The following is a 326,292-nucleotide window of genomic DNA, read 5'->3' as shown; positions in this document are numbered from 1 at the left end:
TTTAATTCTTTAATTCTTTAATTCTTTAATTCTTTAATTCTTTAATTCTTTAATTCTTTAATTCTTTAATTCTTTAATTCTTTAACTTGGAATATTAATTCAAATAAATTAAAATTAATAAATCATTGATGATAATTTAGTATTTATTGAAGCAGTTTAATATATAATAAAACTCTGATTGTTAAATGTCTACTTTTTTATAGCTGCACCATTTAAATAAAAAAACTTAAAATACAATGAGTTGAGAAGATTTTACAAAGTGGACTTTAAATCATCCTTCATAAAAAGCCATTTTATATTAAAAGCAAGTAATTAAGACCTTCGACCACAAACACTCTCATTTGGCCAGTAAAAAAATATTTACGTTTAAGCGCTAGTTTAGTTATGCCCCCAGATAAATATGCATCCGCAAGCATAAACTCGTAGCGGAAAACCGATAGGGATAAGTCTGCTAGCCTGCAGGCATGACGTTGCGACAAACCGGTTGCAGAGCACATCAACACCACGGCTTCCCGCTTCTGGCCTGTCGTCAGTACTTTCGCCCCAGAGCAACCTGAAGTGCCTCCTTATCCAGCATGGCTTCGGCAAGCAGCTTCATGAGTCTGGCGTTCTCTTCCTCAAGCGACTTCAGGAGCTTAACCTCATGCATCTTCATGCCGCCATACTTCTTACGCCAGGTGTAAAACGTGGCGTCGGAAATGGCGTGCTTACGGCAGAGCTCACGAGCAGAAACTCCGGCTTCAGACTCGCGGATAATACTGATGATCTGTTCGTCGGAAAAACGCTTCTTCATGGGGATGTCCTCATGTGGCTTATGAATACATTACAAACATCGCGGTGTATTGATCAACGGGGAACAAGTCAAATCTTACATGCCTCTTTGGACAATATGACGTTGTTACGTCTAATCGTCCGTGGCTTGATGTTTTGAAGGAAGCGTTCGCAAAGACTTATTACTGTCACATATTGAGGAAATGATAAGATAAAAGCCCTTTAATGGGCCTTAAAATAAATTAATATTGTGAACTAATCTTCTATTTCAACAAGTTTAAAAACCGTACCATCACTACGAGTCATTTTCCGATTATCGATATCTATACCAAATGCTATAGTTTCGATTTGTTTTGTAACTATAAAGCCAGCGCCGCCCTCTGAATGCTTTTTAGGTAAAATTTTGGTTATGTCCATTGAAACTTTGCCATCCACTATCGGATACACAAGCTCCCATCTTCTATCCTTAAAGCGCCCTTCTGCAATATACCCGTAGGTAATACCTTCAAGCTCGACTGCAAATCTTTTCATTTTTTTCTCCAGAGATATTCAAGATAAATAATCACGACTTTTTGTACTCGTATAACCACTGTCCCGCCTTTGCTGATTCAGCGAACATCCTTACTGTCAGAGGCTTCTTATTTTGTTTTACTGGCTCTTTTTTAAACCATTTACGGAAGAACCAAGAGGTTTTCCACGGATAATAATTGTCAATATTCAACTTTGAAACATCGATATTAAATTGTTCAGAATACTTATCAATAGCTTCAACTAAATCATCAAATTCTGCGTATTCCTGTAAAGCGTCATCGATTTCAAGTGGAACGATTTTGAAGCTGAACGTTCTGACTTGCGGTAATTTTTGTCGAAAGAAATCCAAGACTTGCTCGTAAGTTACCATAACTTATCATTACCTCGTGCTATGCGGTTGTAGTTAGTCGTGGCATTGAAAGCAATTTTTGATAAGTCTGAGGCAACCATAACCCAGCCCAATATCGGCACAGTCCGTCCTACAAAAGCGCCAAGATTGGTAACAAATGAAAACCTTAATCTTTTTATGCTGGAATTGGTGAGTGTTGGAAGTCTGAAAGGAAGTTCTACATTGAGATAGCGTCTTGCTGCCTCTGAGATTAGGGAAGTACCTTTAGTCGTCATTGTACCGCCAATTTTGCCACGTGTTGGGCGATTTGGTTGTCCAACTATGATGAAAGCAGCAGCAGCGATATCTGATACCCCAAGTTGCTCATCTACAGCATCAAGGAATACCCAGAAAAACAACTCGCCTGCTGAAAGGTTAGATACGCCTTTATAGAAGTACGTTCCGTTTAACTCTTCAGTTGTATCCATGCATCAGCCCCACAGATAAGATTGTTTTATCATATGAGTCAGTTTAGAAAGAGTCTATATAAAAAAACATAGGAACCAATAAGCCTCGTTGGTTGTACTACCAACAAGCGGAGCGTAGCGACTTCATCAATTGTCCAGACTGACCACACCTTATCAGGGTAAGCGTTTACTCTTGCGGGAGCGTGGCTGAGACGCTGGCAGAGCCGGATCTGTAGCTACCGGAGAATTACCACCATAAACCTGTTTAGGAGCCATATAAGGCTACACATCGGGCTTAAATGCGTCTGACAGAATGTTTTGGGATGATTTAGAGACGTGGCTAGGCGTCATAGGTTTCAAGTTGAAAACTGAACGTGTTTGAAGCTTGGAACTACATGCCGCTATTAGATAGTATTTCCTAGATCTGGCCACTACTAACTACAGCGGCAATTTCTGGTTAACGGTATATGTCATTTCTTACATGCAAAAAAGGTATAATTTCAATCCTAACTTTTTGATAAGTAATGATTTTTATGACTTGGTGCCGAAGGCCGGACTCGAACCGGCACATCTTTCGATGGTTGATTTTGAATCAACTGCGTCTACCGATTTCGCCACTTCGGCACTGAAGAGGATGCGGAAAACGTTGGGGATTATACCGTTACGTGCCCAGCAAGCAACCCAATTCCGCTGTGATGTGCGCTAAGCGGCGAAAAAACACACGGAACCCGGTAAACCCGCGCTGTCTCGCTGCCAGAATCCTCCCAAACCGCCTTCCACTTATGTTTCCGTCGGAACTTTCTCATCCGCACCGCCTCTTAACAGCACGAAGCATAAAACCCAACCGAGGTCGAAATGAAAAAGCGCCATATCGCCTGCGCCCTGGCAGCCCTGCTGCTGGCGGGCAATGCGTCAGCTGCAAGCTGGCAGGATCAACTCAGCAGTGCCGCCAACCAGCTGAGCCAGCAAAATAACGGCGCAGCAGGTCAGCAGAACGGCGGGCTGTCGATGTCCTCCATTACCAGCCTGCTGAACAGCAACGACAAAGCCATGAGCGCCAACAGCATGACCAACGCCGCCGGCGTGATGCAGTACTGCGTGGAGCACAACGTGGTGAAAAACAACGTGCAGTCGGTAAAAGATCAGGTGCTGAGCAAGCTGGGCCTGAATACCACGGCGGCACAGGAGCAGAAACCAGATTATACCCAGGGCGTGGCCGGGCTGCTAAACACCGGCAATGGCCAGCAGCTAAACCTGCAAAGCCTCAGCAACTCACCGATGGGCGAGAAGCTGAAAACCAAAGCCTGTGACGTGGTGCTGAAACAGGGTAAAAACTTTATCTCCTGACAGCCGCCTGCCAGCCCAGCGCTGGCAGGTTTATCGCCCCTTCTTATCCGCTTTTTTACCGCCAGTCAGTCCCCCGCCCGCTGTCTGCATCACCTTGTATCGCAACACGTTAAGTCATAAGTTTTCCTTCCTAATGCGTTGGGCGCTATAGTGATGTTTTGGATTTGAACAGGACAGCACGCATGAAAGGTATCAACATCGCAATTTACTTCGATCCAGACCTGATCACAGCCTGCGTAAATGCGTCAGAAGGGAGCTATGTAAACAAAAAGTTCGAGTACGACGATGGGGTGATCGAAGAGATCTACCAGTGGCTCGAAGAGTACGATCCCAACCGCACGCATATCTGTCTGATTGAAAACGAAAGCGCCGAGCTGCTGGCCGACGAGCTGGTGGATAACGGTTATCACGTCCATCAGGTCACCATCCACCAGCTGCTGACCTGGTTCGCCGCCGAACCGCCCAAGTCCCCCGATGGCACGCCGATGCGCCTGATGCTGCGCTATATGGCAGAAGAGCATCCGCGCGAATATGAATCCCGCACGCCGCAGACCGAAGCGTTGATGGAGATGTTCGACGAGCTGGACGCGCTGGAGATGGTGGAAGATAACGAAGACGAAGATAACCTGCCCGCCGACCTGCTGCGCAGCATGAAGAAGCACAAAATCAGCGCCAGCGATGCGGCACAGCGCCTGATCCCGGACGTAAACGAACGTATCCGCGAGCACCTGATGCAGTACCCGGAGCTGATGACGCCGGAGATCCTGCAAGACTTCTTTCCGGAGCTGCTGGAAGCGCTGGAACGTCCTAAACACTAAGCGGGATAAGGCATGCTGGAGTTAATCAAAGCAATTGGGTTAGGGCTGGTGGTGATACTGCCGCTCGCCAACCCACTTACCACCGTGGCGCTGTTTTTGGGCCTGGCCGGTGAGATGAATTTTCAGGAGCGCAACCGTCAGGCGCTGCAGGCGAGCATCTATGTGTTCGCCATCATGATGGTGGCCTGGTACGCGGGCAGCGCGGTGCTGCACACGTTCGGCATCTCCATTCCGGGGCTGCGCATCGCGGGCGGGCTGATCGTGGCGTTTATTGGTTTTCGGATGCTGTTTCCGGCGAAGCCGGTGGGCCATTCGGTTGAAGCTAAGCACAAGCACGATGAGCTGGAAACCGCGCAGGAACCGGTGAACATCGCCTTTGTGCCGCTGGCGATGCCGAGCACGGCGGGACCAGGGACGATCGCGATGATCATCTCTTCGGCCTCTACCGTGCGCAGCGGGGTGGATTTCCCTGCCTGGGTACTGAACGTCGCGCCGGTGCTGACATTCCTGGTGGTGAGCGTGATTTTATGGATTTCCCTGCGCAGTTCAGGGGCGATCATGCGCCTGGTGGGTAAAGGCGGCATCGAGGCGATCTCACGCCTGATGGGCTTTTTGCTGGTCTGCATGGGCGTCCAGTTCATCATCAACGGCGTGCTGGAAGTCATTCATAACTTCCACTGACGGCCTGAGCTGCCCGCCTCTGGGCGGCTTATCACCTAAGGCAAATCGGCTAAGACGAAACTGGCATAGCTCAGAACAAACCGGCATTTTGACCTGCTCTGGCGCGGGTTACAGTAGGGTTATCAATCATTAAGGATAACCGCTATGCGCAAACCGCTGCTCCTGCTTACCGCCCTTGCTCTCTCCTCTGCCGCCCACGCGGCAACGCCGAAAGATACGTTTGTGGTCGCCGTGCCGCTGGACGGCATTATCAGTTTTGACCCAGCGGAAAGCTTTGAAACCGTCAGCAACAGCAGCCTGCGTAATATCTATCAGACGTTACTGGAGCCGGACCATAATGATCCGCAGAAGCTGGCCTCGCTGGCGGCCCTGCGCTGGCAGGCGGGCAAAACCCCGCACAGCCTGGTGTTTGACCTGAACCCGCAGGCGCGTTTTGCCAGCGGCAATCCGTTAACGGCGCAGGACGTGGTGTTCTCCTTAACCCGCGCGGTAAAGCTGAACAAAGCGCCCTCGTTTATCCTCGGGGAATTTGGCTGGACGCCGGAGAACATCGATCAGCAGTTTACCGTGATCAACGATCATCAGCTTGAGCTGCGCTGGCCGGCAGAGATCGGGCAGGATCTGGCCCTGCGCCTGTTGACCGCGCCGGTCTCCTCCATCGTTGACAGCAAGCTGGCGCAGTCGCATGCCGCCAATAACGACTTCGGCAATGGCTGGCTGAAAACCCACTCGGCGGGCAGCGCGTCCTATGCGATCAAGCAGTTCGTGCCCCTGCAGGCGCTGGTGCTGGAGGCCAATCCCAACAGCACCCAGAAAGCGCACCTGAAACGGGTGCTGCTGAAAGGCGTGGCCGATCCGGGTACCCGTCGGCTGTTGATCCAGCAGGGCGATGTGGATGCGGCTTACCAGCTGGGGCCGGATCAGCTTGCCTCGTTGAAAAGCGATCCCAACGTGCACATCGCCGCCTTTCCCTCCAGCCTGATCTACTATCTTGGCTTTAACACCAAAAGTACGCAGCAGCCTGCGCTGGGCAATCCGGCCTTATGGCAGGCGGCGCGCTGGCTGGTGGACTACGACAGCCTGGCGAATCAGCTGCTGAAGGGGCAATATCGCGTACACCAGAGCTTCCTGCCCCAAGGCTTTGACGGCGCGCTGGAAACCAAACCGTTCCACTACGATGTCGAGAAGGCCAAAGCGATTTTAGCCAAAGGCGGCATTAAGCCCGGCGCGCATATCGCGCTGTCGGTGGTGAATCAGCCGCCTTATATCGATATTGCCCAGGCGCTGCAGTCGAGCTTTGCGAAGGCGGATGTAAATCTGGATATTCAGCCGGTGGCGGAATCCGAGCTGTGGAGCAAGATGCGCAGCCGCAACTTTGAATCCATCTTTACCTACTGGGGCGCGGACTACATCGATCCCAATACCAACGCCAGCACCTTCGCCTATAACGTGCCGAACGGCAGCAAAACCCTGGCCTGGCGCGTAGGCTGGGATATTCCGGAACTGAGCGCCCTGACGCGCAAAGCCGCCGGAGAAAGCGATGCCGCGAAGCGCCGGGCCGATTACGTCTCGCTGCAACAGCAGCTTCAGCAGAACTCGCCTTACGTGGTGATGCTGCAGGGCGAGGTTCAGGTGGCGCTGCGCAAGAACGTGACGCACGCGCAACAGGGGATTGGCGTCACGCTACTGAATTTTGAAGAGGTGGAGAAGTAAATTTCAGGGCGGCAGCACGTAATCTTTACTCACGTCTGCCGCCCCTCTGGCTATGCTTAACGCATGACTGACTGTTTATGAGTGCCGCGCTATGACCGCTCCCCTGCTTATCGCCCAAACCCCTGACGTTCAACTGCACCTGCTGCCACAGATGGCAAACCGCCACGGCCTGATCACCGGTGCCACCGGCACAGGAAAAACCGTGACGCTGCAAAAGCTGGCGGAATCCTTCTCTGCCATCGGCGTGCCGGTGTTTATGGCGGATGTGAAAGGCGATTTAACCGGCGTGGCGATGGCAGGCCAGAGCAGCGAAAAGCTGCAGGCGCGGCTGGCCAACATCGGTGTGACCGACTGGCAGCCGACCAGCAGCCCGGTGGTGCTGTGGGATATTTTCGGCGAGAAAGGCCATCCGGTGCGCGCGACGGTGTCGGATCTGGGGCCGCTGATGCTGGCGCGGCTGCTGAACCTGAACGAGGTGCAGAGCGGCGTGCTGCAGATCATCTTCCGTATCGCTGACGACCAGGGCCTGCTGCTGCTGGATTTTAAAGATCTGCGCGCCATGACACAGTACATCGGCGATAACGCGAAAAGCTTTCAGACGCAGTACGGCAACATTAACAGCGCCTCAGTAGGCGCGATCCAGCGCGGGCTGCTGGCGCTGGAGGAGCAAGGCGCAGAGCACTTCTTTGGCGAGCCTATGCTGGAGATTAGCGACTGGATGCGCGTTGACAGCAACGGCAAAGGCGTTATTAACATCCTGTCGGCCGAGAAGCTGTATCAGATGCCCAAACTTTACGCGACCAGCCTGCTGTGGATGCTGTCAGAGCTGTATGAACACCTGCCGGAAGCGGGCGATCTGGATAAACCGAAGCTGGTGTTCTTCTTTGATGAGGCGCACCTGCTGTTTAACGAGGCGCCGCCGGTGCTGCTGGAGAAGATTGAGCAGGTGATCCGCCTGATCCGCTCCAAAGGCGTGGGGATCTGGTTTGTGACGCAGAATCCGGCGGACATTCCCGACAGCGTGCTGGGCCAGCTGGGCAACCGGGTGCAACATGCGCTACGCGCCTTTACCCCGCGCGATCAGAAAGCCGTGAAAACCGCCGCCGAAACCCTGCGCGCCAATCCGGCGTTTACGACCGTGGAGGCGATACAGGCGCTGGGCACCGGCGAAGCGCTGATCTCCTTTCTGGATGCCAAAGGCAGCCCGTCGGTGGTGGAGCGGGCGATGGTGATCGCACCCGGCTCGCGCATGGGGCCGGTGAACACGGACGAGCGCAACGGGCTGATCAACCATTCTCCGCTGTCGGGCAAGTACGACACGGAAGTCGATCGGGAATCGGCTTACGAACGTCTGCAACAGGGCGTGCAGGCCGCCAGTGACAAGGCCAATGCGCCCGAAGCCAAAGGCAATGCGGTGGCAGTGGATGACGGTATTCTGGGGGGATTAAAAGACATTCTGTTTGGCAGCACCGGTCCGCGCGGCGGCAAGCGGGACGGCGTGGTGCAAACCATGGCAAAAAGCGCGGGGCGTCAGATTACTAACCAGATCGTTCGCGGCGTGCTGGGCAGCCTGTTTGGCGGACGCCGTCGGTAAAATACGGTGGCAGCCGGGCTGCCACCTCAACGCTACTTGTGTTTCCAGCTGGTGGACACCGGATTGGTGACGGTGTTCTTTTCTTGGGTATAAGTGCCGTTCTGCTGGGCGATCGCCTCGCCGGTATCAACAATCGCGTTCTGAATAAACACGTTCTGCTTGTCGCCGCGCACAAAGGTCAGCTGATGGAAGGCGGTTTTGTTGCCCCAGTCGGTGGAAGGCAGCGAGATAAAGCGCACCGTGAAGGTCTCATCATCAAACTTACCCTGCATCACGTAAACGCCGTAGTGGTTTTCGCCCTGCGAGATGATTTTATAGGTGCCGTTGTCGTAGTAATAAATTTCGGCATCGGGGAAGGGTTTTTTGTCGTACATTTTACGGTAATGCAGCACCTGCTTAATGGTGGGCTGCCCGAAGCTGACGGTCAGGTTTTTACCATCCTGCGAGGTGGTCAGCCCTTCCGCCTGCGCGGATACGCCACTCATTAACATCAACAGACTTGCGGTTGCCGTTGCGATTGCTTTCACGTGAATTCTCCTGGTCTGGTTCCATGGATAGGGTGCGTCAACGTACGGAGACTGCACCGGAAATGTACACTGACGTAACTGTTTATAAGAGTGGTAATTTTTGAGGTTATTAGTTTTTAGGAACAGTCTGATGCGGCAATCGCCCACCGCGTTAAGACAGGCCGGTTTAATGCCAGGCTTAACTGGATTTGAGGGCCGGGACTGGGCGATGTTGACGTATTCATCAGGCAAGCTGCTAAGATCAGGACATGGATAAACAACGTGAACTAAAACGGACCAAACGTCTGGCGCTGTCGCTGCTGCTGCTGGCTGCCGCTACCTTTGTGGTTACCCTGTTTCTGCCGCCCAACTTTTACGTCAGCGGCATCAAAGCCATCGCCGAAGCCGCGATGGTCGGCGCGCTGGCTGACTGGTTTGCGGTGGTGGCGCTGTTTCGCCGCGTACCGGTGCCGTTTATTGCCCGTCATACGGCGATCATCCCGCGCAATAAAGATCGCATCGGGGAAAATCTGGGCCGCTTTGTGCAGGAAAAGTTTCTGGATACCGATTCGCTGCTGAATCTGATCCGCCGTCACGATCCCTCGCAGATGCTGGCCACCTGGCTGAGCGCGCCCGGCAATGCCGATCGGATCGGTCGCCACCTGTTGCAGGTCATGCGCGGCTTTCTCGATCTGACCGATGACGCGCGCATCCAGCACTTCATGCGCCGCGCGGTGCATAAGGCGATCGACAAGGTGGATCTCAGCCAGAGCGGCGCGCTGATGCTGGAAAGCCTGACCAAAAATAACCGGCATCAGGAACTGCTGGATGCGGCGGTCGAGCAGTTGCTGCGGCTGCTGCATAAGCCCAGCACCCGGGAATTTATCGCCAGCCAGCTGGTGCGCTGGCTGAAGCGCGAGCACCCCATCAAGGCCAAAATGTTGCCGACCGAATGGCTGGGGGAGCACAGCGCAGAGCTGGTGGCCAACGCGGTGGATTCCCTGCTGGATGACGTGGCGCTGGATCAGGGCCACGAGCTGCGGCTGGGCTTTAATCGCGCGGTAGATCGCCTGATCGAAAAACTGAAAAACGATCCCGAGATGGCCGAGCGCGCCGAGGTGATCAAAGGCTGGCTGAAAGACGATCCCACGCTGAACCGCTATATTGGCGAGCTGTGGGGCGATCTGCGCGACTGGTTGAAAACGGATCTCAACAGCGAGGCGTCAAAAGTGCAGGACAAGGTCCGTCAGGCGGCCCTGTGGCTGGGCGAAACCCTGGCCGCCGATGAAGGGCTGCGCAGCTCGATGAATCAGCATCTGGAAGACGCTGCCCGCAGCGTCGCGCCAGAATTCGCGGCGTTCCTGACGCGCCATATCAGCGACACGGTGAAAAGCTGGGATGCGCGCGATATGTCGCAGCAGATCGAGCTGAATATCGGTAAGGACCTGCAGTTTATCCGCATCAACGGCACGCTGGTGGGCGGCACCATCGGCCTGATTCTCTACCTGCTGTCGCAGATTCCGGCGGTGCTGCCGGTGGTGAAAGGCTGGCTGGCCTGACGTAACCGTTCTGCTTTTTCGAACCCTGTGATTAAAGGGAGGTGAATATCACCTCCTTTAGGTGCGGCCTGAACGTGATTTACCTGAAGGACTTCACGATAATTTCAAGCTCTTGCAGTAGTGCAACCATGAGCTTAAGAAATACGCGAGCGATTTCTATCCATCTCATACGCTGGCTCCTGTGGTCAGGAGCACTTACAGCCTGCGACCCTTTCCGCTGCCTGTAACAGGCTGATTAGGTTGATAATGCATGATGTGCACCGCACGTAACCGTGCTGACGTAAACAAAAAACCTCGCCTCACCCGCGGGGTTTTTTGTTGCCTGTGGCTGACGTTAAACGGCGGCTAGGCCTTATCCAGCGCCGCCTGCGCCACGGCCATAAAGTGTTTAACCCTTTCCCGATCCACATCGTTCCACCAGACGCCGTCCACCTTGAGCGCGCTGGCGACAATTACGCCCTGGGTGCGGCCCAGGATCTGGCAGACATTGGCAGGCGTGACGCCCGACCCCACCAGCAGCGGCAAGGCGGTGGCGGCGCGGATCTCGTCGATTTCGTCCAGGGTGGCGCTGTCGCCTGTGCGCTGTCCGGTGGCGATCACGGCGTCCGCGTCAAAGAAGTCAACGTCGCGCGTCAGTTCCTGAATGGAGCGGTCGGCCACTATCGCATGGCTGCCGTGTTTAACATGGCTGTCGGCAAACACCCGAATATGTTCGGCACGCAGCTGGCTGCGGTAGCGCAACGCTTTGGCGGCGGCCCCTTCAATAAAGCCTTCGTTGGCGATGTAAGCATTCGCCCACTGGTTGACGCGGATAAAATCCGCCCCGCCCGCCAGCGCGGTGGCAAAGGCCGGCAGCGCCGCGTTCGCCAGCACGTTAATGCCCAGCGGCACGCCAAACCGTTCGCGCACTTTTTCCGTGATAACCGCCATCAGGGCTGAGGTTTCCGGGCCAATATCCTCGGGTTTTGAAAACGGAATATCGCCGTGGTTTTCAATAATCAGGCCATGAACGCCGCCGCAAATATAATTTTCCGCATCGCGCAGGGCACGCTCTGTTATCGCCTTGACTGATTTCCCCCGGTATTTAGGCGAGCCGGGAAACGGGTCACAGTGAATCACGCCAATGACCGCTTTGGGGCGGGAAAATATCGCTTGTATTGCATCATTTTTTTCTGCTGATATAGCAACCATCTTGTCTTTATCCTGTTCAGGGAAACACTATGCGTGTTTATGTGGCCGGAAATATCACTGTCGATGAAATCTGGAGCATTGCCGATATTCCGCTAAAAGGCGCATCGGTTCATGGAAATAAAGTTTCGCAGGATATCGGCGGTAAAGGCGCGAATCAGGCGATTCTGTTATCCCGCTGCGGCATAGAAACCCATTTAATTGCCGCAACGGGCAAAGACAGCAATGGAATAACTCTTCGCCAGCAGCTCACTCAGGAGCCGCTTTATTTTATGCCCGCTGAACCGGTTCATCCCTATAGCGATACCTCGCTTATTCTCAACAGCGCCGACGGCGACAACGCCATTATTACGAGCACCGGGGCAGCCGATGCGTTGAGCATTGATATCATCAGTGCACATCTGGCCGCGGCACGCGCTGGCGATGTCCTGGTGCAGCAGGGCAACTTCTCGCCGGAGAAAACCCATGCGCTGTTCCAGTTGGCGAAGTCGCGTGGCCTGATCACCGTCTTTAACCCTTCGCCGGTCCATGCCGGGTTCAGTGCCTGCTGGCCGCTGGTGGATATTGCCGTGGTGAATCAGCACGAAGCCCGGCAGTTGCATCCTGAAGCGGTTAAAACGTTAGTGGTTACTCACGGTAGCGCGGGCGCCTGGCTGATTCAGGGCGACCGCCGCGAGTTTTGCCCTGCCACGCCCGTCGAGGCGCTGGATACCACCGGCGCGGGCGATACCTTTCTTGCCGTCATGCTGGCGTCGGCACTCAGACGCCAGGTTCAGATTGATAAGTTAGCACTTACTCACGCCAGTCAGGCCGCCGCCATCACGGTGAGCCGTCGCGGCACGCTGAGTGCCTTCCCCTCCGTCAACGAACTCGCCGCACTGCTGAGTGCAGGCGGCGAGTCAGGCGTTACTTAAACATCGCGCGGTAGCTGTCCACGTTGGCTTTGGTGACAACCGTCGCCGGTACCAGAATGGTTTTCGACACGGTTTTGCCGGACGTCACCGCGTTCAGAGCTTTGACCGCCTCTTCACCCATTTTTTTCGGGTCCTGCTGCAGAACGGCAGTGACATAACCGTTATCGATACCGGTGATCGCCTTTGACGTCAGATCCCAGCCGAACACCTTGATGTCTTTCTGCCGCCCCTGGTTCTCTACGGCCGCAATCGCGCCCAGTAACGCCGGTTCACCAGTGGCATAGATGGCCGTCAGGTCCGGGTTGCCGGTGATCAGGTTCTCTGCTGCCGTCATCGCGGTGTCCTGCACGTTCTGGCCATCCACCACGTCCGCGACGGTAATGCCAGGATTGCTCTTAATGGTGTCTTCAAAGCCTTTCTGACGCTGGTTTTGCACGGCTGAGTTCAGCGCGCCCACAATGCCCAGCCGCGCTTTGCCGCCCATATTTTTCGCCACGTAATCGACAAAATATTTGCCGATAATCTTACCGCCTTCCAGGTTATCCACGCCCACCTGCGCCGCCTGTGGGCCCGCCGGTAATACCGCATCAATCGCAATCACCGGTATTTTGGCGGCGGCCGCTTCTTTAATCGCAGGCATAATGCCGTTGACGTCAATCGCGTCCACCATAATGCCCTTCACGCCCTGCTGAATATAATTTTCGATCGCGTCGTTTTGCGATACGGGATTATCGTTGGCGTTGAAGATCACTAAATTTTTACCGCTGGCTTTCGCTGCCTCCTGCGCACCCTGATTCATCTGATTAAAGAACAGGGCCTGCTGGTTGATCTGTACCAGCGCATAAGTTGGTGCTGCATGAGCCAAAGTAAAAAACGAACCCGCTGCCAGTAAGCCCGTTGCCAGCGCAACAGAACGCAGTTTTCTGGTGTTAAATGCCATCATCTTAAAATTCCTCGTCGGGAATGTGCGATAACCAGTCGATCTCCGCATCGAAATGCAGAGGGATTATTGTTGGCGGGCAAATATCGTGTGAATGGCTTATTCAGCCTGAACCTGAATAACCGCGTTTCTGCTCACTGTCCATTATGGTGAACACCTGAAACGGGCTAAGCCGGTGTGGGAGTGACTCCCGGGTAATGCGGTAAACTGTCTCTACCATTCTCTTCCGCTCAGATTTTGTCAAGCGATTATTTTATCGCCAGGGGCAGCGCAAAAATACTGTATCCGGCGCGCGTAACTGTGTTACAGATAGCCGATTCTGGGCAAGATGGCTGTGGATATGATTAAAAAACGGGTGCTGTTATCCGACGTAGCGACGCTGGCCGGGCTGTCAAAAGCGACCGTATCCCGCTATATGAATCAAAGCATTATGCTGCCGCAGGACACCATCGACCGCATTGAAGCCGCCATTCGCCAGCTGGATTATCGCGGCAACAGCCTGGCGCGCCGCCTGAGCAAAGGCGGCAGTGAAACCTTAGGACTGGTCCTGCCCGATATTACTAACCCTTTCTTCGCCGAACTGGCGGACGCGGCGGAAGAAGCCGCTTCGGCCTGTGGCTACAGCCTTGTGCTCTGCATCACCCGCAACCATCCCGGCAAAGAAAGCCAGTTTATCCGCTGGCTGGATACCTGCCAGGTGGATGGTTTGCTGTTTACCACCAACCACCCGGATAACGGGCTGCTGCGTAAGGAAATTAACCGTCACCAGCGTATTGTGCTGCTGGATGAAGATATTCCCGGCAGCAGAGTGCCAAAGGTGTTCGCCGATAACGTGCAGGGCGGGCGCATTGCTACCGAAAAGCTGATCGCCGCCGGTCATCGTCATATCGCGTTTGTTGGCGGGCCGGATGAGCTGATGAGCGTGCGCGAACGCTATCAGGGCTTCTGCACCGCCATGGCGCAGGCGGGCCTGACCGTGCCGCCTGAATGGGTAATGTACGGCGAATACCAGCGTGAGTTTGGCGAACAGGCGCTTCAACACCTGTTCAGCCGGCCGCAACGCCCAACCGCCGTGTTTGCCGCCAGTGACTATCTGGTGCTGGGCTTGCTGGATGGTCTGCGCGCACGCGGGTTGCAGGCTCCCGAGGCGCTGTCTCTGGTGGGATTTGACGACGCCACCTATGCCGATTTTACCCAACCCCGCATTTCCACCATCCGCCAGCCCGCCCGGGAACTGGGCCGCACGGCGGTTCACATTATGCTGCGCATCCTGAATGACGAGCCCGATATTCCTCCCGAAACCCGCCTTGCGGTGGAATGGGTGGCGCGCGATTCGATACGGATGTGTTAACAGCGTCCCAAAATGGCGCAAAAGTGCACAACTTTAGCGCAAATAACGCGCTTTTTAATTTCTGCGCGTTATAGTTAGTAAACCGGTTTACCAAAAGTTAGCATTTAAACGTTTTTAAAAACAACGTGTTAAACCGGATGTGTAATGCCTGTGTTGCAGGCTGGCACGGATGCTGCAATGACGTATCTGGCAAGCAAATATCGTTACAGCGGTTGTTCAGAGATTATGTATGAAGGCTTTATCTGGCAAGTAAACCGGTTTACAAGGGCGTAAACCGTGCACGATAACGTTTTTTTATCTCTGTTCAGCTTTTCCCGTTAGTGGTGATGGGAGTTATCGAATGCAGCAATCACAAACTGCCCCGGCACGGGTAGAGATGGTGAATATAACCAAAACCTACGGCGCGATACGTTCCCTGCGCGGCGTGAACTTACAGCTGGCGCCCGGCGAAGTGCTGGGCCTGGTGGGCGATAACGGCGCGGGCAAGTCCACGCTGACCAAAGTGCTGTCTGGCGCGGTGGTGCCCACCAGCGGCACGATCCGCATTGACGGTGAAGAGCAGCAGTTCAGCAATCCGGCGGATTCTCGCCGCTGCCATATCGAAATGGTTTACCAGGACCTGTCGCTGTGCGACACCGTGGATGTGGCGGGCAATCTGTTTATGGGACGCGAGCCGATGAAATCTATCCTCGGCATTCCGTTTCTTGATGAAGAGAAAATGCACGCTGATGCGCGCGAAATGCTGAAAGGCCTGGGCATTTCCATTCCTGATACGCGTTTGCTGGTGCGCAATCTGTCCGGCGGACAGCGTCAGGCGATTGCCATTGCGCGCGCGGCCGCCTTCGATCCCAAAGTGCTGATCATGGATGAGCCCACCGCCGCGCTGGCCGTGGCCGAGGTGGAAGCGGTGCTGGAACTGATTCGTCGGGTATCGGCGCGCGGCGTCAGCGTGATCCTGATTACCCATCGCCTGCAGGATCTGTTCCTGGTCTGCGATCGCATCATGGTGATGTACGAAGGCACCAACGTGGCAGACCGCCGGGTGGCGGACACCGATCTGGGCGAAATTGTGAATTTGATCGTGGGCGAAAAATTTGTCGCCCGCTCTGCGGCGACGCACTGAGCGAGGTAACAGGATGACTATTATGAATCTGAGCGGTTCCCGTATGGCCCAACACTCGTTGCCGCGTCGCCTGCTGCACAATCACTCTGGCGTGGTCAGCATCGCGCTGTTCTTTGTGTTCTGTTGCGTGGTGTTTTCGTTGATCACCGGCAACTTTCTCAGCAGTGCTAACTGGCTCAATATCATTCGCCAGAGCGCGCCTCTGCTGATCGTCGCCACGGCGATGACCCTGGTGATCACCACGGGCGGGATCGATCTTTCGGTGGGATCGACGCTGGCGCTGGTCGGTGCGCTGTCGGCTATTGCGCTGAACAACTGGGGACTGCCCTGGCCGGTGGTGTTGCTGGGCGGCCTGCTGCTGGGCGCGCTGGTGGGCGCTATCAACGGCTTCTTTATCGCCTATGAGGGCATTCCGGCCTTTATCGTCACGCTTGCCACCTTAGCCGTGGTGCGCGGGGTCGCGCTGCTGATTACCCAGGGCTATTCCATTCCCATTCCTGCCGACAGCCTGTTTGCCTTTATGGGGCGCGCGAAAGTGCTGGGCGTGCCGATGCCGGCGCTGATCGGCATTGTGGTGCTGATTGTCGGCCATATCGTGCTTAATCATATGCGTTTTGGTCGCTATGTCACCGCGATTGGCGCGAATGCCGAAGGCGCGCGCCGCAGCGGGATTAACACCAAAGCCGTGACCATGAAGGTCTATATCATCAGCGGCATGGCTGCCGCGCTGGCGGGCATGATTATCACCGCCCGTCTGGGCAGCGGCTCCTCTAACCAGGGCGAAGGCTTTGAGTTACAGGTGATTGCGGCGGTGGTGCTGGGCAGTACCAGCCTGTTTGGCGGCTTTGGCACCATCATCGGTACATTGCTGGGCGCGCTGTCGATTGCCATTATTCAGAATGGCCTGATTTTGTCGCACATCTCTCCTTTTTACACGCAGATCGCGACAGGTACGATTATTTTGCTGGCGATCTGGCTGAATACCCGCATTCTCAACCCGACCCGCGCGGCGGCAAAAGGATAGCCAATGAAACACTCTATTTTTCGGCATCCGGATCCCCTACCGCTCGGCATCAACAGCGGCTATGTCATGACGGTGCTGGGGCCGCTGCCGGTCAGTGAGATGGGCGTGACGCTGATGCATGAACACATTCTGCTGGATGCGTCCGGCAAGTGGGTGCCGCCCTGCTGCTGTGGCGATCGCCATTTAGCGGAAATGCCGGTGAGTATGGAAAACCTGGGCGAACTGTCGCTTAACCCGTTAATCAGCCGCGATAATTGCCAGCTGTTCGATGTGGATCTGGCGATTGAGGAGCTGATGAAGTTCCGTGCTCTCGGCGGTGACACGGTTGTCGATCCTACCAATATCGGCATCGGTCGGGATCCCAAGGCATTGCAGCGCATCGCCCGCCTGACCGGGCTGAACATCATCATGAGCACCGGCCTGTACCTGGAGCCTTCGCATCCGGAATGGGTGAAAACGATTAGCGTCGAGGCGTTAGCTGACAAGCTGATTTACGACCTGGGCGGCCGGGAAGAAAAACCCGAGGTACTCGCCGGGTTGATCGGTGAGATCGGCGTGTCCAGCCGCTTTACCGCCAGCGAGGAAAAATCCCTGCGGGCGGCGGGCCGGGCCAGTGCAGCAACCCGGGTGCCGATTGAGGTGCATCTGCCCGGCTGGGAGCGGCTGGGGCACAAGGTGCTGGATATTCTTGAACACGAAGGGGCCGATCTGCGCCACGTGGTGCTGTGCCACATGAACCCCAGCTTTGCCGACAAGCGCTATCAGCGTGAACTGGCCCAGCGCGGTGCATTTCTGGAATACGACATGATCGGCATGAGCTATTACTACGCCGACGAGTCCGCGCAGTCACCGTCCGACGAAGAGAACGCCCGCGCCATCCGCGAACTGATCGATGACGGCTTTATTGAGCAGATTTTGCTGTCCCAGGACGTGTTCCTGAAAACCATGCTGACCCGCTACGGCGGCCACGGCTATGGCTACATCCTTAAACATTTTGTTCCGCGCCTGAAACGCCACGGCGTCAGCGGCGAACAACTTGAAACCTTACTGATTGCTAACCCACAGCGCGTTTTTGGTGGGTAAGGGAGAACCGTAATGCAGAAGAAAATTTTACTGGTCGGGGAATCCTGGACCAGCACGTCCGTTCACGTTAAAGGCTTCGATCAGTTTGCCACCGCCACCTGGCACAATGGGGCAACCGACTTTATGGCGGCGCTGGCTGACAGCGACTATGCCATCACCTATATGCCCGCGCACGCGGCGGCGACCGAATTTCCGCTGACGCTGGCCGGGCTGCAAGCGTGGGACGCGATCATTCTGTCGGATATCGGCGCGAACACGTTACTGCTGCATCCGGATACCTGGCTGAAGAGCCAGCGCACAGCGAACCGTCTGATGCTGATCCACGACTATGTGGCGGCGGGCGGTGCCTTGATGATGATCGGCGGCTACTTCAGTTTTCAGGGCATCAACGGCGGCGCGCGCTATCGCAACACGGCGGTCGAGAAAGTGCTGCCGGTACGCTGCCTGGCCTGGGACGACCGCATCGAAACGCCCGAGGGTTCTTATCCGAGCGTCACCGAATCCCACGCGCTGTTTACCGACATGCCCGACGAATGGCCGTGGTTACTGGGCTATAACGAAGTGGAAATGCACCCTGAAGGCAAACTGCTGGCAACCATTGCCGGCACCGCGCATCCGTTGCTGGCGGTGCGCGAATATCAGCAGGGCCGCTCGCTGGTGTGGACCAGCGATATGTCTGCCCACTGGTTGCCGCAGGAATTTGCCCAGTGGCAGGGTTATCGCCAGCTGTGGATCAACTGTCTTGACTGGTTAACGGTTCGTCACTGATGGCCCTTACCCGCACGGCGGATCTGGCGTTACAGCTGATCCGCTTTGATACCCTCAATCCACCGGGTAACGAAGCCGCCTGCATGATATTTTTTGCCGGCTGGCTGGAGGAAAACGGCTTCGAGGTCACGCTGTCATCCTTCGGCGAAGGACGCCATAACCTGATAGCCCGCCTTAGCGGCGAGCAGGCCGGACCTGCGCTGGCCTTTACCGGCCATCTGGATACGGTGCCGCTCGGTAACGCCGACTGGCAGCACAGTCCCTTTGGCGAGATCGTCGACGATCGGCTCTATGGCCGGGGATCGAGCGATATGAAAGCGGCCGTTGCCGCCTTTGCCGTGGCCTGCGTTACGCACCAGCAGGCCATTCGCCAGGGGCCGGGCGTGGTGCTGCTGATTACCGGCGGTGAGGAAACCGGCTGCGACGGCGCGCGGGCGCTGATCGATACCGCTGACCTGCCCGAGGTGGGCGCGCTGATCGTTGGCGAACCTACCGCGAACTATCCGGTTATCGGCCACAAAGGCGCACTGTGGCTGCGCTGTGAAACCCGCGGTAAAACCGCGCACGGCGCGATGCCGGAGCTGGGCATCAATGCGATCTACCTGGCGGCCGATGCGCTGGGTAAAATTCAGCATTTCTCCCCCGGCGCGCCGCACCCGCTGATGAAACAGCCCACGATCAACGTCGGGCGCATCACAGGCGGCCTGAACATTAACTCCGTGCCTGACCGCACGCAGTTTGACGTGGATATTCGTAGCGCGCCCAATCTTCAGCACGCCACCATCCGCCAGCAGCTCAGCACCTTACTGGGCGAAAGTGTGACGATATCTACGCTGGTGGACCTGCCCGCGGTACTCAGTGAAGGCGATCACGCATGGATTCAGGCGGTTTATCAACGATGCCAGCCATTGCATGATGCGCCGCTGGTGCCGCGCATTGTGCCCTACTTCACCGATGCGTCGCTGCTGTTGCCTGCGCTGGGCAATCCGCCCTGCATAATTCTGGGCCCCGGCGAGCCCTCAATGGCGCACCAGACCGATGAATATTGCCTGCTGAGCAGGTTAGCCGAGGCGGAGACGCTTTATGGTGCGTTGATTTGTGACGGAGTGCGATGACCTGTGAAGCGGTATTCTCCTGAAGCACGGCCGGGTGAAGGCGATCTGCCCTACAAGGTCGGCAACAATGCGGGGATGGTGTCGGTGATGTAGGCGCGCTGCTGGCACGCCGCCCGGTAAACCCGATTTAGCTGTCTGTTAAAGCTGTTCGTAAGATGGCAGGAGAAAAAATCATGAGAGCACAGGCCGTGGTCACCGATGAATACAGGTCGGCATTCCCCGATCCGATTACGATTAAGGCCGACGAGATAGCCGTGGTGAGCCACTGCGATCTTGAATGGCGAGGATGGATATGGATTACGCTGCCCGATGGCAAAGCGGGCTGGGCGCCAGAGCAATACTTTTTGCCACTGAGCCCAAATGAGGTTGTCTGTCTGGAAGACTATAGGGCACAGGAGTTAACCGTCCATCCCGGTGAGGCCCTGATAGTGACGCAGGCGCTTAACGGCTGGTACTGGGCTGAGAAGCCTTCTGGGGAAAATGGATGGGTTCCTCAGGAATGCCTTACCTTACTAGATCGATAATCCAGTCTGTAAAACATCAGGGCAACCGGATGCACCTTTACTGGCACGTGACGATCGCCACCGCATCAGGCGGTGAAATTCAGGCGTTCGATTCGTCACCGACACCAGCCATAAAAAAAGGCCGCATCGCGCGGCCTTTCTGACTGTCAGCGTTTATCGCCGTTTTATCAGCATAAACAGACTGATGGCAAAGAAGGCAAAGCTGGGCAGTATCGCGCCGAAAATCGGCGGCAGACCATAAACCAGGCTGAGCGGGCCAAAAATCTGATCCAGTACGTAGAACAGGAAGCCGAAGCTGATCCCGGTGACCACGCGCACGCCCATGGATACGCTACGCAGCGGACCAAAGATAAACGACAGCGCCATCAGCATCATGACCGCTACGGACAGCGGCTGGAAGATTTTGCTCCACATGTTCAGCCGGTAACGGCCAGACTCCTGACCACTCTGCTTCAGGTATTTGCTGTAATCGTAGAGGCCGGTAATCGACAACGCATCCGGATCCAGCGCCACAACGCCCAGTTTGTCTGGGGTCAGGCTGGTTTTCCACTCGCCAGTCAGGCTTTGTGAGCCGGTGATTTGTTTCGGATCGGTCAGATTCGATTCGTCCACCTGAGACAGCACCCACAACTTCTTGTCTTTATCCCATTTCGCCGTTGCAGCATAGCGGACGCTCTGTAAACGGCGATCGTCTGTGAAGCTGTAAATGCTGACGCCGTCAATTTCATCGTCGCCTTTAACACGTTCAATGTAGATAAAGTTGTTGCCGTCTTTGGCCCACAAACCGCTCTGCGTCGACACCAGCGCGCCACCATAGAGCTGCTGCGCACGGAAGTTTCGCGCCATCTGCTCGCCCTGAGGGGCGACAAACTCGCCGATAGCCATGGTCAGCAGCACCAGCGGAATAGCCGTTTTCATCACCGACAGGGCCACCTGCATGCGGGTAAAGCCCGCCGCCTGCATGACCACCAGTTCACTACGCTGCGCCAGCGTTCCCAGCCCCAGCAATGCACCTAACAGGGCCGCCATTGGGAAGAAGATTTCGATGTCTTTTGGCACACTCAGCAAGGTGTAATAACCTGCATCCAGCGCGCTGTAGGCACCCTGTCCGGTTTTACGCAGCTGATCGACGAACTTGATAATGCCGGACAGCGAGACCAGCATAAACAGCGTCATCAGGATGGTATTAAATATCGTTTTACCGATATAACGATCGAGAACGCGAAACATCAGACCGATCCTCCGCGTGTAAAGCGCGCACGAATTCGACGCATCGGCACGGTATCCCACAGGTTAAGCACGATCGCTAACGCCAGATAACTGATATTCACCACCCACATCCAGATAGCCGGATCGAGGCGGCCTTTCGCCCCGCTTGAGCGCAGCGAACTCTGCAGCAGGAAGAAAATCAGGTACAGCAGCATCGCGGGCAGCATCGAGAGCACGCGTCCCTGACGCGGGTTGACCACACTGAGTGGCACCACCATTAACGCCATAATCAGCACGGAAAAGACCAGCGTAATACGCCAGTGAAGTTCGGCCTTAAACTCAGGTGTTTTGTTCGATAACAGCGTAGCAAACGTGGCCTGGTCTACATCGTTAGGATCCAGCGTGGCCTGCTTATAACCTACGTAAGCCTGGTAGTTAGTGAAGTCGGTGATGCGGAAATCACGCAGCAACGCCGTTCCCTCGAAGCGAGTGCCTTTATCCAGGGTCACAATCTGTGAGCCGTCATTCTTTTGTTCCATATGGCCGCTGTCGGCCAGCACCACGGAAGGCCGCGCATTCCCTTTTGGCCGCAGCTGTGCCAGGAAGACATGGCCAAAATTGCTGCCCTTAACGTCTTCAACAAACAGTACGGTGTTGCCATCGCTGGATGTCTGGAACTTCCCGGCAGCCATTGCCGCTGCGCCGGGGTTCGCTTTAGCGTTTTGAGTGACCTGTTCCTGATAGCGCGACGACCAGGGGCCAAGCCAGATGACGTTAACCGCAGCCACTAACGAGGTGAACAGCATCAGCACCATCGCCGCTTTGACCAGCACCGCCTTACTCAGGCCGCAGGCATGCATAACGGTAATTTCACTTTCCGTATACAGCCGCCCGAGCGTCATTAAAATCGCCAGAAACAGGCTTAGGGGCAAAATAAGTTGCGCCATTTCAGGCACGCCGAGTCCTAACAGCGTCAGAACAAGGTTTGTCGGCACTTCGCCATCCACCGCAGCCCCTAAAATCCTTACCAACTTCTGACAGAAGAAGATCAACAGCAGGATAAACAGGATAGCCAGCTGGCTTTTGAGCGTTTCCCGAACCAGATATCTAATAATGATCACGCTTAATACGCCTGTGAAAACTTGTCTTTTTGCAGGAAAATCGCTAATTTCAACGCTTATTAGCCATTTTTCTTCATAAATGGCCGTCGTCGACGCTAAAAATGTATGGTAATCGCGTTTGGGTGGTGAAAAAACAACATCTTGTCACCCTGATTCATTATGACCTCCAGCAGCATGCTGTCATGTTGCTCTAATTAATAAATGGGTCACGAACGCGCTACATTCTAGCGGCAGCAGCGGCCGTTGTCTTTAAGATTCAGGAGAGTGCATGGAGTTCAGTGTAAAAAGCGGTAGTCCGGAAAAACAGCGCAGTGCATGCATTGTAGTTGGTGTTTTCGAACCGCGTCGTCTGTCACCGATTGCCGAGCAACTGGATAAGATCAGCGACGGCTATATCAGCGCCCTGCTGCGCCGCGGTGAACTGGAAGGCAAAGTGGGCCAGACGCTGCTGCTGCATCATGTGCCGAATATCCTGTCAGAGCGTATTCTGCTGATTGGCTGCGGTAAAGAGCGTGAGCTGGACGAGCGCCAGTACAAGCAGGTGATCCAGAAAACCATCAACACGCTGAATGACACTGGCTCGATGGAGGCCGTGTGCTTCCTGACCGAGCTGCACGTCAAAGGGCGTAATACCTACTGGAAAGTGCGTCAGGCCGTCGAAACCTCGAAAGAGGCGCTGTATAACTTCGACCAGTTGAAGAGCAACAAAGCGGAGCCTCGTCGTCCCCTGCGTAAGCTGGTGTTTAACGTGCCGACGCGCCGTGAACTCACCAGCGGTGAGCGCGCCATTCAGCACGGGCTGGCGGTGGCCGCCGGTGTGAAAGCGGCAAAAGATTTGGGCAACATGCCACCTAACATTTGTAATCCTGCGTACCTGGCATCTCAGGCGCGCCAGCTGGCGGATGCCTACAGCAAGAACATCACGACCCGCGTGATTGGCGAGCAGCAGATGAAAGAGCTGGGCATGAACGCCTACCTCGCGGTGGGCGCGGGATCGCATAATGAATCCCTGATGTCGGTCATTGAGTACAAAGGCAACCCGGATACCGACGCGCGCCCGATTGTGCTGGTTGGTAAAGGGCTGACGTTTGACTCCGGCGGTATCTCCATCAAGCCTGCGGACAGCATGGATGAGATGAAGTACGACATGTGCGGCGCGGCCTCGGTTTATGGCGTGATGCGCATGGTCGCCGAACTGAATCTGCCGCTGAACGTGGTGGGCGTGCTGGTCGGCTGCGAGAACATGCCGGACGGCAAATCCATGCGTCCGGGTGACGTGCTGACCACCATGTCCGGTCAGACGGTTGAAGTGTTAAATACCGATGCTGAAGGCCGCCTGGTGCTGTGTGATGCGCTGACCTACGTGGAACGGTTCGATCCGGAAGTGGTGATTGACGTTGCCACACTGACCGGCGCCTGCGTCATTGCCCTGGGTCATCACGTCAGCGGACTCTTGTCGAACCACAATCCGCTGGCGCATGAACTGATTGGTGCCTCGGAGCAGTCTGGCGACCGCGCCTGGCGTTTACCGATGGCCGATGAGTATCAGGAACAGCTGGAATCCAATTTCGCCGATATGGCGAACATTGGCGGCCGTCCGGGTGGGGCGATTACCGCCGCTTGCTTCCTGGCCCGTTTTGCGCGCAAATATAACTGGGCGCATCTGGACATCGCCGGTACCGCCTGGCGTTCAGGCAAGGCCAAAGGCGCCACCGGTCGTCCGGTGCCGATGCTGTCGCAGTTCCTGTTGAATCGTGCTGGCCTGAACGGCGACGATTGATCGTACGGACCACCGAACCCATCGGGGCGGAGCTTACTCCGCCCTTCTTTTCTTTAAACAGGCAATTCGATGAAAAACGCAACCTTCTACGTGTTGGAAACCGATGCATCCAGCGATGGCTTAAGCGCCGTTGAAGCGCTGGTGTGCGATCTGGCGGAAACACGCTGGCGGGCCGGTAAGCGGGTGCTCATCGCCTGTGAAGATGAGCAGCAAGCCATTCGGCTTGATGAGGCGCTGTGGCAGCGCCCCGCCAACGCCTTTGTGCCGCACAATCTCGCCGGGGAAGGTCCGCGCTACGGCGCACCGGTTGAGCTGGCATGGCCGCAGCGTCGGGGCAATTCGCCACGCGACCTGCTGATCAGCCTGCTGCCGCAGTTCGCAGATTTTGCTACTGCTTTCCATGAAGTGATAGACTTCGTTCCTTACGAAGACGCTCTCAAACAGCTGGCGCGCGATCGCTACAAAGCGTATCGCAGCGTTGGCTTCCAATTGAATACGGCAACGCCGCCACAGCCGCAAACGACATAGCAGAAATGGATAAGACATATAACCCGCAAGATATCGAGCAGCCGCTTTACGAGCATTGGGAAAAGCAGGGCTACTTCAAACCGAATGGCGACACCAGCCAGGAAAGCTTTTGCATCATGATCCCGCCGCCGAACGTCACCGGTAGCTTGCACATGGGTCACGCCTTCCAGCAAACCATCATGGACACCATGATCCGCTACCAGCGCATGCAGGGCAAAAATACCCTGTGGCAGGCCGGTACCGATCACGCAGGCATCGCCACCCAGATGGTGGTTGAGCGCAAGATCGCCGCAGAAGAAGGCAAAACCCGTCAGGATTACGGTCGCGATGCGTTCATCGACAAAATCTGGCAGTGGAAAGCTGAATCGGGCGGCACCATTACCCGCCAGATGCGCCGCCTGGGCAACTCGGTTGACTGGGAGCGCGAGCGTTTCACCATGGACGATGGCCTGTCTAATGCGGTGAAAGAAGTGTTTGTGCGCCTGTACAAAGAAAACCTGATCTACCGTGGCAAGCGCCTGGTGAACTGGGATCCGAAGCTGCGTACGGCAATCTCTGACCTGGAAGTGGAAAACCGCGAGAGCAAAGGCTCGATGTGGCACATCCGTTATCCGCTGGCCGATGGCGCGAAAACTGCCGACGGTAAAGATTATCTGGTCGTCGCGACCACCCGTCCGGAAACCCTGTTGGGTGATACCGGCGTGGCGGTAAACCCGGAAGATCCGCGTTACAAAGATCTGATCGGTAAATTTATCATGCTGCCGCTGGTTAACCGCCTGATTCCTGTGGTGGGCGATGAGCACGCCGACATGGAAAAAGGCACCGGCTGCGTGAAAATCACCCCGGCGCATGACTTTAACGACTACGAAGTGGGCCGTCGTCATAAGCTGCCGATGATCAACATCCTGACCTTCGACGGCGATATCCGTGAAAGCGCCCAGGTTTATGACACCAACGGCGAAGCCAGCACCGCTTACAGCGACGCGATTCCTGCTGCGTTCCAGAAGATGGAGCGTTTTGCCGCCCGTAAGGCCATCGTGGCTGCGGTAGACGAGCTGGGCCTGCTGGAAGAGATCAAACCGCATGATCTCACCGTGCCTTACGGCGACCGTGGCGGCGTGGTCATCGAGCCGATGCTGACCGATCAGTGGTACGTGCGTACGGCACCGCTGGCAAAAGTCGCGGTTGAAGCGGTTGAGAATGGCGATATTCAGTTTGTACCGAAGCAGTATGAGAACATGTACTTCTCCTGGATGCGTGATATTCAGGACTGGTGTATTTCCCGTCAGCTGTGGTGGGGCCACCGTATTCCGGCCTGGTATGACAACGACGGCAACGTTTATGTGGGTTGTACCGAAGACGAGGTTCGCGCCGAGAACAACCTGGCCGCCGATGTGGCGCTGCGCCAGGACGATGACGTGCTGGACACCTGGTTCTCATCCGGCCTGTGGACCTTCTCGACGCTGGGCTGGCCGGAAAATACCGAAGCACTGCGCACCTTCCACCCCACCAGCGTGCTGGTGAGTGGCTTCGACATCATCTTCTTCTGGATTGCCCGCATGATCATGCTGACCATGCACTTCATCAAAGATGAAAACGGCAAGCCGCAGGTGCCGTTTAAAACCGTCTACATGACCGGTTTGATCCGCGACGAAGAAGGCCAGAAGATGTCGAAATCCAAGGGTAACGTGATTGACCCACTGGATATGGTTGACGGCATTTCGCTGGAAGATCTGCTGGAAAAACGCACCGGCAACATGATGCAGCCGCAGCTGGCGGAAAAAATCCGCAAGCGTACCGAGAAGCAGTTCCCGAACGGCATTGAGCCATCAGGTACCGATGCCCTGCGCTTTACGCTGGCGGCGCTGGCCTCAACCGGCCGTGATATCAACTGGGACATGAAGCGACTGGAAGGTTATCGCAACTTCTGTAACAAGCTGTGGAACGCCAGCCGCTTTGTGCTGATGAACACCGAAGACCAGGACTGCGGTCAGAACGGCGGCGAGATGACGCTGTCGCTGGCGGATCGCTGGATTCTGACCGAGTTCAACCACACGGTAAAAGCCTACCGTGAGGCGCTGGACAGCTATCGCTTCGATATCGCTGCCAACATCCTGTATGACTTCACCTGGAACCAGTTCTGCGACTGGTACCTGGAGCTGACTAAGCCGGTCATGAACAGCGGCAGTGAATCCGAGCTGCGCGGCACGCGCCATACGCTGGTTCATGTACTGGAAGCGCTGCTGCGCCTGGCGCACCCGATCATTCCGTTTATCACGGAAACCATCTGGCAGCGCGTGAAAGGCCTGAAAAACATCAGCGATGACACCATCATGCTGCAGCCGTTCCCGCAGTTTGATACGGCGAAAGAAGATGCCGAAGCCAAAGCCGACATCGAGTGGATGAAGCAGGCGATCATCGCGGTCCGTAATATCCGTGCGGAGATGAACATCGCGCCCAGCAAGCTGCTGGATGTGCTGCTACGCGACTGCTCTCCGGCGGCCCAGCGCCGCGTTGAGGCCAACCGTAACTTCCTGTCACGCCTGGCGCGACTGGAAAGCCTGACCATTCTGCCTGCGGGCGAGAAAGGCCCGGTGTCGGTGACCAAAATCGTGGAAGGCGCCGAGCTGCTGATCCCGATGGCGGATCTGGTGGATAAAACCGCCGAGCTGGAGCGCCTGGCCAAAGAGCTGCTGAAGCTGGATGTGGAAATCGAGAAGATCCAGACCAAGCTGGCTAACGAAGGCTTTGTGTCCCGTGCCCCGGAAGCGGTCGTCGCCAAAGAGCGCGAGCGCGTCGCCGAGATGGAACAGTCAAAAACCAAACTGATCGAACAGCAGGCCGTCATCGCCGCGCTGTAATCGTACAGCTTCGTGTTTGCTACAGCCCACGCTTTGGCGTGGGCTTTTTTATGGCTTCACATTGACCTCATCGGGCAGGAGCGTTTTCAGTACCGCCGCCGTCGTCACCTTATCGCCCTTAATCAAGAGACAGTTCTGGCTCATGCCAACCAGGTCCGTTTTGGCTTTCTCATCAGCCTGCCACAGTAAGGCATTCCTTTTCAGCGCCCTTTGCCTGAGCGCCTTTAAGCGTGCCGGGCAGATCAGGTGGGTTTCGCCGTTGGTAAATGCCTCGATGCCTGTAATCAAACGTGCATCGCCCATCGCTTTACTGGGCCCCCAGACCGACGCGGGAAAGTAATAGGCCGGGAAGTCTTTCGAGGGCACGGAAAACACCTTTTCGTGCCAGGACGCCATGCCGACGATTTCAATCGCACGCTGATTAATCTGCACCAGCTGAACAGAAAACAGCGTAAACACGCCGATGACCAGACCAGGTGAAAACGCCAAAATGGGTTTGAAGCCATGATGCGCTTTTATTTTATTGGTCAAGAGTGAGAACAGTGCCGGCATAAAGAGCAGCAGATATAAACCGGTAATAATAAAATACTGCGGCAGGGTATTTTTCGCTGAGAAATAAATATCGCCCTGCAGTAAAAACAACAGCGGTAGAAAAGAGACCAGGGATACAAACACGGCGTAAATAACGTAACGAAGATTGATGACAACCACGTTCAAGCTTATTTCCGCCAGACAAAATTTTCTTTTAAGGCGGGTGCTTAAGTCGTTATTCGCCGACCGCATGCGCTTCAGCCTGGCAAGCAACTGGCGGTGATGTTGCTGCCGAAGCCGATTAACTCGGTGATTAACCAAACTGTGTACGCCTGTGGCCACGGCACCTGCCGCGGATAATATCAGCCAGGCATCTGAACTTTCTCCAAAATAGATCGCTGTAAAGGCTGTAAGAAAGGCGCTAAAGGCGGTTATTGCGCAGCAGCCTTCGTTATAGCGCCGCGTCGGGCGAGCTTTTTTGCCCTTTTGCAAGGCGGATAATGAACAGAGCCCGGAGGGAATAAGTAACGTGACCGAAAATACGCTGAAAAACAGTATCGAGGTGATAAGGACAGCAATAACGCCAGCCACATTATTTATTATCAGCGGAAAAACATCCGGCCTGCCAATCCATTGAAAATATGCCCAGACGTTGATAAAGCCGACAATAATAAAGAAAGGGAAAAGGTCTTTAATGGTTTTAAAACTGAAACGGGAAAACACGTTATACGCCTCCATGCACGGTGAACATTATTGCTTTTGCCCGACGATAATGCTATTTCTGACGCATGTCTAACCTGATTCCGTCACGCTACCCCGTTATGATCCCTGATACTCAGCCGCAACCCTTGCTGCGTCCTATCGTCGCCGACGACAATCCTTATATCGCCCGGGTGATCCGCGACGTTTCTGCGGAATTTGGCCTGACGGCGGACAAAGGCTATACCGTGGCCGATCCCAACCTGGACCAGCTTTATGAACTTTACAGCGCCGGGCACAGCGCCTACTGGATTGTGGAACATCAGGGAAAAGTGATGGGCGGCGGCGGCATTGCCCCTCTCGCCTGCAGTGCGCCGGATATCTGTGAGCTGCAAAAGATGTATTTCCTGCCGGGCATCCGTGGCCTCGGCGTGGCGCGTGAACTGGCGCTTTTAGCCATGGCGCACGCGCGTCAGCGGGGCTTTCGCCGCTGCTATCTGGAAACCACCGGCAGCTTAACCCGCGCCATTAAGCTCTATGAATCGCTGGGTTTTGCCCGCATCGACCATGCGCTGGGCTGTACCGGACATGGTGACTGCGAGTTCAGGATGCTGAAAACGCTGTAATGCGCTTAAAACGCCGGAACACCGCTGTGAAAGCGCAGCTCCGTGTCCGGTTCACTGATTAGCCTGGCCTCCGCTTCCCCAATCGCCCGCACGCGCGCCGAAATGTCTTTCGGTGAGATCTGCGCGGCCAGCGCCAGGTAATCCTGGTAATGCCGGGCTTCTGAACGCAGTAGCGAGATATAAAACTTCTCTAATTCGCTATCCAGATAAGGCGCCAGGCTGGCAAAGCGTTCGCAGGAACGCGCCTCAATATAGGCACCGCAAATCAGCTTATCCACCAGCGTATCGGGTTCGTGTGTGGTCACTTCACGCAGCAGGCCTTTGGCGTAACGGCTTGAGGTGATTTTCTGATAGATCAGCCCGCGCGCCTGCATAATTTCCCACACCTGATAAAAGTGATGCAGCTCTTCTTTAATCAGCAGCACCATTTTCTCAACCAGATCGTCCGCCCAGGGAAGCTCGTTACGCACAATAATGGCTTTGGTCAGATTTTTATGGGCGTTGATAAAATCGCTGTCGCCGTCCTCGCGGAAGATAAAATTCTCGTAAGGCTTCAGCCACGCCAGAATCCGGTCACCGCTGGGTTTGTCGGCAACGTATTTGCGGATCAGCCACACGGCGGTCTGGGCCGCTTTCAGTTCGCATACCAGATGGTCAGTGAGCAGCAGGGTCAGGTTTTCCGGTTTACGCGCCTCAAGGATCCAGGACTGAGGCGTGCGGCAGAGCAAAAACTGATGTATCGGTTCAAGTAAAGGTGCGTAATTCATGGATGTCAGACAGGGCCGGAGAACAGGAAAGGCGGAGCAGGCTCCGCCGGTGTTGATTAGTGGCGAATGCCGTTGTCGTCTTCGTCGATCGCCTCGCCGTCGTCTTCGTCATCATCCTGGGCGTTCGGGTCTTCGAAGTAGGTACCCCAGCCGTCATAGTCGACGTTGTATTTGGCTACCAGGTTCACCAACTGCTCCACCTGGGCATCAATCAGCTCCGCTTTCAGCGCGCCTTCGCTGAGGATGTCCACACACATCACGGTAGTGCCGTCTTCCAGCTCCAGCTCTTCTGGCTCGGTGACTTCATAGCCCAGTTTAAAGGCGTCCACCGCCGCTTTTTCCAGCGAGTCGAAGTTATTACAGGAGAGATGGTGCTCAATGGTATAGAGCGCATCGGGATCGCTGCCATCCTCTAACAGTTCTTCGATGATCAGCCGCGTCTCTTCACGCTGCTCTTCCAACAATGCTTCAAATGCCATGGCGATATCCTCTCTGAGTTCGGCAATAAGTGATTATTTTCCCATACTGCCTGTCGCGCCACTACACAAAACAGAAAAGATTATTCTCGTCAGGGTTGAAAATGCATATTCATACGGTTAAATTGAATTTTAATTCATTATAAACCCCGTACCGGAGTGCTGTATGAGTCAGTTGTATCAACGTCATTTCCTCAGGCTGCTGGATTTTACCCCGGCTGAGATTGACTACTTGCTTACCCTGTCCGCCGAATTAAAACGCGCAAAAAAAACCGCCAGTGAAACCCAGTACCTGAAAGGCAAAAACATCGCGCTCATCTTCGAAAAAGACTCGACCCGTACCCGATGCTCTTTCGAAGTTGCCGCTTACGATCAGGGGGCAAACGTCACTTACCTCGGCCCAAGCGGCAGCCAGATCGGCCATAAAGAGTCGATGAAAGACACCGCGCGCGTGTTAGGCCGCATGTATGACGGTATTCAGTATCGGGGTTACGGTCAGGCACTGGTCGAAACCCTGGCGGAACATGCTGGCGTGCCGGTGTGGAACGGCCTGACCACCGAATTCCACCCAACGCAGCTGCTGGCCGATCTGCTGACCATGCAGGAGCATCTGCCAGGCAAGCCGCTCAGTGAGATGACCCTGGTGTACGTGGGCGATGCTCGCAACAATATGGGTAACAGCATGCTGGAAGCGGCGGCACAGGTTGGCTTAGATCTGCGTATGGTCGCGCCGCAAAGCTGCTGGCCGGAAGCCGACCTGGTGGCCCAGTGCCGTCAGGTTGCCGAACAGACAGGCGGCAAAATCACCCTGACGGCAGATATTGCCGAGGGCGTGAAAGGCGCCGATTTCATCTATACCGACGTCTGGGTTTCCATGGGTGAAGCCAAAGCAGTGTGGGAAGAACGTATTGCCCTGCTGCGCGACTATCAGGTCAACCACGCGATGCTCGCGCTGACCGGCAATCCGCAGGTGAAATTCCTGCACTGCTTACCGGCCTTCCATGACGATCAGACCACGCTGGGCCGTCAGATGGCGGAACAGTATGACCTGCAGGATGGCATGGAGGTCAGCAATGACGTCTTTGAGTCGGCGCACAGCATCGTATTCGACCAGGCGGAAAACCGGATGCACACCATTAAAGCGGTGATGGTGGCCACGCTGGGACAGCGCTAATCGAGTTGCCGCAAACGTTTACCTGTGGCGCGATTTTTCCTTGATGCGCATGCCTGATGGCGTATAATGCGCCACAATTTGCCGGAGGAAACATGCAACAGCATCGTGCACAATGTGACGCGCTACCTCGCCTCAACGCAGGCGGCACCGCTGTTTCTTTCCGTCATCGAACCGATCTTAAAAAAGCCCCTTTCTAAGGGGCTTTTTTTTGTCCGCAATCCGGCCGCGCCGCAGAGGAGAGAGCTATGGCTAACCCGCTATATCGCAAGCATATCATTTCAATTAACGATCTCAGCCGCGACGAGCTGGAGCTGGTCCTGCACACCGCTGCGCAGCTTAAAGCACATCCCCAGCCGGAACTGCTGAAACATAACGTGATCGCCAGCTGCTTCTTTGAGGCCTCGACCCGCACCCGGCTGTCGTTTGAAACCGCCATCCATCGCCTGGGCGCCTCTGCGGTGGGCTTCGCCGATGGCAGCAATACGTCACTGGGTAAAAAAGGGGAAACCTTGGCCGATACCATTTCGGTTATCAGCACCTACGTGGATGCCATCGTGATGCGTCATCCGCAGGAGGGCGCCGCGCGGCTGGCCACTGAGTTTTCCAACGGCATCCCGATTCTGAATGCCGGAGACGGCGCAAATCAGCACCCAACGCAAACGCTGCTGGACCTGTTCACCATTCGTGAAACCCAGGGGCGCCTCAGCAACCTGAACGTGGCGATGGTGGGTGACCTGAAATATGGGCGCACCGTGCACTCTCTGACCCAGGCGCTGGCGAAGTTTGACGGCAACCGCTTCTTCTTTATCGCCCCGGATGCGCTGGCGATGCCGGCGTATATTACCGATATGCTGGACGAGCAGAATATCACCTGGTCACGTCACGACAGCTTTGAAGAGGTGATGCCGGATCTGGATATTCTCTACATGACCCGGGTGCAAAAAGAGCGGCTTGACCCTTCAGAATATGCCAACGTCAAAGCGCAGTTTATTTTACGCGCCGCAGACCTGAACGGTGCGCGCGACAACATGAAGGTGCTGCACCCGCTGCCGCGCATCGATGAAATCACCACCGACGTGGACAGCACGCCGTACGCCTGGTACTTCCAGCAGGCCGGTAACGGCATCTACGCACGCCAGGCTTTACTGGCACTGGTTTTAAACAGCGACACCGCCCTGTAAGGAGTGACAGTATGAGCCAGGATAACAAACTGCAGGTCGAAGCCATCAAAAACGGCACGGTTATCGATCACATCCCTGCGCAGGTAGGCTTTAAGCTCCTGTCGCTGTTTCGCCTGACCGAAACCGACCAGCGCATCACCATCGGCCTGAATCTGCCGTCGGGGGAGATGGGCCGCAAAGATTTGATTAAGATCGAGAACACCTATCTCACGGAAGATCAGATCAATCAGCTGGCGTTTTATGCGCCGCACGCCACCGTCAACCGCATTGATGACTATGAAGTGGTGGCCAAGATCGCCCCTGCGCTACCGGATCGCATCGATCGGGTGCTGACCTGCCCGAACAGCAACTGCATCAGCCGCAGCGAACCGGTGTTCTCCAGCTTCGCCGTGAAGCACCGCGCCGATGAGGTACACCTCAAGTGTAAATACTGTGAGAAAGAGTTCGCCCGTCATGTGGTATTGGGTCACTTTTAATCGGCCCTGCCGCGCTTATAATGAACCGCGTTTTATGGCGGGCAGCGCCTTTGCTGCCCCGGCCTTACTCTAAGGAGAAATGATGTCTCGTGAAATCAGTACGGAAAAAGCCCCAGCGGCTATCGGCCCCTACGTGCAGGGCGTTGATCTCGGCAGCATGATCATCACCTCGGGTCAGATTCCGGTGAACCCGGCCACGGGCGACGTTGCTGAAGACGTATCGGCACAGGCGCGCCAGTCGCTGGAAAACGTGAAGGCGATCGTCGAAGCGGCGGGCCTGAAGGTTGCCGATATCGTGAAAACCACGGTATTCGTGAAAGATTTGAATGACTTTGCGACCGTAAACGCCACCTACGAAGCCTTCTTTACCGAGCACAATGCGCCCTTCCCGGCGCGCTCCTGCGTGGAAGTGGCCCGTCTGCCCAAAGATGTGAAGATTGAGATTGAAGCGATCGCGCTGCGTCGCTGAATCTGACCGCGCACGGCACTGACCGTGCGCGTTTTTGCACACTGCCCTTACCTTTCCTGGTATAGCACTCCCCGCGCCCGTTGATTTGAGCGGTAAAGCGTATCACGCACCGGCAACATACCATTGTCCACGCACGTCAGCCACTGCTGGGTTGAAAGCACCGCCGCAAAATTTGACTGCAATACCACACAAAATACCCGATGGATCTCTTCTGCGCTCGCCTGTCCTGCCTGATTCTTATATGGCAGCGATCCGCTGGCATCATGAAGATATTCTACGGCGGTTCCCCTGTGCCAGGCGTGGTTAATGGTGGAGGCATTACAGTTGTGGGTCATGTAACCCGTAACGGTAAGCGTATTAATATCGCGCTCTGCCAGCCACTCCGCCAGTTGCGTGCCGGCGTAGGCGCTGGCACGGGATTTTTTTAGCAGAAGATCGTGCGGACGTGAAGCCACGGTGGGATGCAGTTGCCAGCCGTCGCTGTCTACCGCAAACAAGGGGGCATCAGCAGGCGAGGTCTGCTGCACCACAATCACCGGGATCCCCGCCTCACGCGCCTTATCCATGACAAGACCAATATTGGTCAGCGTTTCATCAGGGCTGGGATATTCTAGTGGAAGATTGCCGCTAAAATACTCATTCTGAACATCAATTACGATCAAGGCGCGCTTTGCGGTGAAGGTTGTGACCATTAGCAGAACTCCTCTGAAAATGCCGGGCTGACGGTGCGCCAGTCCTCTCACCCCATCTTCCCCCGTAGCCGGAATGCGGTATAGTGGCCCGAAAGACAATAAACGAAATAATCGGGCCAATATGGAAACCAGGATGCCACCCAGCACTATCGCCGTTTTGGCGTTTAACGGTATAAGTCCTTTTCACCTTTCAGTGCCTTGCCTGGTGTTTGAAAACCGTGCCGGTGAAGGTTTACCTGCCTTCGATCTGCGCGTCTGTGCCGTGGATGCTGACGAAAATGCTAAGCTGCGCACCGTCGCGGGTTTTACGTTACATAGCGATCTGACGCTTGAGGATGCCATGCAGGCCGAGGTGTTAATCGTCCCTTCCTGGCGCAGCGCAACGGAACGTCCACCCGAGTCCATGCTGAATGCGGTGCGAACGGCCTGGCAGCGCGGGGCAACGGTGGTCGGCCTGTGCCTGGGCGCCTATGTGCTGGCGGAAGCCGGGCTGCTTGATGGACAGCAAGCCACCACGCACTGGAGCGCAGTGGCAGATTTTTCGCAGCGCTATCCGCAGATCACATTACTGCCTGACGTGTTGTATCTGGATGCGCATGACGGGCGACTGGTGACGTCGGCCGGCACCGCAGCAGGGCTCGATTGCTGTCTGCATTTAGTACGCCGCTGGTATGGCGCAGAGGTGGCGAACCAGATTGCACGGCGGCTGGTCGTTGCGCCCCACCGTCAGGGCGGCCAGGGGCAGTATATTGAACAGCCCCTGCACCATCAGCCGGGCGGAGACCGTTTATCGGATTTATTGAACTGGATGGTGGCGAACCTCGCTGAGCAGCATACGCTTGATGCACTGGCGCAGCGAGTGTCCATGAGCCGGCGAAACTTCACCCGACGCTTTCGTGAACTGACGGGAATGACGGTCAACCAGTGGCTGCTGGGCCAGCGTCTTGCGTATGCTCAACGTTTGCTGGAAAGCACGCGCCAGCCGATCGAAAACGTGGCGCAACAGTCAGGCTTTGGCAGTGCGGTATCCTTGCGCCAGCACTTTAACAGGACTTTCAAGACCTCGCCGGGAGCCTGGCGTAACTTGTTTAGCCGCGACTGACTGCGAGAATGTTACATTTTAGGACGCCACAGCCACAGCCACAGCCACAGCACGGCAATCGCCAGTGCAAACAGTGCGCCGAAGCCCATGCCGGTCGCCACCGCGGGCGCGCCAGCCCGAATGGCTAAGGTATACAGCCCAAGCATCACCAGCATGGCGGTGTTTTCAACGAGGTTCTGTACCGCGATGGCATTACCGGATCCCACGCTCTGTTTGCCCCGCTCCTGCAGCAGCGCGTTAAGCGGAACCACGAAGAAACCGCCGAGTACGCCAATCACTAACAGCAGCAGGTAAGCATTCAGCAGCGTATGTTGCAGCGAGAAAATCACCACCACGATCCCAATCAGCACACCGGCAGGCATACAGCGGCGCACGGTCTCCAGCGTAACCAGCCTTGCCGCCAGCGCCGCGCCCACGACGATACCGACCGCCACCATGGCATTCAGCGTGGTCGGGGTTTTGTTATCCTGGATCCCCAACGCCACCGGCACCCATAATACCAGCAGAAAACGCAGCGTGACGCCTGCGCCCCAGAACATGCTGGTCCCGAGCAGGGAGAAACGCGTTTCAGCGTTGTTCCACAGTACGCGCGTTGCGGCAATAAAGCTGCGCAGCATGGCCGCGAAGTTCCAGCTCTGGCCGGGACGCGCGGCGTGCAGTTTAGGGATAAACAGGTTCGCCGTTACCGCCACGGCATAGGTCAAGGCACAGACCGCCAGCGCGGCAACCAGGTTCCAGTCAGCCAGGATGCCGCCCGCCACCGAGCCCAGTAAGATCGCCGCAATGGTGGAAGCTTCCATCAGCCCGTTGGCTTTGACCAGCTTCTCGTCATGGGCGATTTCCACAAGAATGCCGTATTTGGCGGGCGAATACGCCGCCGCGCCGATCCCCACCAGGGTGTAACCCAGGAAGGGATTGAAGCCAAAGCAGATGATCATCGCACCCAGTAGCTTCAGGCTGTTGGCGAACATCATGACCCGCCCTTTGGCAAAGCTGTCCGCCATCTGCCCCACAAACGGGGCCAGCAGGATATAGGTTGCCACAAACAGCATCTGCAGGATCGGCTGGCTCCAGTCGGGATAGAACTGGTTTTTTAATAATGCCAGGGTGGCAAACAGCAGGGCATTATCGCCGAACGCGGAGAAAAACTGCGCCACCATTACCGCTATCATGCCGCGCGACAATAACGGCGCATCACGTTCTACGATCATGCCTGTTCCTCTTCCGCCATGTTTTTCAGCGTGACATAGTCAGGTTTACCACTGCCCAGGAGGGGCAACGTTTTTACCACGCGAATGTCGCGAGGTACGGCCAGCTCGGCAGCCCCCAGCTCACGCGCGGCTTTTTGCAGGCTCTCGCGTGCCAGTTCGCTGTCGGTAGTAAACAGCACCAATGCTTCACCCCGATTACCGTCAGGGCGCAGCGAGGCCGCATGCTGTTTATCCGAAGAGGCCTTCAGGGCAATCTGCTCGACCACCTCCAGTGACACCATCTCACCGGCTATTTTGGCAAAGCGTTTGGCTCGCCCCTGAATCTGGCAGAAGCCGCCCTCATCAAAGCTGACGATATCGCCGGTATCGTACCAGCCCGCTTCACTCTGGCCTTCACCGTTATCAGCGGCCGGGGTTTCCAGCACGCCGGGGTTCTCGACCCGCAGATAGCCCTTCATGATGTTGGGGCCACGCAGCTGTAGCTGCCCGCCGTTTTCGATGCCCGGCACCGACATCAGGCGAGAATCCATTCCCGGCAGGATACGGCCCACGGTATGCGCTTTCGCGGCCATCGGCACGTTGATCGCCACCACCGGCGCGCATTCGGTGACGCCATAGCCTTCCAGAATACGAATGCCGTACTTGTCCATATACAGCTGGCGCGTGGTTTCCTGCAACTTCTCTGCCCCGGCCACCACGTAGCGCAGTCGCGCAAAGTCATAGGGCTGGGCAAAGCGGGCATAGTTACCCAGGAAGGTGGAGGTTCCAAACAGGACGGTGCAGTTACGGTCGTAAACCAGCTCCGGCACGATTCGGTAGTGCAGCGGGCTGGGATAGAGAAAGACCTGCGCCCCGGTCATCAGCGGTGTAAACAGCCCCACGGTCAGGCCAAAAGCATGAAACAGCGGCAGGGCCGACATAAAACGGTCGCGCGGCGTAAAGTCTGCCACGGTACGGATCTGTTCAACGTTGGCCAGCAGGCTTTTGTGCGAGTGCACCACGCCTTTGGGATGGCCTTCCGATCCCGACGTAAACAGCACCATCGCGGCCTCTTCAGGCTGTTGCGCCACCTGGGCCTGGCGCGGCGCGATCAGATGCGCCAGTATCCAGAGCTTGTCTTTGAGCGTGACGGTATCCTTCAGATCTTCCAGGTAGATCCACTGTACCTCTGTCAGGCCCTGCGGCAGGTGCCACAGGTTGCCCTTGTCCAGAAACTGGCGGGACGTGAACACGGTTTTCACTTTTGATGCGGTCAGCGCCGCGCGCATGCCGCTTACGCCAGCGGTATAGTTCAGCATCGCAGGCACGCGCCCACGCAGGGAAGCGCCCAGGATAGCCGCCGCGGTGACCGTGGCGTTAGGCAGCAGCAGCCCTACGTACTCGTTGGGCTGACTGTAACGCTCCAGAATCCGTCCGACGCCCAACGCTTTTTTCAGTAAACCGGTATAGCTGTCCGGTTTGAAATTCGCATCTTCAATGCAGCGTTTAAACGCGCCGTAGCGCTGGCGGGCATTGAGAAAGGCCTCAAACAGAGTTTCCCGTGGGCGCACGGCCATGCGTGCTTCCATCATAATGTGATGCAGGTGTTCACCGGCCAGCACGCGACGATCACGGGCGCGTTTCGCTTCAGGCATCGGAATATGGGTGCCGGGTAAAATGCTGAGTGTGATGCGCGGAAACAAACGACGCTTAAAGACGCCCGCCAGGCGACCAAACGGCGTAAACTCCGCGCCTTCAATGCGCATCGGCACCACGGTGGCACCAGATTTTGCCGCGACAAATCCGGCCCCGCTGTAAATTTTCATCAGCGATCCGGTGACGGTAATACGGCCTTCCGGGAAAATGACCACCGGACGCCCGCTGTCGATCAGCCGCACCAGCTGCTTCAGCCCCAAGGGTTTAGTGGGATCGAGCGGAACAAAATCCACGTACGGCTTGATGAGACGTAAAAACCAGTGCTCGCTGATCGACGAGTAAATCGCAAAAACCGGTTTGATGGGCAGAAACAGCGCCAGCAGCGCCCCATCCAGAAACGAGGTGTGATTCGGGGTAATCAGCACCTTCTGCTTATGCAGTTCAGCGAGATCGCCCCGGAGTTCAACCCGCCACAGCAGGCGGAATACCAGGCGGAAAAAGGTGAATAACATGCCGGCTCCTTAGCATCTTAAAAATAGCCACTCACGATGCAGGATTTAGCCGTAATCGACAACTGATTATTGGCAGATTTCAGCGCTATGCCGCCTTCATGGTGCGGTATGCCAGCCGCCGCCCAGCGCCGCGATCAGCGCCACGCTACTGACCCACTGGGTGCTTTTCAGCGTCAGTAAACTTTGTTGCGCGCTCAGGCTGCTGTTTTCGGTTGTCGCCACATCCAGATAGTCAATCATCCCGGCCTCATACTGATTGCGTGTTACCTGCGCCGAAGTCTGCGCGGCGGCGGTGGCGCGCTGCTGTGCGGCGATTTCGCCCTGCAGCGTGTTCAGTTCCACCAAGCGGTCTTCGACATCCTGCATCGCCGTCAGCACCGTCTGTCGATAGTTCGCCACGCTGGCATCGTAGGCAGCGCGGGCCTGATCCACACTGGCCGAGGTGGCGCCAAAGTCCAGCAGCGAGCCGCTCAGCTCGGGTCCCAGCGACCAGACACGGTTAGGTAACGCGAACAGGTTATGCAGCGCAGAGGCGCTCACGCCGCCGCTGGCGCTGAGGGTGAGATCGGGATAGTACCCGGCGGTGGCAACTCCGATCGCCGCGTTGGCTGCCGCCATTTTACGCTCGGCCATGGCGATATCGGGACGGCGCTGCAGCAGTTCGGCCGGTAAGCCGCCGGGAATCGCCGGTAAGGTTGCCGTCAGGGTTGCGGCAGGCAGGCTGAAATCCGCAGGCGCTTTGCCCACCAGCAGGGCGATCGCATGTTCCATCTGGGCGCGTTGCCACTGATAATCCTGGGCCGAGGCGCTGGCGCTCTCCAGCTGTTGCTGCGCCTGAGCCACCGTGGCACGGGATTCCGTTCCCGCCTGATACTGGTTCTGTATCACGCTCAGATAGCGCTGATAGGCGGCGATGCTCTGCTGATACAAACCAATTTTTTCGTCCATGATGCGCAACTGGAAGTAGTCTTCCGCCAGCTCGGTCTGGGCGCTCAGGGTGATATTGGCGAGTTCCGCTGCGCTGGCCTGCGCGCTGGCCCGATCCTCTTCCCGTGTCCGACGCAGTTTGCCCCATAAATCCAGCTCCCAACTGGCATTCAGCGCCGCCTGATGGCTGCTGCTGGTGGTGCGCGTGCTGTCAGTGTGGCTGCCGCTCCGCGTCGTACTGGCGTCATAATCCAGGGTGGGAAACAGCGCCGCCCGGGACTGCGCCACCAGCGCCTGCGCCTGGCGATACTGCGCCGCGTATTCAGCCACATTCTGGTTAGAGAGGCTGACCTGACTGAGCAGGCTGTTTAGCGTGGCATCCTGGTACACCGACCACCATTCGCCCTTGTGCCGATCGTCCTGGGGCGTCGCCTGCTGCCAGCCTCTGGCCTCTTTGTAGTGAACCGGCATCGCCATCAAAGGGCGTTGGTAATCGGGGCCAACAGTACAGCCGCTCAACAGCAGCACCAGCACGGCCGGAAGACGTGATTTCATGATTCAGGTTCCCGCATGGCGCAGACGACGCCATTGACGTTGGGTGGCACGGCTCAGGCGATCGAGCCACAGATAAATAACCGGTGTGGTAAACAGCGTCAGCAGCTGGCTCAGCGCTAAGCCCCCGGCGATGGCAATGCCGAGCGGGCTGCGTAAGTCGGCATCACCGCCGCTGCCCAACGCCAGCGGCAGCGCCCCGAAGAACGCGGCCAGCGTGGTCATCATAATGGGGCGAAAACGCATCAGGCAGGCCTGGGTAATCGCCTGCTGCGGTGAAAGGCCAAGCCGCCGCTCGGCATCAATGGCAAAGTCGATCATCATAATCGCGTTCTTTTTTACGATACCGATCAACAGGATAATGCCGATCAGCGCGATCACCGTGAGCTGAGTATTGGTCAGTAACAGCAGCAGCAGCGCGCCCACGCCCGCCGAGGGCAATGTCGACAGAATCGTCAGTGGATGAATATAGCTCTCATACAGCACGCCCAGAACGATATAGACCGCCACCAGCGCCGCCACAATCAGCCACGGCATCGTGGCGGTCAGTTGATTAAATTCGGCCGCTGTTCCGGCATAGCCCGCCTGAATGGTTGAGGGCAAGCCAATCTGGGCCATCGCCTGTTTGATCAGCGCCTCCGCCTGCTCCAGCGAGACGCCGTCATTCAGGTTAAAGGCCACGGTGCTGGTAGCTGACTGCCCCTGATGCGTCACCGTCAGCGGGGCATTGCCGCCCGTGAAGCTGACAAAGGCCGACAGCGGAATGCGGTCGCCGCTGTCGTTAATGACGAACAGCTGCTGCAATATCGACGGATCGCGGGTATCGCTGTCCTGCAGCGACATCACCACGTGATACTGATTGAGCGTATGGTACAGCGTGGCAATCTGCCGCTGGCTGAACGCGTTATTCAGCATCGTGTCCAGCATCTTCACATTCACCCCCAGCCGGGTGGCCTGGTCGCGGTCGATCGTCAGCATCACTTCCTGACCGCCGGTTTGCGCATCGGAATCAACGCTGTTGAGCTGCGGAATCGCCGCCAGTGCCGCCTGGACTTTAGGCGTCCACTCGCGCAGCAGGGCCAGATCGTCCGCCTGCAGGCTGTACTGATAGGTGGCATTGGCACTGCGCCCGCCGATGTGCAGATCCTGCGCCGCCATCAGAAACAGCTGCGCGCCGGGGATCTTACTGGTTTTCTGGCTTAAGCGGTTAGCCACCTGGCTGGCCGTGGCATCACGCTTGTCAAAAGCTTTAAGCCGGACAAAAAAGTCGGCGTTATTGCGCGAGCCAAACATCCCGCTGCCCATGGATGACATCACGCTTTCAACGGCAGGATCGGACCGAATGATGTTGGTGAACTGCAGCATCTTCGGCTTCATCGCCTGAAACGAAATATTCTGATCCGCCCGTAAGGCCCCCATCAGCAGGCCCGTATCCTGTTCGGGGAAAAAGCCTTTCTGCACCACCGTATAGAGAAACAGGTTAAGCAGCACGGTGAGCAGCAGGCTAAGCAGGGTCAGTTTCTGATGGCGCATGACCCAGTTGAGACCGCGCGAGTAGGCCGCAAGCGCGTGGTTTAACTGATTTTCAATCCACTGATAGAGCGGATGCGGGCGCTTGCTCACGTTGGGTTTCGGTTTCAGCAGCCGCGCGCAGAGCATCGGCGTCAGGCTCAGCGAGACAAACATCGAAATCACCAGGGAAACGGTTAGCGTGATCGCAAACTCGCGAAACAGTCGCCCCAACAGGCTGCCCATCAGCAGGATGGGAATAAACACGGCAATCAGCGAGATCGTCATCGACAGCACGGTAAAGCTGACTTCACGCGCACCGCGGATGGCCGCACGCAGCGGGCGCTGGCCGGCTTCAATATGGCGGGTGATATTTTCCAGCACCACGATGGCGTCATCGACCACGAATCCCGTGGCGATGATCAGCGCCATCAGCGACAGGTTATCCAGGCTGTAACCCAGCAGGTACATCACCGCACAGGTTCCGATCAGCGAGACCGGTAGCGCCAGGGCCGGAATGATCACCGCCTGCAGGTTGCGTAAAAAGACAAACACCACCGCAATCACCAGCAGCACCGCAATCAGCAGCGTTTCTTCGGTATCGTATAGCGAGGCGCGCACGCCGGGCGAACGGTCCACCACCACCTTAAGCTGAGTATCGGCAGGCAGATCTTTTTCCAGGGCAGGCAGGCGGGCTTTGATGGCATCGATGGTGTCCAGCATGTTGGCGCCCGCCTGGCGCTTGATGCCCACCATGACCGCCGGTTGGGCATTGAGGAAGCCGGCCTGATAGCGGTCCTCTACCGAATCGTACACGCTGGCGACGTCGCCCAGCCGCACGACATTGCCCTCTTTGTTGCTGATAATCAGGTTGCGATAGCTGGCGGCTTTGTCCAGTTGGCCATTGCCGTCCACCATCCACGACTGGCTGCTGCCCTGCAGCGAGCCTTTAGGCAGCGTGGTGGTGCTGTTGGCCACCGCGCTGCGCACCGTATCCAGCGAAATACCCGCGTGGATGAGCTTAAGCGGCTGCAGATCGATGCGGACCGCAGGCAGCGCGCTTCCCATTAATGACACGTCGCCCACGCCCTTGATCTGCCCCATCGCCTGCTCGATTTTACTTTCGGCCAGATCGTAGAGTTCACCCGGCGAGCGGGTGGCGGAGGTCAGCGCCAGCATGACAATCGGCGCATCCGAGGGGTTGGCTTTGTGGTAGGTCGGCAGCGATGCCATCGCGCTTGGCAGCAGGCTGCGTGCCGCGTTGATCGCCGCCTGCACGTCGCGTGCCGCGCCGTTGATATCCCGGTTAAGTTCGAATTGTAAAATGATGGTGCTGGAGCCCTGCGAGCTGTTTGAGGTCATCTCGGTGATACCGGCAATCTGCCCCAGCGAGCGTTCCAGCGGCGTGGCAACCGTTGCCGCCATGGTTTCCGGGCTGGCACCGGCCAGGCTGGCATTAACCATAATAGTCGGGAAATCCACCTGCGGCAGCGGGGCCACCGGCAACAGGCGGTAGCCCAGCACGCCAAGCAGCAGAATCGCCATCGTCAGCAGCAGCGTGGCGACCGGGCGTAAGATAAACAGCCGGGTCAGGTTCATTGCCCGCTCCGCGCCTGTTGCTGACGGCGTTTCACCCAGGCATTGCCGCGCTGGGCAATCCCATCAAACCACAGATAGATCACCGGCGTGGAGAACAGCGTCAGTACCTGGCTGACGATCAATCCGCCGACAATCACCAGCCCCAGCGGCTGCCGCAACTCGGCACCCGATCCGGACGCGAGCATCAGCGGCAGTGCGCCCAGCAGCGCCGCCATGGTGGTCATCAGTATCGGGCGGAAACGCAGCAGACAGGCCTGATGAATGGCTTCCCGGGGGGAGAGATGCTGCTTGTTTTCGGCCTCCAGCGCAAAATCGATCATCATGATGGCGTTCTTCTTCACGATGCCGATGAGCAGAATCACCCCGATCAGCGCAATCAGGCTGAACGCCGTATTCGCCAGCAACAGGGTTAACAGCGCCCCGACCGCCGCTGAGGGCAGCGTCGAGAGGATCGTCACCGGATGGATGAAGCTTTCATACAGAATGCCCAATACCACATACATCGTCAGCAGGGCCGCCAGTATCAGCCACAGCGTGTTACCTGTGGCGCTCTGAAACGCCGAGGTTTCTCCCTGATAGCGCAGCGTAATCGCCGAGGGCAGCTGCAGCTGTGCAGTCACTTTGGTAATGGCGTTCTGCGCATCTTCCAGCGAATAGCCGTCATTGAGATTGAAGGAGATCATCACCGCCGGAAACTGATTCAGCCGCATGTGCATCAGCGACCCGGTCCGTTGATGGATCGTGGCGATGGCGGTCAGCCTGACCATGCCGCTGCTGGTGGTTGTGGCCGTGCTGGTGGCGGTTGAGGCTGATGAGGTATCCGGGCTGCTGTTGGCAGACGTGCTGTCTGATGCGGTGCTGGACGTGCTGGCAGAGGGTTTCAGATACACATCGTCGAAAGCGGCCGGGCTTTGCTGGTATTGCGGAGCGACTTCCAGCACCACGCGATACTGATTCGACTGGGTAAAGATCGTCGAGACCAGCCGCTGTCCAAACGCGCTGTAGAGCGCGGTATCAACGTCCGCTGCGGTCACGCCCAACCGCGCGGCTTTGTCCCGGTTCAGCTCGACATAAGCCACCTGGCCCTGATCCTGTAGGTTACTTACCACGCCGTTGAACTCTGGCCGTTTCTGCAAGGCCGCCACCAGTTTCGGCGACCAGGTCACCAGGTCTTCGCTGTTGGCATCGTCAAGGGTGAACTGATACTGGCTCGGCGTGACCTGATCGTTAACCGTCAGATCCTGTGCTGGTTGCAGATAAAGCTGAATGCCGACCACGCGCGTTGCCGCCTGCTGCAGCTGTTTGATGATTGCACCGGCTTTGTCGTCGCGTTGACCAAAGGGCTTCAGGTTGATCTGCAACCGACCGCTGTTCAGGCTGGTGTTGTTGCCGTCAATACCGATGGTCGAAGAGACGCTCTCAACCGCCGGATTTTGCATGATCACCGCAGACAGCGCCTGCTGGCGCTTCGCCATCTCGGTAAAAGAGACGTCCTGCGTGGCCACGGTCACGCCCTGAATCAACCCGGTATCCTGAGTTGGGAAGAAGCCTTTGGGGACAAGGATATACAGCAGCGCGGTGAGAGCAAAGGTCGCCAGCGCCGCCAGCAGCGTCAGTTTCTGATGATCCAGCACCCGGGTCAGCAGGCGGTCGTACCCGCGAATCAGCCAATCAAAAACCTCGCCGCCTTTGCGCGCGAAACGGGACTGCTTCTCGGGCGGAACAAAGTGCAGCAGGTAAGCACACAGCATCGGCGTTAAGGTCAGCGAGACCAGCATTGAAACCAGAATGGATACCGCCAGCGTGATGGCAAACTCGCGAAACAGGCGCCCCACCACATCGCCCATAAACAACAGCGGAATCAGCACCGCAATCAGGGAAAAGGTCAGAGAGATGATGGTAAAGCCAATCTGCTGCGATCCCTTTAACGCCGCCTCCAGCGGTGGCTCCCCTGCTTCCAGCCGCCGGGAAATATTCTCGACCACCACGATCGCGTCGTCGATCACAAAACCGGTGGCAATCGTCAGCGCCATCAACGACAGGTTATTGAGGCTGAAGCCGGCGAGATACATCACGCCAAAGGTTCCCACCAGCGAAAGCGGTACCGCCACGCTGGGGATCAGCGTGGCCGCCACGTTACGCAGGAACAGAAAGGTCACCATCACCACTAGCGCAATGGAAAGCATCAGCTCAAACTGGACATCGCGGATGGAGGCGCGAATGGTTTGGGTACGATCGGACAGGATGGTCATTTTCACGCCGTCGGGCAGCGCGGCCTGCAGCGTGGGCAACTGCGCCTTGATGCTGTCCACCACCTGGATGACATTCGCCCCCGGCTGGCGCTGCACGCCGATCACGATGGCCGGGTGGTTGTTGGCCCAGGCAGACTGAAAGCTGTTCTCCGGTCCCTGCTCAATATGGGCGATGTCCTTCAGCCTCAGGGCGGCGCCGTTCTGGTAGGTCAGAATCAGGTTGCCGTATTCGGCGGCGGTGCGCAGCTGGTCGTTGGCGTCAATGGTGACGGAGTGATAGCGGCCGTCAAATCCGCCCTTGGAGCCTTTGACGTTGCTGTTGCCGATAAGCGTATTCACGTCTTCCAGCGTCAGGCCATGGGCCGCCAGCGCCTGAGGGTTCATCTGCACGCGAATTGCCGGTTGGTGACCGCCCGCGAGCGTTACCATGCCCACGCCGGAAATTTGCGAGAGCTTGAGCGCAACGCGGGTATTCACCAGGTCCTGAACCTGCGTCAGCGGCAGAGTATCCGAGCTGGCAGCTAAGGTGATGACCGCACTGTCGGCCGGATTGACCTTTTTATAGGTGGGCGGCGTGGGCAGATCGGTCGGCAGCAAATTATTGGCGGCGTTGATGGCGGCCTGCACCTCCTGCTCGGCCACATCCAGCGACAGATCCAGGCTGAACGTCAGGGTGATGATCGACGATCCGCCTGAGCTGGTCGAGCTCATCTGGCTCAGGCCTGACATCTGTCCCAGTTGGCGCTCCAGCGGTGAAGTTATCGTCGATGCCATTACGTCCGGGCTGGCACCGGGATAGAGCGTTGTCACCTGAATAGTTGGGTAATCGACCTGCGGCAGCGCCGACGTTGAAAGAAACCGGTAAGCAAACAGGCCAGCGATCAGCACGCCCGCCATCAGCAGGATGGTGGCGACCGGACGCAGAATAAAGAGGCGTGACGGGTTCATTGTGCCTCAGCCGGTGGGGTCGGTTGGGTGCTGTCCGCGACCGAAACTTTACTGCCGTTGGTCAGGCGATCGATCCCTTCCGTGACCAGACGGTCGCCAGGCTTCACGCCCTGCAGAATAGCCTGCCACGTCTCACCGTAAGCCGGACCTGCCGTAACCGGCTGGCGCGTCACGGTGTTGTCTTTATTGATGATAAAAACAAAGCTGCCGTCGCTGCTCAACTGTAACGCCTGCGCCGGAATAATGGTGGCGCCTTTCAGCACGCTGGTTTGCAGGCGTAGGTTCACAAACTGGTTGGCGTACAGCGCCTCGTCGTCGTTAGCGAACATGGCTTTCAGCGTAATGGTGCCGGTCGCCGTGTCGATCTCGTTGCTGATAAATTTCACCTGCCCCTGACTCAGGGCATGCTGGTTATCCTGATCGAAGGCGGTGGCGGGCAGTGTCCGATCGTGATGAAGGGCTTTTACCAGCGTCGGGATATGACTTTGGGGCACGCTAAAAGTAACGGCGGCAGGCTGCATCTGGGTAATGGTCACCAGCCCGGTCGTGGAGGCACTCTGAATCATATTGCCCGGATCGACCTGACGCAGCCCTACCCGACCACTGACGGGTGCGGTGATGCGCGCATAGCCAATATTCAGCCTGGCGCTGGCAATCTGGGCCTGATCGGCAGCCACTGCGCCGCGATACTGTCCCACGGTCGCGATTTGCGTATCTAAATCCTGGCGGGACAGCGAGTCCTGGGCCGCCAGTTTACGGTAGCGTGCCAGCGTCAGTTCGGCACTTTTCAGCAACGCCATATTTTCGCTGAGCTCCCCCTGATACTGATTCAGCGTGGCCTCGTAGCTGCGGGGATCGATCTGCGCCAGCAGCTGGCCCGCTTCAACCTTCTGCCCTTCGGTGAAGTAGACCTTCTCCAGTTGACCGTCTACCCGGCTGGTGACCGTTACGCTGGCATTGGGGATCACCGTACCCAGCGCGTAGAGATAGACCGGCACATCGGCGGTGCTGGCGGTGCCGCTGTGAACCAGCGTCGTGCCGCCTTTCAGCATACCAGGGCCGCCATGGCGTCCGGCATGACCGCGCGCGGGCAGGGTGCCACCTGCGCCTTTATGGCCCATCAGTCGCCATGCCACGGCGGCAACGATTAACAGCGCAATGAGCAGAAGCAGCCATTTCAGCCAGCGGGAACCATGGGTACGGGGAGCGTGAGTAGTCATCGAACTCTTCAGGTAAACAGGGATAAAAGAAATCCTCCGGATGGGAGGTATCGTCGAAACGGCATCTGCAAAGATTATCGGCTACTTGTGTTACGACTTTCCATCGCCAAACCGTAAGGGTTGCGTTAAGAAACCTTACCAGTCCCCTGCCCACGGGGTGGACCTGCACGAATAACAGGGGCTGGCGGCCGGAATAGTGGGCAAAAAAAACCCACGCATCTGCGTGGGTTGGTGTAATAACGATTGGCCTTGCCGGAGCAGTGCCCGTTTTCACACCCATCAATACCTCTGGGATGTCCATACTCTCACCCTGCAGGAGTCAGTGACAGGTGAAAAAGGAAAATGAATTCGGCGAAATGAAACGAGGTGTAAAAACATCCACACCTCACTTACAGTTTGATTTGGTTAGGATTTATCTGAACCGCTATCCACAGGCTTGCTGTAGATGGCATCCGGGGCAATATTCATGTGCTTGAGCACCGGCCCCATGATGTTACCGAACACCGGCGCGGCTACGGAGCCACCGAAGTGATCGCCCGCGGTAGGATGGTTAATCATTACCACCAGCGCCACCTCAGGATGGCTGGCCGGGGCAATACCTGCGGTGTAGTTCACATAACCGCCATCATACTTCCCGCTGCTGCCCATCTTTTCAGCCGTACCGGTTTTGGTGGCCAGTCGATAGCCCGGTACCGCCGCTTTCAGTCCGGTACCGCCCGGCAGGACGTCACTTTCCAGCATGTGCACCACTTCCTTGACCGTTTCCGGATTAGCGACCTGCTTGCCCAGCACCGGCGGCGTCACTTTGGTGATCGACAGCGGACGATAAACGCCATAGGAACCCAGCGTGGCGTATTCACGGGCAATTTGCAGCGGCGTGACGCGCAAACCGTAGCCGAAGGAAAAGGTCGCGCGTTCGATATCGGCCCAGCGCGTGCGGTGCAGCGGGAAATACCCTACGCTTTCGCCGGTCAGCCCCAGCCCGGTGGGTTTACCCAGGCCAAATGCGTAGTAGGTGTTCACCAGGGCTTCCGCCGGCATCGCCAGGGCGATATGAGAAACGCCGATGTCGCTCGATTTTTGCAAAATGCCGGTCATGGTCAGGCGCGGCCAGTGACCGACGTCGCGGATCAGGTGGCCGTTAACCCGGTAAGGCGTGGTATCCAGCACGGAATCCGGCCGGACGAGGTGACGTTCCAGCCCTTCCATCACCACAAGGGGTTTTACCGTTGAACCCGGCTCGTAGCTGTCATTAATGGCGGTATTGCGCATCTGCGCTGGGGTTGCCCCCTGATAGTTGTTGGGGTTGAACGAGGGATAAGAGGCCATCGCCAGAATCTCGCCCGTATCAATTTTAACCAGCACCGCCGCGCCCGAATCCGCCTTGTTTAGCAGCACGCCATCGCGCAGCTTACTGTAGAGCGTGTACTGGCTGAATTTATCAATGCTGAGCTGCACCGTCGGCGGCTGAGTGGGCGGCTGGTAGCTAATCATCGCGATAATATTCCCCGCCGCATCCTGCCGGTAGACTTCTTTGCCCGGCTGGCCCTGCAGGACTTTATCAAAGCCCTTTTCCAGTCCGTTGAGGCCGGTGTTATCGGCCCCCACAATACCAATCAGCGGCGCGGAGGCTTCGCTCATCGGATAAAAGCGACTGTCGTCGTAGACTTCACTGATGCCTTTAAGCTTCAGATCTTTAATATCTTTGGCGATCCCCAGTTCGACTTTGCGCCCGAGATAGAGAAAACGACGTTTGGGGTTAGCGGTGATCTGCGCCGCGACCTCTTCTGGTCGCATACTTAATGCCGCCGCCAGATAGGCCCACTTGGCGCTGGTAAAATCAGGGTTGCTCTCCAGCACGCGCTGCGGATCGGCGATGACATCCCGCGACGGTACGCTGAGCGCCAGCGCTTCGCCGTTGCGATCCAGTAAGGTGCCACGGCTGGTCGGAAGCGTAACGGTACGCAGCGAGCGCTGATCGGCCTCGTGTTCCAGCATGGGCTGATTAAGAAACTGCAAATCGGCGACGCGCACCAGCAGAACAGCCATGCAGGTAAATACGCCCAGGCAGATCAGGCGAAAACGGAAAGGGTTAAACGGGGCTTTTATCTGGTCTTTACCCAGTAATTTTTTAATCCGGGGCATGGCAATCCGCTGCGCTTAAAAAAAAGAGGTCAATCCCGCAGTTATAATCAAAGCACGGGTAAAAACACAGGAAAACTGTGTATCAGTTCGTTATCGTTCAGTTTATTTCGGGCAAAAAAAACCTGCGTATCTACGCAGGTCGGTGTAATCAAGAAAAAATCAGTTGATGTTCACCCATCAATACCTCTGGGATCCTGAATGTAGCAAGCGAAACGGCTTTTTCGCCACGACTGAAACGCAACAGATGCCTGCAAAATGTAACCAGCCGTGTGAACCTTAGGCTTTTGTGCAAACGACATGTTTTTTAATGTCAACCAGGCAACTCATGGCGTTGGGTCCCTGCGTCAGGGATGACGTGCCGATATCCAGGGTTAACACATTGGGGTTGCCCGCCCGGTCAAACGGCTGCCACGCTTTGCCAAAACCGGGATCAAACCAGGCGCCGGTGGAAATGATCACCACGCCCTGCTTCAGCCCCTCGGTCAGACGCACGCCGGCCAGTATTCTGCCGCGCGCATTGCTGACCTCTATTTCGTCACCGTCTCCGATATCCCGCACCGCCGCATCCTGCGGATGCATATACAGGGTTTCATGCCCGGCGGTTTTGTTACCCTGAACGGTAGCCGTCGCATCTAACTGGCTGTGTAACCGGTCCGATGGCTGAATGGAGATCATGTGTAGCGGATAATCACGGCTGGCTGCCGCGCCAAGCCATTCCTGAGGCTCACGCCATTCCGGATGCCCGGCCATATCCTCCAGGTGGTAGTCAGCGATGGTCTGGCAGAACAGCTCAATCTTACCGCTGGCAGTCTGTATCGGGTTGGCCTCGGGATCGGCGCGGAAGTCTTCCATAAAGATATAAGGCTTACCGCCTTCGGGGATCTCCACAAAGCCACGCTGCCAGAACTCACCGAACTCAGGGAAAGGAATGCCACGACGGCCGTGCGCCACCGCACATTGCTGGTAGAGATGTTCTATCCACTGCATCTCGTTGCGCCCTTCGGTGAAGGTATCGCGATAGCCTAAGCGCTCGGCGAGATCGGCAAAAATATCAAAGTCGTTCCGTGCCTGATGTTGCGGCTTAATCGCCTGGTGCATTGCCAGTACAAAACGGTCACGTGATGAACCGCCGATGTCATTACGCTCCAGCGTGGTGGTGGCGGGCAGCACGATATCGGCCATCTGCGCCGCAGGTGTCCAGACGATATCCTGGACCACTACGGTATCCGGCTTCTGCCAGCCTTCCACCAGCCGGTTAAGCTGCTGATGATGGTGAAACGGATTGCCGCCCGCCCAGTGCACCATATGAATGTCCGGATAGTGCAGAGTTTCGCCCTGGAAACCATAAGGCTGGCCGGGATTGAGCAGCATGTCACTGATGCGGGCAACCGGAATGGACAGGCCTGAAGGGTTCGGTCCGGTGCTCATCATCGGCGCGGGGCCTTCCTGACGCGGATTGCCCACGCTGTTCATCGAGCCGTGTCCAAACGAGAAGCCCGCACCCGGCAAGCCCGGCTGCCCGAGCATGGAAGAGAGCGCGATCATCATCCAGTAAGGCTGTTCGCCACGGTGGGCGCGCTGAACCGAATAGGAGCAGGTGATAAAACTGCGTTTGCCGATCAGCTGTCGGGCCAGATGTACAATGCGATCCGCCGGGATATCGGTGATCTTGCTGGCCCAGCCGGGCGTTTTGGCGATGCCGTCGCTTTCACCCAGCAGATAGGCACGTAGCTGTGGCCAACCGGTGCAGTGACGGGCCAGAAACGCCTCGTCGGTCGCACCACGCTGACAAATTTCGTAACCGAGTGCCAGCATCAGCGCCACGTCGGTATTCGGCCGGATCGGTATCCACTCCGCGTTAACAAACTCTGGGCAGTCATCGCGCATCGGGCTGATGTTAATCACCGGCGTGCCTTTTGCCGCCAGCTGCTCCAGCGCCGGTTTCAGGCTGTGCTGGCCTGCGCCGCCGGATGCCACCTGAGCATTTTTTAACGCCAGCCCACCGAAGGCGACAAACACCTCCGCATGTTCCACCACCTGCGGCCAGTCGGTGACGCGCCCGGTCAGCGGCATGTAGGTGCCCATCACGTAAGGTAGGAAAAACTGCGCGGCGCCCCAGCTGTAGTTGCCTTGCTGATCGACGCCACCGCCACCCTGGAAATAGAAGCGGCGCACCAGCGTACGCGCATGGTTGACGCGCCCCGCCGATGACCAGCCGTAAGAGCCATTAAAAATGCCGGATGCACCGTAGCGTTCGCGAATACGGCGATTTTCCTCTGCCACCAGATCCAGCGCCGTCTCCCAGTCAACGGCAACAAAATCTTCGCGTCCGCGCAGCGTGCGGTCACTGTTTTCGCGCGATTTCAGCCATGAGCGGCGCACCATGGGCTGGCGAATACGTTTGTCTGAGTAAACCAGTTCCGGGATGGTGTTGAGCATCGGCGAGGGATCGGCGTCGGCAAAAAAAGGTTCGCAGCCGATAAGACGATCGTTTTCGCTTACCGCGGTAAAGGCGCCCCAGTGCGCCAGATGTGGCACTTTAGTTTTCATGGTCATCGCTATGGCAGGTGTTGGGATCAGCAGCATAGCATGGGCCGCAACCTGAACAGAAGGCATCACCAACCGTCTGATTTTACCCTGTTTGCGACAGCGCTGGCATTCTGTTGTCTTGATGTGCGCCCGCTTTTCCGTAACACTGGTGCGATGTGTAAACGTTTCCCCAAAATCAGGTAATCGCATGGCCACCATTAAGGATGTTGCCCGGTTGGCGGGAGTTTCCGTCGCCACGGTTTCCCGCGTCATCAACAATTCGCCTAAAGCCAGTGACAGTTCACGCCAGGCGGTCAGCCAGGCGATGGAGTCGCTGCAGTATCATCCAAACGCCAATGCACGGGCGCTGGCGCAGCAGTCCACTGAAACGCTGGGGCTGGTGGTCGGGGATGTTTCCGATCCGTTTTTTGGCGCGATGGTGAAGGCCGTTGATGAGGTGGCGGGCCAGACAGGCAACTTTCTGCTGATTGGTAACGGTTACCATAATGAGCAAAAAGAGCGGCAGGCTATTGAGCAGCTGATGCGCCATCGCTGCGCGGCACTGGTGGTGCACGCCAAGAAAATCCCCGACAGCGAGCTGGAAGTGTTGATGAAGCAGATGCCGGGCATGGTCTTACTGAACCGTCTGCTGAAGGGCTTTGAAAAGCGCTGCATCGCGCTGGACGACCGCTACGGCGCCTGGCTGGCGACGCGCCATCTGATTCAACTGGGCCATCAGAATATTGCGTTTATCTGCTCCACTCACACGATTTCCGATGCGGAGGATCGCCTGCAGGGTTATTACGACGCGCTGCAGGAGCACGGCCTGCCCTGCAACGATCGGCTGGTCGCCTGGGGCGAGCCGGACGAAGTCGGCGGCGAGCAGGCGATGACGGAGTTGCTGGGACGCGGTAAAAACTTCAGCGCCGTGGCCTGCTACAACGACTCCATGGCCGCTGGTGCCCTGGCGGTGCTGAGCGACAACGGCGTGCAGGTGCCGGAAGAGATGTCACTCATCGGCTTCGATGACGTGCTGGTTTCCCGCTACGTTCGCCCTCGTTTAACCACGGTGCGTTACCCGATTGTCACCATGGCGCAGCAGGCCGCTGAACTGGCTCTGGCGCTGGCACATCAACAGCCGCTGCCGGAAGTGACCAATATGTTCAGTCCCACGCTGGTCCGCCGTCATTCAGTCGGCGGCCCGGCAACCTCATCCTGAGTGGATCGTTGCCTTGCCGCGACGCTCAGCGCGGCATAACCTCCCCCTGGAAACCCATCCGCCAAATCATCCCCAAACCATTGTTCAAAATGTCTTTTCCATTCCTAACCTTCAAGGGAATAAGCCGGTGGCATTCGTGTTGCGGGAAGGCGGCAAGGTGAGTCATCCCCGGGAGCTTACTGCAGTAAGTGACCAATATGTTCAGTCCCACGCTGGTCCGCCGTCATTCAGTCGGCGGACCAGCGACCTCATCCTGAGTTCATCTTTACCTTGCCGCGACGCTCAGCGCGGCATAACCTCCCCCTGGAAACCCATCCGCCAAATCATCCCCAAACCATTGTTCAAAATGTCTTTTCCATTCCTAACCTTCAAGGGAATAAGCCGGTGGCATTCGTGTTGCGGGAAGGCGGCAAGGTGAGTCATCCCCGGGAGCTTACTGCAGTAAGTGACCAATATGTTCAGTCCCACGCTGGTCCGCCGTCATTCAGTCGGCGGACCAGCGACCTCATCCTGAGTTCATCTTTACCTTGCCGCGACGCTCAGCGCGGCATAACCGCCCCCTGGAAACCCATCCGCCAAATCATCCCCAAACCATTGTTCAAAATGTCTTTTCCATCCCTCATCTTCTGCGGAATAAGCCGGTGGCATTCGTGTTGCAGGAAGGCGGCAAGGTGAGTCATCCCCGGGAGCTTACTGCAGTAAGTGACCGGGGTGATGAGCCGCGGCCAACGCACCTGCGGCGCGAAGGACGCCAGCTTATTGGCTGGGGTGATGAGCAGCGGCAAAGGTCACCTGCGGCGCGAAGGACGCCAGCTTATTGGCTGGGGTGATGAGTCGCGGCCAAGGACACCTGCGGCGCGAAGGACACCCGCTTATTCATTTGAAGGCGCGGAGGAGGGCCTCAAGAGGCCTGACAAGGGCGATGACGGTTTCGTCCTGCACCTGCGCCGCCGCATCCAGCTTCGCATGCATTTGCGCCATTTCGCTGGCCCCAAACGCCTGGTTACGGACATAGGCATTCACCATGTTGATGCCCATGACGCTCAGCTCATCCACCTGTTTCGCGCTGCTTTCCAGCGCCTTAAGTGGCGCGCTGCCGTTGAGTAATGGCGCAACCTGAGCAGCGTTATCGTGCCAGCGTTGGAGTTGAGAGCGAATAGCTGCGGCAGCCGCCACGTTGCTTCTGTCTTCAACCAGCGCGACCACCTGCTTATCCAGTGTTCTGACGGCGTCGCTTTCTGCCGGTAAAACATCGGCCAGCCGGTTCAGCGGCTCAAAGTAGTTGTAATGCCCGGCCTGAAACTTGAGATGCTGTCGAGTGTAATACTGGGCCGGTTCCAGCGCCTGAGCCAGCACGCGCAGCGGCTGAATATCCGTGCTGTTTGCAAGCCGCGTCATCTGTCGGTCTGCCTGATAATGCTGCTGCAGCCCCACCGATACGGTCGTCCAGCGGTCCATTGCCGCCAGCCGCTGGTACATGCTGTCGGGATCGGTGACATCCTGGGCTGACCATAACCGCTCCGCAACCACAAACGCACGCGGCCAGAGTTTGGTATCAATAATCGCGCTGTTGACGTTTTCGGCCCACAGCGCGGCCTCACCGCCCAGCAGGTTTTGCTGCATCTGGCGCGCATCCGGCAGCACAGGCTGAATCCCCCTGGGCACCGCGTCGAGCCGCTGCCCTTCGGCCGCGTAACGGACGTTACCCACCAGCATGTATCCGCTCAGTTGATTGTTCGCCAGGGTGACGACCGGTTTGAACGGTCCCATCCAGGTATCCACCGTGAACGTCAGCCGGTTCGCCGAAAGCCAGTCGATGGCGTTCACCAGACGACGCGATTTTCCGGCAAAGTCGATAAAACCGCGCCAGCCGTCGCGGCCTTTAATCAGGGTGAAACTCCCCGTTACCGGGCTGCCTTTTAACCGTGGCATGGTAAAGGACCAGCTCTGAGCCTGTTCGCCCGACTGCACCACATCCTGGCCGTTAAGGCCCTGAGGATAGATTTCGTTGCGATAGTGATAGCTGGCCGGCTGAGGCTGATCGAGATAAAAACCCGTGGACAGAATGCCGCGATAGCCGTTTTTCGCTACCGTGCCCAGTGCATCCTGTCCCTGCCAGGACTGAATCAGAATGCTGTGCGGCAGATCGGGATGGGCAATTTCATCCCAGCCCACCATGCGCCGCTGGTGTTTTTCGAGGATTTTCTCAACGCGCTGATTGAACCAGGCCTGCAGCGCATGGGGATCGGCTAATCCACGATCGCGCATAAACTGCTGAACAGCGGCGGATGCCTGCCACTGGCTGGGATCCACCTCATCGCCACCGATATGCAGGTAGGGATCGGGGAAGATCGCTGCCATCTCCCCCACCAGCGCGTCAATAACCTGATAAACCTGTTCGTTGCTGGGATCCAGCAAGGGTTTGAAAACGCCCCACCCGCGCTCCATCTGATACGGCCCCGGCGCGCTGATCAGTTCCGGCATCGCCACCGCCAGCGCGGAGGCATGGCCGGGTATATCCAGCTCCGGCACCACGCGCACGCCACGCTCAGCCGCATACTGCACCACCTCACGCATCTCCGCCTGAGTATAGAAAAGCCCGTCGCTGGCTTTCTGCTGCAGTTGCGGATAGCGGAGGGAGGCAAAGCGCCAGCCCTGATCGTCGGTGAGATGCCAGTGCAGCACGTTCATTCGCGCCGCCGCGATCCCATCGATCTGGCGTTTCAGCGTTCTGACCGGCATAAAATGGCGGGCGCTGTCGATAAGGATGCCGCGCCAGGCAAAGCGCGGTTTATCGTGAATCGTTATCCAGGGAATACGGGTGCCTTCGGCACTGTTTTCTATCAGCTGCAGTAACGTTTCCATGCCGCGCATCGCGCCAAAGCGGCTGTTGGCTTTCAGCAGCACGCCGTCGCGGTTGACGTCCAGTTGGTAACTTTCATCGCTGTCAGGCTGAGGGACAGGGTTGACCGCCTGCGCGATGGCAATACGAATTGTGGGATGCTCAACCGGCTGATCGGCGGGTAACAGCGGCCAGCCGGTTTGGCGAGCGATGCGCGACAGCCAGCGTGTTTCGGCGCCGGGCAGCGTGTCCCCGACAATCTGTAGCGTCAGCTGTGGGGTGAGCGTCAGCCAGCCTGCGTGGGCAGGTTGCTCAACCTGCTGTGGCCACGGCATGAGCGGCAGCGTATCGGCGGCGGCGGAAAAGGTCAGCGCACAACAACAGATCAGCACATTTCGACGTAACGGCATTGGCACGGCTCCCTGCGGGTCAATGGCTAAAAAGAACGATAAACAGAGTTAAGTCATTTTGCTCCGCTAAGCAAATTCGCCCGCCGGAAAAGGCGATCTCGGGTCTGTTTTTTTTCAGTGTCGATTTTATCTTCTTGTTCAAGGCTTCTTTGCTTCAGGTCAAAAACAAGCCGATTAATTCACTGCAATTACTACATGTTGAGTCTAAAATCCAAAAACACACCCATATGTAGTTAACGGAGAAAAAATGGCAACGGTGGTGGTGAAGCGCGACGGATGCCGCGTAGGCTTTGATTCACAGCGTATCGCCGCAGCAGTGAAGGCTGCGGCACGGGCGGCAAACGTGGAAGATGCACGGTGGTGCGACACGGTGGCCGATCGGGTCAGCACTCAACTGGCCCATCGTCAGGAAGTGGATATCGGTGACATCCAGTATGCGGTGGAAGAAACGCTCATGGCCGGGCCTTACCCGCAGCTGGCACGCACCTATATTGAGTATCGTCACGATCGCGACGTGGAGCGCGAGCGCCGCAGCCATCTGCATCACGCCATTCGTGGTCTGGTGGATCAGACCAACGCCGCCCTGCTGCATGAAAATGCCAATAAAGACAGCAAAGTGATCCCCACCCAGCGCGATCTGCTGGCCGGGATCGTCGCGAAGCACTATGCGCAGCAGCAGATCCTCCCCCGGGACGTCGTTCAGGCGCATGAACGCGGCGAGATCCACTATCACGATCTCGATTATTCCCCCTTCTTCCCCATGTTCAACTGCATGCTGATCGACCTGAAAGGGATGCTGACCAACGGCTTCAAGATGGGTAATGCCGAGATCGAGCCGCCAAAATCCATCGCCACCGCAACGGCCGTCACGGCGCAGATCATTGCGCAGGTCGCCAGCCATATTTACGGTGGAACCACGCTGAACCGCATTGATGAAGTGCTGGCACCCTATGTGGAAAAGAGCTTCGCAAAACACCTTGCCGTGGCGCAGGACTGGCACATTCCTCAGGCGGACGCCTATGCTCGCGAACGTACCGAAAAAGAGTGCTATGACGCCTTCCAGTCGCTGGAATACGAGGTAAATACGTTACACACGGCAAACGGGCAAACCCCGTTCGTGACCTTTGGTTTTGGCCTGGGCACGAGTTGGGCGGCACGGCTGGTTCAGACCTCCATTTTGCGTAACCGCCTGGCGGGGCTGGGTAAAAATCACAAAACCGCCGTGTTCCCAAAGCTGGTCTTTACGATTCGGGAAGGCGTGAACCGCCGTGCGGGAGAGGTTAACTACGACATTAAGCAACTGGCGCTGACCTGTGCCAGTAAGCGGATGTATCCCGACATTCTGAATTATGATCAGGTGGTCCAGGTCACTGGCTCCTTTAAAACTCCCATGGGCTGCCGCAGTTTTCTGGGCGTTTACGAGGAAAACGGTGAGCAGATTCATGAAGGCCGGAATAATATCGGCGTCATCAGCCTTAATTTACCGCGCATTGCGCTGGAAGCAGACGGAGACGAAACCCGTTTCTGGACCTTGCTGGATGCGCGGCTGGCGCTGGCGAAGCGGGCGCTCATGACGCGCGTTGCCCGACTCGAAAAAACCAAAGCCCGCGTTGCGCCTATCCTGTACATGGAAGGCGCCTGCGGCGTGCGGCTTAATGCCGATGATGAGATTGGCCCCATTTTCCGCAATGGCCGCGCCTCGCTGTCACTGGGCTATATCGGTCTGCATGAAACCCTGAATGCCCTGAGTGGCGCGCAACACCATCCTTTCGATGATGCGGCGCTGCGCGCTAAAGGCGTTGCCATCGTGGCCCATATGCGTGCGGCTACCGATGCCTGGAAAGACGAAACCGGCTACGGCTTTAGTCTCTACAGCACGCCCAGTGAGAACCTGTGCGACCGCTTCTGTCGTCTGGATGCCGCGCAGTTTGGCGTGGTAAAGGGGGTAACCGATAAAGGCTACTACACCAACAGCTTCCATCTGGACGTTGAGAAGAAGGTGAATCCCTACGATAAGATCGATTTTGAAGCGCCCTATCCGTCGTTGGCTAACGGCGGGTTTATCTGTTACGGCGAATATCCCAACGTGCAGCACAACCTCAAGGCGCTGGAAGACGTGTGGGATTACAGCTATGACCGCGTGCCCTACTACGGCACCAACACGCCGATTGACGAGTGCTACGAATGCGGGTTCAACGGGGAATTCACCTGCACCAGTCGCGGCTTTACCTGCCCCAACTGCGGCAATCACGATCCTGCCCGGGTTTCGGTTACGCGCCGCGTATGTGGCTATCTCGGCAGCCCGGATGCGCGTCCGTTTAACGCCGGTAAACAGCAGGAAGTGCAGCGTCGGGTGAAGCACCTGGATAGCGGACAGCTGGGATGATGCGCATCCATCGTTACTACGATGTGGATATCGTGAACGGGCCCGGCACGCGCTGTACGCTGTTTGTCTCAGGCTGCGAGCATCAGTGTCGCGGCTGTTACAACCAGAGCACCTGGCGGCTGGATTCCGGCGTGCCGTTTACGCTGGAAATGGAGGAGCAGCTGTTAGCGGATTTACAGGATACGCGTATCCCGCGTCAGGGTTTATCGCTGAGCGGCGGCGATCCGCTGCATCCTCATAACGTGCCGCATGTTCGTCGGTTAGTGAAACGGGTAAAACAGACGTGCGCAGGCAAAGATATCTGGTTGTGGACCGGCTATGACATGCAGGCACTCAGCCCGGCACAGCGCGCGATCCTGCCCTGGATAGACGTGGTGATTGACGGGCGGTTTGAAGAGGCAGAACGCGATGCCACGCTCCTGTGGCGCGGCAGCCGAAATCAGAAAATCTGGTATCTACGCTGAAACACGGGGGATCGCGCCGGACTCGATCAGCGTGAACCCCGTATTTTCTTCGGCAAACGCCTGGTGATGCAGGCAGCGAGCCACGTCCTGAGCCGACACGGCACGCCAGTTGCCTGGCAACCAGGCGAACAGCGGAGCCATCAGGCTTTCTCCCCGACGTTTATCTTTTCGTTCACCCAGCAACAGCGAAGGCCGGACCACCGTCAGGCTCGGCCACGCCTGATGGCGCAGCGCATTTTCCATCTCACCTTTCACGCGATTGTATAAAAAGGGGGAGTGACGGTTAGCACCGTGCGCACTGACCACCAGCATCTTTCTGGCCCCCAGACGTAACGCGTTCAGGGCGGTATCCACCACCAGCGTGTAATCCACGTGAATAAAGACCTCTTTACTGCCCGCCTGCTTACGCGTGGTGCCCAGACAGCAAAATACCGTCGTCAGCGGTGCCTCCAGCGGGCGCAGGACATCCGTGAGATCGGCTTCAACAGGGTTGACGACCTTGTTCATTGCGGGAAGCGCACGACGGCTGGGCGCAATAATTTCATCCACGCGCGGATCGTCGATCAGTAAACGCAGCAGACAGGATCCCACTAAGCCGGTTGCGCCCGTCAGTAATACACGATTCATCTCAGAATATTCCCTGTTTCGCTGCCAGCCGTGCAAAATCTGGCCAATGTGAGCCGCCTGGCTTGCGTTCTCAGAATCGACAACCAGGCTTAACAGGTCATCAGGATAGCGCAGTATGCGCCTGACATGCCTAAAGGAGAGTATAGATGAGCACCAGAATTGCGGTTCTGATCACCGATGAATTTGAAGACTCTGAGTTTACCTCGCCAGCCGAAGTCTACAAACGTGCAGGCTATGAGGTGGTTACCATTGAGGAACAGGCGGGTAAAACCGTGAAGGGCAAACAGGGCGATGCTGAAGTCACCATCGATCGCAGCATCGACGACGTTAGCCCGGCGGAATTTGACGCACTGCTGCTACCGGGTGGACACTCGCCGGATGCACTGCGCGGTGACGACCGCTTTGTTGCCTTTACCAAAGACTTTGTGGCCAGCGGCAAACCCATCTTTGCTATCTGCCACGGGCCACAACTGCTGATCAGCGCCAACGGCGTTCGCGGTCGTAAAATGACCAGCGTGAAGGCCATTGCGATCGACCTGATCAATGCGGGTGCCGACTTCCGTGATGAGGAAGTGGTGGTTGACGGTGACAAGCTGGTCACCAGCCGTACGCCGGCGGATCTGCCTGCCTTTAACCGCGAGTCCCTGCGTATTCTGCAGGCACTGTAACGGCCCACGCCCTTTTCCGCCAGGAAGGGGGCGCTTTATTTACGCCTCGCGTTGCCAGACAATTTTTTTGCCGAAACCCAGCACATTGTCGGTCATTTTCAGCTCATCAAGCGTAATTTCCCACAGGGGCGCAGAAACCTTGCGCGAAACCGGGAAGCGACGCTGGTACGCGGTGCGCGCCTCAGACGCGTCTTCTTCGCTGAGCGGCCGGATATGACCCCGATACTGCACGCCTTTTATCAGCAGTACCGTCTTCGGCTGTCCATTGATTGTCCCCGCCACGCGGTTATTTTTCATTGCTAACAGGCCATGACGCGTATCCGACTCCGTCATGAGCCAGAAAGCCATGCGTAATTCATCAAACACGTAGTAGCAGTTTGCACACCACAGATCATCGTCAGCACAGCAGCACAGGGACAGCACATGCTGCTTTTTCAGGTAGCGAACAAGATGGGCAAGGTCAGACACAATCAACTCCGGGTAAGGGCGACGGATAGCACGGCGCAAAGAAGCGCGCTACACTGCCGGACGGGCATTTCTGGAACACATTATGAGTCAGCACTGGCAACTTTACCTGATACAAACGGCCGCAGGCATGCTGTATACCGGCATCACAACCGACGTTGCGCGCCGCCTTGGACAACATGCCTGTGGGCGCGGGGCGCGTGCCCTGCGCGGTAAGGGCCCGTTGGCGCTGGTCTATGCCTGCGCGGCGGGCGACCGGTCGCAGGCTTCCGCGCTGGAGTACCAGGTTAAGCAACTGACCCGTCAACGAAAACTACAGTTGGTTGCCGAGCAACCCGTAAGCCTTGCCGCCTGGCTCACGGCAGTGGATTAAAAGGCGCGGAATACTCAATGCGCCCTTCGGCCCCGTCAAACGCGTTGTCTGCCAGAGGGTACACCAGGAAAGAGGCTTCGCTATCCGGCCAGCGGCAGTGCAACCCATGCCGTGCTGCGGGCTCGAAACCCAGGTGGTGATACAATGCGGGATCGCCCCTTACCACAACGGCGCTGTAGCCAAACTCATTCAGCGTATCCAGACCTTCGTAGACCAACTGTTTCGCTATGCCCTGCCCACGTAGGCTTTCATCCACGGCCAGCGGAGCCAGTCCGACCCAGTTGCGATCTTCCCCCTGCAGGGTAACCGGGCTGAAGGCGGCATAGCCCAGCACCTGCCCTTCATCGTCTGTGGCGACGACGCCCAGCGTTAGCAGCCCGTCTTCACGCAGGGCCTGAGTCAACTCGGCTTCGGCTGAGGTGGGAAAACAGCGTCGCAGTAATGCATCGATACCGGCGGCATCCACGCCAATTTCTGTGCGTATTAACATGAGACACCCGCGCGTGCCTGTGCGGCTTTCGCGTCCTGTTGCATTGTTGTCTCCACGATTGCGGCCATCTGTTGAATGGCGGTACGTAACCCCTTGGGCATGGTGTTGAGTTCAATTGCATCCATTACGTTCTTAACCTCCAGTCCCAGTTCCGTATCCCCTTCGATCAGCAGTCGGCGCTGAAAGAAAAGCATATCAGGATCCGCTTTGCGTGCTGCTACCAGCAACAAATCATTGGCGTTGCCCCGGAACCAGACATCTGCTTCGGCATGCTGCAACACCCTCAGTTGGCCGCCTTCCAGCGTGGTGATCCACGTGAGATTAATATCGCTAATCTCAATCCCCAAAAAGCGTCCCTGAAGAAAGTCTAACTCACCTTCGGCTAAAACATGACGAAATTGCCAGTTTAAGAGTTGTTGCAAGAGCTGCTTCTTCAATATGAAGGGAGCAAGTGTTGCAGGTAAGCTAAGGATTTTAGGGCCGTTTTTGACTAAACTGGCAGATAACCGCTGGAACACGTTTTGCACTCCTGTCACAAAAATTTTAGCTATATTGCCATAGAGTGCCATTCCCGCCTCCTTTGAGATCAATAAAACCTATCGTAAGCGGGTTAAAAAAAAGCCAGGCTATCTCATCAATGACCGTTTCACTGCCCTAAATCAACATTTGCCCAAAGCGCCATGACTAGACTCGTGCCCCATCTGCATCACGAGAGGATTGAGTATGGAGCTGCTGTGTCCGGCCGGAAACCTGCCTGCGATACGAAGTGCGGTCGAAAATGGTGCCGATGCGGTTTATGTCGGACTGAAAGATGACACCAACGCGCGTCACTTTGCAGGATTGAATTTTACAGATAAGAAACTGCACGAAGCGGCGTACTACCTTCATCAGCATCGCCGTAAGCTGCACGTGGCGATCAATACCTTTGCACATCCTGACGGCATGCAGCGCTGGCAGCGGGCTATCGATGTGGCGGCAGACAGCGGTGCTGATGCGCTGATCCTGGCGGATATTGCAACGCTGGAATATGCCACCGCGCGCTATCCTCACATCGAACGTCATCTGTCAGTGCAGGCTTCCGCCACCAACCTTGAGGCCATTCGTTTTTATCATCGCCATTTCAATTTGCACCGAGTGGTACTGCCGCGCGTACTGTCGATTCATCAGGTAAAACAGCTGGCGCGCAGTACACCTGTTCCGCTGGAGGTCTTTGCCTTTGGCAGCCTGTGCATCATGGCCGAGGGCCGCTGCTACCTCTCTTCCTGGCTAACCGGTGAATCGCCAAACAGTAAAGGCGCCTGCTCCCCCGCGAAGTTTGTTCGCTGGCAACAAACACCGGCCGGCATGGAGGTGCGCCTTAATGACGTGCTGATCGATCGCTATCGCGCAGAGGAAAGCGCCGGCTATCCCACGCTGTGCAAAGGCCGTTATCAGGTTGACGACCAGCGCTATCACGTGCTGGAAGAGCCCACCAGCCTGAATACGCTTGAACTGTTGCCAGAGCTGATGCGGGCAGGCATTGCCTCCGTAAAAATCGAAGGCCGTCAGCGCAGCCCTGCCTACGTATCCGATGTCGCCCGCGTCTGGCGTCAGGCTATCGATCGCTGTCAAGCTCAGCCGGATAACTTTGAAGTGGCACAACAGTGGACGAAAACGCTGGGGGCCCTGTCAGAAGGCACGCAGACCACCTTAGGCGCCTATCATCGTGACTGGCAGTGAGGAAAAACCATGAAATACTCTCTCGGCCCCGTGCTCTGGTACTGGCCCACCGCCACGCTGGAACATTTTTATCACCTCACTGCTGACAGCAGCGCTGACATTGTTTGTCTTGGGGAAGCCGTCTGCAGCAAGCGACGCGCCACGCCTTTTGCCGCCTGGATGGATTTAGCACGAATGCTGTCAGCCCGTGGGAAGCAGGTGGTCATTAGCACGCTGGCTTTGCTGCAATCCCCTTCTGAGCTCAAAGAGCTACAGCGCTATGTAGAGAACGGCGAGTTTATTATTGAGGCCAACGACCTGGGCACCGTGAATATGGCGGCAGAGCGCAAGCTGCCCTTCGTTGCGGGGCCCACGCTCAATGTTTATAACGCCGATACGCTGCAGCTTTTAGTCAAAGAGGGCATGACGCGCTGGTGCTTGCCCGTTGAAATGCCGCGCGACTGGCTAGTGGAGCTGCTCCAGCAGTGTGAGACAAGGGGCATCCGCCAGCAGTTCGAGGTGGAGGTGCTGGGTTATGGTCATTTGCCGCTGGCCCTGTCAGCCCGCTGCTTTACAGCACGTTCGGAGAATCGCGCCAAAGATGCCTGCGAAACCTGCTGTATTCATTATCCCCATGGACGCCGGGTCCTCTCACAGGAATCGCAACAGGTTTTCGTCCTGAACGGTATCCAGACTCTGAGCGGTTACTGCTATAACCTGGGGAACGATCTGGTTGGTATGCACAACTATGTAGATATCGTGCGGTTGTCACCTCAGGATGAGGAAACCTTAAGCCTTATTGACCGTTTCCGCGCAAATGAAGAGGGGCAGGCCCCCCTGGATCTGGCGAAAAATCGGGACTGTAATGGCTACTGGCGCAAGCTGCCGGGCATGGTTTTGCAGGCTGGCGACTGAAAGGCACATACAGGCAACATACGGCGAGTGTAAAAAGTTTTAATATGGCGGATGTTACGCAATACTTGATGGCGCAGGGTATGACACCTGCGCTATACACTCTGGAGTACTCATGTCTGAGAAAAAAAGCGTTCGCCTCTCCGTACTCGATCTTGCCCCTGTTCCTCAGGGTGCCACGCCTCGTGATGCGTTTCACCATTCACTCGCGCTGGCGCGTCAGGCTGAAGCCCTGGGATTCGAACGTTACTGGCTGGCTGAACACCATAATATGACCGGCATTGCCAGTGCCGCCACGTCTGTGCTGATTGGCTATCTGGCCGCGAACACCACAACGCTGCGTCTGGGTTCGGGCGGCATTATGTTGCCGAATCACGCGCCGCTGGTGATTGCAGAACAGTTCGGCACTCTGGCCTCGCTTTATCCCGACCGTATCGATCTGGGATTAGGCCGCGCCCCCGGCTCGGATCAGCGCACCATGCTGGCCCTGCGCCGCAACCTGTCGGGCATTCAGGCCGATACCTTCCCGGACGATGTCGCTGAGTTGATCGACTGGTTTGATGCGGAAGCCGGCGCGCAGCCACCTGTTCAGCCGGTGCCCGGTTTAGGCCTGAAAATTCCGGTGTGGCTGCTGGGTTCCAGCCTTTACAGCGCACAGCTGTCGGCCAAAATGGGACTGCCGTTTGCCTTCGCCTCGCACTTTGCCCCGGACCAGCTGTTCCAGGCTCTGCATGTCTATCGCGAGAACTTTACGCCTTCAGCCCGTCTCGCCGAGCCGTACGCTACGGTGTGCATTAACGTGGTTGCCGCTGACAGCGAAAGCGACGCGCGTTTCCTGTTCACTTCAATGCAGCAGCAGTTTATTAATCTGCGCCGTGGCAAGCCGGGCCCGCTGCCTGCCCCGGTCGAGAACATGGACAGCCTGTGGTCGCCGTCAGAACAGTATGGCGTTCAGCAGGCGCTGAGCATGTCGCTGGTAGGGGATGTCGAGAAAGTGCGTCACGGACTGGCTTCACTGCTGCGTGAAACCCAGGCGGATGAGATTATGGTTAACGGTCAGATTTACGATACGCAAGCCCGTCTGCACTCGTTTAAGCTGGCGATGGACGCTGCACGCAGCCTGTAAAGCAGCAGCCGCCCTTCTGGGATAAGCCAGAAGCAGGACAAAAAAAGGGAAGCCCGCAGGCTTCCCTTTTTATTACGACGACTTAGCTCGCTTACGCGTCACGACGACGTGGTGCAGCCGCACCGTCTTCACGACGTGGACCACGACCGCCTTCGCGGTTGAAGCTGCGTCCGCCTTCACGACCACCTTCACGGCGCTCAGAAGAGAAACGACGCGGGCCCTGACCTTCAGGACGTGCACCGCCGCCACGACGTTCGCCAGCACCAGCGCCAGGACGACGCTCGCCACGGCCACCTTCGTGCGGCTGAGCATCACCCAGCAGCTGCATATTCATTGGCTTGTTCAGAATACGCGTACGGGTAAAGTGCTGCAGCACATCACCTGGCATGCCTTTCGGCAGCTCGATGGTGGAGTGCGTACCAAACAGTTTGATGTTACCGATGTAACGGCTGCTGATATCGCCTTCGTTGGCAATTGCGCCCACGATGTGACGCACTTCAACACCGTCGTCACGGCCCACTTCAATGCGGTACAGTTGCATATCGCCAACGTCACGACGTTCGCGACGTGGGCGGTCGCCATCACGGCTTTCGCGTGGACCACGTGCATCACGGCTCTCACGACGATCGTCACGCTCACGGAATTCACGACGCGCTGGACGTGGTGCATCAGCAGGAACGATCAGCGGACGCTCACCCTGTGCCATTTTCAGCAGCGCAGCAGCCAGCGTTTCGATATCCAGCTCTTCTTCAGGCTGCATCTTCGCCAGCAGCGCACGGTACTGTTCCAGATCGCTGCTTTCCAGCTGCTGCTGAACTTTTGCCGCGAACTTAGCCAGACGACGCTGACCCAGCAGTTCTGCATTTGGCAGCTCAACTTCTGGAATGGTCAGCTTCATGGTGCGTTCGATGTTACGCAGCAGACGACGTTCGCGGTTCTCTACGAACAGCAGTGCGCGACCTGCACGACCAGCACGACCGGTACGGCCGATACGGTGAACGTAAGATTCTGCGTCCATCGGAATATCGTAGTTAACAACCAGGCTGATACGCTCAACGTCCAGGCCACGGGCCGCAACGTCGGTAGCAATCAGGATATCCAGACGACCATCTTTCAGGCGCTCCAGCGTCTGCTCACGCAGTGCCTGGTTCATATCGCCGTTCAGTGCCGCACTGTTGTAACCGCTGCGCTCCAGCGCTTCAGCCACTTCCAGCGTTGCGTTTTTAGTGCGCACGAAAATGATCGCAGCATCGAAGTCTTCTGCTTCAAGGAAGCGAACCAGCGCGTCAGTTTTACGGCCGTAAGCCGTCCAGTAGCTCTGGCTGATGTCTGGGCGCGTAGTCATGCTTGACTGAATGCGCACTTCCTGCGGATCTTTCATGAAACGCTTGGTAATACGACGAATCGCTTCTGGCATGGTGGCAGAGAACAGTGCGGTCTGATGACCTTCTGGGATCTGCGCCATGATGGTTTCAACGTCTTCGATGAAGCCCATGCGTAACATTTCATCGGCTTCGTCCAGCACCAGACCACGCAGGTTAGACAGATCTAACGTGCCACGTTTCAGGTGATCCAGCAGACGGCCTGGAGTACCTACGACAACCTGTGGTCCCTGGCGCAGGGCGCGCAGCTGCACGTCATAACGCTGGCCGCCGTAAAGGGCAACCACGTTCAGACCGCGCATATGTTTAGAGAATTCGGTAACAGCTTCAGCTACCTGCACCGCCAGTTCGCGGGTCGGTGCCAGCACCAAAATTTGCGGTGCTTTAACAGTTGGATCGATGTTGTGTAACAGCGGCAGCGAGAACGCTGCAGTTTTACCACTCCCGGTCTGCGCCATACCTAATACGTCACGGCCCGCCAGCAGGTGAGGAATACACTCAGCCTGGATTGGGGATGGCTTGACATAGCCCATGCCGTTCAGTGATTCAAGGAGTTCGGCGTTCAGGCCAAGTTCTGCAAAAGTGGTTTGAATATCAGTCATGTAGTACACGTGCCTCGTTGATTGCGGCGGCCAGTCTACATAACTCGTCGTGAAAACTTTCAGTCATTTTCATCAAAAAGTGTGAACCGGCTCAAATTAGAAGTTTTGACGAACAGAAAAGCCCTCATCCCTGAAGATGATGACTTGACAGGTTTTACAGGCAAAAAAGTTCGTCAGCTATTGCTGGTCAGATTCTGATAAATCGTCTTGTGCCTGGCCGAGTTGCGCCAGTTCCAACAATGCGTATCGGTGTTCAACAAAGTTATTCACGTTGTTGGCAACCGCCAGTTTGAACAACGCTTCTGCGTTGTCCTTCTCCCCCAGACTTAGGTAATACTTACCTAAATAGAAGTTGGTTTCACTGAGATGTTCAGCGAGCGAGGTGTTATCCGTTGCGTCCGCCTTGAGACGTTCCATCAGTGTTGCTTCGCTGATGTCGCCCAGGTAGAACTCGACAATATTCCATCCCCATTGGTCCTTGACCGCTTTGTCGTAACGCTGCTTAAGCGCCACTTTTGCTTTGTCGGCATCCATCCTGCTTTCAACCAGGTAGAGCCACAAGCTGCGGAAAGGATCGTTAGGATCGTCTTGATAAAACGCCAGCAGATCATCTTGCGCTAACTTGTATCGACCGCCGTAATAGAGGGCGATACCACGATTTAAATGCGCATAGTTGTAAGTTGGATCAAGCTCAAGTACAGAATCAAACGCTTCATAGGCGGCATCAAAGTTGCCCGCCTGCGTTAAGTATATACCAAGATAGTTAAACACTTCTGGCATATCTGGTCTTATAGACAGCGCTTGCGAAAAATCGTTCCGCGCTAATGCCCTCAGACCCAAACTATCATACAACACTCCGCGCTCATATAACAGCTGTGCGCGTTCATCATCGGTAAGGGCTCGACTGGCAAGAATTTGTTCCATGCGAGCCAGAATCACTTCCTGTTGCAGTGTGGGCTGTAAAGGTACTGCAAGAACTTCGTTCTTACGCCAATTGGAGTTGCTGCATCCTGCCAGCGTCAAAGCTGTCGCAACAAAACACCAGCGCAAAAAAGGCTTCATTTCCCACTCCCGAATACAAACATTGGGACAACCATCCTGTTATCCGCCTGCTGTGCACAAGGATTCCCGCCCTCGCGATGACACAAAAGCCTCTCCCTGCCAGGCAAGGAGAGGCAAATCAGGAAAGACTTATTCAGCGTCAGGTGCGCTCTCAGCTGCAACAGCTTCAGGCTTGGTTTCTGTCGCTTCTTTGATGCTCAGACGTACGCGGCCCTGGCGATCGACTTCCATCACCTTCACCGGGACTTCCTGACCCATCTGCAGATAGTCAGTCACTTTCTCAACGCGCTTATCGGCGATTTGAGAAATATGCACCAGACCTTCTTTACCACCGCCGATAGCGACGAAGGCACCAAAGTCTACGATACGTGTGACTTTACCGCTGTAGATACGGCCCACTTCGATTTCTGCGGTGATCTCTTCGATACGACGAATCGCTTCTTTCGCTTTCAGACCATCGGTTGCTGCGATTTTCACGGTACCGTCATCTTCGATTTCGATGGTTGTACCGGTTTCTTCGGTCAGCGCACGGATCACAGAACCGCCTTTACCAATCACATCTTTGATCTTGTCTGAATTGATCTTGATGGTGTAAATGCGCGGTGCGAACTCAGAGATTTCCTGACGCGGCGTGCTGATAGCCTGTTCCATTACGCCCAGAATGTGCAGACGCGCACCTTTGGCCTGGTTCAGCGCAACCTGCATGATCTCGCGGGTGATGCCTTCAATTTTAATGTCCATCTGCAGCGCAGTGATACCTTCACGGCTACCGGCGACTTTAAAGTCCATATCGCCCAGATGATCTTCATCACCCAGGATGTCGGACAGGACAACAAACTTGTCGTCTTCTTTCACCAGGCCCATTGCGATACCCGCAACAGAGGCCTTGATTGGCACACCGGCATCCATCAGTGCCAGAGAGGCACCACAGACCGAGGCCATAGAAGAGGAACCGTTAGATTCGGTGATTTCAGAAACCACACGCACGGTATACGGGAAATCTTCAGCTTTAGGCATCACGGCCAGCACGCCGCGCTTCGCCAGACGACCGTGACCGATTTCACGACGCTTAGGCGAGCCCACCATACCAGTCTCACCAACGGAGTACGGAGGGAAGTTATAGTGGAACAGGAAGCTGTCGGTGCGTTCGCCCATCAGCTCATCCAGGTTCTGCGCATCGCGGGTGGTGCCCAGCGTCGCGGTCACCAGCGCCTGTGTTTCACCACGGGTGAACAGTGCGGAACCGTGTGTACGTGGCAGAACGCCCGTGCGCACGTCCAGACCACGGATCATGTCTTTTTCACGGCCATCAATACGTGGCTCGCCGTTCAGGATGCGGGTACGAACCACATTCTTTTCCAGGCTGTGAACGATATCGCCGATTTCGGCCGCATCGAGTGATTCATCTTCTGCCAGAAGCGCAGCAATGGTTTCGTCTTTAATGACGCCAACCTGGGTGTAACGCTCTTGCTTATCGGTAATGCGGTATGCATCGCTGATACGGGTTTCGGCCAGCGCCGCAACGCGTGAAATCAGTGCAGTATTTGCCTGCTCTGGCTGCCAGTCCCAACGCGGTTTGCCCGCTTCGGCAACCAGTGAGTTGATGTTTTCAATCACGATCTGCTGCTGATCGTGGCCAAACACCACCGCACCCAGCATCTGCTCTTCAGACAGGATTTCCGCTTCAGATTCCACCATCAGAACGGCGTTCTGTGTACCGGCAACAACCAGGTCCAGACGGGATGTTTTCAGCTCATCAGCCGTTGGGTTCAGTACATACTGGTCATTGATATAACCTACGCGTGCCGCACCGATAGGGCCGTTGAAAGGCAGACCTGACAGCGCCAGGGCTGCAGAAGCACCGATCATGGCAACGATGTCCGGGTGAACCTGTGGGTTAACTGAAACAACGGTCGCAATAACCTGCACTTCGTTGACGAAACCTTCCGGGAACAGCGGACGCACCGGACGGTCAATCAGACGTGAAATCAGGGTTTCACCTTCGCTTGGGCGACCTTCACGACGGAAGAAGCTACCTGGGATACGACCAGCAGCGTAAGTACGCTCCTGATAGTTAACGGTCAGTGGGAAAAAGTCCTGACCTGGCTTGGTTTTTTTCTGACCAACAACGGTGACAAATACTGCGGTATCGTCCATGCTCACCATCACGGCGGCGGTCGCCTGGCGAGCCATCATGCCGGTTTCCAGCGTGACGGTATGTTGACCATATTGGAATTTGCGTACGATCGGATTAAGCAAAATCAAAGTCCTTAACATCGGGGCAGTGCTATATTGAGCCTGCCATTGATTACCGATCCTCGTTGCATCCTCGCGACTAATGACAACCCTTAACCGCCCCTGCGGTAAAAGCCTCTCATTAGCCGCGCGAACCTCTGCAAACAAAGATCACACCCAACAACAATACATGAGTTTGCTCAGGATTGCTGCGCATTGCTCGAAAAAAGGGGCCATAAAGGCCCCCTTTTCATGAAACTCGCACAAATCAGATCGCCAGTCGGGTTTTAGCGCACTTAAGTGGCATCCCTGACGACCCAATTTTAAGACTTAGCGACGCAGACCGAGACTTTCGATCAGGCTGCTGTAGCGTGCAACGTCTTTACGCTTCAGGTAGTCCAGCAGCTTACGACGCTGAGATACCATGCGCAGCAGACCGCGGCGGCTGTGGTGGTCTTTCTTGTGCTCAGAGAAGTGGCCCTGCAGATGGCTGATCTGCGCGGTCAACAGTGCAACCTGAACTTCGGTTGAACCGCTGTCGTTAGCACCACGACCATATTTAGCAACGATCTCTGCTTTAGCTTCTACGCTTAGAGACATAATAAACTCCAGTTAAATGAATGTATGGGCGCCGATCTCTAATTCAGCATCCCGCTTTAAAGCCGCGCCATTCTACTCTTCGCCAGAGGGCAACGCAAATGCCCAACGCGGAAAGCGCACAACTTAATTCTGATACTCCACCACTAAACGGCGGGGGGCAATTCGGCCATCCTCGGCAATTTCGGCCATGCCGATAAATTTGCCCTCTTCACCTTCGGTGACGCGGACTAAGCCCTGGGCTGGCGCCTGACTGGCGTGAACCGGCTGGCCCTGCTTAAAGTACGCGGCGACATCGGATGAAACGTTAACCGCCGGATAATCGGACGCCGGGCTATCCATTGGCAGAAGCAGCGGATCAAGGTGCTGCGCCAGATCTTCACCTGTCTCACTGGCGCGATGCTGCAGTGCCTGGAGCTGCTCCAGTGTGACCATCTTCTCAAACGGATAACGGGCAACCTGTACCCGGCGCAGCATGATAACGTGCGCACCGCAGCCAAGCTTCTCGCCCAGATCGTCAATAATGGTGCGAATGTAGGTACCTTTGGAACAGTGGACGTCCAGCTCCAGCTCATTGCCCTGCCAGCGAATAAACTGCAGCGCATAAACGGTAATCGGGCGGGGTTCACGTTCGATGGTGATGCCTTCACGTGCGTACTCATACAGTTTTCTGCCCTGATGTTTCAGTGCAGAAAACATGGAAGGCACCTGCATGATATCGCCACGAAAACTGTCCAGCGCCGTGTCGAGTTCTGCCTGAGTGAAGGTCACAGGACGGGTCTGCACCAGATTGCCGTCCGCATCGGAGGTATCGGTGCGTTCACCCAGGCGGGCAATCACACGATAGCGCTTATCGGAGTCCAGCAGATACTGAGAAAACTTGGTGGCTTCCCCCAGGCAAATCGGCAACATGCCGGTGGCCAGAGGATCGAGCGCGCCGGTATGTCCTGCACGGTTAGCGTTGAAAATACGCTTGACCTTTTGCAGGACATCGTTGGATGACATCCCTTGTGGTTTATCCAGCAATAAGACGCCATGGACGTCGCGACCGCGACGACGAGGACGACTCATTACGCCTCCTCGTCATCGTCCGTGGCCTCAGGACCACGACGCTCAACGTCTTTTTTCACCACGTTGGTGACGAGGTTAGACATGCGCATCCCTTCGATCAACGAGTTGTCGTAGAAGAAGGTCAGTTCCGGCACGATACGCAGGCGCATGGCTTTACCCAGCAGCGTGCGGATATAACCCGAGGCTTCTTTTAACGCTTTCAGGCCATTTTGTACGGCTTCTTCATCTTTATCATTGAGGAAGGTAACAAACACTTTGGCGTAAGCGAGGTCACGGGATACCTCAACGCCAGAAACGGTCACCATCATGCCCAGGCGCGGATCTTTAATTTCACGCTGCAGGATCATGGCTATCTCTTTTTGCAGCTCCTGCGAAACACGCTGCGGACGGCCAAATTCTTTCGCCATTTTTATTTCTCCCAAATAATTCGGGAGGCCAGCGGCCTCCCAAATTGCATCATTAACGCTAAGACTTAAGCGATAGTGCGTTTAACTTCAATCACTTCGAAGACTTCGATCATATCGCCGACACGAACGTCATTATAGTTCTTCACGCCGATACCGCACTCCATGCCGTTACGCACTTCGTTCACGTCATCTTTAAAGCGACGCAGTGATTCCAGTTCGCCTTCGTAGATCACCACGTTATCGCGCAGTACGCGGATTGGGTTGTGACGTTTGATATTGCCTTCCGTCACCATACAACCTGCCACTGCACCAAATTTCGGTGATTTGAACACGTCACGCACTTCAGCCAGACCGATAATCTGCTGTTTGTACTCTGGAGCCAGCATACCGCTCATCGCGGCTTTCACTTCGTCAATCAGGTTATAGATGACGGAGTAGTAACGCAGATCCAGGCTTTCAGCATCGATCACGCGGCGCGCGGACGCGTCAGCACGAACGTTGAAGCCCAGCAGGATAGCGTTGGATGCCGCTGCCAGCGTGGCGTCGGTTTCGGTGATCCCACCTACGCCTGAACCGACAATCTTCACCTTCACTTCGTCGGTGGAGAGTTTCAGCAAGGAGTCGGAGATCGCTTCCACAGAACCCTGTACGTCGGCTTTGAGCACGATGTTCAGTTCGGACACTTCGCCTTCGGTCATGTTCGCAAACATGTTTTCCAGCTTAGATTTCTGCTGACGCGCCAGTTTCACTTCGCGGAATTTGCCCTGACGATACAGTGCCACTTCACGCGCTTTCTTCTCGTCACGTACCACGGTCGCTTCATCACCCGCTGCCGGTACACCGGACAGGCCGAGGATCTCAACCGGGATTGAAGGACCCGCTTCCATCACTTCGCGGCCCAGTTCGTCACGCATCGCACGGACACGGCCGTATTCGAAGCCGCACAGAACGATGTCGCCCTTGTTCAGCGTACCTTCGCGTACCAGCACGGTGGCAACCGGACCACGACCTTTGTCGAGGAACGATTCAATCACCACGCCGCTCGCCATACCTTCACGGATAGCGGTCAGCTCAAGGACTTCAGCCTGCAGCAGGATAGCATTTAACAGGTCATCGATACCGGTACCCGCTTTCGCAGAGACGTTAACGAACATGTTTTCGCCGCCCCACTCTTCGGGGATGATCCCGTACTGCGTCAGCTCGTTTTTAACACGATCCGGATCGGCTTCTGGCTTATCGCACTTGTTCACCGCAACCACTACCGGCACTTTCGCCGCTTTGGCGTGCTGGATAGCTTCAACGGTCTGTGGCATCACGCCATCATCCGCCGCGACGACCAGGATAACGATATCCGTTGCCTGCGCACCACGTGCACGCATCGCGGTAAACGCGGCGTGGCCCGGGGTATCCAGGAAGGTTACCATGCCGTTTTCAGTTTCGACGTGATACGCACCGATGTGCTGCGTAATACCGCCCGCTTCGCCAGAGGCGATTTTGGTCGAGCGGATATAGTCCAGCAGGGAGGTTTTACCGTGGTCAACGTGGCCCATGATGGTCACGACCGGCGCACGGGATTCCTGTGCGGCATCGGTATCACGATCGTCCATTACCGCTTCTTCCAGCTCGTTCTCACGACGAAGGGTCACTTTGTGGCCCATTTCTTCGGCAACCAGCTGTGCGGTTTCCTGGTCGATGACCTGATTGATGGTCGCCATGGCGCCCATTTTCATCATCGCTTTAATGACCAGTGAACCTTTGACGGCCATTTTGTTAGCCAGTTCGGCAACGGTAATGGTTTCGCCAATGATGACATCACGGTTAACCGCCTGCGCTGGCTTGTTGAAGCCCTGCTGCAGTGCGCTTGGTTTGCGATGCTTACCGCCTTTACCGCCACGAACCTGCGCACGCGCTTCTTCGCGGTCAGTTTTGGCTTCTGAATGCTTGTTGCCTTTTTTCACCGGACGGGCAGCTTTCGCACTGCGGGTACGGGCACGGCCTGCTTCAACCTGACGATCGTTCTCGTCTTCGGCCTGGCGGGCATGCGTAGAGGTGGTGACGTGATAGTCGCCCTTATCCTCTTCTTCAGGCTTTTCCCATTCAGCCGCTTTTTCTACGGCTAAACGGCGGGCTTCTTCCGCAGCGAGGCGGGCAGCCTCTTCCAGCTTACGGCGCGCTTCTTCTTCCGCTTTACGCTTCAGTTCGGCGGCTTCCGCTTCACGACGTGCTTTATCGGACTGCGCGGCCTTGGTCACTTCGTCGGTAGGTTGATTAGTCACTTTCTCATTTTCCGCTGCTGCACGCTTGGCCTTTTCAGCGGCTTCGCGCCTGGCTTTCTCTTCGGCTTCACGTTGCGCTTTCTGTTCCGCTTCACGACGCGCTTGTTCAGCGGCCTCGCGTTGCGCCTGCTCTTCCGCTTCACGCTGTGCCTCAGCTTCCGCTTCTGCCTGAGCTTGCTCAGACTCTGCATCACCTTTCACGTACGTACGCTTTTTGCGGACTTCGATTTGCACCGACTTACTTTTACCCCCGGTGCCAGGAATATTCAAGGTGCTACGCGTTTTGCGCTGCAATGTCAGTTTGCCTGAACCGGCCTGACCATGCTTCAGGTGAGACAGTAAGGTTTCTTTCTCGTGCTGGGTCACCGCATCATTTTCAGACTTTGGGATCCCCGCATCAGCAAACTGCTGTACCAGGCGATCGACCGAAGTCTGAATTTCTGCTGCCAGCGATTTTACGGTTACATCTGTCATGCTGTTCCTTCCTGTTATTACGCGTCATCGCCGAACCAGCAGATATTGCGTGCGGCCATAATTAGCGCGCCAGCTTGCTCATCAGTCAGCCCTTCAATATCCGTCAGGTCGTCAACACCTTGCTCGGCGAGATCTTCCAGCGTGCAAACGCCTTTCGATGCCAGACGGAAAGCCAGTGCACGATCCAGACCTTCGAGATTCAGGAGGTCTTCTGCAGGTTCCTGATTACCCAGGCTCTCTTCTTTTGCCAGTGCCAGGGTGGTTAACGCATTTTTTGCTCGTTCACGCAGGGCTTCAATGGTCTCTTCGTCGAGGCCGTCAATTTCCAACAGCTCGTTGATTGGCACATAGGCCATTTCTTCCAACGTTGAGAAGCCCTCTTCCACCAGAATGGTGGCGAACTCTTCGTCGATGTCGAGATGTTTAGTGAACATATCGATCGCCGCATGTGCTTCAGCCTGATGCTTGGCCTGCAGATCATCGACGGTCATCACGTTCAGCTCCCAGCCACTCAGCTGTGAAGCCAGACGCACGTTTTGGCCATTACGGCCGATCGCCTGGGCCAGATTGCCAGCCTCAACAGCGATATCCATCGTGTGGTTATCTTCATCAACCACGATTGACGCCACATCGGCCGGAGCCATGGCGTTAATCACAAACTGTGCCGGGTTGTCGTCCCACAGCACGATATCGATTCGCTCGCCGCCCAGCTCACTAGACACTGCCTGAACACGCGCACCGCGCATACCCACACAGGCACCAACGGGATCGATACGTTTGTCATTGGTTTTTACTGCAATTTTGGCACGCGAACCCGGATCGCGGGCAGCGGCTTTAATTTCAAGGACTTCTTCGCCAATTTCTGGCACCTCAATGCGGAACAGTTCGATCAGCATTTCAGGTTTAGAACGCGTCACAAACAGCTGCGCGCCGCGTGCTTCAGGACGCACGGCATACAAAACGCCGCGGATACGGTCGCCCGGACGGAAGTTTTCACGTGGCAGCATGTCTTCACGCAGGATCACGGCTTCAGCATTGTTGCCCAGGTCCAGCGAGATGTTGTCGCGGTTAACTTTTTTCACCACACCGGTGATGATTTCGCCTTCCTGCTCGCGGAACTGATCCACCACCATCGCACGTTCGGCTTCGCGCACTTTTTGTACGATAACCTGTTTCGCCGTCTGCGTCGTGATACGGTCAAACGTAACAGATTCAATCTGGTCTTCTACGTATTCGCCCAGATTGAGAGACTCGTCTTCGTAGCGCGCCGCATCCAGCGTAATTTCGCGCGTGGGCTGCGTAACCTGCTCTACGATTTCCCAACGACGGAACGTGTCGAAATCGCCGCTCTTACGGTCGATGCTGACGCGTACGTCAATTTCCTGCTCGTACTTTTTCTTGGTCGCAGTCGCCAGCGCGCTCTCCAGCGCTTCGAAGATTTTCTCACGCGGCAGGGCTTTTTCGTTAGAAACGGCTTCTACAACAGCTAAGATCTCTTTGTTCATCCTGGTTAGCCTCAATCCGGACTTTTAAAAGTGGGGGACCAGGTTCGCTTTCTGAATATTACTCAGCGCGAACACCTCGTCGTTACCCTCAACGTTTACCGTTATCATCTCGCCCTCAACAGACTTGATGATTCCCTGCCATTTACGGCGGTTTTGAACGGCCATACGCAGCACCAGGCTCACCTCATCGCCGGTAAAGCGTGCATAATGTTCTGCAGTGAACAGAGGACGATCGAGCCCCGGTGAGGACACTTCAAGGTGGTAAGGCACCGTGATGGGATCTTCCACATCCATCACCGCACTCACCTGGTGGCTGACGTCCGCGCAATCGTCAACATTGATGCCATCTTCACTATCAATATAGATGCGCAGGGTTGATGTGCGACCACGAACGAATTCAATTCCGACCAGTTCGTAGCCGAGCGCTTCTACCGGAGCAGATACCAACTCTGTCAATTTTTGCTCTAATGTGGACAAGCCCACCCCCAAGACATAAAAAAAGGGCCTATAGCCCAGTATTACGATTCGCTAATAACAAAAAACCCCGAATATTCGGGGCTTTTTATCACTGGACCCTGTATGCCGCACTGCGGCCCGGACGCCCATCCAAAAGAATTTTTTTCAAAATTCGCTGCTTATGCGCCCGTCGATGCACACAGTATATTTGAAAAAGAACTCTAAGGGAAAGTGGTTGCGGGGGCCGGATTTGAACCGACGACCTTCGGGTTATGAGCCCGACGAGCTACCAGGCTGCTCCACCCCGCGTCCGAAAACGTGGCGAATATTACGCCGAACATGCATAAAATGCAAGTAATACTAAGATTTGGTACCGAGGACGGGACTTGAACCCGTAAGCCCTTTCGAGCACTACCACCTCAAGGTAGCGTGTCTACCAATTTCACCACCTCGGTACTGCACTGACTGCGACGCTGTTCTGCCGCTTTTTCCTGACGCTATATTGCTGCTATTAGTGCGGGATATCATTGCCCGGCGTAGCCGGTTTAGCTGGCTGAGTCTGCTGTTGAGACTGAGCTGGCGCAGTGAGGTTTTCCCACTCGCTTCCTTTGGACGTCTTGTTACTGTTCAGGTTACCCAGAATCAGGCTGATCACGAAAAACAGCGTAGCCAACACTGCGGTCATGCGAGTCATAAAGTTACCCGACCCGTTAGAACCAAACAGCGTGCCAGACGCGCCTGCACCAAATGATGCTCCCATATCAGCGCCTTTGCCTTGCTGCAGCATAATAAGACCCACAAGGCCAATCGCTACAATAAGGAAAACAACTAACAGAGCTTCGTACATAATCAACCTGTTTCCTTGCGCGTAATCCGCACAGTTAAAGCTTCAACCAATATGACGGGGAGTATGTTCATCACCCATCAGAAGCGGGTGTGAATACTAACCAATGGCGCATACCTCTGCAAGTGCAATTTAGCTGTGGCAGGCTGATTGCAGAAAAAAGCGCCAGTGCGATGATTTTACAGGCAGGAACAGCACGCTGTCCCGGCCTGTCACCTGCGTCAGACCGCTTTCACCGCATCCGCAATCAGGTTAGCTAGCGCAGTGACCTGGGCTGCATCCTCGCCTTCTACCATCACGCGGATTAACGGCTCCGTACCGGATTTACGCAGCAGCACGCGCCCACGGCCGGCCAGGGTTTTCTCCACGTCCTGCGCCACGGTTTTCACCGTTTCGCTTTCCAGAGGATCGTGTTCACCCGTAAAGCGCACGTTGACCAGCACCTGAGGCAGCATCTTCATCCCAGTGCACAGGTCATGCAGGCTCATGTGATTGCGCACCATCGCAGTAAGCACTTGCAAACTTGCTACGATCCCATCACCGGTAGCGATTTTATCCAGCAGAATCACGTGGCCTGAGTTTTCAGCGCCGAGCCGCCAGCCTTTTTCCTGTAATTTTTCGAGCACATAGCGGTCACCCACTTTGGCCCGCACAAAAGGAATGCCTAACTGCTTCAGCGCCAGCTCCAGCCCCATATTACTCATCAGCGTGCCGACAACACCGCCGCGCAGTTGCCCCTGACGCAGGCCTTCACGGGCGATGATATACAGAATCTGATCGCCATCGACCTTCTCGCCCAAGTGGTCCACCATCATGATGCGATCGCCATCGCCATCATAGGCCAGGCCGATGTCCGCCTTCTCGGCCAGAACGCGCTGCTGCAGCATTTTCAGATCGGTCGCACCGCACTCTTTGTTGATGTTCATGCCATCAGGCTGTACACCAACGGCAATCACCGTTGCGCCCAACTCACGCAGGACATTCGGCGCGATGTGGTAGGTGGCACCGTTAGCACAGTCCACCACAATTTTCAGGCCACTCAGGCTCAGCTCACTGGGGAAGGTGCCCTTACAGAACTCAATGTAACGTCCGGCGGCATCCACAATTCGGCTGGCGCGACCCAACAGGGATGATTCCACACAGGTCAGCGGCTTTTCCATTTCCAGTTCAATCGCTTCTTCTACATCATCAGGTAGCTTGGTGCCTTCGGCTGAGAAGAACTTAATGCCGTTGTCGTCAAACGGGTTATGGGAGGCGGAGATAACAATACCGGCCTCAGCGCGAAACGTGCGGGTCAGATAGGCAATGGCAGGCGTCGGCATTGGGCCGGTAAACGCCGCTGACAGCCCTGCGGCGGCCAGTCCTGCCTCCAGTGCAGATTCCAGCATATAGCCCGAAATACGAGTGTCTTTGCCGATAATGATTTTTTTTGAACCGTGGCGCGCCAGCACTTTACCCGCAGCCCAGCCGAGTTTTAAAACAAAATCCGGGGTAATCGGAGACTCTCCCACTTTGCCGCGAATACCATCTGTACCAAAATATTTACGATTACTCATGCTCTATCATCCTTTAGCTCTTTGTGTCGCCTCGACCACCCGCATCGCCTCGACCGTTTCTTTTACATCATGAACGCGAATAATGTGTGCTCCCTGCATGGCGGCGATCACCGCGCAGGCCAGGCTGCCGGTCAGACGCTGGCCAGGCCCGACATTCAGCAACTGACCAATCATTGATTTTCGTGACATGCCAACCAGCAGGGGCAGACCAAAATGGTGAAATTCGCTGAGTCGAGCCAACAGTTCATAATTGTGGCTGAGATTCTTACCGAAACCGAAGCCCGGGTCGAGCAGCAGATTCTCTTTTTTTATTCCGGCCGCCTCGCAGCGGGCCAGTTGCTCAACGAAGTAAGCATCCACTTCGCTGACGATATCTTGATAGGCCGGTGCCTGCTGCATGGTGCGTGGATCGCCCTTCATATGCATCAGGCATACCGGCAGGCCAGTCGCGGCGGCGGCGGCCAGCGCTCCTGGTTCAGACAGAGAGCGCACGTCATTGATGATGTGTGCCCCCACGCTCGCCGCTTCCCTGATGACCTCAGCCTTAGAAGTATCCACGGAGATCCAGACTTCAAAGCGCTGAGCGATTGCTGCCACCACGGGGATGACCCGCTCAAGTTCTTCCTCAACGCTGACCTCATCCGCGCCGGGACGCGTAGACTCGCCGCCCACGTCGATAATGGTTGCGCCGGCATTCACCATTTCATTGGTATGCGTGAGTGCATCCACCAACGCATTGTGTTTACCACCATCCGAAAAAGAGTCCGGCGTGACGTTAAGAATGCCCATCACATGTGGAAACGACAAATCAAGATGGGAATCACGGGCGAACAATTTCATGGTGATGTACTCCTTGTAGCGCAATGTATAGATGTAAAAAACCCCGGACCAGCCGGGGTTTTATTAAAAGACGTGAAGTCTTATTTGTCGAACTGTTCTGACATGGTGTTGCCTGGATTTGGCGTACGCGGCTCATCGACCGGACGCGGTGCCTTTGGCGTGCCATTATTATCAGAATTGCTGCTGGTGCCGGGATCTTCCCAGCCCGCAGGCGGACGCACTTCACGGCGAGCCATCAGGTCGTCAATCTGTGGTGCATCAATGGTTTCATACTTCATCAGCGCATCTTTCATGGCATGAAGGATGTCCATGTTTTCACCCAGAATCTGACGCGCACGCTGGTAGTTCGTATCAATCAGGTGTTTAACTTCCTGATCGATAATACGCGCGGTTTCATCTGACATATGCTTGGCTTTCGCCACAGAACGGCCGAGGAACACTTCACCGTCTTCTTCTGCATACAGTAACGGACCGAGTTTTTCAGAGAAGCCCCACTGGGTCACCATGTTACGTGCCAGGTTGGTCGCCACTTTGATGTCGTTTGATGCGCCGGTTGAGACATGCTCAACACCGTAGATGATTTCTTCTGCCAGACGACCACCGTACAGGGTCGAAATCTGGCTTTCCAGTTTCTGACGGCTGGCGCTAATCGCATCGCCTTCAGGCAGGAAGAAGGTCACACCTAATGCACGACCACGCGGGATAATGGTGACTTTATGCACCGGATCGTGTTCCGGCACCAGGCGACCAATAATGGCGTGACCGGCTTCGTGATAAGCGGTGGACTCTTTCTGCGCTTCCGTCATCACCATGGAGCGGCGCTCTGCACCCATCATGATCTTGTCTTTGGCTTTTTCGAATTCCACCATCGATACAACGCGCTTGTTGCTGCGGGCAGCAAACAGCGCGGCTTCGTTTACCAGGTTAGCCAGATCGGCACCTGAGAAGCCCGGCGTACCGCGCGCGATGATCGCCGCGTCGATATCCGTCGCTAATGGCACGCGGCGCATGTGCACTTTCAGGATCTGCTCACGGCCACGCACGTCTGGCAAGCCAACAACAACCTGACGGTCAAAGCGGCCCGGACGCAGCAACGCGGGGTCAAGCACGTCTGGACGGTTGGTTGCGGCAATCACGATGATGCCTTCGTTGCCTTCAAAACCGTCCATCTCAACCAGCATCTGGTTCAGGGTTTGTTCACGTTCATCGTGACCGCCACCTAAACCGGCACCACGCTGACGACCGACCGCATCGATTTCATCGATAAAGATAATGCACGGTGCCGCCTTCTTGGCCTGTTCAAACATATCGCGCACACGAGATGCACCGACACCGACGAACATTTCAACAAAGTCAGAGCCCGAAATGGTAAAGAAAGGCACTTTCGCTTCGCCGGCAATCGCTTTTGCCAGCAAGGTTTTACCGGTACCCGGCGGGCCAACCATCAGCACGCCTTTCGGAATTTTACCCCCGAGCTTCTGGAAGCGGCTCGGCTCACGCAGGTATTCAACCAGCTCACCGACTTCCTCTTTCGCTTCGTCGCAGCCTGCAACGTCAGCAAAAGTGGTTTTAATCTGATCTTCCGTCAACATACGGGCTTTGCTTTTACCAAAGGACATCGCGCCTTTGCCACCGCCGCCCTGCATTTGACGCATGAAGAAAATCCACACACCAATCAGCAGTAACATTGGGAACCATGAAATGAAGATAGATGCCAGCAGGCTCGGCTCTTCAGGTGGTTCACCAACCACTTTGACGTTCTTGGTCAACAGGTTATCGAGTAACTTGGGGTCATTGACAGGAATGTAAGTGGTGTATTTATTGCTGTCTTTTTTGATAACGTTAATTTCACGCCCGTTAATACGTGCCTCGCGGACCTGATCCTGGTTCACTTCCGACAGGAAGGTTGAATAATCAACCCTACGGCCATTCGACTCGCTGGGCCCAAAGCTCTGGAAGACCGACATCAGCACGACCGCGATGACTAGCCAGAGAATCAGGTTTTTCGCCATGTCACTCAAGGGATTAACCTCATATTACAACGGTGTTAACAGATAGCGTAGGGTACTATAGATCCTTCGTACATGGAATCGCAGCAGGAATGCCGGGTTATCCATCACGTCGGTTACAGTTTGCGCCCAGTCGCCACAATATAAACTTCACGTGAACGTGAACGTGAAGCGTCAGGCTTACGTATTTTCACTTTCGTAAACAGGGAGCGAATTTCCCGCAGGTATTCATCAAAGCCATCTCCCTGGAACACTTTCACAACAAAACTGCCGCCTGGAGCCAAAATATCACGGCACATATCCAACGCCAGCTCAACCAAATACATCGACCGGGGAATATCTACGGCAGGTGTACCACTCATATTCGGTGCCATATCCGACATGACGACCTGGACCTTCTGCTCGCCCACACGTTCAAGTAATGCTTTGATCACCGATTCTTCACGAAAATCACCTTGAAGGAAATCGACACCAACAATAGGATCCATCGGCAGAATATCACAAGCGATAACGCGACCTTTGGACCCAATTTGCTGTACCACATATTGCGACCAGCCGCCGGGTGCAGCACCCAGATCTACCACGGTCATCCCGGGTTTGAAAAGCTTGTCACCCTGTTGGATTTCATCAAGTTTAAACCAGGCGCGCGAACGCAACCCTTTTTTCTGTGCCTGGAGCACGTATTTATCGCTAAAGTGTTCCTGTAGCCAGCGGCTGGAGCTGGCTGAACGCTTTTTACCGGTCATAAAATTTCCAACTAAATCGTCATCGTAGCGATAAATCTGCACGCGATAGGCTGCGTCGATTTGGCGATATACCCGAGATGGCGGTAGAATGAACCGTTTTCAATCCCCGAGTAAGTAAATAATACGATGAATCTAAGTACCAAACAAAAACAGCACCTCAAAGGCCTCGCCCATCCGCTCAAGCCAGTCGTCATGCTCGGAGGCAATGGCCTGACCGAAGGTGTACTGGCTGAGATTGAACACGCGCTGGAACATCACGAATTGATCAAGGTGAAAATTGCCTCTGAAGAACGTGAAACCAGGCAGCTGATCGTTGAAGCTATCGTACGTGAAACCCGTGCCAGCAACGTTCAGGTCATTGGCAAAACGCTGGTGCTGTATCGCCCCGCTAAAGAGAGCAAAATTTCTCTGCCACGCTAGGTGGGCAAAGAAAGTGCCATGCTCTTACATGGGATAAAAGGCCGCAGCGCGGCCTTTTTCCTTTCTTTACACTGTACGGCAATGCTTTTCAGACAATTGCACCCTGTCAGATGTACTCCACCTTCAGGATTTCGTACTCGACATCGCCGCCTGGCGTTTTGATAATCGCCACGTCATCGGCTTCTTTCCCTACCAGGCCACGGGCCATCGGCGAGTTAACAGAAATCAAATTCTGCTTAAAGTCTGCCTCATCATCACCCACGATGCGATAGGTAAACTCTTCATCCGTGTCCACGTTCAACACGGTTACCGTTGCGCCAAAAATCACGCGGCCGGTTTTCGGCATCTGTGTGACGTCAATGACCTGCGCATTAGAGAGTTTGGCTTCAATCTCCTGAATGCGTCCCTCACAGAACCCCTGTTCTTCACGCGCGGCGTGATATTCGGCGTTCTCTTTCAAATCGCCGTGCTCGCGGGCCTCCGCGATGGAGGCAATAATGCGCGGGCGCTTCACCGTTTTCAGCTCATGCAGCTCTTCGCGCAGCCTTTCAGCGCCTCTTAACGTCATCGGAATCTGGTTCATTTTAGCTCCTCGTCATCATTCCTGTTTCACGGTGCATCCTGACCGGTGACTGCAGAAAAAAGCGTTCTGCGGCGCAAGACCTCGTTTTGCAAATAAAAGAAGACTGACCCGGAAAGTGTTCCAGGCCAGAAAAGGTTTTGCAATTTGATACGTATTTTAACCCAGAGTTCCCTGCGGGTCATCGTTTACTTTCCACCGTCCAGGGACGTAGTATTGTCGCCTTCACCTGTCAGTTGCCGCGAGATTATGCGATTTTCACGACTTGTTACCGGATTAACCTGTGCTTTTATGCTGCAGGCACAAGCAGCGCCAGTTGATGAATACATGCAATATCTGCCAGATGGTGCCAATCTGGCTTTGCTGGTGCAAAAAGTGGGCGCATCCACGCCAATTATCGATTACCACGGGAAACAGATGGCACTTCCCGCCAGTACCATGAAAGTGATCACCGCCCTGGCGGCATTGCTGGAACTGGGCGGTGATTACCGTTTTCAAACCACCTTTGAAACCAAAGGCGCGCTGGTCGATGGCACGCTTAATGGTGATTTAGTAGCCCGGTTTGCTGGCGATCCTACCTTGGGTCGTCAGGATCTGCGGAATATGGTCGCGGCGTTAAAAAAACAAGGCATCACACACATCAAAGGTAATCTGGTCATCGATACCTCGGTGTTTGCCAGCCATGATGCGGCGCCTGGCTGGCCGTGGAATGACATGACCCAGTGCTTTAGCGCACCGCCGGCGGCGGCTATTGTGGATAAAAACTGCTTCTCGGTTTCACTCTACAGTGCCGAAAAACCGGGCGAAAATGCCTTTATCCGCATTGCGTCCTACTACCCGGCTCACATGTTAAGCCAGGTGCGGACGATTGGGCGCAACAGCGGTGACGGACAATACTGCGAGCTGGACGTGGTGCCAGGCGAGCTGAACCGCTACACCTTAACCGGCTGTATGCGTCAGCGTAGCGATCCGCTTCCTTTAGCCTTTGCGGTTCAGGATGGCGCGGCCTGGGCAGGCGAAATCCTGAAAGCAGAACTGCGTTCCGCCGGTATTGATTACAGCGGCCATCTGCTACGTCAGACGCAGGTGACCGAGCCGGGCACCGTGCTGGCATCAACGCAGTCAGCGCCGCTGCATACGCTGCTGCATATGATGCTGAAGAAGTCCGACAATATGATTGCCGACACGGTGTTCCGCACCATTGGCCATCATTACTTCAACGTACCGGGCACCTTCCGCGCAGGATCAGATGCGGTTCGTCGCATCCTGCGTGAAAAAGCCAATATTGATTTGGGTAACAGCATCCAGGTGGATGGTTCGGGCCTGTCACGTCACGATCTGATCTCGCCCGCCACCATGATGCAGGTGCTGCAATATATTGCGCAGAACGACAGCAAACTGGATTATATTTCGATGCTACCGCTGGCCGGACACGATGGCACGCTGCAGTACCGTGGCGGACTGCACGAAGCCGGTCTGGATGGCAAGGTCTCGGCTAAAACCGGCTCACTGCAGGGCGTATATAACCTTGCAGGCTTTATCACCACCTCCAGCGGGGCACGCGTGGCGTTTGTGCAGTTCCTTTCTGGCTATGCGGTTCCGCCGCAGGATCAGCGCACACGCCGTATTCCGCTGGTGCGCTTTGAAAGCCGGCTCTATCGCGATATCAATAAGAATTACTGATTTATGTTAGGAAACGCAGCGGGCGACCACCTGCTGCGTTTTTTTTATCATCGCCAAAAAGTCAGGGATAACGCCTCGGCTTCAGGCGCGCAACAGTCTGTTCAGGATACCTTCGCCTGCTCTCCAGGCCGCATCACTCCCAGCCGCATGGCTTTTTTTATGCCAGGATCTTACAGAATCGGTACCTGTTTAGCGGGTTATCTGCGCCCCGCCTCACGCTGGCACCCTGGGTAATCGCATAAATTTTCTTAACCTAATCCACCCGGATTCAGGGACGATAACGGGGATCGCAGGCAGAGGCTGCAACGCCCTGTCGCCCGGCCCAGTAAACGCCCTTCTGTTACCCTTGAGATGCAATGCTGATGTAAAACTGGACAGCCGCAGGCGGTTATCACTACGCTAATTCTTTCGCCTCTGCGTTACGTCATGTGACATCGCAGCGTGGAAGACGATGGCGCAACCCTGGGAGCCTGACAATGGCAACGATCTGGAAACGCGTAGTTTGTCTGGATGCGCTCAATGCGCAGAGCACTCATACGCTGGTGGCGCATGTGGGCATCATTTTCACCGCAGTGGGTGATGACTATCTTGAAGCCACCATGCCAGTAGACAGCCGCACGCAGCAGCCCTTTGGCCTGCTGCACGGCGGCGCCTCAGTGGTGTTAGCCGAAACGCTGGGTTCTGTGGCGGGCTATCTGGCATCGGAGGATGGCAGCCGCGTGGTGGGCATCGAAGTGAATGCCAGCCATCATCGGGCCGTTTCAGGTGGTCTGGTGCGCGGTATCTGTCGTCCGCTGCATGTGGGGAAGCGGAATCAGACGTGGCAGATTGAGATTCGCCACGAGCAGGATAAATTATGCTGTAGCGCACGGCTTACCGTTGCGGTGCTGGCGCAGCCCTGAAAGAAATCTGCCCCCGTTCCGGTGGAAAGGGGGCAGTCATAAGTGGTCTAGCGCTGGTAGATGATTTCGACGCCTTCGTCGTCATCCTCATCCCAGTCGTCATCCCACTCTTCATCTTCTTCAACCGCCGCGGTTTCAATGGCTTCTTTGTGGTAATCGTCCCACATGAACTCCACTTTCTCCGGCTGTTTTTCTTCAACGTCAGCTTCTTTCGGATTGGCGTTGATAAAGCTCATCACGTCCCAGCACAGGTCCGTAACGCCCTGACGGCTGGCGGCAGAGATAAGATAGTATTTATCTTCCCAACCCAGCGCCTCGGCAATGGCTTTTGCACGCGCCTGAGCTTCTTCTTCATCAATCAGATCGACTTTGTTGAATACCAGCCAGCGCGGCTTGTTAAACAGCTTATCGCTGTATTTCTCCAGCTCGCCCAAAATAATACGGGCGTTCTCAACCGGATCGCTCTCGTCAATGGGCGCAATGTCGATCAGGTGCAGCAGCACGCGGCAGCGTTCCAGGTGCTTCAGGAAGCGAATACCTAAACCTGCGCCCTCGGCTGCGCCTTCAATCAGGCCGGGGATATCGGCCACCACAAAGCTCTGCTCGCTATCCATACGCACCACGCCCAGGCTTGGCACCAGCGTAGTAAAGGGATAGTCCGCCACTTTTGGTTTAGCAGCAGAAACCGCACGGATAAAGGTCGATTTCCCGGCGTTAGGTAAACCCAGCATGCCTACGTCAGCCAACAGCATCAGCTCCAGCTGCAGGTCGCGTTTCTCACCGGGCGTACCCATGGTTTTTTGACGCGGACTGCGGTTTACCGACGATTTAAAGCGGGTATTTCCCAGACCGTGCCAGCCGCCTTTTGCCACCATCAGGGTCTGCTGGTGGCGCGTCATATCGCCCAGCGTTTCGCCCGTTCCCTGGTCGATAACACGGGTTCCCACCGGCACTTTAACGGTGATATCTTTACCACGCTTACCGGTACAGTCGCGACTCTGACCATTCTGTCCCCGCTCGGCGCGGAACGACTTTTCGAAACGATAATCGATCAGGGTGTTAAGGTTTTCGTCAGCCACTAAGAATACGTCGCCGCCGTCACCGCCATCACCGCCGTCCGGGCCGCCTTTCGGGATATATTTTTCACGGCGGAAACTGACACAACCATTACCGCCATCACCTGCGACGACCAAAATTGTCGCTTCATCTACAAACTTCATTTTCTTTCTCCGTCACACAATCGTCTGCAATACGCTGCAGACGGGTCCGCCAGGGTCTTCTGCGCGACCAGCGGCGGATAAATCAAAACTGGCTGACGCCAGCGTGTACATAAAGTGTACAGCAAACATTCAGGCGATGTCGCCTGTCGGGCAAGGGGTCGCAGAATGTAAAAAGCCCCGCAACAGTTGCGGGGCCTTCAATTCGTGCGTTCAGACGTTAACCGTCTGCGTCACGACAACCTTACTCAGCAACGATGCTGATGTATTTACGGTTGTTCGGACCTTTAACTTCGAATTTTACTTTGCCGTCTGCAGTAGCAAACAGGGTGTGGTCACGACCACAACCAACGTTGCTACCTGCGTGGAATTTGGTGCCACGCTGACGAACGATGATGCTACCTGCCAGAACAGATTCGCCACCGAAACGTTTTACGCCCAGACGTTTTGCATTGGAGTCACGACCATTTCGAGTCGAACCACCAGCCTTTTTATGTGCCATTTGTCAGATCTCCTCTTACGCCGTGATACCAGTGATTTTCACATCAGTGAACCACTGGCGATGGCCAGCTTGCTTACGGTAGTGCTTACGACGACGAAACTTAACGATCTTAATTTTCTCGCCACGACCATGAGCAACAACTTCTGCCTTGATCACACCGCCTGAAACCAGTGGCGCGCCGATTTTCACGTCTTCGCCATTTGCAATCATCAGAACCTGGTCAAACTCGATGGTTTCACCGGTTGCGATGTCCAGCTTTTCCAGGCGAACGGTCTGACCTTCGCTTACTCGGTGTTGTTTACCACCACTTTGGAAAACCGCGTACATATAAAACTCCGCTTCTGCGCTTGCCTTTCAGTTCATCAGGCGGCGCGCTAAATATTCACAATAGGGCGCGAATTCTACGCAAAACTCAAACAGAAGACAAGAGCACTTTGCACACTCTTGCAGAAAAAAAACACAGGCTCAATGCAAACGTTTCTCAACCTGAAAATTCAAGTACAATCAGTAACAGATTACTGAACGCTGGCTGGGTAAAACCGCTTACCATGGCAAAGAAACGAGTCATAGCTGAAAAGACGAATGAACTTAGAACAGATTAACGAATTAACCGCACAGGACATGGCTGCCGTTAACCAGACCATACTCGACCAGCTGAATTCAGATGTCTCGCTCATCAACCAGCTGGGTTATTACATCATCAGTGGCGGCGGTAAACGCATTCGCCCCATGATTGCCGTGCTGTCGGCGCGCGCCATGGGTTATCAGGGCGATCTCCACGTCACCAACGCGGCGCTGATCGAATTTATCCACACCGCCACGCTATTGCATGACGATGTCGTGGATGAATCCGATATGCGCCGTGGCAAGGCCACCGCGAACGCTGCATTTGGTAATGCAGCCAGCGTGCTGGTCGGTGATTTTATTTATACTCGCGCCTTCCAGATGATGACCAGCATGGGATCGCTACGTATCCTGGCGCTGATGTCAGAAGCGGTGAACGTTATCGCGGAAGGGGAAGTGCTTCAGCTGATGAACGTCAACGATCCTGACATCACAGAAGAGAGCTATATGCGGGTGATCTACAGCAAAACAGCTCGCTTATTCGAAGCCGCCTCTCAGGCCTCGGCGATTTTAGCGGAGGCAACGCCAGCGCAGGAAAAAGCCCTACAGGATTATGGGCGCTATCTGGGGACCGCTTTCCAGTTAATTGACGATTTACTTGACTACAGTGCCGATGGCGAAACCCTGGGTAAAAACACCGGTGACGACCTCAGCGAAGGTAAACCCACCCTGCCACTGCTTCACGCCATGAACCATGGTTCGCCTGAGCAGGCGAAGATGATCCGCGATGCCATCGAACAGGGCAACGGTCGCCATTTACTGGCGCCCGTTCTGGAAGCGATGAACCAGTGTGGCTCACTGGAATGGACGCGTCAGCGTGCGGAGCAAGAGGCCGATAAAGCCATTGCAGCCTTGCAGATTCTGCCAGAAACCCCGTGGCGCTCAGCCCTAGAAGCGCTGGCGCATATGTCAGTCCAACGCGATTTCTGATTTCTGTTCCTGACGGAGCCACCACGGCTCCGTGACCTTCTCCCACTCCCCTTCTTCTTTCACGCGTTACACTCCTTTTGCGTCAGGCCGCTCAGTTCTGTCTGCTTGCCTAAATATTACTGGAATCTTATGGAAATTTTCTGATATAAAATTCGACAACTTTCCAGATAGGATGTAGACAAGTCAGCATCACTCGCGCGTTACGCACTGACAAGGACAAGGAGAAAAGGTTATGCAGAGCAGGACAGAGGACTGGCATCCCGCCGATATCATTGCCGCACTACGTAAACGTGGCACCACGCTGGCGGCGCTTTCACGTCAGTCGGGATTAAGTTCATCAACCCTGGCCAACGCGCTCTCGCGCCCCTGGCCCAAAGGCGAATGGCTGATTGCCGATGCGATCAATGTTCATCCGTCAGAGATATGGCCAAGTCGTTATTACGATCCCGAAACCCATTGTCTCCTGGATCGCAAAAAGCGTGTGCGACCGACTCACAACGAGACCAAAAGCTAGCGTAACGCGATCGGTAGCCGAAAAAAAACCAGCCTTGTGATAAGGCTGGTTTCATTAGCATGACGCCGCGAGATTATTCGCCGCTGATGCGCTCAATATTCGCCCCCATCGCTTTGAGCTTATCTTCGATATGCTCGTAGCCACGGTCAATATGGTAAATACGATCGACCAGCGTTGTTCCTTCCGCAATACAGCCTGCCAAGACCAGACTGGCCGAGGCACGAAGATCCGTTGCCATCACCTGCGCACCTGACAAGGTTTCTACACCGTGACAGATTGCAGTATTGCTCTCAATTTCTGCATGCGCGCCCATACGAATCAGCTCAGGGATATGCATAAAGCGGTTTTCGAAGATGGTTTCGGTAATCAAACCCGTTCCTTCTGCCACCAGATTCAGCAAGGTAAACTGTGCCTGCATATCGGTCGGGAATCCCGGATGGGGAGCCGTACGCACGTTAACCGCTTTAGGTCGCTTGCCGTGCATATCCAGGCTGATCCAGTCTTCACCGGTTTCGATGTCTGCCCCTGCATCGCGCAGCTTCGCCAGCACCGCATCCAGCGTATCGGGCTGTGCATTTCGGCAGATGACTTTACCGCCGGAGATGGCTGCCGCAACCAGGAAGGTGCCGGTTTCAATGCGATCGGGCAGTACACGGTAAACGCCGCCGCCCAGACGCTCGACGCCTTCGATAGTAATTTTATCGGTACCGGCACCGCTGATTTTGGCGCCCAGCGTGTTGAGGAAGTTGGCGGTATCAACGATTTCAGGTTCACGCGCCGCATTCTCAATCACGGTAGTGCCGGTTGCCAGCGTCGCTGCGCTCATGATGGTGACGGTCGCGCCCACGCTGACTTTGTCCATCACGATCAGCGCGCCCTTCAGGCGTCCGTTAACGGATGCTTTGACATAACCTTCTTCCAGCTTGATCTCTGCACCTAACTGCTCAAGGCCCGTAATATGCAGGTCAACCGGACGCGCACCGATGGCGCAGCCGCCCGGCAGTGACACTTCGCCCTGGCCAAAACGCGCCACCAGCGGACCCAGCGCCCAAATTGAGGCACGCATGGTTTTCACCAGTTCGTAAGGCGCACAAAAAACGTCTACACCGCTGGCATCAACGTGTACAGAACCGTTGCGCTCAACCTTTGCACCCAATTGCGTCAACAGCTTCATGGTGGTGTCGATGTCACGCAGCTTTGGCACATTCGTGATCTCTACCGGCTCTTCAGCCAGCAAAGCAGCAAACAGAATGGGTAGCGCGGCGTTTTTTGCGCCGGAAATAGTGACTTCACCACTTAAGCGGGTGGGGCCTTGCACACGAAATTTATCCATTAACACGGTTCTCAATTAACTGGCTATAAAACGGTCACGCTCAGGCGAGCAGCCCCGGAGGGAATCAAAAACCGTTGAGTTTACGGTCACGCGCCCACTCTGCAGGCGTGTAAGTTTTGATGGAGACGGCATGAATACGGTTGTCCGCAATAAATTCCATCAGCGGCGCATAGACAGCCTGCTGCTTCTTCACGCGGCTTAACTCACCAAACAGCTCACCCACGGCGATAACCTGGAAATGGCTGCCATCATTGCTCATGACATGAACTTCATCTAAGGGCAGCGCTGCCATCAGCACGGCCTGAATCTCACTGTTTTCCATTGCTCTTAACTTCACTTAATAATAATAAGGCTGACATAGTAGAGGAAAGTGCCTGATTCTTAAATACGCAAAAGCCCCTGTACGGGACCGGGGCTTTGACGAGAAAGGCCAGTTCAGGCGCTTTAATCCGCAGAAACAATAATTTGTTGCAGGTTGTAAAGGGTGATCAACGACTGCAATTTGTCGCCGATTCCCACAAAGCGCAGCGAGCCTCCCTGCTGCGAGGTAATCTCCCGCAGGTGAACCAGCAGCGCAAGTCCCGATGAATCCACCCTTTGCAGGGCGGAAACATCGATCAGTTCGACCGCGTTAACCAGCGCTTCACGCTGCTCCCACAGACTCAGCAGCGTGTCACGATCCAGCTCGCCTTCCAGCCGCAGCGTGTTTGCTTCGCGTGACCAGTGCAGTGATGCCTGCATTATTTGTTTTGATCCAGGGTGATAGGCTGTTTCGCTGAGGCTTCCAGCTGAGCGGTCAGCGCATCGATCCCCTTGGTACGCAGCAGATCGCCCCACTCATTCTGTTTGGTGGTGATCATGCTCACGCCTTCCGCGATCATATCGAAAGCCTGCCAGTTGCCGGTCTGGCTGTTCTTACGCCACTGGAAGTCGAGGCGTACAGGCGGACGGCCCTGAGGATCGATAATGGTCACGCGGATAGCCACAATATTGGTGTTGCCAATCGGCTTCTCAGGTTCAATCTGATAAGTCTGACCGTGATACAGGGCCAGCGCCTGGCCATAAGCCTGAGCCAGATAGTCGCCAAACGCTTTGAAGTAAGCTTCACGCTGTGCCGGTGTGGCATCGCGGTAGAAACGGCCCAGCACTAATGCACCGGCATATTTGATTTGCACGTAAGGCAGGAGCTCCTGACGAACGATCTCACGCAGATAGTTTGGATCCTGCTTAATTTTCGGCTGTTCGTTCTTGAGACGGGTGAACGTTTTGTTAGCCGCTTCGTTCATCAGTTTATAAGGATTGCTTTGATCGGCCGCGGTGGCTGCCAGTGGCGTGACCACCAGCATGGCGATCATCAGAAAACGTTTAAACATCATGTTATCCCTCTATTTAAGGTTGAGCCGCTGCTGCCGGTGCGGCCATCTCGCCGCCCTGCGCGTCCTTACTGTCACTGGTTTGCTTGTTGCCTTTATTGTCGCCGCTTTTATACAGGAACTGGCCAATCAAATCTTCCAGCACCATCGCCGACTTGGTATCGCGAATCGTCCCGCCGTCATTCAGCATTGACGATCCTAGCTCAGGATCGTCAAAGCCGATATTTAACGACAGAAACTGCTCGCCCAGTAACCCCTGAGTGCGGATCGCCAGCGAACTGGTATCCGGAATCTGATTGGCATATTTATCACTGATATCCATTGTGACGCGCGGCAGTAACGTTTTAGGTTCAAGAGAAATGTCCGTTACGCGCCCAATCACCACGCCGCCAATTTTCACTGGCGAACTGGCTTTCAGGCCGCCGATGTTATCGAAGGTGGCATACAGTTTCCAGGTGGGCTCCGTACCTAAAGATTTGAGATCTGCCACGCGCAGGCAGAGAAACAACACGGCAATCATTGCCATGATCATAAACACGCCAACCCAAATTTCGCTTTTTTTGCTTTGCATCGCATCAATTCCCAAACATCAGTGCTGTCAGCACAAAATCTAAACCGAGCACCGCCAGTGATGCATGCACCACGGTGCGCGTCGTGGCGCGGCTAATCCCTTCAGAGGTCGGGATGGCATCGTAACCGTTGAACAATGCAATCCAGGTGACAGTGACGGCAAACACAGCGCTTTTAATAATGCAGTTGACCACATCGCTACGAAAATCGACGGCGTTTTGCATCGCCGACCAGAAGAAGCCAGGGTCAATCCCTTTCCAGCTCACGCCTACCAGCGCTCCGCCCGTAATCCCTACAGCAGTAAAGATTAACGCCAGCAGCGGCATGCTGATAAAACCCGCCCAAAAGCGCGGCGAAACGACACGGCGCAGGGGATCGACCGCCATCATCTCCATACTGGAGAGTTGCTCCGTGGCTTTCATCAGCCCGATTTCTGCCGTTAAGGCCGATCCTGCGCGCCCTGCAAACAGCAGCGCCGTCACAACCGGACCCAGTTCACGCAGCAGCGACAGCGCCACCAGCATGCCCAGACTGGTTTCAGCGCCATAGGTGGTTAACACCAGATAGCCCTGGAGGCCCAGCACCATGCCAATAAACAGACCGGAGACGACAATGATGACCAGAGACAGTACGCCGATGCTGTAAAGCTGTTTGATCAGCAGCGGAAAGTGTTTACGGAACGCGGGCTTACCGACCAGCGCATGAAAAAGCATTAAACCGGCACGCCCAAAGCTGGCGCAGGTTCCTATTCCCCGGCGTCCTAACGACGCCAGTGCTTTCAACAACATCAGCTTAGATTCTCCCTGAGCCGGTTAAGTCGGCCAAATAGTCGCCCGCCGGAAAACGAAACGGCACTGGCCCATCCGCAATGCCGTCAATAAACTGGCGCACACGGGGATCGTTGTTAGCACGCAGGTCTGGCGTCGTGCCGTGCGCAATAATTTTTTGTCCTGCCACAATGTAGGCGTAATCAGCAATACTCAACACTTCGGGCACGTCGTGGGAAACCACGATGCAGGTCAGGCCCAGCGCATGATTCAGTTCATCAATAAGCTTAACCAGCACGCCCATGGTAATGGGATCCTGCCCTACAAAGGGTTCATCGAACATAATGAGTTCAGGCTCAAGCGCAATCGCGCGCGCCAGCGCAACCCTGCGGGCCATCCCACCTGACAGCTCCGCAGGCTTCAGCTGCGCAGCACCGCGTAAACCCACGGCTTCCAGCTTCATCAATACGGTACTGTGTAAAATCGGCGCGGGCAGCCGGGTATGTTCACGCAGCGGCCAGGCCACATTTTCGTATACCGTTAAGTCGGTAAACAGCGCGCCTGACTGAAACAACATGCTCATCTTTTTACGCGCTTCATACAACTTTGTGCGCGACAATGTCGGAATGTTCTCATCCCGAAACCAGATCTCACCGCTGTCAGGTTGCAGTTGCCCGCCAATTAAGCGTAGCAGCGTTGTTTTCCCGATCCCCGACGGCCCCATAATCGCCGTCACTTTACCTTTTGGCACCGTCAGCGAAATATCGTCGAAAATTTTGCGATCGCCACGTGAAAAACTCACGCCACGAACCTCAACCAGGTTCGTTTTTTGTTGGATCATTATCACCTCTATTACGGATCGGGCGTCAACATAGGGTACGATGGTAGCCTGTTAAGGCTAAACGCACGATAGCTTTACAGAAACTTAATACAAAGATTTGGCGAAAACGGTCATAAAATTTACTTTTGCCGCTCAGAAGGTCAAAATCAGCGCCTGTTTTGTCACAAAGAACCTGAAGGCGAGCCGACAGGGGTTTTAAGCAAGGATTTTTCATGTTCGTCGCTACCGCACTGCTGATTATCGGACTGCTTTTACTGGCTTATGGTGCCGATCGTCTGGTGTTTAGTGCTGCAATACTTTGTCGATCCTTTGGCATCCCGCCCCTGATAATCGGCATGACCGTCGTCAGTATCGGCACCTCGCTCCCGGAGATCATTCTCTCTTTCTCGGCAGCGCAGTACGGACAGATGGATCTGGCGGTGGGCACCGCGCTTGGCTCAAACATCACCAACATTCTTTTGATTCTCGGTGGCGCGGCCTTGCTGCATCCCCTGAGCATCCATTCCAATTTAATACGCCGTGAACTGCCGCTGATGGTGCTGGTCTCACTTCTTAGCGGCATCATGTTATTTGATAACTATCTTAGTCGCCTGGATGGCCTTGCACTGATTGCTATCGCCGCGATTTATCTGATAGTGACCATCCGCATCGCGCGCAAAGCAGAGAAGGACAATAACGATACGTTAACGCGCGAACAATTAGCCGAACTGCCGCGTGAAGAGAGCGGAAATACCGTCGCCTTTCTCTGGCTGGCCGTCGCACTGATTATCCTGCCCATGTCGACGCACATGGTGATCGATAACGCGACCGTATTTGCGGATTACTTTGGCGTCAGCGAGTTGGTCATGGGGCTGACGCTCATCGCGGTCGGCACCAGTCTGCCAGAGCTGGCAACCGTCATCGCGGGCGCGCTGAAAGGTGAAGATGATATCGCTATCGGCAACCTGATTGGTGCCAATATTTATAATCTGGCTATCGTTCTGGGTCTGCCGGCCCTGATTCATCCCGGCAGCGTAGACTATCACGCATTTGCGCGCGATTACTGGATAATGCTGGGTGTCAGCGTGCTGTTCGCCATGCTTTGTCTGCTGCGTCGTCGCCGGGTTGGCCGTACGGCGGGCTCGCTTTTACTCTGTGGTTTCTTCGTCTGGGTAACGCTGCTGTGGCTACAGCCGGCGTTTATGGACGGCTAACAAGGACAGATTCGCCATGTCATATCAGCAACCAACGGTAAATTTTGATTTTCAGAAAGCCGGTAAAACAGTATTACGCATCGAGCGCGAAGGCCTGGAGCAGCTTGATCAATATATTAATGAGGCTTTCGCCGACGCCTGCGCACTGATTTATGCCTGTCAGGGAAAAGTGGTGGTCATGGGGATGGGCAAGTCGGGCCATATCGGGAAAAAAATGGCGGCCACCTTTGCCAGCACCGGCACGCCGGCGTTCTTTGTGCATCCCGCTGAAGCCAGCCATGGCGATCTTGGCATGGTAGGTAAAGACGATGTCGTCATCGCGATATCTAACAGTGGCGAATCCAGTGAGATTTTGGCGCTGATACCGGTAATGAAACGCCAAAAGATTCCGTTGATCTGTATGACAAGCCGTCCTGAAAGCGCCATGGCCCGCGCCGCAGATATCCACCTGTGCGTGAAAGTCCCACAGGAGGCCTGTCCGCTCGGCCTAGCCCCCACCACCAGCACAACCGCAACGCTGGTCATGGGCGATGCGCTGGCCGTTTCCCTGCTGGAAGCCCGCGGCTTTACGCCAGAAGACTTTGCCTTGTCCCATCCGGGCGGTGCGCTGGGCCGGAAGCTGCTGCTACACGTCAGCGACATTATGCACAGCGGGGATGAACTCCCGCACGTCACTCGCGATGCTTCCCTGCGTGATGCCCTGCTGGAAATTACCCGTAAAAATCTCGGCCTGACGGTTATCGTGGACGATCTGATGAAGATCGAGGGCATCTTTACCGATGGTGACCTGCGCCGCATCTTTGATATGGGCATTGATTTTCAACACGCCACTATCGCTGAAGTCATGACCCGGGGTGGCATTCGCGTGCGGCCTAACGTGCTGGCGGTGGATGCGCTGAATTTGATGCAAACCAAAAACATTACTTCCCTGCTGGTGGCCGATGACGACCGTCTGTTGGGTGTGGTACATATGCATGACATGCTGCGCGCTGGCGTAGTGTAAACAGGAAGACATAATGCAGTCGGAAAATGCCACTTTAGAAACGTGCTACGGCCCGGTCAGTTCAGATGTCATGACGCGCGCCAGTAAAATTCGCCTGCTGATCTGCGACGTTGACGGTGTGATGTCGGATGGCCTGATTTATATGGGGAACAGTGGCGAAGAGCTGAAAACCTTTAACGTGCGCGATGGCTATGGCGTTCGCTGCCTGCTGACCTCTGACGTCGAAGTGGCTATTATTACCGGCCGCACGGCCAAATTACTGGAAGACCGCTGTAAAACGCTCGGGATTCGCCACCTTTATCAGGGGCAATCAGATAAGCTTTTGGCCTATGGTGAACTTCTGGATACACTGTCGCTCTCTGACGATCAGGTCGCCTATATTGGCGACGATCTGATTGACTGGCCAGTGATGGCGAAAGTCGGGCTAAGCGTGGCTGTCGCCGATGCCCATCCATTGCTATTGACGCGCGCGAACTACGTTACCCGTATTGCCGGTGGGCGCGGTGCGGTGCGGGAGCTGTGCGATCTCATCTTAATGGCGCAAAATAAATTCGAGGATGCCAAAGGGCAATCAGTATGAGTAAAAGCAGGCGTTGGATAACGTTGGGTCTGGCCTTGATTGCGCTGGTGCTTATTGGCTGGAATTTCACTAACCGGGATGGCGACAACAGCGCGCCGGTAGCGAATAATGATCAAACGCCAACCTACACCAGTGCTAACTCCCATACCGTAGTCTACAACCCGCAAGGCGGGCTGGCTTATAAGCTGATATCGGACAAAGTCACCTATTACGAAGACAGCGGAATAAGCTGGTTTGATAATCCGGTGATGACTACCTATGACGAAAATAAAATGCCGACCTGGACGGTACGTTCAGATAAAGCAAAGCTTACCAAAGATCGTATGCTGTATCTGTACGGCCATGTTGAGCTGAATGCTCTGGCTCCAGATTCTGAGCTTGAGAGAATTAAAACGGATAACGCTCAGGTCAATCTTGTCACGCAGGACGTCGCCTCTGACGACCAGGTGACGTTATATGGCCGCAGTTTTAACTCTACCGGTATGAAAATGCGCGGTAATTTACGGACAAAGAACGCCGAGTTAATCGAAAAGGTCAAAACTTCTTATGAAATTCAAAATGAACAAAAACCGCATTAAGTTTTTACTGGCCAGTATGCTGCTTGCAACCAGCCTGCCTGCTCTGGCGCTGACCGGTGACTCGGACAAACCCGTGAATATTGACTCTGAGAATCAGTCTCTGGATCTGCAAGGCAATGTCGCGACCTTCACCGGTAATGTTATTGTCACCCAGGGATCGATCAAAATCACCGCGGATAAAGTGGTGGTCACGCGTCCGGGCGGTGACAGTAAAAAAACCATCGTTGATGCTTACGGTAACCCTGCCACCTTTTACCAGATGCAGGACAACGGCAAACCGGTTCAGGGTCATGCGTCCAAACTGCATTATGAGCTTGCCAATGACTTTGTTGAGCTGACCGGCAACGCCTACATTGAGCAACTGGACAGCAACATCAAAGGCGACCGCATCACCTATCTGGTAAAAGAGCAAAAAATGCAGGCTTACAGCCAGGGCCAGAGCAAGCGCGTAACGACCGTGCTGGTGCCGTCGCAGTTGCAGGATAAGCCCGCGTCAACCAACAGCGAAAAAAAGAGTAACTGATCACTATGGCCACATTAATCGCAGAAAACCTGGCAAAGGCTTATAAAGGCCGCCGCGTGGTTGAAGACGTCAGCCTGCAGGTAAAGTCCGGTGAAATCGTCGGGCTGCTGGGTCCAAACGGTGCGGGTAAAACGACCACCTTTTACATGGTGGTGGGCATTGTTCCGCGCGATGCGGGACGCATCATTATTGATGACGAAGATATCAGCATCCTGCCGCTTCATGCGCGTGCGCGCCGCGGCATTGGCTATCTGCCGCAGGAAGCCTCAATCTTTCGTCGCCTGAGCGTTTACGACAACCTGATGGCGGTCCTGCAAATTCGTGATGACTTAACCGAAGAGCAGCGACAGGATCGGGCTAACGAGCTAATGGAAGAGTTTCACATTGCTCATCTGCGCGACAATATGGGGCAATCGCTGTCGGGTGGTGAGCGCCGTCGCGTAGAAATTGCGCGTGCGCTGGCAGCGAATCCGAAATTTATCCTGCTGGATGAACCCTTTGCCGGGGTCGACCCGATTTCCGTTATCGACATCAAAAAAATCATTGAACACCTGCGTGACAGTGGCCTTGGTGTTCTCATCACCGACCACAACGTGCGTGAAACGCTGGCAGTCTGTGAACGCGCCTATATCGTCAGTCAGGGAAACCTGATTGCGCACGGTACGCCGAATGAAGTCCTTGCAGATGAGCAAGTTAAACGGGTTTATTTGGGTGAAGAGTTCAGACTCTGATAAGGTGTCGTTAATACTGATGTTTACCCGGGAATATCCATCCTGTCTATGAAGCAAGGTTTGCAACTCAGGCTCAGCCAACAACTGGCGATGACCCCACAACTGCAGCAGGCGATACGTCTGCTGCAGCTCTCTACGCTCGAACTCCAGCAAGAGTTACAGCTGGCGCTGGAAAGCAATCCCCTGCTTGAGCAAACCGATCTGCACGATGAAATAGACGCGAAAGAGTATCAGGAAGGCGAAGCGGGACTGGATACCCGAGAAGCGCTGGAACAAAAGGATATGCCTGAAGAGCTGCCGCTTGACGCCACGTGGGACGAGATTTACACCGCAGGCACGCCTTCAGGAACCGGTACCGATTATCAGGATGACGAGCTGCCGATTTATCAGGGCGAAACCACACAGTCACTGCAGGACTATCTTATGTGGCAGGTCGAGTTAACGCCCTTCAGCGATAACGACCGTGCCATTGCGACCTCTATCGTCGATGCCATTGATGACACCGGTTATCTTACCGTTTCACTTGAAGAGATTCTCGACAGTATCGGTAACGACGAGCTGGAAATCGACGAAGTCGAAGCCGTGTTAAAGCGCGTTCAGCGTTTCGATCCTGTCGGCGTCGGCGCACGTGATTTGCGCGACTGCCTGCTGGTGCAGCTGTCGCAGTATGCGCCTGAAACGCCGATGCTGGCGGAAGCAAAATTGATCGTCAGCAGCCATCTCGATTTGCTGGCGAACCACGATTTCCGCAGCCTGATGCGCGTGACGCGTCTGAAAGAAGACGTACTGAAAGAGGCGATGCTGCTGATTCAGTCGCTCGATCCGCGCCCGGGTCAGTCGATTAACACCGGTGAACCCGAATACGTGATTCCCGATGTGCTGGTACGTAAAGTGACGACGCGCTGGACGGTCGAGCTGAATACCGACAGCCTGCCCAGGTTGAAGATCAACCAGCAATATGCCGCCATGGGCGGAGCCGGACGCAACGACAGCGACAGTCAGTTTATCCGCAGTAATTTGCAGGAAGCCCGCTGGCTGATTAAAAGTCTTGAAAGCCGTAACGAGACATTGTTAAAAGTCTCCCGCTGTATTGTGGAACAGCAGCAGGCCTTTTTTGACCAGGGTGAAGAGTTTATGCGTCCTATGGTGCTGGCCGATATTGCCCAGGCGGTGGACATGCATGAATCGACGATTTCCCGCGTGACTACGCAAAAATACCTTCACAGCCCACGAGGCATTTTTGAACTGAAGTATTTTTTCTCCAGTCATGTTAATACTGAAGGTGGCGGAGAAGCGTCATCTACCGCTATTCGTGCGCTGGTGAAAAAATTAATCTCGGCGGAAAACCCCGCCAAGCCCTTGAGTGACAGTAAACTGACCTCCATGTTATCTGATCAAGGGATAATAGTGGCACGTCGAACCGTCGCTAAGTACCGCGAGTCTTTGTCCATACCGCCTTCAAATCAGCGTAAACAGCTGGTTTGACAGAAATGAGAAGGAAGACCTATGCAGCTGAACCTTACCGGGCAAAATGTTGAAATCACCGAACCCCTGCGTGAGTTCGTGACAACGAAATTTGCCAAACTGGAACATTACTTTGATCATATCAATCAGGTGTATGTTGTCCTGAAAGTTGAGAAGGTGACGCAGATTGCTGATGCAACCCTGCACGTCAACGGTGGCGAGCTGCACGCCACATCTGAAGCGGAAGATATGTATGCGGCAATTGACGGATTGATTGACAAGTTGACCCGTCAACTGACCAAATATAAAGACAAGCTAAAAAAACACTAACCTTCACGCTGGCAGGCGCGCCCGGCGCGCAAAGCTGAAAGGATGGGGCGGATTAACCGCCCCGTTTTGTCATCTGTGCCAGCGCCATTATTCCGCGACGTGATGTTTACGTACCGGGTTGATGGCTATGTGAACTCGCAAGTGAAACGACAATGAACAATGATTTAACACTGGAACTGAGCACGGTGCTTTCGCCAGACTGCACCCGCAGTAGCGTACACTGCCAAAGCAAAAAACGGGCGCTGGAGATTATCAGCGAACTGGCCGCTAAGCAGCTCAACCTGCCGCATCAAACGCTGTTTGAAGCGATCCTAACCCGTGAGCGCATGGGGAGCACCGGTATCGGTAACGGTATCGCGATCCCTCACGGCAAGCTGGAGGAAGATACTTTACGGGCCGTAGGCGTCTTTATCAGCCTGGAGCAACCCATCGCTTTTGATGCCGTGGATAACCAGCCTGTCGATCTGCTTTTTGCGCTACTGGTGCCGGCTGACCAGTGCAAAACCCATTTACATACGCTGTCGTTAGTGGCAAAACGACTGGCGGATAAAACGGTTTGCCGCCGCCTGCGTGCCGCGCAGAGCGATGAAGAACTGTATGCGATTATTACCGAAGCACAAACAGAGCAATAAAGCGCGTGATTTACCGGCGTAAGCCGGCTTTAAAACGGGAGAGAAGGTCATGGTGCTGATGATCGTCAGCGGTCGGTCAGGCTCGGGAAAGTCAGTGGCGCTTCGCGCGCTGGAAGACATGGGTTTTTACTGCGTTGATAACCTGCCAGTGGTGCTGTTGCCTCAACTGGCTGAATCACTGGTCGAGCGCAATATCTCTGCGGCCGTGAGTATTGACGTACGCAATATGCCCGAATCTCCTGAGATTTTTGAGACGGCGCTCAGCAGTTTGCCTTCAGCATTCTCACCGCAGTTGCTGTTTCTTGATGCCGATCGCAACACGTTGATCCGCCGTTACAGTGATACGCGCCGTCTGCATCCGTTATCCAGCAAGAATCTGTCGCTGGAAAGCGCGATTGACGAAGAGAGCGACCTGCTTGAGCCGCTGCGTTCCCGTGCCGATCTGATTATTGATACTTCAGAGATGTCGGTACACGAACTGGCGGAGATGTTGCGTACCCGCTTGCTGGGTAAACGTGAGCGTGAGCTGACAATGGTGTTCGAATCGTTTGGCTTCAAGCACGGCATTCCCATTGATGCAGATTACGTTTTCGACGTGCGCTTTTTGCCTAACCCGCACTGGGATCCCAAATTACGTCCCATGACCGGTCTGGACAGGCCCGTGGCCGCGTTCCTCGATCGCCATACTGAAGTCCATAACTTCATATATCAGACGCGTAGCTATCTGGAACTCTGGTTGCCGATGCTGGAAACCAACAACCGTAGCTATCTTACCGTGGCGATTGGCTGTACTGGCGGCAAACATCGCTCCGTGTATATTGCCGAACAGCTGGCTGACTATTTCCGCTCCCGGGGTAAAAATGTACAGTCTCGTCATCGCACGCTGGAAAAACGTAAATCATGACCGTTAAGCAAACCGTGGAAATCAGAAATAAGCTCGGCATGCATGCACGTCCTGCTATGAAGCTGTTTGAACTGGTGCAGAGTTTCGATGCCGAAGTGCTGTTACGTAACGAGAGCGGAACAGAGGCCGAAGCCAGCAGCGTTATCGCGTTGCTGATGCTGGATTCGGCCAAAGGCGGTCATATTGAGATCGAAGCCAGCGGTCCACAGGAAACGGAAGCCCTGGCCGCCGTCATTGAGCTGTTTGAAGCCGGATTCGACGAAGACTAACGTCAGTTCAGGTGATTGCGCTGCAGGAAGCCTTCGCCACCCAGTTGACGCATCTGGCGAAGGATCCACTGCTGGCGTTGACGGACATAGCCTGAAGGTGCATCTGCGCGAAAGCGCAGCGGATTAGGCAAGACAGCAGCCAGCAGCGCCGCTTCGGACAGGGTTAATCGGCTGGCAGGTTTATGAAAGAAGCGGCGTGAAGCCGCCTCTACTCCGAACGTGCCTTTGCCAAACTCCGCGATATTCAGATAAACCGTCAGGATCCTCCGTTTGGTCCATACGGTTTCCAGCCCGACGGTTAATCCCGCCTCCAGTCCTTTACGCACCCAACTCCGGCCATCCCATAAAAACAGATTTTTTGCCGTTTGCTGTGACAGCGTGGATGCTCCGCGCATCCGGCTGTCACTGTCGTCCAGTACGGACCGGATTGCCGCTACGTCAAACCCCCAATGGTCGGGGAAGTGTTGATCTTCAGAAGCGATGACGGCCAGTTTCATCCAGGGTGAAATTTCATCTGCTCCTACCCAGTCCGAATGAGAGACGTAGCCAAAATCGCCCCTGAACCAGGCACCTACCTGACGTTCTGCCATCACGGCTGAAAAGGGGACAGGAATGAACGAAAAGAGCAGAATGCCCGCCAGCCACAGCCCCAGCCAAATAAACACAATGCGCATCACTACAGGCTTCACGCGCCGCCACAGGTTCCCTTTATGCTTACTCATGCGCTCGTCTCAAGATTTTTATGCGTTAATTAATTTCAGGCGTGACCACTGCCCGGCGTACACTTTTTTACTGACAAATGCGCTGCTACGTTGTGCAACGTTTATAACAAAACAATGAAAATGCATTCTGAATGCAACAATAGTTTGAATGAGTTCAATTACTTCCACGCGTAAGGAATCGGTTCCATCTTTTTTGTAATGCGCTCACCGTTCTAAAAAGATGATACCATTTTGTGACAATCCCATACCTCAATGTTTCACAAAACTTATATATAATTCTGCGGACTGTAAAAAGCCCTCACGGCACCTGCTGATAAAATGTTCACTCAGTGACCTTGCTAAGGGATTTATTTGTCACACAGCGTTATTTTAACTCTATGTTTTTGCCGAATTATAAAAGGCTTTCTATCGGCAAAACCTTTTGATGATGAGATAAGATCCGGTGACCCGAAACGTTTTGGGTCCGATCGACCTGTTTTCTTCATTATTCTTTATTATCATAAGTTTATATCTATTTTACTCGCAAGCTACGGCAAAAAATTTTGGTTACCGCGCGCAACACAGGTTTTGTTAACAAATTTGGCTTAAGCCCGTACAAAAAACAGTAGGTTTGATTAAAAAACAACCAATACGACGGTAAAATTGATTCATTGCTTGACTATGTTGTCGAATTAATGTTTCCTGTATTTAAACGCGGTTCAACATCACAAATTTTAATGAATCTTGTCACAAAGTAATTTGAATTTGCTAAGGTGTTGCAAGTGTTAACCAATACCCCGCTGTTGCATGAATAACATTAAGCATAGCAGCAGCGTCTTTTTCCCTGGTGTTGGCGCAGTATTAGCGCACCCCGGCTTCGGCTGGGGTCATTTTTTTGTATCAACGCTGTTTTTCAGCAACCCACTCGCGCAGTACCTGCACATCGTGTTGCCATTCACGCTTCAGTTCTTCGACCCATTCGCCCACGTTGTCCCACCATGCCGGTAGTTCAGGGCTTTGAATCTGCTTTGCCACCTGCTGAAGATGCTGTAACCCAACCGAGCCTGCTGCACCCTTGATTTTATGTCCTTCCTCCGCAATGCCTTTTTGGTCACGCGCCATCATGTTGGAATCCAGCACCTCAAGATAACCCGGCATCATCTGTTCAAACATAGTCAGGCTTTGCGTAATCAGCTTCGGCCCCACCAGATCCAGATATTGTTCGAGCATAGGAACATCCAGTATTGCATCGGTTTTACTGTTATTCACGAACCTGGCCGGCTGCGCATCGCTCTCAGACTGATAGTCCCAAAACTTTTTAATGATGGCCGTTAACGCGGGCACGGCAAGGGGCTTACTAAGCACGTCGTCCATGCCAGCGTCGAAGTACTCTTTTTTGTCTTTCAGGACGTTGGCCGTTAACGCAACCAACGGCGGCAGGTTTGCGTCTGGATGTTGCTGACGGATGGCGCGTGACACATCCATCCCGGTCATGTCCGGCAGCTGGATATCTAACAGCACCAGATCAAACTCAAGCGGATCAAACATCTCCAGTGCCGCCTTGCCAGTCATCGCCACTTCTACGCTGCATCCGAGTTTTTCCAGTACCGAGCGTGCAACAACGACATTCAGCTCAATATCTTCCACCAGCAGGACGTGCAAAGCAGGGAGCGGAAGCGGGTCGTCCACGCCTTCATCTTCCACTTCTTCTGCAATGCGTGGCGCTTTTATCACAACGGTAAAGCAGGAGCCCTGCCCCGGTGCGCTGTTTACGCTGATATCCCCGCCCATGGCCTGTGCCAGGCGGCGTGACACTGCCAGACCAATACCGGTTCCGGTCGCCGGCTTCCCGCCGTGTTGATCGGTAACCTGATAATACATCGCAAAAATTTTATCCTGCTCTTCCTGCCGAATCCCCTGCCCTGAGTCCTGAACCTCAAAGCGCAGCGTGTCATCCTGCTCGTACGCGACGCGTACGACGATCTCTCCCTGCTGGGTGAATTTCACCGCGTTACCAATCAGATTCCACAGAATCTGCCGCAGGCGCGTGCCATCAGTTGAGATCTTATGCGGCAGCGGGAGTTGTGGCGCCATGACAAACTTCAACCCTTTAGGCTGTGCCAGCAGGCCTGAGAGGTTTTCCAGATCGGCCAGGAAACTGGTGAAGTCGACCGGCTGGTTATCCAGCTGAACCTTGCGGCGTTCGATCTTATCGACTTCAATGACGTCATTGAAAATGTTGCCCAACGTAATCGCGGAAACGTGGATCGTTTTCAGGTACTTAAGCTGCTCCTGGTTCAGATCGGTATCTAGCAAGATGCGACTGAGCCCGACAATGCCGTTAAGCGGCGTACGAAGCTCGTGGCTGATCGTTGAGATAAAGGTGGTCTTCTCGCGGCTGGCACTCTCCAGCGCGTCCTGATAGCGTTTACGCTCGGTAATATCGCGTCCGAAGCCCATCAGCCCACTGCGCTTACCCACGCGGTCATAATAGGGCACTTTGCGGATCTCAAAACAGGCTTTACGGCCATCGGGATACTGCAGCCACTGCTCATAGGTCAGCGAGACGTTATGCCGGAAGACTTTTTCGTCTGTCTCCAGCACCTTGGTGGCCGTATCGTTGTCATAGATGTCGCGAGGCGTCAGACCAATAAGCTGTTTTTCGCTTTTGCCGGTTAACAGCTCCATGGCCCGGTTACAGCCCGAAAACTGTTTATCGATATTGCGGTAAAAGACCAGATCCGGTGAGGCATCCAGGAACGAACGCAGAAAGGAAGACTGTTGCTCCAGCTCAATTTGCGCCTGCTCGCGGCGCGCCACCTCTTCACGCAGCTTCGCCATCACCTGCTCACGTGCTTCCTCAGCTTTTTTACGATCGGCGATTTCATTATTAAGCTGTGAGATGGTCTCTTTCATCTGTTGATTTAGTTCGAGATCGCGCGTGCGCATCTCTTCCAGCTTATCCACCAGCCTTGCCAGACGCTGACGAGACTCTTCCAGCTGGTCAACCACCACAGAAAGGAAGTAGACCGCCCAGGGCGTGATTAAGAGGCCAAAAAAGACCGAACGCACCATATCGATACTTTCGACGTGGCCACGCAGTACCATGGTGACCGCCATCTGCACAATCATCGCCAGCACGACCAGCGCGGAGGCCAGCAGCAGCGAGAAACGTACCAGGCCAAGCTTGACCATTAAATCAACATAATATTGCGCCAGCAGGCGAATCTGTTTCATAAACACTCCCTGGATGAGAACAGCCACATGATAGCGTATTTATTTCGCTGTCGTCGCAGTGCATAAGGTAAGATCGCCGCGCGGATGCACTTATATGGTGCAAAAGCCGGTCTCTTCGCCGACGTTCAGCCCCTGAATGCTAAAACCCTTGACTAATTGTGCTAACTCAATGAATCTGTAAGGCCGCCTTTTTGCAAGGCGGGCTATTCCTGCCTCTGCTTTTTCGCCAAATAACCTCCTGTTATCGCGACGCCCTGCTTTTCATGCATACTCATTCATATAAATTGCAGTTTTAAGCAACCTGACGTGATTAATTTTGCTAATCATGATGCCCTTATTCATTCAAATTTGGTGCTATAAGAAAAACAGATACATCCTGTGCTTACACTGCCCGCAGCAGCATTTGATGCTGTTTAGTCCCTAATCGCCAGCATACTTCAGTGATTTCACGCCTTCTGCACAGTGATACAGTTCACATTTCATCCCCTATACCTGAATGGTAAACTGACACATTTTAGACATAAAAAAATAATAAATTCATTCAGTTAAGGATACAAAGACGGGATTAAACTGTGTCAGTATCACTATTTGACCTCGATTCGCTTTCCCGATAAGTTGGAATTCCGCTGAAAGCTTTCATGATGGATACGTGTCACGGCATATCTATGCAACATGACGCCCACATGGTTTGAGTCATCTCCTTTCGAGAACGGAAAAATCAAGCGCAACGCCTCAAGGGACCTTTCTCCTGGCGATGAAAAGTGCGTAAAACCCAATCGCGCAGGCTGTCAGGCGCGGAAATGAAAGAATTTGCGCTGGGAAGTGTGCAGTTGAACTCAGTGCCTGAAACAATGCAGGTAATGTCTAAAGCAGTTTTAAGGAGACCCTCAATGTCCAGTAAAAAACCTGATTCCTATGGCTTATATGACCCAGCAGCAGGAAGTGACAGCTGTGGTGTAGGTTTCATTACCCGTAAGGACGGCGAGCAGACTCATGAAATTCTGCGCATGGCGCACAGCGCACTCTGTACGGTTCCGCACCGTGGCGGTATGTCCGCCGAAGGCGTGGGCGATGGTGCCGGGGTTAACGTCGATCTTTCCCTGCATTTTTTCCGTAAAATTACCGGTCAGGCGCTTGAGGCCGGACGCTTTGGTGTAGGTAACTTCTTCGTGCCGAAAGACACGGAACTGCGCGCCAATGCCGAACGTTTAGTCGAAGAGACGCTAAATCGCTTTAATCTGCCGGTTATCCTGAAGCGTGAAATGCCGCTGGATAACAGCGTCACGCGCCCGGCTGCCATGCAGTTTCAGCTTCCCATTGTGCAGTGGATTTTTGCCGCACCTCAGGACATCAGCAATCAGATCGATTTCGAAAAACTGATTTATCGCGCCCTGCTGACGATCGAGGCACAAGCCTTTACCCAAACCGAATTTGGCGGGTTATATCCACTGTCATTGTCGTCGCGCACCCAGGTCTTTAAAGCGCGCCTGAATTCGAATGAAGTGATCCCTTACTTCAAAGATCTGACCGATCCCGATCATCACGTACGCGGACTGTTTTTCCATACTCGCTTCTCAACGAATACCGATCCGCACACCACCATGGCACAGCCTTTCCGGTTGATGGCCCACAACGGTGAGCTGAATACCGATCGTAAAAACCGCATCGCCGAATCTGCGTTGGCTTCCGCCCGTGGCAAAACTATTGTGCGTCCGAAAGGCCAGTCAGACAGTTCGCGACTGGATCAGAGCATTCACAGCCGCCTGATGGAAGACGATCTGGACCTGATCACCGCGGTGGTGTCGATGATGCCGCCTGCCTGGGAAAACGATACCGCGCTCTCCCCTGCCGTGCGTGACATGCTGGAATACTTTTCGCTCTATGAAGAGAAAAACGATGGCCCGGCCGCCTTAATTTTTGGTAACGGCGAGGTAATCGGTGCGCGTCTTGATCGCCTGGGGCTGCGCCCGCTGCGTTCAATCGAAACGGCGGAATACATCGGTGCCATGTCCGAAGCGGGACAAATTGCCTTTCCCCCTGAAAGCGTGCTACGCCGTGGCCGTATTGAAGCCGGCGGCATGCTGTATTTTGACCATCGCGAAAAGCGCAGTTACACCACGCACCAGGCGCTGGAGAAGCTGGCTGCTGAAAAAGACTATGCGGCATTGCTCGGCAAGTCGCGTGTCGATTTACGAGAGCTGCCGGTTATTCCTGCTGAACAACAGGGTTCTCCCCTGCGCTATCGCGGCGATCTGAAAACCTATCAGCGCTTCGTGGCGTACTACTACAACCAGGAAAGCTTTAAGTTCATGATGGATCCGATGCTGAACACCGGCGCCGAGAAAATCTCTGCGATGGGTTACGGCAATGCGATTAACGGCCTCTCCGATCATGAAGGCGGCATGGCGCACTACTTCTCGCAGCGCTTTGCCCAGGTGACCAATCCACCACTGGACTCCATTCGCGAAGCGGATGGCATGACGCTGCGCGTGGCGCTGGGCGCTAAACCGCATCTGGGCCGCAGTAAAGGTCGGCAGATCATTGTGCCAACCCCGATTCTGACCCATCTGGACATGCTGCAGCTGCGCGAGCAGAACGTGGCCCCTTACGCTCGCTTCGAAATGCTTTACGAGCCGGTCACCGGCAAAGATCTGCTGAGCCGCACAGCGAACGCCAGCGCGCTGGAAAAAGCGATTGACGATCTGGCACAGCAGGTGGTGGATTTTGCCCGCTCAGAGGGCGGCATTGCCGTACTGACCGATCGCCATATCTCTTCTACCCAGGCCGCATTGCCCATGCTGCTGGTCATTTCTGCCGTTAACCAGCGTCTGGTACAGGAAGGTTTACGCCTGGATGTGTCGCTGGTGGTGGAGAGCGGACAGATCATCTCTTCTCACCATATTGCGGCTACGCTGGGCTTTGGCGCGTCAGCCGTTTATCCGCTCGGCGTGCAAATGCGTGCTGAGGAAAAATTTGGTGAAGGCGAAGAAGGCAACAAAGCCTTTAAACGCTACGCTAAAGCGGCCGAAAAAGCCCTGATGAAAACCATGGGTAAAGTGGGGCTGTGTACCGTTGAGAGCTACAGCAGCGGCGAGTTCTTCGAGCCTAACTTCCTGAATACCGATGACCCGGTACTGAGAAAGTATTTTCCAAACATCAAAACGCCAGTGGGCGGCGCGGGCTTCGCAACCATCGCTCAGATGGCGGTGGACTGGCATCAGAGCGCACTGAAAATTCAGGGCGAGTCCGAAGTGCCGCTGTTAGGCCTGTTTAAAGAACGTGCAGAGGGCGCAGGCCACTCTTACGGCACCATTGCCGTACGCACCTTTATTGATATGACGGAAGAGCCGATTCGCTTCGCGGACAAAGCGCGTGAAGAGGATAACTTTATTCGTCTGATGACGCTGGCCCGTCTGGACAATGCCTTTGGCATCAAGCCGGAGACGTTTAAAGACAGCAGCTTTGAGCGCATCCCGGATGAGGTGATGAATGATTTTGCCATTACGGCCGATTATCGTCAGTTCTCCAGCCTGATGTACGAAGAGCGCAAACGCCGCCCAGCCGCGCTGCGCGATATTCTGGCCTTCCCGGCAGATCTTACCCACATCGACAGTGAGGCCGAATTCCGGCGTAAGCTGGGTCGCTACTCGCTGACTAACAATGGTTTTGCCACCCGCGGCCTGGTCTGTGACGCCATTGAGGGCAGCCAGAATGCCTTTATGCTGCGTCTGACCGATGCCATTGCCGGACTGAAACCAGAAAGTGAACGCCTGCTCAACCTGTCACGTGCGCTGAAAGCCCGTTTTAACGACGAGATTGAAACCGCAGAAGTGGTTGCTGGCGGCCTGAAAGTCACCGCCAGCGGCAAAGCGGCGGACTACCTGTCACGCATTTTCACGGCGCTGCCGTCGCTGCCGTTGAGCGATATTCAGCCCGCGAGCGAAATTACCCGCACTTTCGCGTCTGGCGCGATGAGTCACGGTGCGCTGGTCGCACCGGCGCATGAAGCCGTTGCGCATGGCACCAACATGGTCGGAGGCATGAGTAACTGTGGAGAAGGCGGTGAGCACTACTCCCGTCACGGCACCATTCGCGCTTCACGTATCAAACAGCTGGCGTCAGGCCGCTTTGGCGTCTGGGCGGCCTACCTGGCCGATCCGATGCTGGAAGAGCTTGAGATCAAAATCGGCCAGGGCGCCAAGCCCGGTGAAGGCGGTCAGCTTCCGGCGGCAAAAGTTACCGTAGAGATCGCCGCCGCACGCGGCGGCACGCCAGGCGTTGAGCTGGTTTCTCCGCCGCCGCACCACGATACCTACTCTATCGAAGATCTGGCGCAGCTGATTCACGACTGTAAAGCGGCCCGCGTGCGCGTCATTGTGAAGCTGGTGTCATCTGAAGGTATTGGCACCATCGCCGTGGGCGTGGCGAAAGCCGGTGCTGACGTGATTAACGTTGCCGGTAACACGGGTGGTACGGGCGCCGCCTCGGTGACCAGCCTGAAATATACCGGTCGCGTTGCCGAAATCGGTATCGCCGAAGTTCACCAGGCCCTGTGTGCAAACGGCCTGCGCGACAAAGTTCTGCTGCGTTGCTCAGGCGCACAGCAAACCGGCAGCGACGTGGTGAAATCCGCTCTGCTGGGCGGCGACAGCTTTGAGTTTGGTACCACCGCGCTGATGATGCTGAAGTGCGTGATGGCGAAGAACTGTAACGTTAAATGCCCGGCGGGATTAACCACTAACGCCGAAGCCTTTGATGGCGACCCACGCCAGCTGGCACAGTACTTCCTGAACGTGGCGCATGAAGTGCGTGAGATTCTGGCGCGTATGGGCCTGCGCTCCCTGCGTGAAGCCCGTGGCCGCGCCGATCTGCTCCATCTGATGGATCACCCGTTGGAAGTCGGTAAGCTGGACCTGCGTGCCATGCTGACCGTGGTGCCCGAGCTGAAGATTGCTAAGCCAGTTTATCTGGAGAAAGATTTTGAACTGGATGACCGCTGGGTTGAAGAACTGAGCCAGCAACTGGTCGATCAGGGTAAAACCTCTCTGCAACTGGGTAAGGATGTTGTACTCAACAACCGCAATAAAAGCGTGGGCGGCCAGTTAGCTATCGATATTGAGCGCATGCTGAATCACACCCTGACGGCTGCACAGATTCAGGCAATGCCGGCCGTGCTTCGTGACGATCGCGGTCGTCGCTATCTGGCACCTGCCAGCGTAGAAATCACCACGACCGGCTCTGCCGGTCAGTCCTTCGGGGCCTTCTGCAATGACGGCATGCTGATGAAACATCGTGGAACCTGTAACGATGGCGTCGGCAAAGGTCAGTGCGGCGGCGAACTGGTCGTGCTCTCACCGGGCGGCGGCGCGCAGGACAGCGATGGCAACGTTCTGATCGGTAACTTCGCTCTGTTTGGCGCCACCGGCGGCCGTCTGTTCGTTCAGGGCCAGGCCGGCGATCGCTTCGCGGTGCGTAACTCCGGTGCCACTGCGGTGGTGGAAGGCGTCGGTGACTTTTGCTGCGAATACATGACCAACGGCGCAGTGTTAAACCTGGGCACCTTTGGTAAAGGCTTCGGTAACGGCATGAGCGGCGGCTTTGCTTATCAGTACGATCCCTATGGTTCACTGGCGAGCCATGCGGCGGGCGACTCCGTTCTGTTTGGCTCAATCGCTGACCCGGATGAGCTGGCACAGATTCATAAGCAGGCGGTTCTCACCATGCTGAACTGGCACCTGGAGGCCACGCAGTCTCCGCGTGCCGCCTGGCTGCTGGAGCACTGGGAAACCGAATGTCAGCACTTTGTCTACGTTATGCCGCGTTCCCTGCTGCTTTACCAGGATGGCGGTGAAATTCTGAAGGCCAAGTCCCGCAAGGATCTGCTGGAAGAGCTGTCAACGGCGCTGGCAGGCCATCAGGTTGCCAAGTTTAAAGCCGCCTGGCGCGAAGGCAAGACCATTGCCGACGGCGCGGTTCCGGCTTATGGCGCGACAGATACGCAGGAAATGTTTGTTTTACTGAATAACTACACCGTACTGAGCTTTGCCCAGCAGTTGGCACTCAGCAAGCTGCCGAAAGGCACGCCGGTTGAAGACGCCGCCGTGGAAAAAGCCGTGCGGAATCTGCTGATGACCGAAGACTTTTCACTGGTGAGTAAGCTGCAACGCCATGCGCGAGCAGCGATTGAAAGCTATAGCGACAGCGAGTTGGCCAGCCTGATCGGTTCAAAACGCATGTCCGATTACAAAGCGGCACTGACGCAACGTAATATCCGCTCAATGGACAGCCTGGCCACTTACGGCTGGATCATGTATCAGGATGCCTGCAACCGTGACATTCTCGGTCGCCTGCCTGATTTTGAAGAGTTGTTTGCGCGTGCGGCGTTACCTGAAATTGCAGCGGCCGTGGGTAAACTGGCCTGACAGCAGGCTCAGTGAACAGAACTGTGTTTAATGATGATGACCCTGATTTGTTCGACGTGCCGGGCGCAGCGGCATCCTTATCCTCTCAGCAGCAGGCTGTTGCTGAGAGCACAGGAACCGCCCGCCTTCGGCACAGCGAAGCATGACGGTTAAGAGCGGGATTGAGTAAAGGTATCCATGAAAATTCCATATATTCCTGAAGATGCACCTTTCAATGGTGATCAGAAATACTGGCTGGCGGGCTTCCTGGCCGGCCTGCACTCCCGTTTGTTGGTGCTGGAAGACAAACAGCAGCCGGCTGCGGGCAGCAGCGCTGCCGCGACCACCCAACTGCACATCCTTTATGGTTCTCAGACCGGTAATGCTGAGGCGCTGGCCCAGTCAGCGGCGAAGTCAGCCCGTGCCAAAGGTCTGGTGCCGGTCGTTCAGGCATTAGGCGATGTGGATCTCGACGTGTTCGCCACCATGCGACACGTGCTGATTGTCACTTCGACCTATGGTGAAGGTGAAATGCCCGACAACGCCCAGCTGTTTTGGGACGCGATTTCCGCCAGCACCGCGCCACGTCTGGAGCAGATGCACTTCGCCGTGCTGGCCATTGGCGATACCGGCTATGACGGATTCTGTCAGGCAGGTAAGTTCCTGGATATGCGCCTGGAACAGCTTGGGGCAAAGCGCGTTGTTGACCGCATTGACTGCGATATCGATTACGAAGAGCCGTCAAATGAGTGGATTAACAGCACGATGCCCCAGTTTGCCAGCAGCGCAGGCAGCAGCGGCACGGTGCTGGAGAGCGCCCCGGAAGCGCCGGTTATTCCTGGCAGCAACAAATCGAATCCGTATGCGGCAGCCCTGATCACCAATAAACGCCTGTCGAGTGAGCAATCGGCAAAAGATATTCGCCACGTCGAGTTTGATCTCACCGACAGCGGCCTGAAGTATGAAGCCGGTGACGCACTTGGCGTGATTCCGGTCAACGAGCCGTCGCTGGTCAGCCTGCTGCTTACCCAGTTGAACGCCGATTACCAGACGCCGGTGCCGGGATTCGACAGGAGCCTGGGCGACCTGCTGACCTACCAGTTTGAAATTTCAGAGCCTTCACGCAAGCTGATCGAGTGGGTGGGCCAAAACACCACCAACCAGGAGCTGCGTCACGTGCTTCAGCACGACGACAAAGATGCGCTCGGTGTCTGGCTATGGGGCAAAGATACGCTGGATCTGCTCCAGCTCGAACTGACGCGTAGCCTGAGCGTACCCGAGTTCGTCGCCCTGCTGCGCCCGCTGCAGCATCGCGCCTACTCCATCTCGTCCAGCTCAAAAGCGCATCCGAATCAGGTTCACCTGACCATCGCCTCAGTGCGCTATCACAGCGGTGGCCGCAACCGCAGCGGCGTGTGCTCTACCTATCTGGCTGAGCGTGTACGCCGTGGTGAAAAGCCCGCGATCTTCATCTCACCCAACAAAGCCTTTCGCGTTCCGGCTAACGGCAACGCTCCGCTGATTATGGTCGGCCCCGGCACCGGTATCGCCCCGTTCCGCGCCTTTTTGCAGGAGCGTCAGGTAACAGGCGCTCAGGGTAAAAACTGGTTGTTCTTTGGCGATCAGCATCAGGAACACGACTTCATTTATCGCGAAGAACTGACGGCCTGGCAGGAAAGCGGTCTGCTCACGCGTCTCGATCTGGCGTTCTCACGCGATCAGGACAAGAAAATCTACGTGCAAAACCGGATGCTGGAACAGGGTGCAGAGCTCTATGCCTGGCTGCAGGAAGGCGGTCACTTTTACGTGTGTGGCGATGCATCACGCATGGCGAAAGACGTGGATAGCGCGCTGTATGAAATCGTACGTCAGTTTGGCGGGCTCTCCAGTGAACGGGCCGCTGACTACATCGATCAGCTGAAGAAAGAGAAACGCTACCTGCGCGACGTTTACTGATCGCTACGGCAGAAAGCAAAAATCCGGGCAACCTGTGTTCCCGGATTTTTTTATGCCTGTTACCGGCTGGCAGACAGGCAAAAAAATACCCGTCAGGTGACGGGTATTCTGTGTTATTTCACCACGCGCAGTGCGGGACGGCCACCACGTGGCGGGGGATCGTCATCCGGTGAATTATCGTCATCGCTGGCATCATCAGGGCGGTCGCCGTCAATCACTGACATGACCGTCTCTTCCTGATTCTCAGCAAATTCCTGTGTGCCGCCTTCATAGGCCGGTTCAGGTTCAAACATCGTGCCTGCGCCGTTTTCACGCGCATAGATGGCGAGTATGGCCGCCATTGGGACATTCACCTGACGTGGAACGCCACCAAAACGTGCGTTAAACGAGACTTCGTCATTGCCCAGATCAAGGTTACCCACGGCACGCGGCGCAATGTTCAGTACGATCTGACCATCGCGGGCATATTCGAGTGGAACCTGAACGCCAGGCAGGTTGATGTCGACGACCAGATGCGGTGTGAGCTGGTTATCCAGTAACCAGTCATAAAAAGCACGCAGCAAATAAGGTCGGCGGGCTGTGAGTTGTGACATTTCCATACGTTAGCCCCGGGCTTGCAGGCGCATTTCACGTTCAGCTTCAGTCAGTGAAGCAAGGAAGGAGTCACGCTCAAATACGCGGTTCATGTAGCCTTTCAGCTCTTTAGAGCCCGACCCGAGCAGATCGATACCCATTGACGGTAAACGCCACAACAGCGGAGCCAGATAGCAGTCTACCAGGCTGAACTCGTCGCTCATAAAGAATGGCGTACGCCCAAACAGAGGAGCAATAGCCAGCAGCTCTTCACGCAGCTGCTTGCGCGCCGCTTCAGCTTCCTGACCGCTACTGTTCTCAACCTTTCTCATCAGGCTGTACCAGTCTTGCTCAATACGGTGCATCATTAAACGGCTTTCGCCACGTGCAACCGGATAGACAGGCATCAATGGTGGGTGGGGAAAACGCTCATCCAGATATTCCATGATGATGCGTGATTCGTACAGCGTCAGTTCGCGATCTACCAGCGTCGGCACAGTGCGGTACGGATTGAGGTCAATCAGATCCTGCGGCAGGTTATCCATTTCGACCTGCTCGATCTCTACGCTGACACCTTTCTCGGCAAGCACGATACGTACCTGATGGCTAAAAATGTCAGTAGGACCAGAAAACAGCGTCATTACCGAACGTTTGTTGGCAGCGACAGCCATGAAAACCTCCCAGTTTGTTCACAAAAAGTTACTGCGAATGGCCAACCACACGGCGACTCACCTGCTCATAGAACTCGCTCGCAATCCGCGCTAACCACCCCCGACTAATGCGAGGCGCATAACGCGCCAGCTTGCGGGCGCAAAGTGACACAGAGTTTACCAGATTTTAGGCAGCTTGTGGGTGGGGGAATGCATTTTTGCGGGTAAAATGCGAACAGTATTGTGGTTTTATACGACAGGATGACCTGAGAATAAAAATAAAAAACCCGCCGGAGCGGGTTTTCTGTGCCAACTGTGTCTGCCGAAGCAGCAACAATTAACGCTTGGAGAACTGAGGACGACGACGTGCTTTACGCAGGCCGACTTTCTTACGTTCAACCTGACGAGCATCACGGGTAACGAAGCCTGCTTTACGCAGTTCGCCACGCAGTGACTCATCATACTCCATCAGAGCGCGGGTGATACCATGACGGATCGCGCCTGCCTGACCAGAGATACCACCACCTTTAACGGTGATGTACAGGTCCAGTTTACCAACCATATCAACCAGTTCCAGAGGCTGACGCACGACCATGCGTGCAGTCTCGCGACCGAAATACTGCTCCAGAGAGCGTTGGTTGATTACGATGTTACCGCTACCCGGCTTGATGAAGACGCGTGCGGATGAGCTTTTGCGGCGACCAGTGCCGTAGTTTTGAGTTTCAGCCATTGCCTTTAATCCCGATTAAATGTCAAGAACTTGCGGTTGCTGTGCCGCATGGTTGTGCTCGTTACCTGCGTAAACTTTCAGTTTACGGTACATAGCACGACCCAGCGGGCCCTTCGGCAGCATGCCTTTAACCGCGATCTCAATCACGCGCTCAGGACGGCGAGCAATCATCTCTTCAAAGGTCGCCTGTTTGATACCACCGATGTGACCAGTGTGGTGATAGTAAATCTTGTCAGAACGCTTGTTGCCGGTTACAGCAACTTTCTCAGCGTTCAGAACGATGATGTAATCACCAGTATCAACGTGCGGAGTGTATTCCGCTTTATGCTTACCACGCAGACGGCGCGCCAGTTCAGTCGCCAGGCGACCCAAGGTTTTGCCAGTTGCGTCAACAACATACCAGTCACGTTGGACGGTTTCTGGTTTAGCTGTAAAAGTTTTCATCGAAAAGCTTACCCAAATTAAGTTACACGTTGGTGAAATCCCAAACGCTTAAGTAAACGAATGAGGCTCACACGACCATTTTGACCAGCAAGCCACCCCTTCGGATAGCGTTACCGGAACGCAGAGGATTTGGGAAAAAAATCCTGTGCTGTAACGTGGGGTCGCAAGATTATAGAGAAGTCGATTACAAAAATCGAACCCTATTTTCATTTATTACCTGGAATCTCAGGGTAAATGCGCCAGCCGCAGGTACTCTTCGCTCTGCATTTCCTGCAAACGGGACAGACAGCGCTGATATTCAAATTTCAGGCGCGTCCCCTGATAAATTTCGAACAAGGAGGTTTCTGCAGCGACAACCAGTTTGACATGGCGCTCGTAAAACTCATCCACCAACGCCAGAAAACGCCGCGCCTGATCTTCCGTCTTGTAGATCATGACCGGTACATCGAACAGCAGGACGCTGTGAAAGCGGCGTGACAGCTCAATATAATCATGCTGGCTGCGCCCTTCTCCACACAGGGTTTTAAAATCAATCGCAATCACCCCTTCTGCCACGCCCAGGGTCGGCATTTTACGGTGATTGATCTCCAGCACCGGTGCGCTGTCGCGTTTTTCGCCTGACAATGCCTGGAACATGCGGTCCATCTCGGCGTAGGTTTCCGGCCCCAGAGGAAACGTCCACAAATGCGCGGACGTCAGCGTACGCAGACGGTAATCAATGCCCGCATCGACATTCATTACCTCACAGTGCTGCTTAATCTGCTCGATGGCGGGCAGAAAACGGGCACGCTGCAGGCCGTTTTTGTACAAGTTATCAGGCGGAATATTCGAGGTCGCAACCAGGCTGATGCCGCGCGCAAACAGGGCTTCCATCAGCGTTCCCAGCAGCATGGCATCCGTGATGTCAGACACAAAAAACTCATCAAAACAGAGAATATCGGTTTCTGCTCTAAAGCGGTCGGCGATGATCAGCAACGGATCGCTGTGCCCCTGCAGTTCGGTCAGCTCTTCATGCACGCGCAGCATGAAACGGTGAAAGTGTAAGCGCAGTTTGCGGTCGCCAGGAATAGACTGAAAAAACAGATCCATTACCCAGGTTTTCCCCCGGCCAACACCGCCCCACATATACAAGCCACGGACGGGCGCTTTGGGCTGCGACTTTTCTTTTCCCATCAGCTTCGACAGACGACCTAACAGCCCCTTCGAGGGAAGTTCGGTGGTGTGCTGACGCGCGATCAGCCCTTGCTGGATAGCATCTAAGCGGGTAATCGCTTCACGCTGTACGTCGTCGGGCTTGAAATCGCCCTGTGATAGCGCTTGCTCATAGCGGGCAAGCGGAGATGAGGTTTGCATGGTTCGCTCAGTGTCCCTGAATTTTGTCTTATTCAAACGTCGTTTGTCGAAAAAAAGGCCGCTCTACACTAAGGCATGGCGCTCCAGAGTTCCACATCCATAAGATTAACGGGTATAGTGACTATTATTAAGTGGTGCAACGCCCTACGGAACAACGGAAATAACACGGGAGTCATTATGACCTGGGAATACGGGCTAATTGGTTTAGTGGTAGGTATTATTGTCGGCGCAGTCGCAATGCGTTTTGGCAACCGGAAGCTGCGTGAGCAGCGCAGCATGCAGTACGAACTGGATAAGACGAAAGCCGAGCTGGCAGATTATCGCGAAGAGCTGACCAACCACTTTGCGCAGAGCGCAGAGCTGCTGGATAACATGGCGCGTGATTACCGTCAGCTCTATCAGCACATGGCGAAAGGGTCCAACGACCTGCTGCCGAACATGCCCGGGGACAAAAACCCCTTTGCATGGCAACTGACCGAAGCCGAAGCGGATAACGATCAGGCACCGGTGCAAATGCCGCGTGACTACTCTGAAGGCGCCTCTGGCTTACTGCGTGGTGAACGCGCCGTCCGCGACTAAGCATGATCGGGCACAGTGACGCTGTGCCCGCTGTTTTTGCGAACCCCGGCCGCAAACGGCTGTCTCATTGATTTACTCCCCCCATTTTTGCAGCGAGAGCGTTGTAGCAATGAAAAAACAAGCACGACTGTTAAGCGCATTAGCCTTGAGTATTGGAATGAGTCTTGCCGCTGCGCCCGGCGCGATGGCGACGCTACCTGCACAGATTCAGAGCCAGCCGCTTCCCAGCCTGGCACCGATGCTGGAAAAAGTGTTACCTGCTGTGGTCAGCGTGCACGTTGAAGGCACCCAGTCTGATGCCCAGGCCCAGACACAGGATATTCCCGAGCCGCTTAAGCGTTTCTTTGGCCAGTTGCCCGGTGGCGCCCCAAGCCAGCCTCAACCCTTTGAGGGGCTGGGGTCCGGTGTCATCATTGATGCCGCCAAAGGCTATGTTCTGACCAATAACCACGTGGTCAACGGCGCGGATAAGATCAACGTCCAGCTCGGCGATGGCAGCGAATATGATGCCAAACTGATTGGTCACGATGAGCAGACCGACATTGCTCTGATCCAGATTCAGGGCGCGAAAAACCTGACGCAGATAAAAGTCGCCGATTCGGATCAGCTGAAAGTCGGTGATTTTGCCGTGGCCATCGGCAATCCTTTTGGCCTTGGTCAGACAGCGACCTCCGGAATTATTTCGGCACTGGGCCGCAGCGGCCTGAATCTCGAAGGGCTGGAAAACTTTATCCAGACCGATGCCGCCATTAACCGCGGTAACTCGGGCGGCGCGCTGGTTAATCTGAACGGCGAGCTGATCGGCATTAATACCGCCATTCTGGCCTCCAGTGGCGGCAATATCGGCATTGGCTTTGCGATTCCGAGCGATATGGCCATGAACCTGGCCGAGCAGTTGATTAAGTACGGCGAAGTCAAACGGGGTCAGTTGGGTATCAAAGGTACCGAGATGACCGCGGACATCGCAAAAGCGTTTAACGTTGACGCACAGCGCGGCGCGTTCGTTTCTGAAGTGCTGCCCCAGTCTGCGGCGCAAAAAGCTGGTATCAAGTCAGGCGATATCATTGTTTCGGTCAACGATAAACCGATTACCAGCTTCGCAGAACTGCGGGTGAAGATCGGCACGACGGCACCAGGTGAGAAAGTGAAGCTTGGCCTGCTACGTGAAGGTAAACCGGTGAGTGTTGATGTCACCCTTGAGCAAAGCGCCCAGACGACGGCCAGCGCACAGCTGCTTTCTCCAGCCCTGCAGGGCGCGACTCTGAGCGATGGTCAGACCAAAACCGGTGATAAAGGCGTGAAGATTGATGCCATCGAAAAAGGCACTCCGGCTGAACAGGTCGGCCTGCAAAAAGATGACGTGATCATTGGCGTCAACCGCACGCGAATTCAGAATATTGCCGAAATGCGCAAGGTGCTGGAAGCCAAACCGCCGGTGATGGCGCTGAATGTGGTTCGTGGTGAGGAAAGTATCTATCTGTTATTGAGATAAACCCCGCACGATGGCGGACACAAGCACGTGTGTGTCCGCCGCTCTCATGTTATTCTCCCCAACGTTCTCCCCTGACGTGATTTAACACCATGTTTCTTAAACTCTTGCGTTCAGTGGTGTTGGGACTGATTGTTGCGGGCATCTTGCTCGCAGCGCTGCCCGCACTGCGTTTGGGCGGTGCTGCCCTGTATAGTCAAAATGACAGTAACGATGAAACGCCCTTTGGCTTTAATCAAGGGGTGAGGCGTGCCGTGCCTGCCGTTGTGAATGTTTACAACCGCAGCGCGCATGGGAACAACAACCGCGGTATTACCACGCTGGGCTCTGGCGTGATTATGAATAACCGGGGTTATATCCTGACCAACAAGCACGTTATCAATAATGCCGATCAGATCATCGTCGCTCTACAGGATGGCCGTTTTTTTGAAGCCACGCTGGTGGGTTCAGATGCCATGACCGATTTGGCCGTGCTAAAAATTACCGCGTCAAACCTGCCGGTTATCCCGATTAATCCCAAACGCGTCGCACACATTGGCGATGTGGTGATGGCCATCGGCAACCCCTATAACCTGGGACAAACGGTCACACAGGGCATTATCAGCGCCACGGGCCGCGTTGGACTCAGCTCGTCAGGCCGCCAGAACTTCCTGCAAACGGATGCATCAATCAATCAGGGGAACTCCGGTGGCGCACTGATTAACTCGCTGGGCGAACTCATGGGCATCAATACCCTGACGTTCGATAAAAGCAGCGATGGCGAAACGCCCGAAGGCATTGGTTTTGCTATCCCCACCGCGCTGGCAACCAAAATAATGGATAAGCTCATCCGTGATGGTCGGGTCATTCGCGGCTATATCGGCATTACCGCCCGCGAAGTGCCGCCGCTTCACGGCCAGGGCAACAGTCTCGATCGGGTTCAGGGCATTATCGTCAGCGTGGTGACGCCGGGCGGCCCGGCTGAGAAAGCCGGTATCCAGGCCAATGATGTGCTGCTGAGCGTAGACGGTAAACCGGCGCTCTCCGCACAGGAAACCATGGACCAGGTTGCGGAAATTCGGCCCGGCTCGGTGGTGAATGTGCAGGTGCTGCGTAATGACAAGAAGCTGACCTTCCCGGTGACGATTCAGGAGTTTCCGGACAGCAGTCAGTAGCGGTGAACGCAAACAAGGCCCACTTGAGGCCTTGTTTATCAGCTTAAACGGCGCTGCGCCATTCTGTCAGCACGGCGTCAAGGGTCAGCAGCGGTCTACCGGAAACGCAATCACCTCCGACAGCGACTCTGCCTTCAGCGCCAGCATAATCAACCTGTCCACGCCCAGTGCAACGCCCGAACAGGCCGGCATGCCGTGCTCCAGCGCGGCCAGCAGGTAATGATCAATCGGATGTTGCGGCAACCCTCGCGCCGCACGCCGACGATTATCCTGCTCAAAGCGTTGGCGCTGTTCACGGCTGTCGGTGAGTTCGCGGAAGCCATTCGCCAGCTCAATGCCCTTGTAATACACCTCAAACCGCTCTGCCACCCGATGATCTTCCGTACTGATCTCCGCTAATGCCGCCTGGCTGGCCGGAAAGTGGTAGATAAAACACGGCTTGTCCTGACCAATCTTCGGTTCCACGCCCAGCATAAACAGCAGCATCAGCAAGGTATCGCGGTCCTCTTCCCGACTGGCCAGCTCGCCCTCACCCAGCTTTTCCGCCGCCTCACGCAGCTGCGCTTTGTCGGCAGAAAGCGGGTCCAGCTCAAGGTGACGAATAAAGGCCTGCTGATAAGAGAGCGACTCCGCGCTGTCGCACTCCAGCACCTGCTGCAGCAGATCGTCGACCTCATTCATCAGGCGGTACATATCGTAATGGGGGCGATACCACTCCAGCATGGTGAATTCAGGGTTGTGGTAGCGCCCGGCCTCTTCGTTGCGAAAGCTGCGGCCCATTTGATAGATAGGGCCACTTCCGGCCGCCAGAAGGCGTTTCATGTGGTATTCCGGGCTGGTCATCAGCCAGAGATCGCGGCCTTCAGACAGGCCAGGGCCGACAAAGCGCGTCTGGAATGGCACCAGATGAATGTCGGTAATCGTGGCCTGACTCATCGCGGGCGTGTCGACTTCCAGTACGCCACGATCGGCGAAGAAACGACGTACTTCAGCAATAATGGCTGCGCGTTTAATTAAACTGGCAATCGAAGCGCCAGGTTGCCAGCTTGTCGTTTCACTCATGGTGACGGCTCCTGATACAAATAAGGGAGGGAAGTCTACTCGTAATGTCAGTGGCAAACAATCGTGGCGCAAGCCTGTCCAATAAACTGACCGGCTTCTATAATTAACAGGTTAAATAACAAAGGAATCTTTTTATGTCTCCATGGAAAACATTGGTTGCCAGCCTGAGTGCCTTCCTGTCCGTCGCCTGCACGACCACACCGCCAAAAAACGTTACCGTCGTTGAAAACTTCGACAGTCAGCGTTACCTCGGTCAGTGGTACGAGATAGCCCGGCTGGATCATGGCTTTGAACGCGGCCTCGAACAGGTTACGGCAAATTACAGCCCACGTGAGGATGGCGGCCTGAAAGTCGTTAATCGCGGCTATAACGTTAAAAAGCAGCGCTGGCAGGAGAGCGTGGGTAAAGCCTACTTCACCGGCGATAAACAGCGTGCGGCACTCAAGGTCTCGTTCTTTGGGCCCTTCTATGGTGGCTATAACGTGATAGCGCTGGATCCTGACTACCGTTACGCACTGGTATGCGGGCCTAACCGCCACTATCTGTGGATACTGTCACGGACGCCGCAGTTGGATGAAGGTGTGAAACAAAAGCTGGTGCAGCAGGCACGCCAGGCCGGTTTCCCGGTAGATGAGCTGATTTGGGTGAAACAGGGCTAGAGAAAGGCCGGTACGAAAAACGTTCGTACCGGTTTTACCGTTACTGCGCGCTACGCTGGATTGCATGGCCGCCCGCTTCAACGTCTTCGCCGACGCCGCGCGTAGTGTTGCAGCCAGAAAGCAGTGCAGAGAACATCATCACAGAGAAAATCGCAACAATACTTTTCTTCAACATATCCATATCCTTTTTGGTTGCATTATAGGTACAGCTTTTAAAGCATAGACTGATTATGCAACGTCGCGAGCCTGAGCCGCCGAAAAAAGGAAGGCAGGAATAACTTATTTAGCCGCGCGCGAGATTGCGCCGCCCAGGTGAGATACGTCTTCGCCAAAACCGTGGAAGGTGTTACAGCCGCTTAGTCCAGAAGCCACCAGCAACGCCAAGGCGATAAGTTTTGCTCGTTTTTTCATGGTGAACTCACTCAAAAAAAGGCGCATCACAGGATGCGCCTTTCAGGGTTATTTTACGCGTGACACGTATTCGCCAGAGCGGGTATCAACCTTCACCACCTCGCCAATCTGCACGAACAATGGCACTTTAATGACTGCCCCCGTAGACAGCGTTGCTGGCTTACCGCCCGTACCGGCAGTATCACCTTTCAGGCCTGGGTCAGTTTCAATGACTTCCGCTTCAACAAAGTTTGGTGGCTGAACCGCAATCGGTTTATCGTTCCACAAGGTTACGATACACTCCGCGTTGTCCTGCAACCACTTCTGCACTTCATCCAGCACTTTTGCTTCAACCTGGTACTGCTCAAAAGATTCCGGGTGCATGAAGTAGTAGAAATCGCCGTCGTTGTAAGAGTACTGCAGCGTCATATCCTTCACGTCTGCGCCTTCGGCAGAATCCGTTGATTTGAAGGTTTTCTCAACGCGTGAACCGGTCAGCAGACGACGCATTTTTACACGTGCAAACGCCTGACCTTTACCCGGCTTAACGAACTCGCTTGATTCGATGGCATAAGGTTCGCCTTCGAACATGATTTTAAGACCGGGACGGAAATCGTTGCTAAGATAAGTCGCCATAAAGGCCCTCTGTAGATATTAACTGGTAATAGCCAAAAAAATGGCACACATTGTAACCCTAAATTCCCCTTCCAGAGAAGATTGGTTGCAGCAACTTGCTGATGTTGTCACTGATCCTCATGAATTACTGCAACTTTTAGCGCTCGACCATCATCCGGATCTGGCTGCTGGCGGCGACGCACGCCGACTTTTTGCCCTGCGCGTGCCGCGCGCCTTTATCCGGCGAATGAAAAAAGGCGATGCGCAGGATCCCCTTCTACTCCAGGTCCTGACCAGCCGTCAGGAGTTTGTCGACGCGCCAGGTTATAGCACCGATCCGCTGGACGAACAAAATAGCGTCGTGCCGGGATTACTGCATAAATATAAAAACCGTGCATTGCTGCTGGTCAAAGGCGGCTGCGCGGTGAACTGCCGCTACTGCTTCCGCCGTCATTTTCCCTATCAGGATAATCAGGGCAACAAGCGTAACTGGCAGGCCGCGCTGGATTATATTACCGCCCATCCTGAACTGGATGAGATCATCTTTTCGGGTGGCGATCCGTTAATGGCAAAAGATCATGAGCTGGCCTGGCTCATTGACGCGCTGGGCGCTATCCCGCATCTGAAACGGCTACGTATTCACAGTCGACTGCCGGTCGTGATTCCGGATCGCATTACCGAGGCGCTGTGTCAGACGCTGGCGGAAACGCGGCTTCAGGTCTTGATGGTCACCCACATCAACCACGCCCGTGAGATTGATGAGGCGCTTTGTGATGCCATGCTGCGCCTGAAACGTGCTGACGTGACGCTGCTTAATCAGAGCGTACTGCTGCGCGGCGTGAATGATGATGCACAAACCCTGGCGGCGCTGAGCAATGCGCTGTTTGATGCCGGCATTCTGCCCTACTACCTGCATGTGCTGGACAAAGTGCAGGGCGCAGCGCATTTCTTCGTTTCTGATGAAGAAGCCCGGGCGTTGATGCGTAGCCTGCTGCCGCGGGTGTCCGGTTATCTGGTGCCGAAGCTGGCACGTGAGATCGGCGGGGAACCCAGTAAAACCCCGCTGGATCTGCAACTTCGGCAGGAATAAATCACGGGCGGCACACAGCCCGGTAGCCGCAAGCCTCATTTCCGCCGAGCAGCGGGCTGCCAACCCGTTGCACTGGCGGCTAAAAGCCATTGATAAACGCTAAAAAAACGACCGGCACATTGGCCGGTCGTCTCAAAAAATGTTGCCTGTTCAGCGCAGGATCAGTTAGGGCATTTATAGACCTGGCCGGTCATCTTGCTGTCGAGTGGTGCAAAGGCTGAAAGCAGGTTTTGTGTAGGACTGGTTGCGCCATAAATGACGTTTCCGCCCATTTCGGCAGCACGGTTCCGCAGGTCGTTAGCTGCACCGCGCAGCGCGCTGGTTTCGCCACCGGCTCCGCTTAACCAGTTACTTTGCGAGCCGGTCAGGCTGCCCAGAAGCTGACATTGTTTGCCAGGCTGCTGATCGGTAAAGGTGACGCGCTGTCCAGCAGAAGTCAGGTCGGTTGAGCTGCTGCAGCCTGCAAGCAATAACGCACCAGCCGTAAGACCGAGCAAGAGGTTAATACGCATTATAATCCCCATTTATTATCATCAGTGTCGGATGGCAGCGTAGCAGAAAAACACGCATTTTTTCTGAACATTCATTGCCCTAATCCGTGCCAACGTAACCGTTGCGCCCCTACTTATACCCTTTCCTCTGCAAAAGAAAAACCCCCGACCGTTTCCGATCGGGGGTTCTTATGACGCAAGCGTCAGGGGCGATTACATCATGCCGCCCATACCGCCCATGCCACCCATACCGCCAGCGCCTGCACCTAAGTCTGGCGCATCGCCTTTCGGCAGGTCAGTGACCATACATTCGGTGGTGATCATCAGGCCAGCAACCGATGCCGCGTACTGCAGAGCAGAACGGGTCACTTTGGTTGGGTCCAGAATACCGAAGTCGATCATGTTGCCGTATTCTTCAGTCTGCGCGTTGTAACCGTAGTTACCGTCGCCTGCTTTCACGTTGTTCGCCACAACAGAAGGCTCTTCGCCGGCGTTAGAAACGATCTGACGCAGTGGAGATTCCATTGCGCGCAGCGCAACTTTGATACCCACGTTCTGGTCTTCGTTCTGACCACGCAGTTCGGTCAGCTGTGCTGCAACGCGAACCAGCGCCACACCACCACCTGCAACCACGCCTTCTTCAACCGCAGCACGGGTTGCGTGCAGGGCATCTTCAACGCGTGCTTTTTTCTCTTTCATTTCAACTTCAGTTGCTGCGCCCACTTTCAGAACGGCAACGCCGCCTGCCAGTTTCGCTACGCGCTCCTGCAGTTTTTCTTTGTCGTAGTCAGAGGTGGCTTCTTCAATCTGCTGACGAATCTGAGTGACACGACCCTGAATAGTGGTTTCTTCACCCACGCCATCGATGATGGTGGTGGTGTCTTTGTTGATCACGACACGCTTCGCCTGGCCCAGATCTTCCAGTGCTGCTTTTTCCAGCTCCATACCGATCTCTTCAGAGATCACGGTACCGCCGGTCAGGATAGCGATATCCTGCAGCATGGCTTTACGGCGGTCGCCGAAGCCCGGTGCTTTAACCGCAGCCACTTTCACGATGCCGCGCATGGTGTTCACCACCAGCGTCGCCAGCGCTTCGCCTTCTACGTCTTCCGCGATGATCAGCAGTGGTTTGCCTGCTTTCGCAACGGCTTCCAGCACTGGCAGCATTTCACGGATGTTAGAAATCTTCTTGTCAGCCAGCAGGATGAACGGGGTTTCCAGCTCAACGGCACCTGTTTCTGGCTTGTTGATGAAGTACGGAGACAGGTAGCCACGGTCGAACTGCATACCTTCAACCACGTCCAGCTCGTCCTGCAGGCCGGTGCCTTCTTCAACGGTGATGACGCCTTCTTTGCCCACTTTTTCCATCGCCTGAGCGATCAGGGTACCGACGGTTTCATCAGAGTTAGCAGAGATAGTCCCTACCTGAGCGATAGCTTTAGAATCTGAGCAAGGAACAGACAGTTTTTTCAGCTCTTCAACCGCAGCGATGACCGCCTGGTCGATACCGCGCTTCAGATCCATCGGGTTCATGCCCGCTGCAACGGCTTTCAGGCCTTCGGTGATGATGGACTGCGCCAGCACGGTTGCCGTGGTGGTACCGTCGCCTGCCGCGTCGTTCGCTTTAGAGGCAACTTCTTTCACCATCTGTGCGCCCATGTTTTCGAACTTGTCTTCCAGCTCGATTTCACGCGCAACAGAAACACCATCTTTAGTGATGGTCGGTGCACCAAAAGATTTATCCAGAACCACGTTACGGCCTTTCGGGCCCAGGGTAACTTTTACTGCATCTGCCAGTACGTTCACGCCACGCAACATTTTTACGCGTGCGTCATTACCGAATTTTACGTCTTTAGCTGCCATTTCAAATTTCCCTTAAATTCGTTTCGTTCAGTGAATTACGCGTAAAACTTACGCTTCAACAATCGCCAGAATGTCGCTTTCAGAGATGATCAGGACTTCTTCGTTGTCGATTTTTTCAGTTTTGGCACCGTAGCCTTCGCTGAAGATCACGACGTCACCAACTTGTACGTCCAGCGGCTTCACTTCGCCACTCTCAAGGATACGGCCTTTGCCCACAGCCAGGACTTCACCACGCGTGGATTTGCCTGCTGCAGAACCGGTCAGCACAATGCCACCCGCTGACTTAGCTTCAACTTCTTTACGCTTCACGATGACACGATCGTGTAATGGACGAATTTTCATTTGATAGCTCTCCTTTGAGAAGTCCAATCATTCATTTTTGGGTTGAATACCGGGCTGTGTGGCTTCCGGCCTCGTGACCAGAGAGATAGGGCCGCGACCTGACACTTTCAAGGGGGCAACCCACAAATTTTTTTAGTCTGATGATGCAACTGATGGCTTTTTAGACAAACCGCGCGGACGGGTCAGAAGACAAACAAAAAGCGCGACCTGATGTCGCGCTAAGAGGATGAGATTAACGATCTTTTGGATCGTCATGATGTTCAAGGCGATCGCTGTCTTTGCGTTCGAACTCGCCATCCATTGTATAACCGCTGTCCGGGCCTGCACCCGGCCCCCGCCAGACGCGCAGATGCGGCATCAGTTTTAAGGTCAGGTGTTTTTGCACCGGTGGCAGTAAGAGCAGCAGGCCCAGCATGTCGGTAAAGAAACCCGGCAGCAGCAGCAGGAAACCGGCAATGATCAGCGAAACGCTTTTCACCATTTCCTGCGCCGGACTTTCGTTACGAGCCAGCTTCTCCTGCATCAGCATAAAGTTTTTCATGCCCTGATTTTTTACCAAAGACACGCCGATGCAGGAGGTGAAAACCACCAGCAGCATGGTGAGCAGCACGCCAAGGACGTGTGCAACCTGAATGAAAAGCGAGATCTCAATCCAGGCCAGTACGAAAAAGATCACTAACGGTAACCAGCGCACCGGATTCTCCTGTGAGTCAGGCTGCCCGGCTGATGACCCGGCAGCGTAAAAATGATGATAACAAGATACAGAGATGGTCATTCAGGCCGCCCATTTCAACCGTGCCAGGCAAATTTTTGCTGCAGGGTTAAATTTGTGAGCAATTTCACATATTGTTAACGTCATAAGGCCAGTAAGGTGATCTCTGTTCGCGCTTTAGGGCTGGGTCAGAATAGGATCGTGCTCACCCGCCTGAATACGGATAAAATAGCGGTTCTGGCGCTTCCCCACAAAACAAACACATCATCTGCGATGGTTAGCAGTGACAACAAGAAGGTTATCATGGCGAACAACATTCGTATCGAAGAAGACCTGTTAGGCATGCGCGAAGTTCCGGCGGATGCTTATTATGGCGTTCATACTTTGCGTGCGATTGAAAACTTTTACATCAGCAACAGCAAAATCAGTGATATTCCTGAGTTTGTGCGCGGCATGGTGATGGTAAAAAAAGCGGCGGCGATGGCCAATAAAGAGCTGCAGACGTTGCCGCGTGACATCGCCAATACCATTATTCAGGCCTGCGATGAAGTGCTGAACAAAGGTCGCTGCATGGATCAGTTCCCGGTCGATGTGTATCAAGGCGGCGCGGGCACCTCGGTCAACATGAATACCAATGAAGTGCTGGCCAATATTGGTCTGGAGCTGATGGGGCATCAGAAAGGCGAATACCAGTATCTGAATCCCAACGACCACGTGAATAAATGCCAGTCCACCAATGATGCTTACCCGACCGGCTTTCGCATCGCCGTTTACAGCTCGCTGTTGAAACTGCTCGACGGCATCAGCCAGTTAGCCGAAGGTTTCCAGCGTAAAGCTGACGAATTCCAGACGATTTTAAAAATGGGCCGTACTCAGCTACAGGATGCGGTGCCGATGACGCTGGGTCAGGAATTCCATGCGTTTAGCGTGCTGCTCAATGAAGAGACGAAAAGCATTTTGCGCACTGGCGAACTGCTGCTGGAGGTTAACCTGGGCGCGACCGCTATTGGTACTCGCCTGAATACGCCGGATGGCTACCAACACTTAGCCGTTCAGAAACTGGCAGAAGTCAGTAACCTGGCGGTGGTGCCAGCCGAAGATCTGATCGAGGCCACCTCCGACTGCGGCGCCTACGTTATGGTGCACTCTTCGCTGAAGCGTCTGGCCGTGAAGCTTTCTAAAATTTGTAACGACCTTCGCCTGCTCTCGTCGGGTCCGCGTGCCGGCCTGAACGAAATTAACCTGCCAGAATTGCAGGCCGGCTCCTCAATCATGCCTGCCAAAGTGAATCCGGTAGTGCCTGAGGTGGTAAACCAGGTGTGCTTCAAAGTGATTGGCAACGATACCACGGTCACCATGGCGTCCGAGGCCGGGCAGCTGCAGCTTAACGTTATGGAACCGGTGATTGGCCAGGCGCTGTTTGAGTCGGTCAGCATCCTGACTAACGCTTGCTACAACCTGCTGGAAAAATGCGTTAACGGCATCACAGCCAACAAAGCGGTCTGTGAAGCTTATGTGTTTAACTCCATTGGCATCGTCACTTACCTGAACCCCTACATTGGGCACCATAATGGCGATATCGTCGGTAAAATTTGTGCCGAAACCGGTAAAAGCGTTCGCGAAGTGGTGCTTGAGCGCGGCCTGCTCACCGAAAGCGAGCTGGACGATATTTTCTCTGTGCAAAACCTGATGTATCCGGTTTATAAAGCCAAACGTTACACCGACGAAAACGAACAGTAAGGCTTAATTGTACTTACTGATGTAAAAGGCACATCGTAATCAAAACGATGTGCCTTTTTGTTTGTTAAAAGGATGAGTTTGCTTACCGGCTAATCCTGTTTGAGGAAGTGACAGATGTTCCTGATTGAGCTGTTTATCGTGTTGATGGCGATCTGGCTGGGCGCACGCCTGGGCGGCATCGGCATAGGTTTCGCAGGCGGCACAGGCGTCCTGATCCTGACGCTGGGCTTTGGCATGAAGCCCGGTGCGATCCCTTTTGATGTGATCGAAATCATCATGGCCGTGATCGCCGCGATTGCCGCCATGCAGGTGGCGGGCGGCATGGATTATCTGGTCAGCCTTGCCGAACGTTTGCTGCGTCGTCATCCACGTTATGTCACTTTCCTTGCGCCGCTGGTGACCTACATGATGACCCTGCTGGCGGGTACCGGCCACACCGCCTTCTCCACCTTGCCGGTCATTGCTGAAGTGGCGAAAGAGCAAGGCGTCCGGCCTTCCCGCCCGTTATCGATTGCGGTTGTCGCCTCTCAGGTCGCCATTACCGCCTCTCCCATTTCGGCAGCGGTGGTGTTCTTTGCCACGCTGCTGGAACCGCGCGGGGTGAGCTATATCATGCTGCTGGCGATTGCCATTCCGGCCACCATGGTGGGGCTGTTTCTTGCCGCCCTGGTGACCAATTTTCTGGGTAAAGAGCTAAAAGATGATGAGGTTTACCAGGCAAGGCTGGCGAAAGGTGAAGTGACGCTACGCGGCGAGACGGTTTATCAGACTCAACCCGGCGCTAAAAAATCGGTACTGCTGTTCCTGGCCGGTATTGCCGCCGTGGTGATTTACGCCACCGCCACCAGCGAAAGCGTCAACCTGATCGCTAACCCACCGCTGCCGCGCAATGAGGCGATCGTCGTGTTTATGCTCACTATTGCCACGCTGATCAGTCTGACCTGCAAAATTGATACCGGTGCTATCCTCAGCGCCAGCACATTCAAGTCTGGCATGAGCGCCTGCATCTGTGTGATGGGCGTGGCCTGGCTGGGCGACACCTTTGTAAAAGCCCATCTGGCTGATATCCAGATGCTGGCGGGCGATACCTTAAAAACCTATCCGTGGATGCTGGCGCTGGTGCTGTTCTTCTCTTCCATGCTGCTTTATTCCCAGGCCGCCACCGCCAAAGCCCTGCTGCCTGCCGCGTTAGCGCTTGGCGTAACGCCACTGACAGCCATCGCTTCATTTGCCGCCGTGTCTGCGCTGTTTGTTTTACCGACCTATCCCACCCTGTTAGCCGCCGTGGAGATGGACGATACGGGTTCGACCCGAATCGGTAAGTTTGTCTTCAACCATGCCTTTATTATTCCTGGCGTCCTTGCTATCACCTTGTCTGTCATGTTCGGCTTTATTTTTGGTGGGCTGTTACTGTAACTCCAGCCGGGCAGGGAACGTGCTACTATCGGCGTTATTTTCAACAGGATCGTTACGATGAACGCCGTTATCATCCTCTGTACTGCGCCAGACCAGGCCTGTGCGCAACAGCTTGCCACACAGGCGCTGCAGGCCAGGCTGGCCGCCTGTGTCACCCTCTTGCCGGGTGCAACGTCATATTATGTCTGGCAGGGCCAACTGGCGCAGTCCAGCGAAGTTCAGATGTTACTCAAATGCGACACAGCCCATCAGCAGGCCTTGATCGAACTGCTTAAGCTCGCGCATCCTTACGATGTACCAGAACTGCTGGTACTTCCGGTTCAACATGGAGACAGTGAATACTTGTCATGGCTGCACGCATCTCTCGCTTAATCACACTGGTACTGGCGCTGTTTATCTGCCTGCAGGCGCAGGCTGCCTTATTTTCCCCCAAAACCACCAGCCGCTTTTTGCCCGTTGACCAGGCTTTTGCCTTTGATTTCGATCAGCAAGGCTCGCAGCTTAACCTGCACTGGAAAGTCAAAGAGGGCTATTACCTTTACCGCCAACAGATTAAGGTCGTGCCCCATGATGCACGTATTGCGCCGTTAGCCCTGCCTGCGGGCCAGCCGCATGAAGATGAATTTTTTGGTAAAAGCGAGATTTACCCGCAGGATCTCAGCGTGCCCATCATACTGCAGCAGGCCGCGAAAGGAGCGACCCTTAGCGTAAGTTATCAAGGCTGTGCCGCCGCCGGCTTCTGTTATCCACCGGAAACCCGCAGCATCCCCCTTTCCCCGGTAGCCGCCACAATGTCCCCGCCAGCCGTTGCGCCTGCCAGCGCCAACCCTCTGCCCTTTTCGCCGCTCTGGGCGCTGCTGATTGGCATCGGCGTGGCCTTCACGCCATGTGTATTGCCGATGTATCCGCTGATCTCTGGCATTATCCTTGGCGGTAAGCGTAACTATTCACTGGGCAGGCTGTTTGCGCTGGCCATGGTCTATGTGCAGGGAATGGCGCTCACTTATACCTTACTGGGCGTGATTGTGGCGGCGGCGGGCCTGCGCTTTCAGGCGGCGTTGCAGCATCCTTATGTGCTTATTGGCTTATCGGCGCTGTTTATACTGTTAGCCCTGTCGATGTTTGGCCTGTTTTCGCTACAGCTTCCCGCCAGCGTGCAAACGCGTCTGGCACTGTGGAGCAATCGTCAGCAAGGCGGCTCACTGCCGGGCGTTTTCCTGATGGGCGCGCTGGCAGGCCTAATCTGCTCGCCCTGCACCACTGCGCCACTCAGCGCGATTCTGCTTTATATCGCGCAGAGCGGAAACCTGCTGGCCGGTGCCGGTACGCTGTGGCTGTATGCCGTCGGGATGGGATTGCCGTTGATTGCCGTTACCCTGTTTGGCAACCGCTTTCTCCCTAAAAGCGGTCCCTGGATGCAGACCGTCAAAGAAGGGTTTGGTTTTGTTATTCTCGCGCTGCCGGTCTTCCTGCTGGAGCGGATACTGGGCGATCTGTGGGGCATGCGTTTGTGGAGCCTTTTGGCCGTGGCATTCTTTGCCTGGGCATTCAGCGCGAGCTTACGCGCCAGCGGCGGCAAATGGCGCGTGATGCAAATTATGATGCTGGTCGCCGCCCTGATCAGCGCCCGCCCGTTGCAGGACTGGGCCTTTGGCAGCGGCGCGCCGCAGCAAAACATCGCGCACCTTCCCTTTCAGCCTGTTCAAACCGTTGAACAGGTAGACCAGGCCCTGCAGCAGGCTCAGGGCCGTATCACCATGGTGGATCTCTATGCGGACTGGTGCGTGGCCTGTAAAGAGTTTGAAAAATATACTTTTAGCGACAGCGCGGTACGTGACAGCCTGAACAATGTGCAGCTGTTGCAGGCTAACGTCACGGCGAACACCGCCACCGATAATGCGCTGTTGCAGCATTTGCACGTGCTCGGGTTACCCACGATTTTGTTCTTTGATGCGACAGGAAAAGAGATCCCGGAATCGCGTATTACCGGCTTCCTGAAGGCGAATGATTTTCGCGCGCATTTGCAGAAATTGCATGAGTAAACAACACTGGAACCAGGACACAGTCTGCTGAACAAAACAGGCTTGCACACCAGAGGAGAACGATTTGCAACGTGAACAGATACTTGACCATGCGTTAAACGTACTGGAACAAAACGGTCTGGCGGCGACCTCATCGCTGGCAATCCTGGCCGATGATATGCAGCTCAGCCTGACACAGCTTGAACAGTTTTGGCCCGATCGTGACGCGCTGCTCTACGATGCACTGCAGTTTCACGCCCAGCAGATTGAACAGTGGCGCCATGACATTCTGCAGAACGACGCTCTGCGTCCTGATCAGAAGCTGATGGCACGCTATGAAGGATTAAACGAGCAGGTCAACAAGGGCCGCTTTCCCGGTTGCCTGTTTATCGCCGCCTGCAGTTTTTATCCCCAGCCCGATCAGCCCATCCATCAGTTGGCAGAAAAGCAGAAGCGCGCCTCATGGCAATTTACGCATACCATCTTAACCTCGCTTGGTCTGGATAACCCCAGTATGGTTGCCGATCAAATGGAACTGATACTGGAAGGCTGCCTGAGCAAACTGCTGGTTAAACGCAACGTGCAGGACGTTGATGTGGCGAAACGCCTGGCGGAAGACGTATTGAGTATCGCCCTCTGCCGTAAAAACGGCGCACTGGCCTGAGTTTCATCGTCTTTGACTGAAATTCAGGCAATCAGTCACGTTTTGCGTGGTTTTTTTATCAAAGCCGTTGACGGCCTGCGGCCTTTACGGTTTAATGCGCCCCGTTGCCCGAATAGCTCAGTCGGTAGAGCAGGGGATTGAAAATCCCCGTGTCCCTGGTTCGATTCCGGGTTCGGGCACCATATTATTGTCTTGGGATAGCTTAGTCAGTCCGGAGACATAAAAAATCAGTACGTTAAATAAACCCGATGATATCACTGAATATCAACGGGTTTTTTTAAATCTGGATTTTAGGGTATAACTGCAAGCTCGTGGGTTCGATAAACGCTGGAACCCCCATCAATACGCCATCCGCACTGCCACGCTGCACAATGAACCTGACAAGCTGCAGCAACATCATTCAACGAACAGCGCTATGCTCTGGCAACCCATGCAAGCACGACACGCGTCGCCAGTAGGGTTATATTTCGGCGTGACAATCCCGGCAGCTGATTTTGCAGATGTGGGGGCAAAATGGCGATCGGTAAAGGCCCGCAAACAGTTTTATGCGGTTTAGCGAGGCGCGACGCTGATATCGGATCCGCCCTGCAAAACCCTATTAGGGAATAATGTGATCGCGGCCTGTCCGTTGATTAGCAGACAGGAATCCCTCACGGCGTGCAGCGAGTCGCTGATTTCAGGCTCTGATTTTTTCTGGTGGAAAAGGGAATTCATCGCTGTTTAGATAAATTTGTGCACAACCGACACGTCTTAAAGCGTAGTGTCAATCACCTGAGAACAGAGCCTGACATTTCTTTCAATGTGTGCCCGACGCATTACTGAAGATGGACGGGCGTACAGGGTATTTAATTCCCTGCCGGATACATTTAATTCAGCCAGACCGAAACTGGCTAGCCCTGATTATAACTGGATTAAACTCGGGGTCAGGATTAGACGTTAGGATATAATGATAAGGTTAAATCTGATTGAGGCGGCGCGGTGCCAGAGCGCTAACGACGAAATCCGTTCTACATCAATTATTCATAAAAAACGAAAGTCAGTCGTAAAGCATTGGCAATAAAAATTTAAAAAAGAGGGTGACATATAATCTCACCCTCTTTAACTTCCAGTTTTACATATACCAATTACTTACAACGTTGTTTTTATCAAACCAAACGGATAAATAATCACTATGTTGCTCAGTATTGCCAGTCAGTTTGCCGGATGCTTTTGTCATTGACTCAGAGGCACCTTGCGCACTCGAAGCCATTCCAACGGCGCTTGAGAGGGCACTCACGCCCGGAATATATCCTAAGACGCTTGACGCAGTACTTAAGTTTCCACCCTTTCTATAACGCCAGTTGACCGAACCATCTGAGGATGAACTTTGATCGTCAGGTACGCCATAAAGCGCCTTGACTTCAGCCTGTGTGGTTTTGTTGGCTATGATATGGGATGAAACATAAGTGCGGCTAAATTTATCCTCCCCACCCGATGTGCTACATCCTGTTAATACGAACATTATTGTGAAAAGAACCATGATGCTTTTCATTTTTTTCTCCATGAGTTGTGAACGACTGACCGCTTTATGGAATCGATAAAAAAGGTGAGTTAGCTTTTATTAATATTGAATGTCTTGAGTTCGAATAAACACCCGCTTGCCCCTTTTAAAGGCTTCGCGTCAACAGGTATAGACGTGAGAAAATCACCGGCAGTACTTACAGAACATCCCGCGGTATCCATTGCTGAATCATCAAAACCCCATTTTAATCCACCTGACCACATACAGACCTCTTGTTTACCATTACTCCAGGCAGTACAGGGAATACCTTTATATTGCTTTTCTCCCGTTATTTTCCAACCGACAGACTGGGCATTCTGATGATTTTGAATGCGACTGTCGCTGTCGATAGCCTGATACATTCCTTCCTCTGCAGCATCTTTAACTTCGTTTTGGTCTGTGTGTTCTTCGAGTGTAATCATACAGGCATGTTGAGCATCCTCACCCTCAGCGCTCATCGTCCAGCTGACTTCCTTAGCAACCTGATGATGTCCATCAATAGATATCTCTACCTCTCCCTTACCCAGCCTGGCCTCATCTTGTGCTGAAAGCGCTTTGAAAGGCATACCGGAACCCTTGCAGGCATCAAGTTTCACTTGATAATTCTTGCGCGCAAGGTTTTCACCATTTGGCAACCACTCCCATTCAAGTACCACATACATTGTCGGGAGCGCCAGGGCACTACCCTCTGAATGAGAGGCTTTGTCACTGTTTTCTTTATAGTCGTCTTGATTATCTGTGGCAGATAATATTCCAGCAGACTGGGCATAAGCACCACCGCCAGAAAAAAAACAAAAAATAAAAGCGATAAGCGCTGAAAAGAGCGCCGCTATGCTTCTGTTAAAAACAGCGTTGCGTGTCTTTTTTACGAAGCATAATGGAATGTTTTTTTTGTTTTTTTTCATTTTTACCTTCAAGTAATCTTTACTATAAAGCTTCAATGAAAGTTAATATCAAGTAAATCTGGCATGACAGATTTATTTGATATCAATATTATGACCAGCTAGCTTTAAAGCGTTGATTTTGATACCGGTGTGTTGGGAATCAACTTCGCACCTTCAGGTCTTTTCGGACAAACGCCAGAAGAATACCCTCTGGTTATTAGGCCATTTTCAACACGAAAACGCTGAAAGCAGGTGGCATATTGAGGAATAGAATGCCATGTGGTTGAGTCGCTGCCATTTATTTGCCACCTGTACTGGTAAGCCAGTATGCTGCAACCCTTACTCAAGGTTCCGCTTTTTTTTGGTGGCCTCCATGACATAACAAGGTCATCTGCCGATTCCCCAACCTGTGATGCAGCGATATTCGAACTTGTCTGGTATCGTTGATTCATCATTAAATTACTCAGGGGCAATCCTGCACATCTATTTAGAGATTTTAGGGTTAACAACGCAGAAAGTCTTTTCATTTCCCTCTCCAGACAGAAGTGAAAGCTGTCAGGTGTGTCAGTGTAAAACTTTATTAAATGTTGCTAAATTGTAACCTTTCTATGCTTTTTTTACGGTTAATGCAAGCGCAAAACTTACAAAAAATTACATAGGCTGCTATTAATTCAAATTGGAATGATTGCCGATATCGTTACCCATTGTTTTTTTTGATATTTTTTATTTAATAATATTTTAATGAATCGTTTGATACTTTTGCATCTCTTTCCAATTCGGCAAAACGCGTTTCATGCATTCGATTCAGAATTATTAATTTATATTCTGACTGTTCATTATTACAGAAAGAATCCGGACCTGACGTCTTTATCCCTGCGTGAAGCGGTGGGTGGGGATATCGAGGCGTAGTGCGAGACTGGAAACAGAATGGCCGCGATCAACGACATGTTTCACTGCTTCCATTTTAAACGCTTCGGGATAACGCTTACCGCTCATGGACACCTCTCATTAAGTCATTTCAACTGACGCTGAGAGGGCGGTTAAACCCGTGGCGATTGACTGAAAATGGGTATCGATCCTTTAAAAGACATCAGGCCACACACTATCGCGGCTATTTTGGAATTCGTCTACAGTTCAGCTTACGATATCTGGAAAGAACGCGAGTCTGAAGCCACTTATTATGATGTTCTTGATGACGTTTTTTCCCTTATTGAAGAGGGGATAAATTACTCTTGTGTATCATAATCCATCAATCTCATGGGGTCGTTGCCCGATGCTGGCATTGATTAAAGCGATAAAACCCACCCAGCGTGCTCTTATTCCGCGTTTCAACTGGACGTGACGACCTGCCAGACGGGTTGTTATATCGCTCAAGGACACTGACTGAATTTGGGAAAATCACAGAGCGTTGGCTGACGGCATTCAACAGCCCGCGCTCTTATGCATGCCTTAACAAAATGACGCTGGAAAAACAGCGCCTGATGCTGACGATCCGGAAATCGCAAAACCAGGTAAAGTTAAAACAACAACATGCCCCGCCCTGCACCAGAAGGCTGGTAGTGAATAATAAAAAAGGCGACAGTTTGAATCTTAAAAAAAACGCAATCTGTAGAGCATATACAGCACCAGATAGGCCGCTCTGGCATTGACGTTCATGACATGATACTTCACTTTCTCGCTTCTGTTTAACAGCCCCAGGACATTCTCAGGATAACGCTTATCTTTAATACGCTTGATGCTGTTACGCACCTCATTAATATTCAGCGTGGTGTAGTACATCGCGGTCACGATCTGCATATCCAGCGTCAGCTTACGTTTGGTTATTCCAGTAGAAAAGCGGGCCATATCGCCGTTTTTATACTTAACCAGCAGCCTTTGATATAAGTCGTTGAGGTAATGTTTACGATCCAGCAGCTCTTCATACAGTACGCGTTTCTTTGAAAGCGAGTTCTCTACATCATCATAGTGATAGGAGGCACTGTCGAAAACAAACAGGTTATCGATGTAGTAGAAATAGTTAAGATTAAACAGGAGATCTTCACTCATCGAAATGCCTTTAGTGAAGCGAATACTAAAATCATCGATAATTTTTTTTCTGTAACACTTGTTATGAAGATAACCAATATTATCGCTGAGCTCTATCTCGCCCAGCACGGCCGGAATCTCGGGTTGCGTAAAATAACCGTAAGTCGAAAGGTCGCCTACGCGATCACACTTGAGGTTCCCTACCATCAGATCAACAGGTTGTGGAATGCCTGAGTAAAGGTGCTGATGAAATACAGCAAGAAAATCACTGTCAACCCAGTCGTCGGAATCGATAAAGATAACATAGTCACCCGATGCCGCTTCCAGTCCAGTATTGCGGGCGACGCTAACCCCGGCATTATCCTGAGTAATGACTTTAAAATTATTGTACTGTTTGAACTCCTCAAGGATCGCAGCGCAGTTATCTTTACTGCCATCATTGACCAGAATGATTTCATAATTTTTAAATGTCTGGAGAAGAAGGCTTTGCAGCGTACGCATCACCGTTTTCTCGGCATTATAAACCGGTATTATTATACTGAATAAATATTTATCATTCATTTTAAAACCTCGTAACCAGCATACGTCATGGCACTATCGGGCAGAGGAAAACTGGCGCTGTTTAGCCGCCTTCATTCCTTATCTCCCTGGAGAAAATGAGCTTTTTAATTATTTATAAATCCACGATCACAGTATAAAAGCGCTAAATTAAACTGACTGTAAACAGGTATAATTCCGGCATCGAAGATCAGTAATTAACCTTAATCAAATACTGTAGATAAAATAATGAATGAAATAATAAAGGCATACGTACGCCTCCCGCAGGTTTGCAGGATTATAAAAATAATATTTATCTGAAGCCTACAGATAATCGACGAGGAAATTAAATCTCAAAGAATGTATTTCAATATGATGAAAGGTATTATTTCTCAAAAATAATAATACCTTTCATAAAAGCTTAACTTACCGGCCAGAAAACAGGGTACGGTTAATCAGGAACCATAATTTACCCGGCTGGATGAATATTTTATGAATATTCATCATCGGCTGACCACGGAAAAAATAATTAAGAACGGTGAAAGCCATAAACTCGGTAATGACAACGCTTATCGCCGCTCCGGTGATGCCAAACAGCGGCACCAACGTTACCGTCGTTGCCAGACACACGGCCAACACACAAAACGTTTTTTTGATCAGATAACGATAACCGTTGTACTTGATGATGAATCTGTCCATTACGCTGCTCAGCACACCGAACATGGCACCAACGCTTAACAGCACCATGGGCGCAATTGCTTCGGTGTAGGCCGCGCCATAGAAATGCGCAATAAACCACGGGCCGACAAGGATGATGCCAAGGATCACACCAAGTGAAACGGCAATGACCAGCAACTGCAGTTTTTGGGCCCGCACCACGGCCACGTCAGGATCGCGTTCGGCAAACAGAGCCGGATAGAAAGAAGCCAGCAGCGCATTAGGCAAAAACACCCACGCCACTGACAACGTCATCGCGACCGAAAAAATACCCGCCTCTTTCAGGCCTAAAAACCAAGAGACGCTGAGCTGATTCAGTCGGGTGTAAATGGTAATCGCGATAACCGACATCACCAGCGAACGCCCGGCCTGAAGGATATAGCGGCTGTAACGGCGAATATGGCTCAGCCTGGGAAGCGGCGGTCGTACCTGAGAATGCCTGTGGTACCAGCCAAACACGCAAATTTTAATGACGAAAGGAATAAAAGTCGCCAGTACAATCGGAATCGCCAGCAACTCAGGTTCGAGCTGGTAGTACGAAATTCCATAGCGAATGCCCAGACTGATGAGCAGACCGGTCAGATTCGCCATGACATTCAGCCTGGCATTCAACACCGCTTCGTTATAGATGTTAATCAGGTCGATAGCAGAAAACAGGCAGGCCAGCGCGGCGGCGCAGATAAAGACAAAAGCCTGAGCACTCATCTCCTCACGCATCACGATGATGCCAATCACAGACAACACGCAGTAGATGGCAAAGACCAGCATGACGGCGGGCACCATAAGCCGGATGCCAGAGCGGTGGTTCTGCGCAATGCGTTTGAGCAGAATGACGTCGCAGCCCATCATGGCAACCGACTGGATAAACTGGAATATCAGCATCGAAATCGCGATGACGCCGAACGTCACAGGCCCCACGTATTTCGCCACAAAAGAGGTGACGAACATCAGCCCAAAGACGGCAACCAGCTTCTCAATAATCATCCACAGGGAGTTTTGTAGCTTCTGTTTCACGACCGTGCCCTCAGCACATTCTGTGCGAAGTGACGCAGCCCCGATACCAGCCGCGGAGACAGAAAGAAAAAGGTGAAGTACAGGCTCCATGCATCCGGAATGACACCGGCGGCGCAATAAGCACGGTAATTTTGACGGTAGAGATCGATATATTGCTTAACAAACGCAGCGTTGAACTCCCTACTGTGCAGTGCTTTGTAAATGTGCGAAGCGGTCACCTTCAGGAACAAAAAGTAGTAAAAGCGTTCATGGGGGCGCAGCAGCAGCATTTTAATTCCTGCAAACGCCCGGACATAGGTGAAGTGTTTTTCTTTAAGATCCGAACGCGTGGCAGAGTTTCTTGATTCGACATAGTGATAAACCACACGACGGCTAAACACGACCTGCCCGTGGCGCGCAGCAGACAAATAACTGATGACAAACAACAGATCTTCAAAGTTAAAGATATCTTCACGGAAGCGCAACTGCTGCTGCTGCACGATGTCTCGGCGGAAAAACTTATCGCAAAGACCGTGCCTGGGCGTGTGATACAGCAGTTCACTTATCGCCTTATCCGCACTCATACAGCGCTGTGTGTCGTTTTCTGTTACCTCTGACAGAGGTTCCCCATCATGAGAAAACGTACGCGATTCGCCTACGGCTAAAATTGCATCGTCCTTCATGAGCATCAGCCAGGTATCAAGTACACGTGGGGGCAGGAAATCGTCAACATCAACGAAAGAAATAAAGGTACCCTTTGCGGCGTCCAGCCCACAGTTACGCGCTGAAGAAACCCCGCCATTAGGCTTATCGATGATCAATACACCAGGATAATTCTGGTATTCATTCAACAGTTCAAGTGAATTATCGCTGGATCCATCATTCACCAGAATCAGTTCACAGCGCTCAGCCTGTGGCTGCTTAAGAATACTCTTAACGCAGCGCGCAATAAATTCGGCGCCATTGTAAACGGGCACAATAAATGACACTAAAGGGCCCTGCTGATTATTAATCATATAACCTCTGGTGTGACAAATTTATTAAAATGAAATGCAGAGAGATGGCCAGTTAGTCCCAACTATTTTTTATTTGAACAATTTTTGGCTACTCTAAATCAGTCGTATGTAGGCACATCGTCAATTTTTGTATCAAAATGTTTTAAAGAACTCCAGTGATAAAAAAAACCAAAAAAAACAAAACAATAACAGATAAATTAGGAGTATTCTGTAATTTATAAAGGACCTGGAATACCGTCTGAAATGCACAAAGGATGGTATATTCCACTTTACACAAATGCGGATCGTTTTCGCAATAAGCCGGCTCTACAAACCGCCCCACAATGCGAAATCAGGACTCTCTTAATCGTAGTCTTACGGGGAGGAAGTGAGGATTCTGTCTCAGGAATAAGAATATCCTTATAATAGCCATCAAAATGCTAAAGGCGGCATAACTAAAAAAACAGCAAAGTCCACAACTAAATAAATATATAAAGCAGAAGACGCCATCGTGTTTAATTAACGTTTAACTTCATGCATCGGTGTATTGAAGATATATCGCCACGCTAAATATTCACGCGGCTGATATATCGAATACTCTTTTTTGCTTAAACGGCCTGTTTTTTTAAACATCACATTTTGGCCGGTAGCCGTCATGCTCACACGGGCCTATGAGCACGCACTATGTATTGTACCTAAATCGAAACAGGCTGAGGGCCAATCAACTGCCGCGTGATTAAGGCTGTTGTCAGCGGGCACAGTGGTTTTCAGGATCGGGGCAACTGACAACGCCCTGGCGTCGGACCATCAGTACCATTGCGCCCATCACGCCAACAGCAACAGAGGCGAGTTCCGGGCGCTGATTCGTCGCACGGCAAACGCCCTAACCTGTATGCTGATGTTTGGCGCATCCCTGGCAGCCCCCACAACCCACTGAGGTTGCCACGCTGGAAAAAGGCGTCACCTTCACGCGCGTGCTGAATCGCCGCAGCAGAACAAACACCACAGCGTTGACCATTACGACACCGATCAGGCAAAGCGCACTCACGCCAGGGTGGCTGCGGAAGCTGACGCTCTGATAAAACAGCGTGGCGACGGAATAGGCGACGTTTAAACCCCAAAAGAATGAAAACAGCATCCAGTTTCTTCCAGCCTCGCGGGCAATCGCCCCCATAACCGAGACGCAGGGCACGTAAAGCAGCACAAAAATTAAGTAGCTGTAAGCGGCAAAGCCGTTGCCAAACTTCGCACTCATCACGCCCATCTGCCTGGCATTTATTTCACTGTCTCCTTTGCTGGCCTCGATAGGATTTGCCAGCGCGCTCAGGCGAAACGCCGCTTGCAGACTGTTGCCGGTTTCTGTGAGTGCGTCGCCCAGCTCACCTAACAGATCAAAGTGCTGCGGATCAAAGGCACCGCTTTGCACATCTTCTCCGACATAGAGGCTGTTCAGCGTTCCAACCACCACTTCCTTTGCCATAATGCCGGTGACCAGGCCCACAGTGGCCTGCCAGTTATCCGGAGTGATCCCGATTGGCCGCAGTGCTGGCGTGACGACTTTGCTGGCTGAGGCCAGGGCGGACTGGTTGATATTGTCCACCGTCGATCCGTTAAACGAAAAGCTGCTGAGCAGACCGATAACCATGCTCACTAAAATGATGACCCGTCCGGCACGGATGATAAACATTTTCAGGCGCTGCCAGGTCTGGATCAGCAGGCTCTTGAGATGGGGACGATGATAGACGGGCAGCTCCATCACAAACGGAGACGCTTCTCCACGCAGCAGCGTATGTTTCAGGATCAACCCGGTGATAATCGCCACAGCAATGCCCAGCACGTAAAGGGAAAAGACCAGGCTGGCGCTGTAAGCCCCAAAAAACGTGGCGGCAAATACAGCAAAAATGGCCAGACGAGCGCCGCAGGACATGAAGGGCGCAATCAGCACCGTAAGTAAGCGCTCACGGGGTGTGTCGAGCGTGCGGGCGCCCATAACGGATGGCACATTGCAGCCAAAGCCGACGATTAAGGGAACAAAGGATTTACCGGGCAGGCCCAGCGACTGCATCAGGCGATCGATAACAAATGCCGCACGCGCCATGTAACCGGAATCTTCCAGAAAAGAGAGAAACAGATACATAAGGCCAATCTGCGGCAGAATCGGTAGCACGGTATTGATTCCGGCACCGATTCCCTGTGCCAGAAACACCGTCACCCAGTCGGGAAAGTGAAAGTGAAAACCCAGCCATTGCGTGCCATGAATAAACAGCGCCACCGAACCGCTATCGAATAGTGGCTGGAGGGCGGCACCAATATTGATCGACAGAACAAACATCAGGTACATCACACCCAGAAAAACTGGAATACCTGCCCACCGGTTGAGCACGATGCTGTCCAGTCCTTCAGTCAGCGTGCCCGGCGCCGACTGCTGAATATTACTGACGGCGGCACAGAGCGTCGCAATGGCCTGATAACGGCTGTCGGCGATCACCATCGCTGGATCGCCGCCAGCCGCCTCAACAATCTCGGGCAAATGCGCTACGGCCGCAGGACAAACCTCACGGCTGTGAACATCGCCTTCCAGTAGCTGTAACGCCAGCCAGCGCTGTTTTTGCGTGCTGATCTCGCCGGGCATCATAGCGCGGAGCCGGGAAATCGCTGCTTCGATCCCGGACGGGTACACCACCGGCGGCGGCGCGATCTCTTTTTGCCAGCTATCAATGGCGTCTTTCAGCTTAGCGATGCCGTCAGCACGGGTAGAAGTCAGGGTGACAACCGGACAGCCCAGACGGGCTGAGAGTGCAGCGATATCAATGCGAATGTTATGGCTGGCCGCAATGTCCTGCATAGTCAGCGCCACAATGCAGGGAACCCCCAGTTCCAGTAACTGAAACGTCAGGAAAAGATGGCTCTCCAGGTTTGAACTGTCGATCACGTTCACAATCAGGTCGGCGTGATCGTCAAACAGGTATCGGCAGGCGATGCTTTCATCAACAGAGCCGTCCGCCGAACAGGTGGTGAGCGAGCGGGTGCCTGGCAAATCCACCAGTCGCACATCCGTTGTGGCGGTAAAAAACTGCCCTTCTTTACGTTCGACAGTGACGCCGGCCCAGTTGCCGACGCGCTGACGTGCGCCAGTAAGCTGGTTAAACAGCGTGGTTTTGCCGGTATTTGGGTTGCCAATCAGGCCTAGAGTCAATGTTTTCATCAGCGTATTTCTTCCAGCATGACGGACGCCAGGTCCTGCTGCCTGACCGCAAGGCTCACGCGACGCGTGCGGACCTGAACGGGATCGCCCAGCGGTGCGATCCGAACGACCTCAATCAGCGTGCCGGGTAACATGCCCATAGTTAATAATTTTTGCCGCCAGGCGGGATGAATAGAATGTTGGTATCCCCTGATGCGATAGGTTGTACCTGGTGTAATTTGCATGGCCTTATCCGTTCCGGTAACAGCAGAAAGGGATTATACAAATGATAACTATTCTTGTTTATTGATCTGGATGGGCAGAACCCCAGGAAAGCAGAAATGAATGGGGTGGTGGCGATCGGGATAAGCGGGCCTGTTCAACAACGGGCCGTGGCCAGCGCAAGGCCGTGCGCTGGCCGGGTTTGTTACATGGCCGCCTGCCTGTCTGACTTAAATAAAATTAAACCTTGCTTAATACGTTCAACCTCTATAGTGTAGCGACATCGGTTTGGAACACAGACCTTATGAAAGCAGTTTTAGTAAAGCAGTCCTCAGTTCAAGCGTCATTCCCAGATGCCCTTCTTCATGAGCCTCCTCCTAAGTGCCCAATAAGTAAAATCTGCAAAACAGGCCATCTTCGTCACCTTGCGTGGCTCAAAATGAAAAGGACACATCTATGTCAACTAAAATGACTGGTTTAGTAAAATGGTTTAACGCTGATAAAGGCTTCGGCTTTATTTCTCCTCAGGACGGCAGCAAAGATGTATTCGTACATTTCTCTGCTATTCAGAGCAGCGATTTCAAAACATTAGATGAAGGCCAGAAAGTGGAGTTCTCAATCGAGAACGGCCCTAAAGGTCCTTCAGCTGGCAATGTTGTTGCTCTGTAACAGCTGATGCCCTCACGACCGCTTACGATAGCGATGATGGCAACAGCCTGAGCAGTTAAGTCGTTGTGAAAAGAACCCGCCTTGTGCGGGTTTTTTTATGCCTGTCATAAACTGCATTCGCCCTTGCTGCAGCCTTCCAGAATATTGTTCGCCCTCCATTGCGCCAGCACGCCTGACATCCGCTAACCTCTGCATCGCTTGCACGAATAACGCCAGTGGGAGAAAAGCGCCGGGCATCAGGTTTTCATTATTATTTCAAAGCGTTATTATATTCACGTGAAAATACAGGCATCGGGTGTGCAAAATAACGATGCATGGGCGCAAACCGTGGACCTTTTTATTATTCTCAGATCACAATAATGTATCTGATGGTACATTTTAGCCGCGCTGCCTTTTATCATTGAGACGATGTTCCCCAAGGGCTCGCTAACATTTTCTCTCTTCAGAAAAGCCGCTTTTATTTCTTAGTTATTGTCATAGATCACATTATTTATCGCGTCACTATTAAGCTAATCATTTTAATACCGATAAACCTGTATCACCTTTTACCGGGATTACTGCAATGCTTAAAAACCTTAAAATCACGACGGGTATTGTTGCCGTGTTATTTCTTTTTAGTGCGCTATTGACCATTACGGGCTTTCTTTTTTATTCCTCTGTCAGTCAGGCCGGGCGCAATTTCTCGCATACTGAACAACTTACGCTGCAGCAACAACAGTTGAGCGACAGTGTACAAACGCTGATTAAAACCCGCGTGACGATCAGCCGCGTGGCGATTCGCTTCCTTAAAAACCAGAAAGATCCGGCGTCACTGGCGTCTATTGCCAAACTGCTGGAGGTGGCAAAACAATCCGCCGATAAAGCTGATGAGTATTTCCAGGCTTATAAGACCGCACCCGCATTACCGGGTCAGCATGCTGAGGTGACAAAAAATGTCGAGGCGGCTTACAACAAGATGCACGAAACAATGCTCGCCTCAGTAGACTTCCTGAAAAATAATAACTATCAGGGTTACGGGAATCTTGATGCGCAGGAAGCTCAGGATAATCTGGATAAGGCTTATCAGACATGGCGCAGTGCGAACTACCAGTTAATGAAGCAGATAGCCGCTGAAAACGATAGCAACTACAGTAATATGCTGTGGACGTTGCTGATTATCGCGATCATTGCCCTTGTCACCGTTGCCACTGTTTGGGCCGGTCTGAGAACCCTGCTGCTGAAACCGCTGAGCATGGCGACGGATTACATGCGTGCTATCTCTGCCGGTGATCTGACTCAGGAGATCGCCAGTGAGAGTCAAAATGAAACCGGCAGACTGCTTCGCCAGCTCGAAGAGATGCGCAGTGCGCTGGTTGTCACCATCCGCTCTGTGGATGATGCCACGCAGTCAATTTTTACCGGCGCGGCAGAAGTTTCTGCCGGCAGTACCGATCTCTCCTCGCGCACCGAACAACAGGCCGCAGCCCTTGAGGAAACCGCAGCCAGCATGGAGCAGCTCACCTCAACGGTAAAACTGAACGCGGAAAATGCTCAGCAGGCAACCACCATGGCGAAAGATGCCTCCGTGATGGCCTCGCAGGGTGGGCAAATCGTCGCGAAGGTGATCGCCAACATTGAACAGATAAGTGAAAGCTCAAAACAGATCGCCAGCATTATTGGCATTATTGACAGCATCGCCTTCCAGACCAATATCCTGGCGCTTAACGCCGCAGTGGAAGCCGCGCGTGCGGGCGAGCAGGGACGTGGTTTTGCTGTGGTGGCCGGTGAAGTGCGGTCTCTGGCCGGTCGCAGCGCCAGCGCGGCCCAGGAAATACGCACGCTGATTGACCAGTCCACCCAACGCGTAAACAGTGGTTCGACGCACGCCTCAGAAGCAGGCGATGTGATGGGCAGCATTGTGAATTCCGTTAACAGCGTGACGCAGTTGATGGCAGAGATTGCCTCAGCCTCGGCCGAGCAGACGCGCGGCATTGAGCAGGTGAGTAAAGCGGTATCTGAAATGGACGGCGTCACGCAGCAAAACGCCGCGCTGGTTGAAGAGTCGGCCAGTGCCGCTGCATCGCTGGAGGATCAGGCAACGCAGTTACGCCAGTCGGTAGCGGTGTTTAACACAGGCAGAACCCCGGCCGCAGGTCAGAATGTGCTGCGTAAACCATCGCTGAAGAAGCCTTTAGCGGAGAGCACTAGCGCTGGCCTGTCAGCGGAAAACTGGCAGTCCTTCTGATTGCATTGCTGCGGGGCAAGTGCCTGCCCCGCAGCATCGCGTTTTAGTGACCAGAAACGTCAATGACCTTCGTATCCTTGCCCCAACCAGATAAAAATGCTGACGAGACCAGCGCCGGATGCACGCCTGTCACCACCACATCGACTAACGCTGATGCAACAAAAGGATCGTCATCCAGCATAGTCCTGACGGCATGCTCATCGGGTGCCGCCGCTAATACCAGTCCGCCGCGCTGATGCTCCAGGGGGCCGGCAAATATCACCTTGCCTGCTTTGATATTGTCAGCCAGCCATGCTTTATGACCTGGATTGTATTTTTCTCGTTCCGCTTCAGAACGACGATAAATGAGCGTGATAACGTAAAGCATGAGCTATCCTCCGATTTATTACAGATTTAGGGACTGAATAAGCGTCGCGGCAGCATGGCGAGCGTTATCCATTTCGCGCAGCAGAATTGCTTCGCCTTTTGACGCCCCTTCTGCACGAACAAAATGAATGTTCTTGATGCCTAGAAATCCAAAAAAGGCAGAGAGATAGCGCTCCTGAAAATCCATATCTTCAAACTGACCACCGTGGTAAAAGCCGCCTCGTGCTGAAGCAATAATCACGGTTCGCCCACCGGATAATCCTACCGGACCGTTCTCGGTGTATTTGAAGGTCTTGCCTGCCTGAGCGAGCCGATCCAGCCAGGCTTTAAGCTGAGTTGGCACCGAGAAGTTATACATAGGTGCACCTACCAGGATGACGTCACTGGCAAGGAATTCCGCCACCAGGCTTTCAGATAATCGATGCTGCTGGATAACGCGCTCATCGAACACGTCTCCGTCCAGCGATCTGAATCCTGCTGCAATGGGTCCTGTAAGGTGGCTGATCTCATCCGCTACCACGTCGCGGTAAACCACGTGAGTATCCGGGTATTTTTCAGTCAGTCTGCTAGCGATATCTGCCGTCAATTGACGAGTAACGGATTGCGCTTGAAGAATACTGGCGTCGATATGAAGTAATCGGATCATGTCATTCCCCTGGTAAAGTTAACGCTACGGAGTGGTAAGGGTCCTGGCGGCGCGATCTATCAAAGCCGCAACCTGTTCAGGATGTGAAACAAGAGACATATGACTGGAGGCGATGCGCTCAATGCTGGCTCCGATGGAGGCAGCAATGCGCGTCTGGACGGCAGGCGGTAGCGCCTTGTCATCTGTGGTCAGCAAATACCATGAGGGTTTGCTTTTCCATGCGGCCCGTTTCACCTTGTCATCAAACGCCCGCGCCGCTATGGGCTGCTGGACCGCAGTCAGTTCACGCACCAGTGCTTCAGGCACGTCACCGGCCATGATCTCAGCGAAATGGTCTGCACTATCGAGCCAGATCAGTCCATGACTGTCAGCCAACATCCCTGTCATCGGGGCATGAAGTCGCTGCAACAGATCGGCGGCAGATTCACCGCTGTCAGGCACCAGCGCAGAGAGAAACACCATCCCTTTGACCTTTGGATCATTTGCCGCGTCGGCAACCACCACCCCGCCCCAGGAATGCCCCACCAGCAGCACCGGCCCCTGTTGACGCGCAATGACATGCTCAGTGGCATTGACATCATCCTGCAGCGAGGTCAGCGGATTCTGTACGGCAGTAACGTGATAGCCTTTATGCTGAAGCTGGGTAATCACGGCTTTCCAGCTTGAGCCATCGGTAAAAGCGCCGTGAACTAACACAATGTTTTTGATGGCTGCTGCCTCCGCCATGATTTGCGTGCTGAGTAACGTCAGGCCCAGCAGAACGGCGAGTTTTAAACGTATCGCTTTTCCTGTTTTTCCCCACATCCGTCTTTCCACCCATTAGCCGTTATCATGCAGACCATCGTAACCCTGTAAAAAACACCTTGTAAGATGGCGAACTGGACAATTAACATGCAAAACTCGCCATTAAGAGGAAAACGCATATGCGCATTGCGATTGTGGCGCTGGAAGGCAGCCTGTCTTCAGCGATTAACGGGTTTTGTGACACCTTATGGATTGCTCGCCAGGTTATCGCTTCCCGCCCCGACTATGCTGAACGCGTTGCCAGCACGCTGTTAGAAACGCAAATTGTCAGCGCAGATGGTCAACCGGTTCGGGATGCGCAAGGCCGATGGCTTCATGTCGATGGGGATTTTGCCCAGGCCGCTCAGGCCGACATCGTACTGGTAGGTGGAATGGCGCTCGGCAGCGACAGGTTTCCGCTTCATGCCGGTGCGGTCACGCATGCGGCGCAGTGGATAAAAAAAATGCATCAGCAGGGCGCAACGGTAGGTGCCGCCTGCGCTGGGGGTTTAGTGCTGGGCGAGGCGGGATTGCTCGATCGCCGACGTTGTACCACCACCTGGTGGCTTTTTCCTACACTGCGGGAGCGTTACCCTCACGCCCGTCCTGTCTGGGGAAAAACGCTGGAACAGCAGGACAACATTATTACCACAGGCGGCCCGCTTTCCTGGACCGCCCTCACGTTGCACCTGCTCCAGACGATGCTGGGGGCTGACATTACCAGACAGATTGCCGATATGACGGTGGCTGATGCCCAACCCTTGTCGCAACGTCTCTACGCACCGCCCGGCTTTATCAATACCCAGCACCCCTTGCTCATGCGGGCTGAAGAGATTATTCGTTATCAAAACCCCGGCATTACGGCAGAACAGTTGGCATCCGCCCTGCATACCAGCGAACGCACGCTTCACCGCAAAATGAAATCGCTGACCGGGGAAAGCCCCAAGACCTTCATCACCCGGGTAAGAATTGAAGGTGCCTGTATTCAGTTGGAAAACCCCGCCGTGAGCATTCGCAAAGTAGCGGCCGACTGCGGTTATTCGGATGAGACGAGTTTTCGTAAAGCATTTAGCCAGATGATGGAGATGACGCCGCTGCGTTATCGCCAGTGGATAGCTGCACGCGCGTCATCTGAGATCCGGTGATGAGCGGAGCGCGTGCAGCGCCGCCCAACTGGCCTCTTTAATGCTGCCGTCTTTACCAAACAGCAGCGGCCCGGTCGCCAGCGCGTCCCCCGCCTTCGGTGTCGCAGCCGTGCGGTGCGGCGTATCCCAAACGCCCCACGTTAAAATGGCGGCAACGCCCGCCTCCAGAACCAGTGAAAGATAGCGTTTATACAGCGCGGCAACCGCCATCGGCCGGCTCTCCATCGGCACGCTGCTGTCATCCACGTCCAGTTCGGTGATGTACACCTTCAGGCCAAGCGATTTCACGTCGTGAATAAATGCCGCCAGCCCCGGCCCAAAAGCGGGATGGGGACCGGCTTTGAGATGAGACTGGATGCCGAGCGCGCCAATCGGAATATGTCTGGACTGCAAGTCGCGCAGCATAGCCAGTACCGCCGCCCGTTTCCTTTGCCCACTCACATCGTCACTTTCCAGCCCGTAATCGTTGTAACAGATGACCGCATGGGGATCGGCCTGGTGCAGCGCCTCGCAGGCAATATCCATATAACGCGTACCAAGCCGCTGATACCAGAAACTGTTGCGCCATCCACCAGGTTGTCCGTCGGCGAGATTGATGATTTCGTTAGCCACGTCCCAACTGTGAATCTGCCCGCGGTAGCGGCCCGCAACGGTCGCTATATGCTGCCTCAAAACCTTCTCCAGCTCAGCCTCATCAGCAATAGCCTGTACCCAGTCCGGCAGGGCGCGGTGCCAGCAAAACGTATGCCCGCGAAGCCTTATCCCCTGCTCGCGGGCAAAGGCGGCGATCGCATCGGGCCCGGCGAAATCGTAGCGATCGCGCGCGGGATGGACGGCCATCCATTTCAGCGCATTTTCCGGCACGATAATGCTCGCCTGACTCGCCACAAACTGCCGATAGTGCGCATCGGATTGCAGACTGTCGGGCCTGACGGCAAAGCCAAACAGCCGATGACTTTGCGCCGCAACAGTTTTAAGGGCGGGAAAAGGTGGGATGGATGCCAGAACTGGCAACGGCAGCGCGCCCGCCAGCATCAGCGCCGCGCTGCTTTTCAGAAACCGGCGTCGGCATGGCGAGGTTGAGGTAAAGACGGTATCGGTAAGACGTAGCGCCACGATGCCTCCGGATTCCAGTGGGCAATATTCCGGCCACGTTGGCCCGGCCCCTGCTTTTTTATAGCGCCAAACGACCTCGCCGTCTGCCGCGATTCTTTGCATTCTGGTTAAGATGGGTTTCAGACTGTAAAAAATGCAAGGTCAGGTTCCGTGCCGGGAAAAGATGGCCTTATCAGCTGGCATCGCCGGCGCCTGATGGCGGGCAAAACAGATGAAAATACGTTCCCTTTCATCTGCCCTATACGGGCTAAATTCATCTCACCCTTCTCATCCGTCTCGGCACATTGCATTCGCCTGGCGCACGGGTTGATAAGCCGAATTAAATAACGAGGATTTTCCTTTGCTAAGCTGAAAGATATACCTTATTCGTTTAACCAAGGAGAATGCTATGACGCAGCTTAAAACCCGCCAGCTCGGCAACAGTGGTATCAACGTGCCGCTTCTGACTTTTGGCGGCAATGTGTTTGGCTGGACGGTAGACGAGAAAACCTCGTTTTCCCTACTTGATGCGCTGGTTGAAAAAGGTCTGTTCTTTATTGATACCGCAGACGTCTATTCCCGCTGGGCACCAGGCAATCAGGGTGGCGAGTCAGAAACCATCATCGGCAAATGGCTGAAGAAAAGCGGCAAACGCGACAAGATCGTGCTGGCGACAAAAGTCGGTATAGAGATGTCGCCAGAGAAAAAAGGGCTGAAACCCGCCTATATTCGCCAGGCCGTGGAGGATTCCCTGCGCCGCCTGCAAACGGATGTTATCGACCTCTATCAGGCACATCGTGACGACGAATCCACGCCGCTGGCCGATACGCTGGGCACTTTCGACGCACTGGTGAAAGAAGGAAAAGTGCGGGCGCTGGGTGCATCCAATTACAGCGCGCAGCGGTTGCAGGCGGCGCTGGATATCAGCAAGCAGCAGGGGCTGGCGCGCTATGAAACCCTGCAGCCGGAATACAACCTTTACGACCGTGAAGGTTATGAAAGTGAACTGGAGCAGGTCGCACGCGACAACCACCTTGGCGTGATCAATTACTATGCGCTGGCCAGCGGCTTTCTGAGCGGTAAATACAAGAAACCTCAGGATGCCGCGAAAAGTCAGCGCGGCCAGGGCATTGTGGATAAATACCTGAACGAACGCGGCTTGCGGATTGTTGAGGCGCTCGAAGATGTCGCCGCCTCGCATGATGCTTCGGCTACTCAGGTTGCACTGGCCTGGCTGATTGCCCGTCCGGGTATTACGGCACCGATCGTCAGCGCCACCTCCCTGCAACAGCTTGATGAACTGGTAAAGGCAACGGAACTGGCCTTAAGTAAGCAGGAGATTGAAGAACTCTCCCGCGCCAGCAAAGCCTGAGGCGAAAGGGATGCTCCGGCATCCCTTTTTTTACGCTGCCTCGCAATAAATGCCTTTTCTGTTAAAAACATATTCGTTCAGAGAGAGCTGTCACACTTGCGTTAATTACTTATTATCTTGACGTTATATACGCACGGATTTGCAAAAATTGACATTTAGTCAGCATTATTCTCTGCCCTGTCAATTACTGTCATTCACACAAGAATAATGATTATGAATATGCAAAAAGCAGTGCAGTTTATGCCTCGCCTGGCCGCGGGCACCCTGATGTTTACGATGCTAAGCGCCTCCGCGCTGGCCGCCGATGCCTTCAGCTACGATTCACCTTATCTGTTTGGTGACTGGAACGGTTCGCGAACACAGCTGGAACAAGACGGCATTAAATTAGACGTTAATTACACCATGGAAAGCGCCGCTAATCTGGGCGGCGGCGCCGATACCCATACCTCAATGCGTTACAGCGATCAGTGGGCTTTCGGGGCCAATTTTGACCTGCAAAAACTCCTCGACTGGCAGGATACTCAGTTCCAGGTGACCATCACCGATCGTAATGGTCGCAACATCTCCGATCAGGTTGCCGACCGTCGCACCGGGATGCTCTCTTCGACACAGGAAGTCTACGGCCGCGGCCAGACCTGGCGACTGACGCAGTTCTGGTTAAGCAAAGGCCTTTTCGATAACACAGTGAATGTTAAAGCCGGCCGCGTTACCGTCGGAGAAGACTTCGATAATTTCGACAGCAAGTTTCAGAACCTGGCATTCGGCAGCGGTCAGGCCGGTAACTGGCGCGGCGATCGCTGGTTTAACTGGCCGGTATCCCAGTGGGGCGGACGGGTGAAGGTTAACTTTACCCCTGAGGTCTTTTTCCAGGTTGGTTTCTATAATCAGAACCGCGCGAACTACGACCGGGGCGACGGCTTCCGTCTTGATACCAGCAATTCTGAAGGCAATCTGGTGCCGGTCGAACTGGGCTGGAAACCGACTTTCGGACCGGAGAAGCTGCCGGGTAATTATCGCATCGGCTACTACTACTCGTCGGCAAATGGCGATAACTACGGCAGCTGGCGTGATGGCGCCTATCAGAGCAAAGACCATGCCTACGGCGGCTATGTGCTGTTACAGCAGCAGCTTACGGCACAAGGCGGTGATGCCAGCCGTGGCCTGGGCGTCAGCCTTCAGGCGGTCATGAACGATCATAAAACCTCTAAAACAGATAACTACCAGTCCATCAGCTTCACCTGGAAAGGGCCGTTTGATGCCCGTCCGCAGGATGAGATTGGTGTGGGGGCCGCGCGTATTCACGTTAACAGCGCCTATACCCGCTCGCTGCGTGCGCAGAACGATGCCAGCGGCCAGACTGACTTTACGAGTCCAACCTACCTGCCCATCCAGGAGGGGTCGGAATACAATTATGAGATTTACTACAACGCCCAGTTGACCAGGTGGCTGCAGTTGCGTCCTAACCTGCAATACGTTGTTGCGCCGGGCGCCGTCAGTGAGGTGAAAGATGCCTTTGTGGGTGGAATCAGCGCTAACGTGAACTTCTGATTCCGCCTTCATGCCAGCCGGGCAGGTGACCGCATCCGGCTGGCTGGTTTTATCGTGCACGTGGCAGCGCCCCGGCGTGCCGCGCTGGCTCACCTGGCCCCGTGCGAGTGACCTCCCCTTCCTCTGCCAGCAATATGCGCAATATTTTGCAAATCATGCCTCATGTGATGCGATATAACCGTATCACACGCGTTCAGACTGTCAGGAAAAAAATGAAAACCTACGTCAGCAAAGCTTTCTCAGCCGAAAAGGCCTGGGGCGCCCTCGACATTGCTAATTTTGAAGGCACAACCGTGCGCCTTCACTGGACAGACAGGCCTTACAAATGGCATATCAATGATGGCCAGGAAGTGTTTGCCGTTATGGATGGTTGCGTTGACATGCATTACAAGGAAGCGGGAGAAACGAAGACAATTCGTCTCGAAACGGGCGATATTTTCTATGCCAGTATCGGTACCGAGCATGTCGCCCATCCCCAGGGTGAAGCGCGAGTGCTGGTGATCGAAAAAGAAGGTTCAGTCTAATTCTGCTGGATTGCCCTTCTGCCCTTCTGCCCGTCGGGCTGAGGGCAATCCACCACACCGTCTACAGGACCGTCGCCATGAATGCGTTAATCAGTCTTGAGGATCTGGGGCCACGCATCTGCATTATGGGGCCGTCTAACAGCGGAAAATCAACGCTTGCGACCGCGATCTCACATCACACCGCCCTGCCTGCCATTCATCTTGACCAACTTTATCACCTGCCCAATACCCACTGGCAGCCAAGAGAGAAGGCTGAGTTTTTGCATTTACATCATCAGGCTATTCACCGGGATTGTTGGGTAATGGACGGCAACTACACAGCCTGTCTTAACGAACGACTGGCGCGAGCAACCGGCTATATTCTGCTTGATGTCCCAATGCCCGCCAGCTTGCTGCGTTACGTCAGACGCTGTTACGCCAGTGCCAACCGGCCGGGCGCACTTGAGGGCAGTGTGGATAAGGTGAACTGGGCGATGATAAAGCACATCGCGTTGATAACGCCGGGAAACCGCAGGCGCTATAAAACGCGCTACCCGCACATCGATCTGCCCAAATGCTTTTTGCAGGGCACAAAGGCGATTGATGAGGCTTACAGGCGCTGGAATTTGGCTGTGTAATCCGCGTATTCTTGTCCGGGATCGGTCGTGTCTGGCCCGGTTGTATGGTGGGAGGCGTTGCGCCTTACCGCGTCCGGTGCAGCCAACCTGGCCTCTGCCGGTGAAGCGCGATGTCCGGTCGTTTTTATTCTGATGACAATGCCCTTTCGCGACGCTAACAGGCAGGGAGACAGTGAAATGGAAATAATACTGGCAGAAGACAGCCACGTTCCGGCAATACAACAGATTTACGCCCATCACGTATTACAGGGCACGGGCAGTTTTGAAATCGTCCCGCCCGACGAGGCAGAGATAGCCAGCCGGCTGGAAAAACTTCGCGCCGCCGGGCTGCCCTGGTTCGTCGCCCTCAGTGAAGGACAGGTTTGTGGCTACTGTTATCTGAGCTTTTACCGGCCCCGTTATGCCTATCGTTTCACCCTGGAGGATTCCCTGTATATTGCGCCCGCGTTCCAGGGAAAAGGCATTGGCAAACGCCTGCTGGCCCATGCTATTCACTGGGCTGAGTCCCGCGGCTTTCGCCAGATGGTGGGAAACGTAGGTGACAGTGCCAATGTGGCCTCTATCGCCCTGCACCGTGCCGCCGGTTTTACCGTGACCGGCACATTAACGTCGGTGGGGTTCAAGCATGGCCGCTGGCTGGATACGGTGCTGATGCAGCGCACGCTCGGTGACGGAGACAGCACGCTACCTGAAAACTAAGCCTGGCTCGGCAGGCCTGCTGTACCGAAAAGGGCGTTTTCAGGCGGTGAAGCCCAGCTCTTCTGAAATGGCCTGCGCCGTGGCAACCACCTTCGCCATCAGATGCTTCGCGCCAATCTGCTGCAGCTTGGCCGTCGGCAGGGATACCGAAACCGCATAAGGGACACGCTGCTGAATATCGAACACCGGTGCCGCAATGCAGGTGACGCCCAGTTCATTTTCTTCGCGATCCATCGCGGTGCGCTGCTGAAGAATATCGTTGAGTTCCTGCTGCATCTCGGGCAGCGTGGTAATGGTATTTTTCGTCAGTTGCTCAATGCTGTCCTGATGGTTTTGCCAGTATTGCAGCAGGTACTCTTCGCTGCCCCAGGCCAGAAAAATTTTGCCCATGGCTGAACAGTAGAGCGGCATATGCTGACCGATGTAGGCGCGGGTGCGCATCATGCCCGTAGTAGGTTCTAACTTGTTGATCAAGACAACGTGATCGTCTTCGCGGCTGGAGAAGTTCACGGTTTCACCCACGTCCAGGTTGAGTTTTTCCAGATGTGGCCCTGCAACGTGAATAATATTGAGCGACGACAGCGCCTTCTGACCGACTGAAATAAACTTGGTGGTTAAGCGGTAACTCCCGGGCGAAGGTGCCTGGGTCACGTAACCGCTGCTGTGCAGCCCCTGCAACAGGCGATGTACGGTGCTTTTGTTCATTCCAGACAGTTCAGCAAGATGGGCTAGCGGGCAACCGTTAGGATAATTACTTAACAATTCTATTAACTGCAGGCCACGAAACAGGCTTTGTGTCCCTAAGGGTTTATCGCTCTTCGTTTCCTTTGCTTTATCCACTTTCACCGCCATCCACCGACCCTCTCCATTTCTCACTTCCTGAACGCGCTAACGCATGATGTTAACTCAAGGCTTACCGACAGGGAATCTTTAGCTTTTTAGTGTGGTCGGGCGCACGCTTCTCGTCGTGACAGAAGTGCGCTGTTCATCACAAATTCAAAACAATATTTTAACTTACTGTTTCTTATAGATAAATATCCACCCTCCTTCTTTGCTTTTCCCCGGCGTCAGGAATACTATTTTTTGGAATAGTATTTCACATATTGAAATTAGCAACGAGCGGTCGCCGCTCTTGCTGCCGATACTCACCAGGCGTCACGGGAGGCAGAAATGCAACCTCATCCGGATAAACCGGTTCTTACACTCAGCCATATCACCAAACGCTTTGGCGGCAACCCCGCGGTTAATGATGTGAGTCTGGACGTCTTCCCCGGCGAGGTGGTGGCGCTACTGGGGGAAAACGGCGCAGGTAAATCCACCCTGATCAAAGTGCTGGCTGGCGTGTATACCAGCGATGAGGGCCAGATTACCTTTCAGGGAAACGTCACGGCATCCGCCGCCGCGTTGAAAACGGCAACCAGCCAGCCCATCGCGTTTATTCACCAGGACCTGGGGCTGATTGAGTGGATGACCGTGGCGGAAAATATGGCACTGGTGATGGGATTCAACCGCCGCTTTGGCCTGATCAACTGGCGGGCGGTGCGTGAGCGGGCGCGTTCGGCGCTGGAGGAAGTCGGTATTCAGCTGGACCCCGATGCCCGCGTGTTTGAACTGTCGCGGACAGAGAAATCGCTGCTGGCCATCGCCCGTGCCGTCGCGGTCAACGCCGAAGTGCTGGTGCTGGATGAGCCCACCGCCTCGCTGCCCGCCAACGACGTGCGCCACCTGTTTGGCGTGATTGAACGACTGAAAAGCCGCAACGTCGGCATGATTTACGTGACACATCGCCTGGATGAGGTGATCGAAATTGCCGACCGTATTTGCGTGATGCGTGACGGTAAACGCGTTGCGGAAGGCGTTACGGCAGATTACAAGCTTCACGATCTGGTGGAAATGATTGTGGGCGAGGCGCTGGAGAGTAACCAGCGACTTGCGCTGCCCGAGGCGCGGCCGCCGGTGCTGTCGCTGAATCAGCTGTGCATTGACGAAGTCGGGCCGGTTTCTTTTAGCCTGCAGCCAGGCGAGATGCTGGCGCTGGCAGGACTGCGCGGAGCCGGTCAGGAAGAAATAGGCCGAATGCTGTTTGGCCTGAAGCAGGCCACCAGCGGACAGGTTATTTTTCGCGACACCCCCTGCCACCCACGCTCTCCCCGTGAGGCGATGGCAGCGGGCATCTCACTGGTTGCAGGCGACCGCACGGGCGAAAGTCTGGTGATGTCGATGAGCGTGCGTGAAAACCTGTTTATTAATCCCTGCGCCAGCGGTCATCGGCTGATATCGCACTATGGTCGCCGCGCCGAGGTAGGCGCCAGCTGGTGGAAAGTCCAGCTGTTCGACGTGCGTCCCAAAGACGTCAACCTGGATATCAGCGCCCTGTCCGGCGGCAACCAGCAGAAAGTGGTCATGGCCCGCTGGATGCACCTCAACGCGCCGCTACTGATTCTTGAAGATCCTACCGCTGGCGTGGATGTCGGCGCACGCGAAGAGATTTATCACCTGCTCAATAAAGCCCTCGCCGAAGGCGTGGCGGTGCTGGTGATTTCCAATGACCTTGAAGAAATTGCTCATATCTGCAACCGCGCGCTGGTGTTTAACCGGGGCCAGGTGGTGGGTGAGCTGAGAAATGAACAGGTTACGTTTGCAGGTTTACTGGAGCTGGCCTCGGCCAGTTCTGCTGCTCCATTAGCTACCGTCTGAACAGGCAGTCAGGAGAAACGAAATGTCTAAAACCTCGGTGAAGTCCACCGCGCTCGAACAACGGGTCAGCCTTGCTCAGCATGGCTTTGCGCCGTGGTCGATGCAGATCCTCACCCGCTACGGGCTACTGCTGTTATGTGTGCTGTTAGCGTTACTGTTTTCAGTTCTGTCCCCCACCTTCGCTTCGATGTTGACCGTACAGGCGATTCTGTCCAGTAAGGCAAAAATTGCGCTGCTGGCGCTGGCGGCCACATTGCCAATGATCGTTGGCAAAATCGACCTCAATGTCGGTTTTGGCATCGTGCTGTGGCACATCCTGGCCATTACGCTGCAGGTGGAATATGGCTTTTCCTGGCAGATGGCGGTGCTGACGGTGCTGGTGTTGTCGGCCCTGTATGGCCTGCTTAACGGCATCCTGGTCGCGCTGGCAGACATTGACAGCTTCGTCGCCACGCTGGGCTCCGGGACGGTGCTGTATGCCATTGCGCTGTGGCACTCCGGCGGCCGACAAATTGTGGGCGATTTACCGGATGCGTTCAGCGCGCTGCACAGCACGGAAATCCTTGGCATTCCGATTGGCGCATTCTATGTGCTGGGCCTGGCGCTGGCGTTATGGCTGATCACCGAGCATACGCCGCTGGGAAGATGCATGTATGCCGTGGGCGGTAATCCCGTCGCGGCACGCCTCAACGGCATCGCCGTTAATAAGTACGTCATTGGATCCTTTATCGCCTCCAGCGTCATTACCGGCTTCAGCGGCGTGCTGATTGCCGCAGAACAGGGCGTCGGCCAGGCCAGCGTCGGGATGGATTACCTGCTGCCTGCCTTAGTGGGCGCCTTTCTGGGCAGCACCACCATTCGTCCGGGACGGGTTAACGTTTGGGGCACCGTAGTGGGCATCGCCATTCTGGCTATTGGTATCGCCGGTATTCAGCAGTTTGGTGGCGCCTTCTGGGTTGAACCCTTATTTAACGGTGCCACGCTGTTGCTGTCGATTACGCTTGCCGGCTACGCCCAGCGTCGCCGTATGTTGAACCAAAAAGCTGTCGTGCGCAGTCAGAGCACGCCAGCAACAACACCTGACCCACAGCAAAAAACCATCACACCAGGGAACTCATTATGAAAAATCCGGTATTTGGTCTTTCTCTCGTTGCCATGCTGGTCGCCTCTCTGCCCGCTCATGCAGACAGCTACCTGGAACAGGCCACCGCGGCCGTCGCCAAAGCCACGTCCAGCGCCACCACCTGGGATGGCCCTACCACGGGGCCGAAACTCCAGGCGAACAAGAAACTGATTTTTATCGCCTCAGATATGAAAAATGGCGGCGTACAGGGGGTTCAGCAGGGGCTGAGCGAGGCGGCGAAAGTGGCGGGCTGGAAGCTGGATACGCTGGACGGTGCGGGGTCGGTGAAAGATCAGCTTGCCGCGCTGAATCAGGCTATTGCCCAGCGCCCTGACGGCATCATTATTGGCGGCTGGAACCCCAACGTCGCCAAAATGCCGCTCAAAAAAGCGGTCCAGCAAAAGATAGTGCTGATGGCCTGGCATGCGGAGCCACAGCCAGGCCCGATTAAGCAGTACGGCATTACGGATAACATTACTTCTGACTCAAATGAGGTTGCCCGTCTGGCGGCACAGTACGCGGTGGTGAAATCAGGCGGTAAAGCTCAGGTCATCATCTTTACCGACTCGCTGTACAAAATCGCGCTGGATAAAGCCAATGCGATGAAGCAGGAAATTGAAAAGTGCAGCGAGTGTAAGGTCATCGACTTTATTGACACGCCGCTGGCCGATACCTCTAACCGTATGCCGTCGCTCACCTTCAGCTTGTTACAGAAGTACGGCGACCGCTGGCAGTACTCGCTGGCGATTAACGATCTCTATTTTGACTTCATGGCACCGGCGCTGAAAACCGCAGGCAAGGGGGGCAAAAACGCGCCATACAATATCTCTGCGGGCGACGGGTCTGTCTCGGCCTTCCAGCGTATTCGCAATGGTGAAAGCCAGTCGGCAACCGTGGCAGAACCGTTAAAACTGCACGGCTGGCAGTTGCTGGATGAGTTCAACCGCGCCTTCGCTGGCCAGCCGCCTTCCGGCTATGTCACGCCTGCGCACTTAATTACTCAGGAAAATATTAGCCGGGATGGCGGACCGCAAAATAACTACGACCCCGAAAACGGTTATCAGCAGCACTATAAAACCATTTGGGGCGTGAAGTAACGGAGGCCAGCAGCATGCAGGTAGAAAAACTGTGTTCCCCTGCCATCTGGGCCGAAGGCCCGGTATGGCTGCCGCAGCACGATGCGGTGGTATTCAGCGATGTCAAAGGCAACCGCATGTACTGCTGGCAGCGCAACGGTGAGCTCAGCATCTGGCGTCATCACGCTAACTATGCCAACGGCAATGCCCGGGATGGGCAGGGACGCGTAGTCAGCTGCGAACACGGCCGCCGGGCTATCAGCCGGACCGAACTGGATGGCACGGTCAACGTGTTGATCGACAAAGTAGAGGGCAAGCGCTTTAACTCGCCCAACGATCTGGCGATCCGCGCCGATGGCACCATCTGGTTTACCGATCCGCCTTACGGGATCGTTAACGATCACGAAGGCTATCTGGCCCCGAGTCAGGTGATTGGCTGCTATCTCTACTGCTTCGATCCCGCCTCCGGGCAGCTCAGTATTGCGGCCAGCGATCTGCAACGGCCTAACGGGCTGGCGTTTTCGCCCGACGAGAGCCTGCTGTATGTTGCCGATATGTCGGTGGTGGACTTTCCAACTCTGGGGCGCCACCAGCTCCGGGTCTATCAGGTTAAAGGACGCGAGCTGTCGCCCGGCCAGTTTTTTGCCGATGTCACGCCGGGCTTCCCGGACGGATTCTGTGTCGATTCTCACGGCGACATTTACTGTAGCTGCGCAGACGGCGTGATTATTTTTAACCCTGACGGAGAGCGCAAAGGCAAAATTCCGATCCCTGAAACGGTATCCAACTGCACATTGGGTGGGCCGGATAATAATGAACTCTATATCACCGCAAACACGTCGCTCTACCGGGTAAGGCTGCCCTAAGCCGTCTGCTCAGGCAGGGATGCCGCACGCGTCAATCAGGTCAGCCTCTCTTGGGCTGACCGGCCCGCCTGTGGGCAAAATCTGGCGAATAAGCCAGAGATCACAAAAGCCGACAATAAATATAAGATACTGATTTTTATTGATTAATTTTTCGGTCATTTCTTTGACTGGCCCGGCTTTTCCCCATAGCATTTAGTTGAAATGACATTCCACATTATGAAATAAAGCGGTAACGCTGGGAGTATCAGTCGTATGAGAATCAGCTATCAGCAGTTGTATGAGGAGTTTCTCCGCGTACTTACAGGTCGTAACGTGCCTCAGGATAAAGCCGAAGCCTGCGCGCGCATGTTTACCGAAACCAGTCTCAACGGCGTGTATTCCCACGGCGTAAACCGCTTCCCGCGGTTTATTCAGCAGCTGGATGCTGGCCATATCGTGCCCGAGGCGGAACCACAAAAAGTCCTGTCGCTGGGCGCGATCGAGCAGTGGGATGCGCAGCGCGCCATCGGCAACATCACCGCGCACGGGATGATGGATCGTGCTATGGCCCTGGCATCGGATCACGGTATTGGGCTGGTGGCACTGCGTAATGCCAATCACTGGATGCGCGGCGGCAGTTATGGCTGGCAGGCAGCGGAAAAGGGCTTTGTGGGCATTTGCTGGACGAACTCCATTGCCGTGATGCCGCCCTGGGGCGCGAAAAGCGGCGCTATCGGCACCAACCCGCTGATCATCGCCGTACCAGGCGAGCCAATCACCATGGTGGATATGTCGATGTCGATGTTCTCCTACGGCATGCTGGAAGTGAACCGTCTGGCCGGTAAGAGCCTGCCGGTCGATGGCGGATTTGATGATGAAGGCAATTACACGCGCGATCCGGCCACTCTTGAGCAGAACCGTCGCATCTTACCCATGGGTTACTGGAAAGGCTCCGCGCTGTCGGTGGTGCTGGACATGCTGGCCACCCTGCTCTCCAACGGTGCCTCCGTCACCGAAGTGACACACGACAACGGCGATGAATTCGGCATCTCGCAGGTCTTTATCGCGATTGATGTTGACCGCCTTATCGACGGTGAAACCCGCCAGCACAAGCTCGACCGCATCCGGGCATCGATTATCAACGCTGAACGGGCCGACAGCGCGCAGGCCATTCGCCTGCCCGGCGATAAGTTTCCGCCGCTGCGGGCTGAAAATCAGCGACTTGGCATTCCGGTAGATGAGCGCGTCTGGGCGCGTATCCAGGCGCTGTAAGGAGGGAATCATGATCACCGGACACATCGCGAATACCGACCCGCGTCACTATCCTCCGGCGATCGCCAAAGCGATCGCCTGCCTGACCCGCTACGACCTGCTCACCCTGGCGGCGGGACGTTATCAGGACAGTGAAACCGGCTGGGTTATGCAGGTACTGGATCTGCACACCGTTCCGGCCGAGGAGAACTACCCGGAAGCACACCGCCTGCACATTGATGTGCAGTACCTGGTTACGGGCGAAGAAGTCATCGGCGTCGCAACGCAGCCTGTGGATTTCGCGGTGCATCAGCCTTACGACCCGGAGCGCGACATTATTTTTTACCAGCACGTGCCGCATGAGACCCAGGTGCGCATGCTGCCGGGCACCTTTGCCGTGTTTTTTCCGCAGGATATCCACCGGCCTAATTGCGCGGTGAGCACGCCAGGACCGATTCGCAAAGTGGTGGTCAAGATCCCCACCTGCGATCTGGCGTAAGCAAGGAGAAAGGCCATGAGTCTGACATCAACTGCCGTTAACCGTGAAAAGATCCCTGCCCTGCGCTGGTTACGGATCATTCCGCCTGTCCTGATCACCTGCATCATTTCCTATATGGATCGGGTTAATATTGCCTTTGCCATGCCGGGCGGAATGGACGCCGAACTGGGCATCAGCGCCTCAATGGCCGGTCTGGCGGGCGGTATTTTCTTCATTGGTTACCTGTTTTTGCAGGTGCCAGGCGGCAAGCTGGCCGTCTACGGTAACGGCAAACGCTTTATTGGCTGGTCGCTGCTGGCCTGGGCAGTCATTTCGATACTGACCGGCATGGCAACCAGTCAGTACCAGCTGCTGGCACTGCGCTTTGCGTTAGGGATCGCCGAAGGCGGCATGCTGCCGGTGGTGCTGACGATGATCGGCAACTGGTTCCCGGATGCCGAGCGCGGCCGCGCCAATGCGATTGTGATCATGTTTGTCCCGATCGCCGGGATCATTACCGCGCCGCTCTCCGGCTGGATCATTACCGGCTGGGACTGGCGCATGCTGTTTTACGTGGAAGGCGCGTTATCGCTGGTCGTCATGGCCCTGTGGCATTTCACCATCAGCAACCGGCCGCAGGAGGCGAAGTGGATTTCTCCGGCTGAAAAGCAGTATCTGATTACGACCCTGCACAACGAGCAACTGATGATCAAAGAGCAGAACGTGCGCAACGCTTCTCTGCTTAAGGTCATGCACGAGCCCGTGATGTGGAGGCTGATTCTGGTCAATTTCTTTTATCAGACCGGCATTTACGGCTACACCCTGTGGTTGCCCACCATTCTTAAAGAGCTGACCCACGGCAATGTCGAGCAGGTTGGTATGCTGGCCATACTGCCCTACGTCGGGGCGATCTTCGGCATGTTTCTGTTTTCTGTTCTTTCGGATGCAACCGGGCGGCGCAAGCTGTTTGTGGCGCTGCCACTGGCAGGTTTTGCGCTATGCATGGCGCTGTCGGTGTTGCTAAAAGCGCATATCTGGTGGTCCTACGCGGCGCTGGTGGGCTGTGGCGTGTTTATTCAGTCTGCCGCGGGCGTGTTCTGGAGTATTCCGCCGCGCCTGTTCAATGCCGAGGTCGCGGGCGGGGCACGCGGCCTGATCAACGCACTGGGCAACCTTGGCGGCTTCTGTGGGCCTTACATGGTCGGCGTGCTGATTGCGTTCTACAGCAAAGATGCCGGGGTTTACAGCCTTGCCATTTCGCTGGCGCTGGCTGCGCTGCTGGCAATGACCCTGCCTGCCCGCTGTGATTCTGCGAAACGGGAGGCATTATGAAACGCTGGCTGGGACTGGACTGCGGCGGCACCTTTATTAAAGCCGGACTCTACGACAGGCAGGGCCGCGAGCTGGCCGTTGCGCGGCAAAACCTGCCGGTACAGGTACCAGAGCCGGGTTATGCCGAACGCGATATGACGCTGCTCTGGCAGCAGGCGGCAGCGGTCATTCGCGAAGTACTGACCCGCAGCGGTCAGGATGCCGCCGACGTCGCTGGATTAGGCATCTCTGCTCAGGGTAAAGGGCTGTTTCTGCTGGATAAAGATCGCAATCCGCTGGGAAATGGCATCTTATCCTCCGATCGTCGCGCCCTGAGCCTGGTGCAACAGTGGCAGCGGGAAGGCATGCCGCAAAAACTCTATCCTCTCACCCGGCAGACGCTCTGGACCGGCCATCCGGTGTCGCTCCTGCGCTGGCTAAAGCAGCATCAGCCGCAGCGCTACGCCGCAATCGGCAGCGTACTGATGGCCCACGACTACCTGCGTTTCTGTCTGACCGGCGAGCTGGCCTGTGAAGAAACTAACATCTCTGAATCCAATCTGTACGACATGCAGGCGGCAGACTGGTCGCCCGCGCTGGCTGAGATGCTGGATATCAGCGAGATCGTGCCGGCGTTGCCCCCGATTGTGGCATCAACGCAGATTGCCGGCTATGTAACCGCGCAGGCTGCCGCCGCATGCGGTTTGCTGCCCGGCACGCCTGTGGTCGGGGGCCTGTTTGACGTGATGTCCACCGCGCTGTGTGCGGGACTGAATGACGCAACGCGCCTGAACGCGGTGATGGGCACCTGGTCGGTGACCAGCGGCATTACCGACTGCATTAGCGATGAAGCAGACTATCCCTACGTTTACGGTCGCTATGCCATTGAAGGCCAGTATCTTATCCACGAAGCCAGCCCGACATCGGCGGCAAACCTGGAGTGGTTCTGTGAACAGTGGGGCATCCGCGACTACCAACAATTAAATCAGTGGGTCGAGGAGCTGGAACCTGCCAGCAGCGCGCTGCTGTTTCTGCCTTTTCTGTACGGCACCAACGCCGGGGCCGACCTGCACGGCAGTTTCTTTGGTCTGCAGGCGGGCCACACGCGTGCCCACCTGGTGCAGGCCATCTACGAAGGCGTGGTGTTCTCCCACCTGACGCATCTCAACCGCATTCTGCAACGCTTTCCTCAGGTCACTGCCCTGCGTCTGAGCGGCGGCCCTACGCGCTCCGCGCCCTGGATGCAGATGTTTGCCGATGCCAGCGGCCTGCGCGTTGAAGTGCCGCAGATCAGCGAAAGCGGCTGTCTGGGCGCGGCGCTGGTGGCGTTGACCGGCACCGGTGCTTACACCTCGCTGCAGCAGGCCCAGCAGGCCCTGGCGCCGGATATCGTCACCTGGCTACCGGACAGCACACGGCATGCCCGTTATCAGCAGAAGTATCAGCGTTATCAGCATCTGATCCGCGTCCTGAGTGACGCACAAGGAGCCCTCTTATGAGCCTGCCTTTACTCCAGCTGGCGCTGGATCATACCGCGCTGGATGCGGCGCTGGAGACAGCACAGCAGCTGCATCAGCATGTCGATATCATCGAAGCCGGTACGTTGCTGTGCCTGAGCTGCGGAGTCGAAGCCGTGCGCCGTCTGCGCCAGCAGCATCCGCAAAAGACCCTGGTGGCCGACTATAAAGTGGCGGATGCCGGCGGCACGCTGGCAGACATGGCCTTCACGGCGGGCGCAAGCTGGATGACGGTCATCTGTGCCGCACCGTTGGCGACGTTTGCCAGCGCGCTGGACGTGGCGCAGCAGCACCAGGGCGATATTCAAATCGAACTGTTTGGTCACTGGACGCTGGACGATGCCCGCCGCTGGCGGCAACTGGGGCTGAAACAGGCCATTTACCATCGGGGGCGAGATGCCCAGGCCAGCGGGCAGCAATGGAATCAGCATGACCTGGATACCATGAAAGCCCTGTCGGATTTGGGTTTTGCGCTCTCCATCACGGGCGGCATTACGCCTCATGATCTTGCGCAATTTAAAGACGTTGACGTGAAAGCGTTTATCGCCGGGCGCGCCCTCAGCGATCCCGCCAGCGGCATTCAACGCGCAGCGGAATTCCATCAGGCCATTGCCAGCATTTGGGGAACAGTATGAAACGCCAGCATCCGTTAGGTATTTACGAGAAAGCCCTGCCCGCTAACCTCACCTGGCCTGAACGACTGGCGCTGGCAAAAGCCTGTGGCTTTGATTTTGTGGAAATGTCGGTAGACGAAACCGACGTGCGGCTGGAGCGCCTGACCTGGAGCAAAGAGCAGCGCCTGTCGCTGGTCAACGCCATGATTGAAACCGGCGTGACCATTCCCTCCATGTGCCTGTCGGCGCATCGCCGCTTTCCGTTTGGCAGTCACGATCCGGCGATCCGCCAGCGGGCAGACGATCTGATCGATCGCGCCATCCAACTGGCAAAGGACGTGGGGATCCGCACGATTCAGCTTGCCGGTTACGACGTCTATTACGAACCCCACGATGATGGCACCGTGGCGCGCTTTGCCGAAGGCTTGTCACGTGCGGTGCAACGCGCCGCCGCGGCGCAGGTGATGCTGGCGGTTGAGATCATGGATACCGAGTTTATGAACGCTATCAGCAAGTGGAAAGTCTGGGAGCAGCAGCAGGCTTCTCCATGGTTTTCCGTTTATCCGGACGTGGGCAATCTCAGCGCCTGGGGCAATGATGTCACCGCCGAACTGACCCTGGGTATTGATCGCATCGCCGCGATTCATTTGAAGGATACCCAACCCGTGACCGCAAGCTCGCCGGGCCAGTTTCGGGACGTCCCCTTTGGTCAGGGCTGCGTGGACTTTGTCGGCGTATTCCGCACGCTTAAGGCGCTGAACTATCGCGGATCGTTCCTGATTGAAATGTGGACGGAAAAAGCCGAGGAGCCGGTTGCAGAGATCGTGCAGGCCCGGCGCTGGATTGAACAGAAAATGCAGGAAGGAGGTTTAGTATGAGCATAGCCGCCATGAAAGAGCAGGTGCTGGCCGCCAACCTGGCGCTGCCGCGCCATCAGCTGGTGACCTTTACCTGGGGCAACGTCAGCGCTGTCGATCGCGCGCAGGGGCTGATGGCCATCAAACCCTCCGGCGTGGAGTACGACGGCATGACGGTGGACGACATCGTGGTCGTGGAACTGGAAAGCGGACGGGTGGTGGAAGGCAGTAAAAAACCCTCGTCGGATACCGCGACGCACCTGGCGCTCTACCGCGCCTTTGCGGATATTGGCGGCATTGTGCATACCCATTCGCGCCACGCCACCATCTGGGCGCAGGCCGGTCAGGACCTGCCCGCCTGGGGCACAACCCATGCCGACTATTTTTATGGGGCCATTCCCTGCACCCGGCTGATGACGGAGGCCGAAATAGCCCGCGACTATGAACACAATACCGGCGAAGTGATTATTGAAACCTTCCGCACGCGCGGCATCAGCCCGACCGCTATTCCTGCCGTGCTGGTTAACGCGCACGGGCCCTTTGCCTGGGGAAAAGACGCCGATAACGCGGTTCACAATGCGGTGGTGCTGGAAGAGATCGCCTATATGGGCATTTTCTCCCGCCAGCTGACGCCCGGTATTACCCACATGCAACAGCCCTTACTGGACAAGCACTTTCTCAGAAAGCATGGAGCAAATGCCTATTACGGGCAGTAATCCACGGTGGTTATCTTACTCAGCAGGAGCGGTTAACTATGAACAGGTCGTTTCGTCTGACGTCCCCTGCCGACCGGCATTATGGTCCGGCGCTTTGGGCAGGGTTTTGGGGCGGCAACGTTGCCAGCTTCGTAAAATGGGGAACGGAGAATCCGTTTCCGCCCAGAACGCCTGACAGGGCGATTCCCCCTGCGGAGATGCTGCAGGATATGGGGATCAACGTCAGCAACCTGGTCTATCATTATTCCGGTCACGTGGTGAACTGGGGCGTTGCCGGGGTTCACCACCTGTTCTCAATCGTCTTCGCCCTGCTCTACTGCGCCCTGGCGGAGATCCTCCCGGTCGTTACGCTGGGCCAGGGCGTAGCGTTCGCCCTGCTCATTACCCTGGGCTTTCACGGCGTGATCTTGCCGATGAACGGCTGGGCACCGCCCTTGTGGCACCTGCCGTTAGCGGAAATCGCCTCGGAGACGTTGGGGCATATTCTGTGGATGTGGACGATTGAGATCTTCCGGCGCGCCATGGGCGGGAGCGTCTTTCCGCGCGCGTCCGCGTAGTGCCTGTATCCCCTCAAGTCATCATATTTGTTTAAGAACCCTCTGAAATCCCAACGGCGCACTTCTGTTCCTGTGCGCCTAACTCCGTCGATCGTCGCCATTTTTTCTGCAAAATTAGGCTATCAGGCAAAATCCTTTTTTCCTGGCTGCTAAATGGCGGTTGATAATCGTTAAGGCATTTTTACAATACGGCCTACCCTTAACCCTAACCGGCTCGTCCAAGCGAACGCCGTGATTGAGTAAACTGACAGGCCTGTAACGCTCATGAAAATCGTCTCAATCCAGTATCTGCGCGGCCTGGCTGCGCTACTTGTGGTGCTGGCGCACAACTCATCGCTGTTAGAAAGTCACTGGACCCGGCACATTCCCGGCGCGCTGGGCGTGGACGTATTCTTTATTATCAGCGGCTTCATCATGACTTTTATTACGCATCAGTTTAACGAAGCGCCGACGTCGTTCATGGTGAAACGCTTTTTCCGCATCTGGCCGGTCTTCTTTGTGGTTTGGCTGCTCTCGTTCGTGGTGGTTTATCACGACCGTTCGCTTCAGGATATGTCCTGTGCGCTCTACTTCTGCCTGCAGGATTACAGCAGCCCCGGGCCGACCTTTGGATTCAGCGCATTAGGTCCGCCGTGGACGCTTTCCTATGAGATCCTGTTCTACGCCGTATTCACCGTGGCGATGTGCATAAACTATCGCTACCGTAGCTTCCTGTGCGCACTGATTTTCCTCGCCTCCAGCGTGGGCTTTCAGCTGTATTACAACGGCAGTTTTACCTTTTCCTCTCAGGTTTCGCCTGATATGGCGGTGACGCACTGGTGGCAGGCGTGGATCAAACTTATCAGCAATACCATCTGCATGGAGTTTATCTTAGGGATGATGCTGGCTGAATTAATCGTCAGACAAAAGCTCCCTGAGCTGAATCCTCAGATGCGCAGAATACTGCAGGTGGGGCTGGTACTGGCGTTTGCGACAGCGCTGATGATTGGGCCGCAGCCGTTTGGCCTGCATGGCGGTTTCTGGCTGGCGGCGGCCATTATGAGCATCACGGTGATGCTGGGTTACCGCACGGAAAGTGGTCATAACCGCACGCTGATCTTCTTTGGCGATATCTCGTATTCGCTCTATCTCATCCACTATCCGATGATGATATTGCTGATGAACAGCCTGGCGGATAAAGCCTGGACGGACAATCTGATGATTTTCATCCTCTCCATTAGCATCAGTGTGGCGCTGGCCTCCGTGATGTTTTTCTGGATTGAAAAACCCGCCATTAAGGCAGGCAAACGCGTTGCCCGCTGGTTATCAACGCCGTTAACGCTGCACAGAAGTTCGTAACCCTTTAAAAGCAGCGGCCGCCCGGGCCAATGCTTCGCCACGATCAGAAGCTCTGCCAGTTATCTTCCTGCGCACCTGCACCTGCCGCCGCAAGCTGTGGACGCTTCAGCACGGGTGCGGCCGTCACGGCGGCTAAAGGCGGCTTAGCGGCGACAACCTGAGCTGAACGGATGGTAAAGGCGGCCACCAGCTGTTGCAGCGTGGTGGACTGCTCCGTTAACGAACGCGCAGCGGCAGAAGCCTGCTCCACCAGTGCGGCGTTTTGTTGGGTTACGCTGTCCATCTGATTGACCGCTTCATGTACCTGACCAATGCCCTGCGACTGTTCGCTTGCCGCCACCGCAATCTCATCGACCAGATCGTTTACCTGACGCACGGCATCGTTCATCCGGCCCATATTTTGTCCGACTTCTTCAGCCTGAGCGGCACCGGTTTCAACGTAGCGCATGGAGGACTCGATCAGTGCTTTGATCTCACGGGCAGAAGAAGAAGAGCGCTGTGCCAGATTACGCACCTCTCCGGCGACCACGGCAAAACCGCGTCCCTGCTCACCGGCACGGGCGGCTTCAACGGCCGCATTCAGCGCCAGGATGTTGGTCTGGAAGGCAACGCCTTCAATCAATGCAATAATGTCGTTGATTTTCGCTGAACTGCTTTTGATATCGGACATGGTGCTCAGCATGGTTTTGACTTTGCCCGAGCTGTCTTCCGAGATTTCACGCGCATTTTTGGACAGCTGGCTGGCGAGGCGGGTATTTTCAGCCGTCTGACGCACGGTTTCGCTCAGTTCAGACATACTGGCCGCCGTTTCCTCCAGCGACGCTGCCTGCTCTTCGGTACGCGCCGAGAGATCGTCGTTGCCGGCTGAAATCTCGGATGAGGCAGAGCCGACAGAGTGGGATGCCTGTTCAACGGACGACAACGACTGCGCCACATTGCTGACCAGATGATTATAAGCGCTGGCCGTTAAGCCAATTTCGTCGCGACGCGACTCATCTGCGCGCAGCGTCAGATCGAGGCGTTCGCTGGCGCTTTCCATGGTGGCACGAATCGCGTTGAGCTGACGACGGATGCTGAAGATGGTTTTCACCGAAAACGCGCCAAGCAGCAGGATAATTAGCAGCGAACCGCCGGACATGCCCCACAAGGTTTGTTGATAAACCTGATTGTTTTGCTGGCTGTAGGTTTTGCCAATGTCCACATTCAGCTGCAGCTGTCGCTTTAACCCCGCTATCAGATCGCGAACAGACTGGCCCACACCACTGTCTCCCTGGATCGCGCCCAACGCGATAGCATCATTTTGTGCCCGTGACCCGGCAAAAAAGGTCGGCAGCCTGGCTTCCGCTTCTTTTATCTCCGCAAATGCTTTTTCGCTCAGGGCCTTGTCTTCAGCACTGGAAAGGTCGTGATCAAAGTAATACTGGTTTTGCTTTTTCAGATCCGCAATCACGCCAGCGATATCTTTCTCAAACTGGGCCTGCTTGCGTTGATCGGTCGCACTTTGATGGCGATAAAGCAGCAGTGTCAGGGCATTGCTGCTATCGACAAGCTTATTAAGATCGGTAATAGAAGGAATTGTATTTCTCTGCACGTAATCGAAGCGTGATTGAAATCCTGTTACCACCGTGATCGCCACCATAGCCAGAACAGCCAGTGAGGCGGCAAGGAGGGAGAAGGTCAGGAAAAGTCGCTGTGTAATGGTCATTTTTTGTTCCGCCTGGTCGTTAAAACGAAAATGCTTTGTGCATTAAATGTACGTACATAAAGACTATCGGCATGTACCTGACAAAACTGAGCGTATTCGTTTAGGTATTGTTTACATTATGTAACGGCACAGAGTGTTTAGCGGCGACAGGAGGAAAAAGTGAGATTGAGTGAGGCTTGCCCGGCGTCACACCGGGCAAGAATGAAGACTTAAAACAGTACCGAATAGTTCAGCCCAAAGGTGCGACCCCGGCCTTTGTACTGATACAGCGACGGCGAGCCATAGGTCGGGCTGTAGAACAGCGGCGCACGCTGTCCCCACACCGTGGTGTAGTCGCGATCCAGCAGGTTCTCGACGCTAAAGCTCAGCTTGCCCACCGGCAACTGGTAGCTGCCGATAAAATCAACGGTGGTATAACCGTCAATTTTGTTGCCGCCGTTATCGGTCAGGTCAAACGACTGCGTGCTTTGCAGGCGCAGGCTCCAGGGATCCGGCGACCAGCCAACATAGGCGGTGGCTTTCGATGGACTGGCATAAATGACATCCCACTTCTTCCAGCCGCCATCTTTTTTGGTTTCAGACTTGACCAGGTTGAAGTTGACGCCGGTGCTCCAGTTGGTATCGGGGATAAAGTAATCCACCGCACCTTCCACGCCATAAATACGGCGCTTGTCATCGTCCACGTTAATGGTCATATCGCTGCGGTTGACCGAGATCGATTTGTCTGACAGCGAATAGTAGGCTGCTAACTGCGTGCGCAGGTCATTACCGGTGTAACGCCAGCCCAGCTCGTAAGAATCGACTTTGATGCCCTGAAGCTTCGACTGATCGACATTAACGCTGTTCAACAACTGGTAGTTGCCGTTTTGCAGACGATAGGTGCCGTTGCCGTAATACTTGCCCGGATCCGGCAGTTCAACGCCTTGCGAGAAGTTGAACCATGCCTGCTGCCGCTCGGTGATATGCATCAGGATACCGGCGTTGTACAGGACGTTGTCGTAATCCGTTGAGCCGCCTGGAATCGCATCGGCCGAACGCGCCGTGCCATTAGCAATCGCCTGCTGCTGGGCATAGCCGACAAAGTCGTCCACCTTGTTTTCGGTGTACTGATAACGTACGCCGCCACTCAAGGTGAAGGTATCGTTGATGTCGTAGCTGGACTGCAGGAAAGCCGCCAGGTTAGTAATGTCATAACCGGGATAGCGTCCGGTGGTGTAAATGCTCTGGTTGTTCAGGCCACCCGAGGCGGCCGACTGTGCCAGATCAAAGAACATCTGATTGGAACTAAAACGTTCATGATCGGCATCAACACCGTAGGTCAGCTGCAGGTTGTCGAGCGGTTTACTGGTGATTGCCAGCTTGCCGCCGTACTGATCAGTATCCTGTTTAGAGGAAGAGAGGCTGGTCACCCGCCCGGCGGACACCGTTGGGAAGGGATAAAACGCCAGAGATTCATCACGGTAGTAGACCTGACCCACCAGCTCCTGACCCAGGAAATCGGTATTAGAGTACTGCAGACTGACCAGGTGGCGCTCGGTGCCGGGAATACGGTCTGAGTTCAGTCCTTTACTGGTGTAGGCGTTACCGTTACCGGTTACCGCCGAAAAGTTTCGACCAAGATAGAGGCCATAATCGTCATCGCCCTGGCTCTTGTAGTATTGCGTCACCAGCTGCAACTGCTGGTGATCGTCAATCTCAAGCGTGCCGGTGCCCATCACATCCAGACGATCGGAGTATTGCAGGCCCGTCTGGGTGTTATCGAGCAGAACAGAATCGCCGTTGCCGTCATACCAGCCGCCAAACTTCTGGTAGGCCACCGACAACCGTCCGGACGCGCGATCGTTCCCCCCAGAAATCGCGCCCGCCACGCGCTCATCGTGATCTTTACTGTTGTTAAACCCGGTTTTGGTGCCGGTTTCAAACTCAAACTGGGTGCCCGGCTGGCCTTTTTTGGTGACGATATTGATCAGGCCACCGGTGCTGCCCCCGCCGTACAGCGAGGTTGAACCGGAGATCACCTCGATGTGATCGATGTTAAAGGGATCGATCGAATCCAGCTGGCGGCTGTCTGTGCGCGAAGAATTCAGGCGAACGCCGTCCACCAGCACCACAATCGCGCGGCCGCGCATGTTCATGCCGTAGTTGGTTCGGCCCTGGCTACTGACGTCGAGGCCCGGCACCAGCTGCGCCAGCGCATCTTTAAACTCTTTGCCGCCCTGAACCTGTTGCTCCAGTTCGGCCCCCTCAATCACCCAGGTGGTTTGAGCCATTTCTGCCACCGTACGGTGCGTACGGCTGGCCGAAACCACCATGTCATTTTCACTGGTTTGCTGTGCGACCGCGGGCGCCATCATGGCTAACAGAAGCGGATTAAGCAGCCAGATATTCTTGTTTTTAGTCTTCATTATCGTTCCTGCGTGCGAGGTTAAGGCTTACCCCAAGGACTCGGTATAGTTTTTAGTGGACGCAGCGCCATGCTGCGGTTTTTCCCGGCTGACGCTGCGCCACTGGATCAGGGCGGGCGGCGTGCTGAGATCGAACAAATCGCGCCCCAGTGCGCGATTCAGAATACGGGCGGATCGCCATGCCATCAGGCTGAGCTGAGGCTCCGCGATACCGTGGGTTTGCATACTGGCGTTCACCGCAAAGATGTTATTTTCTTTTGGCCCGTTCCACTCAAGCGTGAAGTCCTCACGCACGCTGAACGTGCACTCATCTTTCATGGTCAGGCGGCTCATCAGGGGGGAGAGCAGTTCTGGCAGCGCAGGCCGGTAGCCGGTGGCGAAAATCACCACATCGCATTCGATAAGGTCGTAGCCCTGGTCAAGCTGATGCTGCAACTGAAGCTGCCAGCCCTGGTGATGACTGTTGAGTTCAATGACCGAGCGGCTCGGCAGCAGGTGCGCATTGCGCGGCTGACGCTGCACTTCAAAGCGATGATACAGCTCGCGATAAATCGTCAGCAGGGAATCTGCCGTGATGCCGTCCGAGGTCATCTTCTGTTCAGCCAGCATTTTCTGTCGGGCAGCCTCGTTCAGACCGACAAAGCTGGAAACGTATTCTGGCGTGAAGTACTCGTTGGCAAAAGCGGCCTCATCCAGGGCGTTAAAATTGTTGCGGCGCGACACCCAACTGACCTCAGCCGGTTCGCCCCATTCACCCCGGAAGGCGTTGAGGAACAGATCGGCACCACTCTGACCGCCGCCAATCACCGCCACACGCTTGCCGCGCAGGTCGGGTTTACGCAGGCTCATTTCGCTGGCGTGGAAACAGGTGGCGCTGATGCGGTTTACGCAGGGCGGCAGGTAGGGCTGCTTGCCAATACCCAGACAGATGTTGCGGGCATAGCTTTCCCCGCCGTTACTGTGAATCACAAAGCGTTTATTGGCCTCATCAAAATCGATGCGTTCCACCGTGTGATTAAAGCGCAGGTTGTTCATGCCCTCGGCAGCCCAGCGCAGATAGTCGGAAAACTCATCCCTTGAAACGGTGCGCAATTCGGTGGTCATAAAGCGGTAAAACTTTTTACGCTTCACCAGATAGTTCACAAAGCTGAACGGGCTGGTGGGCGCGACCGCGGAGACCAGATCTTTTAAAAACGAGGTCTGCATATGGCAGTCAGGCACCAGCATACCGGGATGCCAGGCAAAATCTGGGCGACTGTCTAAAAACTGGCTGGTAAAGCCTTCAGCTTCGTGTGCCAGCGCCGCGATACTCAGGTTAAACGGGCCAATGCCAACGCCAATAAAATCAACAGTGTTTGTCATGATTCAGTCCTTGGTAACCAGCCACAGCGGGTTTTGCAGATTTTCCAGGTAATTGGGCAACATACGGCTTCCGCCGTCCTGATCGGGCCAGGTGAGTTTTACCGGGTTCAGCACGACACGAATGATTTGTGGCTTGAAGAGTGAGAAAAGCGCAAAACGCGCCGACAGTTGCGGATGGTCCTGCATATAGTCGCTCAACACTGCGGCAAGCAGTTGGTAAAAACGTCGTTCCGGAACGCCAAGGCGCGCCATTAACGGCGAAATAAAACGCAGGACCGTGACAAAATGGCCAGTCTGCAAATCATGAATCAAATAGTCAGCACTCAGGCGTGCCGTCACATCGCGGACGTCCTGAGGCAAAGAGTCCATCTCCGGAAAATCGTCCTTTACCAGACGCATATCGCCCTGAAAATCTTTCAGCAATACGCGCTGGGGTACGCCGTCTTTCATCGCCAGCGTAATATTTTGCCCGTGTGCGATCAGCGCCACGCCATAACGGCACAGCAGGTGATACAGCGGCACCACGGCCACGCGGAACATCTGACTTAACCAGGCCTCGGCGCTCAGGCCCGAGCGGGCAATGTAGGCGCCGATAAGCGGCTGGTTGTTTTCATCGCACTCCATCAGCGTGGCCATCAGAATTGGCGTTTCGTCCGCGTGCAGCCAGCGCGACGGATTTTCACGCCAGATCACGCCCAGCATTTCCTGGTAGCGATAGGGGGCTTCGGGCAACGCGCCGTAGCCGCGATGGGAAACATAACCGGCGGCCGGCTCGCCCAGGATCACCGCCCCGCTCTGCTGCAGCGTCGTGTCGGTGGCAAAGACGTTTTGTAGCCAGCGGGAGGCCAGCGGGCCCGCCGCGATATATTTGCCCGGAATACCGCGATAGCAGGAGGTGTTGTAAATGGTAAGCGGCAGTTTGATATCCAGCCCGCCCTGACGGCTGGCGTTGGTCAAGGTGCGCAGTGACTGTTGCGCCAGCCAGCGATCGCCAAATTCACCCAGCGACAGCATATTGCCCGTGGCCAGATCCGCGACAAAATCGAGCGCGATTTTTTGCTGCCACTGCCAGGGATGCACCGGCAAAGGCAGCCAGCTGTCGTCCAGCCCCTGCGCCTGCCAGGCCTCGGTGAAACGCGTATATTCGGCGCTGTCCATCGCGGCCTGCAACAACTGCTGGATGTCCAGCTCGCTGTCGCAGCGCCAGACCATATGATCACGCTTTACCGCCAGCCAGTGCAGGCGGAAGGTATTCATATATTCGGGTGCGTAGCGCGCCAGCGCCTCTTGTCCCCATCCGCGACGGCCTTTATTAAAGGCAAACTTGGGATGGCCGCTGAGCAGGCACTGCAGGCGGTCGGCATCCATATCAATCAGCGCATCGGCACTCATGCCCTGACGTGCCTGCATAAGCTGAAGATCGCCGCGCAGCGTGGCATAGAGATCCTGCATATGTTCCGCCACCGTGGCATCACTCATCGACAGCACCGGCTGTAGCTGGCACAGCAGCGTCTGGGCCAGTACCGGCTCATCCGCACAGCGCAGGCTTTGTGCATCTATCCATAACCAGCCCCAGATGCCCCGCTCGGCGGTGAACTGCCATTCGGCACCCGGCAGACTGATGCAGTAACGGTTGTCGCCCTGCGGCTGAGCCTGAAAGACCTGCTCGTACTCCAGCTCGGCCAGCATTTTTGCCACCAGCTGACGGTTAACGGTTTCCCATGCGTGCGAATTCATCACAGGCCCACCTCGCTGAAGAAACGGGCGCGCTGGGTCATCACCAGGCGAGAGCGCTTGTGCGGAAAGTCGAACTCTTTCACGCTGGTATAGCCCGCGGGTTCAAGGTGACGAAACAGGCGCTGATTATCCGCCCGCGGTTCCAGCACCAGGCGCTGGGTTTGCGGATTATCCAGCAGCAGATAGTGGCTGATGCCGCGCAGCCAGCTCTGCACAAAGTGCGGCCCGCGCCACTGCGGCTCACCCACCAGCAGATGCAAACCGCGATCGTACGGCTGCCAGCTGTAGTGCCGCCCGATACGATCTTCCGCCGCCCAGTAAATTTCAAAGTAGCTGAAGGGCTCGTCATCAAAACAGCCAATCAGCGGAAAGGCATAGCTGCTGCCGAGCTGGCGTTCAAGATAGGCGGTCTGAGTGGCCAGCGATCCGCTCTGCTCCCAGAAGTAATCCACGCGCGGATCGTTCATCCAGCGGGTAAACGCTTCGGCATCCCGGGCAGGATCGGCCACGCGGAAGCTCAGCGTTCGCCGTACGCGCGGATCGTAACGGCGATACACTTCGCCATCAGGTCGCGCTGGGCGCTGGGGAAAATAGATCTCACGTTCGGCATCAAATACCATCTCGCCGGAGGCCTGCTGACGAGGCGCAGACAACCACAGCGGCAGTTGCCAGAACGTCTCGCGGTGGACGATATCGCTTTTCAGTGCCGCAAACAGCGCCAGCGCCTGAGGCTCTTCACGCCATTCTGCGAAGGGCAGCACCACGGCAGAAAGCTGCGGGGCAGCGATAAACATCTGATCCAGCGCATCACGCAGCCAGCCTTCGGGCAGTGGACCGGCAAAATGCAGCACCGCACTGTTGTCCTGTCCCCAACCCAGATTCAGGGTTTTTCCTGACTTTTCGCAACGCAGGCCGTGGCCGCTGTGAACAATCGTTGCCTGAGACATTTAGCGCTCCTGAGACAGCAGTGGGTTGATGAAGTCGAAGTAGATCACCGACGGATCGACGATGGTGTTTTCATTGTGATCGTGCAGGTAACAGAAGAAGTTGCCCTTGACGTTCCAGTGCGGGCTTTCCAGCACGTAATCCAGGCAGCCCTTGTGCGTGACCTCGTTACGTAGCGCACTTAACGCATCGCGTACCCGCGCCATCAAATGGGTTTCACTGTCCATGCCCGCCGCGCCCAGTGCCGCCGTGACGGCAAAGGTAGAATTCACTAACAGGTAATAGGGGAAGTAGCGCAGCAGCTGCTCGCGACTAAAGACGTTTTCCGCCTGCGCTTCGCCAATCATGTCCAGCCAGCCTGCGGCGTGAGGCATAAAGGCGCTGCCCTGGCAGTCGCGATAAATCAGGCCAACCGGCAGGTCCTGCTCCATTTCCACCAGGATATTTTGCTGATGGGCTAACAGCACCAGGCCGTAATCGGCTTCGGCGGTGAACAGGGGCTTCAGCACCTGCTGGCAGTAGGCGTCGACCCAGGCATGCGCAGCCTGTTTTTCGCTGATGTGCAGGCGCTGGCTCAGGCGTTTTACTGCGGCAGACAGCAGTGAGTCGCCGCCGTCCGGTGCGGACTGCGTCAGGGAGACCAGCACGTTGGTCTGGCTCTGCGGCCTGTCGACAATCAGGTTTTCACGCAGTGCGAACAGGCTCTCTTCCATAATCGTGCCCTGCGCATCGCGCAGTCCGGCCCAGCCATCTTCCTGCATCACGCGAAACGCCGGGAAGCGTGCCTGCATGTCCTGCCAGCGATCGGTCTGCGCCAGACGCGCCAACCGCATGCCGCGTTTGACCTCTTTGACCGACAGGGTGCGGACGGAGTTTGTCAGCCGCACGCTCAGGGAAAACTTGATCATGTCGCGGCTGGTCGCGCAGTACAGCGAACGCGATGAGGTGGTGGGCAGCCAGGGCGCACCGGCTTCACCTAGGTCAGTAACCAGGCCTTTTTCCACCAGTTGCTGACACCAGGTCTGCTGGAGCAGATAGTCCGCCTGCCAGGGATGGAGCGGGAACAGCCACTGCCGATCGGTTAGCGCATGCAGTAACTGCGGCGCGTTTTCTGCCGCAAAGCGCGTCAGGCGCTGCTGCAACGTCAGCTGCAGGCTGTCACCCGCCAACTGGTCTTTATCCACCGCAAACCAGCGTAACGGAAAATGTGGCGCAAAATCAGGCAGGTAACGTTCGGCCTGCTGCTGCGTAAAAGGTTCATGTGATTTGGGTGCCGGATGGAAGGCGTGCCCGACCAGCAGGGCCTGCTCTGCTTCGGCAAAGTTCAGGGCTTTCTCACGCAGGCCTCGCCAGTCGTGGCGGGCAGCCGTTGCCTCAGCGGTATGCACATGGCTTTCCATCACGCGCTGGTAAAACGCCTCACAGCCGGGAGCGGGCAGCTGTTGCTGATGTTGCAGTTTATCGACAATCAGTCTGGCAACGGTGGCGAACGTCACCGTCTCGCTGCCACGGTGAGTGACCAGCCGGGCCGGGAAGGCAAAACGGTGATGCTGGGTAGGAGAAAAGTAAGCCACCTTAAAGTGTAGGGCCTTCTCTTCCGCCAACGGAATCACTAACTCGGCGGGTTCACCCTGGCTGAGTCGCCAGTCCTTGGTTTCACGGATCAGGGAATTCAGGAAGCACTGTGCGGCCACATCCCAGGATCCATTGTGCGTCGATTGAATCATTATCAAACAATTTCCAGGCGTTATGATAATGCGAATTCTGCCGATAACAGTTCTCATTATCAACGACAATTGTTAGAATTGGCGGAATAAATTTTACAAATACATACAACAAAGATACGGGCTAGCAACATTGTGACATCTCTTGAACTGACCGCTACGCCACAAAAAGCCTTACCTAACTGGCCTTTAGCATTAAGCGCCGGACTGCTGGGCGTCGGACAGAATGGTTTGCTGGTGGCTATCCCGATGCTGGTTGCGCAGACCAGTTTAAGTCTTTCGGTCTGGGCGGGATTGTTAACGCTCGGCTCTATGCTGTTTTTGCCCTCATCGCCGTGGTGGGGAAAACAGATTGCGCGTCTCGGCAGCAAACCGGTCGTGCTTTGGTCACTGGCCGGTTATGGCGCAAGTTTTTTGCTACTCGCTATGGGCTGCGCACTTCTTTCCACGCGGGCGGTCAGTGCTCCGATTGGATTAGGTATATTAATTATTGCCAGGGTGATTTATGGCCTGATGGTGTCGGCGATGGTTCCGGCGTGCCAGGTCTGGGCGCTAAACCGTGCCGGTGAAGGCAAGCGCATGACGGCGCTGGCGACCATCAGCTCCGGTCTGAGCTGCGGCAGGCTGTTTGGCCCGCTGTGCGCTGCCGGAATGTTAGTTATTCATCCGATGGCACCGCTGGTGTTACTGGTCGTTGCGCCGTTGCTGGCGCTGGCTATGTTGTTGCCGTTGCGCGGTACCGAGCCACAGCCTGCGGTGGCGCGCAGGAATGCCCGCCTGCGCATCGATTGTCTGCCCTATCTGCTGTGCGCTCTGCTGCTGGCGGCCACGGTGAGCCTGATGCAGTTGGGCTTATCCCCGGCACTGGCCAGACAGTTTACCGGTGATACCGCCGCAATCAGCCATCAGGTTGCCTGGCTGCTGAGCGTGGCGGCCATCGCCTCACTGGGCGCCCAGTTTATGGTACTGCGACCCCAGTTACTGACGCCGCTTGCGCTGTTACTGAGCGCAGGGCTGTTGATGTCTCTGGGTCTGGCGATGATGCTGAGCACACCGCTCTGGCTGTTTTACACCGGCTGTGCCCTGCTTTCGTTTGGTGCTGCACTGGGTACGCCGGCTTATCAGCTGCTGCTAAATGACAGGCTGGCAGACGGTGCCGGTGCCGGCTGGATAGCCACCAGCCATACCTTAGGCTACGGATTGTGCGCGCTGCTGGTTCCCCTGGTGTCGCAGTCACAGGGCGCAACGGCGCTGATCGCTGCCGCATTCAGCGCTGCCCTGCTGTTCGTGGCGATGTCAGGTGTGATCTGGCGTGCACGTCGCCGCTCAACCTTATCGGCTCATTAACCAAAAGGAACGACGATGGCTGAAGCCCATAGCTACCGCCTGTTTGACGTAAAACTGGCACGCAAGCGTCATCTTTCTCCCTCAATGCTGAGCCTGGTGTTCAACGGGCCTGACGTGGCGCAGATGAAGTCTGACGCGCCCGATCAGCGGATCAAAATTTTGCTGCCGGCGGAAGATGGCAGCATGCCTGCGCTTCCCAATGATGGCGAGTGGTACCAGACCATTCTGTCGCTGCCAAAAGAGAAGCGTCCGCTGTTGCGCACCTATACGCTGCGTCATCTCGATCCTGAGCGCCAGGAGTTGACGATTGAGTTTGTCAGCCACGGTACGGAAGGCCCGGCATCGGCCTGGGCAATCAATGCTGAACCGGGTGACGGCCTGGTGATCGTTGCGCCCAATGCGGCCTGTGAATCTGACAGCGGCGGATATGAATGGACGCCACCGGATGCGCTGCGTAATGCGTTACTGATTGCCGATGAAACCGCATTACCCGCGGCGAAAGGCATTCTGGAAAGACTGTCCAGACAGGAAAATCCGCCTCGGGTTCAGGCCTTTTTTGAAGTCCCGGATGCGGAAGATTGCGTCGATCTGCACGCCTATACCTTTGCCGACATCGTCTGGTTGCCGCGAAAACCTGCATTTGCTTCACACGGGGAATGCCTGGTTGAGGCAATAAAATCCCGGGTTAACGTTCCCGATGGCGGCCGCCAGCAGGACGTGCAGGAAGAGGCAGAAGGCGAATTGCTGTGGGACCGTGCTCAGGGCCGCAACACGGAATTTTACGGTTGGGTAGCGGCCGAATCGACCGTGGTGAAGCTATTACGCCGCCACCTGATAGGGGAGCGCGGCGTCGATCGCGACGCGATTAACTTTATGGCTTACTGGGCCAAAAAGCGGGCACACTAAACATCGCCTTAGGGTTGGCGCATTCAGGGAAAAAAGGATGATTTCTGGACGTTGTTTATGCGGAACGGTCGTTTTTAAGCTGGCTCAACAACCCAGCCATTTTTACCGCTGTCACTGTTCGCTTTGCCGCCGTCAGACCGGTACCGGCCATAACCTGGCCACGCTGGTTCATGCCGATCAGTTTAGCTGGCTGGCCGGTGAAGCCGATATCAGCAGTTGGCGTCGCCCGCAGGGATACCGTAATGACTTTTGCAGGCACTGTGGCTCGACGGTGCCGAACCTGTTGCGCGGCCGCCCCCTGATCTGGCTACCGATTGGGCTGTTAGATGAAGACCTCGCGTTGCAGTGTGCAGGCGATTTCTGCCTTGAGGATGCAATGTCCTGGGACGTTCACAAGGTAAAAAACGGATATCCGCACGCGCCAGATTCGCTGGATGCCCTGCTCCTTGCGTTGAACGGTGACAAATAGCCCCTGAAGACGCGTTCCTCATCGCGATCCCTCTGTCACGAACGGGTGGCGTTTTTCAGCAGATCGAGCAGGGTAACAATTTGTGGATCCAGCGTCAGGATATCTTTCTTAATCAGTAAGTGCAGCGGGGTGGCACGACGAACGCCGTGCTGTAAGGGCAATATTTTTAGTGTTCCCTGCGCCAGTTCATGTTCGATGCGCTCGAAGGGGATCCAGCCATAACCCACCTGGTGCACCACCGCCTCTACCGCCGCCTCAATAGTCGAAAACGACCAGTAATCGCCATTGCTGCTCTCATCCTGCACGGTGAAATGTTCCCGGTCGGCAATGCGAATCAGCGGATACTGTGCCAACCGTTCTTCATCCAGGATGCCGCCATGCTGATGCAAGGGATGGTCGCAGTGCGCCACGGCGACGAAATCCACATTCATCAACCACTCTCCCCGCCCGGCCATATCCTGGCGCTGGGTCACCACCATCACGTCGGCCTCGGCGTAATCGGTGTTGGTTTCCAGCACCTCGGTCAGGTTGATCTGAGTATGAGGATGGCATTGCTGAAACGCCTTAAGGACGGAAAACAGTTGTCGACGCGGAAAGATGCTGTCAACCACCACATCCAGCTTTGTTCTGACGCCGCTGCGTATTGATCCCGCAAACGCCTCCAGTGAATGAAAAGCTTTCAGTAGCGGGCGCACCTGCGCCAGCAGCAACTCGCCTGCCGGCGTCAGCACCGCCTTGCGCCCCTCTGCATGTAACAGCGTAATCCCTATGCGCTGCTGCAACATAGCAAGGTTATAGCTGACGGATGACTGACTGCGGTTGGTCAGACTCGCCGCTCTGGCAAAACTGCCCTCTCGCACCACCTTGTCCAACAGGCTCCACTGCTCCAGTGTGGTTTTATGCATAACCCATCCAATTTTTGAATCAATTTCATCATAAATTAGCGTTTTTAATTCACAAAGTGAATGGGTAAGCTGGTTTCAACCACAGAGGAGAACAAATAATGAGCAAATTCGACAAACACAATCTTGACGGTTTCATCGGTAAACATCTGGTTTATACCTATGACAATGGCTGGAATTACGAGCTGTATATTAAAAACGAAGACACCGTCGATTACCGTATTCATAGCGGCATGGTGGGCAACCGCTGGGTGAAAGACCAGCATGTCTATATTGTCTGCGTCGGTGAAGACATCTATAAAGTGTCCTGGACTGAACCGACCGGCACCAGTGTCAGCCTGATTGCCAACCTGGGCGACAAGCTGTTTCATGGCACCATCTTCTTCCCGCGCTGGGTCATGAATAATCCTGAACGCACCGTCTGCTTCCAGAACGATCATCTGGACGAAATGGCGCAGTACCGCGATGCCGGCCCGACTTATCCAATAGAAGTCATTGATGAGTTCGCGACTATCACCTTTGTCCACGATGCGGGAAAAAATAACGATGACGTGATAGCCTGCGCGGCAAGTGAATTACCTGCCAATTTCCCTGAAAATCTGAAAAAATAATTAGCTATTAAAGGGGGAACCCCCCTTTTTTTAAAAAAAGACGCACACAGCAATTTCGAATTTATCAGAGCCGCTATTTTTCTTTTTTTAGAAACCATCGTCGACGACATATTTTCTTTCACTCATCACATTTATCCGATCCTCACGCTGTTTTATTCTGAGCCATTCGTTTTTCGCCCGTCGCGATAACAACCTGAGGCCCAGAATGAAAATCATTTTGCATGTACCTGATAAAAATCGCATTGCTCACGCCCTGGCTAATGCTGGCAATCTGCTTAAAGAAGAGGATTTTGACGGGGATATCGCCATCGTTTTTAATGGCGACGCGGCAGGTGATGTGACTGGCAGGACGATTTCAGATGCCCTTAAGAATGCGCCGAGCGTGACGCTGTTACTCTGCAATAACGCCCTCCGGGCACAAAATATTGACGTCAGCATGCTGCCATCCCACTTTCGCGTCGTGCCCGCCGCCATAACCTACATTATTGAACAGCAGTCGCGGGGCGCTTTATACGTTCGCCCCTGAACGGCCTTCACTACAGGGGTTTACTTTTGGCCAACCACTCAATACCGCGCAGCATACCAGCCCAATAAAAGCGCGGTAAAAACCAGGCCTTTAGCCACCATGCTGCGCGGCTGGGACGGGCTGAATGGAGCGGAAAGGTCGGCAGCAGGCGGTTGCCATAACCAAACTCAGCCAGCACGACTTTGCCTTTCTCCACGGTGAGCGGACACGAACCGTAGCCATCGTAACGCGTTTGCGGGATCGCCCCGTTAACGACCTGCCTCAGGTTTTCGGCCACGACCACGATCTGTTTACGCGCCGCTGCGGCCGTCTTGGCGTTCGGCGTTGAGCAGCAATCGCCCAAAGCAAAAATATCGGGCCAGCGGCTGTGCTGCAGCGTTTCTTTATCGACATCACACCAGCCAGCAGCATCCGCCAGACCGCTTTCGGCAATAAAGTCTGGCGCAGCCTGAGGCGGGACAACATGGAGCATATCGAACGGCAGGGTGACGTCACGCGTGCTGCCGTCGGGATCGGTGAGGGTAAACGTCGCCTGCTTATTGATTCCATCAACGGCAGTAAGCGTATGTCCAAAATTGACCTGCGCCTGGTATTTCTCCAGATAGGCCTTCAGCGGCGGAACAAATTCGGGCACGCCAAAAACGACCTGACCTGCCAGGCAGAACTGAATGTTGATCTGTGCCAGACGGTCCCGTCGCAGCCAGTAATCGGCGGAGAGATAGAGCGCCTTCTGCGGCGCACCCGCGCACTTTATCGGCATCCCAGGCTGGGTAAAAATGGCTTTTCCCTGCTTCAGGTTTTGCACCAGTTCCCATGTATAGCGCGCCAAATCGTATCGGTAGTTTGACGTTACGCCGTTGCGGCCCAGGGTTTCACTCAGGCCCCTGATTTTATCCCAACGCAACACCAGACCGCTGGCGATAATAAGATAGTCGTAACCTATTTTTTGGGCTGTCGCTGTTTCAATAAATTTCAGATCAGGTGAAACATGCGTCACGGCATCGTGAATCCAGTTCACGCCCGACGGAATAACGTCACTCATGCGTTTTCGGGTTTTTTCAGCGGAAAATAATCCGGCCCCCACCAGTGTCCAGGCAGGTTGATAATCATGTTCTTCCTTTGGCTCAATTAGCGTTATTTTGATGTTTTTAATGCGTTTCTTAATACTTGCGATGACGCCAATTCCAGCTGAGCCACCACCAATAACAACAAGATGCGGGTGATGGGGATTATTTTTATCATTCATGCAGGCCTCCCTTTCATTTAACCGTAGTGGATAGCAGCACAGATATAAAGCAAATCAATAGACTTTAAAGTTATAAAAAAAACCTCTTATAATATTTAGCTATATGATATAGCTAAAAGAAATAATGAGTTGACAGTCATTTTTACGGCCTCTTTAATAGCGTAAAAATAACGCCAGGAATGAAAATGATCATTCAGGAATTCACCCATTTTTCAGCCCTCACGGTATGCCTGTTAGTTGTAACAGGCATCGCCGTAGGCTTTTTTCTGGCGCTGACCGGCGGCGGCGGATCGGTCATGTGCGTGCCGCTGCTGCTGTATCTGGTGAAGGTACCCGACACGCATCGGGTCATCGGCACCAGCGCCATTGCGGTGGCGGTCAGCGCCCTGATCAATCTGTTTGCCCATAGTCGTAAAGGCAATGTCAGATGGGCAACGGGTGCGAGAATTTCTCTTGTGGCGGTCTGCGGCGCACTGCTCGGAGCCGAACTGGGAAAAATCGTCAGTGGACAATACCTGCTACTGCCGTTTTCCCTTTTGATGTTCACCGTGGCGCTGATGATGCTAGGAAAACAGTCTCCTTTGCCCGGTGCCTCCGCGCCAGACAGGCACTTTGCCCCCGCTATCGTCTGGGGAAGCGTACTGCTGCTGGGAATACTGGCCGGATTTATGGGCATCGGAGGAGGATTTTTAGTGGTGCCCGCGCTTGTCTGGTTGTTCCGCTTACCCATGGTGGAGGCGATAGCAACCTCGCTGATGGTGGTGTTCGCCATGGGGATCTCGACCAGCGCAAGCTATGCCCTAGCGGGCAAAGTCTCTGTGGTGATGACAATCTACCTCATTGCTGGCGGCCTGCTGGGCGGCTTAGTCGGTGTCGCGGTGGCCAGCCGGCTGAAACACAATGCGCGCGCGATCAATGCCGTCTTTTCAGCCATGTTGATCGTGATGGCCTGCTACATGTTGCTTAAAAATCTCTGAATAAACGGGAACAGGTTATGAATATCCGCCATTTTAATGCGCAAGTCGCGTTTTCCGATGCACCAGTTGCAGAGGATTTCAGCCAGTTGCACCAGTTGGGCTTTGAGGTTGTGGTTAATAATCGGCCTGATGAGGAAGAAGGCCCCTTTCTGCCTCATCAGCAGGAAAAGGCGCTGGCTGAGCAACTGGGCATGGACTACGTCTATATGCCCTTCACCTTTGACACACTGAGCTGGGAAGACGTTGAGGCTTTTCATCGTCGGGTTAAACGCGGTGCAAAAATCTTTGCACACTGTCGGAGTGGTGCGCGATCGCTTAGCCTGTTTTTACTGCATGAGTTACGCGAAGGCCGGATAGATGAGGCCGAATTTCGGGCTACCTGCCAACAGTTTGGTGCCGATGCCGATAAGCCCCTGGCCTGGTATGCAAACAGGCTGCGCCATCCGCCTCATGCAGAGGTGTACCATTTCTATGAACCCGAGAGCGGAAGCCTGCAATATGTGATTGCTGACGGACAAACCCGGCGCTGCGCCATCATCGATCCGGTGCTGGACTTTGATCGCCGCTCGGGAGCGGTATTCTGTCAGCAGGCCCAACGCATGCTGGATTTTATTCAGCAAAAAAACTGGCAGGTTGCGTGGGTTCTGGATACCCATCCTCATGCCGACCACTTCTCTGCCGCCGCCTGGCTGGCCGGGAAAACCGGTGCGCCTACCGGCATCGGTGAAAAGGTCACTGAGGTACAAAGGCTGTGGCAAACTCTCTATAACCTGCCCGGCCTGACGCCAGCTGAGAAAATCTGGGACACCTTATTCAGGGACGGCGAGGTGTTTTACATCGGCAATCTGCGGGGTGAAGTCATTTTATCTCCCGGCCACACGCTGGCGTCGGTGACCTATCACATCGCCGACTGTGCTTTTATCCACGACACGTTTTTTATGCCCGACAGCGGCACAGCGCGGGCTGATTTCCCCGGCGGCAGCGCTGCCGTATTATGGGACAGCCTGCAACGCATTCTGCAGTTACCTGACGATACACGTTTATTTACCGGTCATGATTATCGCCCTGACGGGCGCGACGTGCAGTTTGAAAGCACGGTACGTGAGCAGCGGGAAAACAATCCGTGGGTGGTTGATCAACATCAACAGGATTTTATTGCCCGGCGGCAGCAGCGTGATGCCACGCTCCCGCTGCCAGAACTCATGCTAATGGCCCTGCAGGTGAATATTCACGGCGGGCGGTTACCTGAACCCGAGAGCGATGGCGAGCGCTATCTGAAAATCCCGCTAAACCGCTTTTAACGCATGACGTAAGCACTGCACTGGGAAGGGTGGAGAATGCATATTGACCTGATTCATTTTACGCCACTGCAAAGCCTGGTGGGTGGGCTGCTGATTGGCGCGGCGGCGGGCATGCTGGTGCTGTTTTGTGGCCGCATAGCCGGTATCAGCGGCATTCTGGGCGGTCTGCTTAAACGCCGCTCATCAGACAAGCCCTGGCGGCTGGCCTTTATTGCGGGTCTGGTCCTGTCGCCGCTGGTGTTCCAGCTGTTCAGCGCCCTGCCCGCCATTGAAACTGAAGCGTCATGGGGACGTCTGGTACTCGCCGGCGTGCTGGTGGGATTGGGTGTTCGCCTGGGCTCGGGCTGCACCAGCGGTCACGGCGTATGTGGATTATCGCGGCTGTCACTGCGCTCACTGGTGGCGACGCTGGTCTTTATGTTAACCGCCATGCTGACCGTTGGCGTGATGGGCCACGGGTGAATATCAGGAGGAACAATGGCCGTTTTATTTTCTCTGCTTAGTGGGCTGTTATTTGGTACGGGCTTAATCGTCAGCGGCATGGCGAACCCGGCCAAGGTTCTGGGTTTTCTGAACATTACCCGCGCCTGGGATCCCTCTCTGGCGCTGGTGATGGGCGGCGCGATTACCGTCGGGCTGGTGGCCTTCTGGCTGGCCTCCCGACATGAGCGTCCGGTCTTTGGCGAAACCTTTCATCTGCCCGGCCAGCGCGCGCTGGATAAAAAACTGATCGCAGGGGCTATGCTGTTCGGGATTGGCTGGGGGCTGGCTGGCATCTGCCCCGGTCCGGCGCTGGTGCTGCTCGGCGGCGGAGTGCTTAAGGGCGCAGTGTTCCTGATCGCCATGCTGGCAGGCATGCTGCTCTTTGAGTGGCTCGACAGCCGCACCGCCTCACTTTCATCACGACGTTAAGAGACAGGGATTAATGAAAACGTTCAGGATACTGCTTTCCGCACTGCTGTTGAGCAGCACGACCCAGGCGGCTACGCTGCCCGCCCCCGTCCAGCAAATTGAAAAGCAGGGCGTGGAAATCATCAAACCCTTTAAGGCACCCGGCGGGGTTCAGGGCTGGCTGGGTCAATATCAGGGAACCGGCGTCACCATTTACCTGACGCCAGATGGTCAGCATGCGATTTCGGGCTATATGTATGACGCGCAGGGCAATAACCTCAGCGAAAAAATCATCAATGATGAAATTTATTTGCCCGCCGGACGCGCCATGTGGAAGCAACTGCAGGCCATGCCGGGCATCAAGGAGGGAAGCGCTGAAGCCCGCTGTCAGGTCGTGGTCTTTGCCGATCCGTTCTGCCCCTACTGCCGGACCTTCTGGCAGCAGGTGCAGCCGCTGGTACAAAATAACTCGCTCAGCATCAAAACCCAGCTTGTCGGCATTCTTAAGCCCGAGAGCGGACGCTACGCGTCTGCCATTCTCGCGGCGGCCGATCCTGCTCAAGCCTGGCAGGATTTCGAACGCTCGCAGGGTAAAAATAAGCCGGCCTTCCCGGACAGCACGCCGCGCGCGCTGTTTGATCAGATTCAGCATAACCAGGCACAGATGCAGGCGTTAGGGGCCAACGGCACGCCCGCTATCTACTACCTGAATCATGAACAAAAGCTGCAACAGATTGTTGGCCTGCCTGATAAACAGCAGATGGCCGATCTGGCCGCCTGTCGGTAAGCGGCGTTAACGCGCCAGAGATGAACGGTAGCGCAGCCTGGCGGGCAAGATAATCTGTTTGTCCGCCGGTTCCTGCCCCTGGATCATTTGGCTAATCACGGAAAAGCACTCCTGCGCCAGGCGCGGTACGTTCTGTTCTACGGTATCGATATGCAGTGACAGCGAATCATACAGGTAGTGATCGTCGAAACTGGCTATGTGAATATCACTCTCCAGCAGATGGTGCTGGCTCATATAGCGCAGCACCCCTTCCAGCAAACCGCAGGCGGCGGTAAACAGCGCCTTAGGTGGCCTGCCAAGACGGGCACACAGGGCCGCAAACATTTCATAGCCGCTGCTGGGATGGTAGTTGCCCTGAATAATCCATTCCGGCCGGGGACTTACCCCCGCCCGCTCCAGCCCCTGCATAAAGCCGGCCAGACGATCTTTGGTCGGCGACAGTCGTGGCTGCCCGCCCAGGAAATAGACCTCATCGGGATGAGCACGCGCCAGGCGCTCTACCAGCTCGGCGGTCGGCGTAATCGAATCGGTGATCACCAGCGGCAAACTGCTGTTATTCACGTGGCGGTCAAACAGCACGACCGGCAGCTGTTCACTCAGCTTCAGATAGTCGCTGTCGCTCTGCTGACTTGAGGCGACGATCAGGCCATCAACCTGACGCGAGACCAGGTTGTTAACCACCAGCGTTTCCTGGCTGGCATTTTCATCGGTACAGGAGATCAGCAGCTGTAGCCCGGCTTCACGGCAAAGGTTCTCTAGCGCGTGAGAGAAAACGGCGAAACCGTAGTTGGTGATCTCCGGCACCACCAGCCCTAACGTATGGCTGCGGTTTTCGCGCAGCAGACGGGCATGGATACTGGGCAGATAGTGGTGCTGTTGCGCAAGAGACATCACGCGTTCGCGCGTCTCTTCTGCCACGCGCAGCTCTTTACCGCGCCCGTTGAGCACCAGGCTGGCCGTGGCTTTTGACACCCCGGCCAGCGCAGCGATATCACTGATGGTCACGCGCTTTGTTTTTTTCACGTCGGTGCTTCGTTTAAGGAAACAAGGGCTTATTCTACCATGCAGGATCGTAACGACCAGTAGCAGGCAGTGACTTCTGCGCTGCCGCCCAGGCGTAAACGGGCAGGATGCTGCGGGAAGTAGCGACTACTCATCACGCCTTCGCCGTCATTGATAAAAATCTCGACGCTGGAGTGATCGCACAGAATATGCAGTTTGCGCGCGCTGCCGCACCAGTGACGATAAAGCCATTCGCCGTTTTCCAGACTGCGGCGTGCCAGACAAAGCGTCTCCTGATGCCAGCTCAGCCGGAGCGTATCGGCAAAGTCCAGCGTGATATCGCCGCCGGACGTCAGCACCAGCTCAAGACGTCGGGCCGCCATCTCCGGTGCGCCATCCGCAGGCCCGCGATAGCGTTGCTCGTCCAGCCGCAGCGCCTGCAGCTCGGCCACCGGCTGCTGATAAAGCCGCCCGTCCCGCTCGGTCAGCTCACGTATACAGGTCATCTGATGAATCCAGCCAAACGCCACGGTGGGCTGGCGCATTTCTTCGCCGTCCGGCACGCCCATCCAGCCCACCAGCAGCCTGCGCCCGTCCTGGGTTAACGTGGTTTGCGGGGCATAAAACTCAAAGCCGGCATCCAGTTCATTAAAGGCACCGTGCGAGTAATGCGCGTTCTCATAGTCGAGCGTACCGCTGAGCCATGCGCAGGGATGGGTATTCAGATAGCGCTTCTCTTCCCGGGGAATGCCCTGCGGGCAGCAGATCAGAAACGTCGAGGCTCCCAGGGTGAACATGTCAGGGCATTCCCACATATAGCCCGCCGCGCCTAATCCGCCCAGGCCACTTCCCGCTATTTCGCCCAGGTTCTCCCAGTGGCGCAGATCGCTGGCGCGCAGTAACAGGACTTTGCCCTGTAACTGCGCGTCCTGCGCGCCCAGCACCATGTACCAGTACCCGCCATGCCGCCAGACTTTGGGGTCACGGACATGACCGGTGTAGCCTTCAGGCAGCGGGATAACCGGCCCCAGCTTGTCGAATCCGCCCTCACCGTTCTGCACGGCCAGGCACTGCCAGGCGGTACGTGAGCCGTCCTCAAATTTAACATTCCCCGTGTAACACAGGGTTAGCTCGCCATTGTTGTCCACCGCACTGCCGGAATAGCATCCGCTGCGGTCATACTCTTCATCGGGCAACAGCGCGACCGGCTCGTGTTCCCAGTGCAGTAAATCCGCTGAACGCCAGTGGCCCCAGCATTTGTGCTTGTGCTCGCAGGCCAGGGCATTCCACTGATAGAACAGATGGTACTGTCCGTTGAAGTGGATAAAGCCATTGGGATCGTTAAGCAGCCCGGTAACTGGCGCCAGGTGCCAGCCCGGATAGTGGCTGTCCTCCCGCGCCCTGGGCTGGCCTTTCATTACCGCCTTAAGCATGGCGGGGAGCAGGTTTTTCAGGGCCATTATTCAGAATCCGTTTTGTACTTGAGCATGAAAGCGATGACAAAGGCGACACTAAAGGCGATCACCATACCAATAATATAATTCAGCAGCGAACTGGCCTGAACAATGGCCATGCCGGGTAAGCCAGTCAGCCCCACTGCGGTCATATAGACCTTAACGGAAACCACCCAGGCACCGCCGATGGCACCACCGATCAGTCCGGCAATAAACGGCTTCATAAAGCGCAGGTTGATACCAAAGATGGCGGCTTCGGTAATGCCCAGCAGGGCCGAAAAGGCTGAAGGCAAGGTAATGGCTTTGATTTTAGGATCCTTGGTTTTAAACCACACCGCCAGACAGGCACCGCCCTGCGCCACGTTGGCCATCGCCCAAATCGGCAACAGGAAATTGACGCCGATTGAAGGATTACCCAGCAAGCCCGCTTCAATGGCGTGGAAACTGTGATGCACGCCAGTAATCACGATAACGGAGTACAACCCGCCAAACAGTAATCCGGCCAGCCAGCCAGCATGAGCAATCAACGTGCTGAGCACGAAGGAGATGCCGTCACCCAAGGCACGCCCCGCTGGACCAATAATCAGCAGCGCCACAAAGCCAGAAATAATCACGGTCAGGAACGGCGTCAGAATCAGGTCGAGCGCGTCAGGGATGATGCGCCGTAACTGTTTTTCCAGCAGGCTCATAAACCACACGGCCAGCAACACCGGAAACACCGTGCCCTGGTAGCCGATCATCGCGACTTCTATCCCAAAGAAGTTCATGGTGTGGAACCCGGACGCCACGCCCCAGGCATTGGTCAGCGCCGGATGGGTCAGGATGCCGCCCAGCGTCGCCCCCAAAAACGGGTTACCGCCAAACTCACGTGCTGCCGTAAAGCCGATCAGGATCGGCAGAATAATAAACGCCGCCGAACTGCACATATCCAGCATGATATACAGGGCATTTTCCGGGTTCACCCAGCCATAAGTTTTGACCATGCCCAGCAGGCCCATGAGCAGGCCGGACGCGACAATGGCCGGAATAATCGGCACGAAAATATTCGAGAGCAAACGGGCGATGCGCTGGAAAGGATTGAGCTTGCGGGCCGCGATATCGGCGGCTTCAGATTTACTCGATTCACTGATCCCGGCTTCGGCGACAAAGGCGGCGTAGACTTTGTTGACCACCCCGGTGCCAAAAATCACCTGCAGCTGTCCGGCATTACGGAAACAGCCTTTTACCCCGTCGATTTTACCGATCGCGCTGGTATCCGCTTTGGCGTCATCGACCAGCACCAGCCTGAGCCGGGTCGCGCAGTGCGCCGCGCTGGCAATATTCTCTTTGCCCCCCAGCAACGGCAGTAATGCACGGGAGATTTGTACGAAATCCATAAAAAACCTCTGTTTTATCGTGTGATAGTGTCGGCCCGGCTGAAACGGCCCCGCAGGGCCGACTGATCAGAACCAGGTTTCCATTTGTACGCCGAAGTTCCACTCACCGCCCGCTTCAAAGCCGCTGCTGCCAAAGGCATCGCCGCGCGCGTAGTTATCCAGTCGGTGGTCCCAGTCCATCCAGGTGGCAAAAAGGCGAATTTCCGGACGTTTGAGGAAATCACCCACGTTGCTGGCCTTCAGCGTAGGCGCAACGGTCAGTTTGTAGAAATTACCGTTGACCGCACTACGCTGATTAAAGCCCTCTGGCCGCAGATCCATATACTGATAGGTAGCTTCGTACTGCATTTCAAAGTTCTCGGTCAGCCCCTGAATCAGGCGCATGTTGGCGGTGGCCCACTGATAGCTGTCGCCCTTGACGTAACGATCCTTACTGCTTTGCGCCAGCACCGCTGGGGCGATATGCCAGCCGCCGCCCAGCGGGGTAATCCCGTAGCTGGCCAGCCGCCAGGTATCGGCATCCGGTAACAGTGCCCCGTCTGAACCGATAGCTTTTACCTCTGCACCTAAGCCGTGACCGTACAGCACGGCCGTTTTCGCTGAACCCTCGCGCAGGCCATAGAAGCTGTCGTTATGCAGCCCCACCAGCGCATGTAACCCGGTGTTCGCGGCATCGCCCTTCACCTTCAGGCCGTTCACATCCAGCCGGTCGTCGTTATCTTTCGCCCGCATGCCGCTCAGCATCAGTTGGAATGGGCCGTAGAAGTTGTTAGCCGTGAGAATATAGTTCTGTGCGGTGTTGTCGTTGTTCTCGATATCGCCAAAGGTTCGTCCGTAAAGCGACAGATTGCTGTGAGCCTGATCGCTCCACTTCATGTCGTAAATACCTGCTCCGGTACCGGCGAGAAATACCACATCGGAGTCGATCCAGTGGATATCGAAATTATCCCGGTCAAAGCGTTTACCCGCCCAGACGGTCGTGTCTTTGAACGCGCCGGTAAAGGTCGGGAGCTGGCCCAGCTCGACAAAAGCCTGACGCAGATTGAGGTCGCTGCTGGATGCCGTCCAGTCGTTATAGGTGCGCTGGCCGTCGGCCAGCATCGCCTTGAAGCGGGTCGTTGCGCCGTTTTCCAGCGTTTGTTTATGTTCCAGATTCAGCTCTACATAGGTATCAGGTTCGTTACCTAAGCGGCCGACATGCCCGCCGGTTTCCCCGGCAGGCGTCACGGTCGGGCCGCCCTGAGTTTTGGTCGCCGAGCTGTTCATCAGTAGCCCGGAACGGGCATAGCCGTGAAATTCGAAGCCGTCTTCACTGCTCGCTTTCTGCTCCAGCTTCGCCGTGCGCTGTTCAACCTGCGTCGCGGTGGCCTGGCTTTTCTGCTGTGCGCGGGCAAGCTGCTGCGCCTGTTTTTCTGCGGCTTCTGCGCGATTCTCTGCCGCATTCGCCCGCTGCTCCGCGGCCTGTAACCGCTGCTCCAGTGCCGCCAGCCGTGCTTCAATACTGCTCATGCTTGGTTCTGCTGCCAGAACCGGCCCCGCGCTCAGTAGCAGCCCAACGGTTATGGCAAGTGCCTTTTTATTCATCGTTTTACATCCCAGAAAAGGTAAGGGTAGTGATGCTGTCTTTTGCTAAACCGGTTTAGTTTTCGGATGATATTCATCGATGTATTTTCAGGCAAAGTAATTTGCTAAACCGATTTTATGAATGTGAGACAGTTCGCAAAACGAAGCGGCGACGAGGCGAAAAAGAGGAATGACATGATGAAAAAAACGCGGTCGGCAAGCAGACAACCGGATGCGTCATGACGCCTGTCCGGTTGTCTTGAGGAAGGGATCAGGCAGCCTGACGACGTAACAGCGTCAGCGGTCCCGGCCCGCTCAGGGTGAAAACGGAGATCAACGTAAAGGCCATCGCAATAGAGCCCAGCACCAGATAGGCGCCATGGAAGCCAATACTTTCATACATGTTACCCGCCAGAACTGACATGAATATCATCGCTAACTGTTTGAAGAAGCAGAAGCACACCAGATAAATGGTGGCGGAGAAGCGCACTTCAAACTGGCTGGTGATGTATTTAAAGCAGCCGACAATCAGGAAAGGGATTTCAAACATGTGCAGCGTTTTAAGAATCACCACTTCCACTGCCGTGGTGGCAAAGGAGGAACCGATAATACGCACGGACATGATCATGCCTGCCAGCAGCAGGGCGTTCTTGCCGCCAATGCGGTTAACGATCAGCGGAGCAAAAAACATGATGGACGCGTTCAGTAATTCACCCAGGGTGGTTACATAGCCAAATACCCGCGTACCCTGTTCGCCTGTGGCAAAGAATGAGGTAAAGAAGTTAGCAAACTGCTGGTCGAACACGTCATAGGTACAGGACACGCCGACGACATACAGGGATAAAAACCACAGTTTTGGCTGCCTGAACAACTCCAGCGCCAGCTTCAGGCTGAACGCCGAGTGATTCGCTCCCACCGCCTGCGCAACCGTCGCGGATGACGATGTGCTGGTACGGGAGAAGAACAGCAGCAGCGCCAGAATCACGGCACAGCCCGACCCCAGCCAGAACACAAACTGGTTATTGATGGTGAACATGATCCCGACGATGGAGGCGCACAAGGCCCATCCTACACAGCCAAACATGCGCGCCCGGCCAAATTCAAAATTGCTGCGGCGGCTGACTTTCTCAATGTACGCTTCAATCGCGGGTGCCCCGGCGTTGTAGATAAAACCCAGGTAAATACCGCCAACAATCGAGCCCGCCAGAATATTCACCTGTAATAGCGGCCCAAAAACGTAAATAAAGAAAGGTGCGAACATCACCAGCATACCGGTGATAACCCACAGCAGGTGTTTGCGCAGGCCGAGCTTATCGGACAACAGGCCAAACAGCGGCTGAAACAGCAGAGAAAACAACGAAATACTGGCAAAAATAATGCCGGTATCCCCTTTGCTGATATGGTTAATATCATGCAACCAGATGGGGAAGAACGGGAAATAGGCACCCATGATGAAAAAGTAAAAGAAGAAGAAAAAACCAAACAGCCAAAAATTCGTGTTTTTTAAATAGTACATATTGGACGTCCTTACGCGAGAGTCAGGCAGGCGCGAGCCTGCCCGCTCATTATTTTTGTTGCCCCCAGATAAACTGGTAGCTGTAACGTCCTGCACTGAGCAGGAATTCCGGTGATACCGACGGGCTCCAGGAATCGTCACCGCCGACGCCCATGTGGAAGCCATCAATATTGAGCCACGTGCCCGCCTCAGGCCGTAACAGGTGGCGATGGCAGGTTTCCATCAGCTGTGTCTGGCTGTAGCGACTGATGTTGAACTGGAAATCGCCACGCCACTGGTGCGCACCATAGTTGAGTTCACGCGTGCCGCAGCGCAGGCCGTTTTCAGTGGGGAAAACATACGGAGTGTACATTTCACTCAGCGGTAAATCCCAGCGGTCGAAGCAGGCAGAGGTCAGGCGATCCGGGTAATTTTCATGCGGCCCCAGGCCTAACCAGTTCACTCGCTCGACGATCTGGGTGAGCTGACAGCTCATACCGATGCGTGCCGGATAAGGCGTGCCGCTCGCAATCTCCACGTTGACCGTCACCGCCATCTCGCCAAATCCATCAATACGGTACACTTTACGGCTAATAAACAGCGTTTTGCCCTGGAACTGCCAGGCATGGACGGTGTTGATCACGACGGCGTCGGAGAGCGCTTCGGCGGTGCACTGCAGGGTAGTGACCTCAGACTGATAGTGCCCCGCCGCTTTCCAGCGCTCGACCCAGGCATTAGGGTCGATGCGCGTGACTTCGCTGACGCCGATATCGTTATCCAGCGGCGCACGGGTAAACTGATCGCGCAGCGGCGACAGGAGCTGCGGCTGATCGTCGATCCAGTACTGCGTGAGCACGCCCTGCTGACGGCTGAATGCCCAGCGCTGGTTGTTCACCGCCACGCTGAAGGTGTCTTCGCCGCGGCTGAGCTGTGGCGCACTCGCCGCCTGAGGCGGCAGGGCCACATTCAGGATCGCCTCCAGTGGCCACTGCTGCCAGGCGCTGATATGACCGGCTTCTGACCAGGCCGTCGGCTGAGGCTGTTCCACCCGCACCGTCAGCCAGAGCTGGCCTGAAGATTGAGGCAGCGGCACCTCCGGGAGTGCGATCTGCTGGCGGCCCTGTGGCGCGATATCCAGCGTGACTTCACCGGCGGCCAGCAGGTTGCCATCCTGAGCCACCGACCAGTGCAGGATTTCATTATCACTGTGGCGGAACAGGTATTCGCTGGTCACTTCCAGCGTGCGCTCGCTGCCCGGTAGCAGCCTGAACTGGAAGAACTGCTGCGCATGGCGGGCTTCGTAGAGCGAGGGATGGGGCGTCCGGTCGGCAAAGACCAGCCCGTTCATGCAGAACTGGCGATCATTAGGCGTATCACCAAAGTCGCCACCGTAGGCAGCCCAGGGTTCGCCGTTATCGTCATATTTTATGAGCGACTGATCGACCCAGTCCCAGACAAAACCGCCCTGCAGGCGAGGATACTGACGAAATGCCTGCCAGTATTTTGCGTAGCCACCAAGGCTGTTTCCCATGGCATGAGCATATTCACAGAGAATAAGCGGACGCTGCTCGCCTGGCATAGACAGCCATTTTTTAATGGACCATTTCGGCACGGCCGGGAAAGGTTGATCCTCATCGACCCGCGCATACATCGGACAGATAATATCGGTCGCTGCGGTATTGGCCCCGCCACCTTCGTACTGGACCGGGCGGGAAGGATCTTCACTTTTCAGCCAGCGGTAGAGCGCATCATGGTTAGCACCGTGGCCCGATTCGTTACCCAGTGACCAGATAATAATGCAGGGGTGATTACGATCGCGCTGCACCATGCGCGTGACGCGCTGGCTCATGGCGGGAAGCCAGACGGGATCGTCGCTCAGGCGATTCATCGGCACCATGCCGTGCGTTTCGATGTTGGCTTCATCCACGACGTACAAGCCGTAGTGGTCACACAGGCTATACCACAGGGGATCGTTAGGGTAATGGGAGCAGCGCACCGCGTTGAAGTTATTCTGCTTCATCAGCAAAATATCCTGCACCATAGTGTCACGATCCATCACCTGACCGCGTTCAGGATGATGCTCGTGGCGGTTGGTGCCGCGGATGAGCAGTGGCTGACCGTTGAGCAGCAGCAGGCCATTTTCGATGCTGACGTGCCGGAATCCCACGTCGCAGGCCTCCGCCTCAATCAGCGTACCGTCCGTCCGGTGTAACTGCACAACCGCCCGGTAGAGATGCGGCGTTTCCGCACTCCACAGCGCAGGGTTAGCAACGTTGATGCATAGCGTTGTCCGATCGCTCCACGCGCCGCGCTCGTCAATAATCGCGCTGCCCAAGGGCGACGTCGCTTCTCCGGTTAGCGTGTCACCCGCGAAGAGCTGCACGCTGACCCGTAAATCGTCATCCAGTGCTCCGGCAACCCGCACCTCAGCTTCCAGCCGCGCACGACTGAAATCGTCATTGAAATGCGTACGAATGCGCAGATCGCGAAGATGGCTGGCAGGCTTATGCAGCAGGGAAACATCGCGGAAAATACCACTCATGCGCCACATATCCTGATCTTCCAGATAGCTGCCATCGCTCCAGCGCAACACCATCACCGCCAGGCGATTTTCACCTTCGCGCAGAAATTCGCTCAGATCAAATTCAGACGGCAAGCGGCTGTCCTGCCCGTAGCCCACCCAGCGTCCGTTGCACCAGAGATAGAAGGCTGAATTCACGCCGTCAAAAATAATTCGGGTTTGTCCATGTTGCAGCCAGTCTGCATCCACATTAAATGTGAGCGAATAACATCCCGTAGGATTTTCAGCCGGAACGCGCGGGGGATCAACCGGAATGGGATAGGTAACATTGGTGTAAATCGGAACATCATAGCCCTGCATTTGCCAGACTGACGGCACGGTAATCGTCGCTGCCGCCTGCAAATCCTGGGTGCGCCAGCTATCCGGCACCGCCTCGGGCGCAGGGAAAAAGGCAAACGTCCATTCGCCGCTCAGGCTTTTTCGCTGCGCCGATGGCGCGTTGTTATGGGCCGCCTCAGCGCTGCGCCAGCTGTAAAACGGCGGATGGGCTTCCAGCCGGTTATGTTCGCTGACGCCGGGGTTTTCCCAGTCGCGCCGGGCGAGTACGGCCGCTAATGAATCTCTGTCCAGGGTCATGGCAGTCTCCTGCATAAAATTGTTATCCGCTCACATTGAGATGACATTACGAGGCCGGAATGGGGATGTAAAGCAACGAAGGGCGAATGAGTGAACTGCCTCACAGCAAAGCGGGATCGGCAGTGAGATTTATGAGCGGGGTCGCTGTCTTGCCGGCCCCGGTCAGGATGCGCGAACGGGGAGCGCTGACAACGGGCAGATGGCCGCGGGAACAGATCAATGCGCGAAAAGGCTCGGCATGATGGGGCAACAGTAAAGCTTGCGTTGCGGTGACAGACAAAGCCCGACCACGCTTTATGCCGGCAGGCGGTTCACCCTGAGCGGCCGGGTCATCAGCGTGGACAGGGGCTGATCGCTCTGCCCGATCTGAGGTAACGGGCGCTGTCCCCTTTAGTGATGACAGGCCCGCTGGATGAGCGGCCGACCCCGTTCGGCGCTGCACCCGCTGACTGACCGGACACAGGCGAGGGTTGCCGGTCAGTGCGTCGTGGCGTTATCGGGATATTATCCTTCAATTTGGTGGCGATAAGGCAACGCGGTCATCGCCCCTTTTGCCGTCGTCGCCAGCGCCCCACACTGCTGTGCGCTGCTGAGTCGTGCCGCCAGCTCGGCCTCATTAGCGGGCATCCCCTTTTCCGCCAGCCCCCATAGCAGCCCGGCGACAAACGCATCCCCTGCGCCGGTGGTGTCCACGCTCACCACAGGCAGCGTGGGATAGTGATAATGTTTACCCTGATGCCAGACTTTCACTCCGGCCTTGCCCTGGGTGACCATCAGCAGGCTAATCGCAAAGCGTTCCGCCAGCGCCTGCATGCTGTCAGCGTGTTGCGCCCCCGGAGTCAGAAAAGCCAGCTCTTCCTCAGACAGCTTGACCACATCGGCCAGCTGTAACGCCCGGTTCACACAGTCCCGCAGTTGGGCATCGTCGTGCCACAGATCGTGACGAATATTGGGATCAAAGCTCACAAAGCCACCGGCATCGCTGATCTGCTGCATGGCAGAAAAGGTGGTGGAGCGCGAAGGTTCTGCCGCCAGGGCAATTGAGCAGCAGTGAAGCCATTCACCTTGCTCAAACCTGGGGAGATCGCCTTGTTCCAGAAACAGATCTGCACTGGGGCGCACCATAAAGGTAAAAGTCCGCTCACCTTCCTGATCCAGCGCCACCACCACCGTTGAGGTGCGCTGGGCGCTGTCCAGCGTCATATAGCGGGTATCAACCTGTTCAGTCGCCAGCGTGTGCTGCATAAAGTGACCAAAAGGATCGTCCCCAACCCGGCCAATAAACCCGCTGCGGCCCTGTAAGCGGGCAATGCCCACCGCCACATTGGCGGGCGCCCCGCCTGCACACTGTATTAAATGCCCCGGCCCGTCCGGAAGCAGGTCCACCACGGCATCACCCAGACACCAGACTCGTGCTGACATACCTCTCTCCTACGCAGATAAAGCTAAATTTTACTAAACCGTTTTAGCTTAGCATTGCTCAGGCGTCATAAATGTGATTTGTGTGGGGAAAATCTCTTCGCACTGGCGGTAAAGCTGTCTTGAGCGCTGTAGTAAAGCGATACAAAGTCACCGCCACCAGGGTTAAACCAGCGCGCTGGCAACTGCTACACTCGTGAAAACTCCAAACACAAAAAGGCGAACCTCATCATGTCTGAACAACACTATCAGCCCGCTAAAGTCTGGAAGTGGGACCCGGAAGCGAAAGGTAATGGTGCCAAAACTAACCGCCCTACCGCTGGCCCAACCCATGAAAAAGCCCTGCCGGTTGGTAAGCATCCGCTGCAGCTTTACTCTCTGGGCACGCCTAACGGCCAGAAAGTCACTATTCTGCTGGAAGAGTTGCTGGCGCTGAACGTGAACGATGCAGAGTACGATGCCTGGTTAATCAATATTGGTGAAGGCGATCAGTTCAGCAGCGGTTTTGTTGAGATCAACCCCAACTCCAAAATCCCGGCACTGTGCGATCATTCAGCCACACCACCGATTCGCGTATTTGAATCCGGTAACATCCTGCTCTATCTGGCGGAAAAATACGGTTATTTCCTGCCGAAAGATCCGGCCAAACGCACCGAAACGCTGAACTGGCTGTTCTGGCTGCAAGGCTCTGCCCCTTACCTTGGCGGCGGCTTTGGTCACTTCTATCATTACGCGCCAGAAAAGATTGAATACGCCATCAACCGCTTCTCACTGGAAGCCAAACGTCAGTTTGACGTGCTGGACCGTCAGCTTGCCGATAACCGTTATCTGGCGGGTGACGATTACACCATCGCCGATATCGCCACCTGGCCGTGGTACGGCAGCATGGTGCTGTATAACCAGTACAATGCGGCAGAATTCCTCGATCTTCAGTCCTACAAAAATGTGGTGCGCTGGGCCGAAGAGATCGCCCTGCGTCCGGCCGTTATGCGCGGCCGCAAGGTGAACCGTGTGATGGGCGAACCCGCCGATCAGCTGCGCGAGCGCCATGACGCATCGGACTTTGATACGCAAACCCAAGACAAGCAAGCCTGAGGAGAAAAACGTTGAGCGCTTACGTCGTATTTATTCGTGACAACACCCTGGATCAGGATGAAATGGTGACTTACGCCGATAAAGCCGGCAAAGCCCATGGCAACCATCCCATCAAGCCATTAGCCTTTTACGGCGATCTGGAAACCCTGGAAGGCCCCGAGGCGGAAGGTGTGGTGATTATTGAATTTCCGAGCACCGACGCCGCCCATGCCTGGTATGACAGCCCGGAATATCAGGAGGCGAAACAGCACCGCCTGAAGGGCGCGACTTATCGCGTATTGTTGGTAAAAGGCGTCGATTAATCGCTTTGCGGGCATGCCCGCCATTGCCCCGCAGTCCATCTGGCCTGCGGGGCACTCGCGCCCATCGACGCCGCTGATACGGTATCCTCGCGACCCGGGCAATAACGCCCGTGTTTTCTCCGCCAGAACCGCCTCATAACGGATTCTGCCTGCCTCGCCTAGCTAAAACGAAACAGTGAGATAGCCTGTTGTAGCGTGCTGGCCTGCTGACGCTGGTGCTGCGCCACCTGTAGCGTTTCGGTCACGTGTTTGACGTTATGATTCACGCTGTCATCAATACTGTTAATGCTGTGCTGAATCTGTTCGATGCTCTGATTTTGCTGCACGCTCATCTCCGACAGCTCGTTCACCAGCTGTGACAGGCTGTCGATACTGACGTGAATCGCCTGCATGGTCTGGGCGGCCTGATCAACCTGCGCGGTGCCCTGCTCGGCGCTGGAACTGGACACATCCATGAGCTGGCGAATCTCACGGGCGGCATTTTCACACCGCAATGCCAGGCTGCGCACTTCGTTGGCCACCACGGCAAAACCCCGGCCTTCCTGACCCGCGCGGGCGGCTTCTACTGAGGCATTCAGGGACAAAATCGTCGTCTGGAAAGCAATGCCGTCAATCAGTTCAAGAATGGTTTTAACCCGGCCAGACTCCACGTTAATCTGCGCCATGGAGGCCATCGCCCGCTGAATATTCTGTTGACCTTTATTCGCTACCTGGCGGGTTTCATGAGCCAGATCGCAGGCCGTTTGCGCCTTATCCTTCGCCTGACTGGCGGCAACGCTGATTTGTGACATCGCGGTGGTCGCCACCTCCAGCGCCTGAGCCTGTTCATCGGTGCGCTGCGACAGGGCGGCGTTACGCGACAGCATGCTGTCGGCCTCCTGCAGCAGTTCAGCGACGCCGTGGCTGACCTGGTTCAACGTACCGCGCATCGTGCTCAGCGTCTGGCTAAAGGTTTTGGCGAATGGCGTTTCACTCTGTTGATTTTCCACCGACAGCGTCAGGCAACCTGGTTCACGGTTGATGCGGGCAGCCAGTTGCGCGACCTCACTTGAAGCGCGGAGATCGGCGGCCATCTGCCGGGCGATAAGCACCAGCATCGCGGTCTGTACCACCACAAACAGCGCGTGGAAAAGCACCATATCCAGACCGGGATGGTGAAAGACCACGATGCCAAACAGATCGTGTTCCTGCAGATAGTTAAACAGGAGATGATGAACGGCGCCTGTCGCGGCGGCCACCAGCAAGGGTCGGCTGTCGCGATAGACCAGCAATACCGACAGCAAGACAAACACCGAAAAGTGGAACTCGGTTTCGCCCTGGCCCAGTTGAATCAGCAAACCCGCAAAGCCGATGAGCGTGAAGGCCAGCCATAAGCGCGAAAATAACGTGCCGTTTGCCAGCCATCCCACCAGCGTGGCGACCAGTGCCAGCCCGGTGCCGACCGTTATCGCCAGCCAGGTTGACTGGTACAGGCTTCCGACGATGGCTGAAATCACCACCATGATCCAACACAGCATGACAATCAGCCTGTCTGCCTGTTTTGCAATACGTTGAGGGGAAACGCCATCCCCGGAGCGTGTTAAATCTGTATTCATCGCCAGGCATCCACCAGAGGTTAAACCGCGCCTCAGACCAGAGGCGTGCTCACAGTCGATCTACGCAACGGGCGCAGACACATAAGATCGGTATCGACGCTGCCGGAAAATACTTTAATAGTGATAATGATTTACAGAAAAGTTGCGTGGGACATCACAGATGAGTTAACGCGCTATCGCTTTGAAGCCTTTCCTGTAGAAAGGTCACAAACGCCATGAGGCGCGAGGGCTGCTGTCGCTGCGCCTGCCAGACTGCGAAGATATCGCCGTCCGGTGACCGCCATTCGGGCAACACATGCCGCAGCTCCCCGGCTGCAATGCTGTGTTTTGCATCCCACCAGGAGCGCAGCAGGATGCCATGACCATCCAGCGCCATGCGCATCGCCACCTCGCCATCGTTCGTGACCAGGTTCCCGCGGACTTTCTGACTCAGGCTCTCCGCATCGCCGACAAAACGCCACAGGGCGAAATCGCTGTCATGCTGCCTCAGTAAAATGCAGTTATGCTGCGCCAGCGCCCGGATGCTGTCCGGCAACCCGTGTTTGGCGGCGTAGGCGGGCGAGCAGCAAAGTACACGCGGGTTGTGCACCAGTTTCCGGGCGACCAGCCGTGAGTCTGGCGGTTCGCCGACGCGAATGTCGATGTCCACATGGGCATCAAGAAAATTCAGCGGCTGACTGCTGAGCTGCAGGGAAAGCGCCAGATGAGGATGCAGGGCAGCAAAGGCAGACACGCAGGGCGCGATATGGCGGCGGCCAAAACCAAACGAGGCATTAATATTCAGCGTGCCGCGCAGCTCGGCCGTTTCCCCGCTCACCGCGTCTTCCAGCGCCACCAACTGCTCCAGCAACGGGCGAGCCCCTTCCAGGTATCGACGACCTTCGGGCGTCAGTTCCAGCTTGCGCGTGGTGCGGCGCAGCAACTGAACCCCCAGCCGCTGCTCCAGCAGGCTCAGGCGTTTGCTGACGGCCGCCAGAGAAAGCCCCAGCGCCCGCGCGGCCGCCGTCAGGCTGCCCAATGACGCCACGCGCAGGAAAAACGCCAGATCGTCACTTGACGTCCGAGATTCTCTACTTTGATTCAACATGGGATTAACTTTAAGGCCAATTGTTTACCTCAGGTGGAGAGTTATACTGCGCTAACGCCCGGTGATAAATCAAGCTGCATCAAGACAGCATACGGAAACCTGACCGACTCACCCTACCAACCTCAGAGGTGCCCAGTGACAGAGAAGATCCATCGTATTGCCGTGATTCCCGGCGACGGCATTGGCAAAGAAGTGATGCCAGAAGGCGTGCGCGTGATGAACGTGGCGGCAGAGAAGTTCAACATTCCATTGCGCTGGGAGTGGTTCGATTATGCCAGCGCAGAATACTGGCAACAGCATGGCAAAATGCTGCCGGACGACTGGTTTGCTGAGCTTAAAACGTTCGATGCGATTTATTTTGGCGCGGTTGGCTGGCCTGATGTGGTGCCGGATCATGTTTCGCTCTGGGGATCGCTGTTGCAGTTTCGCCGTGAGTTTGATCAGTACGTGAACCTGCGTCCGGTACGCCTGATGCCCGGCGTGAAAGCACCGTTAGCCAACCGTAAGCCGGGCGATATCGATTTCTACGTGGTGCGGGAAAACACCGAAGGCGAGTATTCCAGCGTGGGCGGCACCATGTTCCCCGGCACCGAGCGGGAGGTGGTCATTCAGGAAACGGTCATGACCCGCGTGGGCGTCGATCGCATTCTGAAGTTTGCCTTCGAACTGGCCCAGCGTCGGCCCAAAAAACACCTGACCTCTGCCACTAAATCAAACGGTATCGCGATTACCATGCCCTACTGGGATAACCGCGTTCAGGCGATGGGTGAGCACTATCCCGAGATCAATGTGGATAAATATCATATTGATATTCTTACCGCCAATTTTGTGTTGCATCCCGACTGGTTTGATGTGGTGGTTGCCAGCAATTTGTTTGGCGATATCCTGTCGGATCTCGGCCCTGCCTGCACCGGCACCATTGGCATCGCGCCGTCTGCCAATATCAATCCGGAAGGCAAATTCCCCAGCTTGTTTGAACCGGTGCACGGCTCGGCGCCCGATATCGCCGGTAAAAATATCGCCAACCCGATCGGCCAGATTTGGTGTGGTGCCATGATGCTGGAGCATCTCGGCTACAAGGAAGCCGGTGATGCCGTGCTGAACGCCATTGAGCGTACCCTGGCCGCCGGTGAACATTTAACCCGCGACCTGGGCGGCAGCGCGGATACGCAGCAGTTGGGTGCCGCTATCGCGGCGGCGCTGTAACTTAGTCTGCCAGCAGTACAACGCTGTCCGGATGCCAGCCTGACGGCAGCGGCTCAGGCCGCTGAATCGTCAGGTTGTTCAATTGCAGGTTCTCAACGCCGCGCGCAAACAGTCCCGGCAGCCCACCGGGATAGCGCTCAACGCCGTAAGCCTCGCCAGTGGTTTTATCCAGCCGGTAAGCATTATCCAGCCCCATCCCGGTGGGGGAATCGGGATTACAGGGCGGCCGCACATCGTACTGCCCCTGCACGCCCTGCGCGACAGTTTGCCGCAGATGGAGTTGATTGAGTGAAATATCACGGATCCAGCCTGGCTGGGCAGCATGCAGGTTGATCGCGCCCTCTGCCACACCGCTGAGCTGACTGAACTGGACTTGCTCCACGATCCCCGGCAGCACCGCCGGATCACGGGTCCGTACGGAGATAAAAATGGGATCGGCTTTGCCCCAGTGGCAGGCGGCAACATGATGGCAGCTAAAGGCGATCGTGCTGAAGAGGACGCGCCGTATCGCCCCACCATCCCGTGACACAATGCCGATGCCGCGGTTGGAATCGAACAGGGTGCAGCCTGAAACGGTAATGTCTTCAATATCGTCCCAGGTTTCAGTGCCGATCTTCAAGGCGCAGCTGTCGCTGCGCAGCAGGCAGTTGCTCACCGCGATTCGTCGCGCCGGACGACGCAGGCCAGCGGGCTTGAAGGTGGTTTTGATGCAAATCGCATCATCTGCCGCGCTGAAATAGCTGTTGCTGATAAAAACCGCCTCGCAGCTGTCAATGTCCAGTGCGTCGGTGTTGGGCAGCGTCATGGCGTTATCAATGGTCAGACGTTCGATATGCACATGGCGGCAGCTTACAAGGTGCACCGTCCACATCGGTGCGCGGATCAGGCTGATGTCCTGCAACCTGACCTGCCCGCAATCCTCAAACACGATCATGCGTGGCCTGTCTGCTTTTGGGACCCGGTAGCCCTGTTCGTCAGGCTCCGCCGCAAACCACGCTTCGGCGTCTCCCTCAATATGGCCCTGACCAGTAATTGTCAGGTTACGCTGCCCCAGCGCATACAGCAGGACGTTATGCGATTTCTCGGCACAGCTCAGCGCTTTCCACTGTTGGTAGTCCGCCAGTTGTCGGCTGGCAACCAGCACTGCGCCGGCTTCAAGGTGCAGCTCAAAATCGGAAGGAAGGTTCAGGCAGCCGCTGCGATAACGCCCCGGCGGCAGCGTAAGTCGCCCGCCGCCCGCCGCCGCAATCTGGTCAATCGCCTGTTGCAGGATGCGTGTATCAGGGGTTTCGCCGTCTGCGACGGGATGAAAATCGCCAAGGGAAAGATGCATCGTCCGGCCTTAGTGAATGAGAGATGAACCGGTGCGCTTACTTCACCGCACCTTCCGTTACGCCGCTGATAAACTTGCGCTGGAAAAACAGGAAAACCACGATAAGCGGCATGATAACGATCATCGCGCCAGCCATCAGCACCGGGATATCAATGGTGTTCTTATTCTGGAAAAACATCATGCCAATGGGCAAGGTTCGCAGCTCATCTTTGTTGACCAAAATCAACGGAATAAGGAATTCGTTCCACGTCCAGATAAACAACAGCAGGGCCAGCGTGGAGATCGTGGGCCAGATGGCCGGAACTAAAATCCCCCACAGGATTTTAATGCGAGGCGCGCCATCCATCACCGCCGCCTCGACTAACTCTTTAGGCACCTGCTGGAAAGCGCTGGCAATCATCAGGGTAGTAAACGGCAGCGACAGCGCAACCTGCGGCAGAATCAGGGCCAGATAGGTGTTGGTCAGCCCCATCCAGTGCAGTTCATGATAGAGCGGAATAATAAAGGCTTCACTCGGCAGCACCATGCCCAGCGCCAGCATGGCCGCCACCACTTTCTTGCCCGGAATTTTCAGTAAGGCAAAGCCAAATCCGGCCAGAATACCCAGTAAAATACTGCTCAGCACCACCGGAAACACCACCAGCACCGAGTTCATAAAGTAAACGTTAAAGTGTCCCTGCTGCCAGGCGGTGATGTAGTTTTTGACATTCAGTGAGGCGGGTAAATGAAACACGCCCTGAAACAGCTCCATCTGCGTTTTAAACGAGGTCATCAACGCCATTAAAAACGGCATGATGGTCATCAGCGCCACAATCCAGATCAGCGCACGAGAAATGATCGGTGTGCTTTTCATCAGTAACGTTCCTTCAATGCCAGATGGATCAGGTAGTTAAGCCCTAACACAATGACCATACTGAATACGGCAACCGATGAGGCATAGCCGAAGTAATGCAGATCAAAGCCCTGCTTGTACATAAAGATATTGGTCACCATGGTGGAGGTGCCAGGGCCGCCCTGCGTCATTACGTACACCAAATCGAACGCCTTCAGACTGGCGATGACCGTCAGCAACAGCGCGATGCGCAGCTCCGGACGCAGTCCCGGCAGCGTAATGCGCATAAACTTCTGGCGGCGCGAGGAGCCATCCAGGTCCGCCGCTTCAAGCAGGGACGGATCCATTCTCTGCAGTCCCGCCATAAACAGCACCAGACAGAAACCAAAAAAGTACCAGGTGGCGACCATGCCGACGGCCGGCAGAGCCCAGGTAAAATCCCCGAGCCAGGACATCGCCAACTGCGGCAATCCGATGGCGCGCAGGACCTGATCGATGGGGCCAAAGGCCGGGTTGTACAGCCAGCGCCACACTACGCCGAGAACCGCCATCGGCATGATATAAGGCAGAAAGAACAGGATGCGCAGTACGCTGCGCTCGGTGTTGTTTCGGGTTTCATACAGAAAGCTGCACAGCAGCAGCCCCACGCCAATCGGCAGGAGAGTATAAAACAGCATCAGAATGGCGTTATTGCCAAGGGCAATCCAGAAGACCGGATCGCTGAACATACGCAGGTAGTTACTGATGCCCGCGAAAACTGGCCGCGAGGTGCCATCCCACTCGGTAAAGCTGATTCCCAACGACGCGAGCAGCGGTAACAGCAGAAACAGGCCATAAACCAGGACTGCGGGAAGAAGATAGAGAAAATTACGCCAACTGCTTTGATTCAACATAACCGTACTCGTCGTAGTCAGAGCGACATTCAGGCCCGGCAGGTTCGCTGCCGGGCAACCGGCTTAGTGTTTCAGGGTTTTCATGTAACGCTGATAGTTGTTATCGAAGTTAATCACCATCTGCTCAGCCGTCTGTCGGCCCGCCAGCAGCAGCTGAACGTTTTGATTCAGTTCGGCGTTCATGGTCGGGGTTGCCCAGTCGACATAATGGCCCAGACCGTCGTAGGCATTCAGGTTCAGCCACACCTGCCAGGCTTCGCCTAACAGCGGATTATCCGCCGGGATTTTTGCGTCTTTATTGGTACTGGCCGGCAGGAAGCCAACGTTCAGCCAGCGGTTTGCCATGCTGTCCGACACCATATAGTTAATAAATTTGGCGGCGGCATCCTGCTGGGCTTTGGTTTTCGCCATGCTGGTCATCGAGAAGGCCAAATCGGTTCCGCCGACCATCAACGGCTGCTTCACGCCGTCACCGGCTGGCATACCGGCGAAGTGAATATCTTTGTTGTCTTTAAACTGGCCCAGATACCAGGTTCCGCTCACCAGGAACGCAGACTGACCGTTCTGGAATAACGTGGCGGCATCATCATGACCAATGCCCTGATAGCCTGGGAACAGATAACCTTTGTCCGCCCAGCCTTTCATCATGGTGGCCGCTTTTTTCAGCTTGTCATCTTTGAACGTGCCGCCCACGTCGTAAATCAAATCATCCAGTTTTTTGCGGTCGCTGCTTTCAATTTGCGCTTCCCACAGCGTACTGAGTAACTGCTGCCCCATGTTGCCGTCTAATAAACCCAGCATCATTGGCGGCGTGCCCTGCTGCTTGAGTTTTGCCATTGCGGCGTCAAGCTCGCTCAGGGTTTTCGGTACCGCAATACCGGCCTTATCCAGCAGCGCCTTGTTGTAATAGAGGCCAACCATTTCACCGAGGCTGGCCACGCCGTACAGCTTGCCGCTGCCAAACTGGCCGCTGTCAGACCAGCGGTTACGCTTGAGAATGGAGTCCGGGAATTTTTGGGTCCAGCCGTATTCGGCCGCATAGCTATCCAGCGGCAGCAGCAGTTTGTCTTTGACCAGCGATCCCATATCGCCGCCGCCCTGATTCACCTGGGCAATCTGCGGACCTTCACCTGCGGTCAGGGCCAACTTAAGAGGAATGCGCGTGTCTTCAAAGGAGTGCACGGACCGGTTGATAACGATACCGGGGTTTTGCTGGGAAAAGTCTTTAATACCTTCATCGACGGCCGCCGTTTGCTGAGGATAACTGTAGATATCCCATTCATTCAGGGTAACGGTGCTGTCGGCATGCGCAACGCTGCCCATCAGCAAGCCCGCCGCCAACAGGCTACGAACCGAAGTGCGAAAACGGAACGAACGAACTGAGGAATCAGACATCATGCTCACTTTCTCCAATACAGGATGGGCATCCTTTCTTCACAGGGTCTGCAATCCCGCAGACTGTCGCCGCATAAATCACCTTCTCACTCATAGTTACTTTAATAAAAAAATAAAGTCAAACATCCCACCGTGGGAATTGCCAGGTTGTGAGCCTGCGCAAAAAAACACGCTGACAGGGCAACGCTCAGCATAAGCGGAGAGAAATCCGTACAAATCTGGCGCGTTATCGGTGTCCGTTCGCCGCCGGCCAGCACGATAAACCAGCCTCAAAATGGCGTAATAACTTGCTGATAAAAAATATGAAAATCATATGACGCTCACATTTTTAACTTTTTATTTCCTCTGACGATTGCCGCCAGCCGGTTCACCGCCTGCGACAGAAGCCCACAGGGACTGGCCTGGTCAGCTAATAAGATCCGAGCGGAGGCGAGTTCAGGATAGTGGGGCAATTATTCCATCTTGAAAACTAAGTCAGCTTTCATTACCGTGAGGTTGTTCAACTACTGACCTGTGAGAGATGACGATGGCGAATCAAGGTGTCATTCGTCCGGCCACCGAGTCGGACTATTCAGCGCTTTACCGCATCTGTCTGGAAACCGCCAATGCCGGTAAGGATGCCCGTAACCACTATTCCGATCCCGAGTATCCCGGACAGCGCTTTGCGGTGCCCTACGCCCGCTTTGCACCGGATTTTGCCTTTGTGCTGGACCTGGAAGGCGAAGTGATGGGCTATGTTGTCGCTACGCCCGATACCCGTGCCTTTGAAGCGCAGCTTGAGCAGCACTGGTGGCCTCAGCTTCAGGAAAAATACCGTGACCGCACGGCCAGCGCCCCCTATGACAGCAAAATTCTCGACAGCATCCGTCAGCCTGAACGTGCCGATGCGCAGCTGGTGACACAGTGGCCCGCGCATTTACATATCAATCTGCTGCCGCCGGTGCAGCAAGGCGGCTGGGGCCGCAGAATGATTGCACAGGAACTGGCTGCGCTACGCCAGGCCGGTGTGAAAGGCGTTCACCTTGGCGTCAGCCTGCAAAATGAACAGGTGTGCGCGTTCTATGAACGCATGGGATTCAGCCACATCCTGCGCAGCAACGCCATATATATGGGCCAGTTACTTTAAGTGAGAGAGTTTATGACCAGCCTGCGCTTACAGAACGTTAAGAAGTCCTATGACCATATCGATGTGATTCACGGCGTCGATCTCAGAGTAAACAGCGGCGAATTTGTGGTGTTCGTTGGGCCATCCGGCTGCGGTAAATCTACCCTGCTACGGATGATCGCCGGGCTGGAAGAAATTACTGACGGCACATTGCTGATTGACGATAAAGACATGACCCGTCAGCCCGCAACCGAACGCGGCATCGCCATGGTGTTTCAGTCTTATGCGCTTTATCCCAACATGACGGTGCGCGGTAATCTGGCCTATCCGCTTGAGGTGATGAAAAAGCCGAAAGCCGAGATAGCCCAGGCAATTGAACAAACCGCCGCGCGCTTGCACCTGACCGAACTGCTGGATCGCCTGCCACGGGCGCTTTCCGGGGGCCAGCGTCAGCGCGTGGCCATTGGCCGCGCCATTATTCGCCATCCGCGCATCTTCCTGTTTGATGAGCCGCTCTCCAACCTGGATGCCGAGCTGCGTCTGCAAATGCGCATCGAGATTGCCCGCCTGCACGCCTCGCTGGGCAACACCATGATTTATGTGACCCACGATCAGTCAGAGGCGATGACGCTTGCCGATCGTATCGTGGTGCTGCGCAAAGGACGGATTGAACAGGTTGGCGCGCCGTTAGCGTTGTACAGCGACCCAGACAACCTGTTTGTGGCCGGTTTTATCGGCTCGCCGAAGATGAATTTCCTCCAAGCCGAAGTCACCGCCACGGGTCAGGGTGAGGTGCAGTTACGCGTGCCGGATTTGAAGATAACGCAGCTGGTGCTAAAGATTGCGGCGCCCTGCCGCGAGGGCCAGCGCGTCACCCTGGGCATTCGTCCCGAGCACATGCAGCCCGCCGCGGAAACGCCAGCCGAACGTCAGTTCAGCGGCACGCTCTCCTTTGCCGAAATGCTCGGCCACACCAATTATCTTTACCTTGATTTAGGCATTGAACAGATGCTGGTTGTTGAGGCGCGCGAGGCGCAACGGCGTGATTTAGGCGTGGAGGTCAGGCTGGGTTTATCGGCAGACCACTGCCTGCTGTTTGATGAGCAGGGGCAGCGTCTGCGTTAAACAGGATGGCGCTGCGGCGCCGTCAGGTCACGGGTTCTTCATCCGCCTGGGCAGCCAGCAGATCGAGCAGCATATTCACGGCAAAGCCTGCCGCGCCCAGCGCCCACATGCGGTTTGATTCTGTCAGAAACTGCAGCGGTGTCATCTGTGGCGTCAGCTTCAGACGATAGGCCTGAAAACTCTGGGTAATGTGGTCCAGCAGAATACGTGAAGCCATGTGCGGTTCCATCGCCAGGAACACGACGTCAGGATCGTACGCCACCGACAGATTGGCCAGGGAAATCCCCAGTTCACGTCCCGCCTCTTCCAGTGCGCTCAGCACCTCGGCCGTGGGCCGCTGATCGAGCGCCTGCAACGTTAGCGGACCGCCCGCTTCATCCTGCTGGACACGTTGCAGGATTGCCCGGGACGAGGCCACATCCTCGAGCAGACGCAGCGAGCCATCGCCGACCAGGCCGTTACCGATCTCGCCCGCTTTGCCATGTCGCCCGCGATACAGCCGGCGGTTAAGAATAATGCCTGCGCCAATGCCTTTACCGTAAGTCGCAATAACCGCTGACTGCGCGTTGCCCAGTTGGCCAAACACCAGGGTGGCCATCGCCATCGCATTGGCATCGTTTTCGATAAATACCGGCAGGGAAAAGCGTGTTTCCAGCATCTGCGCGATAGGGACATTCTCCCAGTCGAGCACTTTCGAACGAATACAGTAGCCGTTTTCGGCATCGACTAAACCGGATAAGGCCAGGCCAATCGCGCCAACCTGTTTTTCTTCCACGCCGCGTAGAAATTTAGCCAGCGCATCGCCCAGCTGTCGTGGCGTGATGGCGCCGGAAGGCATCTGCTGTTCCCCCAGCAGATTGCCGCTGAGGTCGGTCATTACGATCAGGTTACGTTCGGCGTTAAGCTGAATGCCAATGACGCTGGCGCGATCGGGATTCAGCCCCAGCAAGGTTTTAGGCCGCCCCATTGATACGCGGCGCAGCCCCAGTTCCTGCACGATGCCCTGCGCCAGCAGTCGGTTGGTCGCCTGGGAGACGGTAGACATGCTGAGTCCGCTTCGGACCTTGAGGTCAGACTGGCTGACAGGCGCATGCTCCACGATCAGTCTCAGAATGCGCGCGGTAACGTTTGGAGCAATCATAGCGTCCTCAGATTTGCCCGGGCCATCATTAATGCCCCGTCCAGAGCATCGTGTTGCGCAGCGACCAGCCGGGCCTGACTCTCCGCGCTCAGCCAGGGCTGAATCGGTGTGGCCAGCCCGCCCATGAGGGCGACGCATCCCTGACTGATGGTAGAGAGACGGCTGACCATTAAGCCAATATCGCTTGCAGTCTGCTGCAGGAGATCCACGGCATGACGATCGTCCGCGTGCGCGGCGGCAAAAATATCAGGCACCACGCGCGCCCAGTCGGCGGGCATCGCTTCTCGCGTCCACATCAACATGGTTTCCGGGCTGTGGTTAAACTGTGCCATCAGGCCGTGGGTAAAGTCTGTGCTGTCAACGATGGCTTCATGGGCCAGTAATGCCAGCCGCAGCGCGCGTCGCCCCAGCTCAGCGCCGGAGCCGTGATCGGACAGCGCGAATCCCCAGCCGCCCAGCAGCGTAAACCGCTCGCCATCCCAGGCTGCGCCCTGGCTACCGGTGCCAATAATAAAAACCGCACCGGGTGCCGCCGCATGGGCGCCGGCGCAGGCGATCTCAACATCGCTGACCACCTGCACGGTCGCGCAGGCAGGCTGCCATTGCGTCAGGCGCGCCTTAACCGAGGCCACATTCGCACCGGCTAATCCTGCCACCAGCGAGGTCTGCGCCAGCGCCTGTGGCGTCAGCCCTGCCTGAGACAGCACGGCTGCCATGAGCTGCTCAACGCAGTTCAGAGCCGCATCAAACTGTGACCAGACGTTGGCAGGGCCGCCCACCGCCTGAGCCAGCACGTTGCCATTCGCGTCGGTCAACCGCGCACGACACTGCGTACCGCCGCCATCAATACCAAGGAGATAGTGTGATTGCACGCGCTTCCTCCCGCCGTAAACGCATCTCGATTCTGTAATCTGCGAACGATAGGTGAAAAAAACTTAAATCGCAATAACAAATAAATATAGGCAAAAAACAATAACTATTTATTATTTAAAATCAATAAAATACCTAAAAATACGTATGCAAATCACACAACGCGTTATTGACATTAGTTTTTCTGTCGTAATAAGTTGGTAGCCAGTCTTTCCATCATTGCGTCCCGTCAGCGGCGTACTCACCGTTGTCAGAATTCAGGATCAGGGGTTTACCATGAAAGTAGGCATTATTGGTCTCGGCTTTCGTCTTTCTCATGTCGTTAAAGAGTTTCACAAGGCTGATACCGAATTTTCGCTGGTAGGTTATTACGATCCAGCACCGGCCGGTTTGCCGAATCTGCACAGTTTCGGCATCGATCCCGGCAAGGCGTTCGATTCCGTTGAGGCGCTGCTGCAACAGGGTGGTTTTGATTTGCTGCTGGTGGGCTCGCCTAACTTTATGCATCTTGAGCATGTCACACAGGCGCTGGCAGCAGGCTATACTGTGTTTACTGAAAAGCCTGTCGTGATTAACGAAGAACAAACGATGGCGATGGCAAAACTGGTTCAGCAGTATGGCGAAGACCGTATTCTGGTAGGGCTGGTGCTGCGTTACTCGCCGCTCTATCACGATCTGCTGGCAGCACGTGACGATCGTCGCCTGGGTGAAATCACCTCTATTGAAGCGACAGAACATATCAAGCCTTATCATGGCGCGTTCTTCCAGCGCGACTGGCGCAGGCTCGAAAAGTATGCCGGTCCTTATATTCTGGAAAAATGCTGTCACGACATCGATCTCTACCAGGGATTAATGCAGGAGCGCCCCCTTCGGGTAGCCAGCTTTGGCGGACGCAAGTCGTTCACGCCTCAGCATGCACCACAAGGTGCGATCACCGAGCAGTCTGAGATTTATCACACTAAGCCCAGCGGCTGGTCGAGTACCGACGCGGTGTTTAGCAGCGATGCCGATATTGTCGATTACCAGACCGCCCTGATTGAGTACGCCAGCGGCGCAACGCTGTCTTTTCACGCTAACCTCAACGTCCCGGACGAATTCCGCCGGTTCTGCGTGATAGGCACTGACGGCATGGCTGAAGGCGATTTTGTCCGTAACTATTTTCGCGTGCACAACGCACGCACCGGCGAAAAAGAAGTGGAAACCGCCTACAGCGGCAACGCCTATGACGGTCATTACGGTGCCGATGCCTTAATGGCGGAAGAGATCGTTAAGCACGTCAAGCAGGGAACGCCGCTAAAAGTTTCTGTTGTTGACGCACTGGAAGCCGGCCTGACGGCCATTAAGATTGATGAAGCGCGCAAAACCCGCAGCGTCATCGATCTGACCGAAAGCTGGACACGTTTTGACGCCAACCTGGGAAAAACGGGAACGCACTAGTTCCCTCCTGATAGCTCACTCCCCCGAGCCCATCAGGTTAAACATAGCTCGACGACTGGTACCCTACTTAAACCGGCCTCAGGCCGGTTTTTTTATTCCTCCACACCTGTACTTCTCCTGCCCTGCGGGCAAGCGTCGCGCGGCATCAGGCGTTTCCGCCTGCGTTTTCCATGAGGATTGACCTGTGCGGATGATTATTAAAAAAAACCGCCTGCTCTGCTGATAACTTAACTCAGGATAAGATAAAGCAGTAAACGAAGCGGCCGTTGTGACATCAGAACGACACTTTCTGCTGATAATCAGATGACGTTTATTACGCGTTTTACAAAACAACGTGCAGGGTGAATTAACGCTTTCGACGAGTAGTCACGCCAGAAAAGACCATTTAACGTTATCATTAGAGTGCATATAAATTTAAATAACGGATAACAAAAAAGTGCTGATTAATATATAAAAAACGTGTGTTGCCAGGAGAATCGCGTATATTAATCGCCGTACTTCCCTCTCGTTATGCAAAAAATAAAATTCACAGCAAACGTTAAATAGTTTCGATGAGATAATGAAAAATAGCGGATATAACCCTTATATTACTGAGCCTATTCATCACGTCACGAGTCAGGTGGCCGGTATTTGTTACCACCTCCCGAATTCGGACTGCACACAACCGACGAAAAGGATACTTAACGATGACAACATTATTTCATTGCACAACCATCTTGCAACTGAAGAAGCATTAATCATTATCCCCCTGTGTGATGCACAGTTAAAAGAATGGATTCAGCATCCCGAACGTTATTTACACCTACAGGATGCGCGGGTGCGTATTGGTATTAATTATCGCAACCTCAGGGCCCATCAGGAAAAATTACTGGAATTAATTAACGCTTATCGTTTCTGGCTTTTTGATTTTGCACCGCCTGGCGCAGACTGGCATTTAGTCGAATCCTTTCCTTTTTCCGCCATTGTCTTAAGTTATTCATTCTTTAATGACAACTATCGGAAATTTACATTTCCTTTTTTTCTTGAGTCATTAAAAGGGAAAGGCGCCGAGATTATCGTGCGCGGTTACGAACCGACGTTATCAGCAGAACAACTCGCGGCACTTAACATTAGCGGCTGGCAATTACAACGCGCGTCTGGCGATCTCATTCCCTTTACGCTTTAACCTTTCTTATCTCCTGGCACTATTGAATCATATCGGCAAGCCCCATTAACACCGTCTAAAGTATTGCCTTAGATGCGTTGTTAAGAGCTTTAAGCCAAAAAAATCAAAACTCATACCAATTTTGCTATAACATTTAACAGATATGGATCATCACGCTTCAGGGAAGAGCGAAATAAGAATGCCTTTCATCTTTTGTACTTTATGACTGACAACAATCTATCTGATTGTTTTCCTGAGTTTTCTGGCAACGAAATGAGGTCAACATTATGGGGAAAAACTCCTCATCCTTTAGCGTGGTCCGTTTTTTAACGGTGCTGTTCGCCGTGCTAACGGGTGCGTTCATGTTAATTGGTGGTATCTGGCTGGCCACGATCGGTGGTTCCTGGTACTACATCATCGGCGGTGCAGCCATGCTGCTTACCGCTTTCCTGCTGTGGCGACGTAACAGCGCTGCCCTGGTTGTCTATGCGCTCTTACTGCTGGCTACGCTGGCCTGGGGCGTTTGGGAAGTCGGCACCGACTTCTGGGCACTGGCACCGCGTACCGACGTACTGGTGATCTTTGGCGTCTGGCTGGTGTTGCCCTTTGTCTATCGCGGCTTATACCAGCCGGGTAAAGGCGCACTGGGTGCCATGGGCGTAGCGCTGGTTGCCAGTGCAGCGGTGTTAACCTATTCCGTCTTTAATGATCCGCAAGTGGTTAACGGTGCATTACCGGCAACAGCGGATAATGCGCCTCAGGCACAGCCGTTGAGCAATATTGCTGATGGTGACTGGCCGGCCTATGCGCGCGATCAGCAAGGGACGCGCTTCTCGCCGCTCAAGCAGATCAACCACGACAATGTGAAAGAACTGCAGGTTGCCTGGCAATTCCAGACCGGTGATATGAAACGCCCAAGCGATCCGGGCGAAATTACCGATGAAGTGACGCCAATCAAGATTCGCGACACGCTGTATCTTTGCACGCCACATCAGATTTTATTTGCTCTGGATGCGGCCACCGGCAAGCAAAAGTGGAAGTTTGATCCCGGCCTGAAAACCAACCCAACCTTCCAGCACGTGACCTGTCGTGGTGTGTCATACCACGAATTCCCTGCAGCGAAGGATGCGTCCAATACCCAGCCTGCGCTGTGCTCGCGTCGTATCTACCTGCCAGTCAATGACGGGCGTTTGTTCGCGCTGGATGCGGAAACCGGTGAACGCTGCCCGGCCTTTGGTAACAACGGTGAGCTGGATCTGCAGCACAAGCAGCCGGTCACAACGCCAGGCATGTATGAGCCAACCTCGCCACCGGTGATTACTGACACCACCATTGTGATGGCTGGCGCGGTAACCGATAACTTTTCAACCCGTGAACCTTCAGGCGCCATCCGTGGCTTTGATGTGAACACCGGTAAACTGTTGTGGGTGTTCGATCCGGGCGCGAAAGATCCTAACGCGATTCCGGCGGATGAACACACGTTCACCATGAACTCCCCTAACTCGTGGGCACCTGCGGTTTACGATCCGAAGCTGGATATCGTTTACCTGCCAATGGGGGTGACCACGCCGGATATCTGGGGCGGCAACCGCACACCTGAGCAGGAACGTTATGCCAGCAGCGTGCTGGCGCTGAACGCGACGACCGGTAAGCTGGTGTGGTCATATCAGACTGTGCATCACGATCTGTGGGATATGGACCTGCCTTCGCAGCCGACGCTGGCGGATATTACCGATAAAGACGGTAACACCGTGCCGGTTATCTATGCCCCTGCCAAAACCGGGAACATCTTTGTTCTGGATCGCCGCACAGGTAAAACTGTGGTTCCGGCCCCGGAAACCCCTGTTCCGCAGGGCGCGGCTAAGGGCGACCATGTCTCAGCTACACAGCCTTACTCTGAACTGACCTTCCGTCCGAAACAGAACCTGACGGATAAGGACATGTGGGGCGCGACGATGTATGACCAACTGGTGTGCCGCGTGATTTTCAAACGTCTGCGCTACGAAGGTCCGTTCACGCCACCTTCTGAGCAGGGCACCCTGGTCTTCCCGGGCAACCTGGGCATGTTTGAATGGGGCGGCATTTCCGTTGATCCGCATCGTCAGATTGCGATTGCTAACCCAATGGCGCTGCCGTTCGTGTCTAAGCTGATCCCACGCGGTCCGGGTAATCCGGAAGAGCCACCAAAAGGCGCAACGGGCGGTTCAGGTACTGAAACCGGTATTCAGCCGCAGTACGGCGTGCCGTATGGCGTTGAACTGAATCCGTTCCTGTCACCTTTTGGTCTGCCGTGTAAACAACCTGCATGGGGTTATGTTTCTGCTGTTGACCTGAAAACCAACGAAGTGGTGTGGAAACAACGTATTGGTACCGTTCGTGACAGCTCACCTGTACCGCTGCCCTTTAAAATGGGTATGCCAATGCTGGGCGGACCGGTTGCCACCGCAGGCAAAGTGTTCTTTATTGGCGCAACGGCTGATAACTACCTGCGCGCTTACAGCACCGACACCGGTGAACTCTTGTGGCAGGCGCGCCTGCCAGCCGGTGGTCAGGCAACGCCAATGACCTATGAAGTTAACGGCAAGCAATACGTTGTGATTGCTGCCGGTGGCCATGGTTCATTCGGCACCAAGCTGGGCGATTACGTGATTGCCTATGCGCTGCCCGACCAGAAGTAATTAACACCTGAACAGAGGCGGACTCCGGTCCGCCTTTTTTTATGCCTGCTATCTGCCCTGCGCTTTTGTGCGTGGGGAGCGCCAGCTTAACCAGGCGCACAGCCCCATGACCATGCAGGTGGCCAGAAATACTGGCCGCATTCCCCACGCGCCACCAATCACCCCACCAAAAAGGGGACCACTGACCTGGCCGATATACTGCGCCGACGTCGAATAGCCGAGCATGCGCCCCACCTGCACGGCGGGAACGTGGTGACGGATAATGGCGGTAATGCAGGGCATCAGACCGCCCAGCGACATGCCCATCAGGAAACGTAACGGCAGCAGCTGCCAGGCATCGGTAATAAAAGCCTGAGGGATCAGTAACAGCGCGCAGCCAAACAGGCCAGCGCTCAGGAGCCGCCAGTGCCCCACGCGGTCGGCCAGCTTGCCGACAAAGGGTGCTGAAAGAATACTGCCCAGCGCGGCTGCGGCCATCACCAGGCCGGACATCAGGGTGATGGCATGCTCCTGATGTAAAAACTGGCCGATATACAGCGTGATGACAGGCTCTATCGACATATTGGCAAACACCAGCAGCATGGCCGTTAACCACATCAGCCTGACTATCGCCCGGTCAAAGGGAGGAGCAGCCTCGCCCGGCTGAGGACAAACGCTCTGCACCTTCTTGCGCGCCACGGCTGGCTCCTTCAGCAAAAAGGTGGTCGCCAGGAATGCCACAAAAATGACCGCCCCCGTCAGCCAGAACGTAGCCCGAATGCCGATCAGCGGCGGGAGTACACCGCCCAGTATGGGGCCTATAACATTACCGGCCATCATGCCGGATGCCAGCACGCCTAACGCCCATCCGGTATGCGCTTTAGGGGTTTGCGCAGCAATCAGAATGGTGGAGCCGGAAGAATAGCCCCCGAGTAATCCCGCCAGTAAACGCAGCGCCACCAGTTGCCACACCGCGGTTGCCATGCCGATCAGTGCCATGGCGAGGGCCATTCCCAGGCTCGCCCGGATCAGCATCAGCTTACGGCCGTAGCGATCGCCCAGCCTGCCCCACAGCGGCGCGGTTAACGCGGCGCTGAGAAAGGTTGCGCCATAGGCCACGCCGGACCAGCGCGCAATGGCCGCCGGGTGCTGTACGCCCAGCTGTTGAACATACAAGGGTAAAAAAGGCAGCAGCAAGGTCATGGCGACCAGGGTCGTAAACGAGCCAAAGACGCAAACCCATAAGTTACGTTTCCAGTGGTGGAATACAGGTGCCTCAGACGTGATTTCCATGCGATATCCCCATCGTGTTTAGGGACTCAGGCTAACAATGGTGACGAGACAACAACAGTCGGCGCGCGATATTTGCTGACTGGCCTGTTTTGTTGCTGTACTGCAACAATCAGCGCGCGCCCAGTTGGTCGATCAGCGTATCGCACAGCAGGTTGATGGGAGAGGCCGATGCGATGTCCTGATGCCTCAGCAGGTAGCTCTGTAAGCGATCCATCTGCCACTCCGGCAGCACCTGGACAATTTGCCCCTGCGTCAGCGCCTCCTGCACCATATAGGAAGGCAGATAGGCGATGCCGTTGCCCGCCAGTGCAGCGTTCAGCAGCGCCATACTGTTATTGGCCCGAAAGCGGCTACGCACGTCTACCGCCAGACGCAGCTTATCGCGACGAAAAGGCAGTGCCGCCGTGTGCGCCGGGCCGTGAAACATCAAGAGATCATGGCGGGGTAACAGGCGCGGATGCGAAATGGCAGGATGCTGCGCCAGGTAGTCAGGGGCGGCGTACAGGCCCCAGTGGATGTCGCTCAAAACACGAAAGTTGCCCTGGCGGGGCGCATGAGCACGGATAACTATCGCGATGTCTACCCCGTCGCCAAGGGTCTCATCGTTGTTATCCGTAAGGCTGAGATCGACATTGATGTGCAGATGACCGCGCAGAAACCGATTCAGCAGCGGCACGATGCACTGGCAGCCATAGGTGACGGGCGCCTGTAAGCGGACATTACCGGCAGGATTTTGGTGAGCCTGCTGCACAAAATCTTCGGCCCGGTGCATTTCGTCCAGCATACGCACGCAAAAGGGATAGTAAGCCTGGCCGAGTTCCGTCAGCGTCATCCGGCGAGTCGTACGCTGGAGCAGCCGAATGCCCAGCCGCTGTTCCAGCCCGGCAATTTCCCGGCTGATGTGGGACTTTGACACGCCGAGTACGCGTGCGGCTTCCGTAAAGCTTTTGAGTTCCACCACGCGCGCAAACAACATCATGGCGATCAGGTTATCGCTGTTAGTCATCGGGTTCCTGGGACAAATCGGCCTGCTGAAGGTTATTGCACAGCCACGACGCCGTGCCTCAGGCAGTCAGAATAAAGCAACGGAAGGAAAGCGGACAGCGTGGGAGCAGGAAAAAGGACGCGAGGCAGCCCTGGCGATGCATGGACATTCCCACAAGTTCGCGGATGGGAATGTCCATACAGAGACTAACTTGCCATGGCATAAGGGAATAATAAACGATCTGGCTCTACCCGGCGCTGACGGCGCAGTTGACCCGGCGTGACCATAAAATAGTTTTTAAACGTTCGGGTGTAGGCCTGTTGGGTATCAAACCCATAGCTCATCGCCACCTGTAAAATCGCTTCGTTGCTGTTAAGCAGCGTCAGGGCAGACTCGGTCAGACGGCGCTGACGGATATACTCGGCCAGTGAGAAGCCGGTATGCTGGCGAAATAACCGTTGCAGGTGCCAACGGGAATAGCCCGCGCGGCGAGCAACTTCGTCCAGATGCAGATCGTGTCCTAAATTGCTTTCTATCCATTCCAGCAAACTACGAATAAACTCGCGCTGATTCATGGTGTTCTCCTGGTTAAAGCAGATGTGCAGGGAACACACTGTAGCGCGTTAAATTTATCCCTTAATTAGCGAAAAATTAGCGCAGAATTAGCAAAGCGGTAAAATCGCCTCTTTAGGTACAGGCATCCGGCGCGCCCCGGCCTTTTAGCAGGCTGAGCGCCCCAATAATTCTGCGCTAATAATCCAGCGCTACACTGTTGCCATTTTTCGGGAGGGCATCATCCATGCGCGTTTTGTTGGTCGAAGATGATGAAATGATCGGCGCGAATTTGCAGCAGGCGCTGGAAGCGGCAGGCTGGTCAGTTGACTGGGTACGCGATGGCGTGTATGCGCAAAACGCCTGGAGCGAAGGCGGCTACAGCTGCGTCCTGCTTGATCTTGGCTTACCCCGGGACGACGGATTGCAGGTGCTGAGACGGGCACGCGGGCGCGGGGATGCCACACCGGTCTTGATCCTTACCGCCCGCGATACGGTCGCTCAGCGCGTACAGGGCCTGGATTATGGTGCGGATGACTACCTGCTTAAGCCTTTTGATCTTCAGGAGGTCATGGCCCGCATGCGTGCGATTACCCGGCGCCATCACGGTTCCGCCGATTCGGTGCTGGGCAGCGGGGATGTTCAACTGGATATGCTGACGCGCGAAGTCCTGTACAAAGGGCAACGTGAGCAGTTAACCGCCCGGGAATATGCCCTGCTCTATGCGCTGCTGGAGCGGCCCGGTGCCATCCTGTCACGCGAGCAGTTAGAGAACCGCATCTATGGCTGGGGCGAAGAAGTCAGCAGCAATGCGGTAGACGTATTAATTCACGGCATGCGGCGCAAGCTGGATAATGATGTGATCCGCAACGTGCGCGGACTGGGTTGGCGAGTACCGGCAATATGAAAATCTTTATGCGATCGTTACGGAATAAATTACTCAGTACGTTACTGGTCATTCATTTGCTGATGATTGGCGGCGTGGCCTGGTATTTCTTTAACTGCTACGGTGAAATGGTGGGCGTCATCAAGGATGAGCAGCTCGCCAAGCTGGCCGATGCCTGGTCAGTGAATCGCGAAATCCCTCCGCTGATGCCGCTGATTGCGCCAGCGCACAAGATCAAAAGCGCCTTCGTCATTCAGCTGTGGGATGCCAAAGGTCAGCTACGCTCCAGCTCCTGGCCTGAGTTGCACGCGCCGTTACAGGCCGAAAACGGCTACAAAGATGTGCAGATCGGCGGCTGCCACGACTGCGAATGGCGAATTTATACCCGCTCCGGCCAGCCCGGCAGCGAGATAAAGACCATTCAGGTGATGCTCAATCTCAGCTACATGAAAGAAATGATGGTGAGGCGGGCGCTGTCGGCGATTATTCCGCTGATTTTAATGATGCCGCTGTCATTACTGGTTATCTGGCTGGTCGTGCGCAAAATCACCCGGGATTTGCGCGTTGCCTCCCGGGAGATTGCCGCGCAGGATGCCCATCACCCACACAGCGTTTCACCGGGAAGCCTGCCTGATGAAATTCAGCCGCTGGTCGCCGCCTATAATTCGCTGCTGGATAAACTTCGTGCGGCCTGGTCTTCACAGCGCCAGTTTATGGAAGATGCCGCGCACGAATTGCGGACGCCGGTCACGGCGGTTACGTTGCAGTTGGAGAACCTGCGGCAGCATATTCAGCCTGGCGAGGCCAGTCGTCAGTTTGCACAACTGGAATCGGGCGTGACCCGCACCCGCCATCTGGTGACCCAATTGCTGAATATGTCACGCTGGGAAGATCAGTCGGTTGTCGCCAGCCTCGAAACTATCGCGCTGGAAGATGTGCTGAAAGAGAGCATTGAGCAGCTCATGGTGGTGGCAGATAAACGCGGTATCGACATTGGCTTTAGCGGCACCACGCACTACCAGTTGCAGGCCGGACGATCGGAGCTGCGAAGCCTGTTTGATAACCTGATTGGCAATGCCATGCTTCATACGCCTGAAGGCAGCCTGGTGGATGTCCTGCTGCACCGTGTTGACGGGCAAACCGTGGTAGATATCGTCGATAACGGCCCGGGCATGCCGGAGTCGTTTATTGAACGCGCGTTTGATCGCTTTGCCCGCGCCCCGGATGTTAAAGCCCAGGGGAGCGGGTTAGGCTTGTCTATTGTACGAAGCGTGGCGCACAAACATCATATCCGCGTTGCCCTGTCCAATTGCCTGAATCCGCACGGTGTACGTTGCGGTTTTCAGGTCCGCGTCACTTTTCCCTGATCCTCGCTGTTTGATTCGGAACCGGACAACGTAAACGGTTGCCTGGTTCCGTTCGCCTGAGACAATATTGTGACAAGCATCACAATATTGATGAATTGTTATGCAACACATTTTGACAAATGTGACCAAAAGCTATTTTCTATCTCTCTGTTACAGGCACGCTACGCTAACTAAAACAGGCGGCCTGAGTACATTACTGCCCAACCTTTGGGATTGATTTCCAAACAGCGCGCAAACGATTGTCTTGCGCATAAAAACCAGTGGTCAAAATATAATGAAATTTAAAACGTTAATGGCAGGCGTCCTGCTGGCAGGTTCCTTAAACGGTGCAGTGCAGGCTGCTGACAATGCTCCCCAGTACGTTTCCGACTGGTGGCATCAGAGCGTAAACGTGGTGGGCAGTTACCACACTCGCTTCGGACCGCAGTTCAATAATGACGTCTATCTGGAATATGAAGCGTTTGCGAAAAAAGACTGGTTTGATTTTTACGGCTACGTTGATCTGCCAAACTTCTTTGGCGTGGGCAACAGCAATGCTAACGGCATTTTCGATCACGGTTCGCCGCTGTTCATGGAAATTGAGCCGCGTTTCTCCATTGATAAACTGACCGGCACCAGCCTGGCCTTTGGTCCGTTTAAAGAGTGGTACTTCGCGAACAACTATATCTACGATATGGGCCGCAACAGCGCCAACCGTCAGAATACCTGGTATATGGGCCTGGGCACCGACATCGATACGCACAGCGATATCGGTCTGTCGCTTAACGTCTATGCCAAATACCAGTGGGAAAACTACGGTGCAGCGAATGAAAACAGCTGGGATGGCTATCGCTTCAAAGTGAAATATTTTGTGCCAATCACCACTCTTTGGGGCGGTAACCTTGGCTACGTAGGCTTTACCAACTTCGACTGGGGTTCAGACTTACGCGAAAAGAGTGGCCCGATTCGCACCAGCAATTCAATCGCCTCCAGCCATATCCTGTCGCTGGGTTACGATCACTGGCACTTCTCGGCCGTCGCCCGTTATTTTCATAACGGCGGTCAGTGGGGAGCGGGTCAGGAGTTAGGATTTGGTGAAAGCGCGTCTGAAATCAAGTCCACAGGCTGGGGTTACTACCTGGTCGCTGGCTATAACTTCTGATTGCTGTCGCACCGCGAAAAGAGGTGGCGGCAAACGTTGAGGCCTTCCCATAGGGAAGGCCTCGCGTCTTTACAGACTGCAGCGTATTACGCGTCGGGTTTTACCACGTTGATGCGCCATGGAATATTGAATTTATCGATAAACATGGCGAAGCCGTTAGACCAGAACGTCTCCTGCCATGGCGTAGTGACTTTCCCGCCTGCAGACAGCTTTTCAAACCATGCCTTACCCTGCTCTGCATCATTGGTTGCCAGACTCACGGCATAGCCCGCGTGTTCTGAGGCCGGAGGCTGATGGGGATTGCCATCACTCATCATCAGCTCACCCTGACCAATGCGGAGGTGCGCATGCATAATTTTCTCAGGGGGCAACGGCGGAGCGGACCGATCGCCCACCTGTTCACCCTGCTCCGGCATATCGCCAAACGTCATTTTTTGCAGCAGTTTTCCACCCGTTGCCTGCAAATAGAATTCTATCGCTTCTTCACAGCGACCATAGAGAAACAAATAGGGACATACTTGCATTATTACCTCGATACCGGTGAGTAGAGACTTCCTTATAACGATGTAATAAGTGTAGACGACAGGTCAGGGTTGACGACGATAACCGGATAAAGATTCATCATTCGGATTATTTACCTGACGTAGGTCAGCCTTTTCTCTGTTGATTTTACAAATAAAACAGGACCAGACCTGACAACAATAAAAGCGTGATTTCCTGTCAGATATTATTGTCATGGCAGTAATAACAAAGCATGACCGTTGAATGATGAAATAAAAGGCCAGTTTATAACGCGTTACGATACATCACCTCTTGCGCCGTGCTGTTTATCGCCAGCAGTGTTCCTGTGCACGCGCCGATCGTTCGGGCTTTCTTGAATCTGTCTGGCCCTAAAACTCAGGTTATCTAACGTATAGGGCGAAATAACCGAACCGGCAGAAAATATCATCAGGTAATAATATTGAATCATCTGGTTCATTATTTCGCTCATCTTTTACCCACCTTATTGTTTATTAATTTCAGCACGTTCCCACTAAATATTTACCCTCCTGATGCCGATATATCAGTCCATAATCCCCTATTCAGGACTGCGTAATGTCGTTAAAAAAATCTTCACTACTGGTTTTGTCGTTCCTGTTAATTCTTTTTCTTATCAGCATATCGGTCAGCATCTGGTTACTGGCCCGGAGCAACGCGTCGTTAAATGCGGTTAATAAAGAAATCCGCGTAGTGTTATCAGTTATCGATCCTATCAACCACAGCCGAACGTTACGCGTACGGCTGATGGAATACATGAAAGAAATTGAGAACGACGGCACGCAGGGCGGCTATTCTCTGGACAGCGTAAAAAGCGTCGCGGCTAAAGCCGATGCTGCCTTTCAGGCTTATCTGAGTGCGCCACGCATTCCGGGTGAAGAGGCCGATGCAGACCGCTATCGTCAGGCCTATCTGGCTTATCGCGATCGGGGAATTCAACCCTTGATTGAAGCGGCCGAAGCCCGCGATCAGCAGCGCTTTAAAAATCAAATTGCCAACGTAGTCCGCCTCGACCGGCAGTATGAAATCGTGCTGGATCAGGTGCTGGCCCAACACGAGGCTTATGCGAAGAAACTGAATACTGACGCCCAGGGCAACTTTTCATCCGGGATCACCCTGCTCATCGTGTTTGGCTTGTTATTCCTGGCCATCATCATTGCGATACTGATCTTTGTCAGACGCTATATCTTATCGCCGCTCAATAACGCAAAAGCGCACTGCAGCGAGATTGCGGCAGGCGTGCTCGATCACCCGGTGCCGGTCAAAATCGGCTCGAAGAGCGAAATTCAGCAACTGATGAGCTCGATGGAGCAAATGCGGACGTCTCTGACGGACATTATTATCCGGGTGCGCCACTCAACCCACGCGGTGTCCTGTGCTTCACAGGAAATTGCCAGCGGTAATATCGATCTGGCGTCCCGTACCGAGCAGCAAGCTGCGGCGCTAACGGAAACGGCGGCCAGCATGGAGCAGTTAGGGGCAACCGTTAAACAGAACACGGACAACGTGTTTGAAGCCTGCCGTCTGGCTAACGAAGCGGTACAGAACGCAGAAACCGGCGAGAAGGTTTCTCAGCAGGTTATCGTTTCAATGGCCAAAATTAATGAAAGTTCGAAGAAGATCGAGGATATTACCAGCGTTATTAACAGCATTGCTTTTCAAACCAATATTCTGGCGCTGAACGCCGCCGTCGAAGCGGCGCGCGCCGGTGAGCAAGGCCGGGGTTTTGCCGTTGTCGCCGGTGAAGTGCGTAATCTCGCGCAACGCAGCGCCGTGGCGGCGAAAGAAATTGAAGGGCTGATTGCCGAATCGGTCGCGACGATTCGCGTGGGTTCTGATCAGGTCAGCCGCACGGGCGAGGCGATGAATGCGATTATTTCCTCGGTGAGCCGGGTGAACGAGCTGATGGACCACATTTCAACCGCGTCCGATGAGCAGCATCACGGTATCAGCCAGATTGAAAAGGCGGTCACTGAGATGGATGGTGTGACGCAGCAAAACGCCGCGCTGGTCCAGGAGTCGGCCGCCGCGGCTGCTTCGCTGGAAGAGCAGGCTCAGCACCTGACCCACTCCGTTTCTGCTTTCCGCCTGTCTGGCGTCTAAAACGGATTCCCGCTCGGGTGATCAGGCCTGAGCGGGAAACAGACTCTGTGCGGCGCGGCGTCAGCCTGTGAGTGCCTGGCCTTTACCGGCCCGCCAATCGTGGTGACGGCTGACCGCGCCTTTGTGCCCTGACCGGCTCTTGTGCCTTTACCTCGGCCGCCTGACGTTCTGCCCTAAAAACCGTCCCAGTCAATACTGCAATATGCGTTGCTAAAAATTCATCACTATTCCTGTCGGCAAGAATCAGGTAATTGATTATTCTGCTGCTTCACGGCTCGCGAATGGGCAACGCTTTCAAAACACATCACGGCCTGTAGCGGGAATGGCAATCATCCTGACATGAGGTTCACCTTACATGACACCAGCCTTCATCACAGGGATAGCACCGACGGCGGCATCGTCGGCCAACACCAGCTTAGCTGAGCGCATTGATGCGCTACCTTCTTCTGTCGGTTTATGGCGCTTTATCTCGCTGCTGGCGCTGGGCGGGTTCTTTGAGCTTTACGATCTGTTTGAAACCGGGTATATCAGCACTGGCTTGCTGGCGGCCGGTATCTTTCACGCGGGCAGTGCCGGGATACTGGGCATTACCGATCAGGCTGCGTTTGCTTCCGCTACCTTTCTGGGGCTGTTTGTTGGCGCCAGCCTGCTCACGCCCCTTGCCGACCGCTTTGGTCGTCGACTGACCTTTATCTGTGCCCTGGCCTGGTACGGCGTATTTTCACTGCTCATGGCTTTTCAGCACAGCGCGGAGATGGTGATCCTGTGCCGCTTTCTGGTGGGGATTGGGCTGGGCGTAGAATTGGTCACCATTGATACTTATTTGAGTGAATGGGTGCCCACTCACCTGCGTAACCGGGCTTTTGCCTTTTCGTTTTTTATCCAGTTCCTGTCGGTGCCTGCCGTCGCGCTCATGTCGTGGTGGCTGATGCCGCAAAATATCCTTGGGCTGGAAGGCTGGCGCTGGGTGGTGATTGCCGGTGCGGTCTGTTCACTGGTGATCTGGTTTGTGCGCAAAAACCTGCCAGAGTCCGCGCGCTGGCTGGTGCAGCAGGGGCGCGTCGATGAGGCCCATCAGGTGATGGCGAAAATGGAAAAACGGTGCGGCATCGCCCCGGGCCTGCCGTTGACGAAGCCATCCGTCTCAGACAAGAAACCGGAGAAGAGCCGCTTTCGGGAGATCTGGTCAGCCCGCTATCGCAAGCGCACGCTTATGTTGGTGGTCATGAACTTCTTTCAGGCGATTGGTTTTTATGGTTTTGGTAACTGGCTGCCGGCATTGCTGTCCGGTCAGGGAACGTCGATCACCCACAGCCTGCTGTATGCGTTTTTTATCACGCTTGCCTACCCGATTGGATCGCTGATTTGTGGCAGTTTTACCAGCCAGCTCGAAAACAAATGGCAAATCGTTCTCTCTTCGCTCATGACGGTGGTATTCGGTACGCTGTTTGCCCTGCAAACCAACCCGGTACTGCTGATTATTTGCGGTTTCCTGATCACCTTCTCGAATGCCTGGCTGACCTGCAGCTATCATGCCTATCAGACCGAGATTTTCCCCACGCACATCCGCGCACGGGCAGTGGGTTTCTGCTACTCGTTCAGCCGGTTATCAACCGCATTCAGCAGTCTTTTGATCGGTGTGATTTTGCAGTACGCCGGCACGCATGGCGTTATCGCGTTTATCGTGCTGAGTATGCTGATGGTGATGCTGTCGGTGGGCGTTTTCGGGCCTAAGACGCGCGGTATCAGGCTGGAACATATCTGAACATTCAGCCTTCCCCCTGCGGGGAAGGCTGAAACACTGAGGTCTACTTCCCTTCTAACACCTTGATATCTGCATTGCCCTGACGATCTTTGACCTCTTCACGCAGGGCAGCCACCTGCTTCGCCGTCACGTTATCCGCCGCATTGTTGCCCCAGCTGCGACGAATAAAGTTCACCACGTCTGCGACCTGCTGATCGTTCAGACGCCAGCCAAATGCCGGCATAGTGATGGTTGAAGGCGCGCCTTTTACTCCACGCAGTTCGCCACCAACCAGCACGATGTGAATCAGCGAGGTCGGATCGTCTGCCATCACCACAGGATTGCCCCGCAGCGCAGGATAGAAGCGTTTATAGCCGCTGCCATCGGTTTTATGGCAGGCTGCGCAGCTGTCCACATAGGTCGCGGCGCCCGTCTGACTGTCGTCGCCCTTCCATAAGGCTTTGGCCGTCGCGTCATCCACGCTAAACGCCACCTGATGCGGATCTTTGGCACCCAGCGACTTCAGATAGCGGGCGATGGCCGTGATGTCTTCATCCGTCAGGTGCTGCAGGCTGTGGTCGACAACGTCCACCATGCCGCCAAAAGCCGCCGTGTGGTCGTTACGCCCATAGCGCAGGAACTGGCGCAGGTCATCTTCACTCCAGCGGCCCAGACCATCGCGGTTATCTCCGCGCAGATTGCTTGCGGTCCAGCCGTCAACCGGCGCACTGCTGCCCGCCAGATAATCCGTTCCCCCGGCATTGGTTAACGCCTTTTCCTGCAGGGTAAAACTACGCGGCGTATGGCAGGCACCGCAGTGGCCCAGACCTTCTACCAGGTAACGGCCACGCGCCAGCGTCGCATCCTCCTGCTCTGCAGGCTGGAACGCCTTTACATCCGGTGCAAACAGGTTGCGCCAGATCGCCAGCGGCCAGCGCATTGACAGGGGCCAGGGAATATCACTCTCTTTGTTGGCCTGACTGACCGGGGCAACTCCGTGCATGAAGTAGGCATACAGCGCCTGCATGTCTTCATCGCTGACCACGGCATAAGACGGATAAGGCATAGCGGGATAGAGCGTATCGCCGTTTTTCGCGATACCGTGCCGCACGGCTTTCTGAAAGTCGTCGTAGCTGTAGTCACCAATACCGGTCGATTTATCCGGCGTGATATTGGTGGAGTAGATCGTGCCAATCGGCGTGGCCATCGGCAATCCCCCTGCAAAGGGCTTGCCGCCTTCACTACTGTGGCAGGCTACACAGTCGCCCGCGCGCGCCAGATATTCACCGCGTTTGACCCGATCCGCCGAGCTGTCATCCGCCAGGGCGGCGAAGGCGAGGCTGCCCAACACAAGGGCTAAAATACCGTTTTTCATCACCATCTTCCTTATGCCTGCACCAGGGGACCCGGGTTCTTCAGATACTGTTCCCGAATCGCTTTCGCCGACCAGTAGGTCAGTGCGGCGACCATGCCGGTGGGGTTATATCCCAGCCCCTGCGGAAACGCTGAAGCGCCGGGAACGAACACATTCGGCACATCCCAGCTTTGCAGATAACGGTTCACCGCACTGGTATTGGGATCTTCACCCATAATCGCGCCGCCGCTGATGTGGGTCGTCTGATACACGGTCGTGTCAAAATGCGTACCGGGCTTCTTCGCCCCGCCAATGATCATTTTAGGATTCATGGCTTCGGCGATTTTATGCATTTTCCCCACCATGAACTGCGCCATCTTAATGTCGTTGTCCTGCCAGTCGAACGTCATGCGCAGCAACGGCTGGCCGTAGGCATCTTTGTAGTTCGGGTCCAGGTCCAGATAGTTAGCGCGGTAAGACTGGTGCGCACCGTGAGCATCCATAGAAAGATGGTGCGTGTAGGTGTCCGCCACGGCGGCTTTCCACTGACTGCCCCAGTTTGGCGTGCCGGTCGGCGTGGGGAGCCCCGAGATCGGTTTGGTGCCCGCCTGGTTCACCCAGAACGGCGACCCGCCAACAAAGCCGTGCGGACCATGATCGAAATTGTCGGCATTGAAATCATCCACGGCGACGCCTGCACCGCCTGCACCGATGAAGGGATTGGTGGTGGTGTTTTTATCGAACAGCGCTTTCAACGTCGACAGGTTTTGATAGGCGAAGTTGCGCCCTACCGTACCTTCGTTGGTGATCGGGTTGTAAGGTTTACCGATGCCGGACAACAGCATCAAATGGACGTTATGGAACTGAAAGGCAGACAGAATGACCAGATCCGCCGGTTGCACCTGCTCACGGCCCTGCGCATCGACATAGGTGACACCGGTCGCACGCTGCTTATCATCCGTGAGGTTGACGCGCAGCACGTAAGAATTGTTACGCAGCTCAAACTTTGGCTCCTGACGCAGCGCAGGCAAAATATTCACATTCGGCGATGCCTTGGAATACATATAACAGGCGTAGCCGCTGCAGTAGCCGCAGAAGTTGCACGGCCCCATCTGGGCGCCGTAAGTATTGGTATAGGGACCAGAGGTGTTCGCCGACGGCAGATCGTAAGGGTGATAACCTACGGACTCGGCGGCCTGGGCGAACAGCTGAGCCGACCAGGTACGCTTTTGCGCGGGCAGTGGAAAGTTGTCAGAGCGATCGGGCGCAAAGGGGTTACCGCCTTTGTCTTTGCCGACGACCTTGCCCTGAATACTCCAGGCACTACCGGAGGTGCCAAACACCTTTTCAGCTTTATCAAAAAACGGCTCCAGCTCCTGGTAGTCCACGCCAAAGTCCTGAATGGTCATGCCTTCAGGAATAAAGTTTTTACCGTAGCGCGCCTCATAGTGGCTACGCAGCTTCAGCTCTACGGGATCAACCCGGAAATGGACACCCGACCAGTGCAGCCCGGCGCCGCCGGTACCGGTACCGGGCAGGAAGGCCGCCAGTTGGCGGTAAGGCACGGCCGTTTGTGAGGCGTCGTGCCGAATGGTGACGGTGCTCTTAGACAGGTCCTGGAACAGCTTTTTGCGAACGTTGTAGGTCAGCTCATCAATCGACTGCGGGTAAGAACCATCCGGATAGGTATCACGATGTGGACCGCGCTCCAGCGCCAGCACGTTCAGACCTGCTTCGGTCAGCTCTTTGGCCATAATGGCGCCCGCCCAGCCAAAGCCGACAATCACGGCATCCACTTTCTTTAATTCATTTGCCATGCTCAGCTTCTCTCTCCACGAATCGACACTGACGGGAACGGATAGCGTTCACCGCGCTCTACCCAGTCCATAAAGTCGGCGCGTGCGCCAGGGAAGTTGATGAGCTTCCAGCCCACCATGCCCTGATTGCCGCCGTGGATGGGATCGCTAAAGAAGCCTTCGCGGGTGTTCTGCAATAAGTATGAGAAAAACACGTTGGCGGGCAGCTGACGGAAACCGGCTTTGCCGCTCTCCATGGCCTGTAATAATGCGTCCTGCTGCCCGGCGTCGAGTTGGGCAAACACCTTACCGTGCTGCTGCTGACTGTAATGATCGGCATCAGCCAGACCGAGACGGTAGATCTGTTGCGGCACCAGCGGCAGCTGATAGCCCATTTCTTTAGGGACGTCGGGATTGAAAGGCCCCTGCATATACCAGTTCGCTCCGGTGGCGTAAGGCGTATTCATCTGACGATCGATAAACTCAGGCACGCCTGCTTCCAACGCGCCGGGGCCGCGTTCATCAGCAGGAATCAGACGCGCAACGGCCGCCTTGATAAAGGCAAATTCCTCGGCGGTAAACCAGGTGGGCTGATAATCTCGGGCAGACTGGGGTGCGGCGGGCGCAGCCGCCTGAACGGGCGCAGAAAATGCACCAAGTGCGCTACTGCCTACCGCCACTGCGGGCGCCAGGGTGATGGTCTTCAGCAAAAAATCCCTGCGTGAATGACCCTTTTTCTGGTCTGACATGACATTGCCTCATCACCGCATCAACTGCGGTACGAAAAAGAGAAGTGAGTGCGTTGTAGTGGTTTTTATCTGCGGATTTCGGGTACAACGAACTGTTACCGGTAACAGTGAATATAAGTGTAACACCATTGCCAATAAACATTTAGTTTAAGGAAACAAAAAAGCACAATTTCATTAACATATATTTTGTCGATGTCATGTTCAGAAACAACAGGCTACAGACAGATAGCCGTTTAAACGTTATAAAAGCGATTACACAACAGCGGAGTACCTATGTTTAAGTCTTTCTTCCCGCGACCGGGACTGTTTTTCAGCTCGGCCGCCCTTTGGAGTTTACTGGCGATTTTTGGCTGGTTTGGCTTTGCCAGCGATTTACCGGCCCATTTTTGGCCTGCTTTTCAGGCCGCCATCAAGCAGCCCTTGCCCACGACGGTAATGCGGTTTATTGCGCCGGGTGAGTTGTGGTTTTATGCCTATTACTGGCTGATGGTGGCAATTTTCGCGATAGCCTGGCGACTAACTGACAACCATCCGTGGCAACGCTGGTCGGTATGGGGTTCGGCACTGATTATTTTTGTCACCTGGTTTGGTGTGCAGGTTGGCGTTGCCGTAAACGCCTGGTATGGCCCTTTTTATGATTTGATCCAAAAAGCGCTGACGAAAGCCGGCTCGGTTCAAATCAACGAATTTTATGCTCAGGTGATGGCCTTTTTGGGCATTGCCTTAATTGCGGTCGTTATTGGCGTGATGAATGCTTTTTTCATCAGCCATTGGGTATTCCGCTGGCGTACCGCAATGAACAATTATTATATGCACCACTGGCAGCGCTTACGCCACGTTGAAGGCGCGGCTCAGCGTGTGCAGGAAGATACCATGCGTTTTGCCACAACGCTGGAAAGCTGGGGCGTGAACTTTATCCAGGCCATTATGACCCTGGTGGCGTTTCTGCCGGTGTTGATCGCCCTGTCACATCATGTCGAAAACATTCCGATTCTGGGGAATCTCCCTTACGCGCTGGTGATTGCTGCGGTTCTCTGGTCGCTGTTCGGTACCGGTCTGCTGGCGCTGGTCGGGATTAAGCTCCCCGGTCTCGAATTTCGTAATCAACGGGTTGAAGCTGCTTATCGTAAAGAGCTGGTTTACGGCGAAGACAACGCCGACCGTGCCACACCACCCACGGTAAAAGTGCTGTTCAACAACGTGCGGGTTAACTATTTCCGTCTGTATTTTCACTATCTCTACTTCAACATCAGCCGCATTCTTTATCTTCAGGTCGATAACGTCTTTGGACTGTTTCTGTTGTTCCCGTCCATTGTCGCCGGAACGATAACGCTGGGTTTGCTTAACCAGATAACCAACGTTTTCGATCAGGTCCGCAGCTCGTTCCAGTACCTGATCACCTCGTGGTCGACGCTGGTTGAGCTGATGTCTATCTATAAACGTCTGCGCAGCTTTGAGCAGATTCTGGATGACGTGCCGCACGGTGAGATGATGCGTGACGCCTCAGAAGACGTGTCATAACCAGGCTCTTCGCCTGCGGCAGCCTCATGCCGCAGGCAAATTATCGCGAATCCAGAGTCATGAGTCGGTGCCTGCCAGGATTGTTGGCCGCGCTTCACGCAATCCAGACTGACAAGCAGAACCTGGCGACTTGCTGAGCGCAGCAGACCGGTAAACCGGTTACTGATGCGGTTTACGTCTTCCCCTTCTGCCCAGGCTCTGCTTCCCTTAGCCCGTGATGGACTTTGCCATCGGCTGTCGTCCGACCAGGCTTACGTGGTCTTACCGTCTTGCTGCATCAGGGATCGTCCGAGGCCAGCCTGTCTTGCACCTGGCTATTAATGGCAGCAAATCGTCTTTCGCGTGAAATCGCGGCCGCAGCGGAGAAGCCTGCACGTTATCGCGCCCAAAAATCAGGCAAGCGTCTGCACAGCTGACAGGCTTAGTGGCGAATAACAAAGGAGTCTGATGGGGAACCAGGAAGGGAAAAGATGAAACGGCGGGCATCCACAAACGCCGCCAGGACGCCCATAGGCGTCCTGTCAGCACACAACTTCAAGCATTATTTCAGCAGTTCAGCGGTCATGTGCACGCCGTTATTGGTGTTAGCTTCGGTGATTTTATAGGAAGCACCAGCTTCTTGCGCCTGCGCAGCAATTTTCGCTTCGGTGCTGTCCAGAGTAGAACCGGTCGCTGTCACAGTTTGCGCGAAGCCTGCAACAGGAAGAACGGCAAGGGCGATAACAGCAGCAAAAGTTTTGATAGTTTTCATGATAAATTCCTCGGTCATTTTCAGTTTATTTAAGGCGTTTTGCCTTGTGTGAAAACATAATAGGCCGAATATTGATCAGAAAAAAGCAGAGGGTTTTGCTTAAGTTGTTCAATAAAACTGAAATTGAAAAGCACGTTTAGCCCTGTTAAAACACAAAAGGTTAAAAAACCAGACTGCAATAAAAAGGCAGCATATATCGCTGCCATGAGTCACATTAACCGTGATGCCTGACGCGGGAAAAGATCGTTACTGCCGCCACCAGCATCAGCGCGCTACTGGCAAGGAAAACGCCGCCTGCGCCGCGTAAGTCAAACATCCAGCCTCCCGCCGCCGCGCCCACCGTAATCGCTAACTGAATGGTTGCCACCAGTAACCCACCGCCCGATTCAGCATCGTCTGGCACCGCACGAGAAATCCACGTGGACCAGCCCGTCGGCATCGAACCAAACGCCAGGCCCCAGATCGCGACACCGCCTGCAACCAGCCAGCCAGTATGGCCAAAACTCACCAGCATCAGGGCCGTCGCGCCCATCAGCAGGGCCATTCCGCTCAGCGTCAGTGATACGCTACGTGTCACCAGATAACCGGCCAGATACGTACCCACAAAGTTAGCGATGCCAAATGCGAGCAGCACCAGAGACAGCTGGCTGAGGTCAAGCCGCGCCACGCTTTCCAGAAATGGTCGCAGATAGGTGAAAAAAGCAAAGTGGGCAGTAAACATCATGATCACCGCCAGCATTCCCCAGCGCATGACATTTATCCGTAACAACGCCAGCACACCGCCGCTGCGCGCGTTGCCTTCGGCAGGCATGGCGGGAAGGGTGAAAAACTGCCAGAGCAGGGAAGTCGCGCCCAGGCCCGCCGTAAACAGGAAGATCGCTCGCCAGCCTACCAGCCCGCCCAGATAACTGCCCAGCGGGGTCGCAATAATGGTCGCCAGTGAGATACCACTAAACACGATGGAGAGTGCGCGAGGAACCTGATCGGCGGGCACCAGCCGCATGGTAATGGCGGTAGACAACGTCCAGAAGCCACCAATGGCCACTCCCAGCAGGACGCGCGCCAGCAAAATGACGGTCAGATTGGCGGCCAGTGCCACCATCAATGCGGAAACGATGAGCAGTAATGAGAAGGCCAGCATCACCACCCGGCGATCGATGCGTCGGACCAGGCTGCCTACCGTCAGACTGGTGAGAAGCGCAATCAGGGCCGTGACGGTCACTGTCTGTCCCGCCAGACCTTCCGAAACGTTCAGGCTGCGCGCTATCGGCGTCAGCAAACTAATAGGTAAAAACTCGGCGGTAATCAGGCTAAATACGCCAAACGACATCGCAAAGACGGCGCCCCACGCTGGCTGAGTGGGTATGGAAACCTCATCAGCCACTTCAGTGTTGAGACTCATGTTGCTTCTCCGGAAAAAAAAGTAGTGCTGAGCATAGAGGGGATGAGCAAGACGATCTATGATGGTTACACCGTCATTTTTGATAATTCGTCTGGATTTCTGTGATGAGCCGTTACGATGAGTTGACCAGTGAGTTGCTAATGGGCATGCGCCTGTATGGCGTTAACTACCAGCGCATTGCCGTCAGCGCCCCTTTTGGCCTGCGCTTTAATGATTCTCCGGGACGGGCCCAGTTTCATTTTGTCGGGCGCGGTACGCTGCTGGTGCGTGGCGCATCCGGCGCGCTTTTCACGCTGAACAGTGGCGATGCCCTGCTGATCCCTCACGGTAAGCCGCACAGCCTGCTCTCCAGTGAGGATGCCGACTGTCAGTGCATTGACGCGATGGCGAGCAAACCGATCTGTGACAGTATCTGTGCCATTACGGCACCGGCGGATGCCTGTGAAGATGACCACAGCATCCTGTTATTCAGCGCCAGCATGGCATTTGAACTGGGCGGCATGCAGCCGCTGATCAACACGATGCCGGACGTCATGCTGGTCAGTACGCTGCTGTCACACTACCCGGAGATTCGCCCAATGCTGGAGGCGATGGAGCGTGAATCACGTACCCGACACGCGGGTCACGCCGGGATTCTTTCGCGTCTGGCGGATGTGGTTGCGGCCCTGGTGGTGCGTGGCTGGGTAGAAAATGGCTGTGGGCAAAGTAGCGGGCTGGTGCAAGCGATGCGCGATCCGCGCCTGAGTGAGGCCATTGCCGCCATGCACCGTTCTCCGGGCGAGAACTGGACGGTAGAACGTTTAGCGCGCGAAGCCGGTAGCTCACGCTCGGTATTTGCCGAACGCTTTCTTCATGCCACCGGTATGACGCCGCTGCGCTACCTGACCGAATTGCGCATGCGACTGGCGGTTAAACGCATCGCCGACCATGGTGAGGCGCTGGAAACGGTCGCTTTCGATTTGGGCTATGGTTCACTGGCCGCTTTTAGCCGGGCCTTTAAAAGAATAATCGGCCAGTCACCCGGTGCACTGCGTGCCGGCTATACAGGCACGCAGGCGGTCGCGTCTTAGCGAAACACGCTGATCGCTTCAACCAACCGGTTAGCCTGATGCGTCATGCGCCCTGAGGCTTCTGCGCTTTCCTGAACGCGGGCGGCGTTTTGATGGGTAATATCGTCCAGATCTTCCACCGCCGTGCTCACTTCACTCAACGCGGTGGACTGTTCTGCTGTCGCGGCGCTGATTTGGCCGATCAGTGACGTCACGTTCTGGACCTGCTGCACTATGTCCTGCATGGTATGGCCTGCGGCACCCGCATGCTCGTTACCTGAATTGACCCGGCTGGCGCTGGTTTCAACCAGCGCTTTAATCTCGCTGGCGGCTTTTGCGCTGCGCTGTGCCAGGCTCCGCACCTCACCGGCCACCACGGCGAACCCTTTCCCCTGTTCACCCGCTCTGGCCGCCTCTACCGCCGCGTTCAGCGCCAGGATGTTGGTCTGGAAAGCAATGCTGTCGATAACGCTGGTGATACTGGCAATGCGCTGTGAGCTGTCAGCGATTTCTGCCATCATTCCCATCATCTCCTTCATGACCTCGCCGCCCTTGCTTGCCGCTTCACTGGTGTTAACAGAGAGCGAACTCACTTCCTGTGCGGTCTGCGTATTACTTTTTACCGTTGCGGTCATTTCGTTCATGGTCGCGGCCGTTTGCTGTACGTTGGCCGCCGCCTGCTCGGTGCGACGACTCAGTTCATTATTGCTACGGGCAATCGCATCACTGGCACTCAGCACATTAATGGCCTGGCCACTGACATCATCGACTAACCAGCGGAACATCAGCCCCAGCTGTCCAATGGCGCGTAGCGTCAGTCCTACCTCGTCGATGCGATCCATCTGCTCAACCTGATGGCTGGCACCGGTTGCCACACGCAGCGCCTGCCTGCACATGCGCTCGATGGGACGCGAGATCTGCTGTTCGAGCCACAGGCTGGCCAGCAACAGCAGGCAGGCCATACCGCCCGTAAAGCCCGCCAGCGCCAGTGGCGCAACGCCCAATGCCCAGACGCCCGCAACCGACAGCGGCAAGACAGCCAGTAACGCAGTGCGAATGCGCCAGCGGAGCGGCAACGTTTTTAATATCGATCCAAGACGACGCCAGCCGCTGCGTATAATCAGCCCTTTGTGAAACTGGCGGCCCCTTGCGCGTCCTTCGCGGAAATCGCGATATAGCGCTTCACACTGTTTAACCTCCTGCGCTGAGGGCTTAGTGCGCACGGACATATAGCCCTGGACCTTGCCGTCACGCACCACCGGAATGGCATTCGCCCGCACCCAGTAATGGTCTCCGTTTTTACGCCGGTTTTTAACCAGCGCGGTCCAGGGTTCACCCTGTTTTAAGGTGGCCCACATATCTGCAAAGGCTTCTGGTGGCATATCCGGATGGCGCACCATATTGTGCGGCTGCCCTTTTACCTCATCAGAGGTAAAACCACTGGCCTCAATAAAGGCGTCGTTGGCATAGGTGATATAGCTATTCAGGTCGGTCGTTGACATCAGTGTGGCATGATCGTCATAGACATATTCACGCTGGGAAACAGGTTGGTTATTGCGCATAGGAGTCCTTGCTCGTACCAGTCAGACTTACACCAGAAGTGTTAATGAGTGAGTGTTAAAAGGTAAAGATTACCTTTTTTTATGTTTTCGGCACTTGCGTAATGACTCTTTAGTGCTACGCGCAAATTTGTTGCATTTAAAAAGCCGCTTTAGGGCGGCTTTTGGTATTTATACCGCGATCATTCATTGCGAACGTAGCGGGTTGAGTACGCAGACTGGTAAGTCCGAGACAGTGTTAAGGACGTTTTGATGCAACAGATTCCCCATCCTTATTTTTTTACAGACCTGCCTAACAGGCTTTCTTCGTGTTTTATTTATCAATTCAGCGCAGGTCGACATTGCGGGTGCCGAACCACCACGTCAGTAAAAAGCCGCTAACCCAGGCGACAATCAATCCCCCCAGATAGACAGCCATGCCGGCAAAAATCCCCTGATGCGACGTCATCAGCGGCAGCGTGACCAGCCCAGACGGGCCAAATACGGTATTCATGCCCACCGGCAGCCCCAGCCATGCCACTAAGCCAATAAAGAATCCGCCGACCGCACCGCCACAGCAGGCGGTAATAAAAGGTTTGAGGCGCGGCAGCGTTACTCCGTAGATAAGCGGTTCCCCCACGCCCAGTAAGCCTGGCACGATAGCGCCTTTTATCTGGGCACGCAGCAGCGCGCCCTTTTCCGCTTTGCACCAGAGCGCCAGCGAGGCACCGACCTGACCGGCACCCGCCATGGCGAGAATCGGAAACAGTGAGTTAAATCCCTGGGTTTCCATCAGGGCAAAATAGACCGGGATAAATCCCTGATGAATGCCAAACATGACGGCGATCAGGAACAGTCCGGCCAGTAGCGCACAGCCAAACGGGTTGTTATTGAGGTGGATAAAGAGCCATGACATGCCCTTAAACAGCTCGCCGCCGACCGGCATAATCAGCAGGTATGTCAGCGCGCCCGTGATCAATAAGGTCAGCAGCGAGGTGAGAATCATATCCAGATTGTCTGGAATGATCGTGCGCAGCCGCCTTTCCAGCCAGCCACCAAACATGGCCGCCAGCAGCACCCCGATGATATTACCGCGCGGATCGATAGCCAGACCAAAAAAGCTGTCCATACCGCTGTAATAGCCGACTTTGGCATCCGGCACGTAGCCCAGAATAAACAGCGAGGCGATGATGGCCCCGTTTACGCCCGTGCCGCCGAAGGCTTTTTGCGCGTTGTAGCCAATCAGAATGCTGAGGAAGGTAAACAGCCCTTTGCCGAACACTTTCATATAGGCCACGCCCTGAATCAGCCAGCCAGGATGATCGCCAGGCGTGCTCAGGTGCAGGCTTTGCTCAATCAGGGTGGCAAACCCCAGCAGTAAACCTGCGGCAATAAAACCCGGAATGAGCGGCGTAAAAATGGTGGCGAAGCGTGCCAGGAACTGCTGCAGCGCGCCGGTCTGCCTGGCTTTTATCTGCTGTTTCTGTTCTGCCGCTACCTGGTGCAATACCGCGGCATCGCCCTGCGCCTGCGCCAGGATGGCCTGCATCCGTTCTGCCGCCGTCTGTGCCTTACCAGGACCGAGCACTATCTGCAACTGATCATCGCTGTCGATGACGCCTAGCACGCCGGGCAGGCGTTTCAGCCGGGCAATATCGGCCTGATTGTGTCTCAGCGTCAGTCGTAAACGCGTCATACAGTTGCCGCATACGACGATGTTCGCCGCGCCGCCCACTGCCTGCACGATATCGTGCAGAAGTGCATCGGTCATTTTTGCCATTAGCGCGCTCCCGAATCCTGTAATGCTTTGCGGATAAAGCCCTGGTGCTTAGCGAGCAGCGCGATCGCCTCATCGGCATTTAATCCTGCCAACACCATGAGGATGGCGGTTTTACAGTGTCCGCCACAGGCTGACAGCGCCGAGCGGGCGCTGGCTTCATCACAGTCAGTGGCCTGCATAACAATGTTAACCTGCCGCTGCACCAGCTTTTGGTTAGTGGCTTCAACATCCACCATCAGGTTGCCGTAAACCTTACCGCTACGAATCATCGCTCCGGTGGTGAGCATATTCAGCACCAGCTTCTGTGCGGTTCCGGCTTTCATGCGTGATGATCCCGTCACCACTTCAGGCCCCACTACTGGCGTCAGGGCGATATCGGCGACCTGAGCCATTTTGCTGTGTGGATTACAGGTCAGCGCTATCGTGGAGGCACCGCACTGCCGGGCATAGTCCAGCGCCCCCAATACGTAGGGCGTCCGTCCACTGGCAGCGATGCCGACCAGCACGTCGTGGCGGCTAAAGTGAATAGCCTTCAGATCCTGAGCGCCCTGTTCCACATTGTCTTCTGCGTTTTCTACCGCCTGCAAGATGGCCTGATGGCCCCCAGCAATCAGGCCAATAACCTGGTCACGTGGCGTTCCGAAGGTTGGTGGGCATTCACTTGCATCAAGAATACCTAAACGGCCGGATGTCCCGGCACCGCAGTAAATCAGACGTCCCCCTGCGCTGAACGCCGCGCAGATCGCCTCCACCGCGCGCGCAATCTCCGGCACGATCGCCTCCACGGCCAGAGCGACTTTTTTGTCTTCCTCGTTGATGACCCGCAGCATCGCCTCTGTGCTCATTTCATCAATATGCTGGCTGGCCGGATTGCGCCCTTCCGTGATCATCTGACTGAGATCGATTTTCACACTCGTCCTCCACAGGAATAATTTATTCTGGATATTTTTAACACAACGAATGAATAATTCATCCTCTGCCCACGTTTTTTTCTGCGGTGATAAAAACGGGGTAAAAAAAAGGCCCAACCACCGTTGAGCCTTTGTCTTGCTAACCCGCTGTTAACTGGCGGTTTGCGTCCGTAACTGTAATTCGTACGCTTTAGCCTGTTCTGTATCGAACTGGTTTTCCCAGCGCGCAATGACCAGCACTGCCAGAGCATTACCCACCACGTTGAGCGCGGTGCGGGCCATATCCATAATGCGGTCCACGCCCGCAATAAACGCCAGCCCTTCCAGCGGAATACCCACGCTGCCGAGCGTTGCCAACAGCACAACAAAGGATACGCCGGGCACGCCCGCAATGCCTTTGGAGGTGACCATCAGCGTCAGCACCAGAATAATTTCGTCCGTCAGCGACAGATCAATGCCATACAGCTGAGCAATAAAGATGGCGGCGATGCTCTGATACAGCGTTGATCCATCCAGGTTAAACGAATAGCCGGTCGGAACGACAAAGCTGGTAATCGCTTTGGGCGCGCCATAGGCTTCCATTTTCTCCATGATGCGCGGCAGCACGGTTTCTGAACTGGACGTTGAGTAAGACAGGATCAGCTCATCTTTTAAAATGCGCATCAGCGTCGTAATGCGTAGCTTGCAGAAACGCGCGACCGCTCCCAGCACCACAAAGGCAAAGAAGAGGATCGCCACATATACCAGCAGCACCAACTTCGCGAGCGGCCACAGCGACGCGAAGCCAAAGTTAGCAATCGTCACGGCGATCAACGCAAACACGCCCACTGGCGCGTAACGCATAATCATATGCGTCACTTTAAACATGGTTTCTGATACGCCACGGAACAGATTGACCAGCGGATCGCGCTGTTCTGACGGTAGAGCGGACAGTCCCAGCCCAAAAAGTACCGAGAAAAAGATAATCGGCAGCATTTCACCCTTCGCCATTGAGGCAAAGATGTTCTGCGGGATCAGCGACAGGATGGTCGCCACCAGACTGTGGGTGCCTTCCTGCACCTGAGCGGTTGTGGCTTCATATTTAGAGATGTCCACCGTTGCCAGCGTAGACATATCAATGCCGGTGCCGGGCTTAAACACGTTGGCCAGGGTAATACCAACAACAATGGCAACGGTGGTAATCACTTCAAAGTACAAAATGGTTTTGAGACCAATGCGTCCCAGCTTTTTCGCATCCCCGACACCCGCAATGCCGACAATCAAGGATGAAATCACGATGGGCACGACAATCATCTTAATCAGATGAATAAAGATATCGCCCGCCGGGCTGAGAATATTATTGACTAACCATTCACGATCTTCTGGCTGATTATGCAACACGGCACCCACGATGATGCCAAGCACAAGTGCGATCAGAATCTGCCAGGCAAGGCTGATTTTAAAACCTTTCATAACGCGTAATTTCCTCAGTCAAAACCCGTTTCTCTCTACTGCGAAGGTGCAGAAGACAATACACACAGGGAAGTGAGCAAAAAGCCCGGTAAATTAGAGGGTGTTTATAGACGGCGTCCCGCATTGAAATGCGATGATTTCCATACCCATTTTCAGACGCGGTCTGAGTTGATACCTGATGATCAGGGGCGAGATAAGTACCATTTTCACTGTGGTAAATGCAACCCTTGGAGGCTTCGATTAAAACTTCACCATCTCTTAAGCATAAAATGCTGGCACAGGCGCAAATCCCTAACCTGCTGTTATGAAAAGTAAACCTTCGATAAGTTTTCGCATAGCTATTCAGGCAATGCTCAATGTCTGCGCGGTTCGTTCGCTGTTTTTTTAACCAGAGCCCTTCACAAAATGTTGCAACTTAAATCCCCATTTTTTGCAGGGAGTTAGTGGGATTTTACCCAATTCACGACGTTTTTATGTCAGCAAGGTTAACGCGTGATCTATGGCGCAAAAAAGAAACAAAACCGGTTGTCGGGCTTCACTTAACCATTGATTGACATATGATTAACATCTTCAAGGAGATTCGCCATGAGCCAACATCATATCTATCCTGTTCCAGAAAATATTGCAGCAAACGCGCTGATTACTGCCGAACAGTATCAGGCGATGTACCAGCAATCGGTTACCGATCCAGAAACATTCTGGGGGGAGCAAGGTAAAATCCTTGACTGGATAAAGCCTTACAGCAAAGTTAAAAACACGTCTTTTGCGCCTGGCAATATTTCCATTCGTTGGTATGAGGACGGCACGCTCAATCTGGCGGCGAACTGCCTGGATCGTCACCTGGCAACCCGGGGCGATCATCCTGCCATCATCTGGGAAGGTGATGATGCCAACGAAAGCAAAACAATAACCTTTCGTCAGCTTCACGCCGATGTCTGTCGCTTTGCCAACGTGCTGGAGCTGCTCGGGGTTAAAAAAGGCGATGTCGTCGCGATTTATATGCCAATGGTGCCGGAAGCCGCGGTCGCCATGCTGGCCTGCGCGCGCATTGGCGCCGTGCATTCGGTTATTTTTGGCGGCTTTTCACCGGAAGCGGTGGCAGGTCGTGTGATCGACTCCAGTGCAGCCTTAATTGTGACAGCCGATGAAGGCGTGCGCGCGGGGCGTACGATCCCACTGAAAAAAAATGTGGATGATGCGTTAAAAAATCCCAACGTAAACAGCGTGAAAAACGTCGTGGTCTTTCAACGTACCGGCAAAGACGTCGGTTGGGTTGAAGGACGTGACAGGCACTGGCACGAGCTGATGCAGAACGCCAGTACCAACCACTCTGCGGCAGAAATGCAGGCAGAAGATCCGCTGTTTATCCTGTATACCTCAGGTTCAACCGGCAAGCCGAAAGGCGTGCTGCATACGACCGGCGGCTATCTGGTTTACGCTGCGACCACCTTTAAGTTTGTTTTTGACTACCATCAGGACGATATCTACTGGTGTACGGCTGACGTAGGCTGGGTTACCGGCCACAGCTATCTGCTGTATGGCCCGCTGGCCTGCGGTGCCACGACGCTGATGTTTGAAGGCGTGCCCAACTGGCCGACGTCCGCCCGCATGGCGCAGGTGGTGGATAAGCATAAAGTCACCCTGCTCTACACCGCGCCCACGGCTATCCGCGCGCTGATGGCCGAAGGGGACAAGGCGATTGAAGGCACCGACCGTAGCAGCCTGCGTATTATGGGTTCGGTCGGTGAGCCGATTAATCCGGAAGCCTGGGAGTGGTATCACAAAAAAATCGGCAACAGCCAGTGTCCAATAGTGGATACCTGGTGGCAGACCGAAACCGGGGGGTTTATGATCACCCCGCTACCCGGCGCAACGCGGCTTAAGGCCGGTTCTGCGACCACGCCTTTCTTTGGCGTACAGCCCGCGCTGGTCGATAATGAGGGGCATCCTCAGGAAGGAGCCTGCGAAGGTAACCTGGTTATCACTGACTCCTGGCCAGGCCAGGCCCGAACGCTGTTCGGCGATCACGACCGTTTCGAACAAACCTATTTCTCTACCTTCAAAAATGCCTACTTTAGCGGTGACGGCGCGCGACGGGATGAGGACGGTTATTACTGGATCACCGGCCGCGTGGATGATGTGCTGAATGTGTCAGGGCATCGTCTGGGCACGGCAGAAATCGAATCGGCCCTGGTTTCCCACCCTAAAATTGCCGAAGCCGCTGTGGTGGGGATCCCGCACAGCATTAAGGGCCAGGCCATTTACGCCTATATCACCCTGAATCACGGCGAGGAGCCCTCACCAGAGCTTTATACCGAAGTGCGTAACTGGGTACGCAAAGAAATTGGCCCGATCGCCACGCCCGATGTGCTGCACTGGACCGACTCTCTGCCAAAAACCCGCTCCGGTAAAATCATGCGCCGTATCCTGCGGAAAATCGCCGCGGGTGATACCAGTAATTTAGGCGATACGTCAACGCTGGCCGATCCTGGCGTCGTTGAGAAACTGCTTGAAGAGAAACAGTCCATCACCATGCCGTAACAACCCGGCGGAAAGCATCAGGCTTTCCGCCACCACTTCCCTACGTAGTGTGTTTCTGTAGTCACAAAAATATAACTCATTCACGCTTTTGCGTGAGGTCCACGCCTGCATGCTTCTGGAGATAATGTGATGAATGATGCCCTGCCCGAACAGGAAAGGATCTACCAACAAATTGAACGTAATCCTCGCTTTCAGGAATTGGTACACAAGCGCCAGTCCTTTGCCCTGCTGCTGTCGTTAATTATGCTGGTGCTGTATGTCGGCTTTATTCTGCTTATTGCTTTTGCCCCTGGCTGGCTGGGCACGCCTCTTCATGCCGGCACCAATGTGACACGCGGCATTCCGCTCGGCGTAGGGCTGATCGTCATCTCCTTTGTCCTGACCGGCGTGTACGTCTGGCGCGCAAACGGCGAGTTTGATCGTCTGACGAAGGCTATCCTCAGCGAGGTAAAACCATGATCCGTCTTATGCTGTGGATGCTGGCAGCGCTGCTGCCGTTTTCTGCTCTGGCCGCCGATGCCATTACGGGCGCGGTACAGAAACAGGCTGTTAACTATCAGGCGATCGTCATGTTTGTGATTTTCGTCGGCGCCACGTTGAGTATCACTTACTGGGCGTCGAAGCGAACGCGTTCGCGTAGCGATTACTACACCGCAGGCGGAAATATCACCGGCTTTCAGAATGGGCTGGCCATGGCAGGCGACTTTATGTCCGCCGCCTCTTTTCTGGGTATTTCGGCGCTGGTGTATACCTCGGGCTATGACGGCTTAATCTATTCGCTGGGCTTTCTGGTCGGCTGGCCGATGATTCTGTTTCTGATTGCAGAACGGCTGCGTAATCTGGGGCGCTATACCTTTGCCGATGTTGCCTCGTATCGCCTGAAGCAAAAACCTATACGCACCCTGTCAGCCTGCGGTTCACTGGTGGTGGTTGCGCTCTATCTGATTGCTCAGATGGTTGGGGCAGGTAAACTGATCCAGCTTCTGTTCGGCCTCAATTATCATATCGCCGTTATCCTGGTGGGGATCCTGATGGTGATGTACGTGCTGTTCGGCGGCATGCTGGCGACGACCTGGGTTCAGATCATCAAAGCCGTTCTGTTGCTGTTTGGTGCCTCATTCATGGCCATTATGGTAATGAAAAGCACCGGTTTTAGCTTTAATACGCTGTTCACCGAAGCGATGGCTGTCCACCCGAAAGGCGCGGCCATTATGCAGCCCGGCGGGCTGGTTAAAGATCCCATTTCTGCCCTGTCGCTGGGGCTGGGGCTGATGTTTGGTACGGCGGGATTGCCGCATATTCTGATGCGCTTCTTTACCGTTGCCGACGCCAAAGAGGCACGTAAAAGCGTATTTTGGGCCACCGGTTTTATGGGGTACTTCTACTTTCTGACCTTTATTATCGGCTTCGGCGCCATACTGCTGGTCGGTGCCAACCCGGCCTTTAAAGATGCCTCCGGCGCGTTAATCGGCGGCACCAATATGGCGGCTGTACACCTGGCGAATGCGGTTGGCGGCAGCACCTTCCTGGGCTTTATTTCAGCCGTGGCATTCGCCACGATTCTGGCCGTGGTGGCTGGCTTGACGCTGGCGGGCGCTTCGGCGGTCTCTCACGATTTGTACGCCAGCGTTTACCGTAAGGGCCAGGCCAGCGAGCGCGACGAGCTGCGGGTATCGAAAATTACGGTGCTGGTGCTCGGTGTTGTGGCGATCGCCCTGGGTATTCTGTTTGAAAAACAGAACATCGCGTTTATGGTAGGCCTGGCGTTCTCGATTGCGGCCAGCTGTAACTTTCCGATTATCCTGCTTTCCATGTACTGGTCTAAACTCACCACCCGCGGCGCGATGGTCGGCGGCTGGTTAGGGCTGATCACCGCCGTGGTGCTAATGATTCTTGGCCCTACCGTCTGGGTTCAGGTGTTGGGCCATGCTTCGCCAATCTATCCGTATGAATATCCGGCCCTGTTCTCTATTACTATCGCCTTTGTGGGCACCTGGCTGTTTTCGGTAACCGATCATTCGCAACAGGGCGCAGAAGAGCGCTCACGCTTCCGGGCGCAGTTTATTCGCTCCCAGACCGGTGCCGGTATTGAGCAAGGCAAAGCGCACTAATCCCTTTTCCCGGGCATAAAAAAGGGCAGGGTCCGCGAGGCCCCTGCCCTTTTTCTCAGGCCACTATCAGAAGCGCAGTGATGCGCCCACGTATGGACCATCGACCAGGACGTTGTCTTTACGACCGCCTTTATTATTCAGCTCGATATACTGATAACCCACGCGCAGGTTAAGCAGAGAGACCGGCGTAAAGCTCACACCGCCGCTTGCTTCCTGGTAGCTGTCCAGATGATCGGTAAGGCCTTCCGGCGCATAATAATACTGGCCGTACAGGCCCCACATGCTGTTGAAGTTGTACTGCGCGCTGCCGCCCAGCGCCACCGCAAATCCGTCTTTCCCGTCTTCAGGATGGGTAAAAATCGCCTTTGCGGTTGGCGCCAGTCGCAGATCGCCGAAATCGACGTTGTAGCCCAGGCCAGCGCCGTAAGTGCTGCCGTCATGATCGCTACGCAACCAGTTGCCGTTCAGGAACAGGCCTGGTGAGGTCGTGCCCAAACCGACATTCAGGTTGGTGCTGTGCTCGCCAACATCGACGCTGCCCTCGATGGCCTGCGCGGCGCCGCTCAGCATAATGAAGCTCAGAGCGCTTCCGGTAACAAGTTGCTTAAACATGATTCTCTCCATGATGGGTCAAATAATTCCGCATCAAGGGTAGCAGTCTGAAACGAGGTGACAACTAAATTTGGAAAGCTTTACGTAAAAAGAGATGTCATTTTGTGCCAAAACGGACAACGCGCTGTAAGTTAAGCGGAAAAGAGCGGATGACAGGCGCATTCAGGCCTGTCATCACCCGGCTCAGTGTGCCCACATCAGGTGCCCGATGAACGGCGCCAGTATGACGGTTACTACACCAGACAGCATCATCACCAGGCTTGATACCACGCCTTCCTGCTGCCCCAGTTGATAAGCGCGTGCCGTACCGGCACCGTGCGAAGCGGCACCGAATCCGGCCCCTTTCGCCACGCCCTGTTTGATGGCGATGCGCAGGAACAGCACATCCCCTACCGCCATGCCAAATACGCCTGTCACAACCACAAACAGCGCCACCAGATCGGGCTGCGCACCCATGGGTTTGGCCGCCGCCAGCGCAAAGGGCGTAGTAATGGAGCGCACGGCCAGACTTCGCTGAATAGTTTCCGGTAAATTCAGTAAGCGCGCCAGCCAGACGGAACTGCATACCGAGACCGTTGTGGCGGTTAACACACCGGCACTCAGCGATAACCAGTGCCGTTTAATCACCGCCAGATTTTCATAGACCGGCACCGCAAAGGCCAGCGTCGCGGGGCCCAACAGCCACAGTAGCCAGTGGCTTTCCGCAATATAGTTTTGCCAGCTGATATGGGTCAGCAGCAGCAGCGCCACCAGAATGAGCGGGGTCATGATCAGCGGCATCAGTAACAGTGTTGGCCAGCGGCGATACAGCCGTTTATTCAGGTAATAAATCAATAGCGTGACGGCCGCACACAGCAGGCTGATAAACAGATTACGCATCGCCGCCGCCCTGCTTACGCGCGGCCCGCGCGACCTCGAAGCGGTACAGGCGATCCACCACCAGGGCGGTCGTTGCCAGCACCAGTAGCGTACTGACCGCAATCACCACAAAAATCCGCCAGCCATCAATCTGCAACAGATCAGCGTAATTCACCACCGCCACCACCGCCGGGATAAAAAACAGCAGCATCTCTGCCAGCAGCCAGCTGGCACCGACTTTCACCCAGCGCAGCGGCAAAACGCGTAGCGCAATCAGCATTAACATCAGCAGCATGCCGACAATGTTGGCCGGCAGCGGCAGATGCAGCCAGTTCACCAGCTGCTCGCTGGCGACGAATACCGAGATAAACAGCGCCAGCTGTAGCGGTAAGCTGAGCCGTTGCAGCCTGTCGAGGTTAAGGCGCGGCAATGCCAGGGCCATCATTTTTCTCCCATATTGTTAATGCGCTCAGTATAGAATCACGAGGTACTGTGAAAAAAATGAATTAAAATTATTAAAATCATGCCAGAAAGGAATAGTTATGGACGTTCGTGCGTTGCGTTACTTTACCGAAGTGGTACGTCAGCAGAGTTTTACCCGGGCCGCGCAAAAGCTGTTTGTGACGCAGCCGACGATCAGCAAAATGGTGCGTCAGCTGGAAGAGGAACTGGACTGCGCGCTACTGCTTCGCGATGGACGTCGCCTGCATCTCACGGACAGCGGACAAGCCGTTTATCAACGCGGACTGGCTATTTTGCAGGAGTTCCATCAGCTTGAGGCAGAGATAGGCGATATCAATCAGTTGAAAACCGGCAAGCTGCGGCTCGGTATTCCCCCAATGGTCGGCATGCAGATCGCCGGATCGGTTTCGGCGTTTCGTCGCCGGTATCCGGGCGTGGAACTCAGCATTGCTGAGTTTGGCGGCTTAACGGTTCAGGAGGCGGTGCTGGCAGGCACGCTGGATATTGCCCTGACGGCGCTCCCGGTCGATGCCGAATTACCCCTGGAAACGTTATCGCTGATGCAGCATCCGTTATGTGTCTTACTGCCCCGTCAGGAACCCTGGCTGCAACGCACCCAGCTCAGCCTGCGCGATTTGGCTCCGCATCCTTTGCTGATCTTTAATGAAGAGTTTTCGCTGAACCGCCAGTTAATGAAAGCTTTTCAGCGTCAGGAGATAACCCCTACCATTGCCGTGCGTAGCGGGCAGTGGGATTTTCTGGCCGCCATGGTGCAGGCCGGGATGGGGCTGGCAATTTTGCCGGAGCCGATATGCCAGCGGTTAGATAAACAGTCGTTACTGTGGCTGCCGCTGGAATCCGAGCTTCAGTGGCATCTGGGGCTGATCTGGCGGGAAGGCAGCTATCTGTCACGCAGCGCGCAGGCGTGGATTGCGTGTTGCCGCGAACACTGGCCCGATCAGGCGCCGCGCCTCTCCGTCTAGTGCAGCAGCCCGCCCGGCCGTCGCAGAACGCAGGTGACCGGGCGGGCGCGGCGCAACAGGGAGTTTACTCTTCTTTCTCGATCAGAAGCGCTTCCAGCAGGTCCAGATCGTGCAACAATTTTTGCATCGTTTCGTTGGATATCTGCTGGGTGGCACGCAGGTGATACACTTCGGCACGTTCGGCACGCAGTGCGTTCAAACGGAAGCGACGTTCCAGGTTCTCGGCAAACAGCGCGTGCTCGAGGTCGTTTTTCCCCTCCGCACGGCGACGCAGGTTGCCGATGACACGCAGGCTGACCTCTTTCAGCAGCTCAGGATCGATATTTTCGTCGGTTTCCTTTTCGAGCCGTGCCTCCATCTTTTGCAGACTCTCGATAGCCACACCGGCCATCACCGCTCTTGCATGCTGAAGTTCGTGCCGATGAGCACTCTTATCCATCGTCTCGACGCCGCGCAGCAGCACCGGCAGAACAATGACGCCAACCAGTAACGAGAACAGAATCACGCCGGTTGCGATAAACACCAGCTCATAGCGCGCCGGGAAAGGATTGCCGTTGCTCAGGAACAGGGGAATCGACAGGACACCCGCCAGGGTGATGGCCCCGCGCACGCCCGCAAAAGAGGCAATCAGCAGTTCGCGCAAAGAGTAGCTGGAGAAAACTAATGGCTTGTTTTTTAACAGGCGCTTGCTGAAACGCTGCATGATCCACAGCCAGCCGAAACGGACCACCATTAACGCCGCATAGACCAATGCGATATCTGCAAAGATCATCCAGATATCCACGTTGGGATCCGCGTTCGCCTGTTGAATGGAATTTTCCAGGATAGAGGGCAATTGCAGGCCCAGCATCAGGAACACCATGCCGTTAAACACAAACTCCAGCATGTGCCAGACGCTATTGGCGCGCAGTCGCATGGTCAGCGGGGCCTGACGGATAATACCGGAGCGCGTGATGGTCATCCCGGCCGCGACGGCGGCTAAAATGCCGGAAACGCCCAGGTGTTCTGCAATCAGATACGAGGCAAACGGCAGCAGCAGCAGCAGGACGATCTGTGTGGCGGCATCGTCCCCACCGCTCCAGCGGTTCAGGACACGCAGTGACTTACCGTAGAGCCAGCAGACCGCAACACCGGCAATTAAGCCGCCGACCGCCACTTTCAGGAATTCGACGCTGGCACCGCCCCAACTAAACACCATGGTGCCCATCGCCACCGCGACGGCAAATTTCAGTGAAACCAGGCCAGAGGCATCGTTCATCAAGGCTTCGCCCTGAAGTATTCCCATAATTTTCTTAGGAATGCGGCCTTCGCCGACAATGCCTGACAGCGCCACGGCATCGGTAGGTGATAACACTGCCGCCAGGGCGAAAGCAGGGATAAGAGGAATACCGGGAACCGTCCAGTAAATCAGATAGCCAATTCCGACGACGGTAATCAGCACCAGCACCAGCGCCAGGCCAAGAATTTCCCGCCCGTAATGCAGAAACTCGCTAACCGGCGTTTTCCAGCCGTCAGCAAATAACAGCGGCGGAATAAATAAGACGAGGAACAGTTCCGGATCAAAATCCACATGCAGGCCGAAGTTAGGCCAGGCCAGTAGCGCACCGACGGCGATCTGCACCAGCGGTAGCGGGATTTGAAAAGGCAAGATACGTGCGGCGACCCCGGAGAGCGACACCACCAGTGTCATAATTAAAATAGTAAAAAAGATTTCCATGCTTTCCTTAGGCGGTTGTTATCTTCGAATCAACTATAAGTTAAAAGTGTAAAACAAACTGGCCAGGGCAGGAAAAGCAAGCCGTGCTTAAAAGACCAAAAAGCGGATAATTCCGGACGCTCCGCTGAACGTCCGGTTTGACAGTCAGATCGCCCAGCCTCCGGCATAAAAGGCGACTAACGCGGCGGCAATCACGACAGTGCCCACGTTGAGCTTACGCCACTCGCCCGCAAACAGACGGCCCACCACCAGAGTGGCGAACCCCATCATAATGCCGGTAACGATGTTACAGGTCAGCACGATAATCACCGCCGTGAGCAGGCCGGACATGGCATCAACGAAGTCACCGAAATCGATCTTGGCCACGTTGCTCAGCATCAACAGGCCGACATACATCAACGCTGGCGCGGTGGCGTAAGCCGGCACCAGGTATGCGATCGGCGACATGAACAGAATGACCAGGAACAGGAGACCCACAACGATCGCCGTCAGGCCGGTTTTACCGCCCGCCGCCGTACCGGCGGCAGACTCAATGTAGACTGCCGCCGGCGAAGCACCGACAAGGCCAGCAAACAGGCTACTGACGGAATCCGTGGTCAGCGCCCGACCACCGTTGATGATCTGCCCGTCTTTATCCAGCAGATTGGCCTGGCCCGCAACCGCGCGGATCGTGCCGGTGGCATCAAAGACCGCCGTCATCACTAGCGCCAGCACGCTGGGCAGCACCGCAGGCTGCAAGGCGCCCATGATGTCCAGGCTAAAGAGCTGTGACTCACCCTGCGCATCACGCAGGCTGGGCAGGGCAAACAGTCCCTGCCAGCGCACGGCCGGGTCGAACACCAGCCCCAGAGCAGAAATCGCGATAACGGTCAGTAAAATACCGCCAGGCACGCGGCGTTTTTCCAGGCCAAAAATGGCGGCCAGCCCCAGCAATGACATCATGACGGGGAACGACGTAAACTGGCCCAGGGCAACGGGTAACCCTGAGGCCGGATTTCTGACGACCAGTCCCACGTTGTCTGCCGCAATCAGCAGCAAAAACAGACCAATGCCGACGCCCGTTCCGTGCGCAACCCCCATTGGCAGATTGCGTAAGATCCAGGCGCGAATCCCGGTGGTGGAAATCAGGGTAAAGAGCAGGCCCATCAGGAACACGGCACCCAGCGCCACGGGTACGCTAATGTGCTGACCCAGCACAAGGCTGAAAGCGGTAAACGCCGTCAGTGAGATAGCACAGCCAATTGCCATGGGTAAATTCGCCCACAGCCCCATGATGATCGATCCCACGCTCGCCACCAGACAGGTCGCAACGAACACCGCCGTGGGTGAAAATCCCGCCTTACTGAGCATGCCGGGCACCACGATCACTGAATAAACCATGGCGAGGAACGTAGTCAGCCCGGCGACAATTTCCTGTCGCACGCTGCTGCCACGGGCCGAGATGGCGAACCAGGCATCCAGCTTTCCACCGGACGGGCGTGATTCAATTGACATAGTTGAGCCTCAAAAATTGTTGTAGTGGGATCGTGCGGTAACGGCCCTGACGTCCCTGGAAACCTGTCATCGCCAGCGGGCAGCCGGCAAAAGGCAAACGTTTACTTCGCCGCACAGAACGGGACGTCACGCTGCCCCGTTTAAAGGGGGCAGATTATCCGGCGTTTAACCGCCGTTTTTCAACCGCTGAGTGAGGATTGGTGACTATAAAGATCAGGTTGATAACATCAGGAATGCTCTTGATACCATCATTTAACATTCTGTCCGTCAGGATAAGGCGTCAAAAACGAGAAGGCAGGCAAGAATGACGCCGGGCGGCGTCATCGGGCAACGTGCATCAGCCAGAAAGATTAATCTCACCGCCTTGTTGAATAGCGCGCTGCCAGGCCGCGCGCTGTTGCACGGTCGTTAACCATTTTTGCGTAGCGGGGGCATCTTTCAGTCCGGCGCGCTGGCTCAGCGCCAGAATAGGGAAACTCATCTGCACATCCGCAATGCTGAAGCGCTGACCCGCGAACCACGGCTGTGTTGAAAGGTGAGCTTCAATGACCTGCTTGTGCAATTTGAGTTGTTTATCCAGCCAGGCTTTCTGAACGCCTTTACCCAGCGCCGCGCCCACGGGGCGAAGCAACCAGGGCACCGGCGCGCTGCCAAGGCGGCCAAAAACCAGCTTCATCACCAGCAGCGGCATCAGTGAACCTTCCGCATAGTGCAGCCAGTAACGCGCCTGTAGCTGCGCCTCTTCATCAGTGAGCTGCAGCCGTTTTTCGCTGTCGTATCTTTCTTCCAGATACTCAAGGATGGCACCGGACTCGGCCACCACGCGATTGCCATCGGTGATCACGGGCGACTTCCCTAACGGATGCACTTTTTTTAAAGCGTCCGGTGCCAGCATCGTGGGTTCGCGCTGGTAGCGCTTGACCTGGTAAGGCACTTCCAGCTCTTCCAGCATCCACAGCACCCGGTGAGAGCGCGATTGTTCAAGATGGTGAACGGTGATCATCATGGTTCCCTGTGAGTGAATATGCTGCAAGTATAGACGTCACCTTGTCTTATGCAGGGAACCATCCTGCTCAGGATCGAGCAGTACCGCGCCAGAGCCCTGCTGGCCCAGCAGGTCGCCAGGGTTGCGCAGCGGGCAGTCACGCATTGATAAACACCCACAGCCAATGCAGCCATCCAGATCGTTACGCAGGCGCGTCAGCGTTTCGATGCGCTTATCCAGTTCGTCGCGCCAGTGCTGCGTCAGATTGCCCCATTCCTGAGCAGACATCCGCTTATCTGCCGGCATGTTCTCAAGGCTGTCACTGACGCTGGCGAGCGGAATACCAATGCGCTGTGCAATTTTAATAATGGCCACCCGTCGCAGCACATCACGGCTGTAACGCCGCTGGTTTCCGCTATTGCGGGTGCTGAAAATCAGCCCTTTGCTTTCATAAAAGTGCAGTGCAGAAACGGCGACGCCGCTTCGGCGCGCCACTTCGCCCGGTGTCAGCACGGGTTTTGGGTAATTGCGATCTTTTTTCATTTGGCACTTTACCTCAAGTTAACTTGAGGAATTATACTCTTTTCCCATCAGAACGACACCTTCCCTTATGATGTCATGCGCCAGCGAGCGGACCCGGTTTTATCGCCGAAAGCCTGTTAATTCCGCATGAACGCTAAGGGGAAATTCACCAGAAGGATGAGGCCATGATACAAGAAGAGATCATTCATTCACTGACGCACTGGATTGACCAAAACCTGGATAAGAGCCTGTCAATTGACGAAGTCGCCGCCAAATCAGGCTATTCGAAATGGCATCTGCAACGTATGTTCCGTAGCGTGACGAAACAGACGTTGGGTGGCTATATTCGCGAACGCCGCCTGACGCTGGCCGCTGAAGCGCTGCGACAAACGCAGCGGCCGGTGTTTGATATTGCGATGCAATATGGCTATGACTCGCAACAGACATTCTCACGCGTTTTTCGTCGCCAGTTTTCACAAACGCCCACGGCTTATCGCCACGCGATGCGCCGCCAGGCCATCCAGCGTCCGCGTTTGATGCGCTTTGACTGCAGCGACACGATGACCAGCTTTACCCAGCGGACAACGGGAGAATGCTGTCCGGTTAGCTGACGCGCTCCGTGCGCCTGCCCAAGCGCACGCCGCATTCAGTGCCCCAACCTTGTCGTAAGCGCCCTCTTTTTCTGCTGCCAGATCAGACAAATTTTGTACAAAAATCAGAAATCGGATGATATAGTGTGACCCACATCACATTATGACACTTGTTGCCGACGAAAGAGCCCGACCTGACAGACTTTTCCGCCGACGTGATGTTCGCAGACAGTCAGGCGTAATCTCCGATTTTGAGGTCAAAATTGATGGCGACTTTAACCACCAGTTTTCTTGTTATGCGCTGGGAATTGCTTAGCGCGATAATGATGTTTTTTGCCAGCACGCTAAAAACCCGTCTCCGCCAGGACAGTCATCACGTCATGGCGTTTCTCTGTGGCAGCGTAGGCGTTGGGATGTCGTGCTGGTTCGTGACCGGCTTGATGGGCATCACGTTGAGTATGGAAAACGTGCACCATTTCTTTAGCGTCTCTAAAGATGTCTTTATCGACGTGATGAGTCGAGCGCCCGCTAACTGGCAAATGCCCTGATAAACTCATAAAAAACCCCGCAAAGCGGGGTTTTTTATATTGCTGTGTAGCGTCAAATTTTCTTCAACATAACAGGAATGGCAACGTCCTGTATTTCTACGTCCGGCCTCTGCGTTCCGCGACGATCCTGAATCCACATTTCACCCATCATCTTATCCAGCCCGCGATCCAGACCCGTCACCATGCCTGCGCCTGGCGTGAACGTCAGCTCGCCAAAATAAATGTGTTCATCATGGATATACCAGTCCACACGGACATAGTCGAAGTCGCTGGCCAGCGTTTTGCTTAACGCCAGGGCCTGTTGTAACGATGGCATCACCGTCGAAACGTCCAGCCCGGTATCGCGAATTTTATGGAACGCCTCACTCAGGTTGTTCACATAAAAATTCATTGAGAGCTGAGGCTGACAGCGGTTGTAAATGACCTGAAGCACATACTCAAAGTTGCCATCGCGCTTATTAAACATGTGGAACTTGTAGTCAACCGGGGCACTTTTGCCATCACCAATGTATTGCTCAACCAGAATACGTGGCTTGATGTAGCGATAGTGAATCTCACGCGCTTCGTTGGCGAAGTCAGTCTTTAACCACGTGTAGCAGTTATGAATGATTTGCTGCTTCCGGAGTGCGTTAGGTTCCTCCAGCACGATCTCGACCATGTTTGACGCATGATTCGGTTTGATCACCGTTCCCTTCCAACGCGTCAGATTGTTCAACGTGGTGGGATCGGTCGTGTCATGAAGCAGCGGTATCAGATATTCATTGCCGATCTTCTCAGCAATAAACTCACGCACCGAAAACTTGTCAGACAGGCGGGCATAGAGCTGATAGTCACCATGAATGAACTTGCGGTACAGCACTTTTTCATTGAACACCTTGGGCTCACGCAGGTTGGGGAGCCTTCTGAACTTACGGAAATAATAAATCCGGTCCTGATAAGTCCAGGGCATCTTCTTGATGAAGTATTGCAAACTTCTTCTGAGCTCGTGTTTTAACTTGAGCATATTTGACCTCATTTGTAGGTTTTGTAGTTGAGTGAGGAAACCTGGATTTTTTGAATCACGCCGTGTTTAAAGAAATAATTCATGACGGTCAGGGACAGGAGCTCTGATAGAAAAACGCTCCATGCGGCTCCTGTAATGCCATAGCCCTGAATCAGCCACCAGGAAAGCGGCATACTGATGATCACCAGACAAATGATTTTCTTCAGTAAATAATCAAAGCCCCCTTCCTTTACCATGTAGCGATACGCGACGGTGCCCAGCGCCGAAAAGCTGGTCGCTATCGACAGCAGGGTGATGAGATTGCCTGACTGGGTAAACGCTGGGCCATACAGCGCGATGATTATCTGTTCACCGAACAGTGCGACGATCAGCAACATCAGCAAAGACACGGCCATCACGTAGCCATTGAGCCGCGCCGTCAGCCTGATCGCTTCCTCACCGCGCGCGCGAAAAATTTCGCTAAAGCACGAGGTGATGAGTGCGACGGGAATAAAAATCCACGAGGCGGCGATGGTATTGGCTGCGGCAAACAAGCCAAGCTCCTGGGCCGATGCGATGCCAGCCAAAAACATCTGCGCGGCTTTTACCTGGACAGAGATAAAAATGCTGGAAATCGCCAGAGGCAATCCGGCATACATCAGGTAACGCAAATACAGCGTTCGCGTCTCGCGCGGCGGAAGCTGGTCCTGATGTGCCTGATAAAAGGTGTAACGTTTGATGGCGTAAGGCACCAGCGTGACCGTGATAACCGAAAGCGTTAGCCACAATGGATTGAGACGCAGCCAGGCAATGATAAAGCTCAGGGCAAAACTCATCAGCATGCCAATCGCATTCGCCACGGTATTCAGCTTTGACGCCAATCGTGCATTGTTGTAAACGCTAAAGGTGTCCTGTGTGACAAAAACAGACGCAACAAAAGAGGCCAGTGCAAATGCCAGGAAGTTCTCCTGCATGTTGTACCAAACCCAAATTAATACTGGCCCTGAGGTGAGAAGTAATAAACCCATGCGCAACGTGCGTGCGATGCGCATTAAACGTAAACCTTTGGCCGCATTTTTGCTGATACGTTTAAACAAAATTGTTTCAGTGCCAAAGAGGGCTATGGTTTGCACCATAGCAAATAATGACGTTGAAAATGCCATCTGACCAAATAGGGTCGGACCGAAGGATTTTGCCACATATGACGTCACGAAAATGACGCCAAAGACGGAGATAATCTTTTCAGACATCATCCAGGCGGCATTAGACATTACGCTCAATTTCATCGACTGTTCCTTAGTATTACTCTACATCTACCACTTCGGTGCCCATCCCTGGGACGAATTAATAAGCGCTTAAATTTCATAGCGAAATTATAAACATCGCGCCAGTCCGGCGCGAAAATGAGAATCCAGTCTTATTTTATCGGGAGAATTCAGGAGAATTCTGATTATATCTGGACCGAATACCCTCTACTGGAAACGATTTCAAATTGAAACCAATAATGTTTCCAAAAACCATCCTCCCTGAATAAAACAGGTCAGGCGGCTTTGAATATCAAATTTACAGTCATTTTTTATCTTTGGGATGCGATGAATTTATATCAAAAACCCCATACCAGGAAGGCGCGACATCCCGATAAGAATAAAATAAGATTTATCCCATGATGATATTTATTCTAAATATCTTAATTTAACCCTCGCAATTTAACGTCCGTATTTAAATACGGCACTCAATGAAATCATACAGTACCAAAGGTTAATAAAGTAATTCTCATCCATTAATTGATAAGAAAGGTAAGAGCATTTATGAGAAAGTCACGATATAGCGAAGATCAAATCACAAATGCCATTAAAGCTTCTGAATCGGGCGTTAAGGTTAAAGAGATTTGTGAAGAGCTGGGCATCTCTGAGGCAACCTTCTACAGCTGGAAGAAGAAGTTCTCTGGGCTATCCTCGGAAGAAGGCAGAAAAATCAAAGAACTGGAAGAAAAAGTACAGTTTCTGACACGCGAACTGCAAGCGCTGAACGCGGATAAGGAAATGCTACAGAGCGTATTGAAGAATTTCTTCACCACCAACGAAAAACGTCAGGCGGTCAACTTCTTACAGAGCACTTTTGATGTAGGAACCCGGCGCAGCTGCCGTTTACTGGATATTAGCCGTAGCGTTTATCATTACCCTGCCGGTTCAGATAACCGCTAATAGTGAGACAACGGCTTTATAATGGCGACATCGCTGAGATTTGTTCTTACCAGAAGAGATGAAGAGCATTTAACAGGACATTTATGGTGGTGCGCTTCGCCCAGTCCGTAATTAATGAATGGATTTGCGGTTACGCTTCCTTTTTTGCGGTAAAATTGATTCACAACAGCAAAAGTCTCTCTATCTACGCCACTTTTATACGCCAAATCTCATTTCGGTGAGATTGGCGCCCCTCTTTTTTTCATTAGCCTCCCTAAAAGAATCGAATATCCACTGGCCTCTTTGTTCAGCAAGGGTAATGTTAAGTCGGTTTATAAAGTGCTTTTTTTAGCCACCTCTGACCCTGGGAATTTTTTCCAATCTCGCCGCGATCGTTGTCAGCATAAAAAGATAAAAACAGGCCAGAATAATCTCAGATAAACAGTTTATTGATACTTATCACTTTCAGCAGCCAATAGCACATATCCTGTACTATTGATGCCCATCGTTAAACATTAAATAAAAGCGAAGCGGGATGAACGAGCGATTTAATTAGACACTGCTGAAGTAAAGGGTGGTTTTTTATAGGGATTTATCTTAACCAAACGGCAACGCTGCGTGCTGGTTACACATAAAATTTGGCGGCCAGCCTAAACATCAGGCTCACATTCTCCTCTTTTTAGGGCGAATGACGGTCGTGCCCCGGACAAAACTGTCTGTTTTTTGTTCAAAATGCACCCTGCAGCACGTGGTAACGCCCTACAGGGATCACATTTTTTTGCAGAGCGCGCGGCGCATATAACAGATAAAGGCCAGTTACAGGGTGAGAAAAGCGCGATTACCGCGTTATTTTGCCGTGCCTGAGTCAGGCATAATCCGAAAAAGCGTGAATATCACACTGGGTAATTATCAATTATCAGGGGCAAGGCTTATCGAATGTTGATGGCAGTACCGCGTGGCTGAGGTTTAAATCGCATCGTCCAGAACAGGCCAGAAGCCAGGCAAAAAAAAAGCGACAAATGTGAATACAGGTTGCCCGTATTGAGTCCAGACCAATGTCCACAACGGCCCGGCGAGGATGGCAAAAACGGAGGGAGGCCTCATCAACAACAGCGATAAGCGCTGGCTGTGTTCCCTTACAGGAAAGGTGGCATGATTCACATCAGCTGAGGCCCCAGTAGCAGGGCAACTGCCCACTGTTCAGCGCACACGAATCAGCGCCAGTAGTCGCCTCATAAACGCCTGAGTAGTTTTGGGTTTATCTGTTTTTGATAGCGGCCCGGCGTGATGCCATAACGACGGGCAAACGCGCGCGTCAGATGAGCCTGATCCGTTAAGCCCACGGCGGCAGCCACGCTGGCAATGGCCTCACCCTGAGCCAGCTTCTGTTTGGCCTCATACAGTCGATAAGCCATTAACATTTGCTGAGGCGTAACGTGAAAACGATCGCGGAAGGCCCGTAAAAAGTGCCAGGGCGACAACGAGGCTAACGCGGCCAGCGTCTCCAGTCTGAGCGGTTCAGCCAGATTGGCGCGCAGGTAGTCGCGCACGTCATCGAAACGGTGTCGGGCTTCAGCTTTACGCGGTGAGGACATTCGCGCCAGCGGGCGCATATACAGCAGCAGTTCAGATAATAAACTGTCGCGTGCCAGTGCCGTATCGGCCTGCCACAGCGCCGAGAGGAGTTGCGATAAAGGTTGTGCCAGACGCACATCCGTTCTGAGCGCCTCATCAAACCACCAGCCGCGATCGCCACTGAGTTCGTCCATCAACTGCGGCTGAATATAAATCATCTGATAGCGCCAGCCGTCTTCGCAGGCCGATTCACCGGTATGCAGCTCATCGGGATTCATCATCACCAGCGAATGCGCGGGCGCGATGTACTGCGTACCGCGATAGCGAAAACGTTGTGCTCCCGCCTCAATGGTGCCTATACCAAACGCTTCGTGCGTATGCGGCTCAAAGGCGTAATGAGAGATGTGCGCCTGATAAAGCTCCACACCTGGCAGGTCTGGCGATTGCTTAAACTGTGCGCGATCTTTTTCACCGGGAAATACGGCTGGAATGCCCTCCACCTCACCTCTCCTTATTCCTGCAACAAGGTCTTCTGCACCGCACCCAAACTGCAGATTGTTATCCTCTGTCGATTAGGTAACACTGCTTCACAGGCACACTCACCGGGAGCAATTATGCAGCGCGTAGTCATGGTCGTTGATATGCAAAATGGCGTGTTTGAATCGCCGCGTTTCGATCGCGCCGGGCGAGTGGCGCAGATCAACCGACTGATCAGACAGGCTGACATTACACTGTTTATTCAGCATCGCGAAGGGAACATGATTGAAGGCAGCCATGCTTTTGCACTGCTACCCGAAATTGAACAGCCCCAGAATGCGTATTACGTTACCAAAACCGCCTGCGACAGTTTCTGGCAGACAACCCTGGCTTCGCTGCTGAGCACCTTAGCTATCACTGACTTCGTAATTTGTGGCTGTGCCACCGACTACTGTGTTGATACCACGCTCAAAGTCGGAGCAGGCTTAGGGTATCGCATCACCGTGGCCGCCGACGCGCACACCACTGCCGACAGGACCTATGCCAACGCTGAGCAGTTAATTGGTCAGCATAATGAAGTCTGGGCAGCCCTTAGCATGCCCGGTAACGTGCCGCGCGTTGTCGATACCGCCACCCTGCTGGCCGAATGGCGCTGAGGCCTGTCCGCTCAACGTCGTTTGATCGGCACACGTCTTCTTAGCCGACTATCCTCAACGCTAAGGCTGTGATCAATGGTTTATTCTGGAGGCGCCGTGCTCGACTCTTTTTCCTGGATCAATGAACCCGCAAGGTGGCAGCATCAGAACGGTATCCTGCACGTGGTTACCGACGAAAAAACGGATTTCTGGCACCAAACCTGGTATGGATTTGAACGCTTTTCCGGGCATATCTTCGCCAGGGCGGTGCAGGAGGATTTTACTTTCCAGGTCAAGATTCGTGCCGACTTTACGACGCTGTACGATCAGGCCGGACTGATGCTGATGCGCGATGCGCAGCACTGGTTGAAAGCGGGCATTGAATATAATGATGGTGCGCCCGCTATCGGCAGCGTCCTGACGCTTGGTCAGTCTGACTGGGCTACGGGCATCTTTCCCGGCGATGCGCGCGCATTCTGGTTGAGGCTGACGCGCAAAGGCGACAGCCTGAGACTGCAGTATTCAACCGACGGGCAATGCTGGCCGCTGCTGCGTTTGTGCCCCTTCCCGCCGGGCCGCGTTAACGTTGGCGTCATGTGCTGCACGCCAGAACGCGCTGGCCTGGCCGTTGCGTTTGAGGACATCTCACTGAGCCCGCCGCTGGATAAGGCACTGCACGACCTGAGCTAAAAGCCAGGCTGTCACCGCGGCAAAAACAAGGCAGAAAAACAAAAAGCCCCGGTAAGGGGCTTTTATATAGTAGAGAAGCGACGCAACGTTGCAATCAGAACGGAATGTCGTCGTCGAAATCCATCGGTGGTTCATTGTTGTTGCTGGCAGGTGCGCTTGGCTGCTGCTGCGGGCGAGACTGCGCGCCACCGCTAAACTGGTTGTTGTTCGCCTGCTGCGGTTGCTGAGGCTGGCCCCAACCGTTGTTGTTGCCCTGGCCGCCGCCTGCTGCTGGCGCGTTACCGCCCTGCTGACGTCCACCCAGCATTTGCATGGTGCCGCCGACGTTAACCACGACTTCGGTGGTGTAACGTTCCTGGCCGCCCTGATCCTGCCATTTACGGGTACGCAGCTGGCCTTCAATATAGACCTGAGAGCCTTTACGCAGGTATTCACCCGCCACTTCCGCCAGCTTGCCAAACAGCACAACACGGTGCCATTCGGTGATTTCTTTGTTTTCACCGGTCTGCTTATCGCGCCAGCTTTCCGAGGTAGCCAGCGTAATGTTGGCGACAGCGCCACCATTTGGCATGTAACGTACTTCCGGATCCTGACCCAGATTCCCGACAAGAATCACTTTGTTAACGCCACGACTGGCCATGTTGCTGTCTCCCGATGAATTTTTACGTAAGTCTACGCGATCAATTCTAACACGTCCCGCGCCTGGTTTCCCACTTTAGAGCGGTGTTCCATTTTTATCATCCGTCTTAAAAAGGCAAAAAACTACTGGATATTTGTTCAGTCTATTTTTTGTGCCATAATGATGCGTTTCTTCTGGCCGTGTCGTAGGGCGCGGTGAGTGCTGCTAATCCGGGAAAGGTGAATGGATAAGATCGAAGTTCGTGGTGCCCGCACCCATAATTTGAAAAACATCAACCTGACGATTCCTCGCGACAAACTTATTGTGGTGACGGGCCTGTCAGGTTCCGGTAAGTCCTCTCTGGCGTTTGATACGCTGTATGCGGAAGGTCAGCGCCGCTATGTGGAGTCGCTCTCTGCCTATGCGCGCCAGTTTCTTTCTTTAATGGAGAAACCGGACGTCGATCATATCGAGGGGCTGTCACCGGCGATCTCCATTGAGCAAAAGTCCACCTCGCACAACCCGCGATCCACGGTGGGGACGATCACGGAGATTCACGACTATTTGCGTCTGCTGTTTGCCCGCGTGGGTGAACCGCGCTGTCCGGACCACGACGTGCCGCTGGCGGCACAGACGGTCAGCCAGATGGTCGATCAGGTGCTCGAGCAGCCCGAGGGCCGCCGCCTGATGCTGCTGGCGCCGGTCGTGAAAGATCGTAAAGGCGAACACACCAAAACGCTGGAGAATCTGGCGACGCAGGGCTATATCCGCGCCAGGATTGACGGCGAGGTGTGCGATCTTTCCGATCCGCCCAAGCTGGAACTGCAGAAAAAACACACCATCGAAGTCGTTATCGATCGCTTCAAAGTGCGTGAAGATCTGGCGACGCGCCTTGCCGAGTCGTTTGAAACCGCGCTTGAACTCTCTGGCGGTACGGCAATTGTTGCTGATATGGACGATGCTGATGCGGAAGAACTGCTGTTTTCGGCCAACTTTGCCTGTCCGATTTGTGGATACAGCATGAGTGAGCTGGAACCGCGCCTGTTCTCGTTCAATAACCCTGCCGGGGCCTGCCCAACCTGTGACGGTCTGGGCGTGCAACAATATTTCGATCCCGATCGCGTGGTGCAAAATGCTGAGCTGTCGCTGGCCGGTGGCGCTATTCGCGGCTGGGATCGTCGTAATTTTTACTATTTCCAGATGCTGCGCTCGCTGTCTGAACACCTTAAGTTTGATATTGAAGCGCCATTCAGCAGCCTGCCAGATAACGTTCGCAACGTGATCCTGTATGGATCCGGCAAAGAGAACATTGAGTTTAAATATATTAACGATCGGGGTGATACCTCGATTCGCCGCCATCCGTTCGAAGGCGTGCTGAACAATATGGAGCGCCGTTATAAAGAGACGGAATCCTCCGCAGTACGCGAAGAGCTGGCGAAGTTTATTAGCAACCGTGCCTGCGCCAGCTGCGAAGGCACACGTCTGCGCCGCGAAGCGCGCCACGTGTATGTTGAAAACACGACGTTGCCCACTATTTCAGAGATGAGTATTGGGCACGCCATGTCATTTTTTGAAAACCTGAAACTGAGTGGCCAGCGGGCTAAAATCGCCGAGAAAGTGCTTAAAGAGATTGGCGATCGCCTGAGTTTTCTGGTCAACGTCGGCCTGAATTATCTGTCGATGTCGCGCTCCGCTGAAACGCTCTCCGGCGGTGAAGCTCAGCGTATTCGCCTGGCCAGTCAGATCGGTGCCGGCCTGGTCGGCGTTATGTACGTGCTGGATGAACCCTCCATTGGTCTGCATCAGCGTGATAACGAGCGCCTGCTTGGTACGCTGATTCACCTGCGCGATTTGGGTAACACCGTCATTGTGGTCGAGCATGACGAGGATGCGATTCGTGCCGCCGACCACGTTATTGATATCGGCCCTGGCGCTGGAGTGCACGGTGGTACGATTGTCGCGGAAGGAACCGTCGATCAGATTATGGCTGAAGAGGCCTCCCTGACCGGTCAGTTCCTTAGTGGGAAACGCGAAATCGCCGTGCCCGCTGAGCGGGTGAAAGGCGATCCGTCTAAGGTGTTGAAAATTACCGGCGCGCGGGGTAATAACCTTAAGGATGTCACCTTAACCCTGCCTGTCGGCCTGTTTACCTGTATTACCGGCGTATCCGGTTCAGGTAAATCGACGCTCATCAATGATACGCTGTTCCCGATTGCGCAGCGCGCCCTAAACGGCGCAACGATTGCCGAACCGGCACCGTACCGCGACGTAGCTGGACTGGAGCACTTCGATAAAGTTATCGATATCGACCAAAGCCCTATTGGCCGTACGCCGCGCTCCAACCCGGCCACTTATACCGGTATTTTCACGCCGGTACGTGAGCTGTTTGCCGGTGTCCCTGAGTCCCGCTCTCGCGGTTACAATCCCGGCCGCTTCAGCTTTAACGTCCGTGGCGGACGCTGTGAAGCCTGCCAGGGTGACGGCGTCATTAAAGTTGAGATGCACTTTCTGCCGGATATCTATGTGCCGTGCGATCAGTGCAAAGGCAAACGCTATAACCGTGAAACGCTGGAGATTAAATACAAAGGCAAAAGCATTCACGAAGTGCTGGAAATGACCATTGAAGAAGCCCGCGAGTTCTTTGATGCCGTTCCGGCGCTGGCGCGTAAGCTGCAAACGCTGATGGACGTAGGTTTATCCTATATCCGTCTGGGCCAGTCGGCGACGACACTCTCCGGTGGTGAAGCCCAGCGTGTGAAGCTGGCGCGTGAATTGTCGAAACGCGGTACCGGCCAGACGCTGTATATCCTGGATGAACCGACCACCGGGTTACACTTTGCCGATATTCAGCAGTTGCTGGAAGTTCTGCACCAGCTGCGCGATCAGGGCAACACGATTGTGGTGATTGAACACAATCTTGACGTGATTAAAACGGCGGACTGGATTGTCGATCTGGGCCCAGAGGGCGGCAGCGGCGGCGGCGAAATTCTGGTATCAGGTACGCCAGAAACCGTGGCGAACTGCGAGAAATCGCATACCGCGCGCTTCCTGAAGCCCTTGCTGGAAAAATAACAGAACGCCGCAACGGATAACGTTGCGGCATTCTTTAAATGCACTCATACCTTCATTACGTCAGGCAAGCAAAGCGCGTTGGCGGGCGTTTCTGCCAGGCTCTGGCAAGCACATCAGGCAAAGCGTAAGAAGCAGCACCCGTCTGGCGAGCCCTGACACAAGACGAGATGCTGTATGACCATGCCCCTGATATCACAGGGATATGACAGTGGCTATTAATTGCTAAAACGGCCTGGCCTCTTCATCCAGCGTTTCGAGCAAAAATGTCACCGGCCGGTACCCGTCATTGCAACACACCACCGCTTTGCCCTGTCTGGACCAGTCGTTCCAAAATAATGGCTCGCTGGTGTGAGCCAGAGTAAACACGAACTTTTCCATACAACCCCAGGCGTCTTCACAGAGGGCATTGGGTTTGCGAAAGTCAGTAATAAATGTCTCGCCCTCTTGATGCTTAGGACATTTCTCCGTTTTCGGATAGCCATACCGCTCAATTAGCGTTGGCTTCAACTCTACCGATAAAACCGTTATTTTTACTTTATACACGCCCGCACCTTTAGCTCGTTCAGGTTCTCTGACGCGCCGGAAATCGCGACTGATTCCGCTGACTATCTACATGTCTGTCCGGCGGCACCATAAAACCATACTTTACGTAATGTTTTTTGACGCGATTTGACCTGCCGGCTCTTCTTCAATCGCCTGTCCGACAACATTCCGGCTTACAGCAACAGAATCTTTCCGGGGACGATAAGCAGCCTTAGTCGTCCAGATGAACGAACGCAATAACAGACACCAGTGAAACTATCCTGCTCGTGTGCCCGGCCGTTGAGAACGCCGGGGATGACCAGGGATGACCTCATCCTCTGTTTTCGACACGACCCGACTGAACGCCCCGGCAGCGACGTTCACATCGTTGGCCATTTTTCACGGACTGATGTTGTGATCTTCCGGCCAGGCAGGCGTAAATCAGGAGAAGGCCGATGGCACATCGCCATCGGCGGTAGCGCTGAGTAATGGCACAGCCGTTTTTCAGGCCACCTTTGAGCGGAGGCGTGACTGACAAGCAGCACGCCTCTGGCAGGCTTTTTTTGATCGCTGTTCTGTTTACCCTGAGAAATGCAGGATCAGGCAAGATTCAGACACGTATAGGCATATACGCTTTTCAATCCCCTGACTATCCTTAATCCGTTCCTCTTTGGTACGCCCCTGGCGTCACCTTCTTGCTGCGCGCTTTACGCTGCGGCGTTGATCAAAAAATCACGACACACCTTAACTGGAGACACCATGAACATTACCCATGCGTATGCTGCTCAGGATGCAAAATCCAAACTGGCACCGTTTGATTTCAAACCGCGTGAGCTTCGTGCTCATGACGTACAGCTTGAAGTGCTGTTCTGTGGCGTTTGTCACTCTGACTTGCATCAGGCACGCAATGAGTGGAAAAACACAATTTTCCCAGTGGTACCGGGACACGAGATTGTCGGTCGCGTTACCGCTGTTGGCCCTGAGACCCAAAAATACAAAGTGGGCGATTTGGTCGGCGTCGGCTGTCTGGTGGATTCCTGCCGTAGCTGTCCGAGCTGTCAGGAAGGGCTGGAGCAGTATTGTGAAAATGGCTTTGTCGGCACCTACAACGGTGAAGATCGCTTAACAGGGGCCATTACCTATGGCGGCTACTCCACCTCAATGGTGGTGGATGAAGACTTTGTACTGCGTATTCCTGCAAATCTTGAACTGGCAGGCGTGGCACCGCTGCTGTGTGCCGGCATTACGACCTATTCGCCGCTGCGCCACTGGAACGTAGGCCCCGGTAAAAAAGTTGGCATCGTCGGTCTGGGCGGCCTGGGTCATATGGGCGTGAAAATTGCGCATGCTATGGGCGCGCATGTCGTGCTGTTCACCACCTCTCCGTCTAAAATCGAAGACGGTAAACGCCTGGGCGCGGACGAAGTGGTGATCTCAAAAGATGCCGACCAGATGGCTCAGCATGCTAACAGCTTTGATTTTATCCTGAATACCGTCGCCGCCCAGCACGACCTCAACCCGTTTATCACCCTGCTGAAGCGCGACGGGAATATGACCCTGGTTGGCGCACCTGAGCACGACCACCCGGCACCACAGGTTTTCAATCTGATCTTTAAACGCCGCAGTATTGCCGGTTCACTGATTGGCGGCATTGCAGAAACCCAGGAAATGCTGGATTTCTGTGGCGAGCATGGCATTACCTCAGATATCGAGCTGATTGCGATGAATCAGATTAACGACGCCTACGAACGTATGCTGAAAAGCGACGTAAAATACCGCTTTGTTATTGATATCAATACGCTGCGTGATGAATCAGCGGCATAACCCTGCCGTTTGCCCTTTCCCACCTCGGGAAAGGGCAGTTATCGTCCGGCATCAGCCTGCTGAAAAGAGGCGTCCACCAGATAATAGATTTGCGAATCTTTTAACGTGCCATCCAGAAACAGCGTATTCCAGTGGGATTTATTCAGGTGTTCACTGGGGAACACATCGCTGTGCTCTTCCCGCATCAGCTCGGCCAGCGCAGGCGTCGACTTTAACGATACCGCTGGACGCCCTTTTACCTCGTGAACCATGGCAAACAGTACGCCGTTGCTTTTGATCTGCGTGGCCTTCCAGTCGCTGTGTACGCTCTGTTCGGCGCCAGGTTTGTTCATGCAATAGGTCAGTAACTCCGAATTATTCATTATCATTCCCCTTGTAAGGTGGCAACGATACGCCGGGCACCGCCGTGAATGCGATGCTCACCCAACCAAATCCCCTGCCAGGTGCCTAATACCAGCTGACCGCGCTGCACGGGCAATGTCAGCGATACGCCGAGACTGGACGATTTAATGTGCGCGGGCATATCGTCACGACCTTCATAGTCATGCTGATAAGGTGCGTCTTCCGGGACGTGGCGCATGAAATGCTGCTCCATATCACGTCGAACCGTAGGATCGCAGTTTTCATTCAACGTCAGTGAGGCTGAAGTATGTTGCAACAGCAAATGCACCAGTCCCGTTCTGATATCACGTAATCCCGTCAACTGCTGCACGATTTCGTCCGTGATCAGATGAAAACCACGAGATTTCGCGCTTAAGACCAACGTTTGTTGATGCCACATAATTTTTTCCCTGAATCTGTCAGACCATTTAAGTGTGCAGAATGTGGCGCAAAGGTAAACCCGAAGCCTGAAAATAAAAAAGCCGCCAGACAATGCTGGCGGCCAGAACCTGTGACGGCCGTAAATTACATGACCGCGGCGAACGCTTCTGCAACCTGGTGAACGTTTTTACTGTTGAGGCCAGCCACGCACATACGACCGCTGCCGACCAGATAAACACCAAACTCTTCGCGCAGACGATCCACCTGCTGCGCGCTCAGGCCGGTGTAGCTGAACATGCCGCGTTGCTTTAACAGGTAGTCGAAGCGCTTGCCCGGTAATGCCGTGCTCAGCACCTGTACCAGCGCCTGACGCATATCGATAATACGCAGACGCATCGCTTCCACTTCTGCCAGCCAGTTTGCCTTTAAAGCCGCGTCGTTCAGGACACGTGCCACAACCTGCGCACCAAAATTCGGCGGGCTGGAGTAGTTGCGACGCACGGTCGCTTTTAACTGACCCAGAACTCGGCTGGACTCTTCAGCGCTGTCGCACACGATGGACAACCCACCGACGCGTTCGCCGTAGAGCGAGAAAATTTTCGAGAAGGAGTTGCTGACCAGCGCAGGCAGGCCCGCGGCGGCAACCGCACGCATCGCGTAAGCATCCTCTTCCATTCCGGCACCGAAGCCCTGATAGGCGATATCGAGAAACGGGATCAGTTCCTGCGCTTTCAACACCGCGACGGTTTCGTCCCACTGAGCATTGGTCAGGTCGGCGCCGGTTGGGTTGTGGCAGCACGGATGCAACAGCACGATGCTCTGCTTTGGTAAGGTTTTCAGCGTGTTGAGGAAGGCATCGAAACGGACACCGTTAGTTTCAGGATCGTACCAGGGATAGGTCTTCACCTCGAAACCGGCACCGCTAAAAATAGCGACATGGTTTTCCCAGGTCGGATCGCTGACCCAGACGTTTGACTGCGGAAAATAGCGCTTGAGGAAATCCGCGCCCACTTTCAGCGCGCCCGAACCGCCTAATGTCTGGATGGATGCCACATGGCCCGCTTTTAGCACCGGATGATCGGCACCAAATAACAACGGGGCAATCGCGTTGCGGTAGGTACTCAATCCTTCCATTGGCAGATAAAGCGACGCCTGCTGCGGCTCGGCACGCAACTGTTCCTCAGCATCGGCCACGGCCTGTAGCTGAGGAATGATGCCTTGCTCGTTGTAATAAAGCCCAATACTCAGGTTCACTTTATGCTCGCGCGGGTCCTGTTTAAAGGCTTCCATCAGCGACAAAATAGGGTCGCCAGCATAGGCATCAACGTTTTGGAACACGGTGCAGATCTCCATGGTTGGTCTAGAAATAAAAGGGGCCACTAAACCCTGTACCGCCCGGGGCGATGGTTCATTGCGATAATCACATTAAGCACCACCGCGCCTGCCACAGACGCGAGCAACATTGGCAGGCTGACGACAAAAAGTGACGCCAGCACGACGCAGGTATCTACCGCCATTTGCAGTTTACCTGCGCGGATATCGAAACGATCCTGTAACCACAGCGCCAGAATATTGATTCCACCCAGGCTGGCTTTGTGACGAAACAACACTATAAACCCAATCCCCATGATGACGTTACCGAACAATGCCGCATAAAAAGGATTCAGCGCGGAAAAATGCATAAACAGCGGGTGCAGGTGGGTAAAAAGCGACACCAGTCCGACGGCACTGAACGTTTTCAGGGTAAATTCCCAGCCCATCCGTTTTACGGCCAGCCAGTAAAACGGGATGTTAATGAGAAAAAAGGCGCTGCCAAAAGACATGGGCGACAGGTAGCTGATTAAAAACGCGAGGCCTGCCGTGCTGCCGGTCAGCGCGCCCGCCTGCTTCAGCATAATCACGCCGAACGACACCATTAACGTGCCGAGCAGAATCGCAAGCGCATCTTCAAGACGAGAGTGGGGAATATGAGCGGGTTGTACAATGTTATCCATGATGCTGTCTCAGTACGGGTAATGACGCACTGATGCAATAACTGTGCCAGCCGGGCTGCGCTGGCAACAGGTTGACAGAAGATCACCGTTCTCGCCCGTCCGGGCGGGGACTTTCGTGCAACACCGACTTATTTTATGCACAGATAGCGCAAAATCAGGCGGTTTATCGCGTTTAATCTGCACCAAAATGGCACATCATGCGCTTTTTTGGCGCGCAGCCGGTTCCGCACTCATCATCAGGCCATTCTCTTTCAGTCTGCCTAGCACGACCGACGTTTTGACATGGGAAACGCTCTGGTGCCCGGCTAAAAGCTGACTGATTAAGGCACTGAGCGAGGCTAAGTCAGCTACCGCGACTTTAAGCAGATAGTCGGCATCGCCGGTGGTTTTATAAGCATCAACAATCGCCTCTTCCCGTTCCACCATTTGATGAAAGCTCTCAACATAGTCTGCAGTATGGTTGATCAGGCGCACTTCGATTAGCCCAACCATGCCAAGACCCACGGCGTCGGGCGACAAACGCGCATGATAGCCAAGAATAAGGTTTGCCTGTTCAAGATTGATACGGCGGCGTGAGCATTGCGATGCAGAAAGACCCACTAAATCACTGAGTTCCTGATTAGTAAGGCGGCCATTGGATTGTAACAGAGTGAGGATTTTCAGATCGTAATCGTCTACATGAGTCATGCTGTTTCCATCGCGTAAAGTGTTGCTTTACTACAGATAACCCGATTATCTGCAGGCTTGTCCAACACTATTTCGCACGGCGGGGGCCGACATGCACAGATCGTGCATGTCCGCACACAGCAGCATTACTCGTCGTCGTATTGCGGCCCAGCGTAGTTATCGAAACGCGACCACTGACCGTTAAAAGTGAGGCGAACGGTACCGATGGGGCCGTTACGCTGCTTACCCAGGATGATCTCGGCAATCCCTTTAAGATCGCTGTTTTCGTGGTAGACCTCATCGCGATAGATAAACATGATCAAGTCGGCATCCTGCTCGATCGATCCGGATTCACGCAGATCGGAGTTCACCGGGCGTTTATCTGCGCGCTGCTCCAGAGAGCGGTTTAACTGGGATAAGGCCACCACCGGCACATTCAGCTCTTTTGCCAGCGCTTTGAGTGAACGCGAAATCTCCGCGATTTCCAGCGTACGGTTATCTGACAGTGCCGGGACGCGCATCAGCTGCAGGTAGTCGATCATAATCAGGCTCAGTCCACCGTTCTCACGGTAGATACGACGCGCGCGCGAACGCACTTCGGTTGGCGTCAGGCCTGAAGAATCATCGATATACATATTCTTCTTTTCCAGCAGGATGCCCATGGTGCCTGAAATCCGCGCCCAGTCTTCATCGTCGAGCTGGCCGGTACGGATGCGCGTTTGATCCACGCGCGACAAGGAAGCCAGCATACGCATCATGATCTGCTCGCTGGGCATTTCCAGACTGAAGATCAGAACCGGCTTGTCCTGCAGCATCGCGGCATTTTCGCACAGGTTCATGGCAAAGGTGGTTTTACCCATAGACGGACGGGCAGCCACAATAATCAGGTCTGACCGTTGAAGCCCGGCGGTTTTCTTATTCAGGTCCTGGTAGCCGGTATCCACTCCGGTGACACCATCATGCGGCGTCTGATACAGCGACTCAATGCGAGAAACGGTCGCTTCAAGAATCTGCTCGATGTTCTTTGGGCCGTCATCTTTATTGGCCCGCGCCTCTGCAATCTTAAATACGTTCGACTCAGCAAAATCCAGCAGATCTTCACTGCTGCGCCCTTGTGGATCGTAACCGGCATCGGCGATCTGGTTTGCCACGGCGATCATTTCGCGCACCACGGCGCGTTCGCGCACGATATCGGCATAAGCGCCGATGTTCGCAGCACTGGGCGTATTTTTGGCCAGCTCAGCCAGATAGGCGAAACCGCCTGCCATTTCCAGTTCGCCCCGCGTTTCGAGCGATTCTGACAGGGTGATGAGATCGATTGGCTTACTGTTTTCCAGCAGGCGCTGCATCTCGGAAAAAATCAGACGGTGCGAGCGATTAAAGAAATCATTAGCCACGACGCGTTCGGACACATTGTCCCAGCGCTCGTTATCCAGCATTAACCCACCCAGTACCGACTGTTCCGCTTCCAGCGAATGCGGGGGCATTTTCACGCCTTCCAACTGGCGATCCTGCGTTTCGTTCGATTTGTTGGTGGGTTTATTTCCTGCCATAGTGAATGCATTACCGATCTTCTGTGGGGACGCGCAAGTATACCTCAGTTAAGGGGCGCGCCTCACCCTCATGATGAAACAATCACAGGAGTAAGAATGGCAAAGCGTATTCAGTTCAACGCACACGGCGGTCCCGAGGTCTTAAACTGGGTCGATTTTGAGCTTGCCGATCCCACCGAGCATGAAATCCAGGTAGAGAATCGCGCGATTGGCATTAACTATATTGATACCTACGTGCGCAGCGGCCTGTATCCAACGGGCCATTTTCCCTCGGGGCTGGGCACCGAGGCGGCCGGTGTCGTCACCCGCGTCGGTTCGGCCGTTACGCGCTTTACGCCCGGCGATCGCGTCGTATATTGCCAGGCGGCGCTGGGCGCTTACAGTGAACGCCACAATGTAGCTGAAGAGCGTCTGATGCTGTTACCAGACGCAATTAGCTTTGAGCAGGCAGCCGCCAGTTTCCTCAAAGGCCTGACCACACAGTATCTGCTTCGTCAGACCTACAAGGTAAAACCGGATGAAACGTTCCTGTTTCATGCGGCGGCCGGTGGGGTTGGGCTGATTGCCTGCCAATGGGCGAAAGCGCTTGGCGCACACCTGATTGGCACCGTCGGCTCTCCAGAAAAAGCGGCGCGGGCAAAAAATGCTGGCGCCTGGGCCACCATTAACTACCAGCAAGAAGATATTGCCCAGCGCGTCATGGAACTGACCGCAGGCGAAAAGGTTGGCGTGGTATATGACTCCGTGGGTAAAGCGACCTGGGAGGCCTCGCTAGACTGTCTACGCCGTCAGGGGCTGATGGTGAGCTTTGGTAATGCTTCGGGTCCGGTGACCAATATCGATCTCAGTATCCTGAACAAAAAGGGATCGTTGTTCGTTACCCGGCCCTCCCTGTTTGGTTACATCACCAATCGCCAGGAACTGGAGACAGCCAGCGCTGAGCTGTTTTCTTTGCTGGCCAGCGGTGCGATTAAGGTCGATGTGCCAGAACAGCAACAATTTGCCCTTAAAGACGCCAGTAAGGCACATCAGGTGCTGGAAAGCCGGGCCACGCACGGATCGAGCCTGTTAATTCCGTGAAATAAAAAGGGCTTCCCGCAGGAAGCCCTTCTTTTATTTTTCATTCGCACTGATGTAGGGGCAGAAGCGATGAACAGATTATGAAATCACGCGAGCCATCCTGACAGAAAATATAAGTAAAAAGTATGGTCCGCAGCCATTATCTTACCGGCAATCTCTCAACCTGTGATCTCGCCCACATTTAGTACCGGCCATCTCTTTCCAGTCGGCTGAAGCGGCGTTTGAGCCTGTTGCGTCGACGTGTGTCTTCATCAGTAAAAAAGCGGCGATAAAGCCACACCGCTGCCACCGCCAGTATGAGCCAGGGCAGAACGTGTACGATAAGCGCAAACACGCCACCGATAAACATCACCACCGTCGCGACGATCAGGGCAGCAATGACGCCTAACAGGGACACGCCGGTGAATAACAGCATCAGGAAAAAACCCAATACAAAAAGTATGTCCATTTTGGTGCTCCTCGTTATCAATAGATTATTTATTACAAGAAACGTGCCAAAGGTTAACTTTTTGATTTTAAATAAGATAACAGAATAGCCCCAGCCCAAAGATGATGAAATTCACCAAATTATGGTGTTAAAAAAACCAGCCTGATGGCTGGTTTGGCAGAACTAGGCTTCCTGAGGAATTTTGTCGGCGACCAACGCCAGCGCCGCCTCCAGCACGCGGACGTCAGCGCCAGGTTTGTGCGCATTTTCACTAAGATGACGACGCCACTGACGTGCACCAGGAATGCCCTGGAACAGGCCCAACATATGGCGCGTGACATGGCCGAGATAGGTGCCTTTCGACAGTTCTGCCTCGATATAAGGATACATCGCGCGCACCACCGCAACCGGATCGACAGCAGGACGGTCGCGGCCAAATAATTCACGATCCACCTGTGCGAGGATACCGGGGTTTTGATAGGCTTCGCGGCCCATCATGACGCCATCCAGATGCTGAAGATGCGTTTTCGCTTCTTCAAGCGTTTTAACGCCGCCGTTAATCGCAATCGTTAACTGAGGGAAATCGCGTTTTAACTGGTAAACACGTGGATAATCCAGCGGTGGGATCTCACGGTTCTCTTTCGGGCTGAGTCCGGAAAGCCAGGCTTTGCGGGCATGGATAATAAAGGTGTCACAACCACCGCGTTCGGCAACCGTGCCGATAAAGTCGGTAAGGAAAGCATAGCTGTCCTGATCGTCAATGCCGATGCGCGTTTTAACCGTTACCGGGATATCCACCACATCGCGCATCGCTTTGATGCCGTCAGCCACTAAGCCAGCTTCCGCCATCAGGCAGGCGCCAAAACGACCATTCTGTACCCGGTCTGACGGGCAACCGACATTGAGGTTCACCTCATCGTAACCGCGCTGCTCTGCCAGCGCCGCACACTGCGCCAGGGCTGCGGGATCGCTGCCGCCCAACTGCAACGCGACCGGGTGCTCCTGTTCGCTGTATGCCAGATAATCGCCTTTGCCGTGAATAATCGCGCCCGTCGTGACCATCTCGGTATACAGCAGCGCGTCAGCCGTAAGCTGGCGATGGAAATAGCGACAGTGACGGTCAGTCCAGTCGAGCATGGGGGCAATGGAGAAGCGTTGGGATGAAAAAGTATCGGTCATGAAGCGCAGTCGGTCCGGTGGTTAACAGTGATGATATTCTGCGCAAGGATAGCATAAGGGCGGGCGACAAGGTATCGCCCGCCCTTAAATGGCGGAGATTAGAAATTAAATCCGAGCTGAGCCATCGCGCCCCAGGTATTGTTTTGGCCTACCGAACCCGCCAGATCCAGGTGCACAGAATTATTGAATGGTGACAGGCCGAAACCGGCTGTGGCTACGTTTTCATCAGTCGAACGCATGTCCGCGCGGTAACCAGCACGTAACTGCAGCCAGTCCAGTACACGGTATTCCGCACCGACGCCAGCGTACTGGCTGTTTTCCTGCGATTTAAAGCGATGGGTTTCAGTGAGGTCAACATCGCCTGTCAGGGTAACGGGACCTTTATCCCAGGCTAAACCCGCGGTCACTAATGGGCGGATTTCGTAAGTATCGCGGTAGCCGTTGACTTCTTTCGTTTCCAGATCGCGGGAAACCAGGTTTTGTCCGGTCACGCCCAGCGTCCAGTTTTCAGCAAACACCGTTGCCATGCCGGCATCAATGTTGAAGCCACTTTCCGTGCTGCGGTAGCGGCCATCGCGTAAATCGTTTTTGTCGTAGTTATAGACGCTGGCGGAATAGTTATACAGCCAGGTTTTTTGCAGCTTGGGTGTAATGCCAATTGAAACCGGCTGACCGGCGATGGTGAATTCATGCGCAACGGCAATACCATAATCCGTATTCAGTGCAGCCAGCCCATTGGCACTGGAACCCAGTAAGTTTTGGATATTAGCCAGCCCAAAGGGACCACCAGGAATACCTGCAAAGGAGCCATCAGCAACGCCCTGCAGTATGACAATGTCGCCCTCTTTTACGTTTGCGCGTACATGTGCTGTACCGTAAGCCTTAGTCACAAAAGCAAAAGGCAGGGTTTCGTTAGGGATGGTTACGGCGATCGCCACGCCCGCTGTGGCATTGGCTTTGTTACCGCGTAAGTCCCGGAGCGTATTCGCCAAGTCGCCTGACGCGGCCTGTATCTCAGGAATACGACGCAATAGCTCAAACCCCGATGCATTTTCGAACAGATCCTGATAGCGATTCACTGTGTCAGTGATGTTATCGATCTTATCGACCATCTTGTCTTTGTCGGTGATTTGTGCACCGGCACTGGGAATAATGATGCTGACATCGTCATCAGGTTTCGCTTTGGTCATCAAGGCCGGGTTGGCCAGAACGGCTGATCCGTAGGTCGACGACGCCACGCCTGTTCCACCCATGGCATCGTTACGGGCATCATACCAGGTTCCTGCGGCCAGCGCGGAAGATGAAAAAACCAGGGCATTGAACACTGCAGGAAAAACCAGAACGGAACGTGGTACGGTTAATTTTGCCATTTGCTTATCATCACCTGAAATATTGCCGTCAAAACATTAACGACTGAATAGTTTGTTAGCTCCATTGTGGAGGATTGCTAACGCTTTATTGCTGTGAATTCAGAGTAAATAGTGGCGCAATTCCGTGAATTGATTATTTTTCGATCCGATATGTGCAGTTACCGCCAGAAAAGCCTCAGGCAAATCCGGTCTGAGCCAGCACTTTATTAAGAACATTTAAACATTAGTGCTTAACTCAGTGAGATGTAAAGTAAAAGTAAAAAATATCTATAAACATTCTGAAATACACTGGTCTCAGGCGGGTTGTTGCCGGGGGAAAACAGGGGGTAAAAGCGGCCAAAAAGGCAGGCTTAGGGACTCCTGGCGAGGTTCAGCGTCAACATAATTATTGTGATAAGATAACATCACCTGTCCAGCGGAGAACTTTCATGTCAACCATGACGCCAGAGCAAATTATGACCCAGGCTGAGAAGCTGTGTTTACAGCGCGGTGTCCGCCTGACAACACAGCGAGCAGAAGTGCTGAGGTTGATGGCCGGACAGCCTGGCTCAATCAGTGCCTATGATCTGCTTGATCAGCTGCGGGTTAGCGAGCCACAGGCAAAACCGCCCACCGTTTATCGCGCGCTGGATTTCCTGCTAGAGCAGGGATTTATTCATCGGGTGGAATCAAATAACAGCTACGTAATGTGCCATCACTTCGAAGCGCCTGCACACACGTCGGTTATGCTGGTGTGCGATCGCTGTGCTGGCGTGACCGAAAAGCAGGCTCAGGGCGCGGAGCAGATCATCGCCTCTTTGGCTGAGGAAGCCCATTTTATCCTCAGAAATAGCGTGATCGAAGCGCATGGCTTATGTGAGAACTGTGCTGAAGTTGAGGCGTGTGAACAGCATGAACATTGTGATCACGACCATCACACTGAAGGGAAAAAGCGCGGTAAGCGGAGCTAGTTTGCACATCCTTGTGCGGTGGCCGGCATGAGCGTACCGACCCGGGTAGGAGCGTCCCTGAAAAGCGTGATTACCAGCGGTAATCTTTGTTAGAACCTTCCCAGGCCGTTACTTCCTTCTCCGCTTCTTCTTTTGCGTAGCCGTAACGTTCCTGGATTTTACCGACCAGCTGATCGCGTTTACCTTCAATGACTTGCATGTCATCATCGGTCAGCTTGCCCCATTTCTCTTTCATTTTTCCTTTGAACTGTTTCCAGTTACCACTCGCTTCGTCTTTATTCATTGCAGACCTCCACGTTATCCTTCGGTTTCGCATTATCTTGCAGTTAAGCAAAATCACGATATAAAGCGCTGGTCATCAGCGCCATTCAAAGTTAATTGTAGTAGGTAATCTCAGGATTGCCGGAAAAAATGAAAATATTATGTATCCTGCGTCATAATTCCGGCTGAGCGGTCAGGCATTGAACCAGGTGCCATTACGCCAGTGCTTACGCCAGACCAGCCACAAGGATAAGCCGCGCAGGGCCAGGAAAACGGCGATAGCCAGCCACAAACCATGGTTGCCCAGCCAAGGCAGTGTCGTGAGCGTCAGGAAGTAACCCAGCGCAGCCACTGCCATGCTGTTACGCATTTCTCTGCCCCGCGTTGCGCCAATAAACATGCCATCCAGCAGATAGCACCAGACGCCGATCAGCGGTAACACCATCTGCCAAATCAGAAAACTATCGGCCGCCTCTTGCAGTGCACGAATAGAAGTCAGCAAAGTCACGATCTGATAGCCAAAAAAAGCATAGGCCAGCGAGAAAAACAGCGCCACTAACAGGGCCTGGCGACAGGCAGACAACCATACCTGCTGCAGTCGGCTACCGTCTTTTGCCCCGTGTGCTTCGCCAGCAAAGGCCTCGACGGCATAGGCAAAGCCGTCCAGGGCATAAGCGGTAAAAGTAATAAACATCAGAAGGATAGCATTTACCGCTACCACATCCGGGCCAATACGGGCACCCAGTACGGTCAGCGAGGCAAAGCAGAGCTGCAAGAGCAATGAGCGCAGTAAGATATCGCGATTAAGGCGAAGAAGGCGGTGAATATCGCCACGCCAGCTGCGGGCGAGCATATCAAACCTGATACCACGGAGCCTTAATACGCGCCACACCATTACCATACCGACCAGCAACGTCGCGTATTCTGCCAGCGCGGTGGCGGTGGCAGCACCGGCCACGCCCCAGTGCAGTCCCAGAACCAACCAAAGATCTAACAGAATATTGATGACATTCCCCACCACCAGCAGGATGACGGGTGCCCGGGCATACTGAACGCCCAGCAGCCAGCCCAGGATTACCAGGTTAGCCAGCGTTGCGGGCGCGCTGAGCCAGCGAATATGAATAAACAGGGCAGCCTGTTCCAGCACCGACGGATCCCCACCAACAAAGCGGGTCGCCAATGCGGTGACGGGATAGCGGAGGAAGATAAACAGGATGCCGACCACCAGGGCGATGATCAGTGGCTGTGTCAGCGCACGCGCCAGCGCGGTCTTATCGCCCGCACCGAATGCCTGTGCCGTTAAGCCCGTAGTGCTCATGCGTAGAAAAAGCAGCAACATGAAGACAAAGCTGGTGACGGTCGTGCCGACGGCGACGCCGCCCAGATAGATCGGACTGTCGAGATGGCCAATAACGGCCGTATCGACCAGGCCGAGCAAAGGAACCGTAATATTTGACAGGATCATGGGCAGCGCTAACCGCCACAGTTTTTTATCGGTAGCCGTCAGAAAGCGCATTCGTGAATCCGTGCGATGAACCGCCGGGGTTTCAGGTCAACCCACAGCGGAAAAGTAAGGACAAGCAGGGGAATAGTAAGATTGACGAAAGCCGACAATCTTAACCGGTTTTACAGCCACTCACCGTTACGCACAATGCCCACGGCCAGACCTTCAACGGTCAGTGACTGGGCACGGGTGTCAACAACGATAGGCTCGAAATCATTGTTTTCAGGTAAGAGATGCACCACAGAACCCTGCTTTTTCCAGCGTTTTACCGTGACTTCGTCATCGATGCGCGCCACCACAACCTGACCATTGCGCACGTCCTGCGTTTTGTGTACGGCCAGCAGATCGCCATCCATGATGCCGATGTCTTTCATTGACATACCGCTTACGCGCAGCAGGAAATCCGCTGAAGGCTTGAACATGTCGGGATCCACTTTGTAATGCGTTTCAATGTGTTCCTGGGCCAGTAATGGCTCACCGGCGGCAACACGACCGATCAGCGGCAGGCCCTCTGATGGCTCTTCTTCCATTAACAAACGGATACCGCGGGACGCACCAGAGACAATTTCAATCACGCCTTTACGCGCCAGTGCTTTCAGGTGTTCTTCGGCCGCATTGGGCGAACGAAAACCGAGTTGTGCAGCAATTTCTGCACGCGTTGGCGGCATGCCTGTTTGATTAATGTGGTCGCGAATCAAGTCGTAGACCTGTTGCTGCCTGCTGGTTAATGCTTTCATCCCGCCCCCTGGTTGTTTATACAGTCGCTGTGAGTATATACAGGTATTGGTGAAATGGAAACCAAAACTCAGGTCAAAATCAGTTATTTGAGCCGAGATGGAACGCTTATCGCAAATGCGACCAAAGCAGCGTTCCCCAGACAAAAAGGGCCAGTAATATTGCGATAAAAACGGCAGCGGATCCCATGTCTTTTGCCCGCCCGGCAAGCGGATGACGCTCCTGGCCTGTGCGGTCTACCACGGCTTCTATCGCGCTGTTCAGGACTTCGACAATAATCACCAGCACGACAGAACCAATCATCAGGATGCGCGAAACAGTATCGACATCCAGCCAGCAGGCCAGGATAATCGCCACCACTGCGGCAACCGCTTCCTGACGAAAAGCGGCTTCGTGCTGCCAGGCAGCACGCAGACCTTGCCATGAATAGCCGGCCGCTTTCACAATACGGTTAAGGCCGGTGGCATTATTTGTCATAATAAAGGAACTCTTTTCAAAGGATTGACGTCAATATTGGGCAGCGCACAATTGTCGCTGTCACAGATTTTTGCTGCGCTTTCTGATAAGCTTGCGCCGCTTTGCTAACAAGAGGCTTCATATTGTCTATGTCAGGTTGGCGTATACTTTTTTATAAATTACTGAATTTACCCCTTTCGTTTCTGGTAAAGAGTAAGGCCATTCCGGCCGATCCCGTATCCGAACATGGGCTGGATCCTACCCGGCCTATTATGTATGTCCTGCCTTATGATTCAAAGGCCGATCTCCTCACTTTGCGTGCGCAGTGCATCCGGCACGATCTGCCCGATCCGCTCTCACCACTGGAGATTGACGGGGCCCTGTTGCCGCGCCATGTCTTTATTCACGACGGTCCGCGCGTGTTCCCCTATTTCGTGCCCAGCGTCGAGTCGGTAAAAATCTTCCACGAATATCTTGATCTGCACCGCAGTAATCCTGAGCTTGATATTCAGATGTTACCGGTTTCAGTTATGTTTGGTCGTGCACCTGGCCGGGAAGTGCAGGGTGAAGACAATCCACCGCATTTGCGCTTGCTTAACGGCGTACAAAAATTCTTTGCCGTGCTCTGGCATGGACGTGACAGTTTTGTGCGCTTCTCACCGACCGTCTCTCTGCGTCGTATGGCGACTGAGCACGGCACGGATAAATCCATCGCCCAGAAACTGGCCCGGGTTGCCCGTATCCACTTTGCCCGTCAGCGTCTGGCGGCTGTTGGCCCGCGCCTTCCCGCGCGCCAGGATTTGTTCAACCGCCTGCTGCAATCGAAGGCGATTGAAAAAGCGGTAGAAGACGAAGCACGCAGTAAAAAGATTTCCCATGAGAAAGCGCAGCAGAACGCCATCGAGATAATGGAAGAGATTGCCGCCAACTTCTCCTATGAAGCCATTCGCGTGACGGACCGGGTAATGGGCTGGCTCTGGAGCCGCCTCTATCAGGGTATCAATGTGAACGGCGGTGAGCGCGTGCGTCAGTTGGCGCAGGACGGACACGAGATCGTTTATGTGCCCTGCCACCGCAGCCACATGGATTACCTGCTGCTGTCTTACGTGCTGTATCACCAGGGGCTGGTACCGCCGCACATCGCCGCCGGTATTAACCTGAATTTCTGGCCTGCCGGGCCGATTTTCCGCCGTCTGGGTGCCTTCTTTATTCGCCGTACCTTTAAGGGCAACAAGCTCTACTCCACCGTTTTCCGCGAATATCTGGGCGAGCTTTTTACCCGCGGCTATTCCGTCGAGTACTTCGTTGAAGGCGGCCGTTCACGTACTGGCCGACTGCTGGATCCTAAAACCGGGACGTTATCCATGACGCTGCAGGCCATGTTGCGCGGCGGTACGCGCCCTATCACGTTAGTGCCTATTTACATCGGCTATGAACACGTCATGGAAGTGGGAACCTACGCGAAAGAACTGCGCGGTGCCGTTAAAGAGAAAGAAGGCTTTATGCAGATGGTGCGCGGCTTGCGCAAGCTGCGTAACCTCGGCCAGGGATACGTGAATTTTGGTGAGCCGCTGCCGCTGATAAATTATCTGAACAAGCGCGTTCCTGAATGGCGGGATTCTATCGATCCCATTGAAGCCCAACGCCCGGGTTGGTTAACCCCAACGGCGAATGATATCGCGGCCACCATCATGGTGCGAATCAATGAAGCCGGCGCGGCGAATGCCATGAACCTGTGCGTGACCGCCCTGCTTGCTTCACGTCAGCGCTCACTAACTCGCGAGCAGCTGATTGAGCAACTGGAGTGCTACACCCAGTTGCTGCGCAATGTGCCCTACTCACCGGATGCAACATTGCCAGACATGTCCGCCGAAGCCTTGCTGGACCATGCCCTTAGCATGAACAAGTTCGAGAGTGAGAAAGACAGTATTGGTGACATCATTATTCTGCCGCGCGAGCAGGCCGTGCTGATGACCTACTACCGTAATAACATTCATCATATGCTGGTGATGCCAGCGCTGATTGCGGCGATTGTGCAGCAGCACCGTAATCTGAGCGAAACCGAACTGCTGCGTCAGGTCAGTCTGATTTACCCCATGCTGAAGAGCGAACTGTTCCTGCGCTGGAGCAATGACCAACTGCCGCAGTTGCTCACTGATTTGTGCCAGGAACTGACGCGTCAGGGGCTGATTACCATTGAAGCGGGCCTGCTGTCGTTCAATACCGCGCGTTACCGTACGCTTCAACTGCTGGCCGCAGGTGTACGTGAGACGCTGCAGCGCTACGCCATTACTTTCTCCATCCTGAGTGCCAAGCCCACCATCAACCGTGGCACGCTGGAAAAAGAGAGTCGTACCCTGGCGCAGCGTCTGAGCGTGTTGCACGGCATCAACGCGCCGGAGTTCTTTGATAAAGCGGTGTTCTCCTCACTGGTGCTCACACTGCGTGATGAAGGCTATATCAGCGACAGTGGCGATGCAGACGTGGCGCAGACGCTGGCGACCTGGCATATCCTGGCTGAGCTGGTTACCAGCGATGTACGCATGACCATTGAGAGCGCTGTCGCGCACGATTAACGAGTCAGCGACAACGAAAAAGGCGACCATTGAGGTCGCCTTTTTTATCCGCGTGCTGGCATGGCGCAACTACCCGCTTTGACCCACTTTCCAATCCACAAGCTGGCTGTGATGTCCTGTCAATGGCGTTTAAAGAAGCTGTGAAAACGGCGGCGTATTCATCAGCACGCCCAGAAACAGAACCAGTCCTACGTAGTTGTTGTTCAGAAAAGCGCGGAAACAGGCCTGGCGATCGCGCTCTGCGATCAGCTTTTGCTGATAAACAAACAGCCCGCCAGCCAGCAATAGTGTCCAGTAAAACGCCCCGTTCAGATCCAGAATCATCCCTACCCACGCCATGAGTACCAGCGTCGCCAACTGCAGCAAACCAATAATGAATTTGTCGTAGCGGCCAAACAGTATCGCCGTTGATTTAACGCCAATCTTCAGGTCATCATCGCGATCGACCATGGCATATTGCGTGTCATAGGCCACCGTCCAGCAAATGTTAGCCAGAAATACCAGCCAGCAGACAAGAGGTAAGGACTCACTAACTGCCGACCATGCCATGGGAATCGCCCAGCCAAACGCCGCGCCAAGCACCACCTGCGGCAAATGCGTATAGCGCTTCATAAACGGATAGACCCAGGCCAGTGCCAGGCCCACGACCGAGAGCATGATGGTCATCAGGTTCATGCTCAGCACCAAGGCAAAGGCAATCAGTCCTAATACCACAAATAAGTATTTGGCCTCTTTCGCGGTGACGGCACCGCTTGCCAGCGGCCGGTGCTTCGTGCGCTCGACATGACCATCGACCTTGCGATCGGCATAATCATTGATGACACAGCCTGCGGCGCGCATAACAAATACCCCGGCGACAAACACCGCCAGTATGTGTAGGGGCGGAACAGCCATCTTTGCCAACCACAGCGCCCACAATGTTGGCCACAGCAGCAGCAGAGCGCCAATCGGCTTATCAATGCGCATCAGGCGGCTATAAGCCTGCCATTTCGTCATGTTTTGTTTGTTCTGCACAGGTCAAACCCTTAACCTTGATCACGATAGAGCGGCGAAGCCGGTAAAAACAGTTCCGTTAACAGCAGCGGTTTCCCTGACAGTCGCAGGCGCGAGCGGCGTCCCCAGAGCGCATCAACGCGGCCAGGCTCAATGAAATCGCGGGTCAGCGTTGATGACGAGAACAGATAACGCCCCAGCGGGCGCGTACCGAGTTGCTGTAACATCGCTTCCGGGCCGTTGAGGGTACTTTCTGGCACCAGCGTGCGCCCTGCCAGCCAAGGTTCCTCATCCCCGTAGAGAATGACTTCTCGCAGCCAGAAACGCTGATCGGCAGGGAGTAATGCCCCTTCATCGCCGAGTTCATCGGCGGAGATAAAGTCCTCACGTACAGGTTCCACCCTGACCTTCTGGCAATGCTGTTCAAAGCGTCGCGTCATGGAATCCTCTTCCATTAGCCAGTCACGAAGCGGTTGCGTCAATGCGGCATCGTCCAGCGCCAGCCAGTTAAGTGAACGTAACGAACGGAGCGGGTCTTGCGTCATGGCACTTTCCCCTAAAAATTTTCAGAGCGGTAGTTTAGCGCAGAGCGATACGAGGAACACCCGTCCTGAATGCTGAGAACGTGATTACTCGCGTTTAAGCCGGTTACTGTTTGCCAGCCACAGCGTGATCACTAGCAGCAGGATGGCCGCAGAGTAGCACAGCGTATCAAAGGGATTTTTATGGTCGACGATGATCAGCCTGATGATGGCCGTAATCCCGATATAGACAAAATAGCGCAAGGGAAAATGGTAGCCCGACTGAAAGTACTTCACGATGAGTGCAATGAACTCAAAGTAGAGAAAATAAATCACAATGCCCTCAATTAGCAGGTAGGAGGACGCCTGCTCACCGGTGCTAAACAGCACATTGGCCAGATGTACCGTCTCCTTGCCCAAAAATACCATCAAAATGAAGGCCAGGATCAACAGCCCCGCGTTCAGCACCCACTGCATCAGGCGCGCAATCTTCTGTGCTGCAGGATTTTTATCACTCATGTCACGCCTCGAGAATCGAATGGAGTTCGGTTAGCGTTATCATGCTTTAGTGTGACCTAAATCACAATATAGCCGTCAGGCTTACCGCATCCGCTGCCCTCTCCGACACAACGTTGAGACGTGCAGTGTTCCCTGTCAGGCAGGGTGAATTCCGTCTCCCTAAGGCGGAATGACACAGCTGTACAGGCCGGTTTTTTATTGCTGTGTTACGGCGGCTCACATCGGCCCGTTACGGCGGCTGATTTTCGCCGTGCCGCGGATTGTTAAGCCTGTCATCCATTTTTCATATCCGCAGACTACATTGGCTCGGCTTTTGCGAACGACGGCGTCAGACAATGCTTTCACCGGCGCCTCTGGATGAAGGCGTTTACTGCCCTGAGCTGGCGCGTAGCTTCTGTCCTCTAGCAGTGAGCAGAGTCAGGTGGCCGCAAAAAACGCGATGCAGTACGCGAGACGTCACCAGAAAGCAGACGGCTCGCAATAAGTTAGTGTGCGCACACTATCAAAATAGATCCTGCGCAGGCGGTAATGAGACGTGAAATCAAAGCCTGTCACCGCGTCAGATAACCTCACAGTGATCCCTGAGGGCTCAGACGCGCAAATTCAGCGGCGCAGCAAGGAGAAAACATGAAAACGATTTTGGTGATTTTGGACGGCCTGAGTCACTACGTTGCTCAACATGCTATGGGTTACCTGCATGCGGAATGCGCCCAGGACAGAGGGCATTATTACAGCCTGACCTGCGAGCTACCCTCGCTGTCACGTCCGCTGTATGAATGTATTCTGACCGGCGTTGCGCCGGTGCAGAGTGGCATCATTCATAACGACGTTAACCGTATGAGCCGCGAACGCAGTGTGTTTCACTATGCGCGCGATGCCGGACTGACCACCGCCGCCGCCGCTTACCACTGGATAAGCGAGCTGTATAACCGCACCCCTTTCGTCCCGGCACGCGATCGCCACACTGAGGCCCCGACCCTGCCTGTTCAGTTTGGTCATTTTTACGTCGATGACAGCTATCCAGACTCGCACCTGTTTGAAGATGCCGAGAGTCTTCGGTTACGTTACAACCCGGATTTCCTGCTGATTCATCCGATGAATATCGATCATGCCGGACATCAGCATGGCCTATCTTCTGCGCAGTACCGTAACCGCGCGCGCATGGCGGATGGCTATCTGTCGCAGTGGATGCCCGGCTGGCTGGCAGAAGGCTATCAGGTCGTCGTCACGGCCGACCACGGGATGAACGACGACCGGTCGCACGGTGGCATGCTGCCAGAAGAAACGACCGTTCCCCTGTTTGTGTTTGGCGAGGGATTCTCGCTAAGGCCCGGCCTGGCACCTCAACAAACCGAGCTTTGTGGCACCCTGTGTTCACTGCTTGATGTGCCCCATGATAAGCCAGTCCATCATGCCCTGCTGGCGGGCTCAGCATACTGAAGCTGGCACCCTTCCCCGTGCGGCGGAAGGGTTAAGAACATGAACGTCTTAAACCCGCTCCTGTGCTGACCTGCCAGGGTCAGCAACCGGGTATCACCCGCGGCCCTCTCCGGCCAGCCCCGCGCCCACTGAACGTCTCTGCCTGTGCGATGCGCTACCGCTAACCGTCTAATCGGCCTGAAAAGGCTCGCCCGGTAAACGAAGCGGTGCGCGCAGGCCGGATTTGCCCATGCAGATCGCCAGAGTAGTCTACATTTAGAGATGTCGACGTTGCACAGGTTGTTTAAAACACTGAAAAAAATTGCACAGCGTCCGGCAATCACGTGATCAGATTGCGTTCTCCATCAGGCTGGCAATCTGAACCGCCTGAAGCCTGATGGTTAAGGAGCCACTATACGTGTTAACCCTGCTTAACTTACTCTCTGCCGTTGCGCTTCTGGTATGGGGCACGCACATTACCCGCTCCGGAATTATGCGCGTATACGGTGCCGATTTGCGCCGGGTGCTCAGCCGCAGTGTAGAAAAGAAACCCATGGCGTTCCTGGCCGGCATTGGCGTGACCATGCTGGTACAAAGCAGCAATGCCACCACGCTGCTGGTGACCTCATTTGTGGCCCAAAACCTGGTGAGCCTGACACCGGCATTGGTGGTGATATTGGGTGCTGACGTGGGGACAGCCATTATGGCGCGCGTCCTGACGTTTGATCTCTCCTGGCTTTCACCACTGTTTATCTTTTTTGGCGTAGTGTTTTTCATCAGCCGCAAACAAACCCGCGCAGGACAGCTTGGACGTACCAGCATTGGTCTGGGGCTTATCCTGCTGGCGCTGCAGTTGATTGTCGAAGCCGCCAGGCCAATCACCCAGGCCTCGGGCGTACAGGTGCTGTTTTCCAGCTTAACGGGTGATGTGATGCTGGATGCCTTGATCGGCGCGGTCTTTGCGATTATCAGCTACTCAAGCCTGGCAGCGGTGCTGATTACGGCCACCCTGACGGCAACGGGCGTGATCGCCTTTAAGGTGGCGTTGTGCCTGGTGATTGGCGCTAACCTCGGCAGTGGTTTACTGGCCGTCATCAACGGCAGTGGCTCCAACGCGGCGGGTAAACGCGTGGCGATGGGCAGCCTGCTGTTTAAGCTGATTGGCTGCGTATTGATTCTGCCCTTTGTCGATCCGGTTGCGGTATGGCTGGACAAGCTGCCGGTGAACGACGAAGAGCTGGTGATCTTCTTTCACGTTTTCTACAACCTGATTCGCTGCGTGGTGATGGTGCCGTTCGCCGATGCCATGGCGCGTTTGTGTTGCCGACTGATTGCTGACGATGCCGAAAGCGATACCACGCTGAAACCCAGGCACCTTGACAGCAGCGCGCTGGATACACCGGCACTGGCGTTGGTTAACGCGGCGCGCGAAGCGTTGCGCATGGGCGACGTGCTGGAGCAGATGCTGGACACGTTTCTGCAAGTGGTTCGTGGAGAAGCACGCGCGGAACGTCGCGTGCGGCGGCTGGATGATGACGTCGATGTGCTCTACACCGCCATCAAACTCTATCTGGCGCGCATGCCCAAAGAGGATTTATCAGAGCAGGATTCTCGCCGTTGGGGAGAAGTGATTGAAATGTCGCTAAATCTGGAAATGGCAGGCGATATCATTGAACGCATGAGCGGCGATGTCGCCGATAAGTCTCTTGCCGCGCGGCGGACCTTTTCGCCAGAAGGCATGAAAGAGCTTGAGTCACTCTACGAACAGCTGGTTGAAAACCTGCGGCTGAGCCTGTCGGTTTTCCTCTCGCACGACGTCACCAGCGCGAAGCGGTTGCGCCGAGCCAAACACCGTTTCCGCCTGAAAATACGCCGTTATTCCCATTCACACGTCAATCGCCTGCACCAGCAGAATGTGCAGAGCATTGAAACCAGCTCACTCCATCTGGGCCTGCTGGGTGATATGAAGCGGCTAAACTCCCTGTTCTGCGCAGTGGCCTACACGGTGCTGGAACAGCCGGATGACGAAAGGGACGGGGATTAATCTACAGGGGCCATCCGGCCCCGTGATGTCGGTTGTACAGGCAAAAAACTACTTCTTTTTCTCAACAGGTTTACCCGACCAGTAACCCGCCAGCAGTGAACCGGACAGGTTATGCCAGACAGAGAACAGGGCGCCCGGCAGCGCTGCCAGAGGAGAAAAGTAAAGTTTGCCCAGCGTGGCGGCCAGTCCTGAGTTTTGCATACCGACCTCAAGCGCCAGCGTGCGGCAGGTGGACTCATCAAAGCCAAACAGTTTACCGCCCCAGTAGCCTCCCAGCAGACCAATGGCATTGTGCAGGATGACCGCTGCAATCACCATGACACCGACTGAGGCAATAAAGCCCTGGCTACCTGCCACTACGGCGCTGATGATCAGCAGAATACAGAGCATGGAAAAGGCTGGTAGATAGGGCTCGATCCGGCGCACCACGCTGTTCATGGTGTGATGGATGATCAGGCCTAACCCGATAGGGATCACGACGATCTTCACGATGCTCAGTAGCATCCCAGCGACATCAACCTGAATGTGCGTATCCACGTAAAAGCGCGTCAGCAGCGGCGTGGCAAACACGCCCACCAATGCTGACACCGACGAGATCGTCACCGACAGGGCCACATCGCCTTTAGCCAGATAGATCATGACGTTAGAAGCGGTCCCACTGGCAACGCTGCCCACCAGAATCATCCCCGCAGCGAGATCCGGCGGCATATGAAACAGCTTAGCCAGCGCCCAGGCGGCCAGCGGCATGACCAGATAGTGTAAGAAGGTGCCGGCAATAACCGGCGCCGGGCGCGTCAGCACGCGTTTAAAATCATCAATGTTCAGCGTTACGCCCATGCCAAACATAATCAGCATCAGCAGATAAGCGACCCATGGACCGATGCCAAGAAAGGTTGTGGGTGAATAGTAGGCAGCGACAGACAACAGAATTGCCCACAAAGGAAACAGACGAGTTAAGGTGGCAAGCATAATCAGATATCCTTATGAGCGAGTGAGGGACTACTGTGAAAGCACGCTGTGCCGCCTGGCGGCCTGTCGTGAAAAAGCCGGACAGAGCCCGGCTTTAACCCAGTGGCGGCTGAGCGCTTATTCAAACAAATTGTGATGCAGTGTACGCACTACGCTTTCAGCATCATTGCCCGGCACAAGGAAACAGAGATTGTAGCTGCTGGCACCGTAGCAGATCATCCGCAGGTTAAAAGGTTCGAGCACGCCGAAGACCTCTTTCCCTACGCCGCAGGCTTTCGACAATTCGTTGCCGATAATGGCCACCAGCGCCAGGTTTTCTTCCACTTCCACCCGACAGAGTGACGACAGCTCCGTCAGCAGCGCCTGGCTCAGCAGATTGTCGCCCGTTGAGGTTGATCCCGTGGTATCCAGCGTTAACGCCACGCTGACTTCCGACGTGGTGATCAGATCCACTGACACGTTGTGACGCACCAGAATATTGAACACTTCAGACAGGAAGCCCGGCGTGTGTAGCATATTCAGGCTGTGCAGCGTGACCAGGGTTTGCTTGCGGCGCAGCGCCAGCGCACGGAACAGCGGTGGATTCGCCGTCTCATTGCACACGCGCGTACCGCCCGCGGCAGGATCTTTACTGGAACCAACAAACACCGGAATGTCGCTACGCACCGCAGGCAGCAGCGTCGCAGGGTGCAGCACTTTGGCCCCAAAGGTGGCCATTTCAGCCGCTTCTTCAAAGGTGATCTCATCAATACGTTTTGCCGCAGGCACCACGCGCGGATCGGTGGTGTAGATCCCCGGCACGTCCGTCCAGATATCCACGCGCGAGGCTTTTAACGCTTCACCCAGCAAGGCAGCCGTGTAGTCACTGCCGCCGCGACCTAACGTGGTCGTGCGCCCTTTTTCTTCGCTGCCGATAAAGCCCTGGGTCACCACCAGTGACGCCGCAATACGCGGTTGCAGCTGCGCGCTAACCTGTTCAGCCAGTACGGCCACATCGGGCTCAGCACGGCCAAAACGGTCATTGGTGCGCATGACTTTGCGTACATCGAACCATTCTGCATTAACCTTGCGTTCACGCAGGATCTCAACGAACAGCAAGGTCGACATCAGTTCGCCGTGGCTGACCAGTTCGTCGGTTAAGGCGTTAGACGTGGCCAGCGCGGCCGCATCGGACAGCATGCCGATGTTATCAATGATGCGGTCGATTTCGTCGCGAATGACGTCCGGATTTTGCAGACGATCGATGATGGCGTATTGAATGCGGCGGATGTCATCGAGTTGCGCTGCACGCTGCGATGTCTCCTGGCCTTCGGCAAGAGAGACCAGCAGGTTTGTGATGCCTGCAGAGGCAGAAAGCACCACCAGCCGGGTATTGCTGTCCTGCAATACCACATCGGCGCTACGGTTCATGGCATCGAAATCGGCAACGCTGGTACCGCCAAATTTCGCTACATTCAGATTCAGAGACATTGTATGACCTCGTGTCAGGGTACGTTGCCCTCATCCGTTAACGGGTGAGAAACAGTAATTCAGCCTAAGCACAAGGAAAGAGCAGAAACGGGTAAGATCGAATAGACGAGTCACCCAGAAGCGCTCCACCTTGCAAAACGTCCGACTGTGGACGTTTCTGGTGACAACCCAGAGGATTCAGCCCCTGTAGCCGACAGTCAACACACCGTGTGTTTACCACCTCGGCGTCGCTCCCCCTGATGTGTTATCGCCGGATACGGTTCCTCCAACACACTGCCTGGGCGACGCGCCTCTTCTGGCTTGCGCACGGGTGCGCAAGTAGCGCGCATAGATTTATCGATTTCTGGCCCTGCTGTCAATGACCGCTGTGGGACAATTTTTCATGCAGAGCGCACCGGATAACAAATTTTGCCCTAATGCAGCGACTACAGTGCTTAATGGCTTCAGCAACGCCACCACTTTCTGATGTGGCACAAGGTATGCGGTCTGCTAACAGGCCATACTTTTCAGCCTTTCCCCCATGGAATCAGGCTGAAATCTTGCCGCATTATTGACCGTAAAACAGCGTGTTTTCATCATGGTGCCTTTATGGAGCAGACAAAATTTTCCTTTCAGTTGCAACTGTGGTCATACTGAAATGCTAACCGGGTACGATGCGACCCCGATGGAATGACGGTTCTTAATATCAACAAGAGTGTTGCCATGAAAAATATCAATCCGACCCAAACCGCAGCCTGGAAAGCGCTGCAAGAGCACTATGAACAGATGAAAACGGCGAAAATTGCCGACCTGTTTGACCAGGATGCCGATCGTTTTGCTAAATTCTCAGCCACCTTTGACGACCAGATGCTGGTGGATTTTTCGAAAAACCGCATTACTCAGGAAACCCTCGATAAGCTTCAGGCACTGGCAAAAGAGACCGATTTAAGCGGTGCGATTAAGTCTATGTTCTCGGGTGAGAAGATTAACCGCACTGAAGATCGCGCCGTGCTGCACGTCGCGCTGCGTAACCGCAGTAATACGCCGATTATCGTTGATGGCAAAGATGTCATGCCTGAAGTCAACGCCGTGCTGGAAAAAATGAAAGGCTTTTCCGAACGCATTATCGGCGGTGACTGGAAAGGCTATACCGGAAAACCCATTACGGACGTTGTTAACATCGGTATCGGTGGCTCTGACCTCGGTCCCTTCATGGTGACGGAAGCGCTGCGCCCGTATAAAAATCACCTGAACATGCATTTCGTGTCTAACGTCGATGGCACCCACATTGCCGAAACGCTAAAAGATCTGAGTCCTGAAACCACGCTGTTCCTGGTCGCCTCTAAAACCTTCACCACCCAGGAAACCATGACCAACGCCCACAGTGCGCGTGACTGGTTCCTGAAAACGGCCGGCGATCAACAGCACGTTGCGAAGCACTTTGCTGCGCTCTCCACCAATGCCAAAGCGGTAGGCGAATTTGGTATTGATACGGACAACATGTTCGAATTCTGGGACTGGGTAGGCGGTCGCTATTCACTATGGTCAGCAATTGGTCTGTCAATTATCCTTTCTATTGGCTTCGATAATTTTGAGCAGCTGCTGAGCGGCGCGCACGCCATGGATAAGCACTTCTCAACCACGCCAGCGGAGCAGAATCTTCCGGTGCTGCTGGCGCTGATCGGGATCTGGTACAACAACTTCTTCGGTGCCGAAACAGAAGCCATCCTGCCGTACGACCAATATATGCATCGCTTCGCGGCCTATTTCCAACAGGGAAATATGGAATCGAACGGTAAATACGTTGACCGTGCAGGCCAGCCTGTTACCTATCAGACAGGCCCGATTATCTGGGGCGAACCGGGTACTAACGGCCAGCACGCGTTCTACCAGCTGATTCATCAGGGCACCAAACTGGTCCCGTGCGACTTTATCGCCCCTGCTGTGAGCCACAATGCGCTTGCCGATCACCATCCTAAACTGCTGTCTAACTTCTTTGCCCAGACCGAGGCCCTGGCCTTTGGGAAATCGCGTGATGTGGTTCAGAAAGAGTTCACCGACGCCGGCAAGTCTGCCGAGTCGGTCGCGCATATTGTGCCGTTTAAAGTGTTTGAAGGTAACCGGCCTACTAACTCTATTTTGTTACGCGAAATCACGCCGTTTAGCCTGGGTGCCCTGATTGCCCTTTATGAACATAAAATCTTCACCCAGGGTGCCATTCTGAACATCTTTACCTTCGATCAGTGGGGCGTTGAGCTGGGCAAACAACTGGCAAACCGTATTCTGCCAGAGCTCGAAAATGACAGTGATATTACCAGTCATGACAGCTCCACTAATGCCTTAATTAATCGCTACAAGCGTTGGCGTTAAATTTCTCCAGGCACAAAAAGGCGGCTATTTAGTCGCCTTTTTTATTCTATGATGGAGAGTGCAACCCGCTTTTTATCTGAAAAGTCGATATACGGATTGGATAATTCTTAAAATAGGCTGAGGCAAATCCGAAGTTAGCCGGGGTTAAATCATGACAATCTTATTAAAAATGGCCCTAAAACGGCACGAAGATCATTCTTACCTGTTGTTTTATAATGTTATTTAATTTAACCACGCTTAAGGAAATTCCGATAATTCTTATTCCGTACCAAAGAATACTAAATAAGTAGAAACCGCTTTGCTTTCTCCGTCTTTGCAGACAAATATCCGGCTTTTCAACATAAACCCATGCCTTTAAAATAAGTTAACGCTGAATTTACTTAATTTAGCCCGTTTACGCCCTCACAGACTGACAGGTTTTTACATTACTGAACTCTGGTATTTTGTTGCCCTATACTGGACGCGCCCGTAATGGGTCTGTCCTTCGGCTTTGCGTCAACGGTTTATGCTGTTGTGCAAAAATGTCGGATAGCAATCCTTCATTCACTCAATGTAGGTGTTGTTATGAAAAAACGCATGATTGCCGGTCTGGCATTACTTTACGTAGCCGTCTCTTCCAGTGCGTTTGCCGCGCCGGAAGAAGCTGGTGCTGCAGCGGGCGCACAGGCGGGCACCATGTCCGCAGGTACGACGACCGCTGTAGGTATCGGCGTGCTCGGCGCGTTAGTAGGACTCGGTGTTGCCGCTTCTGGCGGTGGTGACGGGGCAAATACTGGTACAACAACCACAACCACAACGGGCACCACGCGTTGATGGGTACCCTGCTCATTCGGGCTGTAGCAAGGCTGCGAACGCGCATATCACGATTCGTTTGCGCAGGTAAATGAGTCGCTATCAGGATGCCACAGCGTCGGCGGCCTGAACGAGTAAGGGTATGGGAGCTTTAAACATAACCACACTTTCGTGTGGTTATTTTTACTTTGGCATCATTTATCAGGGACACATTGTGCGCCAACTTCCGCTGCTGCTCGTTTGCCTGCTGCTGCAGGCCTGTACACAAACGCAAAAAGGACTCGAACAGACCGTGATGATGGCCATTGAAGGGCCAGAAGATGTCACCGTCACGCCTCAGCAGATTGATAATCTGCCCTATGCCAGCCTGTATGCCCGAATCAATGATGGCCAGCGCATTTTTGTCGTGCTGGGTTATAACGAAAATGGCCAGCAAAAGTGGGTCACTCGCGATCAATCGATGCTGGTCACCGCACATGGCAGGCTGATCAAAACGCTGGGCCTGCCTGACAATCTGACAGACGTCAGCAATTTACAGCAGGATCCGCTGGCTAAAGGCCTGCACCTCAGCAACGGCGACAGCTGGACGCGAATTGTTCAGTGGACCGTTCAGGGCAACGTCCATAGCGGAACCCTGAGCTCAACCTTCACGCGGGGCGATGACGAGGTGCTGGATATTGCGGGGAACCGCATTGCCTGCCGCGTCTGGCATGAGCAGCTTCATATCGACAGCCTGGATCGCGAGTGGCAAAACACGTTCTGGATCGACAACAGTAGCGGTCAGGTCGTGCAGTCCCGACAAATGCTGGCTGCCGATGCATTCCCTGTTGATATCACCATTCTGAAGCCGGCAAAATCATGAAAAACATAACACGCTTGTTGGCAGGAATGAGCCTGCTCACCACCCTGGCCGCTCAGGCCGCAGGTCAGGTTACCGTGCATGCCCCCCACGATACCCAGAGCGTACAGGTTAACCAGGTGGAAAACCTGGCACAGCTGGTGACTCAGCCCGCGCTGATGACACAGACTGACTGGCGACGCGCCGTTATTGCCGAGCGCGGGGCAACGGCAGTCGCGCAGCAGCAGTATCAGCAAACGCTGGCGCAGTTGCGCGCCTGGCGTGCCGATAGTAGCGGAGAGCAGGCTGCGGCCATTGATGCCGTTATTCGTCAGTTAAGCGGTATCCGGGTGACCGGGCGGCAGTTCACCTCCCTGGATCCCGACTGGATCCGTCTGCATACGATGGATAACCGCCGCCTGGAAGGCAGCTACGATCTCTACCTTACCCAGCCCAGCACCAGCGTCCTGTTGTTTGGCCCCATCGCGGGTGCCGGTGCCGTGAACTGGCAGCCAGGGAAATCCGTACGGGATTACCTGAGCGAGCACCCCCGCCTGGCTGGAGCAGAACGTAATATCGCGATTGTGATTGCGCCGGACGGCACGACGCGGGAAGCGCCTGTGGCCTACTGGAATCACCGCCACGTTGAACCCGAACCCGGCAGCATCATTATGACGGGCTTCTCGTCGTGGAGCCTGCCAGGCGCGTTTAAAGACCTGAATGATCGCCTTGTTTCTGTTCTGACTCACCGGATACCAGACTGATGAAAAAACGTTATCTTCTCAGCCTGTTGGCTGTTTCTGTGGCAAGCGCCTGTCAGGCCCATGCGGAAATGTATGCCGCGCCGGTAACGCCTTCGCAGTCTGATTTTGGCGGCGTGGGCCTGATGCAGGTGCCCACCGCGCGTATGGCGAAAGAGGGCGAATTTAGCCTGAACTTCCGCGATAATGATCAGTATCGCTACTATTCTGCTTCACTTCAGCTTTTTCCCTGGCTGGAAACAACCGTGCGTTATACCGATGTGCGCACCCGGCGTTACAGCGCGGTGGAAAGTTTCAGCGGCAACCAAAGCTATAAAGATAAAGCTTTCGACCTGAAGCTGCGCCTGTGGCAGGAAGGTTACTGGCTGCCGGAGGTCTCGTTTGGTACCCGCGATCTGGGCGGCACCGGCCTGTTCGACAGCGAGTACCTGGTCGCCACCAAAGCCTGGGGGCCGTTCGACTTTACGTTGGGTATGGGCTGGGGCTATCTGGGCAACAGCGGAACCGTGAAAAACCCCTTCTGTTCTTACAGCGACAGCTACTGTCAGCGCCCCGGCGTCGGTCAGGCGGGATCGATCAATGGCTCGCAGATGTTCCACGGCCCTTCGGCGGTATTTGGCGGGATAGAATACCAGACGCCCTGGCAGCCGCTTCGCCTGAAGGTGGAATACGAAGGTAACGATTACAAGGATGATTTCGCCGGACGCCTGCCGCAGCGCAGCAAGGTCAACGTCGGTGCAATCTACCGCGTCACTGACTGGGCCGATATCAATGCCAGCTATGAGCGCGGCAATACTTTTATGTTCGGCTTCACCATTCGCACCAACTTCAACGATATGCATCAGGATCATATCGACAGTCCGAAACCTGCGTACAACCCGAACCCGCAACCTAAGCTGCTGGAAACCACGGTGACAGGTAATCAGCTGTCTGAACTGAAGTACAACGCAGGCCTGGCTGGTCCAAAAATCCAGACCAAAGGCAGCACGCTGTACGTATCAGGCGAGCAAACCAAATACCGTGACACGCGTGAAGGTGTGGATCGCGCGAACCGCATCATCATGAATCATCTCCCAGACGGTATTGAGACCATAAACGTGACGGAGTCGCGTTACAACATGCCTCAGGTCACGACAGAAACCTCCGTTGCTAGCCTGCGCAACGAGCTGGGGGGTTATCCATTAGGGCATGAAAAGCCGTTACAACAGGTCCGCACAGATCCGGTTGATCCGGAGCCTACCGAGCAGGGCATGTTTATTCGCAAAGAGCGCCTGAGTTACAGCCTGTCGCCGGTACTTAACCAGTCTGTGGGCGGCCCGGAAAGTTTCTATCTGTACCAGGTTGGCGTGATGGGCAACGTCGATTACTGGCTCACCGATCACTTGCTGGTAGGCGGTAGCCTGTTTGCTAACGTTGCAAACAATTACGACAAATTTAACTACAACGGCGCACCTGCGGATTCCACGCTGCCACGCGTACGTACGCACATTCGCGACTACGTTGAGAACAACGTTTACGTTAACGATCTGCAAGCCAACTACATGGATTATCTGGGTAATGGATTCTATGGCCAGGTCTACGGCGGCTATCTGGAAACCATGTATGGCGGCGTAGGCGGCGAAGTCCTCTATCGTCCGGTAGACAGCAACTGGGCCGTTGGCGTGGATGCTAACTATGTGCGCCAGCGTGACTGGGATGACATGATGAGATTCACCCGTTACGAAGCGCCTACCGGCAACCTTACCGGCTACTGGCGCCCCTGGTTTATGGAGAACGTCTTAGTGAAAGCCAGCGTCGGGCAGTATCTGGCGAAGGATAAAGGCGTCACGATTGATCTCTCTAAGCGCTTCGACAGTGGCGTGATGGTTGGCGTTTATGCCACAAAAACCAACGTATCATCGCAACAGTATGGCGAAGGTGACTTTACTAAAGGCTTCTATATCTCCATCCCCATGGATCTGTTTACCGTTACGCCAACCCGTGGCCGTGCGCAGATTAACTGGGTACCGCTCACCCGTGATGGTGGCCAGATGCTGGGAAGGAAGTACCAGCTGTATGACATGACCTCGGACCGTGACGCCCGGTTTAACTAAAAAAGAGGCAGCCATCAGGCTGCCTTGTTTTTTTAGTCGGCGTCGTAACCCAGATTGGGGGCCAGCCAGCGCTCCACTTCGCTTACCGACATGCGCTTACGCGCCGCATAGTCCTCAACCTGATCGCGCTGAATCTGCGCCACGGCGAAGTAGCGGCTGTCAGGGTGGCTGAAGTACCAGCCTGATACCGAGGCGCCCGGCCACATGGCAAAAGACTCCGTGAGTTTCATACCCGCGTGCGTTTCCACATCCAGCAGCGCCCAGATAGTGGCTTTCTCAGTGTGTTCCGGACAGGCCGGATAGCCCGGCGCCGGACGAATGCCCTGATAATTTTCGCGGATGAGCGCCTCATTACTGAGGTGCTCATCGGGAGCAAAACCCCAAATCGTTTTGCGCACCTGTTCGTGCAGATATTCGGCGAAGGCTTCGGCTAAGCGGTCCGCAATAGCTTTGACCATAATCTTGTTGTAGTCGTCCTGCTGCTTATCGTAAGCCTCGGCCAGCGCATCTTCTTCCAGCCCGCCCGTAACGGCAAAAGCCCCGATATAATCAGCTTTACCGCTGCTTTTCGGCGCCACAAAATCGGCCAGACAGTAGTTGGCAAAGTCGGTTTTTTCCGTTTGCTGCCGCAGATGATGGCTGATGTTCAGCAGCGTATCGCGCTGCTCATCCGCAAAGATATGAATATCGTCGCCCACGCGATTAGCCGGGAACAGGCCGACCACGCCGCGTGGCGTCAGCGCTTTTTCGTCACTCAGCTTATCCAGCATCGCGTTAGCATCGGCAAACAATCGTTTCGCTTCATCGCCCACGACCTCATCCTCCAGGATGCGCGGGTATTTGCCAGCCAGCGACCAGGTCATAAAAAAGGGCGTCCAGTCGATGTAATTGCGCAGCACGTCAATGCCCGCGTCGACGCGCCTGACACCGACGTGCTTCGCTACGGGCGGTGTATAGCTGTCCCAGTCAATCTTCGTCGCGTTGTCGCGCGCAGCGCTGAGTGACACCGGCGGCGTGCGCGGTTTTTTACGCGCATGCTGAATACGCACGGTTTCATATTCTTTGCGGGTGCGCGCAACGAAGTCATCCCTGAGCGTATCCGATAGCAGGGATGACACGACACCCACCGTGCGCGAGGCGTTTTGCACGTAAACGGTGGGCCCGCTGTAGTGCTGTTCGATTTTCACGGCGGTATGGGCTTTAGACGTGGTGGCGCCACCAATCAACAGCGGCAGCGTAAATCCCTGACGCTCCATCTCTTTCGCCATGTTGACCATTTCATCCAGCGACGGCGTGATGAGCCCAGAAAGACCAATGATGTCAGCCTTCACTTCGCGCGCGGTCTTGAGGATTTTCTCGCCCGGCACCATCACGCCGAGGTCGATAATCTCATAGTTATTGCACTGCAGGACCACGCCAACAATGTTTTTGCCAATGTCGTGGACGTCGCCTTTTACCGTTGCCAGCACCACCTTACCGTTACTGCGTCCGGCTTCTTTACTGGCCTGAATGTATGGTTCAAGCCAGGCGACGGCCTGTTTCATCACGCGGGCCGATTTCACGACCTGCGGCAGGAACATTTTGCCTTCACCAAACAGATCCCCCACCACATTCATGCCGGACATCAGCGGCCCTTCAATCACGTCTATCGGGCGCGCGGCCTGTTGACGGGCTTCTTCCGTGTCCTGTTCAATAAACTCGGTGATGCCTTTGACCAGTGAGTATTCCAGCCGTTTCACCACGTCCCAGCCGCGCCATTCAGCCTGCTGCTTTTCATCCGCACTGTCGCTTTTATTGCGGCGGTATTTTTCCGCCAGCGCCAGTAATCGCTCAGTGCCGTCGGCGCGCCGGTTAAGGATCACGTCCTCAACGGACTCACGCAGTTCGTCAGACAGGTCGTCATAAATGGCCAACTGCCCGGCGTTCACGATTCCCATATCCATACCGTTACGGATGGCGTAATAGAGAAACACCGCGTGAATCGCCTCACGAACCGGATCGTTGCCCCGGAACGAGAACGAGACGTTAGATACGCCGCCCGAGATCATCGCATGGGGCAGTTCACGTTTAATGTCTTCGCAGGCCCCAATAAAATCCATCGCGTAGTTGTTGTGTTCGTCGATACCGGTCGCAACGGCAAAAATATTGGGATCGAAAATGATGTCCTCAGGCGGAAACCCCACCTGTTGGGTCAGGATCTGGTAGGCGCGGCGACAGATCTCAATCTTCCGCTCACGCGTATCGGCCTGCCCCACCTCATCGAAGGCCATCACCACCATGGCGGCCCCGTAGCGGCGGACAAGGCGGGCATGGTGGATAAATACGGCCTCACCTTCTTTCATTGAGACGGAGTTGACGATGCCTTTTCCCTGAATACACTGCAGCCCTTTCTCAATAACCTCCCATTTCGAGGAGTCGATCATAATGGGCACGCGGGCAATATCGGGCTCACCCGCAATCAGGTTGAGGAAACGCACCATCGCGGCTTCCGCGTCCAGCATTCCCTCATCCATATTGATATCAATAATCTGGGCACCGCTCTCAACCTGTTGTAACGCGACTTCCAGCGCCTCATGATATTTATCTTCTTTAATCAGGCGCTTAAATTTGGCAGAGCCGGTAACGTTGGTGCGTTCTCCCACGTTCACAAATAACGATTCTGCACTGATATTCAGCGGTTCAAGACCCGAAAGACGGCAGGCAACGGGCAGTTTGGGGCGCTGACGTGGCGCAACGCCTTCCACGGCCGCCGCCATGGCAGCGATGTGCTGTGGCGTGGTGCCGCAGCAGCCGCCAACAATGTTCAGAAAGCCGGCGTTGGCCCATTCCCCAATCTGCTGCGCCATCACCTCTGCATCGAGATCGTATTCGCCGAAGGCGTTGGGCAAACCGGCATTGGGATGGGCAGTGACATAGCCTTCGGCGATGCGTGACAGTTCAGCGACATACTGGCGTAGTTCATCCGGCCCCAGTGCGCAGTTCAGACCAAAGGATAAGGGTTCTGCATGGCGCAACGAATTATAAAAGGCTTCGGTAGTTTGTCCGGAAAGCGTGCGGCCTGAAGCATCGGTGATGGTGCCGGAGATCATCAACGGCAGCGCCACGCCAAGGGCTTCCATCTCTGCTTTCACCGCAAAGACAGCCGCTTTGGCGTTGAGCGTATCGAATACCGTTTCAATCATGATGATGTGGCAACCGCCTTCCACCAGCGCCCGGGTGGACTCACGATAGGCGTCCACCAACTGATTGAAGGTGATATTACGGAACGCCGGATCGTTAACATCGGGTGAGATCGAGCAGGTGCGGTTGGTGGGGCCCAGTACGCCCGCGACATAGCGCGGTTTATCTGGCGTTTTTGCCGTCCACGCATCTGCGCAGGTACGCGCCAGCTTCGCGGCCGCGAAGTTAATCTCTGCCGACAGGGCTTCCATCTGGTAGTCCGCCATCGCAATGGGGGTGGCATTAAAGGTATTGGTTTCGAGAATATCCGCGCCGGCGGCCAGATACGCATCATGGATCTCGCGGATCACCTCTGGTTTACTTAGCACCAGCAGATCGTTATTGCCTTTGAGATCGCAGGGCCAGTCAGCAAAACGGCTGCCACGAAAATCGTGTTCGTCCAGTTTATAGCTCTGGATCATGGTGCCCATTCCACCATCTAATACCATAATGCGGTGGGCAAGTTGCTGATGCAGCGCGTCGGTTAGATTGCTCACGGTTATCTCATCCACGTCAATGCGCTGGTGAAATACCAGCCAGTCATTCTTGCATAAGGTCATGATGCCTCAAAGTAACCTTAGCGGAGATTTTCAGGGAAGTGATTATCAGGTCTGACCAGCACGTCAGCGTTTGCATTCAGGCAGATTAAAACGAAAATGGTTTCCACTATGTGAAAAGGAGAAACAGAATGGCAACGCCCGTCGCCGCGAAACGCGGAAAAAAACCCCGTGGCACCCCTGCCCCCTCAGCGCCCGCAGGCGGTCAGGTTCAGTCACTGACCCGTGGGTTAACGCTGCTGGAGTTGATCGCTAATTCACATGGCAGCGTCGCGCTTACCGAACTCGCGCAGCAGGCCGGGTTGCCTAACTCCACAACACATCGCTTGCTGACCACTATGCAGCAGCAGGGGTTTGTGCGCCAGGAGGGCGATTTAGGCTACTGGACCATGGGGGCACATGCGTTTGTGGTTGGCAGCAGTTTTTTACAGAGCCGGAACCTGCTGGCGCTGGTCCACCCGGTGCTACGTACGCTGATGGAAAACTCGGGTGAAACGGTCAATCTGGCGGTGCTGGACCTCAGCGATTTTCAGGCGGTGATTATCGATCAGGTACAGTGTACGCAACTGATGCGCATGTCTGCACCGATCGGCGGCAAACTGCCAATGCATGCATCGGGCGCAGGTAAAGCTTTTCTGGCGCATCTCAGCGACGAGCAGGTCACCGCTCTGCTGCATCAGAAAGGCCTGCATTACTACACGCCCAATACGCTGATGTCACCTCAGAGTCTGAAAACCAATCTGGCACAGATCCGGACTCGGGGATTTTCTTTCGATGACGAAGAACATGCGCTCGGTTTGCGTTGTGTGGCGGCCCCCATTTACGATGAGCACGGCGAGCCATTTGCGGCGCTTTCCATCTCTGGGCCTATTGCCCGCATGACGGACGACCGCATCACCGAACTGGGCGCGCTGGTCATCCGCGAAGCCCGTCAGGTCACCCTGGCGTACAGTGGCCGTTAAAGAAATGCCGCCCGCCCCACCCGATAACGCCAGCGCGCCCTTCATGCTTTCTCAACCGCAGCCTTTATAAGAAACAGCCTGTGGACTGGCCAGCGCCGCCCTAAAAGGGGGCGCCCGCCGTCAGTCCAACAATCCATTACGCAAGACCGCTATATACGGCATCGCGCAGCATCACGGGGAACTGACCGTTTACCCCTTCCGGCGTCGTGTTTGTCATGGCTAGTACACAGAGTTCTTTTTGGCGATCAACAAACCAGGTATGGCCGTAAGCGCCGCTCCACGACAGCGTGCCCGCTGACTGAGGCGACCCGGCCGCATCGGGATCGGCAAGCAGTGCCCAGCCCACACCAAATCCCCATCCCGGTCCCTGCGTGGCATATTTCGCGGCAACGTGTTCCTGCGTCATATAGTCAAAGCTGTCGCGCGTAATCAGCGGCGCGCCCTGCCGGCGGATCGTTTCCAGCAATTGCATGAAATCGGGGGCCGTCCCTGCCATTCCCCCGCCGGCGCACGGCCAGGCATCGGGTTTGAGAATACGGTCAGGACAGAAAATGGCTGCGCCCTCACCAAAAGGTATTCGTTGATTCTCGCCTATCGCCGTGGGCACCGGGCTGTCATCGGTATACACCGTGGTTAAACGCGCCTCATCCCTGACGGTAAACAGCGTATCTTTCATCCCGAGCGGTTCCGTGACCGCATGACTTACCAGATCCGGCAGACGCTTACCGGTCGCCCGCACCATGATTTCGCCCAAAACATCAATGCCCAGGGAATAACGCCAGCCGCTTCCCGGTTCAAACTGCAGCGGAGTGCCTGCCAGGCGTCGTAGATTCTCTTCGATGGATAATCCCGGTTGATAGTCGATCCCATCAGACACGTTCAGGGTGTGATAAAGGGAATCAGCCGGCGCGGAATAACGGTAACGTAAACCTGACATGTGACTCAGGAGATGTCGCACCCGGATGGTTGCAGGTTTCCCCTCTTCCAGGCAGGGACGGAAATCGGGAAGCCAGCGCGTAATGTCGTCATCCAGAGTCATGTACCCTTGTTCGATCAGGCGCATTGCCGTCAGGCTCACGATGGGTTTGGTCAGCGAGGCAAGGCGGAAAATCGCATCCAGCGCCATGCCTTTCTTCTGCTCTCTGTCAGCCAGACCCGCCGCTCGCTGATACATTAATTCGCCGGCTTGGGCTACCATCACCGTACAACCGACAATGCGCTGTGCATCAATCGCCTGATCGATAACCGCATCCATAGCGGCTTCAAGTTTTGCAGAGGATGGAACACGTCCTGATGTAAAATAAATCATTATCGATTCCTTGAATAATTTCAAAAAAAATAAAAAGCGTTATTTTCATTACTTTTATACATTACAAGAAGAATAGATTTTATATATTACCCACCACCTTATTTAACAAAAACCCCAAACAAGACCCACATCAAATAACATCCTTCTCACATAATAAAACATCCCATTCATTTAACTGGTCAACCAAAAGTTGACTTTGAGTCTAACTTATGGACATCCAGGGGATTTGTGATCGACCTCTTTTTTTTAAAAGAGCAGACTGATTACCATGCATTCGCACTACAAGCAAAAAATACACTGACAGATAATCAACATAGCCTTCACTGTGTTGACTTAACCACCGTCAATACTGGTTAACCAAAATAAAGTTCATTTGACATTAAACATCAGAACGGGAATCAACCCACTTATTTTAAACATTAAAACCAACCAACAATAAAAAACAAAAGGAGGAACATTATTTAAACAAAGCGTCGATTCAATTTAACCGTTTTCTCCTATTACAAATTAACTAAAAACAATTCTCTTCATCTTCACGATCGTATAACAACCTGAAGATGTTTTCTGACCGTTACGCTGAATTAATCAAGGGAACATTATGATGACAACAACAATACCGCCACGCAGGAAGGTGGGCACGGGCACCGCAATAGGCTATGGCATTACCGATATTTTTGGCGGTGGCTCCATGGCGCTAATTGGGACTTGGTTGCTTTTTTTCTATACGACATTTTGTGGTCTTTCGATGCTCGAGGCGAGCTCCATTTTTGCTATCGCCCGCATCATTGACGCTATTCTCAGCCCGATAATGGGCTATATCACCGATAAGTTTGGCAGCACCCGCCTCGGTAAACGTTTTGGCCGACGCCGCTTCTTTCTGCTCATCAGCGCCCCGCTGATGTTTATCTATGCGCTGGTCTGGGTCAGCGACATGAGCTACTGGTACTATCTTGGAACCTATCTCGCGGTAGAGTTACTGGTGGCGATGGTGTTAGTGCCCTGGGAAACCCTGGCGGCAGAGATGACCAACGATTTTGGCGAGAGAACCCGTATGGCGGCAATCCGCCTGACGTTTTCTCAGGTGGGCACCTTCCTCACCGCCTCAGTACCGGGCGTTATGATCCAGTATTTTGGTCAGGACTCTGCCCTGACATTCACCTACACCGGTATCCTGTTTTCATGCCTGTTTTTTATTGTGGTGCTGATTACCTGGTCCTGTACCTGGGAATCGAAAGACATGAATCCCGAAGAGTTTGAGCGACTTAACGCCGGGCCAAGTATTGGACTGATATCCCACCTGAAAAATATGTTTATCGAACTGGCCACCACCTTCAAAATAAAAATATTCAGACAGCACTTGATTATCTATATTTCATCATTTACGGCGCTGGATATTTTCATAGCGGTGTTTGTTTATTTCGTCGTATATGGCCTGAGCCTGGATGCGGCAAACGCATCAGCCTATCTTTCGATTGCCACCTCCGTATCCATTCCCGCGACGCTGCTTTTCATGTTTATGCTGGACAAGCTGAATATCAGGCCCGCCCTGGCCATGCGTATTTCTTATCTGTGTATTTTTGCTGTACTCGGTTATCTCATTTTGATGTATATCGGCCATAGCGCTGTGTCTTCCTGGTGGCTCACCACGCTGGTATTTGTTCTGTTAGGTTTTGGCCGCGCAGGGCTTTATTTTATTCCCTGGAATATTTACAGCTTTATTCCTGATGTGGATGAAATGGTCACATGTCAACGGCGTGAAGGCGTCTTTGCTGGCGTGATGACGCTGATGCGCAAAAGTACCGTGGCCGTCGCAATTATGATAGTCGGTGCCGTACTGGAGCACAGTCATTTCGTCAAAGGGCAGTTAATTCAGCCAGAAAGTGCGCTGAATGCAATTACTGGTCTGCTGGTCTTTGGCTCCGGTGGTTTATTACTCATCAGCTTATATATGACCTTCAAATTTAAACTGACCCGTGAAACGCATCGGGTTCTGGTGAAAGAAATTGATCGCCTTAAGGCCGGCGGGAATAAAGCCGACTGTACACCCGAAACCAAAGTCGTGGTGAAGGCCCTGACCGGCTACGACTATGAACAGGTGTGGCAGCAGGATAATAACGCACGCCCTTAATTCAACCAGGCCAGTTCTTGAGTGGGTTGCACGTTACGCATGGCTGATCCCATCGGATAGCAGCCCGTTCTGCCTGCGCCTGAACGTAATGAAAATACTTAATACGCCAGGGATTCCTTTATGAACACACGTTTTTTTCGCTGCATGGCCATCGCTTTGCTGCTGTGTCCCTCGCTGCTGTACGCCGCAGCCATTAATGATAATGAAGACAGTTTAAGAATTCGTTTAAAGAATGATTTTCGACGAGCAGACAAGCCGAGTGCAGGTACCGGGCGTGATATCTACGCCTGGGTACAAGGCGGGCTCATTGATGTGAACACCCGCTACTATTCTGACTTTATTGGTATCAGCGCGGGTGCCTATTACGTATACAAACTGGGGGCGAAAGACGGCTGGAGCACCCGCTACTATCTGGATGGGCACGATAGCTTTGGCGTGGCAGTCGGCGCGGTCAAGCTTAAACCCGCCGATAATCTCTACTTAACCATTGGGCGGTTTGGTACCGACTATGGTTACGGCAGTCTCCCCTACCGCATTCCACTGATCGCCGATAATTCGTCCCGCACGATACAGACGATTTCTGAAGGCGTCCTGGCCCGTTTTGAGGCAACAGAAAACCTGGAATTCTGGTCAATGTGGCGTAAACGCGCCTTCTACTATGTCGATTCGGCAACCGGCGTGCGTGATGAAGGGGTGATTGACAGCGCAACAGGTAAGTACCATCCCCGCCGGGGACGCGGCTATTTGGTGGGATCATGGCACGATGCGTCGTCACGCTATTCGTTGGGGGCGTCTTATCAGCAAGATGTCTCAACCCAGGTGCAGAGCATTTTTGAAAAAACGCATACCTTTTCCAACGACCATACACTGAAGTGGGAGCTTATGGGATTTTATGGTCAGGTAGAAGGGATGAGTAAGCCTCTTAGTTACCATCACGAGACCGCCTTAATTTCCGGACGCTTAACTTACTCTTTTGATAAGGCAAGATTGTTTGGCGCCGTGGGCAAACTGACCCATGATATCGATGGGCGCATTGTCTACACCGATATTGGCTATCCCGACTCTCTGAGCATCGACCGCAACAAGGAAAACATGTTATCCGCGCAGTTTGGCGGGCAGTATTTCTTTAATCAAAACGTCGGTGTCATGCTGGGGCCAGTTATCACCAGAGGTTACGAAGACAAGCAGCGTAATACTAAAATTAACGGGCTCGGACTCATGGGAGCGGTGATGTATAACGTTACCGATGGGCCATTCAAAGGACTGAATATGTACGTGGCTGCTGACCGTGCCAGAGAGAAGCGGCCCGGCAGCGCGCTGGGCGATAAACTTTATTACTGGGATGTGAAAACCGGCGTGCAATACGATTTTATGTTGAAGTAACGACGCATCCATTACGTCGCACAGGTGTTTCAAAAGTGGCATCGTATGATGTCACTTTTAATAAAAACCGCAATTAATTGTTAAATAAGGGATAAATCCCCTTTTCATCTGGTCAACCAGTTTATCTTAACGTGCGCAAAACCCTGTTACCTTACCCGTTGGGTGATATAGTTTTCGCCGGAACGGTATCTGACGGGAGCATAATTATGAGGTCAGTCTCTCAGCAGCGGCCCTATCAGCAAGTGGGTATAAAAATCCGGCAACTGATTCTGGAGACGCCTTACCGCTCGGGTCAGCGTTTGCCGCCAGAACGTGAAATTGCTGACATGCTCGACGTCAGCCGCACCGTGGTTCGCGAGGCGTTGATTATGCTGGAAATTGAAGGGCTAATCGAAGTCAGACGCGGTGCTGGTATTTATGTGGTGGAGCACAAAAATCCATTACGTATTGAAGAAGTGAACACGCATTTTTGCAACGATGCCGGCCCGTTTGAACAGCTTCAGGCACGACAGCTACTGGAAAGTAATATCGCCGAATTCGCCGCGCTTCAGGCCACGCGAGAAGATATCGTCAAAATGCGTCAGGCCCTGCTGTTAGAAGAGCGCGAACTGGCAAGCTGCTCGCTGGAAAACTCAGAGAGCGGTGACATGCATTTTCATCTTGCCATTGCCGAAGCAACGCATAACAGCATGCTGGTCGAACTGTTTCGCCAGTCATGGCAATGGCGTGAAAATAACCCTATGTGGATTCAGTTGCACAGTCACCTGGGCGATACGCTTTATCGTAAAGCATGGTTGATCGATCACCGACAGATTCTTGCTGCACTCATCAAGAAGGACGCACGCGCTGCAAAGCTGGCGATGTGGCAACATCTTGAAAACGTGAAACAGCGCCTGCTGGAGTTTTCCAATGTTGATGACCTTGATTTCGATGGTTATCTGTTTGATTCATGGCCGCTGGCAAAAACGGACGGCTGAATGCCTGCAGTAGCAGGCACACGTGACGACGTCGTCAACGTGCTACCGTAACGGATGCAGAAACGCTGGGCATGCTGCCAGGCGATCACGTCCTCAATATGCCCCTGAGCGATGCGCTGCTGTTGTGCACGCCACCAGCTAGCCTCAAAAATTTCCGGATGCCGTTGTTGCAGTAGCGCGCCTATGGCAGGCTCGCTGCATAATGCATAGCGGAAGGTTTCAGGAAATACGTCATCCGGCCCCACGCTGTACCAGGGCTCCGCACTGAGCTCATCTTCTTCATATCGCGCCTGAGGAACCTCACGAAAATTGAGTTCCTGCATAGGGCGGATTTCATCGTAATCATAAAACACGACGCGCCCGTGTCGGGTGATGCCAAAGTTTTTAAACAGCATGTCGCCGGGAAAGATGTTGGCGGCAGCCAGCTGTTTGATCGCATTGCCATACTCTTCAATGGCGTGCTGGCGCTGGTTTTCACTGGCCTGCGCCAGGTAAAGATTCAGGGGCTGCATCCGACGTTCCAGCCAGAGGTGGCTGATGATAAGGCGATCGCCCTCAATACGTATCTTTCCGGCAATCGTGTGTTGAAATTCCTCCAGTAGCGCGGGAGCGATACGCGCGAGCGGCAACGCAAACTGTTCAAAAGCCTGTGTATCGGCCATGCGCCCCACACGGTCGTGCTCTTTGACCTGCTGATAACAGGCCCTGACCTGCATTTCGGTGACCTCTTTTTGCGGTGCAAACCGATCTTTGATGACTTTAAATACCCGATCAAAGCCCGGTAATGTGAACACCAGCATCACCATGCCACGAATACCCGGTGCAATCTCAAACGCGGCGTCGGTTTGCGCCAGCGCCTGGAGATATTCCCGATAGCTTTCCGTTTTGCCATGTTTTTGACAGCCGATAGCCATATAGCGCTCTGCCAGGGTTTTACCCGGCAATACAGGCTTGAGCCAGGCCACCAGCGCCGCCGGCAGCGGCGCATAGACCATGAAATAAGCGCGGGCAAAGCCAAACACGATGCTCGCGTCATTGACGTCCGTGAGGCAGGTATCAATCCACAGTTCGCCCTTATCGCTGCGCTGAATCGGCAACAGACAGGGAAATATGCCGTCGGGCAGGTGCAGCCGGGCGACAATCCAGGCGGTTTTGTTGCGAAAAAACAGCTCACTACAAACGTCCAGCCAGCCCTGCGCCAACTGGGCGGCGGAAAACTGCTCGCGCAAATGGCGGTGAATCCACGCTTCATCGCGCGCCCGATCCTGCCATGGCAGCGTTAAAGGCAGGTCGCGCAGTACCTGGTGGAACAGCGCTTGCCAGCCCTGATGTGGTAGATAGGTCCGCGCCAGAGGGCGCGCAGGGGAAGTTTGCGTTGAGGCTGGCTGAGAGCTGAAAATAAACAGGCGTTTCGGCTGCAGTGCATTATGGCCATGCAACCGGCAGTACACCGAATTAAAGAAGCTCTCGGCAATTTCGTAGCGCGGATAGCCGGGCAACAGGGTTTCGTAATGGCTTTTAATCGTCAGCCAAAAGTCATCGTCCCAGTGTGCCGCCCCGTTCAGCACGCGCAGTTGATCGGCGACTAATGCCACGTGATGATCGTAAAGATGAATACGCGCCTTCATCGCCTGCTGTACCGCCTGCCATTCGGCCTGTTCAAAACGCTGTTGTGCGCCTGCGGTAATGTCGAGAAAACGACCATACTGCGCGTCAAAACCCTGCAGAATGGTGTGAGCAATCAGTGATTCGCGTGGCGGCATGATTCACTCCTGAAAAAGCCCGCCCGCAGATGCCGGGCGGGAAAGACACAGACTCAACTCAAAACTGATGCTCCTCAGTAGACCCTGTCAGGGCCGTCACCGATGACTTGCCGCCCTGAATCGTGTTGGTCACCTGATCGAAATAGCCTGTTCCGACCTCCTGCTGATGCGATGAAAAGCTGTAACCCCGTTCGCGCGCAGCAAACTCCGGCTGCTGAACTTTTTCCACATAGTGGCGCATGCCTTCGCCCTGAGCGTAAGCGTGCGCAAGATCGAACATGTTGAACCACATGCTGTGGATGCCCGCCAGCGTAATGAACTGAAAGCGATAGCCCATGTCACTGAGCGCCTGCTGGAAGGCCGCAATGGTTTTGTCATCCAGATTCTTTTTCCAGTTAAACGAAGGCGAACAGTTGTAAGCCAGCAGCTTGCCTGGATAGCGGGCGTGAATCGCATCGGCAAAACGCTGGGCCATGGCCAAATCCGGGGTGGAGGTTTCACACCAAAGGACATCGGCGTAAGGGGCGTAAGCCAGTCCACGGCTGATTGCCTGCTCAATGCCGGCGTTGGTGCGGAAGAAACCTTCCGCCGTGCGGTCGCCGCGTATAAATGGGCGGTCGTATTCGTCACAGTCAGATGTGATCAGGTCTGCGGCATCCGCATCGGTCCGCGCCAGCAGGATCGTGGGTACGCCCATGACATCGGCAGCCAGACGCGCCGCCACCAGCTTCTGTATCGCCTCCTGGGTTGGCACCAGCACCTTACCGCCCATATGACCGCATTTCTTCACCGCCGCCAGTTGATCTTCAAAGTGCACGGCCGCCGCGCCTGCGCTGATCAATGACTTCATCAGTTCAAACGCATTCAGCACGCCACCAAAGCCCGCTTCTGCATCGGCGACAATGGGCAGAAAATAGTCGATATAGCGGCTGTCCCCAGGTTCTGTGCCGTTAGCCCACTGAATCTGATCGGCGCGCTGGAATGTCTGATTAATACGGGTGACCACCTCAGGCACGGAGTTGACCGGATAAAGCGACTGATCCGGATACATTTGTCCTGCTACGTTGGCATCGGCAGCGACCTGCCAGCCAGACAGGTAGATCGCTTCTATACCGGCCTTTGCCTGTTGCAGAGCCTGACCGCCCGTTAATGCTCCCAAACTGTTGATATAGCCTTTTTTGGCGTCGCCATTGAGCAGCGACCAGAGCTTCACCGCCCCCCGCTCTGCCAGAGTACAGGCCGGCACAACAGAGCCCCGCAGGTTAATCACTTCCTCTGCGCTGTACGGGCGGGTAATGCCCTGCCAGCGCGCGTCCTGCCACTGTTTTTCGAGTTGCTGAATATGTTGAGTACGTGTCATGGCAACGGCTCCTTAAGTCAGGGAAGCAGGCGGTAGCCTGGCAGAGTAAGAAAGGAAACCAGTTCGTCCTGGGTTGTGATCTGCGCCATCAGGCGCGCCGCTTCCTCATAACGACCTGAACTGAATGTCTTATCGCCCAGATGCATCTGTAGCGTTTGCAGCTCATCGTTCAGCAGCTGCTGGAAGAGCGCGGCCGTGACCGGCTGTCCATCGAGCAGAGATTTCTGATGGCGGATCCATTGCCAGATTGAAGTCCGGGCAATTTCTGCAGTTGCGGCATCTTCCATCAGGCCATCGATGGGGACACAACCATTGCCGCTAATCCAGGCTTCCAGATACTGCAACGCCACCCGAATATTGGCGCGCATGCCCGCTTCAGTTCTGTCGCCTTCGCAAGGTGCCAGAAGCTGCTCTGCCGTTATCGGGCTGTCATCCTGCCGCAGAATGTTGAGCTGATTGGGGCGTTCACCCAGTACCTGGTTGAAGACTGACATCGCCGTGTCTGCCAGACCGGGATGCGCGATCCAGGTACCGTCATGTCCGTTGTTGGCTTCACGCTGTTTATCTTCAGTGACGCGCTGCAGCACCCATTCATTGCGCGCGCTGTCCTTGCTGGGTATCAGTGCTGACATGCCGCCCATGGCAAAAGCACCGCGGCGATGGCAGGTTTGGATCAGCAGTCGTGAGTAAGCATCCAGAAAGGGCTGAGCCATGGTTACAGACTGCCGGTCGGGCAGAATCCGATCGGCATGTTCGCGCAGCGTTTTGATATAGCTGAAAATATAATCCCAGCGGCCGCAGTTCAGCCCCACGATATGATCCCGCAGATTCCACAGGATCTCGTTCATCTGGAATACCGCCGGTAGCGTTTCGATCAATACGGTGGCTTTTATGGTGCCGCGAGCCAGATCAAAACGATCCTCGGCAAAGCTAAAGATATCCCGCCACCACGCAACTTCCTGCCAGCTCTCAGTTTTAGGCAGATAAAAATAGGGGCCACTGCCTTTTACCAGTAAGGCTTCCGCGTTATGAAAAAAGTAGAGAGCAAAATCGAACAGACCACCGGGAATCGCATTGCCCTGCCAGCTAACATGTTTTTCAGACAGATGCAGTCCACGTACCCGGCACATCAATACCGCAGGATCGGCCCGTAGCTGATAGATTTTTCCGTTCTCGCTGGTATAGCGCAGCGTTCCCGCCACGGCTTCCCGTAAGGTTTGCTGTCCGTCAATGAGTTTTTCCCAGCAAGGTGCCAGCGAGTCCTCAAAGTCGGCCATAAACACCTTTACGTTAGCATTCAAGGCGTTAATCACCATTTTGCGATCGGGCGGACCGGTGATCTCAACGCGACGATCCTGTAAATCGGCCGGAATACCACGGATCGTCCACGCTCGCTCTCTTATGGAAATCGTTTCCATATCAAAGTCAGGTAACCCGCCGGAATCGTACTCTTTTTGCCGGACCTGACGTGCGGCTAACAATGTCTCACGCTGGGGTGCAAAACGCGTCACCAGTTCCTGCAGAAAAGCGATGGCGTCGGGAGTAAGCAACTGCTTTTCCGCATCGCTAAAGGGTTTACTGAAAAGTAATTCACTGTTGATAACCGAGTCTGTCATGTCTGCTCTCTCCTGTTTACAGGCGGATCAACATGGATGATCCACAGATAGGGTAATTATTGAGCTACAGGATCAGAGCATATTCATTTTAATTTTAAAATCAAAAACTATTTCCATTTTTAATAAAAAAACAACTTATCATCATGATTAATAAATGATTTATTTTATTTTTTAACAGGTAATACTTTTCAATCACGTTTTACAGACGAAAAAAAACCGTGCTGCCAGCGGCTAACACGGTTCAGTTGTCGCTAAAAAAGGATTATTCCAGCGTGGGATTCATATGGCGCAGATCAAACGGCGTAATCTGGTAGACGTAATAATTCAGCCAGTTTGAAAACAGCAGGTTTCCATGGCTACGCCAGGTGGCGCGCGGTGTAAGCTGCGGATTATCCTGTGGGAAATAGTTATAGGGTACTTCAGGATTCAGCCCGGCTTCATAGTCGCGTTGAAACTCTCCCGCCAGCGTCAGTGCATCGTACTCCGGATGCCCGGTCACAAACGCCAGCCTTTTGTCTTTGCTCGCCATCAGATACGCGCCGGTTTGTTCCGATTCAGCAAATAATTCCAGATCGGTATAATCCGTGATGAGCTGCGTCGGGAAATCAGCGTAACGTGAATGGGGAGCGAGGAAATTGTCGTCGAATCCCCGCGTCAGTAAGGAATGGGGATGCAGTATCTGATGCTCAAAGACGCCCGCCAGTTTAGTCTGCCGGGTCTGTTTAGGAATGCCATATAAAATGTTTAATGCCGCCTGGACGGCCCAACAGACAAACAGCGTTGAGGTAACATGATCTTTCGCCCACTCCAGCACCTGTTTTATCTGAGGCCAGTAAGCCACATCGTTAAATTCAACCAGGCCCAGCGGCGCACCTGTCACGATTAAGCCATCGTAGTTATCGTGCTGAATATCGTTAAAATTGCAGTAGAAGTTGTTGAGATGATCGCTGGGTGTATTCCGCGACTCCCGGCTGTCGATGCGCAGTAGCTGGATATCGATCTGCAGCGGTGAGTTGGAGAGTAAGCGCAGAAACTGGTTTTCCGTCTCAATCTTCTTGGGCATGAGATTAAGAACCAGCACTTTAAGCGGACGGATCTCCTGAACACTGGCACGTGACGACGTCATCACAAAGACGTTTTCGTTACGTAAAAAATTCACTGCCGGTAATTCGTCGGGAACCCTGATTGGCATAGCTTAATCACCTCTAGTAACCATATATACGTTTAGACATCCAGACAGCCAAAGATAACCAGTTAAAGGCTAAATGTCGAGTCTGCATATCAACAGGTGAAAAAGTTTCAAGGCGCGGGGCAGAGATGTGACATCTCGCTAAGCGCGCCCCTGCGGAAAAGAAATTGAAAGCCTGTTCTGTCACTGGCTGAGGGACAGAAAACCGTACTGGCGTAAAATTTGTTGCGCGGTATCGGAACTCAGGAATGCCGCGAGCGGCTTGGCAGCGGCGGACAGCGTGGCCCAGCCATATCGTGCCTGGACATTGTAAGTGGAAGGAATGTTAAAAACCCGAAGCTGGGAAAAACGAGCCAGGCGAGGCGCATAGCTGGCGTAGCCGATAAACAGCTCAGCATGGCCTGCACTGATAATCCACTGCGCCGCCAGGTCACCCGCAGGCACAGGCAAGCTGTCTGGTCCGCCAACCATAGCGATCGCTCTTTGCCTGAGTGCATCGCCACAACCGGGATGGCGCTGTTCGATATGGTCAAACAACTCCAGGGTGTAATCACCTGAGGGATCGCAAAGCGGCGTTGAGGTTCCCAGCCGCAAATCCTCACGGAGTAATAGCGACAGCCAGTCATCCTGTTCAATGACGCAATCACGTTTAGCCGTCAGGCAAAGCCTGTTATTTGTAAAATGGCCGGTATGATCTGCCAGGCCTTGTTGGCGCAGCTTTTCTGGATGCTGTAGGTTAGCCGAAACAAACAGGTCGCATATTTCACCCTGTTCAATGCGCTGACGCAGCAGACCGGCCGGCCCATACTGAGTATTTGCTGTTAAGCCGGATTCGGCATGGAAGGCGGTCATGAGCATCTTCCACACGTCACGCAGGCTACCTGCTGCCAGAATCTGTAGATTTCTCATGGTATGACGTCCGGTAGAACCGTTGATACCAGCGATTAGCCTGCTGCTGCATATCGATGTCGCGGAATTTATCTGGGTAGAGTTTTTTCGCCATCCACAGTTCGCCTAACCCTATGGCCTCCGGCATGGGATAGCCCCATGCCTTGGCATACTCAGGCATCAGCCATACCCGGTGATGTTTCACTGCATCAATGGTTCGCCAAAGGGGATTCTGTTGAATCTCCTTCACCACCTGTGGATAGCGGTCTTGAACGAAGATGACCTGTGGGTTCCATACGACAACCTGCTCCATGCTGACCTGCCTGAATCCCTGAATCGACGAGGCCGCCACGTTAAGGGCACCGGCATGCGCCATCATCAGGCCGGTATATTTACCCGCTCCGTAGGTGGTCAGATCGGGATTAGCCATATAGGCGCGAACACGCTGCTGCTCGGGGATATTTTTGAGACGGTCGGTGACGATCTGACGACCGGCGAATGCCGCTGAGATCAACGCTTTGGCCTGCTGCTGCCTGTTGACGACTTCCCCAATCAGCGTAATCCCCTCTTTTATACCCAGGTCGTACGCCTGATCTTCGTTTTGCATATTGGGGTTGATCTCACCCTGCTGTCCGGCGTCGTCATGGCGCAATGAAATTGCCAGGACCGGAATACCCAATGCAGAGATTTGGTCAATCATCTCTTTTGGCGCATAGTTAGTGACAAATACCACCTGTGGATGCAGCGCAACCAGCTTTTCCAAATCCACGTGGGTCAAATCACCCAGCAGCGCTTTATGCGTCAGTTCAGGTACCAGCGTCGCGTAATTGTCCCCTAGCTGCTGCTTCCAGTTAGCGAGAATCCCTACGATTTTATCTGTCGCGTTTAACTGCACCAGGAGATTCAGCGTTTGATGCTGAAGCACGACCACACGATCAACCCGATCTGGAATCGTGACGGTGCGGCCAATTTGATCGGTCACAACACGGCTGGCGTAACTGTTTAAGGCGGTAAGCGTCACTATGCCTGCAAGCATCAGGCGCTTTAATGTTGTATTCAATAAGGTTTCCCCGAAGCGTAATGCAAGAGATTATATAGCGATTATCTGTCGCAAGGTAGCCTCTTGATGCGCATACCTGACCGCTGCTGTGCTCCTTTATCCTGTTTCCGAATCGGCGTCACCGAAACACCAGAAAGGTAAAAAGAGAACGGATGCGCTAAAACCATCAAGGCTGCGGAACTGGCCTTTAACGGAATCATGTTGACAGCTGACAGCGGGATACAGCTTCGCCCAGGTGGACAGGGCTTTGTGAACGTGTTCAGGCTGTACAGGCGAAGGTCAGATAAATCACTGTGCGGACGACTTGACGGTTTTTTAGATTACGAGCTGGTCAGCGGGCATAACTGGAAAGTGCATCTCACTATGCGCTGTAAACAATCAGGCTGAAAGATATTCCAGTGTACAGTTATATTATTCCAGTATTAAATCCCTACAGTTTTAACCTGCTGATATTCTCTTTTACATACTGAAAATAATGCTAGCAGGTTGATATTAATTAGAGCACAGGGCGTTAATTTTAAACTGCACATACTCTGCTAATTTAATTTTAACGGAGCCAGACAGACTCCTTCATCAACTGAAATAAAGGGGTAATATTATGAAAATCAATAAAGTAACGTCAGCTGCTGCTGCCGTGGCATTTTCATTGATGTCTTTCGGTTGTTTTGCACAAACCGTCTCTGCCACCTCATTAACACTGGATGGCGCGGTCTCTAAAATTGCCAGACAGGCGAAACAACAAGGCGATCATTTTAGAGTTATCAGTGCAGACACCAATAATTATGCCCACGTAACCGCTGAATTATATAAATAATATCGGCGCTAAAAAGCACGTGACCGGCTGTTTTTAAACGCATTCCGCGTTTTTAAAATAGCTGGTCTTTTTTGTCTTTAATTAATGCTGCCCATCTTATCCAACTCAACCAGGCGATCTGTAACGATTTTAGGGCGTTTTCAAAGATGCCTACTGATAACAGCCTGTCTGCCGCGTACCAGATGACGTGCCTGTGTTTTACGTCGCTCCGCCACTGCACCCGTGCCTTGCTGCTGGTTCACCGTTGCCCGTTAAACGCCGGTAAAGGGATGCGTCCGGTCCGGAACGGTGCAGAGATGAGGGGTTATCTGCCAGATCGCAGACGTAAAAAAGCCCTGAACGTCAGTTCAGGGCTTCTTCACTTGTTTGATGCCTGGCAGTTTATGAATCACGCTGTGATTCACCCTTCGGGCCGCTGCTTCGCAGCGTTCAAAAGCGTTCGCTTTTGTCCTACTCTACTGAGTAGTGAACTGCCCGAGGTTACGTGCAGGTCCTTCAATTTGATGCCTGGCAGTTCCCTACTCTCGCATGGGGAGACCCCACACTACCATCGGCGCTACGGCGTTTCACT

General features: G+C 54.7%; 282 protein-coding genes, 4 tRNA genes, 3 pseudogenes and 1 riboswitch. Of the genes and pseudogenes, 132 read left to right on the top strand and 157 right to left on the bottom strand.

Annotated features, from left to right (window positions below; all coding sequences use genetic code 11):
* Nucleotides 1–329: 329 nt before the first annotated feature.
* The 5 genes and pseudogenes from QLG08_RS15260 to QLG08_RS15240 form a co-directional block, all read right to left on the bottom strand.
* A pseudogene (locus QLG08_RS15260) lies at nucleotides 330–793 on the bottom strand (transposase); the annotation flags it as partial.
* Between the two features lie 233 nt (nucleotides 794–1,026).
* Complete coding sequence (locus QLG08_RS15255; protein WP_110015239.1) at nucleotides 1,027–1,302, bottom strand: hypothetical protein; 276 nt, start codon at nucleotides 1,300–1,302, stop codon at nucleotides 1,027–1,029.
* Nucleotides 1,303–1,333: 31 nt separating this feature from the next.
* Nucleotides 1,334–1,672 carry a DUF1493 family protein gene (locus QLG08_RS15250; protein WP_110015238.1) on the bottom strand — a complete coding sequence of 113 codons (339 nt, stop codon included), beginning with the start codon at nucleotides 1,670–1,672 and terminating at the stop codon, nucleotides 1,334–1,336.
* Complete coding sequence (locus QLG08_RS15245) at nucleotides 1,666–2,118, bottom strand: STM2901 family protein (protein WP_110015237.1); 453 nt, start codon at nucleotides 2,116–2,118, stop codon at nucleotides 1,666–1,668. Before QLG08_RS15245 ends, QLG08_RS15250 begins: the two co-directional genes overlap by 7 nt.
* Before the next feature lie 518 nt (nucleotides 2,119–2,636).
* A tRNA-Leu gene (locus tag QLG08_RS15240) sits at nucleotides 2,637–2,721 on the bottom strand.
* A 231-nt stretch (nucleotides 2,722–2,952) separates the two neighbouring features.
* On the opposite strand from QLG08_RS15240, the gene QLG08_RS15235 reads away from it, so the two are divergent.
* The 5 genes from QLG08_RS15235 to QLG08_RS15215 all read left to right on the top strand — a co-directional run bounded on the left by QLG08_RS15235 (nucleotide 2,953) and on the right by QLG08_RS15215 (nucleotide 8,250).
* Nucleotides 2,953–3,444, top strand: coding sequence for a DUF2501 domain-containing protein (locus QLG08_RS15235; RefSeq protein WP_006121821.1), 492 nt, complete (start codon nucleotides 2,953–2,955; stop codon nucleotides 3,442–3,444).
* A gap of 182 nt (nucleotides 3,445–3,626) precedes the next feature.
* Nucleotides 3,627–4,262, top strand: coding sequence for a hypothetical protein (locus tag QLG08_RS15230; protein ID WP_006121820.1), 636 nt, complete (start codon nucleotides 3,627–3,629; stop codon nucleotides 4,260–4,262).
* Between the two features lie 12 nt (nucleotides 4,263–4,274).
* Nucleotides 4,275–4,943: a MarC family NAAT transporter gene (locus QLG08_RS15225; protein ID WP_013024411.1), complete on the top strand. Its 669-nt coding sequence runs from the start codon at nucleotides 4,275–4,277 to the stop codon at nucleotides 4,941–4,943.
* Nucleotides 4,944–5,087: 144 nt separating this feature from the next.
* Nucleotides 5,088–6,656, top strand: a complete 1,569-nt coding sequence (locus tag QLG08_RS15220) for an ABC transporter substrate-binding protein (protein WP_238493255.1) — start codon at nucleotides 5,088–5,090, stop codon at nucleotides 6,654–6,656.
* 91 nt (nucleotides 6,657–6,747) lie between these two features.
* Entirely contained in the window at nucleotides 6,748–8,250 is a 1,503-nt protein-coding gene (locus tag QLG08_RS15215; RefSeq protein WP_013024409.1) for a helicase HerA-like C-terminal domain-containing protein, read from the top strand.
* A 32-nt stretch (nucleotides 8,251–8,282) separates the two neighbouring features.
* Here QLG08_RS15215 and QLG08_RS15210 read toward each other — a convergent pair whose 3' ends face one another.
* Nucleotides 8,283–8,777, bottom strand: coding sequence for a hypothetical protein (locus QLG08_RS15210; protein WP_014606710.1), 495 nt, complete (start codon nucleotides 8,775–8,777; stop codon nucleotides 8,283–8,285).
* A gap of 248 nt (nucleotides 8,778–9,025) precedes the next feature.
* Between QLG08_RS15210 and QLG08_RS15205 the strand changes: the two genes are divergently transcribed.
* Nucleotides 9,026–10,315: a DUF445 domain-containing protein gene (locus QLG08_RS15205; RefSeq protein ID WP_019106727.1), complete on the top strand. Its 1,290-nt coding sequence runs from the start codon at nucleotides 9,026–9,028 to the stop codon at nucleotides 10,313–10,315.
* Between the two features lie 345 nt (nucleotides 10,316–10,660).
* Here the strand turns inward: QLG08_RS15205 and QLG08_RS15200 are convergent, their stop codons facing one another.
* Nucleotides 10,661–11,506, bottom strand: coding sequence for a BtpA/SgcQ family protein (locus tag QLG08_RS15200; RefSeq protein ID WP_029570928.1), 846 nt, complete (start codon nucleotides 11,504–11,506; stop codon nucleotides 10,661–10,663).
* Between the two features lie 29 nt (nucleotides 11,507–11,535).
* Between QLG08_RS15200 and QLG08_RS15195 the strand changes: the two genes are divergently transcribed.
* A complete protein-coding gene (locus QLG08_RS15195) occupies nucleotides 11,536–12,417 on the top strand; it encodes a ribokinase (protein ID WP_238493257.1) in 882 nt (293 codons plus the stop codon).
* Here the strand turns inward: QLG08_RS15195 and QLG08_RS15190 are convergent.
* Entirely contained in the window at nucleotides 12,410–13,360 is a 951-nt protein-coding gene (locus QLG08_RS15190; protein ID WP_014606714.1) for a substrate-binding domain-containing protein, read from the bottom strand. The genes QLG08_RS15195 and QLG08_RS15190 overlap by 8 nt on opposite strands.
* A 325-nt stretch (nucleotides 13,361–13,685) precedes the next feature.
* Between QLG08_RS15190 and QLG08_RS15185 the strand changes: the two genes are divergently transcribed.
* The 7 genes from QLG08_RS15185 to QLG08_RS15155 all read left to right on the top strand — a co-directional run bounded on the left by QLG08_RS15185 (nucleotide 13,686) and on the right by QLG08_RS15155 (nucleotide 20,345).
* Entirely contained in the window at nucleotides 13,686–14,708 is a 1,023-nt protein-coding gene (locus QLG08_RS15185; RefSeq protein ID WP_013024403.1) for a LacI family DNA-binding transcriptional regulator, read from the top strand.
* A 376-nt stretch (nucleotides 14,709–15,084) separates the two neighbouring features.
* A complete protein-coding gene (locus QLG08_RS15180; RefSeq protein WP_020693768.1) occupies nucleotides 15,085–15,831 on the top strand; it encodes an ATP-binding cassette domain-containing protein in 747 nt (248 codons plus the stop codon).
* A 22-nt stretch (nucleotides 15,832–15,853) separates the two neighbouring features.
* Nucleotides 15,854–16,855, top strand: coding sequence for an ABC transporter permease (locus tag QLG08_RS15175; RefSeq protein ID WP_026021094.1), 1,002 nt, complete (start codon nucleotides 15,854–15,856; stop codon nucleotides 16,853–16,855).
* Nucleotides 16,856–16,858: 3 nt separating this feature from the next.
* Complete coding sequence (locus QLG08_RS15170; RefSeq protein WP_013024400.1) at nucleotides 16,859–17,938, top strand: phosphotriesterase-related protein; 1,080 nt, start codon at nucleotides 16,859–16,861, stop codon at nucleotides 17,936–17,938.
* A gap of 12 nt (nucleotides 17,939–17,950) precedes the next feature.
* Nucleotides 17,951–18,706 carry a glutamine amidotransferase gene (locus tag QLG08_RS15165; protein WP_158150548.1) on the top strand — a complete coding sequence of 252 codons (756 nt, stop codon included), beginning with the start codon at nucleotides 17,951–17,953 and terminating at the stop codon, nucleotides 18,704–18,706.
* Nucleotides 18,706–19,821, top strand: a complete 1,116-nt coding sequence (locus tag QLG08_RS15160) for a M20 family metallopeptidase (RefSeq protein ID WP_238493258.1) — start codon at nucleotides 18,706–18,708, stop codon at nucleotides 19,819–19,821. Before QLG08_RS15165 ends, QLG08_RS15160 begins: the two co-directional genes overlap by 1 nt.
* 173 nt (nucleotides 19,822–19,994) lie before the next feature.
* Nucleotides 19,995–20,345 carry an SH3 domain-containing protein gene (locus QLG08_RS15155; protein ID WP_022622343.1) on the top strand — a complete coding sequence of 117 codons (351 nt, stop codon included), beginning with the start codon at nucleotides 19,995–19,997 and terminating at the stop codon, nucleotides 20,343–20,345.
* 153 nt (nucleotides 20,346–20,498) lie between these two features.
* Here QLG08_RS15155 and lptG read toward each other — a convergent pair whose 3' ends face one another.
* Both lptG and lptF read right to left on the bottom strand, forming a co-directional pair.
* Nucleotides 20,499–21,575 carry an LPS export ABC transporter permease LptG gene (gene lptG, locus QLG08_RS15150; RefSeq protein WP_176018657.1) on the bottom strand — a complete coding sequence of 359 codons (1,077 nt, stop codon included), beginning with the start codon at nucleotides 21,573–21,575 and terminating at the stop codon, nucleotides 20,499–20,501.
* Entirely contained in the window at nucleotides 21,575–22,675 is a 1,101-nt protein-coding gene (gene lptF / locus QLG08_RS15145; RefSeq protein ID WP_014606721.1) for an LPS export ABC transporter permease LptF, read from the bottom strand. Before lptF ends, lptG begins: the two co-directional genes overlap by 1 nt.
* A gap of 268 nt (nucleotides 22,676–22,943) precedes the next feature.
* Here lptF and pepA point away from each other — a divergent pair, with 268 nt between their 5' ends.
* From pepA to QLG08_RS15130, 3 genes are all read left to right on the top strand, one after another.
* Entirely contained in the window at nucleotides 22,944–24,455 is a 1,512-nt protein-coding gene (gene pepA, locus QLG08_RS15140) for a leucyl aminopeptidase (RefSeq protein WP_013024392.1), read from the top strand.
* A 69-nt stretch (nucleotides 24,456–24,524) separates the two neighbouring features.
* Complete coding sequence (locus tag QLG08_RS15135) at nucleotides 24,525–24,983, top strand: DNA polymerase III subunit chi (RefSeq protein ID WP_013024391.1); 459 nt, start codon at nucleotides 24,525–24,527, stop codon at nucleotides 24,981–24,983.
* Between the two features lie 5 nt (nucleotides 24,984–24,988).
* A complete protein-coding gene (locus QLG08_RS15130) occupies nucleotides 24,989–27,844 on the top strand; it encodes a valine--tRNA ligase (protein ID WP_088900619.1) in 2,856 nt (951 codons plus the stop codon).
* 48 nt (nucleotides 27,845–27,892) lie between these two features.
* Here QLG08_RS15130 and QLG08_RS15125 read toward each other — a convergent pair whose 3' ends face one another.
* Nucleotides 27,893–28,561 carry a hypothetical protein gene (locus QLG08_RS15125; RefSeq protein WP_227022885.1) on the bottom strand — a complete coding sequence of 223 codons (669 nt, stop codon included), beginning with the start codon at nucleotides 28,559–28,561 and terminating at the stop codon, nucleotides 27,893–27,895.
* Nucleotides 28,562–29,163: 602 nt separating this feature from the next.
* Between QLG08_RS15125 and QLG08_RS15120 the strand changes: the two genes are divergently transcribed.
* Complete coding sequence (locus QLG08_RS15120) at nucleotides 29,164–29,700, top strand: GNAT family N-acetyltransferase (protein ID WP_238493259.1); 537 nt, start codon at nucleotides 29,164–29,166, stop codon at nucleotides 29,698–29,700.
* A 5-nt stretch (nucleotides 29,701–29,705) separates the two neighbouring features.
* Here the strand turns inward: QLG08_RS15120 and miaE are convergent, their stop codons facing one another.
* Entirely contained in the window at nucleotides 29,706–30,467 is a 762-nt protein-coding gene (miaE, locus tag QLG08_RS15115) for a tRNA isopentenyl-2-thiomethyl-A-37 hydroxylase MiaE (RefSeq protein WP_238493260.1), read from the bottom strand.
* Between the two features lie 56 nt (nucleotides 30,468–30,523).
* The gene (rraB, locus tag QLG08_RS15110) at nucleotides 30,524–30,946 is read right to left on the bottom strand and encodes a ribonuclease E inhibitor RraB (RefSeq protein ID WP_013024385.1); all 423 of its coding nucleotides are present in this window, start codon (nucleotides 30,944–30,946) and stop codon (nucleotides 30,524–30,526) included.
* Nucleotides 30,947–31,109: 163 nt separating this feature from the next.
* Between rraB and argF the strand changes: the two genes are divergently transcribed.
* From argF to ridA, 4 genes are all read left to right on the top strand, one after another.
* Nucleotides 31,110–32,117, top strand: coding sequence for an ornithine carbamoyltransferase (argF, locus tag QLG08_RS15105; RefSeq protein ID WP_014606726.1), 1,008 nt, complete (start codon nucleotides 31,110–31,112; stop codon nucleotides 32,115–32,117).
* A 245-nt stretch (nucleotides 32,118–32,362) separates the two neighbouring features.
* Nucleotides 32,363–33,298, top strand: coding sequence for an aspartate carbamoyltransferase (gene pyrB, locus QLG08_RS15100; protein ID WP_013024383.1), 936 nt, complete (start codon nucleotides 32,363–32,365; stop codon nucleotides 33,296–33,298).
* 11 nt (nucleotides 33,299–33,309) lie between these two features.
* Nucleotides 33,310–33,774 carry an aspartate carbamoyltransferase regulatory subunit gene (pyrI, locus tag QLG08_RS15095; protein ID WP_013024382.1) on the top strand — a complete coding sequence of 155 codons (465 nt, stop codon included), beginning with the start codon at nucleotides 33,310–33,312 and terminating at the stop codon, nucleotides 33,772–33,774.
* Between the two features lie 82 nt (nucleotides 33,775–33,856).
* Entirely contained in the window at nucleotides 33,857–34,243 is a 387-nt protein-coding gene (ridA, locus tag QLG08_RS15090; RefSeq protein WP_014606727.1) for a 2-iminobutanoate/2-iminopropanoate deaminase, read from the top strand.
* Nucleotides 34,244–34,290: 47 nt separating this feature from the next.
* Here ridA and QLG08_RS15085 read toward each other — a convergent pair whose 3' ends face one another.
* Nucleotides 34,291–34,935 carry a cysteine hydrolase family protein gene (locus QLG08_RS15085; protein ID WP_015701081.1) on the bottom strand — a complete coding sequence of 215 codons (645 nt, stop codon included), beginning with the start codon at nucleotides 34,933–34,935 and terminating at the stop codon, nucleotides 34,291–34,293.
* Between the two features lie 133 nt (nucleotides 34,936–35,068).
* Between QLG08_RS15085 and QLG08_RS15080 the strand changes: the two genes are divergently transcribed.
* Nucleotides 35,069–36,037, top strand: coding sequence for a helix-turn-helix domain-containing protein (locus QLG08_RS15080; protein WP_088900618.1), 969 nt, complete (start codon nucleotides 35,069–35,071; stop codon nucleotides 36,035–36,037).
* A gap of 11 nt (nucleotides 36,038–36,048) precedes the next feature.
* On the opposite strand, the gene lplT is transcribed toward QLG08_RS15080, so the two are convergent.
* The 8 genes from lplT to QLG08_RS15040 all read right to left on the bottom strand — a co-directional run bounded on the left by lplT (nucleotide 36,049) and on the right by QLG08_RS15040 (nucleotide 53,097).
* Entirely contained in the window at nucleotides 36,049–37,248 is a 1,200-nt protein-coding gene (lplT, locus tag QLG08_RS15075) for a lysophospholipid transporter LplT (protein ID WP_238493263.1), read from the bottom strand.
* A complete protein-coding gene (aas, locus tag QLG08_RS15070; protein ID WP_238493264.1) occupies nucleotides 37,245–39,395 on the bottom strand; it encodes a bifunctional acyl-ACP--phospholipid O-acyltransferase/long-chain-fatty-acid--ACP ligase in 2,151 nt (716 codons plus the stop codon). The genes lplT and aas overlap by 4 nt, the downstream gene beginning before the upstream one ends.
* 96 nt (nucleotides 39,396–39,491) lie before the next feature.
* A complete protein-coding gene (locus tag QLG08_RS15065; RefSeq protein ID WP_116197715.1) occupies nucleotides 39,492–40,877 on the bottom strand; it encodes an efflux transporter outer membrane subunit in 1,386 nt (461 codons plus the stop codon).
* 3 nt (nucleotides 40,878–40,880) lie between these two features.
* Complete coding sequence (locus tag QLG08_RS15060) at nucleotides 40,881–43,982, bottom strand: efflux RND transporter permease subunit (protein ID WP_238493265.1); 3,102 nt, start codon at nucleotides 43,980–43,982, stop codon at nucleotides 40,881–40,883.
* Nucleotides 43,979–47,182 (bottom strand): efflux RND transporter permease subunit, encoded by a 3,204-nt coding sequence (locus QLG08_RS15055; protein WP_238493266.1) that lies wholly within the window; start codon nucleotides 47,180–47,182, stop codon nucleotides 43,979–43,981. The genes QLG08_RS15060 and QLG08_RS15055 overlap by 4 nt, the downstream gene beginning before the upstream one ends.
* Nucleotides 47,179–48,402, bottom strand: a complete 1,224-nt coding sequence (locus tag QLG08_RS15050) for an MdtA/MuxA family multidrug efflux RND transporter periplasmic adaptor subunit (protein WP_110286547.1) — start codon at nucleotides 48,400–48,402, stop codon at nucleotides 47,179–47,181. The genes QLG08_RS15055 and QLG08_RS15050 overlap by 4 nt, the downstream gene beginning before the upstream one ends.
* Nucleotides 48,403–48,807: 405 nt before the next feature.
* Nucleotides 48,808–50,547 (bottom strand): penicillin-binding transpeptidase domain-containing protein, encoded by a 1,740-nt coding sequence (locus QLG08_RS15045; RefSeq protein ID WP_014595174.1) that lies wholly within the window; start codon nucleotides 50,545–50,547, stop codon nucleotides 48,808–48,810.
* Nucleotides 50,548–50,823: 276 nt separating this feature from the next.
* Entirely contained in the window at nucleotides 50,824–53,097 is a 2,274-nt protein-coding gene (locus QLG08_RS15040; RefSeq protein WP_041457934.1) for a molybdopterin guanine dinucleotide-containing S/N-oxide reductase, read from the bottom strand.
* A 187-nt stretch (nucleotides 53,098–53,284) separates the two neighbouring features.
* Between QLG08_RS15040 and galR the strand changes: the two genes are divergently transcribed.
* Nucleotides 53,285–54,295, top strand: coding sequence for an HTH-type transcriptional regulator GalR (gene galR, locus QLG08_RS15035; protein WP_013024371.1), 1,011 nt, complete (start codon nucleotides 53,285–53,287; stop codon nucleotides 54,293–54,295).
* An 876-nt stretch (nucleotides 54,296–55,171) separates the two neighbouring features.
* Here the strand turns inward: galR and QLG08_RS15030 are convergent.
* Entirely contained in the window at nucleotides 55,172–57,547 is a 2,376-nt protein-coding gene (locus QLG08_RS15030; RefSeq protein ID WP_015701088.1) for a family 20 glycosylhydrolase, read from the bottom strand.
* A gap of 247 nt (nucleotides 57,548–57,794) precedes the next feature.
* On the opposite strand from QLG08_RS15030, the gene nrdD reads away from it, so the two are divergent.
* A complete protein-coding gene (gene nrdD / locus QLG08_RS15025; RefSeq protein ID WP_014606738.1) occupies nucleotides 57,795–59,933 on the top strand; it encodes an anaerobic ribonucleoside-triphosphate reductase in 2,139 nt (712 codons plus the stop codon).
* Entirely contained in the window at nucleotides 59,930–60,397 is a 468-nt protein-coding gene (nrdG, locus tag QLG08_RS15020) for an anaerobic ribonucleoside-triphosphate reductase-activating protein (protein WP_014606739.1), read from the top strand. The genes nrdD and nrdG overlap by 4 nt, the downstream gene beginning before the upstream one ends.
* On the opposite strand, the gene QLG08_RS15015 is transcribed toward nrdG, so the two are convergent.
* Entirely contained in the window at nucleotides 60,389–61,024 is a 636-nt protein-coding gene (locus QLG08_RS15015; protein ID WP_126843175.1) for an NAD(P)H-binding protein, read from the bottom strand. The genes nrdG and QLG08_RS15015 overlap by 9 nt on opposite strands.
* 146 nt (nucleotides 61,025–61,170) lie before the next feature.
* Between QLG08_RS15015 and QLG08_RS15010 the strand changes: the two genes are divergently transcribed.
* Nucleotides 61,171–61,692 (top strand): type 1 glutamine amidotransferase domain-containing protein, encoded by a 522-nt coding sequence (locus QLG08_RS15010; RefSeq protein WP_013024366.1) that lies wholly within the window; start codon nucleotides 61,171–61,173, stop codon nucleotides 61,690–61,692.
* A gap of 39 nt (nucleotides 61,693–61,731) precedes the next feature.
* On the opposite strand, the gene QLG08_RS15005 is transcribed toward QLG08_RS15010, so the two are convergent.
* Nucleotides 61,732–62,160 (bottom strand): YhbP family protein, encoded by a 429-nt coding sequence (locus QLG08_RS15005; protein WP_238493267.1) that lies wholly within the window; start codon nucleotides 62,158–62,160, stop codon nucleotides 61,732–61,734.
* 82 nt (nucleotides 62,161–62,242) lie between these two features.
* Here QLG08_RS15005 and QLG08_RS15000 point away from each other — a divergent pair, with 82 nt between their 5' ends.
* Nucleotides 62,243–62,530, top strand: coding sequence for a GIY-YIG nuclease family protein (locus tag QLG08_RS15000; RefSeq protein ID WP_015701091.1), 288 nt, complete (start codon nucleotides 62,243–62,245; stop codon nucleotides 62,528–62,530).
* Here QLG08_RS15000 and QLG08_RS14995 read toward each other — a convergent pair.
* Both QLG08_RS14995 and QLG08_RS14990 read right to left on the bottom strand, forming a co-directional pair.
* The gene (locus QLG08_RS14995) at nucleotides 62,514–63,020 is read right to left on the bottom strand and encodes an N-acetyltransferase (protein ID WP_072404344.1); all 507 of its coding nucleotides are present in this window, start codon (nucleotides 63,018–63,020) and stop codon (nucleotides 62,514–62,516) included. The two genes, QLG08_RS15000 and QLG08_RS14995, sit on opposite strands and share 17 nt — an antisense overlap.
* Nucleotides 63,014–63,589: an SCP2 sterol-binding domain-containing protein gene (locus tag QLG08_RS14990; protein WP_014595167.1), complete on the bottom strand. Its 576-nt coding sequence runs from the start codon at nucleotides 63,587–63,589 to the stop codon at nucleotides 63,014–63,016. The genes QLG08_RS14995 and QLG08_RS14990 overlap by 7 nt, the downstream gene beginning before the upstream one ends.
* 154 nt (nucleotides 63,590–63,743) lie before the next feature.
* On the opposite strand from QLG08_RS14990, the gene QLG08_RS14985 reads away from it, so the two are divergent.
* From QLG08_RS14985 to QLG08_RS14975, 3 genes are all read left to right on the top strand, one after another.
* Complete coding sequence (locus tag QLG08_RS14985; protein WP_014595166.1) at nucleotides 63,744–64,739, top strand: peptidase U32 family protein; 996 nt, start codon at nucleotides 63,744–63,746, stop codon at nucleotides 64,737–64,739.
* Nucleotides 64,740–64,748: 9 nt separating this feature from the next.
* A complete protein-coding gene (locus QLG08_RS14980; protein ID WP_013024360.1) occupies nucleotides 64,749–65,633 on the top strand; it encodes a U32 family peptidase in 885 nt (294 codons plus the stop codon).
* 112 nt (nucleotides 65,634–65,745) lie between these two features.
* On the top strand, nucleotides 65,746–66,756 hold the full coding sequence (locus QLG08_RS14975; protein WP_014606746.1) for a luciferase-like monooxygenase: 1,011 nt from the start codon (nucleotides 65,746–65,748) through the stop codon (nucleotides 66,754–66,756).
* 91 nt (nucleotides 66,757–66,847) lie between these two features.
* Here QLG08_RS14975 and QLG08_RS14970 read toward each other — a convergent pair whose 3' ends face one another.
* From QLG08_RS14970 to rlmE, 16 genes are all read right to left on the bottom strand, one after another.
* The gene (locus QLG08_RS14970; protein ID WP_014595165.1) at nucleotides 66,848–68,740 is read right to left on the bottom strand and encodes a DEAD/DEAH family ATP-dependent RNA helicase; all 1,893 of its coding nucleotides are present in this window, start codon (nucleotides 68,738–68,740) and stop codon (nucleotides 66,848–66,850) included.
* A gap of 177 nt (nucleotides 68,741–68,917) precedes the next feature.
* The gene (gene nlpI / locus QLG08_RS14965; protein WP_013024357.1) at nucleotides 68,918–69,802 is read right to left on the bottom strand and encodes a lipoprotein NlpI; all 885 of its coding nucleotides are present in this window, start codon (nucleotides 69,800–69,802) and stop codon (nucleotides 68,918–68,920) included.
* Between the two features lie 129 nt (nucleotides 69,803–69,931).
* Complete coding sequence (gene pnp, locus QLG08_RS14960; protein ID WP_014606747.1) at nucleotides 69,932–72,061, bottom strand: polyribonucleotide nucleotidyltransferase; 2,130 nt, start codon at nucleotides 72,059–72,061, stop codon at nucleotides 69,932–69,934.
* Between the two features lie 306 nt (nucleotides 72,062–72,367).
* Nucleotides 72,368–72,637, bottom strand: a complete 270-nt coding sequence (gene rpsO / locus QLG08_RS14955) for a 30S ribosomal protein S15 (RefSeq protein WP_006121766.1) — start codon at nucleotides 72,635–72,637, stop codon at nucleotides 72,368–72,370.
* 123 nt (nucleotides 72,638–72,760) lie between these two features.
* Complete coding sequence (gene truB, locus QLG08_RS14950; RefSeq protein ID WP_015701095.1) at nucleotides 72,761–73,705, bottom strand: tRNA pseudouridine(55) synthase TruB; 945 nt, start codon at nucleotides 73,703–73,705, stop codon at nucleotides 72,761–72,763.
* On the bottom strand, nucleotides 73,705–74,112 hold the full coding sequence (gene rbfA, locus QLG08_RS14945) for a 30S ribosome-binding factor RbfA (protein ID WP_014606748.1): 408 nt from the start codon (nucleotides 74,110–74,112) through the stop codon (nucleotides 73,705–73,707). The genes truB and rbfA overlap by 1 nt, the downstream gene beginning before the upstream one ends.
* A 65-nt stretch (nucleotides 74,113–74,177) precedes the next feature.
* Nucleotides 74,178–76,862 carry a translation initiation factor IF-2 gene (infB, locus tag QLG08_RS14940; protein ID WP_013024353.1) on the bottom strand — a complete coding sequence of 895 codons (2,685 nt, stop codon included), beginning with the start codon at nucleotides 76,860–76,862 and terminating at the stop codon, nucleotides 74,178–74,180.
* Nucleotides 76,863–76,879: 17 nt separating this feature from the next.
* Nucleotides 76,880–78,367 (bottom strand): transcription termination factor NusA, encoded by a 1,488-nt coding sequence (nusA, locus tag QLG08_RS14935; RefSeq protein ID WP_014595162.1) that lies wholly within the window; start codon nucleotides 78,365–78,367, stop codon nucleotides 76,880–76,882.
* A 24-nt stretch (nucleotides 78,368–78,391) separates the two neighbouring features.
* Nucleotides 78,392–78,844 (bottom strand): ribosome maturation factor RimP, encoded by a 453-nt coding sequence (rimP, locus tag QLG08_RS14930; RefSeq protein ID WP_006121761.1) that lies wholly within the window; start codon nucleotides 78,842–78,844, stop codon nucleotides 78,392–78,394.
* Between the two features lie 211 nt (nucleotides 78,845–79,055).
* Nucleotides 79,056–79,132, bottom strand: a tRNA-Met gene (locus QLG08_RS14925).
* 59 nt (nucleotides 79,133–79,191) lie between these two features.
* A tRNA-Leu gene (locus tag QLG08_RS14920) sits at nucleotides 79,192–79,278 on the bottom strand.
* A gap of 56 nt (nucleotides 79,279–79,334) precedes the next feature.
* Nucleotides 79,335–79,670 carry a preprotein translocase subunit SecG gene (gene secG, locus QLG08_RS14915; RefSeq protein ID WP_014606749.1) on the bottom strand — a complete coding sequence of 112 codons (336 nt, stop codon included), beginning with the start codon at nucleotides 79,668–79,670 and terminating at the stop codon, nucleotides 79,335–79,337.
* Between the two features lie 218 nt (nucleotides 79,671–79,888).
* A complete protein-coding gene (gene glmM / locus QLG08_RS14910) occupies nucleotides 79,889–81,223 on the bottom strand; it encodes a phosphoglucosamine mutase (protein WP_126843176.1) in 1,335 nt (444 codons plus the stop codon).
* 6 nt (nucleotides 81,224–81,229) lie between these two features.
* On the bottom strand, nucleotides 81,230–82,063 hold the full coding sequence (gene folP, locus QLG08_RS14905) for a dihydropteroate synthase (protein ID WP_015701097.1): 834 nt from the start codon (nucleotides 82,061–82,063) through the stop codon (nucleotides 81,230–81,232).
* Between the two features lie 80 nt (nucleotides 82,064–82,143).
* Nucleotides 82,144–84,075: an ATP-dependent zinc metalloprotease FtsH gene (gene ftsH / locus QLG08_RS14900; RefSeq protein WP_015701098.1), complete on the bottom strand. Its 1,932-nt coding sequence runs from the start codon at nucleotides 84,073–84,075 to the stop codon at nucleotides 82,144–82,146.
* Nucleotides 84,076–84,188: 113 nt separating this feature from the next.
* Complete coding sequence (gene rlmE / locus QLG08_RS14895; RefSeq protein ID WP_014595159.1) at nucleotides 84,189–84,818, bottom strand: 23S rRNA (uridine(2552)-2'-O)-methyltransferase RlmE; 630 nt, start codon at nucleotides 84,816–84,818, stop codon at nucleotides 84,189–84,191.
* 126 nt (nucleotides 84,819–84,944) lie between these two features.
* Between rlmE and yhbY the strand changes: the two genes are divergently transcribed.
* Nucleotides 84,945–85,238, top strand: coding sequence for a ribosome assembly RNA-binding protein YhbY (yhbY, locus tag QLG08_RS14890; RefSeq protein WP_013024345.1), 294 nt, complete (start codon nucleotides 84,945–84,947; stop codon nucleotides 85,236–85,238).
* A 106-nt stretch (nucleotides 85,239–85,344) separates the two neighbouring features.
* Here the strand turns inward: yhbY and greA are convergent, their stop codons facing one another.
* A complete protein-coding gene (gene greA, locus QLG08_RS14885; protein WP_006121754.1) occupies nucleotides 85,345–85,821 on the bottom strand; it encodes a transcription elongation factor GreA in 477 nt (158 codons plus the stop codon).
* A gap of 246 nt (nucleotides 85,822–86,067) precedes the next feature.
* Here greA and dacB point away from each other — a divergent pair, with 246 nt between their 5' ends.
* The gene (dacB, locus tag QLG08_RS14880) at nucleotides 86,068–87,501 is read left to right on the top strand and encodes a serine-type D-Ala-D-Ala carboxypeptidase (protein ID WP_126843177.1); all 1,434 of its coding nucleotides are present in this window, start codon (nucleotides 86,068–86,070) and stop codon (nucleotides 87,499–87,501) included.
* Nucleotides 87,502–87,977: 476 nt separating this feature from the next.
* Nucleotides 87,978–88,403: a hotdog fold thioesterase gene (locus QLG08_RS14875; RefSeq protein WP_015701100.1), complete on the top strand. Its 426-nt coding sequence runs from the start codon at nucleotides 87,978–87,980 to the stop codon at nucleotides 88,401–88,403.
* Nucleotides 88,404–88,450: 47 nt separating this feature from the next.
* Here the strand turns inward: QLG08_RS14875 and cgtA are convergent, their stop codons facing one another.
* The 3 genes from cgtA to rplU form a co-directional block, all read right to left on the bottom strand.
* Complete coding sequence (gene cgtA / locus QLG08_RS14870; RefSeq protein WP_013024341.1) at nucleotides 88,451–89,623, bottom strand: Obg family GTPase CgtA; 1,173 nt, start codon at nucleotides 89,621–89,623, stop codon at nucleotides 88,451–88,453.
* Nucleotides 89,624–89,864: 241 nt separating this feature from the next.
* Nucleotides 89,865–90,122 carry a 50S ribosomal protein L27 gene (gene rpmA / locus QLG08_RS14865; RefSeq protein WP_009092448.1) on the bottom strand — a complete coding sequence of 86 codons (258 nt, stop codon included), beginning with the start codon at nucleotides 90,120–90,122 and terminating at the stop codon, nucleotides 89,865–89,867.
* Between the two features lie 15 nt (nucleotides 90,123–90,137).
* Nucleotides 90,138–90,449 (bottom strand): 50S ribosomal protein L21, encoded by a 312-nt coding sequence (rplU, locus tag QLG08_RS14860; protein WP_013024339.1) that lies wholly within the window; start codon nucleotides 90,447–90,449, stop codon nucleotides 90,138–90,140.
* Nucleotides 90,450–90,704: 255 nt separating this feature from the next.
* Here rplU and ispB point away from each other — a divergent pair, with 255 nt between their 5' ends.
* Together ispB and QLG08_RS14850 are read left to right on the top strand one after the other, a co-directional pair.
* Nucleotides 90,705–91,676, top strand: a complete 972-nt coding sequence (ispB, locus tag QLG08_RS14855; RefSeq protein ID WP_013024338.1) for an octaprenyl diphosphate synthase — start codon at nucleotides 90,705–90,707, stop codon at nucleotides 91,674–91,676.
* Between the two features lie 232 nt (nucleotides 91,677–91,908).
* The gene (locus QLG08_RS14850; RefSeq protein WP_013024337.1) at nucleotides 91,909–92,190 is read left to right on the top strand and encodes a helix-turn-helix transcriptional regulator; all 282 of its coding nucleotides are present in this window, start codon (nucleotides 91,909–91,911) and stop codon (nucleotides 92,188–92,190) included.
* Nucleotides 92,191–92,263: 73 nt separating this feature from the next.
* Here QLG08_RS14850 and murA read toward each other — a convergent pair whose 3' ends face one another.
* From murA to mlaF, 7 genes are all read right to left on the bottom strand, one after another.
* Nucleotides 92,264–93,523, bottom strand: a complete 1,260-nt coding sequence (murA, locus tag QLG08_RS14845; protein WP_014595155.1) for a UDP-N-acetylglucosamine 1-carboxyvinyltransferase — start codon at nucleotides 93,521–93,523, stop codon at nucleotides 92,264–92,266.
* A gap of 64 nt (nucleotides 93,524–93,587) precedes the next feature.
* On the bottom strand, nucleotides 93,588–93,845 hold the full coding sequence (ibaG, locus tag QLG08_RS14840) for a BolA family iron metabolism protein IbaG (protein WP_010251880.1): 258 nt from the start codon (nucleotides 93,843–93,845) through the stop codon (nucleotides 93,588–93,590).
* A gap of 122 nt (nucleotides 93,846–93,967) precedes the next feature.
* On the bottom strand, nucleotides 93,968–94,264 hold the full coding sequence (gene mlaB / locus QLG08_RS14835; protein ID WP_013024334.1) for a lipid asymmetry maintenance protein MlaB: 297 nt from the start codon (nucleotides 94,262–94,264) through the stop codon (nucleotides 93,968–93,970).
* Nucleotides 94,264–94,896: a phospholipid-binding protein MlaC gene (mlaC, locus tag QLG08_RS14830; protein WP_024472197.1), complete on the bottom strand. Its 633-nt coding sequence runs from the start codon at nucleotides 94,894–94,896 to the stop codon at nucleotides 94,264–94,266. Before mlaC ends, mlaB begins: the two co-directional genes overlap by 1 nt.
* A 16-nt stretch (nucleotides 94,897–94,912) precedes the next feature.
* On the bottom strand, nucleotides 94,913–95,467 hold the full coding sequence (gene mlaD, locus QLG08_RS14825) for an outer membrane lipid asymmetry maintenance protein MlaD (RefSeq protein WP_014595154.1): 555 nt from the start codon (nucleotides 95,465–95,467) through the stop codon (nucleotides 94,913–94,915).
* Nucleotides 95,468–95,471: 4 nt separating this feature from the next.
* Nucleotides 95,472–96,254, bottom strand: a complete 783-nt coding sequence (gene mlaE, locus QLG08_RS14820) for a lipid asymmetry maintenance ABC transporter permease subunit MlaE (protein WP_013024331.1) — start codon at nucleotides 96,252–96,254, stop codon at nucleotides 95,472–95,474.
* Nucleotides 96,255–96,258: 4 nt separating this feature from the next.
* Nucleotides 96,259–97,074, bottom strand: a complete 816-nt coding sequence (mlaF, locus tag QLG08_RS14815) for a phospholipid ABC transporter ATP-binding protein MlaF (protein WP_014595153.1) — start codon at nucleotides 97,072–97,074, stop codon at nucleotides 96,259–96,261.
* A gap of 212 nt (nucleotides 97,075–97,286) precedes the next feature.
* On the opposite strand from mlaF, the gene QLG08_RS14810 reads away from it, so the two are divergent.
* The 11 genes from QLG08_RS14810 to npr all read left to right on the top strand — a co-directional run bounded on the left by QLG08_RS14810 (nucleotide 97,287) and on the right by npr (nucleotide 105,281).
* Entirely contained in the window at nucleotides 97,287–98,267 is a 981-nt protein-coding gene (locus QLG08_RS14810; RefSeq protein WP_013024329.1) for a calcium/sodium antiporter, read from the top strand.
* Between the two features lie 16 nt (nucleotides 98,268–98,283).
* Nucleotides 98,284–99,270: an arabinose-5-phosphate isomerase KdsD gene (gene kdsD / locus QLG08_RS14805; protein WP_013024328.1), complete on the top strand. Its 987-nt coding sequence runs from the start codon at nucleotides 98,284–98,286 to the stop codon at nucleotides 99,268–99,270.
* A 13-nt stretch (nucleotides 99,271–99,283) separates the two neighbouring features.
* Nucleotides 99,284–99,850, top strand: a complete 567-nt coding sequence (kdsC, locus tag QLG08_RS14800; RefSeq protein WP_013024327.1) for a 3-deoxy-manno-octulosonate-8-phosphatase KdsC — start codon at nucleotides 99,284–99,286, stop codon at nucleotides 99,848–99,850.
* Nucleotides 99,847–100,428 (top strand): LPS export ABC transporter periplasmic protein LptC, encoded by a 582-nt coding sequence (gene lptC / locus QLG08_RS14795; protein ID WP_014606755.1) that lies wholly within the window; start codon nucleotides 99,847–99,849, stop codon nucleotides 100,426–100,428. Before kdsC ends, lptC begins: the two co-directional genes overlap by 4 nt.
* On the top strand, nucleotides 100,397–100,951 hold the full coding sequence (gene lptA / locus QLG08_RS14790; RefSeq protein ID WP_014606756.1) for a lipopolysaccharide ABC transporter substrate-binding protein LptA: 555 nt from the start codon (nucleotides 100,397–100,399) through the stop codon (nucleotides 100,949–100,951). Before lptC ends, lptA begins: the two co-directional genes overlap by 32 nt.
* 5 nt (nucleotides 100,952–100,956) lie before the next feature.
* Nucleotides 100,957–101,682, top strand: a complete 726-nt coding sequence (gene lptB / locus QLG08_RS14785; RefSeq protein WP_013024324.1) for an LPS export ABC transporter ATP-binding protein — start codon at nucleotides 100,957–100,959, stop codon at nucleotides 101,680–101,682.
* A gap of 48 nt (nucleotides 101,683–101,730) precedes the next feature.
* The gene (gene rpoN, locus QLG08_RS14780; RefSeq protein WP_013024323.1) at nucleotides 101,731–103,167 is read left to right on the top strand and encodes an RNA polymerase factor sigma-54; all 1,437 of its coding nucleotides are present in this window, start codon (nucleotides 101,731–101,733) and stop codon (nucleotides 103,165–103,167) included.
* A 21-nt stretch (nucleotides 103,168–103,188) separates the two neighbouring features.
* Nucleotides 103,189–103,476, top strand: coding sequence for a ribosome hibernation promoting factor (hpf, locus tag QLG08_RS14775; protein ID WP_013024322.1), 288 nt, complete (start codon nucleotides 103,189–103,191; stop codon nucleotides 103,474–103,476).
* Nucleotides 103,477–103,628: 152 nt separating this feature from the next.
* Nucleotides 103,629–104,108 (top strand): PTS IIA-like nitrogen regulatory protein PtsN, encoded by a 480-nt coding sequence (ptsN, locus tag QLG08_RS14770; protein WP_013024321.1) that lies wholly within the window; start codon nucleotides 103,629–103,631, stop codon nucleotides 104,106–104,108.
* Nucleotides 104,109–104,157: 49 nt separating this feature from the next.
* Nucleotides 104,158–105,012, top strand: coding sequence for an RNase adapter RapZ (gene rapZ, locus QLG08_RS14765; protein WP_013024320.1), 855 nt, complete (start codon nucleotides 104,158–104,160; stop codon nucleotides 105,010–105,012).
* Nucleotides 105,009–105,281 carry a PTS phosphocarrier protein NPr gene (npr, locus tag QLG08_RS14760; RefSeq protein WP_013024319.1) on the top strand — a complete coding sequence of 91 codons (273 nt, stop codon included), beginning with the start codon at nucleotides 105,009–105,011 and terminating at the stop codon, nucleotides 105,279–105,281. The genes rapZ and npr overlap by 4 nt, the downstream gene beginning before the upstream one ends.
* 2 nt (nucleotides 105,282–105,283) lie before the next feature.
* Here the strand turns inward: npr and mtgA are convergent, their stop codons facing one another.
* Entirely contained in the window at nucleotides 105,284–106,003 is a 720-nt protein-coding gene (mtgA, locus tag QLG08_RS14755) for a monofunctional biosynthetic peptidoglycan transglycosylase (RefSeq protein WP_013024318.1), read from the bottom strand.
* A 796-nt stretch (nucleotides 106,004–106,799) separates the two neighbouring features.
* A pseudogene (arcB, locus tag QLG08_RS14750) lies at nucleotides 106,800–109,219 on the bottom strand (aerobic respiration two-component sensor histidine kinase ArcB).
* An 890-nt stretch (nucleotides 109,220–110,109) separates the two neighbouring features.
* Between arcB and QLG08_RS14745 the strand changes: the two are divergent.
* Complete coding sequence (locus tag QLG08_RS14745; protein WP_014606757.1) at nucleotides 110,110–115,641, top strand: glutamate synthase-related protein; 5,532 nt, start codon at nucleotides 110,110–110,112, stop codon at nucleotides 115,639–115,641.
* Nucleotides 115,642–115,818: 177 nt separating this feature from the next.
* Nucleotides 115,819–117,576, top strand: a complete 1,758-nt coding sequence (locus QLG08_RS14740) for a sulfite reductase subunit alpha (RefSeq protein WP_013024315.1) — start codon at nucleotides 115,819–115,821, stop codon at nucleotides 117,574–117,576.
* Nucleotides 117,577–117,689: 113 nt separating this feature from the next.
* On the opposite strand, the gene sspB is transcribed toward QLG08_RS14740, so the two are convergent.
* The 5 genes from sspB to zapE all read right to left on the bottom strand — a co-directional run bounded on the left by sspB (nucleotide 117,690) and on the right by zapE (nucleotide 121,326).
* A complete protein-coding gene (sspB, locus tag QLG08_RS14735; protein WP_013024314.1) occupies nucleotides 117,690–118,175 on the bottom strand; it encodes a ClpXP protease specificity-enhancing factor in 486 nt (161 codons plus the stop codon).
* A gap of 3 nt (nucleotides 118,176–118,178) precedes the next feature.
* Nucleotides 118,179–118,820, bottom strand: coding sequence for a stringent starvation protein SspA (sspA, locus tag QLG08_RS14730; RefSeq protein ID WP_013024313.1), 642 nt, complete (start codon nucleotides 118,818–118,820; stop codon nucleotides 118,179–118,181).
* Between the two features lie 316 nt (nucleotides 118,821–119,136).
* Nucleotides 119,137–119,529 carry a 30S ribosomal protein S9 gene (gene rpsI / locus QLG08_RS14725; RefSeq protein WP_006121723.1) on the bottom strand — a complete coding sequence of 131 codons (393 nt, stop codon included), beginning with the start codon at nucleotides 119,527–119,529 and terminating at the stop codon, nucleotides 119,137–119,139.
* 15 nt (nucleotides 119,530–119,544) lie between these two features.
* The gene (gene rplM / locus QLG08_RS14720) at nucleotides 119,545–119,973 is read right to left on the bottom strand and encodes a 50S ribosomal protein L13 (RefSeq protein ID WP_006121722.1); all 429 of its coding nucleotides are present in this window, start codon (nucleotides 119,971–119,973) and stop codon (nucleotides 119,545–119,547) included.
* 225 nt (nucleotides 119,974–120,198) lie between these two features.
* Nucleotides 120,199–121,326: a cell division protein ZapE gene (gene zapE, locus QLG08_RS14715; protein WP_072136330.1), complete on the bottom strand. Its 1,128-nt coding sequence runs from the start codon at nucleotides 121,324–121,326 to the stop codon at nucleotides 120,199–120,201.
* A 177-nt stretch (nucleotides 121,327–121,503) separates the two neighbouring features.
* Here zapE and zapG point away from each other — a divergent pair, with 177 nt between their 5' ends.
* The 3 genes from zapG to degS all read left to right on the top strand — a co-directional run bounded on the left by zapG (nucleotide 121,504) and on the right by degS (nucleotide 124,548).
* Nucleotides 121,504–121,905, top strand: coding sequence for a Z-ring associated protein ZapG (zapG, locus tag QLG08_RS14710; RefSeq protein ID WP_006121720.1), 402 nt, complete (start codon nucleotides 121,504–121,506; stop codon nucleotides 121,903–121,905).
* A gap of 109 nt (nucleotides 121,906–122,014) precedes the next feature.
* A complete protein-coding gene (gene degQ / locus QLG08_RS14705) occupies nucleotides 122,015–123,397 on the top strand; it encodes a serine endoprotease DegQ (RefSeq protein WP_014595149.1) in 1,383 nt (460 codons plus the stop codon).
* Nucleotides 123,398–123,486: 89 nt separating this feature from the next.
* The gene (gene degS, locus QLG08_RS14700; RefSeq protein ID WP_013024309.1) at nucleotides 123,487–124,548 is read left to right on the top strand and encodes an outer membrane-stress sensor serine endopeptidase DegS; all 1,062 of its coding nucleotides are present in this window, start codon (nucleotides 123,487–123,489) and stop codon (nucleotides 124,546–124,548) included.
* Nucleotides 124,549–124,632: 84 nt separating this feature from the next.
* On the opposite strand, the gene epmA is transcribed toward degS, so the two are convergent.
* Complete coding sequence (gene epmA, locus QLG08_RS14695; protein ID WP_014595148.1) at nucleotides 124,633–125,610, bottom strand: elongation factor P--(R)-beta-lysine ligase; 978 nt, start codon at nucleotides 125,608–125,610, stop codon at nucleotides 124,633–124,635.
* A 134-nt stretch (nucleotides 125,611–125,744) separates the two neighbouring features.
* Here epmA and QLG08_RS14690 point away from each other — a divergent pair, with 134 nt between their 5' ends.
* Nucleotides 125,745–126,269 (top strand): lipocalin family protein, encoded by a 525-nt coding sequence (locus QLG08_RS14690; protein ID WP_014595147.1) that lies wholly within the window; start codon nucleotides 125,745–125,747, stop codon nucleotides 126,267–126,269.
* Between the two features lie 40 nt (nucleotides 126,270–126,309).
* On the opposite strand, the gene QLG08_RS14685 is transcribed toward QLG08_RS14690, so the two are convergent.
* The 3 genes from QLG08_RS14685 to efp form a co-directional block, all read right to left on the bottom strand.
* Nucleotides 126,310–126,444 carry an entericidin A/B family lipoprotein gene (locus tag QLG08_RS14685; protein ID WP_014606758.1) on the bottom strand — a complete coding sequence of 45 codons (135 nt, stop codon included), beginning with the start codon at nucleotides 126,442–126,444 and terminating at the stop codon, nucleotides 126,310–126,312.
* 104 nt (nucleotides 126,445–126,548) lie between these two features.
* Entirely contained in the window at nucleotides 126,549–126,680 is a 132-nt protein-coding gene (locus QLG08_RS14680) for an entericidin A/B family lipoprotein (protein WP_024472200.1), read from the bottom strand.
* Between the two features lie 48 nt (nucleotides 126,681–126,728).
* Complete coding sequence (efp, locus tag QLG08_RS14675) at nucleotides 126,729–127,295, bottom strand: elongation factor P (RefSeq protein ID WP_013024304.1); 567 nt, start codon at nucleotides 127,293–127,295, stop codon at nucleotides 126,729–126,731.
* Between the two features lie 40 nt (nucleotides 127,296–127,335).
* On the opposite strand from efp, the gene epmB reads away from it, so the two are divergent.
* Nucleotides 127,336–128,364, top strand: coding sequence for an EF-P beta-lysylation protein EpmB (gene epmB, locus QLG08_RS14670; RefSeq protein WP_013024303.1), 1,029 nt, complete (start codon nucleotides 127,336–127,338; stop codon nucleotides 128,362–128,364).
* Between the two features lie 161 nt (nucleotides 128,365–128,525).
* On the opposite strand, the gene QLG08_RS14665 is transcribed toward epmB, so the two are convergent.
* The 4 genes from QLG08_RS14665 to QLG08_RS14650 all read right to left on the bottom strand — a co-directional run bounded on the left by QLG08_RS14665 (nucleotide 128,526) and on the right by QLG08_RS14650 (nucleotide 131,754).
* A complete protein-coding gene (locus tag QLG08_RS14665; RefSeq protein ID WP_014606760.1) occupies nucleotides 128,526–128,876 on the bottom strand; it encodes a DUF4156 domain-containing protein in 351 nt (116 codons plus the stop codon).
* Nucleotides 128,877–129,068: 192 nt separating this feature from the next.
* The gene (gene groL, locus QLG08_RS14660; protein ID WP_013024301.1) at nucleotides 129,069–130,718 is read right to left on the bottom strand and encodes a chaperonin GroEL; all 1,650 of its coding nucleotides are present in this window, start codon (nucleotides 130,716–130,718) and stop codon (nucleotides 129,069–129,071) included.
* A gap of 48 nt (nucleotides 130,719–130,766) precedes the next feature.
* Nucleotides 130,767–131,060: a co-chaperone GroES gene (locus QLG08_RS14655; protein ID WP_014606761.1), complete on the bottom strand. Its 294-nt coding sequence runs from the start codon at nucleotides 131,058–131,060 to the stop codon at nucleotides 130,767–130,769.
* Nucleotides 131,061–131,292: 232 nt separating this feature from the next.
* Nucleotides 131,293–131,754 carry an FxsA family protein gene (locus QLG08_RS14650; RefSeq protein ID WP_014606762.1) on the bottom strand — a complete coding sequence of 154 codons (462 nt, stop codon included), beginning with the start codon at nucleotides 131,752–131,754 and terminating at the stop codon, nucleotides 131,293–131,295.
* Nucleotides 131,755–132,075: 321 nt separating this feature from the next.
* Here QLG08_RS14650 and aspA point away from each other — a divergent pair, with 321 nt between their 5' ends.
* The 6 genes from aspA (at nucleotide 132,076) to QLG08_RS14620 (ending at nucleotide 137,795) form a co-directional block, all read left to right on the top strand.
* Nucleotides 132,076–133,512, top strand: a complete 1,437-nt coding sequence (gene aspA, locus QLG08_RS14645) for an aspartate ammonia-lyase (protein WP_015701111.1) — start codon at nucleotides 132,076–132,078, stop codon at nucleotides 133,510–133,512.
* Nucleotides 133,513–133,626: 114 nt separating this feature from the next.
* The gene (locus QLG08_RS14640) at nucleotides 133,627–134,928 is read left to right on the top strand and encodes an anaerobic C4-dicarboxylate transporter (RefSeq protein ID WP_013024297.1); all 1,302 of its coding nucleotides are present in this window, start codon (nucleotides 133,627–133,629) and stop codon (nucleotides 134,926–134,928) included.
* Nucleotides 134,929–134,985: 57 nt separating this feature from the next.
* Nucleotides 134,986–135,300 (top strand): divalent cation tolerance protein CutA, encoded by a 315-nt coding sequence (gene cutA / locus QLG08_RS14635; protein WP_013024296.1) that lies wholly within the window; start codon nucleotides 134,986–134,988, stop codon nucleotides 135,298–135,300.
* Entirely contained in the window at nucleotides 135,276–136,970 is a 1,695-nt protein-coding gene (locus tag QLG08_RS14630; protein WP_238493270.1) for a protein-disulfide reductase DsbD, read from the top strand. Before cutA ends, QLG08_RS14630 begins: the two co-directional genes overlap by 25 nt.
* A gap of 64 nt (nucleotides 136,971–137,034) precedes the next feature.
* A complete protein-coding gene (locus tag QLG08_RS14625; RefSeq protein ID WP_014606765.1) occupies nucleotides 137,035–137,613 on the top strand; it encodes a transcriptional regulator in 579 nt (192 codons plus the stop codon).
* A 106-nt stretch (nucleotides 137,614–137,719) separates the two neighbouring features.
* Nucleotides 137,720–137,795, top strand: a tRNA-Phe gene (locus QLG08_RS14620).
* Nucleotides 137,796–138,724: 929 nt separating this feature from the next.
* Here the strand turns inward: QLG08_RS14620 and QLG08_RS14615 are convergent.
* The 8 genes and pseudogenes from QLG08_RS14615 to feoA form a co-directional block, all read right to left on the bottom strand.
* Nucleotides 138,725–139,144 (bottom strand): hypothetical protein, encoded by a 420-nt coding sequence (locus QLG08_RS14615; RefSeq protein ID WP_014606869.1) that lies wholly within the window; start codon nucleotides 139,142–139,144, stop codon nucleotides 138,725–138,727.
* Nucleotides 139,145–139,203: 59 nt separating this feature from the next.
* Nucleotides 139,204–140,058, bottom strand: a complete 855-nt coding sequence (locus QLG08_RS14610; RefSeq protein ID WP_105088393.1) for a hypothetical protein — start codon at nucleotides 140,056–140,058, stop codon at nucleotides 139,204–139,206.
* An 826-nt stretch (nucleotides 140,059–140,884) separates the two neighbouring features.
* Nucleotides 140,885–141,033: pseudogene (locus QLG08_RS14605) on the bottom strand (transposase); the annotation flags it as partial.
* 594 nt (nucleotides 141,034–141,627) lie between these two features.
* Nucleotides 141,628–142,623 (bottom strand): glycosyltransferase family A protein, encoded by a 996-nt coding sequence (locus QLG08_RS14600; RefSeq protein ID WP_105088396.1) that lies wholly within the window; start codon nucleotides 142,621–142,623, stop codon nucleotides 141,628–141,630.
* A 402-nt stretch (nucleotides 142,624–143,025) separates the two neighbouring features.
* Nucleotides 143,026–144,330, bottom strand: coding sequence for an oligosaccharide flippase family protein (locus QLG08_RS14595; protein WP_014606871.1), 1,305 nt, complete (start codon nucleotides 144,328–144,330; stop codon nucleotides 143,026–143,028).
* The gene (locus QLG08_RS14590) at nucleotides 144,327–145,325 is read right to left on the bottom strand and encodes a glycosyltransferase (protein ID WP_015701205.1); all 999 of its coding nucleotides are present in this window, start codon (nucleotides 145,323–145,325) and stop codon (nucleotides 144,327–144,329) included. Before QLG08_RS14590 ends, QLG08_RS14595 begins: the two co-directional genes overlap by 4 nt.
* Nucleotides 145,326–146,187: 862 nt before the next feature.
* Entirely contained in the window at nucleotides 146,188–148,509 is a 2,322-nt protein-coding gene (gene feoB, locus QLG08_RS14585; RefSeq protein WP_089517677.1) for a Fe(2+) transporter permease subunit FeoB, read from the bottom strand.
* Complete coding sequence (gene feoA / locus QLG08_RS14580; RefSeq protein ID WP_013024283.1) at nucleotides 148,509–148,733, bottom strand: ferrous iron transporter A; 225 nt, start codon at nucleotides 148,731–148,733, stop codon at nucleotides 148,509–148,511. The genes feoB and feoA overlap by 1 nt, the downstream gene beginning before the upstream one ends.
* Before the next feature lie 433 nt (nucleotides 148,734–149,166).
* Between feoA and QLG08_RS14575 the strand changes: the two genes are divergently transcribed.
* Nucleotides 149,167–149,379, top strand: coding sequence for a cold-shock protein (locus tag QLG08_RS14575; protein ID WP_014606872.1), 213 nt, complete (start codon nucleotides 149,167–149,169; stop codon nucleotides 149,377–149,379).
* A gap of 562 nt (nucleotides 149,380–149,941) precedes the next feature.
* Nucleotides 149,942–151,603: a methyl-accepting chemotaxis protein gene (locus QLG08_RS14570; RefSeq protein ID WP_013024281.1), complete on the top strand. Its 1,662-nt coding sequence runs from the start codon at nucleotides 149,942–149,944 to the stop codon at nucleotides 151,601–151,603.
* Nucleotides 151,604–151,646: 43 nt separating this feature from the next.
* On the opposite strand, the gene QLG08_RS14565 is transcribed toward QLG08_RS14570, so the two are convergent.
* From QLG08_RS14565 to QLG08_RS14555, 3 genes are read right to left on the bottom strand one after another with little or no spacing between them, the layout of a single operon-like run.
* Entirely contained in the window at nucleotides 151,647–151,970 is a 324-nt protein-coding gene (locus QLG08_RS14565; protein WP_013024280.1) for a YciI family protein, read from the bottom strand.
* Between the two features lie 18 nt (nucleotides 151,971–151,988).
* The gene (locus QLG08_RS14560; protein WP_013024279.1) at nucleotides 151,989–152,615 is read right to left on the bottom strand and encodes an NAD(P)H-dependent oxidoreductase; all 627 of its coding nucleotides are present in this window, start codon (nucleotides 152,613–152,615) and stop codon (nucleotides 151,989–151,991) included.
* Nucleotides 152,616–152,639: 24 nt separating this feature from the next.
* On the bottom strand, nucleotides 152,640–153,419 hold the full coding sequence (locus QLG08_RS14555; protein WP_014595134.1) for an alpha/beta hydrolase: 780 nt from the start codon (nucleotides 153,417–153,419) through the stop codon (nucleotides 152,640–152,642).
* A gap of 119 nt (nucleotides 153,420–153,538) precedes the next feature.
* Between QLG08_RS14555 and QLG08_RS14550 the strand changes: the two genes are divergently transcribed.
* On the top strand, nucleotides 153,539–154,543 hold the full coding sequence (locus QLG08_RS14550; RefSeq protein WP_013024277.1) for a helix-turn-helix domain-containing protein: 1,005 nt from the start codon (nucleotides 153,539–153,541) through the stop codon (nucleotides 154,541–154,543).
* Here the strand turns inward: QLG08_RS14550 and QLG08_RS14545 are convergent.
* Nucleotides 154,526–155,659: an endo-1,4-beta-xylanase gene (locus QLG08_RS14545; protein WP_228225441.1), complete on the bottom strand. Its 1,134-nt coding sequence runs from the start codon at nucleotides 155,657–155,659 to the stop codon at nucleotides 154,526–154,528. The genes QLG08_RS14550 and QLG08_RS14545 overlap by 18 nt on opposite strands.
* A gap of 388 nt (nucleotides 155,660–156,047) precedes the next feature.
* Between QLG08_RS14545 and QLG08_RS14540 the strand changes: the two genes are divergently transcribed.
* The 5 genes from QLG08_RS14540 to QLG08_RS14520 all read left to right on the top strand — a co-directional run bounded on the left by QLG08_RS14540 (nucleotide 156,048) and on the right by QLG08_RS14520 (nucleotide 160,398).
* Nucleotides 156,048–157,010: an aldo/keto reductase gene (locus QLG08_RS14540; protein ID WP_013024275.1), complete on the top strand. Its 963-nt coding sequence runs from the start codon at nucleotides 156,048–156,050 to the stop codon at nucleotides 157,008–157,010.
* A gap of 207 nt (nucleotides 157,011–157,217) precedes the next feature.
* The gene (locus QLG08_RS14535; RefSeq protein WP_013024274.1) at nucleotides 157,218–158,558 is read left to right on the top strand and encodes a carbohydrate porin; all 1,341 of its coding nucleotides are present in this window, start codon (nucleotides 157,218–157,220) and stop codon (nucleotides 158,556–158,558) included.
* A 212-nt stretch (nucleotides 158,559–158,770) separates the two neighbouring features.
* Nucleotides 158,771–159,082, top strand: a complete 312-nt coding sequence (locus tag QLG08_RS14530) for a cupin (RefSeq protein ID WP_014606875.1) — start codon at nucleotides 158,771–158,773, stop codon at nucleotides 159,080–159,082.
* A gap of 77 nt (nucleotides 159,083–159,159) precedes the next feature.
* Nucleotides 159,160–159,699: an ATPase AAA gene (locus QLG08_RS14525; RefSeq protein ID WP_013024272.1), complete on the top strand. Its 540-nt coding sequence runs from the start codon at nucleotides 159,160–159,162 to the stop codon at nucleotides 159,697–159,699.
* Nucleotides 159,700–159,876: 177 nt separating this feature from the next.
* Nucleotides 159,877–160,398, top strand: a complete 522-nt coding sequence (locus QLG08_RS14520) for a GNAT family N-acetyltransferase (protein ID WP_024471391.1) — start codon at nucleotides 159,877–159,879, stop codon at nucleotides 160,396–160,398.
* Nucleotides 160,399–160,437: 39 nt separating this feature from the next.
* On the opposite strand, the gene QLG08_RS14515 is transcribed toward QLG08_RS14520, so the two are convergent.
* Nucleotides 160,438–161,250: an IclR family transcriptional regulator gene (locus QLG08_RS14515; protein WP_014595130.1), complete on the bottom strand. Its 813-nt coding sequence runs from the start codon at nucleotides 161,248–161,250 to the stop codon at nucleotides 160,438–160,440.
* Between the two features lie 318 nt (nucleotides 161,251–161,568).
* On the opposite strand from QLG08_RS14515, the gene QLG08_RS14510 reads away from it, so the two are divergent.
* The 13 genes from QLG08_RS14510 (at nucleotide 161,569) to QLG08_RS14450 (ending at nucleotide 174,778) form a co-directional block, all read left to right on the top strand.
* Nucleotides 161,569–163,095, top strand: a complete 1,527-nt coding sequence (locus tag QLG08_RS14510) for a sugar ABC transporter ATP-binding protein (RefSeq protein WP_028715958.1) — start codon at nucleotides 161,569–161,571, stop codon at nucleotides 163,093–163,095.
* Nucleotides 163,096–163,117: 22 nt separating this feature from the next.
* Entirely contained in the window at nucleotides 163,118–164,218 is a 1,101-nt protein-coding gene (locus QLG08_RS14505; RefSeq protein ID WP_028715957.1) for an ABC transporter permease, read from the top strand.
* On the top strand, nucleotides 164,215–165,315 hold the full coding sequence (locus QLG08_RS14500; protein ID WP_013024267.1) for a substrate-binding domain-containing protein: 1,101 nt from the start codon (nucleotides 164,215–164,217) through the stop codon (nucleotides 165,313–165,315). The genes QLG08_RS14505 and QLG08_RS14500 overlap by 4 nt, the downstream gene beginning before the upstream one ends.
* A 14-nt stretch (nucleotides 165,316–165,329) precedes the next feature.
* Nucleotides 165,330–166,160: an SMP-30/gluconolactonase/LRE family protein gene (locus QLG08_RS14495; RefSeq protein ID WP_014595129.1), complete on the top strand. Its 831-nt coding sequence runs from the start codon at nucleotides 165,330–165,332 to the stop codon at nucleotides 166,158–166,160.
* A gap of 252 nt (nucleotides 166,161–166,412) precedes the next feature.
* Complete coding sequence (gene yiaK / locus QLG08_RS14490) at nucleotides 166,413–167,411, top strand: 3-dehydro-L-gulonate 2-dehydrogenase (protein WP_014595128.1); 999 nt, start codon at nucleotides 166,413–166,415, stop codon at nucleotides 167,409–167,411.
* A 10-nt stretch (nucleotides 167,412–167,421) separates the two neighbouring features.
* Complete coding sequence (locus QLG08_RS14485) at nucleotides 167,422–167,889, top strand: YhcH/YjgK/YiaL family protein (protein WP_028715956.1); 468 nt, start codon at nucleotides 167,422–167,424, stop codon at nucleotides 167,887–167,889.
* Between the two features lie 15 nt (nucleotides 167,890–167,904).
* A complete protein-coding gene (locus tag QLG08_RS14480) occupies nucleotides 167,905–169,200 on the top strand; it encodes an MFS transporter (RefSeq protein ID WP_028715955.1) in 1,296 nt (431 codons plus the stop codon).
* Nucleotides 169,197–170,678, top strand: coding sequence for an FGGY-family carbohydrate kinase (locus QLG08_RS14475; RefSeq protein WP_014595125.1), 1,482 nt, complete (start codon nucleotides 169,197–169,199; stop codon nucleotides 170,676–170,678). Before QLG08_RS14480 ends, QLG08_RS14475 begins: the two co-directional genes overlap by 4 nt.
* Nucleotides 170,675–171,331, top strand: a complete 657-nt coding sequence (gene ulaD / locus QLG08_RS14470; protein ID WP_174260848.1) for a 3-keto-L-gulonate-6-phosphate decarboxylase UlaD — start codon at nucleotides 170,675–170,677, stop codon at nucleotides 171,329–171,331. Before QLG08_RS14475 ends, ulaD begins: the two co-directional genes overlap by 4 nt.
* Nucleotides 171,328–172,188 (top strand): L-ribulose-5-phosphate 3-epimerase, encoded by an 861-nt coding sequence (locus tag QLG08_RS14465; protein WP_014595123.1) that lies wholly within the window; start codon nucleotides 171,328–171,330, stop codon nucleotides 172,186–172,188. Before ulaD ends, QLG08_RS14465 begins: the two co-directional genes overlap by 4 nt.
* On the top strand, nucleotides 172,185–172,883 hold the full coding sequence (gene araD, locus QLG08_RS14460; RefSeq protein WP_238493273.1) for an L-ribulose-5-phosphate 4-epimerase: 699 nt from the start codon (nucleotides 172,185–172,187) through the stop codon (nucleotides 172,881–172,883). Before QLG08_RS14465 ends, araD begins: the two co-directional genes overlap by 4 nt.
* A gap of 38 nt (nucleotides 172,884–172,921) precedes the next feature.
* A complete protein-coding gene (locus QLG08_RS14455) occupies nucleotides 172,922–173,440 on the top strand; it encodes a DUF1440 domain-containing protein (protein ID WP_014595121.1) in 519 nt (172 codons plus the stop codon).
* Between the two features lie 264 nt (nucleotides 173,441–173,704).
* Nucleotides 173,705–174,778 carry an acyltransferase gene (locus tag QLG08_RS14450; protein WP_014606882.1) on the top strand — a complete coding sequence of 358 codons (1,074 nt, stop codon included), beginning with the start codon at nucleotides 173,705–173,707 and terminating at the stop codon, nucleotides 174,776–174,778.
* Nucleotides 174,779–174,821: 43 nt separating this feature from the next.
* Here QLG08_RS14450 and QLG08_RS14445 read toward each other — a convergent pair whose 3' ends face one another.
* The 6 genes from QLG08_RS14445 to iucA form a co-directional block, all read right to left on the bottom strand.
* Nucleotides 174,822–176,483, bottom strand: a complete 1,662-nt coding sequence (locus tag QLG08_RS14445; protein ID WP_014606883.1) for a methyl-accepting chemotaxis protein — start codon at nucleotides 176,481–176,483, stop codon at nucleotides 174,822–174,824.
* Between the two features lie 209 nt (nucleotides 176,484–176,692).
* Entirely contained in the window at nucleotides 176,693–178,888 is a 2,196-nt protein-coding gene (locus QLG08_RS14440) for a TonB-dependent siderophore receptor (RefSeq protein ID WP_238493274.1), read from the bottom strand.
* Between the two features lie 27 nt (nucleotides 178,889–178,915).
* Nucleotides 178,916–180,250, bottom strand: a complete 1,335-nt coding sequence (gene iucD, locus QLG08_RS14435; protein WP_013024253.1) for an NADPH-dependent L-lysine N(6)-monooxygenase — start codon at nucleotides 180,248–180,250, stop codon at nucleotides 178,916–178,918.
* 3 nt (nucleotides 180,251–180,253) lie between these two features.
* On the bottom strand, nucleotides 180,254–181,987 hold the full coding sequence (iucC, locus tag QLG08_RS14430; RefSeq protein WP_014595118.1) for an aerobactin synthase IucC: 1,734 nt from the start codon (nucleotides 181,985–181,987) through the stop codon (nucleotides 180,254–180,256).
* Nucleotides 181,987–182,934, bottom strand: a complete 948-nt coding sequence (gene iucB / locus QLG08_RS14425; RefSeq protein WP_014595116.1) for a GNAT family N-acetyltransferase — start codon at nucleotides 182,932–182,934, stop codon at nucleotides 181,987–181,989. Before iucB ends, iucC begins: the two co-directional genes overlap by 1 nt.
* The gene (gene iucA / locus QLG08_RS14420) at nucleotides 182,935–184,659 is read right to left on the bottom strand and encodes an aerobactin synthase IucA (RefSeq protein WP_014606887.1); all 1,725 of its coding nucleotides are present in this window, start codon (nucleotides 184,657–184,659) and stop codon (nucleotides 182,935–182,937) included.
* Nucleotides 184,660–184,791: 132 nt separating this feature from the next.
* On the opposite strand from iucA, the gene QLG08_RS14415 reads away from it, so the two are divergent.
* Genes QLG08_RS14415 through QLG08_RS14405 form a run of 3 tightly spaced genes read left to right on the top strand, consistent with a single transcriptional unit; the run spans nucleotide 184,792 to nucleotide 187,378 of the window.
* Nucleotides 184,792–186,003: an MFS transporter gene (locus QLG08_RS14415; RefSeq protein ID WP_015701218.1), complete on the top strand. Its 1,212-nt coding sequence runs from the start codon at nucleotides 184,792–184,794 to the stop codon at nucleotides 186,001–186,003.
* Between the two features lie 15 nt (nucleotides 186,004–186,018).
* The gene (locus QLG08_RS14410) at nucleotides 186,019–186,909 is read left to right on the top strand and encodes a siderophore-interacting protein (protein WP_015701219.1); all 891 of its coding nucleotides are present in this window, start codon (nucleotides 186,019–186,021) and stop codon (nucleotides 186,907–186,909) included.
* A gap of 37 nt (nucleotides 186,910–186,946) precedes the next feature.
* Complete coding sequence (locus QLG08_RS14405; RefSeq protein WP_015701220.1) at nucleotides 186,947–187,378, top strand: GFA family protein; 432 nt, start codon at nucleotides 186,947–186,949, stop codon at nucleotides 187,376–187,378.
* A gap of 35 nt (nucleotides 187,379–187,413) precedes the next feature.
* On the opposite strand, the gene QLG08_RS14400 is transcribed toward QLG08_RS14405, so the two are convergent.
* Nucleotides 187,414–188,283, bottom strand: a complete 870-nt coding sequence (locus QLG08_RS14400) for a LysR family transcriptional regulator (protein WP_015701221.1) — start codon at nucleotides 188,281–188,283, stop codon at nucleotides 187,414–187,416.
* 98 nt (nucleotides 188,284–188,381) lie between these two features.
* On the opposite strand from QLG08_RS14400, the gene QLG08_RS14395 reads away from it, so the two are divergent.
* Both QLG08_RS14395 and QLG08_RS14390 read left to right on the top strand, forming a co-directional pair.
* Nucleotides 188,382–188,891 carry a phenolic acid decarboxylase gene (locus QLG08_RS14395; protein ID WP_015701223.1) on the top strand — a complete coding sequence of 170 codons (510 nt, stop codon included), beginning with the start codon at nucleotides 188,382–188,384 and terminating at the stop codon, nucleotides 188,889–188,891.
* Between the two features lie 205 nt (nucleotides 188,892–189,096).
* A complete protein-coding gene (locus QLG08_RS14390; RefSeq protein ID WP_013024243.1) occupies nucleotides 189,097–189,417 on the top strand; it encodes a hypothetical protein in 321 nt (106 codons plus the stop codon).
* A gap of 10 nt (nucleotides 189,418–189,427) precedes the next feature.
* On the opposite strand, the gene QLG08_RS14385 is transcribed toward QLG08_RS14390, so the two are convergent.
* Nucleotides 189,428–190,663 carry an FAD/NAD(P)-binding oxidoreductase gene (locus QLG08_RS14385; protein ID WP_161611376.1) on the bottom strand — a complete coding sequence of 412 codons (1,236 nt, stop codon included), beginning with the start codon at nucleotides 190,661–190,663 and terminating at the stop codon, nucleotides 189,428–189,430.
* 185 nt (nucleotides 190,664–190,848) lie between these two features.
* On the opposite strand from QLG08_RS14385, the gene QLG08_RS14380 reads away from it, so the two are divergent.
* The 5 genes from QLG08_RS14380 to dsbG are packed head-to-tail and all read left to right on the top strand — an operon-like array spanning nucleotide 190,849 to nucleotide 194,619.
* Nucleotides 190,849–191,640: a sulfite exporter TauE/SafE family protein gene (locus QLG08_RS14380; protein WP_161611377.1), complete on the top strand. Its 792-nt coding sequence runs from the start codon at nucleotides 190,849–190,851 to the stop codon at nucleotides 191,638–191,640.
* Between the two features lie 17 nt (nucleotides 191,641–191,657).
* Nucleotides 191,658–192,941 (top strand): bifunctional sulfur transferase/dioxygenase Blh, encoded by a 1,284-nt coding sequence (blh, locus tag QLG08_RS14375; RefSeq protein ID WP_105080425.1) that lies wholly within the window; start codon nucleotides 191,658–191,660, stop codon nucleotides 192,939–192,941.
* Between the two features lie 36 nt (nucleotides 192,942–192,977).
* A complete protein-coding gene (locus QLG08_RS14370) occupies nucleotides 192,978–193,403 on the top strand; it encodes a YeeE/YedE family protein (protein WP_072137749.1) in 426 nt (141 codons plus the stop codon).
* Between the two features lie 15 nt (nucleotides 193,404–193,418).
* Entirely contained in the window at nucleotides 193,419–193,853 is a 435-nt protein-coding gene (locus QLG08_RS14365; protein ID WP_105080424.1) for a DUF6691 family protein, read from the top strand.
* 13 nt (nucleotides 193,854–193,866) lie between these two features.
* The gene (dsbG, locus tag QLG08_RS14360; protein WP_013024237.1) at nucleotides 193,867–194,619 is read left to right on the top strand and encodes a thiol:disulfide interchange protein DsbG; all 753 of its coding nucleotides are present in this window, start codon (nucleotides 193,867–193,869) and stop codon (nucleotides 194,617–194,619) included.
* Nucleotides 194,620–194,625: 6 nt separating this feature from the next.
* Here the strand turns inward: dsbG and QLG08_RS14355 are convergent, their stop codons facing one another.
* The 7 genes from QLG08_RS14355 to QLG08_RS14325 form a co-directional block, all read right to left on the bottom strand.
* Complete coding sequence (locus QLG08_RS14355; protein ID WP_014606898.1) at nucleotides 194,626–195,642, bottom strand: substrate-binding domain-containing protein; 1,017 nt, start codon at nucleotides 195,640–195,642, stop codon at nucleotides 194,626–194,628.
* A 29-nt stretch (nucleotides 195,643–195,671) separates the two neighbouring features.
* On the bottom strand, nucleotides 195,672–197,081 hold the full coding sequence (locus QLG08_RS14350) for a sucrose-6-phosphate hydrolase (RefSeq protein ID WP_238493279.1): 1,410 nt from the start codon (nucleotides 197,079–197,081) through the stop codon (nucleotides 195,672–195,674).
* The gene (locus QLG08_RS14345; RefSeq protein ID WP_029569383.1) at nucleotides 197,081–198,451 is read right to left on the bottom strand and encodes a sucrose-specific PTS transporter subunit IIBC; all 1,371 of its coding nucleotides are present in this window, start codon (nucleotides 198,449–198,451) and stop codon (nucleotides 197,081–197,083) included. The genes QLG08_RS14350 and QLG08_RS14345 overlap by 1 nt, the downstream gene beginning before the upstream one ends.
* A gap of 66 nt (nucleotides 198,452–198,517) precedes the next feature.
* Nucleotides 198,518–200,035, bottom strand: a complete 1,518-nt coding sequence (locus QLG08_RS14340; RefSeq protein ID WP_145032991.1) for a carbohydrate porin — start codon at nucleotides 200,033–200,035, stop codon at nucleotides 198,518–198,520.
* Nucleotides 200,036–200,285: 250 nt separating this feature from the next.
* A complete protein-coding gene (locus tag QLG08_RS14335; protein ID WP_014606902.1) occupies nucleotides 200,286–201,530 on the bottom strand; it encodes an MFS transporter in 1,245 nt (414 codons plus the stop codon).
* A 49-nt stretch (nucleotides 201,531–201,579) separates the two neighbouring features.
* Nucleotides 201,580–204,666: a beta-galactosidase gene (locus QLG08_RS14330; RefSeq protein ID WP_028715943.1), complete on the bottom strand. Its 3,087-nt coding sequence runs from the start codon at nucleotides 204,664–204,666 to the stop codon at nucleotides 201,580–201,582.
* Between the two features lie 504 nt (nucleotides 204,667–205,170).
* A complete protein-coding gene (locus tag QLG08_RS14325; protein WP_013024230.1) occupies nucleotides 205,171–206,088 on the bottom strand; it encodes an aminoimidazole riboside kinase in 918 nt (305 codons plus the stop codon).
* 228 nt (nucleotides 206,089–206,316) lie between these two features.
* Between QLG08_RS14325 and yghU the strand changes: the two genes are divergently transcribed.
* The gene (gene yghU / locus QLG08_RS14320) at nucleotides 206,317–207,180 is read left to right on the top strand and encodes a glutathione-dependent disulfide-bond oxidoreductase (protein ID WP_013024229.1); all 864 of its coding nucleotides are present in this window, start codon (nucleotides 206,317–206,319) and stop codon (nucleotides 207,178–207,180) included.
* A gap of 11 nt (nucleotides 207,181–207,191) precedes the next feature.
* Nucleotides 207,192–207,482, top strand: a complete 291-nt coding sequence (locus tag QLG08_RS14315) for a DUF1330 domain-containing protein (protein ID WP_013024228.1) — start codon at nucleotides 207,192–207,194, stop codon at nucleotides 207,480–207,482.
* A 158-nt stretch (nucleotides 207,483–207,640) separates the two neighbouring features.
* Here the strand turns inward: QLG08_RS14315 and QLG08_RS14310 are convergent, their stop codons facing one another.
* Nucleotides 207,641–209,077 (bottom strand): methyl-accepting chemotaxis protein, encoded by a 1,437-nt coding sequence (locus tag QLG08_RS14310; protein WP_013024227.1) that lies wholly within the window; start codon nucleotides 209,075–209,077, stop codon nucleotides 207,641–207,643.
* A gap of 154 nt (nucleotides 209,078–209,231) precedes the next feature.
* Nucleotides 209,232–210,164 carry a LysR family transcriptional regulator gene (locus QLG08_RS14305; RefSeq protein WP_013024226.1) on the bottom strand — a complete coding sequence of 311 codons (933 nt, stop codon included), beginning with the start codon at nucleotides 210,162–210,164 and terminating at the stop codon, nucleotides 209,232–209,234.
* 135 nt (nucleotides 210,165–210,299) lie between these two features.
* On the opposite strand from QLG08_RS14305, the gene QLG08_RS14300 reads away from it, so the two are divergent.
* The gene (locus QLG08_RS14300; RefSeq protein WP_282472981.1) at nucleotides 210,300–211,370 is read left to right on the top strand and encodes a tartrate dehydrogenase; all 1,071 of its coding nucleotides are present in this window, start codon (nucleotides 210,300–210,302) and stop codon (nucleotides 211,368–211,370) included.
* A 1-nt stretch (nucleotide 211,371) separates the two neighbouring features.
* Here the strand turns inward: QLG08_RS14300 and QLG08_RS14295 are convergent, their stop codons facing one another.
* The 4 genes from QLG08_RS14295 to QLG08_RS14280 form a co-directional block, all read right to left on the bottom strand.
* Nucleotides 211,372–212,703: a glycosyl hydrolase family 28 protein gene (locus QLG08_RS14295; protein WP_282472980.1), complete on the bottom strand. Its 1,332-nt coding sequence runs from the start codon at nucleotides 212,701–212,703 to the stop codon at nucleotides 211,372–211,374.
* A 37-nt stretch (nucleotides 212,704–212,740) separates the two neighbouring features.
* Nucleotides 212,741–213,556 (bottom strand): carbohydrate ABC transporter permease, encoded by an 816-nt coding sequence (locus QLG08_RS14290; RefSeq protein ID WP_014595099.1) that lies wholly within the window; start codon nucleotides 213,554–213,556, stop codon nucleotides 212,741–212,743.
* Entirely contained in the window at nucleotides 213,556–214,428 is an 873-nt protein-coding gene (locus QLG08_RS14285) for a sugar ABC transporter permease (protein WP_013024220.1), read from the bottom strand. Before QLG08_RS14285 ends, QLG08_RS14290 begins: the two co-directional genes overlap by 1 nt.
* A gap of 63 nt (nucleotides 214,429–214,491) precedes the next feature.
* A complete protein-coding gene (locus QLG08_RS14280) occupies nucleotides 214,492–215,823 on the bottom strand; it encodes an extracellular solute-binding protein (RefSeq protein ID WP_033766291.1) in 1,332 nt (443 codons plus the stop codon).
* Nucleotides 215,824–216,349: 526 nt separating this feature from the next.
* Here QLG08_RS14280 and QLG08_RS14275 point away from each other — a divergent pair.
* The gene (locus tag QLG08_RS14275) at nucleotides 216,350–216,949 is read left to right on the top strand and encodes a GNAT family N-acetyltransferase (RefSeq protein ID WP_028715939.1); all 600 of its coding nucleotides are present in this window, start codon (nucleotides 216,350–216,352) and stop codon (nucleotides 216,947–216,949) included.
* Nucleotides 216,950–216,961: 12 nt separating this feature from the next.
* Nucleotides 216,962–218,053, top strand: coding sequence for a sn-glycerol-3-phosphate ABC transporter ATP-binding protein UgpC (ugpC, locus tag QLG08_RS14270; RefSeq protein WP_014606908.1), 1,092 nt, complete (start codon nucleotides 216,962–216,964; stop codon nucleotides 218,051–218,053).
* Nucleotides 218,054–218,075: 22 nt separating this feature from the next.
* Here the strand turns inward: ugpC and QLG08_RS14265 are convergent, their stop codons facing one another.
* The gene (locus QLG08_RS14265; protein ID WP_013024216.1) at nucleotides 218,076–219,194 is read right to left on the bottom strand and encodes an ROK family transcriptional regulator; all 1,119 of its coding nucleotides are present in this window, start codon (nucleotides 219,192–219,194) and stop codon (nucleotides 218,076–218,078) included.
* Complete coding sequence (locus tag QLG08_RS14260; protein ID WP_109706820.1) at nucleotides 219,191–220,066, bottom strand: BadF/BadG/BcrA/BcrD ATPase family protein; 876 nt, start codon at nucleotides 220,064–220,066, stop codon at nucleotides 219,191–219,193. Before QLG08_RS14260 ends, QLG08_RS14265 begins: the two co-directional genes overlap by 4 nt.
* A 274-nt stretch (nucleotides 220,067–220,340) precedes the next feature.
* Between QLG08_RS14260 and QLG08_RS14255 the strand changes: the two genes are divergently transcribed.
* The 3 genes from QLG08_RS14255 (at nucleotide 220,341) to QLG08_RS14245 (ending at nucleotide 225,323) form a co-directional block, all read left to right on the top strand.
* Nucleotides 220,341–221,501, top strand: a complete 1,161-nt coding sequence (locus QLG08_RS14255; RefSeq protein WP_014595093.1) for a Gfo/Idh/MocA family oxidoreductase — start codon at nucleotides 220,341–220,343, stop codon at nucleotides 221,499–221,501.
* A 559-nt stretch (nucleotides 221,502–222,060) separates the two neighbouring features.
* Nucleotides 222,061–222,666 (top strand): hypothetical protein, encoded by a 606-nt coding sequence (locus tag QLG08_RS14250; RefSeq protein WP_013024213.1) that lies wholly within the window; start codon nucleotides 222,061–222,063, stop codon nucleotides 222,664–222,666.
* Nucleotides 222,667–222,932: 266 nt separating this feature from the next.
* Nucleotides 222,933–225,323 (top strand): glucose/quinate/shikimate family membrane-bound PQQ-dependent dehydrogenase, encoded by a 2,391-nt coding sequence (locus QLG08_RS14245; RefSeq protein WP_014606912.1) that lies wholly within the window; start codon nucleotides 222,933–222,935, stop codon nucleotides 225,321–225,323.
* A gap of 48 nt (nucleotides 225,324–225,371) precedes the next feature.
* On the opposite strand, the gene QLG08_RS14240 is transcribed toward QLG08_RS14245, so the two are convergent.
* The 3 genes from QLG08_RS14240 to QLG08_RS14230 all read right to left on the bottom strand — a co-directional run bounded on the left by QLG08_RS14240 (nucleotide 225,372) and on the right by QLG08_RS14230 (nucleotide 228,155).
* Nucleotides 225,372–226,595, bottom strand: a complete 1,224-nt coding sequence (locus tag QLG08_RS14240) for an MFS transporter (protein ID WP_238493282.1) — start codon at nucleotides 226,593–226,595, stop codon at nucleotides 225,372–225,374.
* Between the two features lie 109 nt (nucleotides 226,596–226,704).
* Nucleotides 226,705–227,601 carry a LysR family transcriptional regulator gene (locus QLG08_RS14235; protein ID WP_014595089.1) on the bottom strand — a complete coding sequence of 299 codons (897 nt, stop codon included), beginning with the start codon at nucleotides 227,599–227,601 and terminating at the stop codon, nucleotides 226,705–226,707.
* Nucleotides 227,602–227,786: 185 nt separating this feature from the next.
* Complete coding sequence (locus tag QLG08_RS14230) at nucleotides 227,787–228,155, bottom strand: helix-turn-helix domain-containing protein (protein ID WP_014606915.1); 369 nt, start codon at nucleotides 228,153–228,155, stop codon at nucleotides 227,787–227,789.
* Nucleotides 228,156–228,379: 224 nt separating this feature from the next.
* Between QLG08_RS14230 and QLG08_RS14225 the strand changes: the two genes are divergently transcribed.
* From QLG08_RS14225 to QLG08_RS14215, 3 genes are all read left to right on the top strand, one after another.
* Entirely contained in the window at nucleotides 228,380–229,039 is a 660-nt protein-coding gene (locus QLG08_RS14225; protein WP_014595088.1) for a response regulator, read from the top strand.
* Nucleotides 229,036–230,385 carry an ATP-binding protein gene (locus QLG08_RS14220; protein WP_044042492.1) on the top strand — a complete coding sequence of 450 codons (1,350 nt, stop codon included), beginning with the start codon at nucleotides 229,036–229,038 and terminating at the stop codon, nucleotides 230,383–230,385. Before QLG08_RS14225 ends, QLG08_RS14220 begins: the two co-directional genes overlap by 4 nt.
* Before the next feature lie 274 nt (nucleotides 230,386–230,659).
* Nucleotides 230,660–231,526 (top strand): nucleoside-specific channel-forming protein Tsx, encoded by an 867-nt coding sequence (locus tag QLG08_RS14215; protein ID WP_028722971.1) that lies wholly within the window; start codon nucleotides 230,660–230,662, stop codon nucleotides 231,524–231,526.
* An 86-nt stretch (nucleotides 231,527–231,612) separates the two neighbouring features.
* On the opposite strand, the gene yjdN is transcribed toward QLG08_RS14215, so the two are convergent.
* Nucleotides 231,613–232,050, bottom strand: a complete 438-nt coding sequence (yjdN, locus tag QLG08_RS14210; protein WP_013024205.1) for a VOC family metalloprotein YjdN — start codon at nucleotides 232,048–232,050, stop codon at nucleotides 231,613–231,615.
* 272 nt (nucleotides 232,051–232,322) lie between these two features.
* Nucleotides 232,323–232,517, bottom strand: coding sequence for a hypothetical protein (locus QLG08_RS14205; RefSeq protein ID WP_064372963.1), 195 nt, complete (start codon nucleotides 232,515–232,517; stop codon nucleotides 232,323–232,325).
* Nucleotides 232,518–232,621: 104 nt separating this feature from the next.
* Here QLG08_RS14205 and QLG08_RS14200 point away from each other — a divergent pair, with 104 nt between their 5' ends.
* Both QLG08_RS14200 and QLG08_RS14195 read left to right on the top strand, forming a co-directional pair.
* Complete coding sequence (locus QLG08_RS14200) at nucleotides 232,622–234,166, top strand: methyl-accepting chemotaxis protein (protein WP_014606918.1); 1,545 nt, start codon at nucleotides 232,622–232,624, stop codon at nucleotides 234,164–234,166.
* Nucleotides 234,167–234,521: 355 nt separating this feature from the next.
* A complete protein-coding gene (locus QLG08_RS14195) occupies nucleotides 234,522–235,931 on the top strand; it encodes an MFS transporter (protein WP_013024203.1) in 1,410 nt (469 codons plus the stop codon).
* Nucleotides 235,932–235,974: 43 nt separating this feature from the next.
* Here QLG08_RS14195 and QLG08_RS14190 read toward each other — a convergent pair whose 3' ends face one another.
* From QLG08_RS14190 to QLG08_RS14180, 3 genes are read right to left on the bottom strand one after another with little or no spacing between them, the layout of a single operon-like run.
* On the bottom strand, nucleotides 235,975–237,285 hold the full coding sequence (locus QLG08_RS14190) for a cytochrome c (protein WP_064372961.1): 1,311 nt from the start codon (nucleotides 237,283–237,285) through the stop codon (nucleotides 235,975–235,977).
* An 11-nt stretch (nucleotides 237,286–237,296) separates the two neighbouring features.
* Nucleotides 237,297–239,081, bottom strand: a complete 1,785-nt coding sequence (locus tag QLG08_RS14185; protein WP_042677508.1) for a GMC family oxidoreductase — start codon at nucleotides 239,079–239,081, stop codon at nucleotides 237,297–237,299.
* A 2-nt stretch (nucleotides 239,082–239,083) separates the two neighbouring features.
* On the bottom strand, nucleotides 239,084–239,809 hold the full coding sequence (locus QLG08_RS14180; RefSeq protein ID WP_029570871.1) for a gluconate 2-dehydrogenase subunit 3 family protein: 726 nt from the start codon (nucleotides 239,807–239,809) through the stop codon (nucleotides 239,084–239,086).
* A gap of 273 nt (nucleotides 239,810–240,082) precedes the next feature.
* Here QLG08_RS14180 and sbmA point away from each other — a divergent pair, with 273 nt between their 5' ends.
* Nucleotides 240,083–241,330: a peptide antibiotic transporter SbmA gene (gene sbmA, locus QLG08_RS14175; RefSeq protein ID WP_014595081.1), complete on the top strand. Its 1,248-nt coding sequence runs from the start codon at nucleotides 240,083–240,085 to the stop codon at nucleotides 241,328–241,330.
* A 541-nt stretch (nucleotides 241,331–241,871) separates the two neighbouring features.
* Here sbmA and QLG08_RS14170 read toward each other — a convergent pair.
* A complete protein-coding gene (locus QLG08_RS14170) occupies nucleotides 241,872–242,081 on the bottom strand; it encodes a DUF1471 domain-containing protein (protein ID WP_014606922.1) in 210 nt (69 codons plus the stop codon).
* A gap of 214 nt (nucleotides 242,082–242,295) precedes the next feature.
* A complete protein-coding gene (locus QLG08_RS14165; RefSeq protein ID WP_013024197.1) occupies nucleotides 242,296–243,483 on the bottom strand; it encodes an MFS transporter in 1,188 nt (395 codons plus the stop codon).
* Nucleotides 243,484–243,587: 104 nt separating this feature from the next.
* On the opposite strand from QLG08_RS14165, the gene QLG08_RS14160 reads away from it, so the two are divergent.
* On the top strand, nucleotides 243,588–244,553 hold the full coding sequence (locus tag QLG08_RS14160; RefSeq protein WP_238493283.1) for an AraC family transcriptional regulator: 966 nt from the start codon (nucleotides 243,588–243,590) through the stop codon (nucleotides 244,551–244,553).
* Here QLG08_RS14160 and QLG08_RS14155 read toward each other — a convergent pair.
* From QLG08_RS14155 to gltP, 4 genes are all read right to left on the bottom strand, one after another.
* A complete protein-coding gene (locus QLG08_RS14155) occupies nucleotides 244,550–246,094 on the bottom strand; it encodes a PAS domain-containing methyl-accepting chemotaxis protein (protein ID WP_013024196.1) in 1,545 nt (514 codons plus the stop codon). The genes QLG08_RS14160 and QLG08_RS14155 overlap by 4 nt on opposite strands.
* A gap of 322 nt (nucleotides 246,095–246,416) precedes the next feature.
* Complete coding sequence (gene murP / locus QLG08_RS14150) at nucleotides 246,417–247,850, bottom strand: PTS N-acetylmuramic acid transporter subunit IIBC (RefSeq protein WP_029569368.1); 1,434 nt, start codon at nucleotides 247,848–247,850, stop codon at nucleotides 246,417–246,419.
* Entirely contained in the window at nucleotides 247,850–248,761 is a 912-nt protein-coding gene (murQ, locus tag QLG08_RS14145; RefSeq protein ID WP_104933746.1) for an N-acetylmuramic acid 6-phosphate etherase, read from the bottom strand. The genes murP and murQ overlap by 1 nt, the downstream gene beginning before the upstream one ends.
* A 150-nt stretch (nucleotides 248,762–248,911) precedes the next feature.
* Nucleotides 248,912–250,213: a glutamate/aspartate:proton symporter GltP gene (gltP, locus tag QLG08_RS14140; protein WP_014595076.1), complete on the bottom strand. Its 1,302-nt coding sequence runs from the start codon at nucleotides 250,211–250,213 to the stop codon at nucleotides 248,912–248,914.
* A 585-nt stretch (nucleotides 250,214–250,798) separates the two neighbouring features.
* Between gltP and acs the strand changes: the two genes are divergently transcribed.
* From acs to actP, 3 genes are all read left to right on the top strand, one after another.
* Nucleotides 250,799–252,754, top strand: coding sequence for an acetate--CoA ligase (acs, locus tag QLG08_RS14135; protein WP_014606927.1), 1,956 nt, complete (start codon nucleotides 250,799–250,801; stop codon nucleotides 252,752–252,754).
* Between the two features lie 129 nt (nucleotides 252,755–252,883).
* On the top strand, nucleotides 252,884–253,213 hold the full coding sequence (locus tag QLG08_RS14130; RefSeq protein ID WP_014606928.1) for a DUF485 domain-containing protein: 330 nt from the start codon (nucleotides 252,884–252,886) through the stop codon (nucleotides 253,211–253,213).
* Nucleotides 253,210–254,865 carry a cation/acetate symporter ActP gene (gene actP, locus QLG08_RS14125; protein ID WP_013024190.1) on the top strand — a complete coding sequence of 552 codons (1,656 nt, stop codon included), beginning with the start codon at nucleotides 253,210–253,212 and terminating at the stop codon, nucleotides 254,863–254,865. The genes QLG08_RS14130 and actP overlap by 4 nt, the downstream gene beginning before the upstream one ends.
* A gap of 66 nt (nucleotides 254,866–254,931) precedes the next feature.
* Here the strand turns inward: actP and QLG08_RS14120 are convergent, their stop codons facing one another.
* From QLG08_RS14120 to QLG08_RS14110, 3 genes are all read right to left on the bottom strand, one after another.
* Nucleotides 254,932–255,477 carry a YfaZ family outer membrane protein gene (locus QLG08_RS14120; protein WP_014606929.1) on the bottom strand — a complete coding sequence of 182 codons (546 nt, stop codon included), beginning with the start codon at nucleotides 255,475–255,477 and terminating at the stop codon, nucleotides 254,932–254,934.
* 183 nt (nucleotides 255,478–255,660) lie between these two features.
* Nucleotides 255,661–256,356 carry an LrgB family protein gene (locus QLG08_RS14115; RefSeq protein ID WP_013024188.1) on the bottom strand — a complete coding sequence of 232 codons (696 nt, stop codon included), beginning with the start codon at nucleotides 256,354–256,356 and terminating at the stop codon, nucleotides 255,661–255,663.
* Nucleotides 256,349–256,780, bottom strand: a complete 432-nt coding sequence (locus tag QLG08_RS14110) for a CidA/LrgA family protein (protein WP_013024187.1) — start codon at nucleotides 256,778–256,780, stop codon at nucleotides 256,349–256,351. The genes QLG08_RS14115 and QLG08_RS14110 overlap by 8 nt, the downstream gene beginning before the upstream one ends.
* Before the next feature lie 97 nt (nucleotides 256,781–256,877).
* Between QLG08_RS14110 and QLG08_RS14105 the strand changes: the two genes are divergently transcribed.
* Nucleotides 256,878–257,780: a LysR family transcriptional regulator gene (locus tag QLG08_RS14105; protein WP_013024186.1), complete on the top strand. Its 903-nt coding sequence runs from the start codon at nucleotides 256,878–256,880 to the stop codon at nucleotides 257,778–257,780.
* 64 nt (nucleotides 257,781–257,844) lie between these two features.
* On the opposite strand, the gene QLG08_RS14100 is transcribed toward QLG08_RS14105, so the two are convergent.
* The 4 genes from QLG08_RS14100 to soxR form a co-directional block, all read right to left on the bottom strand.
* Nucleotides 257,845–259,497 (bottom strand): Na+/H+ antiporter, encoded by a 1,653-nt coding sequence (locus tag QLG08_RS14100; RefSeq protein WP_013024185.1) that lies wholly within the window; start codon nucleotides 259,495–259,497, stop codon nucleotides 257,845–257,847.
* Nucleotides 259,498–259,641: 144 nt separating this feature from the next.
* A complete protein-coding gene (locus tag QLG08_RS14095; RefSeq protein WP_013024184.1) occupies nucleotides 259,642–260,991 on the bottom strand; it encodes an NCS2 family permease in 1,350 nt (449 codons plus the stop codon).
* A 337-nt stretch (nucleotides 260,992–261,328) separates the two neighbouring features.
* A complete protein-coding gene (locus QLG08_RS14090) occupies nucleotides 261,329–261,994 on the bottom strand; it encodes a glutathione S-transferase (protein ID WP_026020990.1) in 666 nt (221 codons plus the stop codon).
* 39 nt (nucleotides 261,995–262,033) lie between these two features.
* On the bottom strand, nucleotides 262,034–262,519 hold the full coding sequence (soxR, locus tag QLG08_RS14085) for a redox-sensitive transcriptional activator SoxR (RefSeq protein ID WP_013024182.1): 486 nt from the start codon (nucleotides 262,517–262,519) through the stop codon (nucleotides 262,034–262,036).
* A gap of 164 nt (nucleotides 262,520–262,683) precedes the next feature.
* Here soxR and soxS point away from each other — a divergent pair, with 164 nt between their 5' ends.
* Both soxS and QLG08_RS14075 read left to right on the top strand, forming a co-directional pair.
* Nucleotides 262,684–263,109, top strand: a complete 426-nt coding sequence (soxS, locus tag QLG08_RS14080; RefSeq protein ID WP_013024181.1) for a superoxide response transcriptional regulator SoxS — start codon at nucleotides 262,684–262,686, stop codon at nucleotides 263,107–263,109.
* A gap of 245 nt (nucleotides 263,110–263,354) precedes the next feature.
* Nucleotides 263,355–263,636, top strand: coding sequence for a YjcB family protein (locus QLG08_RS14075; protein ID WP_014606931.1), 282 nt, complete (start codon nucleotides 263,355–263,357; stop codon nucleotides 263,634–263,636).
* 52 nt (nucleotides 263,637–263,688) lie between these two features.
* Here QLG08_RS14075 and QLG08_RS14070 read toward each other — a convergent pair whose 3' ends face one another.
* Both QLG08_RS14070 and QLG08_RS14065 read right to left on the bottom strand, forming a co-directional pair.
* Nucleotides 263,689–264,639 (bottom strand): ATP-grasp fold amidoligase family protein, encoded by a 951-nt coding sequence (locus tag QLG08_RS14070; RefSeq protein ID WP_022622123.1) that lies wholly within the window; start codon nucleotides 264,637–264,639, stop codon nucleotides 263,689–263,691.
* A gap of 8 nt (nucleotides 264,640–264,647) precedes the next feature.
* On the bottom strand, nucleotides 264,648–265,904 hold the full coding sequence (locus QLG08_RS14065) for a polysaccharide biosynthesis C-terminal domain-containing protein (protein WP_133344653.1): 1,257 nt from the start codon (nucleotides 265,902–265,904) through the stop codon (nucleotides 264,648–264,650).
* A 522-nt stretch (nucleotides 265,905–266,426) separates the two neighbouring features.
* On the opposite strand from QLG08_RS14065, the gene QLG08_RS14060 reads away from it, so the two are divergent.
* Nucleotides 266,427–266,822: a transposase gene (locus tag QLG08_RS14060; RefSeq protein ID WP_014606933.1), complete on the top strand. Its 396-nt coding sequence runs from the start codon at nucleotides 266,427–266,429 to the stop codon at nucleotides 266,820–266,822.
* A 1,211-nt stretch (nucleotides 266,823–268,033) separates the two neighbouring features.
* On the opposite strand, the gene QLG08_RS14055 is transcribed toward QLG08_RS14060, so the two are convergent.
* Complete coding sequence (locus QLG08_RS14055) at nucleotides 268,034–268,876, bottom strand: AraC family transcriptional regulator (RefSeq protein WP_014606934.1); 843 nt, start codon at nucleotides 268,874–268,876, stop codon at nucleotides 268,034–268,036.
* 114 nt (nucleotides 268,877–268,990) lie between these two features.
* Here QLG08_RS14055 and QLG08_RS14050 point away from each other — a divergent pair, with 114 nt between their 5' ends.
* Together QLG08_RS14050 and QLG08_RS14045 are read left to right on the top strand one after the other, a co-directional pair.
* Nucleotides 268,991–269,509, top strand: a complete 519-nt coding sequence (locus QLG08_RS14050; protein ID WP_015701260.1) for an isochorismatase family protein — start codon at nucleotides 268,991–268,993, stop codon at nucleotides 269,507–269,509.
* Nucleotides 269,510–269,605: 96 nt separating this feature from the next.
* Nucleotides 269,606–270,178 (top strand): DUF1349 domain-containing protein, encoded by a 573-nt coding sequence (locus QLG08_RS14045; RefSeq protein WP_232285089.1) that lies wholly within the window; start codon nucleotides 269,606–269,608, stop codon nucleotides 270,176–270,178.
* A gap of 94 nt (nucleotides 270,179–270,272) precedes the next feature.
* Here the strand turns inward: QLG08_RS14045 and ssb1 are convergent, their stop codons facing one another.
* The gene (gene ssb1 / locus QLG08_RS14040) at nucleotides 270,273–270,818 is read right to left on the bottom strand and encodes a single-stranded DNA-binding protein SSB1 (protein WP_013024173.1); all 546 of its coding nucleotides are present in this window, start codon (nucleotides 270,816–270,818) and stop codon (nucleotides 270,273–270,275) included.
* A 222-nt stretch (nucleotides 270,819–271,040) separates the two neighbouring features.
* On the opposite strand from ssb1, the gene uvrA reads away from it, so the two are divergent.
* Nucleotides 271,041–273,869 (top strand): excinuclease ABC subunit UvrA, encoded by a 2,829-nt coding sequence (uvrA, locus tag QLG08_RS14035; RefSeq protein ID WP_014595066.1) that lies wholly within the window; start codon nucleotides 271,041–271,043, stop codon nucleotides 273,867–273,869.
* 222 nt (nucleotides 273,870–274,091) lie between these two features.
* Here the strand turns inward: uvrA and QLG08_RS14030 are convergent, their stop codons facing one another.
* On the bottom strand, nucleotides 274,092–274,412 hold the full coding sequence (locus tag QLG08_RS14030) for a TIGR04076 family protein (RefSeq protein WP_041456071.1): 321 nt from the start codon (nucleotides 274,410–274,412) through the stop codon (nucleotides 274,092–274,094).
* A 738-nt stretch (nucleotides 274,413–275,150) separates the two neighbouring features.
* Here QLG08_RS14030 and QLG08_RS14025 point away from each other — a divergent pair.
* On the top strand, nucleotides 275,151–276,215 hold the full coding sequence (locus QLG08_RS14025; RefSeq protein ID WP_014595065.1) for an NAD(P)-dependent alcohol dehydrogenase: 1,065 nt from the start codon (nucleotides 275,151–275,153) through the stop codon (nucleotides 276,213–276,215).
* A 38-nt stretch (nucleotides 276,216–276,253) separates the two neighbouring features.
* Here the strand turns inward: QLG08_RS14025 and QLG08_RS14020 are convergent, their stop codons facing one another.
* The 6 genes from QLG08_RS14020 to dnaB all read right to left on the bottom strand — a co-directional run bounded on the left by QLG08_RS14020 (nucleotide 276,254) and on the right by dnaB (nucleotide 281,190).
* Nucleotides 276,254–276,577, bottom strand: a complete 324-nt coding sequence (locus QLG08_RS14020; RefSeq protein ID WP_014606938.1) for an MmcQ/YjbR family DNA-binding protein — start codon at nucleotides 276,575–276,577, stop codon at nucleotides 276,254–276,256.
* A gap of 2 nt (nucleotides 276,578–276,579) precedes the next feature.
* On the bottom strand, nucleotides 276,580–276,996 hold the full coding sequence (locus QLG08_RS14015; protein WP_014606939.1) for a secondary thiamine-phosphate synthase enzyme YjbQ: 417 nt from the start codon (nucleotides 276,994–276,996) through the stop codon (nucleotides 276,580–276,582).
* A 125-nt stretch (nucleotides 276,997–277,121) separates the two neighbouring features.
* A complete protein-coding gene (locus QLG08_RS14010) occupies nucleotides 277,122–278,315 on the bottom strand; it encodes an amino acid aminotransferase (RefSeq protein ID WP_024471455.1) in 1,194 nt (397 codons plus the stop codon).
* 41 nt (nucleotides 278,316–278,356) lie between these two features.
* Nucleotides 278,357–278,971 (bottom strand): YitT family protein, encoded by a 615-nt coding sequence (locus tag QLG08_RS14005; protein ID WP_013024166.1) that lies wholly within the window; start codon nucleotides 278,969–278,971, stop codon nucleotides 278,357–278,359.
* 195 nt (nucleotides 278,972–279,166) lie between these two features.
* Entirely contained in the window at nucleotides 279,167–279,658 is a 492-nt protein-coding gene (locus tag QLG08_RS14000; RefSeq protein WP_013024165.1) for an Lrp/AsnC family transcriptional regulator, read from the bottom strand.
* A 125-nt stretch (nucleotides 279,659–279,783) separates the two neighbouring features.
* Entirely contained in the window at nucleotides 279,784–281,190 is a 1,407-nt protein-coding gene (dnaB, locus tag QLG08_RS13995) for a replicative DNA helicase (RefSeq protein ID WP_013024164.1), read from the bottom strand.
* 96 nt (nucleotides 281,191–281,286) lie between these two features.
* Between dnaB and QLG08_RS13990 the strand changes: the two genes are divergently transcribed.
* A complete protein-coding gene (locus QLG08_RS13990; protein ID WP_014606941.1) occupies nucleotides 281,287–282,270 on the top strand; it encodes a quinone oxidoreductase in 984 nt (327 codons plus the stop codon).
* Between the two features lie 181 nt (nucleotides 282,271–282,451).
* On the opposite strand, the gene pspG is transcribed toward QLG08_RS13990, so the two are convergent.
* The 3 genes from pspG to QLG08_RS13975 all read right to left on the bottom strand — a co-directional run bounded on the left by pspG (nucleotide 282,452) and on the right by QLG08_RS13975 (nucleotide 285,246).
* A complete protein-coding gene (pspG, locus tag QLG08_RS13985) occupies nucleotides 282,452–282,718 on the bottom strand; it encodes an envelope stress response protein PspG (protein WP_014606942.1) in 267 nt (88 codons plus the stop codon).
* Between the two features lie 162 nt (nucleotides 282,719–282,880).
* Complete coding sequence (gene dusA, locus QLG08_RS13980) at nucleotides 282,881–283,876, bottom strand: tRNA dihydrouridine(20/20a) synthase DusA (protein WP_238493286.1); 996 nt, start codon at nucleotides 283,874–283,876, stop codon at nucleotides 282,881–282,883.
* A gap of 98 nt (nucleotides 283,877–283,974) precedes the next feature.
* Nucleotides 283,975–285,246, bottom strand: coding sequence for a conjugal transfer protein TraF (locus QLG08_RS13975; protein ID WP_013024160.1), 1,272 nt, complete (start codon nucleotides 285,244–285,246; stop codon nucleotides 283,975–283,977).
* A gap of 428 nt (nucleotides 285,247–285,674) precedes the next feature.
* Here QLG08_RS13975 and zur point away from each other — a divergent pair, with 428 nt between their 5' ends.
* Nucleotides 285,675–286,196: a zinc uptake transcriptional repressor Zur gene (gene zur, locus QLG08_RS13970; protein WP_013024159.1), complete on the top strand. Its 522-nt coding sequence runs from the start codon at nucleotides 285,675–285,677 to the stop codon at nucleotides 286,194–286,196.
* Nucleotides 286,197–286,266: 70 nt separating this feature from the next.
* On the opposite strand, the gene QLG08_RS13965 is transcribed toward zur, so the two are convergent.
* From QLG08_RS13965 to QLG08_RS13950, 4 genes are all read right to left on the bottom strand, one after another.
* On the bottom strand, nucleotides 286,267–286,479 hold the full coding sequence (locus tag QLG08_RS13965; protein ID WP_014606944.1) for a CsbD family protein: 213 nt from the start codon (nucleotides 286,477–286,479) through the stop codon (nucleotides 286,267–286,269).
* Nucleotides 286,480–286,650: 171 nt separating this feature from the next.
* Nucleotides 286,651–287,973 (bottom strand): MATE family efflux transporter DinF, encoded by a 1,323-nt coding sequence (gene dinF / locus QLG08_RS13960; protein ID WP_238493287.1) that lies wholly within the window; start codon nucleotides 287,971–287,973, stop codon nucleotides 286,651–286,653.
* A gap of 110 nt (nucleotides 287,974–288,083) precedes the next feature.
* Complete coding sequence (gene lexA / locus QLG08_RS13955; RefSeq protein ID WP_014595061.1) at nucleotides 288,084–288,698, bottom strand: transcriptional repressor LexA; 615 nt, start codon at nucleotides 288,696–288,698, stop codon at nucleotides 288,084–288,086.
* 106 nt (nucleotides 288,699–288,804) lie between these two features.
* A complete protein-coding gene (locus QLG08_RS13950) occupies nucleotides 288,805–289,173 on the bottom strand; it encodes a diacylglycerol kinase (RefSeq protein ID WP_013024155.1) in 369 nt (122 codons plus the stop codon).
* Nucleotides 289,174–289,301: 128 nt separating this feature from the next.
* Between QLG08_RS13950 and plsB the strand changes: the two genes are divergently transcribed.
* Nucleotides 289,302–291,728 carry a glycerol-3-phosphate 1-O-acyltransferase PlsB gene (gene plsB / locus QLG08_RS13945; RefSeq protein WP_282472979.1) on the top strand — a complete coding sequence of 809 codons (2,427 nt, stop codon included), beginning with the start codon at nucleotides 289,302–289,304 and terminating at the stop codon, nucleotides 291,726–291,728.
* A 129-nt stretch (nucleotides 291,729–291,857) separates the two neighbouring features.
* Here plsB and ubiA read toward each other — a convergent pair whose 3' ends face one another.
* The 3 genes from ubiA to psiE form a co-directional block, all read right to left on the bottom strand.
* Nucleotides 291,858–292,742: a 4-hydroxybenzoate octaprenyltransferase gene (gene ubiA, locus QLG08_RS13940; protein WP_013024153.1), complete on the bottom strand. Its 885-nt coding sequence runs from the start codon at nucleotides 292,740–292,742 to the stop codon at nucleotides 291,858–291,860.
* Between the two features lie 11 nt (nucleotides 292,743–292,753).
* Nucleotides 292,754–293,266: a chorismate lyase gene (ubiC, locus tag QLG08_RS13935; RefSeq protein ID WP_013024152.1), complete on the bottom strand. Its 513-nt coding sequence runs from the start codon at nucleotides 293,264–293,266 to the stop codon at nucleotides 292,754–292,756.
* An 84-nt stretch (nucleotides 293,267–293,350) separates the two neighbouring features.
* On the bottom strand, nucleotides 293,351–293,761 hold the full coding sequence (gene psiE / locus QLG08_RS13930; RefSeq protein ID WP_013024151.1) for a phosphate-starvation-inducible protein PsiE: 411 nt from the start codon (nucleotides 293,759–293,761) through the stop codon (nucleotides 293,351–293,353).
* A 627-nt stretch (nucleotides 293,762–294,388) separates the two neighbouring features.
* Between psiE and QLG08_RS13925 the strand changes: the two genes are divergently transcribed.
* Together QLG08_RS13925 and QLG08_RS13920 are read left to right on the top strand one after the other, a co-directional pair.
* Nucleotides 294,389–295,201, top strand: coding sequence for an alkaline phosphatase family protein (locus QLG08_RS13925; protein WP_014595057.1), 813 nt, complete (start codon nucleotides 294,389–294,391; stop codon nucleotides 295,199–295,201).
* Nucleotides 295,202–295,598: 397 nt separating this feature from the next.
* Nucleotides 295,599–297,224, top strand: a complete 1,626-nt coding sequence (locus tag QLG08_RS13920; protein ID WP_014606950.1) for a Na/Pi cotransporter family protein — start codon at nucleotides 295,599–295,601, stop codon at nucleotides 297,222–297,224.
* A gap of 48 nt (nucleotides 297,225–297,272) precedes the next feature.
* Here QLG08_RS13920 and panS read toward each other — a convergent pair whose 3' ends face one another.
* Nucleotides 297,273–298,193 (bottom strand): ketopantoate/pantoate/pantothenate transporter PanS, encoded by a 921-nt coding sequence (gene panS, locus QLG08_RS13915; protein ID WP_013024148.1) that lies wholly within the window; start codon nucleotides 298,191–298,193, stop codon nucleotides 297,273–297,275.
* A gap of 117 nt (nucleotides 298,194–298,310) precedes the next feature.
* Nucleotides 298,311–299,663, bottom strand: coding sequence for a lysine-sensitive aspartokinase 3 (lysC, locus tag QLG08_RS13910; RefSeq protein ID WP_014595054.1), 1,353 nt, complete (start codon nucleotides 299,661–299,663; stop codon nucleotides 298,311–298,313).
* 110 nt (nucleotides 299,664–299,773) lie between these two features.
* Nucleotides 299,774–299,966, bottom strand: a riboswitch (Lysine riboswitch).
* A 399-nt stretch (nucleotides 299,967–300,365) separates the two neighbouring features.
* Between lysC and pgi the strand changes: the two genes are divergently transcribed.
* From pgi to QLG08_RS13885, 5 genes are all read left to right on the top strand, one after another.
* A complete protein-coding gene (gene pgi / locus QLG08_RS13905) occupies nucleotides 300,366–302,012 on the top strand; it encodes a glucose-6-phosphate isomerase (protein WP_282472978.1) in 1,647 nt (548 codons plus the stop codon).
* A gap of 564 nt (nucleotides 302,013–302,576) precedes the next feature.
* Nucleotides 302,577–302,825 (top strand): exopolysaccharide production protein YjbE, encoded by a 249-nt coding sequence (gene yjbE / locus QLG08_RS13900; protein WP_026020991.1) that lies wholly within the window; start codon nucleotides 302,577–302,579, stop codon nucleotides 302,823–302,825.
* Nucleotides 302,826–303,018: 193 nt separating this feature from the next.
* Nucleotides 303,019–303,666: a YjbF family lipoprotein gene (locus QLG08_RS13895; RefSeq protein ID WP_033766286.1), complete on the top strand. Its 648-nt coding sequence runs from the start codon at nucleotides 303,019–303,021 to the stop codon at nucleotides 303,664–303,666.
* On the top strand, nucleotides 303,663–304,406 hold the full coding sequence (locus tag QLG08_RS13890; protein ID WP_014595052.1) for a capsule biosynthesis GfcC family protein: 744 nt from the start codon (nucleotides 303,663–303,665) through the stop codon (nucleotides 304,404–304,406). Before QLG08_RS13895 ends, QLG08_RS13890 begins: the two co-directional genes overlap by 4 nt.
* Entirely contained in the window at nucleotides 304,406–306,496 is a 2,091-nt protein-coding gene (locus QLG08_RS13885) for a YjbH domain-containing protein (protein WP_013024142.1), read from the top strand. Before QLG08_RS13890 ends, QLG08_RS13885 begins: the two co-directional genes overlap by 1 nt.
* Before the next feature lie 32 nt (nucleotides 306,497–306,528).
* On the opposite strand, the gene metH is transcribed toward QLG08_RS13885, so the two are convergent.
* On the bottom strand, nucleotides 306,529–310,212 hold the full coding sequence (gene metH, locus QLG08_RS13880; RefSeq protein WP_210448406.1) for a methionine synthase: 3,684 nt from the start codon (nucleotides 310,210–310,212) through the stop codon (nucleotides 306,529–306,531).
* 191 nt (nucleotides 310,213–310,403) lie between these two features.
* Between metH and iclR the strand changes: the two genes are divergently transcribed.
* On the top strand, nucleotides 310,404–311,234 hold the full coding sequence (gene iclR, locus QLG08_RS13875) for a glyoxylate bypass operon transcriptional repressor IclR (protein WP_014595049.1): 831 nt from the start codon (nucleotides 310,404–310,406) through the stop codon (nucleotides 311,232–311,234).
* Nucleotides 311,235–311,370: 136 nt separating this feature from the next.
* On the opposite strand, the gene QLG08_RS13870 is transcribed toward iclR, so the two are convergent.
* Nucleotides 311,371–312,543: a serine hydrolase domain-containing protein gene (locus tag QLG08_RS13870; protein ID WP_072138488.1), complete on the bottom strand. Its 1,173-nt coding sequence runs from the start codon at nucleotides 312,541–312,543 to the stop codon at nucleotides 311,371–311,373.
* 598 nt (nucleotides 312,544–313,141) lie between these two features.
* Between QLG08_RS13870 and QLG08_RS13865 the strand changes: the two genes are divergently transcribed.
* The 3 genes from QLG08_RS13865 to uxuR all read left to right on the top strand — a co-directional run bounded on the left by QLG08_RS13865 (nucleotide 313,142) and on the right by uxuR (nucleotide 317,031).
* Nucleotides 313,142–314,671 carry an MFS transporter gene (locus QLG08_RS13865; RefSeq protein ID WP_015701276.1) on the top strand — a complete coding sequence of 510 codons (1,530 nt, stop codon included), beginning with the start codon at nucleotides 313,142–313,144 and terminating at the stop codon, nucleotides 314,669–314,671.
* 120 nt (nucleotides 314,672–314,791) lie between these two features.
* Entirely contained in the window at nucleotides 314,792–316,054 is a 1,263-nt protein-coding gene (gene uidC, locus QLG08_RS13860; RefSeq protein WP_013024137.1) for a glucuronide uptake porin UidC, read from the top strand.
* A 206-nt stretch (nucleotides 316,055–316,260) separates the two neighbouring features.
* Nucleotides 316,261–317,031 carry a Uxu operon transcriptional regulator gene (uxuR, locus tag QLG08_RS13855; protein ID WP_014595046.1) on the top strand — a complete coding sequence of 257 codons (771 nt, stop codon included), beginning with the start codon at nucleotides 316,261–316,263 and terminating at the stop codon, nucleotides 317,029–317,031.
* Here the strand turns inward: uxuR and aceK are convergent.
* From aceK to QLG08_RS13825, 6 genes are all read right to left on the bottom strand, one after another.
* The gene (gene aceK, locus QLG08_RS13850; RefSeq protein ID WP_238493290.1) at nucleotides 316,989–318,794 is read right to left on the bottom strand and encodes a bifunctional isocitrate dehydrogenase kinase/phosphatase; all 1,806 of its coding nucleotides are present in this window, start codon (nucleotides 318,792–318,794) and stop codon (nucleotides 316,989–316,991) included. The two genes, uxuR and aceK, sit on opposite strands and share 43 nt — an antisense overlap.
* Before the next feature lie 58 nt (nucleotides 318,795–318,852).
* Nucleotides 318,853–320,154, bottom strand: a complete 1,302-nt coding sequence (aceA, locus tag QLG08_RS13845; protein ID WP_014595044.1) for an isocitrate lyase — start codon at nucleotides 320,152–320,154, stop codon at nucleotides 318,853–318,855.
* A gap of 17 nt (nucleotides 320,155–320,171) precedes the next feature.
* Nucleotides 320,172–321,770: a malate synthase A gene (aceB, locus tag QLG08_RS13840; protein ID WP_238493291.1), complete on the bottom strand. Its 1,599-nt coding sequence runs from the start codon at nucleotides 321,768–321,770 to the stop codon at nucleotides 320,172–320,174.
* Nucleotides 321,771–322,032: 262 nt separating this feature from the next.
* Nucleotides 322,033–322,962: a homoserine O-succinyltransferase gene (gene metA / locus QLG08_RS13835; protein WP_013024132.1), complete on the bottom strand. Its 930-nt coding sequence runs from the start codon at nucleotides 322,960–322,962 to the stop codon at nucleotides 322,033–322,035.
* Between the two features lie 180 nt (nucleotides 322,963–323,142).
* Nucleotides 323,143–323,868 (bottom strand): substrate-binding domain-containing protein, encoded by a 726-nt coding sequence (locus QLG08_RS13830; RefSeq protein ID WP_238493292.1) that lies wholly within the window; start codon nucleotides 323,866–323,868, stop codon nucleotides 323,143–323,145.
* Nucleotides 323,837–324,907 carry an ABC transporter substrate-binding protein gene (locus QLG08_RS13825; protein WP_014606959.1) on the bottom strand — a complete coding sequence of 357 codons (1,071 nt, stop codon included), beginning with the start codon at nucleotides 324,905–324,907 and terminating at the stop codon, nucleotides 323,837–323,839. Before QLG08_RS13825 ends, QLG08_RS13830 begins: the two co-directional genes overlap by 32 nt.
* Before the next feature lie 598 nt (nucleotides 324,908–325,505).
* On the opposite strand from QLG08_RS13825, the gene QLG08_RS13820 reads away from it, so the two are divergent.
* Nucleotides 325,506–325,721, top strand: a complete 216-nt coding sequence (locus tag QLG08_RS13820; protein WP_014606960.1) for a DUF1471 domain-containing protein — start codon at nucleotides 325,506–325,508, stop codon at nucleotides 325,719–325,721.
* Nucleotides 325,722–326,292 lie beyond the last annotated feature (571 nt).

It is taken from the genome of Pantoea sp. V106_11 (assembly GCF_029967885.1).
Taxonomy (GTDB): domain Bacteria; phylum Pseudomonadota; class Gammaproteobacteria; order Enterobacterales; family Enterobacteriaceae; genus Pantoea; species Pantoea ananatis.
The sequence above is the reverse complement of the archived record's forward strand: the minus strand, read 5'-3'. Positions and strand labels throughout refer to the sequence as shown.

Coding starts and splice junctions, on each gene's coding strand:
- hpf (WP_013024322.1), top strand. CDS start 103,189: ATGCAGCTGAACCTTACCGGGCAAAATGTTGAAATCACCGAACCCCTG.
- QLG08_RS14275 (WP_028715939.1), top strand. CDS start 216,350: ATGGCGAATCAAGGTGTCATTCGTCCGGCCACCGAGTCGGACTATTCA.
- QLG08_RS14500 (WP_013024267.1), top strand. CDS start 164,215: ATGAAAAATCCGGTATTTGGTCTTTCTCTCGTTGCCATGCTGGTCGCC.
- rplM (WP_006121722.1), bottom strand. CDS start 119,973: ATGAAAACTTTTACAGCTAAACCAGAAACCGTCCAACGTGACTGGTAT.
- rraB (WP_013024385.1), bottom strand. CDS start 30,946: ATGGCATTTGAAGCATTGTTGGAAGAGCAGCGTGAAGAGACGCGGCTG.
- ubiC (WP_013024152.1), bottom strand. CDS start 293,266: ATGACGCAAGACCCGCTCCGTTCGTTACGTTCACTTAACTGGCTGGCG.
- kdsD (WP_013024328.1), top strand. CDS start 98,284: ATGTCATATCAGCAACCAACGGTAAATTTTGATTTTCAGAAAGCCGGT.
- pspG (WP_014606942.1), bottom strand. CDS start 282,718: ATGGACATACTTTTTGTATTGGGTTTTTTCCTGATGCTGTTATTCACC.
- QLG08_RS14615 (WP_014606869.1), bottom strand. CDS start 139,144: ATGAAAAGCATCATGGTTCTTTTCACAATAATGTTCGTATTAACAGGA.
- QLG08_RS15015 (WP_126843175.1), bottom strand. CDS start 61,024: ATGAATCGTGTATTACTGACGGGCGCAACCGGCTTAGTGGGATCCTGT.
- QLG08_RS14090 (WP_026020990.1), bottom strand. CDS start 261,994: ATGATCACCGTTCACCATCTTGAACAATCGCGCTCTCACCGGGTGCTG.
- QLG08_RS14290 (WP_014595099.1), bottom strand. CDS start 213,556: ATGAAAAGCACACCGATCATTTCTCGTGCGCTGATCTGGATTGTGGCG.
- QLG08_RS14160 (WP_238493283.1), top strand. CDS start 243,588: ATGAGCCGTTACGATGAGTTGACCAGTGAGTTGCTAATGGGCATGCGC.
- nrdD (WP_014606738.1), top strand. CDS start 57,795: ATGGCAACGGTGGTGGTGAAGCGCGACGGATGCCGCGTAGGCTTTGAT.
- QLG08_RS14515 (WP_014595130.1), bottom strand. CDS start 161,250: ATGGCGGTGAAAGTGGATAAAGCAAAGGAAACGAAGAGCGATAAACCC.
- lysC (WP_014595054.1), bottom strand. CDS start 299,663: ATGTCTCTGAATCTGAATGTAGCGAAATTTGGCGGTACCAGCGTTGCC.
- QLG08_RS15200 (WP_029570928.1), bottom strand. CDS start 11,506: ATGGTTGCTATATCAGCAGAAAAAAATGATGCAATACAAGCGATATTT.
- QLG08_RS14215 (WP_028722971.1), top strand. CDS start 230,660: ATGAAATTTAAAACGTTAATGGCAGGCGTCCTGCTGGCAGGTTCCTTA.
- QLG08_RS14385 (WP_161611376.1), bottom strand. CDS start 190,663: ATGAATGATAAAAATAATCCCCATCACCCGCATCTTGTTGTTATTGGT.
- QLG08_RS15185 (WP_013024403.1), top strand. CDS start 13,686: ATGGCTGTGGATATGATTAAAAAACGGGTGCTGTTATCCGACGTAGCG.
- QLG08_RS14370 (WP_072137749.1), top strand. CDS start 192,978: ATGCATATTGACCTGATTCATTTTACGCCACTGCAAAGCCTGGTGGGT.
- dacB (WP_126843177.1), top strand. CDS start 86,068: ATGCGATTTTCACGACTTGTTACCGGATTAACCTGTGCTTTTATGCTG.
- infB (WP_013024353.1), bottom strand. CDS start 76,862: ATGACAGATGTAACCGTAAAATCGCTGGCAGCAGAAATTCAGACTTCG.
- groL (WP_013024301.1), bottom strand. CDS start 130,718: ATGGCAGCTAAAGACGTAAAATTCGGTAATGACGCACGCGTAAAAATG.
- plsB (WP_282472979.1), top strand. CDS start 289,302: ATGTCAGGTTGGCGTATACTTTTTTATAAATTACTGAATTTACCCCTT.
- QLG08_RS14410 (WP_015701219.1), top strand. CDS start 186,019: ATGGCTGAAGCCCATAGCTACCGCCTGTTTGACGTAAAACTGGCACGC.
- QLG08_RS14220 (WP_044042492.1), top strand. CDS start 229,036: ATGAAAATCTTTATGCGATCGTTACGGAATAAATTACTCAGTACGTTA.
- QLG08_RS14200 (WP_014606918.1), top strand. CDS start 232,622: ATGTCGTTAAAAAAATCTTCACTACTGGTTTTGTCGTTCCTGTTAATT.
- QLG08_RS14475 (WP_014595125.1), top strand. CDS start 169,197: ATGAAACGCTGGCTGGGACTGGACTGCGGCGGCACCTTTATTAAAGCC.
- QLG08_RS14060 (WP_014606933.1), top strand. CDS start 266,427: ATGAGAAAGTCACGATATAGCGAAGATCAAATCACAAATGCCATTAAA.
- QLG08_RS14525 (WP_013024272.1), top strand. CDS start 159,160: ATGAATGCGTTAATCAGTCTTGAGGATCTGGGGCCACGCATCTGCATT.
- QLG08_RS14235 (WP_014595089.1), bottom strand. CDS start 227,601: ATGACTAACAGCGATAACCTGATCGCCATGATGTTGTTTGCGCGCGTG.
- QLG08_RS14380 (WP_161611377.1), top strand. CDS start 190,849: ATGATCATTCAGGAATTCACCCATTTTTCAGCCCTCACGGTATGCCTG.
- QLG08_RS14295 (WP_282472980.1), bottom strand. CDS start 212,703: ATGCATCTTTCCCTTGGCGATTTTCATCCCGTCGCAGACGGCGAAACC.
- greA (WP_006121754.1), bottom strand. CDS start 85,821: ATGAACCAGATTCCGATGACGTTAAGAGGCGCTGAAAGGCTGCGCGAA.
- aceA (WP_014595044.1), bottom strand. CDS start 320,154: ATGACACGTACTCAACATATTCAGCAACTCGAAAAACAGTGGCAGGAC.
- mlaB (WP_013024334.1), bottom strand. CDS start 94,264: ATGCAGGCATCACTGCACTGGTCACGCGAAGCAAACACGCTGCGGCTG.
- rplU (WP_013024339.1), bottom strand. CDS start 90,449: ATGTACGCGGTTTTCCAAAGTGGTGGTAAACAACACCGAGTAAGCGAA.
- QLG08_RS15055 (WP_238493266.1), bottom strand. CDS start 47,182: ATGAACCCGTCACGCCTCTTTATTCTGCGTCCGGTCGCCACCATCCTG.
- dnaB (WP_013024164.1), bottom strand. CDS start 281,190: ATGGCAGGAAATAAACCCACCAACAAATCGAACGAAACGCAGGATCGC.
- QLG08_RS14350 (WP_238493279.1), bottom strand. CDS start 197,081: ATGGCCCTGAAAAACCTGCTCCCCGCCATGCTTAAGGCGGTAATGAAA.
- rlmE (WP_014595159.1), bottom strand. CDS start 84,818: ATGACCGGTAAAAAGCGTTCAGCCAGCTCCAGCCGCTGGCTACAGGAA.
- QLG08_RS15205 (WP_019106727.1), top strand. CDS start 9,026: ATGGATAAACAACGTGAACTAAAACGGACCAAACGTCTGGCGCTGTCG.
- QLG08_RS14455 (WP_014595121.1), top strand. CDS start 172,922: ATGAACAGGTCGTTTCGTCTGACGTCCCCTGCCGACCGGCATTATGGT.
- QLG08_RS14570 (WP_013024281.1), top strand. CDS start 149,942: ATGCTTAAAAACCTTAAAATCACGACGGGTATTGTTGCCGTGTTATTT.
- panS (WP_013024148.1), bottom strand. CDS start 298,193: ATGCTTGCCACCTTAACTCGTCTGTTTCCTTTGTGGGCAATTCTGTTG.
- argF (WP_014606726.1), top strand. CDS start 31,110: ATGAGTCAGTTGTATCAACGTCATTTCCTCAGGCTGCTGGATTTTACC.
- QLG08_RS15040 (WP_041457934.1), bottom strand. CDS start 53,097: ATGAAAACTAAAGTGCCACATCTGGCGCACTGGGGCGCCTTTACCGCG.
- QLG08_RS15030 (WP_015701088.1), bottom strand. CDS start 57,547: ATGCCGTTACGTCGAAATGTGCTGATCTGTTGTTGTGCGCTGACCTTT.
- QLG08_RS14550 (WP_013024277.1), top strand. CDS start 153,539: ATGCGCATTGCGATTGTGGCGCTGGAAGGCAGCCTGTCTTCAGCGATT.
- QLG08_RS14130 (WP_014606928.1), top strand. CDS start 252,884: ATGAATGATGCCCTGCCCGAACAGGAAAGGATCTACCAACAAATTGAA.
- QLG08_RS14105 (WP_013024186.1), top strand. CDS start 256,878: ATGGACGTTCGTGCGTTGCGTTACTTTACCGAAGTGGTACGTCAGCAG.
- QLG08_RS14280 (WP_033766291.1), bottom strand. CDS start 215,823: ATGTCTGATTCCTCAGTTCGTTCGTTCCGTTTTCGCACTTCGGTTCGT.
- ridA (WP_014606727.1), top strand. CDS start 33,857: ATGTCTCGTGAAATCAGTACGGAAAAAGCCCCAGCGGCTATCGGCCCC.
- QLG08_RS15215 (WP_013024409.1), top strand. CDS start 6,748: ATGACCGCTCCCCTGCTTATCGCCCAAACCCCTGACGTTCAACTGCAC.
- QLG08_RS13820 (WP_014606960.1), top strand. CDS start 325,506: ATGAAAATCAATAAAGTAACGTCAGCTGCTGCTGCCGTGGCATTTTCA.
- ptsN (WP_013024321.1), top strand. CDS start 103,629: ATGAACAATGATTTAACACTGGAACTGAGCACGGTGCTTTCGCCAGAC.
- QLG08_RS14190 (WP_064372961.1), bottom strand. CDS start 237,285: ATGAAAAACGGTATTTTAGCCCTTGTGTTGGGCAGCCTCGCCTTCGCC.
- actP (WP_013024190.1), top strand. CDS start 253,210: ATGATCCGTCTTATGCTGTGGATGCTGGCAGCGCTGCTGCCGTTTTCT.
- QLG08_RS14555 (WP_014595134.1), bottom strand. CDS start 153,419: ATGTGGGGAAAAACAGGAAAAGCGATACGTTTAAAACTCGCCGTTCTG.
- QLG08_RS14115 (WP_013024188.1), bottom strand. CDS start 256,356: ATGCGTAATCTGTTTATCAGCCTGCTGTGTGCGGCCGTCACGCTATTG.
- QLG08_RS15160 (WP_238493258.1), top strand. CDS start 18,706: ATGGCCCTTACCCGCACGGCGGATCTGGCGTTACAGCTGATCCGCTTT.
- QLG08_RS13890 (WP_014595052.1), top strand. CDS start 303,663: ATGAAAAACATAACACGCTTGTTGGCAGGAATGAGCCTGCTCACCACC.
- nusA (WP_014595162.1), bottom strand. CDS start 78,367: ATGAACAAAGAGATCTTAGCTGTTGTAGAAGCCGTTTCTAACGAAAAA.
- QLG08_RS15170 (WP_013024400.1), top strand. CDS start 16,859: ATGAAACACTCTATTTTTCGGCATCCGGATCCCCTACCGCTCGGCATC.
- QLG08_RS14330 (WP_028715943.1), bottom strand. CDS start 204,666: ATGACCCTGGACAGAGATTCATTAGCGGCCGTACTCGCCCGGCGCGAC.
- sbmA (WP_014595081.1), top strand. CDS start 240,083: ATGTTTAAGTCTTTCTTCCCGCGACCGGGACTGTTTTTCAGCTCGGCC.
- QLG08_RS14400 (WP_015701221.1), bottom strand. CDS start 188,283: ATGCATAAAACCACACTGGAGCAGTGGAGCCTGTTGGACAAGGTGGTG.
- QLG08_RS14465 (WP_014595123.1), top strand. CDS start 171,328: ATGAAACGCCAGCATCCGTTAGGTATTTACGAGAAAGCCCTGCCCGCT.
- QLG08_RS14850 (WP_013024337.1), top strand. CDS start 91,909: ATGCAGAGCAGGACAGAGGACTGGCATCCCGCCGATATCATTGCCGCA.
- miaE (WP_238493260.1), bottom strand. CDS start 30,467: ATGAATTACGCACCTTTACTTGAACCGATACATCAGTTTTTGCTCTGC.
- rpsO (WP_006121766.1), bottom strand. CDS start 72,637: ATGTCTCTAAGCGTAGAAGCTAAAGCAGAGATCGTTGCTAAATATGGT.
- uxuR (WP_014595046.1), top strand. CDS start 316,261: ATGAGGTCAGTCTCTCAGCAGCGGCCCTATCAGCAAGTGGGTATAAAA.
- pepA (WP_013024392.1), top strand. CDS start 22,944: ATGGAGTTCAGTGTAAAAAGCGGTAGTCCGGAAAAACAGCGCAGTGCA.
- pyrI (WP_013024382.1), top strand. CDS start 33,310: ATGAGCCAGGATAACAAACTGCAGGTCGAAGCCATCAAAAACGGCACG.
- aspA (WP_015701111.1), top strand. CDS start 132,076: ATGGCGAACAACATTCGTATCGAAGAAGACCTGTTAGGCATGCGCGAA.
- npr (WP_013024319.1), top strand. CDS start 105,009: ATGACCGTTAAGCAAACCGTGGAAATCAGAAATAAGCTCGGCATGCAT.
- QLG08_RS14305 (WP_013024226.1), bottom strand. CDS start 210,164: ATGTTGAATCAAAGTAGAGAATCTCGGACGTCAAGTGACGATCTGGCG.
- QLG08_RS14485 (WP_028715956.1), top strand. CDS start 167,422: ATGATCACCGGACACATCGCGAATACCGACCCGCGTCACTATCCTCCG.
- uvrA (WP_014595066.1), top strand. CDS start 271,041: ATGGATAAGATCGAAGTTCGTGGTGCCCGCACCCATAATTTGAAAAAC.
- feoB (WP_089517677.1), bottom strand. CDS start 148,509: ATGAAAACATTGACTCTAGGCCTGATTGGCAACCCAAATACCGGCAAA.
- QLG08_RS15165 (WP_158150548.1), top strand. CDS start 17,951: ATGCAGAAGAAAATTTTACTGGTCGGGGAATCCTGGACCAGCACGTCC.
- QLG08_RS14690 (WP_014595147.1), top strand. CDS start 125,745: ATGTCTCCATGGAAAACATTGGTTGCCAGCCTGAGTGCCTTCCTGTCC.
- QLG08_RS15220 (WP_238493255.1), top strand. CDS start 5,088: ATGCGCAAACCGCTGCTCCTGCTTACCGCCCTTGCTCTCTCCTCTGCC.
- nlpI (WP_013024357.1), bottom strand. CDS start 69,802: ATGAAGCCTTTTTTGCGCTGGTGTTTTGTTGCGACAGCTTTGACGCTG.
- cutA (WP_013024296.1), top strand. CDS start 134,986: ATGAACGCCGTTATCATCCTCTGTACTGCGCCAGACCAGGCCTGTGCG.
- QLG08_RS14600 (WP_105088396.1), bottom strand. CDS start 142,623: ATGAATGATAAATATTTATTCAGTATAATAATACCGGTTTATAATGCC.
- QLG08_RS14365 (WP_105080424.1), top strand. CDS start 193,419: ATGGCCGTTTTATTTTCTCTGCTTAGTGGGCTGTTATTTGGTACGGGC.
- QLG08_RS13990 (WP_014606941.1), top strand. CDS start 281,287: ATGGCAAAGCGTATTCAGTTCAACGCACACGGCGGTCCCGAGGTCTTA.
- QLG08_RS14505 (WP_028715957.1), top strand. CDS start 163,118: ATGTCTAAAACCTCGGTGAAGTCCACCGCGCTCGAACAACGGGTCAGC.
- QLG08_RS14590 (WP_015701205.1), bottom strand. CDS start 145,325: ATGATTAATAATCAGCAGGGCCCTTTAGTGTCATTTATTGTGCCCGTT.
- QLG08_RS14390 (WP_013024243.1), top strand. CDS start 189,097: ATGAAAATCATTTTGCATGTACCTGATAAAAATCGCATTGCTCACGCC.
- QLG08_RS14630 (WP_238493270.1), top strand. CDS start 135,276: ATGGCTGCACGCATCTCTCGCTTAATCACACTGGTACTGGCGCTGTTT.
- QLG08_RS14250 (WP_013024213.1), top strand. CDS start 222,061: ATGAAAAATAGCGGATATAACCCTTATATTACTGAGCCTATTCATCAC.
- ibaG (WP_010251880.1), bottom strand. CDS start 93,845: ATGGAAAACAGTGAGATTCAGGCCGTGCTGATGGCAGCGCTGCCCTTA.
- QLG08_RS14995 (WP_072404344.1), bottom strand. CDS start 63,020: ATGTTAATACGCACAGAAATTGGCGTGGATGCCGCCGGTATCGATGCA.
- QLG08_RS14395 (WP_015701223.1), top strand. CDS start 188,382: ATGAGCAAATTCGACAAACACAATCTTGACGGTTTCATCGGTAAACAT.
- QLG08_RS14015 (WP_014606939.1), bottom strand. CDS start 276,996: ATGTGGCATCAACAAACGTTGGTCTTAAGCGCGAAATCTCGTGGTTTT.
- yghU (WP_013024229.1), top strand. CDS start 206,317: ATGTCTGAACAACACTATCAGCCCGCTAAAGTCTGGAAGTGGGACCCG.
- iucD (WP_013024253.1), bottom strand. CDS start 180,250: ATGACAAACACTGTTGATTTTATTGGCGTTGGCATTGGCCCGTTTAAC.
- efp (WP_013024304.1), bottom strand. CDS start 127,295: ATGGCGACTTATCTTAGCAACGATTTCCGTCCCGGTCTTAAAATCATG.
- QLG08_RS14685 (WP_014606758.1), bottom strand. CDS start 126,444: ATGTTGAAGAAAAGTATTGTTGCGATTTTCTCTGTGATGATGTTCTCT.
- QLG08_RS15255 (WP_110015239.1), bottom strand. CDS start 1,302: ATGAAAAGATTTGCAGTCGAGCTTGAAGGTATTACCTACGGGTATATT.
- degQ (WP_014595149.1), top strand. CDS start 122,015: ATGAAAAAACAAGCACGACTGTTAAGCGCATTAGCCTTGAGTATTGGA.
- QLG08_RS14655 (WP_014606761.1), bottom strand. CDS start 131,060: ATGAAAATTCGTCCATTACACGATCGTGTCATCGTGAAGCGTAAAGAA.
- mlaD (WP_014595154.1), bottom strand. CDS start 95,467: ATGCAAAGCAAAAAAAGCGAAATTTGGGTTGGCGTGTTTATGATCATG.
- aceB (WP_238493291.1), bottom strand. CDS start 321,770: ATGACAGACTCGGTTATCAACAGTGAATTACTTTTCAGTAAACCCTTT.
- QLG08_RS14225 (WP_014595088.1), top strand. CDS start 228,380: ATGCGCGTTTTGTTGGTCGAAGATGATGAAATGATCGGCGCGAATTTG.
- QLG08_RS14325 (WP_013024230.1), bottom strand. CDS start 206,088: ATGTCAGCACGAGTCTGGTGTCTGGGTGATGCCGTGGTGGACCTGCTT.
- QLG08_RS14445 (WP_014606883.1), bottom strand. CDS start 176,483: ATGACCATTACACAGCGACTTTTCCTGACCTTCTCCCTCCTTGCCGCC.
- sspB (WP_013024314.1), bottom strand. CDS start 118,175: ATGGAAATGTCACAACTCACAGCCCGCCGACCTTATTTGCTGCGTGCT.
- QLG08_RS14120 (WP_014606929.1), bottom strand. CDS start 255,477: ATGTTTAAGCAACTTGTTACCGGAAGCGCTCTGAGCTTCATTATGCTG.
- QLG08_RS14050 (WP_015701260.1), top strand. CDS start 268,991: ATGCAGCGCGTAGTCATGGTCGTTGATATGCAAAATGGCGTGTTTGAA.
- QLG08_RS14875 (WP_015701100.1), top strand. CDS start 87,978: ATGGCAACGATCTGGAAACGCGTAGTTTGTCTGGATGCGCTCAATGCG.
- metA (WP_013024132.1), bottom strand. CDS start 322,962: ATGCCAATCAGGGTTCCCGACGAATTACCGGCAGTGAATTTTTTACGT.
- QLG08_RS14745 (WP_014606757.1), top strand. CDS start 110,110: ATGTCCAGTAAAAAACCTGATTCCTATGGCTTATATGACCCAGCAGCA.
- yjdN (WP_013024205.1), bottom strand. CDS start 232,050: ATGCAAGTATGTCCCTATTTGTTTCTCTATGGTCGCTGTGAAGAAGCG.
- QLG08_RS14230 (WP_014606915.1), bottom strand. CDS start 228,155: ATGAATCAGCGCGAGTTTATTCGTAGTTTGCTGGAATGGATAGAAAGC.
- QLG08_RS14005 (WP_013024166.1), bottom strand. CDS start 278,971: ATGGATAACATTGTACAACCCGCTCATATTCCCCACTCTCGTCTTGAA.
- QLG08_RS14530 (WP_014606875.1), top strand. CDS start 158,771: ATGAAAACCTACGTCAGCAAAGCTTTCTCAGCCGAAAAGGCCTGGGGC.
- QLG08_RS14640 (WP_013024297.1), top strand. CDS start 133,627: ATGTTCCTGATTGAGCTGTTTATCGTGTTGATGGCGATCTGGCTGGGC.
- acs (WP_014606927.1), top strand. CDS start 250,799: ATGAGCCAACATCATATCTATCCTGTTCCAGAAAATATTGCAGCAAAC.
- QLG08_RS15175 (WP_026021094.1), top strand. CDS start 15,854: ATGAATCTGAGCGGTTCCCGTATGGCCCAACACTCGTTGCCGCGTCGC.
- truB (WP_015701095.1), bottom strand. CDS start 73,705: ATGAGTCGTCCTCGTCGTCGCGGTCGCGACGTCCATGGCGTCTTATTG.
- QLG08_RS14970 (WP_014595165.1), bottom strand. CDS start 68,740: ATGACTGATATTCAAACCACTTTTGCAGAACTTGGCCTGAACGCCGAA.
- aas (WP_238493264.1), bottom strand. CDS start 39,395: ATGTTATTCACCTTTTTCCGCCTGGTATTCCGCCTGCTGTGGCGGGTT.
- QLG08_RS15010 (WP_013024366.1), top strand. CDS start 61,171: ATGAGCACCAGAATTGCGGTTCTGATCACCGATGAATTTGAAGACTCT.
- QLG08_RS15050 (WP_110286547.1), bottom strand. CDS start 48,402: ATGACTACTCACGCTCCCCGTACCCATGGTTCCCGCTGGCTGAAATGG.
- QLG08_RS14255 (WP_014595093.1), top strand. CDS start 220,341: ATGAAAGTAGGCATTATTGGTCTCGGCTTTCGTCTTTCTCATGTCGTT.
- QLG08_RS14025 (WP_014595065.1), top strand. CDS start 275,151: ATGAACATTACCCATGCGTATGCTGCTCAGGATGCAAAATCCAAACTG.
- lptG (WP_176018657.1), bottom strand. CDS start 21,575: ATGTTTCGCGTTCTCGATCGTTATATCGGTAAAACGATATTTAATACC.
- QLG08_RS14535 (WP_013024274.1), top strand. CDS start 157,218: ATGATTATGAATATGCAAAAAGCAGTGCAGTTTATGCCTCGCCTGGCC.
- QLG08_RS14265 (WP_013024216.1), bottom strand. CDS start 219,194: ATGATTGCTCCAAACGTTACCGCGCGCATTCTGAGACTGATCGTGGAG.
- rpsI (WP_006121723.1), bottom strand. CDS start 119,529: ATGGCTGAAACTCAAAACTACGGCACTGGTCGCCGCAAAAGCTCATCC.
- galR (WP_013024371.1), top strand. CDS start 53,285: ATGGCCACCATTAAGGATGTTGCCCGGTTGGCGGGAGTTTCCGTCGCC.
- QLG08_RS14405 (WP_015701220.1), top strand. CDS start 186,947: ATGATTTCTGGACGTTGTTTATGCGGAACGGTCGTTTTTAAGCTGGCT.
- QLG08_RS15060 (WP_238493265.1), bottom strand. CDS start 43,982: ATGAACCTGACCCGGCTGTTTATCTTACGCCCGGTCGCCACGCTGCTG.
- QLG08_RS14165 (WP_013024197.1), bottom strand. CDS start 243,483: ATGAGTCTCAACACTGAAGTGGCTGATGAGGTTTCCATACCCACTCAG.
- QLG08_RS14495 (WP_014595129.1), top strand. CDS start 165,330: ATGCAGGTAGAAAAACTGTGTTCCCCTGCCATCTGGGCCGAAGGCCCG.
- araD (WP_238493273.1), top strand. CDS start 172,185: ATGAGCATAGCCGCCATGAAAGAGCAGGTGCTGGCCGCCAACCTGGCG.
- QLG08_RS14065 (WP_133344653.1), bottom strand. CDS start 265,904: ATGAAATTGAGCGTAATGTCTAATGCCGCCTGGATGATGTCTGAAAAG.
- QLG08_RS14095 (WP_013024184.1), bottom strand. CDS start 260,991: ATGTCAATTGAATCACGCCCGTCCGGTGGAAAGCTGGATGCCTGGTTC.
- QLG08_RS13865 (WP_015701276.1), top strand. CDS start 313,142: ATGATGACAACAACAATACCGCCACGCAGGAAGGTGGGCACGGGCACC.
- QLG08_RS15000 (WP_015701091.1), top strand. CDS start 62,243: ATGAGTCAGCACTGGCAACTTTACCTGATACAAACGGCCGCAGGCATG.
- QLG08_RS14155 (WP_013024196.1), bottom strand. CDS start 246,094: ATGCGCAATAACCAACCTGTTTCCCAGCGTGAATATGTCTATGACGAT.
- lplT (WP_238493263.1), bottom strand. CDS start 37,248: ATGATCGTAGAACGTGATGCGCCGTTATTGTCGCGCGGCATGATAGCG.
- ulaD (WP_174260848.1), top strand. CDS start 170,675: ATGAGCCTGCCTTTACTCCAGCTGGCGCTGGATCATACCGCGCTGGAT.
- lptC (WP_014606755.1), top strand. CDS start 99,847: ATGAGTAAAAGCAGGCGTTGGATAACGTTGGGTCTGGCCTTGATTGCG.
- QLG08_RS13885 (WP_013024142.1), top strand. CDS start 304,406: ATGAAAAAACGTTATCTTCTCAGCCTGTTGGCTGTTTCTGTGGCAAGC.
- mtgA (WP_013024318.1), bottom strand. CDS start 106,003: ATGAGTAAGCATAAAGGGAACCTGTGGCGGCGCGTGAAGCCTGTAGTG.
- yhbY (WP_013024345.1), top strand. CDS start 84,945: ATGAATCTAAGTACCAAACAAAAACAGCACCTCAAAGGCCTCGCCCAT.
- QLG08_RS14450 (WP_014606882.1), top strand. CDS start 173,705: ATGAAAATCGTCTCAATCCAGTATCTGCGCGGCCTGGCTGCGCTACTT.
- QLG08_RS14205 (WP_064372963.1), bottom strand. CDS start 232,517: ATGAGCGAAATAATGAACCAGATGATTCAATATTATTACCTGATGATA.
- QLG08_RS14000 (WP_013024165.1), bottom strand. CDS start 279,658: ATGACTCATGTAGACGATTACGATCTGAAAATCCTCACTCTGTTACAA.
- QLG08_RS14665 (WP_014606760.1), bottom strand. CDS start 128,876: ATGCGTATTAACCTCTTGCTCGGTCTTACGGCTGGTGCGTTATTGCTT.
- QLG08_RS15180 (WP_020693768.1), top strand. CDS start 15,085: ATGGTGAATATAACCAAAACCTACGGCGCGATACGTTCCCTGCGCGGC.
- QLG08_RS14170 (WP_014606922.1), bottom strand. CDS start 242,081: ATGAAAACTATCAAAACTTTTGCTGCTGTTATCGCCCTTGCCGTTCTT.
- epmB (WP_013024303.1), top strand. CDS start 127,336: ATGGCACACATTGTAACCCTAAATTCCCCTTCCAGAGAAGATTGGTTG.
- zapG (WP_006121720.1), top strand. CDS start 121,504: ATGACCTGGGAATACGGGCTAATTGGTTTAGTGGTAGGTATTATTGTC.
- mlaE (WP_013024331.1), bottom strand. CDS start 96,254: ATGTTGTTGAAAGCACTGGCGTCGTTAGGACGCCGGGGAATAGGAACC.
- glmM (WP_126843176.1), bottom strand. CDS start 81,223: ATGAGTAATCGTAAATATTTTGGTACAGATGGTATTCGCGGCAAAGTG.
- QLG08_RS13950 (WP_013024155.1), bottom strand. CDS start 289,173: ATGACAAATAATGCCACCGGCCTTAACCGTATTGTGAAAGCGGCCGGC.
- zur (WP_013024159.1), top strand. CDS start 285,675: ATGTCAACCATGACGCCAGAGCAAATTATGACCCAGGCTGAGAAGCTG.
- QLG08_RS15155 (WP_022622343.1), top strand. CDS start 19,995: ATGAGAGCACAGGCCGTGGTCACCGATGAATACAGGTCGGCATTCCCC.
- lptA (WP_014606756.1), top strand. CDS start 100,397: ATGAAATTCAAAATGAACAAAAACCGCATTAAGTTTTTACTGGCCAGT.
- QLG08_RS15195 (WP_238493257.1), top strand. CDS start 11,536: ATGCGTGTTTATGTGGCCGGAAATATCACTGTCGATGAAATCTGGAGC.
- soxS (WP_013024181.1), top strand. CDS start 262,684: ATGATACAAGAAGAGATCATTCATTCACTGACGCACTGGATTGACCAA.
- lptB (WP_013024324.1), top strand. CDS start 100,957: ATGGCCACATTAATCGCAGAAAACCTGGCAAAGGCTTATAAAGGCCGC.
- iclR (WP_014595049.1), top strand. CDS start 310,404: ATGGCAACGCCCGTCGCCGCGAAACGCGGAAAAAAACCCCGTGGCACC.
- aceK (WP_238493290.1), bottom strand. CDS start 318,794: ATGCCGCCACGCGAATCACTGATTGCTCACACCATTCTGCAGGGTTTT.
- QLG08_RS13965 (WP_014606944.1), bottom strand. CDS start 286,479: ATGAATAAAGACGAAGCGAGTGGTAACTGGAAACAGTTCAAAGGAAAA.
- QLG08_RS15120 (WP_238493259.1), top strand. CDS start 29,164: ATGTCTAACCTGATTCCGTCACGCTACCCCGTTATGATCCCTGATACT.
- QLG08_RS14440 (WP_238493274.1), bottom strand. CDS start 178,888: ATGAAGACTAAAAACAAGAATATCTGGCTGCTTAATCCGCTTCTGTTA.
- iucA (WP_014606887.1), bottom strand. CDS start 184,659: ATGATTCAATCGACGCACAATGGATCCTGGGATGTGGCCGCACAGTGC.
- iucB (WP_014595116.1), bottom strand. CDS start 182,934: ATGTCTCAGGCAACGATTGTTCACAGCGGCCACGGCCTGCGTTGCGAA.
- folP (WP_015701097.1), bottom strand. CDS start 82,063: ATGAAATTGTTCGCCCGTGATTCCCATCTTGATTTGTCGTTTCCACAT.
- QLG08_RS14540 (WP_013024275.1), top strand. CDS start 156,048: ATGACGCAGCTTAAAACCCGCCAGCTCGGCAACAGTGGTATCAACGTG.
- QLG08_RS14985 (WP_014595166.1), top strand. CDS start 63,744: ATGGAGCTGCTGTGTCCGGCCGGAAACCTGCCTGCGATACGAAGTGCG.
- murA (WP_014595155.1), bottom strand. CDS start 93,523: ATGGATAAATTTCGTGTGCAAGGCCCCACCCGCTTAAGTGGTGAAGTC.
- QLG08_RS14575 (WP_014606872.1), top strand. CDS start 149,167: ATGTCAACTAAAATGACTGGTTTAGTAAAATGGTTTAACGCTGATAAA.
- QLG08_RS14180 (WP_029570871.1), bottom strand. CDS start 239,809: ATGTCAGACCAGAAAAAGGGTCATTCACGCAGGGATTTTTTGCTGAAG.
- iucC (WP_014595118.1), bottom strand. CDS start 181,987: ATGAATTCGCACGCATGGGAAACCGTTAACCGTCAGCTGGTGGCAAAA.
- QLG08_RS14110 (WP_013024187.1), bottom strand. CDS start 256,780: ATGATGGCCCTGGCATTGCCGCGCCTTAACCTCGACAGGCTGCAACGG.
- QLG08_RS14480 (WP_028715955.1), top strand. CDS start 167,905: ATGAGTCTGACATCAACTGCCGTTAACCGTGAAAAGATCCCTGCCCTG.
- dinF (WP_238493287.1), bottom strand. CDS start 287,973: ATGCGCTTTCTGACGGCTACCGATAAAAAACTGTGGCGGTTAGCGCTG.
- QLG08_RS14020 (WP_014606938.1), bottom strand. CDS start 276,577: ATGAATAATTCGGAGTTACTGACCTATTGCATGAACAAACCTGGCGCC.
- QLG08_RS15065 (WP_116197715.1), bottom strand. CDS start 40,877: ATGAAATCACGTCTTCCGGCCGTGCTGGTGCTGCTGTTGAGCGGCTGT.
- QLG08_RS13830 (WP_238493292.1), bottom strand. CDS start 323,868: ATGAGAAATCTACAGATTCTGGCAGCAGGTAGCCTGCGTGACGTGTGG.
- ftsH (WP_015701098.1), bottom strand. CDS start 84,075: ATGGCGAAAAACCTGATTCTCTGGCTAGTCATCGCGGTCGTGCTGATG.
- QLG08_RS14740 (WP_013024315.1), top strand. CDS start 115,819: ATGAAAATTCCATATATTCCTGAAGATGCACCTTTCAATGGTGATCAG.
- yiaK (WP_014595128.1), top strand. CDS start 166,413: ATGAGAATCAGCTATCAGCAGTTGTATGAGGAGTTTCTCCGCGTACTT.
- soxR (WP_013024182.1), bottom strand. CDS start 262,519: ATGAAAAAAGATCGCAATTACCCAAAACCCGTGCTGACACCGGGCGAA.
- QLG08_RS15250 (WP_110015238.1), bottom strand. CDS start 1,672: ATGGTAACTTACGAGCAAGTCTTGGATTTCTTTCGACAAAAATTACCG.
- QLG08_RS15235 (WP_006121821.1), top strand. CDS start 2,953: ATGAAAAAGCGCCATATCGCCTGCGCCCTGGCAGCCCTGCTGCTGGCG.
- blh (WP_105080425.1), top strand. CDS start 191,658: ATGAATATCCGCCATTTTAATGCGCAAGTCGCGTTTTCCGATGCACCA.
- QLG08_RS14990 (WP_014595167.1), bottom strand. CDS start 63,589: ATGGCACTCTATGGCAATATAGCTAAAATTTTTGTGACAGGAGTGCAA.
- QLG08_RS15230 (WP_006121820.1), top strand. CDS start 3,627: ATGAAAGGTATCAACATCGCAATTTACTTCGATCCAGACCTGATCACA.
- QLG08_RS14610 (WP_105088393.1), bottom strand. CDS start 140,058: ATGAAAAAAAACAAAAAAAACATTCCATTATGCTTCGTAAAAAAGACA.
- QLG08_RS15225 (WP_013024411.1), top strand. CDS start 4,275: ATGCTGGAGTTAATCAAAGCAATTGGGTTAGGGCTGGTGGTGATACTG.
- nrdG (WP_014606739.1), top strand. CDS start 59,930: ATGATGCGCATCCATCGTTACTACGATGTGGATATCGTGAACGGGCCC.
- ssb1 (WP_013024173.1), bottom strand. CDS start 270,818: ATGGCCAGTCGTGGCGTTAACAAAGTGATTCTTGTCGGGAATCTGGGT.
- degS (WP_013024309.1), top strand. CDS start 123,487: ATGTTTCTTAAACTCTTGCGTTCAGTGGTGTTGGGACTGATTGTTGCG.
- zapE (WP_072136330.1), bottom strand. CDS start 121,326: ATGCAAACCTCATCTCCGCTTGCCCGCTATGAGCAAGCGCTATCACAG.
- QLG08_RS14075 (WP_014606931.1), top strand. CDS start 263,355: ATGGCGACTTTAACCACCAGTTTTCTTGTTATGCGCTGGGAATTGCTT.
- ispB (WP_013024338.1), top strand. CDS start 90,705: ATGAACTTAGAACAGATTAACGAATTAACCGCACAGGACATGGCTGCC.
- QLG08_RS14185 (WP_042677508.1), bottom strand. CDS start 239,081: ATGGCAAATGAATTAAAGAAAGTGGATGCCGTGATTGTCGGCTTTGGC.
- epmA (WP_014595148.1), bottom strand. CDS start 125,610: ATGAGTGAAACGACAAGCTGGCAACCTGGCGCTTCGATTGCCAGTTTA.
- dsbG (WP_013024237.1), top strand. CDS start 193,867: ATGAAAACGTTCAGGATACTGCTTTCCGCACTGCTGTTGAGCAGCACG.
- rbfA (WP_014606748.1), bottom strand. CDS start 74,112: ATGGCGAAAGAATTTGGCCGTCCGCAGCGTGTTTCGCAGGAGCTGCAA.
- QLG08_RS15245 (WP_110015237.1), bottom strand. CDS start 2,118: ATGGATACAACTGAAGAGTTAAACGGAACGTACTTCTATAAAGGCGTA.
- QLG08_RS14245 (WP_014606912.1), top strand. CDS start 222,933: ATGGGGAAAAACTCCTCATCCTTTAGCGTGGTCCGTTTTTTAACGGTG.
- QLG08_RS14810 (WP_013024329.1), top strand. CDS start 97,287: ATGTTCGTCGCTACCGCACTGCTGATTATCGGACTGCTTTTACTGGCT.
- murP (WP_029569368.1), bottom strand. CDS start 247,850: ATGGCAAAAATGACCGATGCACTTCTGCACGATATCGTGCAGGCAGTG.
- QLG08_RS14285 (WP_013024220.1), bottom strand. CDS start 214,428: ATGTTGAATCAAAGCAGTTGGCGTAATTTTCTCTATCTTCTTCCCGCA.
- QLG08_RS14310 (WP_013024227.1), bottom strand. CDS start 209,077: ATGAATACAGATTTAACACGCTCCGGGGATGGCGTTTCCCCTCAACGT.
- mlaC (WP_024472197.1), bottom strand. CDS start 94,896: ATGTTTAAACGTTTTCTGATGATCGCCATGCTGGTGGTCACGCCACTG.
- QLG08_RS15085 (WP_015701081.1), bottom strand. CDS start 34,935: ATGGTCACAACCTTCACCGCAAAGCGCGCCTTGATCGTAATTGATGTT.
- uidC (WP_013024137.1), top strand. CDS start 314,792: ATGAACACACGTTTTTTTCGCTGCATGGCCATCGCTTTGCTGCTGTGT.
- QLG08_RS14240 (WP_238493282.1), bottom strand. CDS start 226,595: ATGGAAATCACGTCTGAGGCACCTGTATTCCACCACTGGAAACGTAAC.
- QLG08_RS15080 (WP_088900618.1), top strand. CDS start 35,069: ATGCCACCCAGCACTATCGCCGTTTTGGCGTTTAACGGTATAAGTCCT.
- rapZ (WP_013024320.1), top strand. CDS start 104,158: ATGGTGCTGATGATCGTCAGCGGTCGGTCAGGCTCGGGAAAGTCAGTG.
- dusA (WP_238493286.1), bottom strand. CDS start 283,876: ATGACCGATACTTTTTCATCCCAACGCTTCTCCATTGCCCCCATGCTC.
- QLG08_RS14340 (WP_145032991.1), bottom strand. CDS start 200,035: ATGAATAAAAAGGCACTTGCCATAACCGTTGGGCTGCTACTGAGCGCG.
- QLG08_RS15135 (WP_013024391.1), top strand. CDS start 24,525: ATGAAAAACGCAACCTTCTACGTGTTGGAAACCGATGCATCCAGCGAT.
- QLG08_RS14510 (WP_028715958.1), top strand. CDS start 161,569: ATGCAACCTCATCCGGATAAACCGGTTCTTACACTCAGCCATATCACC.
- QLG08_RS14680 (WP_024472200.1), bottom strand. CDS start 126,680: ATGAAAAAACGAGCAAAACTTATCGCCTTGGCGTTGCTGGTGGCTTCT.
- QLG08_RS13870 (WP_072138488.1), bottom strand. CDS start 312,543: ATGATTTATTTTACATCAGGACGTGTTCCATCCTCTGCAAAACTTGAA.
- sspA (WP_013024313.1), bottom strand. CDS start 118,820: ATGGCTGTCGCTGCCAACAAACGTTCGGTAATGACGCTGTTTTCTGGT.
- secG (WP_014606749.1), bottom strand. CDS start 79,670: ATGTACGAAGCTCTGTTAGTTGTTTTCCTTATTGTAGCGATTGGCCTT.
- cgtA (WP_013024341.1), bottom strand. CDS start 89,623: ATGAAGTTTGTAGATGAAGCGACAATTTTGGTCGTCGCAGGTGATGGC.
- pgi (WP_282472978.1), top strand. CDS start 300,366: ATGAAAAATATCAATCCGACCCAAACCGCAGCCTGGAAAGCGCTGCAA.
- QLG08_RS14070 (WP_022622123.1), bottom strand. CDS start 264,639: ATGCTCAAGTTAAAACACGAGCTCAGAAGAAGTTTGCAATACTTCATC.
- QLG08_RS14100 (WP_013024185.1), bottom strand. CDS start 259,497: ATGGAAATCTTTTTTACTATTTTAATTATGACACTGGTGGTGTCGCTC.
- QLG08_RS14565 (WP_013024280.1), bottom strand. CDS start 151,970: ATGCTTTACGTTATCACGCTCATTTATCGTCGTTCTGAAGCGGAACGA.
- QLG08_RS13975 (WP_013024160.1), bottom strand. CDS start 285,246: ATGGCAAAATTAACCGTACCACGTTCCGTTCTGGTTTTTCCTGCAGTG.
- QLG08_RS14975 (WP_014606746.1), top strand. CDS start 65,746: ATGTCTGAGAAAAAAAGCGTTCGCCTCTCCGTACTCGATCTTGCCCCT.
- pyrB (WP_013024383.1), top strand. CDS start 32,363: ATGGCTAACCCGCTATATCGCAAGCATATCATTTCAATTAACGATCTC.
- QLG08_RS14520 (WP_024471391.1), top strand. CDS start 159,877: ATGGAAATAATACTGGCAGAAGACAGCCACGTTCCGGCAATACAACAG.
- yjbE (WP_026020991.1), top strand. CDS start 302,577: ATGAAAAAACGCATGATTGCCGGTCTGGCATTACTTTACGTAGCCGTC.
- lexA (WP_014595061.1), bottom strand. CDS start 288,698: ATGAAAGCATTAACCAGCAGGCAGCAACAGGTCTACGACTTGATTCGC.
- QLG08_RS14980 (WP_013024360.1), top strand. CDS start 64,749: ATGAAATACTCTCTCGGCCCCGTGCTCTGGTACTGGCCCACCGCCACG.
- QLG08_RS14195 (WP_013024203.1), top strand. CDS start 234,522: ATGACACCAGCCTTCATCACAGGGATAGCACCGACGGCGGCATCGTCG.
- QLG08_RS15190 (WP_014606714.1), bottom strand. CDS start 13,360: ATGATGGCATTTAACACCAGAAAACTGCGTTCTGTTGCGCTGGCAACG.
- ugpC (WP_014606908.1), top strand. CDS start 216,962: ATGACCAGCCTGCGCTTACAGAACGTTAAGAAGTCCTATGACCATATC.
- kdsC (WP_013024327.1), top strand. CDS start 99,284: ATGCAGTCGGAAAATGCCACTTTAGAAACGTGCTACGGCCCGGTCAGT.
- gltP (WP_014595076.1), bottom strand. CDS start 250,213: ATGAAAGGTTTTAAAATCAGCCTTGCCTGGCAGATTCTGATCGCACTT.
- rpmA (WP_009092448.1), bottom strand. CDS start 90,122: ATGGCACATAAAAAGGCTGGTGGTTCGACTCGAAATGGTCGTGACTCC.
- rpoN (WP_013024323.1), top strand. CDS start 101,731: ATGAAGCAAGGTTTGCAACTCAGGCTCAGCCAACAACTGGCGATGACC.
- QLG08_RS14560 (WP_013024279.1), bottom strand. CDS start 152,615: ATGATCCGATTACTTCATATCGACGCCAGTATTCTTCAAGCGCAATCC.
- mlaF (WP_014595153.1), bottom strand. CDS start 97,074: ATGATCCAACAAAAAACGAACCTGGTTGAGGTTCGTGGCGTGAGTTTT.
- QLG08_RS13925 (WP_014595057.1), top strand. CDS start 294,389: ATGAAAACGATTTTGGTGATTTTGGACGGCCTGAGTCACTACGTTGCT.
- QLG08_RS15130 (WP_088900619.1), top strand. CDS start 24,989: ATGGATAAGACATATAACCCGCAAGATATCGAGCAGCCGCTTTACGAG.
- QLG08_RS14335 (WP_014606902.1), bottom strand. CDS start 201,530: ATGTACTATTTAAAAAACACGAATTTTTGGCTGTTTGGTTTTTTCTTC.
- QLG08_RS14345 (WP_029569383.1), bottom strand. CDS start 198,451: ATGGATTTCGTACAAATCTCCCGTGCATTACTGCCGTTGCTGGGGGGC.
- feoA (WP_013024283.1), bottom strand. CDS start 148,733: ATGCAAATTACACCAGGTACAACCTATCGCATCAGGGGATACCAACAT.
- psiE (WP_013024151.1), bottom strand. CDS start 293,761: ATGAGTGATAAAAATCCTGCAGCACAGAAGATTGCGCGCCTGATGCAG.
- QLG08_RS15045 (WP_014595174.1), bottom strand. CDS start 50,547: ATGCCCCGGATTAAAAAATTACTGGGTAAAGACCAGATAAAAGCCCCG.